The 413,754-nt window shown below is 39.3% G+C and carries 375 protein-coding genes, 8 tRNA genes, 1 other RNA gene and 12 pseudogenes; 197 read left to right on the top strand and 199 right to left on the bottom strand.

All coding sequences use genetic code 11. The features are described from left to right. Together H7N69_RS01955 and H7N69_RS01950 are read left to right on the top strand one after the other, a co-directional pair. The coding region (locus tag H7N69_RS01955; protein ID WP_187884631.1) for an outer membrane beta-barrel protein at positions 1 to 113 on the top strand (113 nt) is incomplete at its 5' end. Between the two features lie 213 nt (positions 114 to 326). Then, a complete protein-coding gene (locus H7N69_RS01950; RefSeq protein WP_187884630.1) occupies positions 327 to 1,160 on the top strand; it encodes a sulfite exporter TauE/SafE family protein in 834 nt (277 codons plus the stop codon). A gap of 389 nt (positions 1,161 to 1,549) precedes the next feature. Here the strand turns inward: H7N69_RS01950 and msrB are convergent, their stop codons facing one another. The 6 genes from msrB to H7N69_RS01920 form a co-directional block, all read right to left on the bottom strand. Continuing rightward, the gene (gene msrB / locus H7N69_RS01945) at positions 1,550 to 2,629 is read right to left on the bottom strand and encodes a peptide-methionine (R)-S-oxide reductase MsrB (RefSeq protein ID WP_187884629.1); all 1,080 of its coding nucleotides are present in this window, start codon (positions 2,627 to 2,629) and stop codon (positions 1,550 to 1,552) included. A 123-nt stretch (positions 2,630 to 2,752) separates the two neighbouring features. Further along, entirely contained in the window at positions 2,753 to 4,099 is a 1,347-nt protein-coding gene (gene radA / locus H7N69_RS01940) for a DNA repair protein RadA (protein ID WP_165561108.1), read from the bottom strand. A gap of 111 nt (positions 4,100 to 4,210) precedes the next feature. Beyond that, a complete protein-coding gene (locus H7N69_RS01935; RefSeq protein WP_187884628.1) occupies positions 4,211 to 4,444 on the bottom strand; it encodes a ribbon-helix-helix domain-containing protein in 234 nt (77 codons plus the stop codon). 155 nt (positions 4,445 to 4,599) lie between these two features. Then, positions 4,600 to 5,580: an iron-sulfur cluster assembly scaffold protein NifU gene (locus H7N69_RS01930; RefSeq protein WP_001051983.1), complete on the bottom strand. Its 981-nt coding sequence runs from the start codon at positions 5,578 to 5,580 to the stop codon at positions 4,600 to 4,602. A 21-nt stretch (positions 5,581 to 5,601) separates the two neighbouring features. Continuing rightward, entirely contained in the window at positions 5,602 to 6,765 is a 1,164-nt protein-coding gene (locus tag H7N69_RS01925; protein WP_000941689.1) for a NifS family cysteine desulfurase, read from the bottom strand. Between the two features lie 170 nt (positions 6,766 to 6,935). Beyond that, positions 6,936 to 7,397: a helix-turn-helix domain-containing protein gene (locus H7N69_RS01920; RefSeq protein WP_187884627.1), complete on the bottom strand. Its 462-nt coding sequence runs from the start codon at positions 7,395 to 7,397 to the stop codon at positions 6,936 to 6,938. 145 nt (positions 7,398 to 7,542) lie between these two features. On the opposite strand from H7N69_RS01920, the gene H7N69_RS01915 reads away from it, so the two are divergent. Continuing rightward, entirely contained in the window at positions 7,543 to 8,094 is a 552-nt protein-coding gene (locus tag H7N69_RS01915) for a YbhB/YbcL family Raf kinase inhibitor-like protein (protein ID WP_187884626.1), read from the top strand. A 69-nt stretch (positions 8,095 to 8,163) separates the two neighbouring features. Here the strand turns inward: H7N69_RS01915 and H7N69_RS01910 are convergent, their stop codons facing one another. Genes H7N69_RS01910 through H7N69_RS01890 form a run of 5 tightly spaced genes read right to left on the bottom strand, consistent with a single transcriptional unit; the run spans position 8,164 to position 12,915 of the window. After that, a complete protein-coding gene (locus tag H7N69_RS01910) occupies positions 8,164 to 9,018 on the bottom strand; it encodes a beta-1,4-N-acetylgalactosamyltransferase (RefSeq protein WP_187884625.1) in 855 nt (284 codons plus the stop codon). Further along, positions 8,993 to 9,298: a beta-1,4-N-acetylgalactosaminyltransferase gene (locus H7N69_RS01905; protein ID WP_164858343.1), complete on the bottom strand. Its 306-nt coding sequence runs from the start codon at positions 9,296 to 9,298 to the stop codon at positions 8,993 to 8,995. Before H7N69_RS01905 ends, H7N69_RS01910 begins: the two co-directional genes overlap by 26 nt. A gap of 50 nt (positions 9,299 to 9,348) precedes the next feature. Beyond that, positions 9,349 to 10,455, bottom strand: a complete 1,107-nt coding sequence (gene dxr, locus H7N69_RS01900) for a 1-deoxy-D-xylulose-5-phosphate reductoisomerase (protein ID WP_187884624.1) — start codon at positions 10,453 to 10,455, stop codon at positions 9,349 to 9,351. Further along, positions 10,456 to 11,256, bottom strand: coding sequence for a phosphatidate cytidylyltransferase (locus tag H7N69_RS01895; RefSeq protein WP_187884623.1), 801 nt, complete (start codon positions 11,254 to 11,256; stop codon positions 10,456 to 10,458). A 12-nt stretch (positions 11,257 to 11,268) separates the two neighbouring features. Further along, positions 11,269 to 12,915 (bottom strand): SLC13 family permease, encoded by a 1,647-nt coding sequence (locus H7N69_RS01890; RefSeq protein ID WP_187884622.1) that lies wholly within the window; start codon positions 12,913 to 12,915, stop codon positions 11,269 to 11,271. Between the two features lie 95 nt (positions 12,916 to 13,010). On the opposite strand from H7N69_RS01890, the gene mnmG reads away from it, so the two are divergent. The 3 genes from mnmG (at position 13,011) to hcpA (ending at position 17,262) form a co-directional block, all read left to right on the top strand. Further along, complete coding sequence (mnmG, locus tag H7N69_RS01885; protein ID WP_078241483.1) at positions 13,011 to 14,876, top strand: tRNA uridine-5-carboxymethylaminomethyl(34) synthesis enzyme MnmG; 1,866 nt, start codon at positions 13,011 to 13,013, stop codon at positions 14,874 to 14,876. 10 nt (positions 14,877 to 14,886) lie between these two features. Beyond that, complete coding sequence (gene dapE, locus H7N69_RS01880; protein ID WP_187884621.1) at positions 14,887 to 16,038, top strand: succinyl-diaminopimelate desuccinylase; 1,152 nt, start codon at positions 14,887 to 14,889, stop codon at positions 16,036 to 16,038. A 471-nt stretch (positions 16,039 to 16,509) separates the two neighbouring features. Further along, positions 16,510 to 17,262 (top strand): Sel1-like repeat protein HcpA, encoded by a 753-nt coding sequence (hcpA, locus tag H7N69_RS01875; protein WP_187884620.1) that lies wholly within the window; start codon positions 16,510 to 16,512, stop codon positions 17,260 to 17,262. Between the two features lie 199 nt (positions 17,263 to 17,461). On the opposite strand, the gene htpG is transcribed toward hcpA, so the two are convergent. Both htpG and hofA read right to left on the bottom strand, forming a co-directional pair. Beyond that, positions 17,462 to 19,327: a molecular chaperone HtpG gene (gene htpG, locus H7N69_RS01870; RefSeq protein WP_187884619.1), complete on the bottom strand. Its 1,866-nt coding sequence runs from the start codon at positions 19,325 to 19,327 to the stop codon at positions 17,462 to 17,464. A gap of 104 nt (positions 19,328 to 19,431) precedes the next feature. Further along, the gene (gene hofA / locus H7N69_RS01865; RefSeq protein ID WP_187884618.1) at positions 19,432 to 20,784 is read right to left on the bottom strand and encodes an outer membrane beta-barrel protein HofA; all 1,353 of its coding nucleotides are present in this window, start codon (positions 20,782 to 20,784) and stop codon (positions 19,432 to 19,434) included. Positions 20,785 to 20,936: 152 nt separating this feature from the next. Here hofA and H7N69_RS07845 point away from each other — a divergent pair, with 152 nt between their 5' ends. Continuing rightward, a complete protein-coding gene (locus H7N69_RS07845) occupies positions 20,937 to 21,092 on the top strand; it encodes a glycosyltransferase family 8 protein (RefSeq protein WP_232260156.1) in 156 nt (51 codons plus the stop codon). Beyond that, complete coding sequence (locus tag H7N69_RS01860; protein ID WP_332246407.1) at positions 21,073 to 22,092, top strand: glycosyltransferase family 8 protein; 1,020 nt, start codon at positions 21,073 to 21,075, stop codon at positions 22,090 to 22,092. The genes H7N69_RS07845 and H7N69_RS01860 overlap by 20 nt, the downstream gene beginning before the upstream one ends. Positions 22,093 to 22,106: 14 nt before the next feature. Here H7N69_RS01860 and H7N69_RS01855 read toward each other — a convergent pair whose 3' ends face one another. Next, on the bottom strand, positions 22,107 to 23,345 hold the full coding sequence (locus tag H7N69_RS01855; protein ID WP_187884617.1) for an Mrp/NBP35 family ATP-binding protein: 1,239 nt from the start codon (positions 23,343 to 23,345) through the stop codon (positions 22,107 to 22,109). On the opposite strand from H7N69_RS01855, the gene H7N69_RS01850 reads away from it, so the two are divergent. Both H7N69_RS01850 and H7N69_RS01845 read left to right on the top strand, forming a co-directional pair. Continuing rightward, entirely contained in the window at positions 23,310 to 26,324 is a 3,015-nt protein-coding gene (locus H7N69_RS01850) for an AAA family ATPase (protein WP_187884616.1), read from the top strand. The genes H7N69_RS01855 and H7N69_RS01850 overlap by 36 nt on opposite strands. Before the next feature lie 60 nt (positions 26,325 to 26,384). After that, on the top strand, positions 26,385 to 26,768 hold the full coding sequence (locus H7N69_RS01845; RefSeq protein ID WP_000473909.1) for a hypothetical protein: 384 nt from the start codon (positions 26,385 to 26,387) through the stop codon (positions 26,766 to 26,768). Between the two features lie 707 nt (positions 26,769 to 27,475). Here H7N69_RS01845 and H7N69_RS01840 read toward each other — a convergent pair. From H7N69_RS01840 to H7N69_RS01795, 10 genes are all read right to left on the bottom strand, one after another. After that, positions 27,476 to 27,778 carry a hypothetical protein gene (locus tag H7N69_RS01840; protein ID WP_001881064.1) on the bottom strand — a complete coding sequence of 101 codons (303 nt, stop codon included), beginning with the start codon at positions 27,776 to 27,778 and terminating at the stop codon, positions 27,476 to 27,478. A gap of 23 nt (positions 27,779 to 27,801) precedes the next feature. After that, on the bottom strand, positions 27,802 to 28,797 hold the full coding sequence (fabH, locus tag H7N69_RS01835; protein ID WP_187884615.1) for a ketoacyl-ACP synthase III: 996 nt from the start codon (positions 28,795 to 28,797) through the stop codon (positions 27,802 to 27,804). Between the two features lie 23 nt (positions 28,798 to 28,820). Further along, positions 28,821 to 29,840 (bottom strand): phosphate acyltransferase PlsX, encoded by a 1,020-nt coding sequence (plsX, locus tag H7N69_RS01830; RefSeq protein ID WP_187884614.1) that lies wholly within the window; start codon positions 29,838 to 29,840, stop codon positions 28,821 to 28,823. A gap of 77 nt (positions 29,841 to 29,917) precedes the next feature. After that, complete coding sequence (rpmF, locus tag H7N69_RS01825) at positions 29,918 to 30,064, bottom strand: 50S ribosomal protein L32 (protein WP_000290431.1); 147 nt, start codon at positions 30,062 to 30,064, stop codon at positions 29,918 to 29,920. Positions 30,065 to 30,079: 15 nt separating this feature from the next. Further along, positions 30,080 to 30,436: a DUF177 domain-containing protein gene (locus tag H7N69_RS01820; protein ID WP_001159210.1), complete on the bottom strand. Its 357-nt coding sequence runs from the start codon at positions 30,434 to 30,436 to the stop codon at positions 30,080 to 30,082. Positions 30,437 to 30,461: 25 nt separating this feature from the next. Next, positions 30,462 to 30,875, bottom strand: coding sequence for a nucleoside-diphosphate kinase (gene ndk / locus H7N69_RS01815; protein ID WP_078247470.1), 414 nt, complete (start codon positions 30,873 to 30,875; stop codon positions 30,462 to 30,464). 65 nt (positions 30,876 to 30,940) lie between these two features. Continuing rightward, entirely contained in the window at positions 30,941 to 32,098 is a 1,158-nt protein-coding gene (gene metK / locus H7N69_RS01810; RefSeq protein ID WP_000655158.1) for a methionine adenosyltransferase, read from the bottom strand. A 64-nt stretch (positions 32,099 to 32,162) separates the two neighbouring features. Next, positions 32,163 to 33,173 carry a UDP-3-O-(3-hydroxymyristoyl)glucosamine N-acyltransferase gene (gene lpxD / locus H7N69_RS01805; RefSeq protein WP_187884613.1) on the bottom strand — a complete coding sequence of 337 codons (1,011 nt, stop codon included), beginning with the start codon at positions 33,171 to 33,173 and terminating at the stop codon, positions 32,163 to 32,165. Beyond that, entirely contained in the window at positions 33,173 to 34,006 is an 834-nt protein-coding gene (gene fabI, locus H7N69_RS01800) for an enoyl-ACP reductase FabI (RefSeq protein ID WP_187884612.1), read from the bottom strand. Before fabI ends, lpxD begins: the two co-directional genes overlap by 1 nt. 9 nt (positions 34,007 to 34,015) lie before the next feature. Then, positions 34,016 to 34,720 carry a triose-phosphate isomerase gene (locus tag H7N69_RS01795; RefSeq protein ID WP_187884611.1) on the bottom strand — a complete coding sequence of 235 codons (705 nt, stop codon included), beginning with the start codon at positions 34,718 to 34,720 and terminating at the stop codon, positions 34,016 to 34,018. Positions 34,721 to 34,933: 213 nt separating this feature from the next. Between H7N69_RS01795 and H7N69_RS01790 the strand changes: the two genes are divergently transcribed. The 4 genes from H7N69_RS01790 to clsC are packed head-to-tail and all read left to right on the top strand — an operon-like array spanning position 34,934 to position 40,115. Next, complete coding sequence (locus H7N69_RS01790; RefSeq protein WP_001183663.1) at positions 34,934 to 35,701, top strand: fumarate reductase cytochrome b subunit; 768 nt, start codon at positions 34,934 to 34,936, stop codon at positions 35,699 to 35,701. A 9-nt stretch (positions 35,702 to 35,710) separates the two neighbouring features. Further along, positions 35,711 to 37,855: a fumarate reductase flavoprotein subunit gene (locus H7N69_RS01785; RefSeq protein WP_078293427.1), complete on the top strand. Its 2,145-nt coding sequence runs from the start codon at positions 35,711 to 35,713 to the stop codon at positions 37,853 to 37,855. Beyond that, positions 37,848 to 38,585 carry a fumarate reductase iron-sulfur subunit gene (locus H7N69_RS01780; RefSeq protein WP_001282433.1) on the top strand — a complete coding sequence of 246 codons (738 nt, stop codon included), beginning with the start codon at positions 37,848 to 37,850 and terminating at the stop codon, positions 38,583 to 38,585. Before H7N69_RS01785 ends, H7N69_RS01780 begins: the two co-directional genes overlap by 8 nt. 21 nt (positions 38,586 to 38,606) lie before the next feature. After that, positions 38,607 to 40,115 carry a cardiolipin synthase ClsC gene (gene clsC, locus H7N69_RS01775; RefSeq protein ID WP_187884610.1) on the top strand — a complete coding sequence of 503 codons (1,509 nt, stop codon included), beginning with the start codon at positions 38,607 to 38,609 and terminating at the stop codon, positions 40,113 to 40,115. A 5-nt stretch (positions 40,116 to 40,120) separates the two neighbouring features. Here clsC and H7N69_RS01770 read toward each other — a convergent pair whose 3' ends face one another. Beyond that, on the bottom strand, positions 40,121 to 40,654 hold the full coding sequence (locus H7N69_RS01770) for a TIGR00645 family protein (protein ID WP_000890445.1): 534 nt from the start codon (positions 40,652 to 40,654) through the stop codon (positions 40,121 to 40,123). Positions 40,655 to 40,817: 163 nt separating this feature from the next. On the opposite strand from H7N69_RS01770, the gene H7N69_RS01765 reads away from it, so the two are divergent. Then, positions 40,818 to 42,530, top strand: coding sequence for a DUF262 domain-containing protein (locus tag H7N69_RS01765; RefSeq protein ID WP_187884609.1), 1,713 nt, complete (start codon positions 40,818 to 40,820; stop codon positions 42,528 to 42,530). A 376-nt stretch (positions 42,531 to 42,906) separates the two neighbouring features. Here H7N69_RS01765 and H7N69_RS01760 read toward each other — a convergent pair whose 3' ends face one another. Genes H7N69_RS01760 through H7N69_RS01740 form a run of 5 tightly spaced genes read right to left on the bottom strand, consistent with a single transcriptional unit; the run spans position 42,907 to position 47,763 of the window. Continuing rightward, on the bottom strand, positions 42,907 to 43,713 hold the full coding sequence (locus H7N69_RS01760) for an SPOR domain-containing protein (protein ID WP_187884608.1): 807 nt from the start codon (positions 43,711 to 43,713) through the stop codon (positions 42,907 to 42,909). Between the two features lie 22 nt (positions 43,714 to 43,735). Beyond that, entirely contained in the window at positions 43,736 to 44,278 is a 543-nt protein-coding gene (locus H7N69_RS01755) for a DUF1882 domain-containing protein (RefSeq protein WP_024368853.1), read from the bottom strand. A gap of 9 nt (positions 44,279 to 44,287) precedes the next feature. Beyond that, positions 44,288 to 45,538 carry a serine hydroxymethyltransferase gene (locus H7N69_RS01750; protein ID WP_187884607.1) on the bottom strand — a complete coding sequence of 417 codons (1,251 nt, stop codon included), beginning with the start codon at positions 45,536 to 45,538 and terminating at the stop codon, positions 44,288 to 44,290. After that, complete coding sequence (gene lysS / locus H7N69_RS01745; RefSeq protein ID WP_187884606.1) at positions 45,538 to 47,043, bottom strand: lysine--tRNA ligase; 1,506 nt, start codon at positions 47,041 to 47,043, stop codon at positions 45,538 to 45,540. The genes H7N69_RS01750 and lysS overlap by 1 nt, the downstream gene beginning before the upstream one ends. A gap of 9 nt (positions 47,044 to 47,052) precedes the next feature. Further along, the gene (locus H7N69_RS01740; RefSeq protein ID WP_187884605.1) at positions 47,053 to 47,763 is read right to left on the bottom strand and encodes a CvpA family protein; all 711 of its coding nucleotides are present in this window, start codon (positions 47,761 to 47,763) and stop codon (positions 47,053 to 47,055) included. A 236-nt stretch (positions 47,764 to 47,999) separates the two neighbouring features. Between H7N69_RS01740 and H7N69_RS01735 the strand changes: the two genes are divergently transcribed. From H7N69_RS01735 to pseI, 3 genes are read left to right on the top strand one after another with little or no spacing between them, the layout of a single operon-like run. Then, positions 48,000 to 49,277: an apolipoprotein N-acyltransferase gene (locus H7N69_RS01735; protein ID WP_187884604.1), complete on the top strand. Its 1,278-nt coding sequence runs from the start codon at positions 48,000 to 48,002 to the stop codon at positions 49,275 to 49,277. Next, entirely contained in the window at positions 49,274 to 49,915 is a 642-nt protein-coding gene (locus H7N69_RS01730) for an ABC transporter ATP-binding protein (RefSeq protein ID WP_108339871.1), read from the top strand. The genes H7N69_RS01735 and H7N69_RS01730 overlap by 4 nt, the downstream gene beginning before the upstream one ends. A 2-nt stretch (positions 49,916 to 49,917) precedes the next feature. Beyond that, positions 49,918 to 50,940, top strand: coding sequence for a pseudaminic acid synthase (gene pseI / locus H7N69_RS01725; RefSeq protein WP_187884603.1), 1,023 nt, complete (start codon positions 49,918 to 49,920; stop codon positions 50,938 to 50,940). A 73-nt stretch (positions 50,941 to 51,013) separates the two neighbouring features. On the opposite strand, the gene H7N69_RS01720 is transcribed toward pseI, so the two are convergent. The 6 genes and pseudogenes from H7N69_RS01720 to cbf2 form a co-directional block, all read right to left on the bottom strand. Beyond that, positions 51,014 to 52,237 carry an LlaJI family restriction endonuclease gene (locus tag H7N69_RS01720; protein ID WP_187884602.1) on the bottom strand — a complete coding sequence of 408 codons (1,224 nt, stop codon included), beginning with the start codon at positions 52,235 to 52,237 and terminating at the stop codon, positions 51,014 to 51,016. Continuing rightward, positions 52,230 to 53,576, bottom strand: a complete 1,347-nt coding sequence (locus tag H7N69_RS01715; protein WP_187884601.1) for an McrB family protein — start codon at positions 53,574 to 53,576, stop codon at positions 52,230 to 52,232. The genes H7N69_RS01720 and H7N69_RS01715 overlap by 8 nt, the downstream gene beginning before the upstream one ends. After that, positions 53,551 to 53,855: pseudogene (locus H7N69_RS01710) on the bottom strand (hypothetical protein); the annotation flags it as partial. The pseudogene H7N69_RS01710 and the gene H7N69_RS01715, both read right to left, overlap by 26 nt. A gap of 261 nt (positions 53,856 to 54,116) precedes the next feature. Further along, the gene (gene efp / locus H7N69_RS01705; RefSeq protein WP_187884600.1) at positions 54,117 to 54,680 is read right to left on the bottom strand and encodes an elongation factor P; all 564 of its coding nucleotides are present in this window, start codon (positions 54,678 to 54,680) and stop codon (positions 54,117 to 54,119) included. A 21-nt stretch (positions 54,681 to 54,701) separates the two neighbouring features. Next, positions 54,702 to 55,625: a class II fructose-bisphosphate aldolase gene (locus H7N69_RS01700; RefSeq protein ID WP_000960457.1), complete on the bottom strand. Its 924-nt coding sequence runs from the start codon at positions 55,623 to 55,625 to the stop codon at positions 54,702 to 54,704. Positions 55,626 to 55,641: 16 nt separating this feature from the next. Continuing rightward, complete coding sequence (cbf2, locus tag H7N69_RS01695) at positions 55,642 to 56,541, bottom strand: peptidylprolyl isomerase CBF2 (RefSeq protein WP_187884599.1); 900 nt, start codon at positions 56,539 to 56,541, stop codon at positions 55,642 to 55,644. A 147-nt stretch (positions 56,542 to 56,688) separates the two neighbouring features. Here cbf2 and H7N69_RS07840 point away from each other — a divergent pair. From H7N69_RS07840 to H7N69_RS01635, 13 genes and pseudogenes are all read left to right on the top strand, one after another. Then, positions 56,689 to 56,910: pseudogene (locus tag H7N69_RS07840) on the top strand (hypothetical protein). A gap of 106 nt (positions 56,911 to 57,016) precedes the next feature. Next, a complete protein-coding gene (locus H7N69_RS01690; protein ID WP_033585059.1) occupies positions 57,017 to 57,745 on the top strand; it encodes an EI24 domain-containing protein in 729 nt (242 codons plus the stop codon). Then, positions 57,739 to 58,506 (top strand): flagellar biosynthetic protein FliR, encoded by a 768-nt coding sequence (fliR, locus tag H7N69_RS01685; RefSeq protein ID WP_000883706.1) that lies wholly within the window; start codon positions 57,739 to 57,741, stop codon positions 58,504 to 58,506. Before H7N69_RS01690 ends, fliR begins: the two co-directional genes overlap by 7 nt. 9 nt (positions 58,507 to 58,515) lie before the next feature. Beyond that, positions 58,516 to 59,691 (top strand): molybdopterin molybdotransferase MoeA, encoded by a 1,176-nt coding sequence (locus H7N69_RS01680; RefSeq protein ID WP_187884598.1) that lies wholly within the window; start codon positions 58,516 to 58,518, stop codon positions 59,689 to 59,691. 60 nt (positions 59,692 to 59,751) lie between these two features. Next, on the top strand, positions 59,752 to 60,843 hold the full coding sequence (prfB, locus tag H7N69_RS01675) for a peptide chain release factor 2 (protein WP_187884597.1): 1,092 nt from the start codon (positions 59,752 to 59,754) through the stop codon (positions 60,841 to 60,843). A gap of 74 nt (positions 60,844 to 60,917) precedes the next feature. Beyond that, on the top strand, positions 60,918 to 61,649 hold the full coding sequence (cheZ, locus tag H7N69_RS01670; RefSeq protein ID WP_000190000.1) for a protein phosphatase CheZ: 732 nt from the start codon (positions 60,918 to 60,920) through the stop codon (positions 61,647 to 61,649). Between the two features lie 2 nt (positions 61,650 to 61,651). Then, positions 61,652 to 62,932, top strand: a complete 1,281-nt coding sequence (locus H7N69_RS01665; RefSeq protein WP_187884596.1) for a peptidase U32 family protein — start codon at positions 61,652 to 61,654, stop codon at positions 62,930 to 62,932. Between the two features lie 33 nt (positions 62,933 to 62,965). Beyond that, on the top strand, positions 62,966 to 63,229 hold the full coding sequence (locus H7N69_RS01660; RefSeq protein WP_039082260.1) for a tetratricopeptide repeat protein: 264 nt from the start codon (positions 62,966 to 62,968) through the stop codon (positions 63,227 to 63,229). Next, positions 63,220 to 63,678: a CiaD-like domain-containing protein gene (locus H7N69_RS01655; protein WP_187884638.1), complete on the top strand. Its 459-nt coding sequence runs from the start codon at positions 63,220 to 63,222 to the stop codon at positions 63,676 to 63,678. Before H7N69_RS01660 ends, H7N69_RS01655 begins: the two co-directional genes overlap by 10 nt. 406 nt (positions 63,679 to 64,084) lie before the next feature. Next, positions 64,085 to 64,762, top strand: coding sequence for an acid response regulator transcription factor ArsR (arsR, locus tag H7N69_RS01650; protein ID WP_000573732.1), 678 nt, complete (start codon positions 64,085 to 64,087; stop codon positions 64,760 to 64,762). A gap of 25 nt (positions 64,763 to 64,787) precedes the next feature. Further along, positions 64,788 to 66,119 (top strand): acid-sensing histidine kinase ArsS, encoded by a 1,332-nt coding sequence (gene arsS, locus H7N69_RS01645; RefSeq protein WP_187884595.1) that lies wholly within the window; start codon positions 64,788 to 64,790, stop codon positions 66,117 to 66,119. 22 nt (positions 66,120 to 66,141) lie between these two features. Continuing rightward, entirely contained in the window at positions 66,142 to 67,113 is a 972-nt protein-coding gene (gene hemB, locus H7N69_RS01640) for a porphobilinogen synthase (RefSeq protein ID WP_187884594.1), read from the top strand. After that, entirely contained in the window at positions 67,114 to 67,836 is a 723-nt protein-coding gene (locus H7N69_RS01635; protein WP_000532092.1) for a YebC/PmpR family DNA-binding transcriptional regulator, read from the top strand. 682 nt (positions 67,837 to 68,518) lie between these two features. Here the strand turns inward: H7N69_RS01635 and H7N69_RS01630 are convergent. Next, positions 68,519 to 69,436: a tetratricopeptide repeat protein gene (locus H7N69_RS01630; RefSeq protein WP_187884593.1), complete on the bottom strand. Its 918-nt coding sequence runs from the start codon at positions 69,434 to 69,436 to the stop codon at positions 68,519 to 68,521. A gap of 152 nt (positions 69,437 to 69,588) precedes the next feature. Here H7N69_RS01630 and rfaJ point away from each other — a divergent pair, with 152 nt between their 5' ends. After that, positions 69,589 to 70,692 carry an HP0159 family lipopolysaccharide 1,6-glucosyltransferase gene (rfaJ, locus tag H7N69_RS01625; protein ID WP_187884592.1) on the top strand — a complete coding sequence of 368 codons (1,104 nt, stop codon included), beginning with the start codon at positions 69,589 to 69,591 and terminating at the stop codon, positions 70,690 to 70,692. Here the strand turns inward: rfaJ and H7N69_RS01620 are convergent. The 6 genes from H7N69_RS01620 to recA are packed head-to-tail and all read right to left on the bottom strand — an operon-like array spanning position 70,689 to position 75,376. After that, positions 70,689 to 71,645: a PDC sensor domain-containing protein gene (locus H7N69_RS01620; RefSeq protein WP_127971725.1), complete on the bottom strand. Its 957-nt coding sequence runs from the start codon at positions 71,643 to 71,645 to the stop codon at positions 70,689 to 70,691. The genes rfaJ and H7N69_RS01620 overlap by 4 nt on opposite strands. A gap of 21 nt (positions 71,646 to 71,666) precedes the next feature. Further along, entirely contained in the window at positions 71,667 to 72,155 is a 489-nt protein-coding gene (locus tag H7N69_RS01615; RefSeq protein ID WP_001164300.1) for a shikimate kinase, read from the bottom strand. Positions 72,156 to 72,159: 4 nt separating this feature from the next. Then, positions 72,160 to 72,756 carry an AMIN domain-containing protein gene (locus H7N69_RS01610; protein ID WP_183001852.1) on the bottom strand — a complete coding sequence of 199 codons (597 nt, stop codon included), beginning with the start codon at positions 72,754 to 72,756 and terminating at the stop codon, positions 72,160 to 72,162. A gap of 16 nt (positions 72,757 to 72,772) precedes the next feature. Further along, positions 72,773 to 73,048, bottom strand: a complete 276-nt coding sequence (locus H7N69_RS01605; RefSeq protein WP_000841057.1) for a hypothetical protein — start codon at positions 73,046 to 73,048, stop codon at positions 72,773 to 72,775. Then, positions 73,041 to 74,321, bottom strand: coding sequence for a phosphopyruvate hydratase (eno, locus tag H7N69_RS01600; RefSeq protein ID WP_187884591.1), 1,281 nt, complete (start codon positions 74,319 to 74,321; stop codon positions 73,041 to 73,043). The genes H7N69_RS01605 and eno overlap by 8 nt, the downstream gene beginning before the upstream one ends. Before the next feature lie 11 nt (positions 74,322 to 74,332). Next, the gene (gene recA / locus H7N69_RS01595; RefSeq protein ID WP_000952105.1) at positions 74,333 to 75,376 is read right to left on the bottom strand and encodes a recombinase RecA; all 1,044 of its coding nucleotides are present in this window, start codon (positions 75,374 to 75,376) and stop codon (positions 74,333 to 74,335) included. 98 nt (positions 75,377 to 75,474) lie between these two features. Between recA and H7N69_RS01590 the strand changes: the two genes are divergently transcribed. Further along, on the top strand, positions 75,475 to 76,338 hold the full coding sequence (locus H7N69_RS01590) for a menaquinone biosynthesis family protein (protein WP_187884590.1): 864 nt from the start codon (positions 75,475 to 75,477) through the stop codon (positions 76,336 to 76,338). Here the strand turns inward: H7N69_RS01590 and H7N69_RS01585 are convergent. The 8 genes from H7N69_RS01585 to ccoN form a co-directional block, all read right to left on the bottom strand. Next, positions 76,335 to 77,102 carry a hypothetical protein gene (locus H7N69_RS01585; protein ID WP_187884589.1) on the bottom strand — a complete coding sequence of 256 codons (768 nt, stop codon included), beginning with the start codon at positions 77,100 to 77,102 and terminating at the stop codon, positions 76,335 to 76,337. The genes H7N69_RS01590 and H7N69_RS01585 overlap by 4 nt on opposite strands. Before the next feature lie 88 nt (positions 77,103 to 77,190). Then, complete coding sequence (locus H7N69_RS01580; protein ID WP_187884588.1) at positions 77,191 to 77,772, bottom strand: hypothetical protein; 582 nt, start codon at positions 77,770 to 77,772, stop codon at positions 77,191 to 77,193. A 12-nt stretch (positions 77,773 to 77,784) separates the two neighbouring features. Next, positions 77,785 to 78,372 (bottom strand): hypothetical protein, encoded by a 588-nt coding sequence (locus H7N69_RS01575; RefSeq protein ID WP_187884587.1) that lies wholly within the window; start codon positions 78,370 to 78,372, stop codon positions 77,785 to 77,787. 100 nt (positions 78,373 to 78,472) lie between these two features. Beyond that, positions 78,473 to 78,679: a DUF4006 family protein gene (locus H7N69_RS01570; RefSeq protein WP_187884586.1), complete on the bottom strand. Its 207-nt coding sequence runs from the start codon at positions 78,677 to 78,679 to the stop codon at positions 78,473 to 78,475. A 10-nt stretch (positions 78,680 to 78,689) separates the two neighbouring features. Next, a complete protein-coding gene (ccoP, locus tag H7N69_RS01565) occupies positions 78,690 to 79,568 on the bottom strand; it encodes a cytochrome-c oxidase, cbb3-type subunit III (RefSeq protein WP_187884585.1) in 879 nt (292 codons plus the stop codon). A 1-nt stretch (position 79,569) separates the two neighbouring features. Next, the gene (locus tag H7N69_RS01560; protein ID WP_001872571.1) at positions 79,570 to 79,788 is read right to left on the bottom strand and encodes a cytochrome c oxidase, cbb3-type, CcoQ subunit; all 219 of its coding nucleotides are present in this window, start codon (positions 79,786 to 79,788) and stop codon (positions 79,570 to 79,572) included. Positions 79,789 to 79,798: 10 nt separating this feature from the next. Continuing rightward, the gene (ccoO, locus tag H7N69_RS01555) at positions 79,799 to 80,497 is read right to left on the bottom strand and encodes a cytochrome-c oxidase, cbb3-type subunit II (protein ID WP_000490772.1); all 699 of its coding nucleotides are present in this window, start codon (positions 80,495 to 80,497) and stop codon (positions 79,799 to 79,801) included. Positions 80,498 to 80,509: 12 nt separating this feature from the next. Then, positions 80,510 to 81,976 (bottom strand): cytochrome-c oxidase, cbb3-type subunit I, encoded by a 1,467-nt coding sequence (gene ccoN, locus H7N69_RS01550; RefSeq protein ID WP_187884584.1) that lies wholly within the window; start codon positions 81,974 to 81,976, stop codon positions 80,510 to 80,512. Positions 81,977 to 82,145: 169 nt separating this feature from the next. Here ccoN and H7N69_RS01545 point away from each other — a divergent pair, with 169 nt between their 5' ends. Both H7N69_RS01545 and H7N69_RS01540 read left to right on the top strand, forming a co-directional pair. After that, positions 82,146 to 83,594: a DASS family sodium-coupled anion symporter gene (locus H7N69_RS01545; protein ID WP_187884583.1), complete on the top strand. Its 1,449-nt coding sequence runs from the start codon at positions 82,146 to 82,148 to the stop codon at positions 83,592 to 83,594. Beyond that, on the top strand, positions 83,595 to 84,581 hold the full coding sequence (locus H7N69_RS01540) for an adenine-specific DNA glycosylase (protein WP_187884582.1): 987 nt from the start codon (positions 83,595 to 83,597) through the stop codon (positions 84,579 to 84,581). 23 nt (positions 84,582 to 84,604) lie between these two features. Here H7N69_RS01540 and H7N69_RS01535 read toward each other — a convergent pair whose 3' ends face one another. Both H7N69_RS01535 and H7N69_RS01530 read right to left on the bottom strand, forming a co-directional pair. Then, complete coding sequence (locus H7N69_RS01535; RefSeq protein WP_187884581.1) at positions 84,605 to 86,260, bottom strand: L-lactate permease; 1,656 nt, start codon at positions 86,258 to 86,260, stop codon at positions 84,605 to 84,607. 55 nt (positions 86,261 to 86,315) lie between these two features. Further along, positions 86,316 to 87,965: an L-lactate permease gene (locus H7N69_RS01530; RefSeq protein ID WP_187884580.1), complete on the bottom strand. Its 1,650-nt coding sequence runs from the start codon at positions 87,963 to 87,965 to the stop codon at positions 86,316 to 86,318. 220 nt (positions 87,966 to 88,185) lie between these two features. On the opposite strand from H7N69_RS01530, the gene H7N69_RS01525 reads away from it, so the two are divergent. The 4 genes from H7N69_RS01525 to H7N69_RS01510 are packed head-to-tail and all read left to right on the top strand — an operon-like array spanning position 88,186 to position 91,484. Further along, positions 88,186 to 88,914, top strand: a complete 729-nt coding sequence (locus H7N69_RS01525; protein WP_187884579.1) for a (Fe-S)-binding protein — start codon at positions 88,186 to 88,188, stop codon at positions 88,912 to 88,914. A gap of 28 nt (positions 88,915 to 88,942) precedes the next feature. Next, a complete protein-coding gene (locus H7N69_RS01520; RefSeq protein ID WP_187884578.1) occupies positions 88,943 to 90,388 on the top strand; it encodes a LutB/LldF family L-lactate oxidation iron-sulfur protein in 1,446 nt (481 codons plus the stop codon). Continuing rightward, on the top strand, positions 90,381 to 91,016 hold the full coding sequence (locus H7N69_RS01515; RefSeq protein ID WP_187884577.1) for a LutC/YkgG family protein: 636 nt from the start codon (positions 90,381 to 90,383) through the stop codon (positions 91,014 to 91,016). The genes H7N69_RS01520 and H7N69_RS01515 overlap by 8 nt, the downstream gene beginning before the upstream one ends. A gap of 9 nt (positions 91,017 to 91,025) precedes the next feature. Continuing rightward, positions 91,026 to 91,484 carry a peroxiredoxin gene (locus tag H7N69_RS01510; protein ID WP_000412964.1) on the top strand — a complete coding sequence of 153 codons (459 nt, stop codon included), beginning with the start codon at positions 91,026 to 91,028 and terminating at the stop codon, positions 91,482 to 91,484. A gap of 224 nt (positions 91,485 to 91,708) precedes the next feature. Here the strand turns inward: H7N69_RS01510 and H7N69_RS07995 are convergent, their stop codons facing one another. Continuing rightward, entirely contained in the window at positions 91,709 to 91,843 is a 135-nt protein-coding gene (locus H7N69_RS07995; RefSeq protein ID WP_001222899.1) for an HP0135 family lipoprotein, read from the bottom strand. Positions 91,844 to 92,130: 287 nt separating this feature from the next. Next, on the bottom strand, positions 92,131 to 93,480 hold the full coding sequence (locus tag H7N69_RS01505; RefSeq protein WP_187884575.1) for a class II 3-deoxy-7-phosphoheptulonate synthase: 1,350 nt from the start codon (positions 93,478 to 93,480) through the stop codon (positions 92,131 to 92,133). 180 nt (positions 93,481 to 93,660) lie between these two features. Between H7N69_RS01505 and H7N69_RS01500 the strand changes: the two genes are divergently transcribed. Both H7N69_RS01500 and H7N69_RS01495 read left to right on the top strand, forming a co-directional pair. After that, the gene (locus H7N69_RS01500) at positions 93,661 to 94,902 is read left to right on the top strand and encodes a serine/threonine transporter (protein WP_187884573.1); all 1,242 of its coding nucleotides are present in this window, start codon (positions 93,661 to 93,663) and stop codon (positions 94,900 to 94,902) included. Next, positions 94,902 to 96,269, top strand: a complete 1,368-nt coding sequence (locus H7N69_RS01495; RefSeq protein ID WP_187884571.1) for an L-serine ammonia-lyase — start codon at positions 94,902 to 94,904, stop codon at positions 96,267 to 96,269. Before H7N69_RS01500 ends, H7N69_RS01495 begins: the two co-directional genes overlap by 1 nt. Positions 96,270 to 96,915: 646 nt before the next feature. Here H7N69_RS01495 and H7N69_RS01490 read toward each other — a convergent pair. Then, positions 96,916 to 97,773 carry a hypothetical protein gene (locus H7N69_RS01490; RefSeq protein WP_187884569.1) on the bottom strand — a complete coding sequence of 286 codons (858 nt, stop codon included), beginning with the start codon at positions 97,771 to 97,773 and terminating at the stop codon, positions 96,916 to 96,918. On the opposite strand from H7N69_RS01490, the gene H7N69_RS08045 reads away from it, so the two are divergent. Beyond that, positions 97,697 to 97,885, top strand: a complete 189-nt coding sequence (locus H7N69_RS08045; protein WP_332246404.1) for a hypothetical protein — start codon at positions 97,697 to 97,699, stop codon at positions 97,883 to 97,885. The two genes, H7N69_RS01490 and H7N69_RS08045, sit on opposite strands and share 77 nt — an antisense overlap. Before the next feature lie 293 nt (positions 97,886 to 98,178). Here H7N69_RS08045 and H7N69_RS01485 read toward each other — a convergent pair whose 3' ends face one another. From H7N69_RS01485 to thrS, 7 genes are all read right to left on the bottom strand, one after another. Continuing rightward, positions 98,179 to 98,610: a DUF1104 domain-containing protein gene (locus tag H7N69_RS01485; RefSeq protein WP_187884567.1), complete on the bottom strand. Its 432-nt coding sequence runs from the start codon at positions 98,608 to 98,610 to the stop codon at positions 98,179 to 98,181. A 170-nt stretch (positions 98,611 to 98,780) separates the two neighbouring features. Then, positions 98,781 to 98,939, bottom strand: a complete 159-nt coding sequence (locus tag H7N69_RS01480; protein ID WP_187884639.1) for a hypothetical protein — start codon at positions 98,937 to 98,939, stop codon at positions 98,781 to 98,783. A 19-nt stretch (positions 98,940 to 98,958) separates the two neighbouring features. Beyond that, entirely contained in the window at positions 98,959 to 99,819 is an 861-nt protein-coding gene (locus tag H7N69_RS01475) for an outer membrane protein (RefSeq protein WP_000750178.1), read from the bottom strand. 199 nt (positions 99,820 to 100,018) lie between these two features. Continuing rightward, a complete protein-coding gene (gene rplT, locus H7N69_RS01470) occupies positions 100,019 to 100,369 on the bottom strand; it encodes a 50S ribosomal protein L20 (RefSeq protein WP_001264175.1) in 351 nt (116 codons plus the stop codon). 94 nt (positions 100,370 to 100,463) lie between these two features. After that, on the bottom strand, positions 100,464 to 100,658 hold the full coding sequence (gene rpmI, locus H7N69_RS01465) for a 50S ribosomal protein L35 (protein ID WP_001125542.1): 195 nt from the start codon (positions 100,656 to 100,658) through the stop codon (positions 100,464 to 100,466). Then, complete coding sequence (gene infC / locus H7N69_RS01460) at positions 100,639 to 101,250, bottom strand: translation initiation factor IF-3 (protein ID WP_120932274.1); 612 nt, start codon at positions 101,248 to 101,250, stop codon at positions 100,639 to 100,641. Before infC ends, rpmI begins: the two co-directional genes overlap by 20 nt. Next, the gene (thrS, locus tag H7N69_RS01455; protein WP_187884565.1) at positions 101,247 to 103,085 is read right to left on the bottom strand and encodes a threonine--tRNA ligase; all 1,839 of its coding nucleotides are present in this window, start codon (positions 103,083 to 103,085) and stop codon (positions 101,247 to 101,249) included. The genes infC and thrS overlap by 4 nt, the downstream gene beginning before the upstream one ends. Before the next feature lie 356 nt (positions 103,086 to 103,441). On the opposite strand from thrS, the gene ppsA reads away from it, so the two are divergent. Then, positions 103,442 to 105,880 carry a pyruvate, water dikinase gene (gene ppsA / locus H7N69_RS01450; RefSeq protein WP_187884563.1) on the top strand — a complete coding sequence of 813 codons (2,439 nt, stop codon included), beginning with the start codon at positions 103,442 to 103,444 and terminating at the stop codon, positions 105,878 to 105,880. Between the two features lie 110 nt (positions 105,881 to 105,990). Next, complete coding sequence (locus H7N69_RS01445) at positions 105,991 to 107,229, top strand: DUF874 family protein (RefSeq protein ID WP_187884561.1); 1,239 nt, start codon at positions 105,991 to 105,993, stop codon at positions 107,227 to 107,229. 131 nt (positions 107,230 to 107,360) lie between these two features. On the opposite strand, the gene H7N69_RS01440 is transcribed toward H7N69_RS01445, so the two are convergent. Both H7N69_RS01440 and topA read right to left on the bottom strand, forming a co-directional pair. Beyond that, positions 107,361 to 108,287: a radical SAM protein gene (locus H7N69_RS01440; RefSeq protein ID WP_187884559.1), complete on the bottom strand. Its 927-nt coding sequence runs from the start codon at positions 108,285 to 108,287 to the stop codon at positions 107,361 to 107,363. Further along, positions 108,280 to 110,490 carry a type I DNA topoisomerase gene (topA, locus tag H7N69_RS01435; protein ID WP_187884557.1) on the bottom strand — a complete coding sequence of 737 codons (2,211 nt, stop codon included), beginning with the start codon at positions 110,488 to 110,490 and terminating at the stop codon, positions 108,280 to 108,282. The genes H7N69_RS01440 and topA overlap by 8 nt, the downstream gene beginning before the upstream one ends. 165 nt (positions 110,491 to 110,655) lie before the next feature. Here topA and H7N69_RS01430 point away from each other — a divergent pair, with 165 nt between their 5' ends. Next, complete coding sequence (locus H7N69_RS01430; protein WP_000010021.1) at positions 110,656 to 112,200, top strand: flagellin B; 1,545 nt, start codon at positions 110,656 to 110,658, stop codon at positions 112,198 to 112,200. 60 nt (positions 112,201 to 112,260) lie between these two features. Next, entirely contained in the window at positions 112,261 to 114,144 is a 1,884-nt protein-coding gene (locus H7N69_RS01425) for a motility associated factor glycosyltransferase family protein (RefSeq protein WP_187884555.1), read from the top strand. A gap of 11 nt (positions 114,145 to 114,155) precedes the next feature. On the opposite strand, the gene H7N69_RS01420 is transcribed toward H7N69_RS01425, so the two are convergent. Continuing rightward, positions 114,156 to 114,452 carry a hypothetical protein gene (locus H7N69_RS01420; RefSeq protein WP_187884553.1) on the bottom strand — a complete coding sequence of 99 codons (297 nt, stop codon included), beginning with the start codon at positions 114,450 to 114,452 and terminating at the stop codon, positions 114,156 to 114,158. A 20-nt stretch (positions 114,453 to 114,472) separates the two neighbouring features. After that, on the bottom strand, positions 114,473 to 115,111 hold the full coding sequence (locus tag H7N69_RS01415; RefSeq protein WP_187884551.1) for a class II aldolase and adducin N-terminal domain-containing protein: 639 nt from the start codon (positions 115,109 to 115,111) through the stop codon (positions 114,473 to 114,475). A gap of 381 nt (positions 115,112 to 115,492) precedes the next feature. On the opposite strand from H7N69_RS01415, the gene H7N69_RS01410 reads away from it, so the two are divergent. From H7N69_RS01410 to dnaK, 3 genes are read left to right on the top strand one after another with little or no spacing between them, the layout of a single operon-like run. Continuing rightward, positions 115,493 to 116,323 carry an HrcA family transcriptional regulator gene (locus H7N69_RS01410; RefSeq protein ID WP_187884549.1) on the top strand — a complete coding sequence of 277 codons (831 nt, stop codon included), beginning with the start codon at positions 115,493 to 115,495 and terminating at the stop codon, positions 116,321 to 116,323. After that, positions 116,323 to 116,898 carry a nucleotide exchange factor GrpE gene (gene grpE / locus H7N69_RS01405; protein ID WP_187884548.1) on the top strand — a complete coding sequence of 192 codons (576 nt, stop codon included), beginning with the start codon at positions 116,323 to 116,325 and terminating at the stop codon, positions 116,896 to 116,898. The genes H7N69_RS01410 and grpE overlap by 1 nt, the downstream gene beginning before the upstream one ends. Positions 116,899 to 116,928: 30 nt before the next feature. After that, positions 116,929 to 118,791: a molecular chaperone DnaK gene (gene dnaK / locus H7N69_RS01400; RefSeq protein WP_187884546.1), complete on the top strand. Its 1,863-nt coding sequence runs from the start codon at positions 116,929 to 116,931 to the stop codon at positions 118,789 to 118,791. A 238-nt stretch (positions 118,792 to 119,029) separates the two neighbouring features. Here the strand turns inward: dnaK and H7N69_RS01395 are convergent, their stop codons facing one another. Continuing rightward, positions 119,030 to 119,605, bottom strand: coding sequence for a hypothetical protein (locus H7N69_RS01395; RefSeq protein WP_187884544.1), 576 nt, complete (start codon positions 119,603 to 119,605; stop codon positions 119,030 to 119,032). A 117-nt stretch (positions 119,606 to 119,722) separates the two neighbouring features. Between H7N69_RS01395 and H7N69_RS01390 the strand changes: the two genes are divergently transcribed. The 8 genes from H7N69_RS01390 to H7N69_RS01355 all read left to right on the top strand — a co-directional run bounded on the left by H7N69_RS01390 (position 119,723) and on the right by H7N69_RS01355 (position 130,324). Then, positions 119,723 to 120,640, top strand: coding sequence for an O-acetylserine-dependent cystathionine beta-synthase (locus H7N69_RS01390; RefSeq protein ID WP_187884542.1), 918 nt, complete (start codon positions 119,723 to 119,725; stop codon positions 120,638 to 120,640). A 20-nt stretch (positions 120,641 to 120,660) separates the two neighbouring features. Continuing rightward, positions 120,661 to 121,803 (top strand): cystathionine gamma-synthase, encoded by a 1,143-nt coding sequence (locus H7N69_RS01385; protein WP_187884637.1) that lies wholly within the window; start codon positions 120,661 to 120,663, stop codon positions 121,801 to 121,803. 37 nt (positions 121,804 to 121,840) lie between these two features. Further along, positions 121,841 to 122,299 carry an S-ribosylhomocysteine lyase gene (locus H7N69_RS01380; RefSeq protein ID WP_165540354.1) on the top strand — a complete coding sequence of 153 codons (459 nt, stop codon included), beginning with the start codon at positions 121,841 to 121,843 and terminating at the stop codon, positions 122,297 to 122,299. Positions 122,300 to 122,475: 176 nt separating this feature from the next. Continuing rightward, positions 122,476 to 124,161, top strand: coding sequence for a bifunctional metallophosphatase/5'-nucleotidase (locus H7N69_RS01375; RefSeq protein WP_332246401.1), 1,686 nt, complete (start codon positions 122,476 to 122,478; stop codon positions 124,159 to 124,161). A 211-nt stretch (positions 124,162 to 124,372) separates the two neighbouring features. After that, positions 124,373 to 126,070, top strand: a complete 1,698-nt coding sequence (tlpB, locus tag H7N69_RS01370; RefSeq protein WP_187884538.1) for a methyl-accepting chemotaxis protein TlpB — start codon at positions 124,373 to 124,375, stop codon at positions 126,068 to 126,070. A 178-nt stretch (positions 126,071 to 126,248) separates the two neighbouring features. After that, the gene (locus tag H7N69_RS01365) at positions 126,249 to 128,273 is read left to right on the top strand and encodes a DNA methyltransferase (protein WP_187884536.1); all 2,025 of its coding nucleotides are present in this window, start codon (positions 126,249 to 126,251) and stop codon (positions 128,271 to 128,273) included. Continuing rightward, positions 128,270 to 129,424, top strand: coding sequence for an HNH endonuclease (locus tag H7N69_RS01360; RefSeq protein ID WP_187884534.1), 1,155 nt, complete (start codon positions 128,270 to 128,272; stop codon positions 129,422 to 129,424). Before H7N69_RS01365 ends, H7N69_RS01360 begins: the two co-directional genes overlap by 4 nt. Positions 129,425 to 129,544: 120 nt before the next feature. Continuing rightward, on the top strand, positions 129,545 to 130,324 hold the full coding sequence (locus tag H7N69_RS01355) for a glycosyltransferase family 2 protein (RefSeq protein WP_187884532.1): 780 nt from the start codon (positions 129,545 to 129,547) through the stop codon (positions 130,322 to 130,324). On the opposite strand, the gene H7N69_RS01350 is transcribed toward H7N69_RS01355, so the two are convergent. From H7N69_RS01350 to tlpA, 3 genes are all read right to left on the bottom strand, one after another. Further along, positions 130,307 to 131,068, bottom strand: a complete 762-nt coding sequence (locus H7N69_RS01350; RefSeq protein WP_187884529.1) for an outer membrane beta-barrel protein — start codon at positions 131,066 to 131,068, stop codon at positions 130,307 to 130,309. The two genes, H7N69_RS01355 and H7N69_RS01350, sit on opposite strands and share 18 nt — an antisense overlap. A gap of 211 nt (positions 131,069 to 131,279) precedes the next feature. Continuing rightward, on the bottom strand, positions 131,280 to 132,386 hold the full coding sequence (locus tag H7N69_RS01345) for an epoxyqueuosine reductase QueH (RefSeq protein ID WP_187884528.1): 1,107 nt from the start codon (positions 132,384 to 132,386) through the stop codon (positions 131,280 to 131,282). Continuing rightward, on the bottom strand, positions 132,386 to 134,413 hold the full coding sequence (tlpA, locus tag H7N69_RS01340) for a methyl-accepting chemotaxis protein TlpA (RefSeq protein WP_187884526.1): 2,028 nt from the start codon (positions 134,411 to 134,413) through the stop codon (positions 132,386 to 132,388). The genes H7N69_RS01345 and tlpA overlap by 1 nt, the downstream gene beginning before the upstream one ends. Before the next feature lie 209 nt (positions 134,414 to 134,622). Here tlpA and thrC point away from each other — a divergent pair, with 209 nt between their 5' ends. Continuing rightward, on the top strand, positions 134,623 to 136,083 hold the full coding sequence (gene thrC / locus H7N69_RS01335) for a threonine synthase (RefSeq protein WP_187884524.1): 1,461 nt from the start codon (positions 134,623 to 134,625) through the stop codon (positions 136,081 to 136,083). Positions 136,084 to 136,189: 106 nt separating this feature from the next. After that, positions 136,190 to 136,903, top strand: a complete 714-nt coding sequence (locus H7N69_RS01330; protein WP_187884522.1) for a hypothetical protein — start codon at positions 136,190 to 136,192, stop codon at positions 136,901 to 136,903. A 183-nt stretch (positions 136,904 to 137,086) separates the two neighbouring features. On the opposite strand, the gene H7N69_RS01325 is transcribed toward H7N69_RS01330, so the two are convergent. Beyond that, positions 137,087 to 138,031, bottom strand: a complete 945-nt coding sequence (locus H7N69_RS01325; RefSeq protein WP_187884520.1) for a D-2-hydroxyacid dehydrogenase — start codon at positions 138,029 to 138,031, stop codon at positions 137,087 to 137,089. A gap of 72 nt (positions 138,032 to 138,103) precedes the next feature. On the opposite strand from H7N69_RS01325, the gene H7N69_RS01320 reads away from it, so the two are divergent. Beyond that, complete coding sequence (locus tag H7N69_RS01320; RefSeq protein WP_001125836.1) at positions 138,104 to 138,634, top strand: hypothetical protein; 531 nt, start codon at positions 138,104 to 138,106, stop codon at positions 138,632 to 138,634. Positions 138,635 to 138,728: 94 nt separating this feature from the next. Continuing rightward, on the top strand, positions 138,729 to 139,625 hold the full coding sequence (locus tag H7N69_RS01315) for an alpha-1,2-fucosyltransferase (protein ID WP_187884518.1): 897 nt from the start codon (positions 138,729 to 138,731) through the stop codon (positions 139,623 to 139,625). Between the two features lie 20 nt (positions 139,626 to 139,645). Here H7N69_RS01315 and H7N69_RS01310 read toward each other — a convergent pair whose 3' ends face one another. The 3 genes and pseudogenes from H7N69_RS01310 to H7N69_RS01300 form a co-directional block, all read right to left on the bottom strand. Next, on the bottom strand, positions 139,646 to 140,470 hold the full coding sequence (locus H7N69_RS01310; protein ID WP_187884516.1) for a DNA-methyltransferase: 825 nt from the start codon (positions 140,468 to 140,470) through the stop codon (positions 139,646 to 139,648). Next, positions 140,436 to 141,475, bottom strand: a pseudogene (locus H7N69_RS01305) (HTH domain-containing protein). Before H7N69_RS01305 ends, H7N69_RS01310 begins: the two are co-directional and overlap by 35 nt. 220 nt (positions 141,476 to 141,695) lie before the next feature. After that, a tRNA-Ser gene (locus tag H7N69_RS01300) sits at positions 141,696 to 141,787 on the bottom strand. Positions 141,788 to 141,919: 132 nt separating this feature from the next. Between H7N69_RS01300 and fabD the strand changes: the two genes are divergently transcribed. The 9 genes from fabD (at position 141,920) to H7N69_RS01255 (ending at position 152,132) form a co-directional block, all read left to right on the top strand. Then, entirely contained in the window at positions 141,920 to 142,849 is a 930-nt protein-coding gene (gene fabD / locus H7N69_RS01295) for an ACP S-malonyltransferase (protein WP_187884514.1), read from the top strand. A gap of 10 nt (positions 142,850 to 142,859) precedes the next feature. Beyond that, the gene (locus H7N69_RS01290; protein ID WP_187884512.1) at positions 142,860 to 143,555 is read left to right on the top strand and encodes a 5'-methylthioadenosine/adenosylhomocysteine nucleosidase; all 696 of its coding nucleotides are present in this window, start codon (positions 142,860 to 142,862) and stop codon (positions 143,553 to 143,555) included. A 196-nt stretch (positions 143,556 to 143,751) separates the two neighbouring features. Further along, positions 143,752 to 145,824, top strand: a complete 2,073-nt coding sequence (rpoD, locus tag H7N69_RS01285) for an RNA polymerase sigma factor RpoD (protein ID WP_187884510.1) — start codon at positions 143,752 to 143,754, stop codon at positions 145,822 to 145,824. Between the two features lie 19 nt (positions 145,825 to 145,843). Next, positions 145,844 to 147,217, top strand: a complete 1,374-nt coding sequence (locus H7N69_RS01280) for an SH3 domain-containing C40 family peptidase (protein WP_187884508.1) — start codon at positions 145,844 to 145,846, stop codon at positions 147,215 to 147,217. 53 nt (positions 147,218 to 147,270) lie between these two features. Further along, positions 147,271 to 148,623 (top strand): FAD-dependent oxidoreductase, encoded by a 1,353-nt coding sequence (locus H7N69_RS01275; RefSeq protein ID WP_187884506.1) that lies wholly within the window; start codon positions 147,271 to 147,273, stop codon positions 148,621 to 148,623. A gap of 6 nt (positions 148,624 to 148,629) precedes the next feature. Beyond that, complete coding sequence (locus tag H7N69_RS01270; protein ID WP_033742495.1) at positions 148,630 to 148,818, top strand: DUF5408 family protein; 189 nt, start codon at positions 148,630 to 148,632, stop codon at positions 148,816 to 148,818. 311 nt (positions 148,819 to 149,129) lie between these two features. Continuing rightward, positions 149,130 to 149,555 carry a 50S ribosomal protein L13 gene (gene rplM, locus H7N69_RS01265; protein ID WP_000167675.1) on the top strand — a complete coding sequence of 142 codons (426 nt, stop codon included), beginning with the start codon at positions 149,130 to 149,132 and terminating at the stop codon, positions 149,553 to 149,555. Next, the gene (rpsI, locus tag H7N69_RS01260) at positions 149,552 to 149,941 is read left to right on the top strand and encodes a 30S ribosomal protein S9 (RefSeq protein WP_001227274.1); all 390 of its coding nucleotides are present in this window, start codon (positions 149,552 to 149,554) and stop codon (positions 149,939 to 149,941) included. Before rplM ends, rpsI begins: the two co-directional genes overlap by 4 nt. 169 nt (positions 149,942 to 150,110) lie before the next feature. Continuing rightward, the gene (locus tag H7N69_RS01255; RefSeq protein ID WP_187884504.1) at positions 150,111 to 152,132 is read left to right on the top strand and encodes a methyl-accepting chemotaxis protein; all 2,022 of its coding nucleotides are present in this window, start codon (positions 150,111 to 150,113) and stop codon (positions 152,130 to 152,132) included. Between the two features lie 377 nt (positions 152,133 to 152,509). Here H7N69_RS01255 and H7N69_RS01250 read toward each other — a convergent pair whose 3' ends face one another. The 5 genes from H7N69_RS01250 to rpsT form a co-directional block, all read right to left on the bottom strand. Further along, complete coding sequence (locus H7N69_RS01250; RefSeq protein WP_187884502.1) at positions 152,510 to 154,324, bottom strand: dentin sialophosphopreproprotein; 1,815 nt, start codon at positions 154,322 to 154,324, stop codon at positions 152,510 to 152,512. A gap of 250 nt (positions 154,325 to 154,574) precedes the next feature. Further along, the gene (locus H7N69_RS01245) at positions 154,575 to 156,410 is read right to left on the bottom strand and encodes an outer membrane protein (RefSeq protein ID WP_187884500.1); all 1,836 of its coding nucleotides are present in this window, start codon (positions 156,408 to 156,410) and stop codon (positions 154,575 to 154,577) included. Positions 156,411 to 156,420: 10 nt separating this feature from the next. Then, positions 156,421 to 156,678, bottom strand: coding sequence for a hypothetical protein (locus H7N69_RS01240; protein ID WP_187884498.1), 258 nt, complete (start codon positions 156,676 to 156,678; stop codon positions 156,421 to 156,423). Positions 156,679 to 157,075: 397 nt separating this feature from the next. Continuing rightward, positions 157,076 to 158,134 (bottom strand): peptide chain release factor 1, encoded by a 1,059-nt coding sequence (prfA, locus tag H7N69_RS01235; protein ID WP_187884496.1) that lies wholly within the window; start codon positions 158,132 to 158,134, stop codon positions 157,076 to 157,078. A gap of 126 nt (positions 158,135 to 158,260) precedes the next feature. Then, the gene (rpsT, locus tag H7N69_RS01230) at positions 158,261 to 158,530 is read right to left on the bottom strand and encodes a 30S ribosomal protein S20 (protein WP_187884494.1); all 270 of its coding nucleotides are present in this window, start codon (positions 158,528 to 158,530) and stop codon (positions 158,261 to 158,263) included. Positions 158,531 to 158,619: 89 nt separating this feature from the next. On the opposite strand from rpsT, the gene glmM reads away from it, so the two are divergent. The 10 genes from glmM to H7N69_RS01180 all read left to right on the top strand — a co-directional run bounded on the left by glmM (position 158,620) and on the right by H7N69_RS01180 (position 166,690). After that, the gene (gene glmM / locus H7N69_RS01225; protein WP_045005185.1) at positions 158,620 to 159,957 is read left to right on the top strand and encodes a phosphoglucosamine mutase; all 1,338 of its coding nucleotides are present in this window, start codon (positions 158,620 to 158,622) and stop codon (positions 159,955 to 159,957) included. Next, on the top strand, positions 159,951 to 160,424 hold the full coding sequence (gene lspA / locus H7N69_RS01220) for a signal peptidase II (protein ID WP_000935482.1): 474 nt from the start codon (positions 159,951 to 159,953) through the stop codon (positions 160,422 to 160,424). The genes glmM and lspA overlap by 7 nt, the downstream gene beginning before the upstream one ends. An 18-nt stretch (positions 160,425 to 160,442) precedes the next feature. After that, positions 160,443 to 160,518: transfer RNA gene (locus H7N69_RS01215), tRNA-Val, on the top strand. Positions 160,519 to 160,758: 240 nt separating this feature from the next. Continuing rightward, positions 160,759 to 161,475 (top strand): urease subunit alpha, encoded by a 717-nt coding sequence (gene ureA, locus H7N69_RS01210; RefSeq protein ID WP_187884492.1) that lies wholly within the window; start codon positions 160,759 to 160,761, stop codon positions 161,473 to 161,475. 3 nt (positions 161,476 to 161,478) lie between these two features. Further along, positions 161,479 to 163,188, top strand: a complete 1,710-nt coding sequence (ureB, locus tag H7N69_RS01205) for an urease subunit beta (protein ID WP_000724295.1) — start codon at positions 161,479 to 161,481, stop codon at positions 163,186 to 163,188. Positions 163,189 to 163,381: 193 nt separating this feature from the next. Further along, positions 163,382 to 163,969: an acid-activated urea channel protein UreI gene (ureI, locus tag H7N69_RS01200; protein ID WP_000901257.1), complete on the top strand. Its 588-nt coding sequence runs from the start codon at positions 163,382 to 163,384 to the stop codon at positions 163,967 to 163,969. A 1-nt stretch (position 163,970) separates the two neighbouring features. After that, complete coding sequence (gene ureE / locus H7N69_RS01195) at positions 163,971 to 164,483, top strand: urease accessory protein UreE (protein WP_000583100.1); 513 nt, start codon at positions 163,971 to 163,973, stop codon at positions 164,481 to 164,483. A gap of 11 nt (positions 164,484 to 164,494) precedes the next feature. Further along, positions 164,495 to 165,265 carry an urease accessory protein UreF gene (locus H7N69_RS01190; protein WP_187884490.1) on the top strand — a complete coding sequence of 257 codons (771 nt, stop codon included), beginning with the start codon at positions 164,495 to 164,497 and terminating at the stop codon, positions 165,263 to 165,265. 28 nt (positions 165,266 to 165,293) lie between these two features. Then, positions 165,294 to 165,893 carry an urease accessory protein UreG gene (ureG, locus tag H7N69_RS01185; RefSeq protein WP_000238762.1) on the top strand — a complete coding sequence of 200 codons (600 nt, stop codon included), beginning with the start codon at positions 165,294 to 165,296 and terminating at the stop codon, positions 165,891 to 165,893. Beyond that, entirely contained in the window at positions 165,893 to 166,690 is a 798-nt protein-coding gene (locus tag H7N69_RS01180; RefSeq protein ID WP_187884488.1) for an urease accessory protein UreD, read from the top strand. The genes ureG and H7N69_RS01180 overlap by 1 nt, the downstream gene beginning before the upstream one ends. 71 nt (positions 166,691 to 166,761) lie before the next feature. Here the strand turns inward: H7N69_RS01180 and H7N69_RS01175 are convergent. From H7N69_RS01175 to H7N69_RS01125, 10 genes and pseudogenes are all read right to left on the bottom strand, one after another. After that, positions 166,762 to 169,190 (bottom strand): annotated as a pseudogene (locus H7N69_RS01175) (FtsK/SpoIIIE domain-containing protein). Beyond that, positions 169,183 to 169,530, bottom strand: a complete 348-nt coding sequence (locus H7N69_RS01170) for a hypothetical protein (RefSeq protein WP_187884486.1) — start codon at positions 169,528 to 169,530, stop codon at positions 169,183 to 169,185. Before H7N69_RS01170 ends, H7N69_RS01175 begins: the two are co-directional and overlap by 8 nt. A gap of 1 nt (position 169,531) precedes the next feature. Next, on the bottom strand, positions 169,532 to 169,951 hold the full coding sequence (locus tag H7N69_RS01165) for an SMI1/KNR4 family protein (RefSeq protein ID WP_187884484.1): 420 nt from the start codon (positions 169,949 to 169,951) through the stop codon (positions 169,532 to 169,534). Next, positions 169,921 to 171,404, bottom strand: a pseudogene (locus tag H7N69_RS01160) (HNH endonuclease). Before H7N69_RS01160 ends, H7N69_RS01165 begins: the two are co-directional and overlap by 31 nt. Before the next feature lie 10 nt (positions 171,405 to 171,414). Then, a complete protein-coding gene (locus H7N69_RS01155) occupies positions 171,415 to 171,675 on the bottom strand; it encodes a type VII secretion protein (protein WP_187884482.1) in 261 nt (86 codons plus the stop codon). Between the two features lie 24 nt (positions 171,676 to 171,699). Beyond that, the gene (locus H7N69_RS01150; RefSeq protein WP_165533499.1) at positions 171,700 to 172,260 is read right to left on the bottom strand and encodes a hypothetical protein; all 561 of its coding nucleotides are present in this window, start codon (positions 172,258 to 172,260) and stop codon (positions 171,700 to 171,702) included. Next, positions 172,257 to 174,680, bottom strand: a complete 2,424-nt coding sequence (locus H7N69_RS01145; RefSeq protein WP_187884480.1) for a hypothetical protein — start codon at positions 174,678 to 174,680, stop codon at positions 172,257 to 172,259. The genes H7N69_RS01150 and H7N69_RS01145 overlap by 4 nt, the downstream gene beginning before the upstream one ends. Positions 174,681 to 174,690: 10 nt before the next feature. Then, positions 174,691 to 175,437, bottom strand: a pseudogene (locus H7N69_RS07835) (hypothetical protein). Position 175,438: 1 nt separating this feature from the next. Beyond that, positions 175,439 to 176,587 carry a coiled-coil domain-containing protein gene (locus tag H7N69_RS01130; RefSeq protein ID WP_232260153.1) on the bottom strand — a complete coding sequence of 383 codons (1,149 nt, stop codon included), beginning with the start codon at positions 176,585 to 176,587 and terminating at the stop codon, positions 175,439 to 175,441. A gap of 323 nt (positions 176,588 to 176,910) precedes the next feature. Beyond that, the gene (locus H7N69_RS01125) at positions 176,911 to 177,120 is read right to left on the bottom strand and encodes a hypothetical protein (protein ID WP_000848998.1); all 210 of its coding nucleotides are present in this window, start codon (positions 177,118 to 177,120) and stop codon (positions 176,911 to 176,913) included. 328 nt (positions 177,121 to 177,448) lie between these two features. Here H7N69_RS01125 and H7N69_RS01120 point away from each other — a divergent pair, with 328 nt between their 5' ends. The 8 genes from H7N69_RS01120 (at position 177,449) to H7N69_RS07830 (ending at position 189,104) form a co-directional block, all read left to right on the top strand. Further along, positions 177,449 to 181,006: a bifunctional proline dehydrogenase/L-glutamate gamma-semialdehyde dehydrogenase gene (locus H7N69_RS01120; RefSeq protein WP_187884474.1), complete on the top strand. Its 3,558-nt coding sequence runs from the start codon at positions 177,449 to 177,451 to the stop codon at positions 181,004 to 181,006. Positions 181,007 to 181,032: 26 nt separating this feature from the next. After that, the gene (gene putP / locus H7N69_RS01115; protein WP_078249656.1) at positions 181,033 to 182,523 is read left to right on the top strand and encodes a sodium/proline symporter PutP; all 1,491 of its coding nucleotides are present in this window, start codon (positions 181,033 to 181,035) and stop codon (positions 182,521 to 182,523) included. A gap of 39 nt (positions 182,524 to 182,562) precedes the next feature. Further along, positions 182,563 to 183,867 (top strand): DNA cytosine methyltransferase, encoded by a 1,305-nt coding sequence (locus tag H7N69_RS01110; protein WP_187884472.1) that lies wholly within the window; start codon positions 182,563 to 182,565, stop codon positions 183,865 to 183,867. Beyond that, positions 183,845 to 184,537, top strand: coding sequence for a DNA-methyltransferase (locus tag H7N69_RS01105; protein ID WP_079362099.1), 693 nt, complete (start codon positions 183,845 to 183,847; stop codon positions 184,535 to 184,537). Before H7N69_RS01110 ends, H7N69_RS01105 begins: the two co-directional genes overlap by 23 nt. A 58-nt stretch (positions 184,538 to 184,595) precedes the next feature. Continuing rightward, positions 184,596 to 185,588 (top strand): agmatine deiminase family protein, encoded by a 993-nt coding sequence (locus H7N69_RS01100; RefSeq protein ID WP_187884470.1) that lies wholly within the window; start codon positions 184,596 to 184,598, stop codon positions 185,586 to 185,588. Next, the gene (hypF, locus tag H7N69_RS01095) at positions 185,585 to 187,837 is read left to right on the top strand and encodes a carbamoyltransferase HypF (protein ID WP_187884635.1); all 2,253 of its coding nucleotides are present in this window, start codon (positions 185,585 to 185,587) and stop codon (positions 187,835 to 187,837) included. The genes H7N69_RS01100 and hypF overlap by 4 nt, the downstream gene beginning before the upstream one ends. 2 nt (positions 187,838 to 187,839) lie before the next feature. After that, positions 187,840 to 188,838, top strand: coding sequence for a hydrogenase expression/formation protein HypE (gene hypE, locus H7N69_RS01090; RefSeq protein ID WP_187884468.1), 999 nt, complete (start codon positions 187,840 to 187,842; stop codon positions 188,836 to 188,838). Positions 188,839 to 188,957: 119 nt separating this feature from the next. Continuing rightward, on the top strand, positions 188,958 to 189,104 hold the full coding sequence (locus H7N69_RS07830; protein ID WP_232260170.1) for a hypothetical protein: 147 nt from the start codon (positions 188,958 to 188,960) through the stop codon (positions 189,102 to 189,104). Between the two features lie 50 nt (positions 189,105 to 189,154). Here H7N69_RS07830 and H7N69_RS01085 read toward each other — a convergent pair whose 3' ends face one another. The 14 genes from H7N69_RS01085 to H7N69_RS01020 all read right to left on the bottom strand — a co-directional run bounded on the left by H7N69_RS01085 (position 189,155) and on the right by H7N69_RS01020 (position 201,320). After that, a complete protein-coding gene (locus tag H7N69_RS01085) occupies positions 189,155 to 190,087 on the bottom strand; it encodes a GDP-L-fucose synthase family protein (RefSeq protein ID WP_187884466.1) in 933 nt (310 codons plus the stop codon). Beyond that, a complete protein-coding gene (gene gmd / locus H7N69_RS01080) occupies positions 190,080 to 191,225 on the bottom strand; it encodes a GDP-mannose 4,6-dehydratase (protein ID WP_165533511.1) in 1,146 nt (381 codons plus the stop codon). The genes H7N69_RS01085 and gmd overlap by 8 nt, the downstream gene beginning before the upstream one ends. Before the next feature lie 27 nt (positions 191,226 to 191,252). After that, the gene (locus H7N69_RS01075) at positions 191,253 to 192,665 is read right to left on the bottom strand and encodes a mannose-1-phosphate guanylyltransferase/mannose-6-phosphate isomerase (RefSeq protein WP_187884464.1); all 1,413 of its coding nucleotides are present in this window, start codon (positions 192,663 to 192,665) and stop codon (positions 191,253 to 191,255) included. Between the two features lie 70 nt (positions 192,666 to 192,735). Beyond that, a complete protein-coding gene (locus H7N69_RS01070) occupies positions 192,736 to 193,866 on the bottom strand; it encodes a DNA type IV secretion system protein ComB10 (RefSeq protein WP_187884462.1) in 1,131 nt (376 codons plus the stop codon). Then, positions 193,859 to 194,836, bottom strand: coding sequence for a TrbG/VirB9 family P-type conjugative transfer protein (locus H7N69_RS01065; protein WP_187884460.1), 978 nt, complete (start codon positions 194,834 to 194,836; stop codon positions 193,859 to 193,861). The genes H7N69_RS01070 and H7N69_RS01065 overlap by 8 nt, the downstream gene beginning before the upstream one ends. Then, on the bottom strand, positions 194,836 to 195,579 hold the full coding sequence (locus H7N69_RS01060; protein ID WP_053575645.1) for a VirB8 family type IV secretion system protein: 744 nt from the start codon (positions 195,577 to 195,579) through the stop codon (positions 194,836 to 194,838). Before H7N69_RS01060 ends, H7N69_RS01065 begins: the two co-directional genes overlap by 1 nt. Continuing rightward, positions 195,576 to 195,689 (bottom strand): hypothetical protein, encoded by a 114-nt coding sequence (locus H7N69_RS01055; protein WP_001217877.1) that lies wholly within the window; start codon positions 195,687 to 195,689, stop codon positions 195,576 to 195,578. Before H7N69_RS01055 ends, H7N69_RS01060 begins: the two co-directional genes overlap by 4 nt. A gap of 15 nt (positions 195,690 to 195,704) precedes the next feature. Next, a complete protein-coding gene (locus tag H7N69_RS01050; protein WP_187884458.1) occupies positions 195,705 to 196,760 on the bottom strand; it encodes a type IV secretion system protein in 1,056 nt (351 codons plus the stop codon). Positions 196,761 to 196,767: 7 nt separating this feature from the next. Then, complete coding sequence (locus H7N69_RS01045; protein WP_187884456.1) at positions 196,768 to 197,763, bottom strand: PDZ domain-containing protein; 996 nt, start codon at positions 197,761 to 197,763, stop codon at positions 196,768 to 196,770. Next, positions 197,763 to 198,056 carry a YbaB/EbfC family nucleoid-associated protein gene (locus H7N69_RS01040; protein WP_000347915.1) on the bottom strand — a complete coding sequence of 98 codons (294 nt, stop codon included), beginning with the start codon at positions 198,054 to 198,056 and terminating at the stop codon, positions 197,763 to 197,765. The genes H7N69_RS01045 and H7N69_RS01040 overlap by 1 nt, the downstream gene beginning before the upstream one ends. Before the next feature lie 2 nt (positions 198,057 to 198,058). Beyond that, positions 198,059 to 198,412, bottom strand: a complete 354-nt coding sequence (gene panD, locus H7N69_RS01035) for an aspartate 1-decarboxylase (RefSeq protein WP_050853638.1) — start codon at positions 198,410 to 198,412, stop codon at positions 198,059 to 198,061. Continuing rightward, positions 198,402 to 200,630 carry an AAA family ATPase gene (locus H7N69_RS01030; protein ID WP_187884454.1) on the bottom strand — a complete coding sequence of 743 codons (2,229 nt, stop codon included), beginning with the start codon at positions 200,628 to 200,630 and terminating at the stop codon, positions 198,402 to 198,404. Before H7N69_RS01030 ends, panD begins: the two co-directional genes overlap by 11 nt. Then, on the bottom strand, positions 200,630 to 200,905 hold the full coding sequence (locus H7N69_RS01025) for an ATP-dependent Clp protease adaptor ClpS (RefSeq protein ID WP_000781795.1): 276 nt from the start codon (positions 200,903 to 200,905) through the stop codon (positions 200,630 to 200,632). The genes H7N69_RS01030 and H7N69_RS01025 overlap by 1 nt, the downstream gene beginning before the upstream one ends. 1 nt (position 200,906) lies before the next feature. Then, the gene (locus H7N69_RS01020) at positions 200,907 to 201,320 is read right to left on the bottom strand and encodes a universal stress protein (protein ID WP_001023005.1); all 414 of its coding nucleotides are present in this window, start codon (positions 201,318 to 201,320) and stop codon (positions 200,907 to 200,909) included. Between the two features lie 111 nt (positions 201,321 to 201,431). Between H7N69_RS01020 and H7N69_RS01015 the strand changes: the two genes are divergently transcribed. Beyond that, a complete protein-coding gene (locus H7N69_RS01015) occupies positions 201,432 to 203,141 on the top strand; it encodes a hypothetical protein (protein ID WP_187884452.1) in 1,710 nt (569 codons plus the stop codon). Between the two features lie 3 nt (positions 203,142 to 203,144). Then, positions 203,145 to 203,801 (top strand): dethiobiotin synthase, encoded by a 657-nt coding sequence (gene bioD, locus H7N69_RS01010; protein WP_187848949.1) that lies wholly within the window; start codon positions 203,145 to 203,147, stop codon positions 203,799 to 203,801. On the opposite strand, the gene H7N69_RS01005 is transcribed toward bioD, so the two are convergent. Next, positions 203,778 to 204,305, bottom strand: coding sequence for a DUF1523 family protein (locus tag H7N69_RS01005; protein WP_001883021.1), 528 nt, complete (start codon positions 204,303 to 204,305; stop codon positions 203,778 to 203,780). The genes bioD and H7N69_RS01005 overlap by 24 nt on opposite strands. 66 nt (positions 204,306 to 204,371) lie before the next feature. Next, complete coding sequence (icd, locus tag H7N69_RS01000; protein WP_000323979.1) at positions 204,372 to 205,649, bottom strand: isocitrate dehydrogenase (NADP(+)); 1,278 nt, start codon at positions 205,647 to 205,649, stop codon at positions 204,372 to 204,374. Between the two features lie 200 nt (positions 205,650 to 205,849). On the opposite strand from icd, the gene H7N69_RS00995 reads away from it, so the two are divergent. From H7N69_RS00995 to lpxE, 5 genes and pseudogenes are all read left to right on the top strand, one after another. Continuing rightward, positions 205,850 to 207,130 carry a citrate synthase gene (locus H7N69_RS00995; RefSeq protein ID WP_077642791.1) on the top strand — a complete coding sequence of 427 codons (1,281 nt, stop codon included), beginning with the start codon at positions 205,850 to 205,852 and terminating at the stop codon, positions 207,128 to 207,130. Positions 207,131 to 207,647: 517 nt separating this feature from the next. Next, positions 207,648 to 209,476 (top strand): annotated as a pseudogene (locus tag H7N69_RS00990) (outer membrane protein). Between the two features lie 478 nt (positions 209,477 to 209,954). Further along, positions 209,955 to 210,107 (top strand): hypothetical protein, encoded by a 153-nt coding sequence (locus H7N69_RS07825; protein WP_232260152.1) that lies wholly within the window; start codon positions 209,955 to 209,957, stop codon positions 210,105 to 210,107. 31 nt (positions 210,108 to 210,138) lie between these two features. After that, the gene (gene eptA / locus H7N69_RS00985; protein WP_187884450.1) at positions 210,139 to 211,710 is read left to right on the top strand and encodes a phosphoethanolamine--lipid A transferase EptA; all 1,572 of its coding nucleotides are present in this window, start codon (positions 210,139 to 210,141) and stop codon (positions 211,708 to 211,710) included. Between the two features lie 49 nt (positions 211,711 to 211,759). After that, positions 211,760 to 212,305, top strand: a complete 546-nt coding sequence (gene lpxE / locus H7N69_RS00980) for a lipid A 1-phosphatase LpxE (protein WP_232260163.1) — start codon at positions 211,760 to 211,762, stop codon at positions 212,303 to 212,305. Here lpxE and nspC read toward each other — a convergent pair. The 3 genes from nspC to H7N69_RS00965 form a co-directional block, all read right to left on the bottom strand. Next, positions 212,302 to 213,519, bottom strand: a complete 1,218-nt coding sequence (nspC, locus tag H7N69_RS00975; RefSeq protein ID WP_187884446.1) for a carboxynorspermidine decarboxylase — start codon at positions 213,517 to 213,519, stop codon at positions 212,302 to 212,304. The two genes, lpxE and nspC, sit on opposite strands and share 4 nt — an antisense overlap. After that, a complete protein-coding gene (cheV1, locus tag H7N69_RS00970; RefSeq protein ID WP_000785454.1) occupies positions 213,516 to 214,481 on the bottom strand; it encodes a chemotaxis protein CheV1 in 966 nt (321 codons plus the stop codon). Before cheV1 ends, nspC begins: the two co-directional genes overlap by 4 nt. A 105-nt stretch (positions 214,482 to 214,586) precedes the next feature. Further along, positions 214,587 to 215,927, bottom strand: coding sequence for a COG3014 family protein (locus tag H7N69_RS00965; RefSeq protein ID WP_187884634.1), 1,341 nt, complete (start codon positions 215,925 to 215,927; stop codon positions 214,587 to 214,589). Between the two features lie 176 nt (positions 215,928 to 216,103). Between H7N69_RS00965 and ffs the strand changes: the two genes are divergently transcribed. Beyond that, an RNA gene (ffs, locus tag H7N69_RS00960) (signal recognition particle sRNA small type) lies at positions 216,104 to 216,201 on the top strand. 30 nt (positions 216,202 to 216,231) lie between these two features. On the opposite strand, the gene H7N69_RS00955 is transcribed toward ffs, so the two are convergent. The 6 genes from H7N69_RS00955 to dnaG all read right to left on the bottom strand — a co-directional run bounded on the left by H7N69_RS00955 (position 216,232) and on the right by dnaG (position 222,934). Next, positions 216,232 to 218,595 carry a VirB4 family type IV secretion/conjugal transfer ATPase gene (locus tag H7N69_RS00955; protein WP_187884444.1) on the bottom strand — a complete coding sequence of 788 codons (2,364 nt, stop codon included), beginning with the start codon at positions 218,593 to 218,595 and terminating at the stop codon, positions 216,232 to 216,234. A gap of 1 nt (position 218,596) precedes the next feature. Next, on the bottom strand, positions 218,597 to 218,860 hold the full coding sequence (locus tag H7N69_RS00950; RefSeq protein WP_000584964.1) for a hypothetical protein: 264 nt from the start codon (positions 218,858 to 218,860) through the stop codon (positions 218,597 to 218,599). After that, on the bottom strand, positions 218,860 to 219,141 hold the full coding sequence (locus H7N69_RS00945; RefSeq protein WP_001272690.1) for a TrbC/VirB2 family protein: 282 nt from the start codon (positions 219,139 to 219,141) through the stop codon (positions 218,860 to 218,862). The genes H7N69_RS00950 and H7N69_RS00945 overlap by 1 nt, the downstream gene beginning before the upstream one ends. A gap of 145 nt (positions 219,142 to 219,286) precedes the next feature. After that, the gene (locus H7N69_RS00940; protein ID WP_187884442.1) at positions 219,287 to 220,114 is read right to left on the bottom strand and encodes a DUF5718 family protein; all 828 of its coding nucleotides are present in this window, start codon (positions 220,112 to 220,114) and stop codon (positions 219,287 to 219,289) included. 91 nt (positions 220,115 to 220,205) lie between these two features. Then, positions 220,206 to 221,258 (bottom strand): MnmA/TRMU family protein, encoded by a 1,053-nt coding sequence (locus H7N69_RS00935; RefSeq protein WP_187884440.1) that lies wholly within the window; start codon positions 221,256 to 221,258, stop codon positions 220,206 to 220,208. Next, complete coding sequence (gene dnaG / locus H7N69_RS00930) at positions 221,255 to 222,934, bottom strand: DNA primase (RefSeq protein ID WP_187884438.1); 1,680 nt, start codon at positions 222,932 to 222,934, stop codon at positions 221,255 to 221,257. The genes H7N69_RS00935 and dnaG overlap by 4 nt, the downstream gene beginning before the upstream one ends. A gap of 281 nt (positions 222,935 to 223,215) precedes the next feature. Between dnaG and groES the strand changes: the two genes are divergently transcribed. The 8 genes from groES to H7N69_RS00890 all read left to right on the top strand — a co-directional run bounded on the left by groES (position 223,216) and on the right by H7N69_RS00890 (position 228,923). Then, positions 223,216 to 223,572: a co-chaperone GroES gene (gene groES, locus H7N69_RS00925; protein ID WP_000671940.1), complete on the top strand. Its 357-nt coding sequence runs from the start codon at positions 223,216 to 223,218 to the stop codon at positions 223,570 to 223,572. A 25-nt stretch (positions 223,573 to 223,597) separates the two neighbouring features. Next, the gene (gene groL / locus H7N69_RS00920; protein WP_001040278.1) at positions 223,598 to 225,238 is read left to right on the top strand and encodes a chaperonin GroEL; all 1,641 of its coding nucleotides are present in this window, start codon (positions 223,598 to 223,600) and stop codon (positions 225,236 to 225,238) included. 334 nt (positions 225,239 to 225,572) lie between these two features. Beyond that, positions 225,573 to 227,576, top strand: a complete 2,004-nt coding sequence (gene hopZ, locus H7N69_RS00915) for a Hop family adhesin HopZ (RefSeq protein WP_187884436.1) — start codon at positions 225,573 to 225,575, stop codon at positions 227,574 to 227,576. 818 nt (positions 227,577 to 228,394) lie between these two features. Beyond that, positions 228,395 to 228,470: transfer RNA gene (locus tag H7N69_RS00910), tRNA-Lys, on the top strand. Between the two features lie 12 nt (positions 228,471 to 228,482). Further along, positions 228,483 to 228,557: transfer RNA gene (locus H7N69_RS00905), tRNA-Glu, on the top strand. Positions 228,558 to 228,596: 39 nt separating this feature from the next. Then, positions 228,597 to 228,672 (top strand) — tRNA-Val (locus H7N69_RS00900). Between the two features lie 39 nt (positions 228,673 to 228,711). Further along, positions 228,712 to 228,788 (top strand) — tRNA-Asp (locus H7N69_RS00895). Positions 228,789 to 228,847: 59 nt separating this feature from the next. Next, positions 228,848 to 228,923: transfer RNA gene (locus tag H7N69_RS00890), tRNA-Glu, on the top strand. A 13-nt stretch (positions 228,924 to 228,936) separates the two neighbouring features. Here H7N69_RS00890 and panC read toward each other — a convergent pair. Together panC and pyrF are read right to left on the bottom strand one after the other, a co-directional pair. Beyond that, positions 228,937 to 229,767, bottom strand: a complete 831-nt coding sequence (gene panC, locus H7N69_RS00885; protein ID WP_187884434.1) for a pantoate--beta-alanine ligase — start codon at positions 229,765 to 229,767, stop codon at positions 228,937 to 228,939. Then, positions 229,768 to 230,451 (bottom strand): orotidine-5'-phosphate decarboxylase, encoded by a 684-nt coding sequence (pyrF, locus tag H7N69_RS00880; RefSeq protein ID WP_187884432.1) that lies wholly within the window; start codon positions 230,449 to 230,451, stop codon positions 229,768 to 229,770. Between the two features lie 123 nt (positions 230,452 to 230,574). Here pyrF and H7N69_RS00875 point away from each other — a divergent pair, with 123 nt between their 5' ends. The 10 genes from H7N69_RS00875 (at position 230,575) to H7N69_RS08035 (ending at position 236,195) form a co-directional block, all read left to right on the top strand. Next, complete coding sequence (locus H7N69_RS00875; protein WP_187884430.1) at positions 230,575 to 231,240, top strand: carbonic anhydrase; 666 nt, start codon at positions 230,575 to 230,577, stop codon at positions 231,238 to 231,240. Then, entirely contained in the window at positions 231,227 to 232,057 is an 831-nt protein-coding gene (gene kdsA / locus H7N69_RS00870) for a 3-deoxy-8-phosphooctulonate synthase (RefSeq protein WP_187884428.1), read from the top strand. The genes H7N69_RS00875 and kdsA overlap by 14 nt, the downstream gene beginning before the upstream one ends. Before the next feature lie 9 nt (positions 232,058 to 232,066). Next, entirely contained in the window at positions 232,067 to 232,537 is a 471-nt protein-coding gene (gene ribH, locus H7N69_RS00865) for a 6,7-dimethyl-8-ribityllumazine synthase (protein WP_001165609.1), read from the top strand. Between the two features lies 1 nt (position 232,538). Then, positions 232,539 to 232,955 (top strand): transcription antitermination factor NusB, encoded by a 417-nt coding sequence (gene nusB, locus H7N69_RS00860; RefSeq protein WP_050841483.1) that lies wholly within the window; start codon positions 232,539 to 232,541, stop codon positions 232,953 to 232,955. A gap of 144 nt (positions 232,956 to 233,099) precedes the next feature. After that, on the top strand, positions 233,100 to 233,483 hold the full coding sequence (locus H7N69_RS07820; protein WP_232260151.1) for a hypothetical protein: 384 nt from the start codon (positions 233,100 to 233,102) through the stop codon (positions 233,481 to 233,483). Between the two features lie 371 nt (positions 233,484 to 233,854). Beyond that, positions 233,855 to 234,616: a YaaW family protein gene (locus H7N69_RS00850; protein ID WP_000323696.1), complete on the top strand. Its 762-nt coding sequence runs from the start codon at positions 233,855 to 233,857 to the stop codon at positions 234,614 to 234,616. Between the two features lie 83 nt (positions 234,617 to 234,699). Next, positions 234,700 to 234,840, top strand: a complete 141-nt coding sequence (locus H7N69_RS00845; protein ID WP_000071328.1) for a hypothetical protein — start codon at positions 234,700 to 234,702, stop codon at positions 234,838 to 234,840. Between the two features lie 384 nt (positions 234,841 to 235,224). Continuing rightward, the gene (locus H7N69_RS00840) at positions 235,225 to 235,521 is read left to right on the top strand and encodes a DUF3944 domain-containing protein (RefSeq protein ID WP_232260150.1); all 297 of its coding nucleotides are present in this window, start codon (positions 235,225 to 235,227) and stop codon (positions 235,519 to 235,521) included. After that, positions 235,482 to 235,742 (top strand): ubiquinol-cytochrome C chaperone family protein, encoded by a 261-nt coding sequence (locus tag H7N69_RS08040; protein WP_001993115.1) that lies wholly within the window; start codon positions 235,482 to 235,484, stop codon positions 235,740 to 235,742. Before H7N69_RS00840 ends, H7N69_RS08040 begins: the two co-directional genes overlap by 40 nt. 27 nt (positions 235,743 to 235,769) lie before the next feature. Next, on the top strand, positions 235,770 to 236,195 hold the full coding sequence (locus tag H7N69_RS08035; RefSeq protein WP_332246395.1) for a flagellar biosynthesis protein FlgG: 426 nt from the start codon (positions 235,770 to 235,772) through the stop codon (positions 236,193 to 236,195). An 88-nt stretch (positions 236,196 to 236,283) separates the two neighbouring features. Here the strand turns inward: H7N69_RS08035 and flgG are convergent, their stop codons facing one another. The 4 genes from flgG to pdxJ all read right to left on the bottom strand — a co-directional run bounded on the left by flgG (position 236,284) and on the right by pdxJ (position 240,749). Then, complete coding sequence (gene flgG / locus H7N69_RS00825) at positions 236,284 to 237,072, bottom strand: flagellar basal-body rod protein FlgG (RefSeq protein WP_000946437.1); 789 nt, start codon at positions 237,070 to 237,072, stop codon at positions 236,284 to 236,286. Positions 237,073 to 237,949: 877 nt separating this feature from the next. Next, the gene (gene tsaD / locus H7N69_RS00820; protein WP_187884426.1) at positions 237,950 to 238,972 is read right to left on the bottom strand and encodes a tRNA (adenosine(37)-N6)-threonylcarbamoyltransferase complex transferase subunit TsaD; all 1,023 of its coding nucleotides are present in this window, start codon (positions 238,970 to 238,972) and stop codon (positions 237,950 to 237,952) included. A gap of 63 nt (positions 238,973 to 239,035) precedes the next feature. Then, positions 239,036 to 239,959, bottom strand: coding sequence for a 4-hydroxythreonine-4-phosphate dehydrogenase (pdxA, locus tag H7N69_RS00815; protein WP_187884424.1), 924 nt, complete (start codon positions 239,957 to 239,959; stop codon positions 239,036 to 239,038). A 1-nt stretch (position 239,960) separates the two neighbouring features. Then, positions 239,961 to 240,749, bottom strand: coding sequence for a pyridoxine 5'-phosphate synthase (gene pdxJ, locus H7N69_RS00810; protein WP_187884422.1), 789 nt, complete (start codon positions 240,747 to 240,749; stop codon positions 239,961 to 239,963). 140 nt (positions 240,750 to 240,889) lie between these two features. Between pdxJ and wecA the strand changes: the two genes are divergently transcribed. From wecA to H7N69_RS00795, 3 genes are read left to right on the top strand one after another with little or no spacing between them, the layout of a single operon-like run. Further along, complete coding sequence (wecA, locus tag H7N69_RS00805) at positions 240,890 to 241,900, top strand: undecaprenylphosphate N-acetylglucosaminyl transferase WecA (RefSeq protein ID WP_187884420.1); 1,011 nt, start codon at positions 240,890 to 240,892, stop codon at positions 241,898 to 241,900. Further along, positions 241,897 to 242,493, top strand: coding sequence for a lipid A 4'-phosphatase (gene lpxF / locus H7N69_RS00800; protein ID WP_001988762.1), 597 nt, complete (start codon positions 241,897 to 241,899; stop codon positions 242,491 to 242,493). The genes wecA and lpxF overlap by 4 nt, the downstream gene beginning before the upstream one ends. Before the next feature lie 9 nt (positions 242,494 to 242,502). Continuing rightward, positions 242,503 to 242,934: a hypothetical protein gene (locus H7N69_RS00795; protein WP_187884418.1), complete on the top strand. Its 432-nt coding sequence runs from the start codon at positions 242,503 to 242,505 to the stop codon at positions 242,932 to 242,934. 188 nt (positions 242,935 to 243,122) lie between these two features. Here the strand turns inward: H7N69_RS00795 and metI are convergent, their stop codons facing one another. From metI to ribE, 4 genes are read right to left on the bottom strand one after another with little or no spacing between them, the layout of a single operon-like run. Further along, complete coding sequence (gene metI, locus H7N69_RS00790; RefSeq protein WP_000625451.1) at positions 243,123 to 243,770, bottom strand: methionine ABC transporter permease; 648 nt, start codon at positions 243,768 to 243,770, stop codon at positions 243,123 to 243,125. 1 nt (position 243,771) lies between these two features. Continuing rightward, entirely contained in the window at positions 243,772 to 244,755 is a 984-nt protein-coding gene (locus H7N69_RS00785; RefSeq protein ID WP_165558976.1) for a methionine ABC transporter ATP-binding protein, read from the bottom strand. Positions 244,756 to 244,776: 21 nt separating this feature from the next. Continuing rightward, positions 244,777 to 245,049, bottom strand: a complete 273-nt coding sequence (locus tag H7N69_RS00780; RefSeq protein WP_001044047.1) for a FlhB-like flagellar biosynthesis protein — start codon at positions 245,047 to 245,049, stop codon at positions 244,777 to 244,779. Beyond that, on the bottom strand, positions 245,050 to 245,670 hold the full coding sequence (ribE, locus tag H7N69_RS00775; RefSeq protein ID WP_000491092.1) for a riboflavin synthase: 621 nt from the start codon (positions 245,668 to 245,670) through the stop codon (positions 245,050 to 245,052). It abuts the gene before it with no gap. Between the two features lie 74 nt (positions 245,671 to 245,744). On the opposite strand from ribE, the gene H7N69_RS00770 reads away from it, so the two are divergent. The 9 genes from H7N69_RS00770 (at position 245,745) to mrdA (ending at position 253,106) form a co-directional block, all read left to right on the top strand. Beyond that, a complete protein-coding gene (locus tag H7N69_RS00770; RefSeq protein WP_000469422.1) occupies positions 245,745 to 246,509 on the top strand; it encodes a TatD family hydrolase in 765 nt (254 codons plus the stop codon). A gap of 83 nt (positions 246,510 to 246,592) precedes the next feature. Then, positions 246,593 to 247,717: a lytic transglycosylase domain-containing protein gene (locus tag H7N69_RS00765; protein ID WP_187884416.1), complete on the top strand. Its 1,125-nt coding sequence runs from the start codon at positions 246,593 to 246,595 to the stop codon at positions 247,715 to 247,717. Beyond that, positions 247,717 to 248,664 (top strand): septal ring lytic transglycosylase RlpA family protein, encoded by a 948-nt coding sequence (locus H7N69_RS00760; protein ID WP_187884414.1) that lies wholly within the window; start codon positions 247,717 to 247,719, stop codon positions 248,662 to 248,664. The genes H7N69_RS00765 and H7N69_RS00760 overlap by 1 nt, the downstream gene beginning before the upstream one ends. Next, positions 248,661 to 249,155, top strand: a complete 495-nt coding sequence (locus tag H7N69_RS00755; RefSeq protein WP_187884412.1) for a KdsC family phosphatase — start codon at positions 248,661 to 248,663, stop codon at positions 249,153 to 249,155. Before H7N69_RS00760 ends, H7N69_RS00755 begins: the two co-directional genes overlap by 4 nt. Next, a complete protein-coding gene (locus H7N69_RS00750) occupies positions 249,130 to 249,723 on the top strand; it encodes a hypothetical protein (RefSeq protein WP_033584575.1) in 594 nt (197 codons plus the stop codon). The genes H7N69_RS00755 and H7N69_RS00750 overlap by 26 nt, the downstream gene beginning before the upstream one ends. Beyond that, positions 249,723 to 250,280: a lipopolysaccharide transport periplasmic protein LptA gene (gene lptA, locus H7N69_RS00745; RefSeq protein ID WP_033584573.1), complete on the top strand. Its 558-nt coding sequence runs from the start codon at positions 249,723 to 249,725 to the stop codon at positions 250,278 to 250,280. Before H7N69_RS00750 ends, lptA begins: the two co-directional genes overlap by 1 nt. Continuing rightward, complete coding sequence (gene yihA, locus H7N69_RS00740; RefSeq protein WP_000635387.1) at positions 250,277 to 250,903, top strand: ribosome biogenesis GTP-binding protein YihA/YsxC; 627 nt, start codon at positions 250,277 to 250,279, stop codon at positions 250,901 to 250,903. Before lptA ends, yihA begins: the two co-directional genes overlap by 4 nt. A 12-nt stretch (positions 250,904 to 250,915) precedes the next feature. Next, positions 250,916 to 251,359, top strand: coding sequence for a hypothetical protein (locus H7N69_RS00735; protein ID WP_187884410.1), 444 nt, complete (start codon positions 250,916 to 250,918; stop codon positions 251,357 to 251,359). After that, positions 251,340 to 253,106 (top strand): penicillin-binding protein 2, encoded by a 1,767-nt coding sequence (gene mrdA / locus H7N69_RS00730; RefSeq protein WP_187884407.1) that lies wholly within the window; start codon positions 251,340 to 251,342, stop codon positions 253,104 to 253,106. Before H7N69_RS00735 ends, mrdA begins: the two co-directional genes overlap by 20 nt. A 475-nt stretch (positions 253,107 to 253,581) precedes the next feature. On the opposite strand, the gene H7N69_RS00725 is transcribed toward mrdA, so the two are convergent. Both H7N69_RS00725 and H7N69_RS00720 read right to left on the bottom strand, forming a co-directional pair. Continuing rightward, positions 253,582 to 254,397, bottom strand: a complete 816-nt coding sequence (locus tag H7N69_RS00725; protein ID WP_187884405.1) for a MetQ/NlpA family ABC transporter substrate-binding protein — start codon at positions 254,395 to 254,397, stop codon at positions 253,582 to 253,584. Positions 254,398 to 254,539: 142 nt separating this feature from the next. Next, on the bottom strand, positions 254,540 to 255,136 hold the full coding sequence (locus H7N69_RS00720) for a peroxiredoxin (RefSeq protein WP_000961643.1): 597 nt from the start codon (positions 255,134 to 255,136) through the stop codon (positions 254,540 to 254,542). A 239-nt stretch (positions 255,137 to 255,375) separates the two neighbouring features. On the opposite strand from H7N69_RS00720, the gene H7N69_RS00715 reads away from it, so the two are divergent. Together H7N69_RS00715 and H7N69_RS00710 are read left to right on the top strand one after the other, a co-directional pair. Beyond that, positions 255,376 to 256,383 (top strand): ABC transporter substrate-binding protein, encoded by a 1,008-nt coding sequence (locus H7N69_RS00715; protein WP_187884403.1) that lies wholly within the window; start codon positions 255,376 to 255,378, stop codon positions 256,381 to 256,383. A 198-nt stretch (positions 256,384 to 256,581) separates the two neighbouring features. Next, complete coding sequence (locus H7N69_RS00710) at positions 256,582 to 257,589, top strand: ABC transporter substrate-binding protein (protein WP_187884401.1); 1,008 nt, start codon at positions 256,582 to 256,584, stop codon at positions 257,587 to 257,589. A 20-nt stretch (positions 257,590 to 257,609) separates the two neighbouring features. On the opposite strand, the gene H7N69_RS00705 is transcribed toward H7N69_RS00710, so the two are convergent. Then, positions 257,610 to 258,776 carry an FtsW/RodA/SpoVE family cell cycle protein gene (locus H7N69_RS00705; protein WP_187884399.1) on the bottom strand — a complete coding sequence of 389 codons (1,167 nt, stop codon included), beginning with the start codon at positions 258,774 to 258,776 and terminating at the stop codon, positions 257,610 to 257,612. A gap of 162 nt (positions 258,777 to 258,938) precedes the next feature. On the opposite strand from H7N69_RS00705, the pseudogene flgB reads away from it, so the two are divergent. From flgB to H7N69_RS00670, 7 genes and pseudogenes are all read left to right on the top strand, one after another. After that, a pseudogene (gene flgB / locus H7N69_RS00700) lies at positions 258,939 to 259,402 on the top strand (flagellar basal body rod protein FlgB). A 12-nt stretch (positions 259,403 to 259,414) separates the two neighbouring features. Continuing rightward, positions 259,415 to 259,900, top strand: coding sequence for a flagellar basal body rod protein FlgC (gene flgC, locus H7N69_RS00695; protein ID WP_047417579.1), 486 nt, complete (start codon positions 259,415 to 259,417; stop codon positions 259,898 to 259,900). 127 nt (positions 259,901 to 260,027) lie between these two features. Further along, positions 260,028 to 260,357 (top strand): flagellar hook-basal body complex protein FliE, encoded by a 330-nt coding sequence (fliE, locus tag H7N69_RS00690; RefSeq protein ID WP_001147916.1) that lies wholly within the window; start codon positions 260,028 to 260,030, stop codon positions 260,355 to 260,357. Positions 260,358 to 260,380: 23 nt separating this feature from the next. After that, positions 260,381 to 260,506, top strand: coding sequence for a hypothetical protein (locus tag H7N69_RS00685; RefSeq protein ID WP_001875485.1), 126 nt, complete (start codon positions 260,381 to 260,383; stop codon positions 260,504 to 260,506). 6 nt (positions 260,507 to 260,512) lie between these two features. After that, complete coding sequence (locus H7N69_RS00680) at positions 260,513 to 262,360, top strand: peptidoglycan D,D-transpeptidase FtsI family protein (RefSeq protein WP_187884397.1); 1,848 nt, start codon at positions 260,513 to 260,515, stop codon at positions 262,358 to 262,360. 325 nt (positions 262,361 to 262,685) lie between these two features. Continuing rightward, positions 262,686 to 263,789 (top strand): AAA family ATPase, encoded by a 1,104-nt coding sequence (locus H7N69_RS00675; protein ID WP_077655035.1) that lies wholly within the window; start codon positions 262,686 to 262,688, stop codon positions 263,787 to 263,789. Next, positions 263,789 to 264,466: a DUF3226 domain-containing protein gene (locus H7N69_RS00670; RefSeq protein WP_187884395.1), complete on the top strand. Its 678-nt coding sequence runs from the start codon at positions 263,789 to 263,791 to the stop codon at positions 264,464 to 264,466. The genes H7N69_RS00675 and H7N69_RS00670 overlap by 1 nt, the downstream gene beginning before the upstream one ends. Positions 264,467 to 264,634: 168 nt before the next feature. Here H7N69_RS00670 and H7N69_RS00665 read toward each other — a convergent pair whose 3' ends face one another. The 16 genes from H7N69_RS00665 to H7N69_RS00590 all read right to left on the bottom strand — a co-directional run bounded on the left by H7N69_RS00665 (position 264,635) and on the right by H7N69_RS00590 (position 284,236). Then, entirely contained in the window at positions 264,635 to 265,492 is an 858-nt protein-coding gene (locus tag H7N69_RS00665) for a cytochrome c1 (RefSeq protein WP_078249122.1), read from the bottom strand. Continuing rightward, a complete protein-coding gene (locus H7N69_RS00660) occupies positions 265,489 to 266,727 on the bottom strand; it encodes a cytochrome b (RefSeq protein ID WP_000807885.1) in 1,239 nt (412 codons plus the stop codon). Before H7N69_RS00660 ends, H7N69_RS00665 begins: the two co-directional genes overlap by 4 nt. 10 nt (positions 266,728 to 266,737) lie before the next feature. Continuing rightward, positions 266,738 to 267,241: a ubiquinol-cytochrome c reductase iron-sulfur subunit gene (locus tag H7N69_RS00655; protein WP_000763659.1), complete on the bottom strand. Its 504-nt coding sequence runs from the start codon at positions 267,239 to 267,241 to the stop codon at positions 266,738 to 266,740. 124 nt (positions 267,242 to 267,365) lie between these two features. Then, positions 267,366 to 270,371: a transcription-repair coupling factor gene (gene mfd / locus H7N69_RS00650; RefSeq protein WP_187884393.1), complete on the bottom strand. Its 3,006-nt coding sequence runs from the start codon at positions 270,369 to 270,371 to the stop codon at positions 267,366 to 267,368. Positions 270,372 to 270,374: 3 nt separating this feature from the next. Next, entirely contained in the window at positions 270,375 to 270,689 is a 315-nt protein-coding gene (locus H7N69_RS00645) for a bactofilin family protein (protein WP_000384500.1), read from the bottom strand. Between the two features lie 14 nt (positions 270,690 to 270,703). Beyond that, complete coding sequence (gene csd1, locus H7N69_RS00640; RefSeq protein WP_079355912.1) at positions 270,704 to 271,642, bottom strand: peptidoglycan DD-metalloendopeptidase Csd1; 939 nt, start codon at positions 271,640 to 271,642, stop codon at positions 270,704 to 270,706. Between the two features lie 8 nt (positions 271,643 to 271,650). Continuing rightward, positions 271,651 to 272,577: a M23B family cell shape-determining DD-metalloendopeptidase Csd2 gene (gene csd2, locus H7N69_RS00635; RefSeq protein ID WP_187884391.1), complete on the bottom strand. Its 927-nt coding sequence runs from the start codon at positions 272,575 to 272,577 to the stop codon at positions 271,651 to 271,653. Further along, positions 272,577 to 273,746, bottom strand: a complete 1,170-nt coding sequence (locus H7N69_RS00630; RefSeq protein ID WP_187884389.1) for a bifunctional folylpolyglutamate synthase/dihydrofolate synthase — start codon at positions 273,744 to 273,746, stop codon at positions 272,577 to 272,579. Before H7N69_RS00630 ends, csd2 begins: the two co-directional genes overlap by 1 nt. Beyond that, entirely contained in the window at positions 273,736 to 274,248 is a 513-nt protein-coding gene (lptE, locus tag H7N69_RS00625) for an LPS assembly lipoprotein LptE (RefSeq protein WP_187884387.1), read from the bottom strand. The genes H7N69_RS00630 and lptE overlap by 11 nt, the downstream gene beginning before the upstream one ends. Continuing rightward, positions 274,245 to 276,665: a leucine--tRNA ligase gene (gene leuS, locus H7N69_RS00620; protein ID WP_187884385.1), complete on the bottom strand. Its 2,421-nt coding sequence runs from the start codon at positions 276,663 to 276,665 to the stop codon at positions 274,245 to 274,247. The genes lptE and leuS overlap by 4 nt, the downstream gene beginning before the upstream one ends. A gap of 9 nt (positions 276,666 to 276,674) precedes the next feature. Beyond that, positions 276,675 to 277,013 carry a DUF6394 family protein gene (locus H7N69_RS00615; protein ID WP_000383778.1) on the bottom strand — a complete coding sequence of 113 codons (339 nt, stop codon included), beginning with the start codon at positions 277,011 to 277,013 and terminating at the stop codon, positions 276,675 to 276,677. Between the two features lie 9 nt (positions 277,014 to 277,022). Beyond that, complete coding sequence (gene secF / locus H7N69_RS00610; RefSeq protein WP_187884383.1) at positions 277,023 to 277,994, bottom strand: protein translocase subunit SecF; 972 nt, start codon at positions 277,992 to 277,994, stop codon at positions 277,023 to 277,025. Between the two features lie 8 nt (positions 277,995 to 278,002). Next, positions 278,003 to 279,580 carry a protein translocase subunit SecD gene (gene secD / locus H7N69_RS00605; RefSeq protein WP_187884381.1) on the bottom strand — a complete coding sequence of 526 codons (1,578 nt, stop codon included), beginning with the start codon at positions 279,578 to 279,580 and terminating at the stop codon, positions 278,003 to 278,005. Continuing rightward, on the bottom strand, positions 279,577 to 279,960 hold the full coding sequence (gene yajC / locus H7N69_RS00600; protein WP_187884379.1) for a preprotein translocase subunit YajC: 384 nt from the start codon (positions 279,958 to 279,960) through the stop codon (positions 279,577 to 279,579). The genes secD and yajC overlap by 4 nt, the downstream gene beginning before the upstream one ends. 47 nt (positions 279,961 to 280,007) lie before the next feature. Beyond that, positions 280,008 to 281,324, bottom strand: a complete 1,317-nt coding sequence (nhaA, locus tag H7N69_RS00595) for a sodium/proton antiporter NhaA (RefSeq protein ID WP_187884377.1) — start codon at positions 281,322 to 281,324, stop codon at positions 280,008 to 280,010. A 23-nt stretch (positions 281,325 to 281,347) separates the two neighbouring features. Further along, the gene (locus H7N69_RS00590; protein WP_187884375.1) at positions 281,348 to 284,236 is read right to left on the bottom strand and encodes a RecB-like helicase; all 2,889 of its coding nucleotides are present in this window, start codon (positions 284,234 to 284,236) and stop codon (positions 281,348 to 281,350) included. A 248-nt stretch (positions 284,237 to 284,484) separates the two neighbouring features. On the opposite strand from H7N69_RS00590, the gene rpsB reads away from it, so the two are divergent. After that, positions 284,485 to 285,279 carry a 30S ribosomal protein S2 gene (gene rpsB / locus H7N69_RS00585; protein ID WP_000258276.1) on the top strand — a complete coding sequence of 265 codons (795 nt, stop codon included), beginning with the start codon at positions 284,485 to 284,487 and terminating at the stop codon, positions 285,277 to 285,279. Then, positions 285,279 to 286,346, top strand: coding sequence for a translation elongation factor Ts (tsf, locus tag H7N69_RS00580; protein ID WP_128055474.1), 1,068 nt, complete (start codon positions 285,279 to 285,281; stop codon positions 286,344 to 286,346). The genes rpsB and tsf overlap by 1 nt, the downstream gene beginning before the upstream one ends. A 147-nt stretch (positions 286,347 to 286,493) precedes the next feature. On the opposite strand, the gene H7N69_RS00575 is transcribed toward tsf, so the two are convergent. From H7N69_RS00575 to H7N69_RS00560, 4 genes are read right to left on the bottom strand one after another with little or no spacing between them, the layout of a single operon-like run. Next, positions 286,494 to 287,225, bottom strand: a complete 732-nt coding sequence (locus tag H7N69_RS00575; protein WP_187884373.1) for a type II restriction endonuclease — start codon at positions 287,223 to 287,225, stop codon at positions 286,494 to 286,496. Further along, positions 287,218 to 288,114 carry a hypothetical protein gene (locus tag H7N69_RS00570; RefSeq protein WP_000157965.1) on the bottom strand — a complete coding sequence of 299 codons (897 nt, stop codon included), beginning with the start codon at positions 288,112 to 288,114 and terminating at the stop codon, positions 287,218 to 287,220. Before H7N69_RS00570 ends, H7N69_RS00575 begins: the two co-directional genes overlap by 8 nt. Positions 288,115 to 288,126: 12 nt before the next feature. Continuing rightward, positions 288,127 to 288,330, bottom strand: a complete 204-nt coding sequence (locus tag H7N69_RS00565; RefSeq protein ID WP_001887733.1) for a hypothetical protein — start codon at positions 288,328 to 288,330, stop codon at positions 288,127 to 288,129. Next, positions 288,330 to 289,202, bottom strand: coding sequence for a class 1 fructose-bisphosphatase (locus H7N69_RS00560; protein WP_156549205.1), 873 nt, complete (start codon positions 289,200 to 289,202; stop codon positions 288,330 to 288,332). The genes H7N69_RS00565 and H7N69_RS00560 overlap by 1 nt, the downstream gene beginning before the upstream one ends. Before the next feature lie 70 nt (positions 289,203 to 289,272). On the opposite strand from H7N69_RS00560, the gene rpe reads away from it, so the two are divergent. Both rpe and H7N69_RS00550 read left to right on the top strand, forming a co-directional pair. Beyond that, positions 289,273 to 289,926, top strand: a complete 654-nt coding sequence (rpe, locus tag H7N69_RS00555) for a ribulose-phosphate 3-epimerase (RefSeq protein ID WP_100949936.1) — start codon at positions 289,273 to 289,275, stop codon at positions 289,924 to 289,926. Further along, on the top strand, positions 289,904 to 290,767 hold the full coding sequence (locus tag H7N69_RS00550; protein ID WP_187884371.1) for a 3'-5' exonuclease: 864 nt from the start codon (positions 289,904 to 289,906) through the stop codon (positions 290,765 to 290,767). Before rpe ends, H7N69_RS00550 begins: the two co-directional genes overlap by 23 nt. A 39-nt stretch (positions 290,768 to 290,806) precedes the next feature. On the opposite strand, the gene hcpG is transcribed toward H7N69_RS00550, so the two are convergent. From hcpG to H7N69_RS00525, 5 genes are all read right to left on the bottom strand, one after another. Continuing rightward, positions 290,807 to 291,784: a Sel1-like repeat protein HcpG gene (gene hcpG / locus H7N69_RS00545; protein WP_000943872.1), complete on the bottom strand. Its 978-nt coding sequence runs from the start codon at positions 291,782 to 291,784 to the stop codon at positions 290,807 to 290,809. A gap of 137 nt (positions 291,785 to 291,921) precedes the next feature. Beyond that, positions 291,922 to 292,218, bottom strand: coding sequence for a hypothetical protein (locus H7N69_RS00540; protein WP_000539097.1), 297 nt, complete (start codon positions 292,216 to 292,218; stop codon positions 291,922 to 291,924). An 18-nt stretch (positions 292,219 to 292,236) separates the two neighbouring features. Then, the gene (locus tag H7N69_RS00535) at positions 292,237 to 293,544 is read right to left on the bottom strand and encodes an NFACT family protein (RefSeq protein WP_033584508.1); all 1,308 of its coding nucleotides are present in this window, start codon (positions 293,542 to 293,544) and stop codon (positions 292,237 to 292,239) included. Continuing rightward, positions 293,541 to 295,115 carry a DNA repair protein RecN gene (locus tag H7N69_RS00530; protein WP_187884369.1) on the bottom strand — a complete coding sequence of 525 codons (1,575 nt, stop codon included), beginning with the start codon at positions 295,113 to 295,115 and terminating at the stop codon, positions 293,541 to 293,543. The genes H7N69_RS00535 and H7N69_RS00530 overlap by 4 nt, the downstream gene beginning before the upstream one ends. Before the next feature lie 12 nt (positions 295,116 to 295,127). Further along, on the bottom strand, positions 295,128 to 295,982 hold the full coding sequence (locus H7N69_RS00525; protein WP_187884367.1) for an NAD(+)/NADH kinase: 855 nt from the start codon (positions 295,980 to 295,982) through the stop codon (positions 295,128 to 295,130). A 185-nt stretch (positions 295,983 to 296,167) separates the two neighbouring features. Between H7N69_RS00525 and H7N69_RS00520 the strand changes: the two genes are divergently transcribed. Then, positions 296,168 to 296,896, top strand: coding sequence for an outer membrane protein (locus tag H7N69_RS00520; protein WP_187884365.1), 729 nt, complete (start codon positions 296,168 to 296,170; stop codon positions 296,894 to 296,896). A gap of 10 nt (positions 296,897 to 296,906) precedes the next feature. On the opposite strand, the pseudogene H7N69_RS00515 reads toward H7N69_RS00520, so the two are convergent. Together H7N69_RS00515 and H7N69_RS00510 are read right to left on the bottom strand one after the other, a co-directional pair. Further along, positions 296,907 to 298,663: pseudogene (locus H7N69_RS00515) on the bottom strand (DUF262 domain-containing protein). Between the two features lie 120 nt (positions 298,664 to 298,783). Beyond that, positions 298,784 to 299,926: an alanine dehydrogenase gene (locus tag H7N69_RS00510; RefSeq protein ID WP_187884363.1), complete on the bottom strand. Its 1,143-nt coding sequence runs from the start codon at positions 299,924 to 299,926 to the stop codon at positions 298,784 to 298,786. A 199-nt stretch (positions 299,927 to 300,125) separates the two neighbouring features. Here H7N69_RS00510 and H7N69_RS00505 point away from each other — a divergent pair, with 199 nt between their 5' ends. The 3 genes and pseudogenes from H7N69_RS00505 (at position 300,126) to H7N69_RS00495 (ending at position 305,610) form a co-directional block, all read left to right on the top strand. Then, the gene (locus H7N69_RS00505; protein ID WP_187884361.1) at positions 300,126 to 301,553 is read left to right on the top strand and encodes an amino acid permease; all 1,428 of its coding nucleotides are present in this window, start codon (positions 300,126 to 300,128) and stop codon (positions 301,551 to 301,553) included. Between the two features lie 12 nt (positions 301,554 to 301,565). Then, positions 301,566 to 302,534 carry an arginase gene (gene rocF / locus H7N69_RS00500; protein ID WP_187884359.1) on the top strand — a complete coding sequence of 323 codons (969 nt, stop codon included), beginning with the start codon at positions 301,566 to 301,568 and terminating at the stop codon, positions 302,532 to 302,534. Between the two features lie 536 nt (positions 302,535 to 303,070). Next, a pseudogene (locus H7N69_RS00495) lies at positions 303,071 to 305,610 on the top strand (TonB-dependent receptor family protein). 89 nt (positions 305,611 to 305,699) lie between these two features. On the opposite strand, the gene H7N69_RS00490 reads toward H7N69_RS00495, so the two are convergent. Beyond that, positions 305,700 to 306,407, bottom strand: coding sequence for a YgjP family zinc-dependent metalloprotease (locus H7N69_RS00490; protein WP_187884357.1), 708 nt, complete (start codon positions 306,405 to 306,407; stop codon positions 305,700 to 305,702). Beyond that, positions 306,407 to 309,385, bottom strand: a complete 2,979-nt coding sequence (locus tag H7N69_RS00485; protein WP_187884355.1) for a type I restriction endonuclease subunit R — start codon at positions 309,383 to 309,385, stop codon at positions 306,407 to 306,409. The genes H7N69_RS00490 and H7N69_RS00485 overlap by 1 nt, the downstream gene beginning before the upstream one ends. 69 nt (positions 309,386 to 309,454) lie before the next feature. Between H7N69_RS00485 and H7N69_RS00480 the strand changes: the two genes are divergently transcribed. Together H7N69_RS00480 and H7N69_RS00475 are read left to right on the top strand one after the other, a co-directional pair. Beyond that, positions 309,455 to 311,908: a type I restriction-modification system subunit M gene (locus H7N69_RS00480; protein WP_187884353.1), complete on the top strand. Its 2,454-nt coding sequence runs from the start codon at positions 309,455 to 309,457 to the stop codon at positions 311,906 to 311,908. Positions 311,909 to 311,915: 7 nt separating this feature from the next. Then, on the top strand, positions 311,916 to 313,097 hold the full coding sequence (locus H7N69_RS00475; RefSeq protein ID WP_187884351.1) for a restriction endonuclease subunit S: 1,182 nt from the start codon (positions 311,916 to 311,918) through the stop codon (positions 313,095 to 313,097). Positions 313,098 to 314,005: 908 nt separating this feature from the next. Here the strand turns inward: H7N69_RS00475 and thyX are convergent. The 4 genes from thyX to H7N69_RS00450 are packed head-to-tail and all read right to left on the bottom strand — an operon-like array spanning position 314,006 to position 317,272. Further along, positions 314,006 to 314,632 carry an FAD-dependent thymidylate synthase gene (gene thyX / locus H7N69_RS00465; RefSeq protein ID WP_002206799.1) on the bottom strand — a complete coding sequence of 209 codons (627 nt, stop codon included), beginning with the start codon at positions 314,630 to 314,632 and terminating at the stop codon, positions 314,006 to 314,008. Between the two features lie 23 nt (positions 314,633 to 314,655). Beyond that, entirely contained in the window at positions 314,656 to 316,449 is a 1,794-nt protein-coding gene (gene glmS / locus H7N69_RS00460) for a glutamine--fructose-6-phosphate transaminase (isomerizing) (RefSeq protein WP_187884349.1), read from the bottom strand. Beyond that, positions 316,450 to 316,689 (bottom strand): DUF2443 family protein, encoded by a 240-nt coding sequence (locus H7N69_RS00455; protein WP_040178999.1) that lies wholly within the window; start codon positions 316,687 to 316,689, stop codon positions 316,450 to 316,452. Between the two features lie 46 nt (positions 316,690 to 316,735). Then, complete coding sequence (locus tag H7N69_RS00450; protein WP_187884347.1) at positions 316,736 to 317,272, bottom strand: purine-nucleoside phosphorylase; 537 nt, start codon at positions 317,270 to 317,272, stop codon at positions 316,736 to 316,738. A 152-nt stretch (positions 317,273 to 317,424) separates the two neighbouring features. Between H7N69_RS00450 and dnaA the strand changes: the two genes are divergently transcribed. Together dnaA and H7N69_RS00440 are read left to right on the top strand one after the other, a co-directional pair. Further along, positions 317,425 to 318,798: a chromosomal replication initiator protein DnaA gene (gene dnaA / locus H7N69_RS00445; RefSeq protein WP_187884345.1), complete on the top strand. Its 1,374-nt coding sequence runs from the start codon at positions 317,425 to 317,427 to the stop codon at positions 318,796 to 318,798. A 228-nt stretch (positions 318,799 to 319,026) separates the two neighbouring features. Next, positions 319,027 to 320,466, top strand: coding sequence for a competence protein (locus H7N69_RS00440; protein WP_187884343.1), 1,440 nt, complete (start codon positions 319,027 to 319,029; stop codon positions 320,464 to 320,466). Between the two features lie 2 nt (positions 320,467 to 320,468). On the opposite strand, the gene H7N69_RS00435 is transcribed toward H7N69_RS00440, so the two are convergent. Next, positions 320,469 to 320,544, bottom strand: a tRNA-Phe gene (locus H7N69_RS00435). Positions 320,545 to 320,645: 101 nt separating this feature from the next. On the opposite strand from H7N69_RS00435, the gene H7N69_RS00430 reads away from it, so the two are divergent. Continuing rightward, complete coding sequence (locus H7N69_RS00430) at positions 320,646 to 321,398, top strand: exodeoxyribonuclease III (protein WP_000767549.1); 753 nt, start codon at positions 320,646 to 320,648, stop codon at positions 321,396 to 321,398. Here the strand turns inward: H7N69_RS00430 and H7N69_RS00425 are convergent. Together H7N69_RS00425 and H7N69_RS00420 are read right to left on the bottom strand one after the other, a co-directional pair. Further along, entirely contained in the window at positions 321,395 to 322,030 is a 636-nt protein-coding gene (locus tag H7N69_RS00425) for an outer membrane protein (RefSeq protein WP_021173906.1), read from the bottom strand. The two genes, H7N69_RS00430 and H7N69_RS00425, sit on opposite strands and share 4 nt — an antisense overlap. Positions 322,031 to 322,033: 3 nt before the next feature. Further along, positions 322,034 to 322,381, bottom strand: a complete 348-nt coding sequence (locus H7N69_RS00420; protein ID WP_150181319.1) for a hypothetical protein — start codon at positions 322,379 to 322,381, stop codon at positions 322,034 to 322,036. A gap of 81 nt (positions 322,382 to 322,462) precedes the next feature. On the opposite strand from H7N69_RS00420, the gene recG reads away from it, so the two are divergent. From recG to H7N69_RS00400, 5 genes are all read left to right on the top strand, one after another. Next, positions 322,463 to 324,334 carry an ATP-dependent DNA helicase RecG gene (recG, locus tag H7N69_RS00415; protein ID WP_187884341.1) on the top strand — a complete coding sequence of 624 codons (1,872 nt, stop codon included), beginning with the start codon at positions 322,463 to 322,465 and terminating at the stop codon, positions 324,332 to 324,334. 57 nt (positions 324,335 to 324,391) lie between these two features. Beyond that, complete coding sequence (locus H7N69_RS00410; RefSeq protein ID WP_232260149.1) at positions 324,392 to 325,840, top strand: site-specific DNA-methyltransferase; 1,449 nt, start codon at positions 324,392 to 324,394, stop codon at positions 325,838 to 325,840. Next, positions 325,837 to 326,418, top strand: a complete 582-nt coding sequence (locus tag H7N69_RS07810; protein WP_232260148.1) for a site-specific DNA-methyltransferase — start codon at positions 325,837 to 325,839, stop codon at positions 326,416 to 326,418. Before H7N69_RS00410 ends, H7N69_RS07810 begins: the two co-directional genes overlap by 4 nt. Positions 326,419 to 326,420: 2 nt before the next feature. Next, entirely contained in the window at positions 326,421 to 329,336 is a 2,916-nt protein-coding gene (locus tag H7N69_RS00405; RefSeq protein ID WP_187884339.1) for a restriction endonuclease, read from the top strand. Positions 329,337 to 329,441: 105 nt separating this feature from the next. Then, a complete protein-coding gene (locus H7N69_RS00400) occupies positions 329,442 to 333,359 on the top strand; it encodes a type IIG restriction enzyme/methyltransferase (protein ID WP_187884337.1) in 3,918 nt (1,305 codons plus the stop codon). Between the two features lie 846 nt (positions 333,360 to 334,205). On the opposite strand, the pseudogene H7N69_RS07805 reads toward H7N69_RS00400, so the two are convergent. The 7 genes and pseudogenes from H7N69_RS07805 to plsY all read right to left on the bottom strand — a co-directional run bounded on the left by H7N69_RS07805 (position 334,206) and on the right by plsY (position 341,691). Then, positions 334,206 to 334,889 (bottom strand): annotated as a pseudogene (locus tag H7N69_RS07805) (CAAX protease). 56 nt (positions 334,890 to 334,945) lie between these two features. After that, entirely contained in the window at positions 334,946 to 336,133 is a 1,188-nt protein-coding gene (gene nusA / locus H7N69_RS00385) for a transcription termination factor NusA (RefSeq protein ID WP_187884335.1), read from the bottom strand. Positions 336,134 to 336,224: 91 nt separating this feature from the next. Then, positions 336,225 to 337,397: an aminotransferase class V-fold PLP-dependent enzyme gene (locus H7N69_RS00380; RefSeq protein ID WP_187884333.1), complete on the bottom strand. Its 1,173-nt coding sequence runs from the start codon at positions 337,395 to 337,397 to the stop codon at positions 336,225 to 336,227. 226 nt (positions 337,398 to 337,623) lie between these two features. Next, positions 337,624 to 340,215 carry a TonB-dependent receptor gene (locus H7N69_RS00375; protein WP_187884331.1) on the bottom strand — a complete coding sequence of 864 codons (2,592 nt, stop codon included), beginning with the start codon at positions 340,213 to 340,215 and terminating at the stop codon, positions 337,624 to 337,626. 153 nt (positions 340,216 to 340,368) lie between these two features. Further along, positions 340,369 to 340,695, bottom strand: a complete 327-nt coding sequence (locus tag H7N69_RS00370; protein ID WP_187884328.1) for a Plug domain-containing protein — start codon at positions 340,693 to 340,695, stop codon at positions 340,369 to 340,371. Further along, positions 340,679 to 341,032: a dihydroneopterin aldolase gene (locus H7N69_RS00365; RefSeq protein ID WP_187884326.1), complete on the bottom strand. Its 354-nt coding sequence runs from the start codon at positions 341,030 to 341,032 to the stop codon at positions 340,679 to 340,681. The genes H7N69_RS00370 and H7N69_RS00365 overlap by 17 nt, the downstream gene beginning before the upstream one ends. Then, positions 341,029 to 341,691, bottom strand: coding sequence for a glycerol-3-phosphate 1-O-acyltransferase PlsY (gene plsY / locus H7N69_RS00360; RefSeq protein ID WP_232260147.1), 663 nt, complete (start codon positions 341,689 to 341,691; stop codon positions 341,029 to 341,031). Before plsY ends, H7N69_RS00365 begins: the two co-directional genes overlap by 4 nt. Positions 341,692 to 341,796: 105 nt before the next feature. On the opposite strand from plsY, the gene ccoG reads away from it, so the two are divergent. Continuing rightward, positions 341,797 to 343,173: a cytochrome c oxidase accessory protein CcoG gene (gene ccoG / locus H7N69_RS00355; protein ID WP_187884322.1), complete on the top strand. Its 1,377-nt coding sequence runs from the start codon at positions 341,797 to 341,799 to the stop codon at positions 343,171 to 343,173. A gap of 9 nt (positions 343,174 to 343,182) precedes the next feature. On the opposite strand, the gene H7N69_RS00350 is transcribed toward ccoG, so the two are convergent. Continuing rightward, on the bottom strand, positions 343,183 to 344,382 hold the full coding sequence (locus tag H7N69_RS00350; protein WP_187863380.1) for a saccharopine dehydrogenase family protein: 1,200 nt from the start codon (positions 344,380 to 344,382) through the stop codon (positions 343,183 to 343,185). An 85-nt stretch (positions 344,383 to 344,467) separates the two neighbouring features. Between H7N69_RS00350 and gltS the strand changes: the two genes are divergently transcribed. Genes gltS through H7N69_RS00330 form a run of 4 tightly spaced genes read left to right on the top strand, consistent with a single transcriptional unit; the run spans position 344,468 to position 349,792 of the window. After that, positions 344,468 to 345,694: a sodium/glutamate symporter gene (gltS, locus tag H7N69_RS00345; RefSeq protein WP_015643627.1), complete on the top strand. Its 1,227-nt coding sequence runs from the start codon at positions 344,468 to 344,470 to the stop codon at positions 345,692 to 345,694. Positions 345,695 to 345,697: 3 nt separating this feature from the next. Then, a complete protein-coding gene (locus H7N69_RS00340; protein ID WP_187884320.1) occupies positions 345,698 to 346,732 on the top strand; it encodes a bifunctional diaminohydroxyphosphoribosylaminopyrimidine deaminase/5-amino-6-(5-phosphoribosylamino)uracil reductase in 1,035 nt (344 codons plus the stop codon). After that, on the top strand, positions 346,714 to 347,430 hold the full coding sequence (locus H7N69_RS00335) for a tRNA1(Val) (adenine(37)-N6)-methyltransferase (RefSeq protein ID WP_187884318.1): 717 nt from the start codon (positions 346,714 to 346,716) through the stop codon (positions 347,428 to 347,430). The genes H7N69_RS00340 and H7N69_RS00335 overlap by 19 nt, the downstream gene beginning before the upstream one ends. Before the next feature lie 10 nt (positions 347,431 to 347,440). After that, on the top strand, positions 347,441 to 349,792 hold the full coding sequence (locus tag H7N69_RS00330) for a heavy metal translocating P-type ATPase (protein ID WP_187884316.1): 2,352 nt from the start codon (positions 347,441 to 347,443) through the stop codon (positions 349,790 to 349,792). On the opposite strand, the gene H7N69_RS00325 is transcribed toward H7N69_RS00330, so the two are convergent. Then, on the bottom strand, positions 349,789 to 350,226 hold the full coding sequence (locus H7N69_RS00325; RefSeq protein WP_039092565.1) for a CopD family copper resistance protein: 438 nt from the start codon (positions 350,224 to 350,226) through the stop codon (positions 349,789 to 349,791). The genes H7N69_RS00330 and H7N69_RS00325 overlap by 4 nt on opposite strands. 178 nt (positions 350,227 to 350,404) lie before the next feature. Between H7N69_RS00325 and H7N69_RS00320 the strand changes: the two genes are divergently transcribed. Next, a complete protein-coding gene (locus H7N69_RS00320; RefSeq protein WP_187884314.1) occupies positions 350,405 to 351,571 on the top strand; it encodes an outer membrane protein in 1,167 nt (388 codons plus the stop codon). 54 nt (positions 351,572 to 351,625) lie between these two features. On the opposite strand, the gene H7N69_RS00315 is transcribed toward H7N69_RS00320, so the two are convergent. The 10 genes from H7N69_RS00315 to H7N69_RS00270 are packed head-to-tail and all read right to left on the bottom strand — an operon-like array spanning position 351,626 to position 360,634. Beyond that, a complete protein-coding gene (locus H7N69_RS00315) occupies positions 351,626 to 353,242 on the bottom strand; it encodes an AlwI family type II restriction endonuclease (protein WP_187884312.1) in 1,617 nt (538 codons plus the stop codon). Between the two features lie 5 nt (positions 353,243 to 353,247). Beyond that, positions 353,248 to 354,093 (bottom strand): Dam family site-specific DNA-(adenine-N6)-methyltransferase, encoded by an 846-nt coding sequence (locus H7N69_RS00310; protein ID WP_231223667.1) that lies wholly within the window; start codon positions 354,091 to 354,093, stop codon positions 353,248 to 353,250. Between the two features lie 50 nt (positions 354,094 to 354,143). Further along, the gene (locus tag H7N69_RS00305) at positions 354,144 to 355,145 is read right to left on the bottom strand and encodes a DNA adenine methylase (RefSeq protein ID WP_187884310.1); all 1,002 of its coding nucleotides are present in this window, start codon (positions 355,143 to 355,145) and stop codon (positions 354,144 to 354,146) included. Positions 355,146 to 355,202: 57 nt separating this feature from the next. Continuing rightward, the gene (locus tag H7N69_RS00300; protein WP_120998207.1) at positions 355,203 to 356,270 is read right to left on the bottom strand and encodes an LptF/LptG family permease; all 1,068 of its coding nucleotides are present in this window, start codon (positions 356,268 to 356,270) and stop codon (positions 355,203 to 355,205) included. A gap of 9 nt (positions 356,271 to 356,279) precedes the next feature. Continuing rightward, entirely contained in the window at positions 356,280 to 356,840 is a 561-nt protein-coding gene (pth, locus tag H7N69_RS00295) for an aminoacyl-tRNA hydrolase (protein WP_187884308.1), read from the bottom strand. Positions 356,841 to 356,849: 9 nt separating this feature from the next. Next, a complete protein-coding gene (locus tag H7N69_RS00290) occupies positions 356,850 to 357,386 on the bottom strand; it encodes a 50S ribosomal protein L25/general stress protein Ctc (protein ID WP_000889333.1) in 537 nt (178 codons plus the stop codon). Positions 357,387 to 357,441: 55 nt separating this feature from the next. Next, positions 357,442 to 358,392, bottom strand: a complete 951-nt coding sequence (gene tal, locus H7N69_RS00285) for a transaldolase (protein ID WP_187884306.1) — start codon at positions 358,390 to 358,392, stop codon at positions 357,442 to 357,444. A 2-nt stretch (positions 358,393 to 358,394) separates the two neighbouring features. Beyond that, the gene (locus H7N69_RS00280; RefSeq protein WP_187884304.1) at positions 358,395 to 359,738 is read right to left on the bottom strand and encodes a UDP-N-acetylmuramoyl-L-alanyl-D-glutamate--2,6-diaminopimelate ligase; all 1,344 of its coding nucleotides are present in this window, start codon (positions 359,736 to 359,738) and stop codon (positions 358,395 to 358,397) included. Between the two features lie 3 nt (positions 359,739 to 359,741). Beyond that, complete coding sequence (locus H7N69_RS00275) at positions 359,742 to 360,353, bottom strand: histidine kinase (protein ID WP_120885224.1); 612 nt, start codon at positions 360,351 to 360,353, stop codon at positions 359,742 to 359,744. Positions 360,354 to 360,364: 11 nt separating this feature from the next. Next, positions 360,365 to 360,634, bottom strand: a complete 270-nt coding sequence (locus H7N69_RS00270; protein WP_000569296.1) for a NifU family protein — start codon at positions 360,632 to 360,634, stop codon at positions 360,365 to 360,367. Between the two features lie 140 nt (positions 360,635 to 360,774). Here H7N69_RS00270 and H7N69_RS00265 point away from each other — a divergent pair, with 140 nt between their 5' ends. From H7N69_RS00265 to ilvE, 25 genes and pseudogenes are all read left to right on the top strand, one after another. Further along, positions 360,775 to 362,385, top strand: a complete 1,611-nt coding sequence (locus H7N69_RS00265; protein ID WP_187884302.1) for an inorganic phosphate transporter — start codon at positions 360,775 to 360,777, stop codon at positions 362,383 to 362,385. Positions 362,386 to 362,478: 93 nt separating this feature from the next. Further along, positions 362,479 to 363,828, top strand: coding sequence for a hemolysin family protein (locus tag H7N69_RS00260; RefSeq protein WP_187884300.1), 1,350 nt, complete (start codon positions 362,479 to 362,481; stop codon positions 363,826 to 363,828). After that, a complete protein-coding gene (locus H7N69_RS00255; RefSeq protein WP_187884298.1) occupies positions 363,825 to 365,357 on the top strand; it encodes a TolC family protein in 1,533 nt (510 codons plus the stop codon). The genes H7N69_RS00260 and H7N69_RS00255 overlap by 4 nt, the downstream gene beginning before the upstream one ends. 11 nt (positions 365,358 to 365,368) lie before the next feature. Next, positions 365,369 to 366,358, top strand: coding sequence for an HlyD family secretion protein (locus H7N69_RS00250; RefSeq protein WP_000071819.1), 990 nt, complete (start codon positions 365,369 to 365,371; stop codon positions 366,356 to 366,358). Positions 366,359 to 366,369: 11 nt separating this feature from the next. Further along, positions 366,370 to 367,467: an ABC transporter permease gene (locus tag H7N69_RS00245; RefSeq protein ID WP_187884296.1), complete on the top strand. Its 1,098-nt coding sequence runs from the start codon at positions 366,370 to 366,372 to the stop codon at positions 367,465 to 367,467. Further along, positions 367,464 to 368,594 carry an ABC transporter permease gene (locus H7N69_RS00240; protein WP_078252598.1) on the top strand — a complete coding sequence of 377 codons (1,131 nt, stop codon included), beginning with the start codon at positions 367,464 to 367,466 and terminating at the stop codon, positions 368,592 to 368,594. Before H7N69_RS00245 ends, H7N69_RS00240 begins: the two co-directional genes overlap by 4 nt. Then, complete coding sequence (locus H7N69_RS00235; RefSeq protein ID WP_187884294.1) at positions 368,581 to 369,153, top strand: YigZ family protein; 573 nt, start codon at positions 368,581 to 368,583, stop codon at positions 369,151 to 369,153. Before H7N69_RS00240 ends, H7N69_RS00235 begins: the two co-directional genes overlap by 14 nt. A 10-nt stretch (positions 369,154 to 369,163) precedes the next feature. Further along, the gene (gene hemJ / locus H7N69_RS00230) at positions 369,164 to 369,610 is read left to right on the top strand and encodes a protoporphyrinogen oxidase HemJ (RefSeq protein WP_000506512.1); all 447 of its coding nucleotides are present in this window, start codon (positions 369,164 to 369,166) and stop codon (positions 369,608 to 369,610) included. Positions 369,611 to 369,636: 26 nt separating this feature from the next. Further along, a complete protein-coding gene (ubiE, locus tag H7N69_RS00225) occupies positions 369,637 to 370,377 on the top strand; it encodes a bifunctional demethylmenaquinone methyltransferase/2-methoxy-6-polyprenyl-1,4-benzoquinol methylase UbiE (RefSeq protein WP_187884292.1) in 741 nt (246 codons plus the stop codon). A gap of 9 nt (positions 370,378 to 370,386) precedes the next feature. Continuing rightward, positions 370,387 to 370,647, top strand: coding sequence for an exodeoxyribonuclease VII small subunit (locus H7N69_RS00220; protein WP_187884290.1), 261 nt, complete (start codon positions 370,387 to 370,389; stop codon positions 370,645 to 370,647). A gap of 3 nt (positions 370,648 to 370,650) precedes the next feature. After that, the gene (locus tag H7N69_RS00215) at positions 370,651 to 371,448 is read left to right on the top strand and encodes a carbon-nitrogen hydrolase family protein (RefSeq protein WP_187884288.1); all 798 of its coding nucleotides are present in this window, start codon (positions 370,651 to 370,653) and stop codon (positions 371,446 to 371,448) included. Beyond that, positions 371,449 to 372,696, top strand: coding sequence for a serine--tRNA ligase (gene serS / locus H7N69_RS00210; RefSeq protein ID WP_187884287.1), 1,248 nt, complete (start codon positions 371,449 to 371,451; stop codon positions 372,694 to 372,696). Between the two features lie 9 nt (positions 372,697 to 372,705). Further along, positions 372,706 to 375,240, top strand: a complete 2,535-nt coding sequence (locus H7N69_RS00205) for a tetratricopeptide repeat protein (RefSeq protein ID WP_187884285.1) — start codon at positions 372,706 to 372,708, stop codon at positions 375,238 to 375,240. Continuing rightward, positions 375,240 to 377,285: a DNA helicase UvrD gene (uvrD, locus tag H7N69_RS00200; RefSeq protein WP_187884283.1), complete on the top strand. Its 2,046-nt coding sequence runs from the start codon at positions 375,240 to 375,242 to the stop codon at positions 377,283 to 377,285. Before H7N69_RS00205 ends, uvrD begins: the two co-directional genes overlap by 1 nt. Further along, positions 377,282 to 377,938 carry a flagellar basal body P-ring formation chaperone FlgA gene (flgA, locus tag H7N69_RS00195; RefSeq protein ID WP_187884281.1) on the top strand — a complete coding sequence of 219 codons (657 nt, stop codon included), beginning with the start codon at positions 377,282 to 377,284 and terminating at the stop codon, positions 377,936 to 377,938. The genes uvrD and flgA overlap by 4 nt, the downstream gene beginning before the upstream one ends. A gap of 9 nt (positions 377,939 to 377,947) precedes the next feature. Then, complete coding sequence (locus H7N69_RS00190; protein WP_000780113.1) at positions 377,948 to 378,511, top strand: UbiX family flavin prenyltransferase; 564 nt, start codon at positions 377,948 to 377,950, stop codon at positions 378,509 to 378,511. Next, on the top strand, positions 378,511 to 378,984 hold the full coding sequence (gene coaD, locus H7N69_RS00185; RefSeq protein ID WP_187884279.1) for a pantetheine-phosphate adenylyltransferase: 474 nt from the start codon (positions 378,511 to 378,513) through the stop codon (positions 378,982 to 378,984). The genes H7N69_RS00190 and coaD overlap by 1 nt, the downstream gene beginning before the upstream one ends. A 1-nt stretch (position 378,985) precedes the next feature. Then, on the top strand, positions 378,986 to 379,561 hold the full coding sequence (gene tmk, locus H7N69_RS00180; protein WP_187884277.1) for a dTMP kinase: 576 nt from the start codon (positions 378,986 to 378,988) through the stop codon (positions 379,559 to 379,561). Beyond that, positions 379,549 to 380,124, top strand: a complete 576-nt coding sequence (locus tag H7N69_RS00175) for a ComF family protein (protein ID WP_187884275.1) — start codon at positions 379,549 to 379,551, stop codon at positions 380,122 to 380,124. Before tmk ends, H7N69_RS00175 begins: the two co-directional genes overlap by 13 nt. A gap of 32 nt (positions 380,125 to 380,156) precedes the next feature. Beyond that, on the top strand, positions 380,157 to 382,196 hold the full coding sequence (locus H7N69_RS00170; RefSeq protein WP_187884273.1) for an HsdM family class I SAM-dependent methyltransferase: 2,040 nt from the start codon (positions 380,157 to 380,159) through the stop codon (positions 382,194 to 382,196). Continuing rightward, positions 382,193 to 382,889: pseudogene (locus H7N69_RS00165) on the top strand (restriction endonuclease subunit S); the annotation flags it as partial. The gene H7N69_RS00170 and the pseudogene H7N69_RS00165, both read left to right, overlap by 4 nt. Continuing rightward, positions 382,881 to 383,444, top strand: coding sequence for an N-6 DNA methylase (locus H7N69_RS00160; protein ID WP_187884269.1), 564 nt, complete (start codon positions 382,881 to 382,883; stop codon positions 383,442 to 383,444). The pseudogene H7N69_RS00165 and the gene H7N69_RS00160, both read left to right, overlap by 9 nt. Before the next feature lie 65 nt (positions 383,445 to 383,509). Then, on the top strand, positions 383,510 to 386,155 hold the full coding sequence (polA, locus tag H7N69_RS00155; RefSeq protein WP_187884267.1) for a DNA polymerase I: 2,646 nt from the start codon (positions 383,510 to 383,512) through the stop codon (positions 386,153 to 386,155). A 114-nt stretch (positions 386,156 to 386,269) separates the two neighbouring features. Next, complete coding sequence (locus H7N69_RS00150; RefSeq protein ID WP_187884265.1) at positions 386,270 to 387,016, top strand: outer membrane protein; 747 nt, start codon at positions 386,270 to 386,272, stop codon at positions 387,014 to 387,016. 50 nt (positions 387,017 to 387,066) lie between these two features. Next, positions 387,067 to 388,089, top strand: a complete 1,023-nt coding sequence (ilvE, locus tag H7N69_RS00145; protein WP_187884263.1) for a branched-chain-amino-acid transaminase — start codon at positions 387,067 to 387,069, stop codon at positions 388,087 to 388,089. A 4-nt stretch (positions 388,090 to 388,093) separates the two neighbouring features. Here ilvE and H7N69_RS00140 read toward each other — a convergent pair whose 3' ends face one another. Then, positions 388,094 to 388,789, bottom strand: a complete 696-nt coding sequence (locus H7N69_RS00140) for an outer membrane protein (RefSeq protein ID WP_187884261.1) — start codon at positions 388,787 to 388,789, stop codon at positions 388,094 to 388,096. A gap of 133 nt (positions 388,790 to 388,922) precedes the next feature. Here H7N69_RS00140 and H7N69_RS00135 point away from each other — a divergent pair, with 133 nt between their 5' ends. The 5 genes from H7N69_RS00135 to H7N69_RS00115 are packed head-to-tail and all read left to right on the top strand — an operon-like array spanning position 388,923 to position 392,927. Further along, a complete protein-coding gene (locus tag H7N69_RS00135; protein ID WP_000845812.1) occupies positions 388,923 to 390,056 on the top strand; it encodes an ABC transporter permease in 1,134 nt (377 codons plus the stop codon). Further along, entirely contained in the window at positions 390,056 to 390,841 is a 786-nt protein-coding gene (locus H7N69_RS00130; protein WP_000994580.1) for an ABC transporter ATP-binding protein, read from the top strand. Before H7N69_RS00135 ends, H7N69_RS00130 begins: the two co-directional genes overlap by 1 nt. Continuing rightward, the gene (locus tag H7N69_RS00125) at positions 390,826 to 391,641 is read left to right on the top strand and encodes an MlaD family protein (protein ID WP_000439510.1); all 816 of its coding nucleotides are present in this window, start codon (positions 390,826 to 390,828) and stop codon (positions 391,639 to 391,641) included. Before H7N69_RS00130 ends, H7N69_RS00125 begins: the two co-directional genes overlap by 16 nt. 2 nt (positions 391,642 to 391,643) lie before the next feature. Further along, positions 391,644 to 392,321 (top strand): hypothetical protein, encoded by a 678-nt coding sequence (locus H7N69_RS00120; protein WP_187884259.1) that lies wholly within the window; start codon positions 391,644 to 391,646, stop codon positions 392,319 to 392,321. Between the two features lie 18 nt (positions 392,322 to 392,339). Continuing rightward, positions 392,340 to 392,927, top strand: coding sequence for an META domain-containing protein (locus tag H7N69_RS00115; RefSeq protein WP_187884257.1), 588 nt, complete (start codon positions 392,340 to 392,342; stop codon positions 392,925 to 392,927). A gap of 298 nt (positions 392,928 to 393,225) precedes the next feature. Here H7N69_RS00115 and H7N69_RS00110 read toward each other — a convergent pair whose 3' ends face one another. Beyond that, the gene (locus H7N69_RS00110) at positions 393,226 to 394,278 is read right to left on the bottom strand and encodes a cytochrome-c peroxidase (RefSeq protein WP_187884254.1); all 1,053 of its coding nucleotides are present in this window, start codon (positions 394,276 to 394,278) and stop codon (positions 393,226 to 393,228) included. A 148-nt stretch (positions 394,279 to 394,426) separates the two neighbouring features. Between H7N69_RS00110 and dnaE the strand changes: the two genes are divergently transcribed. From dnaE to H7N69_RS00075, 7 genes are all read left to right on the top strand, one after another. Next, positions 394,427 to 398,062, top strand: a complete 3,636-nt coding sequence (dnaE, locus tag H7N69_RS00105) for a DNA polymerase III subunit alpha (RefSeq protein ID WP_187884252.1) — start codon at positions 394,427 to 394,429, stop codon at positions 398,060 to 398,062. Beyond that, complete coding sequence (locus H7N69_RS00100) at positions 398,044 to 398,832, top strand: pseudouridine synthase (RefSeq protein WP_021175039.1); 789 nt, start codon at positions 398,044 to 398,046, stop codon at positions 398,830 to 398,832. The genes dnaE and H7N69_RS00100 overlap by 19 nt, the downstream gene beginning before the upstream one ends. Before the next feature lie 55 nt (positions 398,833 to 398,887). Further along, positions 398,888 to 399,202, top strand: coding sequence for a thioredoxin family protein (locus H7N69_RS00095; protein ID WP_021175038.1), 315 nt, complete (start codon positions 398,888 to 398,890; stop codon positions 399,200 to 399,202). A 356-nt stretch (positions 399,203 to 399,558) separates the two neighbouring features. Beyond that, on the top strand, positions 399,559 to 400,191 hold the full coding sequence (gene lpoB / locus H7N69_RS00090) for a penicillin-binding protein activator LpoB (RefSeq protein WP_001964094.1): 633 nt from the start codon (positions 399,559 to 399,561) through the stop codon (positions 400,189 to 400,191). 23 nt (positions 400,192 to 400,214) lie between these two features. Then, positions 400,215 to 400,742 (top strand): LPP20 family lipoprotein, encoded by a 528-nt coding sequence (locus H7N69_RS00085; RefSeq protein ID WP_000795968.1) that lies wholly within the window; start codon positions 400,215 to 400,217, stop codon positions 400,740 to 400,742. 7 nt (positions 400,743 to 400,749) lie between these two features. Then, positions 400,750 to 401,091, top strand: a complete 342-nt coding sequence (locus H7N69_RS00080) for a hypothetical protein (RefSeq protein WP_187884250.1) — start codon at positions 400,750 to 400,752, stop codon at positions 401,089 to 401,091. A 9-nt stretch (positions 401,092 to 401,100) separates the two neighbouring features. Next, positions 401,101 to 402,012: an LPP20 family lipoprotein gene (locus H7N69_RS00075; protein WP_187884249.1), complete on the top strand. Its 912-nt coding sequence runs from the start codon at positions 401,101 to 401,103 to the stop codon at positions 402,010 to 402,012. 333 nt (positions 402,013 to 402,345) lie between these two features. Here the strand turns inward: H7N69_RS00075 and H7N69_RS08030 are convergent, their stop codons facing one another. The 14 genes from H7N69_RS08030 to H7N69_RS00010 form a co-directional block, all read right to left on the bottom strand. Then, positions 402,346 to 402,525 carry a hypothetical protein gene (locus H7N69_RS08030; RefSeq protein WP_332246409.1) on the bottom strand — a complete coding sequence of 60 codons (180 nt, stop codon included), beginning with the start codon at positions 402,523 to 402,525 and terminating at the stop codon, positions 402,346 to 402,348. 80 nt (positions 402,526 to 402,605) lie between these two features. Next, positions 402,606 to 404,852: an outer membrane beta-barrel protein gene (locus H7N69_RS00070; protein WP_187884247.1), complete on the bottom strand. Its 2,247-nt coding sequence runs from the start codon at positions 404,850 to 404,852 to the stop codon at positions 402,606 to 402,608. Between the two features lie 215 nt (positions 404,853 to 405,067). Then, on the bottom strand, positions 405,068 to 406,420 hold the full coding sequence (gene mnmE, locus H7N69_RS00065) for a tRNA uridine-5-carboxymethylaminomethyl(34) synthesis GTPase MnmE (RefSeq protein ID WP_187884245.1): 1,353 nt from the start codon (positions 406,418 to 406,420) through the stop codon (positions 405,068 to 405,070). Then, the gene (locus H7N69_RS00060; RefSeq protein ID WP_187884243.1) at positions 406,413 to 407,219 is read right to left on the bottom strand and encodes a Jag N-terminal domain-containing protein; all 807 of its coding nucleotides are present in this window, start codon (positions 407,217 to 407,219) and stop codon (positions 406,413 to 406,415) included. The genes mnmE and H7N69_RS00060 overlap by 8 nt, the downstream gene beginning before the upstream one ends. Then, the gene (yidC, locus tag H7N69_RS00055) at positions 407,219 to 408,865 is read right to left on the bottom strand and encodes a membrane protein insertase YidC (protein WP_187884241.1); all 1,647 of its coding nucleotides are present in this window, start codon (positions 408,863 to 408,865) and stop codon (positions 407,219 to 407,221) included. Before yidC ends, H7N69_RS00060 begins: the two co-directional genes overlap by 1 nt. A gap of 5 nt (positions 408,866 to 408,870) precedes the next feature. Then, positions 408,871 to 409,224, bottom strand: coding sequence for a membrane protein insertion efficiency factor YidD (yidD, locus tag H7N69_RS00050; protein ID WP_001245524.1), 354 nt, complete (start codon positions 409,222 to 409,224; stop codon positions 408,871 to 408,873). Beyond that, positions 409,211 to 409,696: a ribonuclease P protein component gene (rnpA, locus tag H7N69_RS00045; RefSeq protein WP_187884239.1), complete on the bottom strand. Its 486-nt coding sequence runs from the start codon at positions 409,694 to 409,696 to the stop codon at positions 409,211 to 409,213. The genes yidD and rnpA overlap by 14 nt, the downstream gene beginning before the upstream one ends. Then, complete coding sequence (gene rpmH / locus H7N69_RS00040; RefSeq protein WP_001847286.1) at positions 409,656 to 409,790, bottom strand: 50S ribosomal protein L34; 135 nt, start codon at positions 409,788 to 409,790, stop codon at positions 409,656 to 409,658. The genes rnpA and rpmH overlap by 41 nt, the downstream gene beginning before the upstream one ends. A gap of 71 nt (positions 409,791 to 409,861) precedes the next feature. Next, positions 409,862 to 410,263, bottom strand: coding sequence for an ExbD/TolR family protein (locus H7N69_RS00035; RefSeq protein WP_000755082.1), 402 nt, complete (start codon positions 410,261 to 410,263; stop codon positions 409,862 to 409,864). A gap of 10 nt (positions 410,264 to 410,273) precedes the next feature. Then, entirely contained in the window at positions 410,274 to 410,726 is a 453-nt protein-coding gene (gene exbB, locus H7N69_RS00030; protein WP_000661837.1) for a TonB-system energizer ExbB, read from the bottom strand. A gap of 2 nt (positions 410,727 to 410,728) precedes the next feature. Beyond that, positions 410,729 to 411,187: an SsrA-binding protein gene (smpB, locus tag H7N69_RS00025; protein ID WP_000766473.1), complete on the bottom strand. Its 459-nt coding sequence runs from the start codon at positions 411,185 to 411,187 to the stop codon at positions 410,729 to 410,731. After that, entirely contained in the window at positions 411,184 to 411,990 is an 807-nt protein-coding gene (locus H7N69_RS00020) for a 4-(cytidine 5'-diphospho)-2-C-methyl-D-erythritol kinase (protein WP_187884236.1), read from the bottom strand. The genes smpB and H7N69_RS00020 overlap by 4 nt, the downstream gene beginning before the upstream one ends. Beyond that, a complete protein-coding gene (locus tag H7N69_RS00015) occupies positions 411,987 to 412,217 on the bottom strand; it encodes a carbon storage regulator (protein WP_000906447.1) in 231 nt (76 codons plus the stop codon). The genes H7N69_RS00020 and H7N69_RS00015 overlap by 4 nt, the downstream gene beginning before the upstream one ends. A gap of 18 nt (positions 412,218 to 412,235) precedes the next feature. Next, positions 412,236 to 412,724, bottom strand: a complete 489-nt coding sequence (locus H7N69_RS00010) for a peptidylprolyl isomerase (protein ID WP_187884234.1) — start codon at positions 412,722 to 412,724, stop codon at positions 412,236 to 412,238. A gap of 123 nt (positions 412,725 to 412,847) precedes the next feature. On the opposite strand from H7N69_RS00010, the gene H7N69_RS00005 reads away from it, so the two are divergent. Continuing rightward, positions 412,848 to 413,627, top strand: a complete 780-nt coding sequence (locus tag H7N69_RS00005; protein WP_187884232.1) for a hypothetical protein — start codon at positions 412,848 to 412,850, stop codon at positions 413,625 to 413,627. Positions 413,628 to 413,754: the final 127 nt, after the last annotated feature.

The raw sequence follows: 413,754 nt of genomic DNA, 5'->3' as shown, positions 1-413,754 counted from the left end.
AACTAGGTTTTAAAATCCCCACGATCAACACCAGCTACTATTCTTTCATGGGCGCTAAACTAGAATACAGAAGGCTCTATAGCGTGTATCTCAATTATGTGTTTGCTTACTAAAAACCCTCTTTAAAAAAGGGGGCTTGTTTAAAAACGCTTAAAGGCCTTTTTAAATTAAGCAAATAAAGAGATCTTGGATAATCTCTTATAATCGCTCTCAAGCTGTAAAATTAAAGTGATCAAAACCCTATTTTTGCAATCATTAAAGAAAAATTTTTAAAGATTATCACTCTTTTTTGATAAAGTAATAATTTAGAATTTAGGGAGTTTTTTATGGAAGAATCAACAGCGTTCATTTTGGCTCTTGTGGGGCTATTTACTGGCATTACCGCCGGGTTTTTTGGTATTGGTGGGGGGGAGATTGTCGTCCCTAGCGCGATTTTTGCCCATTTTAGCTATAGCCATGCGGTGGGTATTTCGCTCATGCAAATGCTTTTTTCTTCAGTGGTCGGCTCTATCATCAATTACAAAAAGGGCTTGTTGGATTTGAGAGAAGGCTCATTTGCCGCGCTTGGAGGGCTAATGGGGGCGATTTTAGGGAGCCTTATCTTAAAGATCATTAACGATAAAATTTTAATGAGCGTGTTTGTGGTGGTGGTGTGCTACACCTTTATCAAATACGCTTTTTCTAGCAACAAGAAACCAGAGCATTTTGAAGAAATGCATTTTGATTTGCATGCGAATAACAAAACGCCCGAAAAAAAGCGCGCAATCCCCTTTGTGTCTATGGATAGAACGCATGGGGTTTTGATGCTCGCCGGTTTTGTTACCGGCATCTTTTCTATCCCGCTAGGCATGGGTGGGGGGATTTTAATGGTGCCGTTTTTGGGCTATTTTTTGAAATACGATTCTAAAAAAATCGTGCCTTTGGGGCTATTTTTTGTGGTGTTCGCTTCTTTATCTGGGGTCATCTCTCTTTATAACGGGAAGGTTCTTGATGATATAAGCGTTCAAGCTGGGGTGATTACCGGTATTGGAGCGTTTTTAGGGGTGGGCATTGGCATCAAGCTTATCGCTTTGGCTAATGAAAAGGTGCATAAAATCCTATTGCTCCTCATTTATGCTTTAAGCATTTTAGCGACTTTACACAAGCTCATTATGGGTTAAAAATTTAAAAAACGCTCAAAAGCATTTTTTAAAGATGAAATAGCAAAGAGCTTGATTTTTAACAAGCGATAATCTCTAAAAAGCGCTCTTTTAGGGTTAGGGGGTTTTAGTTTGGGGGTTGTAATGGGATAACCCCCTACCCCCTTAAAAAATAAGTTTGAAACAAAAAATAAAATTAAAAACCCCATTTTTTAAAAAAGTTAAAAAGCTTTAGTTATTGATATTTTAAGAACAAAGCCATAAAGCTTAAAAGAGAGCGTTTTTAAAATAAGGGTATTAAAAATAAATCATTTAAGGCGGTTTCTAGTGGTTTTTAGCGGTCCTTAGGATAACCCAAACGCTTAAATTCCCCATTTTAACCCCCCCTTAGGGGGCTTAGTCATCACCCCTTAATGCGACTTCTTATCATTGATGTATTTTTTCAATTCACCCTTTTTGATATAAGGGATAAACTCGCCATAGCCCTCTTTTTCCATGTCTTTTAAAGGGATAAACCTCAAAGCCGCACTGTTGATGCAATACCTTAAGCCCCCTAATTCTTTAGGCCCATCGTTAAACACATGCCCTAAATGCGCCTTACCAATACGGCTTAATACTTCAATACGTTTCCTGTTAAGGCTCTCATCGTCTTCGTATTTCACCACATCTTTATTGATGGGCTTAGAAAAGCTTGGCCACCCGCAACCAGAGTCGTATTTATCCGCTGAAGAAAATAACGGCTCGCCTGTGGTAATATCCACATAAATGCCCTCTTCTTCTTTGTTGTAATACTCATTTTCAAAAGGTTTCTCAGTGTGTTTGTTTTGAGTCACCTCATACTGGAGTTTGGTGAGTTTTTTCTTTAAAACTTCATCGCTGGGTTTGGTGTATTTATCGTCATCCACAATCACTTCATCCGCCTTTTTCAAATCAATATGGCAATAACCACCCGGATTTTTCTTCAAATAATCCTGATGATACTCTTCAGCCCTCACATAATTTTTTAAAGGCTCTACCTCAATGGCGATTTTGCCTTTCACTTCTTTCTGTAACGCTTTTAAGGCGTGATCTATCACTTCTTTATCCTCGCTATTGACATAATAAATCCCTGTGCGATACTGCCTGCCCACATCATTACCCTGCTTGTTCACGCTCACCGGATCAATCACCTTAAAATAATAGCGTAGCAACTTGTCCAAACTGATCTTTTTAGGATCATAAACCACCTTCACGCTTTCAGCATGATCGCTTTCATGCAACTTTTCATAATTCGTGCTTGAAGTCTTGCCGTTAGCGTAACCAGAGCTTGCGTCTATGACGCCATAAATCCTCTCCATATACGCCTCTAACCCCCAAAAGCACCCCCCAGCCAAGTAAATCACTCTTTCATCGGTTTTAGGGTGTTTAGCCCCCATGTTTTCATTCGCTTGCATGATCGCTCCTATTAGTATAAAAAGATAAAAAATTTTCAAGTAAGATAATACCTTCATTAAATAACCTTTGTTTTAATTTTAATGGTGTCCGCCATTATAACTAAAAAAAATGGTAGTTGTTCTTTAAATTGAGTTTAAATTTCAATAAGGCTCTGTTCTATTAGGTAACAAAAGTTAAAATCACATCCATTCAACAATCTTACCTACCGCATTGGCCTCATAACATTTGATAGAGGTTTTTTGACTGGGTTTTTTAGGCAAAATGGCTTTTAAAAAGCCGTAATTTTCCATTTCTTTCAATCTAGCGTTCAAATTAGGGGCTTCTAAAATCCTACCATTCAAACTCACTTCGCCTAAAAACGCCGTTTTATTGTCAATTTTTCTGTTTTTAAAGCTTGAAAGGATACTGGCAATCACCGCTAAATCGCAAGCCGGCTCGCTAATCTTAATGCCTCCGCTCACATTAATGAACACATCATGGCGGTTTAAGGGGATTTCTAGCTTTTTTTCTAATAAAGCAATAAGCATGTTAAGGCGGTTGGTGTCAAACCCGTTCGCTAATCGTTTGGGTGCCCCGAAACTGCACTCGCTCACCAACGCCTGAATCTCTAAAATCAACGCCCTTGATCCTTCTAAAGTGATGGTAATGGCACTCCCCTCCATAGGCTCTTCTTTAGAAAAAAACAAGCTTGAAGCTTCTTTAGCGCTCACCAAACCCTGCTCTTTCATCTCAAACAAGCCGATTTCACTCGTAGGGCCAAAGCGGTTTTTAAAACTCCTTAAAATCCTTAATTCCCTACTGGGATCGCCTTCAAAATACAGCACACTATCTACCATATGCTCTAGCACTCTAGGGCCTGCAATGCTCCCTTCTTTAGTGATATGACCGATGATAAAAATAGCAATATCTCTTGTTTTGGCTAAACGCATGAGCTCAAAAGTGATCTCTCGCACTTGCGAAATAGAGCCGGGCGCTGAAGAAATCTCTGGCGAATAAAGCGTTTGGATAGAATCAATCACGCACGCAAAATAATTTTCGCTCTCAATATTCGCCTTAATCACAGGCCAATTGATTTCATTGAGCAGATACAATTCTTTTTCTATGCAATCCAACCTAGTGGCACGCATTTTAATCTGGCTCAAGCTCTCTTCCCCGCTCACATACAAAACCTTTTGCTGGTTTTTGGCTAGGCCAGAAGCCACTTTTAAAAGCAGAGTGGATTTCCCCACCCCAGGACTCCCCCCCACTAAATACAGCCCCCCTTTAGCGATCCCTCCACCTAAAACAATATCCAACTCGCTTTGAGTGGAAGAAAACTTGATGACTTCTTCATGCTCAATTGCAGCGATAGAAACGCTTTTTTGCGCTTGTGGGAGCGGTTTTTTAAGCGCGTTTAAAACTTCCTTTTGAGCTTGGTTCAATTCTATAAAACTCTCCCATGCGTTGCATTGAACGCACTTGCCCAACCACTTAGGGCTTGTAAAACCACAATGCTGACACTCAAATAAAGAAGTTTTTTTAGCCAAAATACCACTCTTTTTTAAAATCACACAGCTAAAGACCAGATAAAAACAAGGTTTTGGTTTTGTTCTATAGCAAAACTCATAAAGCTAAACTAAAACCAAGTTAAAAAGTTATCAAGTGCCACCTTGTTCTATTTTTCTTAAAGCCTTCAAAATATAGCGTTTGATATAAGATCCGACGCTTTCTTCTTCTTCGTTAGCCATTTTCTCTAGTTTTTGGTATTGCTCATCAGAAAAATACAAGCTTACAGCGCGAGTTTTTTTATTAGCGTCTGCTTTTGGTTTGCGTCCTAGTTTATTTTTAGTTCCCCTTAAGTGAGTTTCATCTGTGTTTTCTGTCTTTTCCATCAAGTTCCTTCAATCATCATCGCAAATCGCTTCAAAATAGCATATTAGCATAAAAGTAGCGTATAATGAATAATGTTGCAAGCGCTAATCATTCCTCATTTTGAGTTTATTAGCACTTCGCTCAAAAAAGGCCTTCACCCCCTAAAAAGAACAAATCAAATCGGTAACACCCTGATACTGCGATCCAATAATTCCTGCAAGGCGTTTTCAATGGCAAATAAAGTCCCAGTAGTCGCGCTCATGCACCCATCGCATGCCCCCATGTAGCGGATATACACATCAATGTAATCATCGCTTTCTTTAATGTCTAAAATCTCCAAATCCCCCCCATCCATCATAAGCATAGCGCGGATATTTTCATCAATGACTTTATCCACGGCTTTAATCTTTTGAACCATAGTCATTTCCCTGAAAGCCAATTCCCCATTTTGGGATTTGTTAGCGGTGGCTTTAAGTTTTTCAGCTTCCATTTCTTCGCGCACTTCTTTAAGAATATCCACAAGGTAATAATCCCTTTTTTCATGCCCTCCCGGTCTCACGCAGCTTTTACAAAACGCACCGGCTTTGGTGTAATTAGTGATTTCTTCAACGCTTTTTAAATCATTAAGCCTAATCACTTCCTTAATCGTGCCTAAACTCACCCTAGCGCACTCGCACACAATAATTTCTTCTTCAAAATCTTCAGCGTTTTTCCCCAAATACATGCCGGCAGCTTTTTTGATCACATCATACGCCATCACCGAGCAGTGCATTTTTTGCCCAGGGACAGCCGGCGTGTCCGGATCGTCTCTCAAGCCTCTTTCCACATCTAAATTCGTGATTTTTACCGCATCTTGGACTCTTTTATTCAAACACAATTCTACCATCATGTCTGAGCTTGCGATCGCTGTCCCGCAACCAAAGCTTTTAAACTTCGCGTCAACAATTCTATCCGTGCCTTCATCTACAAGCCAATACAACCTCACCGCATCACCGCATGCTTCTGCGCCATAATCCGCCACAATGAGCTTAGCGTTTTTGGCTTTAGCCTGCTCTTCTGTGATGACCCCTAAATGCGTAGGGTTATCCATGCGCCTTTGAACTTCTTTAGAATACGCATCCCAGAGAACCGAACCCACTAAATCATGTTTTGCCATTTTGATTCCTTTATATTCTTTTTAATAAGAGCTTGAAATGTTTCTCAATCTTATAGCCGCTTGAGAGAAAACTTCAATCGTTTTGTCAATTTCAGCTTCCGTGTTAAAACGGCTCAATGAGAGCCTGATAGCGGTATGAGCCAATTCCTTACTCGCTCCAATCGCTACCATGACAGGATTAGCCTCTAAATCCTCACTCGCGCACGCGCTCCCTGTGGAAGCGGCGATATTAGAGCGGTTTAAATCCCACAGCATGGCCTCTCCTTCAATCCCTCTCACGCTGACTAAAGTCGTGTTAGGCACACGATGGATTCGATCCCCTACCACCATCACATCAGGGATTTTCAAAAGCGCTTCTTCTAATTTGTCGCGCAACTTCCCTACCACTTCTTTTTCATAATCTAAATGCTCTACGGCTAATTTCATCGCTTCGCCCATGCCCACAATATAAGGCACGTTCAAAGTCCCGCTGCGCCTGCCATTCATATGCTCCCCGCCATGAAAAAGAGGGGTCAATCCCACCCCACTTCTAATGTATAAACCCCCAATGCCTTTAGGCCCATGGAATTTGTGCGCGCTAAAAGAAAGGAAATCCGCATTCGCTTTTAACACATCTACAGGGATTTTACCAATCGCTTGCACGGCATCGGTATGGAACAACACGCCCTTTTCTTTACAAATAGCCCCAATTTCTTCAATAGGGAAAATGAGACCGGTTTCATTATTCGCCCACATCACGCTCACTAAAGCGGTTTTTTCTGTGATCGCTTCTTTGACTTGCTCTGCGGTGATACTCCCATGCTCATTAATAGGCAAGTAAGTAACCTCCACCCCCAAGCTTTCTAAAAAATTACAAGTGGATCGCACCGCCGGATGCTCTGCAACCGTGGTTACAATATGGTTTTTGCCCTTTTTCAAACATTCATCAAAATACACGCCCTTTAAAACCCAATTATTGCTTTCTGTCGCGCAAGAAGTGATGATCACATCGTCTATATCCCTAGCGTTAATGCCTTTATAAAGCTTATCCAATGCTTCTGCAATGGCTGGGTGGGTTTCTGTGCCAAACTGGTGCAACGAGCTAGGATTCCCGTAATGATCCCTTAAAAAGGGATCCATGATTTCTTTGACTTTAGGGTCAATCCTAGTCGTAGCGTTATTGTCTAAATAAATTCGTTGTAACAAATGAGTGTTCTCCTTAAAAATTTTACATAGATTTCTTATCTAGGTCTAAATTATGATTAAATACAAGATATTTTCTTAATTTTAACTTAAAAATAAGATGAATTTTAAAAAACATTTTGAGAAACACGAATACCTCCATTAAAAACCAACAACAGCCGCTACCAAGTCGCTTAAGGTTTTTTAAGGGGTCTCCCGCGCCTGTCTTTTAAAGCGTCTATCCCCCCTTGTTGGTAACGCTTCTCCCACACATAGAGTTTTTGCAATTGTTTCGCTACTTCTTTTTTAGTGGGTTTAATGCCCCTAAGGTTATAAAGAGCGGTAATGATAATGGGCTTTGGGACATTAAACCTTTGGATAAATTCCAAACAATCTTTTTTGAGCTGGGAGTCTTGCTTGTTTTTAGTAATATCCACATGGCTTAAATATTGCAACACGTAAAGGCGTTTTTCTTCATCTTCTTGCGCGATTTCTGGGGCTAACTCCATCCCTTGACTAACGCTTTTAAAAAACTTATTTGAAGCCTCTTGGGCGGGATAAACGCTCAAATAAGTTTCTAGTAAAGAAATCACTCTTTTTTGCTGTTCCAATAGCGCGTCTATTTTGGCGCTCAAACGATTTATTCTACTTTCCATGCGTTCAATGGTAACTAGTAAAAATAAATAACTATTTAATCATTAAAAATGATTATTCTAATATCATGCTCCAAATTAAGATGTATTTTTATGATCATGCTACAATAAGAAAACACAAAACGATTTCAAAGAAAAAGGTCTTAAAATGAAAACTTTTGAAGTGATGATTCAAACCGATTCGCAAGGGTATTTGGACGCTAAATTTGGTGGCAACGCCCCTAGAGGGTTTCTCAACCCAAACGGCTTACCCACTTATTCGCCTAAAATCTCATGGCAAAAAGTGGAAGGCGCTCAAAGCTATGCGTTAGAACTTATTGATCATGACGCGCAAAAAGTATGCGGCATGCCGTTTGTCCATTGGGTCGTGGGCAATATTGCTTACAATGTTTTAGAAGAAAACGCTTCCATGATGGATAAAAGGATTGTTCAAGGGGTCAATTCGCTCACTCAAGGCTTTATCCGTTCACCGCTCAATGAAAGCGAAAAACAACGCTCCAATCTCAATAACAGCGTCTATATCGGCCCCATGCCCCCTAATGGCGATCACCATTACCTCATTCAAGTGTATGCCCTAGACATTCCTAAACTCGCCTTAAAAGCCCCTTTTTTCTTAGGCGATTTGCATGACAAAATGCGCAACCATATCATCGCCATAGGGAGAAAGGAATTTTTATACAAGCAGTTTGTGAGGAAATGAACTGCTTGTTTGTAGGTTTAATTCAATGAACCTACAAATAGAGCATGGAAGCAAAAAACGATGATTGATTTAAAGCAAGCGGAATTTTTGATACATCTCTAAAATTCTCTTTTCATCTAGCATGCTTTCTTCAATCCTTGTGCCTATCAAATCGGCATGGCGTTTTTTAAATTCTTGTAAAGGGATCAAATCGTCATAAACGATAGCGTTTCGCCTCTTTTTAGCTAAAGGGAAGTGCCATTGCACCATTTCCTTATCTTTAATATGGTGTTTGTCTTTAAGCTTTAGGACTTCATAACTTTCATCATTGTAGCACCAAATTTCAAAAGGCTCGCAATCGTTATACAATAACCAATGATCCCCCCATGCGTCTAAAAACCCAAAATCCCCATCATTACGCACAAACACTTCAAAATCCCGCACCACAAAATTAATGCGCGAATACATCACAACCTCTTTAATGCTCTTAGGGATATAAAAACTTTCATAAAGTTTTTTAGCGTCATAAATATGATCGCAATCAATTTTGATAACCCACTCATTTTTAGGGATAAAAGAAAGCGTATAATTATAGTAATGATATAACTGGTGCCACAAACTCGGGCAATCCTTTAGCATGACTTCATAAGGATAGCTGATAGGGATAAATGAGGGGAACTTTTTACAAAACTCTAAAATCACTTCTTTAGAGCCATCATCACAATCATTAAAACCAATGACCCCCCTTTGAATGGCAGGAAGCATAGAAAACAAACTCTCTTCTAAAGTAACGATTTCATTTTTGACTCTAATAAAAGCCCATGGGTTTAGAGGGCTTTTAGGGTTTTGACTTTCTTTATCATAGTCAAAATAACCCAAATGCGTGGGACTGGGCAGAGTTAAAGTGGGATGGATAACCCTATCTTCTAAATGCCCCCCCCCCATAATTATAATTAAGAGAACTACTTTTATAAATAATCCTATTGCGTTCCATGAAACTTTCATTATTTAAAGAAGCGATAGCTAAAAACACGCTTTCTTGATAATCATGGTTGAATAAAGCTTCTTCTTGAAGAGAACGAAGTTTTTTAGCCTCTAACATTTCCTTAATTTCATGATTGATTTCATCATAAATGTTTTTGGCCCCTTTTAAACTACGAACATATCTCACCACAAAAGGCATTCTCTCTTTAACAAAACCCTTGATTTTATTTTTTAACCCCATAAAAACTCCTAATTGAAATAAAACGCCATTAAAAGCAAAACCTTATTATACTACACTCTCGCTACACTTTTAAAACGCTCCCTAACTTCTTTGTCTAATTCTAGCACTTCATCTAAATTAGAAAGCTTGAAAGATTTTTTAGCATACAATTCTAAGGCTTGAGAAATGGTTTTGATAAGGCCACCAAAGGCGATTTCTTGATTTAAAAACTTCTTCATCGCCACCTCATTGCTCGCATTCAGCACCACGCCAAGCTTTGGATTTTCTAACAACAAGTCTTTATAACGCCACAAGGTGTAGCGCTCCATGCTAATGGGTTCAAATTTAATCGCGCTTAAAGCGTATAGATCTAAGGGCTTGATAGACGCATTCAAAGAAGCTAATTCAGGGTTAATGGCGTAGCTTATGGGTAATTGCATGTCCGCGCTCGCTAAATGCGCGATGACAGAGTTGTCTTCAAATTCCACCAAAGCATGCACGATAGAACTCCTTTCAATCAGCGCATCAATCTTTAAAGACGCACCAAAAAGCCAATAAGTTTCTAGGATTTCAAAAAGCTTATTGACCATGCTCGCTGAATCAATAGTGATTTTAGATCCCATGCTCCAATTAGGGTGTTTGAGCGCGTTTTGCGCGTTTTGAATAGCGATAAGTTCTAAAGGCGTGTCCCTAAAAGCTCCCCCACTCGCGCTAATGATTAAGGATTTAGGTTTTAAAGTCTTGTTTTGTAACAACGCCCACAAGCCAAAATGCTCGCTATCAACGGGCGTGATTTTGGAAATATCTAACAAATGCCCCGCGCTCACCAAGCTCTCTTTATTCGCTAGGGCTAGTTTTTTGTTCCTTTGTAAGCTTTTAAAGCTCGCTTTCAATCCGGCCACGCCCACAATGGCGTTAAGGACTAAATTGGAAACGCACTCCTCTATCATCGCATCAATGCCCTCTAACCCTACAAACACTTTCGCGCCCAAAGGCTCTAAATTATTCAAATCGTTAGGATCTAAGATCGCTACCTTCTTGGGTTTGAAAACTTTGATTTGCTCATTGATTAAAGCGATATTTTTCCCACAGCTTAAGGCTTCTATTTCTACGCCAAATTTTTTTGCGATTTTTAGGGCGTTTTTCCCAATAGAGCCGGTGCTTCCTAAAACAACCATTCAATCCCCTAAAAATACCGCCGTCTCTTTCCAAACTTCTAAAAAATACAACAGCGCATGCAAGCTCAAAGCCCCAAAAAGCATGGAATCCAATCGGTCTAAAACGCCCCCATGCCCGGGTAAAATCTTACCGCTATCTTTGATCCCAGCCTTTCTTTTCAAATAGCTTTCATATAAATCCCCAAACACCGCCACAAGAGCGATTAAAAAACTAAAAAAGAGCGCCATAAGAAAGCCTCCGCTCAATTTCCCCATGCCCACAAACGATCCTAAAACGCTCGCCAAAACCACGCCAATCAACGCGCCCTCTAAGGTTTTATTCGGCGAAGTGGGCGTGAAAGGGGTTTTGCCTAAAAGCTTGCCTCCAAAAAACGCCCCCACATCGCTTGCGACCACCACGACTAAAAGCCAAATGATCGCTACCGCACCAAAATCCTTATAAACCCCAAAAAGTGCAAAAAACCCAACGCCCGGGTATAAAAAGGGTAAAATGGCTTCGCTGTGGTGCGCTTTTTGATAAGCGATGATGCTAGCCATGACCATGGCACTAATAAGAGCACATTCTATAGGACGCCCGTTAAAATACGCCGCTACCCATGACAACACTAAAATAAGATACAAACTGAAGCTCGCTTTAACCTGGAACAACCTTAACGCTTCAAAAAACCCTACCGCATAAATCCCCCCTAAAACAGCCCAAAACAACAACAAATTGTCCGCATACAAAATCAAGCCTGCCACAATGATTAAAACAAACCCTGTAATGTAACGAGATTTTTCTTTAAATAACTCTTCTTTCACTTTTTTCCTTAATCAATTAAATATTAACGAAACCAAAAAATAGCTAAACGCGCTAATCAAAACGACTCCCACCAAATTAAGCCACAAACCGGCTTTAATCATGTCCGTTATTTTAACATACCCAGAGCCATAAGCTATCGCATTGGGTGGGGTGGCTACAGGGAGCATGAACGCGCAAGTCGCGCTCAAAGCTACAGGAATGGTCAATAATAAACTTTGGTGGTTTTCATAACCCATGCCCATCGCAACCCCTCCAATCACCGGTAAAAACGCTGCAGCGGTGGCGGTGTTAGAAGTGATTTCGGTTAAGAAAATGACCATTAAAGTGACCATGACAATAATGAATAAAATCGGTAAATGCGAAAAGCCAGAAACTAAATGCCCGATCCACAAACTCAACCCGGTTTTAGAAAATTGCGCGCTCAAGGCTAACCCGCCGCCAAATAAAAGCAACACATCCCAAGGGAGTTTTTTAGCAACACCCCAATCAATGAGCCTATCGCCATGATGGTTAGCGGGCAAAATGAATAAAAGCGCAGAAACCCCCATAGCGATCACGGAATCAATTTTATCTATTTTAATGCCCCAAGATTTTAAAATCGTATCTAAGAAAATCCACCCTAAAGACGCTAAAATAAAAATAATCCCCACAGAGATTTCCGCCTGACTCAAACGGCCTAGTTTTTTTAACTCTACCCTAATAACTTCCTTACCCCCTGGGATTTCTTTAATCTTTAAAGGGAAAATCGCATAAGTGAGCAAGAGCCACGCTAAAATGAGCATGATAAAGGCTAACGGTGTCCCAAACACCATCCACTGAGCGAAACCAATTTCAATATTGAAAGCGGTTTTCATATAGCCGGCTAATAAAGCGTTAGGCGGCGTGCCAATCAGAGTGCCTAAAGAGCCAATAGAAGCCGAATAAGCGATGCCAAGCATCAAGCAAATACTGAAATTCGTGCGATAGATAGTAGTCTTTTCTTGAATGACTTGGGTAATGTCTTTGCCCTTATGCACGATATTACTCATAATACCCCCATGCGCTTTGGTGATTTCTTCTTTTTGATACCATGAATTAGAGGCGTTTTCTTTACCCACCAGTTTAGCGACTAATTGCAAAACGCTCATGCCAACAGGAAACATCATCACCGCCGTTGCGGTATTGCTCACCCACATAGACAAAAAGCCTGTAGCTATCATGAAACCTAAAATCAATCTCCTAGGGCTTGTGCCTACCAATAAAATAATACTTAAAGCGATGCGCGTGTGCAAGTTCCATTTTTGCATGCTTAAGGCTAAAATAAACCCTCCCATAAAAAGGAAAATAATCGGCGATGCGTAAGAAGAACTAACGCTAGAGAATTGATCCACGCTAAAGACGCTAAAAAGCACCAAAGGTAAAAGCGCGGTTGCAGGCAAGTCAATGGCTTCAGTCATCCACCATACCCCCATTAAAACAGCCACCCCAGCCACAACAGGCATCGCCTTATAATTCAAAGAATTGAGCTTGGGGATTTCTTCTACAATATGAGGCATTTGGATATTGAGCGCATAACAGACAATAAGCGCGATTAACACCCCTCCTATGAGACCCAACAAACGAACGATCTTGGTGCTTTTGTCATCAGCGTTCGTATCGGCATGCGAATGATTTTCCATTTTATTTTACCCTTTAAAATTACTAACCTCCATGCTACAATAAAACTTTTTTAAAACTAGGGTTTTAGAAAAATAAAATCAAAACAGGAAAAAGAGTGGTAAAAGAAAGTGATATTTTAGTGGTTGGTGGGGGGCATGCAGGCATTGAAGCGAGCTTGATTGCAGCCAAAATGGGGGTTAGAGTGCATTTAATCACCATGCTCATAGACACGATCGGTTTGGCGAGCTGTAACCCGGCCATTGGGGGCTTGGGTAAAGGGCATTTGACTAAAGAAGTGGATGTTTTAGGAGGGGCTATGGGGATTATTACGGATCATAGCGGTTTGCAATATCGTGTGTTAAACGCTTCTAAAGGGCCGGCGGTTAGGGGGACTAGGGCGCAAATTGATATGGATACTTACCGCATTTTTGCAAGAAACCTTGTTTTAAGCACCCCTAATTTGAGCGTCTCTCAAGAAATGACCGAAAGTTTAATCCTTGAAAACGATGAGGTAGTGGGCGTAACCACGAACATTAATAATACTTACAGAGCTAAAAAAGTGATCATCACCACAGGCACTTTTTTAAAAGGGGTGGTGCATATTGGCGAGCACCAAAACCAAAACGGGCGCTTTGGGGAAAACGCTTCTAATTCTTTAGCCTTGAATTTAAGGGAGCTTGGCTTTAAGGTGGAAAGGTTAAAAACCGGCACTTGCCCAAGAGTGGCGGGCAATAGCATTGATTTTGAAGGCTTAGAAGAGCATTTTGGGGATGCAAACCCCCCCTATTTCAGCTATAAAACCAAAGATTTTAACCCCACCCAACTCTCATGTTTTATCACTTACACTAACCCTATCACCCACCAAATCATTAGGGATAATTTCCACCGAGCCCCCCTTTTTAGCGGTCAAATTGAAGGCATAGGCCCAAGGTATTGCCCTAGCATTGAAGATAAAATCAACCGCTTTAGCGAAAAAGAACGCCACCAGCTGTTTTTAGAGCCTCAAACCATTCACAAAAGCGAATATTATATCAACGGCTTAAGCACCTCTTTACCCCTAGATGTGCAAGAAAAGGTCATCCATTCTATCAAAGGCTTAGAAAACGCCCTCATCACGCGCTATGGCTATGCGATAGAATATGATTTCATCCAGCCTACAGAATTGACCCACACTTTAGAAACCAAAAAAATCAAAGGGCTTTATTTGGCCGGGCAAATCAATGGGACTACCGGCTATGAAGAAGCGGCGGCTCAAGGGCTTATGGCTGGGATTAATGCGGCATTAGCCCTAAAGAATCAAACCCCCTTTATTTTAAAGCGCAATGAAGCTTATATCGGCGTTTTGATTGATGATTTGGTCACTAAAGGCACGAATGAGCCTTACAGAATGTTTACCAGCCGAGCCGAATACCGCTTGCTTTTAAGAGAAGACAACACGCTTTTTAGGTTGGGCGAACATGCCTATCGTTTAGGGCTTATGGAACAGGATTTCTATAAGGAATTAAAAAAAGACCAACAAGCAATACAAGAAAACTTGAAACGCCTTAAAGAATATGTGCTTACCCCTAGTAAAGAAGTGTTAAAACGCCTAAACGAATTAGACGAAAACCCTATCAATGACAAGGTTGATGGCGTTAGTTTGTTAGCGCGCGATAGTTTTAATTTAGAAAAAATGCGCTCCTTTTTCAGCTTTTTAGCCCCCTTGAACGAGCGGGTTTTAGAGCAGATTAAAATTGAATGCAAGTATAATATTTATATTGAAAAGCAACACGAAAATATCGCTAAAATGGACAGCATGCTCAAAGTGTCTATCCCTAAAGATTTTGTGTTTAAAGGCATTCCAGGCCTTAGCTTAGAAGCGGTAGAAAAATTAGAAAAATTCCGCCCCAAAAGCCTTTTTGAAGCCTCAGAAATCAGCGGGATCACCCCGGCGAATTTAGATGTTTTGCATTTGTATATCCATTTGCGAAAAAACTCTTAAAGGATTTTTAATGAACGCTTTAGAAATCACCCAAAAGCTCATCAGCTACCCCACCATTACGCCCAAAGAATGCGGTATTTTTGAATACATTAAATCGCTTTTTCCCACTTTTAAAACCCTAGAATGTGGGGAAAATGGCGTGAAAAACCTTTTTTTATACCGCATTTTTAACCCCCAAAAAGAACATGCAAAAGAAAAGCATATAAAAGAAAATATTAAGCCCTTGCATTTTTCTTTTGCAGGGCATATTGATGTCGTGCCTCCTGGAAACCATTGGCAAAGCGATCCCTTTAAACCCGTTATTAAAGAGGGGTTTTTATACGGCCGTGGGGTGCAAGACATGAAAGGGGGCGTGGGGGCGTTTTTGAGCGCGAGTTTAAATTTTAACCCTAAAACCCCTTTTTTGCTTTCTATGTTACTTACGAGCGATGAAGAAGGGCCAGGGATTTTTGGCACAAAACTCATGTTAGAAAAACTCAAAGAAAAAGATTTACTCCCTCACATGGCGATTGTGGCTGAACCCACTTGCGAAAAAGTCCTAGGCGATAGCATCAAAATTGGCCGAAGAGGTTCCATTAATGGCAGACTCATTTTAAAAGGCGTTCAAGGGCATGTGGCTTACCCACAAAAATGCCAAAACCCCATTGATACGCTCGCTTCTGTTTTGCCTTTGATTTCAGGAGTTAATTTAGATGATGGCGATGAATATTTTGACCCTTCAAAATTGGTTATCACCAACTTGCATGCAGGGTTAGGGGCGAATAATGTTACCCCAGCAAGCGTAGAAATTACCTTTAATGCGCGCCATTCTTTAAAAACCACCAAAGAGAGTTTGAAAGAATATTTAGAAAAAGTTTTAAAAGATTTGCCTCACACTTTAGAATTGGAGTCAAGCAGTTCACCTTTCATCACGGCTTCTCATTCAAAGCTTACCAGCGTTTTAAAAGAAAATATTTTAAAAACATGCCACACCACCCCCCTTTTAAACACCAAAGGCGGCACGAGCGATGCGCGATTTTTTAGCGCTCATGGCATAGAAGTGGTGGAGTTTGGCGTTATTAATGACAGGATCCATGCCATTGATGAAAGGGTGAGCTTGAAAGAATTAGAGCTTTTAGAAAAAGTGTTTTTAGGGGTTTTAGAGGATTTAAGCGAGAAATGAATGGGGAATGGTTTTGGCGTAAGGGTTTTATTTTTAATACCAACGCTTTTTTCGCTGGCAAAAACCACCAAACCAACTCAAGCTTTACATGCTAGTATCCATTTATTATAGCCTTATAAGAGTGGTCATGCTTGACAAAGTAACCAAAGCTTGCTATAATTTCTTCTCCCCTTTTTTTTGTTTTGTGGTTTTTAATAAAGAAGTGCTCCTTTTGTTTTAGTTAAACTTCTTAAAAGGTTTTTACCAAGCCACTCTTAAAGGGGTGGTTCAATCAACTTTTTAAAACAAACTCTTTTAAGCCCTATCTTTAGAAGTATCCCTTTTAGCATAGCAATTAGGCTCAAACAACACGCAGTTAAAAGAAAAATAATTTTTTTCTTCATCTCATCAATAAAGGTTCAATAAGGCTTTAGTCATCAATATTTGGTTACAATTATAAGGGATCACATTTTTTATAATAGGAGATATATCATGCTAGGAAGTGTTCAAAAAACCCTTTTTAGGGTCTTGTGTTTGGGTGCGTTGTGTTTAAAAGGGTTAATGGCAGAGCCAAACGCTAAAGAACTTGTTAATTTAGGCATAGAGAGCGCGAAGAAGCAAGATTTCGCTCAAGCTAAAACGCATTTTGAAAAAGCTTGTGAGTTAAAAAATGGCTTTGGATGTGTTTTTTTAGGGGCGTTCTATGAAGAAGGGAAAGGAGTGGGAAAAGACTTGAAAAAAGCCATCCAATTTTACACTAAAGGTTGTGAATTAAATGATGGTTATGGGTGCAACCTGCTAGGAAATTTATATTATAACGGACAAGGCGTGTCTAAAGACGCTAAAAAAGCCTCACAATACTACTCTAAAGCTTGCGATTTAAACCATGCTGAAGGGTGTATGGTATTAGGAAGCTTACACCATTATGGCGTAGGCACGCCTAAGGATTTAAGAAAGGCTCTTGATTTGTATGAAAAAGCTTGCGATTTAAAAGACAGCCCAGGGTGTATTAATGCAGGATACATATATAGTGTAACAAAGAATTTTAAGGAGGCTATCGTTCGTTATTCTAAAGCATGCGAATTAAAAGATGGTAGGGGGTGTTATAATTTAGGGGTTATGCAATACAACGCTCAAGGCACAGCAAAGGACGAAAAGCAAGCGGTAGAAAACTTTAAAAAAGGCTGTAAGTCAGGCATCAAAGAAGCATGCGACGCTCTCAAGGAATTAAAAATAGAACTTTAGTTTTAATGAAGTTAAGCTAAAGGCTGCGTTTAGCTGGCTTTTACGCTTTTTAATATTTTAAGGAAAACATAAACCCCACGAACTAATCTTTTTAATGATCATAAAAAGCGTTTATCGCACCCATTCATTGCCGTTTTTAGATTGGTATTTTAAGGGTTTAAAGCGTTTTTATCAAACCCTTAAAAAGGGTTTTACGCCCTTACAACGCCTTTAATAGCACGCTATTTAAACGCTCATTAAAACTTTTAGCGTCTTTTAAAGCCCCTTTTTCTAAAAGCTTCGCCCCATCATAAAGCAACCAGATAAAAGCGCTCAACTGCTCTTTATCTTCGCATTTTAAGAGTTTTTGCAAAATCGCATGGTTAGGGTTTAATTCTAGCGTTTTCTTGCTTTCAGGCACGCTTTGACCCATTTGGCGCATCCAATTAGCCATCATCGCATTTTGTTCATCGCCTATTAAAGCCACCGCTGAAGTGAGATGACCAGAAAGCTCTACGCCTTTAATCTCATCTTTAAGATTTTCTTCAAACGCTTTCATCAAATCTTTAAACTGATCTTTTACCTCATCATGGATTTCTTCCAAACCAAGCTCTTTCAAACTCTCGCTATGGCTAGCGTCTCTAAAGGGCGTTTTATCGTATTCATTCACGCCTGGCATCACAAACGCATCAATTTCATCGCTCAATAACAAAACATCATAGCCTTTTTGAGCGTATTTTTCCAAAATGGGGGACGCTTTTAGTAAGTCTAAATTTTCGCCCAAAAGGTAGTAAATGCTTTTTTGATTTTCTTTTAAACTTTCTTTGTATTCTTTTAAAGAGATCAATTTTTCTTTGTCTTTAGAATAGAATCTTAACAATTCTAAAAGTTTTTCTTTGTTTTCAAAATCCCCATACAAGCCTTCTTTTAACACTTTCCCAAAAGGCTCATAGAATTTATGGTAATTTTTTTCATCCTTGCTCAGCCTTTCAATCTCGCTTAAAATCTTTTTCACTGAAGCCGAACGGATATTGGCTAAAATCTTGTTTTGCTGTAAGATTTCACGGCTCACGTTCAAGGGCAAATCTTCGCTGTCAATCACGCCTTTAACAAACCTCAAATAAGAGGGCAACAATTCTTTGTCATCATCAGTGATAAACACCCGTTTAACATAAAGTTTGACCCCGCTTTTATAATCCACCCTAAACAAATCAAAGGGTGCTTTGCTAGGGATGTAAAAAAGCGTTGTGTATTCTAAAGAGCCTTCCACTTTATTATGGATATAGCTCAAAGGCTCGCTGTTGTCATGCGCAAACGATTGGTAGAAATCTTTGTAATCCTTTTCTTTCAATTCGCTCTTATTCATTTTCCATAAAGCGCTCGCTTGATTGATTTGCTCGCATTTTTCTTCTTTAACTTCTTTTTGATGATCCCCTTCGCCCTCAAATTTTGTATCGGTGTAAGTTAAAAAAATAGGGAAAGGGATATGCTCAGAATACTTTTTAACAATGTTATCAATCTCCCAACGGCTCGCAAAATGAGAATCTTCTTCTTTTAAAAAGAGGGTGATTTCTGTGCCTTGCTCCTCTTTGATGCATTCACTGATTTCAAACTTGCCCTTACCATCGCTCACCCATGCATAAGCTTGCTCGCTGGTTACTTTTTTGGTTTGAACGACAATCTTACTCGCTACCATGAACGCCGAATAAAAGCCCACGCCAAACTGGCCAATTAAAGCACTATCTTTTTTCTTATCCCCGCTCAAAGCGCTTAAAAAACTCTTCGTGCCTGATTTAGCGATCGTGCCTAAATGCTCGATGAGATCGTTTTTATCCATGCCTATACCATTATCTTTAATCGTTAAGGTCTTTTTCTGGCTATCAAAACTCAAATGAATGCTAGGCGTAATATTCAGCCCTTTTAATTTCTCATCGGTCAGCATTAAATAATTCAGCTTGTCCAAAGCGTCGCTCGCGTTAGAAATCAACTCCCTTAAAAAAATCTCTTTATTGGAATACAAAGAGTGGATCATCAAATCCAAAAGCTGGTTGATTTCAGTTTGGAAGGTGTATTCTTGATTAGACATTGAACTTTTTCCTTTAATAAAATTTTTAAGATTATACAATAAAAGCGTGCTTAAAAGGGGTATGCTATGGCTTAAAAAAAGAACATGAAAGAATGTTTAATTTCTTAAAAACGATAACTCATAGAGCTCATCAAATAGCTTCTGTTTTGAATGGTTTGAGCGAAATCAGGGTTATAACCGCTTGTAAAAAACCCTACCTTATAACCCTTATGCATCGTGATTTGATAGCCATTAACCATTAGCATGAAATAGATATGTTTTTTAAGGTTATATTTAAAAGTAACCCCTAAGCTTTGCGCATCAGCCCTTGGGGAATAGGTCAATTTCCCATACAATTGCACCAAAAGATTTTTAATGCTCTTCCCTACAAAAGCGTTAATGGTTATGGAATTAGCGTTGTAAAAATTGGAATAAGCGTCTTCATAAGGGGTGTCGTCTTTAGTGTCATAAAAAGGATCCGCTGGCGAGCCATTCCAGCCTAATTGAACGCTCGCGTTCCCAAAATTCTTATACACGCTCCAGCCAAAACGATAAGAGCGGAAATTCACTCTTTGAAACACAAACAAAGCCGCGCTTTTTTCACCCACTAAAGCGGCCCTGTAATAATCTTTAGACAAATAATCGCTATAGAGAGGAAACCATGCGTAAAAAGTCGTTTGGATGCGCCAAAGAGATTTCCAATAAGACTTTGTGTCATGGGTGATTTCAAATCCAGGAGCGTTAAAATTCTTAGGGTAAAACCAAATAAAAGGCGCGACCCTAATGTATTTATTTTCGTAAATGAGGTTGAAATTGTGCATGCCGTAGTTGGTTTTTTGCTTGTAATTGACAGGGGCGTAAAAATCCCTAATGTATTGCTCATTGGCTAAAGCCCTTCCAAAGGTGCTAAACCACTCTACCCTAAACTTTTTCCACCGGTAAAAAAGCTCAAACCCTTGATTAAACCCGCTCAAAAACAAAGCTTTAGAGGGGTAACGCCCTAGTTTAATCCCAAAAATATCCTTATATTGATAATCTAAATACAAATTGTATAACACATAAGGCCTAGCGTTTTGAGCCTTTTGCTCTCTGGTCCAATTTTGGCTGTGTTGCATCAAATAGCCCTCCCATCGCCCCATGTAATACCAGTTCGCCGGCTGAAACCCTGCCTTAGGGTTGGCTTCATCAATCAAAAACTTCGTGGAATCATACGCTAACGCCCCGATCTCGCCCCCCACCCCAAAACCCAATTTGTGGTTTTCAATCCCTTTAGGGAGCAAACTGACATCAACTTGTAAGGCCCCGGTAGTGGTTACATAACTCCCTGTAGGGTAAATCCCTTTTTTGGAATTGATAACCGATTGATTCAAAGCGATGCGCGAAAACGATCCCACTCTCGCACTCACTTGATACTCAAAAGCACTGAGAAAAACCCCATGCAAAGCTAAAAGCCCTAGCCAAACTTTTTGATTAAGCACCCTTTTTACCAAACACCTTTTTTATTGAAGTTTAATATTATGCCATAAAACAAACTCGCCATTTTGGTTTTGAAAAAAAAAAAAAAAAAAACGATAAGATTACAAATCACCCCCTTTTTTAGCGGGTCAATTTAAAGATTTAAGGACTGTGCATGCAAGAGGTTATCCCTGTTGTGGTGACTTTTGATAATAATTATTGTATCCCTGCTGGTGTGAGTTTGTATTCCATGCTAGCGCACGCCAAACGAGAGAGAGAGAGTAAAACTCTTTTATCAAATCCATTGTTTGGTGGAGGATTTAAGCGCTGAAAATGTAGCCAAATTAGAAGAAACGATCGCTCCTTTTAGCGCTTTTTCTAGCATAGAGTTTTTGGATATTTCTAATGAAGAACTAGAACCACGCCATAATTACCGCAAGCTTGATCCTTTAATAGCGGGTGAAATTAAAAAATTGTATTTAAAACTCAATGCTTTTTCGCAAAAACGCTTTTCTAAAATGATCATGTGCCGTTTCTTTTTTGCTTCCCTTTTCCCCCAATACGATAAGATGATCATGTTTGATGCGGACACTTTGTTTGTGAATGATATTAGCGAGAGCTTTTTTATCCCCCTTGAAACGCATTATTTTGGGGCTGTGAGGGAAAAAGATTTGATCGCTATGAACAGGAATTCGGCTAAGGATTTATACGAATTACGCCAAATGCACGCAAAATCTATCGGCGTTGCTGACGCTTTCCCTAATTTAGAAGAAGCTCAAATCCTTTTTGACAACTACTTTAACGCCGGGTTTTTAGCCTTAAATTTAAAATCATGGCGTGAAGAAAATCTTGAAAACCAATTGATTGGATTTTTCCTTTTGAAAAATGAAAAACTTTTATTTAACGATCAAGATGCTTTGTGTTTTGTGTGCCGTGGTAGGATTTTAGAATTGCCTTACTCCTACAATGCCCACCCTAGTTTCCTTGATACGCCATCATTCCCTAGCATCAAAGAAGCGCGCATGCTGCATTTTTGGGGCGATAAACCCTGGAAACTCTTAAGCGTCATTGGCGCGAAAAAATGGCATGAAGCGTTGATTCAAACGCCTTTTAAAGACGCCTATTTCAACGCTCCCTTTTTAGATCACCTCTTTGAATCCCTTCAAAATAGGGATAAAAAAATCCACGCTTTCAATAAAGCCTTATCTTTTTCAGACAAACGGCATTCTTTTGAATTTCTTCTGCCCAGGCTTTCTTCTAAACTCCTTATAGAATTTTTGCTTTTTAAAGCCAAACAAAAAGCGAAACGATTGATTAAAAGGGTTTTTTAAACCCCCTTTCAAAACTAATGCGAATAAGCATGCGCTTGTGTGGGCTGGATGTCCTTATTATCGGCTAGTTTTTCCCTTTCCACCTTATCTAAAAAAACGCTCAAATCCTTTGCCATTTTTTCAAAAATCTTAGTGCTCACGCTATCAGGGTGAGAAATCACAATCGGTTCGCCCTTATCCCCCCCTAAACGCACTTTAGGCTCTAAAGGGAGCTTGGCTAAAATCTGCGTGTTATAAGCCTCTAATAATCCACTCATGGAATTTGAGCCAAAAATCTCGCTCTCTTTCTTGCAATGCTCGCACACAAAACTCCCCATATTTTCTACAATGCCTGCAATAGGAATGTGTAGTTTCTTAAACATGTCCAAACTCCGTTTAGCGTCATCTAAACTCACTATTTGAGGCGTAGTAACGGTGATTCCTGCACTCAAAGGCACAGCTTGGGCTAGCGTGAGTTGTGCATCGCCTGTTCCTGGGGGCATATCCACCACCAGCACGTCTAAATCCCCCCAAATAATATCGCTTAGCATCTGCTCAATCGCTCGCATGAGCATGGGCCCTCTCCAAATGAGACTCTGCCCCTCATCATACAAAAGCCCCATGCTCATCACAGAAACGCCAAAAGCTTTTAAAGGAATGAGTTTTTTACCGCTAGGATCCATGATCACATCAGCGTTTTGCAAGCCCATCATTCTAGGGATATTAGGGCCATACACATCAGCGTCCAACAACCCCACTTTTTGGTTTAAATTCGCTAAAGCGATGCTTAAATTCACGCTAGTGGTGCTTTTACCCACACCGCCCTTGCCTGAGCTTATCATGACCACATGCTTGATGTTTTTAGCCAGATTTTTAGTGGCGGGCTTTGGGGCTTGCGGTTTAGGTGGGGTTTTAATATCCAAATTCAAAGCTTTCACGCCTTTTTCTTGCATCGCTTTGGAGATATTTTCCCTTAAAATCGTACTCGTTTCTTCAGAGCTTGAGGGGATTTCTATTAAAAGCCCTAATTGGTTGTCATGCAAGGTGATGTTTTTAACAAAACCAAAGCTGACAATATCCTTTTCAAAATTAGGGTAGATGATCGTTTTTAACGCGTTTAAGACATCTTCTTGGGTGAGCATTTTAATCCTTAAAATGATAGTATTTGAATTTTCTTTATAGCATGTTTTGTTTAATTTTGCATTATAAATTAAATTTGCGTTTTTAAAGGATAGGGCATGGAATTTTATAAGCGTGTTTTGAAATTGCACCATTTTAGGAATTTGGGTAGAAAATCGCCCACAGAATTGCTTTTAAATTCAAGTTTTGAAAAACATGGGGGGTTGGTGATCTTAGTGGGGGAAAATAATGTCGGCAAAAGCAATGTTTTAGAAGCTTTGAAAATCTTTAATGATGCGGATGTTAAACTTTGTAGTGAGAACGATTGTTTCAAAGCCCATGAAAAAGATTCCCTTTTAAGTTTAGAAGAAGAAACAAGCCTTGATCACAAAATCACAGGTTTTTCTTGCGTGGATTTGAAGATCCAAACTAAAGAGATTGGCAAGGAATTAAAGGAATTATCAAAAATATTAATCAGCTATCCTTTTTGTGTTTTTGTGGGGAGTTTTATCAATCTCATCATGTCTTATGGCACATTAGATTCGTTTTTAAAATCCTACAAAGAAAAATTAAAATTGAGTACATTTTCAACTAGACAAGCCAACAATCTGCTTTTCAAAAAATTAATTAAACATTTAAGTGGTAATAATAAATTGGTTAAAAATTTTTGTCAGTATATAAGAGAAATTATAGAATACAACGCTCCTAATAAAGAATACAAACCCAATCAATTTTTTATAATGGGGAAAGGCAAACAAAAACAATTATCAGAAATTTATTCTCGTTTTAAAGAACTTAGTGAAGGTAAAATCAAACCACAAAATGAATATATCTTAAAAAAGCTAGAAGCTTTAGATGAAATTTTTAAAACTACTGACTCTAATACAAAATTCACACCAAAAACTGAAGCTCTATTAAATGAACAATCTCAAGAAAAATTATCAGAGTTTGTCAAAGAGATGATTGAAAAAATAGACGAAAAATACCCTATCAGTGAAAATTTTAAACAGCAATTTAGAACATTCCGATCAAGTATAGGCAACCTTAAAAAGAAAATTAAAAATTCTTTAAAATACCTTGAAAAAACAAGAGAGGATTTTGAGCGAAAAAAAGAATCATGGATAAAAGAAATTGGAAATGACTGCAAAAATCAAAAAGTGCTAAAGTTTAATTATGATGTTTTGTTGGATAATATCCAACAAATATGCGAAAAATATATAGCAAGCCATGTTGTTAGCGACGAGTCTAAAGATATGAAATCCATGATGTGTCAGTTCTATTTGGAAAAAATGGAATTGTTATCAAATTCAAAAATTAGGCGATACCAATACGATGATCTTTTGAAATCAGCAAAAAAATCTCTGTGGGAGAGTATAAAAATTTTAGACAATGAGAGTGGCGTTCATTTGTTCCCCAAAAATCTTAAAGAAATCAAAGAAAAATTTGAAACAAACAAGGAAAAATTCAAACAAAGCAAAAATTATTATGAGTTCGCAGAGTATTGCCGAGAGTGTAACCCCTATACAGCGTTTAACTTTCATCTAAATATAAATAATGGTTTATCTCATCAATTTGAAAAATTCGTGCCAATCATGAAAGAATACAAAGAGCCAAAAATCACAGATAATGACCTTGAAGCCATATCAACCAAAGAGACTGGTCTTGCTAGCCAATTATCTGGGCACTGGTTTTTTCAGCTTTCGTTATTTAATAAAACAAACTTTGATCCTAATAAAATTTGGATTCCTTTAGAGTTCAATAAAAGATCAAAAATAAAGTTTGATAAAGATTTAGAAATCTATTTTGATAGTCATGGATCGTTCAATATCTCTAAAAAATACTTGCAAGAAAGAGACCAAGAATTACTAAAAGAGATCAAACAATCAAAAGATTTTTTTCCAATTCAAAAAATAGAGAGTAAGCATGATAATAACGATATACTGCAACTTGAATTTTTTGAGAATGATACAAGTTTTCTTTTTGCTAAAGGAAGTCTTGCAGAAATCATGGAATACAACATGCAATTAAAAATAGATTCTTTAATTACAAAAGAATTTAATAAGTTTTTAGCGATCGCTGAAGATAGTCCTCAAGATAGTTACCAATTAAAAATTCATGTCCGACACAATAATAAGCTTTCTGAAGAGAAGGAATACACGGCATATGAAATAAAACTTGAAATTCATGATTGCAGAAAATCCGACAATCAAAATAAACCAATCATCTTAAGCCAGCAAAGCACCGGCTTCCAATGGGCGTTTAATTTCATGTTTGGTTTTCTTTATAATGTGGGATCACATTTTAGCCTTAACAAGAATATTATCTATGTCATGGACGAGCCAGCCACTCACTTGAGCGTGCCAGCCAGAAGGGAATTCAGGAGATTTTTAAAAGAATACGCTCATAAAAATCATGTTACTTTTGTTTTAGCCACCCATGACCCCTTTTTAGTGGATACGGATCATTTAGATGAAATAAGGATTGTGGAAAAGGAAACAGAAGGCTCTGTAATTAAGAATCACTTTAACTATCCCCTAAATAATGCGGGCAAAGACTCCGACGCCCTAGATAAAATCAAACGCTCTCTAGGGGTGGGCCAGCATGTTTTCCATAACCCCCAAAAACACCGAATCATCTTTGTAGAAGGCATCACGGATTATTGTTATTTGAGCGCTTTTAAATTGTATTTGCGTTACAAAGAATACAAAGACAACCCCATTCCTTTCACTTTCTTACCCATTTCAGGGCTTAAAAACGATTCAAACGCTATGAAAGAAACCATTGAAAAACTTTGCGAGTTAGACAATCACCCCATTGTTTTGACAGACGATGACAGAAAATGCGATTCTGACCAAAACGCAACGAGCGAACGATTTAAAAAAGCTAATGAAGATTTGGGTAATCCCACCACCATCTTACAACTTTCAGACTGCGACAGGCATTTCAAACAAATTGAAGATTGTTTCAGCGCGAACGATAGAAACAAATACGCTAAAAATAAGCGAATGGAATTGGCCATGGCGTTTAAAACAAGGCTTTTGTATGGCGAAAATGCGATAACCGAAGAAACAAAAAACAATTTTCTATGTTTATTTGAATGGATGAAAAAAAGGGTGCAACAACCCAACGATTAAAAAAGGGTATATCAAATTTGATTATAATACCCTACAAATACTATTATTGAAAGGATTTTGATGTTTAAAAAAATGTGTTTGAGCTTGCTAATGATAAGCGGTGTTTGTGTGGGGGCAAAGGATTTGGATTTCAAGTTGGATTATCGTGCGACTGGGGGGAAACTCATGGGGAAAATGACGGACTCTAGTCTTTTAAGCATCACTTCTATGAACGATGAACCGGTGGTGATTAAAAACCTTATTGTCAATAGGGGAAATTCATGCGAAGCGACTAAAAAAGTAGAACCCAAATTTGGCGATAAGTTTAAAAAAGAAAAACTCTTTGATCATGAATTAAAATACTCGCAACAGATATTTTACCGCCTGGATTGCAAGCCTAACCAATTGTTAGAAGTGAAAATCATCACGGACAAGGGCGAGTATTACCATAAATTTTCCAAATAAAATTTGGTTTTTGTTCTAATGGGGTGTTGGTAATGAAGTTTAAAAATGCTAAAAATTTTTTTAATATCAAAAAGTTTGTTTAGCAAGCGGTAACTTCTTGTAATGCGGTCTTAGGGGGTTAGAGGGGATTTAGTTGGGGGGTTAAAGGGGTATTAAAGCGCAAAATATCCCCCTATCCCCTTAAGAGTTTTGCTATCAAACCAAGCAACCAAAACCCCCTTTTTTAAAAAACAGACTAAAGAATATTAATTTCTATATTGGGTTCTCAATGGGTTGTTGGTTGAGTTTTTGGTTGAGACGCTACTAATCATTGGAAGAATTGGGTTCAAAAAAATATAAAAAATAACAAAAGGATGAGTATAACCGACTATTATAATAGTCAGTTATTTATCTTATAAAATTAAAGAAAGTTATATAATCTAGCTCAGATAAGATAAATATTAAAGCGATAACTGGTCCAATTATATAAGGAAAATATTATTATAGTAACTAGAATATAGCCGAAATATTCAACGAATTATTCCATATTCTACTAAAAAACCATCAGTATCGCCTCTAAATGCCATTATAGTAGCTCTAATAGCTGTTAATACTAACCCAATAAGAACAATAGGTATTAAAAAAACTAGAATGCCTTTAAACATTATTCGTCTTTTACTTTAAAAATAATTTCTGCTATAGAAAATAAAATTCCTAAAGAAACCCCTTCATGGAGTTTCTTTTTGAGCTTGCTCTAAAGCCATTTGCGCATGCTTGCAATCCTTTTTAAAAGACTTCGTGATAAAATTAACCTTAAGCGTCGAATCAAAGGCTTTGTGGCATTTTTTAAGCTTGTGATCGCGCTCTTGCGGATCTTGCAAATAATATTTCACTGAATGCACAAAACTGAAATGAAACCCCATAGGAGGGATACGGCTATCTGGCGTGCCTTCACAATGATCACTACAATAATCACTTTGCGCTTCTAAACCCCCTAGCATGACTAACAATAAAAAAACAACCTTTTTCATCAAAATATTCCTTCAATCTTTTCTTAACTTCCTCCAAAATACACCAACGCTGAACCCCAAGTCAATCCCCCACCAAAAGCGTCTAAAAGCATTAAATCGCCCTTTTTCAAACGCCCCTCTTCATAAGCTTCACACATGGCCATAGGGATACTGGCTGCTGAAGTGTTGCCGTATTTATGCACGGTTAAAACCACTTGCTCATCTTTAAAATCCAAATGCTCTCGCACCGCTTGAATGATCCTAAAATTAGCTTGATGCGGGATAAACAGACGCACATCTTCAGGTTTGAGAGCGTTTTTTTCTAAGATCATTTCCACATCTTTTAAAAGCGTTTTCACCGCTAGTTTAAACACTTCATTGCCTTTCATGCGCAAAAAAGGCTCTAAAGCTTCTTCTTTAGCGTTAAAGGGCGTGGGTTTTAGAGTCCTTGGCGTATAGAGATAATTAGAAAAATTCCCGTTCGCTGAAATTTGCACATCTAAAATGCTTTCTTTTAAACGCTTGGTTCTGCCTATCACGCACGCTCCAGCCCCATCGCCAAATAAAATACAAGTCCCCCTATCCTTAAAATCCAACACGCTACTCGTTTTTTCTGCCCCCACAATCAGCACATTTTCATACATCCCGCTCTCAACATAAGCTTTAGCCACCGATAAGAGGTAAATAAAACCCGTGCAAGCGGCTGAAATATCAAAAGCCGGCTTGTTTTCAATGCCTAATTTCGCACTCAGCACGCAAGCGGTTGAAGGCATGGCTAAAAAATCAGGGCTTAAAGTGGCCACAACCACTAAATCAATGTCTTTTGGAGTCAAACGCGCTCTCTCTATGGCCTGTTTAGCCGCCATTACCCCTAAATCGCTACTTTTTTCTTCATTGCTAGCGAAACGGCGCTCTTTGATACCGGTCCTTTTTTCTATCCATTCATCGCTGGTATCCAAAAATTGTTGGAACTCTGCATTTTTCACACGCTCGCTTGGAACATGCATCGCAATGGATTTAAGAGAGGCGTAAAATTCCATTCAATCCCTTTACATAGTTATTTTTAAGCGTCTTGCTGATCGCTTTGGCTCTCAAAAGATTGAGACTTCAAACTCTCAAACGCTTGAGTAATCCTCAAACAAACCTGACTTTCAACAGCGCTAATAGCTTGATAAATCGCGCATTCAATCGCTCTAGCGTTGCTCTTGCCATGGCTAATGATCACGCTTTTATTCACGCCCAAAAGCGGCGCTCCCCCATATTCAGCGTAATCGGTTTTTTGTTTTAAAATACCAAACGCATTCTTAAGCATCAAAGCCCCCATTTTAGATTTAAAAGAGCTTTTAATTTCATCTTTAAAAATAGAGCCTATCGCGCTAGCGACCCCTTCAGTTGTCTTTAAGACCACATTCCCCATAAAGCCATCGCAAACCACTACATCCACAACCCCTTTGAAAATATCGCTCCCCTCCACATTGCCATAAAAAAAGTCATAAGCTTTCAGCATTTTATGCGTTTCTTTAACGAGCGTATTCCCTTTAATATCTTCTTCGCCATTACTCAAAAGACCCACTTTAGGGCTGTCATAATGCAACACGCTCTTAGCGTATTCATACCCCATGAGAGCAAAATCAATCAAATATTCAGGCTTGCAATCCGTGTTCGCTCCTGCGTCTAACAGTGCACTAGGGCGTTTGCCAACGCTAGGCATTAAAGTGCAAATAGCAGGCCTTTCAACCCCCTTAATACGCCCTAAACGCAAGGTCGCTAAACCCATAGTCGCCCCACTATGCCCCGCTGAAATCAAAGCGTCAGCCCCATTTTTTAAAATATCCATACCCAAGTAAATGGAAGATTCCTTACGCTTAATCGCCTCAGTGGCGGCTTCTTCCATTTTAATATAATCTTGCGTGTGGATCATTTCCACTTTGCTGGCTAACTCTTTAGAAATAAAAGGGGTCGCTTTGTCTTTATCCCCCACTAAAACCGCACTAAAACTCTTATTCTCTAAAGCCCTTGAGACTCCCTCAATAATGGGTAAAACCCCATGGTCAGCCCCCATTAAGTCTATTACAATTTTCATCATGCGTCCTTAAAAGGCTTGTTGCAATCCGTTGCAATCCTTTAAAATACTCCCTATCACTAAAGATAGCTTTTATCTTAGTATTCTTTAGTAAATTTGTTAATATGATGGGGGAGCTTCCAAGTGCCATCTTTGGCTTTCACAGGTTTAGCCAACTTAACGCTATAATGCGTGCGTCTTTTTGCCGCTCTTGTTTTACTCACTCTTCTATCAGGTACTGCCATAAATTCTCCTTAATATCAATCTGCATAATGGTAGTCTAATTTAATAGACTCCACTTCAGAGCGTAAAATTTCGCTCAAATCAATAAAACCATTGAAAGATTCAATAACATCTAAATTATCAAAATCCAAACTTTGGCTTTGCGTATCCCACAACCCGTCTGAAATATGCAAAACCAACGACTCATCAAGGCTTTTTTTAAACTCTTTACCGCTTGTATCGCAAATAAGCATCAATTCACCCTTAAGTTGTGCTTTCAAGCGGAACAATTTCGCCCCCACCCGCACGATTTCACCCTCTAAAACCACTCCCTCATGCTCTAAAGAAAAGACTTTAGGTGCATTAAAAGCGATTTTACGCATTTCAAATTGCATGCTTAACTTAAAACGCCCTTAAATCTTAAAGATCTCTAGCGGCAAAAAAGAAAGCGATTTCATTGTGTGCGTTTTCCAAGCTATCGCTCCCATGCACCGCATTAGCGTCAATGCTCTCAGCAAAATCCGCTCTGATAGTGCCTTTTTGAGCGAGTTTGGGATCAGTCGCTCCCATAAGCTCTCTGTTTTTAGCCACCGCGTCTTTACCTTCTAAAACCATAACTACCACCGGACCACTCACCATAAATTCTATTAGATCTTTAAAAAAGGGTCTCTCTCTGTGGATCGCATAAAAGTTTTCAGCGTCTTTAACGCTCAAATGCAAGCGTTTCATGGCCACCACTTCCAAGCCGTTACTCTCAAAGCGATCAATGATCTTGCCTACCACTTTTTTCTTAAGCGCATCCGGTTTAATAATAGACAGCGTTCTTTGTTTCAATTTAAACTCCTTGTGAATTGTTGATTATACAAAAATTTCTTAAAATATTACCCTTAAAATATTTTTTAACGCTTAAAGAACGCTTTAATCTCCTCAGCTTTGTTGGTTTTTTCCCAAGTGAATTCCTCTAATTCGCGCCCAAAATGCCCATAAGCTGAAGTGAGCGAATAAATGGGTCTTAACAAATCCAAGCTTTCAATAATGCCTTTTGGGGTGAGTTTGAAAACCGATTTCACGCATTTTTCCAACTCCGCGCTTGAATACTTGCTCGTGTTATGCGTGTTCACATAAATAGACACAGGCTCTATCACCCCAATCGCGTAAGCAAGCTGCACGGTCGCTTTATCGCAAACCCCGCTCGCTACCAAATTTTTAGCCACATAGCGGGCCGCATAAGCCGCGCTCCTATCCACCTTGCTAGGGTCTTTCCCGCTAAACGCTCCCCCGCCATGCGGGCAACTCCCCCCATAAGTATCCACGATGATTTTTCTGCCCGTCAAACCCGCATCGCCTTGCGGCCCACCGATAACGAATTTTCCTGTAGGATTGACAAAAAACTTGATATTGTCATGCAAATATTCTTTGGGTAAAACCTTATAGACAATCTCTTCAATCACGGCCTCTTTTAAATGTTTTTGTGAAACTTCTGGGGAATGTTGGGTGGAAATAACGATCGTATCAATGCTTACAGGCTTGTTGTTTTCATAACGCACGCTCACTTGAGACTTGCCATCAGGCCTTAAAAAAGGCAGAGTGTTGTCTTTTCTTTTTTGAGCCAGAGCGAAAGTGAGCTGGTGCGCTAAATGAATGGGTAAGGGCATGAGCGTTTCAGTCTCCTTGCACGCATAACCAAACATAAGCCCTTGATCCCCTGCCCCAATCTCGCCATCTTCTCTATCCACGCCTTGATTAATATCAGGGCTTTGCTCGCCAACGCCATTCAAAACCGCCGCGCTCCTGTAATCAAAGCCATAAAGAGCGTCTGTATAGCCAATCTTTTTAACCACTTCTCTTGCAATCTCTTGCATAGGGGCATAAACAGAAGTTTTTAATTCGCCAGTGATCATGCAAAACCCGTTAGAAACTAAAGTCTCGCATGCGACTTTGGCTTTTTGATCCCGCTCAATAATGTAATCTAAAACCGCATCGCTGATTTGATCAGCCATTTTGTCAGGATGCCCCTCGGTTACTGATTCAGAAGTGAAAAGAAAACTATCTTTCATTGATTGTCCTTATTAAAATAATCATTCGTGTTCAAAATGGGCTTATTATAGCTTATTTCATTCTTTAAGACTTAAAAAACCCTTTGGCTTTTTGCAACAAACTCGTTTTTTGCTGTTTCCTGAAATTCGTTCGTAAATGAGCCAGGAAATGGTGCCATTCATGGATTTCCATAGCAGGGATCGCTCCGGCAAAATTAGTGTTAGGGGGCAAGTCTTTACCCACCGCACTTTTACCCCCAATTTGAGTGAATTCACCCACATGCAAATGCCCCCCAATGCCCACTTGACCGCCAAAAACCACATTACGACCGGTGGTTGTAGAACCGCTCAAGCCCACTTGAGAGACGACGATGCTGTGTTCGCCTAAAACGCAATTATGCCCGATTTGAACCAAGTTATCAATCTTAACGCCCTCTTTAATCAAAGTCTCGCCAAACACCGCCCTATCAATCGCCGTGTTAGCGCCAATTTCTACATTTTTTTGAATCCTAACAATCCCCACATGCTCAATTTTGACATGCTCTCCTAAAGCGGTGTGCGCATAACCAAAGCCATCGCCTCCGATCACACTACCCGCATGGATGATAACATTGTCTTCTAAAATCGTGTTTTGATACAAGATCACACGAGGATACAAAATGCAATTTTTACCGATTTTCACCCCATCAGCGATCACCACGCCCGGATAAATCAAAGAATTTTCGCCAATTTCTACGCCCTCTCCAATCACAACATTAGGCATGATCGTTACTTTTTCAAAATGTTTAGGCTCATTCACGCTTTGTGGGTTTTTAAAAAAAGGGATTTTAAAGGCATGCGAAGCTTTAGCGAAAGCTAAATGCGGGTTATCCACGACTAAAGCTTGCATGTGTTTTGGCACTTTAGAAGATTCTTTTTTACGGATAAACACCGCCCCGGCTTTGGAATCTTTTAAAAGTTTAAGGTAACGCGCTTGGTCAATATAGCTAATATCATTAGGCGTGGCCTTATCCAATTGCGCTAAAGCATGCACTTCAAAATCGTTTGAAAATTCCGTTTCAATAGAATAGGCGCTCAACAATTCGCTTAATTTCATCAATACCCCTTATTGTTCTGCAAATCCCACAACAGCGTAGCTTTATTATCTTTTTCTTCCACAGCCCCCATGCCCATGACATGATAGCCGGCATCTACAAAATGCACTTCCCCACTCACGCCACTAGACAAGCTAGAGAGCAAATACATCCCGGCATTGCCCACTTCTTCTAAACTCACATTTTTCCTTAAAGGGGCGTTGATTTCATTCCATTTTAAAATCATCCTAAAATCAGCGATCCCGCTAGAAGCGAGCGTTCTGATAGGCCCAGCCGATAGGGCATTCACTCTAATATTATGTTTGCCTAAATCCACCGCTAAATAACGCACCGCACTCTCTAGGGCCGCTTTAGCCAACCCCATCACGTTGTAATGCGCCATGTATTTGGTGCTGCCCAAATAGCTTAAAGTCAAAACAGACGCTCCGTTATTCAATAAAGGTTTTAGAGTGTTTGTCAGTTCTATTAAAGAATAAACAGAAATTTCCATAGCGGTATTAAACGCGCTTTTAGAAGTTTCTAACAAGCTCCCCTCTAAAGCCTCTTTAGGGGCAAAGGCCACGCTATGAACGATAAAGTCCAATGAGCCTAAATCCTTTTTAACGCTATTGTATAGCGACTTGAAATGCTCTTCTTTGCCCACATCCAATTCATACACATAGGGGCTATTCAATTCCTGAGCGATAGGCCTCACGCGCTTTTCTAAGCTCTCATTCAAATAAGTGAAAGCCAAAGTAGCCCCTTGATTGAAACAAGATTGAGCGATCCCATAAGCGATGGATTTATTGTTTGCCACCCCTACAATAAGCCCTTTTTTACCTTTTAAAAATCCCATGATTTTCCTTTATAAAAATGAAATGACTGTTTTAAAATTTTCTAATTCCAAAGACGCGCTCCCGATCAATAAGCCATCCACGCTATCAATCCCTAAAATTTCTTTAGCGTTTTGCGCATTCACGCTCCCCCCATACAACAAGGGCGTTTTTTGATTTAAAATTTGCTTTAAAAAACCATGCGTGAGGTAAATATCTTCTAAAGAAGCGCTTGTTTTGGTGCCAATCGCCCAAATAGGCTCATAAGCCACAATTAAATTGGAATAATTGAGATCGATAGTTTCTAATTGCTCGCTTAAAAATTCCTTTACAGCCTTAAAGCCCTTTTCTCTGGTCGTTAAATCTTCGCCAATGCAATAGACAATTTTAAAATTTTTACCTTTAAAAAAATCAAACTTTTCTTTCAAAAAGCTAGGGCTTTCCTTTAAAAGCGTTCGCCTCTCGCTATGCCCTATTAAAAGCGTGTGGATTTTCAATTCTTCTAAATGTTTGGAAGTGATTTCACCGGTAAAAGCCCCCAAATCCTTAGGGTAAGCGTTTTGCGCTCCTAAAGTGAAATGCAAAAACGAATTAGGCAATAACCCCAAAAAATCAGGGAATACAAACACCCTGTCAAAATGCTGCGGTTTTAAAGTCTTTTCTAATTCTTTTAAATACGCATGGCTTTTAAAAATAGGCATAGCGGATTTAAAATTAGCCATGGCAATTTTTGTCATTGAACGATCCTTTTTTATAGGTGGTAACTATCCCTTATTATATCTAATAGCGTTTAAAAAATGTAAATTTTAAACAATAGCCCCCTTGAATTGAATTTTTTCTCAATTTAGGTTTTGTTTATAAGAAAAATTATTTCAAATGTAGTAGAATTAAGGCAGTGTTTTTGCGTCAAGCGATTTTAGGTTAAATTTGAGTTTTTAGGAGCAGTTTTTATGCAACAAGAAGAGATTATAGAGGGTTATTATGGCGCTAGCAAAGGGCTTAAAAAGAGCGGTATTTATGCTAAGCTGGATTTTTTACAGAGCACTACGGGCTTGATTTTAGCGCTCTTTATGATAGCACACATGTTTTTGGTCTCAAGTATCTTGATTAGCGATGAGGCCATGTATAAAGTGGCGAAATTTTTTGAAGGGAGCCTGTTTTTAAAAGCGGGCGAGCCGGCTATTGTGAGCGTGGTTGCAGCAGGGGTTATTCTTATTTTGGTCGCACATGCTTTTTTAGCCTTGAGAAAATTCCCTATCAATTACAGGCAATACAAGGTTTTTAAAACCCATAAGCATTTGATGAAGCATGGCGATACGAGTTTGTGGTTTATTCAAGCCTTAACCGGGTTTGCGATGTTTTTCTTAGCGAGTATCCACCTGTTTGTCATGCTCACAGAGCCTGAAAGCATCGGGCCTCATGGCTCAAGCTATCGTTTTGTCACGCAAAACTTTTGGCTTTTGTATATTTTCTTATTGTTTGCCGTAGAATTGCATGGCTCTATCGGGTTGTATCGTTTAGCGATCAAATGGGGGTGGTTTAAAAATGCGAGCATTCAAGGCTTGAGAAAAGTCAAATGGGCGATGAGCGTGTTTTTTATTGTTTTAGGGCTTTGCACCTATGGGGCTTACATTAAAAAAGGTTTAGAAAATAAGGACAATGGCATTAAAACCATGCAAGAAGCCATAGAAGCTGATGGGAAATTCCACAAAGAATAAAGGTAGAAAATGAAAATAACATATTGTGATGCGCTAATTATTGGAGGCGGATTGGCCGGATTAAGGGCTAGTATCGCATGCAAACAAAAGGGTTTAAACACCATCGTTTTAAGCCTAGTGCCTGTCAGGCGTTCGCATTCTGCGGCCGCTCAAGGGGGCATGCAAGCGAGCCTTGCGAACGCTAAAAAAAGCGAGGGCGATAATGAAGATTTGCACTTTTTAGACACGGTGAAGGGGAGCGATTGGGGGTGCGATCAGCAAGTGGCTAGAATGTTTGTAACCACTGCCCCTAAAGCCATTAGGGAATTGGCCAGTTGGGGGGTGCCTTGGACTAGGATCAAAAAGGGCGATAGGCCTGCGGTCGTCAATGGTGAGCATGTAACTATCACTGAAAGAGATGACAGGCATGGTTATATTCTAAGCCGTGATTTTGGCGGCACTAAAAAATGGCGCACATGCTTTACGGCTGATGCCACAGGGCATACCATGCTTTATGCGGTCGCTAACGAATCCTTACACCACAAGGTGGATATTCAAGACAGAAAGGACATGCTCGCTTTCATTCATCATGATAATCAATGCTATGGGGCGGTGGTAAGGGATTTGATCACCGGCGAAATTTCAGCGTATGTTTCTAAAGGCACGCTTTTAGCTACCGGAGGTTATGGGCGCGTGTATAAACACACCACTAACGCCGTGATTTGCGACGGAGCTGGGGCGGCGAGCGCGTTAGAAACCGGCGTGGCTAAATTAGGCAACATGGAAGCGGTGCAATTCCACCCTACCGCTTTAGTGCCTAGCGGGATTTTAATGACTGAAGGTTGTAGGGGCGATGGAGGGGTTTTAAGAGACAAGTTTGGCAGACGCTTCATGCCCGCTTATGAGCCGGAGAAAAAAGAGCTTGCGAGTAGGGATGTGGTCTCAAGGCGGATTTTAGAGCATATCCAAAAAGGCTATGGAGCCAAATCGCCTTATGGGGATCATGTGTGGCTGGATATTGCTATTTTAGGGCGTAACCATGTGGAAAAAAACTTGAGAGATGTGCGCGACATTGCCATGACTTTTGCGGGCATTGATCCGGCGGATAGCGAGGAGCAAACCAAAGACAACATGCAAGGAGTGCCTACTAATGAGCCTGAATACGGCCAAGCGATGGCTAAACAAAAAGGCTGGATCCCTATAAAACCCATGCAACACTATTCTATGGGTGGGGTTAGGACAAACCCTAAAGGCGAAACCCATTTAAAAGGCTTGTTTTGCGCCGGTGAAGCGGCATGCTGGGATTTGCATGGGTTTAACCGCTTGGGGGGAAATTCCGTGAGTGAAGCGGTGGTCGCTGGCATGATCATTGGGGATTATTTCGCCTCGCATTGTTTAGAAGCGCAAATTGAAATCAACACGCAAAAAGTTGAAGCTTTCATTAAAGAAAGCCAGGATTACATGCATTTCTTGTTGCATAATGAAGGCAAGGAAGATGTGTATGAAATCAGAGAACGCATGAAAGAAGTCATGGATGAAAAGGTGGGCGTTTTTAGAGAAGGCAAAAAATTAGAAGAAGCCCTTAAAGAATTGCAAGAGCTTTATGCGCGCTCCAAAAACATTTGCGTGAAAAACAAGGTTTTACACAATAACCCTGAATTAGAAGACGCTTACCGCACCAAAAAAATGCTCAAACTCGCGCTTTGCATCACTCAAGGGGCGTTACTGCGCACCGAAAGCAGAGGGGCTCACACAAGGATTGATTACCCTAAAAGAGACGATGAAAAATGGCTTAACAGAACTTTGGCGAGCTGGCCTAGCGCTGAGCAAGACATGCCCACGATTGAATACGAAGAATTGGATGTGATGAAAATGGAAATCAGCCCTGATTTTAGGGGCTATGGCAAAAAGGGTAATTTCATCCCCCACCCCAAAAAAGAAGAGCGCGACGCTGAGATTTTAAAAACGATTTTAGAATTAGAAAAGCTTGGAAAAGACAGGATAGAAGTCCAACATGCGCTCATGCCTTTTGAATTGCAAGAAAAATACAAAGCTAGGAATATGCGTTTAGAAGATGAGGAAGTCAGGGCTAGGGGGGAACATTTGTATTCTTTCAATGTCCATGATTTATTAGACCAACACAACGCTAACCTAAAAGGAGAACACCATGAGTGATAATGAACGAACGATTGTAGTTAGAGTGTTAAAATTTGACCCTCAAAGTGCGGTGAGTAAGCCGCATTTTAAAGAGTATCAACTGAAAGAAACGCCATCCATGACGCTCTTTATCGCTTTAAACCTCATTAGAGAGCATCAGGATCCGGATTTGAGCTTTGATTTTGTGTGCCGCGCTGGGATTTGCGGCTCTTGCGCGATGATGGTTAATGGGAGACCGAGGCTAGCTTGTAAAACCCTAACTTCTAGCTTTGAAAGCGGGGTGATTACGCTCATGCCCATGCCCAGTTTTACACTCATTAAAGATTTGAGCGTGAATACGGGCGATTGGTTTTTGGATATGACTAAAAGGGTGGAAAGCTGGGCGCATTCTAAAGAAGAAGTGGATATTACTAAGCCGGAAAAAAGGGTTGAGCCTGATGAAGCTCAAGAAGTCTTTGAACTAGACAGGTGTATTGAATGCGGGTGCTGTATCGCTTCTTGTGGGACTAAACTCATGCGCCCTAATTTCATTGGAGCTGCTGGCATGAACAGAGCCATGCGCTTTATGATTGACAGCCACGATGAAAGAAGCGATGACGATTTTTATGAGTTAGTGGGCGATGATGATGGTGTTTTTGGGTGCATGAGCTTGATTGCTTGCCATGACACTTGCCCTAAAGAATTACCCTTGCAAAGCAGTATCGCTACTTTGCGTAACCGAATGTTGAAAGTGGGTAAAAGCCGCTAATTTCTTTTTAGTGGGTCGTTTTTGAAAATCTTTTTAGTTTTTTTAAGCGTCTTTTTTTTTAATGGGTGCTTTGGGTTAGTCTATAAGACTCCCATTTCAAGCCCCCCTATCTCTTATGATCCCTACACTACCACCGTTGGGAGCTTGTATGCTAAAAATTTGAAAGAAAACCCTAACCATAGTGCAGCCATTCTTTTAGAAGACGGCTTTGACGCTTTGTTGCACAGAGTGGGTCTTATTAGAATGAGCCAAAAAAGCATTGACATGCAAACTTATATTTATAAGAACGATCTTTCCTCTCAAGTGATCGCTAAAGAACTTTTAAATGCGGCCAATCGTGGGGTGAAAGTGCGCATCCTTTTAGATGACAACGGGTTAGATTCAGATTTTTCAGATATTATGCTTTTAAATTTCCATAAAAACATTGAAGTGAAAATTTTTAACCCCTACTATATCCGCAATAAAGGCTTGCGTTATTTTGAAATGCTTGCGGATTATGAGCGCATCAAAAAACGCATGCACAACAAGCTTTTCATCGTGGATAATTTCGCTGTCATTATAGGGGGGCGCAATATTGGGGACAATTATTTTGATAACGATTTAGACACGAATTTTTTAGATTTAGACGCTTTGTTTTTTGGGGGGGTTGCTTCAAAGGCCAAAGAAAGCTTTGAACGCTATTGGAGATTCCACCGCTCTATCCCTGTTTCATTACTAAGAACCCATAAAAGACTCAAAAACAACGCTAAAGAAATCGCTAAACTCCATGAAAAAATCCCTATCAGCGCTGAAGACAAAAACCAGTTTGAAAAAAAAGTCAATGATTTTATAGAACGCTTCCAAAAATACCAATACCCCATTTATTATGGGAATGCCATTTTTTTAGCCGATTCACCCAAAAAAATTGACACGCCCTTGTATTCGCCCATCAAAATCGCTTTTGAGAAAGCCCTTAAAAACGCCAAAGACTCCGTTTTTATCGCTTCATCGTATTTTATTCCAGGCAAAAAGATGATGAAAATCTTTAAAAATCAAATTTCTAAGGGGATTGAATTGAATATTCTTACCAATTCCCTTTCATCTACTGATGCGATAGTGGTCTATGGGGCGTGGGAAAGGTATCGCAACCAATTAGTGCGAATGGGCGCGAATGTCTATGAAATACGAAACGATTTTTTCAACCGCCAGATTAAAGGGCGCTTTAGCACCAAACATTCCTTGCATGGCAAGACGATTGTTTTTGATGACAATTTAACGCTTCTAGGGAGTTTCAATATTGATCCGCGCTCTGCATACATCAACACTGAAAGCGCGGTTTTGTTTGACAACCCGTCTTTTGCTAAAAGGGTGCGTTTGTCGCTTAAAGATCATGCCCAACAATCATGGCATCTGGTGGTGTATCGGCATAGAGTGATTTGGGAAGCTACAGAAGAAGGCATCTTAATCCATGAAAAAAACTCGCCTGATACCTCTTTCTTTTTGCGTTTGATTAAAGAATGGTCTAAAGTCCTTCCTGAAAGAGAGCTTTAAAACTTTTAATGCCCTTTATTTTGCGAAAAAGCGATGTTATTGGTAACAGCGGCTAAAAGCGCTGAACACACAAACACTAAATGGATCACCACTTGCCAAAAAATGGGGTTATGCGATAGGGGCGTGTCCTTAGGAATACTAGATAAAACATCTTCTAAACTCATGTAGCGTTTGAGCAAAAAGATTGCCGAAATGGCTACAATGGAGAGTGAAACCTTTAATTTTAAAGCGTTAAAATCCGTGTGCTTTAGCCAAGTGATTTCACTGGCATCCACCTTATCTAATTTAGAAACAAAGCTTTCATAACTGGCGAGCAACACCATTAAAACAAGCCCGGCCATAAACAACAAATCCACTAATCCTAAGGCTGATAAAACCAAATCCGTTTCGCTGATCGTGTCTAGGTGGCTTAGCATGTGCCACAACTCTTTCATGAACACATAGCCTAAAACCACCAGCACTAACGACATGGCAATGCATAAAGGGGCTAGCAACCAACGAGTGGCAAACAACACTCTTTCAATCAATTTTTCTAACATGTTCAAACTCTTTTTTAAGGATTATATCTTTTTAAACCCTTGATTATAGCTAATAAAACGCCCCGAGTGGCTAACAGAACGCCTTGATGGAGTGGAATCTCAAGCCATTCTTATGGTATTTATGGTATAAATTTGACTACTGCATGCAACAAAGGAGAACTGAGTGAAAACCACTATAAAAGAGATCTTTCAAGAGGAAGGATACAGCATCCCCAACTATCAGAGGGATTACGCTTGGAAGGATAAGAATTTTAGGGATCTGTGGGAAGACCTAGAAGAAGCGATAGATTACAACAAAAAGGGTCAGGGGCATTTTATAGGCACCATGGTTGTCGCCAAGAATGAAGACAACGAAAAATTGTATGACATCATTGACGGCCAGCAACGAACGACCACCATCTTCATGCTCTTGCATGTCTTGGCGAACAAGCAAAATGAGGAAGACAGGCGAGAGACAAAAATAAAATATTTATACCAAAAGGAGGAATTAAAATTAGAAGTCGCTCCCGAAAACCAAAGCTTCTTCAAAGCGCTCTTGGAAGCGGCAGAAAAGGGGAATATCAGCCATTGTGAAAAAGATGCAGACACCGAGGGTAAGCAAAATCTCTTTGAGGTTTTGAAGGCCATCTTGGATCAAGTCAGCAAATTGAATAAAGAAGAAGTGAATAAGCGTTTGGAGGCGCTGTTGGAAATGGTTTTGATGCGGCTTGAAGAGCCCGATCCTGGAAGAGCTATCAGAACCTTTCAGAGCGTGAATGATAGAGGCGTGCCTCTCCTCTTGCTAGACAAACTAAAATCCCTCCTCATCTATTACTCCAACACTTTTTGCGATGGGAAAAAGGGGTTAGACCAATTCATCAACGATCATTTTGGAGAAATTTTTAAGATCTTTGCCAAGATCAAAAAAAGCAACCACATCTCCAGCGTTGGAGGCTCAGACTTTAATGAAGGCGACATCTTCCGCTACCACGCAGGGAGCCAAAGATTTGATGGGATCGAGTTTTTTGGGAACTACGATACAGGCACAGAATACACCTACGAACAACTCAAGGATAAGTTAAAAAAAGTTGAAAAAAACAAGTTGGAAAATTTCATCCAATCCTATGTCAGCGATTTGAAAAATTTCTATCAGGCTTTCCTTGATCTATTGAGCGAGATTGACACCAACCCAACCACCTTTAAAGTCATGCTCATCAACACGATCAACCCGCTTTTTTTCAATTCGCTCATCCGCCTGAAAATCAACAACGAGCTAGACGATGAAACGCTGAGACTCTTTGCCAAAACCAATATTTTGCTTTTCAAAGTTGGAAGAGAGATGAGATCAGTGGCCTACAACTTGATTAATGCGTATCTTCAAAAGGGCAAAGAGGGATTGAAAAGCAAGATGATCGCTCAATGCAAAAAAGATATTGATATAGAGCAGGCTTCTTGGAATCTTGTAAATAACGCATCCAACTCATCATGCTTCCACTATGTCTTCTTTGAAAAGAACTGCCAGGAGATGGGTTTTGCCGATCTCAAAAAATTGATCCGAGGGAAGCAACTCTCCCAAGAAAAAGAGCACATCATCCCCATCAATTTATTAAAATCGGATAATGAAATTGAGATCCAAAAACTTGGTTTTGAAGACAAGGAAGATCTTAGAGCTTATATTAACAAATACGGCAATCTCATCTCCCTGGAAAAATCGCTCAATCTTAAGGCAAGCGATAGGGATCTGTATGAAAAAGATGAAATCTACAAAAGTAGTGAGATCCCTTTCAATAGGCGCTTTGACACGAAGAACTTCAATAAAGAAGCCTTGAAAAAAAGGAATGATGAAATGCGAGATTGGCTGATCAACACCTTTTTTAAGGATTTCATCGCCCACTAGGGATTAAAGAAGCGTGAGCGCGCTTGCTCTCTGGCTTCTAGCCCCACCACCCATAAGGCTAGTTTCAAACCGCTCTCTTCTTGGAGAGTTAGGGGGTTATCAAACAACAAACAATAATTTCATAAGTTTTAAACGCCCCCATAGTTTTCAAACAACAAACAAATGTCTTTAGCGAATGAATGCTCTTTAAGACTGAATTCAAACGCAAGAATTATCTGAATTCCTCAAAGACCAAATAGGTATATTGATTAAAAAATCCGCTTATCTTGACTCTTTTGTTAAAATTATGCGAGGAGTAAGTTGCCCGTTTTAATGCTTGGGCAATCCGCTAAAAACTGCCCAAGAAAAAGAATAAGAATTTCTAGCTAAAAAACCCCTAGCGCGCTTCTATGACAACCGGTTTAGTCATCTTTTTGCTGACTTCATCAGCATGCATTAAGGCTTCTTGTTTGCTCTTATAAGGGCCTATGAGATAGCGCTTCGTCGCTCCCCTATCTTCAATCTTATGGGGGAATTGGTTAAACGCTTGCAAAAACGCTTTATTGGGCGTGTGCGCAAAAACCCCCACTTGCAAATAATGCCCTTTAGTGGTTTTAGAATTGGCTTTTTTAGGAACTTCTTTATGGGCTTCTTTTTTGGCTTTTGGCTCTTTTTTAGCCGCATGCTTAGCTTTATCTTTATGAGCTTCCTTATCTTTAGGGGTTGCTTTAGGCTTTTTATGGGGGGTTTCTTTTTTAGCCACAGCTTGAGATTCTTTTTGAGCACTCACAGGAGTGTGCTCAACAGCTTTTAATTCTTTTTTAGCTTCTTGCGTTTCTTCTGTTGTTTTCATCTCCGTTTGAGTTTGATTGGTTTGGGTGGGCATTTTAAACGCATCGCTTTCTTGCTTTTTAACATTATCCGCCACTTTGTCCAGATCGCTTTCTTGTTTGGAAGGGTCCAAATTCAAGTTTTCAAACGCATCGTCTTTTTTCTCGTCTTTAGTGTTGCCTATTTTTTGCATGCCGCTATCGGTTTGTAAAAAAGTCTCTTTAGGAGCGACTCTCGTGCTTTTCCAAAACACCATTAAAAGCACCGCTAAAACAATAACGGCTATAGCCACGATCAAAAACACCTTTTTAGTGCCGCCCCCATTATTTTCTTCTTCTAAGATCACTTCATTCAGTCTTTCTTTTTCTGACATCAAAAATCCTTTCAAAAAATGGTTATAAATGCTTCGCCCAAGAGCTCCCGCGCTCTTTTGCAAACACTTCATAAGGTAAAGCTAAAATATTAAATTCCTTAGGCCATTCATTGCTAGGGAAAACCCTCCATTCTTTAGGCAACCCTTGTGCTAATTTCATAGACAAAGTTTTAACCAACCTTTCGCCCTCGCCCAATTCCGTATGCCCCTTATGCACATACAAATGCAAATGCCCTGGCGTTTTCGTGTTATAAGCGGTAAAATTCATAAAACCCTCTTCACGAAGCAATAACTGCGCCTTATGATAAAAACGCTCTGGGTTCCTCCCGTTATAATCAAACACGATGTTTTCCACCTTATCGTTACGCAAAATAAGGTTGTGCGCGATTTCTATTTCCCTTTTCAAATGCTTTTGAATGAGCGAGCTTGTGAGCATGGCATTCACTCTTTGGAATTTATTATAATAACAACGACCCGCATAATCCATTCTCTCCCCCAAGCCTGGTTTTTTTTCAAAATAATGGCTTGTGTCTATTTTAATGAGCTTTAATTCCATTTCCGTCATCATGCTTCCTTAAAAAATAGGTTGGTGGTACACAGGGAATTGATTGGCCATGGCCTTCAATTCTTCTTTCACATGCAATTGCAAACTAACATTATTAATATCATTCAAAATATCTGATATTTTATTCCCTATGATTTCAAATTCCTTAGCTCCCATGCCTCTTGCGCTCAATGCCGCTGAGCCAATCCTTATCCCACTCGTTACAAAAGGGCTGCGCGTTTCGCCAGGAATGGTGTTTTTATTCACGGTGATCCCGGCATTCCCTAAGGCAATATCAGCGTCTTTTCCGCTATAAGGCTTATCTAAGAAATCCATTAAAAGCAAATGGTTAGAAGTGCCACCGCTCACTAACTTATGGTTTTTTTCTTTTAACGCTTTAGCCAAAACTTGCATGTTAGATTTCACTAATTTCGCGTAAGCTTTAAACTCTGGTTTTAAATTCTCTTTAAACCCCACCGCCTTAGCAGCGATCGCATGCATCAAAGGCCCGCCTTGAGTCCCTGGAAAAATCGCTTTGTCAATCTTATCCGCTATCTCTTCGTCATTGGTTAAAATAAGCCCCCCTCTAGGCCCTCTTAAGGTCTTATGAGTGGTGCTTGAAACCACATGGCAATGCGGGAAAGGATGGGCATGCTCATCAGCGACTACAAGCCCTGCCACATGAGCTATATCGCCTAGTAATAACGCCCCCACTTCATCAGCGATTTCCCTAAATTTCTTAAAATCAATCTCCCTTGGATAGGCTGAAAACCCGCACACAATGATTTGTGGCTTAACGCTTTGAGCGATTCTTAGCGCCTCTTCATAATCAATATAGCCATCCAAACCCACGCCATAAGAAAAGCTCTGGTAATGCTTGCCGGTTAAACTCACTTTAGCGCCATGCGTTAAATGCCCTCCACAGCTTAAATCCATACCTAAAATCTTATCATAAGGCTTTAAAAGGGCGTGATAGACAGCGTTATTGGCTTGCGAGCCTGAATGCGCTTGCACGTTAGCAAACTGGCAATTAAAAAGCTTTTTAGCCCTTTCTATGGCCAGGCTTTCTACTTTATCCACCACTTCACAGCCTCCATAATAGCGTTTGTTAGGATAGCCTTCAGCGTATTTATTCGTTAAAATACTCCCCATAGCCTCCATGACGCTAGCAAAAGTGTAATTCTCGCTCGCTATCATTTCTAAATGCTCGTTTTGGCGCTTAAACTCTTCAAAGATCAACTCAAAAATTTCACTATCGCTTTGTTCTAAAAAATACGCCATTATTCTTCACTCTCCACATTAAAATCGTTTTTAACAGGGCGCATCGCTGGGAATAAAATCACATCTTTAATGCTTTTAGCCCCAGTGAGTAACATCACCAATCTGTCAATACCTATGCCTTGCCCTGCAGTGGGGGGCATCCCATGGGCTAGGGCCCACACATAATCTTCATCCATGTATTGGGCTTCTTCATCGCCTTTTTCTTTCTCAGCCACTTGGTTTTTAAAGCGCTCTAGTTGATCTAATGGGTCATTCAATTCGCTAAAGCCGTTAGCGATTTCTTTACCTGCAATAAACAATTCAAACCTGTCAGCAATATTAGGGTTATTATCGTTGCGTCTGGCTAGGGGGCTAATTTCAATAGGGTATTCGGTTACAAAAGTGGGGTTAATGAGCTTATGCTCTACAAAATGATCAAACGCTTCAGCGAGCAATTTGCCATGAGTGAGGTTTGGCTCTACTTTAATGCCCTGCTCTAACAAATAAGCCAAAAGCCTGTCTTCTTTTTCTAAAATGCCCTTACTAATGCCCCCTATTGTTTCCAAAGCGTCCAAATAAGAAATCACGCTCGTTTGGTTGAAATCCACTTCCATATCATTGTAAATGATTTTTGAATCTAAATTTAAAGTCTTTAGCAAGTAGTCAAATAGTCTCTTACTGAGTTCAATCAAATCCTCATAAGTGTGATACGCCCAGTAAAACTCAATCATCGTAAATTCAGGGTTATGGCTGTGATCCATGCCCTCATTCCTGAAATTACGATTGATTTCAAACACCGCCTCAAACCCCCCTACAATCAGGCGTTTAAGGTATAATTCTGGGGCGATTCTCAAATACCTTTCAACTTCTAAAGCGTTATGATAAGTGATGAAAGGCCTTGCGTTCGCCCCACCAGGAATGGGGTGCATCATAGGGGTTTCCACTTCTAAAAACCCTTCCATTTCAAAGAATTTCCGCACGCTAGAGACGATCAAACTGCGCTTTTTAAACACATCTTTAACGCCAGGATTGACGATCAAATCCAAGTAGCGTTGGCGGTAACGCAATTCTATATCGCTCAGTCCATGAAATTTCTCAGGCAAAGGCACGATGGTTTTGCTTAAAATGTGAAATTCTAGGGCATGAATGCTTAATTCACCGGTTTTGGTAGCAAAAGGGAAACCTTTCACCAACACAATATCGCCCACTTCTAAATGCTTTTTCAAGCTTTTAAACTCATCGTTCAATTCATTTTGCGAAACATAAGCTTGTAAAATCGCGCTTTCATCTTCAATTTTAATAAAACATGCCTTACCCATTAAACGCAAAAGCTTGACCCTCCCTACAACGCTCTCGCATTTTTCTTTGTCTTTAGGCTCTTCTAAACCCTTAACATAAGCGTATTTTTCTAAAAAAGCGGCGTTGGTCAGGCTTCGTTTCAAGCCATTTTTATAAGGGTTTTTGCCTTCTTCTCTCAAGCTATTGGCTTTATGGATGCGTTGTTGGATGTATTGGTTAGAAAACATGTGATGCCTTTATAGGGGTTCTTTATTAGATGGGGTTGGGATTGGTGGGGTTTGGTTGGGTTTATTGTGTTTTGGCTCTAGCATGTTTTTAGGCAAATCTTTAGCCTTTTCTTTTAAAGCTTCTACGCCCTTATCCGTAGCCTTATTAAAAGATTCTTTGGCGTTATCAATAGATTCTTTATTTTTAACTTCATCGCTCATTTCTTCAAGGTTGTCTTTAAGGTTTTTCTCCACATGTTTGACGCCATCAAGGCGCATGATCTTACTGGCGATGCTTTTCATGGTGGGGAAAATAGCGCTCTTTTCTTGCAAATAGGCGTTAGCGTCTTTCATTAAATCCATTTTAGAGAGCGCATAAAGGATGAAAGAAAGCACTAAAAAAGTCTTCAAACATGAAAAAATAAACCCCAACGCCTTGTCTATAATGCCTAGACCGCTAAAGACTAACATCTTGCCTAGCAACACTCCAAGAGCTAAAAAAAACACCCAAATGGACGCCAACACCAGTAAAAAACCAATGAGATTGGTCATGGTTTCATTTCTTAAATCATACAAATGCTCTGAAAATAAATTCCCAACAGCCACAGAATAGCGAGACGCCAAATAAACGCCAAGCACAATCCCCAAAGTCCCTGCTATTTCACTCACGAAGCCATGATAAAACCCCCTAATCCCAAAGGCTACCACTACCACAAGTAACGCCAAATCAATATAGTTCAAACCCTAAACCCAAACCTTTCTCTCATTATCTCTATCTCATATAAAGGATAGTCGTAGCGTTTTAAAACAAACACCCATTATTCTTAAATCATGCCAATTCACGCTCTTTAGGCTTGAAATTTGAAAATAATAACACAACTTAAAAAAAACTACCCTTAAAAAAATCAATCTAAAATTCTTAAATTAAAATATAGCTATAATACACTAAAACAATCTCAAGGTTTCAAAATCTAGCCATGCGTCTTATTCTGTTCAATCAAAACGCTTTTTTATTGGCATGCATGTTTGTTTCAAGCGTGTATGCGAACGCTGTTTTGGACGCTTATGCGGTTGAAAACCCCTATATCACTATCATGCTCACAAGTTTGCTAGCCCCTTTAAGCATGCTGGCGTTTTTAAAAACCCCCAGAAACAGCGCTTTTGCTTTGGGGTTTTTCGTGGGGGTGTTATTGTTTTACTGGTGCGCTTTAAGCTTTCGCTACTCGGATTTCACTTATTTATTACCCTTAATCATTGTTTTAGTAGCGTTAGTTTATGGGGTTTTATTTTATTTGTTGCTCTATTTTGAAAACCCCTACTTCAGGCTTTTGAGTTTTTTAGGCTCTAGTTTTATCCACCCTTTTGGATTTGATTGGTTAGTCCCGGATAGCTTTTTTTCTTATAGCGTATTTAGAGTGGATAAGTTATCGCTAGGGCTTGTTTTTTTGGCTTGCGTTTTTTTGAGTGCTAAACCCTTTAAAAAATATAGGATCATAGGGGTTTTATTGTTGCTTGGCGCATTGGATTTTAATGGTTTCAAAACAAGCGATTTAAAAAAGGTTGGAAATATTGAATTAGTTTCTACAAAAACGCCCCAAGATTTGAAATTTGACTCAAACTACCTTAATAATATTGAAAACAACATCCTTAAAGAAATCAAACTCGCTCAAAGCAAGCAAAAAACCTTGATTGTTTTTCCAGAGACCGCCTACCCCATCGCTTTAGAAAACTCCCCCTTTAAAGCCAAACTAGAAGATTTAAGCGATGATATTGCTATTTTAATAGGGACATTGCGGACTCAAGGTTATAACCTTTATAACAGCTCGTTTTTATTTTCTAAAGAGGGCGTTCAGATCGCTGATAAAGTGATCTTAGCCCCCTTTGGCGAGACCATGCCTTTACCTAAGTTTCTTCAAAAACCCCTTGAAAAACTCTTTTTTGGCGAGAGCGCTTATTTATACCGCAACGCTTCTGATTTCAGCGATTTCACATTAAATGATTTTACTTTTCGCCCCCTGATTTGTTATGAAGGCACTTCCAAAGCCGCTTATTCAAACAGCCCTTCAAAAATTTTTATCGTGATGAGCAATAACGCATGGTTTAGCCCAAGCATTGAACCCACCCTACAAAGAACGCTTTTAAAATACTACGCAAGGCGTTATGATAAGATCATCTTGCACAGCGCGAACTTTTCAACTTCTTACATCTTAAGCCCTAGTTTATTAGGCGATATTCTTTTTAGGAAACGATCATGATTAAAGCGATTAATATTTCTCATGCTTTTGAAAAGCCTCTTTATAATGGCGTGGATTTGCACATCAAGCCCAAAGAAAGCCTAGCGATTTTAGGCGTGAGCGGAAGCGGTAAAAGCACGCTTCTAAGCCATTTAGCCACCATGCTAAAACCCAATAGTGGGACGATTAGTTTGTTAGAACACCAGGATATTTATGCCTTAAATTCCAAAAAGCTTTTGGAATTACGGCGCTTAAAAGTGGGCATAATCTTCCAATCGCATTATCTTTTTAAGGGTTTTAGCGCTTTAGAAAACTTGCAAGTCGCTTCCATCCTAGCCAAGCAAGAAATAAATCATTCCCTTTTAGAACAATTAGGCATAGCCCACACCCTAAAACAAGGCGTGGGCGAATTGAGCGGCGGCCAGCAACAACGCTTAAGCATCGCCAGAGTGCTTTCTAAAAAACCCCAAATCATTATCGCTGATGAACCCACCGGGAATTTAGACACCACTAGCGCTAATCAGGTCATCAGCATGCTGCAAAATTACATTACAGAAAACGAAGGGGCGTTAGTCTTAGCCACGCATGATGAGCATTTAGCCTTCACTTGCTCTCAAGTCTATCGCCTAGAAAAAGAATCTTTGATTAAGGAAAAATAAAAATGTTACAACGCCCTAAAATTGTCGCTGAATTGAGCGCTAACCATAACCAGGATTTAAATCTCGCTAAAGAAAGCCTTCATGCCATTAAGGAAAGCGGTGCGGATTTTGTCAAACTCCAAACCTACACGCCAAGCTGCATGACTTTAAACTCTAAAGAAGATCCTTTCATCATTCAAGGCACTTTATGGGATAAAGAAAATCTGTATGGATTGTATCAAAAGGCTTCTACCCCCCTAGAGTGGCATGCTGAATTGTTTGAGTTGGCTAAAAAGCTTGATTTAGGCATTTTTAGCTCGCCCTTTAGCTCAAAAGCTTTAGAGCTTTTAGAGAGCCTAGATTGCCCCATGTATAAAATCGCTAGTTTTGAAATCATTGATTTGGACTTGATTGAAAAGGCCGCTCGCACACAAAAGCCCATTATCCTTTCTAGCGGTATCGCCACACACGCCGAATTACAAGACGCCATCTCATTGTGCAGAGGAGTGAATAATTTTGACATCACCCTTTTAAAATGCGTGAGCGCTTATCCTAGCAAACTAGAAGACGCTAATTTATTAAGCATGGTTAAATTAGGCGAAACCTTTGGCGTTAAATTTGGCTTGAGCGATCACACGATTGGCTCTCTTTGCCCCATTTTAGCCACCACTTTAGGAGCGAGCATGATAGAAAAGCATTTCATTTTAAACAAATCCTTACAAACCCCAGACAGCGCTTTTAGCATGGATTTTAACGAATTTAAAAGCATGGTTGAAGCCATCAAGCAAAGCGTTTTAGCCTTAGGCGAAGAAGAGCCAAAAATCAATCCAAAGACTTTAGAGGAGCGAAGATTTTTTGCGCGCTCTTTATTCGTCATTAAGGACATTCAAAAAGGCGAAGCATTGACTAGCGATAATATCAAAGCCTTACGCCCCAACCTTGGCTTACACCCTAAATTTTATAAAGAAATTTTAGGCCAAAAGGCGTCAAAATTCTTAAAAGCCAACACCCCTTTAAGCACTGATGATATAGAACGCGCATTGTAGGTTTGTTTTGATTAAAAAATGGGATTTTCAAATTTTGTTTTATGGTTTTAGATTTGATTTTTGATTAAAATTTTTAAAAATTATTTTTAGTTTCTTCAACATTTTTTGCTAGTAACTTTAAAAGATCATTAGATTTCTTATTATAATTTTGCATTAAAAATTTAGTGTCTATTAAAATTCCTTGTATATTTTCATATCGCTTTAGATTGTCTCTCCACTCTCCATTTGCAAAGCCTATATTTTCAAAAATATTACCCAATTTTAGCGGATTGTTAAATCTGTTAAAGGGCATTAAAAAGATATTGTAAACCTCTTTTTTTGTTTCTAGTTTTGCCGCATATTCGCCATAAACAATCTGTTTTATTATTATGGATGCACTATTGGGCAAATCGCTTGCAACTCCACTTATGCCATATTTATAATATTTTGCATCTAATATGTAAATTTTATCGTCAAACAGCATGATGCTATCTGGTTGTAATAAATAATCAGGGTTTTGATTAGAACACCGCAAATTCCATTTTGTTTTAGGAAAATAAACTTCTTTATTTTTTATACCAAATGCTCTGTCTATCATTCTTTCCCAAATAACATAAAAATGATATGTTCCAAATTTAAAATCAGTCTTATCCAAAATATTATCATCTTGTAAAAGAATATTTTTCATGGATTGAAAAAGGATTTTCTTGTCATCATTAAAGGTGTTGTTTAGCTTGTTTTCAAGCAGATAAATGCAATAATTTTTATCAGTGGGTAGGTTAAATTTTGATGGCATAAACGAGCTAAAAACAAAGCCAAGTTTAGAAAACGCTTCATGCACACAATATTTGTTTATAGCTGTTATCAATTCATTTTCGTTTATCATCTTCCTTTTAACTTGAAAACGAGTATAAACAAAAGAGTTTTTATTGTTAAAAGTTTGAATAATAGGTCTATTTTTCTTAATCGTTTTGGAAAAATTTATCCTGCCTTTTGCGTTATTTTCATAATAGCTTTTATTTTCTGCATAATAACCATGCGATAAAAAATATTCTATGACATTTTTATACGCTATGAGTGGAAAATTTGAGTCTATAATCTCATTTTTATTATTTAACAAATTTTCACATGCAATTGTTTTATTGTATTCTAAAATAATAGAAACAAGCTTTTTTACATCTGCTCTAATGTTTTTGTTATCGCTTATATCAAATCCTAGTGGGAAACAAATTTGCAAATCATTATTGATGCTTCTAATACCTACAAAATTGTCGTTCAATTCATTGTCTGTAAAACAGCGTTCTTTTAAATTAAACATTGAATAAAAGTTCTTTTATATCATCACTAAAAACATCAAATTGGGTTCTACCTTTTTCTTTGGTAAAATTCTTTACAACAGCTTCAAGTGTATTAAATTTTATAGTATTAAATATTATATTTCTATCAAATTTAAAGACATCATCCCAAAGGTATTTTATAACTTTATGCGCAAAATTTTCTTTGCTCTTTAGATCATCAATATTTACAAAATAAACGCCAAATCGCTTATCTTCCATAGAACTCAGCCCCTCGTTATTTTGAGCTATTTTTTCATTGATGGTAGTGCAAAATTTTTGCCAAGTTATATCAGTATCTAAAATTTTCATATTTTTAAAATCATCATCAACATTTTCAAAGGAATTTTCAATGAGTTGCATAGAAAATCTACGCTGAAAAGCAGTATCTAGCGTGAATACATTTTGATCGCTCGTATTCATTGTAGCGACTATCCATAAATTTGACGGGATTCTTATACTTGCATTTTTATCGTTATGGACAATATTTGCAATATCCGTATTATTGATAGCATACTCACTAGAGCCTTTTTTAAAGCCATCTTTGTCATGTTTTAGTCTGTCAAGAAGTTGAAAAATTTCTCCAAATATGGCAGGTGCATTACCACGATTTATTTCATCAATCACCAGAACATGTTTAGTTTGTGGGTTATGATACGCTTTTTTAAGGATATTTGTAAAAGGTCCAGGATTAAATTTATAACTAACGATACCGCTATCATCTACACTTGGCATAATCTGTCCCACAAAATCACTATAAGAATAATCAGGGTGGAACACTATCTTTTCTACCACGCTATTATTGCAATAATCTCTTTGCAAAGTATAACTTTTGCCGCTACCAGGAACACCATAAAGGATGATATTTTTTCCCCCATCTATTCTAACGCTTTCATCTATTTTACTATCATCTAAAGGACTCGTTTCATTCTCACTAAAAACCAATAAATGCTTGCTATTATTGATTAAGCCATTTAAAACATTGTATCTTGTGTCAGTGGGTAAAATGATTTCTAATGTGTATTTTTTATAAGACATGTGAGTAAAAAGCAGAATATCATCAACATTTAATTCATAGTTTGATCGGTTTTCTTTTATTTTATCAACTTCTGCCCTGATGATTCTCATAATGCCTCCACCAAATCTGGGATCTGTTGTTAAGAGGATGCTAACTTTATCGTTATAATCAGACAAGATACCACTCATATCTACTTCATCTTGGTTGTTGGCGTTATCAAAAAAATGCTCTAAAATACCTCTTTTAATACTGATTCGTTTATTATGTAATATTTGATTATCAATTTTCCTTAAATAAACTTTCATTTTTCACCTTTTTAAACATCTCATTTTTTACAAACTCTCCCCACTGCTCTGCCATCGCCTTTGCAAACCCTGGAAATGTTTTACTCCTCCAAATTTGACGCTCTTTGGCTGATTTTGTTTTAGTCAGTCCATCGCTATATACCATTTTGCTATTTTTTTACCGCTTTTAAATTCTATAAACTCGCCAGGATCAACGATGTTCGTATATTTTAAGGGTGGTAAGTTTTTAAGCCACAAACAAGTCTTTTTTGATGCACTATCGCCAAAGTGGTAAGGGGGTAAAGTTCTCTCTCTTTTATCTCCCCTAACCCCCAAAAGACTGCTTTTTGAGAGGTTATCCGTTTGATTAAATCAATCTCTTATTTAATCTTAAAAAATGCTTTTGAATATTTTTATTGACGATCAATAAAAAAGTCAATCCATTTTAAATAATTTTTAACCACAGATTTCGCATGCATTTTAAAAAAAGCTCAAATAAGGGGGCTGATAATACCCCCTTATGACAAAAAGGCTGTGTCTAAAAACGCTAAAGAGATAACCTCATTTCACCTTTTCAAGATACTCTTCTGTTTCCGTATTGACTTTAATCACCTCACCCTCTAAAACATGGAAAGGCACTTGCACGACCGCGCCAGTTTCTAAAGTCGCTGGTTTTTTGCTCGCGCTTGAAGTATCGCCCTTAAAATTAGGGGCCGTTTCTACAATCTTTAAAGCCACAACTTGCGGCACATCCACTGAAATCGCCTTGTCATTATGCAATAAAACCTGCACTTGCATGCCGTCTAGCATCCATTTAGAAGCCTCGCCCACTTGAGAGTCGTTCAAAGCGATTTGCTCATAGCTCTCTATATCCATGAATTGGTATGTATCGCCATCATGATAAAGGTATTGCATCGTTTTTTCAACCAGGTCAGGCTCTTCGCACTTATCCCCCGCATGGAAAGTCTTTTCAATCACCTTGCCATCCAAAAACGATTTGATTTTCGCGCGCACAAAAGCCGCACCCTTACCGGGCTTGACATGCTGGTATTCCACGATCCTATAAGGCACACCACCCAATTCAATTTTCAAGCCCTTTTTGAGCTCGCTCATCCCAATTGCCATGTTATATTCTTTCCTTGTTGATTAAATTTTATTAGCGCTGCCCAAAAGTTTCATGCGCTCTTTGACCACATTTTTAAGCGCTAATTGGGCCGGAGAAAAAAACTTCCTCAAATCAAATTGACTCTTATCTTCATTAGCCACCTTGCGCACTTCCGCGATGAAAGCGATCCTTAAATCCGTATCGGTATTGACCTTATTGATCCCCCCTTTTATAGATTCTTGTAGAAATTCAAAAGGCACGCCCTTAGAGCCTTTCAAATCGCCTCCAGCGTCCAAATAAGATTTCCTCACATTATCTGGTATCGCGCTCGCTCCATGCAAAACTAAAGGGATATTAGTGAGTCTTTTGACTTCTTGCAAGCGTTCAAAATCCAATTTTGGCTCACCCTTAAACTTAAACGCTCCATGGCTTGTCCCAATGGCTGGGGCTAAGTAATCCACTTGAGATTCTTTGACAAACCGCTCCGCTTCTTTAGGATTCACTAACACCGCGTCCTTTTCATCCACTGAAATATTGTCTTCAATCCCCATTAAACGCCCCAGCTCCGCTTCCACGCTCACCCCAGCGTTATGCGCCATTTTGACCACTTTAGAAGTCAATTCCAAATTCTCTTCAAACGCATGATGAGACGCATCAATCATCACAGAAGTGAAACCCGCTTTCACGGCTTTTTCACAGCTTTCAAAAGTCGTTCCATGATCTAGGTGTAAGGCTACAGGAATGTGCGGGTAGCGTTCGCACATGATTTTCACCATGCCCACCGCCATATCAATCCCCATGTATTTGATCGCTCCTTCACTCGCTTGAATGAAAAGCGGGGAATTTTCCTCGTTTCCTGCTTCAAAAATAGCGTTTAGCATTTCAAAATTCACGAAATTAAACGCCCCTACCCCATAACCTTCTTTATGGGCTTTCAATAAGATTTCATTGCCTTTAACTAACATGATAACACCTCATCAATTACTTGTTGATAACAATTTTAGCGTGCTTCCTTAGTTCCTCGATTCGTTGATTCATGCGTTCTTGGAAAAGCTTTTCTTGTAACATCCCCTTAATGGTAGGTTTAGCTTGTTCATAAGTATAAGTTACAGGGCTATCTTTAGAAATCAAATAGATAATATGATAACCAAACTCTGTTTTAACAGGGGTTTTAGTGTAATCCCCAGGAGTTAAAGCGAAAGCGGCTTTAGAAAAATCCGGAGCCATTTGGTTCTTTTGGAATTTCCCCAAATCACCGCCATTTTGCGCGTTCTTACTGTTAGGATCAATCGTATCCCGATTGGCTAACTCAATGAATTTGGCTTCTTTTTTAGCCTTTGGCTGTTTGTCAATCTCAGAAATAATCCGTTTAGCCTCATCTTCGGTTTTCACTAAAATATGCCTAGCATGAGCTTCTTGCTTGACAAAAAGCTGATCTTTATTAGCGTTGTAAAAATCCTGCATTTCTTTTTCGGGGATTTGGACTTTTTTCACTTCTTCAGCCTGTTTTTTAGCCCAAAATTCCACTAAAGCCTGTTTTTTAACCGCTTCCATCATCGCTTTAAATTCTGGAGTCTGATTAAGCTTTTCTGCCTTAGCCTCATTTTCTACAAGCGCGGTGCGAATAGCTTGATCAATCAAAGCTTCTTTTTCTTTCTCTTTAAGCTTGTCAAAATCAAAATTAGGATTTCGTTGCTTAATCATGTCAAAATCGCTTTTAGTGATGGGTCTGCCATCCACTGTCGCTAACACGCCTGCTGAAGCATCAGTCGTTTTTTTCGTGTTATGCGTAGCATTATTCGCATTATGAGCCGGCTTAGCCATCAAAAACGACGTGCTCAATGCGCCCACTAACGCTAAATTTAAGATATTTTTTTTCATTGTGTGTTCTCCACTCTAAACTAATTTTCATCATTAAATTCACATTATAGCAAATTTAAAACAAAATCAGCTATCATGATTATAGAAAACTCACATTGAGGGGTAAGAAATGCTTAAAGTTATTCATTCCATTCAAAGTGGGTAAAAATGTTCGCCTCAGATGTTGTAATAATATTGATTATCTTTTTTGGTGTTAGTTTTATTCTTTTTGGAAAGGAAAAGAATGTTAAATTAAGGATTCAAAAATCCTCGATGCAATTATGAATATTATATTCGTAATTATTGTTGTATGCATTCTCTTTCCTTGGTTACCAGGGTTATTATTTTAATATATTTGGTTTTTTAGCATTACATGTTATTCCATATTAAAAACTTCTACACTCCTTTAGTCAATCTCATGTTGATAAGCTTACTATATAAGATTAAGGGACTTTGCGCTTTAATACCCCTTAAAAAGTGAGTTTAAAAAAGGCTTATGGTTTTGTTTCTATCCATTTTTAAAAAAAGTTTTAATGATTTTTTAAGCGCCAGAATGCTTTTAATCAATCTTGGCCCTATCCTTTTGAGCTTGGCGTTTTTTGGAGCTGTTTTTCATTACAATGGCGGAAACGTTGTGAATTATTGCCAAGCTTTATTGCCGCAATCTTTGAATGATTATTCCCATTCTCAAGGCTTTTTCGCTGGTGTGTTCGCATGGGTTTTTAAAGCGTTGGTGTATTTTCTTATTTTTTGGATTGCGATTCTTTTGAGTTTAGTCATCAATGTTTTTGCGTCTATTTTTTACACCCCTTTAGTGGTCTCTTATTTGCACCAAAAATATTATCCCCATGTCGTTTTAGAAGAATTTGGCTCTATCCTTTTTTCTATTAAATATTTTTTAAAAGCGCTCCTTTTTATGCTTTTATTCTTAGCGGTTTTAACGCCCTTTTATTTCATTCCCTTTATAGGAGTCTTTGGGGTCTTTTTTTCCATAATCCCGCATTTTCTTTTTTTCAAAAACACCATGAGCTTGGATATAGCCAGCGCGATTTTTAATCATCAAAGTTATCAAAACCTACTCAAACAACACCGATTAAAGCACTATCGTTTCTCGTTTTTTTGCTATCTTTTTTCCTTAATCCCTTTTTTTAATTTTTTTGCTACTTTATTACAAACCCTAATGCTAACGCACTACTTTTTTATCCTTAAAGAAAAAGAATGCTAGATTTTATTCAAGAACTTAGTACCCCCCATGTTAGGGATTTTTTCTTGTTGTTTTTAAGGGTTAGCGGGGTGTTATCTTTTTTCCCTTTTTTTGAAAACCATTTAGTGCCATTATCGGTACGTGGGGCTTTGAGCTTGTATGTGAGCGCGATTTTTTACCCCACTTTAGAGTTTTCAAACGCCGCTTACACGCCAGAGGGTTTTATCATTGCATGTTTATGCGAGCTGTTTTTAGGGGTGTGCGCATCTATTTTTTTACAAATCGTTTTTGCAAGCTTAGTGTTTGCAACCGATAGTATCAGCTTTTCTATGGGGCTTACGATGGCGAGCGCGTATGATCCCATTTCAGGATCGCAAAAACCCATTGTGGGGCAAGCCCTTTTATTGTTAGCGATTTTAATTTTATTGGATTTATCGTTCCACCATCAAATCATTTTGTTTGTGGATCACAGCTTAAAAGCCGTCCCTTTAGGGCAATTTGTCTTTGAGCCAGCGTTAGCTAAAAACATTGTCAAAGCCTTTTCGCACTTGTTTGTCATAGGGTTTTCTATGGCGTTCCCTATTTTATGCTTGGTGTTATTGAGCGATATTATTTTTGGCATGATCATGAAAACCCACCCTCAGTTCAACCTGCTCGCTATTGGGTTTCCGGTTAAAATTGCGATCGGGTTTGTGGGCATTATTTTAATCGCTTCGGCTATCATGGGGCGTTTTAAAGAAGAAATCAGCCTGGCCTTTAGTGCCATTAGCAAAATCTTTTAAAGGATCAACATGATTAGTTTTAAAGAAGCTCTAAAAATCCATTCTAGCATTCCCCTAAAACCCTTAGAAATAGAGGTTATCTCTTTGTTTGAAAGCGCAGGGCGCATTTTAGCAGAAGATATTATTTGCGTTCACGCTTTGCCTAAATTCAATCAAAGTGCAATGGATGGCTATGGGTTTAAAATGCAGGATTTAGGTAAAAAAACTCAAGTCATTCAGCGCATTTTTGCCGGAGATGATGTGAGCGCTTTAGAAGTTAAAGAAAATGAATGCGTTAAAATCATGACTGGAGCGATGGTGCCAAAGGGAATAGAAACGATTATCCCTATAGAATGCATGCTAGAAAGCCATGAAAATTCCGCTCTAGCCCCCAAAGATTTTAAAATAAACGCCAATATCCGTCAAAAGGGCGAAAACGCTTCTTTAAACAGCGTTTTAGTCCCTAAAAATACCCGTTTGAATTATGGGCATATCGCGCTCATTGCCTCTCAAGGGTTCAAAGAAATCAAAGCGTTTAGGAAATTAAAAATCGCTCTCTTTAGCAGCGGCGATGAATTAGTGCCTTTAGGGCAAAACGCCCTAGAATGCCAAGTTTATGATGTGAATTCAGTGGGTGTTTTTAACATGCTTAAAAACTACAACACGCATTTTCTAGGGGTTTTAAAAGACGATAAAAATTTACAGCTTAAAATACTTGAATTGCAAGACTATGATGTCATCCTTTCAAGCGCGGGGGTGAGCGTGGGGGATAAAGACTTTTTTAAAGACGCCTTGAAAGAAAAAAACGCCCTTTTTTATTACGAAAAAGTCAATCTCAAACCTGGAAAACCGGTAACTTTAGCCCGACTCAATCAAAGCATTATTATAGGCTTACCGGGTAATCCTTTGAGTTGCTTAGTCGTTTTACGAGTTTTGATTCTACCCTTATTGGAGCGGTTATCCTTGAATAAAGATTTTAAACTAAACCCCTTTAAGGCTCAAATCAATACCCCTTTAAAGCTTAGTAACAAACGGACGCATTTGATTTTAGGCAACTATTCAAACAACCAATTCATTCCTTACAACAACAACCGCTATGAATCAGGAGCGATTCAAGCCCTTGCGCAAGTGGATTCTATCGCTCTAATTGATGAAGGAGTGGGATTGGTTCAGGGCGAAATTGAAATTTTAAGGTTTGAAAATTAAAATGGCCTCTAACAATGCTATAATGACAAGTTCAAAACCCCACTCATAAAGGTTCTGTTTGTGGATAACTACACCTATAGCGAATTGTTAAAAAGCCTGCAAAACAAATGCGATAATATCGCTTTAATCATCAAGCCTGAAAAAATCAAACAGGAATTAGAGCGCATTGAAAAAGAGCAAGAAGACCCTAATTTTTGGCAAGATGTCTTAAAGGCTAGAGACACCAATAAAGAGAAAGTGCGCTTGAACCGCTTGCTAGAAACCTATCAAAAAACCAAAAATTCTTTAGATGAAAGCGTGGAATTGTTTGAACTCGCTCAAAACGATAACGATGAGACTACTTTATCCTTACTCTATGAAGAGGCTCCCATTTTAGAACACAGCGTCCAAAAAGTGGAAATTGAAATCATGTTAAGCGGTGAAAATGACGCCTCAAACGCTATTATCACCATTCAGCCTGGAGCGGGGGGGACTGAAAGCCAGGATTGGGCGAGTATTTTGTATCGCATGTATTTGAGGTGGGCAGAAAGAAGGGGCTTTAAAAGCGAGATTTTAGATTATCAAGATGGCGAAGAAGCGGGCATTAAAGGAGTCGCCTTTATCATTAAGGGCGAAAACGCTTATGGCTATTTGAAAAATGAAAACGGGGTGCATAGGCTTGTAAGGATTTCGCCCTTTGATGCGAACGCCAAACGGCACACGAGTTTTGCGAGCGTGCAAATTAGCCCTGAATTGGACGATGATATTGATATAGAAATTGATGAAAAAGATGTCCGCTACGATTATTACAGAGCCAGTGGGGCAGGCGGTCAGCATGTCAATAAAACAGAAAGCGCGGTTAGGATCACGCATTTCCCTACCGGTATTGTGGTGCAATGCCAAAACGACAGGAGCCAGCATAAAAACAAGGCGAGCGCGTTAAAAATGCTTAAATCCAAGCTTTATGAATTGGAATTAGAAAAGCAGCAAAGCAACACCAAAAATGAAGAAAAAAGCGAGATCGGCTGGGGGCATCAAATAAGAAGCTATGTTTTAGCCCCCTACCAGCAAGTCAAAGACGCGCGCTCCAACACCGCTTATAGCAATGTGGAAGCGATATTAGATGGCGATATTGATGCGATTTTAGAGGGCGTTTTGATTGCTAAAGCTTAAGTGCGCTAAAATGACAGCCAATCAATTATGGTTACTATAAAACGCTTTTTAAAACCAATTGGCAAGGAACAACAATGACACAAGAAGAATTAGACGCTTTGATGAATGGTGGCGATTTAGAAAACTTGGAAGCCCTAGAGGCTAAAGAAAAGGCCAAAGAGGAAACTAAAGAAGAGCCTAAAGAGAGTAAAGAGAATTCCGGTTCTAGTGAAAAAATGACCGTCAAAAAAGAAGATGCTGAAAAATACGGCAAGATTAGCCCCAATGAATGGCCTCCCCCTCCCCCCACTGAAGAACATAAGGTCGTGCATCAATTAGACGATGTTACAAGAGATTCTGAAGTGAAAGCCACGCAGATTTTTGATCAATTGGATCTGATCGGGGCTAGTGCTGAAAAGATCGCTAAAATGGTTAAAAAAATCCAAGAACCTTTGCAAAAACACCAAGAAATTTTTGAAAATTTGCATGGTCATTTCCCCCATGTTGAATCTTTTAAAACCGCGCTCAATGAGCAACAAGAAATCCTAAACGCCCTTAAGAGCATTGAAGAAGAGGCCACCAATTGCTCTGATAGCTCCATGCAAGCGATGGATATTATGCAGTTTCAAGACATCCACCGCCAAAAAATTGAGCGAGTGGTTAATGTCATGCGAGCGCTCAGCCAATACATGAATTCGCTTTTTGAGGGCAAAATTGATGATTCTAAGCGCGTGAGTTCAGCGACTTTTATCACCGGCGATGACGACAAAGATTTAGCCAGTGCTGATGATATTGAAGCTTTGATCGCTTCTTTTGGAGCCAAGTAGTTTTGAATCAAGTTGAATTACTCTCTCCAGCCGGTAATTTAAAGAAACTTAAAATCGCTCTCAACTATGGGGCTGATGCGGTTTATGGGGGGGTGAGCCATTTTTCTTTACGCAATCGCGCTAGCAAGGAATTTACTTTAGAGACCTTTAAAGAAGGGATTGACTACGCCCATGCGTTGGATAAAAAAGTCTATGCGACCATCAATGGTTTCCCTTTCAATTCACAGCTCAAACTTTTAGAAGAACATCTTTATAAAATGGCAGAGCTAAAACCAGACGCTTTCATTATCGCTGCACCTGGTGTCATCAAGCTCGCTTCAAAAATCGCCCCGCATATTCCTATCCATTTATCCACGCAAGCGAATGTCTTAAATTTGCTCGATGCGCAAGTGTTTTATGATTTAGGGGTTAAACGCATCGTGTGCGCTAGGGAATTGAGCCTGAATGATGCGATTGAGATTAAAAAAGCCTTACCTAATTTGGAATTAGAAATCTTTGTGCATGGGAGCATGTGCTTTGCCTTTTCAGGGCGTTGCTTGATTTCGGCTTTACAAAAGGGACGCGTGCCTAATAGAGGGAGTTGCGCGAACGATTGCCGGTTTGATTATGAATATTATGTGAAAAACCCTGATAACGGCGTGATGATGAGGTTGGTTGAAGAAGAGGGCGTAGGCACGCATATTTTTAACGCTAAAGACTTGAATCTCTCTAGTCATATCGCTGAAATTTTAAGTTCCAACGCCATTAGCGCGCTTAAGATTGAAGGGCGTACCAAGTCCAGTTACTACGCCGCGCAAACCACGCGCATCTATCGTTTAGCGGTTGATGATTTTTACCATAACACCTTAAAGCCGAGTTTTTATGCTAGCGAATTGAACACGCTTAAAAACAGGGGTTTTACGGACGGTTATTTGATGCGAAGGCCTTTTGAAAGGTTGGACACTCAAAACCACCAAACAGCCATTAGCGAAGGGGATTTTCAAGTCAATGGCGAAATCACAGAAGACGGGCGTTTTTTTGCATGCAAATTCACCACCACCACTAACATAGCTTATGAAATCATCGCCCCCAAAAATGCGGCTATCACGCCCATAGTCAATGAAATTGGCAAGATCTATACCTTTGACAAACGCTCTTATTTAGTGCTGTATAAAATCCTTTTAGAAAATAACACCGAGTTAGAAACCATCCATAGCGGGAATGTGAATTTGGTGCGATTGCCCGCACCCTTACCGGCTTTTAGTTTTTTACGCACCCAAGTAGAGTCTAAAAATGGCGTTTAGAGATTAGGTGTTATAAACGATTAAGAGAAACGCATGCCATTAGAAACTATCACGCTCGCTCGTATTTATGAAGAACAAGGGTTTTTTGAAGAAGCGTTGCAAATTTATACTAATATTTTAAAAAAAACCCCTGACCATGCAGAGGCGTTAAAACAAATAAAGCGTTTGGAAAAAATCCAAAAAAATGGCGCTCCTTTCAAGCAAGACGCGCTATTAGAGCGGCACTATTTGAATTTTATCAAAGGGGATTTTTTGAGCGTTGAAAATTTAGAACAATGGCTGGTAGAATGGAATTGAAAAACATTATTTCAGAAACTCTCAATGAAATTGAAAAAATGGCTAAAACCATTGATAATAACTTTGATGCGGCGCAAAAAACGCCCTCTTTTTTTAAAACGCCTCCCTATTTGCAAAACACCCCAAACCCTCAAAACACCCCTTTAGAGCCAAAAAACGCTGCTAAAATAGAAACGCAAGAAAAAATCACAGAAGAAAAAGAAGAAGAAACAAAAGGAATCATTATAGAAGAAATCACGCCCAAAAACCCCACGCAAGTGTTAATTTCAAGCGAGCGGGTTTTTTTAAAAAACTTACTAGAGAGGACCTTAGTGTTGTTTAAAGGCATGCAAGCCTTAAACGAAAAAGAAGCGCTGAAGCGTTTGGATTTAGTGGCGCGTTTCTTGCAATACCAATTGAGCGTGCTTGAAAAACGATTGGAATCTTTGGAGCGAGAAAACACGAAGTAGCATGCAAAAATAAAGTTTTGTTTTAATTAAATACTGACGCTGAAATCTTATTTTAATTTTAAAAAATGGGGTTTTAGTTACTTTATTTTAAACTCATTTCCTTAAGGGGATAGGGGTATTTTGAAATCATTCTCCCCCTTTTAGCCCCCCTAAAATAAGAAATTATCGCTTGCTTATGCAGGCTCTTTTGAGGGTAAAAAACACTCAAAGTGCTTTTTAATTTTCAATATTCCATGAAAACAAAGCCTTAATTTCCATTAATAACTATGATAATGTTTTGAATTTTTATTTTTAAGACATCTTTAAGGTATCTTTAGTAATAAAATGCTAAAATAAAGCCCTTAAAACATTAACAGAGTTAATCGTTTTTAAAGTTGTAAAAATCATTGAAGGAGTTAATTGAAGTATGATAGAAGTTTTAATGATAGAAGATGATATAGAATTAGCCGAGTTTTTGAGCGAGTTTTTGCTCCAACATGGCATTCATGTAACCAATTACGATGAGCCATATACCGGTCTTAGTGCGGCTAACACACAAAATTATGATTTGTTGTTGTTGGATTTGACTTTGCCTAATTTAGACGGGCTTGAAGTGTGTAGGCGCATCTCCAAACAAAAACATATCCCTATTATTATTTCTTCAGCAAGAAGCGATGTGGAAGATAAGATTAAAGCGCTAGATTACGGGGCTGATGATTATCTCCCTAAACCCTATGATCCTAAGGAATTGTTAGCTCGCATCCAATCCTTACTCAGGCGTTCTCATAAAAAAGAAGAAGTGAGTGAGCCAGGCGATGCGAATATCTTTAGGGTAGATAAGGATAGCCGAGAAGTGTATATGCATGAAAAAAAGCTAGACTTAACTAGGGCTGAATATGAAATCCTTTCGCTTCTCATTAGCAAAAAAGGTTATGTGTTTAGCCGTGAAAGCATTGCGATTGAGAGCGAGAGCATCAACCCTGAAAGCTCTAATAAAAGCATTGATGTGATCATTGGCCGTTTGCGATCTAAGATTGAAAAAAATCCTAAACAACCGCAATACATCATCTCTGTTAGAGGGATTGGTTATAAATTAGAATACTGATATTCTAATAAGGAGTTAAGGGGTTTTGCGTTTCTCTATCTTTTTTAAAGTTGTCGCTTTGTTTATGATAACGCTCTTTAGTTTTGGAGCGTTCGCTTACTATGTCGTGTCTTCTCAAATCAGTCACGAAAAATATCAAAACGAAATGCGCCATTACCAGTTTGTTACCACTATCAATGAAATTTTAAATAACTACTCTGATTATAGAGCCATAGAAGATTACCTCTATAAAATTGGTTTTAGAGAAACCACGATAGAAAATTTAGAAAAGGTTTTAGCCAAAAGACGCCACCAGTTGCACCACAGGAATATTGGGTATGCTGAAGTGTTTAAATTCAGCGATATGGTTTTTATCCTTTTAAAAAAGGATGAACATTTTGTGCTTTATAAAGATTTGCATTCGGTTTCTTATAGGAATTATTTCTTAGCGATTACAGTGGGTTTATTATTGATTTTATTCCTCTTTTTATTTGTTTTGCAGAGTTTGTTGCCCTTAAGAGAGTTAAGATCCCGAGTGAAACGCTTCGCTCAAGGGGATAAAAGCGTGAGTTGTAAAAGCAAGCAAAAAGATGAAATAGGGGATCTGGCTAACGAATTTGACAATTGCATCCAAAAAATCAATGCGATGAATGAGTCTCGGGTTTTATTTTTGCGCTCTATCATGCATGAACTACGCACCCCTATCACTAAGGGCAAGATACTAAGCTCTATGCTCAAAGAAGAGCTGTCTTGCAAACGCTTTTCATCTATATTTGATCACTTGAACATGCTGATTGAGCAATTTGCCCGCATTGAGCAGCTCGCTTCCAAAAATTATGGGAACAATAAAGAAAAATTTTTAATGAGCGATTTGATCGATAAAATTGAAAAAATGCTTTTAATTGATATGGATAAAGAAAGCCCTATCCATGTATCCTCTTCCAATTACATCATTGAAGCGGATTTTGAATTGTTTGCTATAGCGTTAAAAAACATGGTAGATAATGCGATTAAATACAGCGATGACAAACAGGTGTTTTTGGATTTCATAGGAAATAATCTAGTGGTGTCTAATAAAAGCAAGCCTTTAAAAGAAGATTTTGAAAAGTATTTGCAACCTTATTTTAAATCTTCTAACCCCAGCCAAGCCCATGGTTTTGGGTTGGGCATGTATATCATTAAAAACGCTTTAGAGGCTATGGGATTGAATTTGAGCTATCATTACAGCAATGGGAGAATTTGTTTCACTATCCATGATTGCGTTTTTAATAGTTTTTACGATTTAGAAGAGGATAATGAAGAGCTACCCCCCCCCCCCCGAAAATTTGAGAGAGATGAGCGGAATGAAGGGAACAGAAAAAGCCAATTGTGGGGTTAAAGAAAAACAATAAAGAGAGAACATGTTCAAACGATTGAGAAGATTACGAAGCAGCGAAAATTTAAGAGCGATGTTAAGAGAAACGCATTTAAATATTAATGATTTCATCGCTCCCTTATTTGTCATAGAAAGCGATAGTTATATTAAAAATGAAATCAGCTCCATGCCTGGCGTGTATCAAATGAGTATCGAGTCTCTTTTAAAAGAATGCGAAGAATTAGTGGGTTTAGGCATCAAAGCCGTTTTATTGTTTGGCATTCCTAAACATAAGGACGCTACAGGAAGCCATGCGTTAAACAAGGATCACATTGTCGCAAAAGCCACGAGAGAAATTAAAAAACGATTTAAGGATTTAATCGTTATAGCGGATTTGTGTTTTTGCGAGTACACCGACCATGGGCATTGCGGGATTTTAGAAAACGCTTCTGTGTCTAACGACAAAACGCTAGAGATTTTAAATCTTCAAGGGCTTATTTTAGCCGAAAGCGGTGTGGATATTCTAGCCCCAAGCAACATGATGGATGGCAATGTTTTAAGCTTGAGGAAAACGCTAGATAACGCCGGCTATACCCACACGCCCATCATGAGCTATTCCACTAAATTTGCGAGCAGCTATTATGGGCCTTTTAGAGATGTAGCCAATTCTGCACCGAGTTTTGGCGATCGCAAAAGCTATCAAATGGATTACGCTAACCAAAAAGAAGCGCTTTTAGAAAGTTTAGAAGATGAAAAACAGGGCGCGGATATTTTAATGGTGAAGCCGGCTTTGGCGTATTTGGATATTGTTAAAGAGATTAGAGATCACACTTTGCTCCCTTTAGCGCTCTATAACGTGAGCGGGGAATACGCCATGCTCAAACTCGCGCAAAAACACAACCTGATCAACTATGAAAGCGTTTTATTAGAAACGATGACTTGTTTTAAAAGAGCGGGAGCGGATATGATTATCAGCTATCATGCTAAAGAAGTGGCTAACTTATTACAAAGGAATTGAATGGGACGAGCGTTTGAATACAGAAGAGCGGCCAAAGAAAAACGATGGGATAAGATGAGTAAGGTTTTCCCCAAGCTCGCCAAAGCGATCACTCTAGCGGCAAAAGATGGCGGGAGCGAGCCGGACACGAATGCCAAACTACGAACAGCGATTTTAAACGCTAAAGCGCAAAACATGCCTAAAGACAATATTGACGCAGCGATTAAAAGAGCGAGCAGTAAAGAAGGGAATTTGAGTGAAATCACTTATGAAGGTAAGGCGAATTTTGGCGTGCTAATCATCATGGAATGCATGACTGATAACCCCACCAGAACCATTGCCAACCTTAAAAGCTATTTCAATAAAACGCAAGGGGCAAGCATCGTGCCTAATGGCTCTTTAGAGTTTATGTTTAATAGAAAAAGCGTGTTTGAATGCTTGAAAAATGAAGTGGAAAATTTAAAACTCAGCCTAGAAGATTTAGAATTCGCTCTCATTGATTATGGTTTGGAAGAATTAGAAGAAGTGGGAGACAAGATCATTATTAGGGGGGATTATAACAGCTTCAAGCTTTTAAATGAGGGGTTTGAAAGCTTGAGATTGCCCATTTTAAAAGCGGGTTTGCAACGCATCGCCACAACGCCCATTGAATTGAATGACGAGCAAATGGAGCTTACCGAAAAATTACTGGACAGGATTGAAGACGATGATGATGTGGTTGCGCTTTATACGAATATTGAGTGAAATGCAAAAAGGCTCAAAGTATTTTTTAAACCACCCAAGCATTCATCCCAATAGGGAATGCGTTGGAGATCAAACTCTGTAAAATCCCTATGATTAGGGACACAGAGTGAGAATCAAACTTTCCCCCAACATCAGCCTAGGAAGCCCAATCGCTTTAGCGTTTGGGCGCTTCAACAATGAAAACCAACAAAAAATTTTGTTGCTATAGGCTTGTAAAATTCCTATAAAAAGTTATAAAACTCCTTTTTGATTGGATTTTTAATTTTATTTTGATTAAATAAAGGTTTTTTGTTTTATTCAAACATGAAAGCTTTATTCAATATTCTTTTTTAAAAAACTTGTTTTTAAGCTTTCTTATAGTTAATTTTTGTTTTGTGGTGAAGTTATTTTTCAAAGCGGATAGGGGGATTTAAAATAACACCCCCTTTAACCCCATTAAATCCCCTAAAGAAGCACTTTAAAAATTATCGCTTGTGTCTGGTGTGAGCTCTTTTATATTTGTTTTAAAACGCCTTTGAGTGTTTTATTATCAATATGAGAATAAATCCAAACCCTAGATTTGCAGATTTTTGTCTCAATACCCATCAATAGAGACGCTTCAATCCCTATTTGAATAGCAAGAGAGGTGAAAGATTCCTATAAGATGAGTTTTGAGAATTGTTTCTAGCCTTTAGCTTTGGGCTTATTGCACGCTATCTTGCGTGTCGTTTTGCACGTCATCTTGCAAATTATCAGACTCCTTGCCAATCACTTCTAACACCTTACAACTACCACTAAAGCCTAAAGTGCACCCTTTTTTGTAATATGAAATGGCTTTATCTAAATCCTTTGGAGCGCCCTTGCCCGTGTAATACATCACCGCCACATTATGACAACCGCTCCCTTCTTTTAAAGAGCAACCTTTTTTATAAAGATTCAAAGCCTGCTCTTCATTTTGTTTGACATTCATACCGGCTTCATACAAATATCCCAAGCTCACACAGCTCGCCCCGTCTTTTAAATGACACCCTCTTTTAAAATTCGCAAGGGCTTTTTTCAAATCCTGTTCCACGCCTTTGGCGCTCCTATACATATACCCTACAAAGTTACAACTAACGCCATAATTCAAACTGCAAGCGTATTTAGAAAGAGAAAGGGCTTTGGCGTAATTTTGTTTAACGCCCACGCCATTAAAATACATAAAACCCAAACTCCCACAACTCACCCCACCCTTTAAGTGGCACCCTCTCCTATAATAATAGAGAGCCTTTGGAAGGTTTTTTTGAACGCCATCGCCATCTTCATACATAGAGCCTAAACTCGCGCAAGCGAGATGATTCCTTAAATTGCACCCTCTTCTGTAATAGAAAACGGCTTTTGAAATATTCTGATCCACGCCGTCGCCATATTCATACATAGAGCCTAAACTCGTGCAACCAACCCCCACCCTCAAATTACAGCTCCTCTTATAAAAAGCCACCGCTTTATGGTAATCCCCTCTCTTAAGGGCTTGATTGGCCATCTTAAAATATTTCTCACCGGTTGTAGCCACCAAATAACTGAAACAACTTGCCATTAAAAATAAAATCAAAAACCACTTTTTAGTCCAACTCTTTATCATCTCATTCCTTACAAAACTAAGCCAAAGCTCACACAAAGAAAAATCAGTAAAACCCCAATCTAATTGGTTATTATAGTATAATATTGTCAAAAAATAAATTCAACTTTTGGATTAAATTTAATTAAAAACCTATTTTAGGAAAACCACTTAAAATGAGTATTACTATTCCTATTGTCATCGCTTTTGACAATCATTATGCCATTCCGGCTGGCGTGAGCCTGTATTCCATGCTGGCTTGCGCTAAAACAAAACACCATGATAAAAAACTTTTTTATAAAATCCACTGCCTGGTGGATAATTTAAGCATAGAAAACCAACAAAAATTAAAAGAAACTCTAGCCCCCTTTAGCGCTTTTGCGAGCGTAGATTTTTTAGACATTTCAACCCCTAATCTTTACACCCCTTCAGTAGAACCTTTTGTGATTGATAAAATCCATGAAGCTTTTTTGCAACTCAATATTTACGCTAAAACGCGCTTTTCTAAAATGGTCATGTGCCGCTTGTTTTTGGCTTCTTTATTCCCGCAATACGACAAAATCATCATGTTTGATGCGGACACTTTGTTTTTAAACGATGTGAGCGGAAGTTTTTTTATCCCGCTAGATGGCTATTATTTTGGAGCGGCTAAAGATTTTGCTTCCGATAAAAGCCCTAAACATTTTCAAATAGCGCGAGAAAAAGACCCTCGTCAAGCCTTTTCCCTTTATGAGCATTACCTTAATGAAAGCGATATGCAAATCATCTATGAAAGCAATTATAACGCCGGATTTTTAGTCGTGAATTTAAAGCTATGGCGGGCTGATAAATTAGAGGAGCGCTTACTCAATTTAGCCCATCAAAAAGGCCAGCGCGTGTTTTGCCCTGAACAGGATCTTTTAACGCTCGCATGCTATCAAAAAGTTTTACAATTACCTTATATTTATAACGCCCACCCTTTCATGGCCAATCAAAAACGCTTCATTCCTGACAAAAAAGAAATCGTCATGCTGCATTTTTATTTTGTAGGAAAACCTTGGATTTCACCCACTGCTTTATATTCTAAAGAATGGCATGAGATTCTTTTAAAAACCCCTTTTTACGCTGAATATTCCGTGAAATTCCTTAAGCAAATGACAGAATGTTTAAGCCTTCAAGACAAACAAAAAACCTTTGAACTTCTTGCCCCCCTACTCAATCCAAAAACCCTTTTAGAATATGTCTTTTTTAGATTGAGTAAGATTTTCAAACGCTTAAAAAAAAGGTTTTTAAACTCTTAGCGTTCTCGTTTGGGCAACACGCTATAAGCGAATTTAACATAAATCGCTAAACTGATCAAAAGCACCGCCACACCGATAGCCAAATACACCGCATAAGTGATTTTATCCGGCTCGCTCACGCTGAATTTAAACACTAACATTAACGCTTCAATGGCTAATGCGATAATGATAGATCCTAAAAACCTGATCATCGTGCGGTGGATCGCATGGTGGTTGTCCCCGCTATTTTTACCCAAAACTTCCTCTTCAAAAATCGCCTTGACCAGATCAAAGGTGGCTAAGGCTAGGGTTAAAAGCACAATGGGGTGGAACACTTCTTTAATGTCAAAACTGCTAAAATTAACAATCGCTGTCCAAAAGCTAGAAATGCATTTCACAAATAAAAGCAACGACACTAAAGTGAGCATGATAGAAATCATAAAATACATGACCATGCTCCCTTCGCTAAAGGTCCTGAAATACTTTGAAGGCGAGCTGATTTCAATCGCCACTCTCAAAGGGATTTGCAAGCACACCACAAACGCTAGATCGTTATTTTGATCATACACCGGGTAAGATGCGCTCACTACTAAATGGTTTCCTTTTTTAGAAGGGTAAGGATCGGTTAAAATGCAACGCTTTTCACTCACGGCTTGATAAAAATAGTATTTATCGCTAAAGCTGGCATGCGATTCTAATTCAATCCCTTCTGTTAAATCATGCTCTAATATCCCCTCCTTATGCCCATGCTCTTTAAGTTGGCTTGGCTTAAGAATTAGCATGCCCTTAGCGTCTAACACAAAAAAACTTTTTGCCATTTTGATTTCAGCGTGCATTTTTCTGATCTGTTTGTTTAAATAATCCAAAGTGATTTCAGGGAGGTGGTTGCGGATATTGTGCGAAAACAAATAGGTAAGATAAGCGTATAACTCGGTGCGGATCTTGGAATATTGGACAATGTCTCTACTTAACATCAAAAGGCCTTTAAAAAAAATTTATGCGATGAATTGTAGCACTTGTTTTAAAGAATTATTTAAACCACCCCTTGCATCAATGATAAAGGAAGCGTTTTTTTCATAGAGGGCCTGTCGTTTTTCAAAAAGCTCTTTAGCTTGAGTGAGGTTATTCAAAAGGGGGCGTTTTTCCCTTTCTTTTTGATTCAAACGCTTAATCAAGGTCTCAAAATCCATTTTGAGGTAAAAAGTTGTGCCTAAACCCTTAAGATTTTCATGCATCACAATGCCCCCACCGGTAGAAATGATATGGGGGGTTTTGAGCGTTTTTAATTCATCAATCAAATTTTTTTCAAACATCCTGAAATTGTCTTCGCCAAGCTCTTCAAAAATCCCTCTCACGCTCAAGCCCACCCTCTCGCTAATGATCATATCCGTATCCAGCACTTCTAATTTCAAAGCCAGCCCCAATTCTTGCGCTAAAGAGCTTTTACCGCTCCCCATAAAACCGATTAAAACTAAATGCTGCATGCTTTTATTTCAATTTTAATTCATACGCCCCGTTTTTTTCTTCCAAAAGATAGCGGTATTTCCCGTCTAAAATGAGCGTGATGCGGTAATAATCTTTGTGCGTACCGACTTTAATGTGAGAAAAAAACTTCTGGTTTAAATCCATGTTTTGATAAATATCCAAAGGGCCTTTTTGCGTGTCTAACACGATTCTATAAGGATTGACTAGCACAAAGGAGCGTAAAATTTTATAAGGGGAACGCAAGATCATCGTGTTGTTTGCCATTAAAAAATCAAAATCTTGGATCTGGTAGCGTTTTTCAAAGGGGGTTTGATTAAGGGTGTGTTGGGAAAGTTTTAAGGGGTAGTGCCAATCAATGCTTTTATCAATACCAACGACTTTAGAATGGATAGAGCCATCAATATCCTGGTAAGTGAGCGTGATTTTTTTTAAGATCCTAGCGCTCGTGGGCAAATCCACATGGATTTCTTTGAGGTAGTCATCATAGATCCCATTAAAGCCCCCTTGCAAATTCTTGGAATTGATTTCAGGCTCAAAAGGGTTATCTCTGGCTAATAAGACGCTTAAAACCACCACCAAACCTATCATCTTTTTTAACACTACCATTTCCTTAAATCTAATCTCTAGGCCGTAATTCTCTCAATTCAAACAAACGCTTTTGCAAACGCACATTCTTGCTTTGCAATTCGGTGATTTCTTGTTGCAATCGTTCATGCTTGTCTCTTAAATCCAAATAGACTTCTAAAGAAGAACCTCCAAAAAGCAACTTCCCTAAATAATACCCAAACCCAAGCAGTAAGAGGAAAAAGACAATAAGGGAGCTATGGCTATAAAAAAAATCTCGCGCTTTATTGTTTTTGATTTCATCGTTTTCAAAAAGGCTTTCAGCCATGCTTAAACAACTCTTTACCGATATAAATCCCCCCTTTTAATTCATGCTCAATCTCCAAAAGGCGGTTGTATTTAGCGATCCTTTCACTCCTTGCGGTGGATCCGGTTTTGATTTCCCCAGTATTGAGCGCAACGGCAAAATCAGCGATAAAGCTGTCTTCACTCTCCCCGCTTCTATGGCTCATCACGCATTGATAGGCATGGTGTTTGGCTAATCTTATGGTCTCCAAAGTCTCACTAATGGTGCCGATTTGATTGGGTTTGATCAAAATGGCGTTCGCAATGTTTTTTTCAATGCCTTTTTGCAAGATGTTTGCGTTCGTTACAAACAAATCATCGCCCACTAATTGGATTTGACGCCCTAATTCCTTGCTTAAAAACGCCCAACCCTCCCAATCGTCTTCGCTCAAACCATCTTCAATGGATACAATCGGGTATTTTGCCACCAATTCTTTGTAATAAGCCACTAATTCATGCGAATCTAAAACCTTATTTTCACCCTTTAAATGGTAATTGAAATGTTCATCCACTAACTCACTGCTCGCCACATCTAAAGCGAGCGCGATTTCTTCGCCTAATTTATAGCCGGCTTTTTCAATGGCTTGAGAAATGGCTTCAAGGGGTTCTACATTGTTGTTAAAATTAGGCGCAAAGCCTCCCTCATCGCCCACGCTTGTGAGTTGATTCTTTCCATTTAAAAGTTTTTTAAGCGTGTGATAGACTTCCGCGCTCGCTCTTAAGGCTTCTTTAAAACTCTCAAACCCTAAAGGCATGATCATGTATTCTTGAAAGTCTATGGAATTGTTCGCATGCGTTCCGCCGTTGATGATATTGAGCATCGGCACCGGCAAAGTCAAAGCGTTAGCCCCCCCTAAATAGCGGTATAATGGCAGATTTAAAGCCTTCGCACTCGCCCTTGCTAACGCCATAGAAACGCCCAAAACAGCGTTCGCCCCTAAATTAGCGTAATTAGGCGTGCCGTCTAAAGCCCTTAACCTCTCATCCACAAAGGCTTGATTAGTCGCTTCAAGCCCTATTAAATGGTGTTTGATCACGCTATTGACATTTTCGCATGCCCTTAAAACCCCTTTACCCAAAAAACGGGTTTTGTCATTATCCCTTAATTCTAACGCCTCTCTTTTACCGGTGCTCGCTCCGCTAGGCACAATCGCGCTCGCCTTAGTGTTATCGCTTAAAATCACGCTGGCTTGAATGGTAGGATTGCCCCTACTATCCATCACTTCTAAAGCATGAATGTCTTTAATGGTTAGCATCAAAATCCTTTTTATTCCATTTCTTCTAAAGGCTCATCGGGTAAGGGCATGATCTCTTCATTAGAGCCAATACTCTCTTTAATCTTAAGAGTGATTTCGTTCGCTAGGGCTTTATCTTCTTTCAATAAGGCTTTAGCGTTTTCTCTGCCTTGCCCTAGTTTTTTGTCTTGGTAACTAAGCCATGCCCCACTCTTATCCACAATGTCTAATTTCACGCCATAATCAATGATTTCGCCCTCTTTAGAAATCCCCTCCCCAAACATGATGTCAAATTCCGCTTCTCTAAAGGGCGGAGCGACTTTATTTTTAACCACTTTAGCTTTAGCCCTATTACCGATATGCTGTTCGTTTTGTTTTAAAGCGGCGATTCTTCTAATATCAATCCTAACGCTCGCATAGAATTTTAAGGCATTACCTCCGGTTGTGGTCTCTGGACTCCCATAACCCATCATGCCAATCTTCATTCTGATTTGATTGATAAAAATGAGAGTAGTGTTCATCTTGTGCAAGACACCGGTGATTTTTCTTAACGCATGGCTCATAAGCCTTGCTTGCAAGCCCACATGCTGATCGCCCATATCCCCATCAATCTCCGCTTTAGGCGTAAGAGCCGCCACCGAATCCACCACCACCAAATCAATCCCTCCGCTTCTAGTGATCGTTTCTAAAATCTCTAAAGCTTGCTCGCCTGTATCAGGTTGGGAAACGAGTAGATTTTGCGTATCCACGCCCAATCTCTTAGCATAATGCACATCTAGGGCATGCTCAGCGTCAATGAACGCGCACACGCCCCCATTTTTTTGGCATTCTGCAATAATATGCAAGCTTAGAGTGGTCTTTCCGCTTGACTCTGGCCCATAAATTTCAATGATCCTACCTTTTGGAACGCCCCCAATCCCTAAAGCTAAATCCAATCCTAACGAGCCTGTAGAAATAGCGTCAATCTTTTCTACTTGCTTATCCCCAAGGCGCACCAACGCCCCCTTACCAAAAACCTTATCAATTTGTTTGATCGCTAAAGAAATCGCTTTTTGTTTGTCTTCATCTATTGCCATTAAATCACCTTATTGAATTTGATTTGTTTATTCTATCAAATCCTAGCCTAAAATCTATTATAATAAAAGGACTTACCCTATCACAAAAGGATTTTACTTTGATTAGTGTCGCTCATAGCCCTGATGCTGATGATATTTTCATGTATTATGCGATTAAGTTTGGCTGGATAGATTGCCCCATTAAAAATAAAACATTCCATAATATTGCCCTTGATATTGAAACCCTAAACCAAGAAGCTCTAAAAAACACTTATGATGTGAGTGCGATCAGCTTTGGGCTATACCCTAAAATTGCGAACGATTACGCCTTACTCCCCACAGCGACAAGCTTTGGGAATGGCTATGGGCCTAAATTAGTGAAAAAAAAGGGCGTGAAATTGAAAAAAGACTTTAAAGTCGCGCTCAGCGGGGAACACACCACAAACGCTCTCTTGTTTAAGATCTATTACAAACACGCGCGCATCGCTTACATGAATTTTTTAGACATTGAAAAAGCGGTTTTGGAAGAAAAGGTGCATGCGGGCGTGCTAATCCATGAAAGCATCTTGGATTTCCATGATGAATTAGAAGTGGAAAAAGAATTGTGGGATGTTTGGAAAGAACTCATTGAAGTGGATTTACCTTTGCCTTTAGGGGGCATGGCGATCAGGCGCTCTATCCCCTTGTATCGCGCGATTTTGATTAAAAAGGCTTTGATTAGAGCGGTTGAAGTCGCTTTAAAACACCAAAATTTGCTCTCTAGCATGCTGTTAGAGCGCTCGCTCATTCGTGTCAATAAAGAGCGCTTACAAACTTATTTAAGCCTGTATGCGAATGAAACTTCAACGCGCTTAAACGAGATTCAAATTCTCGCCATAGACAAGCTTTTTGAATTAGGCTATCAGCATGGGTTTTACGCTAGTTTGTTAAAGACTAAAGATTGCTTGCTCACTGATGAATATTTAAAATACCGTTTTTCTTAATCCAATTCTAGTTTATGCATAAGCAAGTAACGGATCACCCCATACAATAAAAGGATTTTTAAAAAATCCACTCCCCATAAAAGATAGTATTGTTTTTCTTGTAATTCTTGTTGTTGCAAGAAATAATAAAACCCCTCATTGATGCTTAAACTAGAGCTCATTAAGGGCAGTAACGAATTGAACGCTAATTCCAAAACAACCCCCACCAGAATGAACAACAGCCCCCCTAGTAAAAAACGCGCTTTTTTGATCCTAGCAGCGTTTAAAACGCTCAAAACAAATAAAAATTTCATTAAAACAAGCCCTAAAAACAGCGCGATACCTAGGGTTTTAGTGGGTTTTAACGCAAAGGTTTTTAAAGCGGTGTGCAAGATAAACAGCACACTGGATTGCGCGTTAAAAAGAGAATAGCCCAAACGCACGCTCGCTACAAACCAGAACAAACTGAAGATAAAAAACACCATGGGGAGCAAGATTTTAGGGAGCAATAAAGACTCTAAACTAACGGGTAAAGAAAAGCTTAAAACCCCCCTTTTAGAAAAAAGCGTGTTGAGGTTTTTGATCGCTCCCACACTGATTGCGACCAGTAAAAACGCCCCCAAGACAAAAAAGAGCGTGTAGCTTAGGGTGAGCATGGTCGTTTCTTCAGCGCTTTGAGAGGAAAAACAAACCGCTAAAATAGTGAGCGTTATTAAAAAATTCCCTACAACAACATTCCCTAATTGCCCCAAAGCATCATGCTTAAAAACTTTTAAAAAACCCATAGCCTTATTATACCCGTTTGGATAGAAAATTCAGGCTTTTTAATGATTGAGTGTTAATAAAAAACGCTAAAGGCATTTTTTAAACGTGCTACTTTAAAAAAGCCAGTTGCTCCAAAATCAATTCTTCTTTATTTTTAAAAACAAATTTAAAAAGGATCTTATAGCGCCCCATTTTATCGCTCTCTAACAAATCAAATTTTAAAGGTTCGCATGCGCTTCTACAATCAAGCGTCCCTAATAATCTGGGCTGTGATTGGCTGGGATAGAAAGCTAAATACACTTGAATATTTGGCGAATCTAAAGCGGGTTTGAGCGGTTGCAATCGCGCATAAAGCGTGTTGGACTTTTCTAAAATCAAAGCGTTGTTTAAAAGGTTTTCTTGGATTTTTTTATCCCCATGCGTGCCTTTAGAAAAATAGGGCAAAATGGGGGTTTTAGGGCTTTCTGTAAGGGGCTTTAAACCCACTAAAAAACGATAATTAGCTTTAAAATCTTCATAGGTTTTAAGCATGGCGTTAAAGTTTAAATCCACTTCGTTATGACCCTTGAAATACACTAAATCGTTTTTAGGCGAATTTTTTAAGGCAAACACCACCAAAAACACCACGATCCCAAGCCCAAAAATAAGCACGCTCATGATCCCTAAAGGCCAAAAGTTTTTTTCTTTCATTGATTTTCCCTCTTAAGATTTTTTAAAAAAATAAAGCCCCAAAAACGCCCCTAAAAGCGTCAATAATAAAATATAGATGATGACTTTTACAAAAGTCGCTCCCTTAGGGGCGTTAAAATTTTGCACGATATTCACACGATATTTTTCCGCTAAAGCGTCTACTGCGACCGAATAGCCGTTAATGAGCATGGCTGAAATCCTTTGAGGCGTGTATTCTTTGGCGTTGGTAGGGAGTAAGGGAGCGATTTTTTCAAAAAAGATTTTATCAGTATCCAACAAATCTTTAGGGTTAGCCACCAATTCTATTTTTTGAGCGTCATGGTAAAAAAAGAATACCACAAAAGGGGGTTTGAGCTGCTTTAAAAAGCCCTCTTGATAGCTTTGGCGTTCTTTTTTAGTCGCTAGAGCGATAGGATTTTTTTCAAAATCCGTCATATCAATCGCAAAACGCACGCCTGTTTTAAGATAAAGCTCTTTAGAAACGCCCTCTACAAACAGAACGCTTTTTTCTACCAAACGCCCTTTAGCGTTATTAAAAACATAAAACTCATTAGCCCCCAAACAACAAACAAAGGCTATTACAAGCCATAAGATCCTCATGTGCTAAACAAAAACAAATTAGGCACAAAAGAAATAACAATTGTCATTAAAATGGTCGCTACTACCATTAAGGCTAAGATTTTTTCTAAAGTCGTGAATTTCATTTTTTACTCCCTTGATTGACTAATTCATAATTAGCCCGGTTTTGGGTATTTTTTGCCTCTAAAGCGTTAATATCCTTATAGCGGTAATAATTGGTGGCTTGCTCTTTTTGGATATGGATCGCTTTGAATGCAAAAAAAACGACCACACACAATAAAATAACCACAATCAGTAAATTCCCTGCTAATCCGTTTAAAAATTTCATCTCTTTTCCTTTAATCTTCTAAGGGTTTTAGCGATTGGATAAATTCGGCTAACGCTTTAACTTGCAAATCGCTAAAGTTTTTATATTTGAATGATGGCATATGCCCTATATTGCCCTTTTTACCATGCATTAAGATATTTCTCAAAAAATTCTCTGTGCCGTAAGCGGTCAAATCGGCTGCAAACACTTGATTTTCTTGCAAGCCCTTACCATCATTGCCATGACAACCTGTGCAGCCCATGCTTTCAAACAATTCCTTGCCTTTATCAATGAGTTGAGGGTTTTTGGTTTTTTTAACACTAGAAAGTTCTGCCATCACATAGCTTGCGATCGCTTTAGCGTCTTTTTCGTCCAATTCCATAGCGGGCATTTCCCCAGCGAGATAATCCATGCCTTTAGAGCCATGCTTAATGGTATCCATAATGCCCTCTTCTTTACCCCAGCGCACCAGATTTTGAGCGCTCCCATGCAAGCCCTCAGCGGTGATGCCATGGCATTGCGAACAATGAACTAAAAAGATGCCTTGACCCATATCCACCAATTCCTTTTGACCCAAATTCTTCCACTTGGCTTCAAATTTTTGGTTGTGCGCTTTAACCTCTTCATTGTATTGCCCGATTTGAGAAAAACTGCTCAGCGGATACCCAAAGAAAAAATACCAAAAAGCCCACACAATCGTGCACATAAAGCTTGCGATCCAGCCTACTGGCACATTATTGGCGAACTCCCCTATCCCATCAAACAAATGCCCATTTTCTACAAGCTCACCTTGAGATTTGCTGTCGTGCATTTCTTTAATGAGCGAACTGGATTCATAGATGGTTAAAACTAAAATCACAAGCGCTGCAATCAAGCCAAAAACATTTATATGGTCGTTTAAAAAATCCATTTCAACTTTCCTTTATGCCCTTATCATGAACTTCTTTATGTCGTGGTTCAATCAACTCGTCTTCTAAAGCGTCATTTAGTGCTAAATACCCATAGCGCTCATAATCCATAATGCCTTTTTTTTGCTTTCTATACATGCTAAAAATATAAGCGTACAAAAAGAGTGTAAAAAGAATGGTGAAAAACGCATACGCAAAACCTCTCAAACTTTCTAAATCCATCATTCACCCCTTATTTAGCGTTTTGATTAGCGTTGATCCTGGAATTACCCAAGCTATTCAAATAAGCGATCAAAGCCACAATTTCTAACACTTCACCTCTTTGAATGGCGTCTAGCACTCGTTTGTCTTTCATGTCGGCTGTGATTTTTTTCGCTTCTTCTAAATAGGCTTTTTTCGCTTCTTCTACGCTCCCTAATTTCACGCCGTTTTCGGTGTCATAAGGCACGCCAAAAACCTTTTTTTGCGTCAAAGCTTCCGCATAAGCGGTGTCAAAATCGCTCTTTTTTGCAAATAAATGCTTATAGGCGGGCATGATGCTGTGCGGCACAACGCTTTTAGGATCAAACATGTGCTTTTCATGCCAATCGGTTGTGCGATAATCCCCCACCCTGTGCAAATCAGGGCCAATCCTTTTAGATCCCCATAAAAATGGCCTGTCATACGCATATTCCCCACTCAAACTATACGCGCCGTATCGATCCACCTCAGCTTGGAAAGGGCGAATAAGCTGGGAATGGCAATGATAACAACCTTCTTGGATATAAATTTGCCTCCCTGCTGTCTCTAAAACCGTATAAGGCCGTAAGCCTTCAATCGGGCGAGCGGATTTGAAGAAGTTAGGCAAAATCTCCACCAAGCCTGCGATCGCAAACACAAAAATAAACGCAAGAGTGAAAAAAAACGGATTCTTCTCTAAAAAACTAAACATTTCCAACCTCCCCTATCGAGACATAGGCGTGGCGTAATTGGGCTCACGCTCTAATTTTTTGCCTGCTGTGATGGTCATAAAAATATTGTAAGCAAAAATAATAAATCCAATAAAATACATAAGACCCCCAACGCCTCTAATATTGTAATAAGGGATTAGCACCTTAACCGTGTCAATGAACTGGTAAGTGAGATTCCCATACTGATCCACATCCCTCCACATCATCCCTTGCGTGATCCCTGCAATCCACATGGACGAAAAGTAAAGCACAATCCCTAAAGTCATGATCCAGAATTGGAAATCCACAAGCCTGCCTGAATAAATCTCTCTTTTGAAAAGCCTAGGCGTCATGTGATACATGCTCGCAATCAAAGTGAAGCCTACCCACCCAAGCACGCCGTCATGCACATGCCCTATAATCCAATCGGTAAAATGCGCTAAGGCGTTCACGCTCTTAATGGCTTGAATGGATCCTTCTAGCGTGGAAAGCATGTAGAAAGTTGAAGCTAAAACTAAGAACTTGATTAAAGGGCTTTCCTTGAGCTGGTGCCATTGGCCTCTCATCGTTAAAAGCATGTTAATCGCTGTCCCCCACGAAGGCAAGATCAACACCACTGAAAACACGCTAGAAAGGGTTTGTACCCAATCAGGCACGGTGGAATAAATCAAATGGTGCCCGCCCGCCCAAATATAAACAAACATCAAACTCCAAAAAGAAAACAAAGTGAGTTTGTAAGAAAAAATAGGCTGGCCGCTCTCTTTAGGCAAGAAATAATAAATCGTGCCAATCACCCCACTCGTAAAGACAAAAGCGACCGCATTATGCCCCCACCACCATTGAATGAGCGCATCATTACTGCCTGAATACATAGAAATAGAATGCCAAACGCTCCCCATATCAGCGACAAAATAGGTGGGGATAGAAAGGTTATTGAAGATATACATCACCGCTATACCCACATAAGTAGCGATGTAATACCACAAAGACACATAAATAGTATTCTCTCTTCTAACGCTCATGCTCCCAAACATATTAACCCCCCATAGCACCCATGCCACAACCACAATAATATCTAAAGGCCACATCAATTCGGCGTATTCTTTAGATTGAGTAAGACCAGCAAACAAGCTAATAACCCCTAGGACTAAAAGAAGAATCCAGAGCCAAAAATGCAATAACCCTACAAATTTCAAAAAGGGGTGTTGGTAATAAGTGATTTTAAGCACCCTTTGACCGATATAATACCAACTCGCCCAAATCCCCCCAAGAGTGAAACCATAGATCACCGCATTGGTGTGTAAGGGGCGTAAGCGGCCAAAAACGCCATACTCCCCTGCAATGTAGTTCAAACTAGGGAAAGATAACTCAAAGGCTAACACGATCCCTATTAACATGCCTATTATCCCAAAAGCGATCATCGCATAAAGAAACAATTTGCTAATGGAATAATCATAACTCAAAGGCACATTTTCTTGCATGCAATACTCCTATTTGTAGTAAATTCAACAAAGATAAACATAATTATAAAATTTTATCTTTTTCAAAAAGCTTAATTTTTAATCTTTTTCTGTAACATTGTAATAACTCAATCCCATTTGAATGATATTTTTAAGCCAAATTATTACTATCTTTGGCTAAAGGCTACATATGATTAAACAAACCCTCTCAATCTTTGCCCCTTTTCTCATCGCAACGCTATTGTATTTTTTAGGTGCACCGGACGGGCTAAACCCTAATGCATGGCTTTATTTTTGTATTTTCATGGGCATGATTATAGGGCTAATTTTAGAGCCGGTGCCATCAGGTTTGATAGCACTAAGCGCGTTAGTGTTGTGTATAGCGTTAAAAATTGGAGCGAGCAATGAAGTAGCGAGTGCTAATAAGGCCATTTCGTGGGGTTTGAGCGGGTATGCGAATAAAACGGTGTGGCTTGTGTTTGTCGCTTTTATTTTGGGTTTAGGGTATGAAAAAAGCTTATTAGGGAAACGGATCGCTCTTTTACTCATTAGGTTTTTAGGGCAAACCCCTTTAGGTTTGGGTTATGCGATCAGTTTGAGCGAATTGTGTCTAGCCCCCTTTATCCCTAGCAATTCCGCTAGAAGTGGGGGCATACTCTATCCCATCGTTTCTTCTATCCCGCCCTTAATGGGTTCTACTCCTAGTAATAACCCTAACAAAATCGGCACATATTTGATGTGGGTCGCTTTGGCTTCAACTTGCATCACTTCGTCCATGTTTTTAACCGCACTCGCCCCTAACCCCCTAGCAATGGAAATCGCTACCAAAATGGGCGTGAATGAAATTTCATGGTTTTCGTGGTTTTTGGCGTTCTTGCCTTGTGGGGTGGTTTTGATCTTGCTTGTGCCTTTATTGGCGTATAAAACCTGCGAACCCACCTTAAAAGGCTCAAAAGAAGTGAGTTCGTGGGCTAAAAAAGAGTTAGAGAGCATGGGGAGGTTTTCTTTAAAAGAAATTTTAATGCTCAGCCTTACTTTATTGGCTTTATTGGGTTGGATTTTTGGCAAATCTTTAGGCTTGCATGCGAGCGCAACGGCTTTGATTGTCATGGTTTTAATGGCGTTTTGTAAGATTGTAAGCTATGAAGACATCATTAAAAACAAGAGTGCGTTCAATATTTTTTTATTGCTTGGATCGCTACTCACGATGGCTGGCGGGCTTAAAAATGTAGGGTTTTTAAATTTTATCGGCAATGCGGCTCAAAATTTTTTAGAGCATGCTCACTTGGATCCGTTAATAGCGGTATTGTTTATTGTAGCTTTATTCTATCTGTCGCACTATTTTTTCGCTAGCATCACCGCTCATGTGAGCGCGTTATTCGCGCTTTTTGTAGGGATTGGTTCACACATTCAAGGGGTCAATTTGCAAGAATTGAGCTTGTTTTTAATGCTTTCTTTAGGGATTATGGGGATTTTAACGCCCTATGGCACAGGCCCATCCACCATTTATTACGGGAGCGGGTATATTCCAAGCAAGGATTTTTGGAAATGGGGGTTTATTTTTGGTATGGTGTATTTGATCGTGTTTTTAAGCGTGTGCACACCTTGGGTCAAATTCATCGCTTTTAGGTGGTTGTAGTTGGAAACTTTACACAACGCCCTTTTAAAATGGTATGAAGAATGTGGGCGAAAGGATTTACCCTTTAGGAATTTAAAGGGCATTAACGCCCCTTATGAAGTCTATATCAGTGAAGTGATGAGCCAACAAACCCAAATCAGCACGGTGGTTGAGCGTTTTTATTCCCCTTTTTTAGAAGCTTTCCCCACTTTAAAAGACTTGGCGAACGCTCAATTAGAGGAGGTTTTATTGCTCTGGCGAGGGCTTGGCTATTATTCAAGGGCTAAAAATTTAAAAAAAAGTGCTGAAATTTGCGTTAAAGAACATAACTCGCAACTACCCAATGACTATCAAAATTTATTGAAACTCCCCGGTATTGGCGCATACACGGCTAACGCGATTTTATGTTTTGGCTTTAGGGAAAAAACCGCATGCGTGGACGCCAATGTCAAGCGCGTGCTTTTAAGGCTTTTTGGATTGGATCCTAATATCCACGCTAAAGACTTACAAATTAAAGCGAATGATTTTCTCAATCTTAATGAAAGCTTTAATCATAACCAAGCCCTAATTGATCTAGGGGCTTTAATCTGCTCCCCTAAACCCAAATGCGCGATTTGCCCTTTCAATCCTTATTGTTTAGGTAAAAACCACCTAGAAAAACACACGCTTAAGAAAAAACAAGAGATCATTCAAGAAGAGCGTTACTTGGGCGTTGTGATCCAAAATAACCAAATCGCTTTAGAAAAAATAGAGCAAAAACTCTATTTGGGGATGCACCATTTCCCTGACTTAAAAGAAAATTTAGAATGCAAACTCCCCTTTTTAGGCGCGATCAAACACAGCCACACTAAATTCAAGCTCCATTTAAACCTCTATTCAGCTGCAATAAAGGATCTAAAAAACCCCGTTCGTTTTTATAGCCTTAAAGACTTAGAAACTTTACCCATAAGCTCTATGACGCTTAAAATCTTGAATTTTTTAAAACAAAAAAATTTATTTGGGGGTTAAACCCTGCCAGATCCAAAATGGCTCTACTTTATCGCAGGCACCACTTCAGGGATCAAATACGCAATCGTGCTAATCACGACTCCCATAATCGCTACAAAAATAAGGGAGTATTTAACCGTGAATTTGAACAAATCGCTCTCTTTCCCGGCTAACCCCACCGCCGCACAAGCGATAGCGATGCTTTGAGGGCTTATCATTTTGCCCAAAGTGCCTCCCACGGTATTAGCCGTTAGGGTTAAAACCTCAGGGAGGTGCAATCGTTGGGCGGTGAGTTGCTGTAAAGAGCCAAATAAAAGATTAGAACTCGTATCGCTTCCCGTTAAAAACACGCCTACCCACCCGATCAAGGGCGAGAAAAAAGTAAAAGCCAAACCCGTATGCGTGAGTGCTAAGGCTAGAGTGGAAGAAATCCCGCTGTAATTAGACACATAGGCAAAGCTTAAGACTAATCCAATGGTGAGAATGGGGTAACGCATTTCTTTTAAAGTTTCGCCAAAAACGCTCACTGCATCGCTCACTCGCACCCTTAAAACGAGCATGCTAACAAGAGCGGCTAAAAAAATGGAAGTGCCAACTGTGTTGATTAAGAGAAATTTAAACACCACAGGAAAACTCACGCTTTGATTGGCTTCTACAAAGGGCGGGCTTTTAAAGATATGGTTACTGATGTTATTGAATTCAAAATAAAAATTAGAAAAAGCTAACAAGCCGTCTTTTTCAAATAAAGCTTTAAAAAAAGGCTGTATCCATAGCACAATCACTAAAACCAAAATCACAAAAGGAGACCAAGCGACATAAACCTTACAGATATGATGGTTACTCTTAGTGAATGAGGCCGCTTTGCCGTCGCTTCTAAAAATGACTTTAGGCTGCCAAAATTTCAAAAAGAGCGCTGTTGCAACGAGTGAAACAAGGGCTGAAATAATACCAGGCAATTCTGGCCCTAAATAATTAGAGCTTAAAAATTGTGCACCAGCGAAAGAAAAAGCCGCGATAAAAACGGCCGGAAAAGTTTCTTTAATCCCCTTAAGGCCATCCATTAAAAACACAATGAAAAACGGCACTAACAAGCTCACAAAAAAGAGGATTTTACCCGTCATGGCTGAAATTAAAATCGCTGGCACCCCTACCGCGCTCGCCATAGCGCTTATAGGGATACCCACTGCGCCAAAAGCCACAGGAGCGGTGTTAGCGATTAGGCACAATCCGGCAGAATATAAGGGGCTTAACCCTAAGCCCACTAAAATCGCCGCTGTAATGGCAATAGGCCCTCCAAAGCCGATCGCTCCTTCTAAAAACGAGCCAAAACAAAAACCAATCAATATCACTAAAATCCTGTGATCTAAAGTGATGGACTGGACGCTTTCTTTTAAAATTTCAAAATAGCCGGATTTAACGCTGAGTTTGTATAAAAAAATCGCCGCAATAATAATCCAAGCGATCGGCCATAAGCCATAGAGAAAGCCATAAAGAAAGCTTGATCCCACCATGCTAACAGGCATTTTATACACTAAAACCGCAATAACGGCTGATAAGGCCACGCTCAAAAAGGCCGCTGTATAACCTTTGAGTTTAAAAACCATTAAAGATAAGAAAAATAACAAAATCGGCAATAAAGCTACAAGAGCACTCAGCCAAATATTACCCAAAGGGTCATAAATTTGATGAAATTCTAGCACTAAAAAATCCCTTTTAAAAATATTCTCTTAGCGCTAGTTCTCTTTAAAAACCCCCTTATTTAGGAATGATGGGGATAATAAAGGGGAAGACATAAGCAATAAGAGTGAAGACAATCCCCATAATGATCGCCAAAGCGATAGAGTATTTTACTGTAAATCTGAACAATTCGCTCTCTTTCCCCACTAACCCCACCGCCGCGCAAGCGATAGCGATACTTTGAGGGCTTATCATTTTACCCACAACGCCCCCGGAAGTGTTGGCCGCTAAGAAAAGCACTTCAGGCAAGCCAAGCTGTGTAGCGATGAGCATTTGCAAAGAGCCAAATAAAAGATTGGAACTCGTATCGCTTCCGGTTAAAAACACCCCAAGCCAGCCTACCACAGGCGAAAAGAAAGTGAAAACATGCCCGGTATCTGCTAACGCTAAAGCGAGCGTAGCGCTCATGCCGCTATAATTAGCCACATACGCAAACGCTAAAACCACGCCAATGGTTAAAATCGGCAAACGCATTTCTTTTAAAGTGGCTCCAAACACCCCTATCGCATCGCTGATTTTCACGCGCAACAAAAACACGCTTAAAAGGGCGGCTAAAAAAATGGAAGTGCCTGTCGTTAAAATCAAAGGAAGTTTGAACACCACAGGAAAATTGGTCGCTTCAGTAACAATGGGAACGGTTTTAAAAATCTTTTGACTGATAGAATTGAATTCAAACGCAAAGCTAGAAAACGCCAAAGCCCCGCCTTCTTTAAAGAGCGCTTTAAACCAGGGTTGCGTCCATATGATGATCGTAATCGTGAGCAACACAAAAGGCATCCACGCCACAACCACCTTGCAAATATGGTGTTTTTCTGTGCTAATCGTGGGCTCTTTGCCATTGCTGGTGAAAATGTGTTTGGGCTGCCAGAATTTTAAAAATAAAGTGGTAGCGACTAAAGACACTAAAGCTGAAATAATATCCGGAAGCTGCGGCCCTAAATAATTAGAGCTTAAAAATTGCGCGATAGCGAAGCTAAAGCCCGTAACGGCCACTGCAGGAAAGGTTTCTCTAATCCCTCTAAAACCATCCATTAAAAACACGATGAAAAAAGGAATACCAATGGAAAAAATGGGTAACACCCTGCCCACCATTTGAGAAATCTCTAACTCAGGGATACCCACCACGCTAGCCATCGCCGTGATAGGGATACCCACCGCGCCAAAAGCTACAGGAGCGGTGTTAGCGATCAAACACAACCCGGCAGCGTATAAGGGGTTTAACCCAAGGCCGACTAAAATCGCCGCTGTGATCGCTACCGGGCCTCCAAAACCAATCGCGCCTTCTAAAAACGAGCCAAAACAAAATCCGATCAAAATCACTAAAATGCGATGATCCGGAGTTAGGGTTAAAATGCTTTCTTTTAAAATCTCAAAATACCCGGACTTCACTGAAAGGTTGTAAAGAAAAATCGCAGCGATCACAATCCATGCGATCGGCCACAAGCCATAAAGAAAACCATAGAAAAAACTCGCGCTCACCATTTGAACGGGCATCTTATACACAAATAACGCAATAAGGATTGAAAGCGCTAAGCTTAAAAACCCAGCGCTATACCCTTTAAGTTTAAAAACAATAAGAGAGATAAAAAAGAGCGCAATAGGCGATAGCGCCACTAAAGCGCTCAGCCAAATATGGCCTAATGGGTCATAGACTTGATAAAATTCCATAAATTTTCCTTGAATAATTAAAAGTATTTCTTTATCTTACTTAAAAGAAAAAACTAATTTTAAGTAGCATTTAATATTAAGTCAAATTTAATGGGTTTGTGGTTTATTTTAGTAACAATGTTTAAGAGAGTGGGTTTATCAACTTGTGATTACAATCTTACTAATTTTGAGTATTATATTGTGTTTGAAACTCTTAATTTGGAATTTTAAGGAGCATTCTTTGAAAGTCAATTTCTTTGCTACTTGTCTAGGAGCAGCTATTTATAGCAACGCATCGCTTAACGCTATCAAATTGCTCCGCAAGGAAAATTTAGAAGTGGTTTTTAAAAAAGACCAGACATGTTGCGGCCAGCCAAGCTATAACTCAGGATACTACGAAGAGACAAAAAAAGTCATTTTATACAATATCAAACTTTATTCCAATAACGACTACCCTATTATTTTGCCTAGCGGTTCATGCACAGGGATGATGCGGCATGATTATTTGGAATTGTTTGAAGGGCATGCGGAATTTAACATGGTTAAAGATTTTTGCTCTAGGGTGTATGAGTTGAGCGAATTTTTGGATAAAAAATTGCAAGTCAAATACGAAGATAAGGGCGAACCCCTTAAAATCACATGGCATTCTAATTGCCATGCCTTAAGGGTGGCTAAAGTGATTGACTCGGCGAAAAATCTCATCAGACAGCTTAAAAATGTGGAACTCATTGAATTGGAAAAAGAAGAAGAATGCTGCGGGTTTGGGGGGACTTTTTCAGTCAAAGAGCCTGAAATTTCAGCGGTTATGGTTAAAGAAAAGATTAAAGATATAGAAAGCCGTCATGTGGATGTGATCGTTTCAGCGGATGCGGGGTGTTTGATGAATATCAGCACCGCCATGCAAAAAATGGGCTCTTTAACAAAACCCATGCATTTTTATGACTTTTTAGCCTCAAGGCTTGGGCTTTAACATTAAAGAATTGTTTTAAGGAATAATCATGGAAAAATATCATAGCGACCAAGAATACGAAGAAATCATCACCGACCAATTAGGCGATACGCAATTAAGGGAAAATTTGCGTTCTGCAATGGACACCTTAAGGGCTAATCGTAAGAATTTGATTAAAAATCGTTACAGCGAGTGGGAAAATTTAAGGGAATTAGGCAAAGAAGTCAAGCTTAAAATTTTATCCAGGCTTGATGAATATTTGGAATTGTTTGAAAAAAACGCCACTCAAAACGGCTTTAAAATCCACTACGCTAAAGACGGCGATGAAGCCAATGAAATCATTTACAACCTCGCTAAAGAAAAGAATATCAAGCGCATTTTAAAGCAAAAATCCATGGCGAGCGAAGAAATTGGCTTGAACCATTACCTCAAAGAAAAGGGCATTCAAGCGCAAGAAACGGATCTAGGCGAATTGATTATCCAGCTCATCAATGAGCACCCTGTGCATATTGTCGTGCCAGCCATCCATAAAAACCGCAAGCAAATCGGTAAGATTTTTGAAGAAAAACTCAACGCCGCTTATGAAGAAGAGCCTGAGAAGCTCAATGCGATCGCCAGAAAGCACATGCGCAAAGAATTTGAAAGCTTTAAAATGGGGATCAGTGGGGTTAATTTCGCTATCGCTAATGAGGGGGCGATCTGGCTAGTGGAAAATGAAGGCAATGGCAGAATGAGCACCACCGCATGCGATGTGCATGTCGCTATTTGCGGGATTGAAAAATTAGTAGAAAGCTTTGATGATGCGGCGATTTTAAACAATCTGCTCGCCCCGAGTGCTGTGGGTGTGCCTATCACTTGCTATCAAAACATTATCACAGGCCCCAGAAAAGAGGGCGATTTAGATGGCCCTAAAGAAGCCCACATCATTTTATTAGACAACAACCGCTCCAATATTTTGGCTGATGAAAAGTATTACCGTGCCCTTTCATGCATCCGTTGCGGGACTTGTTTGAACCACTGCCCTGTGTATGATAAAATCGGTGGGCATGCTTATCTTTCCACTTATCCTGGCCCTATAGGCGTGGTGGTATCCCCCCAACTCTTTGGCTTGAATAATTACGGGCATATCCCTAATTTGTGCAGTCTTTGCGGGCGTTGCACTGAAGTATGCCCCGTAGAAATCCCTTTAGCCGAACTCATTAGAGATTTACGAGCCGATAAAGTGGGCGAGGGCAGGGGTGTGGTCAAGGGGGCTAAAAGCGCCCAACACAGCGGGATGGAAAAATTCTCTATGAAAATGTTTGCCAAAATGGCAAGCGATGGGGCTAAGTGGCGTTTCCAATTGAAAATGGCTCAATTTTTCTCGCCTTTAGGCAAGCTTTTAGCCCCCATACTGCCTTTAGTCAAAGAGTGGGCGAGCGTTAGGACCTTACCCAACATGGACACAAGCTTGCATGCCAAAGTCCAGCACTTAGAAGGGGTGATTTATGAGTAAAGAGCTTATTTTAAAGCGCATTAAAGAAGCCAGAGCCAAACATGCCATTCAGGGAGCAAACCCTATTTATAGAAATATCATTAAAGTGGAGTTTGAAGACTTAGTGGAAGAATACAAGCATTTCCAGGTGTTGAATAAAGCTGAAGTCATTGAAAGCGCTAAAGAAGATTTAGAGCAAGCAATCTTAAAGGCTTTAGAAAATTTTCAAAGCAAAAAAGTCTTACACTCTACAGATTTGAATTTGAATTTTGAAGCGTTTAAGGATTTTACTTTACAGCCTTATGATAAAGAAATTGAAGCGATGCGTGAAGAGTTGTTTGAGATTGATACGGCTTTATTGCATGGGGTTTGTGGGATTTCAAGCTTGGGCATGATTGGGGCGGTTTCTTCGCATGCAAGCCCACGGTTGCTTTCACTCATCACCCTTAATTGCATCATTTTATTGAAAAAAGAATCCATTGTGCGCAATTTAAGCGAAGGCGTGCAAGCTTTAAAAAATCAAGGCCAAAACGGTGCATTACCCACAAACATGCTCCTTATTGGCGGGCCTAGCCGGACAGCTGACATTGAATTAAAAACCGTTTTTGGGGTGCATGGGCCTCAAAAAGTCGCTATCATTCTCTATTGAAGGATAAGAATGGAAAAGTTAGAAGTAGGGCAATTAGCCCCTGATTTTAGGTTGAAAAACAGCGATGGCGTGGAAATTTCTTTAAAAGATTTGCTCCATAAAAAAGTAGTGTTGTATTTCTACCCTAAAGACAACACCCCCGGATGCACTCTAGAAGCCAAAGATTTTAGCGCTCTGTTTAGTGAATTTGAAAAGAAAAACGCTGTTGTCGTGGGCGTAAGCCCTGATAATTCTCAATCGCATCAAAAATTTATCAGCCAATGCTCTTTGAATGTGATCTTGCTCTGCGATGAAGATAAAAAAGTAGCCAACCTTTACAAAGCTTATGGCAAACGCATGCTTTATGGGAAAGAGCATTTGGGGATTATCCGCTCCACTTTCATTATCAACACGCAAGGCGTTTTAGAAAAATGCTTCTACAATGTCAAAGCGAAAGGGCATGCTCAAAAGGTTTTAGAGAGTTTGTAGTTTCGCTCTCAAGCCTTTTAATCCTCAAACTCTAAGGCTCTGCTCTTTTCAAACATTGGTTGAGTCTTATTTAACAAAAATTTTTATTTTTTACGCTAAAACTCATAAAAATAGGGTTATTTTGCGACAATAACCCCACAAAAACGCTTTTTAAACACTATTTAACTAAAAATCAAACCCTTTTAATTTGATGGTAAAAAACGCTTTTTAGCTTTTTTAAATTTTTATTTTTGTTCAGGCTGCCAAATGGTTTTTTCTGAAGGGGTGCTATCGGCTTCGTTTTGTAAGATTTGTTTTTTAGTTTCGTGGCAAGCCACAAACAATAACGCTAAAATTACAGCTAAAAGAGAAATTCTCATTTCAAGCTCCTTTGAATATTAAAATGCTTACGATAATTATAAAGAAAAAGAGTTAAAGATAAATTAATATTTGGCTCTGTTTTCATCAAATGTCGGCACTCAAAACCTTATTTAACCTTATTATCCTTTAATTTTTAAAACTTTATTTTATGTAAAACCCATTCTCTTAAGGGGATAATTGGGGTATTTTGAAAAACTCCCCCCTACAACCCCCAACTAAATCCCCCTATAGAACGCGCTACAAGAAACGATCGCTTGACTAAAGCCTCTTATTATCTTGATTTCAATCAAGATCGTTGTTTTTTGAGCATGTCAGCAATTAAAAAAGCGAGTTCTAGGGCTTGAGTGGCGTTTAGTCTTGGATCGCATTGCGTATAGTAATGGCAACTCAAACCCTCTTCGGTGATCGCTTGCGAGCCACCGATACATTCTGTAACATTTTCACCCGTCATTTCCAAATGAACCCCTGAAGCTAAACTCCCTTCAGCCCTATGGATTTCAAAAAAGCTTTTCACTTCATCTAATACGCTATCAAAAGCCCTTGTTTTAACCCCCAAACTGGTTTTAACCGTGTTGCCATGCATGGGATCAATGCTCCATAAAATATGGCGTTTTTCTTTCAACACCCCTTGTAAAAGCTTAGGCAAACGCTCTTTAATCATCTTAGAACCCATGCGCACGATCAAATTCAAACGCCCCTTAATGTTGTGAGGGTTTAAAACATCGCACAATTCTAACACTTCGCTCACGCTCGCATTAGGCCCGATTTTCACGCCAATAGGGTTACAAACCCCCCTTAAAAACTCCACATGCGCGCCCTTAGGGTCTCTTGTCCTTTCGCCAATCCATAGCATGTGTGCGGAGCAATCATAAAACTGGTTAGTCAAACTATCCTTACGCACCAACGGCTCTTCATAATGGAGCAGTAACGCTTCGTGGCTGGTGTAAAATTCCACTTCCCTAAGAATAGGCGTTTTTTCTATCTCCACCCCGCATGCTCGCATGAACCCTAAAGCTTGCGTGATCCGGTCAGCGATTTGCTGGTATTTTTGCCCAAAATCGTTGTTTTTGACAAAATCCAAATTGAAACGATGCACTTGCTCCAAATCCGCTAACCCGCCTTGGGCAAAAGCTCTGATAAGGTTTAAAGTCGCTACGCTTTGATGGTAGGCTTTAAGCATTCTTTCAGGCTTTGGCTCTCTTTCTTTTTTGGAAATCCCATTGATAATATCCCCCCTGTAACTCAACACTTCTTCATCATCCAGCATTTCAATCGCATTGGAGCGAGGCTTGGCAAATTGCCCGGCAATGCGCCCCACTTTCACGATCGGTATAGAGCCAGCAAAAGTTAAGACAATCGCCATTTGCATCATCACTTTAAACATGTCTCTAATCCGATTAGCGCTAAATTGAGAAAACGACTCCGCGCAATCGCCCCCTTGCAACAAAAACGCCTTATTGTCAATGACTTGGGCTAATCGCTCTTGCAAGTTCCTCGCTTCGCCAGCAAACACTAAGGGAGGGTAGGAGTGCAATTCTTTTTTGACCCTTTCTAATTCCTGATTATCTTTATAAGTGGGGTGTTGCTCTATCTTAAAAGAATGCCATGAAGTTGGCGACCAGGTTGTGTTTGACATTTCTATAATCCTTTATTAATCTTTTTTTAAGCGTTATTATAGCTTGTGCGGGTTAAATCGTGGATTTTAGAAAATAAATGCACGCCCAAAACCACCCCTTAATCTCAAAAAACCCCAATCATAAAAAGCTTTATGCTACAATGAAAGCTCTTTAACACGATAAAAGGGCGGTTTAATAGCATGGTACAAGAAAAAGCGGTCATAAGAGATCCTAAAAAACTCAACGCGTTTGATTTGCGTTGGATGGCGTCCTTATTTGGCACGGCGGTGGGGGCTGGGATTTTATTTTTGCCTATTAGAGCCGGTGGACATGGGGTATGGGCTATTGTGGTAATGAGTGCGATCATCTTCCCTTTAACTTATCTGGGGCATAGAGCTTTAGCTTATTTCATAGGATCTAAAGATAAAGAAGACATTACCATGGTCGTTCGCTCTCATTTTGGCGCTCAATGGGGTTTTCTTATCACTTTGCTTTATTTCTTGGCGATTTATCCTATTTGTTTGGCTTATGGGGTGGGTATCACTAACGTGTTTGATCATTTTTTCACTAACCAGTTGCATTTAGCGCCTTTTCATCGGGGCTTACTGGCTGTGGTGTTAGTTTCTTTAATGATGTTGGTGATGGTTTTTAACGCTACGATTGTAACACGCATTTGTAACGCTTTAGTGTATCCTTTATGCTTGATTTTACTGCTTTTTTCTTTGTATCTTATCCCTTATTGGCAAGGCGCTAATCTTTTTGTGGTGCCGAGTTTTAAAGAATTTGTGCTAGCCATTTGGCTAACCTTACCGGTGCTTGTGTTTTCATTCAACCATAGCCCCATTATTTCAACCTTCACCCAAAATGTGGGAAAAGAATACGGCGCTTTCAAAGAATACAAACTCAATCAAATTGAATTAGGGACATCGCTGATGCTTTTAGGGTTTGTGATGTTTTTTGTGTTTTCGTGTGTCATGTGCTTGAGTGCTGATGATTTTGTGAAAGCAAGGGAACAAAACATCCCCATTTTGAGCTATTTTGCTAACACTTTAAACAACCCTTTAATCAATTATGCGGGGCCTGTGGTGGCTTTTTTAGCGATTTTTTCATCTTTTTTTGGGCATTATTATGGGGCTAAAGAGGGTTTAGAAGGCATTATCATTCAAAGTTTAAAGTTGAAAAAAGCTTCTAAAACCCTGAGTGTGAGCGTAACGATTTTTTTATGGCTGACTATCACGCTGGTGGCTTATATTAACCCTAATATTTTAGATTTTATTGAAAATTTAGGCGGACCCATTATCGCGCTCATTCTTTTTGTGATGCCCATGGTCGCTTTTTATAGCGTTTCTAGTTTGAAGCGTTTTAGAAACTTCAAAGTGGATATTTTTGTGTTTGTCTTTGGGAGCTTGACGGCTTTGAGCGTGTTTTTAGGACTATTTTAATGGCTAGTTTTTCCATTTTATCCATTTTTAAGATCGGCGTGGGGCCTAGCTCTTCACACACCATAGGACCTATGGAAGCGGGAGCGAGATTTTGCGGGTTGTTAAAAGGCATTTTAGAGCAGGTTGAACGCGTTCAAATCACCTTGCATGGCTCATTAGCCTTAACGGGTAAAGGGCATTTGAGCGATGAAGCGGTTTTGATTGGCTTGCATGGTATTTATGCTAACGAATTGGAAGTAACAACCAAAAAAGCCTTATTGCATGAAGCACTTGAAAACAAAGTTTTAAAACTCGCTAACCAACGCAACATTCAATTTGATTATACTAAAGATTTGATTTTTGACAACAAACCTTTAGCCAGACACCAAAACGCTCTCATTCTAAAAGCTTTTAACGCTAATAATGAGGTTTTAAAAGAAGAGACTTATTATTCTGTTGGTGGAGGGTTTGTTTATACTGAAAAAGAATTAGACAACTTATCTAAAGAGGGTGGAAATGAAAGCATTGCCTATGATTTTTCAAGCGCTAAAGAGTTGCTAGAATTGTGCCAAAAACACCAAAAAAGCATCGCTGAAATCGTGCGTTTGAGAGAAAACGCTCTCAAAAACCACCCTGATGCAACGATGACCAAAATCTATCATGCGATGCTTGAGTGTTATCATAATGGGGCTAATTCTAAGGAAAGGTATCTGCCTGGTTCTTTGAAAGTAACACGATTGGCCCCAAGCATTAAAACGCGCCTAGAAAAGCACCCCACAAGCGGGAAAGACCCCTTAGCGTTGATTGATTACATTTCGCTTTACGCTCGCGCCATTGCTGAAGAAAACGCTAGCGGAGGCAAGGTGGTAACCGCCCCTACTAACGGAGCGTGCGCGGTAGTGCCAAGCGTGCTTTTATACGCCAAAAACCATTTGTTTGAAAATTTATCGCAAAAGGCTATTAATGATTTTTTGCTCACCAGTGCGGCGATTGGCTATCTTTACAAAAAAAACGCTTCCTTGAGCGGCGCAGAAGCGGGGTGTCAGGCTGAAATTGGCGTGGCAAGCTCTATGGCTGCGGGGGGGTTAGCTCATTTGTGCCAAGCGACCACGCAACAGGTTTTAATCGCTAGTGAAATCGCTATGGAACACCATTTAGGATTGACATGCGATCCGGTGGGGGGCTTGGTGCAAATCCCTTGCATTGAACGCAATGTTTTAGGGGCGATTAAAGCGATCAGCGCTTCTAAACTAGCCTTAGAAGATGAATACAAGCCTAAAGTGAGCTTAGATGAAGTGATCGCTACGATGTATGCAACCGGAAAAGACATGAATGAAAAATACAAAGAGACTTCGTTAGGGGGGTTAGCTAAGACTTTAGAATGCTAAGGGATAGCTCTAATCTTTAGGGGTTTTATTTCCTAAAAAAGGCTTTGTTTTTATCAAATATCAATAAGCCTTATCTGCTTTGATATTCTTAAAAAATTTTAAAAAATAGGGTTTTAAAGCGTTATTCCATCGTTTTGGATTCCATTTTATAGTAAAAAGTTTATTTAAACTCATAAGGGGATAGGAGGCCTTTTGAAATCATTCCCCTAACCCCCCAAAACTCCCCATAACCCTATAAAAGCGCGTCATGAGAAACTATCACTCGCTTTTCGCAAGCTTTTTTTAAATGTGAAAAATACTCAAAAGCATCAATTTGATTACCAATACCCCACTAAAATAAAACCAAAAATTTTCACATGCTTTTATATGAAATGCGTTGGAATGTCTTAAGGTTATTTTATCATGGCTCTATCCGTCATTATGTTTCAAAGATTTTTGCGTAACAAAAGAGCTAATCATTAAGCGTAAAAAGAGCTGAAAAGTTTAAAAACTTCAAAAAAGCGGTGGTTTTTAAAAGAGATAGTCCTAACCAATAAGACACAGAGCTTAGCAATAGAGAGCTATAAAGCCTAGAAAAGAAGCACTTGAGAGACTTATTTAAAGAAAGCCCCCCTACTCAAAAAGGTAAGCTAGCTATTTTTCCTTACTATTTTTCAGACTCACTAGAGCCACTAACTTGCTTTTCAAACTCTTGTTGTAAGGCCTGTTGTTGCTTTTCCTTCTTTGAAAGGCGTCGTTTTTTCTTGGGCTTTTTTTCCTTTTTTGGAGAAGTCTCTGGCTCTTTTGAAGCTGTTTCTTTGAGCGTGTTAGCGTTAGTCATAGGGTCTAGATCCGGGTTAGAAGAATTCTGTGTCTTAGAAGAGCTTATAAATTCAGGGCTATCAGTATGGCTTTCAAGCTCCCCACTGCTCCTCTTTTGGAATGCTGCCTTAGTGTCTTTCTCAGCTTGTTCTTCCATTTTTTTAAGAACGATTGCATCCACTTTTCTAGCCTTTTCTTTTTGGCTCACCCTAACCATGCTGATCAAGTATTTGATATACCCATCATACATGTCTCCAAACTGCTCATGCAAAGCCCCAAAATCTGAGCCTTTGTAAAGCCAATTAAATAAGGGGAGTGAAAGCTCTGTCCCTAAGTCTTTAAGCACATGCTTATAAAACTTTTCTCTGTCATTCACCACAAAAGAAACCTTGCCATTCCTATGCTCGTAGTAACAAATCTTTTGCTCCACGCAATCTTCCAAACTCCCCTTAAAGAAAGCTCCAAAAGCGGACAAATCGCCCTTACTCATCTTGGTTTCAGAATACTGGTTAAAATTCTTCACGCGCTCTTTTTCTAAATCAACCATGCTTTTTAAAACCCTCTTGCGGTCTTTTTTCACATTCCCTGTGGAGCTTTCAGAAAACATAACATTGGGATCAACTGTAGTGTTAATAGTAGCAGAAGCCGTTTCTGCTCTCAACAAAAAAGTCGTAGCCGCTAAAAAAAATAAAATTCGCTTCACACCAAACTCCTATATCCATAACCACAACAAAAACAGACACTATTCTTCATTAAGCCCTCTTTTAAAATCTTCTTCTATTTATAAAAACCACTTAGAATTCAAGCTATTTTGATCACCTTAAAATACAGACTTTCAAAGGGTATTTATCATTTGGGTATGATACTATAAATATCCAAAAAATACAAACACTCCAAAAACTTTAACCCTAAAAAATTTGAGACGCTCTTTACAGCTAAGGGATTTTAAGAGTAGCAAGACCCACCCACCAGATAGCCTCTATTTTAAGAGTCAACGCCCAAACGCTATGACAATTATAACACGAAAACGCCCTAATTCCCACAGCCAAAAGCTAGGGGCTTACAGCGTGGTTTTACAAAAATCAAAAAAGTTAGCACACCCTAAGTGCTAATGCTTATGATGGTTTGGTTTTTTCCCTTTTTTTCCCTTTTTTTCATGGTCATGAAAAGGGCCTTCGCATGCGCAATCATGCAAATCCAACCCTTCTTCACGATACTCTTTCATGGTCATTGTTTTCTTTTTGTTAGCAATGACTTCAAGGATTTCTTTTTTACGCTTGTTGCGATCTTCTTGACTTAAAGAAGCCAAATTCTTATCCATAGCTTTCTTAAAATCCGCTTTATAACTTTTACGCTCTTCTTCTTTCATCGCTTGTAATCGCTTATTGACTTCCGCACGAAACTCCGGGACTTCGCTAGGAGCGACTTTCCCTGCTTGCTCTAATAGTTGCTTATTATCCATGCTCTTAAAATCACTCGCATTCAAAAAAAGCCCCAAAAAAGTCCCAGTAAATAATAAAGAAAACGCCAATTTTTTCATCAAATGCTCCCAATTCAAAAATAAAAGATAAATTTTATCATCTAGTTGATTAAAGATAACTTATAGCACTTTAATAGCCAATTGATTTTTAGATTTTATGATCAGCGCTCCATTAAAACAGCTAACCTATATCCCTTATTTTTAAAAATAATGAACTCATTTTTGATTTTTCAAAGACTTGTTTGTGTGCGGTTGTTGGTAAGTTCAATTGCTTGTAAGGATTGCACTTTAATTTTTAGCAAGTAGCCGTATTGATTTTTTAAAGCCTTTGATACAAGAAAATCATAAAAGGCCATAAAGAGCAAAAGCCCTTTTCTATGCCCCCCCATAAATTAACCCTAAAACACCTTAAAAGCTTACAATGTAACGCCAATAAAAGGCATAGGGGCGGTGGAAGGTGAATCTGTAAGTGGTCCCTTCAGGAACATTATCCGCACTAGCAGTATAATAATTGTTGCGAATGGTTTGGATTTTCAAGCCAATTTCAAAACCTTGGTGTTTAGTGCCTAAGCGGATCCCACCATTAACTAAGACCTGAAAATTTGATGGGTGGAAACTCCCTCTATATTCTTCAGCTAAGTCCTTAAAATAATAGTTTGTTGGACCCCAAGAGGTGCCACCAATCGCAACGCCCAAGAAAAACCCAAAATGCAAATTCTCACGATTGAAAATAGCCGGGTTAAACAACACATCTGTGCCAGCCCCATAGCCAAACATGAAACTTTGAGAACCCTTGCGAGCGTCTCTCATGCCATAATCATTATAAGTGTAATACTTATAATAAGAGCTTGCAAAATCAAAGAATCCGTAATAACGCATTCCAAATTGTGGGGCTTTCTTAAAAAAATGCTTATACCCTACAACAAACCCAAAACCATTGATAGCGTATTGTTGGTTGCTTAAGCCTTTATACCCACGAGTCCCTAGAGCGCCATGAGTAAGCCCTCCTGTTGGGTTTGACGCTGTAGGCATGTTAGGCGTATTAGAGCCGTAAGCCCCACTTTGATTACCATTACAATTCCCATGGGAACAATTTTGAGCGGTAGTGCTGAGCATACCTAACTGGTAATCAATCCCTATAAAAGCAGCATTCCTTTCACCTTTTTTGGTAGGGCTAGTCTTAATAGCTTTTTCTTGCTTAGGGGTCTCTGCTGACAATAAGCTTGTCATCGCTAGAGAGATAGCACCTACTATAACAGATTTCTTCATGTATTCCTTCCTTCTACATTTTCTCTACTTGAGTTCTAAATGCCACATTCTACTATAAAATTGCTTTCTTTTTGATTAAATATAGCGATTGAATGAGAATAAATTGAAACAAAAATCAATTTTAGGAACTTTTTAGTAAAAATTCCTAAATCCTCTCACCTTTTTTAGGTTAAAACTAAAACCTAACAGCCAATAGAGATTAAAGATGCTCTTTCACGCTCTCTAACACGCTCTTAAAGGCTTGCATGTCATTCATCGCCATGTCTGCTAAAACCTTGCGGTCTAATTCAATATTAGCCACTTTTAGGGCATGCATGAAGCGCGAATAACTTGTATTGTGCATTCTGCAAGCCGCATTAATCCTTACCACCCACAAACTCCTGAACTCTCTTTTTTTTTGTTTGCGATCCCTAAAGGCGTAATACATGCTCCTTTCAAGCTGTTCTTTAGCCTTTCTAAAATGCTTTCTTCTGCCACTATAAAACCCTCTAGCGAGTTTTAAGACTTTTTTATGGCGTCTTCTGCGCACAACGCCTGTTTTAACTCTCATTTCTTTACCTTTCTTTTTAAAATATTTTTAGGTGCGTTTTTCAAACGACTTTCCCTTAAATAAGGGGATTAACTCCACTTTCTAATGAGCATTCCTAAGCCCTGCAAAGCAACGACATGACAGAATGCGCGTTAGTGTGATGCACATGTTTTGGCGCGTTTAAATTGGCTTTACGCTTAGGGCTTTTTTTAGTCAAAATATGGCTTTTAAAAGCGCTGCCACGCTTAATCAAGTTTTTTTTAACTTTAAAACGCTTAGACGCGCCGCGATTAGTCTTCATTTTTGGCATGATTTTCTCCTTTCATAAGGTTAATACGATTAAAAGGCGGGTTATTTTCTTTGGTTTTCTTTTCGTTTTTGGGGGTTTCTTTAGCCTTAGGCACAAACATCCACGAAACAAAACGCCCCTCAGTTTTTGGCTCTTTTTCAGGGTTGGCTAAATCTTGCATCATCGTTTGCACTCTAAAAAGCACATCAAGCCCGGCTTTTGAGTTTTGGCTTTCCCTACCCTTTAAAACCACTTTGAATTTGACATGCTTGTTGGCTTCAATAAATTCCCTCGCATGCTTGACTTTATAGTTAATATCGTTTTGCGCGATTTGAGTGGAAAGCTTGATCTCTTTGATTTCAATTTGCTTTTGCTTTTTCTTGGCTTCCTTGATTTTCTTTTCATTTTGATAGCGGAATTTATTATAATCCATCACCTTACACACAGGGGGTTTCGCGCTCGCTGAAATCAAAACCAAATCCAAGCCTAAATTTTGAGCGATTTTTAGCGCTTCTTTAGAAGAAATAATCCCATACACTTCGCCATCATCGCCCACACAACGCACTTCTTTAAAATTAATGTCTCCGTTTAACAACACTTCGTTTCTACTCAAAAACTAACCTCTTGCATCTTGGATTCAACCATGTTTAAAAACTCCTTTAAGGGCATTTTATATTGAGCTTGCTTTTCTCTGTCTCTAATGGATAAAATTTCGGTCTCCACCTCTTCATTCCCTAACACTAAAATCATAGGGATTTTTTGTTTTTCGGCTAAGCGCACCTTTTTATTCAAGCTGTCGTTTTTATCCAGCACTTCTACAAAAATATCGCGCTTTTTTAGCGCCTCTTTTAATTTCAAAGCAAAAACATGATGCTTCTCATTAATAGGAATGAGAGCGATTTGAGTGGGCGCGACAAAGAAAGGGAAATTCCCCCCAAAATGTTCGCTCAAAATCGCAATAAACCTTTCAAACGAGCCTAAAATCGCTCTGTGGATCATCACCGGCTGTTCAGCGTGATTGCGCTCATTAGTGAAAGCGAGCTTGAAGCGTTCAGGCAAATTCATATCCACTTGAATCGTGCCGCACTGCCATTTGCGCTTTAAAGCGTCAGTGATTTTAATGTCAATCTTAGGCCCATAGAAAGCCCCTCCCCCTTCATCAATCTTATAATCAATGCGGTGCTCTTTTAGGGCTTCTTTTAAAGCGTTAGTGGCCTTTTCCCAAACTTCATCATCGCCTATGGATTTAGCCGGTCTAGTGGATAATTCCATTTCATAGCTAAAACCAAACGCTTTCATGATTTTGTGCGTGAAATCTAAAATCGCGCTCACTTCGCTTTGGATCTGTTCAAAAGAGCAAAAAATATGTGCATCGTCTTGGGTGAATTCCCTAACCCTTAAAAGCCCATGCAACACGCCGCTTTTTTCGTGCCGATGCACCACGCCGTATTCATAAAACCTTAAGGGCAAATCCCTGTAGCTGTGTAAAGCGCTTTGATAGACTTTAATATGTCCCACGCAATTCATAGGCTTTATGCCGTATTCTTGCTCATCAATCGTGGTGAAATACATGTTTTCTTTATAGTTGTCATAATGCCCACTGATTTTCCACACATCGCTCTTTAAAATCTCAGGGCCTTTAACCGGCTCATAGCCTCTTAAAAGTAACGCTTTACTCAATAAATCTTCAATGCGCTTCCTAAGCCTTGCCCCTTTAGGCAGCCATAAAGGTAAGCCCGCCCCTATCTCATCATCAAAACTAAAAAGCCCTAGCTCCACGCCTAGCTTTCTGTGATCTCGTTTTTTCGCTTCTTCTATTTGGAAAAGATAGTCTTTTAAGCCCTCTTTGGTGGCAAAAGCGATGCCATAGATTCTAATGAGCATTTCATTGTTTTCATCGCCACCCAAATAAGCCCCAGCCAGTTTAGTGAGCTTGAAATGGTTTAAAAAACGAGTGTTTGGGAGATGAGGCCCCTTACACAAATCTTCAAACTCGCCTTGTTTATACACGCCAAACGCATCGCCACTGATTTTACTCATCACCGCATGCTTTAATTCATCGCCCTTAAAACGCTCCAAAGCTTGCTCTCTGGTTAAAGTCTCTTTAGTGATAGCAAGCTTTAACTTCGCAAATTCTTTCATTTTCGCTTCAATTTTAGGCAAATCCTCTTCGCTGATTTTTGAAGCGGTCTTGAAATCGTAATAAAACCCCTCTTCTACCACAGGGCCTACAAAAAATTTCGCGTCCGGATAAAGGGCTTTCAAGCTTTGCGCGAGCAAATGCGCGCATGAATGCCTGATCACCTCTAAAGCCAAAGGCGAATCATCAAAATATATCGGCTCGCTCCCTTTTAACGCTTTGATCCCATCGCTCAGCCCTAAGACTTTCGCGCTCTCTAAATCTATTATTTGCTCGTCTTTATAAACAGCAATCAATTCCGCACTCATTCTTTAAAACTTATGTTTCCTTTCTTCAAACCTTAAAATTTAGCAATCTTTTGAGCCAAACCCGCATTGCACTTGCGAATCCACTTTCTCAGCTTTAGGGTCGCTCATAGGCTTTAAACACGCTTGTAAAAATACCATACAAAGCAAATTTAACAATAACCGCCTATACAAAACCACCCTTTCTATTCAAAAATACCTAACTAATCGCTCATTATACAATAAAATCATAAACCAAAAAAATACACCCTCTTATTAACAAAGCTTAGAATACAAACTGGCTAAAACTAAAGCTCTATCATGCTATCATTATTATATTTTTGTTTTAAGAGACTTAATGATCATTTTAAGGGAGTTTTGTGCGATATATCAAGTTTTTCAAAGAGTTGAACAATAAGAATGTGAATCTGGTTGGGGGCAAGAACGCTAGCATTGGTGAAATGTTTCAAGAATTAGTACCAATTGGTATTAAAGTGCCTGATGGCTTTGCGATCACCAGCGAAGCGTATTGGTATCTTTTAGAGCAAGGGGGGGCTAAACAAAAAATCATAGAGCTTTTAGAAAATGTTGATGCCACCGAAATTGATGTGTTAAAAATCCGCTCCAAACAAATCAGAGAGCTTATTTTTGGCACGCCTTTTCCTAGCGATTTGAGAGATGAGATTTTTCAAGCTTATGAAATTTTAAGCCGACAATACGACATGAAAGAAGCCGATGTGGCGGTAAGGAGTTCCGCTACTGCAGAAGACTTACCGGACGCTTCTTTTGCCGGGCAACAAGACACTTATTTAAACATTAAGGGCAAAACCGAATTGATCCACTATATCAAATCCTGTTTAGCATCGCTTTTTACCGATAGAGCGATTAGTTATAGAGCGAGTCGTGGGTTTGATCATCTAAAAGTCGCGCTCAGCGTGGGGGTGCAAAAAATGGTGCGAGCGGATAAAGGCAGCGCGGGCGTGATGTTTTCTATTGACACCGAAACCGGTTTTAAAGACGCGGTGTTTATCACTTCAGCGTGGGGGTTAGGCGAAAATGTGGTGGGCGGCACGATAAACCCTGATGAATTTTATGTGTTTAAGCCCACTTTAGAGCAAAACAAACGCCCCATTATCAAACGCCAACTCGGCAATAAAACGCAAAAAATGGTCTATGCCCCAAGAGGTAGCGAACACCCTACCAGAAACATTAAAACCACCAAAAAAGAATGGCAGTCCTTTTCATTGAGCGATGAAGATGTGCTGATTTTAGCCAAATACGCCGTTGAAATTGAAAAACACTACTCTAAAGAAGCCAAACAATACCGCCCTATGGATATAGAATGGGCTAAAGATGGCGAGAGCGGGGAAATCTTTATCGTTCAAGCGCGCCCAGAAACCGTTCAAAGCCAAAAAAGTAAAGAAGAAAATCAAGTCTTTGAAAAATTCAAATTCAAAAACCCTAACGAAAAAAAAGAAATTATCTTACAAGGCAGAGCGATTGGGAGTAAAATCGGATCAGGGAAAGTGCGTATCATCAATGACTTGGAGCACATGAATTCTTTTAAAGAGGGCGAAATTTTAGTTACAGACAATACCGATCCGGATTGGGAGCCTTGCATGAAAAAAGCGAGCGCAGTTATCACCAATCGTGGGGGGCGCACTTGCCATGCCGCTATTGTAGCGAGAGAAATTGGCGTGCCAGCTATTGTTGGGGTGAGCGGAGCGACTGATAGCCTTTATACCGGCATGGAAATCACGGTTTCTTGCGCTGAGGGCGAAGAGGGCTATGTGTATGCAGGCATTTATGAGCATGAAATTGAAAGGGTGGAGCTTTCTAACATGCAAGAAACTCAAACAAAAATTTACATTAACATTGGAAACCCTGAAAAAGCCTTTGGCTTTTCTCAGCTCCCTAATCACGGCGTAGGGCTGGCCAGAATGGAAATGATTATTTTAAATCAAATCAAAGCCCACCCTTTAGCTTTAGTGGATTTGCACCACAAAAAAAGCGTGAAAGAAAAAAATGAAATTGAAAACCTTATGGCAGGCTATGCTAACCCTAAAGATTTTTTTGTGAAAAAAATCGCTGAAGGCATTGGCATGATCAGCGCAGCGTTTTACCCTAAACCTGTCATTGTGAGAACGAGCGATTTCAAATCCAATGAATACATGCGCATGCTTGGCGGCTCTAGCTATGAGCCTAATGAAGAAAACCCCATGCTTGGTTATAGGGGAGCTAGTCGGTATTATTCAGAGAGCTATAATGAAGCGTTTTCGTGGGAGTGTGAAGCCTTAGCGCTAGTAAGGGAAGAAATGGGCTTAACAAACATGAAAGTGATGATCCCTTTTTTGCGCACCATTGAAGAGGGTAAAAAAGTCCTAGAAATCTTAAGAAAAAACAATTTAGAATCCGGTAAAAACGGGCTTGAAATTTATATCATGTGTGAATTGCCGGTGAATGTCATTTTGGCTGATGATTTCTTAAGCTTGTTTGATGGCTTTTCTATTGGATCAAACGATTTAACCCAACTCACTTTAGGCGTGGATAGAGACAGCGAGTTAGTCAGCCATGTCTTTGATGAAAGGAATGAAGCGATGCTAAAAATGTTTAAAAAAGCGATTGAAGCTTGTAAAAGGCACAACAAATATTGCGGGATTTGCGGGCAAGCCCCAAGCGATTACCCTGAAGTGACAGAGTTTTTAGTCAAAGAGGGCATCACTTCCATTTCTTTAAACCCTGATAGCGTGATCCCCACTTGGAACGCTGTAGCCAAGTTAGAAAAAGAATTGAAAGAGCATGGCTTAACTGAACATTGATAATAAACATTGATAATAAATAAATCAATCTAACTTGAGTGGGTTTTTCGTATTAGTTTCCATGATATAATTTTGAAAAGTGGGATTGTTTTTTGAAAAAAAGGTTGGTGATGGAATCAGTAAAAACAGGAAAAACAAATAAAGTTGGCAAAAACACAGAGATAACTAACACAAAGGCAAATAAAGAGACTCATTTTAAACAAGCGAGCGCCATTACAAATACGCTCAGATCAATTGGTGGGTTTTTTACAAAAATTGCAAAGAAAGTTAGAGAACTTGTAAAAAAACACCCCAAGAAAAGCAATGCGGCATTAGTAGTATTGACCCATGTTGCATGCAAGAAAGCAAAAGAATTAGACGATAAAGTCCAGGATAAATCCAAACAAGCTGAAAAAGAAAATCAAATCAATTGGTGGAAATATTCAGGATTAACAATAGTAACAAGTTTATTATTAGCCGCTTGTAGCGCTGGTGATACTGATAAACAGATAGAATTAGAACAAGAAAAACAGGAGGCAAATAAGAGTGGGATAGAGTTAGAACAAGAAAGACAGAAAACAGAACAAGAAAGACAGAAAACAAATAGGAGTGAAATAGAGTTAGAACAAGAAAGACAGAAAACAAATAAGAGTGGGATAGAACTCGCTAATAGTCAAATAAAAGCAGAACAAGAAAGACAAAAGACAGAACAAGAAAAACAAAAAGCAAATAAGAGTGAGATAGAGTTAGAACAGCAAAAACAAAAGACAATTAATACACAAAGAGATTTGATTAAAGAACAGAAAGATTTCATTAAAGAAACAGAACAAAATTGCCAAGAAAATCATAATCAATTCTTTATTAAAAAAGTAGGAATTAAGGGTGGTATTGCTGTAGAAGTAGAAGCTGAATGCAAAACCCCTAAACCCACAAAAACCAATCAAACCCCTATCCAGCCAAAACACCTCCCCAACTCTAAACAACCCCGCTCTCAAAGAGGATCAAAAGCGCAAGAGCTTATAACTTATTTGCAAAAAGAGCTGGAATCTTTGCCCTATTCACAAAAAGCTATCGCTAAACAAGTGGATTTTTACAGGCCAAGTTCTATCGCTTATTTAGAATTAGATCCTAGAGATTTTAACGCTACAGAAGAATGGCAAAAAGAAAATCTAAAAATACGCTCTAAAGCTCAAGCTAAAATGCTTGAAATGAGGAATTTAAAACCAGACCCACAAGCCCACCTTTCAACCTCTCAGAGCCTTTTGCTCGTTCAAAAAATATTTGCTGATGTCAGTAAAGAAATAGAAGCAGCTGCTAATACTGAAAAAAAAGTAGAAAAAGCGGGTTATGGTTATAGTAAAAGGATGTAGGCATAAGAAAACACCATAAAATCGTTTTTAGCTTATTTATGGTATTCTAAAAACTCTACGTTACCCAATTAGAACAGAACCTTTTTAAAAGCTTAAGCTCCCTAAAGTAAGGTAAAACTTACAAATGGAGGTTAAAACGCACAATAAAACTCCAAAGAGCCGACTTTTTTAATCGTAATTTGCTTATGGTTTAATAAAGTTTCTAAATGTTTAAAGGCGTTAGGATCTAGTATTAGGGGGGCTTCTTCTGCGCTTAAAGGGCGCCTGGAAATTAAAGCGAGCAATTCGTCTATACCGCAAGAAATCAATTTTTTAGCTTGAGTAATGGATCGTTTAGGCAAACTCACGCAAAGCCCTTCAAAAAACAAAGAGCATTTTAATAATTCATCTTCGCTCAATTTTGGGGCTTTAAAGCTTGAGGGCCTGTCTATGGTGCTTAAATCCACTCTAGCGGTATTGATTTTTTTTAAAAATGCAGCGATGAGCTTTAAATTGTTCGCGCTATCATTCACGCCCTTAATTAACAGCACTTCAGCCACCAGTTGCCCCTGATAGATTTGAGAAAAGCGCAAAATCCCCTCTAAAATCTTGTTAATGTCTTTGGAATAAGGCTTATCCACTCTTTCAAAGGCTTTCAAATCAATAGCGTCTAAAGAAAATTTAACGATGTCAAATTCCTTCAAGGCTTGTTGGACTTTTGGCTCATAAAAGAGCGAGCCGTTGCTTAAAATCAAAGTTTTAACGCCCTTTAAAAAAGGCTTGATGCTTTGGATAAGCTCTAATAAATGAGGGTATAGCGTGGGTTCGCCATTAGCGGTAATGGTTAAAACATCAATGGGGGTAGCAAGGTTGTTTAGGGCGTTTTGAATGGCGTTAATCAAGGTTTCCACTTTGATCACTTCTTCCATGCACTCAATGGGCTTGGCTTTACCCAACTCGCAATAAATGCAATTGTAATTGCATTGTTTTTTAGAGGGCGATAAATCCACGCCCAAAGACTTCCCAAAACGCCTGGATAAAACAGGCCCAAAAACGACAGGCGGATTTTCTTTAGCCATTCTCTTCCTCTAAAAACACACGCTCTTTGCATTTAATGCATTCATGCACCTTTTTTTTGCGATAGATTCTTTCACTCATTAAATAATGGCACTTCTCGCAACGCTTGTTGATGGGCTTATGGTTGGATAAAAAATTGCATTTAGGGTAATTGTTACAGCCATAAAACGAGCCTTTCTTACTCCTTTTTAAGGCAATATCCCCTCCGCATTCTGGGCATTTCACGCCTTCTATTGTTTCTTTGGCGTTAGGGGTGTTTTTTAACGATTTGGTGTTTTTGCATTCAGGGTAGTTGTTGCAAGCTAAAAACGCCCCGTTTCTGCTGAATTTTTGCACCATTTCCCCTCCGCATTTTTCGCACAATTCTTGCGTGGCTTCATTATTAGCGGTTTCAGTTTGTTTGATGTATTTGCATTTAGGGTAATTGTTGCAAGCGATAAACTCCCCATAACGGCTATTCTTTTTTACTAATTCCCCTCCGCATTTAGGGCATGATTGGCCGGTTTTTTCATGCACTTTTTGAGAGATGATATTCTTTTTCCCGGCTTCAATTTTATCCATAAAAGGGTAGTAAAAGTCCTTTAAGACTTGCTGGTAGTCGGCTTTATTTTGAGCGATATTGTCTAATTCCTCTTCTAAAGAAGCGCTGAATTTAGAATCCACAATCTCTTCAAAATGCTTTTCTAAAATTTCTATCACTTTAAACGCGCTCTCTAAAGCGCTGATTTGCTTTTTTTCTACCTTGATGTAGTCTCTGTTTTGTAAAAGGGAAATCGTTGGAGCGTAGGTGCTGGGCCTGCCTATGCCTAAACTTTCTAAAACTTTAATCAAGCTCGCTTCTGAATAGCGTGCTGGAGGTTCTGTAACATGGGCATTGCTCTCTAGTTTTTCTAATTTAATGGGGTCATTTTCTTTCAAATTGGGGAGCAATTTGTCCTTATCGTCATTGCCTAAAATTTTATAATAGCCATCAAAAAGGAGTTTTCTGCCGCTAGCTTTAAACTCGCCTTTTTCGCAAGCCACAACCACGCTCTGGCTTTCAAAAAGAGCGTCTTGCATTTGAGAAGCTAAGAAGCGTTTGTAAATTAAAGTATAGAGCTTTAATTCTTCAGGCTTAAGGTAGTCTTTTAAAGCGTTTGGCTCTAAAATAATAGAAGTGGGTCTGATCGCTTCATGGGCTTCTTGGGCGTTTTTATTCTTGCTGGAATAGACTTTGGCTTTAGGGGGTAGGTAGTCTTTGCCATAGTCTTTTAAAATCTTATTCCTCGCTTCTTCTAAAGCCTCTTTAGCGATATTCAAGCTATCAGTCCTCATGTAAGTGATCACTCCCATAACCCCTTGCGGGGTGGCTACGCCTTCATACAATTTTTGAGCGATACTCATGGTTTTTGTGGGCGAAAAACCTAAAAGACTGGAAGCGCTTTGCTGTAAAGTAGAAGTCATGAAAGGGGGCGGTGTGGGGGATTTTTTAGATTTTTTAACGATACTGGAAATAGCGTAGCTTTCTTTTTCTAATTCGTTTTTAATCTCTTGAGCTTTTTTTTCATCAATGAGTTCTTGGGCTTTGAGTTTGTTACCCTTATAGCTGATGAGTTGCGCTTCTAAATGCGACTCAAAATAAGCGTCTAGCGTGAAGTAGGTTAAAGGCTTAAAGGCTTTAATCTCCCTTTCTTTATCAATCACAAGCTTTAAAGCCGCGCTTTGCACCCGCCCAGCGCTCAAACCTTTAGTGATTTTTGATGAAATCAACGAGCTGAGCTTGAAACCCACGATCCGATCTAAAAAGCGTCTGGCTTGTTGGGCATTGACCTTAGACATGTCAATTTGTCGTGGGGTTTTTAAAGCGTTTAAAATCGCATTTTGCGTGATCTCATGAAAAACAATCCTAGGATAGCTCTCTAATTTCCCCCCAATCAAACATGCCACATGATAGCCTATCGCTTCCCCTTCTCGGTCTTCATCGGTAGCGATGTAGGTGGTAGATGCCTTTTTAGAAAGCTCTATGATCTGTTTGACAAGCTCTTTATGGTCTTTATCCACGACATAATTAGGAGTGAAGCCGGTTTCATCAATCTTAATGCCTAAAGCGAATTTGGATAAATCCCTAACATGCCCTTTAGAGGCAATGACTTCATAATTTTTATCCAAAAAATTTTTAATGGTTTTGGCTTTTGCTGGGGATTCTACAATAATAAGGTGCTTCATTGAACGCCTTTAATGGAATGTTTATACCTATTAATGAATGATTGTAGCATAGAATTTTGACTAAACGCCCTATTAAACCATAAAAACTATAGTGGTGCTAAAAATCCAAAAGTTGGAACACCCTTTGCTTGATTAACAGCAAATATCTATGCAAAGGATGCAAACATGAGTTTTAGGATAAATACCAATATCGCCGCTTTAACTTCTCATGCGGTGGGGGTTCAAAACAACAGAGACCTTTCAAGCTCGCTTGAAAAGTTAAGCTCAGGGCTTAGGATCAATAAAGCCGCTGACGATTCTAGTGGGATGGCGATCGCTGATAGCTTAAGGAGTCAAAGCGCGAATTTGGGTCAAGCGATCCGCAATGCTAATGACGCTATTGGTATGGTTCAAACCGCTGATAAAGCGATGGATGAGCAAATCAAAATCTTAGACACCATTAAAACCAAAGCCGTTCAAGCCGCTCAAGATGGGCAAACTTTAGAAAGCCGAAGAGCGCTCCAAAGCGATATTCAAAGGTTGTTAGAAGAACTAGACAATATCGCTAACACCACAAGCTTTAACGGCCAACAAATGCTTTCAGGAAGTTTTTCTAACAAAGAATTTCAAATTGGCGCGTATTCTAACACCACGGTTAAGGCGTCTATTGGCTCAACGAGTTCGGATAAGATTGGGCATGTGCGCATGGAAACCTCTTCTTTTAGTGGCGAAGGCATGCTCGCTAGCGCGGCGGCACAAAACTTGACTGAAGTGGGTTTGAATTTCAAACAAGTCAATGGCGTGAATGATTATAAGATTGAAACCGTGCGCATTTCTACAAGCGCTGGCACAGGGATTGGAGCGTTAAGCGAAATCATCAATCGCTTTTCTAACACTCTAGGCGTTAGGGCTTCTTATAACGTCATGGCCACCGGTGGCACTCCCGTGCAATCAGGAACCGTGAGAGAACTCACCATTAATGGCGTAGAAATTGGAACCGTGAATGATGTGCATAAAAACGACGCTGACGGCAGATTGACTAACGCGATCAACTCCGTCAAAGACAGGACCGGCGTAGAAGCGAGCTTGGATATTCAAGGGCGCATTAATTTACACTCCATTGATGGACGCGCGATTTCAGTGCATGCAGCGAGCGCGAGCGGTCAGGTTTTTGGGGGAGGGAATTTTGCAGGGATTTCTGGGACACAGCATGCGGTGATTGGGCGCTTAACCTTGACCAGGACCGACGCTAGAGACATCATTGTAAGCGGTGTGAATTTTAGCCATGTGGGCTTTCATTCCGCTCAAGGGGTGGCGGAATACACCGTGAATTTGAGAGCGGTTAGGGGTATTTTTGATGCGAATGTGGCTTCAGCAGCCGGAGCGAACGCTAATGGCGCGCAAGCGGAGACCAATTCTCAAGGCATAGGAGCCGGGGTAACAAGCCTTAAAGGGGCGATGATTGTGATGGATATGGCAGATTCTGCGCGCACGCAATTAGACAAGATCCGCTCGGATATGGGTTCGGTGCAAATGGAATTGGTTACCACCATTAATAATATTTCTGTAACCCAAGTGAATGTTAAAGCGGCTGAGTCTCAAATCAGAGACGTGGATTTTGCTGAAGAGAGCGCGAACTTTTCTAAATACAATATTTTGGCGCAAAGTGGGAGTTTTGCTATGGCGCAAGCGAATGCGGTGCAACAAAATGTCTTAAGGCTTTTACAATAACAGCCCTTGATTTAAGGGGGCGTTAGCCCTTTTTATAAGTTATTTTTATAAGTTAGAATGATGGATATTTATCAAAAAAACTTACAAGCTCTTTTCAAAAAAGACCCTCTTTTGTTCGCAAAGCTCAAAGCCATTAAAGAAAACAAAAAATACGAAGTGTTTTTAGGGAATGATAGCGCGAATTTCAACCTCTTAGATAAAGAAACAAACACGCCCTTATTTGAAAAAAGCCCGCTAGATTCAAGCTTAGAGCTATACAAAAATAGCGAAATTCACATGCTTTATCCTTATTTGTATTATTTTGGCTTGGGTAATGGGGTGTTTTATCGCTTGCTTTTAGGCAATGGCAATTTAAAACGTTTGGTGGTCATTGAGCCTGAAATAGAGGTTATTTTCATTGTGTTGAATCTTTTGGATTTTTCCACTGAGATTTTAGAAAATCGTTTGATTTTATTGCATGCAAGTTTTTGCAATTACAACATGATCGCTTCATTATTTGATATGGATAAAAAATCTCGTTTATACGCAAGAATGTATGATTTAAAACTTTTTAACGCTTATTATGAACGATATTCTCATCAAATGATAGGAATCAACCAGCATTTCACGCGCGCTTTAGAGCATGGCGCTATTAGCGTAGGCAATGACGCTAAAGACGCGCTCATAGGCATCAAACAGCATGCCGCTAATCTGCCTGAAGTCATCAAAAGCCCTAGTTTAGTGGATTTTGTGAGCGCTTTAAAAAACAGAGACACCGCTATCATTGTTTCAACCGGGCCCAGTTTGAACAAACAGCTCCCCCTTTTAAAAGAAATCGCGCCCTACGCCACGCTTTTTTGTATAGACGCTTCTTTCCCTATTTTGGCTAAAGCCGGTATCAAGCCTGATATTGTGCTGTCTTTAGAAAGAGTGGATTTGACGGCGAAATTCTATGAAGAAACCCCCTTAGATTTTCAAGAAGGCGTTATTTTTGCTTTGACTTCCATTGTGCATAAACGATTGATTCAAGCGATTAAAAAAGGGGTTAAGCAATTCAGTTTCCGCCCCTTTGGTTACACCAACCTTTTTGATTTGCACCAGTATGGCTATGTGGGCATAGGCATGAGCGCAGCGAACATGGCGTATGAATTAGTGGTGCATTCTCGTTTCAAAAGATGCGTGTTTATCGGGCAAGATTTGAGCTTTTCACAAAGCGGCAACAGCCACGCTAGTGGGGCGATTTATGGCGATAAAGAGATTAAGCCTAAAAAGGATAAAGACAAGATTTTTATAGAAAAATACGGAGGTAATGGGGAAGTAGAAACCACTTTAGTGTGGAAACTTTTCTTAGAATTTTTTGAAAAAGATATTTTCAACACGCCCTATAAATTAGAAGTCATTAACGCTACTGAAGGGGGGGCTAGGATTAAAGGGACTAAAGAAATGCCCTTTAAAGAAGTGTGCGAAAAAATAGATAAATCCAAGCCAAAGCCTCCTATCAATCTTATTTATCCTACCCAATCAGAGCAGGCTAAAAATTTAAAGATCGCCAAACAAAAATGCGAAGAGATCATCAAATACGCCAATGAGAAAAAAACTCAAGTTGAAAGAGTGTTTTTAAAAGTGGCAGAGTTTTTAGAAAAAGTGGAAAAGCTTCATGAAAAAAACAAATTAGAAGAGCTGGATTTTAAAGAATTAGATCATTTGAGTGCTGAAATTGATAACGTTAAAGAGCTTTTTGATGACAAGCGATTCAATTCGTATTTCATGGATGCGATACAATCTTATATCTTCCACCAGGAATTGCATATCGCTGAAATCGTGTGTAAAAAAACGAATAATGAAGACGAATTAAGGGCTAAGCAATTAGAATACATTTACGCGCACAAATACTGGCTTTTCAGTTTAGCGGGTGGGATGGATTGCGTGATAGAAGCGATCAAAATGGCTTTGAAGGAATGGTAAAACACTCCTTTTTAAGCGTATGTATCTAGGCTAGAATAAATTTCAGGGGTATTTTCGCCATCAATAAGGCTTTTTTCAACTTGGGATTTATCCTTGATCCCACCGTCGTTGTTGATAGCGTTTAAAGCTTGTAACCGGTCAAAATCAGGGGCGTTTTGCGTATTATTTTGACTGAAACCATCTTGAACGCTGCTTTGGCGCAAGTCCTGCTCTACTTGATTCCTGTCCTTTATGGTTGCATCATTATTGATATTATTTAAGGTTTGGAGCTGTGTGAAATTGGGGGTGTAATGGGTGTTGATGGTCATGTTTTATCCTTTTTAGCTTTTTACACGCTCAATCGTGGATCATCATTATAGCAATAATCCATTAAATCGCCCAATCGTAAAACCTTGCATGAGTTTTCAATCAAATCAAAAACTTCCATGAGTTTAGAAAGCTCTCTGTGGTAGGCAAAAATCCCACACCCCTTAATGAAAACAAAATATTTTTTGCTCTCTTGTAATTGGCGTAAAATTTCTGTATCCGCTCTTTCTTGCCAGCTGTCATAGTCTTTGGGGTTAAAAATGGAAATTTCTTCGCCCAAAGAACGATACCCTAAATAATCTCTAGGGAGCAACCGGTTATGGCGCAAGGAATACGCCAAACTATAAGGAGGGCGCGCGTAAGCGATGAATTTAGCGTCCAAAAACTCTCTATACACGCTCGCATGAATGGGCGAATCCAGGCTCGCTTCTTTCCAGCAGTAATCTATCTTGTCATGCAAGACTAATAAGGTGTTTTCATTCAGTTGATCAAAAACAGCGTTTCTTTTGTTGATCACAAACTGGTTAGTGCCAATGCGCGCCGAAATGGAGCCTTGATAAAGCCCAAAAAAACCCTTTCTAAACATGGATAATGAAATGCTTTGGAGCGAATGGATCAGCCCGCTGTCAATGCCTCTTGTGTGTGTGTTCATGTTTAACATGATAACAAGTTTTTTTAATAAAAGATAGATAATAAAATAGTAAAGAGCTTGCGTCAAGCAAGCGATAACTTTACTAAAAAAGCGGTCTTGGGGGGTTAGGGGGATTTTAAGGGGGGTTGTAGGGGGAGAGTTATTTCAAAATACCCCCCTATCCCCTTAAGAGAATGAGTTTCATTATAAAACAAAAAGGATTATCCATATTAAATGAGATCAGATCTAAATTAAATCAAATCTATAAAAAATCCTAATTTAATGCTAGTAAATAAATTTAGTGATACAGACTAAACTTTAAAGAAAAATCGGATAATTTTTATCACTTGTCTAAAAAAAGTGATAGATTATTAACTTTTTGCGCTATAATGCGATCGTTCTTTCATCAAAATGGTGATTGACGAGATTTTTCAAATAATGATGTTAAGAAGAATTAAAGTAGGTTCTGATTTGAATAAAAAAGAGAGTTTGTTAGATGCGTTTGTTAAAACCTATCTGCAGATTTTAGAACCCATTAGCTCTAAACGCTTGAAAGAGTTGGCAAACTTGAAAATATCTTGTGCGACGATCAGGAATTATTTTCAAATCCTTTCTAAAGAAGGCATGCTCTATCAAGCCCATTCTAGCGGCGCTAGATTGCCTACTTTTAAGGCGTTTGAAAACTATTGGCACAAATCGTTGCGCTTTGAAGTTTTAAAGGTGAATGAAAAACGCTTAAAAAGCGCGAGTGAAAATTTTGGGCTTTTCACGCTGTTAAAAAAACCCAGTTTGGAGCGTTTAGAAAGAGTCATTGAGTGCGAAAAACGCTTTTTGATTTTGGATTTTTTGGCGTTTTCTTGCGCGCTGAGTTACAGCGTTAAAATGGAGAAGTTTTTATTAGAGCTTGTGGGCAGGAGCGTTAAAGAAGTGCGCTTAATCGCTGCTTCTGTCAATGCGTTGAGTTTAGCCAAGCAATTAGAGCGTTTGGAGTATTCCAACACACAAATCACACGCTTTAATCTGATGGGGTTAAAAACGCTTTTAAACAGCCCTTTATTTTTTGACATTTTAGAGGGTAAGGTTTTGGAGCGTTTCAAAAAAGGGTTGCATTTTATAGAGCCTGATTGCATGCTGGTAATACGCCCCATAGAATTTCAAAACAAACGAATGCAACTACTTTGCGTGGGGAAATTGGAATGCGATTATGAAGGGTTTTTTCAAACGATTTCTGAGGAGGAATAATGAAAGATGAACACAACCAAGAACACGATCATTTAAGCCCAAAAGAGCCGGAGTCTTATCAAAAGGCTTGCGCTTGTAAAGAACAACAAGGTGAAGAAAAGCAAGAAGCGAGCGAAAAAGAAGGCGAGATCAAGGAAGATTTTGAGCTTAAATACCAGGAAATGCATGAACAATATTTAAGAGTGCATGCGGATTTTGAAAACGTGAAAAAGCGTTTAGAAAGAGACAAGAGCATGGCGTTAGAGTATGCGTATGAAAAAATCGCATTGGATCTATTGCCGGTGATTGATGCGCTTCTTGGGGCTCATAAGAGCGCTGTAGAAGTGGATAAAGAGAGCGCTTTAACCAAAGGCTTGGAGCTTACGATGGAAAAGCTGCATGAAGTTTTGGCAAAGCATGGCATTGAGGGGATTGAATGCTTAGAAGAATTTGATCCCAACTTCCACAATGCGATCATGCAAGTCAAAAGCGAAGAAAAAGAAAACGGGAAAATCGTGCAGGTTTTGCAACAGGGTTACAAGTATAAGGGTAGGGTTTTGAGGCCGGCAATGGTGAGCATTGCTAAAAACGATTAAAACATTTATTTTAATAAGAAAGGATAACGCATGGGAAAAGTTATTGGAATTGATTTAGGGACAACCAACTCCGCAATGGCGGTTTATGAAGGCAATGAAGCGAAGATTATTGCGAATAAAGAGGGTAAAAACACCACTCCGTCTATTGTGGCTTTTACGGATAAGGGCGAGATTTTAGTGGGCGAGAGCGCCAAAAGACAAGCGGTTACTAACCCAGAAAAAACCATTTATTCTATTAAAAGAATCATGGGTTTGATGTTTAATGAAGATAAGGCTAAAGAAGCTGAAAAACGCTTGCCTTATAAGATTGTGGATAGGAATGGGGCTTGTGCGATTGAAATTTCAGGTAAAATTTATACCCCTCAAGAAATTTCAGCCAAAATTTTAATGAAGCTCAAAGAAGACGCTGAAAGTTATTTAGGCGAGAGCGTTACAGAAGCGGTTATCACCGTTCCTGCTTATTTTAACGACAGCCAAAGGAAGGCGACTAAAGAAGCCGGCACGATTGCAGGGCTTAACGTTTTAAGGATTATCAATGAGCCTACCAGCGCGGCGTTAGCTTACGGCTTGGATAAAAAAGAGAGCGAAAAAATCATGGTTTATGATTTGGGTGGGGGGACTTTTGACGTTACCGTGTTAGAAACAGGCGATAATGTCGTGGAAGTTTTAGCCACAGGGGGCGATGCGTTTTTAGGGGGCGATGATTTTGACAATCGTGTGATTGATTTCTTAGCGGCTGAGTTTAAAAGCGAAACGGGCATTGAGATTAAAAACGATGTGATGGCGTTGCAACGCCTGAAAGAAGCGGCTGAAAACGCTAAAAAAGAACTGAGCTCTGCGATGGAGACTGAAATCAATTTGCCCTTTATCACAGCGGACGCTACCGGGCCTAAACACTTGGTTAAAAAACTCACTAGGGCTAAATTTGAAAGCCTGACAGAAGATCTCATGGAAGAAACGATTTCTAAAATTGAAAGCGTGATCAAGGATGCAGGGCTAACCAAAAATGAGATTTCAGAAGTGGTGATGGTGGGAGGCTCTACTCGTATCCCTAAAGTCCAAGAAAGGGTGAAAGCGTTTATTAATAAAGATTTGAATAAAAGCGTCAATCCTGATGAGGTCGTAGCGGTGGGAGCGAGCATTCAAGGGGGCGTGTTAAAAGGCGATGTGAAAGATGTGCTTTTATTAGACGTTACGCCTTTAAGCCTTGGGATTGAAACCTTAGGGGGCGTGATGACTAAAGTGATTGATAGAGGCACGACTATTCCGGCAAAAAAATCTCAAGTGTTCTCAACCGCTGAAGACAACCAGCCCGCTGTGTCCATTATGGTTTTACAAGGCGAAAGGGAATTGGCAAGGGATAATAAATCTTTGGGTAAATTTGATTTGCAAGGCATCGCTCCAGCTCCAAGAGGCATGCCGCAAATTGAAGTAACCTTTGATATTGACGCTAATGGGATTTTAACCGTGTCAGCGCAAGATAAAAATACCGGTAAAAGCCAAGAGATTAAAATTTCTGGTTCTAGCGGGTTGTCTGATAGCGAAATTGAAAAAATGGTGAAAGACGCTGAATTGCACAAAGAAGAAGACGCTAGGAAAAAAGAAGTGATTGAAGCGAGAAACCATGCCGATAGTTTGGCGCACCAAACCCAAAAGAGCCTTGATGAGCATAAGGCGAATTTGAATGAGAACGACGCTAATGAGATCCAAAACGCCATTAACGCTCTTAAAGATTGCATCAAAAACGATAACGCCACTAAAGCGGAGCTTGAAGACAAAACCAAAGCGTTAGCGCAAGCGGCTCAAAAATTAGGCGAAGCCATGGCGAATAAAAATAACGCCGAGCAACCCAAGAAAAAAGACGATGATGTGATTGATGCGGAAGTGGAGTGAAACGCTTTTAAAACTTCTTTCAAGCGAGCGGTTTCAATGAAAACCCGCTTGCTTTTCTCATTTTCATCAATGGGATACCAATTATAAAATATAAAAGACACTCAAAGCGTTTTTTTAATCCAAATATCAAAGCTTGGTTTTAACCAAACGATAGCTTTTCAAGACTTATTTTAAAAAGCGTTGATGGGATTTTAGGAAAATCCCTTAGGGGAGTTCCTTTTTGGTATGGGGTTGTTTCTTAATGGCTTGCGCTAGATGGCTCTAACTCAAAATACGCAGTGGGGATTTGATTAAATTCATTAATAGGGTGTAAAAAATAGTCGGTAATGCTTTCAAGATCGGCTTCTAAATCGTCATAGAGCTTTTGATAGCATGCGTTTTCAATAACGATCTTGTCATACGCTGGGCATTTTTGACACTCTTTTTCCCCATTCTCCTCTATGGATCGACCTATACAAAGATCGATCTTTTCTGCATCATTGCGCCAATAGTAAGCAAGCCAAATAAAAAAACCTTTTTTTGGGGTTGGTTTTTCACGATTGACAAATCCTTCCCCTAAAATATCCTGACGGCAAAAGGCGATTGATGGCTCATGGGATAAACGCCCATGGCTGCCAGGACTGATTTTGCACGCATAACCCCATGGCGTTAAAAACTTGTTCAGCCCTCTTTGGTATGAAGCGTATTTTGGGTTCGTTGGGGTTTTGCCTGTTTGCTTTCCCTCTTGCACTTTAGCATCTATTAGCACTACAAATTCTCTTAACAAGTCTTGGAACGCTTTTCTTTGCTCTTCATTCCATTCTATCGTTTTCATTGAAAGCTCCTTGATCGATCTTAATAAGCTCAAATTTTATCCTTAATTTTACTCCATTTAACGAGTTTAGGCATAATCGCAAAAATTGAATTATTGTTTATTATTATAGGAGAAATAATGATCCTTACCACAATGCAAGACGCCATAGGCCGCACCCCCGTTTTTAAATTCACTAACAAGGATTACCCCATTCCATTAAATTCCGCCATTTACGCCAAACTAGAGCATCTAAACCCGGGAGGGAGCGTTAAAGATCGCTTAGGCCAATATCTCATAAAAGAAGCGTTTAGAACGCACAAAATCACTTCCACAACGACCATCATTGAGCCTACTGCAGGCAATACCGGCATCGCTCTAGCTTTAGTGGCGCTCAAGCACCACTTAAAAACCATCTTTGTTGTCCCGGAAAAATTCAGCACAGAAAAACAGCAAATCATGAGGGCTTTGGGGGCTTTAGTAATCAACACGCCTACTAGCGAGGGGATTTCTGGCGCCATTAAAAAAAGTAAAGAGCTAGCCGAAAGCATCCCTAATAGCTATTTGCCCTTGCAATTTGAAAACCCTGATAATCCTAACGCTTACTACCACACCCTAGCCCCTGAGATTGTCCAAGAATTAGGCACAAATTTTACGAGCTTTGTAGCCGGGATAGGGAGTGGTGGCACTTTTGCGGGCACGGCTAGGTATTTGAAAGAACGCATTCCTAATATCCGCTTGATTGGGGTGGAGCCGGAGGGTTCTATTTTGAATGGGGGCGAGCCTGGGTCTCATGAGATTGAGGGCATTGGCGTGGAGTTCATCCCCCCCTTTTTTGAAAACTTGGATATTGATGGCTTTGAAACGATCTCAGATGAAGAGGGTTTTAGCTACACTAGGAAGTTAGCCAAGAAAAACGGCTTATTAGTGGGGAGCTCTAGCGGAGCAGCTTTTGCGGCAGCCTTGAAAGAAGTGCAACGCCTCCCCGAAGGCAGCCAGGTTTTAACCATTTTCCCGGATGTTGCCGATCGTTATCTTTCTAAAGGTATTTATTCATGAATTCATCAAAAGGAAAAACCATGCGCATGCAAACCAAATTAATCCATGGAGGCATTAGTGAGGACGCGACAACGGGGGCGGTGAGCGTGCCTATTTATCAGACTTCCACCTACCGCCAAGACGCCATAGGCCACCATAAAGGCTATGAGTACTCTCGCTCAGGAAACCCCACGCGCTTTGCTTTAGAAGAACTCATCGCCGATTTAGAAGGGGGGGTTAAGGGGTTTGCTTTTGCCTCTGGTTTAGCTGGGATTCACGCCGTTTTTTCCCTCTTGCAACCAGGCGATCATGTGTTATTGGGCGATGATGTTTATGGGGGGACTTTCCGCTTGTTTAACAAAGTGCTTGTCAAAAACGGGCTTTCATGCACCATTATAGACACTAGCGACATATCCCAAATCAAAAAGACTATCAAACCCAACACCAAAGCCCTTTATTTAGAAACCCCTAGTAACCCCTTGCTTAAAATCACGGATTTAGTGCAATGCGCTGGTGTCGCTAAAGATCATGGTTTGCTCACTATCGTGGATAACACCTTTGCCACCCCCTATTGTCAAAACCCGCTTCTTTTGGGGGCGGACATTGTGGTGCATAGCGGCACCAAATACTTAGGCGGGCATAGCGATGTGGTTGCTGGGCTTGTAACCACCAATAATGAAGTGCTAGCCCAAGAGATCGCTTTTTTCCAAAACGCTATCGGTGGGGTGCTAGGCCCTCAAGACAGCTGGCTGTTGCAAAGAGGGATTAAAACGCTGGGATTGCGCATGGAGGCCCATCAAAAAAGCGCTCTTTGCGTGGCTGAATTTTTAGAAAAACACCCTAAAGTGGAAAGGGTTTATTACCCGGGTCTTCCCACCCACCCTAATTACGAGCTAGCCAAAGCCCAAATGCGTGGCTTTAGCGGGATGCTCTCTTTCACCCTTAAAAATGACAGCGAGGCGGCTCTTTTTGTAGAAAGCCTTAAATTATTCATTTTAGGCGAGAGTTTGGGCGGGGTGGAAAGCTTGGTGGGGATTCCAGCGTTAATGACCCATGCGTGCATCCCTAAAGAACAACGAGAAGCTGCAGGGATTAGGGATGGCTTGGTGCGCTTGTCTGTGGGGATTGAGCATGAACAGGATTTGTTAGAAGATTTAGAGCAAGCGTTCGCTAAAATAAGCTAAAGTTTCATTACAATTTATGAATGAAGGAGTTAAAAACATGAAAATGAATGTAGAGAGTTTCAATTTGGATCACACCAAAGTCAAAGCCCCTTATGTGCGTGTCGCTGATCGCAAAAAGGGCGCTAATGGGGATGTGATTGTCAAATACGATGTGCGCTTCAAGCAGCCCAACCAAGATCACATGGACATGCCAAGCCTACACTCTTTAGAGCATTTAGTCGCTGAAATTATCCGTAACCATGCCAGTTATGTCGTGGATTGGTCGCCTATGGGTTGCCAAACGGGATTTTATCTCACGGTGTTAAACCATGACAATTACACAGAGGTTTTAGAGGTTTTAGAAAAGACGATGCAAGATGTGTTAAAGGCTACAGAAGTGCCTGCCAGCAATGAAAAGCAATGCGGTTGGGCGGCTAACCACACTTTAGAGGGTGCCAAGAATTTAGTGCGTGCTTTTTTAGACAAACGCGCTGAATGGTCTGAAGTGGGGGTTTGAGTGGTGGGGGAATGATTTTTACCCCCTACCCCCTTATTGCGTTACATTCCAATCAAAAACTATCAGTGTTAATATTAAAATTAATGTTATGAATCTCTTGTATTAGAAGGATTTCAATGAAAAAATTGGTTTTAATCGTCTTTTTAACGCTAACGCTTTCAATATCTGCAAAAGAAGTGAAAATAGTGTTTTTAGAAACTTCAGACATTCATGGGCGGCTTTTTTCGTATGATTATGCCGTGGGGGAGCAAAAACCCAATAACGGCTTGACAAGGATTGCGACTTTAATCAAAAAGCAGAGGGCTGAGAATAAAAATGTGGTTTTGATTGACAGCGGGGATTTGTTGCAGGGTAATAGCGCGGAGTTGTTTAATGATGAGCCTGTTCACCCGCTAGTTAGAGCCGAAAACGATTTGAAATTTGACATTCGTGTGCTTGGGAATCACGAGTTTAATTTCAGTAAGGATTTTTTGGAGAAAAACATTAAGGGGTTTAATGGCAGTGTCGTGAATGCGAATATTATCAAAACTGCGGACAATCAGCCGTTTGTGAAGCCTTATATTATTAAAAAAATTGATGGCGTGAGGGTGGCGGTTGTGGGGTATGTGGTGCCGCACATCCCAACTTGGGAAGCCTCTACGCCTGAACATTTTGCAGGATTGAAGTTTTTGGACGCTGAAGAAGCGTTAAAAAAGACCTTGAGTGAGTTAAAAGGGAAGTATGATATTTTGATTGGCGCTTTTCACTTGGGGCGAGAAGATGAGAAAGGTGGCGACGGGATACCGGATTTAGCGAAAAAATTCCCGCAATTTGACATCATTTTTGCTGGGCATGAGCATGCGGTTTATAACACCAAAGTGGGGAAAGTGCATACCATTGAGCCTGGAGCGTATGGGGCTTATCTGGCAAAGGGTGTGGTGGTATTTGACACTCAAACGAAGAAAAAAATCGTAACGACTGAAAATTTACCCACAAAAGGCGTGCCAGAAGACGAAGAATTGGCGAAAAAATATGAATATGTGGATAAAAAATCAAAAGAATACGCTAATGAAGTGGTTGGCGAAGTGACAAAAACCTTTATTGACAGGCCTGATTTTATCACAGGAGAAGAAAAAATCACCACGATGCCAACCGCCGCCTTGCAAGAAACACCGGTGATAGAATTGATTAATAAAGTGCAAAAATATTACGCAAAAGCCGATGTTTCAGCGGCAGCCTTATTCAATTTTGGCGCCAATTTGAAAAAAGGGCCTTTCAAAAGAAAAGATGTCGCTTATATTTACAAGTTCGCTAATACGCTCATTGGAGTGCGTATAACGGGTGAAAATCTGTTGAAATACATGGAATGGTCATACCGATTTTACAACCAGTTGCAGCCAGGAGATTTGACGATCAGTTTTAATGAAAACATTCGCGGCTATAACTTTGATATGTTTTCTGGCGTGAAATACCAGGTTGATGTTACCAAACCCGCCGGGCAAAGGATTATTAATCCCACAATCAACAACAAACCCATTAACCCTAAAGCAACGTATAAATTAGCGATCAACAATTACCGATTCGGGACATTATCCACGACTTTAAAGCTGGTTACGGACGCTGATAGGTATTATGATTCTTACGATGAACTGCAAGATAACGGGCAAATACGAGATTTAATCATCCAATACATCACAGAAGAAAAAGGTGGGAAGGTAACCCCTGAACTGGAGCATAACTGGGAAATCATCAACTACGATTTCAAAAACCCGTTGTTGGAAAGATTGGCAGAAAAATTAAAAGAGGGGAGCATCAAAATCCCCACTTCAAAAGACGGGAGGACTTTGAATGTCAAATCCATTAAGGAAAGTGAAGTTGAATAAGATTTTTTATTTTTATTATTTTATTTTTAAGCCTAACTTAAAAAAGGGTGTTCTATAATTCTAGATTGTTGGTTTTTCACTTTATTAGCGGTTTTCAAACCACCGGGTTTTAATTTTATTTAGCGCCACTCATTTTTCGGGGGGGGGGGGTGCATTTAGAAGCTGAACTCTCAAATTAGGGTTTGACTTAAAAATGATTGATAGGAGATAAATGATGTTTGCTTCAGTATTTGCTTCGCTAGGGACTCGTATTATGTTTGTCGTGCTAGCCGCTCTTTTAGGTTTAGGGGGGCTTTTTATTGGTTTTGTAAAGGTTATACAAAAAGATGTGTTAGTGCAACTCATGGAGCATTTAGAAACCGGGCAATACAAAAAGCGTGAAAAAACGCTCGCTTACATGACAAAAATTATTGAACAGGGCATTCATGAGTATTACAAAAGTTTTGACAATGCTACTGCAAGAAAAATGGCGTTGGATTATTTCAAGCGCATCAACGACGATAAGGGCATGATTTATATGGTGGTGGTGGATAAAAACGGGGTGGTGCTGTTTGATCCGGTCAATCCTAAAACCGTAGGCCAATCAGGGCTTGACGCTCAGAGCGTTGATGGGGTGTATTATGTTAGGGGGTATTTGGAGGCGGCTAAAAAAGGGGGAGGCTACACTTATTATAAAATGCCTAAATACGATGGAGGCGTGCCGGAGAAAAAATTCGCCTACTCGCATTATGATGAGGTGTCTCAAATGGTGATCGCAACGACTTCTTATTACACTGACATTAACACCGAAAATAAAGCGATCAAAGAAGGCGTGAATAAGGTTTTTAATGAAAACACCGCAAAATTATTCCTTTGGATACTGACAGCGACGATAGCGTTAGTGGTTTTGACGCTCATATACGCTAAATTAAGGATCGTGAAACGCATTGATGAACTGGTCCTTAAAATCAACGCTTTTAGCCATGGGGATAAGGATTTGAGGGCCAAAATTGATGTGGGTGATCGCAACGATGAAATCTCGCAAGTGGGCCGTGGGATCAATTTGTTTGTGGAAAATGCCCGCTTGATTATGGAAGAGATTAAAGGGATTTCCACTTCCAATAAAACTTCAATGGATAAATTAGTCCAAATCGCGCAAGAAACCCAAAAGAGCATGAAAGATTCCTCAACCACCCTAAATTCCGTAAAAAATAAAGCCACGGATGTAGCGAGCATGATGAATACTTCTATAGAACAATCTCAAGGGTTAAGGAAGCGTTTGATTGAAACGCAAGGGCTTGTCAAAGAGAGCAAGGATGCGATCGGGGATTTATTTTCTCAAATCATAGAGAGCGCGCACACTGAAGAGGAACTCTCTAGCAAAGTGGAGCAGCTAAGCCGTAACGCTGATGATGTCAAATCCATTTTGGATATTATCAATGATATTGCCGATCAAACGAATTTATTAGCCCTAAATGCCGCTATTGAAGCCGCAAGGGCCGGCGAGCATGGCAGAGGCTTTGCGGTGGTGGCTGATGAAGTCAGGAATTTAGCCGGGCGCACTCAAAAGTCTTTAGCTGAAATCAATTCCACTATCATGGTGATTGTCCAAGAAATCAACGCCGTGAGCTCGCAAATGAATCTCAATTCGCAAAAAATGGAACGCTTGAGCGATATGAGTAAAAGCGTGCAAGAAACTTACGAAAAAATGAGTTCTAATCTAAGCTCAGTTGTGTCAGACAGCAATCAAAGCATGGACGATTACGCTAAATCCGGACGCCAAATTGAAGCTATGGTAAGCGATTTTGTAGGAGTGGAAAAAGTGGCTTCTAAAACTTTAGCGGATTCTTCAGATATTTTAAATATCGCTACGCATGTGAGTGGAACGACCATGAATTTAGACAAACAAGTGAATTTGTTTAAAACTTAAGGGTCAAGATAACTCAAGGCTCCTTGATGGGAGTTTAAGTTATCTTGACCCAAAATAAAATTTAAATAAGGTTTTTATCATTTTATTTTTTAAGTGAGACTAAAGAAGGGTCATAAGCGACAACCAAACTATGATAAAAACCTATGTGAAGTTATAATTGTTATGCTATACTACTCAAATGAATAGAGGTTTGCAAGAGATTCTAAATGGAGATAGTTTATATATTCTAAAAAATCATATAGAAGATAATTTTGTAGACATTATTATTACTTCGCCACCGTATAATGTGGCACATCAATATGAAAATTATAATGATGATTTAAATTTTGAATCTTATCTCAATTTGATGTACGATATTTTTAAAGAATGCTACCGTGTACTTAAAAAGGATGGGCGGATTTGTGTCAATGTGCCTTTTGCAGTGAAAAATAGAGATAGCAAAGAGGTGAGATTTTTAAGCGTTTATATAACACAAATTTTAAATGAAATTGGCTTTAAGGAGTTTGAGCTTATAACTTGGCATAAGGGAAAAGATATTAAGCATTTTCAGGGAAACAATACAGCTTGGGGGAGTTGGAAAAGCCCTTCTTGCCCATCTTTTAGGCCTTTGGGAGAAGCAATATTAGTGTTTTATAAGGAAAATAAAATTCATAAAACTGAGGGAGAATTAGCAGATATTACTAGCCAAGAATTTAAAGAATGGACAAAAAATATTTGGTATTTTGATCAAGACAACAATCAAGGCTTTGAAAGTATTTTATGTGTTAGTAACAATGCTAAAAAAGATTTACATCCCGCACCCTACCCAGAAGAGTTAATTGAGAGATTATTAAAAATTTATTCCTATCAAAATGATATTGTATTAGATCCCTTTAATGGCATAGGCACAACAACCTATGTGGCAAGCAGATTGAATAGACAATTTATCGGCATTGAGTTATCAAGTAAATATTGTAAGATTGCCCTTGAAAGATTTGTAAAAAACACAGTTTCTCATACTATTCCTATTATAAAAAGCTACCCTACAACGCTGACAAGTTTAGTAAATAATGATGACATATTAGACTCTTTAAATGAAGTTTTTCCCTATAAAGAAGCTTTTAGTCCTTATCTTATAGAGCATTTACAAAATCGTTTTGATTGTTCTATTACGAGTGTTTATGATCCGTTTTGTGGTGTTGGCTCTAGTTTCTTGAATACACAAATACAAGTTTGCTATGGCTTTGATACTTCACCATTTGCCATAAATGTCGCTAAAGCAAAATTAGAAAGTTTGGACTCTGACAATTTAAAAAAAGCAGAAAAAAATGTAAATAATTTTATAGCTAGCAATAAAGAATATCCCTTTCCACAATGGGAATCTTTTAGCAAATATGCTGATAAAAAGCGATTTAATCTCATAATGGATTTTATAGAATCCTTTAAAGACTTGGATTCTAAGATTTATCATTTTGTGCGTTTTCTAGTATTTTGCAATTTGGAAAAAATGCTGAATTTTAAAAAAGATGGTAATGGCATTAAGTATAGAGAAAGCAAGATTAAAGATATAGAAGTTTATCTTAAGGCACTCACATTAAGGGCATTTGTGTTGAAAAGAGAATTTGATATAAAAAATTCTAAGGTTATAAGTTTAAAGAACTGCTCATCTATAGACAATAAACCAAAAGATAAAGTTGATTGTGTTTTAACATCTCCGCCATATGCAAATTTATTTGATTATTTTGAAATTTACAAAATGGAGTTATGGAGTAGCAAAATTGTAAAAAGTTATGAAGAGTGGAAAAAGCTTAAAAAATCTGCTCTAAGAAACAACAAAAATGCAGCTTTAAAACAACAAGATAAAATAGAGAACATATCACTCAATCACACATTAGAAATTCTTAAAAATAAAGGTATAGAATCAAGCACTTTGACAATGTTGAATAATTATTTTTTTGATATGCAAAAAGTTTTAAAAAATTGTTTTGAAGTTCTTAAGGATGGAGGATTTTGCTTTATTGTAGTTGGAAATTCTTGCTATAAAGGAGTACCGATACAAACTGATGAAATCTTGGCACAAGAGACACAAAAATTAGGCTTTAAATGCAAAGAAATTATTGTTGCTAGGAAGCTTAAAACATCTAGTCAGCAGATGAAAATCATTGATTCTAAAACTAAATTTTATTTACGAGAGAGCATAATTGTTTTGCAAAAGGAGAGATGATGAGACAGGTTAATATGCGATATAAAAGAAATAGCACGGGTTTATTTTTTGACTCTTTCAAACACTTTAAGCACAACCTTTCTAATCTTATAGCAGTGGAACTGCCCACACTTTCTCACCTTGGTGCCGAAAAATATTTAAACCTTATTCCTGCCAACTATAAGTCAAAATATCCCGATATGAGAAAAATAGGACTTATAGATTATGATAAACCAAGTGATTATCATTTTACTCTAACCAGAGAAGCAAAACAAATAATGAAAGCTTTTGGTTATTCTTGGGACATTCATGCGTATGATGAAAATATAGTAAAAAGTAACAGAAAAAATATTGATTCTTTATCGCCTCAAGAATTGTTTTCATCTATTTACAATCTTAATCAATATAAGAATTCAATTTTACAACTTATTTTATCCTACTATGATACTGCAGATTCCATTCGCCCATATTTGGTGCTTTTAAATTATATGAGAAATTACAATATAAAAAATTTAAACAAAGAGATTTTGCAAAATATCTTAGCTCATACAAAAGAAGATGTTTTGCTTATGCGATACAATCAAGATGCTTTTAGAGATCTTAATTTGGAAACGCAAGAAGAATTAAATAAACCCATTTCATATATCTATAATTTCCTTATAACAGCTTTAGTGCTAGATAGTCATCATAAAGTGATCGTTGATTTCAATTTTGTGGATATATTAAATGCTAGCATGAATAATATTTTATATTATTATCCTGCTAAAAATAGTTTTAGACCAGCAGGGAAGCAACAACTATTTAGAGAAAGTGTCTTAAGAGCTTATGATAATAAATGTGCCATAACCGGCAAATCATTATTTATTAATGGTAGATGTTTGTTAGAAGCAGCACATATTATCCCATATAGAGATGGTGGATCTTTTGCCGTGAATAATGGCATAGCTTTAAGTTATGAGATGCACAAAATGTTTGATAATGGGTTATTTAGTTTTGAATATAAAAATGATAATGAGGTAGTTGTTATTACTTCATCATCAAATCTTATAATTGATAGACAATGCATTCTATCTAGTTTTAATCATAAATCTATATTCTTGCCAGAACAATTAGATTTGCGTCCAGACCCTCTAGCTTTGCAGTATAATAAGGATAAATTCTTGTTGCGGTGATGTTTTGGTGAATCACAATCCCACCTTATTTTAATGTCAAAGATTATGTAAAATAACTATCAAGATTCTGTATATTCTTACTCTAAAAATCAGGGGGGAGTTTATCAAAAAGGGGTTGGATTGTTAAAAGTTTCTGTGATCACGGCGTGTTTTAATAGCGAAAAAACCATTGAAGACACCATTCTTTCCGTGCTTCATCAAACTTATAAAAACATTGAATACATCATTATAGACGGATCTAGCACGGATAGCACTTTAGAAATCATTCAAAAATATAGAGATAGAATCGCTTGCGTGGTGAGTGAAAAAGATAAGGGCATTTATGACGCTATGAATAAGGGCATAAGGTGCTCTAGTGGGGATATTATCGCTTTATTGAACAGCGATGATTTTTACAAAGATGAGTTTGTAATAGAAAAAGTGGTGCATGAGTTTGAAAACAAAAATTGCGATAGCGTGTATGCGGATCTGGTGTTTGTCAAACCGGATTGTTTAGAAAAAGTGGTCCGTTATTATGAAAGCGGGGAGTTTAACCCTAAAACCTTGCTTTATGGCGTGGTGCCAGCCCACCCCACGCTCTTTGTCAAAAAAGCCATTCATGAACGCTATGGGCTATACAAAACCGATTATAAGATTTCAGCGGATTTTGAGATGATCATCCGCTTGTTTGTGGTGCAAAAAATAAGCTTTTCTTATTTGAAAGAAGTGTTAGTGGTGATGCGCACCGGTGGGGCTAGCACGAAAGGGTTTAAAAGCCTTTTATTAAGGAATAAAGAAAACATAAGAGCATGTAAAGAAAACGGCATTCAAGCGAATGTTTTTTCCATGCTTTTGAAATACCCCAGGAAAATCATGGGCTTATTTAAAAGGGGAAAAGGGGGACTAAAACGAAACGATTAAAGAAAGATTAGCGTTAAATCGTGGTTTGAATCTTTCTTGATGGTTGTTGTAAATGTAGGAAACATTCCTCACTAAAGGCATTTCAATCCCTAATTGCAAGGACAAATAGCCAATAAAATCCACGATAAAACCAAAACGCAAAGGGGCTTGGAAAAAGGTTTTTTTGGTTCTGGGAATGATGGTTGTGATGGCACCGGTTTTAATCGTATCCACTAACAACACCCCTTGCTCTAAAGCGATTCCTAAATAACTCCTAAAACGATAGGTTTTTTTATCCACAAAAATCCAAGAAAAATCTAACGCGCCCCCGTAATTTTGCACCATTAGGATTTGAGGCTGGGAGAGCGAAACGGAATGGGAATAGTTATAGACGCTAAAGATTCTAAAACCGACTTTAGGGTGGTTTCTTAAAAAATGCTCCAAGCCTGTAGCGGTATTAAACCCTATGCTATTAGCCATAAGAGTCAGGTTTTGATTAGTGGCTGAATAAGCGGCTTGCGAATAGTTGTATCCAAAAATAAAGAAAAATTTAAGGCTTTTTTCTAAAGCCCTTTTTAAGATTTGCTGGTTTTTGTCTAGGATTTTCTGTTTTTCATTGTTTTTATCAACAATTAGGGGTTTAGGTTTGTCGTCTTCATTCTTGTTTTTAAAATTTTCTAAGAATTGAGACCAAGTGATTTCTTTAGCTTCTAAAAAGAGTGGATTTAACGATAAAAAGAGATAAACACTAAATAGAGTTTTCAAATACAGCCTTAAACTTTTTGCGGCTATTGTGCCTAATTATCTTAAATTGACTTTAAATTACTTGCATGTTTTGACTATAACCCCCACTTACACGCAACGCTATATTTTAAAATGATATATTGTTTTAGGTTTTGTTCCCATCAAGTATGGATAACTAAAACCAACTTTAATCATTTTTCATTACAAGAATTTATCGCTCCATTAAATTAGCTTAGAGCAAATAAAACACCTTTTCTTCTTGAAAAACGCTTTTAATTTCTACAAAAAGGGTTTTTTCTGTACGCTCTTCTAGCACGATAATAGGGTTAATACTCTCGCTCCCGCTCACTAACGCCCTTAAGGATAACTCTTCTTCATAACTTAAGGGGTTAAGGTTTAACTCTTTTAAATTATCGTAGTTTTTTGCCATAAGGGTATTAAGGCCTTCTAAAGTTAAAAACAGGGTTTCATCTCTTTGGCTATAACCCACTAGAGCGCTTAAACGCTGAGAAAAAACCCACCTTAAATCGCTGATCCTAACCTTAGCCTTACTTTTAGAGCGCGCTAGAATGCAGCAATCCAAGGGGTTTGAATTTTTAGAAAGCCACACGCCCCCATTTAATAAGCGGTAAGTTGCGATCGTTTTTTGGGCTAAAAAAGGCTTATTAGCGTCCTTTTTAGCTGCGTCTAGTCCTCTAAAAACTTGCGTCCTTTCTTCAATACTTGCGGGTAAAATCTGGCGTTTTAAAGGCGAATAAAGCTCAAAGGGGCTTCTGTTTTGGGACTCTTTTTGGATTTTTAAAGCGAATTGGCAACCGCAATAATTTTGCCTGTAAAGCTCGTTTTCTCTCGCCAAAGCTTGCAAATTTAAATCCAACTCGCTCTTAAAATGTTCAAAATTATCATTTCTAAACACAACAAATTCCAAATTGTGCCTTTGCGCGATGCTCTGCCCCTTAGCGATGAGCTGGTTAGGGTCTTTTTTAGGGCTTGTGAGTAAGGTGGTGGTGAATCTTTCTTCCCCTAATTCAAAGGCTTTCAAAGCGCTCGCTTCTAAGCGTAAGTCAAAGCACTCAAAACAGCGTTCGCTTTTTTCCCCTAACAATTCCTTACCCTTAGCTTTATTTAGAAATTTTTCTAATTCATAATCGCCTTCAAGCAATTCAATTTCTAGCATCTCGCAAGTGCGTTTCACGTCTTCTAAACGCAACAAGTATTCGCTATAAGGGTGGATATTGGGGTTATAGAAAAACCCTACAATTTTTTCACCCGCAAAAGCCTCTTTAGCCTTTTTTAAAAAATAGAGGTTATCCACCGAACAGCAAATATGAATGAGCATTAAAACTGCTTTTTATTCACATCTTCTAAAATATCGTTAGAAACTTTGTCAATTTCTTGACTGATTTCTAAAGAATCGCTAGCGATTTTTAGATTGCCCTCAGTAACTGATCTTAAGGCTTCAATAGAAGCGTTGATTTCTTCCACTTCTTTAACCTGGTTTTTAATGCTCTCGCTCGTGTCTGAAATGCTTTGAACCAAAATATTGATATTGGCTTCAATCTCGCTGAGCGATTTTTGCGTCCTTTCAGCGAGCTTTCTCACCTCATCAGCCACCACCGCAAAGCCTCTGCCATGCTCGCCGGCTCTTGCGGCTTCAATAGCAGCATTTAGGGCTAAAAGATTAGTTTGATCGGCAATATCTCTAATGATTTCTACAATGCTTTTAATGTCTTGCCCTTGTTCAATCATGGCTTCACTTTGAGAGCTCACGCCTTGAATGGAAGTGGTGATATTTTCTATCGTTTTAGAAGTTTCCATCAAGCTTTTGTGTTGGGAGTTTGAAGCCTTTTCTAAATTTTGCACGCATTCTCTTAAATTCGCGCTATCGTTCGCTAAATCTTTGGCAAAATTAGATGAAGTTTCTAGCATTTTTTGGATTTCTTGCCCTAAAGCGTTAGTAACCAATTCCACCCTACCCGAAGCGTTTTGGATCCGGCCTCTAAAATCCAAACCAGAATAGCTTTCAAAGATTTTAAAAATGCTTGGCATGTGAGTCCCTACGCTTTCTTGCAAATAATCCATGATCCCATTTAGCGCGTCTCTCAACTCTTTCAAATCAGGGCTTGCAGGCTCAACCGTGATGCGCACCGCAAAATTCCCTGCTTTCACGTCTGAAACCACTTTAATGGTGTCTTGAACGGCTTGCTTGTCTTCTTGCATGATTTTTTGGGTTTGCAAGATATTTTTATTGATCGCTGTTTGCATGCGGCCTAACTCGTCATTAGATCGCGCTTCAATCAGTTTAATGTCGTTAGAATGGGCTTGATTGTTCAATAATTTAAAGAAATGAGACAAGGTGCTAGAAACGACTTCCAAACGATTGCTCACGATCGCTCGCATTAAAAGGGTGATCGCTATGATTAAAGCTAACACCATGATAACGCTCGCTACAACCACCACAAAACGCACCGATCCCACTTGCTCATAAACCTTGTCTTTTTCAATGATCAAAGCGATCATCCAATTAAGATTGTCTTTACTTTCTGTTTTGCCTAGCATTTTAAAGGTTTCAACGGCTAAAAAATTTTCCTTATGGCTAAAGGGATCTAAGTATTCTAAAGTCGCTTTAGAGCCGTTTTCTAAAATAGCCAGCACTTCATTAGTGGCTTTAGGCACGCTCTTATAAATTTCGGCGATAGATTTGTCTTGCAAACTCTTATTCGCGCTCAAAAGCACTTTACCTTTAACGCCAATTAAAAACAAATCGCTCCTGTTTTTATTGATTTCATTACTGAAGCTGTCAATGGAAATAAAAACCATCAAAGCCCCTACAACCTCTTGAGCGTTCTCATTCAATAAAGGTAAAAGAATATCCACCCCATAAACTTCCGCCCCATTAGGCATTTTCCTATAATAAGGCAAGCTTTTAGAAATTTCTTTATTTTTCATCGCTTTTTGCGCTAAAGGGCTATTCCCTAATGATGAATTTTCTATTAATTTAATCGTATCGTTATCCCTTAAAAGCGTTAATCTTAAATCTTCTCTGTTTTTAAAAAACATGCTCACCCCAGCGACATGCGAATTGGCTAAAATGAAGTTTTTTAACAGGCTGATTTTGGTTTCTCTTTTGGTGTCTTTAGGGAGCATTTCTTTGACAATGCCCATGCTCGTATAGGTGTTTTCCAAAACCCCTTGCACTTCCTTAACCTTAAAATGCAAACTATCTTGCATAGAACGCAAGGTGTTTTCTTTTAAAATCTCTTTCACCCTGCTGTTTAAGGACACCCCTAAAATGCTCACGCACACGATCACAATCAACGCCACCCACAATATGATTTTATTACCGATACTCAAACCTTTAGACAAAACACAACCTTACTATACTATGATGAAATTTTTTGCCCATTTGCGGCAAAATTTTAAACCGCATTATAGTCTTATAAGTATAAATCCAAAATTAAACTAAATTAAAAAGACGATCAATCATTCTCATTAAAAACCATTTTAAGGTTACATTCGTTCTTTTAGGGTATGCTATGGCTTAAAATTATCCAAAGTATTAAGAAGGAAAAATCATGCCTTTTGTCCCCACGCGCTCTTTGAAAGAAAAAAAGATTGATTTTATTGAAGCAATATTAAACCCCAACGCCCCAAAAGGCGGGCTTTACACTTTAGAGCATTTTGAAACGCTAGAATGGCAAGATTGTTTGAATCTGAGCTATAACGAGCTAGTGGAATGCGTGTTTGAGCGGTTGGGATTAGAGATTCCTAAAGGTTTATTGACAGACGCTTTAGAACGCTATGAAAATTTTGATAACCCTAAAAATCCAGCCCCTATTTTTGCGCTCAATGAAAGGCTTTTTGTCCAAGAGCTCTACCATGGGCCTAGTTTGGCGTTTAAAGACATGGCATTACAGCCTTTAGCGAGCTTGTTTTCTAATCTAGCGGTAGGAAAAAATGAAAAGTATTTAATGCTCGTTTCTACCAGCGGCGATACCGGCCCTGCGACTTTAGAAAGTCTGGCGGGCATGCCTAATGTTTTTGTGGTGTGTTTATACCCCAAAGACGGCACAAGTTTAGTGCAAAAACTCCAAATGGTAACCCAAAGCGCTAGCAATTTAAAAGTCTTTGGGATCAGTGGGGATTTTGATGATGCGCAAAACGCGCTCAAAAATCTTTTAAAAGACGATGATTTTAACGAAGCCCTAAAAACGCACCAATTGAAATTAAGCGTGGCTAATTCCGTGAATTTTGGGCGCATCGCTTTTCAAATCGTCTATCATATTTGGGGCTTTTTAGAATTGTATAAAAAAGGCGCGATCAATTCTAAAGAAAAAATCACCCTAGCCATACCCAGCGGTAATTTTGGGAACGCTTTGGGGGCGTTTTATGCCAAAAAAATGGGCTTGAATATCGCTAAAATCAAGGTTGTAACCAACAGCAATGATGTTTTAAGGGAGTTTATAGAGACAGGGCGTTACGATTTAACCCACCGCTCTTTAAAGCAAACTTTCTCGCCAGCTATGGATATTTTAAAAAGCTCTAATGTGGAGAGGGTGCTTTTTAGCCTTTTTGGGTTTGAACGCACGCTAGAATTGATGCAAGCTTTAGAAGAAGAGAAATTTTATGCCTTAAAGCCTAAAGAATTAGCCCTTTTACAGGAGCATTTTTCTTGCGCGAGCTGCTCAGATGAAGCTTGTTTGAAAACGATCCAAGAAGTTTATGCAGAGCACCAATACCTGATTGACCCCCACACCGCCACCGCTTTAAACGCCAGCTTGAAAACCAACGAAAAAACCCTTGTTTCTGCCACCGCTTCTTATGAAAAATTCCCTAGAACCACCCTTTTAGCCCTGAATGAGCAAAAGAAAAACGATAACGATAAAGCCGCCCTAGAAACGCTTAAAAACAGCTACAATACCCCGGATAGCCAACGCCTTGATGATTTGTTTGAAAGAGGCATCAAGCATCAAGAAGTTTTAAAACTCAATGAGATCAAATCTTCTATCCTTTTGTGGTTAGAAAGCCTACATTAAATCTTTTTTAAGCCCTTATTCCTAATAAAATCTTAATTTTAAGTCAAACTACACTATAATAAGGAAATTCTAAACGAAGATTAAACTTTGAATGAAAGGGATTTTGATGAAAAAAATCATTTTAGTAGCGATAGCCTTACTGATAAGTGGTTGCGCAAGCTATAAGATCACGCCTGAACATGTTACTTCCTATAATAATGGGATTCAAGTGATGACCTCCACGCAAGCCAAGTCTAAAGTCCAGCTAGAAATCGCTCAAAGCAAATTGAAAGGTTTGAATGAATCCCCCTTAGTGCTGTATGTAGCGGCGCAAGTTATAGAGGGAAATCCTGTGGTGTTTAGCCGTAAAGCCATTTCGGTGTCTATCAACCAAACGAGTTTACCGGTCTTAAGCCTGAGACAAGTGATGAAGTCTAGTTTTGATTTTGAAGGCATTTTACAAAGCTTTAATATCAGCGTGCCGACCGCCCCTATTGATAATGTCAATATGATCACCCCGCCCATGTTTTATTACGGGCAAGGGAGTTTTTTAGCTTATAACGGCATGATGTATGGGGGAATGGGCATGTATGGGCCAGGCTTTGGCATGATGATGATGGATGATGTGGAAGAGCAAGAAGTCATGCAAGAAAGCCGCCAAGCTTTAAAAATCCTAGCGATCAACTACCTTAAGAAAAACACCCTTAACGTTGAAAACAAGGCTAAGGGAGGGTTCGTGGTGGTGGATACCAAAAACCTTAAAACCCCGGGCGTGGTGGTGGTTAAAGTCTTTTTAGAAGATGAAATCCACACCTTTAAAATTGATATTTCTAAGATGTGATCGTCCCATTTAATAGAAGCCTTTGGGGGTCAATCCACCTAAAGGCTTTTTTCTTAATGGGTTAAATTTAATGGATTGTCTGATAACCATTAAAAACGATAAACCCTACTCCATTTTTTAGATTTTATGGCAAAAGAGAAAAAACTCAAACAATTAAACCCACCTCTCCATAAAATCCTACTTTTATTTTTGAGAAGCTAAAAAATCCTGGATGTTTTCTTTAGTTTTTTCTATCAAGGTTTTCAAGCTGTCGCTATACGCCCATGCGATATGGGGGGTTAAAAGCAATTTATTTTGGATCTTTGGGTTCAAAAACGCATGGTCTTTTTCAAAAGGCTCTTTCACAAACACATCGCTCGCGTAATACAAATCTTTGGTTTCTAAAATTTCAGCTAAATCCTTTTCATTCACAATGCCCCCACGCCCCACATTGATTAAAATCGCCCCTTCTTTTAAGCTTTGCAATTCTTTGAGAGCGATTAAATCGCGCGTGCTTTCATTTAATGGGGCATGAATGCTGATAATACCGCTTGTTTTAAGCAATTCCTCTAAACTCAAGCGCTCATATTCTTCTTTTTTATCTTTAGGGGAAAAATACACCACCTTTGCCCCGAAAGCTTGAGCGAGCTTGGCGACTCTTTTACCGATTGTGCCTAAACCAATAACCCCCCATTGACCCCCTTTAATAAGCCCCATTTTCATACCGCTAATGTGCGTAAAAATATCGCTTTGACTATATTCCCCGCTTTTACAATAACGATCGTAATCATTGATCCTCCCTAACAAAGACAACGCGCACGCTAAAGTGTGCTGGGCTACGGATTCGGTAGAATAAGCGCTCACGTTTTTGACTTCTATGCCTAAAGCTTTCGCGCTTTTTATATCCACATTATCCGTGCCTGTAGCGGTGATGCAAATGAGTTTGAGTTTGGGCAATTGGCTTAAAACCTCTTGAGTAATCACGACTTTATTCAATACCATGATTTCAGCCTCAATTGATCGTTCAACGATTTGATTGGGCGAAGTAACCTCATAAAAATCAAAATCCGCCACTTCTTTTAAAACTTCTAACGCTTTCAACCCCACGCTTTTAGCGTCTAAGATTACGCCTTTTTTGAATGTTTCCATCTCTTTACTCCCAGATTTAATTTTAAAGTTATATAATTAAACCACAAAATCCTTTTTTAAAAGAAAATAAGCATGCCAAAACCCAAGAAAAACACCCTCCCCTGTAGCCTTTCTGTCAAAATGTCTTATTTCATGCGCCTTCTCATTAAATGGCGCACCCGCTCTTTAAGCCATAAAATGATGACTCTAGTTCAAATTTTAAGCATTCTAGCCTTAGCGAGCAAGGCCAGTGAAGATTTAGAAGAGCAGCTCAAAAAAATCAAAGATTACATTTATAGAACCCTAAACGCTAAAATCGCGTCTGATGTGTATGACCGAGTGCTTATTTTAGTGAATGAATATTGCGCTAATGAAGAATTGTTTGATAAAGAGAGCGTTAAAATTTCAGATTTACTCATTCAAGACATTCAGCTTTACGCTTTAGTCGATGAAATGCTTAAAGAAGACAAATACCAGGTCCAACACACCATTTTAAAAGGCATCATCAAGCGCAAATACGATGAAGCCTACTCGCTCAATAGCGAAGACAGGATTCTTTTAGAATACCAAGAACGCTTGCTAGAGCCCTCATACGCGTCTTTTTCCAATAAAAAATTCAAATGATTTGAAAGCGTTACCCCACTTTTTAGGTTTTTATTGAAAAAGGGCTTTAAAGTTGGCTAAAATAGGCGTTTTATTTGAAAAACAAAGGGATTGAATGGCTTTTAAGGTGGTGCAAATTTGTGGGGGGCTTGGGAATCAAATGTTTCAATACGCTTTCGCTAAAAGTTTGCAAAAACACCTTAATACGCCCGTGCTATTGGATATTACTTCTTTTGATTGGAGCAATAGGAAAATGCAATTAGAACTTTTCCCTATTGATTTGCCCTATGCGAGCGCTAAAGAAATCGCTATAGCTAAAATGCAACACCTCCCCAAGCTAGTAAGAGAGGCGCTCAAATGCATGGGTTTTGATAGGGTGAGCCAAGAAATCGTTTTTGAATACGAGCCTAAATTATTAAAGCCAAGCCGCTTGACTTATTTTTATGGCTATTTTCAAGATCCACGATATTTTGATGCTATATCCCCTTTAATCAAGCAAACCTTCACCATACCCCCCCCCGAAAATGGAAATAATAAAAAAAAAGAGGAAGAATACCACCGCAAGCTTTCTTTGATTTTAGCCGCTAAAAACAGCGTGTTTGTGCATATAAGAAGAGGGGATTATGTGGGGATTGGCTGTCAGCTTGGTATTGATTATCAAAAAAAGGCTGTTGAGTATATGGCAAAGCGCGTGCCAAACATGGAGCTTTTTGTGTTTTGCGAAGACTTAAAATTCACGCAAAACCTTGATCTTGGCTACCCTTTTATGGACATGACCACTAGGGATAAAGACGAAGAAGCGTATTGGGATATGCTGCTCATGCAATCTTGCAAGCATGGCATTATCGCTAACAGCACTTATAGTTGGTGGGCGGCTTATTTGATAAACAATCCAGAAAAAATCATTATTGGCCCTAAACACTGGCTTTTTGGGCATGAAAATATCCTTTGTAAGGAATGGGTGAAAATAGAATCCCATTTTGAGGTGAAATCCGAAAAGTATAACGCTTAAAGCGGCTTAAAAAAGGGGCTTTACTGGTGGTTTAAATCTTTGATTTTAGATCGGATTTCTTTATAGCGAGCATCTAATTCTAATTTTCTGTTCATGGATATTTTGATAAACTCGCTTTCCTTTTCTATGCCGATAAATTCCCTCTTCAAAAGATTAGCCGCAATGCCTGTGGTGGAGCTCCCGCTAAAAGGATCGCCAATGAGGGAATTGTCATCGCTCGCCATTAAAAGCAAACGCACCAATAAAGCGAGAGGTTTTTGAGTGGGGTGCTTGCCGTTTGCTTTTTCCCAAGGAGCGATCGCTGGGAAGCTCCACACATCGCGCATTTGTTTATCATTGTTGATCTTTTTTAAAACCTCATAGTTAAAAACATGCTTGTGTTTACGGCTTTTTCTCGCCCAAATGATTTGCTCAGCGGAATGCGTCAAATAACGGCAGCTGAAATTGGGAGGAGGGTTGGTTTTTTGCCAGGTGATGAGGTTTAAAATCTTAAAATCCAATTTTTGTAAAACACACCCCAAAGAAAAGATGTTGTGGTAAGTCCCGCTGATTAAAAGGCTTCCTGTGTTTTTTAAAGCCTTTTTGGCGTTGTTGATCCACTGGTAATTAAACTCATCAATATCGTTAATCCCATTTTCTTTATCCCAATCGCCTTTATTGACGCTCACGATTTTACCGCTCTGTATGCTTAAGCCGTCATTAGAAAGGAAATAAGGCGGATCGGCAAAAATCAAATCAAAAGCATTTTCAAATTGGGGCAAAACCTCATTACAATCCCCTTGATAAAGGGTGAAGAGCTCGTCTGCGCTTTTAAAAATGGGGTAAGAAAGATAAAGCACTCCCATTTTTTCCTGCTTTAATGCCCTTGTCTTTAATGTATTTTTGCATTGCTTCATCATCAAGCGCTTCATCAAAAAACTCCCCCATATCCACTGTCGTATCAAGTCCTTTTTCAATTTGCTTGTTAATCTTTTTCATAAAAGGCTCAAAATCTTTCGGACTTTGTTCTATAAGCATGTTAAGTGTGGGTATATCAATCTCCCTTTCTTTAGCTGGCAACAAGATTTTGGAGTTTGAAATCTCAGATTCTAGCTTGATAACCCCTATACCAAAGCTTTGGTTGAGCCGCCTTAATTCATTTAAAACCTCATCATCAATACAAAAAACCACCAAATACCCCTCATTAGCCCAACTAGAATTGCTCACCGCTTGGAAATAGCTCGCTTTTAGATTGGAAAAACCAAGCCCTTTTTTAAGCTCAAAGGAAAAAAGCTTGTAGCTATTTTGACCGGTATGTTGTAAAAACTCCAAAGTTTCTATCTTGTAATTCTTATGGCGATCATTTTGAGGAAAATACACGCCCACGATGTCAGGATAATTCCACTCACCCTTGCCTTTTTTGTCTTTTTTGCATTTTTCATGGTAGATGGTTTTGCATTGGAGATTGAAATCTGGATTTTCATAGAGAAATTTCACAAGCAGTGGGTGCAAATCCCTTTCCTTTTCCTTTTCCTTAAGAGAGATTTTTTGTTTTTCGGCTGTGTCTGAACACTCGCTCTGTTCATCATCTTCTTCTTTGGAATCTGGGGTTTCTTGTGGTGGAAATTCTCTTTCACGAGATTTGAGCCAATAGAAAAAGGCTCCTCCCTCTTTGCGTGCAACATAAAATGCTTCTTCTCTTTAGAAATATCGTGCTCACCAAGCTGACTTCCAAGACTATGAGGAAGTATTTTTCCACCGTTGCATTCTTTATCCAATCCCATTTCACAAGCTCTCTCCCAAATTTCTTTAACACTCAAAGGTCTCTCTGCTTGTTCTAAAACTTTTTTACCTAATTTTATGTAAGTCATGTTCTTCCTTTTCATATTGATTATGAGCAGAAACGATTATACTCAAAATGTTTGAAAATACCATAGCAGATTGATAGGGTTTAGGCTGGGTGTCTCTCTTCACCCAACCTAAAATTTGTATTTGTAAAATCTGTAAAAGGAGTGTCGTAAAAGGAATGCTTAGAAACTATGGTGTCTCGTTAATACATTCTAAACAAAAAGTTTTTAAAGGCAAAAAGGCTGGCGGACAGGGAGGGATTCGAACCCTCGGTAACCTTGACGGCTACGCATCCTTAGCAGGGATGTGGTTTCAGCCAACTCACCCACCTGTCCTCATTCACAAAGTAGAATTATAGTAAAAATAAGTTAAAATAAACCTTAAACTTTAATGGTTTCTAAACAAAACTAAGGGCTTTTATATTACAATCTCAAATTATGGATTAATAAAACTTAAAGGATAACACCATGCAATACGCGCTATTATTTCCAGGGCAAGGCTCGCAATGTATAGGAATGGGAAAGTCATTCTATGAGAGCCACACCCTAGCTAAAGAATTGTTTGAAAGGGCTTCTAACGCGCTTAAAGTGGATATGAAAAAAACGCTTTTTGAAGAAAACGAGCTTTTAAAAGAGAGCGCTTACACCCAGCCTGCCATTTATTTAGTGAGCTATATCGCTTACCAATTACTCAACAAGCAAGCAAATGGGGGGTTAAAACCCGTTTTTGCTTTGGGGCATTCGCTCGGTGAAGTGAGCGCGGTGTCTTTGAGCGGGGCGCTAGATTTTGAAAAAGCCCTTAAACTCACGCACCAAAGAGGCAAAATGATGCAAGAAGCGTGCCTGAATAAAGATGCATCCATGATGGTCGTTTTGGGCGTTTCTGAAGAAAGCCTTTTAAGTCTGTGTCAAAGAACCAAAAACGTGTGGTGCGCGAATTTCAATGGCGGCATGCAAGTGGTTTTAGCCGGGATTAAAGACGATTTGAAAGCCCTAGAGCCGACTTTAAAGGAAATGGGGGCTAAAAGAGTGGTTTTTTTAGAAATGAGCGTGGCGAGCCATTGCCCTTTTTTAGAGCCTATAATTTTTAAATTCCAGGAATTGCTAGAAAAAAGCCTGAAAGATAAATTCCATTTTGAAATCATCTCCAACGCGACTAACGAAGCGTATCACAACAAAGCCAAAGCCGTTGAATTATTGAGCTTGCAACTCACTCAGCCGGTGCGTTATCAAGACTGCGTGAAATCTAACAACGACCGAGTGGATGTCTTTTTTGAATTAGGCTGTGGGAGCGTGTTAAAGGGGCTTAACAAGCGCTTAAGCAACAAGCCTACCATAAGCGTGGGGGATAATAAAGGGCTTGATGAAGCCATTGAGTTTTTAGAAGAATACGTGTGATTGGGAGAAAATGGTGCAAAAAATTGGCATTTTAGGGGCGATGAGGGAAGAAATAACCCCTATTTTAGAATTGTTTGGCGCGGGTTTTGAAGAGATCCCTTTAGGGGGGAATGTTTTCCATAAAGGCGTTTATAATGATAAAGAAATCATTGTCGCTTATAGCAAGATTGGCAAGGTGCATTCCACTTTAACCACAACGAGCATGATTTTAGCGTTTGGCGTTCAAAAGGTGCTTTTTAGCGGGGTGGCTGGAAGCTTGGTTAAAGATTTAAAAATCAATGATTTGTTAGTGGCTCAAAAATTAGTCCAGCATGATGTGGATTTGAGCGCGTTTGATCACCCTTTAGGGTTTATCCCCGAAAGCGCGATTTTTATTGAAACGAGCGAAAGTTTAAACGCTTTAGCTAAAAAAGTCGCTAATGAGCAACATATCGTGCTCAAAGAAGGCGTCATCGCATCAGGCGATCAGTTTGTGCATAGCAAAGAGAGGAAAGAATTTTTAGTTAGCGAGTTTAAAGCGAGCGCGGTGGAAATGGAGGGGGCGAGCGTGGCGTTTGTGTGCCAAAAATTTGGCGTGCCATGCTGCGTGTTAAGGAGCATTAGCGATAACGCTGATGAGGAAGCTAACATGAGCTTTGATGCGTTTTTAGAAAAAAGCGCTCAAACTTCAGCGAAATTTCTAAAAAGCATGGTGGATAAGCTTTAAGGTTTGTTTTTATAGAGTTATGGAATGGAGTGGTGGAATGTAAAAAAGCTTTTTAGTATTTTTTACATTTTGTGATGAATATTTAATAAAGTGGGGAAAAATTCCAATAATATAATTAGAATTTAAGCTATTTTTTAGTAAAATAACAAAGGATTAGGTGTATCTTATCTTATGGATCTAGCTTTTGATTGAAAGCATGGGTTCTTATTTTATGGAGTGTCCAATGAAAAAGAAAGCTAACGAAGAAAAAGCCCCCAAAAGAGCTAAACAGGAAGCTAAAACAGAAGCCACACAGGAAAATAAAGCTAAAGAAAATAATAAGGAAAACAAAAACAATAAAGCCAAAGAGAGCAAAATTAAAGAAAATAAAACCAAAGAAAGCAAAGTCAAAGAAACAGCGAAAGAACCTGTTCCTGTTAAAAAGCTTAGTTTTAATGAAGCGTTAGAAGAATTGTTCGCTAATTCCTTAAGCGATTGCGTTTCTTATGAGTCCATCATTCAAATCAGCGCGAAAGTCCCCACTCTAGCTCAAATCAAAAAAATCAAAGAATTGTGCCAAAAATACCAAAAGAAATTGGTCAGCTCTTCAGAATACGCTAAAAAACTCAATGCGATTGACAAGATTAAAAACACCGAAGAAAAGCAAAAAGTTTTAGATGAAGAATTAGAAGACGGCTATGACTTTTTGAAAGAAAAGGATTTTTTAGAGTGGAGCAGAAGCGATAGCCCGGTGCGCATGTATTTGCGTGAGATGGGGGATATAAAACTTTTAAGCAAAGATGAAGAGATTGAATTGAGCAAGCAAATCCGCTTGGGCGAAGACATTATTTTAGACGCGATTTGCTCGGTGCCGTATTTGATTGATTTTATCTATGCGTATAAAGACGCTTTAATCAATCGTGAAAGAAGGGTTAAAGAGCTTTTCAGGAGCTTTGATGATGACGATGAAAATAGCGTGAGCGATTCTAAAAAAGATGACGATAGCGAAGAAGATGAAGAAAACGAAGAAAGGAAAAAAGTCGTTTCTGAAAAAGACAAGAAGCGTGTAGAAAAGGTTCAAGAAAGCTTTAAAGCCCTAGACAAGGCTAAAAAAGAATGGCTTAAAGCCCTTGAAGCCCCCATAGATGAAAAAGAAGATGAATTGGTGCGTTTATTGACCCTAGCTTACAAACGCCAAACGCTCAAAGACAGACTCTATGACTTAGAGCCTACCAGCAAACTGATTAATGAATTAGTCAAAACGATGGAAACCACTTTAAAAAGTGGCGATGGGTTTGAAAAAGAGTTGAAACGCTTGGAATACAAACTGCCCTTATTCAATGATGTTTTGATCGCTAACCATAAAAAAATCCTCGCTAATATCACTAACATGACTAAAGAAGATATTATCGCTCAAGTGCCAGAAGCGACCATGGTGAGCGTGTATATAGATCTCAAAAAACTCTTTTTGACTAAAGAAGCGAGCGAAGAAGGCTTTGATTTAGCCCCCAACAAGCTAAAAGAAATTTTAGAGCAAATCAAAAGAGGGAAATTGATTTCCGATCGCGCTAAAAACAAAATGGCTAAATCCAATTTAAGGTTGGTGGTGAGCATCGCTAAACGATTCACAAGTAGAGGCTTACCTTTCTTGGATTTGATTCAGGAGGGTAATATTGGCTTGATGAAAGCGGTGGATAAGTTTGAGCATGAAAAGGGCTTCAAGTTTTCCACCTATGCGACCTGGTGGATCAAGCAGGCCATCAGCAGAGCCATAGCCGATCAAGCCCGCACTATCCGCATCCCCATTCACATGATTGACACGATTAATCGCATCAATAAAGTCATGCGTAAACACATTCAAGAAACCGGCAAAGAGCCTGATTTGGAAGTGGTGGCTGAAGAAGTGGGGCTTTCGTTAGATAAAGTGAAGAATGTGATTAAGGTGACTAAAGAGCCTATCAGTTTGGAAACCCCAGTCGGCAATGATGATGACGGCAAATTTGGGGATTTCGTGGAAGATAAGAATATCGTTAGCTCCATTGATCACATCATGCGCGAAGATTTAAAAGCCCAAATTGAAAGCGTTTTGGATCAGTTGAATGAGCGAGAAAAAGCGGTGATCCGCATGCGTTTTGGGCTTTTGGACGATGAAAGCGATCGAACTTTAGAAGAAATTGGCAAGGAATTGAATGTTACGAGAGAAAGGGTGCGCCAGATTGAAAGCTCTGCGATCAAAAAATTGAGAAGCCCGCAATACGGGCGCATTTTGAGAAACTATTTGCGCATTTGACATTAAGGTTCTCTAAAGCATGCGTTATTTTCTTGTAGTTTTCTTGTTTTTGTTTGTGGGTTGCACAAAAAAGGATTTCACGCTCAAAGATTTATCCTTGCCCCAAGAGGCTTCAAGCTATCTTGCAAGCTCTCAAAATGGCAGTCATAATAACCAAAGCATTAACCCCCAAGCGTTAAGAGAAAATCTAAAAGAGAGCTATCTCAAAGCATGGTATTCCCCATGGCTAGATGCAAAAGTCAAAAGCAATAAAAAAGAAGTGTTTTGGATCCTTAAGGAGATGAATAAATCCACCGGTTATGGCGAAGATCTAAAACCCAACGCAAAAGCTTTCAATGATGAGCTTATTAAAAGCATGGATATTGAGCATTACCCGAGCACTAAGATTAAGGCTGTTGTGGTGCGAGATAGCGATGTTAGGGCTGTGCCTACTAACAAACCTTATTACCTTTCTCAAAAAGGCTATCCTTTTGATAGGTATCAAAATTCGCTGATTTTTCAAGGCACGCCGGTTTTAGTCACGCATTTCAACACGGATAAAACTTACGCCCACATTCAGAGCAGTTTTGTTTATGGCTGGATCAAAGTTAGCGATTTAGCCTATATGCGCGATAAAGACATAGAGCTTTTAACCAAGATTAAAAATTATGTCATGCCCATAAAAGACAAGATCCCCCTTTATACGGACTATGGGGATTTTTACACCGATGCTAGGGTGGGCGAATTGTTCGCTCTCATCCCCCAAAGTCAAAAAACACCTCAAAACCCCCCAAAAAAGGAATTGAAAGCCTATGGTTTTTTGAGGGATTCTAAAGGCTATGCGACCTTACAAAGCGTGATCTTGAATGAAAAAGATTTTTTTGTTTTCCCTAAGGCTTTTACTAGCGAGAACATGGCGTATTTTATAGACACCATGCTAGGGCAAAAATACGGCTGGGGTGGGCTATTAGGCAATAGGGATTGCTCGGCTTTCACTAGGGATAGTTTCGCTAATTTTGGTATTTTGCTCCCCAGAAATTCCTATGCGCAAAGCCGCTATGCGAACAATTATGTGGATTTAAGCTCCATGAAAGCCAAAGAAAAAGAAGACTACATCCTTAAAAACGCCACGCCTTTTGGAACGCTCATCTATTTAAAAGGGCATATCATGCTCTATTTGGGCGCATACAACCATCAAGCGATAGTCGCTCACAGCATTTGGTCGGTGCAAACCCAAAAGCATTTTAAAACCTTGAGTCATAAAATAGGAGGCGTGGTGATCACTTCATTATGGTTAGCAGAAGAACATAATGGGGCGTTTTCTAAAAAGAAATTATTGATTGATAGAGTGCTTGGAATGAGCGATTTGAAAGATTTTGTCCATAAAACTTCAAGCCCCTTGAATGCGAATTGATTTTCTTATACTATGATTACGATTCATTAATTTAAAACATTTGGAGAAAGACAATGAGTATGGAATTTGATGCTGTCATTATTGGAGGTGGGGTTTCAGGGTGCGCGACCTTTTATACTTTGAGCGAATACAGCTCTTTAAAGCGCGTGGCTATCGTGGAAAAATGCTCTAAATTAGCTCAAATCAGCTCCAGCGCTAAGGCTAATTCGCAAACCATTCATGATGGCTCTATTGAAACGAATTACACTCCTGAAAAAGCTAAAAAAGTGCGTTTGAGCGCTTATAAAACCAGACAATACGCGCTCAATAAAGGCTTGCAAAATGAAGTGATTTTTGAAACCCAGAAAATGGCTATAGGCGTGGGCGATGAAGAATGCGAGTTCATGAAAAAACGCTACGAATCCTTTAAAGAAATCTTTGTGGGGCTAGAAGAATTTGACAAGCAAAAGATTAAAGAATTAGAGCCTAATGTGATTTTAGGGGCTAATGGCATAGACAGGCATGAAAACATTGTTGGGCATGGTTATCAAAAAGACTGGAGCACCATGAATTTTGCGAAGTTGAGTGAAAACTTCGTTGAAGAAGCCCTAAGATTAAAGCCTAACAACCAGGTGTTTTTGAATTTCAAAGTGAAAAAGATTGAAAAACGCAACGACACTTACGCCGTAATTTCAGAAGACGCTGAAGAAGTGTATGCTAAATTCGTGCTAGTCAATGCCGGCTCTTACGCTTTACCTTTGGCTCAGAGCATGGGCTATGGCTTGGATTTAGGGTGCTTGCCTGTGGCGGGTAGCTTTTATTTTGTGCCGGATTTATTAAGGGGTAAGGTTTATACCGTTCAAAACCCCAAACTCCCTTTTGCAGCCGTGCATGGCGACCCTGATGCTGTCATTAAAGGAAAAACACGAATCGGGCCTACCGCTTTAACGATGCCTAAATTAGAGCGCAACAAATGCTGGCTCAAGGGCATTAGCTTGGAATTACTAAAAATGGATTTGAATAAAGATGTGTTTAAGATCGCGTTTGATTTGATGAGCGATAAAGAAATCCGTAATTATGTGTTTAAAAACATGGTTTTTGAATTGCCCGTTATCGGTAAAAGGAAATTTTTAAAAGACGCTCAAAAAATCATCCCCTCTCTTAGTCTAGAAGATTTAGAATACGCTCATGGTTTTGGCGAAGTGCGCCCGCAAGTTTTAGACAGAACCAAGAAAAAACTGGAATTAGGCGAAAAAAAGATTTGCACCCATAAAGGCATCACTTTCAACATGACCCCATCTCCAGGCGCGACGAGCTGCTTGCAAAACGCCCTTGTGGATTCCCAAGAAATCGCTGCGTATTTGGGCGAAAGCTTTGAATTAGAACGCTTTTATAAAGATTTATCCCCAGAAGAATTGGAAAATTAAAAACGCATGCAAAACGAACAAGAAGCCCGAGAAATCGCTAAAAAAGCCGTTCAAATCGTGTTTTTTTTAGGGCTTGTGGTGGTGCTTTTGATGATGATAAACCTTTACATGCTCATCAATCAAATCAATGCGAGCGCTAAAATGAGCCAACAAATCAAAAAGATAGAAGAAAGGCTTAACCAAGGGCAAAAATAAAAAAGGCTTTTTGGTATTTTTACGATCAAATAGTAAAGAGCTTATCTTTAATCAAGCGGTGATTTTTTAAGCGGTCTTCTTGGGTTAGGGGGTTTTTGGTTGGGGGCTGTGGGGGAGGGTTATTGTAAAATACCTCCCTATCCCCTTAAAGAAATGCGTTTTACTTAAGAAATGGGTTTTACCATAAAATCAAAAGCAATCAAACAAATTTTTTAAAAACCCTATTTTCAAACTTTAAACTTTCCTTAAATTCAGCAATATTTAAGCTTATTTCCTTATAATGGGTGCTTTAATTTTATCAAAGGATTCTCATGACAAAGACTGCTAAAGTCAATGACATCGTTCGTGATTGGGTCGTTTTAGACGCCAAAGACAAAGTTTTTGGCCGCTTGATCACTGAAATCGCTGTGCTTTTAAGAGGCAAACACCGCCCTTTTTACACCCCTAATGTGGATTGTGGGGATTTTGTGGTGGTTATCAACGCCAATAAGGTTAAATTTTCAGGCATGAAATTAGAGGATAAAGAGTATTTTACCCATTCAGGTTATTTTGGTAGCACCAAGAGCAAGACTCTCCAAGAAATGCTAGAAAAAACCCCCGAAAAGCTCTACCACTTAGCCGTTAGGGGCATGCTCCCTAAAACGAAATTAGGGAAAGCGATGATCAAAAAACTCAAAGTTTATCGTGATGATAAGCACCCTCACACCGCACAAACTAGCAAAAAGGACGCTAAATGAGAAAAATCTATGCTACCGGTAAAAGAAAAACCGCTATCGCTAAAGTGTGGCTCACTCCGGGTAAAGGCGGATTGAGTATTAATGAGCAGAGCTTGAATCAATGGTTGGGCGGGCATGAAGCCATTAAAATGAAAGTCATGCAACCCTTACTTTTAACCAAACAAGAGCAATCTGTGGATATTAAAGCGGTGGTTTTTGGTGGGGGCTACTCAGCGCAAGCGGAAGCCTTAAGGCATGGCATTTCTAAAGCCTTGAACGCTTATGATATTGCTTTTAGAGCCATTTTAAAACCTAAAGGCTTGCTCACCAGAGATTCAAGGGTGGTTGAACGCAAAAAATATGGTAAAAGAAAGGCCAGAAGAAGCCCGCAATTCTCTAAAAGGTAATTTTTATTCCTTTTTGCCTCTCCTTTGGGGGGTTTTGGAGGGCTTTGGAGGGCTTTGGCTCTCCTTTATTTTCTGCTTTTTTATTCTCTCTCTTTTTTTATTAAAATTTCAAAACAATGTGATGTATAATAATCATTCTCTATCAATTCGTTTTAAAAGGGCAAAAGGAATGAAATCTACAAAAATTGGTTTTAAGATTGTGGTGATGGTGTGCGCGGTCGTTATAGCGATTAGCGCTATTATGGGCTTTATTATCAATCACAAGGTTGAAAGCGTGTTGCAAAGCCAAGCCACAGAATTGTTGCAAAAAAAGGCTCAGTTAGTCAGTTTTAAGATTCAAGGCATTATGAAGCGTATTTTTATGGGCGCTAACACCCTTGAAAAATTCTTAAGCGATGAAAATGGCTCTATCAATGACACCCTAAAAAAGCGCATGCTCTCTGAGTTTTTATTAGCAAACCCCCATGTGCTATTGATTAGCGCTCTTTATGCTAACGACGACAAGCGAGCGATCAGCGCTATTAAAATCCATTCAAAAATCGCTTACCCCAACATCGCGCTCAATGAAAACATGATAAGTCAAATCCATTCGCTCAAAAATATAACCCGTTCAGATCCCTATTATAAGGAGGTTGATGGCAATAAAATCTATGGCATGGATATTACCCTCCCTTTAAAGGATAAAAATCAAAATATTATAGGCGCTTTAAACTTCTTTTTAAACATTGACGCTTTTTATACCGATGTGGTGGGCAAGAAAAAGAGCAACACCTTTTTAATGGGGAAAAATGGCAGGCTTTTAATCAACCCTAATCGTGAGATCCAAGATAAAATCTTAAGCGCCATCAATCCGGACAAACGAGTCGCTAAAGCTGTGGAGTATTACGATCAAAACGAAGCGGGCACTTTGAGCTACCATTCATTGAGCGGGGATACAGAAACCTTTTTAGCCATACAGCCCTTTGATTTTTTTGAAGGAAAAGAAAATAACGGCAATCATTGGCGTTGGGCAATTGGGAAATATGTCAATAAATCATTGGTCTTTCAAGAGGCGACAAACACCAGATACATTATCATCACCACTTTGATTTTAGGCGTGCTGGTGTTAGCCCTTTTAGTCTTTATCATCATTTCCAGTCTCATAACCAAACGCATCAGTAGGGTCAATAACACCCTAAATGATTTTTTCAACTTGCTTAATAACCCCAAAAATAACCATGCCATAAGCCTAACGCCCCCAAGCGCTTATGATGAAATCGGGCAAATGCAAGCTTCTATCAATGAAAACATTCTTAAAACCCAAGAAAGCATTCAAGCCGATAACAAAGCCATTCAAAACAGCATTGAAGTAACAAATTATGTGGAAAATGGGGATTTCACGCAAGAAATCGCATGCGTGCCTAAAAATAAAGATTTGCAAGCTTTAAGAAATACGATTAATAGCATTATCCAGTATTTTCGTAACCAAATTGGCGCCAATATTGAATCCTTAAATAACGCCCTAGAGCATTATAAAAACCTGGATTTCACCCACCACATCCAAAACCCCAAAGCCAACATGGAAAAAGCGCTCAACACTTTAGGGCAAGAAATTTCTAGCATGCTTAAAGCTTCTTTAGGGTTTGCGAACGCGCTCAATCATGAATCCAAAGATTTAAAAACTTGCGTGGATAACTTGACTAAAACCGCCCACAAACAAGAAAGAAGCTTAAAAAACACCACCCAATCCTTAGAAGAAATCACTAATATTATCACAACGATTGATTCTAAAAGCCAAGAGATGATCTCTCAAGGCGAAGACATTAAAAGCGTGGTGGATATGATTAGAGACATCGCTGATCAAACGAATCTGTTAGCCCTGAATGCTGCTATTGAAGCCGCACGGGCTGGTGAGCATGGCAGAGGCTTTGCGGTGGTGGCTGATGAAGTTAGGAAGCTCGCTGAAAGGACGCAAAAATCGCTCAGCGAGATTGAAGCCAATATCAATATTTTAGTTCAAAGCATTGCCGATAACGCTGAGTCTATCAAAATGCAAAACAAGGGCGTAGAAAACATCCACAACTCCATTAACGCCTTGCAACAAGATGTGCAGGATAATTTGACTATCGCTAACCATTCTTTACAAGTCAGCACTAAAATTGATGGGATCTCCCAAGATATTTTAGAAGATGTGGGTAAGAAGAAATTTTAATTTCTGCTTTTAATTTTGAGCGTCTAAAATATGGAACCGCCCCCTTTTTCTAAAGCAAGGGGCTTTCGCCCTAACGAACGCTAATGCGAAAGGCTCTTTAAGGTCTGCATGGGCATTTCTTACCTTAAAAAGACTAGAGGTATTTTGTTAGCTTGAATATAGCCTAAGCGCTTACATCTTGCACCCTAAAGAACGGAGTTTTTTGCACTAGTTTGATGATAAAAAGCTTTGGTTGGATTTTAAAAAGCGTTCTTAAAGGGAGTTAGTTGGGGGTTAAAGGGGTATTCATCGCCAAAGTATCCCCCTATCCCCCTTAAAAGAATTATAAATAAAAATATTAAGTTTTGGCTATCACTCTTTGATGTTGGGGTTTAATCTCAATTCCCCATATCGCCACCCATATCCCCCATGTCTCCCATATCGCCACCCATGTCGTCGTTCATGTCCCCCATATCGCCCATGTCGTCGTTGCTATTACCCATGTCGTCGTTCATGTCGTTCGCATTGTTCAAATCATCGCCCATGTCGTTGCCGTTGTTCATGTCGTCATTAGCGTTACCCGCATCATCGTTGCCATTGTTCATGTTGCTCATATCATCAGCGTTACCGGTATCGGTGTTACCAGTGTCCGTATTGCCGGTATCGGTGTTGCCGGTATCGGTGTTGTTCATATCGCCGGTATTGTTGCCGCTGGCATCTTTATCATCAGTGGGGGTGTCGTTTGCGTTGCCGGTGTCAGTGGTGTTAGTGTCCATGTGATCATCGTTGTGATCATCGTTGGTGGTGTTGTTAGGGTTTATGAGTGCATTACTCCCTTGATCTTTGCTGTCATTTGCATGGGTGTTGTCCATGTTGTTAATAGGCGTTTGTTGCACAGGTTGTTGCATAGGGTTACTCATCGCATCATTCAAATCGTCTCTATCATCGCCATCAATTTTCAAACTCCCGTCTAAATAATTCCCCACCACATCGCTGCTATGGCTTAATTGTTGCACGCTGTCTAGGGCTTTATCCACTTGAGCTTGTTGCTCGCTTGAAAGCCCTTTTTGATCTTTTAAGTCGTTGTCTAGTTGGTTCAAGTTATTGTCTAGCTTGTCTCTTACTTCCATAGCTTTATTGACAACTGAATCAATCTTATTAGGGCTCGCCCCATCTTGCTTCATTTCTTTGATTTGCCCCACTAAATGGTTAAGCTCTTTGGCTTGAGAAGTTATCGCATCCACGCTTTTAGTGGGCATGGCTTTAGTGTGGAAAAGCGAATTGTCTTTGAGCATGCGGCTGTTGTCTAAATTGACTAAAGCGCTATTCAAGCGGTTGGTTTGAATGCCTTTGCTGAATTTGGGATCACGATAAAAGCTCATGAGATTAGCTTGCTGTAAGGATTTATCGTCCTTATCATCTCTGTCATCATCAGTAGGCGTATCAAGTTGATTAACAGAAGCGTCATGGTCTAAAATCTCTTCTTGATCGATCGCATACATATAATTTTCCAACATCAAGTAATCTTGAACTTGCATCATGAAAAACATGTTAGGGTAGAATCCATACATGCCATCATAAAAGTCATAAAAATCATACATGCCCATTCCATACATTCCATACATTCCATACATTCCATACATTCCATACATTCCATACATTCCCATTCCATACATGCCATAATAAGGGCTATAGTAAGAGTTGTAATAGTTGTTGCTCCTGTAATAAGGGCTTTGAGCCTTTTCATTCTCTTGTTGTTTTTTAAGATACGCCCCTACCACGCTCAAATCAGCGAGCATTTTTTGAGCCGTTTTTTGATCTTTTAAAGAAATGCCTAAGGGGATATAAATACCGGTGCGGTAACTATAAAAAGAATCCCTAGCGATGATTTTAAGGCAATATTTCAAATTCTTTTGCAATTTTAGGGCTTGCCTTAAATGCGCATGCGCTCTTAAATTCCCCAAGATGCCAGAGCCAAAACGCATTTTTTCCACTAGCATGCTGAATTTTTTCGCATCGCCATTAGCCGCATTGATATAGTTTAAAGCCGTAGCTCCCCACTCTGTGGTGTTGCTTTTATAACCCCCAAAATTCACTATTTTTGGCGTTAATTCCCCTTTTAATTGCGAATCTTTTAAGTCAACCAACGCCCTATTCACGCTAATAGCGTTTAAACTGAGTGTCATCATAAAAAGTATTTTTATAGCTTTCATTTATAACCTTAAAAAATATCTCTTGAAAGCATTATAGACTATTTTTAGAAATCAAAATGACTTTTAAAAAACAAGCCAAAGTAAAAAATAAAACCTAAAAAACAAAAGGTTCTGTTTTAAGCGCTTTTTTAGTTTTTAAAAAACCCTCTCTCTAAACAAAAACCTATCCCCCCAACACAACAAACACCGCAAAAAAAAGAAAAAAGAAACCAACAGAGAGAAAACCCTCTGCTAGAAAGAAGAGAAAGGCTTAGAAGTTGATCATGTAGTTGAAATAGATAGAGAAGTTCCTTTTATAGAACACATCTACCGATCCATCTACACCCCTTTCTTTATAGAATTGGTTGGTAAATAAAGGCAATTTAAAGCCCACTTCAATCCCGCTGTGTTTAGAGAAATTGCTCCTAAAGCCAAATTCCACAGGCATTTGGAAATAGCTTGTGTTCATGCTCGCTGAACAGCCGGCGGTGTTGTTGCAAATTTGCATTTGAGATTTCAAGTAGCTCTCTCCTTGCACGATGAACGAATCCCCTCCTAATCCAAAGCCTAAGAACAACCCTGCTGTGTTATAGCCCTCTTTGCTTTCATAGAAGTTATAGAGCGCATCAAAGCCCACGCCATAAGCGAAGTTATTCACTTGAGACGCGCCATCCATGATTCCAAGCTTACTGCCTACAAAGCTTAAATTCGCATGGTTATAGCTGTAGTATCCATAAGTCCTAAAGCCAAAGCGTTTGGTTTTACCAAAGAACCACTTATACCCTGCCATCGCATCTACCCCATACATTTGCCCGTAATTATTGGTGTTAATCACGCTTGGCGTGTAGGTTGCTTGGGCTTGAGCGACAGCGGTTTGAATGTTTTTATGCACGCTCATAAAGGCATCTTTTTGAGCCATTAGATTGGTTTTTAGCGCGTTTAAGAAATTGATAGCATCTGTCGTTGTGCTGTTAGTTGTGCTACTACCGGTAGTCGCAAGCGTAACGGCTTGCGTTTTTTGCGTATCAGCTGCACTAAGATCGGCCAAAGCCATATCCACTTGATTGATAGCTTTATCTAACGCGCCCACGACCGCATTAGAGCCGTTTGTCAATTGCCCAATCGTCGCGCTAGAAGAATCCAAATAGCCTTTTAGAGTGTTTTGAGCGCTTTCTAATGCACTAAACGCACTGTTTAGCCCTTGAGCGTTAGGAATCACACTGCCTAAATTAGGATTACCGCTCAAAAGAGCGCTGATCGTTGCGGTTTGTTTAGACATGGTTTCTACCCCACTTAAAGTGGTGTTCATGCCACTCACGCTCACGCTCTTAAGATTATTAACCATAGTGGTATCTTTGGTTAGCTGGCTTGCCACGGAACTCCCACTAGCACTTGGTGTGCCACTTGTTTCATCTTTTTTAGCTGGTGGGCTTTCTGGAGCTGGTGTGCCACCTGAACTTGGTGTGCCACCACTTGAAGCGGTGTGTTTATCGCCACTGCCACTTGTTTCATCTTTTTTAGCTGGTGGGGTTGGTGTTTTCGTCTGATCTTGTAAATCTGTGTTTAAAGCGTTTTGATCGTTAGTGAGCTGATTTTCAGCCTTTTGTAAATTTGTTTCAGCGGTTTGCTCTGCTTGTTGATCGGCTTTAAAAGTGGTTTCATCAAAATCTTTAGCGCTAGCATCAGCTTGAACTCTAGCTACATCTGTTTTTAAAGTTTGTTCATCGTTTTGAACGGCTGTGTTATCGGTTTCTACTTGTTTAGCCGCATCAGCTACAGTAGTGTCAGTGCTTGTTGTATAAGCTTCATCAGTTGTGGCGGTTATGTTGTCAGTAGAAGCGGTGGTTTGGGCTTGAGTTTGGGCTTGTTGTTGTGGGGTTGGTGTGCTACCACTATTACTTTTGCCACTGCCATTTGTAAAACCGGTGGGGACTTCTTTTTTACTGCCCTCTTCTTTTTCCTTATCCTTTTCAGCATAATTACCAAAAACATGCGATGGTTTTTGCAATGCTGCGTAGGTTTCTAAATCGGTAGCGTTCATGCTCCCTAAAAGCACGCTACTGGTTGCTAAAGAGAAAAAGCCTAATTTTTTGAATGACTTTTTCATAACTTCTTTCTTATTTTTTCATCCAGCTTGCGCTTGGATTGACTTTAGTGTCCGGTTTGGAAGCGCTTTGCGTTTCTTGGGCTGGAGCTGTTTGATTGCTGCCAAACATTGAAGTGTCTATCGGGGTGTTATTGTTAGCGCCTGAAGTGCGGGTGGTGTTTTGGTTTTCTAAATTAGAATATTGAAACCCCCCTCCTAAAAACGCACCGCTTTTTTCTGCCACAGACACACTAAAGGCTAATGCCATACCTAAAAAAACTTTTTTCATTTAAAACTCCTTAATGTGAGAAATCCTAAGGATTTCTTTTTTTATTGCATTCATGCTATGGCGCAAAAATATAGGGGATCATCAAAATTTGAGAGTTGTCCTTGAATACATTCGCTTCTACAGAATACAATTCGCTCTTACAAATATTAAGCTTTTGAGTTATATCACAAAAAAGTGAATTTTTCGTTAAGAATGGGTTAAATAAATCGTTTTATTTTTTAAAAATGTATTTATATATATAAAGAATTTAAAATTATATTTAACTATATTTTATGGAAGCTTTTACGCTATTTTTGTGTGGGGCGAAAATTTAGAGCTTTTAGGGTTTTTGGTCTAATGGGTGGCTATCTTAAAAAAGGCTGTTTTATCGCTTTGTTTTATCGTTTTAGTAATGGTCTTATTCAAACTGGCTTTGAGCGTGAGCGATTAAAGGGTTGATCACTTCATCTAAATTCCCTGAAAGCATGATTTCTTCTAAACTATACAGAGTTAAATTGATTCTATGCTCGCTCAAGCGGTTTTGCGGGTAATTATAGGTGCGGATCCTTTCGCTCCTGTCCCCACTACCCACTTGCTCTTTTCGGTCTTTGGCGTTAGCGAGCTGTTGCTCTTCAATTTGTTTTTCATAAAGGCGCACTTTTAAGATTTTTAGGGCTTTATCCTTGTTTTTATGCTGGGATTTTTCATCTTGCATGCTCACGCTGATATTGGTGGGAAGGTGCGTGATGCGCACCGCAGAGTCTGTGGTGTTGACGCATTGCCCCCCATGCCCGCCAGCGCGAAACACTTCAATCTTTAAATCGCTAGGGTTGATAGAAACTTCCACATCATCCACTTCAGGCATGATCGCTACTGTGATAGCGGAAGTGTGGATTCGCCCTTGAGATTCTGTCTCGGGGACTCTTTGGACTCGATGCGTGCCTGCTTCAAATTTGAGCCTTGAATACACGCCCTTGCCCTTAATCAAAACGATGATTTCTTTATAGCCCCCTACGCTGTTCTCGCTAGAGCTTACTATTTCTACTTTCCATTTTTTCAAATCCGCATAACGGCAATACGCCTTAAACAAATCCCCTACAAAAATGCCCGCTTCATCGCCCCCTGTGCCGGCCCTTAACTCTAAATAAATGTTTTTATCGTCGTTAGGGTCTTTGGGGATGAGGAGTTGCTTAATGGCAGTTTCTAGCTCGCTTTTTTGGATTTCTAAAATTTTTAACTCTTCTTTAGCCAGTTCGCTCAATTCCTTGTCTTCTAAAAGCTCCTTATTTTCTTTGATATTCTCTAAAACGCTCAAATACTCCTTACTCGCTATAGAGATTTCTTCAATGGAGCTTTGCTCTTTGCTCAATTCGGTGAGCTTTTTAATATCGCTAATCACTTCAGCGCTAGAGAGTAAGGCTGTGAGTTCATCGTATCGTTTGAGAATGGAAGAAAGCTTTTCGGCTAGAATGGACATGCGAGACTACCTATCAATAAAAAGATATATAAAAAGATGCGACAATTCAAAAAACGCAAAACTTAAAAAGAAGCCCAATAACAAAAACCCATTACTGAGCTTGAAGAAGTTAAAAACGCCCCAAAACTAAACGAGAGCGATTTTTTTCACTGAAGCGTTAAGCCTTGAGACTTTCCTAGAAGCGGCGTTTTTCTTTAAAATCCCTTTGCTGACAAATTTATGCAATTCTTTGTTAGCGATTTTCAAACGCTCTTGAGCTTTTGCCACATCATTGACAGCAACCGCTTCACGCACGGCCTTAATGATATTTTTAACTTTAGTTTTATAGAACCTGTTGCGTTCGGTTCTTTTAATGGTCTGTCTGATTCGCTTTTCTGCGGACTTATGATTTGCCATAGCCTTGTTTTAATCCCTTTGTAATGTAAAATTTGGCATAATTCTATCTAAAAATTGATTAAAAATAGTTTAAAAGGTATTTTATAACGATGAAAATTTTTGGGACTGATGGCGTGAGGGGTAAAGCAGGGGTGAAACTCACCCCCATGTTTGTGATGCGTTTAGGCATTGCTGCCGGGTTGTATTTTAAAAAACATTCTCAAACGAATAAAATTCTAATCGGTAAAGACACCAGAAAAAGCGGCTATATGGTAGAAAACGCTTTAGTGAGCGCTCTCACTTCCATAGGCTATAATGTGATTCAAATAGGGCCTATGCCTACCCCTGCGATCGCTTTTTTAACCGAAGACATGCGCTGTGATGCAGGCATTATGATAAGCGCGAGCCACAACCCTTTTGAAGATAATGGTATTAAGTTTTTCAATTCTTATGGTTATAAGCTTAAAGAAGAAGAAGAAAAAGCGATTGAAGAAATCTTTCATGATGAAGGATTACTGCATTCTAGCTATAAAGTGGGCGAGAGCGTCGGTAGCGCTAAAAGGATAGATGATGTGATAGGGCGTTATATCGTGCATTTGAAGCACTCTTTCCCCAAACATTTGAATTTACAAAATTTAAGGATCGTGCTAGATACCGCTAATGGCGCGGCTTATAAGGTGGCTCCGGTCGTTTTTAGCGAGCTTGGGGCTGATGTTTTAGTGATTAATGATGAGCCTAATGGGTGTAATATTAATGAGCAATGCGGGGCTTTACACCCTAACCAGTTGAGCCAGGAAGTGAAAAAATACCGTGCGGATTTGGGCTTTGCTTTTGATGGCGATGCGGATAGGCTAGTGGTGGTGGATAATTTAGGGAATATCGTGCATGGGGATAAGCTTTTAGGGGTGTTAGGGGTTTATCAAAAATCTAAAAACGCCCTTTCTTCTCAAGCAATTGTCGCTACAAACATGAGCAATTTAGCCCTTAAAGAATACCTAAAATCCCAAGATTTAGAATTGAAGCATTGTGCGATTGGGGATAAGTTTGTGAGCGAATGCATGCGATTGAACAAAGCCAATTTTGGAGGCGAGCAAAGCGGGCATATCATTTTTAGCGATTACGCTAAAACAGGCGATGGCTTGGTGTGCGCTTTGCAAGTGAGCGCGTTAGTGTTAGAAAGTAAGCAGGTAAGCTCTGTTGCGTTAAACCCCTTTGAATTATACCCCCAAAACCTAGTGAATTTGAATGTCCAAAAAAAGCCTCCTTTAGAAAGCCTGAAAGGTTATAGCGCTCTTTTAAAAGAATTAGACCAACTAGAGATCCGCCATTTGATCCGTTATAGCGGCACTGAAAACAAATTACGAATCCTTTTAGAAGCTAAAGACGAAAAACTTTTAGAATCCAAAATGCAAGAATTAAAAGAATTTTTTGAAGGGCATTTGTGCTAAACACCACCCAACAAAGCCTGTTGGTTTTTATAGGGGTTTTTTTCCTTATTTTTGGCGTGGATCAAGCGATTAAACACGCTATTTTAGAGGGGTTTCGCTATGAAAGTTTGATGATAGATATTGTTTTGGTGTTCAATAAAGGCGTGGCGTTTTCCTTGCTCAGTTTTTTAGAGGGGGGTTTGAAATACTTGCAAATCCTTTTGATTTTAGGGCTTTTTATCTTTTTAATGCGCCAAAAGGAGCTTTTTAAAAACCATGCGATAGAGTTTGGCATGGTGTTTGGCGCTGGGGTTTCTAATGTTTTAGACCGGTTTGTGCATGGGGGCGTGGTGGATTATGTGTATTATCATTATGGCTTTGATTTTGCCATTTTTAACTTCGCTGATGTCATGATAGATGTGGGCGTGGGCGTTTTATTGTTAAGACAATTCTTTTTTAAGCAAAAACAAAACAAAATTAAGGCATAATTACCCCTTATAATGAAAGGTCGCGTAGCTCAGTTGGTAGAGCACTACCTTGACATGGTAGTGGCCGCTGGTTCAAGTCCAGTCGTGGCCACCATTATTACCCACTCCAATCTTAATTCTCATTTTGCAAATTTTAAGCCGTTTGGCAAATATCCTTTAAAAATCGTTAAACACGCCTAAACAATGCCCTTAAAAGATAACACTAATTTGTTACAAATAACATTCAATGATACTCGTTTTCGTTAATCTTAGTTAATTAAAAATGGCTACAATCACTCCAACCTTGATGCTGTTATGTCTTCAAGGAAAAACACTTTAAGAATAGGAGAATGAGATGAAACTCACCCCAAAAGAGTTAGACAAGTTGATGCTCCACTACGCTGGAGAATTAGCTAAAAAACGCAAAGAAAAAGGCATTAAGCTTAACTATGTAGAAGCAGTAGCTTTGATTAGTGCCCATATTATGGAAGAGGCGAGAGCTGGTAAAAAGACTGCGGCTGAATTGATGCAAGAAGGGCGCACTCTTTTAAAACCGGATGATGTGATGGATGGCGTGGCAAGCATGATCCATGAAGTGGGTATTGAAGCGATGTTTCCTGATGGGACCAAACTCGTAACCGTGCATACCCCTATTGAGGCTAGTGGTAAATTAGTTCCTGGTGAGTTGTTCTTAAAAAATGAAGACATCACTATCAACGAAGGCAAAAAAGCCGTTAGCGTGAAAGTTAAAAATGTTGGCGACAGACCGGTTCAAATCGGCTCACACTTCCATTTCTTTGAAGTGAATAGATGCTTAGACTTTGACAGAGAAAAAACTTTCGGTAAACGCTTAGACATTGCGAGCGGGACAGCGGTAAGATTTGAACCTGGCGAAGAAAAATCCGTAGAATTGATTGACATTGGCGGTAACAGAAGAATCTTTGGATTTAACGCGTTGGTTGATAGGCAAGCAGACAACGAAAGCAAAAAAATTGCTTTACACAGAGCTAAAGAGCGTGGTTTTCATGGTGCTAAAAGCGATGACAACTATGTAAAAACAATTAAGGAGTAAGAAATGAAAAAGATTAGCAGAAAAGAATATGTTTCTATGTATGGCCCTACTACAGGCGATAAAGTGAGATTGGGCGATACAGACTTGATCGCTGAAGTAGAACATGACTACACCATTTATGGCGAAGAGCTTAAATTCGGTGGTGGTAAAACCCTAAGAGAAGGCATGAGCCAATCTAACAACCCCAGCAAAGAAGAACTGGATCTAATCATCACTAACGCTTTAATCGTGGATTACACCGGTATTTATAAAGCGGATATTGGTATTAAAGATGGCAAAATCGCTGGCATTGGTAAAGGCGGTAACAAAGACATGCAAGATGGCGTTAAAAACAATCTTAGCGTAGGTCCTGCTACTGAAGCCTTAGCCGGTGAAGGTTTGATCGTAACGGCTGGTGGTATTGACACACACATCCACTTCATTTCACCCCAACAAATCCCTACAGCTTTTGCAAGCGGTGTAACAACCATGATTGGTGGCGGAACCGGTCCTGCTGATGGCACTAATGCGACTACTATCACTCCAGGTAGAAGAAACTTAAAATGGATGCTCAGAGCGGCTGAAGAGTATTCTATGAACTTAGGTTTCTTGGCTAAAGGTAACGCTTCTAACGATGCGAGCTTAGCCGATCAAATTGAAGCCGGTGCGATTGGCTTTAAAATCCACGAAGACTGGGGCACCACTCCATCTGCAATCAATCATGCGCTAGACGTTGCGGACAAATACGATGTGCAAGTCGCTATCCACACAGACACTTTGAATGAAGCCGGTTGCGTAGAAGACACTATGGCTGCTATTGCCGGACGCACTATGCACACTTTCCACACTGAAGGCGCTGGCGGCGGACACGCTCCTGATATTATTAAAGTGGCCGGTGAACACAACATCCTACCCGCTTCCACTAACCCCACTATCCCTTTCACCGTGAATACAGAAGCCGAACACATGGACATGCTCATGGTGTGCCACCACTTGGATAAAAGCATTAAAGAAGATGTTCAGTTCGCTGATTCAAGGATCCGCCCTCAAACCATTGCGGCTGAAGACACTTTGCATGACATGGGGATTTTCTCAATCACCAGTTCTGACTCTCAAGCGATGGGCCGTGTGGGTGAAGTTATCACTAGGACTTGGCAAACAGCTGATAAAAACAAAAAAGAATTTGGCCGCTTGAAAGAAGAAAAAGGCGATAACGACAACTTCAGGATCAAACGCTACTTGTCTAAATACACCATTAACCCAGCGATCGCTCATGGGATTAGCGAGTATGTAGGTTCTGTAGAAGTGGGCAAAGTGGCTGACTTGGTATTGTGGAGTCCAGCATTCTTTGGCGTAAAACCCAACATGATCATCAAAGGCGGGTTCATTGCATTAAGTCAAATGGGCGATGCGAACGCTTCTATCCCTACCCCACAACCAGTTTATTACAGAGAAATGTTCGCCCATCATGGTAAAGCCAAATACGATGCAAACATCACTTTTGTGTCTCAAGCGGCTTATGACAAAGGCATTAAAGAAGAATTAGGGCTTGAAAGACAAGTGTTGCCGGTTAAAAATTGCAGAAACATCACTAAAAAAGACATGCAATTCAACGACACTACCGCGCACATTGAAGTCAATCCTGAAACTTACCATGTGTTCGTGGATGGCAAAGAAGTAACTTCTAAACCAGCCAATAAAGTGAGCTTGGCGCAACTCTTTAGCATTTTCTAGGATTTTTACAGGAGCGACGCTCCTTAAATCCTTATTTTTTAGCTCTCTGATTTTTTGTTTATCAAAAAATTGGGGGCTTTTTTTGTTTTTATTTTTTGTCAATTTACTATTTTTCTTTATGATTAACTCAAGCAACAAAAGTTATTCGTAAGGTGCGTTTGTTGTAAAAATTTTTGTTTGGAAGGAAAAGGCAATGCTAGGACTTGTATTGTTATATGTTGGGATTGTTTTAATCAGCAATGGGATTTGCGGGTTAACCAAAGTCGATCCTAAAAGCACTGCGGTGATGAACTTTTTTGTGGGCGGGCTCTCCATTATTTGTAATGTGGTGGTCATCACTTATTCCGCTCTCAACCCTACAGCCCCTGTAGAAGGCGCCGAAGATATTGCTCAAGTATCGCACCATTTGACTAATTTCTATGGGCCAGCGACTGGGTTATTGTTTGGTTTTACCTACTTGTATGCGGCTATCAACCACACTTTTGGTTTGGATTGGAGGCCGTATTCTTGGTATAGCTTATTCGTAGCGATCAACACTGTTCCTGCTGCGATTTTATCCCACTATAGCGATATGCTTGATGACCACAAAGTGTTAGGCATCACTGAGGGCGATTGGTGGGCGATCATATGGTTGGCTTGGGGTGTTTTGTGGCTTACCGCTTTCATTGAAAACATCTTGAAAATCCCTTTAGGGAAATTCACTCCATGGCTTGCTATCATTGAGGGTATTTTAACCGCTTGGATCCCTGCTTGGTTACTCTTTATCCAACACTGGGTGTGAGATGATCATAGAGCGTTTAGTTGGCAATCTAAGGGATTTAAACCCCTTGGATTTCAGCGTGGATTATGTGGATTTAGAATGGTTTGAAACGAGGAAAAAAATCGCTCGCTTTAAAACCAGGCAAGGCAAAGACATAGCCATACGCCTTAAAGACGCTCCCAAGTTGGGTCTCTCTCAAGGGGATATTTTATTTAAAGAAGAGAAGGAAATTATCGCCGTTAATATCTTGGATTCTGAAGTTATTCACATTCAAGCTAAGAGCGTGGCAGAAGTAGCGAAAATATGCTACGAAATAGGAAACCGCCATGCGGCTTTATACTATGGCGAGTCTCAATTTGAATTTAAAACACCATTTGAAAAGCCCACACTAGCGTTATTAGAAAAGCTAGGGGTTCAAAATCGTGTTTTAAGTTCAAAATTGGATTCCAAAGAACGCTTAACCGTGAGCATGCCCCATAGTGAGCCTAATTTTAAGGTCTCACTAGCGAGCGATTTTAAAGTGGTCATGAAATAGAAAAATAACAAATGGATAAAGGAAAAAGCGTGAAAAGCACTGAAAAAAGCGTGGGTATGCCCCCAAAAACTCCAAAGACAGACAACAACGCCAATAGTCATGTGGATAATGAATTTCTGATCTTGCAAGTCAATGATGCGGTGTTCCCTATTGGCTCTTACACGCATTCTTTTGGGCTAGAAACTTACATCCAGCAAAAAAAGGTTACCAATAAAGAAAGCGCTTTAGAGTATCTAAAAGCCAATCTCTTTAGCCAATTCCTTTACACGGAAATGCTGAGCTTGAAATTAACCTATGAAAGCACCCTCCAACAGGATTTAAAAAAAATCTTAGAAATTGAAGAAATCATCATGCTATCCACAAGCCCCATGGAATTACGATTAGCCAATCAAAAGCTAGGCAATCGCTTCATTAAAACCTTACAAGCCATGAATGAATTAGACATGGGTGCATTTTTTAACGCTTACGCTCAAACAACCAAAGATCCCACCCATGCCACTAGCTATGGCGTTTTTGCGGCGAGTTTGGATATGGAATTGAAAAAGGCTTTGAGGCATTATCTTTATGCGCAAACTTCTAACATGGTGATCAACTGCGTTAAAAGCGTCCCACTATCTCAAAACGATGGGCAAAAAATCTTATTGAGCTTGCAAAGCCCTTTTAACCAGCTCATAGAAAAAACCCTAGAATTAGACGAAAGCCACCTGTGCGCGGCAAGCGTTCAAAACGACATTAAGGCGATGCAGCATGAGAGTTTATACTCGCGCCTTTATATGTCTTGAATTTTAATCTCAAATTGAAAGGAATTTTATGGTAAAAATTGGAGTTTGTGGTCCTGTAGGAAGCGGTAAAACCGCCTTGATTGAAGCTTTAACGCGCCACATGTCAAAGGATTACGACATGGCGGTCATCACTAACGATATTTACACTAAAGAAGACGCAGAGTTTATGTGTAAAAATTCGGTGATGCCACGAGAGAGGATCATTGGCGTAGAAACAGGGGGCTGTCCGCACACCGCCATTAGAGAAGACGCTTCTATGAATTTAGAAGCGGTAGAAGAAATGCATGGCCGTTTCCCTAATTTGGAACTGCTTTTGATTGAAAGCGGAGGCGACAACCTTTCAGCGACTTTCAACCCAGAGCTAGCAGATTTTACGATTTTTGTGATTGATGTGGCTGAGGGCGATAAAATCCCTAGGAAAGGCGGCCCAGGAATCACGCGCTCAGACTTGCTTGTCATCAATAAGATTGATTTAGCCCCCTATGTGGGAGCGGACTTGAAAGTCATGGAAAGGGATTCTAAAAAAATGCGCGGCGAAAAGCCCTTTATTTTTACGAATATCCGCGCTAAAGAAGGTTTAGACGATGTGATCGCTTGGATCAAGCGCAACGCTTTATTGGAAGATTGATGAACACTTACGCTCAAGAATCCAAGCTCAGGTTAAAAACCAAAATAGGGGCTGACGGGCGGTGCGTGATTGAAGACAATTTTTTCACGCCCCCCTTTAAGCTCATGGCGCCCTTTTACCCTAAAGACGATTTAGCTGAAATCATGCTTTTAGCGGTAAGCCCTGGCATGATGAGAGGCGATGCGCAAGATATGCAATTAAACATCGGTCCAAACTGCAAGCTAAGGATCACTTCGCAATCCTTTGAAAAAATCCATAACACTGAAGATGGGTTTGCCAGTAGAGATATGCATATTGTTGTGGGGGAAAACGCTTTTTTAGATTTTGCGCCTTTCCCGTTAATCCCCTTTGAAAACGCGCATTTTAAGGGCAACACCACGATTTCTTTGCGCTCTGGCTCTCAATTGCTCTATAGTGAAATCATTGTCGCCGGGCGAGTGGCGCGAAACGAATTGTTCCAATTCAACCGCTTGCACACTAAAATCTCTATTTTAAAAGATAACCAACCGATCTATTATGATAACACGATTTTAGACCCCAAAACCACCGACATGACAAACATGTGCATGTTTGATGGCTACACGCATTATTTGAATCTGGTGCTTATTGATTGCCCCATAGAGCTGTCTGGTGCACGAGAATTGATTGAAGAAAGCGAAGGAGTGGATGGAGCCGTGAGTGAAATCGCTAGTTCTCATTTATGCCTAAAAGCTTTAGCGAAAGGCTCAGAACCCTTGTTGCATTTAAGAGAAAAAATCGCTCGCTTGGTTACGCAAACCACCACACAAAAGGTTTGAAAACGCTTTAAAAAGATTAAAAAACCCTTTAGTCTTTTTAACCCCCCTTTTTTAGCTCCCCCTTTTTGATCCTATAAGCTGAAAGGCCTGAATTCAGTGCGGCTGTCTTTGGAAAGCTCTATCAATAGCGCGTTGAGAACGCTTAGTGGAGGCAAATCGCTTTTGATAGCGTTCAAGTTTTCCCCATTGCACTTAAAGGCCAGGCATTGCTTGAAGTGGTGGTTTAACAATTCTTTTAACTTGCTAAGATTGTAATTAGCTTGAATTTGTTTGAAATCATGCGCAAAGATGATGCAATACTGCTCGTTGTCTGTGGCTTTTTCTAAAAACGATCTTAATTTTTCCACCCCTATTTTATCGTGCAACTCTTTGGCTTCGTTTAAATTGTCTACCACAAGCACGCTATTAGGATTCATAGCGGTGTCTAAAACGCTCCCTAGAGGGCCTTGCATGGGTGTGATGTAGTGTTTTTTCAATTCATCAAGTTCTCTCACAAGGCGTTTTTCGGCGTTGTAGAAGAGCAACTCTTTGTTGGCAGTCTTGAAATTTTGAGCGAAAAGCTTCATTAAGGCGATGCGAGCGCTTAGATCTTGGCTCACCACCAACAAATGCGATTCGTTGCTTTCAAACCCAACCATCAAGTCCTTTTGCTCATAATCCGCTTCTTTGCCCAGATGCAAACGCATTTCATTAGCCTTAAGGGTGTTGGGCATTTCTAAAGGCTTCTCGCCATTATAGATTTTATGCTCTATAGGCGTGAGATTTCTTTGGTTAAAATCTCTATGGATTTTTTTGATAAAAGGTTTGAAATCATCAGGGGCTTTAGGGATACTCATCTTGGTGTGGTATTTTTGATGCCCTCCGTTGTTGTTGAAAATGCCTTCTGGCCTGACAAGCTCGCAAGTCGCATCGTCATTATTCAAAATGCTATTGCTGTCTTCTGCATCCATAGGCAAAGCGATGCGGTTGGCGATTTGAGCCATAATGCTTCTATTGATGTCAGTGTCGTGCATGGTTTGAGTGGCTAAAATTAAATGCACCCCATAGCTACGGCCCTTTTTAAGCAAAGTGTTTAAAGACTGCTCCACGCTCTCTTTCCCTTTAGCGGAGTTATCGCTAAAAAGCACCTGAAATTCATCAATCACCACGATCAGTCTTGGTATTTCGCCATGCTTTCGGTAATCGCTCAAATCTTTCACATTGAATTGCTTGAACAGCTCGGCTCTTTTTTGCATTTCATCACAAAGCCATTTCAAGAAAGTGATGCCATAAGAGACTGAACTCGCCACGCTCACCAACCTCGCATGCTCTAAAATCGGATCTGTGTATGCGTTAAATTCCACCCCCTCTTTATAGTCTAACAAAAAGAGTTGGACTTCATCGGGTGCATAGTAGAAAGCCAGGTTTTGGATCAACACATGCAAGAAATTGGATTTCCCGCTCCCGCTGTGCCCGCAAATGAGCGTGTGGTTTTGCGCTTCACCGATTTCAAAACACACTTCCTTATGGTTAATATCCCACCCTACCGGCACAACCACCTCATGCTGAGAGCTTTTAGTCCAAAATTTTTCGTCTTTTTGTAATTCTTTCAATTCCCTTTTAACTTCTTTTTTTGCTTGTAATACGCTTTGATTTTATCAGCGAAGTCTTTCATGTGCTGGGATTGGATACCATGATCGTTGATCACTTCCACATTAAGGTATTTTAAGCGTTCAAAGCTTGTCCTGTCTTTAAAAAACTCCGCATAGCGTTTCAAATCTTCTGCGGATTTATTGTTTTTTTCGCTCTCCAAATTGACAAAGCTCAAAACCCCATTTTTAGAGCCAAAACGCATGATCTTTTCCAAATAATAAAGCGCGTTTTGACTTAAAGCATCTACCCCACTTAAAAAAAGCGCTTTTAAAAGCAAGGGGTCTTTCTCGTTTTCATTATAATGCGCAAAATCTCTAAAGCCGGCTAATTTTTCTTGCAAATTAACCTTTAAATATTCATACAAATGCTTTAGGGCTTCTTCTATTTCCTTGCTTTCGGTTAGAATCCTTTGCTGGTAAATAAAGTCATTGTTTTTATCTAAAAGCCTTCTTGCCAGATTGAAAATACCCCCTAGGCTCAACGCATCAACCAAGATCACTTCCAGTTGCACTAAAGGCGTGCTGGATAGCAAGCGCATGAGCATTTCTCTTAAAAACTGCCCGTCTTTTTCATGCTCTATATACAAGCTTTTAGGGGGGAAAGGATAAACTTTAGGCAATAAAAATTCCATATTAGCGCCATTTTTGCCCCTAACATGCAACAAACCACAGCTTAAAAATTTAGGGTAAGTGGTCGTTTCATTGAATTGTGGCGCGTCTGTGAATTGCGCTTGAATTTGCCTGACACTCTTTTGATAGTCCTCTATTTGTGAGGCGATCGGCTTGAGAAAACTCTCTGGCTCTTTTTTAGCAACAACTTTATCTAAGGCATCGTCCAATTCTTTTAATAAATTACCCGCATCAATCATCTTTATCCTTAAGATATTCATCATAGCGTCTCTTAGCTTCTCTTTCATACTCTTTGGCTTCACGCATAAGTCTATCGATCTCGCTTGGTGAATGGAAATTCATATCAATTTGCCCCTCCAAAGACTTGGCTTCTTCAATTTGCTCGTCGATTTTTCTCATTTCGTATTGAGTGTCTTGCTCTAAATTTTCTAAGTCATGCACAATTTTTAGCATCTCCTCTAGCGCCTCACTTTTAAGTTTCTGCCCTAAATCATCTTGCATGGCGTTTTCTACGAAATAGTCGCAAATCCTTCTTAACTCATTGGTGCAACCCTCCAAAAAAACTTTATGAGAAAACATTTTAACCCCTTGATTCCAGTTTTTTTAAAAACATATTAAGATTTAATAGCGCATGTTTTGAACCATCATCAGTGTCTAAAAACAGCACCACATCAGTAGTCGTATTCCAAAGATAATACCCCCCATACCCGTCATTAGCGAAGACGATTTCTTCAGGCTCTAACCATTCTTTCAAGCTTTGCATGAAATCAATGAACAAGCTCTCTAAATTGAAGTTCAAAACATGCTTGAACGTGTAGGATTCATTGCCCACCATGAAATAACGCCATTGGCTAAAACCATAGTTTGATCGGTTGATAAAGTCCTTAAATTCATCGCTAAAGCCTATTTTCAACCGCTCTTCTAGATCGCTCAACGCATTTTCATTGAGCGGCTCTACAAATTCCCAATTCAATTCTGTGTTTGCAAGAATTGTTTCCATAGTAAGTATCCTTTCGTGTGTTTCACGCCTAATGATAACTCTTCTCCCACCAACGCCACATTCCCTAAAACATTCGCGTCAAAATGCCACAAATACCCCCTAGGGATGAATCCTTTTGCGATCTGTTCCAACTCTGCCGCATCAAAGTCCAAATCGTTGTCTTTAAGCGCGGCTTGTAAAGCCTTTAGGGCATGATGAGCGCATGCGGTTTTATTTAAATCTTCTAAAGGCACAATGGCGCTAAAAACGCTATCAAATTCCGCCAAACGCCACTCATTAAAGCTGACTTCTTCCGGATAGGGGTTTTTTTCATCTACAATAAAGCCCTCTTTACGGCCTTCTAAAAACTCTCTATACTCCAACGCTTTTTGCGCATAATATTCATTGCGTTCTAAAACGGGATCGATTTTTTGACTCAAATTTTCTGTAGCACGTTCTAACTCTGTTTCCAAGCTATCAAAGGCTTCATTGATAGCGTTTGAATCGTTGGGGGATTCTTTGATTTTTTCTGCAAAATCCTGTAAAGCTTTCTTACAATTTTTAACGCGATTCTTTTTGGCCAGAGTCAAGCTTTCGTTATAAGAAGGCACGCTTAAAACGCTTGGCATCAAATCCTCTAAACTCTTTTCAAATTCCCGCTCTTTAGAGCTTGCCATGCAATCCAGTTCATCGTTAGGGTTTTCATCATAAGAAGATGCGCCCATCCAATTCTCTAAATTTTCCAACTCTCGCTCTTTAGAGGCTTTAGTGCGATCTGTTTTAGAAGAAGCGTTAAATCTGTTTTTCAAATCAGCGTATAAAGAAGCGCTAAAATCTTCCCTCAAATCTTTCAATCGTTCATTAAAAACGCTTTTTTTAGGGGTATAAGAGATAGTAGGCCGTTCAAAATCGTATTCCATTAAAACGCCTGGGGTTGGAAAGTTGTATTCGTTATCTATCGCATCGCTCGCTTGTTTCAAACGCCTGATAAATTCCTGGTGCTTATCGGTATAAAAGTGCAACCTCTTTTTAACGCCCTCCCAAGCCCCCTCCACAAGATCCACGCTCGCTTTGGCTTGAGTGGAGTAGATTTCAAGCATTCGTTCTAATAACCTTACATTGTGTTCCCATTTTTCTATATTGTCTTCCATAAGGTTTAAGCCCTTTTCACAAAGTTCAGCGCCTAATTTAACAGGAGGGAAAATAGTCGAGACTGCATCACAAACACCTCCACAAAAATCTAAAACAGATCCCCAAAAGCCCTTTCGCTCCTTTTTGGCTTTGTTTAATTCTTCTATGGCTTTTTTTGCAATCGCATTTCAATTTTGTTGCGTTCTACTAGGATTTTTAGTGCGTAACTATCAAGGTCTTTGATAAATGGACTGCATTTTTCTTCTTGCAAGGATCTTTTAAATTCCCTGCATTTATCAACAACCTTTTTGACTTCTTCTGTGTCCGTTTTCCATTCAGCCATAAACCACCCCTTAATAATCTTGCTCTAAAACCCTAATCCTCTCTTTAAGCCATGCGATTTGCTCTTGCGCGGCGTCATCAAACTCGTTGAAAGTGCTTCTCAAGTTGTCTAGCACCTCGCTAAATTTGTCTCTTCTAGGGTCTTGCCATGATTCTAAATTATGGAAATGGTTGCTCAAGCTGTTCACTTTCTCTCTTAGTAGCTCTTTAAAGCGTTCTAAATGCCCTACAAATTCTCTGACCTCTTCGGTATCCATTTGCACTTTGCTCATCGGTTGTCCTTTCTTTTAAAAATTTTATTCATTAGAATCAGGCTTTTTATCGCCGCTGATTCTAATGCTCCCACCCCCATAGCTAGGGGGTGTTGTGGGGCGAATCTCTAGCGTTTCGCCTCTTTCTCTTTTGTATTTTTCTTGCTGGCTTTGGTGGTATGTTTTCATGCTGTCTATCACGATTGCTTTGTGATTGCTCCCTAAATCAGCGTTGGTGAGCAATTTTTGAACGCCATTACCCAAGCTGTTAGAACGCTTGTCTTCTATTTTAAGAGACAAATTCAAGCCCTTAAAACCCTCCAAAGCTTCCACTAACGCTACCACAAGCTTCCTGTCCCAAATGGAATTTTTCAAATCCTTACACAAGGAAAAAACCTCGCTTGAAAACTGGTAATCATACAAAAACAAAAGGTCTAAATTTTCTAAAAATTCCACATTGCAACGCTCTTTAAAACTTTTCAAAAAGCCCTCTTTTAACGGCGCAAAGCCTTCCGTGATAGGGATTAGCCCCTTGTCTTTGGCGCATTTAAACACCATAATGCTTTTTTCAATCACGACAAACGCGTAAGCGTTCTTAGTCATCATAATTTTTCTGCCTCGCTTTCATAGATTAATTGGTCGTCTTTAAACAGCCCCACTTTAATGCTTTGGGAATCCACGCAACACACCTTCACGTCCACTTCTTCAACCTCTTCTAGCGCTATGAAAATCATTTGCGTGTCTTGAATGTTTAGAGTGTTGGTATTGGCTAGGGATTTGTCGCTGTAGCGTATCTCTAACTCATCAAAGCCTCCCCATTCCTCTTTAGTTTGGAAAATCTGGTATTCATTAGGCTTTAAAGAATCCCTATGGATTTTAGCGTGGAATTTCCCCTCTATCTCAATGCCTAAATCGTATTTAAACACAGGGTTGGAATCTATAGAGGGCATTTCAATCCCTTTAGCCTTGTCCCTGCTTTCTAAAAGCCCAAAAGCCACCCCGGTTTTGCAAGTGGGCTTCAAATAAGCGGGCGTGTTAGAAATGTCTTCTCCTGTAAGCTCTAAAATCTGTTTGTCTGATTTTTCTGTGCCTAGCGGCTCATAAAGAATGAATGTGAAATCATCTTTAGAAGTCTTTTGCTTGTAATCTTTGAGCTGCTTTTCTTTGGCGTTTTCAAACGCTTGTTTGACCAGCACCGATTTGCTCGCATTCCCGCCTAAGAAAATATGAAACGCCCGACACTGATCATCAATGTTTTCAGCCATCACTTTAGAAAATCCGGCAAAGAAGTTGGCAACGCCTTCATTGATCTTGTCTTTTAAGAGGTTTAAAAGCTCTTTGCAATCAACTTTAAGATCGCATTCTGCTTCTACCCCATTCCTATCCAACAGCATGGCTTTAAAATCCTTTTCAAAACCCTCTATGTTAAACTCTTCATTTTCTTCTATCGCTTCTATAATATCAGCGTCTAAATTTTCTAAAAAAGGGCGTAATTTAGAAGCGATCGTTTGCAAATTCAAGTGCGCTTCCCTGGAGTTTTGCATAAACGATCCAAAGCGTTGCGTATCAATCCTGTCATAGCTGGGTTTGGCGATGACAACGTCTTTTGCTTTCAGCTCTTGGAAATTTTTGGCATACGCTTCAAAAGCCAACAATTCCAATAAATTTTCACCGCCTAAATATTTATCCCCTCCACTGCTAAAATGCGTCATTTTGTAGGCGAATTTGAGGCTAGCACTTTTTTCCCATTTGCCAAAGTCAAAATCCGTCGTCCCGCCCCCAAAATCAAACACCCCGTAATAAACCGGCTTGTCTAACTTCTCTGATTTAAAAAACCCGTAGCTTTTTAAAGCGCTAATAGCATACGCGCAAGGCTCGCTCGCTCTCAATTCCACTTTGAACATTTTAGCCGTTTTTTCATCGTCAAAAACATGCCGGGGTAAGGATTTTTTCAAGCCTCTTTCAAAACTCTCTCTGATTTTTTCAGCCTGATGCTTTTCATACTTGATGGGGTAGGATAAAAAGTATTTCAAAAACACGCCATTTTCCATGTTATTGATGCAGCGGCCAATATAGTAAGCATAGATTTCTATGGGGTTAAAATCCGTGCAGTTAGTGAAGCTTTCTAAAGAAAAATCCTTTTCTAAATCCCTAAAATTCTGTTTTTCATCCGCTCCAGCCCATTGCTTCAATTGAGAAAAAAACCGATACAAATCATTCCCTTTAACGCCTTTAGCGTTCTTTTGGGCTTCATGTGCCACTTCTATATCATCCTTTTCTGTGAAAGGGCGGTGATCCAGCGCGTCGTATTCTGTAATAAATTTTTTTCTGTGTCTAAACTCCATGATCGTAGGGTTTTCAAACTTGGTTGGGCTTGCGTCATCTACTAGCCCGCCAATAGAGAGCAAGCGGTATGTTCCCGTCTTATCCATATAGCTTGCGGTCGTGCTTTTAGTCCCAAAATCAATAGCGACAACGCCCTTGTTTAAATCCTTCAAACTTGAGCGTGCATAGAAGTTCATTTCTTTATTGTCTTTGTCTTTAGGTAAATTATCAAACCTAAAGGTTACCCTTTCTTTAGGCACGCTAGGCGTCTCTAAATCCCAATGCCCTCCGTCCAAATCAAGCAATTGGCTTTGGCTATAGCTCTTAAGGCCTACCGCTGTGTTATCCACATTGAGCATCAAATCTTTAAATGCTTCAAAATCCACATCCACATCGCTAATAGAAACGATCTCTAAGGTTTTTTCTATTTGCTCATTAGTGATCTTTTCAGCTTGCGCTAAACTCTCTAAGAATTTTTGATTGTCATCAGAAAGATACCTTAAAGAAGCGCTATTATTGACGATCGCATGAAGCACCCGCAGCGCTTGCTTGAATTTGATTTTGTCTTCTTCTAGCACTTCTTTTTTGAAATTCAGCTCAATTTTTTCATTGAATTTGACTCCATCCTTTAAAGACCGATCGCACAATTTCTCTACTAAGGGGTGGCCAAGAGGCAGTTCTAAACTTTTTTCTTTTACCATGATATTTCCTTTATTGTGGTTTTTGTGGTTTTGAGAGTTGCTCGTTCAAGCCATCAACCCTCTCTTTGAGAACCATGTTCTCTTCTTCTAATTTTCGGTTTTGGCGTTTTAAATCCTGGTTTGCACTCACTAAACGCCTGTTGTGTAAGTCCAACTCGCTTTTGGCTTCCATACCCTCTAAACTCTTCAAGCGCGCGATTTCTCGCTCCAGCTCGCTTTTTTCTGTGGCTATTTTTTCTTCAGCTTGCGCTAATTGATTGTTAGAGTTCTCTAAAGACTACCGTAATTGGTTGTTAGTGTTTTCTAAATTTTTTTGAGCGCTTTCTAATTGTTTGAGCTTGTCGGTTAGGCGTTGGTTTTCTTTTTCTAAATTGGTGCATGATTTTTCTAAAAACCCATGCTCATCTTGCAATTTCGCTCGCTCTTGTTTGAGGCTGCCCTGCTCTTTAGCGAGCGCGATAACTTGGTGGTTGAGCTTGTCGTTTTCGGTTTTCAAATCGGCGGTTTTTTCAGTCAATGCGGCGTTTTTATGAGCTAGCTCGGTGTTTTCTCTTTTTAGCCTTTCTTTTTCTGTTGTCAATCCTCTTTTTTCTTCAGTCAGCCGATCTCTTGCTGCTAATAAGCGCGTGTTTTCTTTAGCCAGAATGTCTTTTTCTCTTAACAATTCAGCTTTTTCATTTTCTAACTCACTGATGCGAGCTTCTAATTCTTCTCTTATTTGAGAGAAGCCAAACCATTTTTCAATGAGCGTTCCCATTTTATGATCCCATATCCACGATAGTGTGATACACTTTATCATTGTGTTTATAGCCTCTTAAGACCACTCTTTGCATCTTTCCAGAAGAGTTTTGCTCTGGGTATAGCGTTTTGCATGTATGGTCATAAGCGCTTGGCTCTTTCAAGCGTTCAAATTTACTATCCTTAATGTATTCAAAAAGCAAATCAAACAATTCAGCTAATTTCTCGCCTTTATCGCTCCTCTTATCGCTTAATTCTTGGTGCGCTTTGTTATAAAGGCTTTCTAAATAGTATTTGCTATCGCTAAGAACAGATGCGATCAAATCCATTGCGCTGTGAGTTGTTGCTACAAAATTAAAATTCAAGCGATCTTTGACTTCCAAAAAGACTTCATAGAGTTTTTCTAATTTTTGGTATGGAGCGTGTCTTTGCTCTAGTTCGTTTAGTTTTTGGCTCGTTTGTTCGGCTTGGGTTTTTGCTGTTGATAGCGTTGCGGTTAGGTTTTCTTTGTCTTTAGTTAGATCATCTCTTTCTTTAGTTAGCCTTTCTTTGTCTGCGACTAACCTTTCTTTTTCTGTGACTAACCCAGTAATCTTGTTATTTAATTCTGTTTTTTCTGTGGTTAGTGCTTTATTTTTTTCAGTCAGTTCTGTTTTATCTTTAGTTAGATTGTCTTTTTCTGTTTTCAGTTCGGCGTTTGCTTTAGTTAGATTATCTTTATCTTTTGATAACTCGGCTTTTTCATTTTTTAAAGCTTGCTGAGATTGTTCTAACTCTTTCACTTGCTTTTGTAATTCGGCGTTTTTGTTAGTCAGATCTGTTTTTTCTTTAGTTAGATTATCTTTTTCTGTGGTTAGCCTCTGATTTTTTTCAGTCAGCTCGGCGTTTTTGCTAGTCAGCTCTGTTTTTTCATTTTTTAACTTGGTGTTTTCGTTAGTCAGATCGGCTTTTACATTTTCTAAAACTTGCTGAGAGTCTTGTAACGCTTTCACTTGCTTTTGTGATGCATTAAGCTGATTGTTTAGATTGTCTTTTTCTGCGGTTAGCTTTTGATTTTTATCAACTAGCTCGGTGGTTTCAGTCGGCTTGGTGTGTTTCTCTTGGAAATTGGTGGATTTTTGAGCGTCTTTTGGGTTTTCTTGGGAATCGTTAGAGGATTTTCCAAACAAATTGCCTATAAAATGAGAGGGTTTTCTAAGGGGTTCAAAGTCTTCTAATTTAAGATCTTCTAATTTTTTAAGGCGATCTGCAAGATCTCCAACAAGTTTTAAAAGCTCTTCATTATTGGGGGGGGGGGGGTGGAAGCAGTGGGATTTGAAATATTTGGTTTTTCTATTTTCTCATTATTCGTATTTTCTACAATATGAGTGCCACTCATAAGAATATCTCCTTTTTTATATTATATCAGTGTTAAAAAGGTTGTTATTGTAATTTGAGAAAACTTAAAATGAGCTTTATTTTCCCCCCCTTTTTTCGCCCCCTCTAAAAACCCCTAGAATGTAGAATCCCAATGGTTTAAGTTAGAAGAATAAGGGTCAAAAAAGCCCTTAGGCATGTATTGTGCTTCTTTTTTGGTGGAAGCGTCTTTTGAAGAATGGTCTTTAGGGAGACAAGCGAAACGCTGAGCATCAAAGCTAGAGCAACCGCTCAATAACAATGCACCGAGTGTGCCGATCATAATACCATTTTTAATTGTTTTCATTTTATATCCTTTGTTTTGTAAAATTTTTGTCAATCCGTTTAATTCAAAATCGTTTCATTGGTTTGAAGCTTTTAAATTACACGGCGAGAATGATAAAATTAATTTTTAAACGAAAAGTAAATGAACTTTTTAAACGATAAAAAATTCCCCTGATTTTTGTCTTAAGCGGTAAATAATTACCACTTTTAAAAAAAATCAATTTTAATAATTAAATTCATTTAGTATGAAAATAATCACAAATTAAAAAGCATTATTAAAAATGACCGCTTAAAAAACCCGCTTAAAACATGCTACAATCAAGCCAAATTCTTAAATAAAAGGTAAGCTCATGCAAAAAATCATTGACGATTCACTAGAATTAGCTAAAAAACTGCAAGATAGTATCAGTAACCATTTGAGCGAGCAGGAAAAAGCGTTCCACTCTAAAATGCAAAAGCTTTTAAACAACCCTGAAAACAAAGTCATGCTCATAGAGCTTATGGATCGGAGTTTTAGATGCTTGGATAATAAAGCCCGCTTTGAAATGATTGAGCATGTTTTAGACAAATACAAAAGCCGTGAGATTTTTTCTCCGTTTGAAAAATTGCTTTTAATGGGGTTTTTAAGCTTTGGGAAAATGCTCCCTGATATGAGCGTGCCTTTCTTTGTCAATAAAATCAGAAGCGACACGAAAGCGATGGTCTTGGATCAAGAAGAAAGCCAATTGAAAGAGCGGATTTTAAAAAGAAAAAACGAAAAAATCATTTTGAACGTGAATTTTATTGGCGAAGAGGTTTTAGGCGAAGAAGAAGCTAATGCGCGTTTTGAAAAATACTCCAAAGCCCTAAAATCCAACTACATCCAATACATTTCCATTAAAATCACGACGATTTTTTCTCAAATCAATATCCTTGATTTTGAATACTCTAAAAAAGAGATTGTCAAACGCTTAGACGCTCTTTACGCTTTAGCTTTAGAAGAAGAAAAAAAGCAAGGCATGCCTAAATTCATCAACTTGGATATGGAGGAATTTAGGGATTTAGAGCTCACGGTGGAGTCTTTTATGGAATCCATCGCTAAATTTGATTTGAACGCCGGTATTGTGTTGCAAGCTTATATCCCTGATTCTTATGAATATTTGAAAAAACTGCACGCTTTTTCTAAAGAAAGGGTTTTAAAAGGGTTAAAGCCCATTAAAATCCGCTTTGTTAAGGGGGCGAACATGGAGAGCGAAGAGACTATCGCTTCCGTGAAAGACTGGGCGTTACCCACATTTTCCAACAAACAAGACACCGATTCTAATTACAATAAAATGCTGGATTTTGTTTTAGAGGGCGATAATTATAAATACATTCATATTGGTGCAGCGAGCCACAATATTTTTGAAATCGCTTACGTTTATACGCGCATCCATGCCCTTAATGACCCTGTTGTGTTGGAGCATTTCAGCTTTGAAATGCTAGAGGGCATGAGCTTGCAAGCGAGCCAGGAACTAAAAGAGATGCACAAACTCATTCTTTATGCGCCGGTGTGCGATGAAGCGCATTTCAATAATGCGATCGCTTACTTGGTGAGGAGGCTAGATGAAAACACCTCAAGCGATAATTTCATGAAAGCTTTCTTCAACCTCAAAGTAGGCACGAGCGAATGGAAAGACCAAGAACAACGCTTTTTAAACAGCCTTAAAGGAATCGCCACTTTAGACAACGCCACCCACAGGATCCAAAATAGAAACGCCAAACAAAGCGGGCATACCACCTACCCAAACCACTCCTTTAAAAACGAAAGCGATACCGATTTTATCTTAAAAGCCAACCGAGAATGGGCTAAAAAAGTGCGCGAGAAAATGCATAACACCCCTATTTTAGAGCTTTACCCAGAAATGGATGGGAGATTTGAAGATCCTAATCTAACCCCTTTAGAAGTCTTTGATAAAATCCATCATAAAAAAATCGCCAGCGTGCATTTAGCGGATAAAGAAGCGATTTTAAAAGCCCTAGAAGTGGCTAAAAGCGATAAGAGTCATTTCAGTCAGAAAAGCTTCACAGAAATCCATGCCCTAATGAGTCAAACCGCCCAGATTTTTAGAGAAAGGAGAGGCGATTTAGTAGGGATTTCGGCTTTAGAAGTGGGTAAGACTTTCGCTGAAACGGACGCTGAAGTGAGCGAAGCCATTGATTTTTTAGAGTTTTACCCTTACAGCTTAAGGGTGTTACAAGAGCAAAACACAAAAACGCAATTCGCCCCCAAAGGCGTGGGCGTGGTCATCGCCCCATGGAATTTCCCTGTGGGCATTTCTGTAGGCACTATCGCTGCCCCTCTAGCCGCTGGCAATCGGGTGATTTACAAGCCCTCAAGTTTGTCTAGCGTAACGGGTTATAAGCTTTGTGAGTGTTTTTGGGATGCGGGCGTGCCTAGAGATGCGCTCATTTACTTGCCCTCTAAAGGGAGCGATATTAGCGAACACCTTTTAAAAGATGAAAGCATCCAATTTGCCGTTTTAACAGGGGGCGAAGACACCGCTTATAAAATGTTAAAAGCTAACCCCACTTTAGCCTTGAGCGCTGAAACAGGCGGTAAAAACGCCACCATTGTGAGCAAAATGGCAGACAGGGATCAGGCGATTAAGAATGTTATCCATTCAGCTTTTAGCAATTCGGGGCAAAAATGTTCTGCCACTTCGCTTTTAGTGTTGGAAAAAGAAGTCTATGAAGATGAGAATTTCAAAAAAACTTTGATAGACGCGACTCTAAGCCTTAGCGTGGGCGATCCTTTTGATTTCAAAAACAAAATCGGCGCTCTAGCGGACAAGCCTAATGAAAAGGTCATCAAAGCCATAGATGAATTGAAAAGCTATGAAAATTACGAAATCCCGGCAAGCTTTGTTGATGATAACCCCTATTTGATGAAACCAAGCATCAAATACGGCACTAAAAAAGGCGATTTCACGCACCAAACTGAGCTTTTTACGCCCATTTTATCCGTGATGGAAGCGCAAGATTTAGACGAAGCGATAGAGATAGTCAATTCTACCGGTTACGGGCTGACTAGCGCGTTAGAGTCTTTAGATGAAAGGGAGTGGGAATATTATTTGAATCGCATTGAAGCCGGTAATATCTATATCAACAAACCCACCACAGGAGCGATCGTTTTGCGCCAACCTTTTGGGGGGATTAAAAAATCCGCTGTGGGGTTTGGGAGGAAAGTAGGCATTTTTAACTATATCACGCAATTTGTGAATATCCATCAAGAAGAAGAAGATGAAAACGCCTTAAAAAACCCCTTAAGCGAAGCCTTAGAGGGCTTGACTCAAAAAGGCTATGACGAACACACGCATGAGCTGAAGCGCGCGATTTTTATGGCAAAGAGCTACGCTTATCATTACAAGCATGAATTCAGCCAGACTAAAGACTATGTCAAAATCAGAGGCGAAGACAACCTCTTTTCCTACACTAAAGTTAAAAGCGTGGGCTATCGCATCACCGAAAAGGACACCTTAAGCGACATGTTGGGCGTGGCTTTAGCGTGTTTAGTTTCTCAAATCCCTTTAACGCTCAGCATAGAAAACGAACGAACGAACAAGGATTTAACCTTTTTTTTAGAATGCTTAAAAACGCTCCGAGCAAACGCCCCTATCGTTTATGAAAGCTTGCAAAAATTTAGCGAAAAATTGAACGCTTTCAATCGTGTCCGTTATTTAAAAAGCGATTTGGATTTATTGCACAAGCAAGCGAGCGCTTTAGGGATGGTTTTAGCCACGACTAAACCCTGCTTGAATGGGCGTTTTGAATTGCTGTATTACCACTTGGAGCGATCGGTTAGTATTTCTTATCATCGTTACGGGAATTTAGGCTCAAGGGTTTTAAGACAACCCACTTGCCACAAATCATGCTGTGCTAAAAAATAAATATTGTATTAAATAAGGAGATCAAAATGGGACATGTTGTTTTAAGCACCCCTATTGTTACGATGTTTATCGTTTATTCGCTGTTAATGCTCTATATTGGTTTTTATTTTTACAAGCAAAATGAAACGACTGAAGATTATTTCTTAGGCGATCGTTCTATGGGCCCTGTGATTAGCGCTTTGAGTGCTGGGGCGAGTGATATGAGCGGGTGGCTTTTAATGGGATTACCGGGAGCTTTATATGTGGGAGGCTTAATCAACTCGCACATCGCCATAGGCTTAAGTTTGGGTGCATTGATTAACTGGGTTTTTGTGGCCAAACGCTTGCGCATTTATACGAGCGTGATCGCTAATTCCATCACCATTTCAGATTATTTTGAAACGCGCTTTAGCGATGACAAACACATCTTGCGCTTGATTTCAGCTTTTGTGATTTTAATCTTTTTTATTTTTTACATTTCTTCAGGGCTAGTGAGTGGGGCTAAACTCTTTGAAGCGACCTTTGGCATCCAATACAACTACGCTTTAAGCATTGGCACGCTGATCATTGTTTCTTACACCTTTTTAGGAGGGTATAAGGCGGTGTGCTGGACGGATTTGATTCAAGGGCTTTTGATGATGAGCGCTTTAATCGTGGTGCCGATCGTTATGATAATCCATCTTGGAGGGATTGGAGAGGGGATTAAAATCATTAGAGAAATCAAGCCTGAAAACCTTTCTTTCTTGCAAGGCTCTAGCGTAGTCGCCATTATTTCAAGTCTCGCTTGGGGGTTAGGCTATTTTGGGCAACCCCATATTTTAGTGCGCTTCATGTCTATCCGCTCCATTAGAGATGTGCCTAAAGCGACCACTATTGGGATTTCTTGGATGGTTATTTCTTTGATTGGGGCGTGCGTTATGGGGCTTTTAGGCGTTGCGTATGTGCATAAATTTGATTTGAGCTTAGAAGACCCTGAAAAGATTTTCATTGTGATGAGTCAATTGCTCTTTAACCCTTGGATCACAGGCATTTTATTGAGCGCGATTTTAGCGGCGGTGATGAGCACGGCCAGTTCGCAACTGCTTGTAAGCTCTTCTACCATTGCTGAAGATTTCTATGCGACGATTTTCAACAAAAACGCCCCCCAAAAACTAGTGATGGTTATTTCTAGACTTTCGGTTTTAGGGGTGGCTTGCATCGCTTTTTTCATTTCAACGGATAGAAACGCTAGCATCCTTAGCATCGTGAGTTACGCATGGGCTGGCTTTGGCGCGAGTTTTGGCTCGGTGATTTTGTTCTCGCTTTTTTGGTCAAGAATGACGCGCATCGGCGCGATTGCTGGCATGCTCTCTGGGGCTAGCACGGTGATTTTATACGATAAATTTGGCAAAAGCTTTTTGGATATTTATGAAATCGTTCCGGGCTTTATTGTGGCGAGCATAGCCATTGTTGTGTTTAGTTTGTTTTCTAGCGTGCGAGCAGGCACTAAAGAGGCTTTTGAAACCATGCTTAAAGAAATTGAGAGCTTGAGGCATTAAGACGCTTCAAATGAGCTTGGTTTAATCCTTAATCCCCCTATGCTCTTTAATCAAACCTTAACCTATATTTCTTTATTTTCTGGGGCAGGAGTGGGGTGCTATGGGCTTTTAGAAGAGGGGTTTGAATGCGTTGCTACCAATGAAATTTTAGAAAAACGCTTGAATATCCAAAGAATCAACAATAAATGCAAATTTGATGAAGGGTATATTTGTGGGGACATTAAAGAGCTAGAGATAAAAGAAAAAATTTTAAAACGAATTGAATTTTATTCTAAAAATTTTGGTAATGATAGGGTTGATTTAGTGGTAGCAACCCCACCTTGTCAAGGCATGAGCGTAGCCAATCATAAAAAGAAAAACGATGAAATCAAACGGAATTCTTTGGTGGTTGAGAGCGTTGATTTGATCAAACAAATCAAGCCCCGATTTTCTATTTTAGAAAATGTCCCTAGTTTTTATAAAACAGGTTGTATAGACAAAAATGATAATTTATTAGAAATAGGATCTATGATAGAGCAAAATTTGAGTGGTGATTATAGGCTCTATGATGAGGTAATCAATTTTAAAAATTTTGGAGCTAATTCAAGCCGAACAAGAACTTTAGTGATAGGGGTTTGTAAAGAGTTTAAAGATTTTACAAGCGCGTTAGAATTTTTTCCTGATTTCAAACAAGAAAAAACCTTAAAAGAAGTGATAGGCTCGTTAAAACCACTTGCTTGGGGCGAGTATGATAGCGCAGATTTTTATCATAGTTTTAGAACTTATCCAAAGCATATGCAAGAATGGATTAAGGATTTAAAAGAAGGACAAAGCACGTTTGAGAATGTCCAAGATGCCATAAGCGATTTAGCCTATCTTTGTTCTAATGAGGGGGCGTTTGAGAGCGATTATTTAAACCCTATCCAATCAAGCTATCAAGCTTTAATGCGAAAAAACAGCCCTAAATTATACAACCACCAAGCCACCAACCACTCCCAAGCCGCTTTAGAGAAATTAAAACTCATCAATAAAGAGCAAGGCAAAGAATGCTTGCCTAAAAACTTGCATGGCAAACAGCAATTCAAAAGCACATGGGGGCGCCTGAATTGGAATAAAATCAGCCCCACCATAGACACACGCTTTGACACTCCCAGTAATGGCACCAACTCCCACCCCGAATTGCACCGCTCTATCACGCCCAGAGAAGCCGCCAGGATACAGAGTTTTAGCGATGATTATATCTTTTATGGCAATAAAACGAGCGTTTGCAAGCAAATCGGTAACGCCGTGCCTCCTCTTCTAGCCCTAGCCTTAGGCAAAGCGATCTTAAAAAGCGCAAGAAATGATACAAATCCATCACGCTGACGCTTTTGAAATCATCAAGGATTTTCACCAGCAAAATTTAAAAGTGGATGCGATCATCACTGATCCTCCTTATAACATTTCGGTTAAAAACAATTTTTCCACCCTAAAGAGCGCTAAAAGGCAAGGCATAGATTTTGGGGAATGGGATAAAAATTTCAAGCTTTTAGAATGGATCGCACGCTACGCCCCCCTAGTCAATCCAAACGGCTGCATGGTGATTTTTTGCTCTTACAGGTTTATAAGCTATATCGCTGATTTTTTAGAAGAAAACGGCTTTATAGTCAAAGACTTTATCCAATGGGTTAAAACTAATCCCATGCCAAGAAACATCCACCGGCGCTATGTCCAAGACACGGAATTTGCCCTGTGGGCGGTTAAAAAGAAAGCCAAGTGGGTGTTTAACAAACCCAAAAATGAAAAATACTTACGGCCTTTGATTTTAAAAAGCCCTGTGGTGAGCGGGATTGAAAAAGTGAAACACCCCACGCAAAAAAGCCTAGCCTTAATGGAAAAAATCATTTCCATCCACACAAACCCTAATGACATCGTGCTGGATCCTTTCATGGGAAGCGGCACCACCGGCTTAGCGTGCAAAAATTTAAAACGAAATTTTATCGGTATAGAATCAGAAAAAGAATATTTTCAAATCGCTAAAAAGCGTTTGAGCTAGCTTTTAAAAACGCTATTTGAATGAGATTGTGTTATAGTTGCTTAAAAGGATATTTTTAATGAAAAGAATGTTAGCGGAGTTTGAAAAAATCCAAGCGATTTTAATGGCGTTCCCCCATGAGTTTGGCGATTGGGCGTATTGTATTGAAGAAGCTAGGGAGAGCTTTTTACACATCATTCAAACCATAGCCCAACACGCTAAAGTGCTAGTGTGCGTCCATACTAACGACACTATCGGTTATGAAACGCTTAAAGACTTACCCGGCGTAGAGATCGCAAGGATTGACACCAACGACACATGGGCTAGGGATTTTGGAGCGATCAGCGTTGAAAATCATGGCGTTTTAGAGTGCTTGGACTTTGGTTTTAATGGCTGGGGGTTAAAATACCCGTCCAATTTAGACAATTTAGTGAATTTCAAGCTCAAACATTTAGGGTTTTTAAAACACCCTTTAAAAACGATGCCCTATATTTTAGAGGGCGGGAGCATAGAAAGCGATGGGGCCGGGAGCGTTTTAACCAACACCCAATGCCTGCTAGAAAAAAATCGTAACCCCCATTTGAATCAAAATGGAATAGAAACCATGCTTAAAAAGGAATTAGGGGCTAAACAAGTGCTGTGGTATTCTTATGGCTATTTAAAAGGCGATGATACGGATAGCCATACCGACACGCTCGCTCGTTTTTTAAATAAAGACACCATTGTTTATAGCGCATGCGAAGATGAAAACGATGAGCATTACACAGCCTTAAAAAAAATGCAAGAAGAATTAAAAACCTTTAAAAAACTAGACGGCACGCCTTATAAACTCATCCCCCTAGAAATCCCTAAAGCCATTTATGATGAAAACCAACAACGCTTGCCGGCAACTTATGTGAATTTTTTATTGTGCAATAACGCTCTGATTGTCCCCACTTACAACGACCCTAATGACGCGCTCATTTTAAAAACCTTAAGACAACACACGCCCTTAGAAGTGATAGGGGTTGATTGTAATACTCTAATCAAACAGCATGGGAGCTTGCATTGTGTAACGATGCAACTTTATTGAATCAAATCACGCTTTTTGGCGTGGTTCAAGGCGTGGGCATGCGCCCTTTTGTTTATATCCTGGCTCAAAAGTTAGGGCTTGTAGGCTTTGCGCGTAACGCCCAAGCGGCTTTAGAAATCGTCTTACCCGCTCACAAAACAGAGTCTTTTTTAAACGCCCTAAAAAAAGGATTGCCCCCTTTAGCGTTGGTGGAAAAAATCGTTATTAGCCCCTATGATAAGGCGCTTCATTTCAATGATTTTAGGATTTTAGAAAGCAAGAACCACCCCTTAAATTTGCTCAGTCAAATCCCTAAAGATTTAGGCGTGTGCAAGGATTGCTTGCGCGAGATTAGAGATAAAAACTCCCCCTATTTTCATTACGCTTTCAATTCTTGCGCGAAGTGCGGGGCAAGATACAGCCTTTTAAACGCCCTACCCTATGACAGAGAAAACTCCGCCTTAAAACCTTTCAAGCTCTGCAAATTTTGCGCATCCGTTTATAAAGACGCTCATAACAAACGATTCCACATTCAAGGCATCAGCTGCAAAAAGTGCGGTATCGCGCTCAATTATAAGCGATTCAAAAATGATGACGCTCTTTTAGAATGCGCTAAAGACATTCAAAAGGGTAAAATCATCGCTCTTAAAGGTTTGGGAGGCTTTGCTCTCTTGTGCGATGCGAGGAATTTTCAAACCATAGAAAGATTACGGCTTTTAAAAAAACGCCCCCTAAAGCCTTTCGCGCTCATGTTTAAAGACTTAAAATCAGCCAAGCAGCATGCGTTTTTGAACGCATTAGAATGCGAAAGCTTGAGTTCAATAAGTGCCCCCATTCTTTTAGCGCGTAAAAAACCTAATGTAAAATTAGCCCCCAATATCGCTAAAAACTCCCCCTTTTATGGCGTCATTTTGCCCTATACCCCTTTGCATGCTTTATTGCTGGATTTATTGGATTCCCCTATCATATTCACGAGCGCGAATTTCAGCTCCCTCCCTTTAGCGAGCGATGAAGCTGAGATTGACGCCTTGAGTTTCATTTTTGATTTTAAACTCACGCACAATCGCGCCATCATTCACAGGATTGATGATAGCATCGTGCAGCGCGTGGATAATGCGATTCGCCCCATGCGTTTGGCTAGGGGGTTTGCCCCCCTTTACCTCACTTTACCCAAACGCTCTAACCATCCGCAAAAAAAGATTTTAGCGCTTGGAGCGGAGCAAAAAGGGCATTTTAGCTTACTGGATAGCGAGACTTCCGTTCTTTTGCTCTCGCCTTTTTGTGGGGATTTGAGCGTTTTAGAAAATGAAAAACACTTTAAAGAAACTTTGAATTTTTTCTTAAAAACCTATGATTTCAAGCCCACGCCCTTAGCTTGCGACAAGCATCAAAACTACACCACCACTAAAATGGCTTTTGAGTTTAATACGCCCTTGTTGCAAGTCCAGCACCACCATGCCCACTTTTTAGCGAGCGTTTTAGACGCATTGTTACAAGACCCGCATTTAAATCACCCCTTTATAGGTATTGTTTGGGACGGGAGTGGGGCTTATGAAAATAAGATTTATGGGGCGGAGTGTTTTGTGGGGGATTTGGAACGCATTGAAGAGGTGGCCAGGTTTGAAGAATTTTGGCTTTTAGGAGGGCAAAAAGCGATCAAAGAGCCTAAACGCTTGGTTTTAGAAATCGCCTTAAAACACCAACTCAACAAGCTTTTAAAGTGCATTCAAAAGCATTTTAAAGAAGACGAATTAGAAATTTTCCAACAAATGCATGACAAAAAAATTCAAAGCGTCGCTACCAATTCCATAGGGCGTTTGTTTGATATAGTAGCGTTTAGTTTGGATCTAGTGGGAACGATTAGCTTTGAAGCCGAGAGCGGACAGGTTTTAGAAAATCTGGCCTTACAAAGCGATGAGATCGCTTTTTACCCTTTTGAAATCAAAAACAGCGTGGTGCGTTTGAAAGCATTTTATCAAGCGTTTGAAAAGGATTTGGGCGTTTTAGAACCCAAACGCATCGCCAAGAAATTTTTTAACAGCCTAGTAGAAATCATTACCGCTTTAATCGCGCCTTTTAAAGAGCATGTGGTGGTGTGCAGTGGGGGCGTGTTTTGCAACCAATTGTTGTGCGAACAATTAGCCAAACGATTGAGGGGGCTAAAGAGGGAGTATTTTTTCCACAAGCATTTCCCCCCTAATGACAGCAGTATCCCTGTCGGTCAGGCCTTAATGGCGTATTTCAACCCTACAATCATCAAAAAAGGATAAAAATGGATAGCGTAACTCTAGCATGCGGGAATGGGGGGAAAGAAACAAACGCTTTAATTGAGCGAGTCTTTATGCCCTATTTGAAAGAATTTATCGTTGCGTTTGATGAAGACGCCCCTAAATTTAAGGCTAGTGGGGAATATTGCGTAAGCACGGATAGTTTTGTCATCACGCCCTTAATTTTTAATGGGGGCGATATAGGCAAGCTTTGCGTTTGCGGGAGCGCGAATGACGTGAGCGTGCAAGGGGGCGAACCTTTGTATTTGAATATGGGTTTTATTTTAGAAGAAGGCTTAGAAATCCCTCTTTTAAAACAAATTTTACAATCCATACAAAAAGAATTGTTTAAAGCCAACTTAAAACTCCTCTCCCTAGACACTAAAGTCGTGCCAAAGGGGAGCGTGGATAAGCTTTTTATCAATACAACCTGTATTGGTAAAATCATCAAGCCAGGGATTTCTTCGCGCCATTTAAAACAAGGCCAAGCCATTATCATAAGCGACACTATCGCCAATCATGGGGCAAGCCTGTTTGCGATGCGTAATGAAATCAAACTTAAAACCAATTTGCAAAGCGATTGCCAACTGCTCTATCCCTTATTAAAACCCCTATTTTTAAGCGATCTCAAAATTCATGCTTTAAGAGATGCGACTAGGGGCGGGTTAGCGAGTGTGCTGAACGAATGGGCAAATAGTTCAAAAGTGAAAATCGTTATAGAAGAAGAAAAAATCCCTTTAAAAGAAGAAACTAAAGGGATTTGCGAGATTTTAGGGCTAGAACCCTACACGCTAGCCAATGAGGGGGTGTTTGTTTTAGCGCTCAATCAAAAAGACGCCCCTAAAGCCTTAGAAATTTTAAAAAGTAATGAGAAAGCCAAAAACGCTTGCTTGATTGGCAAAGTGTTTGAAAACCCTTATCCTAGCGTGGTTTTAAAGAACGCATGGGGTTTTGAAAGGATTTTAGAGGTGCCAGAGGGCGAATTGTTGCCTAGGATTTGTTAAAGCTAAAGCACTTTTTAAAACCTCTCTACCCTCTAAAAATTTTTACTTAAGCCAAGTCTAAGTCTACTATACTCTATTTGAGAAAACTTACAACAAAAGGGTTTTATGGGGGTTTTATGGTGGGTGTTACAAAAAAAGCGGGCTTGATATTGATGATAAAAAAGCACTTGAAATTGAGAGCGAAGCCGCACACCAAACCCCTTTTAATGGCTCAAAGTTTGTTTGAAGCTAAAACGATCACAATATTGCAACTACTACTAACCTGACGCTTAATAGCGGAGCGTTTTTATAGCTCTATAAGAGCCTTGATTTTAGATCAAACCTCTAAAAGCTTCAAATAATACTCATAAGCTTCTTTGATGCCCTGCTCTAAAGGGATTTCTAATTCCCATTTTAAAGCCTTTTGTTTGGAAATATCCATAAGCTTTTGCTGCATGCCCACTGGTTTGGATAAGTCTTTCACAAACACGCCCTTATAATCTAAAACCTGAGCAACTTTTTCGTAATACTCTTCAATGCTGTAATCCACGCCAGAGCCGACATTCATCACGCTAGGGATTGAAGCGATATTCTCATAAGCGAGAGCGATGAATCTCGCTAAATCTTTAGCGTTTAGATACTCTCTTCTGGCCGTGCCATCGCCCCACATCGCAAAATTTTTTTCATTTTTTAATTTAGCGGTGTGCATCCTAGCAATAAGCCCTGGTATCATGTGCGCTATCTTTTCTTCAAACTTGTCAAACTCGCCATAAAGGTTGCAAGGCACTAGAGTTTTATAAAAAACGCCCTTTTCAGCGCTCACGTATTCGCAATACTTCATCACAGAAAGTTTGGCTAAAGCGTAGCCCTCATTCGTTGGCTCTAAAGAGCCGTTCAATAAATCGCTCTCTTTTAAAGGGTTAGGGGCGTATTTAGGATAAGCGCAAGAGCTCGCCAGATTAATGGCTTTTTTCACGCCCAAATCTAGAGCGCTAGAAAAGAGGTACAAGCCCATTAATAAATTCTCAACCATGTAAGTTGAAAGATCGTTCATGTTAGCGACAATGCCCCCCACTCTCCCGGCGCAATGGATGATGCCTGTAGGCTTGTATTCTTTCAAATAAGCTTGAATATTGTCTTTATCCAGTAAATACAATTCGCTCTTTTTAGGGGTGAGTAGAGTAACATCAGGCTTATTTTTTTTAAAATACAACGCCGTGTTCTGCCCCACCATGCCATAGGCACCGGTGATTAAAATAATCTCATTCATAAAAATTCCTTAAAATATAACCCCCATCTTGCAAGTAAAGGTTTTTCTGGCATTCTTTTAAATCGTATTCTAACATGTCCTTAACCAACTCTTTTAAATCGTATTCCCTAACCCAGCCTAGCTCTTTTTCTGCCTTAGTGGGATCGCCTAAGAGTAAATCCACTTCAGTAGGCCTGAAATAACGCTCGTCTATGCGCACCACGATTTGGCCTGTTTTTAAATGGCTTAAGTTTAAGTTTAAAGCGTTCGCTCTTTTTTCATCAACGCTTTTAATCAAACCGATTTCTTTAATCCCTGTATTTTGAAATTCTAGATCAATACCGATAAATTCAAAGCTCATTTTCACAAAATCGCGCACGCTTGTGGTCTTTCCTGTGGCGATCACATAATCTTGTGGAGTGGGCGCTTGGAGCATTAAATGCATCATTTTCACATAGTCTTTGGCATGCCCCCAATCTCTTTTAGCGTCTAAATTCCCTAAATACAAGCAATCCGTTAAGTTATACGCTATCGCGCTAGCGGCTCGTGTGATTTTGCGGGTTACAAAAGTTTCGCCCCTTACCCTACTCTCATGGTTAAAAAGAATGCCATTAACCGCAAACAAATTATAGGCCTCTCTGTAATTTTTGGTGATGTAAAAGGCATACATTTTAGCGACCGCATAGGGGCTTCGTGGGTTAAAGGGGGTGTTTTCATTTTGTGGGGTTTCTAAGACTTCGCCATACAATTCGCTCGTGCTGGCTTGATAAAATCGTGTTTTCTTTTCTAATCCTAAAATCCGCATGGCTTCTAAAATCCTTAGCGTGCCAATACCATCAGCGTTAGCGGTGTATTCGGGGGTTTCAAAAGAGACTTTCACATGGCTTTGAGCGGCTAGATTATAAATCTCTGTAGGCTTAGTGGTAGCGATTAAATGGATGAGGTTAGAGCTATCGGTCATATCCCCATAATGTAAGAAAAAACGCCTTTTATGATCGCTGTGCAAATCTTCATACAGATGATCGATCCTAGAAGTGTTGATGCTAGAAGAGCGCCTTTTTAACCCATGCACTTCATAACCTAAATTGAGCAAGTATTCAGCCAGATAGCTCCCGTCTTGCCCGGTAACCCCAGTGATCAAAGCGATTTTTTCTTTCATTATTTTTCCTTTATTAAATTTTCTTTATTAGGCGTTTTGATTCTGCCTGTTAAAATCGTCATCAATTCTTACAATATCGTCTTCGCCGACATACTCGCCCACTTGAACTTCTATGATGATTAAAGGGATTTTGCCGTAATTAGCCAGGCGGTGTAAGGTGTTTTTAGGGATATAAGTGGACTCATTAGCTTGCAATTCAAACATTTTATGATCCAACTCCACGCTTGCCATCCCGCTAATCACCACCCAGTGTTCGCTCCTGTGGAAATGTTTTTGCAAAGAAAGCCTTGCGTTAGGTTTGACTTCTAAAATCTTAACCTTGTAACAACCGCTCTCATGCAAGACTTCATAACTCCCCCAAGGGCGATACACTTTAGTGTGCGTTTGCAACAATTCCTGGTTGTGTGTTTCTATCTCGCTCACTAGGGCTTTTAAATCCTTAGCCTTGTCTTTATGAGCGACTAAAAGAGCGTCTTTAGTGTCAATGACCGCTAAATCCTCAACGCCTAAAAGAGCGCTCACTTTATGAGAAAACACTAAATTATTCTCGCTCTCTTTGGCAAAAACAGGCGTTTGATTCAAGCTGACATTTTCTTTAGGCTCGTTAGCCGCTTCTTCAAAAAGAGCGTTAAAATTCCCTAAATCGCTCCACTTGGCGTTTAATCCTACCATTTTGATTTTGTGGCTTTGCTGCATTAAGGCTATATCAATACTCACGTCTTCTAAATCTTGCATGCTTTTTTCGCTCAAGCGTGTGATCTTTTGTTCAAAAAAATGCGTGTTTTCTAACATTTCAAACGCTCTTTCGCACCCCTTTAAAATAGTAGGGGCATGCTTTTTTAGTTCGTCTAAAAAAACGCCCGCTTGGAAAACAAACATGCCGCTATTGAAATAAAACCCCCCGCTTTTTTGAAACTCTATCGCTTTTTCTAGGCTTGGCTTTTCAATGAATCGCTTCACATCTAAACCATTAGGGCTTTCAATATACCCAAACTCCGTGTTGGGCTTGTCAATACTCACCCCAAAAGTGATTAAAAAGCCTTTTTGGGCTAAATTAATCGCTTTTTTTATCGCATTTTCATACGCTTGAAAATCTTTAATCAAATGATCGCTTGGCGTAACGATGAGTAAATCTTCCCTCTCGCTCATTAAAGCGCTCAAAGCAATGGCGTTAGCGGTGTTTTTACTCAAGCTCTCTAATAAAAAACCCACGCTTTTGTTTTTAATTTCATTCTCTATTTCTTCTAGGGCTAAAAAATAATGCTTTTCATTGCACACAATGAGCGTTTCATCTACTAAGGAAGCGTTTCTTTTAAAACTCAATTCAAACAAGCTTTTATGGTCAAAAAGCTTTAAAAATTGCTTAGGGTATAGGCTACGGCTTAAAGGCCATAAGCGCTTGCCGCTCCCCCCACTCAGTAAGATATTTTTAATTTTCATGGGTTTTCTTGTTAGGCTCTCTTTTGTTTTTTAGGGTTATTATAGCGTTTTTAATTGGGCATTTTTTAAGTCACTTCAAAAACTCAGCGATGACTTCATTCTCTCTGGGTATAGGGAAGAAGATGTCAGTATTGGGCGAAATGAATACCCTACTCCCCTCTCTAATCACCACAATGGGAGCGATCTTGCTCTTGTCTCTTAAAATTTGATTGACCACTTGATTGATCCCCATGCCGCTTTGCCTCATCAATTGCAATAAAAGGTAATCCCCAAAGAAATTGGTGGCTCCTTCTTTATTGCCTCTGTTGTTTAAAGCCGAAGTGATCCCAATCAACAAGCCGTTAGTGAGCGTAGAAAGCAGTAACGGCACGCCATAGCGTTGGAAATTCCTTTCAATCAATTCCCCCACTAAGCCGTTATAGCCTTTAATATCCGCCCCTTTAGCGTTAGTGAGCATGATATTAATGCCATGGGGAGTGATGATTCGACTCCATACAATATCCAAGCGGTATTCGCCCATTTTGTTATTGTTGCTGTAATAGCCTATGACTTTAGAGCCTTTAGGGATTAAAACAGCTTTGCCCATGTGAGCGAAAATATCGCTCTCCACTTGCGCAATCACTTTACCAGCGATCTGGCTAGAAATGGGCGTGATCAAAAAGGCGGGTATCATTTTGTCAGCCGTAATGGTGCGTAAAAGCTTGTTTTCATTGGTAGCAATGTCTTTTTCTTTAAGGTTAGTGAAACCATCAATGCCATTAGGGTTATCCACAGGGAAAATCAAGTTCTCTTCGTAATTTTTAGGGCTTTGTTTGAAAGGGGTGATGCGAGCGGCTAATAAATCTAATTGCTTTAGAGAAAAGTCTTTTTTAGGGGGGGTTGTTTTTGGATCTATGGGAGGGCTAGTAAAAGTCTCTTCTTTAGAATAATTCATTTCTTTGGAGTTTAGGGCTTTTAAAGCGGCTTTGAGCTGTTCTTGTAAGGCTTTGATGGTAGCGTCTTTGGAGCTTTCTGTGTTAGTTGGCTGTGGGTTTTGAGTGAAGGTGTAGTCCTGTAAGGGGTATTTCACCTCATCGTCATTCAAAAGGCTAGGTTGGTTATTTAAGGGGGCTTTTGGCTTTTGATGATAGATTAAAGAAATGGTTGTAATCGTTGCAAAACCCCCTGCAACAATCAACGCCCCCTTAAGCCACTTATTCATCTTTAGCCCTTTTGACAAAACGGATACACAAATAGTCCTTACCCAGCCTTAAAGTCCATTTAGCCGAAACGTCTTCAGCGATAATGTAATCGCCCACAATCCTAGTATTCACCGGGTTATCATAGCCATCAACGACTTTATAAATCACCGGGAATTTAGAGAGCGCTAATTTTTTGTCAAATTTGAAATAAGTGAATTGCTTGTCGTTAAAAATTTCTTTAGGCATCAAAGAGAGTTTGGATTTTTTAGAACAAGCCCATAAACAATACCATTTCCTTTGAGAGCTTTTTAAAGCCCTATAACCTTTTTGAATGTCTTTTTTAACGATTTTCATCGCATTGGTGTTATCGCCAATAGTTATAGTCTCTTCTTCTTTTTCTTTGGTTTCTTCTTTTTCTTCTTTTAAGGGTTTGTTGTTTGTGGGGGCATCTTTAGGGGCATTTTCAGCCATATTTTCTTTTTGGGGCTTGATAAAAGCGTTAGAATAATAATTTTTATCCTCTATGAAAACCTGTAAATTAGGGTGTTTGGAGCTGGTGAAAGTGGTAGAAAACACATAGAAAGAAAAAATCTTACCCTCATTATCAATCACGCTGATATTAGAATCCACGCCAATTTGTAGGGGTTTGATGAGCAAAATGCGATCGTTACTTTCTAAGATTTTCGCATCAAATCCCACCTTATCCCCTAAAACAAAATCGCTAATGGGTTTTGAAAAAAACAATAAGGTCGCCATCGCATAACGCAAGCGGATTTTATAGGTTTGCCCCTGAAAGTAATCAATGTTCAAAGTGTTGGACATTTTGGAGCGGTTTTTATCAAAAAAGCTCCCTTGAATGGCGTTTAAATCCTGCATGGGGTGATTTAAATGCGCCGGGGCTGTTTCGTTCGCTTCTTCTAAAAAATCATCGGCTTTTAAAACGCTAAAAGCCAACAAAAAGCCCATGAGAGCGTATAAAAATTTCCGCATCAATCATTCCTATTAGTCGGCGCGATTTCAGTGATGCTGTAGCGAGTGATTTTAAAGCCGGTAGGGTTTTTAGGCATGGAAGCGTAATCAAAATCCGGAGTGTCAAACAAATAGCTCAATACGATTTTATAACGCTTTTCATACACCAGCTTGTTTTCGTTCGTTAGTTTAGCCGCAATGGAAACGCTCGCAATGGGGTTATTGTCTTGCTGATAGATCGCAATATTGACGATATGAACTTCTCTTTCCAAATGGCTTTGCGCATAGATGCTGTTTTGGGTTTTAATCAAATCTTCAAAGCGTTGCCACACCTTAGAACTGCTTTGCAAGCGCACCAATTCATAGCGCGATTTATCGTCAATGCGATTAATACTCTCTCGGTTTAACACATACGCCCCAATGAGCGAACGAGCCAACGCTTCATTACTGGAAATGCTTTTATCCGCTCTTTGGATAATGGCGTAATGCTTGTCCTGGTTTAAAAAATCCACGAAATGGTGTTCGGTTTTTTGTAAGGGTAGAAGACTGATTAACACGATCGCTAAAACAAGAGCGATAAAACTCATCAAGCCTAAGAGTTTATAAGCGATTTTCAAGCGGTTTCTCTCCAATCTAAACACGCTTTGCATGTCCAAATCATTCACCGAAAAACCAGAAAGCTTGTTTTCTAAATGCTTTTCTTGGTGGCTTAAAAGCTCTTCTAAATAGATCAACTGCTCGCTGTTGAAAGGCTTTTCTCTCATGCGAGATTTAACCTGTTTTCATACAAGGTGCAAGGGCTTTTCTTCATCTCATGCACCTTACTGGTGCAACCAAACAACACAAGTCCCATAATAACAAAAAAAATCCTCATTAAATTCCTATTTATTTAAATTTCATTTTTTGTATCTATTGTATCCTTTTTAACCTTTTTTTGCTTGAAATTTGGAATTTTTACATCTAATTGAGTGGTTTCTACCTTGAATGTGGGGGAATGCGTTTCCTTTTCTTTAGAAACGCTACCGCTTGTAGAAGGAGAAACGCTAGAAAGAGTGGGCGAGGTCGTGGTATATTGTAAAGATTGCAAAGCGCTTTGAGTGAGATTAGCGCTCAAATTGGTGGCGAGTTTGTAAGTTTCTTTAAGGCTGTTTTGCACCCTAAACAAAGCGTTGATGAAAAAAGGCACGCCTATGATAAAAACGCAACACAAAAATAACGCTACCACCAATAAAAGGCTTAAGTCTTGTTTTTCTTGCATGCTAGCGTCTATTAACGCCTTAGTAACCGACACGTTCAAAAACCCCACCAACAACAAAAAAGGCTTGTAAAACCCAAGAGCGAAGCATTTTTTTAGGCATATAATTACAACGCTCCTCCAGGTTTTAAAAAACCCAAACGCTAAAAACAGCGCCCCTAAAGAGCACCACACATGCACTTCCAAATACACTAAAATGATAATTGCAAACAGCACGCTCAAAAAAAGCGCTTGCAAGATGCTTAAAAAAAGCCACACGGACATTTCATTATGGCTCAAATCGCTGATGAAGCTAAGGGCATAAAAACCATGATTAAAGATAAAATCTAAAGAAAGCGCGTGGTTAGAAAAGTTACTCAAGCTTTGAGAGAGGCTTTGCACGATCATGTTAGGCGCAATAAAAATAGCGTTTTGAAACAATTCATAAAAGCGCGAAGGGTTTTTCAAAGCATAGTTAAACAGCGCGAAAAACCCCACAAATAATAACGCTTCTAAAAGCGCGCTAGCGCTGAAGAAATTCTGTTCTTTCAAACTCCTATAAGCAAAGAGCATGAACGCCAAAGCGACCACGCTATTAAACACCAATTGCGCATGCAAGGTGTAGAGGAAAAATTCAGCGAAACGCCCTAAAATCGCCGTGAGAGGCGTGATAAACCAAGAAAGAATGATTTCATAAGCGTCATGTTTCATCAATGTTTCAACGGACTTTAATGTAAAATTCAAAGCCTTTACGCCAGACTAATAATTCAATTTTAGGCGCGCTCAACGCTTCCCTTAAAGCCTTCGGGCTGAACGAAACGCTTTTATGATTCACCCATAAAATCCTATCCCCAAGCTTTAAAAAATCCAAGCCTTTGGGCAAATGAGCGCCTATTTTAGTGATGATAAAACGCTCGTCTAAAGCGATGCCATAGCGCTCTAAAAAAGTGTCTTTGAGTAAAAACCCCCCATAACGCTTATTGACTTTAAGCGTTACTTCTTTGATTTTGTGGTTTCGTTTGATTTTCACTTTTACAAGGCTTTGGTATTTAAGGTTACTCACCACCCATTCAAACTCCGCTAACGAGCGGATCTTGTAATCATTGATCGCTAGGATTTCATCGTTTTTTAAAAAAGGGTTTTTAGGGAAAAAGGGATCGAATTGCGCTACCACTAAACGCTTATGATGTTCTTCTAAACGCACCCCAATATCCCCATAATAAGGCTCTTGCTGGTTTAAAAAGCGCTTGATGAATTTCGTTTCTATAAAGCCGTTCCCCCCTACCCCTAGCCCTAGCATTTGATAGCAAATATTGCTGATAACGCCATTTTTTTGAATCTTTTGTGAAATTTGAGCGTAGCGGTCATAGCCTTTTTGCCCCACTAATAATCGCGCTTCTAGGGCTTCTTTATCCCCTATGCTAGCCATTGGTCTTATAAGGGCGTCTTTGTCTAAATCCCTTAAGGTATAAACATACTCGCTTGGCGCGCTTTGTAACAAATACAACCCTACAAAAGGATCGGATTTGATGACTTTGGCGTGTTTAGGGTAGGTTTTGGAATAATACAAATACACGCCTTTAGGCAATTCTTTTAAAGCCACGCCTCCTTTTTGAAGGCTCGCTTTTTTAAAAAACGCCTGACAATGCTTGAAATCATAAGCCCCTAAGCCATTCAAAAAAAACCATAGAACAATAAAGGCTTTGTGAAACATCACAATTTAGCAAAATTCCCCAACATGTTAAAGGCTAAATTCTTTCGGTTTTCTTCTACGGCTTTATACCCGTCATTCAAAGCGCTCATCAAATAGATTTGCATCGCTTCTTTATCTTCTAACAGGCTGTCATCAATTTGCAAATCCACTAATTCCCCCAACCCATTAAAACTCACGCTCACCATTCCCCCACCGCTTTTGGAAGTGTGGATCGTGTCTTTATTCTTTTCTTCTAGTTGGGAAAACTCTTTTTTCATGCCGTCTAATAACCCGCCCAATTGACTAAAATCCATCTCTAACCCTTTTGTAAAATTTCATTCTTTTCATCCACTAGCACGATGCATGGCTTGTGCGCGTTGATTTCATCTTCATTCATGCTCGCATAAGCCAAAATGATCACCACATCGCCTATGGCCACCTTTCTGGCTGCTGCGCCATTGACGCAAATTTCGCCCCTTTTTTTCCCTAAAATCACATAGGTGCTGAAGCGTTCGCCGTTATTGACATCCACGATTTCTACCTTCATGCCCTCTCTAAGCTTGGCGAACTTGGCCAAATCCTCATCTATGGTGATCGATCCTACATAATTGAGGTTAGCGTCTGTGATGGTGGCCCTATGGATTTTACTATAAAGCATTTCAAAAGTCATTTTCTTTCACCTTTTGCGCGCGCTTGATTTCTTTCAAAACCAATTGGTTTTTTTCTAGCAAGCAAACAATCTTACAAGGTTTTTTAAACGATTGCAAGAGCAGTAGATCGCTTAATGGGGTCTTGATCTCATTGTGAATGATTTTTTTAATTTCCCTCGCTCCTAAAGTCGTTTGGTAGCTTTTTTGCGCGATGAATTTCAAAACTTCTTTATGGAATTTTAAGGCTATGTCTTGCTCTAGCACTAGGGCTTTTAATTTGTCTAATTCCACAGAAACAATGCGTTCAAAATCCTCCAAACCAAGCGCGTTAAACGGCACAATCGCATCAATTCTAGATCGTAATTCAGGGGTCAAAAGCTCTTTAACGGCTTTATCATACTTGGTGTTTTTAGCGCTAAAAAACCCTAGCGCATCTTTATCCTTACTCCCCACATTTGAAGTCATGATCAAAATCACATGCTTAAAACTCGCCTGATTGCCTAAATTATCGCTCAAAGTAGCGTTATCCATCACTTGCAACAACAAATCATACACATTAGAATGGGCTTTTTCTATTTCATCTAAAAGCAGCAAGCAATGCGGGTGTTTTTTAATCGCATTCACCAATAACCCCCCTTGCTCAAACCCCACATAACCGCTAGGACTCCCAATAAGCTTGGCCACGCTATGGGCTTCTTTGTATTCGCTCATGTCAAAGCGTTCAAAATGCAAATTCAAATTCAAGGCCAATTCTTTAGCCAACTCTGTTTTCCCCACCCCACTAGGCCCCACGAATAAAAAGCTCCCCACAGGCTTATTTTTCGCAGAAAGCCCGCAATGCTGGATTTTAATCGCATTGCTGACAAGACTAACCGCTTCTGCTTGGGCGAAAATCTTATTTTTAAGCGATTTTTCTAAATTCCTTAAAAGGGCTTTTTTATCGCTGCTCAAACGCATTTTAGGGATTTTAAGTTTTATAGCGAGCGTTTCTTTCACATCATCAACGCTGATTTTTTTGCCCTTTTTAGGGCTGATTTTTTTCCTCGATCCCACCTCATCTAATAATTCAATCGCTTTATCCGGCAAGAATCTATCATGCATGTAATAACTCGTTAAATCCACGCATGCCTTAAACACGCCCTCATCATAACGCACCTGGTGGTGTTCTTCATAAAGAGGAGCGATCTTTTTTAAGATCAAATAACACGCCTCTTTAGAAGGCTCTTCAACCTTTATGACTGAAAAACGCCTGTTGAAAGCCTTGTCTTTTTCAAACACGCTGCGGTATTCTTCAAAAGTGGTCGCTCCTAAACATTTCAAGCTCCCATCCGTTAGGACCGGTTTTAATATATTCGCCGCATCTAAGCTCCCAGCGTTACTGCTCCCTGCACCTAAAAGGGTGTGGATTTCATCAATGAATAAAATGATGCGGCCGTTTTCTTGGATTTCTTTGAGCGTTCTTTTCAAGCGTTTTTCAAAATCCCCTCTGTATTTTGCCCCAGCCACCATTAAAGCTAAATCCAAAGAATAGACTTCATATTCTTGCAAAAACTCCGGCACCTCTTTTTGAGCGATTTTTAAAGCCAAAGCTTCAGCGATGGAGGTTTTCCCTACGCCCGCTTCGCCAATTAAAAGCGGGTTATTCTTTTTTCTGCGCCCTAAAATTTCTATCACTCTTAAAATCTCTTCTTCTCTGCCAATGACTGGATCTAAAGCGTTATCTTGGGCTAAAGCGCTCAAATTCTTAGTGTATTTTTTTAAAGGAGTGTTTTTGGGTGCTTCTTCATTATTAATGTCATTATCATTAATATCATTAGGGTTATCAAAATCCAATAAAGCGGACTTGAAATACGAACGAGTGATGCCAAAACTATCCAGGAGTTTTGAAGCGTAACAATCATCGTATTCTAAAATGAAAATAAGCAATTCTTCCACGCCCACGCTATCCAAGTAACTCGCATACATTTTTTTAAACACTCTTGCTAATACGGGACTCCTGTCTGGTACTTTGGTTGGATCGTTTTTTAAAGGAATATATTGTTGCAAGTAGTCTTTAAGGATTTGCTCCATTTTATGGTAGTTATCTTCTTCTAAAGCATTAAAAATCCTTATTCCAATCCCATGCTCTAAAACGGCTAACAGCACATGCTCTGTGGTGCAAAGGACATGGTTAAAATCTAGGGCTAAATCTAAAGCATGAGATAAAACTTCATTCAAATCTTTATTGAATTTGTCCATTATTTTACCTCTTGCACCATTAATCTTAAAGGGAATCTTAACGCTCTGGCTTTGTCCCTCACGCATACCGCCTTATATATGGCGATTTCATAAGGATAAACGCCACAAACCCCATCGCCATCACGATGGATGCTTAGCATGAGTTTTTGAGCTTCTTCTAAAGGCTTGTCAAAAAAATCCCTTAAAGCAGAAACCATAAATTCCGCTGTCGTAATGGAGTCATTAAGCATGATCACTTGCGACATGGTGGGGGTGGGTATTTGATGCATTTTCATGCTACTTAGCGATCACAACAGGGATACTGGATTGTTCAACAAGGCTATTTTGGTGCGAAATGAACAAACGATACAACAAATTAGACTCGCTCGCCCCGATCAATAACAAATCATAATCCTTAGCCATATCCAAGACCACATCAATCAAATCACCGCTCTTTAAAACGCTCTCGCACTCTATATTTTCTTTTTTGAAAGCGTCTTCAAATTGCTTTAACAAGGCCTTAGCCTTTTCTTCTTCTAAGGCTTCTGTTTGGCCGTAATCCATCATCCCGCTTTCGCTATAAATAAACACTTCCATGCTCACATGCAACAAGGTGAAGCGGACCTCTTTAAGCGAATGGGCTAATTTGACAGCGAATTTAATAGCGTTATAACATTCTTGCGTGTCGCTAATCCCAAATAAAATATTCATAAGAACCAACCTTAAATGAAGTTTTGATATTATACCAAATAAACCCTAATGACCCGCTGAAAGCTCAAAGATAAAGCACTACAATCTCGCTTAAAGCGAAAGGACACGATAATGTTATTGAATTACAACTTTTTAGAATTGGTTGATGAACCACAAAGAAACAATTCTTTATCTTTGACAGCATCTATTGATAAAGCGTTAGCGGACAAGAAATTAGCTAGACAAAATAAACCTAAAGCAAGGATAAAAGACAACTTATCTTTAAGAGCGACACTAGATGCGTTTGGCGAGGAACTCTCACGACTTAAAAGAGAACAAAACACAGAGACTATTAAAGGCTCTACAATTGAGAGCGCTAATCTTAACAGCATTGTCAATAAAATCAAAAGCGGACTACCCTTTGGGACTATCTCGGCGTTTAGACCTTTTAAACCTGAATTTATTACTGATTTTACTGAAGGGGAACGAGAAAAACTGATAGAAGCGTATAAAAGCGGTTATAAGACATCACAATTAGACAAAGTAGCTAAAAATTGGAATGACGACCCTAACCCCATAGACGCTTCCTATCTTGCTGACGCCTTTTTGAGAGAGTATAGGACTATCGCTCTTAAACTATCCACAGCACTAGGTAAGTCTTTTGTTAGTAAATTCTTAAACCCTAAAAGTGAAGCCACAATGAAAGACCTTATGTCTAGTAAAGAATTTGTCAAAATATACCGCTACACTCAAAAAGACAATATGGAAAGGACACAACAGCTAAAATCACTATTGGACAGTAAGAGAGACTTCATTGGTTATATTCAAGTAATCGGCTATTGGAAAGACAATCTCAAGGACGCCCTAATACCTGATAAAGAGACTAGTTTTTTTGTATTTGTCAATGAACCTAGTAGCACATTTTATTTAAGAAATCATTTGTTATTATGGGCGAGACAATTCAATCAAGCGGCGATTTGTTATTGTCAAAATAGTGTCTATAATAACAAAGACAGATACTATGTGGAATTGGTAAGTGCTGAACCGAAATCCTTTGGTAAGGTATGGACTAAATTCACTAACATCACATTCTCTGTCTCTAATGAATTGCCACAATCTCTCACACGCTTACACAATAAAGTCTATACATTCTTTGAGAGAAACCCTGAAAAAGACAATTATGGTATAGCTTTTAAAGACATTGTTAAGACACAAATAAAAGCGACTTATATGCCCTATACTATTGGCAACCTTACAGACACATTTGAAAATGAAATTAAAGGATTTATTAAAAGGACACAAAGTAGGCTTCGTGCGTATGGGTATCCAAAGTCGTTCAATGTTGATGAGATAGAAAGTTGGGAGCAACAAGCAATTAAAACAAGAGAACAACGAGAATGTGCTATGAGTAAAAGCTTTAGACAAAGCTATAACCACAACATTAAAGTCAATAACCTTGTCAAAGCTATGCGACAAGGAAAAAAAGTGAGTAGGACATTGATTGCTAACACCACTGACACCGATGCAGGTTATTGCTTTATCTCAGATTTAGCGACACAGCTTAACAACATCAGCCCTAGACTATCTAAAAGTATTGTTCTCGCCATAGAGCAAGCACAAGGGATTAGACTAAATTATGCGTTAATTGACAAGGTTTCGTTCAACTCACTCCACAATATCTTAAGTTTCGTTTTTGATATTGATAACCCTTTAAACGACCAAGCGTTTGAGGAGTTGGTCATAGAAGTCCCAAGAGAAGCGCTAAAGAATGTGAAGTTACCACAAATCAAAAATGTATTGACCGCTCAAATCTTTGATGGGGCTTACCATTTTAAAAGTTAAACCATGCTCTTTATCAGCGCGACTAACACGAATGCCGGAAAAACTACATGCGCCAGGCTCTTAGCAAAATATTGCAACGCTTGTGGCGTTAAAACGATTTTATTAAAGCCCATTGAAACGGGCGTTAATGACGCCATTAACCACTCTAGCGATGCGCATTTATTCTTGCAAGATAACCGCCTTTTGGATCGCTCTTTAACCTTAAAAGACGTTTCATTCTATCGTTATCATAAAGCTTCAGCCCCCCTCATCGCCCAACAAGAAGAAAACCAAAACGCCCCCATTGACACGGACAATTTAACCCAACGCCTTCACAATTTCACCAAAACTTACGATTTAGTCATCGTTGAAGGGGCTGGGGGGCTATGCGTGCCTATCACTTTAGAAGAAAACATGTTGGATTTTGCCCTGAAATTAAAAGCCAAAATGCTTTTGATTAGCCATGATAATTTGGGCTTGATTAATGATTGTTTGCTGAATGACTTTTTATTGAAATCCCACCAATTAGATTATCAAATCGCTATCAATTTGAGGGAAAACAACACCGCTTTTCACAGCATCAGTTTGCCCTATATTGAGCTTTTTAATAAACGCTCCAATAACCCCATTGTGATTTTCCAACAAAGCCTAAAAGATTTAATGAGCTTTGCTCTTAAATAAAGTGCAAACAGAGCGCACGCTGATAAAAAAGCCCCCTAACAGCAAAGCGTATAAAATCCAGCTAAAAATGGGCTTTGAAATGTCAGTGCTCTCTTTTAAGGGCTTTAAAAAAATCACATTGGGGAACATGTTAAACAAATTGATCCGCCAGCCATAGTATTGCACTTCCACTTGCTGATTGACTAAACTTTGAGCGAGAGCTGAAATATCAGCCGAATTAAACTTAAAATAAAAAGGGAAGCCAAAGCGCGTGTCTTCGTTACGATAAACGGTCACGCTTTTTTGATCCTTAGGGTCGTAAGTTTGCACAAAATAGACATCTCTAGCAAGGGTTTTTACTTCCTTATTGTTGGGCGTGTTTTCATTTTCATTCATTCTTTTGACTTCCACCCCACTAATGACAGCCGCGCTATAATGGGGCATGCAATAGCTCACTAAAAGCATGAGCGCTAAAAAGATCGCCGTTAAAATGAACAAAACCACATTACGCACAAATTTTATCAACTTCATTCCTTATGATAGTATTAGCCTTTTTTCGCATTCAAACACCAGAGCTTAAAAAACGCTCTTTCACATGTTTTCAATCATCACGCTAGCGAATTCAGAGCATTTGACTTCTTTAGCCCCATCCATTAAACGAGCGAAATCGTAAGTTACTTTCTTGCTCTTAATCGCTTTTTCCATAGCAGAGACGATCAAATCAGCCGCTTCCACCCAACCCATATGCCTTAACATCATTTCCGCACTCAAAATAATAGACCCCGGATTGACTTTATCTAGCCCGGCGTATTTAGGAGCGGTGCCATGGGTGGCTTCAAACATGCCCACTGTGTCGTTAAGATTAGCCCCAGGAGCGATACCAATACCCCCCACCATCGCCGCTAACGCATCAGAGATATAATCCCCGTTCAAATTCATGGTCGCAATGACGCTGTATTCGCTAGGGCGTAAGAGGATTTGTTGCAAGAATGCGTCAGCGATCATGTCTTTAATGATGATTTCTTTACCGGTTTTAGGGTTTTTCAAAGAACACCATGGGCCTTTATCAATGACTTGAGCGTTAAATTCTTTTTGAGCGAGCGCATAGCCCCACTTCATGAACGCCCCCTCAGTGTATTTCATGATGTTACCTTTATGCACAAAAGTCACGCTTGGCTTGTCGTTATCAATAGCGTATTCAATCGCTTTCCTAACCAACCTCTCTGTGCCTTCCTTACTAATGGGTTTTACCCCTATGCCGCTGCTTTCAGGGAAGCGGATTTTTTTAACCTTCAGTTCATTTTGTAAAAAATGGATGAGTTTTTTCGCTTCCGTGCTGCCTTCTTGCCATTCAATGCCCGCATAAATGTCTTCAGAATTTTCTCTAAAAATCACCATATCCACTTTTTGTGGTTCTTTCACCGGACTAGGACTCCCATACCACCGAACCGGTCTCAAGCACACATACAAGTCCATTTTTTGGCGTAACGCTACATTCAAAGATCTAAACCCCTCACCAATAGGCGTGGTCAAAGGCCCTTTAATAGAGACTTTATAATGGTTGATCGCTTCAATAGTGTCCGGTAAGAGCCATTGCTCTTCAGGGCTTAATTCCTTATGATCTTTAAATTTTTGATAGCATTTTTCGCCCACAAACACCTCATACCATGCGATTTTTTTCTCGCCCTTATAAGCCTTTTGAACCGCGCTATCCACGACTTTAATCATCGCAGGGGTAATATCTGATCCAATGCCATCGCCCTCAATGAAAGGGATAATGGGGTGGTTTGGCACATGCAATTTGTTGTCTTTAATCGTAATTTCTTCGCCCTCTTTAGGCTTTTGTAAAATTTTAGGGTTGTAAGCCATTGTTTATCCTTTTTCTAAAGTTTGAGTAACTATACTAGCGCAAAAATACTATATAACCCCTAAAAATCTTTTTTTTGAATGCGTGTTTAAAAGTAGCGGTTGGAAATAACTTGAAAAAACGGAATGTTTTTAAAAGAAATCATTTAATTTTTTGGCTTATAATTAGGAGTTGAATATTATCAAAACTTAAGGGAATCACAATGTCTGTTACTTTAATCAATAATGAAAATAATGAACGCTATGAATTTGAAACGATTGAAAGCACTCGTGGGCCTAAAGCGGTGGATTTTTCCAAGCTTTTTGAAACGACCGGGTTTTTTTCTTACGATCCAGGGTATTCTTCCACCGCTGGGTGCCAATCTAAGATCAGCTATGTCAATGGCAAAAAAGGCGAATTGTATTACAGAGGGCATAGAATAGAAGATTTAGTCGTCAAATACAAATATGTAGATGTGTGCAAATTGCTCCTCACAGGGGAATTACCCAAAAATCAAGAAGAAAGCTTGGAGTTTGAATTGGAATTACGCCACAGAAGCTTTGTGCATGAGAGCTTGTTAAACATGTTTTCAGCCTTCCCTAGTAACGCCCACCCTATGGCGAAACTCTCTAGCGGTGTGTCTATTTTATCCACCCTTTATTCCACGCACCAAAACATGCACACTGAAGAAGATTACCAGACTATGGCCAGAAGGATTGTCGCTAAAATCCCCACGCTTGCGGCCATTTGCTATCGTAATGAAGTGGGAGCACCCATTATTTATCCGGACATCGCGCGCTCTTATGTGGAAAATATCCTTTTCATGCTGAGAGGGTATCCTTATAGCCGCTTAAAACACACCACTCAAGGCGAAGTAGAAATCACGCCCCTAGAAGTGGAAGCCTTTGATAAAATCCTAACCTTGCACGCTGACCACAGCCAAAACGCCTCTTCTACCACGGTAAGGAATGTCGCTAGCACCGGCGTGCATCCTTATGCAGCCATAAGCGCGGGCATTAGCGCTTTATGGGGGCATTTGCATGGCGGAGCGAATGAAAAAGTGCTTTTACAATTAGAAGAAATCGGCGATGTGAAAAATGTGGATAAATACATCGCACGCGTGAAAGACAAAAACGATAATTTCAAACTCATGGGCTTTGGGCATAGGGTGTATAAGAGCTACGATCCGCGCGCAAAAATCTTAAAAGGCTTAAAAGACGAACTGCATAAAAAAGGCGTTAAAATGGACGAGAGATTGAGCGAAATCGCTGCGAAAGTGGAAGAAATCGCACTAAAAGACGAGTATTTCATTGAAAGGAATCTCTACCCCAATGTGGATTTTTACTCCGGCACGATTTTAAGGGCTTTAAAAATCCCAGTGCGTTTTTTCACGCCGGTGTTTGTCATTGGCAGAACCGTGGGCTGGTGCGCTCAGCTTTTAGAGCATGTCAAAAGCCCGCAAGCTAGGATCACGCGCCCAAGACAAGTCTATGTAGGGGATTAGGCTTTGTTTGAATAGAGCGTTGGTTAGGCTTTAAGAAACGCTTAAAGCCTTGTTTAAAAGAGTAAGGATCTCGCATCAAGCGAGCGATAATTTTTAATAACCGCATGCAAACGCCCCAAAACTCAAGGATAACCCCACTTTTTAAAAAACCCTTGAGTTTTTGGGGGGAATGATTGCAAAACCTTTCTATCTCCTTAAAAAAATCCTTTTTATAACAAAATTTACAACAAATCTAAAGCAACCACACCAAACAACCAAAGTTAAAAACCCTTTTTTGATAGCTACCCCTATTCAACAACCTCATTTCTTTTAAAATGACCTTTAGTTGGTTTAATATTTGTTTAGAAACGCTACAAAAACCTTTTTTTTTGAAAGGGCAAAAACGCCTCATTAATATCAAAATCCCATGAATTTATACTATATTAACGAAAGCTTGCGGTATGGTCTTACTTAAAGACACACTTCCGCAAGATTTACTAACAATTTCAATCTTATTTTAAAAAGTAAAGGAGAAAACATGAAGAAAAAATTTCTTTCATTAACCTTAGGTTCGCTTTTAGTTTCCGCTTTAAGCGCTGAAGACAACGGCTTTTTTGTGAGCGCGGGCTATCAAATCGGTGAATCCTCTCAAATGGTGAAAAACACTAAAGGCATTCAAGAACTCTCAGACAAGAGGAAAATGGAGAGCAAATAAAAGGCAGTGAAACCTTTAACAACCAACCGGGACACAGTTCAGATCACATTACTTGTGGTGGTAGTGGTCTAGATCCGTATAAAGCCGGAATCAGTGGTCCTCTATCCATTGAAAACTTTAAAAAACTCAATGAAGCTTATCAAATCATTCAAACGGCTTTTAAGGGCAATCCTAAAGAAGGGCTTCCCGTTTTAAGTAACACAAATACAACAATGGAAGTCAAAATAATCACAAAAAATAATAGTCAAAATCAAAATGATGAGACTAAGAGTGTTACTAATGATGCCCACAATCTTTTAACTCAAGCTCAAACGATAATGAATGTTCTCACGCAAAATTGCCCATGGGTCAATAACAGAGAGGGTGAATTAGGCGGTGCGTCGTGGAATATTAAAAAAGGTGGGAATGCGTGTGAAATCTTTGACACTGAAATCAGCGCGATTCAAGACATGATCAAAAACGCTACAATAGTCGTAGAGCAATCCAAAATCGTTGCTGCCAATGCGCAAAACCAGCACAACTTGGATACCGGGAAGACATTCAACCCCTATAAAGACGCCAACTTCGCCCAAAGCATGTTCGCTAACGCTAAAGCGCAAGCGGAGATTTTAAACCGCGCTCAAGCAGTGGTGAAGGACTTTGAAAGGATCCCTGAAGCCTTTGTAAAAGACTCTTTAGGGGTGTGTCATGAAAAGGGTAGCGACGGCAATCTCCGTGGCACGCCATCCGGCACAGTGACCGGTAACACTTGGGGAGCCGGTTGCGCGTATGTAGGAGAGACCGTAACGAATTTAAAAGACAGCATCGCTCATTTTGGCGACCAAGCCGAGCAAATCCATAACGCGCAAAACCTCGCCTACACTTTAGCGAATTTCAGCGGCCAATACAAAAAGCTAGGCGAACACTATGACAGCATCACAGCAGCGCTCTCTAACTTGCCTGACGCTCAGTCTTTACAAAATGTGGTGAGCAAAAAGACTAACCCTAATAGCCCGCAAGGCATACAGGACAACTACTATATTGACTCCAACATCCATTCTCAAGTGCAATCCAGGAGTCAAGAACTCGGCAGTAACCCTTTCAGACGCGCCGGTTTAATCGCCGCTTCTACCACCAATAACGGCGCGATGAATGGGATCGGCTTTCAAGTGGGCTATAAGCAATTCTTTGGGAAAAACAAACGATGGGGCGCGAGATACTACGGCTTTGTGGATTACAACCACACCTATAACAAATCCCAATTTTTCAACGCCTCTTCTGATGTTTGGACTTATGGCGTGGGGGGCGATTTGTTAGTGAATTTCATCAACGATAAAGCCACTAAACACAATAAAATTTCTTTTGGCGCGTTTGGCGGTATCCAACTAGCTGGGACTTCATGGCTTAATTCTCAGTATGTGAATTTAGCGAATGTGAACAATTACTATAAGGCTAAAATCAACACCTCTAACTTCCAATTCTTATTCAATCTGGGCTTAAGGACCAATCTCGCTAGAAATAAGAGAAGAGGCGCCGATCATAGCGCGCAACATGGCATGGAATTAGGCGTGAAGATCCCCACGATCAACACGAATTATTATTCTTTGCTAGGCACTACCTTGCAATACAGAAGGCTTTATAGCGTCTATCTCAACTATATGTTCGCTTACTAAAAGCTTAAAACTCCCTTTTTAAGGGATTTCTTTTTTGAACTCTCTCTTTTTTGGGGGGTTTAATCTTTTTTCGCTGACTTCTCACTCGCTTTTTAACTTTTCATAAAGCTTTTATTTTTCTAAACTTTTTTAATTTTTTCCACCAAACAAAGTTTTTTGACTTCAAGCGTTAATCACAAAAAATACTCAAAGGCGTTTTTTACAATCTAAATAAAAATTAGCGTTATTCAAGCGATCATTTTAAACCACCCAAGCAAGAAACCCCAAACATCTTTAGCGTTCGCGCGTTCCACTAACCAAAAAACGCCCCAAAAGTCAAGGACAAACCCGCTTATAAAGGAAACCCCTAAGCTTTTTAGGCTTAGGGGAACGCTCTTAGAAATTAGCGTTTCATCAAAAACACTACCTTAAACCAAGAAAAAGAAATTTCAAGGTATAATAGTTTCCAAGAGCGTTTGCCACTTTTACGCTTCATGGCATGCTCCTTATTTGGATTTGCCCCATATTGCGACTATGGGGCGTGATGAAATCCTACAACAAACGCACTTTAAAGCCCTTAAATGCAACCACCCTAAAAAATGTGCTTTCCACCCTTAAAATAAACCATAAAATCCCCATACCTACGATATAATCTTAAGATTGATTGATTTTAAGGGGCGTGTTTGACATCATTATTCCATCTGAAGTTTTTAAAGCCCCTAAGTTGTCTGCAAGCCGGTCTGCTCTATAGCCTTATTTTTGGCGTTTTATACCATTTCCCTTTGTTCGCTTATGTTTATAAAGAAAGCAACCAGGTCAGTTTTATCGCCATGATGGTTGTGGTGCTTTTTTGCGTTAATGGCGCTCTTTTTTTGGGATTAGGTTTGATCTCTATTCATTTGATGCGCTTAAGCGCGATAGTTTTTAGCCTGCTCAATTCCGTCGCTTTCTATTTCATTAGCACCTATAAGGTGTTTTTAAATAAGAGCATGATGGGTAATGTCTTAAACACCAACACGCATGAAGTTTTAGGCTTTTTGAGCGTTAAATTATTCGTTTTTATCGTTGTTTTTGGGGTGTTGCCTGGCTATGTCATCTATAAAATCCCCCTTAAAAATTCTTCTAAAAAAGCGCCATTCTTAGCGATCTTGGCGTTAGTGTTTATCTTTATCGCTAGCGCTTTTATGAACGCTAAAAATTGGCTGTGGTTTGACAAGCATGCGAAATTCATAGGGGGCTTAATTTTGCCCTTCGCTTATAGCGTGAACGCTTTTAGAGTGAGCGCTCTTAAATTTTTCGCCCCCACTATCAAGCCGCTCCCTCTTTTTTCGCCCAATCATTCTCATTCGTTTGTGGTGCTAGTCATTGGCGAAAGCGCCAGGAAGCGCAATTACGCCCTTTATGGCTATGAAAAACCCACCACCCCAAGACTAAGCAAACGCTTAAAAAATCACGAACTCACTCTTTTTAACGCCACTTCTTGCGCCACTTACACGACAGCGAGTTTGGAATGCATTTTAGATTCTTCTTTTAAAAACAGCTTGAACACCTATGAAAACTTGCCCACTTACTTGACTAAAGCGGGTGTCAAAGTCTTTTGGTATAGTGCGAATGACGGCGAAAAGAACGTTAAGGTTACCAGCTATCTCAAAAACTATGAATTGATTCAAAAATGCCCCAATTGTGAAGCGATCGCTCCTTATGATGAATCCTTACTCTATAATTTGCCTGACCTTTTAAAAGAACACTCTAATGAAAATGTCTTGCTCATCTTACACCTTGCAGGCTCGCATGGTCCCAACTACGACAACAAAGTGCCTTTAAATTTTAGGGTGTTTAAGCCTTATTGCTCAAGCGCTGATCTGTCTTCTTGCTCCAAAGAAAGCCTGATTAACGCCTATGACAACACCATTTTTTATAACGACTATCTGTTAGACAAAATCATTAGCATGCTTGAAAAAGCCAAGCAGCCCGCCTTAATGATTTATTTAAGCGATCATGGCGAAAGCTTGGGCGAAGAGGCGTTCTATTTGCATGGCATTCCTAAAAGCATCGCTCCCAAAGAACAATACGAGATCCCCTTTATCGTTTATGCCAATGATTATTTTAAAAAAGAGCATTCCATCATTCAAACCCAAACCCCCATTAATCAAAATGTGATTTTCCATAGCGTTTTAGGGGTGTTTTTGGATTTTAAAAACCCAAGCGTTGTTTATCGCCCTTCTTTAGACCTGCTCAAACACAAAAAAGAGTGAAATAACACGCATGAAAAAATTCTTATTTAAACAAAAATTTTGTGAAAGCCTGCCCAAAAGCTTTTCTAAAACTTTGTTAGCTCTCAGTTTGGGCTTGATTTTATTGGGCATTTTTGTGCCCTTCCCTAAAGTCCCTAAACAGCCTAGCGTGCCTTTGGTGTTTCATCTCACCGAGCATTATGCACGCTTTATCCCTACGATTTTATCTGTGGCGATTCCCTTAATCCAAAGAGATGCGATAGGGCTTTTTCAAGTCGCTAACGCTTCTATCGCTACAACCCTTCTCACACACACCACTAAAAGAGCCTTAAACCATGTAACGATCAATGATCAGCGTTTGGGCGAGCGCCCTTATGGAGGTAATTTCAACATGCCAAGTGGGCATTCGTCTATGGTGGGTTTGGCGGTAGCGTTTTTAATGCGCCGCTATTCTTTTAAAAAATACTTGTGGCTCTTGCCCCTAATCCCCTTAACCATGCTCGCTCGTATTTATTTAGACATGCACACCATTGGCGCGGTTTTGGCCGGGCTTGGCGTTGGAATGTTGTGCGTGGGTCTTTTTACAAGCCCCAAAAACCTTAATCAAAAGCCTTAATTTCTGTTTTTATAATCTTCATAAGAAAAGTTTTTAAGGATTTTAAAACCTTGCGAGTCTATTTTAGCCAGGCTTGGGAGCGGCACGCCATTAAACGAGTTGTTTTTGACAATCGTATAATGGAGCATGTCTTGAAACACGATTTTATCGCCCCTTTTTAAAGGCGTTTCAAAGCTAAAACTCCCCATAAAATCCCCCGCTAAACAAGTAGGGCCGCCTAAAAAATAAGAAAACGCCCCTTGATTTTCGCCCTTTTCAACTTCAATAAGCTCTTCATCATTTTCTACAGAGACTTTAAGGATGTTAGGGCGATAAGGCATTTCTAAGCAATCGGGCATGTGAGCGCTGAAAGAAGCGTCTAAGATCGCAATTTCTTGATCGTTTTGAACGATGTCTATCACGCTTGCGATTAAAAACCCGCATTGCCACCCTATGGCTTCCCCCGGCTCTAAAATCACTTCTATATCATGATAACGCTCTTTAAAATCCTTAATCGTTTGAATGAGCAAATTCACATCATAATCGCTCTTAGTGATATGATGCCCCCCACCAAAATTCACCCACGCCATGTTTTCTAAATAGGGCTTGAAATACCTTTCTACACGCTCTAAAGTCCGGCACAAAGCGTCGGCGTTTTGCTCGCAATGCGTATGGAAATGCAACCCGCTCACCCCCTCTAAGCCATGCTCTTTCACCCCCTTTTCAAATCCGCTAGGCGTAATCCCTAACCGGCTCATTTTAGAGCATGGGTTATAAATCGCTGGGGTTACTTCGCTATAGAGAGGGTTGATCCTCAAACCCATTTTAATGGGGCTTAAGCCCAAGTTTTCTAATTGCTTGTTTTTATCTAAAATCCTGTCTTTATAGGTGGCGTATTGGTAAAAAGAGTTGAAAATGATGCTTGTCGCTAGGGGTAAAATCGCGCTCATTTCAGCCTCTTTAAAAGCTGGGCTATAAACGCAAATCTCCTTATGGCTCTCTCGCCCTCCAAATTCTTCAAAAGCAAGCTTAGCCTCATAAAGACCGCTCGCGCAACACCCGTTCAATTTTTGTCTCAAAATCCCAAACTCGCGCCAAAACGCATACCCCTTTAAAGCGAGCAAAACCTTTGCCCCGCTTTGTTGGCGCACGATTTCTAAAATCTTGGCGTTTTTTTCTAAGCGTTCGCTCTCTAGCACATAGCAAGGGGTGGGGATAGCGCTGTATTTTTTCATGCTAATTCCAAAAATTGCTTAACCACCCGCTGGATGTCTTTAGGGTTAGACTTAGAGATGAAATCATCGGCCTTTAAACTCCTGGCCATGTCTTCATTAGAGCTGCCGCTCATAGAAGAATTGACCACGATAGGGATTTTTGAAGTCAAAGGATTGTTTTTAACCTGTTTGATCACTTCAAAACCGCTCGCCTCTGGCATTTCTAAATCGGTAATAATCAGGCCAATATTACTCACATCGGTTGTTGGGTTGAACAAATGCTCTAATAAGGTTTTACCATTGATAAAATCAATGTGCTTGACGCCCAGCTTGTCTAAAATCATTTGCATGGTTTTTAAAACGCTTGGGGAGTCATCAGCGAGCAAAACGCATTGGTTAGAATGGATTTTAGAAAGCGTCTCTAAATCGTTGTGTTTTTCATCTTCAATCCAAGGGAACACGTCTATAAGCATTTTTTCAATATCCACCACTTGCACCAAACGCCCGTCAAAATAGCGCGTGCGGCTCACGAGCTTGTTATTGCCTGCAGATCCCCCTAACCCCGCGCTTTGCTCCATTTCAGTCCATTTCTTGCTCAAAATCCTATCCGCTTCATAGATCCTAACCCCTATGGTCCAGCGAGAAAACTCACAAATCATGACAATATCGTCTTCGCCTTTTTCTTTTTCTATCCTGTAAGGGCGTAAATCCTTGTTTTTGTTCTGGCTGTCATAATAAAACCATTTTTTCATGTCAATCAAAGGAATGGTGAGTTCTCTTATAATGATTAGCCCCTCAACGAGCGAATTGTTTTCGTGGCTGATGATGGTGAGATTGCCATGGTATTTCACCACTTCACGGATCTTAAAGACATTGACCGCATACAAATCCTTGTTTTTACCCAGCCTAAAGCACAACAACTGCAACTCATTATTTTTATGCAAACTCGTAACTTGATCAATGCCCGCTAAACTATCAGCCATGACTTCCCCTTAATTTAGGTTTTCGTATTGTTTTATAATTATATCGTGTTTGTGTTTAATGCCAACGACACTTAAAAACTAAAAATTCCTTTGGGGGTTTTGGAATCATTTTAAACGACTCAAAACAAACCCGTTTTTAAAGCTGCGCACATATAAAATGTTATGGCGGTTAGAGCAAAAGACTTGTGGGGCTGTTACAAACCCAGAAAGCAATTCCCTAGCGTCAATGATTTTAGGGCTTTCAAGCGATCTTTTACAAGGCTTTAATGAAAACGAAAAGGCGTCAATGGAATCGGCTCGAACTTCATAACTTTCAAAGGCTTTGTTTTTGATGCGCATGAGGTAGATTTTATGGGCAAAAATGCTCGTGTTTCTGGTGTCTGCAAAGGTACTCACACCTGAATACAACGAAGTTACTAACCCTCCAACAAACCCCAAATAATAGTTCGCCACCGCTTGCATGCCCACCTTAAAAGTAGCCGATAAAATAGCCCTAGTGATAATGTAGGGCAATTGCTTCCTGAATTCGCTAGCGACCACCGCATCTATTGAGGCTAAAGTGTCAAAGGGCGTTACTTTTTCTCCGTCTTTTAAGGTGAAATTTTGATAAAACGCTTCCCCTTTTTCTAGCTTGGGCAAGGCTATACTCACGTTATAAACCGAATCAATCATAAAAATAGGCACATCAATTTTAAATTCGCTTTTTTGCGGCTCTTTACCATCTTCAATAATGATCCAAGTGAAATGGCTCCTGTTAGGGTTTTTGAAAAAAACCAAGTCTTTGGCCACGAAAGGGCTTTGACTGATCCCATAGGCTTCATTAAGATAGCCTAATCCCTTATTCTTATCCCCATTTAAAGCGTAAAACAACCCTGAAAGATACGAAACCGCCGGGTTAAGCAAGCCTTGATAAGCTTCGTATTTGTCTAAATTAGAATAGGTGTTGTTTAAAATCTCGCTCACTTCTGCCCTAGAGCGTTCCATATTAATATTGTGCTTTTTGCTAGAATCGATTTCTTTAATGGCTTTTTGCACTTCCTCATAATAAAATTCTTTAGCCCTGCGTTGGCGTTCGTTCGCGCGGTTGAATTGCACCCTAGCTTTCGCGCTATCGTTCAAAAGCATGTAGTCTATCGCTTTGTAATAATTGATTAAAACGCCCTCATAAATATTCCCCCCATAAGCGCGCACGTTATCATTAATCATGGTGGCGCCCACATAACTAGCCCCTCTTGTGAAAGCGCTTTGGGTTTTATCAAAGCGTTGCTCGGCTTGATCCAATACCCCTAAAGAAGTCTTGTAATCCCTGGCGTATAAAGCACTCAAGCCGTTTTGCAAGTCCCATAAAAGAGCGTTCTTTTTTTTCTTAGTGAATTGTTTGGAATATTCATAAGCTTTTTTAGGGCTTTCTTCATAATAGAGCGTGTTAAAATGTTCTAAGTCCATACGATAGCCTATGCAACCTGTTAATGATATTCCTAAAATTACCGACATCAACAGAACGAATACTTTCAATCTAACCCTTTTAATTTTTTTGCTTGTTTGCTTGACTAATTTGAGCGTATCATAACATTTTTAATGAAAACATAAGCTTTTTATGGTTAAAATGATCCCTAAGCTCTTATTTGGACCTATGCAATAGGATTTTAGGGTAACGCTTCAGGGTAGGAATACAGCAGAGTCCCCTAATTTCTTGTGTGCCTTAGCCATCTGAATAGGAGTGCTTCAAAATGATATTGACTTTTTTAAACTAACTCTTCAAAAGTTTCTCACGCCACTCTGTAGGGTAGTCTTTTTGTAACGCTTTCACTTTATTGACATGACTAGAATCCGAATTAAAGATTTTCAAATAACGCCCCAAGCCCTCCAAACTCACATCAATCATGTTAGAGCTCCCATTACCCAGATTTTTGACTAAAACCTGCCTGGCATACAAAGGGGTGTTTTCTAAAAAAGAAATTTCAGTTTCGCTCAAAGGCACATTGAAGTTGTGTTTCAACTCCCTAGCGTTTTTTTGCGGATACAAAATAAGAGTCCCCATGTTGCTTAAAAAACTATGGGCGTTTTTGACTCCGCTGAGTTGGTAAATGTCTTGCAAAGCCAACACCACCACGCCATTAGCTTTCCTGGCTTGCGTGATTAAAGCGTTGATTTTAGTGTTTAACAAATCGTTTTCCACATAGGATTTAAACTCGTCTAAAAAAACCAAAAAACCGCTGTCGTTTTTCCTGGACTCTTCTAAGATCTTATAAAACAAATAATAGGCTAAAAGCCCTAAGTCTTTAGGGTTTTGGGTGATAGCGTCTAAGTTGATTACATTTAAAAAAGCGTTGGAGTTGAACGCGTCATTCAAAGCGTTAAAAAGGGGGTTATTCAAATACGGCTCCAAGCTCAAGCCCAGTTGGTTAGATGAGGTTCTTTTAAGCGTTTCTTTAAAATCCAGCAAACTAAAATCTTTGGGGTATAGGGTCTCATAAAGGCTCTTAATCGCACTAGAAATCGCATTCATGTCTTCTAAGGCTTCTTTATCCCTTGAAGGGGCGAGATCAAACATGCTCAAAAAAAAGGATTGCAAAAATTCTAGATTCTGTAAATTAGGCTCTAAACAAAAGGGGTTAATACTAAAAGATTGGCCGTCATGGTAATGCCCTTTAAAAAATTCGGTGAAAGAATACAGCCCTTGCATCCTATCAAAGGCTAAAAGGCGCATGTTTTGGTATTTCAAAGCGCTCATCATTAAATAGCTAATCAGCGTGCTTTTACCGCTTCCGGTTGCCCCTATAACTAAAGTATGCCCATTCACTCTGGCGATTTCTTTAGCGTTATTGTGGCTCACTTCTTGGTTGTGGAAATTGAATAAAAAAGGGGAATAATCCAAATTTTTAAACACGCTCAAAGGGCTATTCCCCCATGAATTAGCTTTAAAGCCTAAATTTTGCCTTTCAAACACCACCAAACACGCTAGGGCTTTAGAGGTCAAAAAACGCAAGCGATGGTTTAAATGGATGCGTTCAGGGAAAAAGGAAAAATACCCCCCTTTCAAGCCAAAAGTTTCTATAACGCCCACTAAGTTTTCTTTAAATAAAAGCCCTAAAACTAAGCTAGTTTGAGCGTCTAAATCCTCTAAACTAGGGGCTTTGATAAGAATGTTTAGGGCGAATTTTTGCATGGATAGGCGTTTGGTTTTGACTAGTTCTTGGTATTCTAGCAGCTCGTTTTTAACGAGATTGGACATGCTAAACTTGGCTCTCTCTTTTAAAAAACTCAACGTTTTATGCGCGCTCATAGGCTCTATGGAAAAGATAATATCTAGTGGCGTTTCTTGGTATAAAAGCGCTCCGATCGCTATAGAAGTGATGTGCTCGCTCTCATAAGCTTTAATACCAATCAAGCGGTTATAGGTTTTTTGGTTAAAACTTTCTTGAATGAAATAATCTTTTTCAAAAGTGATGGAACTAGCGATATAGCTATCGCTCAAATACCCTCCTACTAGAGGCTTTAAAGGGAGATCAAACCCATTAATATATTCTGCATAAAAATTCAAAACCTCTTTAGAGTTTAAGAGTTTGGGGGCATAATTTTTGAGTTGGATTTCTAGGCTTTTTAAAGTTTCTTGCAAAAAATGCGCTTTATAAGAGAGAATATCCTTAAAATTTTCTCTATTAGTGTGCATGAAAGATTTTTTCTTATGCTCTAAAACGCCATGTAAAGAGTGAGTGCTTTCTAAAACTAAAAAATACTGATTCTCATACACTTCTTTATTTTCAAATTGATTCAAAATCGCTTGCAAGTATTTAGAATCAGATTGAATGCTTTGTTTATAATCAATTTTACGCCTTTTAACCACCAGGCGCGCCACGACCTTTTCCAAAGAATCCAACGCCATTTGGCGCTCTGTGAAAAGATCTTGCAATTGCTCTGTGCTTAAATGGGTGTAACTCACCCCCTCTAAACGGAGGATGCCCACTAAGTTTTCGTTTTTAGTGAGTAAAAAATGTTCATCATACAAGCCTAAAATGTTGTTTTCTTCACTCATTGAATAGCTTTTAGGCAAAACCCCTAAAAAATAGTTTGAAACTTTTTGTTTGACGGCGCTCAAAAGCTTTTCTAACATCCTACGCTCTATAACATTTGGTTTTAGTCTTTATTTTGCTTTTAGCCACGATAATATCTGCAATGTCTTCATCAAAAAATTCCAGCACGCTAAAGAGCACTAAAAACCCTAAATACAATAAAAAAGCGCTCAATAAATCAATCCAAGGGAGCAAAATAAAAGGCGCAAAAACAGAGATCAAATAAGACTTAGCGTTCAGCCATAAAAATTTTTCTTTAACCGAAATTTCACGCAAATTCTTCACGCTCGCTGAGAGGATAATCATTAAAAAATTCCCATAAACCAATTCGCCAAACTCGGGGCTTTAAAGAATAAAAAAATCCCAAACACCACGCCAAGGATCGTGAATAAAATCTCTTTCCACCGGTCTAAATTCCTCCACACATAAATAGCGATCCCTATGAAAATCACCATTAAAATCCCCTTAGCGATGGGGCTTTTGAGCTGGGCTTCTAGGGCGTTAAAAAACCCTTCTAAACCTTCAGCGAACAAACTTGAAACGCACATGCCTACTAAAAAAACGATTTTTAAAAAATGAGCGGACATCAAAACCCTTTTGTTTAATTTTAATTAACTTTATAACGCTTTATTATCTCAAAAAAACCATAAAAATCCTCTAAAAGGGGGTCAAAAGGGGTGCATTTAATCTTTAAAAGGGTAAAAAAGCAAAGCTAAAGAGGTAAAAGCCTTACTATTCTACGATTTGATAGACATAAGAAAGATTAGTGTGTTCTTTGGTTTGTAGGGTGTCTTCTTCTAAGAGGCTTTGAATCTTTTCAAAACTGTATTGTAAATGGTTGTAAGCAACAATCACCACCTCATCGCCTTTTTGTAAAAAATGCTCTTGCGCAAAAGGCATATAAGGGGTAGCTCCAATCGCAAAAATCATTTTGGTAGGGAAATTATGGCGCTCTAAAAAAGGTCTTAGAGCCTCTAAAGAATCGCCATCTTGTTGGTGGTTTAGTTGGTCTTTGATCCAATCTAAAAGCTTTTGATAAAAAAACTCGTATTTGAGCAATTTGCTGTTTTCCCCGTAAATGTGCCAAACATGATTGTATTTCAAAAAAGACGCGATAGAGAAATTGTTACACACGCCCCCATAAGCAAACCTGTCAATGGGTAATTTCTGCCCCATGCCTTTAGAAGCTGGTGAAAAATTCTTTTTTTGGGAAAGTTTTGTGGCTTCTAAGTTGCGTACAGAAGCGTCGTTAAACGCCATGAAAAAATTAGGCACAAGCTTGGTTACCAAATGTTTTTCATCGTATTTAATATCGCATTCTAAAGCGATTTCTGGCTCTGCTTGCACCTTTAAATTCAAATCATTAGGCAAAATAATCTTATGGTTATCAATGCAACAACGCCCCAAATAACAATTCTCATACGGGATATAAAAAGGGAATAACCCTTTGGGAGCGTCCTTTTCTTCGCTTTTCATGTTAATGAAACTATGACTCTCTCCCGCTTGTTCCAAATGCCCTGCAAAATTCCCCACCACACCAAAACCTAAAAACTCTTGCATGCAAACCTCCTAAAAAACAGCCTAACGCTGGTTAGAGCTTTTTCCATTATAGCATAAAAGAAAACCCCTAAAACCCTCAAAAAACTCCCTTTCAAGCGAACAAATACTCCCTAGCGCTCTCTTTATCCAAAGGGTAAAGCTCGCGTTTTTCATTCCCTATTTGAATGAGGTAAGCTTGATTTTTTAAAGTCTTAGCATAGCCTAAAGCGATACGGCCGGCCAATTCTTTATCTTCTTTGCTGGCGTTTTTATCCACCAAACTCAAAGGGCCTTTACAGCTTAATAATTCAATCTTATCCATTAAGGGGTGCTCAATGTCTAATTTATGGTTTTCTTCTTCATTCCTTGCCACCACCAAACGAGCGTTATTAGGTAAGATAAAATAACGCCCGTTTTTGACAATCACGCCATCTTCAAACACCATTTCTCTGTATTCTTTCAAATTCTTAATCTTATTACTCACTTGAATGTCTGTAAGCAAGCACCCTCCACCTGGCTTTTCATAATATTTCAAGCCGTAATCTTTGATCATTTGCAATTGCCTAGTGCGCCCCCTACCACTCACATCTAAAAGCTTGTCTCTATCAACAAAACCCTTTTTTTCCATAAAAGTAGGCTCTAAGAGTTTAGCGCTCATGGGCCTTAAGAGCAATTCGTCTAAAAATTGCGGTTTTTCACCGCTTGCTTGCGTTCGGTCTAAAATAGGATCAAAACGCGCCTCTTCGCCCACCTCTCTGACTAATTTCCTCACCTGATTGAGCGCTTCTTTCCTTTGGGATTTAGGGCGTTGCCCTAGCACTTCCCCGCTCAAAACAAAATCCGCGTCCAATTCAAGCATTTTATAAAAAGCGTTCCTAAACATGTTGGCATGACAGTCAATGCAAGGGTTGAAATATTTCCCATAGCCGTATTTGGGCTTGAACAACACGTCGTTAAAAAACTGCTCTCTAATATCGCACACTAGGAGCTTAGCTCCAATTTGTGCGGTGGCGTTTTCAAAATACTCTCTTTTATCTTTATTCCCCCCAAACCCTATATTAAAGTGCAAAGCGGTTACCTCAATGCCTTGATCGATGAGTAATTTCATGGACAACAAACTATCCAACCCCCCACTAAATAGGGCTAAAGCTTTTATTTGTTTCATATGGCGACTAATTCTCCTTGTTTTAATTTCATAATGGCTTGGCGGGCCTTTTTTAAACAGATCATTTTTTCGCTAAAAGAAAGCGAACTTTTAGGGATTTCTTTGAGTTGCCGCTCAAAATAGCGCAAAATCAACAAACGCAATTCCTTTTCAAAACCCCCCTTTTTTAGGGGTAAATTCGCATCTAATAATAACGCAACTAATTTAGGGTCGTCTAATTTTTCTTGACACAAAGCGTCAAATTCTTGTTTTTTATGCAAGAATACCCCACTATGGATATAACCCACCGCCAAATCCAACAAGCTTCTGTCTTCTAAAAGATAGCGGATCACTAATTTTTCTAAAAATTCCAAACTCATCGTGTTAGGAACATGGGCGAACTTTTGAGGGCGATTGGGTTTTTCTGTTTTGGGGTAAAAAGGCTGAAAGGAGGCTGGCTCTCTAACCCCTAAAACATGCAAAGGCGCTTGTAAAAGCGTAGCGATTAAGGGCTTGTATTCGCTTTGTAAAAGCAGGGAAAAGTTTTTCAAAAACCCTAACATTTCTTTAAGGGCCTTGTCTTTTTCTAAAGGATCGTCTAAAACATAAGAACCCGCCATGCGCCTTAAAACAAATTCAATGAAAGCTATGGGGCGCGATAGCCAATTTTTTAAGGTTTCAATCTGGCCATTAGCGATCATATCCGCAGGATCGAGGTTGTTTTCAAATAAAACCACCCCCCCCCTCCTTTGCTCTTTAGCCAACATCAAGCTCGCTTTATAAGCCGCATTCCGCCCTGCCTTATCCCCATCATAGCTCAAAAGGATTTCTGGATCGCCTTTTTTAAGCAAGGGCAAATGCGATGGCGTTAAAGCTGTCCCAAGCGTGGCTGTGGCGTTTTTAAAACCCGCCTGATGCAATAAAATCACATCCAAATACCCCTCGGTTACAATGACTTGCTTTTGTTTATAGATGTGTTCTTTAGCCAAATGGTAGCCATAGAGCAAACTGGATTTATCAAAAAGCTTACTTTGGGGCGAATTGATATACTTGGCCGCTTTTTCTTTTAAGGTGCGCCCTCCAAAACCCACCACTTGAGCGCTAGGGCTATAAATAGGGAACATGATGCGATCCAAAAAGCGCAAATAGGTTTTATCCTCTTTATCGCTCTTGCCTAGCACGCCTAATTCAATGAGCTTGTCCTTATTCAAACCTTTATTTTCAATGCCGTAATCAATTTTATTCGTGCATAAGCCTAATTTAAACGCTTTGATACTCTCTAGGCTAAGCCCTCTTTTTTGCAAGTAATTCAAAAAAAACGGGGCGTTAAAAAGCTCTTCTTGATACAACGAACTCACCATTTCTAAAAGGTGGTAATCTTCTTTATGATCGTAATAAACGCCTTTGTCATACTCTAAAGTTATATTGAATCGGTGGGCTAATTTCTCAAGTGCTTCCACAAACGAAAGTTTTTCAAACTCCATCACAAATTTAATGCTATCCCCGCTCGCCCCACACCCAAAGCAATGGTAAAACCCTTTAACTTGATTGACGCTAAAACTCGCGCTCCTTTCTTCATGAAAAGGGCAACAAGCCATGTAGCTAGAACCTGATTTCCTCAAATCCACATAAGAGCTAATGACTTCTACAATATCTATCGTTTGTAAAAGGCGATCAATGGAACTTTTAAGAATCATTTTTCATGCTTTCTGGGCTTTTTTGGTTTGACTTTCTCAAAAGGGATTATACTCAATAAATAAAATCTTCAAAAAGGTTTGTTGATAACGCCCCTTTTTCTAATCCTTATATTTTTAAACTAATGAAACTTGATATAAATAGACTTAATAATCCTTATAATTATAATCTTAGATTTGTTTTTATGGCTTGACTTATCTTTAAAAATGCGCTATAGTTGTGTCGCTTAATAACAATAAGCGCTAAATTTCTATTTTATTTATCAAAACTTAGGAGAACTGAAATGAAGTTTCAACCATTAGGAGAAAGGGTCTTAGTAGAAAGACTTGAAGAAGAGAACAAAACCAGTTCAGGCATCATCATCCCTGATAACGCTAAAGAAAAGCCTTTAATGGGTGTGGTTAAAGCGGTTAGCCATAAAATCAGTGAGGGTTGCAAATGCGTTAAAGAAGGCGATGTGATCGCTTTTGGCAAATACAAAGGTGCAGAAATCGTTTTAGACGGCACTGAATACATGGTGCTAGAATTAGAAGATATTCTAGGTATTGTGAGCTCAGGCTCTTGCTGTCATACAGGTAATCATGACCATAAGCATGCTAAAGAGCATGAAGCTTGCTGTCATGATCACAAAAAACACTAAAAAACATTATTATTAAGGATACAAAATGGCAAAAGAAATTAAATTTTCAGATAGCGCAAGAAACCTTTTATTTGAAGGCGTGAGGCAACTCCATGATGCTGTCAAAGTAACCATGGGGCCAAGAGGCAGGAACGTGTTGATTCAAAAAAGCTATGGCGCTCCAAGCATCACCAAAGACGGCGTGAGCGTGGCTAAAGAGATTGAATTAAGTTGCCCGGTGGCTAACATGGGCGCTCAACTCGTTAAAGAAGTAGCGAGCAAAACCGCTGATGCTGCCGGCGATGGCACGACCACCGCAACCGTGCTGGCTTATAGCATTTTTAAAGAAGGTTTGAGGAACATCACGGCTGGGGCTAACCCTATTGAAGTGAAAAGAGGCATGGATAAAGCCGCTGAAGCGATCATTAATGAGCTTAAAAAAGCGAGCAAAAAAGTGGGCGGTAAAGAAGAAATCACCCAAGTGGCGACCATTTCTGCCAACTCCGATCACAATATTGGGAAACTCATCGCTGACGCTATGGAAAAAGTGGGTAAAGATGGCGTGATCACCGTTGAAGAAGCTAAGGGCATTGAAGATGAACTAGATGTCGTAGAGGGCATGCAATTTGATAGAGGCTATCTCTCCCCTTATTTTGTAACGAACGCTGAGAAAATGACCGCCCAATTGGATAACGCTTACATCCTTTTAACGGACAAAAAAATCTCTAGCATGAAAGACATCCTCCCATTATTGGAAAAAACCATGAAAGAGGGCAAACCGCTTTTAATCATCGCTGAAGACATTGAGGGCGAAGCTTTAACGACTCTAGTGGTGAATAAATTAAGAGGCGTGTTGAATATCGCAGCGGTTAAAGCTCCAGGCTTTGGGGATAGGAGAAAAGAAATGCTCAAAGACATCGCCATTTTAACCGGCGGTCAAGTCATTAGCGAAGAATTGGGCTTGAGTCTAGAAAACGCTGAAGTGGAGTTTTTAGGCAAAGCCGGAAGGATTGTGATTGACAAAGACAACACCACGATCGTAGATGGCAAAGGCCATAGCGATGACGTTAAAGACAGAGTCGCGCAAATCAAAACCCAAATTGCAAGCACGACAAGCGATTATGACAAAGAAAAATTGCAAGAAAGGTTGGCCAAACTCTCTGGCGGTGTGGCTGTGATTAAAGTGGGCGCTGCGAGTGAAGTGGAAATGAAAGAGAAAAAAGACCGGGTGGATGACGCGTTAAGCGCGACTAAAGCGGCGGTTGAAGAAGGCATTGTGATTGGCGGCGGTGCGGCTCTCATTCGCGCGGCTCAAAAAGTGCATTTGAATTTACACGATGATGAAAAAGTGGGCTATGAAATCATCATGCGCGCCATTAAAGCCCCATTAGCTCAAATCGCTATCAATGCCGGTTATGATGGCGGTGTGGTCGTGAATGAAGTAGAAAAACATGAAGGGCATTTTGGTTTTAACGCTAGCAATGGCAAGTATGTGGATATGTTTAAAGAAGGCATTATTGACCCCTTAAAAGTAGAAAGGATCGCTTTACAAAATGCGGTTTCGGTTTCAAGCCTGCTTTTAACCACAGAAGCCACCGTGCATGAAATCAAAGAAGAAAAAGCGGCCCCAGCAATGCCTGATATGGGTGGCATGGGCGGTATGGGAGGCATGGGCGGCATGATGTAAGCCCTCTTGCTTTTTAGCATCATCTGCTTTTAAAATCCCTCTTCTAAAATCCCCCCTTTTGGGGGGTGCTTTGACAAAACCGCTCGCTTTTAAAAACGCGCAACAAAAAATCTCTGTTAAAATCAAGCTTTTATCATTAGCATTCCATTAAAACAAAATCTAAAAACTCTTTCCAATACCACCCAAACAAACGCGCAAAAAATGCAAAAATTCTGAAATTTTCTCCAAATGACAAAAAAAAAAAAAACGATTTTATGCTACAATGCCCTAAATACATTAATATTTTCTTAATGTATAAAATCTCAATCACTCAATTTAATTTCAAAGGATATTCATGAAAAAAACCCTTTTACTCTCTCTCTCTCTCGCTTCATCGCTTTTAAACGCTGAAGACAACGGCTTTTTTATCAGCGCGGGCTATCAAATCGGTGAAGCCGCTCAAATGGTGAAAAACACCGGCGAATTGAAAAAGCTCTCAGACACTTATGAGAATTTGAGCAACCTTTTAACCAATTTCAACAACCTCAATCAGGCGGTAACGAACGCGAGCAGCCCTTCAGAAATCAATGCTGCGATCGATAATTTAAAAGCAAACACGCAAGGGTTGACTGGCGAAAAAACCAATTCCCCGGCGTATCAAGCGGTGTATTTGGCGCTCAATGCGGCGGTGGGGCTGTGGAATGTCATCGCCTATAATGTCCAATGCGGTCCTGGTAACAGTAGGCAACAAAGCGTAACTTTTGAGGACCAACCAGGACATAATTCAAGCTCCATTAATTGCAATTTAACCGGTTATGACAACGGGGTTAGCGGCCCTTTATCCATTGAGAATTTTAAAAATCTTAATCAAGCTTATCAAACTATCCAACAAGCTTTAAAACAAGGGGTACCCACTTTGAACGACACGAATCAAAAGATAGAAGTCAAAGTAACAACGCAAACTAACGGGCAAAATGGTAAGGAAACTACTACTACTACTACTACTACTAACGACGCTCAAAACCTTTTGCAAGAAGCCAGTAAAATGATAAGCGTTCTCACTACAAACTGCCCATGGGTCAATCACAATCCAGGACAAAATGGAGGCGCGCCGTGGGGTTTAGATACGGCAGGGAATGTGTGTCAGGTTTTTGCCACGGAGTTTAGCGCCGTTACTAGCATGATCAAAAACGCGCAAGAAATCGTAACGCAAGCTCAAAGCCTTAACAACCAGCAAAACAATCAAAACGCGCCGCAAGATTTCAACCCTTACACCTCTGCTGATAGGGCTTTCGCTAAAAACATGCTCAATCACGCGCAAGCGCAAGCCAAGATGCTTGAACTGGCCGCTCAAATGAAAAAAGACCTTAACACTATCCCAAGCCAATTTGTATCAAATTACTTGGCAGCTTGCAGAAGTGATGGCACAACACCTAGTCAAGGGGTTACTAACAACACTTGGGGGGCGGGCTGCGCGTATGTGGAAGAGACGATAACCGCCCTAAATAACAGCCTTGCGCATTTTGGCACTCAAGCCGAGCAAATCAAGCAATCTGAGTTGCTGGCGCGCACGATACTTGATTTTAGGGGCAGTCTCAGTAATTTAAACAGCACTTATAACAGCATCACCACGACCGCTTCAAACACGCCTAATTCCCCATTCCTTAAAAATTTGATAAGCCAATCCACTAACCCTAATAACCCCGGGGGCTTACAGGCTGTTTATCAAGTCAACCAGAGCGCTTATTCGCAATTATTAAACGCCACGCAAGAATTAGGGCATAACCCTTTCAGACGCGTTGGATTAATCAGCTCTCAAACCAACAACGGCGCGATGAATGGGATCGGCGTGCAAGTGGGCTACAAGCAATTCTTTGGCGAAAAGAGAAGATGGGGATTAAGGTATTACGGCTTTTTTGATTACAACCATGCTTATATCAAATCCAGCTTTTTCAACTCCGCCTCTGATGTGTTCACTTATGGGGTAGGGACAGATGTCCTTTATAACTTTATCAATGATAAAGCCACTAAAAACAGCAAGATTTCTTTTGGGGTGTTTGGGGGTATCGCCTTAGCGGGCACTTCGTGGCTTAATTCCCAGTACGTGAATTTAGCGACCTTCAATAATTTCTATAGCGCTAAAATGAACGTGGCGAATTTCCAATTCTTATTCAATTTGGGCTTGAGAATGAACCTGGCTAAAAACAAAAAGAAAGCGAGCGATCATGCGGCTCAGCATGGCGTGGAACTAGGCGTGAAGATCCCCACCATTAACACGAATTACTATTCTTTGCTAGGCGCTCAACTCCAATACCGAAGATTGTATAGCGTGTATTTGAATTACGTGTTTGCGTATTAAACGCTCTTTGTGAAACTCCCTTTTTAAGGGGGTTTCTTTTGAAGCCTTTCTTTTTTTGAACCCTTTTTTTTGGGGGGTTTGTTTTTTGATTTTTTAAACCCTTTGTTTTTAAACTTTCTTTTTTTGAACTCCCTTTTTAGGGGAGAACCCTTTTTTTTGAACCCTTTGTTTTAGGAGAGCTTCTTTTTTAAAGTCTTTCTTTTTTAAAGTCTTTCTTTTTTGGGGGGGTTTTTGTTTTTGGATTCTTTGTTTTTAAATTCTTTGTTTTAAGCTCTCTTTTTTTGGAGGGGGTTTGATGAAAAATCCTTTTTAGCGTTTTTATATTAGTTAGTGGGAAACTTGGCGTTAATTCAAGCGGTAACCTCTTAAAAAAGCGCTTCTTTAGGGGGGGTTTAGTGGAGCTAAAAGGGGGAGAATGGTTTCAAAATACCCCCTACTTCCTTAAGGAAATGCGTTTTTAAACACTTTAAACAAACTCAATGAAATGATTTTTACAACAAAATGAGATCTAAAACGATAAAACAAAAACCCATTTTTTAAAAATGAAATTTTTTAAACAAAAAAAGCATTAAATCCTAATAAGATTTATTAGCGCTTGGGAAAAACAAAGCCTTTTTAAACCCCCAAAACTAACGCTAACCAACATTAAAACGCATGGCGTCTATTGTGATCCTTGTAGCATTAAACGCAACCAAATTTTAAGCGTAATAGTTGTTACCCATGCCGTTTTGAGAGCGTGTCGTTTCTATAAAAACCGCAATATTTTTCAGTTATTCTTGACAAGCGTTAAAAAAAATTGTATCATTATCTTTTTGTGAGACCCGTTAGCTCAGCTGGTAGAGCAATTCCCTTTTAAGGAATGGGCCGTTGGTTCAAATCCAACACGGGTCACCATTTGAGCGTAGTGGCTCCTTCATCTAGTGGTTAGGATACCACCCTTTCACGGTGGTTACAGGGGTTCAAATCCCCTAGGAGTCACCACTCTTTTTACGGGTTTAGTTGGATTTATCTCAATATTTTGGTCGCTTAGCTCAGTTGGTAGAGCGCTACCCTTACAAGGTAGATGTCATAAGTTCGAGTCTTATAGCGACCACCATGACTAAAGCATGCTTTTTAGGCTATGGGGTTTGGATAGGGAGCGGTAGTTCAGCTGGTTAGAATATCTGCCTGTCACGCAGGGGGTCGCGGGTTCGAGTCCCGTCCGCTCCGCCACCAAGAACTTTTTAAATCATTTCCTACGCTTTTTCATATAATAGTTAATCGTTAAAAATGACCCTTTCATCTAGTGGCCAAGGATACCACCCTTTCACGGTGGAAACGGAAGTTCAAATCTTTCAAGGGTCGCCACAAAAATTCCAAACTACACCCACAAATTATCTAAAAGCCTGGTTTTACCCACACGAGCCGCCACTAAAACTAGCGTGTTAGCCGGCTCTATGGTTTTTAAAGGCTCTAGCTTGTGGTTACAACATTCCAAATAATCCACTTCTAAATTCTTTAAAATTTCAAGCCCTAGTTTTTTCAGTTTTTCGCACGCTTTTTCGCCCTTGTCTATGGCTTGCTGGATATTTTCTAAAGCTTTTGGAATGGCTAGGGCTTGTTTTCTTTCTGTGGCATTCAAATACACATTCCTAGAGCTTAAAGCTAAATTATCGCTATCGCGCACGATCTCGCATGGCGCTATTTCAATGTCTAAAAGCAAATCTTGGACTAAATGCTGGATGATTAAAAGCTGTTGGGCATCCTTTTTGCCAAAATACGCTCTAGTGGGATTAGTAAGATGGAACAATCTTAACACGACCTGAACCACCCCATCAAAATGCCCCTCACGCATGGCTCCCTCTAAAGAGTGGGATAAAAATGTAGGAGCATAGAGTTTTAGGCGTTGCTCTATTTCATAGGGATACATTTCGCCAATTTTAGGCAAAAACACCGCATTAACGCCTAATGTTTCACACAAAGCCAAATCTTTTTCTAAAGGGCGCGGGTAAGCACTAAAATCTTCGTTAGCCCCAAATTGCGTGGGGTTGACAAAAACGCTTACAATCGTGTGGGAATTTTCTTTCAAACTCCTTTCTATCAAGCTTTGATGCCCTTTGTGTAAAGCCCCCATAGTCGGCACAAACCCCACGCTTTCTTCCAAACTTTTACGATACTCTCTTAAAGCAGCAACCGTTTCTAACACGCGCATTTAACAATCCTTTAAAAGCTCTAAAACCACTTCTCTAGGCTCTTTAGCCTGATAAATGGGGCGGCCCACCACGATAAAATCGCTTAAATTTTGTTTGGCTTCTTTAGCGTTCGCCACCCTTTTTTGATCTTCTTTATCGTTTTTATCCAGCCTTATGCCAGGGGTTAAAGTCAAAAAGCCTTGACCCAAAGCCTCTTTGATCGCTAAACTTTCAAACACCGAACACACCACCCCATCAATCCCGCTCTCTTTACCCATAGCACTTAATGCGATCGCTTGCGTTTTTAAGGGGGCGTTATACACGCTCAAAAATTCCTCTTCGCTAAAGCTGGTTAAAGCGCTCACGCCCATGATTAAGGGGCGTTTTTTAAGAGCGTTTAAGCGTTGCATTAAAATGGTTAGCGCGATTTTGCCGCTGCTCAAATGCACGGTGAGCATGTCAATTTCTAATTTCGCGCATTCTAGCGCGGCATTTGCCATAGTATAAGGAATATCATAGAGCTTCAAATCCAAAAAAATCTTAAAATTCCCATCAATCTTTCTGATTTCATCTAAAAAACTAGCCCCATCTCTTATAAAAGATCTAAGCCCCACCTTAGCCCATAAATCTAAGCCCTTTAATTCTTGCAATAAAGAAAGATTGTCCTCTTTTTTTTCTAAATCCAATGCGACACATAATTGCATGAAAGCCCTTTAAAGTGTAAAATAACGCCATTATAACAAAAAGAAATGCAAGATTTTTAGCTATGATTAGCGTTTTAAAATTAAAACCAAGTTTAATTAAAATAAGATTTTAAGGGTTAAAGAGTGAAAGCGTTTTTAGGAGCGTTAGAATTTCAAGAGAATGAATACGAAGAGCTTAAAGAGCTTTATGAGAGCTTAAAAACCAAACAAAAGCCCCACACTTTGTTTATTTCTTGCGTGGATTCACGAGTCGTGCCTAATTTAATCACTGGCACCAAACCAGGCGAATTGTATGTGATCCGCAACATGGGCAATGTGATCCCCCCTAAAACAAGCCATAAAGAGTCCCTTTCTACTATTGCGAGCATTGAATACGCTATTGTGCATGTAGGGATTCAAAACTTAATCATTTGCGGGCATAGCGATTGTGGGGCTTGCGGGAGCATTCATTTAATCCATGATGAAACCACCAAAGCTAAAACCCCTTACATTGCAGACTGGATACAATTCTTAGAGCCTGTTAAAGAAGAGTTAAAAAACCACCCGCAATTCAGCAACCACTTCGCCAAGCGTTCATGGCTTACGGAGCGTTTGAATGTGCGCTTGCAACTCAACAACCTCTTAAGCTATGATTTCATTCAAGAAAGAGTGATGGATAACGAATTAAAAATTTTTGGTTGGCACTATATCATAGAAACAGGCAGGATTTATAATTATAATTTTGAAAGCCATTTTTTTGAGCCGATTGAAGAAACCATTAAACAAAGGAAAAGTCATGAAAACTTCTAAAACAAAAACCCCCAAATCCGTTTTAATCGCTGGGCCATGTGTCATTGAGAGCTTAGAAAATTTAAGAAGTATCGCTATTAAATTGCAACCCCTAGCCAGCAACGAGCGATTGGATTTTTATTTTAAAGCGAGTTTTGATAAGGCGAACCGCACGAGTTTGGAGAGTTATAGAGGGCCTGGTTTGGAAAAAGGCTTAGAAATGTTACAAACCATCAAAGAGGAATTTGGCTATAAAATTTTAACCGATGTGCATGAGAGCTATCAGGCAAGCGTGGCAGCCAAAGTAGCGGATATTTTACAAATCCCGGCGTTTTTGTGCCGCCAAACGGATCTGATTGTAGCAGTGAGCCAAACTAACGCCATTATCAACATCAAAAAAGGGCAATTCATGAACCCAAAAGACATGCAATATTCTGTCTTAAAAGCCCTTAAAACAAGGGATAAAAGCATTCAAAGCCCCACTTATGAAACAGCGTTAAAAAATGGCGTGTGGCTGTGTGAAAGGGGGAGCAGCTTTGGGTATGGGAATTTAGTGGTGGATATGCGCTCTTTAAAAATCATGCGAGAGTTTGCCCCTGTGATTTTTGACGCTACCCATAGCGTGCAAATGCCAGGGGGAGCGAACGGGAAAAGTTCAGGAGACAGCTCTTTTGCCCCTATTTTAGCGAGAGCGGCGGCTGCGGTGGGGATTGATGGGTTATTCGCTGAAACGCACATTGATCCTAAAAACGCCCTAAGCGACGGAGCAAACATGCTAAAACCTGATGAGTTAGAATATTTAGTAACCGACATGTTAAAAATCCAAAATTTATTTTAAAGGAATTTCATGCAAATCATAGAAGGGAAATTGCAATTACAAGGGAATGAAAAAGTCGCTATTTTAACATCGCGCTTCAATCATATCATCACAGACAGATTGCAAGAAGGGGCGATTGACTGCTTTAAAAGGCATGGGGGCGATGAGGATCTTTTAGACATCGTGCTGGTGCCTGGGGCTTATGAATTGCCTTTCATTTTAGAGAGGTTGTTAGGGAGCGAAAAATACGATGGCGTGTGCGTTTTAGGAGCGATTATTAGAGGGGGGACTCCGCATTTTGACTATGTGAGCGCGGAAGCGACTAAGGGCATTGCCAACGCAATGCTAAAATACAGCATGCCTGTAAGCTTTGGCGTGCTGACCACGGACAATATTGAACAAGCGATTGAAAGAGCGGGCAGTAAAGCCGGTAATAAGGGCTTTGAAGCGATGAGCACCCTCATTGAATTATTGAGCTTGTGCCAAACTCTCAAGGGTTAAAATGGCGACACGAACTCAAGCCAGGGGGGCGGTGGTTGAATTGTTGTATGCGTTTGAAAGCGGTAATGAAGAAATTAAAAAAATCGCTTCCAGCATGTTAGAAGAAAAAAAGATTAAAAACAACCAGCTTGCTTTTGCTTTAAGCCTTTTTAATGGCGTGTTGGAAAAAATCAATGAAATTGACGCCCTCATTGAACCGCATTTAAAAGACTGGGATTTCAAACGATTAGGGAGTATGGAAAAGGCGATTTTACGCTTAGGAGCGTATGAAATTGGTTTCACGCCCACGCAAAACCCCATCATCATCAATGAATGCATAGAACTTGGCAAACTCTACGCTGAGCCTAACACCCCTAAATTTTTAAACGCTATCTTGGATTCTTTGAGCAGAAAGCTCACTCAAAAACCCTTGAATTGAGGGCGTTTTATGCCTAAATTTAAAAAATGATGCTGTAATCACTAATCACTAATCACTAAAAGATGGGGTTGGTGGGATTTGAACGAGCGGTAGAAGTAAAATTAAAGGAGTCAATTGTGATTTATACGCTAGCTGTATTTTTCCATGGGTAGCCTTTGGGTAGCCTTTTCCTTGAGAGGTGGGATTTTTTCAACTATATTCAGCTTTATTCTTTGGGTCATTCTTGGTTATAATATTTTTGATATTGTTTTTTTAGGAAATAGAGTTTTCAGTATTTATTTGCTTTTAGAGTCATTTTTGTGGGTAATATTGACCACTTGGTGTTGTTTGGTCATGCATGAAGATCAGAGACAAAAAGACATGGAACAACTTATCAATGGGATTGATAGGATTATTAAAGCAAATTCCGGTAAATCTTTACACCAAGAAACACAACAAGCAAATAAAACCAATAAAGCATGGTATTTGGCTAGTGTTTTTCTCATTGGTCTGGCTGTTTTGGCTGTTTTTCACATGATCAAGCGATAACTCAAACAATAACCCAAAAAGCGGTGTTGAAAAACTCAAAAATCCTAGCCATAAGAATTACAAAAAAAAAAAAATGATAACAACCGCTCCAAACCGCTTAACCCCTAATAACCTTAAGTATAAAATGGCAAAAGTAAAGGTTAGAAAAAATGGGGATAAAAATCCCCCCCCTTTAGCGTTTAAAAGAATTGACGCTTTAAATCAATCTATAGAGTTAAGAGCGTTGGGCTTTTGAGTTTAAGCCTTTTTAGAATATTAAGTGTAGTTTTAGACAAATGATATTAAAATCAGTAACCACTTTAGAAAAACAGCGATGGGGTGCGAAAAGTCGTTTGTTTTTAATAAGTGATAAAACAATATAAAGGAATAATATGGCATACAAATATGATAGAGACTTGGAATTTTTAAAGCAACTGGAATCTAGTGATTTATTGGATTTGTTTGAGGTGCTTGTTTTTGGTAAAGACGGCGAAAAAAGACACAATGAAAAACTCACAAGCTCCATAGAATACAAAAGGCATGGCGATGATTACGCTAAATACGCAGAAAGAATCGCTGAAGAGTTGCAATACTATGGGAGCAATAGTTTTGCGAGTTTCATTAAAGGTGAAGGAGTCTTATACAAAGAGATTTTATGCGATGTGTGCGATAAATTGAAGGTCAATTACAACAAGAAAACCGAAACGACTTTAATTGAACAAAACATGCTTTCTAAAATCTTAGAAAGAAGCCTAGAAGAAATGGATGATGAAGAAGTGAAAGAAATGTGCGATGAATTGTCCATAAAAAACACGGACAATTTAAACAGACAAGCCTTAAGCGCGGCGACTTTAACGCTGTTTAAAATGGGAGGCTTTAAATCTTATCAATTAGCTGTCATTGTTGCGAATGCGGTCGCAAAAACCATTCTAGGGCGTGGTTTATCGCTTGCGGGCAATCAAGTGCTTACAAGAACCCTGAGCTTTTTAACAGGCCCTGTTGGCTGGATCATTACAGGCGTATGGACAGCGATTGATATTGCAGGGCCGGCTTATAGGGTAACCATACCGGCATGCATTGTGGTTGCCACTTTACGCCTAAAAACACAGCAAGCCAGTGAAGATAAGAAGTCGTTGCAAATAGAATCCATTTAAGCTTTTTTTAGGGAAAAAGGTATAGAATGGAAACCTAGATGCGAAAACGCATCTAGTTTTTATTTTAATTTAAGGGAGACACAATGAGTAACAGTTGCAGTAATCAAAACCACAATCAAAAAGGTGATGCTAAAAATCAAAACAACGAAAGTTGTCAAAAAAATAGCCAAAACCAAGCTAATCAATGCAACGCTAACCACGAGCATAAAAACGATAAAAAGTAAGGGTTAGAGGGTTAAAGGAGGGGGTTTCTTGTGCTAGAAATCAAGGTAGCGTTTCATTAAAAATTAGCCCTACCTAAAGAAAAAATCAATAATTTCCTACTTTCAAATCAGATTTATCGTATCCAAAATGATAAGCGTATCAAAATATTTTAATTATTATCATTCTTTGGTTGTAAAATCAATAAAGCCCATTAGCATTTGTAACGCAATATTCATGTGCAGTTAGCGGGTGTGTTTAAGCCTTTTAGGGCGTTAGACATGATTTTAAAAAATGATGCTGTAATCACTAATCACTAATCACCAATCACTAAAAAAGGGGTTTGGTGGGATTTGAGTGAGCGGTAGAAATAAATTAAAGGGATTGCATGGCATATAAATAGCGACTTGGAATTTTTAAAGCGATTAAGCTCTAATGATTTGAAAGATTTGTTTGATGTGATTGTTTATGATGAAGATGGCACACTAAGAATGAATGAAGAATTGACAGATTCAACAGAATATAAAAGGTATGGTAGCGATTACGCCAAATACCCCACAAGAATCGCTGAAGAACTGCAGTGTTATGGGGGCAATACTTTTATTAATTTTTTAGAAACGAAGGGGTCTTATACAAAGAGATTTTGTGCGATGCGTGCGATCATTTGGATATTAATTACCATGAAGAATCTCCAACCTCTTTGATTGAGAAAAACATGCTTTCTAAACTTTTGAAAGATAGTTTAGAAAAAATGAGTGGGAGAGAGATTAAAGAACTCGGCCATGAATTGGGCATGACAAATATTGATAAAGTGATTGGTGAGAACAAACAAATCCTAATCGCATCTGTTTTAACGCTGTTTAAAGCCGGTGGCTCTCATTCTTATGCGTTGGCTGTATCTGTTGCAGATGCAATGGTAAGATAAACTCTGGGGCATGGTTTATCGTCTGTGGTGGGTAAAGTCGTGCTTAAAAAAACTCTAGGCATTTTAGCTGGGCCTATTGGTTGGGTCATTACGGGCGCGTTAGTGAGCATCAATCTTGCTGGGCCGGCTTATAGGGTGACCGTGCCTGCATGCGTTTTGATCGCCGCCTTACGCCTAAAACTGAAAGCGGAACAAGAAGCAAGATTAAAAGCGGAACAAGAAAGATTAGAACAAGCAAAACGATTAGCAAAACAGAAAGCAGAACGAGAAGCAAATAAAACTAAGAAAATGTGGTATCTGGCTATTGCTTTTTGTATTCTTATTGGTCTAGCTGTTTTAGCTGTTTTTTACATGAAAAGGAAACACCATTCAAGCAATAACCCAAGCAATAGCCAAAAAAAAGCAGTGTTGAAAAACTCAAAAATCCTAGCCACAAGAATTAAAGAATGGTAGCAACCGCTCCAAAACACAAAACCACCCCAAGCACAAAAACAACAAGGGAGCAGAGGTTAAAGAGCGTTAAGGAGAGTAAAATCCCCTTTTAGCGTTTGAGGGAATTGACTGTTTGGAGCATGGCATCAGCGGTTTGAATGCTTTTAGAATTGGCTTCATAAGCCCTTTGAGCGGTGATTAGATCCGTCATTTCTTCTACCAATCTCACATTACTAAGCTCCAAAAAGCCTTGCCTTAACTTGCCTAAGCCTTGAGAATCCGGGTTGCCCACAATCGCATCGCCGCTGGCGTTGGTGATGGAAAACAAATTATCCCCCATAGAATGAAGCCCCGCCGGGTTGACAAAATTAGCCAAAGTGATTTGCCCGATCACATTAGAAGTCGTTTGCAAGCCTTGAGTCACGCTCACCGTGCCATCCACACCGATGTTTACTTGCGTGGTGTCTTCAGGCAAAGTGATTTGAGGGATGAGAAGATAGCCCTCGCTTGTTACAAGATTGCCCTGCTCGTCTAGTTTAAAATTCCCGCTTCTTGTATAAGCGGTGGTGCCATCAGGCAATTGGACTTGAAAAAAGCCTTTGCCCGTAATGGCGACATCTAAATTATTTTCCGTTTCTTTAGGGCTGCCTTGCGAAAACATTTTAGTGATCGCGCTAGGGCGCACGCCTAAGCCCACTTCCATGCCATCTGGCGATAAAGTCGTGTTGCTTGTGTTGGTGCCGGCGTATTGCATCGCTTGGTAAAACAAGTCGTTAAAATCCGCACGAGATTTTTTAAACCCGGTGGTATTGACATTAGCGATATTGTTTGAAGTGGTGTCAATATGCGTCTGTTGGGCGAGCATCCCTGAAGTGGCGCTATAGAGAGAGCGGAGCATTTTTTCCCTTTAAACTAAAACTTAACAACCTAGAATTATAACAAAAATAAGATTAAATTTGACTAAACTTGAAACGCTTTTTTAATAAAAAGGTTTAAAAAAGATTTAAACCTAGTCTCATGCAGAAATCTTATAAACGCCTTTAGCGTTTGAAATGAATGCGTTAGCATTTTTAAATGCTGTAAAAACCTTGTTAGTGGCATTATTTTGATTTTCTAAGCGTTTTTACAACAACATGTTTTTCATTGAAGAGATACGCCAAAATCCAGCTTGAAATTAGGAATTTATAGAAATTTCATTTTACGCTTAATATCTTATTTAATGGGATTTAGACTAATAGGACTCTATGATACAATAAAACATATGGCAGTGTTTTTACATGCCATTTGAAACCATCAGCCACCAACCTAATGGTTTGAAGAATAATAAAGTAATAGAACTTTAAACCTAAAATCAATCAAAAATAGCATTTATAGTATCATTTTTACTATAAAAGTTACTAGTAGCGCAACAACTATTAAGAAAACTATTAAACCCATAAAATACTACTCCCTTAAATTATAATACGATTTATAAATTATAATACAATTAAGCAAACAAATAAGACCCCCATGCCCATTAAAGCCCCTTAAATTCCCCAAATTCGTGCGGTATTTTCAGCTTTTCAAGAGTATTAAATCATAAAAAGAATTAAAACTAAAATAAGAAAGATATTGAACTAAACTGAAACTGGGATTATAATTAAAGACAACAAGCGTTACACTGTGGCTTCTCATTCCCTGTTAAGTTTAATGCGTTTTTATTCAATAATCATCTCAAATACAGATAAAAGGTTGATAAATTTTAGGGCGTTTTAGCGCTTTCTTTTTGTATCCATTCACTCAAAACTTTTTAACAGCGTTCTTGGCGAAATGTTAGCCTTTTCTAAAGGGACAAAGCGCTTTTTTTGATAGGCTTCTAGGCTGGATCGCCCTATCATGGCGGCATTGTCGCTGCAAAATTCTAAAGGGGCTAAAACAAGCTTGCAATCAAACTCAGCGCACAAATTTTCAAACGCTTTTCTTAAAGCCAGATTTTGGCTCGCTCCTCCCACAATGCCAAAAATTTTAGGGCGTTTGATTTTAAAATAGCGTTTAGTCTGCTGGATTAAATGCTCAATAGCCGCGCTTTGAAAATGATAGCCAATCTTTTGTTTTACCTCATCGTTCAAATTATGGGCGTTTTTTTCAACCTCCAAACGCACCGCATTTTTTAAACCTGAAAAACTAAAAGCCAGATTCGGGCTGTTTTTTAAAGGGATAGGGAACATTAAAGGCTCGTTTTGATGCGCATAATCAAGGGCTAATTTTTCCACTATGGGGCCTCCTGGATAGCCTAAATCAAGCATTTTGGAAACCTTATCAAAACTCTCCCCAAAGCTATCGTCCAAACTCGTGGCAACGATTTTAATATTCTCATAATCTCTAGCCTCTAAAATCAAAGAATGCCCCCCAGAGACTAAGAGCGCGCTTAAAGGCATGCGGGTTTGTTTTTCATTGATAAAGAGCGAATACACATGCCCTCTCAAATGATCTTCCAAAATCAAGGGCAAATTCAAAGACAAACTCAAGGCTTTCGCCATCATCAAACCTTCTATTAAAGTAACGCTCAAACCTGGCTGATTAGTGATAGCGATGGCTTTAATTTTGGAAAAATCCTTATTCAAGCTGATTTTAATGCGTTCTAATAAGAGCGGCAAATTCTCAGCATGCAAACGTGATGCAAGCTCAGGCACAACGCCCCCATAAGAACTATGGTGCTTTTCTTGAGAGATTTTAAAATGAGCGATGAGTTTGGCGTTCTCTATTCTTGTAAGGGCTAAAGAGCTGTCATCGCAAGAACTTTCAATGCTTAAAATCATGTCTTTATCTTTGGGTGGTGTTTTTGCTTGAATTATACTTTGTTGGCTTGTATTTTAAAATCTTTAAGCCAAATATTTGATCGCATTCAAATAGCTTTTGTTGTTCGCTTTGTTTTGATAAGCGATATCAAACGCTGTGCCATGGTCAGTGGAAGCGCGTAAAATGGGAGCGTTCAAACTCACATTGATGCTTTCATCAAAATAGAGCGCTTTTAAAGGGGCCAGCCCCACATCATGGCTCATGCTCACATAAAAAGGGGTTATTTTGCGCTTATTGGGGGCAAAAGCGCTATCAGCGGGCAGCGGCCCCAAAAAGCATTCAAAGCCCAGCGTTTGGTTGCTCTTTTGAATGGCTTTTAAAATCTTTTCATCTTCTTCCCCAAACAATCCCTCTTCGCCCGCATGGGGGTTAAAGCCACACACTTGAACGATTTGAGCTTGAGTGCTTTTTTGAAACGCTAATAAAAACTTAACTAACGCTTCTACTTGAATGAGCTGAGAAACCGCCCCTAAAGGCACATGGTCGCTAAATAGCCCCACAAAGAGTTTTGAACACCCAAGCATCATGATGATTTGATGATCTTTATAGCGTTGTTTTAAAAAATCGGTATGCCCCACAAAAGGGATTTGAGCTTGTTGCCATGCGAGTTTGTTGATAGGCAAAGTGCAAATGCCATCCACTTCTTTACTATCCGCTAACTCGCAAGCCTTTTTAAAACTCTCAAAGCTATATGCCCCGCTTTGAGCGCTGACTTTGCCTATCGTGCTAGAGTTTAATAAGGGTAAGGGGGAATGGATAGCGAGCGTGTTAAGCGTTTTAGTTTCATAAGCGTTATGAAGCAATTGATTGGCTCGCTCTAAAAGTTCGCCATCAATGAGATACAACGGCTCACAAAACGCGCTCACTTCCTTATGGCTTTTTAAAATCAATTCTAAGCCTACGCCTTGAATATCCCCGCAACTGATCGCAATTTTCTTTTTAGCCATTTTATCGCTTAATAAGTTGCGCCATTTCTAAAATCGCTTTTTCTAATCCCACTAAAACCGCTTTTGAAACCACGCTATGACCGATATTAAGCTCTCTTAAAGAGGGGATTTTTAACAATTCTTTCACATTAGAATAATTCAACCCATGCCCAGCGCACACCACAATTCCCATAAAAAACGCTTCTTTGCTCATTCTCCTTAATTGCAAAAAGGCGTTATGCAATTCTTCTTTCAATTCTTTGGGGCTTTTGTCTTTGAGCGCGCTAATGGCATGGATTTGATTGTTAGCGTTAGAATATAAAGCGTTGTGCAAATTCGCATACACCCCAGTGTGGAACTCCACTTGCTTGACTTGATGCTCCCTTGCAAAATGCAGAGCGTCTTTTAAAGGATCAATAAACAAAGACACTTCAATGCCCTTATTATGATACGCTCTAATCACCTCTTCTAAACCCTTTAATGAGCAATCCAATCCCCCCTCTGTCGTAACCTCATTTCTGTTTTCAGGCACGATCGTAACTTTACTGGGCTTATTTTTCAAAGAGCATAAAAAATCAGTGATTCCAGCATTAATAGAGCATTCAATGTTAATAGGCAAAGGGCTTATTTCAAGCAACCTCAAAACATCTTCATTTTGAATGTGTCGTTTGTCTTCTCGCAAATGGATGGTGATTAAATCCACTTTATGGGTGTTTTTAGCGATAAACAGAGCCTCTAAAATCTCAGGCTCATAAGTCTTCCTCACTTCCCTTAAAGTAACAATGTGATCAATATTCAATCCAAAACGCATGACTATCCTTTATTTTATAATAATGATTTTTGGAATTGTAACATAAAAACCACCCCTTATGCCTATAAGATTTTATTATCAAGCTATCTTTTAAAAATGCTATAATACCCAAAACAAAATGTCAATTAAATCCAATAAAAGTGTTGTGGGTGCTATATTTTTTAACCAGTTTATTTATTTGCTCTTTGATTATTTTGTGGTCTAAAAAATCCATGCTCTTTGTGGATAACGCTAATAAAATACAAGGCTTTCATCATGCAAGAACCCCACGAGCCGGGGGGCTTGGGATCTTTCTTTCTTTTGCGTTGGCTTGTTATTTTGAACCTTTTGAGATGCCTTTTAAGGGGTTTTTTGTTTTTTTGGGTTTGTTATTGGTGTTTTTAAGCGGTTTTTTAGAAGACATTAACCTTTCATTAAGCCCCAAAATACGCCTTATTTTGCAAGCCGTAGGGGTCGTTTGCATCATTTCATCAACGCCTTTAGTGGTGAGCGATTTTTCGCCCCTTTTTAGCTTGCCTTATTTTATCGCTTTTTTATTCGCTATTTTTATGCTGGTGGGTATCAGTAACGCTATTAATATCATTGACGGGTTTAACGGGCTTGCATCAGGGATTTGCGCGATTACGCTTTTAGTCATTCATTATATAGACCCTAGCAGTTTGTCTTGTCTACTCGCTTACATGGTGCTTGGGTTTATGGTGTTAAATTTCCCTTTAGGAAAGATTTTTTTAGGCGATGGAGGGGCGTATTTTTTGGGCTTGGTGTGCGGGATCTCCCTTTTACATTTGAGTTTAGAGCAAAAAATCAGCGTGTTTTTTGGGCTCAATTTAATGCTTTATCCGGTCATAGAGGTGCTTTTTAGTATTCTTAGGCGCAAAATAAAACGCCAGAAAGCCACCATGCCGGATAATTTGCATTTGCACACCCTTTTATTTAAATTCTTGCAACAACGCTCTTTAAATTACCCTAACCCTTTGTGCGCGTTTATCCTTATTCTGTGCAACCTGCCTTTTATTTTAATCAGCGTCTTATTCCGCTTAAATCCTTACGCGCTCATTGTCATTGGCCTAGTCTTTATCGCATGCTATTTAATGGGCTATGCTTATTTGAACAGGCAAGTTTGCGCCTTAGAAAAGCGAGCGTTTCAATGAAAAAGCTCAAAGGTCTTTTTTTGATCCTGCTCTTATGGGTCTATCCTTTAAGGAGTGAGCCGATCAATGAGGGGGCATACATTTTAGAAGAGATTGGCGATGTACTTAGGTTTTTACCTATTTTTGTCGGCACGGTTAGTTTGGCGATGCGCGATTATAGAGGTTTAGGGGAATTAGCGGTCGGCACATTAGTCACTCAAGGAGTGATTTATGGCCTTAAAGGAGCTTTTAGCACCGCCCATAAAGATGGGGCTAGAGTGGAATTTGCCAAACGCCCGTGCTGTAATTCTTGGAGAGGCATGCCAAGCGGGCATGCTGGGGGGGTGTTTAGCGCGGCTGGGTTTGTGTATTACCGCTATGGGTGGAAGCCGGCTCTTCCTGTGATCGCTCTTGCAATCCTCACTGATGCTAGCAGAGTGGTGGCAGGACAACACACGATCTTGCAAGTTACGATCGGCAGTCTTATCGCATGGGGGTTTGCTTATTTATTCACTTCACGCTACAAACCTAAACAATGGATGCTCTATCCTGAAATCTCTAGCGATTTTAAGGGCAGTAGCCGCTATGGGGTGAGCTTTTCTTATCAATGGTAAAGGGATAAAGTGCTAAAAAAGTTATTATTCATTTCGCTCTTTTTAGGGTTTTTAAAAGCAGAGGGCGAACATTATGAAATCATCGTTGAGCTTTCAAAGGCTTTTTTGAAAGCCCAAGAAGTTTTGACTGCGATCCATCAAGCTTATAAAACCTGCATAGAAACTGGGCATGATCGCACCCAAATGCGTCTTCAAAACGATTTTTTAGAGAACTTGTCTCAAACAGAGCAACAATTTGATGATTATTTTGAAAAGGATTTTAAAAGCGTAGGGGTTTTAAAAACCTTGCTTAAAGACATCCAATCCTTAGAAAAAACTTCCAACAAGCTTGCATGCATTGCCCCAAAAAACGCTAAAAATTTTGAAATTTTAGAGGGAGCGATAACGCAAATCATAGGATTAGAAGAGCAGATGAATCAATTTATCAATGGCGCAAAATAAAGCCCATTTTGGCATGATGACTTAATTGAATATTGATTGTAAAAAGCTTTAATCCAGTGTTGAGCGATAACCTTTAAAAGCGTTTTTAAAGAGTTGAATTCCGCCATAAACAAAGCTTAGAAATCCCATTTAAAAAACAAAGAATTAAAGTTAGCTTTGAATATTCATGTTTGATGAGAACCAAATCCCTAATACTTATTCTTTCTCAAGCGTTTCACCACATAATCCCCCGCGCTTTGAATGATTTGCACTAAAACGATGATCACGACCACCGCGTAAAAAAGCACGTCGCCCCTATAACTTTGATAGCCAATCCTAATGGCTAAATCCCCCAATCCCCCAGCCCCTAACGCTCCAGCCATAGCCGAATAGCCTATTAGAGAAATTAAAGTGATGGTGATATTATTCACTAAAGAGGGCAGGCTCTCTAAAAGCATCATTTTAATGACTTCCAAATGAGACGCTCCCAAACTTAAAGTGGTTTCAATCTTGCCATGCTCTACTTCCATTAAAGAATTTTCAAAAAGCTTTGCGACAAAAGGAATGGCTGAAATGGCTAACGGGATAATGCTCGCGCTAGAGCCAATGCTTGTGCCAATCAAAAAGCGCGATAAAGGCAAGAGCAAAATAATCAAAATGATAAAAGGGAAAGAGCGAGTCATGTTGATGGAAGTGTCTAAAATCTTATGCAAAAGGGGTTTGTTTAACAAATGCCCTTTTTTACTCACTAACAATAAAACCCCCAAAGGCAAGCCAAAAACAACCGCCAAAAAGCTCGCCACAAACACCATATAAAGCGTTTCTAGCGTGGCTTGAATGAGCATTTGAGAAATCATTTTAATCCTTTAATTTTTCCACTTGCAAGCCTAAAGCGTTTAAATACTCTAAAGCCCTTTGAGTCTCTGTGGTGCTGCCTAAAAACCGCACCACTAAATACCCTATATCTTTGGTCGTAAGCTCTTCAATGTTGCCTGAAATGATGCTCACATCTATTTTAAAACGCCTGATCAAATTAGAAATGATCGGCTCGTCTAAATGCTCCCCTAAAAACACGATGCGATAAATGTCTTGCGATTTTTGATCCCCATGCTCGTTTCTGATGCCAAGTAATTCTTTAGTAACGGCATGTTTAGGGTTAGCAAAAATTTCTTCTACCGAGCCTCTTTCCACGATTTCGCCGCTGCTGATCACGCACATTTGATTGCACAATTCTTTAACCACTTCAATCTGGTGCGTGATGAAAACGATGCTCAAATCAAACTTTTTTTGAATGCCGCTTAAAAGCGTTAAAATAGAATGCGTGGTTTTAGAATCCAAGGCAGATGTGGCTTCATCGCAAAGTAACAAATTAGGGCAATTCGCTAAACTCCTAGCGATCGCCACTCGTTGTTTTTGCCCGCCGCTCAGCTGTTTAGGATAAAAATGCATTTTATCTTCTAATCCCACCAATTCCAACAATTCATGCACCCTGGATTTAATCTTAGTTTTTTCCCATTGGGCGATTTCTAGAGCGAAAGCGACATTTTCAAACACGTTTTTAGCGCTCAATAAATTGAAATGCTGGAAAATCATGCCTATTTTTTGGCGCGCTTTTTGCAATTCTTTAGGCTTTAAGTTTAACAGATTGACCCCATTGACTAAAACTTCGCCAGAACTAGGGCGCTCCAAGCAATTGATTAAGCGAATGAGCGTGGATTTCCCCGCCCCTGAATAGCCTATCACGCCCAAAATATCGCCTTTTTTCAATTCCAAATTCACGCCTTTTAGAGCATGGAATCCGTTTTCATAAATCTTTTCAATGTTTTTTAATTCTACTACCATCGTTTTAACTTTATATCCCGATCACTTGGACATTTGCGCGTTATTTTCCACGCTATTGAGCCATAAAAACACTTGCACCACGCTTTCATACAATTCTTCAGGTATCGCGCAGTCTAATTCCACCTTTAAAAGCGAATCCACCAGCATGGGGTTAGAAAAGAGTGCTATATCGTATTCCTTAGCTTTTTGAATGATCCTTTTAGCCACTTCACCCACCCCGCTTGCGATCACTTTTGGGGCATGATCTTGTCCCATGTTATAGGCTAGAGCGGCGGCTTTTATGGTTTTATTCATCTAATACCCTAAAGTCAAAGAATCCGCGTCATTCCAAGAGAAATTTTTTTCAAACCCTTTTGTTTTTTTCAAAATAGACGCAACGCTACGAACCAACATGTCTGTTTCAATATTCACACGCCGTTTGAGTTTATAAGTCTTAAAAAGGGTGTTTTCTAAAGTATAAGGGATAATCGTTAGCCAAAACCCCTTTTCTTCTACCTTGCTTAAAGTCAAACTCACCCCATCAATGGCGATAGAACCTTGCTCAACGCACAACAAAAGCGTTTCTTCAGAAGCGCTGATGAAAAAATCCACTTGATTAGCGTTGTGAATGATTTTTTCAATGACCCCGATAGCGTCAATATGCCCTTGCACAAAATGCCCGTCTAAACTCGCATCGGCTTTTAGAGCTGGCTCAATATGGACTAAATCCTTGTAATTTTCTAACGCTACGCTGTTTTGGGTTTTTTGGCTCAATTCCACGCTAAAATGCGTTTTTGAACTTTCTATGGCGGTCAAACACGCCCCATTAATCGCAATGCTGTCGCCAAGCTTGGGATTAAGATCGCTCTCTATGCTTAAAATATTGTTGTGGAAACTTTTCACTTTAGCTATTTGATTGATTAGACCGCTGAACATAGTTAATGATTATTTTCCTTATGTTAAAATGCTTAAGTATTGTAACATATTAAATAAAACCATAGGATAGAAGCATGTTTATTGATACGCATTGCCATTTGGATCACAGGGATTATGAAAACGATTTAGAAGAAGTGTTAAAAGAAAGCCTAGAAAAAGGCGTTACCCAATGCGTGATTCCTGGTGCGGACATGAAGGATCTGAATAGAGCGGTAGGAATTAGCGAAAAATTTGAAGGCGTGTTTTTTGCCATAGGCGCTCACCCTTATGATGTGGAAAGCTTTGATGAAAATTTGTTTGAAACATTCATCAAGCATGAAAAATGCGTAGCGATAGGCGAATGCGGGCTGGATTACTACCGCTTGCCTGAATTGAATGAGAGAGAAAATTATAAAAGCAAACAAAAAGAAATTTTCACCAAACAGATTGAATTTTCTATCCAACACAACAAACCCTTGATTATCCACATCAGAGAGGCGAGTTTTGATAGTTTGAATCTTTTAAAAAGCTATCCTAAGGCTTTTGGGGTGTTGCATTGCTTTAACGCTGATAGCATGCTTTTGGAATTGAGCGATCGTTTTTACTATGGGATAGGGGGGGTTAGCACTTTTAAAAACGCTAAAAGACTGGTAGAGATCCTCCCTAAAATCCCTAAAAACAGGCTTCTTTTAGAAACGGATTCGCCTTATCTAACCCCACACCCTTTTAGAGGCACTAGGAATAGCCCCACTTATATCCCTTTAATCGCTCAAAAAATTGCCGAAATCATCCACATAGAAACTGAAGAGCTCGCTTCTTTAAGCACGCATAACGCTCAAACGCTTTTTAACTTCCCCTAAAATTAGGGATGTGTTAGAAAGCGTTATTCAAGTTTAGTTATAATCAAGGCTATTTTAAAAGCTAGATTAATTATTAGGATATGATGCCAAAAAGAATGAAGTGTTTTAGTCAAAAATGGTTGGTTTTTTTTGTTGCCCATTGGCTTTTGTTGGCTTCTTTAAGTCATGCGAAGATGGCTTTTGAATCTAATATTGACACCAAAGCGTTAGAGGCTTTTGGGGTCAATGCGAGCTTTTTATCCCAAATGCCAGGCGCTTTAAAAAAAGTGAATAAAGAAGAGGAATGGAAAAAGTTAGTCAAAAGATTTGATGTGAATTACCAATTCATCCCTATCATTAAAAACATGCTCATAGGAGCGAGCGTGCCGCAAGAATTTTTGTTTTTAGCCATGGCCGAGTCTAAGTTTTCATCAAGGGCTTATAGCAGGAAAAAAGCGGTAGGGATTTGGCAGTTCATGCCAAGCACGGCCAAAGAGTTAGGGCTTAAGGTCAATCATTACATTGATGAAAGAAGAGATCCCATTAAAAGCACTCAAGCGGCGATCGCTTATTTGAAACGGCTCTACAAGCAAACCGGTGAGTGGTATTTGGTCGCTATGGCGTATAATTATGGCTTACGAAAGGTTCAAAACGCTATTAAAGCCGCCGGCACTTCAGACATTAAAGTCTTGCTGGATGAAGATAAAAAATACCTCCCTAAAGAGACACGAGAGTATATCCGCTCCATTCTGAGCCTAGCGTTAAAGTTCAACAGCCTAGACAACCTCAAAGATAAAGAGTATTTGCTCAATCGTGGGGCGAGAGTGAGTTTAGTGGGCGTCCCGTTTAAAAGGCACACTTCTTTAGTCCAAGTGGCCAAAAATTTGAATTTGAGTTTAGAAACCTTAAAATCTTACAACCACCAATTCCGCTATAACATTCTGCCCTCTAAAGACCCCACCTACACCATTTATATCCCTTATGAAAAACTCGCTCTTTTCAAACAACGCCAACTTAAACAAAATAAAAACACTCAAGCCAGTCCTAAAAGCCCTTTCATCACCCATGTGGTCTTGCCTAAAGAAACCTTATCTTCTATCGCTAAACGCTATCAAGTCAGTATTTCCAGTATCCAATTAGCCAATAATCTCAAAGATTCTAATATTTTTATCCACCAACGCTTAATCATCCCTACCAATAAGAAATTGATCGCTACAAGGGAATTTTAATGGGTTTGGCGTTAAAAAAAGTTTGTTTTTTAGGCGTTATTTTTTTGATTAGCGCTTGTGCGGTTAAAAAAGAGGGAATAAAGAATTTGTCTTATAAGCATGAAAGCTTGCGCGCTTATGAAAACGCTAAAGACTATGACCCGACAACCAAAAAAGCCGCCTATAAACGCAATTTTTTTGAACGCCATTTCAAACACCACTCCAATTCGCAAAATGACAGCACCAAAACGCAAGCTATGGATAACGGCATGCGCGATTCTAGCGCGATCCAAAGAGCCACCATGCGCCCTTATCAAGTGGGGGGCAAGTGGTATTACCCCACTAAAGTGGATTTAGGCGAAAAATTTGATGGCATTGCGAGCTGGTATGGCCCCAATTTCCATGCCAAAAAAACCAGTAATGGGGAAATTTATAACATGTATGCCCACACCGCCGCACACAAGACTTTACCCATGAACACCGTGGTGAAAGTCATCAATGTTGATAATAATTTAAGCACCATTGTGCGCATTAATGATAGAGGGCCTTTTGTGAGCGATCGCATCATTGATTTGTCTAATGCGGCCGCTAGGGATATTGACATGGTTAAAAAAGGCACGGCCAGCGTGCGTCTTATTGTTTTGGGTTTTGGTGGGATTATCTCCACGCAATACGAACAATCCTTTAACGCCAGCTCTTCAAAGATCTTGCACAAGGAATTTAAAGTCGGCGAGAGCGAAAAAAGCGTGAGCGGAGGGAAATTTTCTTTGCAAATGGGGGCTTTTAGAAACCAAATAGGCGCTCAAACTTTAGCGGATAAATTGCAAGCAGAGAATCCAAATTACAGCGTCAAGGTTGCTTTTAAAGACGATTTGTATAAAGTTTTAGTTCAAGGGTTTCAAAGCGAAGAAGAGGCTAGGGATTTTATGAAAAAAAATAACCAGAATGCGGTTTTAACGAGAGAATGATTAAGTTATTGCTTTTAGATGTGGATGGCACGCTCACAGACGGGTCGTTGTATTTTGATGAAAATTTTCACGAGTTCAAGGCTTTCAATGTCAAAGACGGGCTTGGCATGATGCTATGGCAAAAATTAGGCAAAAAAATCGCTATCATTACAGGAAGAACTTCAACAATGGTGAAAAAACGCATGGAGAGTTTGGGCGTTCAGTTTGTTTTTATGGGCGTTGAAAATAAAAGCGTGGTTGTGGAGCGGCTCAAAAAAGACTTGCAATTGAGTGCGCAAGAAATCGCATGCGTAGGCGATGATTATAACGATTTAGGCATGTTTAAGGCATGCACTTGGAGTTTCGCTCCTTTTGATGCGCACCCCTTGCTTAAAAGCAAAGCTTATAAAGTGTTGCAAAATTCAGGGGGCAAGGGGGCCGTTAGGGAAGCGATTGATTATCTTTTAACATTAGAAGGCTTGCAAAATGAAGCGCTCAAGCTTTACCTCTAATAGCGTTTTAAACTTCTTTGTGGTTTTGTCTTTCATCACGATAGGGCTAGTGTTTTTCTTTTTGCGTTCCCAACCCACTAGCGTGGTTTCTAAAGAAAATATCCCTAAAATTGAATTAGAAAATTTTAAAGCGTTTCAAATCAACGATAAAATCCTTGATCTGTCCATAGAGGGCAAAAAAGCTTTACAATACGATGATTACGAAATCTTTTTTGATTCCAAAATCAAGCGCTATGATGAAGACACCATTGAAAGCGTTGAATCCCCTAAAGCCAGGCGGCAGCAGGATTTGTATTTCTTCCCTAATGGGGTTACTTATAAAAGAAGCGATGATTCTAGTTTTTGGAGTGAAACAGGGATTTACAACCATAAAGAGCAAAATTTTAAAGGCAAGGGCCGTTTCATTCTCACTTCAAAGGACAGCAAGGTTGAAGGGCTTGACATTTCCTATTCGCATGCATTAGCTATTATTGAAGCTCAAAGCATTCAAGCTAATTTATTTTTAGATGAAATCAAACAAAGCCAGAAAGAAAAGAAAAAACTCCCCACTTTCAAAGGAGGATTTTAATGCGTTGGTGGTGTTTTTTGGTGTGTTGTTTTGGTATTTTAAGCGTGATGAGCGCTCAAAAAACAGATAATAAAGGTTTGAAAAAAGAAAGAGAGCTTTTAGAAATTACCGGCAACCAATTTGTAGCGAACGACAAAACCAAAACCGCCGTTATTCAAGGCAATGTGCAGATCAAAAAAGGTAAAGACCGGTTGTTTGCGGATAAAGTGAGCGTGTTTTTAAACGATAAACGAAAGCCAGAACGTTATGAAGCCACAGGGAACACGCATTTTAACATCTTTACAGAGGATAATCGTGAAATCAGCGGGAGCGCTGATAAGCTCATTTATAACGCACTCAATGGGGAATACAAATTGCTGCAAAATGCGGTGGTTAGAGAAGTGGGGAAATCTAACGTCATCACCGGCGATGAAATCATTTTAAACAAAACTAAAGGCTATGCTGATGTGTTGGGGAGCGCGAAGCGGCCCGCTAAGTTTGTGTTTGATATGGAAGACATTAATGAAGAAAATCGTAAGGCGAAACAAAAAAAGAAGGACGCTAAGGCAAAACCATGATTGTCATTAAAGACGCTCATTTTCTCACTTCTTCTAGCCAACTTTTTCAATGCCCTGCGAGCTTGACTTCTGAGATGGTCATTTTAGGACGCAGCAATGTAGGTAAAAGCTCGTTTATTAATACCTTGTTAGGGAAAAATCTCGCCAAAAGCTCAGCGACGCCGGGAAAAACCCGTTTAGCGAATTTTTTTTCCACCACTTGGGAAGATAAAGAAAACGCCCTAATGACAACCTTTAATGCGATTGATTTGCCCGGGTTTGGCTACGCTAAAGTTTCTAAAAGCTTGAAAAAAGAATGGGAGGGGTTTTTATGGGAATTGTTGAGCGTTAGGACTTCAATCAAACTTTTTATCCATTTGATAGATGCGCGCCATTTGGATTTAGAAATTGACAAAAACGCTAAAGAAAGCATTCAAGCCCTTTTAAGACCCGATCAAGCTTATCTCTCTCTTTTTACGAAATTTGACAAGTTGAATAAAAACGAGCAACACCGCCTTTTTTTAAACGCTCCTAAACCTTTTTTAATCAATACCACCCATTTTAACGCTCTTTCTTCAAAATACCCAACCCTTGAAATAGTGCGCCAAACCCTTTTGAAATACTTGCTCACTAACCCTTTATAGGCCGCAAAAACCATGCTCTCTTTAAAACAAGATTCCTTTTTTTTCTTATGTTTAGGGATCTTTGGTTTTTATTTTTATAGCCTTTTGAGAGATTTGATGCCTTTTTTGCCCCCGATGATTGGGTTTTTATTCTTGTTTTATGCCAAAAAATACGACCATTTTTTACCCAGTTTGAGCGTGTTTGGTTGTTTGTTTTGGTTTGAGAGCATGCATTTAAAGACTTTAGGCGTTTTGGCTTTATTGTTTTTAATCTACCATCAAATCGTCTATAAAAACTCTTTAAAGTTTTTTAATGACGGCTTTTTATTCAAAACTTTGCATGTTTTTTTGGTTTATTACCTTTATTTATCGCGCTTTTTTTCGGTGTCCTTGAGTTTGAAAATACTCGGTTTTCTCGCTTTTTTTGCTTTAATAGAGAGCGCTTTGTGGGGTTTGTATGAAAAATCTTCGCTATAAGCTTTTGCTCTTTGTTTTTATAGGGTTTTGGGGGTTATTGGTTTTAAATTTATTTATTTTAAGCGTTAAAAATCAAGAATACTATGAAAAACTGGCCGAACGCAACATGACCAAAAAGGAATTTCTAGTCCCTACAAGGGGTGATATTACAGACAGAAATGATGAGTTTTTAGCCACTAACGAATTGGTGTTTGGCGTGTTTTTGCCCAGCAGACTGAAACAAAAAGAGCTTTTGGAAAAAATTGAAATCATCCAAAAGTTTTTCCCTAACTTTTCCAAAGAAACGCTTTTAAACAATTACCAAAAAGAAAATTCGCTTTATAACCATAACCTCATTAAAGTGGTGGGATTCATTCCTTATATCGCCATGCAATCTCTTTATACCAAACTCATCCAAACTCAAGGCATTTTTGTGCTGCCTTTAGACAAACGCTACTACCCTAATAACGCTTTAGCTTCGCATGTTTTAGGCTATGTGGGGGTGGCAAGCTTGCAAGACTTGAAAGACAATGAAGAGAACCAATACAGCCAGATTGTAGGCAAAACCGGCATTGAAAAAGAATACAATAAGCTTTTACAAGGCAAGGTGGGCTATAAAATCATGCGTGTCAATGCGCTCAATCAAGAATTAGCCACTTTAGAATTAGTGCCGCCAAGCACCAACAACCACTTGCAATTGAGTTTAGACAAACGCTTGCAAAAAGAAGCGGACAAGCTCTTTGAAAATAAAAGGGGGGCTATTTTAGTGATGAACGCAGAAAATGGGGAATTGCTCGTTGCAGGAAGTTACCCTGAATACAATTTGAACGATTTTGTAGGCGGGATCAGTCAAGACAAATGGCAAAAACTTCAAGATGATATTTATAACCCCTTATTAAACCGCTTCGCTAACGCTTTGTACCCGCCGGGATCTGTGGTTAAAATGGGCGTGGGCTTGAGCTTTTTAGAAAACCTTCATATCACAGAAAACACCACTATCCCCACACCGCCTTTTATTGAAGTGGGCAAGCGCAAATTCAGAGACTGGAAAAAAACAGGGCATGGCAATTCTAATTTGTATAAAGCCATTAGGGAGTCTGTGGATGTGTATTTTTATAAGTTTGGGCTTGAAATTTCTATAGAAAAACTCTCTAAAACCTTAAGGGAAGTGGGCTTTGGGGAAAAAACGGGCGTTGATTTGCCGAATGAATTTGTGGGGATTGTGCCGGATAATTTGTGGAAACTCAAACGCTTCAATCAAGATTGGCGCGTTGGGGACACGCTCATTACCGCTATTGGGCAAGGCTCTTTTTTAGCCACGCCCTTGCAGGTTCTAGCCTACACGGGACTCATTGCTACGGGCAAACTGGCGACGCCTCATTTTGCTATCCATAACCAACAGCCGCTCAAAGACCCCCTGAATAGCTTTCAAAAAAAGAAGCTCCAAGCCTTGCGCGTGGGCATGTATGAAGTGTGTAACCATAAAGACGGCACGGCTTATCATTCCACAAGGGGTTCTAAGGTTACTTTAGCGTGTAAAACCGGCACCGCGCAAGTCGTGGAAATCGCTCAAAACATCGTCAATCGCATGAAAGAAAAGGATATGGAATACTTCCATCGATCCCATGCGTGGATTACCGCATTTTTGCCTTATAAAAAACCCAAATACGCTATCACTATTTTAGTAGAACATGGGGAAGGGGGGTCAAAACTAGGGGGCTTGTTAGTGAAGATGAGTAATAAACTCTATGAACTTGGTTATCTTTAATCAAATTTTAAACCTTTTCAAAAACGCAACCATCTAAACGCTAAAGACCAGCCAACTTGTTTCAATGCTCTATAACTCACTCAGTCTAATAATTGTTTAAAACTAGCCTCTATTTAGAGTAAAATCTAAAGCGTAACTTCAGTTAGATTTAGGCTTGTTGTATTTTTGGCTTTATTCTAATCGCATACTGACAGCTAAAGCCTTGTTTAATCTTTTTAAAAATGGGGTATTAGTTATTTGGCTTCATCGTTTTAGATTTTATCATGATTTTCTTAAAGGGATAGGGGGTTATTTTGCGCCATTCCCCCCCTTTAAGAAATAACGCTTTTAAAAAATTGCCACTTGATTAGCGCAAGCTCTTTTCATTTTATTTTAAAAAGACTTTTAGCGTTTTGAATGCTCAATGAGAAAAGAGCTTTTGATTAACGCCTAAAACACCCCCCATTCATCTAAAGATGAATTTTATCCAAATGGCTTAAAAAGCCGGGATAATCGCCCCTTTATAGGTATCCAAAATAAATTTCCTGGTCTTTTCACTTTGTAAGGCTTCAATCAGCGCTTTTATGGCTTCATCTTGCGCGTTATCCTCACGAGCGGCTATTAGATTGGCATAAGGCGAGTCCTTGTCTTCTGAAAATAAGGCTCCGGTGAGTTTTGCTTGCAAGGCATAATTCCCTGTTACAATAGCCCCATCCACATCCCCTAAAACTTTAGGCAATAAGGCGGCTTCTAAAGGCTTGATTTTGATGTTGTAAGGATTTTTGACAATATCAAACTCCGTAGCGTATAGATTGCTTGGGTCTTTGAGAGCGATAAGGCCTTGCTTATGCAATAAAATCAACGCCCTGCCCTGATTGGCCGGATCATTTGGCACGGCAATCACTGAGCCTTTTTTAAGGTTTTTAATGTCTGTGATTTTTTGAGAATAAAATCTTAAAGGCTCCACATGGATATTGGCCAAACCAACAAGGTGCATTTTTCTGTCCAAATTAAACCGATCCAAATAAGGGCGGTGCTGGAAGTAATTCGCGTCTAAAGAGCCGTCATTGAGCGCTAAATTAGGCAACACATAATCCGTAAAAGACATGATCACTAATTTGATCCCTTTCTCTTTCAAATCATCCACGACTGATTGCAAGATTTGCGCATGCGGCACAGGGTTAGCGCCCACTTTAAGCTCACGAGTGATTTCATGCTTTTCTTTTTTTTCTTTGTGGTGTTTGGCGTCTAAAAGATTAAACAAACCTAAAGCAATTACCCCTACACTAATAATACGCTTGAATATATTCATAAAAACCCCTTTATTAACAAAATTAATTCAAAATGATAAAAAGATAAAACGATACAAAAACTTTAAAACTAAGCGAAGAACAAAATTAAAGAAAGGACTTAACCAAGAAAGAAATCTCTCTTGGTTGAAAGAATTAAGCCGATTAAAGCTTAATGGAATTTTCTTTAAGATACTCTGCAACGCCTTGGTGAGTTGCTTTCATGCCTTTATCGCCTTTTCTCCAACCTGCTGGGCAAACTTCACCATGTTCTTCAAAGTGTAAGAGAGCGTCCACCATGCGAAGCATTTCATCTGCATTCCTACCTAATGGCAAGTCATTGATCACTGCATGTCTTACTTTCATGTTTTTGTCAATCAAAAAAGCTCCTCTCAAAGCGATCGCTTCTTCAAACAGCACATCATAGTCCCTAGAAATGCTCTTAGTAATATCAGCCACCATAGGGAAAGTTACTTGACCAATACCGCCTTTTTCTACAGGGGTGTTTTTCCATGCAAAATGCACTTGCTCGCTGTCAATAGACACGCCAATCACATTGAAGCCTTTTTCTTGGAAGTCTTTCACTCTTTTGTCAAACGCAATGATTTCTGTAGGGCATACAAAAGTAAAATCTTTTGGCCAAAAGAAAAGGATCGCACCATTTTTGCCTAAATTTTTAGAAAGCTCAAAGTGTTCATCAACCTCATTGTTTCCTAAAACGGCAGGCGCTTTAAAATCGGGGGCAAGTTTTGTAACTAACATATACAACTCCTTAAGTGTTTTAAAATTTTGTTGGATCAAAATTAAACCTGAACAGATTTAATTTTATTATGCTTTCCACTCAATCAGCGGAAACATAGTGGAGTATAATCTTAAAAAGTTAATGAAAAAATATTTTCTTTAATATTTTAGGATTTTGTGAAAAAAAGTTTCATTTTTACTGCTTGTATTTCCTTGAATGGTGTTATAATCGCTTCATAAATCATACGAAAGGAATTGTTATGCTAATCGCTCGCTTTAAAAAAGCCTTAATCTCTTGTTCTTTAGGTGCGCTCATTGTTTCATCTTTATTGGGCGTGGCTAACGCTTCTAATCAAGAAGTCAAAGTCAAGGATTATTTCGGGGAGCAAACGATAAAGCTTCCTGTTTCTAAAATCGTCTATTTGGGTAGTTATGCAGAAGTGCCTGCAATGCTTAACATTTGGAATAGGGTCGTGGGCATTTCGGATTACGCTTTCAAATCTGATGTGGTTAAAGCCACTCTTAAAGATGGAGATCGCAAGCGCATTAAAGTGATGAGCAGCGATCATGTGGCGGCATTGAATGTGGAATTATTGAAAAAGCTTAGCCCCAATCTTGTTGTAACCTTTGTGGGTAACCCCAAAGCCGTAGAGCATGCGAAACAATTTGGGCTTTCAATCCTTTCTTTCCAGGAAAGAAGCATTAAAGAAGCCATGGAATCTATTGAAACGCAAGCTAAAGTTTTAGAAATTGACGCTTCTAAAAAATTCGCCAAAATGCAAGAAACTTTGGATTTTATCAAAGAGCGTTTGAAGAATGTTAAAAACAAAAAAGGCGTGGAACTTTTTGATAAGCCCAATAAAGTTAGCGGTCATAAAGCCCTAGACACCGATCTTTTAGAAAAAGGGGGCGTGGATAATTTTGGCTCTAAATATGTCAAGCATGGGCGCGCTGAAATCAATACAGAAAAGATCGTTAAAGAAAACCCTGAGATTATCTTTATCTGGTGGATAAGCACACTCACGCCTGAAGATGTGTTAAACAACCCCAAATTTGCTACCATCAAAGCCGTTAAAAACAAGCAAGTTTATAAACTCCCCACAATGGATATTGGCGGGCCAAGAGCCCCACTCATTAGCCTTTTTATCGCTTTAAAAGCCCACCCTGAAGCGTTTAAGGGCGTGGATATTAATGCGATGGTGAAAGATTATTATAAGGTGGTTTTTGATTTGAATGACGCAGAAGTTGAACCCTTTTTATGGCATTGATTTTTAAAAAGGGGCTAGTATTTTTAGCCCTTTGTGTATTGTGCTAGGCTTAAAACAAGCCTTGTAGCTAAAATTTTCTTCCATATTTTTATCTTATCTTTAACTTTTAAGATTTTATGAAAAATAGTTTCATTTTTACTATTGTTATTTTCTTAGTAATGTTATAATCGCTTTATAAATCATACAAAAAGGATCGTTATGTTAGTTACTCGCTTTAAAAAAGCTTTCATTTCTTATTCTTTAGGCACGCTTGTCGCTTCATTATTATTGAATGTGTGCAACGCTTCAGCACAAGAAGTTAAAGTCAAGGATTATTTCGGGGAGCAAACGATAAAGCTTCCTGTTTCTAAAATAGCCTATATAGGGAGTTATGTAGAAGTGCCTGCCATGCTTAATGTTTGGAATAGGGTTGTAGGCGTTTCGGATTACGCTTTTAAAGACGATATTGTTAAAGCCACTCTCAAAGGCGAGGATCTTAAACGAGTCAAACACATGAGCACTGATCATACAGCCGCGCTAAATGTAGAGCTTTTAAAAAAACTTAGCCCTGATCTTGTGGTAACCTTTGTGGGTAACCCTAAAGCGGTAGAGCATGCGAAAAAATTTGGTATATCATTTCTTTCTTTCCAAGAGACAACGATCGCAGAGGCCATGCAAGCCATGCAAGCTCAAGCTAAAGCCTTAGAAATTGACGCTTCTAAAAAATTCGCCAAAATGCAAGAAACTTTGGATTTTATTGCTGAGCGTTTGAAGGGCGTTAAAAAGAAAAAGGGGGTGGAACTTTTCCATAAAGCCAATAAGATTAGCGGCCATCAAGCCATTAGCTCAGACATTTTAGAAAAAGGGGGTATAGACAATTTTGGCTTGAAATACGTTAAGTTTGGGCGCGCTGACATTAGCGTGGAAAAAATCGTTAAAGAAAACCCTGAAATCATTTTCATTTGGTGGGTAAGCCCACTCACGCCTGAAGATGTGTTAAACAACCCCAAATTTTCCACTATCAAGGCCATCAAAAACAAGCAAGTTTATAAACTCCCCACGATGGATATTGGCGGTCCTAGAGCCCCACTCATTAGCTTGTATATTGCCTTAAAAGCCCACCCTGAAGCCTTTAAGGGCGTGGATATTAATGCGATAGTCAAAGATTATTATAAGGTGGTTTTTGATTTGAATGATGCAGAAGTTGAACCATTCTTATGGCACTGATTTTTAAAAAAAGGGCTAATTTAGCCCTTAATATATCTCGCTAGACTTAGAACAAGCCCTATAGCGATACAATTCGCTAGAAGCGAACTCCCTCCATAGCTCAAAAACGGCACCGCTAGGCCCTTAACCGGAAAAATCCCACCCACCCCAAAGGCGTTGATCACCAAAGAAAACCCTATTAGTAACACCACGCCCACGCAAAATAGCGAATATTTTGGCTCTTTCAAGCGGTTAGCGATCCTAAAAATCAAAACAATCAAAACAGAAAACAAAATAAAACAAACGCATAACCCCAAAAAACCCCATTCTTCGGCGATCCCAGCTAAGACCATGTCCGTATGCACTTCGCTCAAAAACCCAAGCTTGATTTGCCCAAGCCCAAGCCCTTGCCCCAACAGCCCCCCATTATGCATGGCATTGCCTGCATGAAAGACTTGATAGGATTCGGGCAAATCGCTTATTCTAAGAGCGTTCGCTAATTTGTCCGGCAAGAGCGTGAAAAGCGAATTTTGCAAATTAGACCACCACAATTTTAGGCGCAAAATCCTATGCTCGCTTGTAACAATCGCTAAAACGCTGATCGCAAACGCCCCTGAAACAATCAAGCCAAACAAATGCGTGCTCCCCCCAGAAAAAACCAACAACACCGCTAAAACCGCCCCCAAAAGAACAATCTGCCCCAAATCGTTTTGCAAAACCCCCACCCCAAACGCTAAGGCTACAAACACCACCGAATAAGGCACAAAAGTGATGAGTTCTTCTTTAACATTAGCCTTTTCTTTTGCCACAAAGGTGCGAGACAAACTCCACGCAAGAAAAAAGGTGAAACCAATCTTTAAAAACTCCAAAGGCGCTAGAGAGAAAAACCCCAAACGAATCCATCGCTTCGCCCCCCCTGCGCTACTGGAAAGGCTTTCTGGCAAAAAAAACATGCCAATAATGAGTAATGGTGGGATAAAAAGAAGAAAAAACCCCAAACGGCTAAACCACTTGCTAGGATCAACCCGAGACAACCCCCACATGATGACAATCCCTATGATCGCGCTTGAAAGCTGGCGTATGAAAAAATGGAATTCCCCATAATGATACAGCACCACTGTGGTGTAAGTTGAGAGCGAATAGCTCATCAATACCCCCAAAAAAATCAATAGCGAAGCGCAAAAAAACAGGTTTCTGTCTGTAGTCATTAGGATTTCCTTATTTTGGTTTTTGAATAGGCGTTCTCTTAAGGTATTTTAGGGGTATTTTACACTATAATGGCTCTGAATTGGCTTATCGCTCAAGCTTAAGCATGCTTTGAATTGATCGCATTCTTTAATGAGAAAGCGAGCCGATTATTGGAATGTTTTTTGCATTCTATAAATTTGCAAGGGTTTAAAAAGGGGTTTTGATGGATTTTTCTAAAGCGTTTGGGTTGGTTTATAAAGCGTTGGATTATAGGGCTTTAAGGCAGGATATGATCGCTTCTAACATCGCTAATGTGGACACCCCTTTTTACAGGCCAAAGGATTTGGATTTTGAAAGCGTTTTAGCGGAGAAAAAAGCGGAAATTTTTGAAAACCAAACCAGTAAAGTTTTGCCTTTAGCCCACACTAACCCTAGGCATTTAGACTTTGAAAATAGCGCTAAAAATGGGGCGAGCCTTTTTTTTAGAGATGGGCATTTGGCTAAAAATGATGGCAACAGCGTGGATTTAGACATAGAAACGAGTGAAATGGGCAAGAACTCTACCATGTATTTAGCCTTGAGTTCGGCCTTAAAAAAGTATCGAGGCGTGATCAATTACGCCATTGATTCCAGTAAGAATTTATAGTTAAGGGAAAGCATGTTTTTATCTTCTTTTGATATTAGCGGTTATGGTTTGTCCGCCCAACGCTTAAGGGCTAATTTGATTTCTTCTAATATCGCTAACGCTAACACCACACGCACGAGCGAAGGAGGCCCTTATAGGAGGCAAGAAGCGGTGTTTAGGGCTTTTGATTTCAATGAGATTTTAAACCAAAAAATCGCCCAAAACAATCAAATTACCCCCTATGAAGACCCTTTAGATGAAGGCGATGACAATCCCTTAATCCCTATCACAAGCGTGGTGGTGGATAAGATTGTGCGCGATGATAGCGAGCCTTTAATGAAATACGATCCCAGCCACCCTGACGCTAACGCTCAAGGCTATGTGGCTTACCCCAATGTGAATGCGGTGGTTGAAATGGCGGATTTAGTGGAAGCGACTAGAGCCTATCAGGCCAATGTTGCAGCCTTTCAAAGCACTAAAAACATGGCGCAAAACGCGATTGGCATGTTACAAACATGAACGATTTTCAACAATTTATGGTAGTATAAGGAAATTTAGGTAGTATTAGCCAAAGATCAGTAGAATACAGAAATGAATAAAATATTTAATAGAGTTAAATTTTTAAAAAAGAGCTTAAGGAGGTTCTATGCAAGCCATACACAATGATAAAAGCTTATTGAGTCCTTTCTCTGAGCTTAACACGGACAATAGGACTAAAAGAGAAGAATCAGGTAACGCCTTTAAAGAACAAAAAGGTGGGGAGTTTTCTAAACTCTTGAAACAATCTATCAACGAGCTTAACAACACTCAAGAGCAGTCTGATAAAGCCTTAGCCGACATGGCGACAGGGCAGATCAAGGACTTGCACCAAGCGGCTATCGCCATAGGGAAGGCCGAAACGAGCATGAAACTCATGCTTGAAGTGCGTAACAAAGCTATCAGCGCTTATAAAGAGCTTTTGAGAACGCAGATCTAATCTCTTAAGTGGTGTCTCTTTAAATGATCGCTTGGTCCTTTTTAAAGAGAGGGTTTGTTTTTGTTACGCCCCATTTTAATAGATTTTACCATCAAAAATCCGTGCTCCCATGCGTTGTGAAAGTCCAACGCCACGCCATTTTCAAGTAAGTGCTTATGGATAATAAGAATATTGATCCTTACTTCAACCCAGAGCAATTCCTAAAAATCCAAAGAGACAAGGGTGTGGTTACGGCGTTAATCTTTTTGTTGCTTTTTTTCATTTTTTTGATGGTGGCTTTTAAAAAAGCTTTTTTTGCGCAAGCCAACATGCCCACTTTGGTGATGATTAAACAAGACACCGCTACTAGGGGGACTATTTATAGTCAAGACAACTACAGCCTAGCCACTTCACAAACCCTTTTCAAACTGGGCTTTGACACAAGGTTTTTAAACCCAAATAAAGAAGATTTTTTCATTGATTTCCTTTCTATTTATAGCAATATCCCTAAAGAGTCCCTAAAAGACGCGCTCAATACGAAAGGCTACACGATTTTAGCTTACAATCTCACGCCCAATATGGCCACTAATATTAGAGACTTGAATAAGAAATTTTTAGCCTTTGGGGTTTTTCAAAATTTCAAAGACGCGCACGATAAAGTGTGGCAAAAACAAGGGCTAAACATTGAAGTGAGCGGCGTTTCCAGGCATTACCCTTATCAAAATAGCCTAGAGCCTATCATTGGCTATGTGCAAAAACAAGAAGAAGACAAGCTCACTTTAACTACCGGTAAGAAAGGCGTTGAAAAATCTCAAGATCACTTGCTTAAAGCCCAGCAAAATGGCATAAGAACAGGCAAAAGAGATGTGAGTTTTAACTTTATCCAAAACCACTCTTACACAGAGATTGAACGCCTTGATGGCTATGAGGTGTATTTGAATATTCCTTTAAAACTCCAAAGAGAAATTGAAACCCTATTGGATAAAACCAAAGACAAACTCAAGGCTAAAGAAATCCTAGTGGGTATTATCAACCCTAAAAGCGGAGAAATTTTATCGCTGGCTTCAAGCAAGCGCTTCAATCCTAATGCGATTAAAACCAGCGATTATGAAAGCTTGAATTTGAGCGTTGCCGAAAAGGTTTTTGAGCCAGGCAGCACGATCAAACCCATTGTTTATTCCTTGCTGTTAGACAAGAATTTAATCAACCCCAAAGAACGCATTGATTTAAACCATGGCTATTACCAATTAGGAAAATACACCATTAAAGACGACTTTATCCCTAGTAAAAAAGCCGTTGTTGAAGACATTTTGATCCAATCTAGCAATGTGGGCATGATAAAAATCAGCAAAAATCTCAACCCAGAGGATTTCTATAACGGGCTTTTAGGCTATGGATTTTCTCAAAAAACGGGCATTGATTTATCCTTAGAAGCCACAGGAAAGATCCCTCCTTTGTCCGCTTTCAAGCGTGAAGTGTTAAAGGGGAGCGTTTCTTATGGCTATGGGCTGAACGCGACTTTTTTGCAGCTTTTAAGGGCTTATGCGGTGTTTTCTAATGAAGGCAAATTGACTACCCCCTATTTAGTGCAACGAGAAACCGCCCCTAATGGCGATATTTACATCCCTAGCCCCAAACCCACTTTTCAAGTCATTAGCCCCAAAAGCGCTAGGAAAATGAAAGAAACCTTAATCAAAGTGGTGCGTTATGGCACAGGCAAAAACGCTCAATTTGAAGGGCTATACATAGGGGGCAAAACAGGCACGGCTAGGGTTGCCAAAAACGGGAGTTATAGCGCGCAGTCCTACAACAGCTCTTTTTTTGGGTTCGCTGAAGATGAAAGGCAGGTTTTTACTATCGGCGTGGTTATCTTAGGTTCGCACGGCAAGGAAGAATATTACGCTAGCAAGATTGCAGCCCCTATTTTTAAAGAAATCACCGAAATTTTAGTGCGTTACAATTACCTATCGCCCTCCATTGCGATTCAAAACATGCTGGAGAAAAACCGCTTTAAGATAAAATAAAAGGCTCTTTTCAACCCAAACCCCAAAAAGGAGTCTTAAGTTGCCGGCTCTGTGGCATTAAGGCCAAATTTAGAGGACAGATTAGAAAAAATCTGTTTAAGTTAGGTTGAACCCAATTAAATAAAATGAGATTTGCATGATCCCTAGAAAGACAATCAAAACTAACCCTTAAATCAAAAAGAATGCGGATTAGCTTGCTATTATAATTTAAACGCAAGGTTTACAACAGGTGAGCGTTCAAAATTTAATCAAAATAATGTAAAATTAGAGCAATTATACCGATGTCTAGTGGCATCAATTCAAGCTAACTAAAAGGCGAATTTAAATGATTAAAAGCATAGAGATTGAAAATTACAAAAATTTCAAACACCTTAAAATGGAAAATTTTAAACTCATCAACTTTTTTACCGGTCAAAACGATACGGGCAAAACCAATCTCTTAGAAGCTCTTTATACCAACACAGGTCTTTGTGATCCTACTGCCAATCAAGTCAGTCTTCCTCCTGAACATGCCGTGAATATTAGTGAATTCAGAAAAATCAAACTCAATGCCGACAACCTAAAAACCTTTTTTTATCAAGGAAACACCGCTAATCCCATTAGTATCCGCACTGAATTTGAACACGCTACTATCCCTCTTACTATCCAATACCCCACACAAACCAGTTACAGCAAAGACATCAATTTGAATAGCGATGATGCTCATATGACAAACCTTATAAACACAACAATAACGAAGCCACAGCTCCAATTTTCCTACAATCCATCCCTTTCCCCCATGACAATGACTTATGAATTTGAAAGGCAAAACCTAGGTTTAATCCATTCTAATTTAGATAAAATCGCTCAAACCTATAAAGAAAATGCGATGTTTATTCCTATAGAATTATCTATTGTTAATTCTCTTAAAGCATTGGAAAATTTACAATTAGCAAGCAAAGAAAAAGAATTGATTGAAATCCTACAATGTTTCAACCCTAATATTTTAAATGCTAATACAATAAGAAAGTCTGTCTATATCCAAATCAAAGATGAAAACACACCGCTAGAAGAAAGTCCCAAAAGGCTTTTAAATTTGTTTGGTTGGGGTTTTATCAAATTCTTTATCATGGTGAGCATTCTTATAGACAATCGTGTCAAGTATCTTTTTATTGATGAAATAGAAAGCGGTTTGCACCATACAAAAATGCAAGAGTTTTTAAAAGCTCTGTTTAAGTTAGCTCAAAAATTACAGATTCAAATTTTTGCCACCACGCACAATAAGGAATTTTTATTGAACGCTATCAACACCATGCCCAATAATGAAACGGGAGTTTTTAAAGATATAGCCTTGTTTGAGCTTGAAAAAGAAAGCGCTTCTGGCTTTATCAGACACAGCTATTCTATGCTAGAAGAAGCGCTCCATAGGGGCATGGAGGTTAGAGGCTAATGAGAAAAAAAATCGTTTATGTGGAGGGTGAATCAGATGCAATCTTTTTAACGCTTTTAAACAAAGTCAAAAATTTATGCATTGATGGTATCTTTAGTTGTAAGAGCAATACCAAGCTTTTTGAAAAATCAGAGAGTATTAAAGAATACCTAAAAGTTAAGGATATTTACATCGTTTTTGATTCAGACAACCAAACAAAAGAGACTAAAATTCAAGAAATAAAGAAACAACTCCAAAAAAACCCAACAAAAGAATACCACTTAAATGATGAAGAGTTTAACCAGATTAAGATTTTTTTATTGCCAGAAAATGATGAGACTAAACACCACCCCAATTATTGCGAATTAGAGTCTTTACTAGAAAAAATGGCGAAAGAAAGTGAAAATAAAGCGTTTTACACAAGCTTCCGCCAACATTACAATGCGCTTTTTGATGAAGTCAAACAAATCAAACCTATCCAATCAGAACAAAAAAAACGCACTAAATGTTGGCTACAACCCTATATCACGCTTTCTGTTTGTTTAGAGAGAGGTTTTATTCCTTGTGGGTTAAACGATCTAGATCCTGTTACTGCAACCGCTAAAATGATAGATAAGCCAAAAAATACAGAAATTCTTGAAAAATTTTTTGATTTTGATTTAAAGGAACTTCAAGCATTGATTGATTTTTTAAAATAAACCCAATAAAAACCCTTGATTTTTACAAGTATTAACTTTCTCAAATTGAGTTTAAACCACTCAAAAAGCTTTGTAGCCATAAAATCCTAAATAAAGGTTGTTTTGAAAAAGCCATTCAAACAACCCACCATAAATTAAAAATCATAAAACCTCCCCCCTTTTTTAAATTCAATGCACTTCGCTCCAAACTTTTCTTTTCCATGCGTAAGCCAAGAACGATAGCACCGCAAAGAAAATCATGATTTTAATCCCTAAAGTATTCCTTTCATGCTTTTTCCTATCGCCCGCTTTTTCCAAATAAGAAATGACTTGTTTTTGAGCTTTTTCATTCAACCCCACTCTAGGCATGGCTGTGCCAGGCAAAAGCTTTTGCGGATCGTTGATGAAAACATTCAAGCCATGTTCGCCCTTAGCCCTAATCATCATGGACAAATCAGGCGCATGAGAGCCTAAATAATTGGCCAAATCTTTAGGATCGCTAAAGGCCTTGTCTTTAGCGTAATCTAGGCTATGGCACCTTTGACAGCTTTGCGCAAACACTTCCTTATCGCTCAAATTTTTAGGCAAAATAGAAGTGAGATACGCCACAATATCGCTCAAATCTTGATCGCTAAATTGAGAAAACGCCGGCATAGGATAGGGCCTTTCATCGTTGAATTTATGGCTCAATTTCGCCGTTTTCACGGGGTCTTTGATGAAGTGGGCTAAGAAATTCGCGTTCAAAACCCCCGCCACATGGCTTAAATCCGGTGGCACGACCCCAAAAGAGTTGCTCGCGCTAAGGCTGTCCATAGGGGCTGGAATGTTTTGGGATTTAATGCCATGGCAAGCGGTGCAATTTTCGGCTACAAGCTGTTTTCCTTTATTAGCGTCGCCATTTTTTAAATCCATCGGCTCTAAATCCTTGAAAGCAAAATCTGCCGGAGCGACTTTAGGGTGCATCACCGAATGCGCATAAGGCTCAACCCCATAATAAATCACGCCTACCACCACAATAAGGATGATTAGAATCTTAAATTCTTTCATCTAACACCCCCTTGTTTCTTGCTCTCAGCGATAGTGATAATGGGCAACACCACAAAGAAAAGGGCTAGGAAAGTGATTGATCCCGCTAGGCCAATGTATTTACCAATCCCAAGCGGAGGCAATTTACCATAGATCGTTAAAACAATCATGTCAATGATTAAAAGCCAAAACCACACCATAAACGCTGGCCGTTTGTGTGCGGGAGCGACCACGGGGCTTCTGTCCAAAAAGGGCAGTAAGAAGAAAATCACTTGCGCCACGCCAAAGGCCATTAACCCTAAATCAGCGCTAAAGAAAAAGCCCCTTAAAACTTCATAGCTCCACAAGAAATACCATTCAGGGTAAATGTGAGGCGGCGTTTTAAGGCTGTTGGCCCTTTCAAAGTTGATGGGATCCATCGCAAAATCGTAGTGGTAACACACCAAGTAAAAGAAAAAGACCATGAACGCACAAACCACAAAAATATCTTTAGACAAGAACACCGGCCAAAAAGGAATGACCTTAGACTCCTTTTTCTTGCCTTCAATGAATTTTTTTTCTTCCAATTCAAAGTCAATTTCTTCGCCTTCTTGGTTATTGACATGCGGGATGCGTAAAGAATAAAAATGCACCCCAACAAGTAGAATGATCGCAATGGGCAGTAAAAACACATGGAGCATGAAAAAGCGCGTTAAAGTGGAATCCGCCACGACATAATTGCCCCTAATCCACTCCACCACATCAGCCCCAATGAAAGGAATGCCTCCAAATAAATTCGTGATAACCGCTGCGGCCCAATAGCTCATCTGCCCCCAAGGCAGCATATACCCGCTAAAGGCTTCCGCGCTAAAGACCACAAACAAAATCATCCCGCTAATCCAAATCATCTCACGGCCCTTTTTGTAAGAGCCATAATAGATACCGACAAACATGTGGATATAAATGATGACAAAAATCATGCTCGCTGCCGTGGCATGCATGTGGCGCCAAAGCCAGCCATAAGCCACCTCTTGCATGATCGTGAAATTCACGCTATCAAACGCCATTTTCGCATCAGGCTTGTAATACATGAGCAAGAAAATCCCTGAGACTACAAGCACGCCAAAAAGGGTCAATAAAATCACCCCCATCGCCCATAAGAAATTGATGTTTTTAGGGATCCAATATTCTGTCATTAGCACTTTAACAAGCTTGTTAGTGCCAAGACGCATGTCTAGCCATTCGCCTAAATTCTTCGCTTTTTTTATCTCTGCCATGGAACTCTCCTTACGCTTTAGCCATCATTTTCTTGTATTCAGCCCCGGCTTCACCAAAAGTGATCTTAGTGCCTTCAATTTTAAAGGGCGGGATATCAAAAGGGCGTGGAGGGGGGGTGCCGGCAATATTCACGCCATCAGAAGTGAAACGCCCCCCATGGCATGGGCATAAAAAGCCTTTTTCTTCATCTTGATAAGTGGGGATACACCCTAAATGCGTGCAAATTTGAATGGCTGTGGTAAAAACGCTCTCGCCAATTTTAAAATCGCGCCTTTCATTAAAGCCCTCTTTTTTAGAACGCTTGAGGATATAGACCGGCTTCCCACGCCATTCCACCGTGGAAAACTGCCCTTCTTGCATGTTCGCCACATCTATGGTCGTAAAACCGGCTGAAACAACGCTTGGAAGCGGATCCCAAGTCTTTTTCATCGCTACCAGACTCGCTATCGCCCCTATAGCTGTAACGCTAGCAAGGCTCATTCCTAAAAAATCACGCCTTTGAATATCTGCCATGATTAAAAAACTCCTTAATGATAATTACCTTTTAACGACTAAAGGCCTAGCAAATCCCTATTTTACAACAAACTCTCTTAATAATTTTTTTAAAATAACAAATTGAGACTAAAATCAAACGCTTTTAACGCCGTTTTAAAGAAATTTGAGCGCGCAAATGTTTCAAAAGGGTTTCTAAAATATCGTTATCGTCTTTGCTTGGGGCTTTCAGGCTTTCTTTTTTTTCATCGTTATAAGTAAGGGTGATGTTTTGATTGAAATTAGAAAGTTTAATGATGCCAAGCTGGTTGGCTAAGATTTTAAGCGTAATGATTTGCAAAAATTGAGCGCTCAAATCGTCTATTTTGCCAAACCTGTCTTCTATTTCTTCATGGATTTGCCCCACCTCATCTACATTTTCACACAAACTCAAACGGCGATACAAATCCAATCTCAAACTATCGCTTGCGATGAGTTCAGGGTTTAAAAAAGCGCTCACGCCAAGTTGGATTTCTACGCTTTTTTCAAGCCTTTTCTTCCCCCCACTCAATTCATAAATCGCGTCTTCAAGCATGCGCGTATAGAGTGCATAACCGATATTTTTAATATGCCCGCTCTGATCTTGCCCGAGCAAATTCCCGCCCCCCCTGATTTCTAAATCATGATAAGCGATACTCTCCCCACTGCCTAAATACGAATTTTTTTCCAAAGCGAGCAAGCGTTTTAAAGCCTGTTCATTCAAACTTTTTTGATCTTCTATAAGGAAATAACAAAAGCCTTCTTTTTTGCCCCTCCCCACACGCCCTCTTAATTGGTGCAAATCAGCCAGCCCAAAATTCTGCGCGTTATCAATAATGATCGTGTTAGCGTTAGGCAAATGAATCCCTGATTCCACAATAGAAGTGCATAATAAAACCTGATAGTTCCCCTTAGCAAACTCTAGCATGATTTCTTCGCTCTTATTAGCGTTAATCTGGGAATGCAAAATGGCGATTTTGAGTTTAGGGATTAAATTTTCTAGCTTGGTTTTGACTTTTGAAATGCTAGCGATGTGGTTATGGATGTAAAAAATTTGCCCGTTACGGCGTAATTCCCTATAAATAATCTCTTTTAAGAGCTCGTCATTTTTTTCTTTCAAAAAAGTGCGGCTGGGTTTTCTGTCTGTGGGCGGGGTTTTTAAAGAGCTAATGCCTTTAATTTGAGAAAGTGCCATATTTAGAGTGCGCGGGATAGGCGTAGCAGACATGCTTAAAAAATGCACGCTTTTGCTCAATTCTTTTAAAGCTTCTTTTTGTTTCACGCCAAATTTATGCTCTTCATCTACGACCATTAAGCCCAAGTTTTTGAATTTTGCGCCTAAAATCGCATGCGTGCCTATTAGCGCATCAACTAGCCCTAATTCCACCGCCTTTAAAAGCTTGCTTTTTTCGCTGGTTTTAATATACCTGTCCAAACGAGCCACTTTAACGCCAAAATTTTCAAAACGCGCCTTTAAAGTCTCAAAATGCTGGTGGGCTAATAAAGTAGTAGGCACGACTAGCGCGCTTTGAAAGCCGTTCAAAAACGCGCAAAAAATCGCATGCATCGCCACTTCCGTTTTCCCAAAACCCACATCCCCACTCAAAAGTCTGTCCATCACCCTGTGAGAGCTTAAATCCCTTGAAATTTCAGCGATGGCTTTTTCTTGATCGCTGGTGTATTCAAACCCCGCATGCGATTTAAAGACTTCCAACTCCGCTAAATGCACATCCATCTTTTTACCCAAGATCAAATTGCGTTCAGCCGCTAATTCAATGATCTTGCCCGCAATTTCTAAAAGCTTAGCCCTGACTTTAGCTTTTAATTTGAGAAAGCTCCCTTTCCCTAGCCGGTCTTTAACCGGCACGCTATCGCTTTGCGCCACATAGCGAGCGATGAGATGCAAGTTTTCTACCGGTAATAGCAGTTTGTCTTCGCCCAAATAAGCGATTTCTAAAAAATCCCTCTTGCTCCCTAAAACGCTGTGCTGGATTAATTGAGAAAACACGCCCACCCCATAATCATCATGCACCACCCATTCGCCCGCATTCAATTCATTCAAAGCGAGCTTGGATTTTTGGCGTTTTTTCTTCCTTTCAAAGGAATTGAGCGAGATAAAAATCCTATCAGGGGTTTTAAAATTTAACACAAAGGGGGCGATGACGCATTCCATGTTGCCTGCATCAAGCGCGCTTACCGCATTATCTAAAATCGTTTTATTGGGGGCTAGGAGCGTGATTTTATGGTGCGAATGCAAAGCGATAAAGCCTTCTAGGGCATGTGCATGGATTTCTAAATCTTCATAGCCTTGCGCATTTTCTAAAACCTTTAAAGATTTGAAACGCTCACAATCCAATTCGTTTAAGCTCGCTAATTCTTGAATTTCTTCTAAAGCTCTAGGGCTTATAACGCTTTTATAGGCACACAACAAATCGTTTGCTTTTTCTCCTAAAAACCACAAACCAAAACTGGTTAAATCTTTAGAAAAGCTATTTAAGGGGCTTTGTTCCACTTTTGTTTTTAGATCCTTATAAGATGGTTCGTCCAAACTAAAAAGCGTGGGGGGGATTTCAATTTCTAACAACTCTTCTTTAAGGCCCATTTGAGTGGTAGGGTCAAATTCCTTAATGCTCTCACACTCCGTGTCAAAAAAACTCAAGCGATATGCTTTAGAATTGGGTACATAAATATCCACAATATCCCCCCTAAAGCTCGCTTCGCCTTCCACTTCCACTAAGTCTAAAATTTCATAGCCATAATAAAAGAGCTTGTCTTTCAAATCCTTAAGGTTATATTTTTCTAAAAGAGTGATTTTAAAGCTCTCTAAAAGTTCTTTTTTGGGTAAAGGGTGCAATAACGCGCTAATAGGGGCAATGATGATAGTTTCTTGCTTGTTTTCTAAGGCTTGATAAAACTCCCTCAAAGCCCCTAAAAGCTGTAAAAATTCTTCAAAAAACGAACGCAAATCGTCGTTTTTTTTAGCCCTAAACTCCGGGAAAAGAACGGCTTTAATATTTGGCTTAAAATAGTTTATGACTTCTTTAGCGAGCTTGGATTCTTTAAAATCCTTACAAGCGAGTATTTGATAATCAAAGCCTTTGTTTAAGGCTTTATAAAGGCTAGATTGGATCATTCCCTATTTATTTTCAATTTTCTTTTCTTGTTCATTGATCAACAACGCTCCCCCTTGAAGGTTTTTAGGGCGAGTCTCCCCAATCAAAATCCCTTTCCTTTCCACCACAAGCTCTTGGCTAGAGATCTTACCATCAAGGCGCCCTAAAGGCATGATTTCTACCACTTCCGCTTCCACCGTGCCAGTAAACTTGCCATTCACTACTAATTTATTAGCGAAAATCTCACCCACTACCGAGCCGGTTTGCCCGATCACCACCGTGCTTTTAGAATGCACCACTCCTTCTAATTCGCCATCCACATGCAAATGGTAATCCAGGTGAAGCTCACCCTTTATTTTTGTGCCTTGAGCGATGATAGTCGCTGGTCCTGTTTTTGCATTAGCCGATTTATTATTGTTATCAAAGATTGCCATCTGATGCTCCTTTCTTTATTAAAAACTTCTTCAAAATCTTTCATGTTCCATTTGGTGAAACTCATGGGGTTTATGGGTTGATCTAAGAAGCGCACTTCATAATGCAAATGCGGTCCTGTACTCATTCCTGTATTACCACTATACCCAATCAACTGCCCTTTTTTGACAAATTCGCCCGTTTTTGCGACGATTTTATTCAAATGGGCGTAGTAGGTTTTAAAACCAAAAGGGTGGAAAACCTTAATTAAATTCCCATACCCCCCATTCCACCCCTTACTCGCTAACCCCACTACCCCGCTCGCGCTCGCATACACAGGCGTGTTAATGGCGGTGCTTAAATCAAGCCCGGTATGGTTGTGCAACACATGCAAAATAGGGTGCATTCTTTTATTAAAAGCGGCTGAAACGCGCCGATAGGATTCTAGTGGGTAGTCATTAGGGATAAGGCGCATGATAAAGCTTTTTTGAAGCCCGGTAATCCCAGCCACATCCAAACGGCTGGAAAAATTACCCTCTTCTTTTTCTTCTTCAGGCCTATTCACTCCCACCACTTCTTCTAAATCGTTGATGCGCTCCCCTGAAAGTTGCAAATCGTCTAAAAACTCATCCATTTGCAAAGAAAGCTTTTCATTAGTCTCTCTTTTTTTCTCAAATTCCTTAGTGATTAAAGCATGCTGTTTTTCAATATTTTTAATTTCTTTATTTAAAACCAGTAACGAAACGCCTAAAAACAATAAAGATCCCACAACGCTCAACAGCGCATACAAACTGATTTGGCGGAATAAGATATGCACATTAATGTAACGGCTCCCTTTAGAGTCCGTAACCATCACAATCAAACGCCTGTCTAAAAACACTAAAATCCTTACTGGTTTATGAGCGCGTCTTTATCCACATGCTCTTGGAGCTGGACAATGTCTTCTAAAACCCAAAACAAATTCTTCCATTCAATAAATTTATTTTCTTCTAAAGCGCTTTGGAAATGATCCAAATCCCATGCCAGAAATTTTTCTGCGTCTAAAATTTTACCCAAAAACCGCACTTCATAATGCAATTTTTCACCGCCGCTATTACCGCTCTTCCCGCTATAGCCAATCAACTGCCCTTTTTGGATAAAACTTTTGGGCTGCACATTGACATGATCTAAATGCGTGTAAATGGAGCTAAAACCAAACGCATGTTCAATGCGCACCAAGTTCCCATACCCCGCATTAGAATTGGTCTTCACAAAATCCACAATCCCATCAGCGCTCGCATACACAGGCGTGTTTAATGGCGCGATAAAATCAATCCCGGATTCAACGCCCTTAATTTTTTTAATGGGGTGGTTCCTTTCTTTGGTGGGTTTGATAGCGCTATAAGTTTTTAGGGGCATGTCATTAGGAATGAGCATGAGCACTAAATGTTTTTGGGCCAGATTCAAATTTTCTAAATCCACTTCATCATAAAGATGCACGCCCCCATTAGCCCCTCTTTTGACTTCAATCAAGGATTCCAACCCACGGATCTTTTGCCCTACAATAAAAAGCTCTTCTCGCTTGTTTTTAATCTCTTTTGCTAGGGCGTAATTTTTTTGATACAAATCCCTAAAATCCCTTAAAACCGCATTCCTCTCGCTTGTCATCGTATCCATTTTAGCGATTAAAAATTTTAAAAACCCTACGCCAAGCCCCACGATCAATAAAAGAATGACAACAGCAATGATGAGGTTGCGTTTTAAATTTTTAGAAAATTTGAGCTGTTTAGAGCCTGATTCATCAATGATGGTGATCACAAGCTGGTTTTGCGGCATTAATCCCTCTTCTTTTGATAGCGTCCATAAAAAGCGTTGGCCACTAGAAATGAGCCATACACCAAATAATTTTCATTTTCTTTCACATCTTCAAACAAAGCGTATTCTAACCCTAAAGTTTCTAAAATCCCTTTAAGCTTTTCTAATTGGATAACCCTTTCTTGGTGCAATTCTAAAATAAAAACCTTTTTAATGACAGGCTTTAAAATTTCTAGCACCAAAAAAGCGTCCTTATCTTGATAGCAGTTATAAATCAAAACGATTGGAGTGTTAAAAACGCGTTTGATTTCTTCTTTTAAGGCTTTGGCGCTATGGGGGTTATGCCCCACATCTATTAAGACATTAGGGCTTAAAAGCTCGCAACGGCCGATTAAATCTAGGGGCTTTAGGTTTTTTAAAACTTCTTGTTTATTGCATGGCATAAGCGTTTCAAACGCCTTTAGGGCCACTTCTAAATTCATCGCTAAAAAATGGGCTAAATGGTGGCGTTCAATATAATCCCTCACTCCCTTTGATATTTCATTTTGAACCACAATCAATTTTGCGTGTTTTTCTTTGGCGATTTTTTGAGCCGCATTTAAAACCAATTCTTGTTGGGGAGCGATGACATTAAGAGGGCCCATCGCTTTTAATTTAGTAGTCGCAATGCTTTCTAAACTATCCCCTAAAAATTCCTTATGATCGTAATCAATGGGGGTGAAAACGCTTATGGTTTTTTCCAAAGCGTTCGTGCTGTCAAACTCCCCCCCAAGCCCTGCTTCTAAAACCAAATAATCGCAATCTTTAGCGAGCATGACGGCTAGTAAGGTAGCGTATTCAAAATACGAGCAAGCGTTACTGAAAGCATGCGATTGCAATTGCTGGTGGGCGTTTTCTAAAACGCTTTCTTTAACAACAGAGCCATTCAAATAAAAGCGCTCCCTGAATTCAAAAACATGAGGGGAGGTGAAATGCAACACTTTAAACCCTTGATCGGCTAATAAAAGGGTTAAAAACCGCCCTGTGCTGCCCTTACCATTAGTCCCTACCACATGAATGACTTTGGCTTGAATCTCAAAAAAAGCGTTTTTAAAATCCTTGTAAATTTGAATGAAGCGGCTAGGATCAAACTTATGGTATTCCTTAGGCTTTGTTTCTAAAAACGCCTTCAACCCATGACTATTTTTCATTATTGAATTTCCCCTCATAAGCGATTTGAGCCACAAATTTAGTCAAAGTTTGCTCCACAGCCTGATTGATAGCGTAATAGCGGTTCTGGTAGGTGTTAAGGGGGTCTTGCAAATTCACGGCGTAATTATAATACCCGCTATTTTGAAAAGTCTTTCTAACGCCTCTTTTATTATCATAGGTGTAATTCACAGACACGGTTGCGCGATAGAAAGTCGTAAAGCCTTCTTTATTTTGCGTGATACTCGTATCGGTTACATTCGTGATTTCTATAATAATGATAGAATCCGCATCTTTTTCACTCGCTAGGCGGTTTTGGAAGCGTTGCACGACTAAACGATTCATCAAGTCCTTAAATTCTACAGAGTTTTCAGGGTTAGGCAAATTCACGATGAGTTTCACGTATATGCTATCGCCTAAAGCGTTTTGAGCGTAAGCCGCAATGGGCTTATACCCACAACCCTTGAACCAAAACAACACAATAAAAAAAAGTAAAACCCTCATGCGATGACAAAATTAACAAGTTTATTAGGCACATAAATTTCTTTTTTAACGCTCGCCTTTTCTAAATATTTCTCTAATTCTTTTTTAGCCAAAACAATAATCTCTTCTTTGCTGGCGTTAATATTGACTTTCAATTCCGCACGCCTTTTGCCATTAATGGTAAGCCCTAAAGTCATAAAGTCTTCCATCAAAGCGCTTTCATCTACTTCTATAGGCTTAAAATTCTCCCTTTTAAAAAGCCTCTCGCTCAACTCCCATGCGGTGTGTGGGATAATAGGCTCTAAAATTTGCAACAACACAAAATAACCCTCGCATAAAATTTGCTCATTAGTTTGCGCGTTCAAAGCGTTTAAGGCCTCCATGCAACTTGCGATCAAAGTGTTAAACGCGTAAGCGCTTTCAGCCTTATTGAAAATTTCATGCGATTTTTTTAACGCTTCATAGACTTTTTTACGCCCTAGTTTTTGCGCTTCATTCAGGCTCACTTCTTTAAATTCAGGCTTAGAAGTAGTAGGGCTAATGGCGTTCGCTTTATCGTATAAGCGCTTGATAAACCGGTGCGCGCCTTCTAAAGCGCTGTCATTCCATTCTAACTCTTTAGCCGGTGGGGCAGCAAAAAGGATAAAGAGCCTTGCCGCATCAGCCCCATATTTTTTAAGTATCTCTTTAGGGCTAACGACATTGCCTTTAGATTTGCTCATCTTAGCGCCATTTTTTAAAACCATGCCTTGAGTGATAAGCTGTTTAAAAGGCTCATCTAAATGAAGATAGCCCAAATCCCTTAAAGCCTTAGTGAAAAAGCGCGCGTATAACAAGTGCAAAATCGCATGTTCAATGCCGCCAATATAAGTGTCCACTGGCATGAAATACTTCAAGTAATTTTGATCAAACGCTTGATTTTCACGCTGATTTTTGGGGGTGGTATAACGCAAGAAATACCAGCTGGATTGGATGAAAGTGTCCATGGTGTCTGTTTCTCTTAAAGCGTTTTTGTGGCATTTGGGGCATTGAGCGAATTTCCAACTCGCATGCTTTTCTAACGGATTGCCCTCCCCATCAATCACAATGTCTTCAGGTAAAGTTACCGGCAGTTGGGTTTCAGGCACAATCCCGCAATGTTTGCAATGAATCATGGGAATGGGCGCTCCCCAATACCTTTGACGGCTCACTCCCCAGTCTTGCAAGCGGTAGTTGATCACCCTTTTACCGAGGTTTTCTTTTTCAAAATAAGCGATGATTTTTTCTCTGGCCACTGAGCTAGAAAGATCGCTCCACTCCCCGCTATTTTTTAAAACCTCTTCTTTGGTGTGGGGCAAATTTTGAGGGCTTTGAGTGATCACTTTAATAGGGATATGATAAAGATTGGCGAATTCAAAATCCCTTTCATCGCAGGCTGGCACGCCCATTAACGCCCCAGAGCCATAATTGGCTAGGGCGAAATTAGCCACCCAAACAGGGATTTTTTGCTTCGTTAAAGGGTGGATAGCATAAATTCCTAAAAACGCCCCTTTTTTCTCTAAGGCCCTTCCTCTTTGAGTCGTGTTTAAAATCGCTTTAATAACCTTTGAATCTTCTTGGCTCACCTGCTTAATGGCATGCTCTACTAAAGGGTGTTCTGGGGCGATTGCAATGTAAGTTACGCCATAAATGGTGTCCGCTCTTGTGGTAAAGACTTCAATTTCTTGAATGCCGTTGCAAGCTTTCAAGCACTCATCAGCGATCTTAAAACCAAATTGCAACCCGCTAGATTTCCCTATCCAGTTTTTTTGCATGGTTAGGACTTGAGAAGGCCAATGATTCTCTAAAGTTTCTAAGTCTTTTAACAATTCTTCAGCGTAGTTTGTGATCTTCAAATAATATTGATAGAGTTCTTTTTGAACAACTTCCGTATCGCAACGCCAACACCTCCCATCAATGACTTGCTCATTAGCCAAAACGGTTTTGTCGTTAGGGCACCAATTGAGCATGGCTTTCTTGCGATAAATTAGCCCCTTTTCCCACAAATCAATGAAAAATTGCTGTTCAAATTTCGTGTAATCCGGATCTGAAGTGGCAAATTCCCTGTTTTTAGAAAAAGAAAACCCTAAAGCTTCAAACTCTTTTTGCATGGCTTCAATGTTTTCATAAGTCCAAGTTTTAGGGTGGATACCATGCTTAATGGCGGCATTTTCTGCAGGCATCCCAAAAGAATCAAACCCCATAGGGTGTAACACATTATAATGGTGCAAACGATAATAGCGCGCCAACGCATCGCCAATGGTGTAATTGCGCACATGCCCCATGTGGATTTCCCCACTAGGATAAGGCAGCATGCTTAGAATGTATTTTTTAGGGAGGTTAAAATCGTCTTTAGGCTCAAAACTCTTATTTTTCCACCAAAATTCTTGCCATTTTTTTTCTATATTGATAAAATCCATCGTTACCCCTTAATCCGTTTCGCTCGTTACAACGCTTTCAATCAACAAAAAAATAAGACTGAAAGCGTTGCTAATCAACGCCCCAATCATGAGCATGTAAGCTGTAACCAAATTATTTAAAATCTGTAAAAACACAAATGCCGGTATGAGATGCAACACGGTGGCTAAAGAGCTAGCCAACAGCTCTGAAGCGAAACGCTTGATCACCCCAATTTTAAGCGTAACAGAAATAAGGTTTAAAGCTAACGCTACAAACAACACCACCGTATTAGGCTCATACAAAAACCCTGCAATGGTGGTTAAAGAAATAAGACTGAACAGCACATGAACGACCCGACCCCAATCCATAGAAACTCCTTAAACCCGACCGCTTTCATACAGACGGCGCATTTTTTCTTTCTCTTGAGCTTTTTTGATTTTTCTAGCCTCATTCTCATAGTATTTACCCATATCAAAGCCTAACAATAACGCTACTTTAGGGGCGATGAAAATAGAGCTATAAGTCCCTACAATCGTGCCTATTAACATGGGCAATGAAAAACCAATGATGATCTTACTCCCAAACACGCACAAAATCAACACCACAAAAAACACGGTTAAAGAAGTTAAAAGCGTGCGCGTGAGCGTGCTGGAAATGGCTTCATCAATGGCTTGAGTGGCGTTTTTGGTTTTTTGAGAGAGCATTTCTTCTCTGATCCGATCAAAAATAATGATCGTATCATTAATGGAATACCCGATCAAAGTGAGTAAAGCCGCAATCACTTCCAAATTCATATCAATCTTAAAAACAATCACTGAGCTTGCCACTAAAATCACATCATGCACAAGCGCAACGACGCTCGCTAAAGCAAAACGCCATTCATAGCGGAAACTCACATAAACCATGATCGCCATTAACGCTAAAATCAGCGACAAAATGCCCTTTTCTTTCAATTCGCTCCCCACTCTAGGGCCTACGGTGTCAAATTTACGGATTTCAAAATCGCCGCTGGGTTTTAGAATGTTGGCCACGATAGCGTTCAGATCTTCATTTTCAGCCGTTTCTACAAAAGGGAATTTGATTAACATTTCTTCTTTAGAGCCAAATTCGCTCACTTGCACGCCTTTGAAGCGAGCTTGTTTTTCAAAAAGATCGCGCACTTCTTTAATGGGAGCGTTTTGAGTGTAGCGCACTTGCACCAAACTCCCCCCCGCAAAATCAATCCCTAAAGAAAACCCTTTAAAAAACAAAAGCCCCAACGCCAAAAGCACCAAGATCGCTGAAACGATCACCCCATAATTGGAATAACGCATGAAGCTTAAGATTCTAGTTCGTTTGAATAATTCCATAAAACCTCCTAAGCTCTTTTATTCACGCCAAACCAAAAATAAAGGCTTTTTGTTTGAGTGAGTTTAGGTAAAAGGGCTTGATAAATCCCTTGCGTGCCTATAATAGCGGTGATAATAGAGGCTAAAATCCCAATGCCTGTGGTGAGAGCAAAGCCTTTAATCGCTCCTGTGCCATAAGCGTATAGCAACACCGAAGCGATCAAGGAAGTGATATTGGAATCAAAAATCGCCCGACTCGCATTGATATAGCCTAAATGGATCGCCTTAACAACACCCTCTCCTTCTCTTAACACTTCTCTAATACGCTCATTGATAATGATATTAGCATCCACGGCAATCCCCACGGTTAAAACAATCCCTGCCATTCCAGGTAAAGTCAGCGTCGCTCCAAAAATCGCCATGACCGCCACGATCAAAAAAAGATTGACCACTAACGCCATGCAAGCGATCACCCCCGCCATGGAGTAATAAAGCGCCATAAAGCCCATCACCAAAATAAAACCCCCAATGAGGGCGATAATGGAAGTTTTAATGCTGTCTTTCCCTAAACTCGGGCCTACAATCCTTTTTTCTAAAACCTGAATGGGTGCACTCATCGCCCCACTCCTTAAAGCGATCGCTAAATCGCTCGCTTGAGCCACGCTAAAATTCCCGCTAATCTGCCCGCTCCCTCCGCCAATGCGTTCTCTGATCACTGGGGCTGAATAAACCTTATTGTCTAAAACGATCGCCATGCGTTTGCCCACATTCGCGCCTGAAAAATCCCCAAAAATCTTAGCCCCTTGCGCATCTAGCGTGAAGCTCACCACCGGCTGGTTGTTTTGATCATACACCACCTTCGCATCTGTAAGCATTTCGCCATCTAAAATGGGGATCGCTTTGAGCAAGATTTTACCCCCCATTTCCACATCAGACAACAACACGCTGCCTAATTTTTGAGCCTCTAAATCCGTCATTTTCATCGCATCTTTATTGTGTTCTTCATCCACCGCCATCATTTGTAAATGAGCGGATCTTGAAATCAAGTCTTTAGCGCGCCGTTCTTCTTCTAAAGTCTTAATGCCGGGCAATTGCACCGAAATTTCTTCTTTACCTTGCTGAATGACTACAGGCTCTGCCAAACCAAATTGATCCAAGCGGTTACGAATGATCCCTATCACTTGCAAGATCGTGTTTTTACGCAATTCCTCTTGCTCTAAAGGGGTGAGCTTCACGCTATAAAACTCCGCTTCTTTTTTGATTTCAAACTGGCTATGGCCTTGCAATTCCAATAAAAGCGCGTCTAATTTTTTCGCTTCATCTTCATCTAAAAGCTCAAAACTGATCCCTTCTAAACTGGATTTAATGTCTTTAAGCAAGATATTTTGCTTTTTAGCGTTGTATTCTAAAGCGGACGCCAAGCTTAAATACTTGTTTTTTAAAGCTTCATCGGTTTGCACCCCTAAAAGCATGTTCAACCCCCCCCTTAAATCCAAACCTAAAGTGATTTTAGGGCCTTTAGTTTCTAGTAAAGAAGGCACAGAAAACCCTACCCCTAAAAGAAGCGCAAAGATAAAAACGATTAAACGAGGGTTAAAAAGTTTCATTCAGTTGTTATTTGGCGTTGTTTCAAAGTCTTAGCACCAGATAATTTTGCCGAAATTTCTTCTCTGCCTTGTTGGATAACTATAGGCTCTGCCAAACCAAATTGATCCAATTCGTCTAATTTGAACGCTATATAGTTTTTAGAGAGTTTAGCAGTGGTGTCATCATTGAGTTTCACGCTAAAAAAATTCGCTTCCGCTTTAAGCACCTCAACGATCAACCCGCCTTGAGTAACAATTTTATCGCCCTTAGTCAAGCCCTCTATCATTTCTTTGTGCTTTTTTTGTTGCTGGCGTTGCGGGCGAACAATCAAAAAATAAAAAATAAGAAACAGCACCACAAGGGGTAAAAGCGTCGTTAGAATGTCTTTAGTTTGTCCCATTTAATTCCCTTAAAAGATGTTTTAATCTCAAATTATAGCATTTTTAGCTATTTCTTTAAAGCCGCTCTTTGGTTTAATAAAAATAAATACAAAGCCCCTATGATCCCAGAAATCAAAGATCCTAGTAAAATCGCAATTTTTGCCACTTCCATAGCGTCCTTATGCTCGCTCGTGAAAGCCAGATTAGAAATAAACATAGACATGGTAAAGCCAATCCCTGCTAAAAGCCCAGCCCCCAAAATGTGCCACCAGCTGATGCCTTTAGGGCGTGCGGTGATTTTAAGCTTTTCGCTTATAAAAGTGATGAGGAAAATCCCTAAAGGCTTGCCCAAACAAAGCCCTAAAATAACCCCTAAAAGCACCTTATCCACTTCTAAATTGATGCTAGAATCAACGCTCACCCCAGCGTTTGCAAACGCAAATAAGGGCATGATAAAATACCCGCTAATGGGGGCTAAAAAATGCTCCAATCTTTCTAAAGGGCTTTGTAAAGCGCTCGCTTTTTCTTCAATAGAATGCAAGATTTCTTGCTGTTCTTTGGTCAAAAGCGCTCCTGAATTCGTTTCTGCGTATCGCTTGCCCAGTTCTAAAAGCTCTACATTTTTAGAATCTTTAGGGATCTTCACCGGTATCATAAAAGCTAAAATCACTGCAGCAATCGTCGCATGGATACCACTCTCATGCACGCAAAACCAAAGCAACACCCCTAAAAGCAAGTAAGGGATAAGCGAGCGCATATTCAAGCGGTTTAATACAGCTAAAACAAGAACCACCCCTAAAGCCCCTAAAAGCCATGCAAATTTTAAATTCGTGGTATAAAAGAGCGCGATCACCACAATAGCCCCTAAGTCATCAGCCACCGCTAGAGTGATTAAAAAAACCTTTAAGGCGGTTGGCACCCTCTTGCCTAAAAGCATGATCACACCTAAAGCGAACGCAATATCTGTCGCCATAGGGATCCCAAAACCATGTTGGGAAGGCGTGTCAGCGTTAAGAAAAAAATAAATCAATCCTGGGGCTATCATGCCCCCTATGGCCGCAATCACAGGAAAAGAAGCTTTTTTGAAACTGGATAGCTCCCCAAACAACAATTCTCGCTTGATCTCTAAACCTATCATCAAAAAGAATAACGCCATTAAAACATCATCAATCCAGTTGTGCAAACTAAAGCCGATGAAAAAATCTCCTATTTGAAACCCAAAAGGGGTGTGCCATAGCGCAAAATAACTTTCTTTTAAAAACGAATTAGCCACCACCATCGCTAAAACAGCGTTTAAAAAGAGAAAAATCCCTCCAAAAGACTCGCTTTTAATAAAGTTTTTAAGCGTCACACTGAGCGCGTTTTCTGTTTTTTTGATATTCATAGACAACCTTAAAATTTTTAATTTCAAACCCATAATTTTTCAAGCAGTCTTTTATGAGCGTAAATAATGCCCGCTTGTATCTTAAAATGGGGGGCTTGAGTTTGCAAAAACGCAGCGTAATGAGAAACTTGCGCCTTATGGCTTTGCTGGTAATTTTGAGAGCTTTTATAATCTAAAACATACAAATTTTGCCCCCTATCCCACAACAAAACATCAATCCTAGACACAACCCCTTCAAATAAAAAAGCCGTTTCACCCCTTAAGGCATAATTTTTAAAAAGAGCTTGTATCTCTGCATCGTTTTCAAAAAGCTCTAAACTCTCTTCTAACGCTTGGTAATCCAAACCATAAAAACCATGATGGTAGTTTAAATATTCTAAAACGCTTTTTTTAGGAATGTTGTAAGCGTATTGGTATTCTAACCCCTTGTGCAAAGCGATACCAAAATTGATCGCTTCCTGGTCGTTATTCTTTTCATAATCGCTCTCTGGCTCTTCTTCTATCTCTTGGACTTGCTCGCCATAGGCATGGGGCTTGATGAGAGCGCTTGTAATTAAAGGCTCTTTTTGATGAGAAATAACCGGCATAATTTCTCCCTCTTCTAAAGGCACAAGATCCAATTTTTCGCGCATTGTTTTGTTTTTGCTTTCTTTTTTGCTTTCTTTTTTGCTTTCTTTTTTGCTTTCTTTTTTGCTTTCTTTTTTGCTTTCTTTTTTGTCTTTGGCCACGACAATCAGCCCTAACTCAGCCCTAGTGAATGCGACATAATACACATTGGTTTCTTCGTGATCTTTAGCCGCTTCTTCTTTGTCTAAAGCCCTAGCGTAATCTTTATCTACGACCTCACGATTTTTCATTCTGTAATAAAGGCGAAGAAGCTCTGTGCCATTATATTCTTCAAGGAGTTGATTGGAATGGCTTGAATTAGGCTTGCCCAAGCGTTCGCACACGATCACATAAGGGAATTGCATGCCTTTAGATTTGTGAATGGTCATGATCTGCGCGCCTTTTGAATGGGAAGAAGCGATCGATTTAGCCTCTAATTTTTCTAAAAATCCATCGGCGTCTTCGCACCCAATGGCCAATTCCAAACAGCTTTGCGCAGGCTCTCCATAAAGCTCAAATTGCTCCATCACCTTCCACACAAAGCCTGCCACGCTCTCTTTTTTAGGGTTAAAACCAGCTAAAGCGATCGCATCATCATGCAAGTATCCAGCGAGTTTTAAAACGCTGTGCTTATAAAAGGGCTTGTAAGGTTCTTCCGCTAGAGCGTATTTTAAAGCGTTCTTAATGATTTTAGATTCTACAAATTGAGACAAATTAGCGCTAGATTCCGTGCTTGGGCGAATGGTGCTCAAATTCTCTTGCAAATAATTTTTGATTTCTAAAGCGTCAGCATTAGTGGCGCATAAAATGGTAATGTCTTTAGGATCAATATGATGATCTAAAAGGTTTTGAGCTTCTTGTAAGATCTGGTCTAATAGTAACTCTCTATCATCAGCCACTAAAGAGACTTTAACATAGCCGTCTGTAGCATGTTTATTTTGAGAAGCTTTAGGGTATTTTTGCTCCAAATAAGCGGTGGGGGAATTTTGATAAGCCTTTTTAAAAATGGTGTTCACGTAATTAATGATTAAAGGCGCACTGCGGTGGTTGAATTGTAAATTATCGTGGTAAAAATCCTTAGAAACGCTTTCAAATAAGGAGCTAAAACTCCCCCTAAAGGCATAAATGCTCTGCTTGACATCGCCCACAAAAAACACGCTCCTGTGCCATTTAGCTTGCCCTATCCCGGCTTTAATCTCATCAATAAAAGGGGCTAAAATCTTATAATCGTTCAAGCTCGTGTCTTGAAATTCATCAATCAAAATGTGCGCGATCTTGCTGTCCAACCTGAAATAAAAAAACTCCGCTGGCATTTCTTCATAACCATTCAATAAAACATGAACCTTATTTTTAATCGCATCAAAATCTAGGGCTTGGATCTTAGAAGTGGCGTTATCATAAAGCTGGATGAATTTAGGGAATTTTTTAAATATTGCGGTTTCTTTGGCTTCATAATAGCGTTTTAAATCGTTTTCAATCTCTTCGCATTCGCTCTCTAAAGTGGGGATTTCACTTTTGAGTTTTTTGAAAGATTGATATTCGCTCTTTTTTTCAAGCCAGGTTAAAGAGCTGTTTAAAAATCCCCTAAAACTATCGCATTTAATGGCTGTTTTAGCCCTATCTGACGCTGTTTCTATGCTTTGAATTTGATTGTTTAAGCTTCTTAGTTTTTCTAAAAAACCCTCTTCATCAAATGCAGGCTCTTTTTTATTGGGATCAAATAAATAGAGCTTGTTTTTTAAAAAACGCAACCGTTCTAAAATAGAATCGCTTGTGTAATTATCATAACTTAAGCATTGGACGATAAAAGTGCTCAATTCTTCAAGCTGTTCGTTATTTAAAGCGCTCAAAAAACCCTCATTAAGCTGTCGCTGGTGCGCTTTGGTGTCTTCATTGACTTCAAAATTCGCGCTCAACCCCACAAACCAGCAAAATTTCCTTAAAATGCTTTGGAAAAACGCATCAATGGTGCTGATTCTGATTTCGGCGTTTAAAAAGCGTTGGTAGATTTTTTGAGCACTATTTTGCACTAAATCAGGGTTTAAATGGTATTTTTCTTCTAATTCTTTTAGGATATTTTGGGATTTTTCTTTTTCATTTTCAAGGTTTTCTTTTTGCAAAATTTTTAAATAGTCTAAAATGCGCTCTTTCATTTCGGCGGTGGCTTTTTTAGTGAAAGTGAGCGTTAAAATCTCGCTAGGATTAGCCCCCTTAAACAATAGGGCCAAAAACCGCACGCTCAAAGCGAAAGTCTTCCCGCTCCCTGCTGAAGCCTTTAAAGCCATGCATTGTCTTTTTGTATCCATTATAGCTACCCTAAATTTCTATTTTGTACTTATTATAACCTAAAAGCCTTTTTTACTTAAGCTAAAAAACCTTAATCTTTTGCTATAATCATAGGGTTTTGTCGTTTTTCTATCATTTTAATAGGAACAAGGCAAAGACAGCGTCAAATTCACACATGCTAATCCTTGTATTTAGGTGTTCTTAAGAATTTAAGAATCAAATGAGCATGGAGGAAGAGAACCAAAATAACTTTAAGGAGAATATTCTCATGGTAACCATGAAAGATTTATTAGAATGCGGTGTGCATTTTGGACACCAAACAAGGCGTTGGAACCCTAAAACCAAAAAATTCATTTTTGGCGTTAGGAAAAATATCCATATTATTGATTTGCAAAAAACCTTGCGCTATTTTAGATACACTTATAATATCGTGCGCGATGCGAGCGCTCAAGGCAAGAGCATCATGTTTGTAGGCACTAAAAAACAAGCCAATGAGACTTTGAAAGAATTTGCTGAAAGCATTCAAGTCCCTTATGTCAATTACCGCTGGCTTGGTGGCATGCTGACTAATTTTAGCACCATTAGAAAATCGGTGAGAAAATTAGAAATCATTGAAGAAATGGAAAATAGCGGTCAAATTGATTTATTGACTAAAAAAGAAAAACTCATGATTTTAAGGAAAAAAGAAAAGCTGGATAAGTATCTTGGCGGGGTGCGCCACATGAAAAAAATCCCTGATATGATTTTTGTGATTGATGTGGCTAAAGAAAAAATCGCTGTCGCTGAAGCAAGGAAACTCCATATCCCTATCGTGGCTCCCTTAGACACTAACTGCGACCCTGATTTGGTGGATTACCCCATTCCTGGAAATGACGATGCGATCCGCTCTATTAGGCTATTTTGTAAAGAAATGAGCGAAGCGATTTTAGAGGGGCGAGAACTCATGCAAGAAGAAATCGTCCATGCGGATGAAAATAGCGAAGAGATAGAGTTCGTGAGCAATGAAGAAAAAGAAGAAATGCTCGCTGAAATCCAAAAAGAAATCACTCAAGGAGCCGAATAATGTCAGGAATTAGCGCTCAATTAGTCAAAAAATTAAGGGACTTAACCGATGCGGGCATGATGGATTGCAAAAAAGCCCTTGTGGAAGTGGCTGGGGATTTGCAAAAGGCTATTGATTTCTTGCGCGAAAAAGGCTTGAGTAAAGCCGCTAAAAAGGCCGATAGGATCGCTGCTGAGGGCGTGGTCGCTTTAGAAGTAGCGCCTGATTTTAAAAGTGCAATGATGGTAGAAATCAATAGCGAAACGGATTTTGTGGCTAAAAATGAGGGCTTTAAGGAATTGGTGAAAAAAACTTTAGAAACGATCAAAGCCCACAATATCCATACCACAGAAGAACTGCTTAAAAGCCCGTTAGACAACAAGCCTTTTGAAGAATATTTGCACTCTCAAATCGCTGTCATTGGTGAAAACATTTTAGTGAGAAAAATCGCTCATTTAAAAGCCCCTAGCTCTCATATCATTAATGGCTATGCGCATTCTAACGCTAGAGTGGGCGTGCTAATCGGCATAAAATACGATAATGAGAAAAACGCTCCAAAAGTGGTGGAACTGGCCCGAAACATCGCTATGCATGCCGCAGCGATGAAACCTCAAGTGCTAGATTGCAAAGACTTTAGCCTTGATTTTGTCAAAAAAGAAACTTTAGCCTTGATCGCTGAAATTGAAAAAGACAATGAGGAAGCTAAACGCTTGGGCAAACCTTTGAAAAATATCCCCACTTTTGGGAGTCGCATTGAATTGAGCGATGAAGTTTTAGCACACCAAAAAAAAGCTTTTGAAGACGAATTAAAAGCGCAAGGCAAGCCTGAAAAAATCTGGGATAAAATCGTTCCTGGAAAAATGGAAAGATTCATCGCTGATAACACCCTTATTGATCAACGCCTGACCCTTTTAGGGCAATTCTATGTCATGGACGATAAAAAAACTATCGCTCAAGTCATCGCTGATTGTTCCAAAGAGTGGGATGATGATTTAAAAATCACTGAGTATGTGCGTTTTGAATTGGGCGAAGGCATTGAGAAAAAGGCAGAGAATTTCGCTGAAGAAGTGGCTTTGCAAATGAAGTGAGATTTTAGCAAACAACCTTTAAAGGTTGTTTCTTCTAACCTTTCAACTTTCTTTATTTAATCTCGTTTTTAAGACTGATCATCAATTTCTTTATATTAAAAATAAACTTGTATTTTACAAGAAATAGATAAATGGGAAATAAATATGCTAGTGAGTGAGCGTTTTCAAAAATTCTAAGACATTCTGCTCTCTTAAAATGTGATTATGCGAAAAGAAGCTTTCAATCTGGTGGTGGTTAGAAAATTCCTTTTTATGCTCATAAGCTTTTCTGATGTAGGGGGCAAACCCAAAAGGGTTTTCTAAATCCTTTAAGGCGTTTTTCAAACTTTCTTCATCTTTATCTAAAGTATCAAAATACTTGAGTAAGACCTCTCTGGTTTCATAACTCAAAATATCTGAGCCTTTAAAAAAAGTGATGTTTGCATTAGCGACTCCATACACATAAATCGCATTGGGTTTAGGTAGGTTTGAATTCCACATGGGGCGAGAAGTTTGAAGATTTTTTTCACCCTTATCGTTTTTAGAAAACTTGATTTCAATCCCCACCACATGATCAAAAATAAAAACCAAAAAATCAGGGTAATTTTGTGAGCCAAAAGGCTGGTATAAAAAATGGCTTGTAAGGTTTGAAAAAGGGTTTTTAAGGGTGTCTGGGTGGTTTTTTTCTAAAACTTGCTTTTTGAGTTGGTTAAAAGTGGTTTTGATTTCCTTATTAGGCTTTTCTTCAATATGGCCTAATTCTTCTGTTAAATCGCCGTTGATTTCGCTAAAGTGTTTTTTTAATTCATTCCTAAATTGGTTTTCAAACTGCTCCCCTGTGCTAGAACTTGCAAAAAACTTTCTCTTATTGGTAATTTCTTGGAACACTTTTTCAAGCATGCATTTCCTTTAATTTGCAATATTCTTCCACAAAATCATAAGTAGAAAACCCTAAAACTTGCGTGTTTTTATGGGCGAGTTTGTTGAAATCAATTTTATGGATAATCCTTAAAGCTTCTTTAGAATGGGCTTTGATGAAAAAATATTGTCGGTTTTTAACCAGTAAATTTGCATTGGTGATCTTTTCGTTGTAGTCATAAAAGCCTTGTCTCACCACCGCAAAATCCCATTGGTATTTTTCTTTGTTGAAATACTTAAGGGTGTGTGGCGTGTTATTATGAATATAAGTGATGAAGTCATTATGGCGGATTTTTGGGGGTGTAATGATGCGTTCGTCTTTAAGATTTAGGGCGATATTTTTATGCATATAGATTTGAAAAACGCATTTCACATCATAGGGTCGTTCATTAAAAATAAAAGCGTTTTTCTCTAAAACAGCGTTTAAAACCAATTTTGCACGCTTATCAATGTGTTTTTGAATGGAATAGCGTTTGAATAAATTGGGCAAAATAAACGCTACAATAGGCGCTTCGTTTAAAGATTTGTTTAAAAAATCTAAGGCTAATTTCCCTCTATGCCCAAAAGGAGGGTTGCCAATAATAACACGCTTTTGGTTAAACTCAATCAATTCCAACAGATAATCTTTTTTTTGAATGCCTTGAGCTTTAGGGGCAATATCAAGGGCGTCCCAATCAGCAATCCCTAATTCTTTTAATGCATCAACAAAGCTCCCACTCCCTGCACTTGGCTCTAAAAAATGGAATGCGTTTAAGTCTAGCCCTAGATTTTGAACGATGAGATCTCTTAATAAATCCAAGCAAAATCGCGCGATTTTGGGGTGGGTGTAAAAAGCGTCTAAATTCTTTTGCAAGATAGTATTACTAGCCATTTTAATCCCATTTTAGTTGAAATCAAACCCGCCCGCTTCGCCTAAACTCATGCTCTCATAAGCCGCATCCACATAGCTGTTGCGGATCTCGCATTTTAAAACCTTCTCGCATTTCAAGCAGCTTGTTACTTGCTTTTCTTCTTGGCATGCTTGTAATTTCAAAAGAGCGTCATTAAAACGCTCTTCATATTCTAATTTTTTAGCGCTATTTTGCATCATTCTCCCTTTAAATATTTTTCTAAGATTTGAGCTTCATGCGAACTAGCTAAATAGCATTCGCTTTTTTCATGGTAGTTTTCCACGCTTTGTTCTAGCAAACGCTTTTTAACCCCCTTATCAAAATAAAACGCTTCCCCTTTAGCTTTTTCAATGATCAAGGCTAAAGGGAAGACTTCAAAAAGCTTTCGTAATTTCTTTTGCGGATAGGAAAACATTCCGCCTTTTTTAACCAAAACATGATGGACATCAGCCACCATAGATCCTGAATATCGTAAGCGGTAATTTTCTGCAAAAAACCCTTCTAAAGCCTTTTTCAAGCCCAAAGAAAAATCCTTTTGATTGCCTCCGCTAGCGATGATTTTACCCTTATTTTCTAAAACGATGGTTTCTATAAAATGGAACTTGTTCTGGTAAAAAGCGTAACGATAAACTTCTTCTAAAGCCACCATTAATTCTATTTTATGCCCAAAAACCACATAAAGGCTTGCAACTAAATTTTGAGCCTTATAATCCTTTTCATAAACCCCTATAATCGTGCCTACTAAGAAATTCGCCTCCATGACTGAACTCCCGTCTAAGGGGTCATAAGCGATCAAATAAGAGCCGTTTTCTTTAGTAACAGGCGTTTCTTTTTCTTCGCTAAAAACGCTTTTGATATTTTCTAAACTCAAAAAATTTTCTTCTAAAAACTTATCTAGGGCCAAATCCGCTTTAATGGGCGTATCCCCGCTGCTGTTTTCTAACTTAGTGTAACTCCCAGCGTCTGGTTTTTCTAAAATTTCCTGGGCTTTTTTAACCCCTTTTTCTAAAAGACTGATGATTTCTATAACGATGTTTGCATGCTTGCCTTTAAAATGTTTGTAATCCATAAAAACCCTTTTATGATTTGATTAAAGATGCTAATATTTTACTTGAAAACATTGGAAATAGGGAAGTATTTTGAAAGTAGCTCCGAGCCTTTTGAGTGCTGATTTTATGCATTTAGCCAAAGAGATAGAGAGCGTGAGTAACGCTGATTTTTTGCATGTGGATGTGATGGATGGGCATTATGTGCCTAATTTAACGATGGGGCCTGTGGTTTTAGAGAATGTTACTCAAATGAGCCAAGTGCCTTTAGATGTGCATTTAATGGTAGAAAATGCGAGCTTTTTTGTGGGGTTATTCGCTCCTTTAAACCCGCAAATCATCAGCATTCATGCAGAAAATGAAAAGCACCCCCACAGGGTGTTGCAACTCATTAAAAATTCAGGCATCACGCCAGGCGTTGTTCTAAACCCCCACACGCATGAAGAAAGCATTAAATACTTGCTAGAAAGCGTTGGGTTAGTGCTTTTAATGAGTGTGAATCCAGGCTTTGGCGGGCAGAAGTTTTTAGATCTGGTGCTAGAAAAGTGTTTGAAAGTTAAAGAATTGATCAAACGCTACAACCCTAGCTGTCTTTTAGAAGTGGATGGGGGTGTGAATGATAAAAATATCTTTGAACTCCAACAAGCTGGCGTGGATGTGGTGGTTTCAGGGAGTTATATTTTTAAATCCAAAGATCGTAAGCTGGCTATTGAAGGCTTACAGAATGCCAATAAATCTCTTGCATAAAGACATTCAAGCCCTAATCGCTCGCTTAAAGCGCCAGGATTTAAGCTTGGGCATGCTAGAAAAATCGCTCTCTCGCCTTATTTATGATGAAATCAATTTGGAATATTTAAAAGCGTGCGGGCTTAATTTCATAGAAACGAGTGAAAATTTAATCACGCTCAAAAACCTTAAAACCCCCCTTAAAGATGAGGTTTTTTCCTTTATTGATTTAGAGACCACCGGCTCTTGCCCCATAAAACATGAGATTTTAGAAATCGGGGCCGTGCAAGTGAAGGGGGGGGAAATTATCAATCGTTTTGAAACCCTTGTGAAAGTCAAAAGCGTTCCTGATTATATTGCTGAGCTTACAGGCATCGCTTATGAAGACACCCTAAACGCCCCAAGCGTGCATGAAGCTTTGCAAGAATTGCGGCTTTTTTTAGGCAATAGCGTGTTTGTAGCCCACAACGCTAATTTTGATTACAACTTTTTAGGGCGTTATTTTGTAGAAAAATTGCATTGCCCCTTATTGAATTTAAAGCTTTGCACTTTGGATTTATCCAAACGAGCCATTTTGTCCATGCGTTATTCTTTGAGTTTTTTAAAAGAGCTTTTAGGGTTTGGTATAGAAGTCAGCCATAGAGCCTACGCAGACGCTTTAGCGAGCTATAAGCTCTTTGAAATATGCCTATTAAACTTGCCTAGTTATATCAAAACGACGATGGATTTGATTGATTTTTCCAAATGCGCTAACACTTTGATCAAAAGACCCCCAAGAGCCAGATACCAAGAGATTTCATCGCCATTTTCTCTTTTTGAAAGGACAAAGGGTTTGTTCAATATCATAAAAGCAACCAATTAAACGAAAGCTGTTTAATTAGGCTTGGTTAGGGCTAGGATTTTATTGTTTTTGTTCTTTGAGAATATCGCATGCTTCTTTTAATCCTAGCTTGCAACTCTTTTCAAGGTTTTCTGTCGTTTGCTTTTCATCCTTTGCTACGCCCTTACCCTCATTATAAAACGCTGCTAGAGCGTAACACCCTTTAGCATCGTTCAATTCACAAGCTTTGGCAGAATATTCAAAAGCTTTTTTAAGATCCTTTGTTACGCCTTCACCATCACGATAAAACTCTCCTACAAGCGTGCATGTTAGAGCCTCGTTTAATTCGCAAGCTTTAGAGTAATATCCAAAAGCTTTTTTAAGATCTTGCGTTACGCTTTCACCAAGAAAATAATCCCCTCCTAATTTAGAACACCCTTCACCATTATTCAACTCGCAAGCTTTAGAGTAATATTTGAAAGCTTTTTTAAAATTTTGTGTTACGCCTTCACCATTATGATAAATATCCCCTAAAATCGCACAGCCATCGCCATAGTTTAACTCGCAAGCTTTAGAATAATATTCTAGATCTTTTTTATCTTTTTTCAAACCCTTTATCATATCGTTATAAAAAGTTGCTGACAGCATACACCCTTCAACATTATTTAACTTACAAGATTTAGAGTAATATTCTAAAGCATTTTTAAGATCGTTTGCATTAAAATAAAACTCTGCTAAATCCTTGCATTTTTCAGCATCGTTTGATTTGCAAGCTTTAGCAGTAGCCGTGTGTTCAAGAGCTTTTTCAATGCTTTCTCTTGCACTTCCTTTTAGGATGACTTTAGAATAAGCCTCTCTTAAGATCGCGCAACCATCAGAATCGTTTAATTTACAAGCTTTTTCAAAGTATTCCTTAGCCCTAGTGAAATCTTTATCCGTGTAAATAGTGATACCTGAAAATATAAGCTCTTTAGGGTTTGACTCTGCCATTAACCCCCCTAAACACAACGCCCCCAAACACAAAACCCTAAAAACCGCTTTTTTGACACCCCTTAACATGGTGCATTCCCTTTTGTTAAAAATATAAGATTCTATTGTGATTGATATTGATAGCTAAAATCTTTTAATGTTTAAAAAACGGAGACTTGATTATTTTATTTTAAACTCATGAAAGGATAGGGGTTATTCGCAATACCCTACCCCACAATATCCAGCAAATGCTCTTCATGCCACAATTCAATTTCTTCTTCTTCCAAGCCAAACGCCTTAGCCCTTTGGCTGTTTGGATAGCGGTTTTTAGAGCCTTCTTTAGGGTCTTTATCGCTAATGGCTTGCATGTTTTCTAACGCCCTTGTTTCTTGGGCTAATTCAAGCTTACTTTGAAAGCTTTGTGCTAAATCCAACATATCACTTCTTGCACCCTGTTGGATAGCAGAATTTAAAGGAGCGTTTTGGTTGATATAAGTTACATTGCCTAAAGCTGAAACACCCATGCTAACCTCCTTAAGTGTTTAAGTGTCCTTTAGACTAATAGTTCGGTATTTTGAGTAAATGACATTAGCTCCTTTGATGATTTTGACAAATTTTCGTTGCGTGTAGTCAATTTCGTAACTATTAAACGCATCTTTTTGCATTTTAATCAACATTTTGGCTAATTCCATAATGACCTCATCTTTGGGCACGTTCTTTTGGCAGAAAACGATCAAATGCGATCCGGGAATATTTCTTACATGCATCCACAAATCATTCGCTCTTGCGTCTTGTAAAAGCTTGATATTCTCTTTTTGGTTTTTCCCTAAACCGATTTTAAAATCCTTATAATACAGCACTTCATACCCGCTCATCGGGCGTTTGATTTTAGAATTTTTAACCGGCATAAACATTTCTAAAACGCTTTCTTCTTGCGCTCCTTTAACATAATTAATTTGATTTTCTTTGAAGGCGATTTTTTCTTTTAGATTCTCTTCTTCTAAATACAAAAATTGCGATTTTTGTTTCTTTTTTTTACTGAGAGTGAATTTTTTATTGATAAAAGCGTTTAAGGGCATGCTCTTATCAATTTCAATCGCACACTCCTTATCTTCAAAATCCTTTAAAACCACGCGACTTTCATGCTTATGGATTAAATGCTGGTAAGTGAGCAAGAGCTGGGCTTGAGTTTGCAATTCTTTGGCTTCCAATTGTAAATTTTTAGGATCTTCTAAATTCTCTAATTTTTCTTTCAAGCGTTCTTTTTGGGCGTTTAATCGCTTGATGATTTGATTTTTTTTGTGTTCCAATTCTTTGTGTTGGTAAAATAAAAAATCTTTTTCTAATATTTCTAATAAATCCTTAAAATCCAAATCCTCCTCTTGATGCTCGTAAATATTAGGAGGCAATACCCCTAAAATATCGTTTTTAGCGACCCTGTCATTAAAACGAAAGGCTTCTATCACGCATTTTTCTTTATCTAAAATCATGAGGTTGGCTTTTTTAGGGATCATTTCTAAACGCAAAATAAAAGTTTCACTCTTATAAGCTAAATCTTTAGCACCCTTGATTTCTAAAATCCGATCGTTATCAATGATGTTTGCTTGTAAAATTTTGGCGTTTTTAGTGAATTTATTCAAACAAAAATCTAACGCTAGGGTGTTTTTTAAAACGCTCTCTGGGGGTTTTTTAGACAAACCGATATAAGGCACATTCAAATCCACAACAAAAGCGTGTTTTTCTTTAGAAAAAGCCTCTAATAAAAAGCTAAACGCGTTCAAGCGTTTGAGGCTAAAATGCGTTTGAGCGTTTAAAAATTCGCTGAATTTCTTTAAAAGAAAAAATTTCATTCTTGCGCCTTTAATTTTTCTTTAGCGAAAGAAATCGCGCTCTCTATATTCTCGCTCCCCCCTATCATGCGCGCGATTTCTAAAACCCTTTCTTCGTTATTAAGGGTTTTTGCAAGGCTTTTGTGGTTTTCTTTGAAGACTAAAATATGGTTTTTAGCGAGCGCTGGGATATGGACTTGGTGCGAAATGGCAAAGATTTGCGAATGGCTGCTCAAGGTTTCAAGGGCTTTAGAGACTGCTAAACTCTCTTCGCCGCTCAAGTTGGAATCCATTTCATCTAACACCAACACGCCTTTAAAATCCTTTAAAAACTCCATTTCTAAAAGCATGAACGCCAGCCTCAAACGGCTGTATTCTCCAGAGCTTAAGGTTTCTAATTGGGAATTTTGCAAATTCAAAACGAGTTTTTGAGCGCCTTTTTCGCTCATGGGGGCTTCTTCTAAAACCAAACTGGGGCTTTTTAAGAGCAAATCTTTCGCTTTAGCGCTTAAAAGAGCGTTAAAACCGGCTAAATATTCTTTTCTAAAGCTGCTTATTTCTTCGCACAATTTCAAGCATTCGGTTTTTAATTGTTCTATTTCTTTGTGGTAAGTTTCGCAATAATGGTCAATTTCTTTTAGGTTATGCAATTCGTTTTTAACATGCCCTAATCGTTCTTTAGCATGCGTAATGCTCCCGTAATCCTTAATGATCCCGCTTAACATGCCAAGCCTTTCTAACACCTTTTCAATATCCAAACGCTCGCACTCTTCTAATTTAGCCTGCTCTTTTTCCAACAGAGCGCTCGCTTCTAATAAAGCGCTTTTTAAAAACTCCGCGCTATGGCCCACGCTCTCTAAAGCATGCGTGATTTTGTGGGTATTTTCTAGCACCTCTAACGCTAGAGCGATTTTATCGTTCAATTTTTCCTTACTAGAGAGCAATTTTTTCTGCTCTAAAAGGCGTTCGTATTCATCTTCTTTTAAATCCAGCCTCTCTAATTTCATTTTTTCAAAATTCAATCGTTCTTCTAAATCCTTTTGGAAACGCTTTTTATCCTCTAATAATCGCCTTTCTTTTTCTAGATTCTCTAAGCGGGTGAATTTTTCTTCAAGCGCGCCTAAAAGGGGGCTAAACGCCTTATTTTGGTTTTGGATATAGCCATCTAGTAAGGAGAGCATTAAAATATCATTGAGTTCATTCTGGCTGAATCTGTCGTTAGATAAGCGTTTGATCACACCTTTTAATAACGCTTTGAGCGTGTTTTTGGACAGGCTTGTTTGGTTTAAAAAATAGCGCGTTTTTTCTTTTTTAATCACGCTGATGACTAAGGGTTCATGCTCATCTTCTCTAAAAATGCCGTATTCTTCAGTGTCTAAAAAAGGTGCAATCAATTCCACTTCAATGTTTGAAGCGTTGCTCTCTTTAAGCCCAAACGCCCCTAAAAGGCTCGCAATAAGAACGCTTTTCCCCACCCCGCTAGCCCCACTAATCGCACTCAAGCCGTCTTTAAACTCCAGATCCAATTTTTCAAAAACAGCGTTTTGACGCACTTTTAAGCGTGTGATTTGAGCGTTATTAAAATCTCGCATTTTTTACCCTTTTTATCTTTTTTTGTTAGGGCTTTCCCCCCATAAGAGCTTTTCTTTAAGCACCTTAAAATAATCCCTTGAATTTTTTTGTAAGAGCTTGGTGGTCGTGGGGCTTTTTTGAATGTATAGGGGTTGGTTGGCTTTTAAATCATAGGTGGCTTGCCCATCAATGACCACAAGAGCGTCTTCATGAGTGCAAAAATTCAAACAAAATTCCGCCCCTAACACTAAAGGGCGTTGCGTTAAAGAAAAATCGCACAAGGGCGTTAAAATATAGCTCTGGCTTAAAGCATGCACAATCGGCCCATGAGCGCTCAAATTATAAGCGGTTGAACCTAGGGGCGTGGCAATGATAAGCCCATCGCCTTTATAGGTGTTAAAGGGCGTATGGCCCACATAAGCTTGGATGTCTAAAACCCCTAAAGCTTTTTTTTTGGCGATCACAATTTCATTGATCGCATAAAAAGAGGTTTTTCCAATACGGCCCTCTAAAGCCAAATGCTCTTCTAATTTGATCCTATCTTGCTTGAGATCTTGTAAGAAATCTTTCAACCCGTTCAATTCAACCGCACTCAAAAACCCTAAATTCCCAATTCTCACCCCAAAACATGGCTTGTTGTAAGAATGCGTCATTCTTAAAGCCCCTAAAATCGTACCATCGCCCCCTAAACACAAAAACGCATCAGCTTTTTCTATCAATCGTGCATCTTTTGCCCCATCAAGGCTATCAATCATAAAGCTTTCAAACCCCTCATCTTCTAAAAGCTTTAAAACCCATTCTTTAGCCTGCTCTAGCTCTTCAAAAAGGGGGTTTTGATAATGAGTAGGCCGCACAAACACGCCGATAGTTTGATGTGAATCTTTCATGCGTATATTGTAGCTTAAAGCTTGAAACAAAATTTTAAAAAAAGGGTTTTAGCCGCTTTTTATTAATCTTATGTGAAATTCATAAGGAGTTTTTATTTTTATTAAATGTTTCATTCTTTAATCGTTTTTAATTGTTTTTTGGGTATTCTTTTTAAGAATGTAAGCATTATGTTAAGGAATCACACATGAAAAAATTTTTTTCTCGATCTTTATTAGCTTTGATTGCTTCTATCAATGTGCTATTAGCCATGGATGGCAATGGCGTTTTTTTAGGAGCGGGTTATTTGCAAGGGCAGGCTCAAATGCATGCGGATATTAATTCTCAAAAACAAGCCACTAACGCTACTATCAAAGGCTTTGATGCGCTTTTAGGGTATCAGTTTTTCTTTGGGAAATACTTTGGCTTGCGCGCTTATGGGTTTTTTGACTACGCCCACGCTAATTCTATTAGGCTTAAAAATCCTAATTATAACAGCGAAGTGGCGCAATTGGCGGGTCAAATTCTTGGGAAACAAGAAATCAATCGTTTAACGAGCCTCGCCGATCCCAAAACCTTTGACCCAAACATGCTCACTTATGGAGGAGCTATAGATGTGATGGTCAATGTCATTAATAATGGCATCATGAGTTTGGGGGCTTTTGGTGGGGTGCAATTAGCCGGCAATTCATGGCTTATGGCGACACCGAGCTTTGAGGGCATTTTAGTGGAGCAAGCTTTGGTGAGCAAAAGAGCCACTTCTTTCCAATTTTTATTCAATGTGGGGGCTCGCTTAAGGATCTTAAAGCATTCTAGCATTGAAGCGGGCGTGAAGTTCCCCATGTTAAAGAAAAACCCCTATATCACTGCAAAAAACTTGGATATAGGGTTTAGGCGCGTGTATTCATGGTATGTGAATTACGTGTTCACTTTCTAGGGGCACATCCCTAGAGCGTTAGAATGCTCTCAATGATTTTAATCAGCTCTTCTTTTCTTTTTTCTAAGCTTTTGGGCGTCCATTCTGAGTAGCGGCACACATCGTTTTTAGTCATGTCATAGCAGGTCATCACCTTAAAAGTTTTCTTATTGTCTAGCGCGACAGGTTTCCCCATATAGATTTCTTTTTTCTCTTTGAAATCTTGGTTTAGAGATTGGCTTAAAGCTTTGGTGTTTTTCTTGCCCCCTAAAAGCGTGAGGTTGGCTAAAGAATGCGTGTATAACCCTCTTTCTTCTTCGCTAAAGTCTTTCACCCATTGGCTTGAAGGATCGGGGTTTTGGGGTAAGATGTGTTCAACATGAAAATCGCCCTTTTCAATGCGTTTAGGTCTAGGATCATCACTTATGGAATATTCCACTAAAATGAGAATGGGCTTGAGCCATGAATTTTTTTGCCAGATTTGCCATTGATGGAGTAGAATTTTGTGTATAAGTTGCTGTCTTGCAGGTTTTCTTTAAAGCGTTGCGTGGTATTTTCATCCTTAAAATATTTTTTCACAATAGAAGCGATGTTCTCTACGCTTTGCTTTTCTTTTAGGGCTTTAATAATGTTGCAATTAGTTTGTTTTTTAGGTTCTTTTTGCTCTGCAACCCAATTTTGGTAATAAAACTTAACTAGCAACTCCTTTAAAGCCTCTATATCTTGAGGGCTATAATGGTGCAATATGCTGGTGCACAAAATAATGCACCAAAAATCAGAGGCTAGATAAGAAAGCAAATGAGCATGCCAATTTTGCATTTCCAATACCTTACAATAGGCGTTGTAAAAATCCTCTACGCCCTTAAAGTATTCTAAAGGGGGTTTATTAAGCCTTTCAAACTGATCGGCAAGTCTTTCTTCCATGCTTTTCACACTAGTTACCGGATTGAGATAGGTTAAATACCAGCTGAATAAGGTTTCTGTGGCATTCTTCTCTCGCTTGTTCTCTTTTCTCTTTGGAAATTTTGACTCATTCCCTGAGCATTTTTGATGCAAGGCGTTCCAACGAGACACAAGCTTTTTTTGATCCTCTTCTTTAGCCAATTCTTTTAACAACTCTCCCTTAAAAATATCTGTCGCATTCAAAGCCAAACCCCTAGCGTTTAAAACATTAAAAATCCTTAACGCCTTGTCTATGTTTGGGCAAATGATGGTGATAAATTTAACATTAAAATACAGCCATTTAATAAACTTGTTAATGTCTTCAATCTCTTTCTCTCTAAGATAGTCTTTTAAACAAACCGCATTTTTTAGGTAATTGTTCTTATTATTTTTATTCTTGCTTGCTTGAGAGTCGTTGAAATGTTCTAATGCATCTTGAAAATCATATTCAGCGTTAGACCCTATAGTGTTAAAACTCAGTCGTTTTCTTTCTGTATACCTATCTTTCCAACTCTCTTGTAAATATTCTAAATACTCAGGGTCTAAACCATTATAAAGATCGGCTAAAACTTTTGCCAACAGAATGAAAGTGCTTAAGCGTTGCTGTCCATCTACAATATCATAGGTTCCGGTTTTGGAATTGGGATCGGATTTGACTAAGACTAATGAGCCGCAAAAATAATCACTTTCTCTGTCATCTTCATAATTAAAAAACAAATCGTCTAAAAGCTTTTCGCAGTTTTCTTTTGTCCATTGGTAAGGGCGTTGGTAGATAGGGATTTGATAATAGAGTTCTTTTTTCAAAGTATTTTTTAAATACCACTCATAGCTATCAATTTTGGCCATAAAAACCCCTTGTATGATTTAGGGTAGATTATAACATTAAAAAGTGTTTTTTTTTTTTTGAAATATTTCTATACATTAAGACGCATGGTTTATCGCCATGCCCTTTTTTACAACTTATTTTTAAAGCTCCTTTAAAACCTCTAAAGGCGATTTAAACGCCAAATTGAACGCTTTAGCGATGCCTTCTTGGGTGATATAGCCGTTATAAGCGCTCAAGCCTCCAAGGGTGTTTGCCACGATTTTAGTGTTGGCTGTTAAAAAACCCTTCAAGCCATGCTCTAAATAATACAACAAATACGGCACGCTCGCATGGCTATAAGCCGTAGAGCTCGTTTTAGCGACAATCCCTGGCATGTTCGGCACGCCATAATGCAACAAATCCTCTTCCACATACACCGGGTTAGAATGGCTTGTCTGGCGTATGGTCTCTATGCACCCCCCTAAATCGCAAGCCACATCAATGACTACCCCTTGTTTTTGCATGTATTTTAAATGCTTTCTTAAGATCACTTTAGGGGTTTGGCTCGCTGTAACTAGCACCGCTCCCACTAGCCCCACCGCTCCATTTAAAGCCTGAATGATATTGGCTTCATTCACGCTTAAAACTTCTAAATCATACAAATGATAATAAGGGTGGTTTTGCAATTTAGCGTAGTCTAATTCTAAAATCGTTACTTTAGCCCCCATTTGGCTTAAGACTTTCGCACTCTCCATGCCAACCACACCGCCTCCAACTACGACAATTTTAGCCCTTTGCGCTCCCGATAAACCCCCTAGCATGACCCCCTTACCCATAAAGCCCTTAACATGCTCTAAAGCCAGCAAATAATGCTGGACTAAATGCGCGGCCAACCTCCCAGCCACCACGCTCATAGGCACTAAAATAGGGTAGTCGTTTTTAGGCCCGGCAATGGTTTCAGTGCAAATAGAAGTGATTTTTTTATCTATAAACATTTCGCACAAGCTTTTTTGATACGCTAGATCCAAGTAACTAAACAGCGTCGCTTTTTCTTTGAGCAAATGATACTCATGTTCTAAAGGCTCTTTGCATTTGACCACCAAATCCTGCCCCCACGCCGTTTTAGAATCCACGATTTTAGCCCCCACGCTTTCATACGCTTCGTTACTATAACCGCTATTAGCGCCGGCGCTATTTTGAACTAAAACCTCCACGCCCTTTTGAATGATTAGCGCCACATCATCAGGCACCAAAGCCACTCGTGATTCTAAATCCATGCTTTCTTTGACTAGCCCAATAGTCATGTTAATCCTTTAAATAGTAGTGTCAATTATGATTATACTCACTCCATTAAACGATTGGGTATCTTTCTTTTAAAAAGCTAAATAGTCTTACTTTTTTACACAATAAAGTTAATTTTGTTTGTTATTCATTTTCTTATTATTTTGTAATCGTTGGTTGGGATTTAAAATAGAATTCACTTAACGATTAAAGGATGCGTTTATGAAAGACAACACAACCTTAAGTAGGGACATTGGCTTCAACCAATTGATGATGATCGCTTTAGGGGGGACGATTGGCACCGGGCTTTTTGTAGGCACAGGGGGGAATATCGCTAGCGCGGGCCCTTTAGCCACGCTTTTAGCGTATTTGATTGGAGGGATTATTGTCTATTCTATTGTTTTATCTTTAGGAGAATTAGCGAGCGTGTATCCCACCACAGGGAGTTTTGGGGATTATGCGAGCCGTTTCATTAACCCAAGCACCGGGTATATGGTCTTTTGGATGTATTGGCTGAGCTGGGTTTTAACCGTGGCCGTGGAATACATCGCCATAGGCCTGCTTATGCAACGATGGTTCCCGACTGTTCCTGTGTATGTGTGGGTCATCGCATGCATTGCGCTTTTATTTCTATTGAATTTCTTTTCGGTTAAAATTTTTGCCACAGGCGAATTTTTGCTCAGCACCATTAAGGTTTTAGCGGTCTTTGTGTTTATTGTGCTTGGGGGCATTGGCATTGTTTATTTGTTTTATTTGCATGGATTTGAAGGCGTGTTTGCTAATTTCTATTTTAATGGGGAGACTCAAGGGCTAGAAAAAGGCTTTTTTCCTAAAGGAGTGGGGGCATTCTTTGGGGCGATTTTAGCGGTGATTTTTGCTTACACGGGCACAGAGATTATCGGCGTTGCAGCAGGAGAAACTAAAGACGCGAAAAAAGTCATGCCTAAAGCGATTAAGGCGACTTTATGGCGGATCGTGTTTTTCTTTTTAGGGGCGGTGTTTGTGGTATCGGTGTTTTTACCCATGACGGATAGCGGTTTGACGCAAAGCCCTTTTGTGAGTGCGTTAGAAAAAATCCCCTTACCCTTTTTGGGCGTGGGTATCCCTTATGCAGCAGATATTATGAATTTTGTCATCGTCACTGCGATTTTATCCACCGCTAATTCTGGACTATACGCTTCAGGGAGGATGATTTATGGCTTAAGCCAAAAAAAGATGTTTTTCCCTCTTTTTGCTAAACTTAACGCCTCTGGCACGCCCACTTATGCTTTATATTTATCTTTAGGGGTTACACTTATTGGCATGCTCACCGAAGCGTTTGCACCAGAAAAAATCATGGCAAGCTTGATCAATGTGGTGAGTTTTATGGTGATTATTGTATGGATCAGCATCAGCGTAGCACAATACCGCTTCAGGAAAGAGTATCTGGCTTTGGGGAAATCCTTAAAAGATCTGCCTTATAAAGCCCCCCTTAATCCCTTAATCCAAATCATTGGCATCAGCGGGTGCTTAGTGGGGCTTATAGGGGCGTATATGGATGCAAATGAACGCATTGGAGGGTATCTCACGCTAGTGTTTATGGGGCTTTGCTATGGAGCGTATTATTTGAGTAAGGACAAATGGGGCTATCAGCAAGAAAAAGGAATTTGAAGGAGTTATAAAATGATTTTAATAGGATTAGAAGCGGAATTAGGAGCGTCAAAAAGAGGCACCGATGTTGGGGTTAGGCGTTTGAGAGAAGCTTTGAGTAAAACGCATGGCGATGTGATTAAAGGCATGCAAACGATCACTCAAGAGCGGTGCGTGCTTTATAAGGAGTTTAGATACGCTAAGAATTTTGAAGATTACTACCTTTTTTGTAAAGAAAATCTGATCCCTTGCATGAAAGAAGTGTTTGAGAAAAAGGAATTCCCTTTGATTTTAAGCTCAGAGCATGCGAACATGTTTGGGATTTTCCAAGCCTTTAGGAGCGTTCATAAAGACAAAAAAATAGGGATTTTGTATTTGGACGCGCATGCGGATATCCACACGGCTTATGACAGCGATACAAAGCACATTCACGGCATGCCTTTGGGCATGGTTTTAAATCGTGTCCGTAGTGGGTTTAATCCTATGAATGAGAGCGAAGAAAAGGCATGGCAAAAGCTCTGCTCTTTGGGGTTGGAAAAGGGAGGGTTAGAAATTGATCCTAGATGTTTGGTGTATTTTGGGGTAAGAAGCACCGAACAGAGCGAAAGAGATGTGATTAAGGAATTACAAATCCCTTTATTTAGCGTGGGCGCGATAAGAGAAAACATGCAAGAAGTGGTTCAAAAAACCAAAGAATCATTGAAAGCGGTGGATATTATTTATCTCAGTTTGGATTTAGACATTATGGATGGCAAGCTTTTCACTTCTACCGGCGTGCGTGAAAATAACGGGCTGAGTTTTGATGAATTAAGGCAATTACTAAGCTTGCTTTTAGAAAGTTTTAAAGACCGATTAGGGGCCATTGAGGTAACCGAATACAACCCCACGGTGAGTATAAAACACAATAACGAAGAAGAAAAGCAGGTTTTAGAGATCTTAGATCTCATCATCAATAGCTGTAAAATTAAAGATAAGAAGCACTCTTTTGCAAGGAGTTACTGATCGCTTTTCAAACCAAACGATAAAAAGTTGAAAAAGTTAAAAAATGAGATCTAAAAACAGGAGGCATCAAGAAAAAATCAGCACAAAAATCCTTTTGACAAAGGATTTTAAGGCTAAAATGGTATATACACAAACACAAAAGAGTAATCATTTAGGGCGTTAGCGCTTTTGAGATCACTTAAAGCTTAGGCCTAGATTATCAGTTTATGGATTTTATTCTATAAGGGGCAGTGTTTAGATGAAAAGTTAAACCGCTTTTAGCGTCAAAGAATGTCTTGTGTGTTTTGAGAATGCATGCAGGCTCGTTGTGTGTCAAAATGGGGATTTTTCACTAGAGATTGAGTAAAATCAGCAAAATCAAAAAAAAAAAAAAGATTTTCATGGGATCAATAAAATTTTAAGAATTTTATCATAAAATTCTGTGAATTATTAAGTTTTTTTAGTTTTTATTACTTAATAATTGGCGTTCGTTATCGGTTTGATTTTACTTAAAAAATTTAAACCATTTTTTAATCTCTTAATATAAGGAGTTTGTGTTGCATAAAAAAGTTCTGTTGGCTTTAACTGCCAGCTTGATTTGCCAAGAGTCTTTGTTCGCTAAGGAAAAAGATTACACTTTGGGCAAGGTTTCTACTGCCGGTAAAAAGGATAGATCTGATTATTCTGGGCAGGTCAATTTGGGTTATAGCGGGATTACTGCGCCTAAAAGTTGGCAAGATGAAGAAGTGAAAAAATACACAGGAAGCCGCACGGTGATCTCTAACAAAGCGCTCACCCAACAAGCTAACCAAAGCATTGAAGAAGCTTTACAGAATGTCCCAGGTCTGCAAATTAGGAATGCGACAGGTGTAGGGGCTATGCCTACTATCCAAATCCGTGGCTTTGGAGCTGGGGGTTCAGGGCATAGCGATGCGACGCTTATGTTAGTTAATGGTATTCCTGTTTATATGGCCCCCTACGCTCACATTGAGCTAGACATTTTCCCCGTTACCTTTCAAGCCATTGATCGCATTGATGTGATCAAAGGTGGAGGCAGCGTGCAATATGGGCCTAACACTTATGGGGGTATTGTCAATATCATCACTAAGCCTATCCCTAATCAATGGGAAAACCAAGCGGCTGAAAGGATCACTTATTGGGCTAAGGCTAGAAACGCTGGGTTTGCCGCTCCCCCTGATAAAACCGGCGATCCTTCTTTCATCAAGTCTTTAGGCAATAATCTCCTCTATAACACTTATGTGAGAACGGGAGGGATGATCAATAAGCATGTGGGTATCCAAGCACAAGCTAACTGGGTTAGAGGGCAAGGCTTTAGGGACAATAGCCCTTCTAATATTTCAAACTATTGGCTAGATGGGGTCTATGACATCAATGAAAACAACGGGATTAAAGCCTATTACCAATACTACGATTTTGCTATCGCTCAACCGGGATCACTCAGCGAGCAAGATTACAAAATAAACCGCTTCGCTAATCTACGCCCTCTCAACCAAAAAGGCGGGCGCTCACAACGCTTTGGGGCTGTGTATGAAAACCGCTTTGGGGATTTAGACAGAGTGGGCGGGACTTTCAGCTTCACTTACTATGGGCAGTTGATGACTAGGGACTTTCAGGTGAGCTCTAGCTACAATAGCGCTAACATGGTTACTTGTTTTAGCGAAGCGGCATGTAGGGCGGCAGGACTTCCGGCAGGGTATAACTTGGCTGTGCCTTATTATGCCACTAACTACAATGGTTGGGCAGAAGTAGAAAACCCTGTGCGCTCCATTAACAACGCTTTTGAGCCTAAAGTGAATTTGATCGTCAATACCGGGAAAGTCAAGCAAACCTTTATCATGGGCTTGCGTTTCATGACCACCACCTTTTTACAACGCCAATACTTAAACACCAATGAATGCGCCACCAAAACGAGCGGTGAGGGGGCAGGATTCTTGTGTGAGGGCGCTAATGTGATGAGCGGTTGGAAACCTCACATCAAGCATGGCGTTTATAGAAACTGGAATAACTGGCGTAACAATTACACGGCAGTTTATTTGAGCGATCGCATTGAAGCTTGGGATGGGCGCTTTTTTATTGTGCCTGGTTTGCGCTACGCTTTTGTGCAATACAACAACGAAAATGCGGCTAACTGGATGCAAATCCCTGAGAAGGATTTAAGAAAAATCAAGCACATGAACAATTGGATGCCCTCAACCAACATTGGATTTATCCCTGTGCAAGGCGATCACAATGTGCTTACCTACTTTAACTACCAACGCTCTTTTGTCCCGCCTCAATTAGACGTTTTGAGCTATGGAGGAGCGGAGTATTTCACCCAACACTTTGACACGGTGGAAGCAGGAGCACGCTACACCTATAAAGATAAATTCAGCTTTAATGCGGACTACTTTAGGATTTGGGCGCGCGATTTTGCCACCGGGCAGTATTCAGTCTATACGAGTGGCCCTATGAAAGGCAATGTGCGCCCCATTAATGGCTATCCATTAATGGCTATTCTCAAGGCGTGGAGCTAGAATTGTATTACAGGCCTATTAGAGGGTTGCAATTCCATGCCGCTTTCAACTACATTGACACTCGTGTAACCAGCCATGGCCCTTTAACAGACTTGAACGGGGATGTGCTAAAAGGGACTAGCTATAACAAGCATTTCCCTTTTGTAAGCCCTTTCCAGTTCATTCTTGACGCTCGTTACAACTGGCGTAAAACCACCATTGGTATTTCTAGCTATTTTTATAGCCGCGCTTATAGCGGGATTAGCAACAGCGCAGCAGGAGGCTATTATGGGATGCAATATTATAGTGGGGGGAACAACTATGAAAGCGTTCTTAATAGCGGTTATCAATGCGAAGCTTGGTGTATGACCCAGCATGAAGGGCTCTTGCCTTGGTATTGGGTGTGGAATATCCAAGTGAGCCAAATTTTCTGGGAAAACGGACGACACAGAGTTACAGGAAGCTTGCAAATCAATAATATTTTCAACATGAAGTATTATTTTACAGGGATTGGCTCTAGCCCTGCAGGCTTGCAACCCGCGCCTGGAAGATCGGTTACAGCGTATTTGAACTACACTTTCTAAAGGCTTTAAAAAGGAGGGGCGTTATTGCACTATGATGAGCCGCTCAAATTAGCCGCTTAGCGGTTTTATTGAAATGATGAAACATTCATTTAAGAATATTCCAAATAAGTTTCTTTGAGGCTGGCCTTAGCCCTTTGCCAATTAGGTAAATACAAACTCAGCAAATCCCTAAAATATTCGTTATGGTGGCGCGCTTTGAAATGCAATAATTCATGCACAACCACATATTCAATGCCCTTTCTAGGCGCTTTAGCCAATTCCAAATTAAAAAGTAAGGTGCGTTTAGCAATATTACAACTCCCCCATATCCGTTTCATTTTTTGGATCTTAAAGCTTTGTATGCTTTCGTTTAAAATCTTTTCGTATTGGTTGATATAGGTTTGTATTTTTTCTCTTAAAACTTGTCTGTAATAGTTTTCTAACACTTTTAAGCGGTTTTCTAAGCTTGTCTTTTTCTGGACATGCAAGATTAAATATTTAGGGCTTTGGAGGACGAAGTGTTTTTTTATAGTGTGTTCAATCTTTAACAAATAGCGTTTCCCAAAAAGATAATGGCTTTCTCTTTCTAGCATGCCTCTTTGGCTCTGTCTGTTTTGGTTTAAAAAATTTTGTTGCTGTTCTTTTATCCAAGGGAGTCTTTTGATCAAAGAAAGCCTAAGGCTCTCATCATTTAGAGCTAGGGGGCAAGACACACGCACAGAGCCATCAGGCGGGCAAACGCTAATGTGTAAATGCTTAATATCCTTTTTTTCTATAGCGATGTTGGTATTATTTAAAGTCAAACAATAAGCGTTCATTAGTGATACTCCTCTATGTGTTTGGCTAAATTAAAAACATTTTCTAACAAAACCTCATCATCGTTTATGATTTTTCTTAAAGCGATTTTAAGGTTTTTTTCTTTTTGATTGTGCCCCACCCAACCATCTTTTTTATTATCCCTTATGCATGCGTCTATTTCTAGGGCTAAGGCTTCATTTTCATCTAAATTATCATAGAGGGTTTTTAAAGCGTTAGTGTTGATCTTTTTAGGGTAATTTCTATCTTCTTTATCAATAACTTTTTTGGCTAAGTCGTGGATTTGTTGCAAGTATTCTAAATAGGTTAATTTCTTTTCTCTAAACTGGAGAATCAAATCGTTTAAAAGCGAAGATAATTTTTCGTAATACTTAGGATCGCTCGCTTCTTTTTCTATAATGCGTTTTCTGGTGTTGTTAGCGATGCTTTCTGCCATAGAGCTTTCATTTTTAAATACTTGAGATAACGCCTTATTAAAATCATCAATATCCATTTGGGCTAAAACTTCGCACAGCCCTTGATCTTCTATTTGGAATAACACCTCGCTATCCGTGGCTTTAATGTAAGCGTCTAAGATCCTACGCATCTCTTCGCTATAGCTTTTTAAATCCACGCTATCCCCACTACTCAAGCCAATCACCTTTTGTAAATGCCTGTAAAATTCCGCTTCTTGTTTGATTTGTCGCGTTTCTTCTTTAGAATAAATGGGCTTTTCTAAATTATTCAATTCCACAAACATTCTTAAAAACGCGCCAACAAGCTGGTAAAACAACCGCCTTTTTTGAGCGTTTTTTTCTAAATCGTTCCCACAAAAATAAGCGATATAATCCATTTCATCTTTTGGCTCTTTCACGCTTTCACAAAGCGATTTTAACTGATCTCTAGTTTCTTCTAATTTTTTCTTAATCTTTTGGGCTTTGTCAGAAATAAACCCTTGAATGTCTTCTCTTTCATAGTTTTCAAACGCTTTATTGGTGTAATCGCTGTGCGCTTCTTGTAGGCTATCAAACAAATCCTTATAGTCTATGATACAGCCAAAATCCTTATCCTCGCTATCTAGTCTATTCACCCTGCACACCGCTTGAAAAAGCCCATGATCTTGCATTTTCTTATCAATATATAAATAAGTGAGACTTGGCGCATCAAAACCGGTCAATAGCTTATCCACCACGATCAATAGCTTCATTCTAGCAGGCTCATTAATAAAACGCTTTTTAACTTTTTCTTCAAACTCTTTAATTTTGTTAAGGGCTTTTTTCTCATCTTTTTCATTAAAAAAGTTTTGCAGCATTTTGCAATAAGTGCGGTATTTGTAACTCTCTTCGCTCTCATCGCTCCCACAATCTTTCAGATCAGCGATATTGGGTTCATAGCTTGTGATCACAGCCACCTTATCCTTTAATTCTGTTTCTAAAAAGAGTTCAAAATACTGGCATGCGTTATACACGCTTTCAGCCACCAGCATGGCATTCCCCTTTTCACTCCTTAATCGTGGGAGTTTTGCCATATCCAATACAATATCTTGCACAATGCGAGCTAATCTGTCTTCAGTGGAAAAAACTTTTTGCAAATTAACCCATTTCTTTTTAAGCTCTGTTTTAGCCGTCTCATTCAAGCCTTGGGTTTTTAATTCAAAATATTCGTCTAGCTTTTCAGGGCTACTGACATATTGATCCACGCTTCTGGCTTCATAGTTTAAATCTAGCACCACCCTATCGCTAACGGCTTCATTAAATTTATAGCAATGGATATAATTCCCAAACACTTCCTGGCTTGTCCTTCTATCTTGTTTCAATAAAGGCGTGCCGCTAAAGGCGATAAAAATCGCATTAGGGAGCAGGCTTTTCATGGCTTTATGCAATTTACCGCCTTGGGTTCTGTGGCATTCATCCACTAAAACAATCCATTCCTTTAAAACAGGTTGTTTTTTTAAATCTTCTAAGTCGTTGTCATCAAACTTATGCACAAGCGAGCCAACCAAAAATTCCTTATTTTCAAACAGCACGCTCAATAAATCCTTCTTGCTGTCTGCGCGATAAAGATCCTCGCCTATCCCACTAAACACGCCTTGAATTTGAGCGTCTAATTCCCTCCTGTCTGTAACGATTAAAATCCTTGGCTGTTGGATATTCATTTTTAGCCATTGAGCAAGCCACACCATAGTAAGGCTCTTACCGCTGCCTTGCGTGTGCCAGATAATCCCCCCTTCTTTTCTTTTAATAAATTCTTGCGTTTTCTTAATTGCAAAATACTGATGGAATCTGGCGCATTTCTTTTGCCCTTTATCAAAAATCAAAAAATCATGGATAAATTCTAAAAACCTTTCTTTTTTTAAAAAGCATTCAATCGTCTCAAACAAATTTTTTTGAACGCCTTCTTCTTTCCAAGAAAGGTAGTATTTTTCTTCAGTCTCTATGACGCCATATTTTAGCCCTTGACTTTCATTGCCCGCCATAACCAATTGGATCGTTTTGAAAAAATCTCTAATAAATTCTTTCTTCTGGTTGTCTAAATTTTGCCGGATACCGCTTTCTACGCTCACGCTGGATTTTTTCAATTCTAGCACCCCTAAAGCGATCCCATTAACATAAAGCACCACATCCGGCCGCTTCATGTTTGGCCCTTTAACGCTCACTTCTTCAGCCACGCTAAATTCATTCTTAGAAACATCTTTCCAATCAATGAGATAAGTCGTTTGAGTGTTTTCATTCTGGCTTATTTTAGTGTTCACGCCATAAATCAAAAGCTCGTAAAATGTTTGATTCGCTTCGTATAAATCGTTTTTTAAAGCGTTGTGGATTTTCTGCTCAATTTTATGCCACCTTTCAGGCTCAATTTTTTGATTTTTAACTAGCCATGCTTTCAAGCTTTCTTTATTGATGTTTTCATTATCGCTCTTTGTTAAATCCCCTAAATACGCATAGCCCATGCTTTTAAAAGTTTCTATGACTTGTTTTTGAACTTCTCTTTCTGTTTTCATCATAAACCCCTTAAGAACGCTTTTTACCGCTTTATATTATAATCCTAAAAACAAAATAGGGCGGTTAAAATGGCGATCAAAAAAAGCGAATTGTATAGCTCTTTATGGGCTGGAGCGGATAGCTTAAGGGGCGGAATGGATGCGAGCGAGTATAAAAACTACGTTTTGAACTTGCTTTTTTTAAAATACATCAGCGATAAAGCCAGAAACAATAGCTTTAGCGAAATAGAAGTGCCGCAAGGGTGTTTTTATGAAGACATTCTCGCTTTAGAGGGCGATAAGGAAATAGGCGACAAACTCAATAAAATCATCGCAGAAATCGCAGAGCGAAACGACTTAAAAGGCGTGATTGACAGCGTGGATTTTAACGATAACACTAAGCTTGGAGAGGGTAAAGCGATGATAGACACCCTTTCTAATTTGGTTAAAATCTTTGCTGATTTGAGTTTGGGCGCGCATGGGGCTTTAGACGATGATTTATTGGGCGACGCTTACGAATATTTAATGCGCCATTTTGCCAGCGAATCCGGTAAATCCAAAGGGCAGTTTTACACCCCTAGCGAAGTTTCGCTTTTATTGTCCCTTTTGCTTGGCATTGATGAAAACACCAGACAGGATAAAAGCATCTATGACCCCACTTGCGGGAGCGGTTCGTTATTATTAAAAGCTTCTAGTTTGGCCGGCAAAAAAGGCTTAACTATCTATGGTCAAGAAAAAGACATTTCCACCACAGCCCTTTGTAAAATGAATACGATCTTACACAATAGCACTGATGCTGATATTGCTAAAGGAGGTTCTAGCACCCTTTCTAACCCCCTTTTTACTACTGAAAATGGCATGCTAAAAACCTTTGACTATGTTGTGGCTAACCCTCCCTTTAGCTTGAAAAATTGGACTGATGGGCTAAGCATAGACCCCAAAAGCAAGCAAGTCATTAATGATCGTTTCAATCGTTTTGAAGACGGCACGCCCCCTGAAAAAAATGGCGATTTTGCTTTTTTGCTCCACATCATCAAATCCTTAAACCCCACAGGCAAAGGGGCAGTGATTTTACCTCATGGGGTGCTATTTAGGGGGAACGCTGAGGGCGTGATTAGAAAAAATCTTTTATTAAAAGGCTATATTAAAGGCGTGATAGGCCTAGCCCCTAATCTTTTTTATGGCACTTCCATTCCTGCATGCGTGATCGTTTTAGACAAAGAAAACGCGCATGCCAGAAAGGGCGTTTTTTTGATAGATGCGAGCAAGGATTTTAAAAAAGACGGCAATAAAAACCGCTTGAGAGAGCAAGATGTCCAAAAAATGATAGACACTTTTAACGCTTACAAAGAAATCCCTTATTATTCCAAAATGGTGAGCCTAGAAGAAATCAGTCTAAACGACTATAACTTGAATATCCCGCGCTACATTGCCGCCAAGCAAGAATCAGAAAAAGACTTGTTCGCTTTAATCAACAGCCACAAGGCCAGTTATTTGCCCAAAAACGAGATTGAAGCCTACGCCCCTTATTTTCAAGCGTTTAAAGAGCTTAAAAACACGCTGTTTAAAAAGAGCGATAAAGAGGGTTATTACGCTTTAAAAACAGAATGCGAAAACATTAAAGAATTAATCATTCAAAGCTCAGAATTCCAAACCTTCCACGCTTCTGCTTTAAACGCTTTTGACCGATTGGATTTATTTGAAACTTTTAATGATTTAGAGCCAGGTTTTAACCCAAAAAGCCTCATAGAAAGCGTTTGCTCAAAGGTTTTATACGAATTTGAAAAAATAGAAATTTTAGACAAATACGGCGTGTATCAGCTCTTTAAAGATTACTACAATGAAGTTTTGCAAGACGATTGGTTCCTTCTTTCATGCAACGGCTTTGAGAGCGCTAAAAATTTAAGGAAATTAACCCCCCTAAAAGACAAAAACAAAAAAGCCAACTATTTAGAAGAGCCGGATTTTGTCATTCAAAAAACCTACTATAAAAGCGATCTGATCCCTAAACATTTAATCAAACAACGCTTTTTTGAAAAAGAAACAAAAGAATTAGAAGAATTAGAAAACGCCCTTAATGAAAAAGAGGCCCATTTTGAAGAATTTATAGAAGAGCATTCCAACGAAGAAGGGCTTTTTTATGAGTTGAAGATCAATGAAAGCGTTTTGAAAAAAGAGCTAAAAAACGCCACCGATTCAGAAGATGAAAAAATCCTAAAAACCGCTTTAGAATGGCTAGAAGCTAAAAACAAGGCGCTAAAAATGAAAAATAAAGCTTATGAGGAGCTGGAATTAAAAGCGTTCCACCAGTATAAAAACCTTGAAATCAATGAAATTAAGGATCTCATCATCCAAGACAAATGGCTTAAGAGCCTAAAAAACGCCCTAGAAAACAAAATTTTAAAACGCATCAACGCTTTTACTAGCGCCCTTAATGGAATCATTCAAACTTACTCTAACAGCTTATTAGAATTAGACAAAGAAGTCAAAGAGAGCGAATCAAAAGTTTTAGAGCATTTGAAAGATTTGGGGTTAATGGGGTGATAAACGCATGGACGCATTAACAACGCCCTCAAATTGGCAAAAAGTAAGGCTTGGGGATGTTGGCAAACCATGCATGTGTAAAAGAGTTATGAAACATCAAACAACACGATATGGTGAAATTCCATTTTATAAAATAGGCACATTTGGCAACACCGCTGATGCCTTTATTTCAAAAAAGCTATTTTTAGAATACAAAACGAAATATTCTTTTCCAAAAAAAGGCGATATTTTGATTTCTGCTTCCGGAACTATTGGTAGGGCAGTCATTTATGACGGAAAACCCGCTTATTTTCAAGACTCAAATATTGTTTGGATTGACAATAATGAAACATTAGTAAAAAATGATTTTTTATTTTATGCTTATTCTAATATTAAATGGAATACAGAGCATACAACTATCTTAAGACTTTATAACGATAATTTTAAAAATACTTTAATCCCCCTACCCCCTCTAGACGAACAAATCGCTATCGCTAACGTTTTAAGCGATTTGGATCGTTATCTTTATTCTTTAGACGCCCTCATTCTTAAAAAAGAGAGCGTTAAAAAAGCTTTAAGCTTTGAACTATTGAGCCAAAGAAAACGCTTGAAAGGCTTCAATCAAAATTGGCAAAGAGTGAGGCTTGGGGATATATGCGAAATTGTTAAAGGGCAACAAATAAATAAAATTAGCCTAAATAACACAGATAAATACCCTGTTATAAATGGTGGCATTGATTTTTTGGGCTACACAAATAAATTTAATGTTTCAAAGAATACAATAGCAATTAGTGAAGGTGGCACATGCGGATATGTTAGGTTTATGACAAGCAATTTTTGGTCAGGAGGGCATAACTATTCCTTACAAAAAATTAGCAATAAGGTAAATAATTTATGTTTATACCACATTTTAAAAAGTTATGAAAAGGATATTATGAAATTAGGAGTTGGGTCTGGATTAAAGAATATTCAATTAAAAGCCTTAAAAGATTTTGAAATCCCCCTACCCCCTCTAAACGAACAAATCGCTATCGCTAACATTTTAAGCGCTTTGGATCATGAAATCATTAGCCTTAAAAACAAAAAACGCCAATTTGACAACATCAAAAAAGCTTTAAACCACGATTTAATGAGCGCTAAAATCAGGGTTTTAAAAAAAATTAACGCCCCAAAAGTCAAGGACAAACCCGCTTATAAAGGAAACCCCTAAGCTTTTAAACTTAGGGGAACTTTGGCTAATATATTACTTTTCTATAGAAAAGACCACTTTAAACCCCTTAAAAGAGATTTTAATGTATAATACTAGCCAAGAGTTTTTATCATGTTTTCTTCGCATGATAAACCCTTTTAACCGTGATTTGCCCCATATCGCAACTATGGGGCGTGATGAAATCCTACAACAAACCCCCTTAAAACTTTTAATTTTACAAACGCTAAAAACAAGATTAAAAAATTGAATGAAAAGATAAAAAATAAAACGCCCCAAAAAGTCAAGGACAAACCCGCTTATAAAGGAAACCCCTAAGCTTTTAAACTTAAGGGAACGCTCTTAGAAAATCAGCGTTTCACAGAAACGATTACTTTAAGCCCCAAAAAAGCAAACTCAAAGTATAATGTTTTCCAAGAGCGTTTGTTATGTGTCTTTGGCATAACATGCTCCTTTATGTGGTTTGCCCCATATCGCAACTATGGGGCGTGATAAAATCCTACAACAAACCCCCTTAAAACTCCTCATTTTACAAACGCTAAAACAAGATTAAAAAATTGAATGAAAAGATAAAGAGATAATAAACGCCCCAAAAGTTAAAGGCAAACCCGCTTTTTAAAGGAAACCCCTAAGCTTTTAAACTTAAGGGAACGCTCTTAGAAAAATCAGCGTTTCACAGAAACGATCACTTTAAGCCCCAAAAAAGCAAACTCAAAGTATAATGATCTCCAAGAGCGTTTGCCATTTTTGTGTTTCATGGCATGCTCCTTTTGACATAGGATTTGCCCCATATCGTAACTATGGGGCGTGATAAAATCCTACAACAAACCCCCTTAAAACTCCATCTAGTCAAAAATAAGGCGTTTTAAAAACATCAAAGAATGAGCATTATTAAGCGGCATTGTTTAAAACTAATGTTTCAAACAATCTTCAAATAAGTATTGATGCTCGCCAGGTAAAGCGTCAAATAAGGCTTTGGCTAAATCTTGCATTTCTTTTAAGGCTTTATTACTGCTCCTTAAAGTCAATAAATTTTGCAAGCTCCTAGCGTTAATGCTATAGGCTAAATGCGTTTTATAGCTTTCAGGCATGGCGTATTTGGCTAAATCGTTTTTAATGTTATGCTCGCTCAACAAAACCCTTAGGTTTTCCAAAGCTAAAACGCTCATTGCATTCACTTTTTCATCATCCACAAAAACTAAAAACTCTTTCGCTCTTTCTAAATTCGTTTCATTAAGGGGTAAAAAGCTCTCCACTTCTTTCAATTCCCTTAAAGTGTAACGGCTTGATTTCACGCTCAAGCTCGCTATTCGATGCCGGCTCAATTCTTGCAACGCTCCCCTACTCAAACCCTTGATTTCAAAATTGTAATAAAGATGCTCTAAAGTGGAAGAATGCCTAAAAATATTCCCCACCCTGTGGATCAAATCCTTATCCTTACAGCCTCCGTCATCGCTGTATTCAAAACTCTGCCAACAAGTGCGGATCGCTTGGCTCGCAATGTCTAAAGGGGTGTAGTGCTTACAAATCACTTCCATTATTTGACTCCTAATATCGCTTTTTATTCCACGGTAACGCTTTTAGCCAAGTTTCTTGGGTGATCCACATCGTGGTTCAAACGCATAGCGATTTCTAAAGCTAAAAGCTGCATCGCTAAATTCATGCGGAAAAATTCTTCCATGTAGCTTTCGCTCTCTTCTAATTGGATAAAATCATCAGCGATCTCTAAAATTTCAGAGCTTAACACGCAAATCGTAGAATCCCTAGCGCTCAATTCTTCAATATTGCTTTTGGTTTTATCAAATAACAGATGCTTAGACAATAGAGCAATGGTAAAAAGGTTAGAATCCACCAACGCAATAGGCCCATGCTTCATCTCCGCGCTCGCATACCCCTCAGCGTGCAAGTAGCTGATTTCTTTAAGTTTTAGCGCTCCTTCTAAAGCGAGCGGGTAAAACACATCGCGCCCGATATAAAAAAAGCCATGCCCATGCAAGTAGCGTTTGGATAAACGCTTGATCTTTTCATGCAATTTAGGCTCTACTTTCATCGCCTTCACGCTATTGAGCATGTTTTTAGCTTGGATTCTTTCTTCTTCTTTAGAGATGGTCCCTAGCTGTTTGCCTATATACACGCTCAAAAGCCATAAAAGCATCACTTGCGAAGAAAACGCCTTAGTGGATGCCACGCTCCTTTCTACCCCCGCTCTAATCAAAAGCGTGTGATCGCTAATGCGGCTCATCATGCTAAAAGGGGCGTTACACAAGCTAATGGTTTTAAGCCCTTGGGCTTTGGCTAATTTTAAAGCCTCCAAAGTGTCAGCGGTTTCGCCGCTTTGAGAAATCGCTATAAAAAGCTCGTTAGGGTTGCTTTTAAAATGGGCGTAGCGGTATTCGCTCGCTAAAATGGCTCTCGTTCTTATTTTGGCTAACCTTTCAAACAAATACACGCTCGCCAAACTCGCATGATAACTGCTCCCACAAGAACACAGCGTGATTTCATTCACATTTTCTAAAAATTCAGGATCGATCTCGCAATACACATTCAAGGCTTCCAAGCGCCCCTCTAAGCACTCTAACAAACTGCTGTGCTGCTCATAAATCTCTTTTTCTAAATAATTCCTAAAATCCCCTTTAGAATAATCCTTGTTTTCAAAAGCGTAATCTTTCATGTTTTCAATGTGTTTTAAATCTTTAAAATTTTCTAAAGAAATCCGCCCCACGCTGTTTTCTTCTAAAATGACAAATTGATCCACTTTAGGGGCTAACACGCTCAAACTGGACGCAAAAAACACCCCCTCTTTGCCCTTACCCACGACTAAAGGCGAAGAAGATTTAGCGTAAAACAAGCTCTCTTTAGCCCTTTTATGGAGCATTAAAATCGCATAACTCCCTTTTAAAAGGCTGATGCTTTTTTCAAAGGCTTTCAATAAATCGCTCTCGCTTTTAAGCGTTTCTTCTAATAAATGCGCAATGACTTCCGTGTCCGTTTGGCTCAAAAACGCATGCCCTTTGTTTTCCAATTCTTTTTTCAAGCTCGCGTAATTTTCAATGATGCCATTATGCACTAAGGCTAAATTTTCTGTAAAATGCGGGTGGGCGTTCGCGCTGCTTGGCTTGCCATGCGTCGCCCATCTGGTGTGAGCGATACTCACGCCAAAATCCAAAAACTCTTTATTTTTAAGCTCTAGTTTAAGGTTTTCTAATTTCCCTTGAGTTTTAAACACTTCCAAACGATCATTGCTCAATACGGCTAAGCCAGCGCTGTCATAACCTCTGTATTCCAATTCCTTTAAGCCCTCTAAAAGAATGGATTTTTTCTCGCTATCCCCTATATAACCTACAATCCCGCACATTTAAAACACCAATAACCCTTTTTTGATCTTATTTAAAGCGTTAATAAGCTCCTTCAATCGCTCCACTTCTTCGCTTAATTGCGTAAAAAACGCTTCATTCACGCCCTTTGGCATGTCCATGCTCCCTCTTTTAATTTCAATGAAATCCCCCAAACTCAAATCCGCTAATTTTAAAAGCATTTCAATTTCATTTTGCGAATCTTCAATCTCCGCTAAAATCTTGCGCATTTTTTCAAACATCCAACCGCCTTTAATTTTAGAATGCTCCATGATAGCTAAAGTATTCTTATAAGCTTTTGAGCGTGTCTTCTAAAATCTGTTTGACTTTGGCATGGTTTTCTTTAAATTCCTTATGCGCGTTAAGTCCTACATAGTTACTCACGCAAAAAATCCCTTTAGCTTTCAAAGAAAACGCCTTAGCCACGCTTAAAACGCTAAAAAACTCCATGTTTTCTAATAAAACGCCCTTTTGAACCATTTTTTTAGCGAACATTTCGCTCATGTGGATATAGTTACTGCTATTCACACACGCCCTTTCAAAAAGAGCTTCCTCTTCAGTTTCTATTTGAATGAAATTATCCAAAGGCGTGTAGCTGTTTAAATGGCTAAAACTCTCTTCAATTTGATAGCCGCAAACGCTTTCAAACACGCTTAAAAGCTCCATTTCTGGGCTATAACTCCCCGCGCTCCCTATAAAAATAAGGCTTTCTGTATCAGGGTTTTTTAAACATATCCTCGTTAAATTAATCGCGCTTCCTATCAAGCCCACACCAATAGGCACCGCCCCTTTTAAAGTTTCATTCCTTCCAGCGCAAAGCAGCATGAAAATCCTTTTTTCGCATCCATTAGCTTATTATAAAGCAAGCATTATAGACAAACCCTTAAAAGAAACACCTTAATTTTAAGGCTTCATTCACATTTCATTCACATGTTATTCCTTTTTCATTCACAACTTATTCACGCTATAATAACGCCATGGATACCAACAACAATATTGAAAAAGAAATCTTGGCGCTAGTCAAACAAAATCCTAAAGTTAGTCTCATAGAATATGAAAATTACTTGAGCCAACTCAAATACAACCCTAACGCGAGCAAGAGCGATATTGCCTTTTTTTATGCCCCCAACCAAGTCTTATGCACCACGATTACGGCTAAATACGGTGCGTTGCTTAAAGAAATTTTAAGCCAGAATAAAGTCGGCATGCATTTAGCCCATAGCGTGGATGTGCGTATTGAAGTAGCGCCTAAAATCCAAATTAACGCCCAAGCTAATATCAATTACAAAGCCATAAAAACGAGCGTCAAAGACTCTTACACTTTTGAAAATTTTGTCGTAGGCTCATGCAACAACACCGTTTATGAAATCGCTAAAAAAGTCGCCCAAAGCGATACGCCCCCTTATAACCCGGTGCTTTTTTATGGCGGAACAGGGTTAGGCAAAACGCACATTTTAAACGCTATCGGTAACCACGCCCTAGAAAAGCATAAAAAAGTCGTGTTAGTCACTTCAGAAGATTTTTTGACAGACTTTTTAAAGCATTTAGACAACAAAACCATGGATTCTTTTAAAGCAAAATACCGCCATTGCGACTTTTTCTTGTTAGATGACGCTCAATTTTTGCAAGGAAAACCCAAGCTAGAAGAAGAATTTTTCCACACCTTTAACGAATTGCACGCCAACAGCAAACAAATCGTATTGATTTCAGACCGATCGCCTAAAAACATCGCCGGCTTAGAAGATCGCTTAAAATCGCGCTTTGAATGGGGGATAACCGCTAAAGTCATGCCCCCTGATTTAGAAACCAAACTTTCCATTGTCAAACAAAAATGCCAGCTCAATCAAATCACTTTGCCTGAAGAGGTGATGGAATACATCGCCCAACACATCAGCGACAATATCCGCCAAATGGAAGGCGCAATCATTAAAATCAGCGTGAACGCGAACTTGATGAACGCTCCCATTGATTTGAACCTCGCTAAAACCGTTTTAGAAGATTTGCAAAAAGATCATGCTGAAGGCTCAAGCTTAGAAAATATCTTGCTCGCTGTCGCGCAAAGCTTGAATCTCAAATCCAGTGAAATCAAAGTCTCTTCGCGCCAAAAAAATGTCGCTTTGGCGAGAAAATTAGTCGTGTATTTTGCCAGGCTTTATACCCCTAACCCCACGCTCTCGCTCGCTCAATTTTTGGATTTAAAGGATCATTCAAGCATTTCTAAAATGTATTCTAGCGTTAAAAAAATGCTTGAAGAAGAAAAAAGCCCTTTTGTCTTAAGCCTTAGAGAAGAAATCAAAAACCGCTTGAACGAACTGAACGATAAAAAAACCGCTTTCAATTCAAGTGAATGAAAAAAGGCTCATCAAAAAGCGTTTCATTCACTTTTTTTCAAATCCCACAACCCCCCTAAAAACGCGCACCTCTAAAGCTTTTTATTGTTTCATTCCATCCATTCACGCCCCTACTACTGTTACTAATTATTATTAATTAAAGTGTTACCTATCTATAACTTATTGATAACTTTTACTAAACCTTTTTTTAAGCTATAATCCAAAAATCCAAAATAAAAAGGAACAAGCATGAAAAAATCCCTTTGTCTGTCTTTCTTTCTGACTTTCTCTAACCCTCTTCAAGCCCTTATGATCGAGCTTTTAGAAGAGATCAAAACTTCGCCGCATAAAGGCACTTTTAAGGCTAAAGTCCTTGATTCTAAAGAACCCAGACAGGTTTTAGGCGTTTATAATATCTCCCCAAACAAAAAACTCACGCTCACAATCACTCACATATCCACTGCAATCGTCTATCAACCCCTTGATGAAAAACTCTCTTTAGAAACGACCTTAAGCCCTAACCGCCCTACTATTCCCAGAAACACCCAAATCGTTTTTTCTTCAAAGGAATTGAAAGAATCGCACTCAAACCCAATACCTTCTTTAAACGCGCCCATGCAAAAACCACAAAACAAACCCCATTCATCGCAACAATCCCCTCAAAACTTTTCTTACCCAGAGTCCAAACTAGGCTCTAAAAACTCTAAAAACAGCCTTTTACAGCCTTTAGTAACTCCTAGCAAAGTAAGCCCCACTAACGAAGTTAAAACGCCAACAAACGACGCTAATCCCCCTTTAAAGCATTCTTCACAAGATCAAGAAAACAACCTCTTTATAACGCCACCCACTGAAAAAACGCTCCCTAACAACACCCCTAACGCTGATGCGAGTGAAAACAATGAAAGCAACGAAAATAGGGATAATGTGGAAAAACAAGCCATTAGAGATCCTAATGTTAAGGAATTCGCATGCGGGAAGTGGGTTTATGATGATGAAAACTTGCAAGCCTATCGCCCAAGCATTTTAAAACGCGTTGATAAAGATAAAGAGGTTACAACAGACATTACCCCTTGCGATTACAGCACCGCTGAAAATAAAAGCGGTAAGATCATTACCCCCTATACTAAAATCTCTGTTCATAAAACAGAGCCTTTAGAAGAGCCTCAAACTTTTGAAGCTAAAAACAATTTTACGATTCTTCAAGCCAGAAGCTCTACAGAAAAATGCAAAAGGGCTAGAGCGAGAAAAGATGGCACGACTAGGCAATGCTATCTGATAGAAGAGCCTTTAAAACAAGCATGGGAAAGCGAGTATGAAATCACCACGCAATTAGTGAAAGCCATTTATGAACGCCCCAAACAAGACGATCAAGTAGAGCCGACTTTTTATGAAACCAGCGAATTGGCTTATTCTTCCACACGAAAAAGCGAAATAACGCGCAATGAATTGAATTTGAATGAAAAATTCATGGAATTTGTGGAAGTGTATGAAGGGCATTATTTAAACGATATAATCAAAGAGAGCAGCGAATACAAAGAATGGGTTAAAAACCATGTGCGCTTTAAAGAAGGGGTGTGCATGGCCTTAGAAATAGAAGAGCAACCACGAGCCAAAAGCACGCCTTTGAGTATTGAAAACTCTCGTGTTGTGTGTGTCAAAAAAGGGAATTATTTATTCAATGAAGTTTAAGATGGTGGCTTGAGGCGGAATCGAACCACCGACACGAAGATTTTCAGTCTTCTGCTCTACCGACTGAGCTATCAAGCCAAGCAAAAAACAATTATTACATAAAAAAGGTAAAATAAAGCTTAATTTTTTAAAAAATGACTAAAAAGATATAATTCACTCAAAATTAAACAAGGATTAAAATGAAATTGATTTCATGGAATGTGAACGGGTTAAGAGCTTGCATGACTAAGGGCTTTATGGATTTTTTTAATAGCGTTGATGCGGATGTTTTTTGCATTCAAGAATCTAAAATGCAGCAAGAACAAAACACCTTTGAATTTAAAGGGTATTTTGATTTTTGGAATTGCGCGATTAAAAAGGGCTATTCTGGGGTGGTAACTTTCACCAAAAAAGAGCCTTTAAGCGTGAGCTATGGCATTAATATTGAAGAGCATGACAAAGAGGGGCGCGTGGTAACTTGCGAATTTGAGTCGTTTTATTTAGTGAATGTTTATACCCCTAATTCCCAACAAGCCCTATCCAGGCTCAGTTATCGCATGAGTTGGGAAGTGGAATTTAAGAAATTTTTAAAAGCTTTAGAGTTGAAAAAACCAGTCATTGTGTGCGGGGATTTGAATGTGGCTCACAATGAAATTGATTTAGAAAACCCTAAAACAAACCGAAAAAATGCGGGTTTTAGCGATGAAGAGAGAGGGAAATTCAGCGAGCTTTTGAACGCCGGTTTCATTGACACTTTCCGTTATTTTTACCCTAACAAAGAAAAGGCTTATACTTGGTGGAGTTACATGCAACAAGCAAGGGATAAAAACATTGGTTGGCGCATTGATTATTTTTTATGCTCTAATCCTTTAAAAACGCGCTTAAAAGACGCTTTAATCTATAAAGATATTTTAGGGAGCGATCATTGCCCGGTGGGGTTGGAATTAGTTTAAAGGTAGAAAGTGTGCGAAATAAAGACGGAAAAAAGCCTTACAAAGGGTGAGTCGTATTCAAAAGCAAAAGGCCATTTGATCCCCACTTCAATACTAGCGTCATGGTGGAATAGCACGGTTTGGAATTTAAACCCCACTAAACCTAGCATCCTAAAATTGGAAGTTTTGAGCGAAAACCCTTGAATGCTGCGCCAATCGTCAATGATGAAATTCGCGCTGTGTTTGGAAAGAGTCCATGTGTTTTCAGCAACTTGCATGCCATAAAAAAGAGAAAATACATACAAGGGGTTTTTATTGTATTCCACGATCAAATCCCCTCCAAAGCCATAAGTGAACATGTTCGCTTGAGCGCCCGTTCTTTTATTGAGAATGACATTCCCATAATCCATAAAAAAGTAATAGCGCGAATAAAACCAGTAATTAGTGGGGTTAATCTCCCAGCCTAAAGAAAAGCTCGCCCCTTCAATCGTGCGTTTGAGATCGTTGTATTTTTTCATGATCATTTTCCCTACCTGGTATTGAGAAGCCACATAAAAACGGCTTTTGGCTTGCGTAAGGGTAGGGCTTAAAAAACAAACGCTTAAAAATAAAGGGGTTACTTTTTTAAATAAATCCTTTGAAAAAAATTTCACACTTTAATACTTCCTGTTGAGTGGGGAGCTGAGATTGTCTTGGTGGTTAGTGGCTCGTTGCAAAACGTTATTCGTTCTTTTTTGCGAAGGATCAGCGTTTTCTTCATTATTGATTTCATCAATTTTATTTTCGTTATTGATCAGATCATTCACTTCTTTGGTGACTTTTTCATCTTCTTCTTCATGCTCAATTTTTTTTATATCCTTATTAGGTTGATTGATTGGATTGTTTTGAGTGGTTTTAGTGTTGTTTTGGTGCGATTGAGACGATTTTTTAGGCTCGTCTTTGCATGCACTAAATAGGCTTAAAACAAAAGAGATAGCGATAAAATGAGTGATTTTAGATTTCATCAATTAAATTTCCTTAAGTCAATGTATAATTTGACTATCTTATCATAAAAATGATTAAGGATTGGCTAGGGTAAGAACAAATTGCAAGAAACAAATGACTTATTAAAAACATTGAATGTGAAATCGCTCTTAGAAGCCATGCTTATTTATACGCCCAAAGGCTATAAAGATTTAAATCTGTTAAAACATTTTGAACTGGGCTTGAGCGGCGTTTTAGAAGTGGATATTTTAGATAAAAGAAACTACGCCAAAGTTTTAAAGATTTTTGCCTATTCCAAACGATTTTACAAAAATTTAGAACTTGTTTTTTTCAATTACAGCGCGTTCCATCACAACCAGTTTAAAACCGGCGAGAGTTTGTTCATTTATGGTAAATTAGAGCAAAGCTCTTTTAATCAAGCTTATATCATTAACACGCCTAAAATCCTTACCGAATTTGGCAAAATTTCTTTAATTTTTAAAAAAGTTAAAAATCATAAAAAAATACAAGAAAATTTACAAAAACTCATTTCATTAGAAAATTTAAAAAAGGAAGGCGTTAAAGAGAATATCGCGCATTTATTGTTAGAAATCTTTTTCCCCACGCCGCATTTTGTCAAGGATTTTGAAACGAATAAAAATTTCCCTTCACAACATTTAAATGCATTAAAATACATTGAAATGCTTTTTTATATGAAAAATTTAGAGCGCAAAAAATTGCAATTCAACGCTAAAATCGCATGCCCTAATAACAGCGACCGCTTGAAAGCGTTTATCGCTTCTTTACCCTTTAAACTCACGCGCGACCAACAAAACGCCATTAAAGAAATCCAAAACGATCTCACTAGCCCCATAGCGTGCAAGCGTTTGATTATAGGCGATGTGGGGTGCGGGAAAACGATGGTGATTTTAGCGAGCATGGTATTAGCCTACCCTAATAAAACCCTTTTAATGGCGCCCACTTCCATTCTCGCTAAACAGCTTTATAACGAAGCCTTAAAATTTTTACCCCCTTATTTTGAAGTGGAATTACTGCTCGGCGGGAGCCATAAAAAGCGATCCAATCATTTGTTTGAAACAATCACGCATGTGGTTATAGGCACGCAAGCGTTGTTGTTTGACAAGCGCGATTTAGATGAATTCGCACTAGTAATCACTGATGAGCAGCACCGATTTGGCACAAAACAGCGCTACCAATTAGAAAAAATGGCAAGCAGTAAGGGTAATAAACCCCATTCCTTGCAATTTTCCGCTACCCCCATTCCTCGCACTCTGGCTTTAGCCAAAAGCGCGTTTGTGAAAACGACCATGATTAGAGAAATCCCTTATCCTAAAGAAATTGAAACCTTGGTTTTGCATAAAAGAGATTTTAAAATAGTGATGGAAAAAATCAGCGAAGAAATCGCTAAAAACCATCAAGTCATTGTCGTTTATCCGCTGGTGAATGAGAGCGAAAAAATCCCGTATTTATCGCTCAGTGAGGGGGCAAGTTTTTGGCAAAAACGCTTTAAAAAGGTTTATACCACTTCAGGGCAGGATAAAAATAAAGAAGAAGTGATTGAAGAATTTAGAGAGTCCGGGAGCATTCTTTTAGCGACCACGCTCATTGAGGTGGGCATTTCTTTACCACGATTGAGCGTGATGGTGATTTTAGCGCCCGAAAGGTTAGGCTTAGCGACTTTGCACCAGTTAAGGGGGCGTGTGTCTCGTAACGGCTTGAAAGGCTATTGTTTTTTATGCACGATTCAAGAAGAAAACGAACGATTAGAAAAGTTTGCTGACGAATTGGACGGCTTTAAAATCGCTGAATTGGATTTAGAATACAGAAAAAGCGGGGATTTACTCCAAGGTGGGGAGCAGAGCGGGAATAGTTTTGAATACATTGACTTAGCCAAAGATGAAAACATTATCGCTGAAGTGAAACAAGATTTTTTAAAAAACGCTAGCGTTTCACATGGAACATTTGAAAATTGAAAATTGAAAATTAAGGCGGAATTGGGTAATTTAAATCATTTAAAATAAAGGATAGCAATGCAAAATAAAGAAATTAGTGAAGAAAAAAGCGTTAATGAAAAAAATTTAGAGGTTTTCAATCGTTATTTTCCCGGTTGCTTGAGTATAGAAAATGACAACCAACTCACGCTGGATATAAAAAGATTAAAAGCGTTACTCGGGGATTTTAGCGAGATAAAAGAAGAGGGCTATGGGTTGGATTTTGTGGGTAAGAAAATCGCCTTGAATCAAGCTTTTAAGAAAAATCATAAGATTTTAAAGCCCTTAAATGAATCCACGAGCAAGCACATTCTCATCAAGGGCGATAATTTAGACGCTCTCAAAATCTTAAGACAAGGTTATAGTGAAAAAATCAAAATGATTTACATTGATCCGCCTTACAACACTAAAAATGAGAATTTTATCTATGGCGATGATTTCTCGCAATCCAATGAAGAGATTTTAAAAACATTGGATTATTCTAAAGAAAAGCTGGATTATATCAAGAATCTTTTTGGGTCAAAATGCCATAGCGGGTGGCTTAGTTTCATGTATCCTAGATTGTTACTCGCTAAAGATTTGCTCAAACAAGACGGCGTGATTTTCATTAGTATTGACGATAACGAAGCCGCCCAACTCAAACTTTTATGCGATGAGATTTTTGGAGAGGGGAATTTTATAGGGCAAATTGTTCGTGCTACTGGGACTTCAACAGGTCAAGACTCAAATCGGTTTGGTTGCTCATATGATATGTGTTTGTGTTATGCAAAAAATAAAGAAAAGTTTAATTTACAAGGTATTTCATTAAATGATAAAGATATAAAACGCTTTAAATACGATGATAATGATGGAAAAGGGAAATATGCACTCTTACAATTGCGAAAAACGGGTAATAATGATAAAAAAGAAGATAGAGAAAAAATGTTCTATCCTATCACTGCACCAAATGGTAGTAGGGTATTTCCATTAGGACCAAAGAATACTTATCTAAGCTGTTGGAGAGTAGGGTATTCAACTTACAAAAAATGGGAAAAAGAAAATCTGATAGTATGGAAAACAGATGAAAGCGTAGTTGATGTATTGGAAAGTGATGATTTTATAGAAAATGATGAGATAAAGAACGATTTAGATTATTCTACACATGAATATAAAGAGATAGATTTAGAAAAATATAGTTCAAAGTATAAGCCTTATGTAAAGTATTATTTAAAAGGGCGAACTAAGGCTGTTTCTGATTTATGGGTAGATATTGAAGGCAATAAAAAAGGTAGTATTGAGATTAAAAATCTTTTTGAAAAAAATGCTATTTTTTCTAATCCCAAACCCTTAGATTTTCTTAATAGAATTATTGAAATCGCTACCAACGAGGGCGATCTCATCTTAGATTTTTTCGCCGGGAGCGGGACGACCGCGCATGCGGTGTTAGAGAGTAATAAGAGCGATTATCAAAAATTAAGTGAGGGGGGGGGGGTTTATTTAATGGCTTGAACGCCGCATTTAAAGAAAGGCGTTTCATTCTCGTCCAATTAGATGAAAAAATTGATCCCAAGAAAAACAAAAGCGCTTATGATTTTTGTTTGAACACCTTAAATTCCACCTCTCCGAGCATTTTTGACATCACCCAAGAAAGGATTAAAAGAGCGGGGGCTAAAATCAAAGAAGCTTGCCCCAATTTAGATGTGGGGTTTCAAGCGTTTGAAATCATTGATGATGAAACGAACGATAAAAATCTCAATGAAGCCAATCAAAAGGATTTACTCGCTTATTCCAACCCAAAAAAAAAGGAAACTCAAACGATTTTAATCAAGCTTTTAGGTTGCGAGGGTTTGGAGCTTACTACCCCTATAATTTGCTTGATTGAAAACGCCTTGTATCTGGCTTTAAATACGGCTTTCATTGTGGGGGATATAGAAATGAGTGAGATTTTAGAAAACTTGAAAGATAAAGGGGTGGAAAAAATCAGCATGTATATGCCCGCTATCAGTAATGATAGGCTGTGCTTGGAATTGGGCAGTAATTTGTTTGATTTGAAATTAGAGAGCGGCGATTTAAAGATTAGGGGGTAGAGGTGAAAATCAAATTCAAACGATTGGATTATCAAGAAAAATGCTTGAATCAAATTTTAGGGGTGTTTAAGGGGATTGATTTGAGGGAGCCAGAAAATGACGCTCAAAGGATTGCTAACCCTATTTTTGAAACAGAGGCGCTCAAAGGTGTTTTATTAGAAAATATTGAGAATTTACGATCCGAGCAAAAAATAACCCAGGGAAGCGTGGGGATTGAGAAGTCGTTAAACTGCGATATTTTAATGGAAACAGGCACCGGGAAGACCTTTTGCTTTTTGGAATGCGTTTATGCCTTGCACAAAAACTACCATTTGTCAAAATTTATCGTTTTAGTGCCAAGCAACGCCATTAAATTAGGGGTTTTAAAGAGTGTTGAAATCACCAGAGAATTTTTTAAAAGCGAGTATGCTAACACGCATTTAGAAAGCTATGAAGATGCAGAAAGATTCATTTTAGCGAGTAATCATAAATGCTGTGTGTTGGTGATGACTTTTTCCGCTTTTAATAAAGAGAAAAACACTATCAACAAATCATGCCTAGAAAATACGAATCTATTCAATGGCGCAAAAAGCTACATGCAAGCTTTAGCGAGTATGCGCCCCATCGTAATCATGGACGAACCGCACCGATTTTTAGGCGATAAAACAAAAAAATATTTGGAACAATTAAACGCTTTAATCACGCTCAGGTTTGGGGCGACTTTTAAAGATGATTACAATAATCTGATTTACGCGCTAGACAGCAAAAAAGCGTTTGATTGCGCCCTAGTGAAAAGCATTAGCGTGGCGTCTGTGGGGGAGAGTTATGAGTGTTTTTTAGAGCTTAAAGGGATTGAAAAAATACAAAACGAATATGAATCGGCAATCAACTACACGGATTTAGACAATAAAACTCAAAGCGTCAAAGTCAAAGAGCATGATAATTTAGGGGTGGTAACTCAAATCAGCGCTTTAGAAGATTACATTGTAGAAAAAATCACTAAAACTGAGATTCGTTTTCTCAATGGCTTTAATTTGTTGCTGGATCAAAAAGAGCCTTTTTCTCATCTTTTAGAGGGCGAGCAAGAAGTGATGCTGAAAGAAGCGATAAAAAGCCATTTTGAAAGAGAAGAAGGGCTTTTTAAAAAGGGGATTAAAGCCTTGTGCATGGTGTTTATTAGCGGGGTGAATAGCTATTTAAGCGAGAATGAAAAGCCGGCTAAATTAGCCCTTTTATTTGAAAAACTTTACCAACAAGAGCTTGAAGAAGTCTTAAAAAAGCCTTTAGATGAAAATTATAGAGCGTATTTAGAGCGTACCAAAGACGCTATTTACAAAGTGCATGGAGGGTATTTTGCTAAAAGCAAGAAAGAGAGCGACGAAGCCCAAGTGATCGCACTCATTTTAAAAGAAAAAGAAAAATTGCTGAGTTTTGATTCCGATCTCAGGTTTATTTTTTCGCAATGGGCGTTGCAAGAGGGGTGGGATAACCCTAATGTGATGACGATTTGCAAATTAGCCCCTAGCCATTCCAATATCACTAAATTGCAACAAATCGGTAGGGGGCTAAGGCTTGCTGTGAATGATAAGGGTGAGCGCATCACTAAAGAGCATGCTGATTTTGATTTTGTCAATGAATTGGTGGTGATCGTGCCGCAAGTTGAGGGGGATTTTGTGGGAGCGATCCAGCAAGAGATAAGCGAACATAGCTTGATTAAACAAACATTTAGCGCAGAAGAGTTAGAAAAAAGCGGCGTTGTTAAAAAAGGGTATTACGGGGTTTTGTTTGAAACATTAGAGAGTTTGGGTTTTGGAGAAAAAACAGATGATGAAAACTTTAAACTCACTCTCAACCAAAGCGAATTTTTAGAAAAAGAGCCGGAACTAGAAAGATTAAAAGATGAAAAATACCTAGATTTTGAAAAATTAAAAGATTTTTTAAAAGATCGCTTGATTGGTAATTATAGAGTGAGGAACAAAAACGAGCGAAAAACTGAAAAAATCAAAATCAATAAAGAAAATTTTAAAAAATTTGAAACCTTATGGGAAAGTTTGAATCATCAAGCCCGGATCGCTTATGCCATTGATAGCGAGAGCTTGATTGATGAGATTGTTAAAAAGATCGATTCTTCTTTTAAGGTCAGTTCAAAAAGCGTTTCGGTTACGACGCATAAAAAAGTAGAAACGATGGGAAATAACGCCACAACAGAGATTTTTGAGCGAGAAAGCGCATGCGTGTGGAGCTTGCATGAATTTATCAGTGCCTTGTCTAATAAGGTGAAATTGAGTTTTAAAAGCGTGGCTAAAGTGTTGGAAAACATTGATGAAAACAAATTTGATCTAATTAAGAAAAACGAACAAGAGGGCTTAAGGCGGTTAGAAGAGCTGTTTTTGGAAATCATTTATCAAAATATTAAAGATAAAATCTCCTATCAAATGCGCGAAACGACGATTAAAAACAGAAAAAACGATGCGTTTTATGATGAAAAAGGAGAAATTAGAGAGTTTTTAGACGGGAGTTTGGGGGCGGATAAATATGAAATTAAAAATTCAAGCACGCGAGAAAAATGCCTGTATGAAAATTTCATGCAAGTGGATAGCGGGATTGAAAAAGACACGATTGAAGAATCTAACGACACTAAAATCATTGTTTTTGGCAAGCTCCCTAGGGTTAAAATCCCGGTAGGGTTAAATCAAACTTATAGCCCTGATTTTGGGTATGTGGTTGAAAACAACGATAAAAAAGTGTTGTTAGTGGTAGAAACTAAGGGGGTTGAACATGAAAACGAATTGCGCGATGAAGAAAAGCGCAAAATTTCAACCGCTAAGAAATTTTTTGAAGCTTTAAAAAAGCAAGGCGTGAATATTGAATACAAAACCAAGCTGAATGATGATCAATTAAGCGCGTTGATCAATGAAGTCTTAAATCGTAAAGATTAGAGTTACTTTAATGTTTCACATGGAACAATTTTAAAGAAAAGCGTTTTATTTAAAATTCATGGTGCTTTTGTTATAATCGTTTTTATCCCATTTCAAAGGCGTTTTATGATTGAGTTCGCTCGCATCCCGCTCAAAGATTTTATTAAAAAATACAATCCCCAAGAACCCAAAAAAGAAATTATAGAAAATTTTGAAAAAGAAATAAACAGCTTATTAGACAACGCAAAAAGAGAAGGTGATGAAGAATTTCAAAAAAATGAAATCAATAAGTTTTTAAAAAATACCTATGACTATGACTGCAATACTAATAAAAAAGTGGATAGCGCGATCTATGTGGATAAAGAAGCTTGGGTGCTTATTGAAGCCAAAGCCCTAAACAATAGGAACGAATTCCCCAAAGACAGAGAAAACCCGCTCAGTAAAGCCTTTTGTCAAATGGTTTTTTATTTTTTAAAAGAGATAGAAAACAACAACTCCCTAAAACACGCCATTATTTGCAACGCGCATGAATTTTTCCTCTTTGATTGTAAGGATTTGCTCTTTTTAAAAGACGATAAACGCATCAAAAAACTCCATAAAGATTGCACTAAAAAAGAAGGCACAGACTCTAGCACCAAAAAATTCTACAGCGATTTAGAGGAATATTTAAAAAAGGATTTTGAAGGCGAACTCCGCTACACTCACTTTAATTTGAGCGATGATTTTAAAGAATTTCCTTTGATTTATCAAGTTTTAAGCCAAGAAGTCCTTTTAAAACAAAAGAAAACCCTTGACGCTAACACGCTTAACAAAGATTTTTATGAAGAATTGCTCTATATTTTAGGGTTAGAAGAGCAAAATGACAAAGGGAAAATTTTAATCAAGCCCAGCCGCACCCAAAACTCCCTAAGTTATGCCCTAAAAGAGCAATACAAAAATTTAGATGATGAAGAAGTCATGGCGTTACTCATCGCTTGGAATAACCGCATTTTGTTTTTACGGCTTTTAGAAAGCCTTTTGATTTCTTTCAAGCATTTTGAAAAATCTTTCTTAACCACAGAAAACTTTAAAGATTTCAACGCCCTAAACACCCTCTTTTTTGAAGTCCTAGCCAAGAAAAACAGCGAGCGCCTCCCAGCCATTAAAGAAAACAAGATTTTAGAAAAAATCCCTTATTTGAATTCCAGTTTGTTTGATCAAACGCCTTTGGAATTAAAGGGGCATGAAATCAAATGGCTTGATAACTATTCTTTAGAGATTTATCCTAAATCCGTTCTCAAAAAACATGAAAATTACCAAAAAGAAAAAAAAGATTTACCCTTGCTAAAATACCTTTTTGAATTTTTGCGCCTTTATGATTTCACCACCACCCCTAAAGACATTAAAGATAACACCAATACCAGCGAAAGCCGTTTGATTAACCCTAGCGTTTTAGGGCTTGTTTTTGAAAAACTCAACGGCTATAAAGAGGGGAGCTTTTATACCCCAAGCTTTATTACAAGCTACATGTGTAAAGAGAGTATCACGCCCATCGTGTTGGATAAATTCAACGCCACTTATCAGTGGGACTGCGAAAATCTAGAAGCGTTGCGAGGAAAAATAGACAGAAATTTTTCAAATCAAAAAGCTAAAGAATACCTAAACACGCTTTTAACCTTACGCATTTGCGATCCGGCGGTGGGGAGCGGGCATTTTCTAGTCTCTGCACTCAATGAAATGGTGTTGATCGCTTACAAGCTAGGGCTTATTGCTTCCTTGTATCGCCATTCTCTCACATTAGAAAACGATGAAATCATCATTCACACGCCAGAGGATAAAGTCTTTAACTACACCATACCGCATAGCGAAAACGACCCCCACCACCAAATCCAAAAAGAACTTTTTGAGCTTAAAAAAGACATCATTGAAAACTGCCTTTTTGGCGTGGATATTAACCCCAATTCATGCGAAATCACCAAGCTCAGGCTATGGATAGAGCTTTTAAAATACAGCTATTATATTTTTGAAGAGGGTAAGAACACCAACAATCTTGAAACCCTCCCCAACATTGACATTAACATCAAGTGCACTAATTCGCTCATTTCTAGGTTTGCCCTCAAAGATAAAGCCTTATTAAAAACCGAAAAAAATAAAAACCTAGAATACTACATCGCTGAATATAAAGAACTCGTTAAAATCTACAAAGACCCTAAAATCTTAGAAAGTATAACGCGCCCCATAAAAGACTCTAACGCTGTTAGAAAATACGCTAAAGAACGCCTTTATCAAGAATTAGCACAAAACCCTAACAAAGATTTTAAAAAGGCTCTCAATGATAGGATAGAGAAAATTAAAGAAGCTTTTAAACTCACTTTAGAACCCCCTCAAAAAGAATTAAAATTTAAAAAATTTTTAAAAGAACATTTAGAACTCTATGGCAAGAGTATCTTAGAGGAGGCAAACGATAACGGCTTAGAATTGGAAGCCCTAGCATTAGAAAAGAAAATGGCGCATGAAGGTCTTTTTCATGATTATACACCCTACCCCAAACTGGACAAAACGGATAAAGTAGTGGGGCTAGAACATTTTAACCGTTATGTCCTAACATCTTATAAGGATTTACAAGATGAAAACGAACGCTACGCTAACGCTCTTGAATGGCGCTTTGAATTCCCTGAAGTTTTAGACGATGAGGGGGATTTTTTAGGTTTTGATTGCATCATAGGCAACCCGCCTTACATCCGCCAAGAACAAATCAAAGATATAAAGCCTTTATTAGAAAAGCAATACCAAGATTTCTACAACAGCACCGCTGACATTTACACCTACTTTTTTGCCCTATCTTACCACCTTTTAAAAGAAAAGGGGTTTAACGCTTTCATCACTTCCAACAAATACGCGCGAGCCAAATACGGCGCTAAATTAAGAGAATTGCTGCTCAAAAAAACCACCATTGTTAGCTACATGGAATTAAACGCCTTAAAAGTCTTTGAGAGCGCCACCGTGGATACCAGTATTATGAGTTTCATCAAACAAGAGCCCCCTAAAGAAAGCCTCTTTAATTATTACGAACCCACCCCAAACGATAAAAACGATTTGAAAAGCGCTCGCCCTTTGCCCATGAGGCAAAACGTGCTTTCAACAGAAAGCTTTATTTTTGCTAACGCCACGCTTTTAGATTTAAGGGATAAAATAGAGAGCGTTGGCACCCCGCTTAAAGATTGGGATATTCAAATCAATTACGGGATAAAAACCGGCGCTAACGAAGCCTTTATCATTACCACTGAAAAAAGAGAAGAGATATTGAACGCTTGCAAGACGCAAGAAGAAAGAAAGCGCACAGAAACGCTCATCAAGCCTATTTTAAGAGGGAAAGACATTAAAAGGTATTCTTATGAGTGGGCGGGGGAGTGGGTTATTTTTATACCTTGGCATTTTCCAAACACCGGTAGTCCAAAAGACATGGAACAAAATGAAAAAGATTTTTCTATCCATTATCCTATTATCTATGCTCATTTGCTTTCACATAAAGATGAACTTTTAAAACGCAATAAAGATGAAACCGGAAAGAGATATGAATGGTATTGCTTGCAAAGATGGGCGGCAAGCTATTATCAAGATTTTGAAAAAGAGAAAATTGTGTATGGCGAGATCGTGCAAGAGCCACGATTTTATTTGGATAATGGAGAGTGTGAATTAGGGGTTTTTTATGCAGAAGCCACGAGCTTCATTCTCACAGGAGAGCATTTGCGCTATCTTTTAGGAATGTTACATTCTAAATTGATCACTTTTGCTTTCAAAACTTTCTATGCTGGCGGAGGACTAGGCGAGAGCGGCTATCGCTATAAAAAGGCTTTTATAGAACGGCTACCCATTCCACAAATCACCAAATCAAACAAGCCTACAGCCGATAAAATCATCGCTTTAGTGGATAAAATCCTACAATCAAAAGCAAAAGACCCCAAAGCCAACACTCAAAAGTTAGAAAAAGAAATTGACGCCTTAGTCTATCAGCTCTACAACCTCACCGATGAAGAAATCAAAACCATTGAAAACGGGCAGTGAATAAAAAACGCTTGTTCTTTGTCTAAGAAACACCCCCCTTTAAAAAAGGGGGACTCTTGAAAAACTATCGTTTGATTTTTAATTCCAAACAAAACCCTAAAAAACTGATTTTTAGGTATAATGTCTCCCAAGAGTATTTACTATGATTTTTTCTCATAGAAGTCTCCTAGACAAACTTTACCCCCTAATCTCTAGCGAAAAACTAGGGGGTGAGCGTTATTTTATCCTAATCTCACAAAAACGATTTTTATAAAAGCTACAAATCACTAATTTAAAATCATATTAAAAAACTTCACAAGAAATAAAAACGATTCACCTTAAAGGAAACCCCTTAAATAGGGGAAACCTTTAGTTTTAATGGGTTTTTTTAACAACGATTTTAACCCTATACTTAAAAAAAAAGGTATTTTTAAGTATAATACAACCAAAGGCTTTTTACCATGTTTTTTGGACATAGTAATCCTTTGAAGGTGATTTACCCCCTAATCTCTAGCAAAAAACTAGGGGGTTAGCGTTATTTTATCCTAACCCTTAAAACAAGCAAAAACAATCAAGTGTGATTTAAAGATTAAAAAGCTTTTTCTAACGCATGGCTTTGGACTAAAACCATAAATAGTAGGGATCGTGATGTTTAAAGCAAACGCCTTAAAAACTAAAAAATACCATAAAATTGCTTTTAAATCTATATAGTGGAAAAAAGACTTATTTTGGTTATAAAAAATGGCTCTTGTGCTAAAAGGATTGTTAAAAGATGAAAAAAGCGATTAGGTTTTTAAGAAATTTGATTTATTTTGATTTTTGGGTTATAATGCTTCTACATTATAAGGGCTTCAGTAGCCCACTTTTTTACAAACTACTTAAGTCTTCAAAATCTTTATTCTCAATGCTTTTAATCAAATCATCTAAAAATAGAGTGATTTTGTTAGGTTCAATACCAATCACTAAAATTCTGTCCATTGGAATGTTTTCTGTTTTTCCATTGAATGGTGTGGCTATTCGTGGGCGGTTGTTCGGTTGGATTTTGAGTAAATTTTCCCAATGATACGCGCGATTTCTAATCGTCCATAGCAAGTTTAACGCTATATGGGCTTTAATATAATTGTAAAGAAGGCGTTTTTTGCTTTTAATAAGCAAGGTATCTTTATTTTCGTGATAATAAGCTCTCAAACGATACGCTCTCAAATCTAGCACAACCCCCTCTAACTTATAACAAAAAATAAGCCTAATCACTGCCCCTAAAGACATTTTAGATAAGATTAAAGAATGCGTGATTTCTTTTTTCTTTTCTTTTTGATCGTTAATTAAATCTGTTAAAGAATTTTCATTAAACACCTATTCGCTCCCTTTCATTTGAGTCAAGCAATAGTCTAAAGCGTTGCGTAAATAAATTTCTAAGTTAGAGATTTTAGGCGTGATAAAAGCAATGAGTTTTAAATTTTCTTTATATTGCTCTAGGCTGTCATAAGCATCTAATCTTTCTTTAGATAGAATGAGCGTAATATCATTTTTAAAATGTTTTAAATCTTGCATAGTATTTTCTTAAAGCCCTTTTGATTAAGGACTCAATAAGTTTCACAGAAATCATTTCAATTCTTAAACAAAGACTCTAAAGCTTCTACCCCCACTTTTGGCGTTTCTTTTTCGCTTTCATTTTCTGCGTTTTCTTTCACGCTAGGAATGGTTTCAAACTCTATGTGATAGCCTGTAAGCATGGACGCTAAGCACACATTCACCCCGCCTTTACCGATAGCCTTAGATTTTTCAATGTCCAATAAACGCACTTTAGCCTTTTGCAAATGGTTATTGACAATGAAACGCTCTTGAACGGATTCTTTTTCTTCAGCATTCAATTCTTCTATGGGGATTTTTTTAATTTCAACGCTTAAAATTTTGGCTGGAGCGAGCGCGAGAGTGATATAAATTTCAGGCACATTAGAATACTCTATGCAATCAATGTTTTCTTTATTCAATTCGTTACTGATCGCATTAATGCGCACGCCCTTAACCCCCACCGCCGCGCCTATGGGATCAATCCTAGCGTTATGGGAAAAAAAGCTCACTTTCGCTCTGTTACCTGGGATTCGCACGCAATGGATGATTTCAATTTCTTTATCTTTAATTTCAGGGACTTCTAATTCCAACAAGGCTTCAAGCATTTTAGGGGTGGTGCGGCTCAGCTCTAACAATAAGCCTTTTTTCGTGCGTTTGACTTGCGTTAAAACCGCCTTGATGCTATCGCCTATTTTAAAACTCTCGCCCTTGATGCGATGGCGCATGGAAAGAACGCCCTGAAATTGCTGCTCAATCTCAATAAAGGTGTTTTGATTGTGATCCACTAAAATCACTTGCCCCATTAAAACGCTGTTAAGACGCTTTTGAAACGCTTCAAAGTGGCTGTCTTCTAACGCTTTTTCTAACTGGTATTGCAAATCTTTAAAAAGGCGGTTGATCGCTCCTTGCTTCATACTCTCCAAACTCAAGCTGTAAGACAATTCGTCTTTAATTTTAACGCTTGGATCCATTTCTTTGGCTTTAGACAGGCTGATGTATTTAGAAGGATCGTTAATCAACCTTTCATCATCATCTTCTAAAACTTCCACCAACTGGATAAGCTGGAGCTGCTTGTTTTCTTCAACCACCAAGTAGCACGCTAGGGGGTCTAACTCGTTTTGCGCCATTTTTAACAAACAGCCTTGAATCACTTTTGAAATCATCTCTTTAGGCAAATTTTTTTCATACGCAATGCATTCTATAAGATCGCTGATTTTTTCCATTCTTGAGTTCCTTTAAATTGATGTTCTATCATTCTCTGTCATTTTATGGGGGAGATGGCGTTTTTGAAAGAGATTTTATTATAGCGAATTTTTAAGCCTTGTTGAGGATTTCTTTTAAAACCAGAGCGATTTTTTCCAAATCTTTTTCATTCAAGCTAAAGACTTCAAAGCACACAAATGCGCATGAAATTCTTGTAATAACGCCTTTTTGAAAAAGCCTTAAATAAAGTTTCTCGCAATCTAAATTCTGGGTGTTTTTGGGCTGGACTTTCACGCAAAAGGATTCCAATTCTCTATTGGGCAAATCCCCTATTTTAGAAAAGCTAGAGGCTATGCTCACATTCAATTCTAAAGGCTTTAAAAGGGCGTAGAGTTTCAAGGCTTTTTGCAATAAGGCGTCTTTAGTTTGGTTCAGTAGCGCATGGATTGTGATTTCTTCTTGATGATTGACCCATGCTTTTAGGCTGCAAAAAAGCAAGGTGAGCGTGATTTTATCCACCCTCAAAGTTCTATAAAGGGGGTGGTTTTTTAATATTCCAACCCATTCTTTTTGCCCCATAATAATGCCGGCTTGCGTGCTGTTAAAGCACTTATCCGCACTAAAGCTTAAAAGCGATGGTTTTAGAGCTAAAACCTCTTCTAAAGCCGTTTTATCCAACAAATCCACATCCCCTAAATTGTAATAATCAATCAAATCATGCTCTTTAGCCAGGGCTTGCAAATCTTTAAAGGGCGTGTCTTTTTTGAAAGTGGGGTTGTGGGTTTTAAAGAGCATTTTGCTGTTTTCATTCAAGGCTAAGCGGTAATCCCTTAAATAAGCGCGATTAATATTCCCCACTAAATGCAGCCTAGCCCCACTACTCAATAAAATATCTTTAAGGTTAAAATCCCCCCCCACTAATTCGCCATAAGAAACAATGATTTCTTTTTCTTGCACTAAAGCGTTAGCGATGAGGAATACCGCGCTGGTGTTGTTATTCACGATCAAAATTTCTTCAGCGTTAAAGCACGCCTTAAAAAGCTGTTTTAAAGGGGTTAAGCGGTTCTTTTTTTTAGCGGTGTTGAGATCGCATTCTAAATCAATAGGTTGGGTTAAAACTTCTTTTAAATAAGGTTCAATTTTTTCATAAAATTGCGGGCTAAAAAACGATCGCCCATGGTTTTCATCAAAAACGCTTACGCTCGCGTTGATGATTTTTTGATAAGGGCTTTTCAAAAGATCCGGGGTTATTTCGGGCGTTTCTTTAGTCGTGATGTTAGCCATGATGAAAGCGTTTGATTCCTTTTTTGAGAGCTAAAATAAAGCGTTATTTTAAACTAAACCCGCTAAATTTTTGATAAAACTACTTTTTTAAAATCCTTAAGAGCGTCTTAATGAGTTTGTTGAGCGAGCGGAACTTTTTCCATAGAGTTTGGCGGTTTCTATAGGGCTTTTTCATGTTTGTTCCCATGTTTAAAATTCAAAAAGAAATCCTAAGATTTCTTTCATTTTAGAACTGATAGGATACCTCAAAACGCGCATTAAATCCAGGGGCTGGGAGCGCCATGCGTTTATTTTTAGGGATCATATCGCTCGCTGGAGCGTCCGCGCTCGCTTGCCACACGGAAGCCTGGCTGACATATTGCTTGTTTAAGATGTTATTAAACACGGCTGAAATCCTTAAACCCTGCCATTTTTTAGAAGTAGGAGTCCAGTTGATAAAGACATTATGCACGCCATACCCAGGCTTATGGATTTTCATCAAGCCGTATTGAGGGTAGTAGATAGAATAGCCTTCATAGAACATGTTGGTTACAAAGCGTGAGAGCCAAGTTAAAGTAAGCCCCCATTTGTGGATATTGTAATCGGCTTTTAGGATAAACACATTCCCAGTCGTGGCAGCTAAAGCGTAAGTATCGGCTAATAAATGCCCCCTAGCTGTCGGCCAAGAGCGAGCCACTGAGAAAGTCCCTACGAAATTTTTATATTGCACATTCCCTGAAACTTCATAACCATAAATATTAATGGTTTCGGGTAAATTCCCTGACATGTTTTTTGCGGTCGCGTTACCCCCACCATTTTTAGAAGTGTCTTGCCCGTAGCTGTTGATGAAGTTATTGATGACTTGATAGAACGCTGCCCCGCGCACATTGAAATACTTGCTGTTGTAATCCACATTGAATTCCACATTTTGACCGATCGCAGGGCGCAAATTCCTTTGATAAATCACCGTGGGATCACGCATCAAAACGCCATCGCCAGGCAAAGCCCCCTTAGTCACATACGCATAACTCACTTTCAAGCCAATGCTTTCAATGGGGTTATAAAGCACGGTTGCAGAAGGCGAAAAACCAGAAGTTACATGCGTGCGGCCGTTTTTGTCTAGCAAGGTGTAAATATCATAACGAGTTCCCGCACCCACGATCACATTGCTTAAAATATTGTAGTTCGCTTGCATAAACCCACCGATGATATTCCCGATCGCATGCGAATTTTGGGGCATGTTACGATAGAGCGGGTTAGGGGCGTTGAGATTTTGGGGGTATTGAGAGCTTTGATCGGTGTAGTAATGGCGGTAAGGCAAGCCCGGCCCATTAGGGTCGTTAGGATCAATGTTGTTTTTATAATAGCCGTTTTTGCCTTTATCCAATCCAGAAAAAACGCTCAGGTTTTGATAGATCATGCCGTATTCAAACACATTCCCGTAATCTTCGCTAATGGGGTGGGTGACTTTAACATTAACGCCCGAGTTGATTAAGAAAATCCTTCTGGCTAAAGTCCCCTCAGCGTCCGCATTCCCTAAAGTCCAATCGTTTGCGCTAGGGTTTTGAGCGTTAGGGGGGGTCATGTCATAATCAGGATTTTTAGGGACAAGCCCATGATAAATATTAGATCCTGTGGAAATTGCAGAAGCGCCTTGCCAGTTGATAGCGCCCGGCTGCCCATAGCCTATTTGATAGCCTCCATCAGAGGGTCTGATAGCTCCTTGCGTGCACTGGCTGATATTGTCCGGGTTGTTACACCAATCTTTAACTTCAGGGATGTAATCCGGGTTAGCCGGCTCGTTAGAATTGTAAGCGAAAGGATTCACCACGGGGTTATAATCGCCCCCCCTTACCCCTAAAAAGGCAGTAGATTCAACGCGCGGCTGACTAAAACTAGTGCCTCCATCATGCTTGTATTTCAGACTCAAATTGTGGTTGAAGTTGATCGTATGGGCTAATTCTTTCCCAAAGTCAATCACAAAAGGCGCTGGCTGGCTTCCTGGGTCGTTGGCTTTGGAGAGGGCTGAAGTGGTGTTAGGGCGTAAAAGCCTGGTGGAATTCTCCCTTGTCATGTTGTAGCTTAAGCTGATGGTATCCGTGTCGTTGATATAGCCATTGACTTTACCTAAAACGCTATTGACTTCGCTTGGAGTCCCTATGCCAATGTCGCTATTGCTCGGGTCTTGTAAATCGTAGTTAGGGTGGAAGAGATTCCTAAAAGCGTTGTTCCCGTCTCTGTAATAAAAAATATTTTGATGGTTGTAATAGGCTAGGATGTCCCAATTTTTACCGCGATAGGCTGCAGTGGCGTTCATGCGGTATCCAAAGTTAGTGTAAAAGCCCGCTTCCGCTTTAGCACCATAAGTTTGGTTCTTTCTTAAAAAGTCGTTAGCGTCAATCGTGGTGAAAGACAATTTACCCGCCACCGCGCCTGGACCTGCTGAAGCGTTTGCCGCCCCTTTAATCACTTCCACTTCTTTAATCATGTTAGGATCGATCACGGTGTTAGCGTCATGGTGGAAAATGTTACCATTTTGGGCGACGCCATCTATTGTTACCCTTAAAAGACGGCTCTCAATCCCCCTGACATAGATTTTTTGCGCCATTAAGCCCCCACTAGCCACATTCACATCCGCTCTAGTCCTAAAAATATCACGGATTTGGTTGCTTTGGCGTTGCTGGAGTTCTTTCCTGTTAATATACATTTTATTGTTGTATTCAAAAGTCCTTTCACCCTTAGTGGTTACCTTACCCAAAGTGTGGGTTGTTTCTTGAGCTTGCAAATTGCTAGCGACAATACAAGAGACAAACACGATACGAAATTGATTTCTAAGCATTTCTTTTAGCCTTTTTATTTACTTTTTTCTAAAAATTTAGTCAAGTTTTGAACCTAAGGTTATTATTACATTATTCTATTTAATAATACCTTAAATTTGTTTTAGGATTAAGAAAATACCAAGAAAAATATGATTAAAAAAAGTTTTAGCATTTTACTGAGCAACTGAATCGATCACTATTCGTGAATAAGCACTGCTCATTCCTCTTAAAAAAGTTTGAGAAGACACATTGATTTCAGCGTTTTGGCGGAAAATATCGCTTGGCTGGTTGCTCTGGCGTTCTTCTAAATCATGGCGTTTGATGATAATGGTATTCCCCCATTGAAAGGGTCTATAAGCGCGCTTTTTTTTAATGACAAAATGAGGTTCTAAATTTAAAAATTGCGCGTAACTGGGGAAATATAACGGCTCTAATAAAGGGTTTATGGGGTGTGCTTTTAAAACCATAAGGAGGAAAAAGAGGCTAAAGATCGGTTTCATAGCAAATTTTCACGCTCGCTCCCACTTGAGAATTGGGAGAAATTTCTAACTTGCTGATTTTCAAATAAAGCTCAGAGATTCCACTATAGCGCGTTTTTAAAATTTGGCTTAGATCTTTTAGGGCGTCTTCAATGAGTAAGTATTGTTTTTCTTGCATCATCTTTTGGATAAGCTCTTGGATTTCCATGTAGTCTAAATAAGCCTTATTGGGTAATTCCGTGTAGAAAAGATCCAAATCCACGCTTATTTTTTGGGGTTTTAAGCGTTCAAACTCTAAAATCCCCAAAATCGTTTCAAACACCAAGTTATGGACATGAACGCCTTGTTTAGTTTTCATAAGACTTTCTTTTCCTTACCGGCTAATAAATTGAAAATATTACCCGCATGCTTGATAAGGGTAAAAATAAAAATCAATACCATCGGCGTTTGCGTGCCGACTTCTTTAAGGATATTGACGCTATCTGGGATATGCATATAAGGCACAAAAAAGATAAGAACAGTCGCTGTGCCTACCCCTAGAATGCTAGCGAGTGAAGAGATTTTAAGCACCTTACCCACAAAAAACCACACCGTCAAGCCGATAAGACTTTCAATAGGAATGAGCAACACCACAGAACCCATGATCGTAGAAACGCCCTTGCCTCCATTGAAACTCAAAAAAGGCGAATAACAATGCCCTAAAATACTAGCGATAGCAACCATCCATTGCAAACTATAATCCAACCCAAACAATTTGCTCAAAAACACCGCAAACATGCCTTTGAATAGATCCAAGATTAAGACTAATAGCGCCATTTGTTTAGCGTTGCTCACGCCCTTACTTTGTAAAGCGCGCAAGACATTTGTTGCGCCAATGCCCCCCGATCCAATCTTAGTAATATCCATGCCGTAAAAGATTTTCATTAACGCATAGCCAAAAGGAATCCCCCCAATCAAATAGCCCAAAAGGGTGAAAATCACATTGATATTGGTCAGGAAATTTAAAACGCTTTCCATAAATACCCTTTCAAATAAAATAGTGTTCATTATAACATGTTGCTTTTTAAGTGAAAGCGTTAAGTTGTTAGGGTATAGTGGCTTAAAAATTTTAGGATATTGAGAATGCTTGAAACTTCTAGCCATTTTTTAAAATCGTTTCGCTTGAAGCGTTACATAGGGTTTTTATTGATTTCTTTAGCGTTATTAATCACGCCCTTTGTTCGCATTGATGGGGCGCATTTGTTTTTGATCTCCTTTGAACATAAGCAACTGCATTTTTTAGGCAAGATCTTTAGCGCTGAAGAATTGCAAGTCATGCCTTTTATGGTTATTTTGCTTTTTATAGGGATTTTTTTCATCACCACTAGCCTTGGGCGTGTGTGGTGCGGGTGGGCTTGCCCGCAAACCTTTTTAAGGGTGCTTTATAGAGACGTGATTGAAACCAAGATTTTCAAACTCCATAAAAAGATCAGCAACAAACAAGAAAGCCCTAAAAACACCCCAAGCTATAAGGTGCGTAAAGTATTGAGCGTTTTGTTGTTCGCTCCTGTTGTGGCGGGGCTAATGATGTTGTTTTTCTTTTATTTCATCGCCCCAGAAGATTTTTTTATGTATCTTAAAAACCCTAGCGATCACCCTGTTGCTATGGGTTTTTGGCTTTTTAGCACGGCTGTGGTGCTATTTGATATTGTGGTGGTTGCGGAGCGTTTTTGCATTTATTTATGCCCTTACGCTAGGGTGCAATCGGTGTTGTATGACAATGACACCTTAAACCCTATTTATGATGAAAAGCGCGGCGGAGTGCTTTATGACAAGCAAGGCCATCTCTTCCCCTTACCCCCCAAAAAACGCAGCCCAGAAAACGAATGCGTGAATTGCTTGCATTGCGTGCAGGTTTGCCCCACGCATATTGACATTAGAAAGGGCTTGCAATTAGAATGCATCAATTGCTTAGAATGCGTGGATGCATGCACCATCACTATGGCTAAATTCAACCGCCCTTCACTCATCCAATGGTCTTCAACCAACGCCATTAATACGCGCCAAAAAGTGCGCCTGGTGCGTTTAAAAACGATCGCTTACATGGGGGTTATCGCTGTTGTAATAGCTCTTTTAGCCATCACTTCGTTTAAAAAAGAACGCATGCTCTTAGACATTAACCGCAACAGCGATCTGTATGAATTGCGATCGAGTGGGTATGTGGATAACGATTACGTGTTTTTATTCCACAACACGGACAATAAAGACCATGAGTTTTATTTCAAAATTTTAGGGCAAAAAGACATCCAAATCAAAAAGCCTTTAAACCCTATCGCCATTAAAGCCGGACAAAAGATCAAAGCGGTAGTGATCTTAAGAAAACCCCTAAAAAGTAACGCCACAGAATACAAACGCGCTAAAGACGCTTTAATCCCTATTACGATACAAGCTTACAGCACAGACGATAAGAATATTACGATAGAAAGGGAATCGGTGTTTATTGCGCCAAGTGAAGATTGAAGCCTAAAATTAGCGCTCAATCACTTCATAAGGCAAGCCTTGTTTGATCAATTCTTCCATGAAGGGATCGGTGTTTAATTCTTCTACGTTAAACACCCCGGCTTTAAAATGCTCCACGCTCCAAGTGTCGTTGCAAATCATTTTAGCCGCACACATCGCTGGCACGCCGGTGGTGTAGCTTATGGCTTGCGAACCCACTTCTTCATAGCATTTTTTGTGATCGCACACGTTGTAAATGTAGAGCGTTTTGTCTTGGTTGTTTTTGATGCCGGTCATATAGCACCCGATGTTGGTTTTACCGGTGGTGTCTTTGGCTAGAGTGGCCGGATCCGGAAGCAAGGTTTTTAAAAATTGTATCGGCACGATTTTTACGCCTTGATGCTCTATTTCCTTAATGCCTAGCATGCCGACATTTTCTAAGCATTTCATGTGGGTTAAATAATTTTGAGAGAAAGTCATAAAAAACCTCGCCCTCCTCAAACCTTTAATGTTTTTGACTAACGATTCCAATTCTTCATGGTATAAAAGATACGAATCCATTTCGCCAATCTGCGGGTAAGCCCACACTTGCTTGATTTCTAAAGGCTTTGTTTCAATCCATTTGCCGTTTTCATAATAACGCCCTTTAGAGCTGACTTCTCTCAAATTGATTTCAGGGTTAAAATTCGTGGCAAAAGGGCGTTTGTGATCCCCAGCGTTGCAATCTAAAATATCTAAAGTGTGGATAGTGTCAAAATGGTGTTTTTGAGCGTGAGCGACATAAGCGTTAGTTACGCCCGGGTCAAACCCAGCCCCTAAAACCCCTAAAATCCCCACTTCTTTATAAGCTTTATCAAACGCCCATTGCTCTTTGTATTCAAACTTCGCTAAATCCGGGTGTTCGTAATTGGCGGTATCAATGTAATGCGTTTTAGTCTCTAAACATGCTTGCATGATCGTTAAATCTTGATAGGGTAAAGCCACATTAACAACGACTTTAGGCTTGTGTTTTTGGATTAAAGCGACTAAGGCTTGCGTATCATCGGCATCCACTTGCTCAACGCCAATTTCCCCCAAACCCTTTTTGAGCATGCTTTCTTTAATCGCATAGCATTTGTCTAAGCTCCTGCTCGCTAAAATGATATTTTTAAACACATCTCTGTTCATGCCCATTTTGTGCGCCACGACACTGCCTACGCCACCAGCTCCAATTTGTAATACTGTATGCAAGGAACACCTACTTTCTAACTGATCTCGTTCTTTTAGGGGGCTATTATATTATAATAAGATAAATTTGATTAATAAGGATGCAAGCTTGCAAGAAATTAAATTAGACATTTATGCCACTTTGGTGTGCATGGTTTTAGTGTTACTCTTGGGGCGTTATGTGATTTCTAAAGTCAAGTTTTTACGCGATTATGATATTCCAGAGCCTGTTGTGGGCGGGGTTTTAGTCGCTTTTTTTATCATGTTGGCGCGTCAGTTTTACAATTTTGGCTTGCAATTTGATTCTTCTTTAAAAGATCCTTTAATGCTGACTTTTTTTATCACCATTGGTTTGAGCGCGGATTTCAAATCTTTACAAAAAGGCGGGAAAATGCTTGCGGTCTTTTTGCTGGCTGTGGCGGGGTTTGTGGTGTGTCAAAATGCAGTGGGGATTTCTATCGCTAGCCTTTTAGGGGTCAATCCTTTAATGGGGCTTTTAGGGGGATCTATTGCTTTAGTGGGAGGGCATGGCACTAGTGCGGCATGGGCTAATTTTTTCACCCAACCACCTTATAATTTTAGCTCTAGCTTGGAAGTGGGCATGGCGTGCGCGACTTTTGGCTTGGTGAGCGGAGGGATTATTGGAGGGCCTGTCGCTAAGTATTTGATTTCTAAATACAAACTAGAGCCTAAAGACACTAAAGAAAAAGACACTTTAGAGGGCGTGGTGTCTAAAGGTTTTGAAACCCCTAAAGAGCAACGCCTAATCACTGCATCCAGTTTTGTGGAAACTTTAGCTCTCATTGCAATAGCTTTATTGGTGGGGACTTTTTTATCGCATCTGATGCCTAAAAGTTTCACTTTACCGACTTTCGTGTGGTGTTTGTTTGTGGGGGTTATCTTAAGGAACGCTTTGTCGTTTTTTAAAATCCATAGCGTGTTTGACAGAGAGGTTTCAGTCATAGGGAATGTGAGTTTGAGTCTGTTTTTAGCCTACGCTTTAATGAGCGTGAATTTATTGGAATTGTTAAAACTCGCTGTGCCATTAGCGGTTATTTTGAGCGTTCAAGTGGCGGTTATGATCCTTTACGTGGTGCTTGTAACCTTTAGGGTATGCGGGAAGGATTATGATGCGGCGGTGTTGTGCGCGGGGCATTGCGGTTTTGGGCTTGGAGCGACCCCAACGGCTATGGTGAATATGCAAACCATCACCAACCACTATGGGCCATCGCATGTAGCGTTTATCGTCGTGCCTTTAGTGGGGGCGTTTTTTGTTGATATTATTAACGCTTTAGCGATTAAAGGCTTTTTGCTTTTGCCTTTTTTCCCTAGTTAAACCATGAGACTTTATGAAAGTTTATTAGAAATTTGCTTGAATAAGGCGTGGGAGCATCAAACCTTAGCCTTAGAAAACCCAAGCGTAGCCTGCATGGTGTTAAATAAAAACCATGAGATCTTGAGTTTAGAAACCCACAAAAAAGCCAAAACCCCGCATGCAGAAGTCTTGGCCGCTAAATCGGCGTTAAAGATTTTACGCCCCCATTTAAAAAGCGATTTAGAAAAATTAGAAGACCCTAAAACTTTAAGCGATTTTTTAAAAACGCGCCACGATAACGCTTTTACAGACTGCGTTTTTTTAATCACCCTAGAGCCATGCAATTCTTATGGCAAAACCCCAGCGTGTAGCGAATTGTTAGAAATTTTAAAGCCTAAAAGAGTGGTCATTGCCGCAGAAGAAAACGAAACGAAAAAAGGGGGTTTAGCAAAGCTACAAAAGGCTCGTATTGAAACAATAATTTGCCGCAATTTAGAAAACAAGGCTAAGGACTTGCTCTTGCCTTTTAGGGTAATGGAACAAAAGGGGCGTTTTAATTTGTTCAAACTCGCTTTAAGGATGAATGGGGATTATTACCATGGCAAGATCACCGGGCAAAAAAGCGTTATTTTTACGCACAACCAGCGAGCAATATGCGACACGCTCATCATTTCTGGGAAAACCATAAGAACGGACAACCCCTTATTAGACACTCGCTTTTGCGATAGCTTTTATCACAATAAAAACCCCAATATCGCTATTTTATCCAAACACTCAATTAATCCTAATTCAAAAGTTTTTTCTGTGCCCAATCGTTTGGTTAATATTTTCAACAACCCTAAAGATTTACCCCTAGAGAAAGGGTTTAATTTCATTGAAGGGGGGTGGGGATTGTTTGAGAGCTTGAGGGACAAAATTGATGCGTTGCTTTTGCATTCGCATGCGTCTATGATTAGCGAAGTGTTTAGTGCATTCGCTCTAAAAACCCCTTTTAAAGGGCGGTTGTTGCATGCGCAAATCTTAGAAAATGAAGCCCTTTTATGGATAGAAAACTCTTAAGATTATACCAGCCATTAAACGCTTATTCTTACAATAGCGATTCGCTTTTTTTATACGATTTTTCACGCCCTTTTATCAAAAATAGTGGTGCGATTTTAGACATAGGCTCAGGGTGTGGGGTTCTAGGCTTGCTCTGTGCTAGAGACAACCCGCTAGCGAGCGTTCATTTAGTGGAAAAGGATAGCAAAATGGCGTTTTGCTCCCAAAAAAACGCCCTCAAATTCCCTAACGCTCAAGTGTTTGAAAGCGATTTTTTAGATTTCAACCCCCCGATTTTGTATGATGTAATTATGTGCAATCCTCCTTTTTATGCCTTAGGCTCTATTAAATCTAAAATTAAAGGGCATGCGAGGCACCAGAGCGAATTAGACTTCGCTTCTTTGGTGGTTAAAGTGAAAAAATGCCTAAAACCTAAAGGGTATTTTATTTTTTGTTATGAAGCCTTGTCGCTTTGCTTGGTCATAGAGGGTTTAAAAAGCGTTAAACTCACGCTAGAGGCTTTAAGGTTTGTCCAAAGTTTTAAAGACAAAAACGCCCATTTGATGCTTGGAGCGGCTAGGAATAATTCCAAAAGCGCTCTAAAAGTTTTGCCCCCTTTAATCACGCACCATTCCAAAAACCAAAGCGACAACACCAAAGAAGTTCTAAGCATCTATCAAATCTGTAACACTTATTCTATCAAAGCGCTTCTAAATTAAGGATTCAAAAATGAAATGTTCGCATTGCCAGTTGGAGTTTAAAGAAAGTGAGCTTTTTAAAGAGGTGATCCATCATAGAGAATTGCATTTTTGCTGCACGGGGTGCGCTAGGGTGTATGCGTTATTGTTGGATTTGAATTTAGAGAGTTTTTATGACAAATTAAACGATTCCACTTTAGCCCCCGTAACGCCCCAAGATTCAATGAATGCTTTGGAATTAGAACAAGCCCTTGAAGAAAACAATAAGGGCGAATTAATCCTTAATCTTTTGCTAGAAAAAACGCATTGTAACGCTTGCTTGTGGCTCAATCAAAAGGTTTTAGAGCGCTTAAAGGGGGTTAAAAAAGTGAGCGTGAATTTCACCACCCACCATTTACAAATCGTGTTTGACAAGTCTTTAAACCCTAAAGAGATTATTCAAAAAATTGAGAGTTTGGGTTATGGGGCTAAAATTTATAACGCAAAAAATTACGCCCTAAAAGCCCAAAAAGAGCAGCGCTCCTATTTGCTCACTTTGAGCGTGGGGTTTTTTGCCACCATGAATTTGATGTTTATTGCAATTGCCAAATACGCAAGTTATGGTAGCGCGAGTTATGGTAGCGGCATGGATAAACTCATGCAAAGGAATTTGGATCTCGTATCGCTCTTTTTAAGTTTGTTGGTGTTAGTGGTGGTGGGGCGTTTTTTCATTAATGGGGCGTTTTATGGGCTAAAAAATGGCGTTTTGGGCATGGATTTGAGCGTGTCTTTTGGGGCGTTATCGGCGTTTGTTTATTCCATTTATGCGATGTTGGTGTCTCAAGAGACTTATTTTGAAGCGAGCAGCACGATTTTAACGCTTGTTTTTGGCTCTAAGTTTTTGGAATTAAAAGCCAGGCTGTTTGCGAATGAAAAATGTCTGGCCCTAGAATCGCATGAAATCCATAGCGTGATCGTTGTAGAAAATGGCAAGCAAACAGAAAAACACCCTAAAGATGTGGCGATAGGCTCTGTTGTTTGGGTGCCAAGCGGGGCTAAAATCGCACTAGATGGCGTGCTTTTAAATAACGCAAGCGTGGATGCGTCTTTGATCAGCGGGGAGTTTAAGCCTTTGGAATTGGGGGTTAATGATCCAATTTTAGGGGGTTATGTGAATGTGGGCGTGCCTTTTAGCTATCAAGTGAGCGCTACTTTTCAAAACTCACGCCTTTCTGGTTTGTTAGAAACTTTAAAAAAGAGTTTTTTAGAAAAGCCCTTAATTGAGAGTAGTGCGAATCAAATTGCGGATATTTTTTCTAAAACGGTGTTGTTTTTAGCCTTTGTGAGCTTTTTATTATGGCAATTTGGTTTGGGGGGTAATTTTGAAAAAGCTTTAATGGTGTGTGTTAGCGTGTTAGTCATAAGCTGCCCTTGTGCGTTCGCTCTGGCTACGCCCATTGCGTTAGTGATAGGGGTGTTTAAAAACCCTTTGATCGTGTTTAAAGAAGCGTTATTTTTAGAAACTCTGGCTAAAGTGAAAAAAATCTTTATAGACAAAACCGGCACGCTCACGCAAAAAGAAGTCCTTTTAAAAGAAAAAATCATTTATAAAGAATTTGATGGAAGGCTTTTGAAGAGCCTTTTAAAAACCAGGGAGCATTTAGCCCATAATGCGATTCTTAAAACTCTAAATGGCGATGAGGTTAATCTAGAAAAGATAGAGTTTTTCGCTCATGGCCTGAAAGCGAATTATCAAAACGAAACTTTGCTAGTGGGGAGTTTGAAATTTTTAAACGCTATGGGGGTTGGTATAAAGACTAAAGAGAGCGCTAATATCATGGTAGGTTTTGCGAAAAACAAGACTTTGTGCGCGTTATTCATTTTAGAAGAGCGTTTGAAAGCTAACGCTAAAGAAGTCATTCAGGCTTTACAAAATCAAGGATTAGAATTAGAAATTTTAAGCGGGGATAATGAAAGCTCGGTTAAGGAGTGCGCGAAAAAATTAGGGATTTCTAAGTATCATGCTAATTTGACCCCTGAAGATAAGGCTCAAATCGTCAGCTCTTATAAGGGCGTGTGCGCAATGATAGGCGATGGCAATAATGACGCGCTAGCCTTAAAACAAGCGAGCGTTTCTTTGGGGTTTGAAAAAAGCGCTTTGAGTAAAAGCGCATGCGATATTTTGCTTTTAGAAGAGGATTTGAGTTTGTTAGAAAAAGCGTTTCATAACGCTCAAAAAGTCTATCAAGTGGTGTTGCAAAACATTGTTTTGAGCTTGATTTATAACGCTGTTTTAATCCCGGTCGCTATGCTAGGATACATCAACCCTTTAATAGCGAGTTTGAGCATGAGCGCTAGCTCGCTCTTAGTGGTTTTAAATTCTTTGAGGTTGAAACGCTCTTAAACAAACCACATCGTTTTGGCTAAAATAGCGATTAAAAAGCCAAAAGTTAGAGCGATAGGGTGGATATATTTACCAATAGGGTTTTTCTTGCCCAAAAACTTACACGATAAAGAAAAAAGCACTAAAAGAAAAATGCTTAACGCTAAGATCACTTTAAGCATGAGTATCTTTTGAAAAGGGGTTTCACACCAGCCTTTATCGCCCCCCATGTATTGGCTAAGCATCATGCCCCCTGTTAAAACAAGCCCTAAAACGCATAAGGGCATGATTTTGATCGCTCTTTGAGTGATTCCTGCATTCGCTTTATTGGCAAACTCTTCGCCAAACATTTTCTTCACATTAGGGAAAATCACCCCATCAAAAAACAAGTAGCCAATAAAAATAATGGCACACAATAAATGAACAACCAACACATAAGGATAAATCGCATCCATTTAAAATCCTTTATTCATGGGAAAATTAAAGAGTTTTTAATCTACTATAAAAGGGTTTTATTGTCAAGTATCCCACTATTATGGGAATTTTAGGGGTGGTTTTTGTTTGACTTTTAAGATTGCAATTAGCTATAATAAAATAATTAAAAAAGTAATACTTAAGCGGAGACCCTAGAGAGTGGTGCTCAATTTTATGACAAAGAAGAAAAATAGAATGCAAGATTGCAAAATGGTTGGTAAAAATTTTAATCGTAAGGAATCTGTTTTGATAGCTCAATCTTTAGATATTTCTAAAAAAGGCTCGGTAATTTTAGGCGCTCTTTTGAGTTCGTTATGGCTGACAAACCCCTTAAATGCCCATGAAAAGAATGGCGCGTTTGTGGGGATTAGCTTGGAAGTGGGTAGGGCTGATCAAAAGACCAACGCTTATAAAAACGGCGAGTTGTTTCAAGTGCCTTTTGGCGATGTTTCGGCCAATGATAATGGTAAAGTCCCTGACGGGCAGACCGGTGGCTGTCAGCCAGCTTCAGGGACGCCAGGAACGCCAGGCTATACTAAAGCTAATTGCGTGGTCAATTGGACTTCTCGCACCATGCTAAGCACCAATAAAAACATTCCTGGCCGTAACCAGCCGATGTATGGGCTAGGCGTGATGACAGGCTATAAGCATTTTATCGGTAAAAAAAGGTGGTTTGGGTTGCGCTATTATGGCTTTTTTGATTACGGGCATACCAATTTCTCTAACTCCAGGGCCGCTAACGCTATATCGCCTTTTTATTTGAGCGATCAAAAAGCCGACATGTATACTTATGGTTTTGGCACAGACATGCTTTTTAATATTATAGACAAGCCTAAAGCCACAGCTGGGTTTTTTTTAGGCGTGAATTTTGCGGGTAACACTTGGACTAATAATCGTGTGGGGTATTTTAAGAACGGGTATGTTTATGGCGTCAATACGGACGCTGACGCTTACATGACTAACGCTGATGGCACAATCACTTGCGGGGACACGACGCCGGCGAGTTGCAATGTGGGGATTAACCCTAATAGCGTCTATACCACAGGAAAATTAAACGCTAAGGTGAATCACACGATTTTCCAATTTTTAGTGAATGTGGGCATTAGGACTAATATTTTTGAACACCATGGCATTGAGTTTGGTATCAAAATCCCCACGCTCCCTAATCACTTTTTTAAAGGCTCTACTACTATAAGAGCGAAAAAACAAGGCCCGCTAGAGAATGGCCAACCAACCACTATCACCGGAGCAGAAACCAATTTCAGCTTGACCCAAACCTTACGCCGTCAGTATTCTATGTATTTGCGTTATGTTTATACTTTTTAAGTTTGGTAGGGTTTTTAGGCAAGGATTATAGTTTAGATTTGAAAGCTTGATTTGTCAAGCTTTAGGGTTGTCATTGAGTTGCAATAACTCTGTGCTGTTTTCTACTTTTTTGATAAAATCATTAATGGCATAACAGCGTATGTTAATATTGTCTTTGAATTGGGCAAATCCCGCATATTCTTTGGCATCATCATGGATATTTGGAGCCACAAAAACACTAAATTTTTCTCTAATATCAGCGCTATTTTTAATCAATTCTTTTAAATGTCTGGCAATAGGTATCATTTCCAAGGTACTTTGACTTCTATCTCTAATCAAGCTCACTTCTATATAACTTTGGGCTTTTGTGTCCATAGCTACAATATCAGGTTTGTTACCGCTTGCTGTGTATACGGGCAAGCCTTCATCATCGCTTTTATAATTGGGTATCACGCTTAAATTTTCAAAATGTTGTTTCAAGAAAATAGCGCTTAAAAATTCTAAGCGTAAAGGTTTATCAATAAGTCTTAAAAAACTATCTTTTGATTCTTGCTTGTTACAAGTAATGAGTAATTCTTGCTTGATAAAATCTTTAGTATAAGTGGTTGCTAGTTCATTCAATTTGCTTGATTTAACGCTCTCATCAGCACTGATTGGAGCAATATTAACAAGAAAGCTATCCACGATCGCCATGTAGTTAAAAAAGGCGAGTTTGTTAGCTTGAGTGTCGTTTAAATAATCCCCTTTAAAAGCCTTATGAGTTTGTAAAATGTAATCTATTTTATTACTTTCATTAGTATTAATATCAATAAACCTACCATTACCACGCAATGAAATAAGTCCTGTAATACGCATTTTTCTAATGTATTCATCAACGGCTTCGCTAGTGATTTGGCTTATTTTAAATCGTATTTTATTAACACTTTCTAAAAGTTTTAGGCATTTTTCATAGATAAATTCATATGAGTAGCTGAATTCTGTTTTATTGATAGTAACGATTTCTTGTCTTAAATGAATAATGTAGTCATAAAGCCCATTGGCGTTATCATCTTTCCAACAAAGTAAAATAGGGATTTCTTTGACAGATAGGGGGGTTAGATGGGCATTTTTGAGTCGTTTTAAAAGCGAGAGCAATAGTTTGAAGGGGTTGTTATGGTTTAAGTTCTTTTTATAAGGGTTTCCTACTTCATATTTAGACAGAGCGTTTAAAAATATAGCCCCAACTACGCTTTCATCAACGCTTTCTTTAAAAGCATCGTTTTCTTTATCGTAATAAGCAAGAATAAGCATCTTAGCGCTATCGCTGATGAGTATTTTCTCATATTTTGCATAGTAGCAAAAACCAAACTCACACATAAGCTTATACCAAGTGTCAAACCGACTTTCCCATCCATGCTCAAAGCCCATTTCTTTATGTTGCTGTGGGGATATTTCTATAATGCGTTCTAATTCTTCATCGCTAAAGACATATTCATTGGAGTCAAATTTTTCTTTCAATTCTTTATTTTGATTGAGAGAAGTAGGTCTATAAAGCCTATGAGCCAAAACGGATTTGATAATTTGCATGATTGTTGAATATTTAAGGATTTGATTTTCAAACTTTCCTAAAACAGCTAAAAATTGTCCTATTCTTTTAGGGTTTCGCATAGTGGTTGAAAAGCTTAAAATTTTTCGTGCCGGTTTTTTAGTCATAATAATTACCTATAATTAGTTACAAAGATTTCTTGACTATCTTCTTTAATAGTATTGTCATTATAACTGATATAATTACTTTTGATATTAAAAATATAATATTTTTTAGCCCATTCTTTTAAAATAAAATTAGTCTCTCCCTTGTGATAAACAAGATTGGTTATACCAAATAAAACTCCCTTTTTATCTAGGCTATCTAAAACACCATATAAGGCTATCTCATTATCGCTATCCCATAACTTGTTGTATTCACTATTTGAGATTAAATAAGGGGGGTCAAAATAAACATAATCATCTTTTAAATAAGTGGTGTGGTTAAGGAAATCAATATAATCATCATTGTGAAAAATAATGGTGTTTTGCTGTATAAAATCTATGTAGTTTTTTAGGGCATTATAAACATTTTCATTAAAATCCACATTACCTACAGGTAAATTAAAAAGCCCTTTAGAATTAAATCTAATCATGTGATTAAACCCATAAATTAAAAGTAAATACAAATAGAGCATGTTGTTTTGATTGGAGTTAAAATCAGCCCTTAGTTTTTCATAAGCTATTTTATTGTATTTGGCGTAGTAAGTTTTTATATATTGTTTTTTTAATTCATCAGGGGCCGTAATCCCCTTAAAAGAGAAAGACAAGCCATAATGAATGATGATTTTAGACAATTCATCAAAAAGCTCACAAGTATTGAACTTGCTTAAAGTTTTATGTAAATTGATAATATTGGTATCTATGTCGTTAGCTAAGTATCTTTTAGCCTTAGTGTTTAAAAACACGCTACCCCCACCCACAAAAGGCTCAATAAATTGATTAATGTTATTCGGGAATAGCTTATTGAGTTGTGGCATGAGTTTATATTTGTCCCCTACATAAAAAAAGGGAGAACGAATACCTTTTTTCAAGGTTTCACTTCCACTATAAATAAAAATTCTTTGTGCTCTTTAAAATCAGTTTTTCCTGAATTAAAAAAACTATGAGCCTTTTCTTTAACGCTTAATTTTCCTTTTTGGCTTAAAATTTCCACTAAATCTTTAAAGCCTATTTTATTTTGCGAAGAGCTAGACTTAGAATTATAGGTATTATTATAAGTTAAAGCAATCCTTTTACAATCTAGTTTTTCAATCAAATCGCTCAATTCTTTCTTGGCATTAGAGCGACAATATTCGCTCATGTTCTCGCATGATGGCTTTAAAGCTGTTCCATAGAGTTTGGGTTTTTTCCACTGCACTAGGTTTTCATAGAGATGATAAAACCGGCTGTATTGCCTTGAATTGTATGGAGGGTCAATAAAGACTAAGTCTATTTTTAAGGTTTTAGCCAATTCGTTAGCGTTTTTTCTCTCTATCATGATGTTTTTATCATGTTTTATAGGGCTAATAAGCTCAAAAATAAATCTATCTTGCAAAATCTCTTTTTTCCTATAAGCTTCATAATGCCCCACCGTGTTAGCTATCTTATCCATTGAATAAATCAGGCTTGTTAATAAAATATCTTTATTTAATTTATCTAAGTTCAAGCTTTCTATATGCTCTCTAATGCTACCGATTTTGACACAATCTTTATAGCTGAAAAATTTGCCGCCAAAATGTTGGCTAAAATAATTTTCTTCTAGCTTTAAAGCTTGAGTATAATATTCTTTCAGTTCTTCAAGTGCTTTAAAATCAGCGTCTTGCCCCCTAAAAAAAGCATGATAAATGATTTCATTAGAAAATAAAATATCATTTATAATAATGTTTTTAATGTTAGGAATAGTGGCAAATTGACCAGCCACTACCCCACTTCCGGCAAAAATATCGCACACGCTTTTGATATTATTTAATTTTAAATTCCCAAATACCCACTCTATAAGCTTGGTTTTTGAGCCGATATACCGGCGGTTTTTTAGATTAAATCTTTCCACTAGCCACCTTTAAACTAAGGGAATAAAACCACTTAGTAACATATAAGATTTTAAAAATCACAATCTCTTATTAAGCTTTTTAAAATACCAAAGACTGAGGGCTAGAAATACGAAAAAGGGCGATAGCACGCCTATTTCAGGAATGAGTATCCCTGAAATGCTGAACTTCCCTAAAGCAAAGAATAGCCCCCAAACAACGAGCGTGATAATGATAAACTTTAGCCCTAAAAGAGCCAGGTTTTCATAGCGGGCGAGACTGGGCGAAAAATAAGCGATTAAAACGCTTAAAAACGGCACAAAAAAGGGCAAAATCGCAAACACATACAAAAACGAGCGCACTTTTTTCGTGTCCGCGTTTTGGCGCACTAAAGCATGCAAGGACAAAAGAGCGTCTGTGATAGAAACCGCAGGCTTGTTTTGATAAATGGTGTCTAAAACTTTAGGGCGGAAATTTTTGAGCGTTTTAAAGGTTTCTAAACGCGTGGTGCTTAAAGCGTTTGCGCCCAGTTCAAAACTTAAGGGCATCTCATAGATAGTAGTGTCATGCAAAATCCAATATTTGTCTTCAAAAAAAGCTTCTTTAGCTTCAGCGTAAGATTCCAAAGTCTTATCTTTTAGGCGAAAAACCTTGATATTTTGGGCTTTTTGCAATAAGGGATTAATCTTATCAAAATACACGTAATCATCGTTATATTTCACTAACAAATGCTCTGAGACGCTCAAAGAATTGTCTTTATAGATTAAATTTTGCGTTTTTTCTTCCATATACACAAAAGGAGTCGCATTCAACCCCACATAAACAGCCGTGAAAAACAAGCTAATCAAAAAAATAGGGCTTAAAATCTGGCATTTGGAAAAGCCAATGGAGAGCAGGGCGGTGTATTGGTTGGATTTAATGAAGGCGATATAAAATAAAACCATCGCCAAAAGCAAGGAAATGGGCAAGGTGTAATTGAGGGCGAATAAAATATCATAGGTGAAAAATAAAATGATCATGTTCGCAGAATCGGGCATTTTATCGGCGTATTTCAGGCTGTCAATGCCTACAAAAAACAATTCTAAAGCTAAAAGCACGATTAAAAAGTATTTGAAATAATACCACCCCACAAATCTAAACAAACGCACTTTAAACCCTTAACTTTCTATGATTAAAGGTTTTTTAAGCGTGAAACGATTTTGCATGGCGTTAAAATCATGGCTTTCTATAAAAAATTTTAGGGCGTTTTTGGCATGTTCAAACACAGCGTTTTTTAAAGGCTCTTCGTTTTTGTGGAATTTTGAAAGCACATGCTCAATCACGCCAATCCCTTTAGAAATCCCTACCCTCAAGCGGTAATAAGAATTCGAACACAATAAATCAATGGACTTTAAGCCATTATGCCCCCCATTCCCCCCACCCTTTTTAAACCTCACAACGCCTAAAGGTAAATCCAAGTCGTCATGGACAATTAAAAGCTCTTCAGTTTTGTAAAAATTTTTAGCGCTTAAAACGCTCTCGCCGCTCAAATTCATGTAAGTTTGGGGCTTGAGTAAGATAAAATCCTTATAAACGCACAAATAAGCGTTGTGTTTGGGAGAAAAAGTGAAAGAAAGATCCAATTCGCTAACGAGCGAATCTAAAATATCAAAACCAGTGTTGTGTCTGGTATGGGCGTAACGCAAAGTAGGGTTGCCTAAACCCACTAAAAGCGTCATCACCTGAAATCACTTCGCTTTAATCACACCGATCACAGCGATAGAATCATGATCTAAAATCTTAACATTCTCATGTTTTTCTAAATCGCGCACCAAAATAGACTCATTCACATCTAAAGGGGCCACATCCACTAAATAGTGATCGGGTAAATGCTCTGGAGCGCATTCCACGCTGATACGCTTTTTAGAGAGCATTAAAATCCCTTTATTTTTCAAGCCCACTGGAGTGCCTTGGTGTTTAACGGGGACTTTAAACTTAGACTTCACGCCTTTAGTAACAGCGAGTAAATCCACATGGATAAGTTCGTTAGTAACAGGGTTTTTTTGGTATTCTTGAACCACGACTTCAAAAGTCTTATCCCCTAATTTCACCGGAAAAATCAAATGCTTTTTTTCCTTAAGGTATTTAATGAAAGGGTTTAATTTGAACGCGCCATTCACATTTTCAATGCCCTTTCCATAAACATTTGCGATTAGATAGCCATCTTTTTTTAAAGCTTTAGCGTTAGCTTTAGTAATACTCTCTCTAATAACGCCTTCTAACATGTCAATCCTTTTAAAATAAAATAAGGGCTTATTCTATCCAAAAAACCCTTAAAAATCAAAAACTGCTTAAAAGCTTTTCAAAGGATTGTTTGAACGCTATCAAGCCTTCTTTAAGGAGTTTTTGAGCGGTGTTTTCTAAATCAATGTTGTGCGCTTTTAATTCTTTTTTAAACGCTTCAATTTCTGCACTTTTTAAAGGGGTTTGATACTCGGTGTTTGGGGCAAGCAAATAAGCGTTTAAAGCCTCTAGGGGGGCTGTATTGATAGAGTTTTTAAAACACAACGCTTTAATGTAATAATCTTTAGCTAAAGAATTGGATTTAACGCCGGTGGATGCAAAAAGGGTGCTTATTAGCGTATTAGCATGCTGGTTGATTTGGTAATAGCACTCGGTAGCGTTGATAATCCCGCTTTGAGCTTGCAAGTTTTTTGGCACCAAAGGGTCTATTTCTTTGTCAAATCGTGAGACAAACACGCTAATGACCGCTCTCTTTCGCGCTTCTTTGGCTAAGATTTGAGCGATTTTACCGGCAATTTTAGGCGAAAAGACTAAAGTTACATTAATGGGGATAGAGGCTTTAGTTAAAACGCTAATGACTTCAAGACCGCTCTCACTCGCCGGGACTTTAATCATCACATTAGGGCGGTTTAATGCTTTGAATAACCGCTTGGCTTCATCAATGCTTTTAATGGCATCGTCTTCTAAAAAGGGGTCAATTTCTAGGCTAATGTAACCGTTGTTAGGGTCTTTTTCATACAAAGGCATTAACGCGCTAGAAGCCTGTAAAATATCCTTTAGCGCCAGAGTTTCATAAATTTCTTTAGCTTTTTGGCCTTTGAGTTTAGCGATTTCATCTTGATAAAACGCGCTTTTTGTGATCGCTTCACAAAACAAACTAGGGTTACTCGTCGCCCCGCAAATAGCCCCCTTATTGATGAGCTTTAAAAAGTCGTTTTCTAAAAAATCCCTTTCTATAAAATCGCACCACAAACTGAATTCTTGCATGTTTATCCTTGTTTTAAATTGAGATAATAATCTTTAACGACTTCCTGGTCGCTAAAAAAAATCGTTTTGTCTTTAAAGACTTGAGTGTTTTCATCGCCCTTGCCTAAAATCAACAACACCTCATCGTCTTTTAAATTTTCTAAAGCGTTTAAAATGGCTTTTTTTCGGTCTTTTTCTACAATGACTTTAGAAGAATCATTGATGCCTTTTAAAATATCCTTAATGATGTCTTCTTCGTTTTCGCTTCTAGGGTTGTCTGAAGTTAAGATGATTTGATGCGCATAACAACTCGCTATCGCTCCCATTTTAGGGCGCTTGGTTTTATCCCTATCGCCCCCTGCCCCAAAAAGAGCGGTGATTTTTTGGTTTTTAAAGCTTTCAAAAACTTGTTGCATGCCGTCTGTTGTGTGGGCAAAATCCACAACCACTAAAGGTTTAGAATGCACAATTTCCAAACGCCCCTTAACCCCATAAAAGTTTTCCAATAACGGCGCGATCGCTTCTAAAGGCAATTGAGTGAGCAATTTGACCCCTAAAACGCCCGCTAAAATATTATAAAGGTTGTAACGCCCTAAAAGGGGGGAATGTATCAGGGCGGTTTCTTTAAGATTAGGATCTCTTAAGTCTTGTTGGTAGCATAAAGACGCGCTAATGGATGGGTTGAGCGAAAAGGCTTGAACGTTCAAATGCGCTTTTTTATCCAGCGCGTAAGTGCACGCGTTAATGGGGTTAAAAAGGGCGTTTGTTTCATCTCTGTTAATCACTTTCAAGCCCTCATCTTTAAAAAAGCTGTTTTTAGCGTCCCTGTAATTTTCTATATTTTGGTGGAAATCTAAATGATCGCTTGTGATATTGGTGAGAACTTTAAGGGCAAAATCAAGCCCAGCGATGCGCTTTTGGACGATCGCATGGGAGCTCACCTCCATGATAAAGTATTCGCATTTTAAACGAATCGCTTCTTCTAAATCGCTATAAAGCTCTAAAAGAGTGGGCGTGGTCAAGCCCTTTTCTTTGATGCGTTCATCGTTGATAAAAAACCCTCTTGTGCCTAAAAGAGCGGTCTTTTTATTCAAATCTAAGAGCAAGGAATACATCAAGCTCGCTGTGGTCGTTTTACCATTAGTGCCAGTAATCCCTACAATCTTAATCTTAAAATCAAAGTAGTTTTTAAGCTCGTTAAAATCCAAAATAGCCAGGTTTTTTTCTGCAATTAAAGGAGAGTATTTTTCGTTTAAAGGCGTTTTGACAAAAAGGATTTCTTCAGGGTTTTCTAAAACTTCATTCGTGTTATCGCTTAAAAAAGAATAGGCGCGGTTTTGATAAGTCAGGGTTTTTTTAAGCTTCATTCTTTAAGCCTTATTGGATTTGAGAGCGTCTTCTAAAAGAGAGCGCAAAAATTCATCGTAAATAAAAGAATCTTCATGCATGTTTTCAATGTAATTTACCGCTAATTCGTAATAGCCATAGTGGTTCAATTCTTTCAAAAATTCATAAAAATCCTCTTTATTGTCAAAAATCACCCTAGAGCTGAACATCAAATCTTCAAACGCCTCCTTAAAGCCGCGCTCCAAGCTCAAGCGTTTGAAATCCGCATACAAAATGCCGTTCAACTCCTCGCCTTTTTGAGAAATTTGTGCATCAATCTTTTCAGTCATTTGGTTCAATCCCTCATCAAAAGAAGCGATCAAATTGATGATTTGCTCTTCAGCCTGGTTTTTTAAGCTTCGTTTTTGCATAGCGATCAAGCTTTGATACAATTCATAAAAGCTATGGGCTTCTTTAGGGAAATCCTTAGCGATGTCGCTTAATAACGCCCCCACTTTGGCTTTTTGGTTGTCTTTATCCAAAAACAAAACTTCAGAAAAAAGGCGTAACGCTTCAGCGTAATGGGCTTGCTTGAACGCTAAAAAGCCATCTTTAATCAACGCGCGCTTTTTAAATTCATAATCAAACTTTTGCATGCCTATAACCCTTAAAGCTTATCAAACTCCTTAGCGTTTTCTAAGCACACCACTTCTAAATTGGGGTGAATGTCCATTTTAAGCTGCCTTTCAATGACATTTTTTAAAGTGATTTTACTGCTAGAGCAAGTCTTACACGCTCCCTCTAAAGCTACATAAATTTTCATGCTTTTCACCCCTAGCACTTCAATATTACCGCCATCTTTGAGCAAGTAAGGGCGGATCTTTTCTATTACAATACGCACCGGTTTTTGTAAATCTTCATCGCTAAATTCTATCATTTTTAAAAACCTTATTTTTAAAATTTTACTTTAAGATACCATATAATGAGCCATTTTTATCAAACAACGCTTTTTAAGAGTGGCTCAAGGGCTAATTGGATAGAATAGAGCCACTATTAGAATAAGGTTTTGATGACGGTATGGAAATTAAAAACATCAAAGAGTTTGAAAAAGCTTCTAAAAAACTCCAAAAAGACACTTTAAAGATCGCTCTCGCTCTTTTGTTCCTCACCGGTGCTGCTTTGCTCGCTCTCATTTTTGGGCAGGCTAATTCTAATGGATTGTTGCTCATCTTTGCGGCCGTGATTGGGGGGTATATGGCGATGAATATTGGCGCGAACGATGTGTCTAATAATGTCGGCCCTGCCGTAGGCTCTAAAGCCATTAGCATGGGTGGGGCGATTTTGATTGCTGCGGTTTGTGAAATGCTAGGAGCGATCATTGCTGGGGGGGAAGTGGTTTCTACGATTAAGGGCCGTATCGTTTCGCCTGAATTTATTAATGATGCGCATGTTTTCATCAATGTCATGTTGGCTAGCCTTTTGAGTGGGGCGTTGTGGTTGCATGTAGCGACTTTAATTGGTGCTCCCGTTTCCACTTCACACTCTGTAGTGGGGGGGATTATGGGGGCTGGAATGGCAGCAGCTGGAATGTCTGCTATTAATTGGCATTTCTTATCAGGCATTGTGGCTAGTTGGGTAATCTCGCCTTTAATGGGGGCTTTGATAGCCATGTTTTTTTTAATGCTCATTAAAAAGACTATCGCTTATAAAGAAGATAAAAAGAGCGCGGCTTTAAAGGTCGTGCCTTATTTGGTAGCGTTGATGAGCTTAACATTCAGTTGGTATTTGATGGTTAAGGTTTTAAAACGCCTTTATGCGGTGGGTTTTGAAATCCAGCTCGCTTGCGGTTGTATCCTTGCACTTTTAATCTTTATTCTTTTTAAAAGATTTGTGTTAAAGAAAGCCCCGCAATTAGAAAATAGCCATGAAAGCATTAATGAGCTTTTTAATATCCCTTTGATTTTTGCCGCCGCGCTTTTAAGCTTTGCGCATGGGGCTAATGATGTGGCTAACGCTATTGGCCCACTAGCCGCAATCAGTCAAACTTTAGAAGATGCAAATAGCCCTATAGGGAGTACTTTAAACTCTGTGCCGTTGTGGATCATGGTAGTAGGGGCAGCTGGGATCGCTTTAGGCTTGAGTTTGTATGGGCCAAAGCTCATTAAAACGGTGGGGTCTGAAATCACAGAATTAGACAAAATGCAAGCTTTTTGCATCGCGCTTTCTGCAGTCATCACCGTGCTTTTAGCCTCTCAATTAGGCTTACCGGTAAGCTCTACGCATATTGTGGTGGGCGCGGTGTTTGGGGTGGGCTTTTTAAGAGAGCGCTTAAGAGAGCAATCCAGAAGGCGTTTTGCTAGGATCAGAGACAACATTGTAGCGGCGCACTTTGGGGAAGATTTAGAAGAAATTGAAGGTTTTTTAGAGCGCTTTGATAAAGCCAATTTGAAAGAAAAATCGCTCATGCTAGAGAGCTTGAAAAAAAGCAAGAATACCGCTATTGCTTTGGAATTGAAAAAGAAAGAAAAAAAGTCGCTTAAAAAAGTGTATAAAGAAGAGGTGATCAAACGCTCCATTTTAAAAAAGATTGTTACCGCTTGGTTGGTAACCGTGCCGGTTTCTGCGCTTTTAGGCGCGCTTCTGTTTGTGGCTCTTGGTTTTATAGAAAAGTATTTCTATGGTTTTTGAAGGCTTGATTTTTAAAGTTAGGCTTAATCTTTTATGTTAAAATTCTAAGATTTTATATATTTTATATTTATCGTTAGGTTTTAGGTTTAAATCATGGGGAGGAATCAAGGAGCTTATTTGGATCCGTCTGAATCGATTTTGATGTTGATGGTTGCTTTTTTATTGGTGCTGTTGAACGCTTTTTTTGTGCTTTCAGAGTTTGCCCTTGTGAAAGTGCGTAAAACCCGCTTAGAAGAGTTGGTTAAAATCGGTAATTCCAACGCTAAACTCGCTTTAAAGATGAGTCAAAGACTAGACACTTATTTGAGCGCCACGCAGTTAGGCATCACCCTTTCTTCATTAGCTTTAGGCTGGGTGGGTGAGCCCGCTATCGCAAAATTGTTAGCCGCGCTGTTTGAGTCTATGGATTTGAGAGAAAATCCTATTTTTATCCATTCAATGAGCGTGGTCATAGCGTTTTTAAGCATCACTTTTTTGCATGTCGTGTTGGGCGAGATTGTGCCTAAATCTTTAGCGATCGCTAAATCTGAAAAAGCCGCTCTTTTTGCCGCGCGCCCTTTGCATGTGTTTTGGGTGGTGTTTTATCCGGTGGTGCGCTTGTTTGATGTGATCGCTCATTTCTTTTTAAAAAAAGTGGGCATCAATCCTAAAGAGCATGACGGCACGCATTCTGAAGAAGAGTTAAAAATCATTGTGGGCGAGAGTTTGAGAGAGGGCATTATTGATTCGGTGGAGGGGGAAATCATTAAAAACGCGGTGGATTTTTCTGACACGAGCGCTAAAGAAATCATGACCCCACGAAAAGACATGGTGTGTTTGGACGAAGAAAACAGCTATGAAGAAAATATAGACATTGTTTTAAAAAGCCGCTTCACGCGCTATCCTTATTGTAAGGGTTCTAAGGATAACATTATCGGCATGGTGCATATTAGGGACTTGCTTTCTCGCTCTATTTTTACCCCTAAAATGCATGATTTCAAGCAAATCGTTAGGAAAATGATCATCGTCCCTGAGAGCGCTTCCATTTCTCAAATCCTTATTAAAATGAAAAAAGAGCAAATCCATACCGCTTTGGTGATTGATGAATACGGCGGCACGGCCGGGTTGCTCACTATGGAAGATATTATTGAAGAAATCATGGGAGAGATTAGCGACGAATACGATTTGAAACAAGAGGGCGTGAACAAGCTTGAAGAAGGCGTGTTTGAATTAGAGGGCATGCTGGATTTAGAAAGCGTAGAAGAAGTGCTTCATATCCAATTTGACAAAGAATGCGAGCAGGTAACGCTTGGGGGGTATGTTTTCAGCTTGTTAGAGCGCATGCCTATAGAGGGGGATACAATCGTTTCGCATGGGTATGCTTTTGAAGTCTTAAGCGTGGATGGGGCTAGGATAAAACGCTTGAAAGCGGTTAAACAAGATCAGGGAGAAAATGAAGCATGAAAAAAACAACCCTCTTTGTATTGGGCTTATTGTTCAATAGCTCTTTGAACGCTGTTGATGGGATTTCTCAAACCGAGCCTTCTTCTTTGAATTTGGCTGAAGACAGCCTGCCTTTGAATAATCCTAACGCTCAAAAACTTTCTTTAAAAAACGCATGGAATAGGGTGTTATCCAACCATGAAGGCTTGCATGCACAAGAATACGCCATTAAGCGAGCGAGTAAAATGAAATTAGCAGCTAAGCTTTCTTTTTTGCCTCAAATTGATTTGAGCGCTTTTTATGTGTATCTCTCTAACCCCATTAAAATGGATTTTGCCAGCCAAAAACAACCGGGCGTGCAAAAAGCCACCAACCAGATCCATCAAGGCTTGCAAAACATCCAGCAAAATATCCCCCCTCAAGTATTAACCCCTCAAATCCAGGCGGGCATGCAAGGAGTGATGCAAGGTTTTGGGGCTTTGAGCAGCACTTTAGAAGCCCCCTTATTGTTTTCTAAGCAAAATGTGGTGATTGGGGCTTTGAGCATTATTTATCCCCTTTATATGGGTGGGGCAAGATTCACGATGGTGCGCATTGCGGATTTGATGCAAAAAGACGCTAATGAAGTGTATCGCTTGAAAAAGCTTTCCACTTTTCAAGAGCTTGTGAGCGTGTATTACGGCATGGTGTTAAACGCAGAAGTGGCTGAAACTTTAGAAGAGGTGGAAAAAGGCCATTATAAGCATTTCCAAAACGCTTTGAAAATGCAAAAAGTAGGGCAAATCGCTAGGGTAGAAACCTTAGGCGCTCAAGTGGCTTATGATAAGGCCCATATCGCTAGCGTTAAGGCTAAAGACGTGTTGGAAGTTTCGCAGCTCTCGTTCAATTCTATTTTGTCTAGCAAAGACGATTTAGCGCCTTCAAGCAAATTAGAGATCCACACGGAGAAAAATCTGCCCGATTTGAGCTTTTTTGTTGCTTCCACGCTCAATTCCTACCCGGTTTTAAAGACTTTAGAAAATCAGATTCAAATTTCTAAAGAAAACACGAAACTACAGATCGCTAAATTCTTGCCCCAAGTGAGTTTTTTTGGCTCTTATATCATGAAACAAAACAATTCGGTGTTTGAAGACATGATCCCTAGTTGGTTTGTGGGCGTGGCTGGGCGTATGCCTATCCTTTCCCCCACAGGGCGCATTCAAAAATACCAAGCGAGCAAATTAGCGGAATTACAGGTCAATAGCGAACAAATCCAGGCTAAAAAAAACATGGAATTATTAGTGAATAAGACTTATAAAGAGACGCTTTCTTATTTGAAAGAATACAAAAGCTTGCTTTCTAGCGTGGAATTAGCCAAGGAAAATTTAAAACTCCAAGAGCAGGCTTTTTTACAAGGCTTAAGCACGAACGCTCAAGTCATTGATGCGAGGAACACGCTTTCTTCTATCGTCGTGGAGCAAAAAAGCGTGGCTTATAAATACATTGTTTCATTGGCGAATCTAATGGCGTTAAGCGATCATATTGATTTATTTTATGAATTTGTTTATTAAAGGAAAAAATCATGTCAAACAGCATGTTGGATAAAAATAAAGCGATTCTTACAGGGGGTGGGGCTTTATTATTGGGGCTAATCGTGCTTTTTTATTTAGCTTATCGCCCTAAGGCTGAAGTGTTGCAAGGGTTTTTGGAAGCCAGAGAATACAGCGTGAGCTCCAAAGTCCCCGGCCGCATTGAAAAGGTGTTTGTTAAAAAAGGCGATCACATTAAAAAGGGCGATTTGGTTTTTAGCATTTCTAGCCCTGAATTAGAAGCCAAGCTCGCTCAAGCTGAAGCCGGGCATAAAGCCGCTAAAGCGCTTAGCGATGAAGTCAAAAGAGGCTCAAGAGACGAAACGATCAATTCTGCAAGAGACGTTTGGCAAGCGGCAAAATCTCAAGCGACTCTAGCCAAAGAGACTTATAAGCGCGTTCAAGATTTGTATGATAACGGCGTGGCGAGCTTGCAAAAGCGCGATGAAGCCTATGCGGCTTATGAAAGCACCAAATACAACGAGAGCGCGGCTTACCAAAAGTATAAAATGGCTTTAGGGGGGGCGAGCTCTGAAAGCAAGATTGCCGCTAAGGCTAAAGAGAGCGCGGCTTTAGGGCAAGTGAATGAAGTGGAGTCTTATTTAAAAGATGTCAAAGCGACAGCCCCAATTGATGGGGAAGTGAGTAACGTGCTTTTAAGCGGTGGCGAGCTTAGCCCTAAGGGCTTTCCTGTGGTTTTAATGATAGATTTAAAGGATAGTTGGTTAAAAATCAGCGTGCCTGAAAAGTATTTGAACGAGTTTAAGGTGGGCAAGGAATTTGAAGGTTATATCCCGGCGTTGAAAAAAAGCGCGAAATTCAGGGTCAAATATTTGAGCGTGATGGGGGATTTTGCGACTTGGAAAGCGACGAATAATTCCAACACTTACGACATGAAAAGCTATGAAGTGGAAGCCATACCCTTAGAAGAGTTGGAAAATTTTAGGGTAGGGATGAGCGTGTTAGTTACCATTAAGCCTTAGAAAGGATTGTTTTGTTCAGATTGATAAGCGCATGGGTTTTACAAGACAAGTTCTTGTTTATCGTGTGTTTTATATTGCCTTTTTGTTTAGGGGTTTTAGGCATGCAAATCTTTAAGCAAGAAATCCCAAAACAGCTCCCTATCGTGGTGGTGGATTGGGATAAGACCACTACAAGCCATCAGGTAGCGTTTGAATTAGGCGCAACGAGCGCGCTTGAAATCAAATACCAAGTGGCTAGCCTTTTAGAAGCCAAACGCTTTTTAAACTCCGCTGAAGTGTATGGGGCGTTGGTTTTGCCTAAAGGTTTAGAGAAAAAAATCAAAATGGGGCGAAAGGTGGATTTGCCCTTTTATTATAATGCGGAATATGTTTTAGTGGGGAAAACGCTCAAAAACGCTTTTTTACAAACCGCTTTGACTTTAGACGCTAAAACCTTAGCCACCAAAGCTTTAGTGCGAGATTCCAATTTGATTTCTGCTAAAGCCCAAGCGGTGCCTATTGTTTTGCAATTGCATGCCCTATACAATGAAGAAAACAATTACACGCAATACCTTTTAAGCGTGATGCTGCCTTGCATGTGGCTCATTTTTATTGCGATTGGCATGCTCAATTTCATTCAAAAAACCTCTAACATGCGAGAGCTTTTGATCAGTATTGTAGCGAATGTGTGCGTGTTTAGTTTTTGGGGGATGGGCATGGCGTTTTATTTTAATTTCATTGGCATGGAGGGGCATTATGCGCATTTGTCATTGGTCTTTTTAGCGGTAGTCTTGATGACGCTCATTATGAGCGGGTTTGTGGTGTTGGTTTATGGCGTTTCAAAAAGCGCTATTGAAACCGCTGGCGCGATTGGGGTCTATACCGCTCCAAGCTTTGCGTTTGCTGGGGTGACTTACCCGCAAAACAACATGGAAATTTTTGGGAGTTTCTGGAGCCATTGCTTGCCCATTAGCCATTTTATGAAGTTCTTTTTACAAGAGGCCTATTATAAGACGGATTTTACCGAGTCTTTACATTCTCTAATGCCGCTTGTGTTCTTTTTGATTTTTTTAGCTTTAGGGCTTTTGGTTTTTTATTTTTCTTTTAAAAAAGACAAGGCTAGCGCATGAATTTTTTTAAAATCCTTTTAATGGAATTAAGGGCTATTGTTTCTCATAAGGGCGTTTTATTGATCCTTATAGGCGCTCCTTTAATCTATGGCTTGCTTTATCCTTTGCCTTATTTGAAAGACATTGTAACGCAGCAAAAAATCGCCCTTGTAGATGAAGACAATTCCTTCCTTTCTAGGCAATTAGCCTTCATGGCGCAAAGCTCCAACGAGTTAGAAATCGCTTTCTTTAGCCCCTCTATGCTGGAAGCTAAAAAGCTTTTAAAAGAAGAAAAAATTTATGGGATCTTGCATATCCCTTCGCATTTTGAAGCCAATATCCATAAACAAGTGCCTGTAACGATAGATTTTTATGCGAACGCCAATTACTTTTTGATCTATGGCGCGTTAGCGAATGCGGTGGTGGAGAGCATCAATGCGTTAAATGATGAAATAAGGTTTAAACGCAACGCTCAAATAGAAGAAGCTGAATTAGGGACAGATGGGATTAAAATCAGGCCTATCGCTTTGTATAACCCTAGTGAGGGGTATTTGAATTACGCGCTCTCTAGCGTGTTTATTTTCATTTTGCACCAGGTGATGCTCATTGCAAGCAGCATGTTTACTAGCTCCAGGCGTTTGGAATTAGTCCTTTTAGACAAGAAACAAATCGCTTTAAGGCTGTGCGCAAGACTCTTGGTGTTCATGGGGGCGTTTAGCGTTTTTGTTTTATGGTATTTTGGGGCGCTGTTTTCTTTTTATGGGATCGAACGGCATGGAAGCGCTTTAATAGTGTTTTTGAACAGCTTGATTTTCATGCTTGCGGCCTTGAGTTTGGGGTCGTTTTTAGGGGCATGGATTAAAAATGAAGCCCACACCACTCAAATCGTTTTGATTTCTTCTTTGCCCTTGATTTTTATGATGGGTTTTGTGTGGCCTTTTGAATCCTTGCCCTCTTATTTACAGGTTTTCGTTCAAATAGTGCCTGCTTATCATGGGATCAGTTTGCTCGGGCGGTTGAATCAAATGCATGCGGAATTTATAGATGTTTCTATCCATTTTTACGCGCTTATTGCGATTTTTATCGTGAGTTTTATAGGGTGCGTGTTCAAACTCAGCTCTTTAAAGAAAGCTTGTGAAAACGCTTAAAAACCTCATCACCTCCAAGCACCAGACTAAAGCGTCTCGTTTTTTAGGGTATCTTATGCCTTTTGATGATTTTGAAAAAACCCTTTTGCAATTGAAAAAAGAGCATTTTAAAGCCGCGCATTTTGTAACGGCGTTCCGCTATTCTTTAGGGGGCAAAATCACGGAGGGTTTTAGCGATGATGGCGAGCCTAAAGGGAGTTCAGGGATGCCTGTGCTTAGCGTTTTAAGGCGAAAGGATTTGATCAATATAGGATTAGTGAGCGTGCGTTATTTTGGAGGCACGCTTTTAGGGGTTGGGGGCTTGATGAAAGCTTATGCCACTAGCGCGTTATTGTGCGTAGAAAACGCTCAAAGAGAAAACGCTTTGAAGGATTTTGTGGAGTTGGAAACTTTAAGCGCTCATTATTCTTACAAAGAATTAGACGCTCTTCAGCGTGAAATTAAGAAATTTAGCTTACAATTAAGCAAAAAGAATTTTTCAAACCAAAGCGTGGAAGTGGAAATCAGCGGCGAAAGAGAAAATTTGCAAGCGTTTTTACAGCAAAATAAGATAAATTAGGGAGAGTGGTATGGGATTTTTGAGTGGGTATTTTTTATGGGTTAAGGCTTTCCATGTGATAGCGGTCATTTCGTGGATGGCGGCGTTATTTTATTTGCCGCGCCTTTTTGTCTATCATGCAGAAAACGCACATAAAAAAGAGTTTGTAGGAGTGGTTAAAATCCAAGAAAAAAAGCTTTATTCCTTTATCGCTTCACCGGCTATGGGTTTCACGCTTATCACAGGGATTTTAATGTTGTTGATAGAGCCTACACTCTTTAAAAGTGGGGGGTGGTTGCATGCTAAGTTGGCTTTAGTGATCTTACTTTTAGCCTATCATTTTTATTGCAAAAAATGCATGCGCGAGCTAGAAAAAGACCCCACAAGAAGAAACGCAAGGTTTTATCGTGTGTTTAATGAAATACCCACGATTTTAATGATTCTCATTGTGATCTTAGTGGTTGTCAAGCCTTTTTAAAGACAAGCCATGAAAAAAGAAAAGTCATGAAGAAAGAAAAGCACCTCAAGCAAGAAAAAATCATCAACATGTTTGATGATATAGCCAGCTCTTACGATCAAGCCAACCGCTTGATAAGTTTTGGCTTAGACATTAAATGGCGCCAAAGGGCTTGTGAGCATGCGTTTTTGTTTTTGGAGAATAAAAAAGCGTTAAGGCTTGTGGATGTGGCATGCGGGACGGGGGATATGCTTGTGGCTTGGCAAAAAAGCGCTCTCCATTGCGGCATAGAGTTTAAGGAATGTTTGGGGATTGACCCCTCTAATAACATGCTTGAATTAGCCATTAAAAAATGTGAAGAGCTTGAAAATAAAGCTTCTTTCATCCAAGCTCAAGCCAAAGACTTAAAAGGTGTTGAAAATAACAGCGTGGATATCCTCTCCATTGCGTATGGCTTGCGTAATATCGTGGAAAGACAAGAAGCTTTAAAAGAGTTTTTTAGGGTGTTAAAGCCTAGGGGCGTTTTAGTGATTTTAGAATTTTTAAAAAAAGACAACCCCACATGGCTGGATAAAATCTCAGGGTTTTACACGAATAAGGTTTTGCCTTTAGTGGGAGGGACTATCAGTAAGAATTATGGCGCTTATTCTTATTTACCGCAATCCATTGAGGGGTTTTTGAGTTTAGAAGGTTTGAAACATGAATTAAAAAACGCAGGGTTTGAGATTTTAAGGACTGAAGATTCTATCGCTCAAATTTCAACGACCATGCTTGTTAGAAAAAGCTAAAGGAATGCCATGCAAGATGAATTATTTGAAACCGAAAAAATCCCCCCAAAAAACGCTAAAAACGCTAAAAACGCCCCTAAAAAAAGCTTTGAAGAGCATGTTCATTCCCTAGAGCAAGCCATAGATCGCTTGAATGATCCCAATTTATCCTTAAAAGACGGGATGGATTTGTATAAAGTGGCCATGCAAGAGTTGTTTTTGGCTCAAAAGCTTTTAGAAAACGCTTATTTGGAGTATGAAAAACTCCAAACGCCAGACAAAAAGGCTTAAAGGATGCGAGTGTTTGCTTTGCAGTTAGAGTCTTTTAAAGAAACTCTCATGCAATCCTTATTCAACTCCATACCCAAGCAAAGCGTGGTGGTGTTGCCTGAATACGTGATCAACCCCTTTTTCCACCATAACATGGGATTGGATGTGAATGAAATCAGCGCGCAGTCTGTGCAGGCGGTTGAGTTTTTATCGCAAAAATGCGAAGAGCTAGACTTAATCATCTCAGCCCCGGTGCTTTTAGAAGAACATTCTAAAATCTATAAAAAAATCGCCCTCATTTCTAAAGAAAATATCCAATATTACACGCAACAACGCTTAATCCCCTATCCTCACTGGGATGAAGAGAGCTTTTTTGACAATGAAAAAAGCACCTTTAAAGAATTATTAGTCTTTGAAAGAGATGGCTTGAAATTCGCCCCTTTGTTTGGCTTTGAAGCGCATTTTGATGAAATATGGGTTCAGGCTAAAAATCAGGGCGTGGATGTGGTGCTTTTAAGCAGCGTGGCCACTTTTGAATCCAATGAAAGGTGGCGGCTTTTGTGCCAGATGCGCGCTTTTTGCGCTTCTTGCGTGGTGGTTAGGGCTAATAGGATCGGAGCGTATCGCCAGATCATTGTAGAAGAAGATCAAAAAAACGAATTTTTGTGGAAATTTTATGGGGATAGTTTTGTGGCCTTGCCTAATGGCACCATTGAAGATTCTTTAGAGGGTAAAATGGGGGCTTTGAGCGCTCAAATGGATAAAAATGAAATTGATGAATGGGCTAAATTGTGGCATTTTAGAACGATTAAAGAGGGTTGAATGATTGATAGAAAACTTTTATTGCAAGATTTTGACAAGGTGGCTCTTTCTTTAAAAAAGCGTAATAATGCGATGGATGATGGATTGGAGCGTTTGCGCGAAGTCATCACGCATTATAAAAAGCAACTCATTGAATTAGAAAGCTTGCAAGCCTTTCAAAACAAGGTTTCTAAAGAATTTGGTATCAAAATGGCTCAAAAAGCGGATACAAGCGATCTCAAAAAAGAGCTAGAAAACAATAAAATCAAACTGAATGAGCTTTCCAAAAGCGTGGGCGAATTGGAGCAACAAATAGATTTAAAGCTTTCCATAATCCCCAATCTAGTGGATGAAAAAACCCCTTTAGGTGCGAATGAAGAAGACAATATAGAGATTAAAAAAATCTTAACCCCAAGGGTTTTCACTTTCAAACCCAAAGAGCATTTTGAACTCGCTCAAAAAAACGGCTGGATTGATTTTGAAAGCGGCGTGAAACTCGCTAAAAGCCGTTTTTCTGTCATCAGGGGTTTTGGGGCTAAAATTTATCGCGCGCTCATTCATTTAATGTTAGATTTTAATGAAAAAAATGGCTTTGAAATCATCTACACGCCGGCGTTAGTGAATGAAAAAATGCTTTTTGGGACCGGGCAATTACCCAAATTCAAAGAAGATGTTTTTAAAATAGAAAATGAAAATTTGTATTTGATCCCCACCGCTGAAGTAACGCTCACCAATTTATACAACGACACCATTATTAGCGTTGAAAACCTCCCCATTAAAATGACCGCGCACACGCCTTGTTTTAGGAGCGAAGCAGGGAGCGCGGGCAAGGATACAAGGGGGATGATAAGACAACACCAATTTGATAAAGTAGAATTAGTGGCTATCACGCACCCTAAAGAAAGCGATGTCATGCAAGAGCATATGCTAGAGAGCGCGAGCGAGATTTTAAAGGCTTTGGAATTACCGCACCGGTTTGTGCAATTGTGCAGTGGGGATTTAGGCTTTAGCGCGAGCAACACGATAGATATTGAAGTGTGGCTGCCCGGGCAAAATTGCTACCGAGAAATCAGCTCGGTGTCTAACACGAGGGATTTTCAAGCCAGGCGAGCCAAAATCCGCTTCAAAGAAAATCAAAAAAACCAATTAGCACACATCTTAAACGGCTCTTCTTTAGCGGTAGGCAGGACGATGGTCGCTTTAATGGAAAACCACCAGCAAGAGGATGGGAGCATCCACATTCCTAAGGCGTTAGAAAAATACCTTTAAGGCTAGTTTGTGCTGAATGAAGAGCAAAATTCATTAGAAGAAAAAGGGGGCGAAAATAAAAACGAAAAAGAAACCCCCTTAAAGGGCATTCATTCTAAAATCCCCTCTTTGAAGCAGGCTTTGGAGCAGACGATTAGTAAAATCAAAAGCTCTAAAGAGTTTTTCAAACAGCTTTTACACAATAAAAAAAAGCTTTATATCGCGCTTGGAATATTGCTTTCACTCATCGCGCTCATTGTAATTTTGAGCTTGTTACTAGGGCATAAAAAAGAAAGCCAACCAGCTTCTTTACAAACTAATACCGCCACCACTAATAACGAAACGCCTAATAACACCAACAACGCTAACAACGCGCAAGCCGAGGGGCAAATAGAGAATTTAGACTTACCCGATTTAATCGGCAAGGACTCCCTCAAACGAAGCGATGAGAATCAAGTGGATGCGATGATGCAAAAAGCGAGCCTTTTGTATGAGCAAGGGCAAAAAGATGAAGCTTTGCATTTGTTTGACAAGGCCGCTTCTTTTTCGCAAGGGATTGCGAGCCATAATTTAGGGGTGATTAAGTTTAAGGAAAAGGATTTTAATGGGGCGTTGGATTTGTTTGATTCTAGCATCGCTTCTAAAGAAAACGCGAGCGTGAGCGCGATTGATGCGTTAGTGAGCGCTTATCATTTGCAAGATGAGGATTTGTATTATCATTATCTAAAAATTGTAAGAGACACTTTGTATAAAGACTATAAAAAATCTTTTTACTCCTACGCTTACGCGCTCAAATCCTATTATGCTGGAGAGTATTTTGAAGCCCTTTCGCCTTTAATGCACCCTAATTCCAACGCCTTTTTAAAGCCTAACGCGCGCTTAGCGTCTAAATTGTTTTTGATGTTTAAAGATGAAACGAACGCTTACAAGCAATTACAAAAAAGCGCAAACGCCCAAGATGAGCTTGCTTTAGGGCTTTTGCAGGCGCGTTTGGGCCATTACAAACAGGCTTTGGAGCATTTGCAGCATTATTTGCACAACTACCCTAAAGATTTAAACGCTTTAATGGCTTTGGAATTGGTGAGTTTGAAAATGGGCGATACCCTTAAAGCGAGCGAAGCCTTAAAATTAGCCAGCCACACAAAAGAAGATAGCGTGCTAGCCAACTCTTTTTACCCCATCAAGCCCACGATAAACCCTGTTTTTTTGGATAAAGAAAGGGCCAAAGAGCGTTTTTGGAACACGCAATATTTTGAAGGCAAAAGGGATTTTATCTACCGCTTGCTGTTTTATTACGCTCCTTTTAAGGTTTTAGACTCTAAAGAAACCTTAGGCGTGATTGAAGAGGGGCTGTTTCTTTTGGATTCTGAAGCGCAAAAGGATTTAGAGGGGGCAAGCCTTGCTTTTAAAAGGGGGCGTTTGATGGCGATAGCGGATAAAAACGCGCTCAAAGGGCTGAAAGCGTTAGAAAACAAGCAGTTAAAAAAAGCCCTTTCTTTTTTTGATTTGTCTTTAAAAAATAGCCCCAATAACGCGCTCCTCCATTATAATACGGGCTTGATTTATGCGCAATTAGAAAATTACCACAAAGCTTATTTCCATTTTTTAAGGGCTTTCCATTTGAATTCTGCGGATTATTTGAGCGCGGTTTTTGCGATTTTAGCCTCGCATTTCACCCACGAAGACACCACGGAGTTTTTAAGAGAAATCACAGAGAATTTTTATAGTCAGGATTTTTCTAGTCCCACGCAAAAAGCTTTACTCTCTTCGCTCATCGCTTATTTGAATTACCGCACGAATTGGGATATGGACTGGCTCAAAAACGCCCCTAAAAAGCTCCCTTTTTATTACGCGCTAGAAGCGGTGTTCGCTAAAGAGAGCAAGGATAAAAAATTGATGGTGCAATCCTTTGGGAATTTAAAAAAAATGCTCCCTAAAGATCTCATCTCTAATATTTTTTATGAAATCGTCTCGTATTATGATGCGAGTATCCGCCACACTTTAAGCATTTACACCCTTTTAGATTCGCATAAAATCAGTTGGGATCAAACCATGCAAGGGCCCATTTTAGGGCGTCATTTCTACACTTACATGGGATTTATGGTCAATGATTTGGATCATCAAGAAAAATTATTAGAGCAAAAAATCGCCAGTTTAGAAGAGGGCCAAGCCCCTAACGATTGGTTAGAAAATTTAGCGTTAGTGAGTTTGTTTCAAGGCCAGTATGAAAAAGCGGGTGCGTTGTATCAAAACTTAATTGATGGGCTTAAGGATAATGAGGTGCGTTTAAAAATCCTAGCGGGTTTGACTTATATCGCACAGAATAATTACAATAACGCCGCTTTATGGCTAGAGCTTGGGAAATTAGACGATCCGAATAATGAAAATATCCGTTACGCTTTGGGGTTGTTGTATCAAAGAAAGGGGGACTTGAAATCAGCGCTAAACCATTTTTTAGCCATTAAAACCTCTGATTTTTCGTCGCCTTATTTTGATTTTGAAATTGATACTAACCTTTTAAAAGAGCGTTTAAACCAAGAAGAAAAGGGCGAGTTTTTAGAATAATGGGTTTTGAAAAAAGCATTTTGGACAATTTGAACGGAGTGCAAAAAATCGCCGCAAGCCACATTCAAGGGCCATTGCTCATTTTAGCGGGAGCTGGGAGCGGTAAGACTAAGACTTTAACGAGCCGTTTAGCGTATTTGATTGGAGCTTGTGGCGTGCCTAGCGAGAACACTTTAACGCTCACTTTCACCAATAAAGCGAGTAAAGAAATGCAAGAAAGGGCTTTGAAATTATTAAAAAACCAAGCGTTTATCCCCCCCTTGCTTTGCACTTTCCATCGTTTTGGTTTGCTGTTTTTAAGGCAACACATGAGCCTTTTAAAAAGGGCGTGCGATTTTTCGGTGCTAGATAGCGATGAAGTCAAAACGCTGTGCAAACAGCTCAAAATTTCAAACTTTAGAGCCAATATTTCTCAAATCAAAAACGGCATGATGGATTTGAGCATGCAAGATAGCGAATGTCATAAAGCCTATGAGCTTTATCAAAATGCGCTCAAAAAAGACAATTTAGTGGATTTTGACGATTTGCTTTGTTTAAGCCTTAAGATTTTACAAGATAATGAAAAACTCGCCAAAGAGGTTAGCGAACGCTATTATTATATTATGGTAGATGAGTATCAAGACACGAACGCCTTGCAATTGGAGTTTTTAAAGCAATTGAGTTGCGCGCACCATAATTTGTGCGTGGTGGGCGATGACGATCAGAGCATTTATGGTTTTAGGGGGGCGGATATTTCTAATATTTTAAATTTTTCCAAGCATTTTAAAGGGGCTAAAATAGTGAAATTAGAGACCAATTATCGCTCTAGCGCTGAAATCTTAGCATGTGCTAATTCCCTTATTAGCCATAACCAACACCGCCACATTAAAACGCTTCAAAGTTTCAAAGGCTCGCATAAAAGCGTGGTTTGTAAGGAATATTTGACGCAAAAAGAAGAGAGCCTGGATGTGGCTTATCAAATCAAAGCCCTTTTAAAGAAAGGCGAAAATTTAGAAAATATCGCTATTTTGTACCGCTTAAACGGGCTTAGCCGCAGCATTGAAGAGAGCTTGAACGCTTTGAATATCCCTTATAGGCTCATTGGTGCGGTGAGTTTTTATGAAAGAGCTGAGGTTAAAGACGCTTTGGCGTTCATGCATGTGGTGGCGAAAAAAGACGATCGCTTTTTTATTAAGCGCGTTTTAAACAAGCCCCCAAGAGGCCTTGGCAAGATCACTCAAGAATGGATTTTTTCTCTTTTAGATGAAGAGGGTTTGGATTTAGAAGAGGCGTTAAAACTTGGGGCGTTTAAAGACAAACTCAACCCTAAAAACGAATACGCTTTAAAGAAATTCATGGCCATGATAGGGCGTTTGAGGGAGGCTTTTGAAATTTCAGTAGAGGAGTTTTGCGAGCGGTTTTTAGAAGAGACTAACCTTTTAAAAAGCTATGAAAAAGAAGACAATTACGAAGAAAGGGAGGGCTTTGTTAAAGAGCTTTTAAGTTTAGTGAAAGAGCATTTTAAAACTAACCCCACGCATTCTTTATTGGATTTTTTGAATGAAAGCGTGTTAGATGTCCATAACACAGAAAACGCGCAAAAAGTGAGCTGCATGAGCGTGCATATGAGTAAGGGCTTAGAGTTTAAGCATGTGTTTGTGATCGGGTTAGAAGAAGGGTTTTTCCCGCATAGGGGGTTCAATCAAGAAAGCGATTTGGAAGAAGAAAGGCGCTTGGCTTACGTAGCGATCACTAGGGCTAAAGAAGGATTGCAGCTCTCTTATGTCAAAGAGCGTTCGTATTTTGGGAGGAAAATTTCTTGCTCGCCCTCTGTGTTTTTAGAAGAAGCCCAGTTGCTCCAACAAGACAGACCCCCTAAACACGATTACCAAAAAGATACGCCCATTAAAGTGGGGGATTTGATCAAACATAAGATTTTTGGCACCGGGAGGGTTTTAGGCGTAGAAAAAGGTTTGAGCGGTGTGTGCTTGAAAATCAATTGCGGAGGGAATGTCTATGATAAAATTTCAGAAAAATTTGTAGAAAAAGTGGATAACGAGTTTTGAAAATTTTAACCCTTTTTTTGATAGGTTTAAACGCATTGTTCGCCCTAGATTTGAACGCGCTTAAAACAGAGATTAAAGAAGCTTACCTTAAAGAATACCAAGACTTAAAATTGGAAATTGAAACCATTAACTTAGAAATCCCGGAGCGTTTTTCTCATGCTTCCATTTTAAGCTATGAATTAAACGCTTCTAACAAGCTTAAAAAAGATGGGGTCGTGTTTTTAAGGTTAGAAAATGAGCCTAATTTACGCCTACCGGTGCGTTATAGCGTGATAGGCAGCATGCAGGCTTTTAAAAGCATAGGAGCGATTAAGAAAGATGAAAACATCACCGCTAATAACACTCAAAAAGAGCGCGTTTTGTTTGGCGCGCTTTCTAACCCCTTATTAGAGGGTGCGATCGATAAAGTGAGCGCGAAACATTTTATCCCCCCTAACACGCTTTTAAGCATGGATAAAACCCAAGCCTTAATCATCGTGCGTAAAAACGACATCATCACCGGGGTGTATGAAGAGAGGCAAATCAGCATAGAAATAAGCCTAAAAGCCCTAGAAAATGGCGCGCTTAATCAAATCATTCAAGCCAAGAATTTAGAAAGCAATAAAATCTTAAAAGCAAAAGTGTTGAGCAGCTCTAAAGCGCAAATCTTATAAAGGATATTCATGAAATTAGTTTTAGGCATCAGCGGGGCGAGCGGGATACCCCTAGCCTTGCGGTTTTTAGAAAAATTACCCAAAGAAATTGAAGTTTTTGTCGTAGCGTCTAAAAACGCGCATGTCGTGGCGTTAGAAGAATCTAATATCAACCTTAAAAACGCCATGAAAGATTTACGGCCTAGCGCGACTTTTTTTAACGAGCAAGACATCCATGCGAGCATCGCTTCAGGGAGTTATGGTATCCATAAAATGGCGATCATTCCAGCGAGCATGGACATGGTGGCTAAAATCGCGCATGGCTTTGGGGGGGATTTGATTTCTAGGAGCGCGTCTGTGATGCTTAAAGAAAAGCGCCCCTTACTCATTGCCCCTAGAGAAATGCCTTTAAGCGCTATCATGTTGGAAAATTTGCTCAAACTCGCTCATTCTAATGCGATCATTGCGCCGCCGGTGATGACTTATTACACCCAAAGCAAGACTTTAGAAGCGATGCAAGATTTTTTAGTGGGGAAGTGGTTTGACAGCCTGGGAATAGAAAATGACTTATACCCGCGATGGGGAATGAACTGATGCAAAAAATCGGCATTTACCCGGGCACTTTTGATCCGGTCACTAACGGGCATATAGACATTATCCACCGCTCTAGCGAATTGTTTGAAAAGCTCATTGTCGCTGTGGCGCACTCAAGCGCTAAAAACCCCATGTTTAGTTTAGATGAGCGCTTAAAAATGATGCAACTCGCCACTAAAAGTTTTAAAAATGTAGAATGCGTGGCGTTTGAAGGGCTGTTAGCCAATCTGGCTAAAGAATACGATTGTAAGGTGTTAGTTAGGGGTTTAAGGGTGGTGAGCGATTTTGAATACGAATTGCAAATGGGCTATGCGAACAAATCTTTAAACCACGAATTAGAAACCTTGTATTTCATGCCCACTTTACAAAACGCTTTCATCAGCTCTTCTATCGTGCGATCCATTATCGCGCATAAGGGCGATGCGAGCCATTTAGTGCCTAAAGAAATTTATCCTTTGATTTCAAAGGCTTAAAATGTATGTGGTGTTAGAAGGCGTTGATGGCGCGGGCAAAAGCACTCAAGTAGGATTGTTAAAAGACCGGTTTAAAAACGCCCTTTTTACCAAAGAGCCAGGGGGGACGAGAATGGGCGAGAGTTTAAGGCATATTGCTTTGAATGAAAACATCAGCGAATTGGCTAGAGCGTTTTTGTTTTTAAGCGATAGGGCTGAGCATGTAGAAAGCGTGATAAAACCGGCATTGAAAGAAAAAAAGCTCATCATTAGCGACAGGAGTTTGATCTCTGGCATGGCTTATAGCCAATTTTCAAGCTTAGAATTAAACCTGCTCGCCACTCAAAGCATCTTGCCTGAAAAAATCATTCTTTTAGTGATAGACAAAGAGGGCTTAAAACAGCGCTTAAGCCTTAAAAGTTTAGACAAAATAGAAAACCAAGGCACAGAAAAATTGCTCACAATCCAGCAAAAACTCAAAACCCACGCTTACGCGCTAAAAGAAAAATTCGGGTGCGAAGTTTTGGAATTAGACGCTCAAAAAAGCGCTAAAAACTTGCACGAGAAAATCGCCGCCTTTATTGAATGCGTTGTTTAACTTGTTTGAAGCTTTCTTTTAAGCCTCTTTGCCCAAATTGCTTGAACGATTTGCCCTTAAATTTAAAAGTAAGGGTTTTAGAGGGCGTGAGCGTGTATAGTTTTTACGCTTATAGCGAAATAGAAGAACTCATTAAAAGCAAATACACGCTGATTGGCTCTCGCATTTTGCCCTTGCTTTCTCAAAAAGCCGGCGCGGAATTTGTAAAAATCTTACAAGAACAAGGCTTGAATATTCCCTTTTATGGCATCGCCATTGATGATAAAATCAAATCCTTTTACTCGCATTCAGCCGCGCTTTTAAAAGGCTTTTGTCAAGGCAATTTAAAAGCCACTTACGGGCGTTTAAGGGCTAATAATGCTGTTTCGTATGCCGGGAAAAGCCTGGAATTTCGCGCCAATAACCCACGGAATTTCACCTTCAAAGGCGATGAAAGTTTAGATTATTTTTTATTAGATGATATTATCACCACCGGCACCACCCTAAAAGAAGCCCTAAAATACCTTAAAACCCTAAACATCAAAGCCCACTTTGCGATTGCGCTTTGCAGCGCGGATGAATGAGTTATAATTTTGTTTTTTAAAAGGATAAAACCATGCAAGCTTTTCGGTTAGAAGATGATGTTGATGACTATGTCAAAAAAGAATTGACCAATTTAGGGCTTGTGAAAAATACGGATTTTAATGTTAAAAGCCAAATGAGTCCTAGCCTTAAAAACGCTCTTTTGAATGCGAGTAAAACCAAAGATAAAACTTCTTATGGCGAGCCAGATTTCAGCTTAGAAAAATACACGCACCCTAAAAATAAAGGAAGCGTTATCCCTGTAATCATAGAAAACAAACTCTACGCTAAAAATTTGAAAAAGCTCAAAAACAGCGCGTTGCAAAACGATGATCATTCCATTTCAAAATTCGCCGTGAATGGGGCTTTACACTACGCTCAAAATATCCTAAGAGACAAAGAAAAATATAAAGAATGTATCGCCATAGGCATAGCCGGCGATGATGAAGAAAACCTTTTGATAGAAGTGTATTATGTTTTTGCAAGCGGGATCAATTCGCACAAACTCACTAACGCTAAAAACCTGCATTTTTTAGAAAATCAAGAATCGTTTAACGCTTTTTATAAAGAATGCACGCTCACGGAAGAAGAAAAGCATTCCATTTTAATCAAAACCAAAGCCGATCTAAACGAAACCGCTAAAAAACTCAACCGCCTTATGCATAACCACAACATCACCGCGCCTCAGCGCGTGCTATATGTGAGCGGCATGCTTTTATCCATGCAAGAAATTAAGGGCAAAAAAGGGGGCTTAAAACCAAGCGATTTAAAAGGCGAAATAACCGACACTAGCCGTGATGGCGTTTTAGTGTTTAACCAAATCAGCGAATTTTTGAAAACCAAAAACTTGAGCGAAGAAAAACGAGATCTGATGCTCGCCAGTTTTAAAGAAATCAGTAAAGACCCGCAGCGCGATAAAATAACGAGCCTGGATAAAGCCATAAGCATGCTTTTAGAAAAAGATTCAAGCATCACTAAGCAAATTTTTACCTTTCTTTATGAATTTGTCCATAAGCCCATTAATGAAAGCGACAATACCGGTCATTTAGACATCATGGGCGAACTTTATAGCGAATTTTTAAAATACGCTTTAGGGGATGGTAAGGAATTGGGCATTGTTTTAACCCCACCTTATGCAACTAAAATGATGAGCGAACTTTTAGGGGTTAACGCGAAATCCTTTGTGATGGATTTAGCCGCAGGGAGCGCCGGTTTTTTAATTTCTTCTATGGTGCTAATGATTGAAGACATTGAAAAAACCTATGGTAAAAACACCACTATAGCGAATGAAAAAATCAAAAACATGAAAACCACGCAGCTTTTAGGAGTGGAGCTTAACGCTGAAATGTTTTCTCTAGCCACCACTAACATGATTTTAAGAGGCGATGGCTCAAGTTTAATCATCAAAGGCAACACTTTTGAAACCAATAAAAAGATTTATGAGGATTTCAAACCCAATATCCTTTTATTAAACCCTCCTTTTAGCTACGGAGAAAACGGCATGCCTTTTATCAAGTTTGGGTTAGAGCATATGCAAAAAGGCGGTTTAGGAGCGATCATTATCCAAGATAGCGCAGGGAGCGGGCAAGCGTTAAAATCCAATGTTGAAATTTTAAAAAAACATTCGCTTTTAGCGAGCGTTAAAATGCCCACCGATTTATTCATGCCTCAAGCCGGGGTGCAAACCAGCGTTTATATTTTTAAAGCCCATGAGCCGCACGACTATGAAAAGCCCGTTAAATTCATAGACTTTAGAAACGACGGCTTCAAACGCACCAAAAGAGGCTTAAATGAAACCTCTAACCCCACCAAACGCTACGAAGAAATCATTAAAATTTACAAAGCCGGCTTAAACGCTAAGGTTTCTAAAGAGTTGTGGGGCGATTTAGAAACAATCTATATTGAAGATTTTATCGCTAAGCCGTGCGAAAACAAGCATGCTAAAGACTTTAATTTTGAAGCCCACCAAAAGAATGAGACTAAACCCGAATTAGAGGATTTTAAAAGAACGATAGCCGATTACCTTTCTTATGAAGTGGGCTTGATTTTAAAAAACCAAACACCCCCAAAGTGATTGGCCCCCTTAGTAGCCAACTCAACGCTATTAAGTGGGGCGAGTTCAAATTAGGGGATTTGTTTGAAGTGTTGTCAAGCAAGAAAATTTATCATGCCAACACGATAAAAATCCATGACACACAAATAGAAAACAGCTACCCTTATGTCGTGCGTGCTACAACTAACAATGGTATAAAAGGCTTTATTATAGATGACCCTACATTTACTAATGAAAAAAATACCCTTTCGTTCGCGCAAGACACTTTCACCGTGTTTTATCAAAAACAACCTTATTTTACAGGCAATAAGGTTAAAATTTTAAAACCAAAATTTGCTTTCAAAAGCCCTAAAATTTTACATTTTATAAGCACGATTTTACAATTTATTTTAAAGCCCTTGACTTGGGGGCTAGGCTCTACAACAGAAAGCATTGCAGAGTTTAAATTTTCTCTACCCCTAAAACCCACTGCTAAAAATCAAACCCTTGAGGATATTGATTTTCATTTCATGGAAACATTCATAGCCGAACTTGAGCAGTGTCGGCTCGCCGAACTTCAGGCTTATTTAAAAGCTACAGGGCTAGAAAACACCACCCTTTCTAACGATGAAGAAAACGCCCTCAATCTTTTCAACGGCAACAATTCTGGGGGGGGGGGGTAATACCCCATGCGGCTTAACATGGCAACACTTCAGATTAGGGGATTTGTTTGAAAAAGTGAGCGCAAGATTTTTAGGCAAGGGGGATAAATTTAAGGCAACTTCAAAAAGCATTACAGACACACACAATATCCCCCTAGTTTATTGCAAAAAGGGGAATAATGGCATTATGTATTGGGGTAAAAAAGGTGATTTTGAAACCTATAATAATATCATTTCTATTATCTATAATGGCGTAATTGCTACAGGATTAACTTATGCCCATAGAGATGAGGTAGGGATTTTAGCTGAAAGCTATTTTATAAAATTTAAAAATGGTAATCCTAATTTTTTATGTAACTTATTTATAAAAACAGCGATTGAAAAAGTTTTATACCCAAAATATTCACGAGACAATTTAGCGACATGGGCTAATAAAGTAGAGAACGAGTTAATCCTACTCCCCACCAAACAACATGGTAAAATAGATTTTGATTTCATGCGCACCCTCATCAACGCCCTAATGAAACAAACCATTCAAGGCGTGGCTCAATACTGCGGCGCTAAAATACAGGCCGCAAAAGAAATCATCAGCCAAGAAACACCCATTCAAAAAAACTCGTTATTTTGAAAGAGATGAGGTCCAGCTTGTGTTACAATAAATTTAAAATTCGCTTGATTGAAGAGGGTTGAACCATGGAGCAGCCAGTCATTAAAGAGGGGACTTTAGCTTTAATTGATACCTTTGCGTATTTGTTTAGAAGCTATTACATGAGCGCTAAAAATAAGCCTTTAACCAACGATAAGGGCTTTCCTACAGGGCTTTTAACGGGGCTTGTGGGCATGGTTAAAAAATTTTATAAAGACAGAAAAAACATGCCTTTTATCGTGTTCGCCCTAGAAAGCCAGACTAAAACTAAAAGAGCTGAAAAATTAGGCGAATACAAACAAAACCGCAAAGACGCCCCTAAAGAGATGCTTTTACAAATCCCTATCGCCTTAGAATGGTTGCAAAAAATGGGTTTTACTTGCGTGGAAGTGAATGGGTTTGAAGCCGATGACGTGATCGCCACTCTAGCCACGCTAAGCCCTTATAAAACCCGCATTTATTCTAAAGATAAGGATTTTAACCAGCTTTTGAGCGATAAGATCGCGCTTTTTGATGGCAAAACGGAGTTTTTGGCGAAGGATTGCGTGGAAAAATACGGGATTTTGCCGAGTCAATTCACGGATTATCAGGGCATTGTGGGGGATAGCAGCGATAATTACAAGGGGGTTAAAGGCATTGGGAGCAAGAACGCTAAGGAATTGTTACAGCAATTAGGGAGTTTGGAGAAAATCTATGAAAATTTAGACTTGGCGAAAAATTTACTCAGCCCTAAAATGTATCAAGCCCTTATACAAGACAAAGCAAGCGCGTTTTTAAGCAAAGAATTAGCCACTTTAGAAAGAGGATGCATTAAAGAATTTGATTTTTTAAGTTGCGCTTTTCCTAGCGAAAACCCCTTATTGAAAATTAAAGATGAATTGAAAGAATATGGTTTTATTTCTACCTTAAGGGATTTAGAAAATTCCCCTAAGCCTTTAATTTTAGACAACGCCCCTAAAAAATCGCACATGATTGTTTTGGAAAGCACCGCGCCTTTGAGCGCGTTTTTAGAAAAATTAAAAAACCCTAACGCTAGGGTTTTTGTGCGTTTGGTTTTGGATAAAGAAAAAAAAGTTCTGGCCCTAGCGTTTTTATTACAAGATCAAGGCTATTTTTTACCCTTAGAAGAGGCGTTATTTTCGCCCTTTTCTTTGGAGTTTTTGCAAAACGCTTTTTCTCAAATCTTACAGCATGCGTGTATCATTGGGCATGATTTAAAGCCCTTGTTGAGCTTTTTAAAAGCCAAATACCAGGTGTCTTTGGAAAATATTCATATCCAGGACACTCAAATTTTAGCGTTTTTAAAGAATCCGGAAAAAGTGGGGTTTGATGAAGTTTTAAGGGAATATTTAAAAGAAGAATTAGTTCCGCATGAAAAAATCAAAGATTTTAAGACAAAAAGTAAGGCGGAAAAATCAGAGCAATTGAATATGGAATTAAACGCTTTAAAGCGTTTGTGCGAATACTTTGAAAAAGGGGGGCTAGAAGAGGATTTGCTTATTTTGGCTAGAGACATTGAAACGCCGTTTGTGAAAGTTTTAATGGGCATGGAATTTCAAGGCTTTAAGATTGATGTGCCTTATTTCAAGCGCTTAGAACAGGAGTTTAAAGATGAATTAAACATTTTAGAGCACCAAATTTTGGATTTGATCGGTGTGGATTTTAACCTCAATTCGCCCAAGCAACTTAGCGAAGTCTTGTATGATAAATTAGGGCTTCCTAAAAATAAAAGCCATTCTACCGATGAAAAAAACTTGTTAAAAATCCTAGACAAGCACCCAAGCATCCCTTTGATTTTAGAATACAGAGAATTGAACAAGCTTTTTAACACTTACACCACCCCCTTATTGCACTTAAAAGACAAAGACGATAAAATCCATACCACTTTCATCCAAACCGGCACAGCTACCGGGCGTTTAAGCTCGCATTCGCCTAATTTGCAAAATATCCCGGTGCGATCGCCTAAAGGCTTACTCATTCGTAAGGGCTTTATTGCCAGCTCTAAAGAATATTGTTTATTGGGGGTGGATTATTCGCAAATTGAATTGCGCCTGTTAGCCCATTTCAGCCAGGATAAGGATTTAATGGAGGCGTTTTTAAAGGGGCGAGACATCCATTTAGAAACTTCTAAGGCGTTGTTTGGTGGAGATTTAGCCAAAGAAAAACGATCCATCGCTAAAAGCATTAATTTTGGGCTGGTGTATGGCATGGGGAGTAAGAAATTGAGCGAAACTTTAAACATCCCTTTAAGTGAGGCTAAAAGCTACATAGAGGCGTATTTCAAACGATTCCCTAGCATCAAAGATTATTTAAACCGCATGAAAGAAGAGATTTTAAAAACTTCTAAAGCCTTTACTTTGCTTGGGCGTTATCGGGTGTTTGATTTTAATGGCGTGAATGACTATGTTAAGGGCAATTATTTGCGAGAGGGCGTGAATGCGATTTTTCAAGGGAGTGCCAGCGATTTATTGAAATTGGGCATGCTCAAAGTGAGCGAGCGTTTCAAAAATAACCCTTCAGTGAGGCTGCTTTTGCAAGTGCATGACGAATTGATTTTTGAGGTTGAAGAAAAAAACGCCCCAGAGTTGCAGCAAGAAATCCAACGCATTCTTAATGATGAGGTTTATCCTTTGAGGGTGCCGCTAGAAACGAGCGCGTTTGTGGCGAATCGTTGGAATGAACTAAAAGGTTAGTTTTTTAATTGAGTTTAAGAAAAAATATATTATTATTTCTTTATAAGTAATACTTAGCCATTTTAAGCTAATATAATATAGAGCGATTATCAAAAAATAAAGGGAAAAGACTGAATGTTGAAAAGAATTATATTGTTAGGGGCTTTGGGTGTTGTAGCGAACGCTGAAGAGAGCGCGGCTTTTGTGGGAGTCAATTACCAGGTGAGCATGATACAAAATCAGACTAAAATGGTGAATGAAAACGGCTTGCAAAAACCTTTGATAAAGTTCCCGCCTTATGCAGGAGCGGGTTTTGAAGCGGGCTATAAGCAATTTTTTGGTAAGAAAAAATGGTTTGGCATGCGTTATTATGGGTTTTTTGACTACGCGCACAACCGCTTTGGCGTGATGAAAAAGGGTATCCCGGTGGGCGAGAGCGGGTTTATTTACAATAGCTTTAGTTTTGGAGGGACGACTTTAACAGAAAGGGATTCCTATCAGGGGCAATACTATGTCAATTTATTCACTTATGGTGCAGGGCTGGATACGCTGTGGAATTTTGTAAATAAAGAAAACATGGTTTTTGGTTTTGTGGTGGGAATCCAATTAGCCGGGGATAGTTGGGCAACGAGCATCAGTAAAGAGATCGCTAATTATGCAAAACACCACAGCAATTCCAGTTATAGCCCAGCTAATTTCCAGTTTTTATGGAAGTTTGGGATCCGCACCCATATCGCTAAATACAATAGTTTGGAATTAGGGATTAAAGTGCCTACGATCACGCACCGGCTTTTCTCCATTACCAACGAAAAGGGATACACCTTACAGGCTGATGTGCGTAGAGTCTATGCGTTTCAAATCAGTTACTTGAGGGATTTTTAACCCCTTTTTAGATACAATCATACCTAAAACTATCCATTTAAAGGTGTGAAATGCCAAATTTAGAAAATTTAGACTGGAAAAATTTAGGCTTTAACTACATTAAAACGGATTTTCGCTTCATCGCTACTTATAAAAACGGCTCTTGGTCGCAAGGCGGATTGGTTAGCGAAAATGCGTTACAACTCAGCGAAGGCTCGCCGGTCTTGCACTACGGGCAGGCTTGTTTTGAAGGCCTGAAGGCTTATCGCTCTCAAAAGGGGAAAGCTCTTCTTTTTCGCCCTTTAGAAAACGCCAAACGCTTGCAAACTTCATGCGAAAGACTGCTCATGCCCAAAGTGAGCGAAGAGCTGTTTTTAAAGGCATGCGCTGAAGTGATTAAAGCGAATCAAAAATGGCTCGCTCCTTACAAAAGCGGGGCGAGTTTGTATTTGCGCCCTTTTGTCATAGGCGTAGGGGATAATTTGGGGGTAAAGCCGGCCAGTGAATACCTTTTTATCGTGTTTTGCGCACCGGTGGGGGCGTATTTTAAGGGAGGTATAGAAAAAGGGGGGGCTAGGTTTATCACTACGATTTTTGATAGGGCTGCGCCTAAAGGCACCGGTGGGGTGAAAGTAGGGGGGAATTATGCCGCAAGCCTGTTAGCCCACAAAATGGCCACAGAGCAAGGCTATGATGATTGCATTTATTTAGACCCCACCACGCACACTAAAATTGAAGAAGTGGGGGCGGCGAATTTTTTTGGCATCACGCATGATGATGCCTTTATCACTCCGCATTCGCCAAGCATTCTGCCAAGCATCACCAAAAAAAGCTTGATGGTTTTGGCTAAAGAATATTTGAACCTCAAAGTAGAAGAGAGGGAAATCCTAATGGATGAGTTGGATGCGTTTAAAGAGGCTGGAGCGTGCGGGACAGCTGCAATCATTACACCCATTAAAGAAATCACGCACAATAACAAATCTTATTTTTTTGAAGCACCGGGCCATATTACTAAACAACTCTATGACTTGCTTTTATCCATCCAGCAAGGCGAACAAGAAGCCCCCAAAGATTGGATTTTTGAAGTTGGCTAAAAGGTTAAAATTTATAGCTGTATGCCGCATAAAATAAGGGCGAAGTCTCAAAGCGTTTGGAGCTAGAAAGCAATCTGGCGGTGGGTAAGATTTTAAACCCTAATTCAATGCGGTGCCTTAAAAAAAGCGTGAGCATAACCCCCCCATTAATCGCTAAACCCCCTGAAACCACCGAATGTTTAAAAAACTTGAAATTTTGCTTGTCTGTATAAACGACTAAAGCCCCCCTAGCTCCCCCAAACGCCCCCAAATAATGCTTATAACTCCCTAAAGGAAATTCCATAATCACATCCAAACCCACCGCAAGTATGGTAAAAAAAGAATTGGTAGGATCTTTATGGCTTTGGTAATTCACTTTTCCTGACCCAAGATCCCATGCAAAAACCCCCCTAATCCCGATGTATTTTTTAAAAAAACTTTGCACGCCGGTTTTTAAATTGAGCGTGGCGATCCAATCTTTCATTTCCTTGCCTTGATAGTCCTTAATGGCTTCTACAGCGCCAACCCCCCCTAAAAAATACCACCCGCTTTTTTTACGAGTGAGTTTTTGGCGGTTAATGATGCTTCTATAGAGCTTTTCATGGGCTTCTTGGTAATTTTTTTTAGGGGTTTTATTGCGCAAAATAGGCATGGCATCAAGGGGTGGAATAACAAATCCCCCTATCAAAAAAACGCACAAAAAAATGATTTTTTTAAACATTTTAAAAATAATTAATCCTTTATTAAACGGAATGTTGTTTAACTTTTTGGTTTATCATTGTGTTAAAATAGTCGCTTTAACAAACAAAATTTTGTTAATAGATTTTACCTAATCTAAGAGAGAATGTATTTTAATGAAGACAGAGAAACAAAAATTTTTAGAGATGCGTAAAGATGGGGCTAACTCTGTGCTGATTTTAAGAGGGGATTGGGATTTTAGAACGAGCGTCTTTCGTTTAGATGAGTTGAAAAAAAATTTATTGGATCATCAAGGGTCTTTAAAAATGGATTTTTCAGGGTGCCAAAAAATAGATTTTGTTTTTGGCATGTTTTTATTTGATCTCATCAAGGAGCGTTCTTTAAACATTGAATTGTGTAACGTGAGCGAGAATAACGCTTGCGCTTTGAAAGTGGTTAAAGACTGGCTTGAAAAAGAAGACGATTTGGAATCTAAAAAAGCGGGCAAAAAATACGAACTCATGATCACTAAATTGGGTAAGAGTCTTGTGGAGACTTATAACACCTTTTTAAACGCATTCAATTTTTGCGGCATGATTTTATTTTACTTCATTAAAAGCGTTTTCAACCCCAAACGCTTTTGCATCACTCCTTTGCTCTATCATATTAATGAATCCGGGTTTAAGGTTTTGCCGGTGAGTATTTTAACGGTGTTTATCGTGGGGTTTGCCGTTGCTTTGCAAGGGGCTTTACAACTACAAGACTTGGGTGCGCCTTTGATGTCGGTGGAAATGACGGCCAAACTCGCTTTAAGAGAGATCGGCCCTTTCATTTTAACCCTTGTGGTGGCCGGGAGGAGTGCGAGCAGTTTTACCGCCCAAATTGGGGTGATGAAGATCACTGAGGAATTGGATGCGATGAAAACCATGGGCTTTAACCCTTTTGAATTTTTAGTGTTGCCTAGGGTGTTAGCCTTAGTGATTGTTTTGCCTTTATTGGTGTTTATCGCTGATGCGTTCGCTATTCTTGGGGGCATGTTTGCGATTAAATACCAATTGGATTTAGGCTTTCCAAGCTATATAGACAGACTGCATGACACAGTGGGTTGGAATCATTTTTTGGTAGGGATTGTCAAAGCCCCTTTTTGGGGGTTTGCGATTGCGATGGTAGGGTGCATGCGCGGGTTTGAAGTCAAGGGGGATACCGAGAGCATTGGGCGCTTGACCACTATTAGCGTTGTGAATGCGTTATTTTGGATCATTTTCTTAGACGCTATTTTTTCTATTATCTTTTCTAAGTTGAACATATAATGAACGCTACTAACAATCAAGTCTTAATTGAAGTGAAGGATCTCCATAGCGCTTTTGGAAGCACCATTATCCATAGGGGCGTGAGTTTTAGCGTGCATAAGGGCGAAGTGATGGCGATTTTAGGAGGGTCAGGGAGCGGTAAAAGCACGCTTTTAAGGTGCATGATCTTGCTCAATCGCCCTACAAAGGGGGAAGTGTTGCTTTTTGGGGAAGATATATGGAAACTCAAAGAAGCAGAGCAGCAAAAGATTTTTAACCGCTGTGGGATTTGCTTCCAGTTTGGGGCGCTTTATAGCTCTCTAACCGTTTTAGAAAATGTGGGCGTGATGCTAGAGCAATATGGCGCTTATTCTAAAAAAATTGTTGAAGAAATTTCTAAAATGTGGATTGAAAGAGTGGGTTTGCCCCCTAGGGCTTACCATCTTTACCCCTATGAATTGAGCGGGGGGATGAAAAAGCGCGTGGGTATAGCAAGGGCTATGGCGACTAATCCGGAGATCTTATTTTTAGATGAGCCAACAAGCGGGCTGGATCCTTATAGCGCGGGCAAATTTGACGAACTCATCATGACACTCAAAGAGAGCTTACAGCTTACGGTGGTGATGATCACGCATGATTTAGACTCCGTGCATGATTGCGTGGATCGATTCATCATGCTCAAAGACGGGCTATTAGAATTTAACGGGGATTTAAAGGATTTTATTAAAAAAGCTCAAACTCAAGGGCTAGATGAAGGCAATTTATTCAATTCAACACGAGGAGAGAAATTTTGGAAAGGCATGTGAATTACACTTTAATCGGCGGGCTCTTCTTTTTATGCTTGGTTTGCATGGTGGGTTTTATTTTATGGCTAGGCCATTTGGGCTTAGATGACGGGAAGTATTATGAATATGTGGTCTATACGGACAAAGACTTGGGAGGCATTGCGACCAACTCGCCCATAAATTACAAGGGGATTCAAGTGGGGAATGTCATTAAGGTGGGTTTTGCAAAGGATAAAGTGGGGGTGGTCCGTTTGGATTTGATGATCAAATCCAGCGTTAAGATCCGTAAAGATTCCAAAGTGGCGGTTTCTTCTAGAGGGTTTATGGGTTTAAAATTTTTAGCCTTAGAGCAAAGCCACAATGAAGAATTTTATGGTAGTGGCGATAAAGGGGAGCGGATTTTAATCTTTAAAGAAGGGCTTATGGATCGCTTGAGCGGTGATGCTAATCAAGTGGTGCAAGAAGTGATGAAAGCGATTAGGAATGTGAATAGGATTTTAGACGATGAAAACGTGGAGAAATTCAAGCACATTCTCACTTCAGTGGATGATCTCATCGCTAATTTGGATTCAAGAAAGACTCAATTTGATTCTTTGATTAATAACGCTAACAACCTTGTTTCTAATGTCAATAATGTGGCTTTAGATGTGGATAAACGCGTCAAACAGGGGCAATATGACTTTAAGGCGATGTTCACTCCTTTAATCATGCAAGCGCAGTTGAGCTTAAGAAACATTGATAATTTTGTGGAAAAAGGCTCTGCTTTGATAGATAAATTTGACGCTAACCCCTATAAAACGATTTTTGGAGAAAGGAAATAACCATGAGAGCTACGGCGATAAAAATCTTTTCATTCTCATCAGCGCTCGCCCTATTGCTTCAGGGTTGTTTGAGCATTAATTTAAAACAAATGCTGCCAGAAATCAGAACTTATGATTTGAATGCGAGTTCTTTTGAAATAACGCAATGCGCTAAACCTTTGACTGAAATAAGGCTCATTAGCATTTTGAGCGCGGATTTATTCAACACTAAAGAGATCGTGTTTAAAGCCAAAGACGGGCAGATCACGCATGGGAAACACCAAAAATGGATAGACTTGCCTCGCAACATGTTAAAAACCATGTTCATGCAAGAAGCGCAAAAAGCATGCTTAGGCGTGGCTTTGCCCCCTTATGGTGCGGGCGCACCCACTTATGCGGTTCGTTTTACGATTTTGTCGTTTTCTCTTTTAGAAAAAGAAAATTCTACCTATAGGGCGGAATTCGCGCTAGGCTATGATATTAGCGTGAAAGGCGATTCGCATTCTGGAGTGATCATTAAGCATGAAAATATTTCTAGCTTGGAAAATAAAACGACCAAAACGAGTAAAAATGGCAGTCAAGATTTTCAAGAAAGCGCGATACAATCCCTCCAACATGTCAGCACGCAAGCGATGCAAGAAGCGATTTCTTTGATTAAAAAAGCCATTGAAGCGCAAAGCGTAAGCCCGTTAAAAAAATAAAAAATAAGGAGGAATTGTTTGAATTTACGATTGGCTGGAGCAAGCGTTTTAACGGCTTGTGTCTTTTCGGGGTGTTTTTTCTTAAAAATGTTTGATAAAAAACTTTCTAGTAACGATTGGCATATCCAAAAAGTAGAAATAAACCATCAAGTGTATGACATTGAAACCATGCTCGCTGATAGCGCTTTTAGAGAGCATGAAGAAGAGCAGGATTCCTCTTTAAATACCGCTTTACCTGAAGATAAAGCAGCAATTGAAGCTAAAGAGCAAGAGCAAAAAGAAAAAAGGAAACACTGGTATGAGCTTTTTAAAAAGAAGCCAAAGCCTAAAAGCTCTATGGGAGAGTTTGTGTTTGATCAAAAAGAAAATCGTATTTATGGGAAAGGCTATTGCAACCGGTATTTCGCCAGCTACACATGGCAGAGCGATAGGCACATCGCAATTGAAGATAGCGGGATTTCAAGAAAAGTGTGTAGAGACGAGCATTTAATGGCGTTTGAATTGGAATTTATGGAGAATTTTAAGGGTAATTTTGCGGTAACTAAGGGCAAAGACACGCTCATTTTAGACAACCAAAAAATGAAAATTTATTTGAAAACGCCATGAGTTTATGTTTTGTGTTGTAATACGATCTAAAATCAAAAAACATTCTAAATGATAAAGGGATTAAAAAATTTTTAAGAATAGGGGTAAAACTCGTTCTTTTAAGGGGATAGGGGCATTTTGAAACAATCCTCCCCCTACAACCCTCCAACTAAACCTCTTTAAACCCCATAAAGATCGCTTTTTAAGAAATTATCGCTTGACTAAAGTCAAGCTCTCTATTATTTATTGGTTGCAAAAGTGCTAAAAGTATTTTTTAAGTTTTCATAATCAAAACCCCCTTAAAGGGACTTTGTTAAAATCAAAAAGAGGGTTTAGGGGTTTTGTCTGTCATTACAGGGAGTTCTGGATAGAGTATTTTAGGTTTTTTACCCTTTAAGGCTTCAAAGAAGGTTTCAATTTTTTTCGCTTCTTCATCGCTGATTTCAATGCCTAACTGGATAGAGCCCATTTCTTTAATCGCATCCTTGACATCCCAAAATTGCCCGTTATGGAAATAAGGCATCGTTTCGGTGATATTCCTTAAAGTAGGCACTTTCACAAGCCCGTTTTTATCGCCTTTGAAATCGCCCACATTAGCGAATTTATAAGGTTTGACCACCCCAAAAGGCTGCATCGTTCCCCCAAGATTAATGCCGTTATGACAAGCCACACAGCCTTTAGAAATGAATAAATCCAGCCCCTCTTTTTCGGCTTTGCTGAGCGCTTTAGGATTGCCCCTTAAAAAATCATCATAACGGCTTGGGGTAATGAGCGTGGCTTCAAACATAGCGATACTATCAGCGATCAATTTAAAATCAATTTTGACTTTAGAGCCATAAGCTTTTCTAAAGAGCTTGACATAGTCTGGTATGGAATTGATTTTTTCTACCACGACTTTAGGATCAGCCCCCATTTCAAAAGAAGATTGGATTGGCCCTTGCGCTTGTTCGTTTAAATGCGTAACCCTACCATCCCAAAACTGCACATCGTTAAACACAGAGTTATACACTGTTGGGGAACTTAAAAGGTGGGGGTTTTTCTTCCATTGAGAGCCTATGGCGCTTGGGATTAGATCCACCCCACCTAATCCCAGATTATGGCATGTGTTGCAAGACACAAGATAGGAAGTGGAAATCCTAGGGTCAAAATAGAGCATTTTGCCCAATTCCACTTGAGCGGAGGTCATGATTTCGCTGTTTTTAGCGCCAATGCCCACATCTCTGGTTTTTTTGATCTGGTATTCTTTGAGCGCTTTGCCCATAGGCATGGGTTCTAATTGGCTTTCCTTCGCTTTTTTAATCAAATCCATATCGCTTAAAGCATAAACGCAAGAAAAAGCCAAGCAAACGCCCAATAAAATGGATTTTTTCATGATGAACTCCTAAAATAGTATTAAAAATAAGACAAAACTTTCTTATTATAACCACCATTTTAAAATAATTCACCATTAAATGATCTAATAAAGAGTTTTTTAAAGAGCGGTAGGTATAATGGCGTTAAATCCAAATAGGGGTTAGACAATGAAAGAGAATAAAGCCTTTACGCATTTGCACTTGCACACAGAATATTCGCTTTTGGACGGGGCGAACAAGATTAAAATTCTAGCCAAACGCATTAAAGAATTGGGCATGAAAAGCGTGAGCGTAACTGACCATGGGAACATGTTTGGAGCGATTGATTTTTACACGAGCATGAAAAAAGAAGGCATCAAGCCTATTATCGGCATGGAAGCGTATATCCATAACGATGACAACCTTTCTAGCAAAGAAACCAAGCAACGCTTCCATTTGTGCCTGTTCGCTAAAAACCAAGAGGGCTATGAAAATTTGATGTTCTTAAGCTCTATGGCGTATTTAGAAGGGTTTTATTATTTCCCGCGCATCAATAAAAAGCTTCTAAGGGAGCATTCTAAAGGCATTATCGCTTCTAGTGCGTGCTTGCAAGGGGAAGTCAATTACCATTTAAATACTAATAATGAGAGAAACCGCAAGTATGGGGCTAAAGGCTATGATGAAGCTAAAAGAATCGCTTGCGAATACCAAGAGATTTTTGAAGACGATTTTTATTTAGAGATCATGCGCCATGGCATTTTAGATCAGCGATTCATTGATGAGCAAGTCATTAAAATGTCTTTAGAAACAGGGTTAAAAATCATTGCCACCAACGACACCCACTACACCATGCCTAATGACGCTAAGGCTCAAGAAGTGGCGATGTGCGTAGCGATGGGTAAAACCCTAAACGATAAGGGGCGCTTGAAACACTCCGTGCATGAGTTTTACATTAAATCCCCTGAAGAAATGGCGAAGCTGTTTGCAGACATTCCAGAAGCCTTAGAAAACACCCAAGAAATCGCTGATAAATGCGTTTTAGAGATTGATTTAAAAGACGATAAAAAGAACCCCCCAACCCCCCCAAGCTTCAAATTCACTAAAGCTTACGCTCAAAATGAGGGGCTGGATTTTGAAGATGACGCTTCTTATTTCGCCTATAAGGCTAGAGAGGGCTTGAAAGAACGCTTGGTTTTAGTGCCTAAAGAAAAGCATGATCAATACAAAGAACGCTTAGAAAAAGAAATTGAAGTCATTACGAGCATGAAATTCCCGGGGTATATGCTGATTGTGTGGGATTTTATCCGTTACGCTAAAGAAATGGGCATTCCTGTAGGGCCTGGTAGGGGGAGCGCGGCCGGGAGTTTGGTGGCTTTTGCTTTAAAAATCACGGATATTGACCCCTTGAAATACGATTTGCTCTTTGAAAGGTTTTTAAACCCTGAAAGAGTCAGCATGCCTGATATTGATACGGATTTTTGCCAACGCCGGCGTAAGGAAATCATAGAATACATGATTGAAAAATACGGCAAATACAATGTGGCTCAAGTCATCACCTTTAATAAGATGTTGGCTAAAGGCGTGATCAGAGATGTTGCAAGGGTTTTGGACATGCCTTATAAAGAAGCCGATGATTTTGCCAAACTCATACCTAACCGCTTAGGAATCACGCTTAAGGGCTATGAAAAAAATGGCGAGTTCATAGAGGGGGCGTGGGAATTAGAGCCTAAAATCAAAGAATTAGTAGAGAGTAATGAATTAGCCAAACAAGTGTGGGAGTATTCGCTCAATTTAGAGAATTTGAATCGTAACGCAGGCGTGCATGCGGCAGCCTTAGTGGTGGATAGCCAAAAAGAGTTGTGGCACAAAACCCCTTTATTTGCCTCTGAAAAAACCGGCGGTATCGTTACGCAATATTCCATGAAATATTTAGAGCCGGTGGATTTGATTAAATTTGACTTTTTGGGGCTTAAAACCTTGACCGTGATTGATGATGCGCTTAAAATCATTAAAGCGCAACATAAAATTAGCGTGGATTTTTTATCGTTGGATATGGACGATCCGAAAGTGTATAAAACGATCCAAAGCGGGGATACGGTGGGGATATTCCAGATTGAATCCGGGATGTTTCAAGGGCTTAACAAACGCTTAAGGCCTTCAAGCTTTGAAGACATTATCGCCATTATCGCGCTAGGCAGACCGGGGCCTATGGAATCAGGCATGGTAGATGATTTTGTAAACAGAAAGCATGGCATTGAGCCTATCACTTATGCGTTTAAAGAATTAGAGCCGATTTTAAAGCCCACTTACGGCACGATCGTCTATCAAGAGCAAGTGATGCAAATCGTGCAAACTATCGGTGGTTTTAGTTTGGGTGAAGCGGATTTGATCCGCCGCGCTATGGGGAAAAAAGACGCTCAAATCATGGCAGATAATAAGGCCAAGTTTGTAGAAGGCGCTAAAAATTTGGGGCATGATGGCCAAAAGGCGGCTAATTTGTGGGATTTGATCGTTAAATTTGCCGGCTATGGTTTCAACAAATCGCATTCAGCCGCTTATGCGATGATCACTTTCCAAACGGCGTATTTAAAGACTTATTACAAGCATGAGTTCATGGCAGCGATGCTCACTAGCGAATCTAGTAAGATTGAATCCGTGGCGCGTTATATTGATGAGGTCAGGGCTTTAGAAATTGAAGTGATGCCTCCGCACATCAATTCTTCTATGCAAGATTTCAGCGTGGCGGAGTTTAAAAATCAAAAGGGCGAGTTGGAAAAGAAAATCGTGTTTGGTTTGGGAGCGATCAAAGGGGTTGGGGGTGAGCCGATTAAAAACATCATTGAAGAAAGGGCTAAAGGGGATTATAAGAGTTTGGAAGATTTTATTTCACGGGTGGATTTTTCTAAACTCACTAAAAAATCTTTAGAGCCATTAGTGAAATCAGGGAGCTTGGACAATTTAGGCTACACTAGAAAAACCATGCTCGCTAACTTGGATTTGATCTGCGATGCCGGGCGCGCTAAAGACAAAGCTAATGAAATGATGCAAGGGGGCAACTCCCTTTTTGGAGCCATGGAAGGCGGAATTAAAGAGCAGGTTGTTTTGGACATGGTTGATTTGGGCGAACATGACGCTAAAACGCTTTTAGAATGCGAATACGAGACTTTAGGAATCCATGTTTCAGGCAACCCTTTAGATGAGTTTAAAGAAGAAATTAAGGGCTTTAAAAATTTAGTCAAAAGCATTGATATTGAAGAGTTAGAAATCGGCTCGCAGGCTTATTTGCTGGGTAAAATCATGGAAGTTAAAAAGAAAATTGGCAAACGAAGCGGTAAGCCTTATGGCACAGCGGACATTTTGGATCGATACGGCAAGTTTGAACTCATGCTTTTTGAAAAGCAACTAAACGCTTTGGAAGAGTTGGATATTAATAAGCCTCTAGTGTTTAAATGCAAGATTGAAGAGCAAGAAGAAGTGGCGCGATTAAGGCTTTTTGAAATCTTGGATTTAGAGAGCGCCAAAGAGGTTAAAATCCCTAAAGCCCGTTATAAAGACCCTGAAAAGCAAAAAGAAGACGTGCGCGAAATCCCTCCCATTGAGATGCTCGCTTCTAGCTCTTGCTCTTTAGCGATCGTGTTAGAAAACGATGTGAAAAAAGAGTTTTTAAGACAAATCAAAGAGAGCGCTCTAAAACACCAGGGCAAACGCCCCTTGTATTTGATCATCAAAGATAAGGATAAGCAATTCAAAATCCAAAGCGATCTAATGGTGAATGAAAAGATCAAGGACGATTTTAAAGGGTTAGAGTGGAGGGATTTAGCTTGAGGATCAACCAATTTTTAGCCCATTACACCAAGCATTCCAGAAGAGAAGCTGAAAAACTGGTTTTAGAAGGGCGGGTGAAAATCAATCATGAGCATGCCAAACTCGCTAGCGTGGTTAAAGAAAACGACAAGGTGTTTTTGGACAAACGACTCATCAAGCCCTTAAAAAACAAAAAATTCAGCGTGCTAATCTATCACAAGCCAAAGGGCGAATTAGTGAGTAAAGCCGATCCCTTAAAACGGCGCGTGATTTATGAAAGCTTGGAGAAAAAATACGCCCATTTCGCGCCGGTGGGGCGTTTGGATTTTGCGAGCGAGGGGGTGCTACTCTTAAGCGATAGTAAGGCGGTGGTGAGCGCTTTAATGCATGCGAATTTAGAAAAAGAATATCTTGTTAAAATTCAAGGCTTTGTTACAAGAGAGATGGAAAATGCCATGCAAGAGGGCTTGAAATTAGAAAACGCCACTAAGGGAGCACACCAAAAAACCCCCATTAAAAGCATGGAATTTGCCCCCTTTATTGGTTATGAAATCATCAAAAACCATGCCAAATACTCTAAACTGAGAGTCATTATCAATGAGGGGAAAAACAGAGAATTAAGGCGTTTTTTTGCGTTTTTTAACGCTGGAGTGTTGGATTTAAGGCGCGTTCGTTATGGTTTTGTGAATTTGAATGCTTTGCCGGTAGGGAAAGCGCGTTTTCTAAACCGCCAAGAATACAATGAGTTGCATGCGTTTATGGCTAATAGGGCTAATACTAAAGGGGATTAGCGCTTGAGTTGTGCTATACTTCGGCGGTTGGGGGAAATAAAAAATAAGGATTATCATGTTAGAAGTGATTAACGGGAAGAATTACGCAGAAAAGATCGCTCATCAAGCGGTAGTGGTCAATGTGGGGGCGAGTTGGTGCCCAGATTGCAGGAAGATTGAGCCGATCATGGAAAATTTAGCCAAAACCTACAAAGGCAAGGTGGAATTTTTTAAGGTTTCTTTTGATGAGAGCCAGGATCTCAAAGAGAGCTTAGGCATTCGCAAAATCCCTACTTTGATTTTTTACAAAAACGCCAAAGAAGTGGGTGAAAGGCTTGTAGAACCTAGCTCTCAAAAACCGATTGAAGACGCGATTAAAACGCTCTTATAAAGGGCGTTAAAAAGCCTTGTTAGAATAAGAGCCTGTAAAAATCTTTTTTAGCCCCTTTTTTGATAGGGGGCTAACTTCAAATAGCTTTTATATTGTTTCTTTATCTCAAAAAATCGTTTTTATCGTTTTTAATAAGCATGTTTGTTAAAAAAGTTTCTTTAATTAAGCTAAAAATGAGCGGATTTGTGGTATTAATGCTTGCAGTGTGAAATTTGTAGGGCTAAAACTTGTAAAATGTGAAAAAAAAGACGCATGAAATGCTAAAATCCGCAAAAACACTGTGTGTTTAGATTAGAAGTTTAAAATTAGGAACGGAAGTATCTGTTTTAAATTTTGAATAGGGAGTTTCTATCATTATGGTATTGAAAACAAAATTAAAAATTATAAGCTCGGTGATTTTGAGTACTTTATTGTGGGTGGGTTGCTCAAGCGAAATGGCAACTTATCAAAATGTGAACGATGCCACTAAAAATACGACTGCAAGTATTAATAGCACGGATTTATTGATAACCGCTAACGCGATGTTAGATTCCATGTTTAGCGACCCTAATTTTGAGCAGCTCAAGGGCAAGCATTTGATTGAAGTTTCAGATGTCATTAACGACACCACTCAGCCCAATTTGGACATGAATCTTTTGACGACCGAAATCGCGCGGCAGTTGCGATTGCGATCTAATGGGAGGTTCAATATCACAAGGGCGAGTGGAGGGAGTGGTATTGAAGCAGACAGCAGAATGGTGAAACAGCGCGAAAAAGAACGAGAGAGCGAAGAGTATAATCAAGACACCACTGTAGAAAAAGGCACTTTAAAAGCCGCCGATTTATCTTTAAGTGGTAAAGTATCCAGTATCGCAGCCTCTATTAGTAGTTCTAGGCAGCGCTTAGACTATGACTTCACCCTAAGCCTTACCAATAGGAAAACGGGCGAAGAGGTATGGAGCGATGTTAAGCCTATTGTGAAAAATGCTAGCAATAAGCGTATGTTTTAAATTTATATTTGAAAGGATGAGCGATGAAAAATCAAGTTAAAAAAATTTTAGGAATGAGTGTGATAGCAGCGATGGTGATCGTAGGTTGTAGCCATGCCCCAAAATCAGGTATCAGTAAAAGCAATAAGGCTTACAAAGAAGCGACTAAAGGCGCTCCTGATTGGGTTGTAGGGGATTTGGAAAAAGTGGCGAAGTATGAAAAATATTCAGGGGTCTTTTTAGGAAGGGCTGAAGATTTGATCACTAATAATGATGTGGATTACTCTACGAATCAGGCTACAGCCAAAGCTAGGGCTAATTTAGCGGCGAATCTAAAATCCACTTTACAAAAAGATTTGGAAAATGAAAAGACTAGAACGGTAGATGCTTCTGGTAAAAGGTCCATAAGCGGCACTGATACTGAAAAAATTTCTCAATTAGTGGATAAGGAATTGATCGCTTCTAAAATGCTTGCCCGCTATGTCGGTAAAGATAGGGTTTTTGTTTTAGTCGGTTTGGATAAGCAAATTGTGGATAAGGTGCGTGAAGAATTAGGCATGGTTAAAAAGTAGGGTTTTAATGAAACGCCTTGCTATCGCGCTTGTTTTGGTGTTGGGAGTGGCGTGGGGGAAATCCTTGCCTAAGTGGGCAAAAGATTGCTCAAAAGAGATGCGGATTGAAAAGACCCAAACCAAAGATGAAAAAATTTTAGTGTGTGGGATGAGCGATATATTGCTTTCAGATATAGATTATAGCTTGTCCTCAGCCAGACAAAACGCCTTAGAGAAAGTGATGGAAGCTTTCAAGGGGGATAAAATAGAGATTAAGGCTAGTGAGCTAAAGGCCACTTTTATTGATACGGATAAAGTTTATGTGCTTTTAAGGATTACTAAGAAGCATGTCGCTTTAATGAATGAGTGAGGATTGATAATGAAAAAGATTATTCTTGCATGCCTTGTGGCTTTTGTGGGTGCCAATTTAAGCGCAGAGCCTAAGTGGTATAGCAAGGCCTATAACAAAACAAACACCCAAAAAGGCTATCTTTATGGGAGTGGTTCAGCCACTTCTAAAGAGGCTTCTAAACAAAAAGCGTTAGCGGATTTAGTGGCGTCTATTAGCGTGGTGGTTAATTCCCAAATCCATATCCAAAAAAGTCGTGTGGATAATAAGTTGAAATCCAGCGATTCGCAAACGATTAACTTAAAAACCGATGACTTGGAATTGAATAATGTAGAAATTGTCAATCAAGAAGCGCAAAAAGGGATCTACTACACTAGAGTGAGGATTAATCAAAACTTGTTTTTGCAGGGTTTAAGGGATAAGTATAACGCTCTTTATGGGCAGTTTTCCACCTTAATGCCTAAGGTTTGTAAAGGGGTTTTTTTACAGCAATCCAAGAGCATGGGGGATTTATTGGCTAAAGCGATGCCTATAGAAAGGATTTTAAAAGCGTATTCTGTCCCGGTGAGTTCGTTAGAAAATTATGAAAAAATCTATTATCAAAACGCTTTCAAACCTAAAGTGCAAATCACTTTTGATAACAACAGCGATGCAGAGATTAAAAACGCTCTCATAAGTGCTTATGCTAGAGTGCTAACCCCTAGCGATGAAGAAAAACTCTATCAAATCAAAAATGAAGTTTTCACAGACAGCGCTAATGGCATCACACGCATTAGAGTGGTTGTTAGCGCGAGCGATTGTCAAGGCACGCCTGTATTGAATAGGAGCCTTGAAGTGGATGAAAAGAATAAGAATTTTGCTATCACGCGCTTACAATCTTTGCTTTATAAAGAACTGAAAGATTATGCCAATAAAGAAGGGCAGGGCAATACGGGGCTATAAGTAAGGTATTAATCTTGCTTTATGCTTATTCATTCAGTTTGGTAGCGTTATCATTTTGTTTAGCGTGGCGTTTTCGCACCCCTTAAAATAACTCTCTAAAGGTTTGTGGCTTTTGTTCTCGCCAAATAAACTAAATATCATTCAGCACTCTTTATTCCACAAACTCATTTAAAACCACACCTGCTAAAAACTAAAATTAACAAAAACTAAAATCTTTTTTAAGAGCCAACACAAGCGAGTTCATTTGAAAAAACCGAATGATTTTGGGCGTTCAAAATCCTCAAACCCCCTAGCTCACTTATTTGTCCCAAATCTAACGAATTTTTTTAAAAGCTAACGCATTTTTAAACTAACTAAACGCCTAAAAAAGGGCGTTTCAATACGAAAGGAAAAAGAAAACAGGGAACAAACAAACGAGACGGAAAAAAGCTTCAACGAGCTTAAAGAAATCACGCAAGCGATACAAGAACAAAAAGAGCGAACACTAACGCCCACGCTTAAAACAGCGTACAAAACAGAACTAAAACCGCCTAGCAATATAACAGACGCTAAAAAGAGCGTTTTAGAGCCAGAGTTAAAGAATATTTTAACCCCTAGAAAATCCACCCGTAATTAAAAAACACTTTAAAATGGCTGCCCCCTTCATTCAGGGTGATAGAATTGGTAGTTGCACCATCGCTAGAAACGACCCTAGATTTCAACTGAACTAAAGGAACGCTAATGCCTACAGAATATTTAGAATGCTTGTAGCGGTAATTCAACCCGCCGGTCACATTTAAATTACCGCTCCCTTTGTATTGGTTCAACAAATAATAGCTGTTGTATAAGCCCCTTAACCCCCCAAACACCCCAAGAGAGGAAGTGAAAACTTTCTTGGTTAGATTGTTTTTAGGGTTCTTTTCGTTGGTGTAATTGGTGATAAAATCAAACAACACATCCATTCCCACACCATAGCTTAATTGCTGGATTTTTTCGTTATTGGCTTGAGCGTAGTTGTATTTGATAATGCCATAAGAAGACAACCCTAAGTAATCATTAAAGTATTTTTGATAGCCCATTTTAAGATTAACGCCTAATAGGGGGGCTCCAAAGGGCCGTGAGGTTTTTGAAGTGCGATAGGTTGTGGCGCTAGATTTAGAATATGAAAGGCTTTGACTGATCGCACTAAGCATAGTGGTCGCAAAATCTTGCGTGTTCAAACTAGCGTTTAAATAGTTGGTTTGGCTGCTCAAATTAGTGTAATCCACCGGTAGAGCGTTTTGATCAATGAGTTGCTGCCAAACCGCACTAGTAACGCCTATAAGCCCGGCGGGGACTTGAGAGCAATCAGTATAAATGGAATTGGGGTAATTGCTAGGGAAAGCGGGCTGACCTTGGCCGCCAAAACGAGAACACACATCATAGGTAGAGCCATCGGTGTCTCGCACTTCGTGCCCGTTGTCAAACACTTGCACTTCTTGTCCATTCACTTGCTCTATTTTCCCGCCCTTACAGCGCTCTTCTGGCCCATTGTTTTCTTCACACATGCGCACCCTTTGATAAGTCATGTTCCCGTTATGCGTATAGCCTAAAGTATGCCCATATTCATGGATAATGTCTCTTAATTGCATGATGGCGACTTTATTCAATTCTTTGCCAAAGAGTATTTCAGGGTCTAAGAAAGGAGACAATATCCCTAAAGCGCCAAAATTGGTGCCATCATCGCCTGGGCCATTGGGGCCGCCATATTGAGACCCTAGCCCCAAATCCCCTCCTCTTGGGGGCAAGAGATTCACATAAAGATTATTCGTAACTCTATAGCTATAGATAACGTCTTGCGGCGTCAATATCACTGAGCCTGTTTGCCCGTTTTCTATATTGTATTCATCTCCAGCGTTTTTAGCGATCAACTTAGGATCAACAAGCCCGTTGTTGTAAGGATTCACGCATGTAGAATAATCAGAATAACATGGCTTTGACAGGTTGTTGTCGCTAAATTGGAAAGGAGCGTTTTTAACAGCGTCTTCCCAAGATTTAGAATCAAACACCGCCATCATGTTCAGCATTAAATTGGTCAAATTTTTAGCGTCTTGAGAGGTGAAATGCGGCACTTTAGCCGTGCAGTTTTCTTGATTTTCGTATGGAGGGCATGGGGGTTTAGACCCAGTGCCGTTACCGCTAGAAAATTGGTTGTAATTGATATAAGTCATTTGAAGATTGGTTGTAACCTTGCTGAGCTTATCAAACAGATTCTGCGTGCTGGAATCAGAAAATTTTGTGGTGGTGGTTTGGAGTTGTTGGAAGCCATCAGCGTTAAGCTGTGGGTCGTTAAACAAGCTTGCGGGCAGAATGATTTGAGATTGTTTAGGGATAGTCTCTATCACGCCCAAACTGACCACATTGCCTTGATTGTCTGTATAACTCAGCTCAATATTGTTTAAATTATAAGGCAAGAAGTTTTGTATCATAATCAAGCTACTATCGCCATAGCCTGCTTCTTCAGCGCTTTCTTGGTTATAAGCGGTTACATACACAGGGTTTAAAGAATAAAAGGTTAAGTTGGTGATATTGTCCTCTGCAAATAACTCAGTCGCATTCTTTAAAATGGTGCTTTGGGAGATGTAGTATTTCCCATAAGTGCTTTGAGGGGTAATGGGTTTTGGCTTGGGTTTAGGTTTGGGTTTGGGTTTTTCTTGAGTGGTGGCTATGGTTTGTTCTTGGGTTTGTGTGCCTTGTAATAGCCCGGTTTCAAAGCCGGCTTCTATGAAAAAGCCGTCTTTTTGGTGTTTTTGAAAGGCTTCTACAGCGGTGAATGATCCGATTAGGGACAAACAAATCGTTTTACTAGCGAGTTTTAACATGAAATCTCCTTATTGTCTTTTTTAACATTTTTACTCAAAAATAGCTTATAGGTATGCATACATTTTAAACTAGCTCATTTTACCTTTTTTTTTTTTTTTTTTTGAAAAATGGCAGTATGGTTTTTTGCAAATACGAGTATTAAACGGCGCTAATGGGTAAAAAAGTCTTAAAAAGCAGCGCTAAAAAGGGGTTTTAATCCATGCTTTAAGCGGTTTCATTTGCCTAAGCAAAATTCGCTGAACATGCTATCAAGCATCTGGCTAGTTTCATAAGGGCGGGTGAGCAAGTTCAAGTTTTCTATCGCGCTTAAAATGTGATAAGAAAAAAGCTCTAAAGTGTCTAAATGGTTTTTAGCGTTTTGTAATTCAATAATGGCGTTTTCTAGGGCAATTTTTTGGGCTAGGGAAGTGAGTAAGAGTTTGTTTTGAATGTCTAGTTTGGGGAAAAAGGTACTGATTTTTTGGCTCAAATCTTTCAAACAGGCCTTGGAATTTAGGGTGTTAGTTTCTAGGATAGAATAAGGGATTTTAAGATAAGATTTTAAAACTTCAAGCTCCAGTTTGGGGGCTAAATCGTTTTTATTCAAAACAACAATGCAAGGCTTTTTAGCGCGATTAAGGGCGTCAATGATAGTAAAATCTTCTTTTTCTAGGGGTTTAGAAAGATCAAACACGCCTAAAATGATGTCGCAATTTTCTAAACTTTTAAGGCTTTTTTCAATCCCTAAGCACTCTATTTCATCCGCGCTCTCTCTAATGCCAGCCGTATCAATCAAGCGCACCTTATGCCCTTTTAGTTCAATGACTTCTTCTATAGTGTCTCTTGTCGTGCCTTTAATATCGCTCACCAAAGCTCTTTCTTCTAAAAGCATGGCGTTTAATAGGGAGCTTTTGCCGGCATTGGGTTTGCCAACAATGCTTAAGGCATGCCCCTTATTCCTTTGTTTTTGCGCGTTAGAAAAATCCAATAAGTCTTTAAAAGAGGCGATTTGTTTTTCTAAATTAAAAGACACTCCATCTAAAAAATCGCTAGGAATGTCTTCTTCGCTATAATCAATCAAAACTTCTGAGCTCGCCAAAAGCTTTAAAAGATTATTCCTAGCCTCTTCAATAAAGATTTTTAACTCGCCCTTAAGCTGCCTGGCTAGAGCGTTTAAAACGCTTTCATCTTCACAAAGGATGAGCTGAACGCTCGCTTCAATTTCGCTCAAATCCATTTTATGGTTTAAAAAAGCTTTTTTGCTAAATTCCCCCGCTTTAGCAAGCCTAGCCCCCAAATTCAAGCAAGCTTGTAAGATATTTTGCGCTAAAAGGGGGTTTCCATGGCATTGGATTTCGCACACGTCTTCACCAGTGAAACTATAGGGGGCTTTGAAATAAATCACTAACGCTTTGTCTAATAAAACACCATTAGAAAAAATATCGCGCACATAAGCGTATCTGGGGGTGAAGTCTTGTTTTTGGGTGAGTTGTTTGAGGATGTTTAGGGCGTTATTGCCGCTGATTTTAATAACGCTAATCGCTCCCTTGCCTGAAGGGGTAGCGATAGCGGCGATGGTGTCATTCATTGTTGAAGTCGTTGATGACGATGTATTTTTCATCGTTTAAGTTGGTTTTGATGGAAACATATTTGTTAGGGAACGCTTTTCGTAATTTCTTTAAAGCGATATAGGTTAAAACGCCATCAGGGGCTTTCATCTGCCCTTTGCCCACTTCATGCACGGTCATGATCACGCTTTGGAGTTGCGCTTCCATAACCTTTTCTTGGTTTTGTAAAAAAGTGGAAATTTCTAAGCGGATGCTATAGCCATAAGCAGGGTGGATCCAGTTAAAGAGCAAGTAAGAAAGGGCTTTGTAACGATAACCTTTCTCGCCAATCAAAAGAGCGGAATCTTCGCCATCAATATCAATCAATAAAACCCCCGGTTCATAAAGACTCACCTCCACTTTGTTGATTTTATAGGGCAAGTGGGAGAATAAGTCTTTCAATTCTTGCTTAATTTCATGGAGTTTGTCCCCACTATGAGATTCTTCTTTTGGGTTTTTTTTAGGGGGTTTAGGGGTGATTCTTTCTTCTTGCGGTGTTTCTGTTTCTAGTTTTTGTTTTTTTTCTTCTATATTGTTTTGATGGTTTTGATGATTTTCTTTCGTGTTGGTTTCTTTAACGCTCTCTTCTTTAACCTCCTTAACGCTTTCTTTAACGCCCGCTAAGATAATGGCTTCTTTTTTACCTATATTTAAAAAACCTTTAGAGGGCGTTTGAATGACTTCATATTGCAAATTAATAATGGGGCAATTCAAGGCGATAGAAGCTTGAATGAGGGCTTCTTCTAAGGTTTTGGCTTTGATTTCAATAAAATTTTGCATCAATGTTCCTTTTTGTTTTGTGCGTGCATGCGTTTTTTATTCTCTAAGACTTTATTGATGATGAGTTGTTGCAACACCGAAAGGATGTTGTTCGTGGTCCAATACAAGACTAATCCTGCAGGGAAAGTGATTAGAAAGATCGTGAATAATAGGGGCAAGAGTTTAAAGATCTTTGCTTGCATGGGATCGGTCATGGTGTTTGGCGTAACGCTTTGGTGCCAATACATAGACGCTCCCATAAGAAGCGGTAAAATGAAATACGGATCCATTATGGATAAATCATGGATCCATAAGATCCACTCTGAGCTTTTCAATTCCACAGCGTTATAAAGCACTCTATAAATGGCAAAAAACACCGGGATCTGTAAGATCAAGGGCAGACAACCTCCTAGTGGGTTAGCCCCATGTTTTTTGTAAAGCTGCATCATGTGGGCTTGCAACTTTTGGGGTTCGCCCTTGTATTTTTCTTGGAGTTCTTTCATTTTGGGGGCTAATTCCTTAAGCTTTTGCATGCTCACCATGCCTTTATAGCTTAAGGGGTAAAGGATGATGCGCACGATAATCGTTAAAAAAATGATAGCCCAACCCCAATTACCCACAAATTGATACAAATAATCCAGTAAAACAAACACGCCTTTAGCAAAGAAAGTGATTAAGCCATACTCTATCACATCAGTGAGCATGGGTGAAATCGCTTTCAAAGAGCGGTAATCTTTAGGGCCAATATAGCCATGCAAATTCGCTTCATTTTTAAGGGAAATGAAGCCTAAGGGGTTTTTAGTGCCGATTTCTGAATCAATTAAGGCTTCAAAACCTTGAGAATCTTTAGTGAAAAGCAAAGTGGTGAAATACCTATCCACGCTGGATAAAAAGAGGGTGTTAGAAAAGCGTTTGATTTCTTTAGCGTCTTTATCTTCAATTTTTTCAATTTTTTTGTCGTTATTTTCTAAAAGCACGCCTGAAAAGGTGTAGCTGTCCAAATCAGCCACCGGCCTGTAACCATTGGTGATCACATAGCTAGGGATAAGGTTATTGGGCGATTTGAATGCGATTTTTAAATCATAATGCAAATCATCATAGAAAGTCAGGGTTTTAATGATAGTAAGAGCGCCTAAATCTTGGGTTAAAACGAGCTGTTCGTTAGGCCCAAGGGTGGTTTTTGAAGCGCTATAAGGGGTGTTGAACGCTTTATTATTGAGCGTGGGGTCTAAAAAACGCACTTCTAAAGGCTTGAGTTTATCGGCTGCTAAAAGGGGGAGCTCTTTTAGGGGGGGTTGCGCGTTTTCTTTGGAGCTAAAAAGATGGCCCACATGCTCTAAAAAGCCCTTTTCTTTAGGGGTTAGATACTTTTTATCCTTGAGATAAACCTGTTTGATGCGCCCTAAAGAATCAATTTCAATTCTGGCATGCTCAAAAGAAATCGTGCTTAACAAACTCTCTTGGGGGATGGTTTGAGTAACGCTAAAATGTTGGGCGTTGGGCGCGTTAGGACTTGTTGCTGTATGGTTGTTGGTTGTTTCTTGCTTTGTGGTTTGGGTTGTTGTTTTGTTTGGTTTTTGGAAAAAATAGCTATAAAGAGCGATAAACAAGAAAGACAGAGCGATCGCTAAAATCAAGCGGAGATTATTATTGTTGTTTTTATCCATTGTGATTAAACCTTAATGATGTAGTAAGTTGCGTGGCTTTTTGTGGGAACGAGCCAAAAAGTAATGGTTTTAAAATTACGATTGAAATCTTTATGAGATTGGAGCAAGCTAGGGCGTTTCAAGCGAGTGGTAGGATAAGCAATGCCCCCAGAGCAAAAAGGGTTGCATGAGAGTATCCTTATAGCGATTTTACCCATAGCGATTAGGGGGTTTTCAAAACAGAGCAACCATAGAGCGTAGTTGGAGCAAGTGGGGTAAAACCGACAGCTTGAAAAAGTGAAAGCCGAAAAAAAGCGTTGGTAACCCCTAATTGATGTCGTAAAAATCGCGCTCAAAAAAGGCGTTTTATTGTTTCGCATGGGTATGAGTTATTCCTTTTTTCAAGTCTTTTAAGGCTTTGTTCATATAGTTTTTAATGGAAGTTAGCATTTCTAAAAAATGTTTTTCTAAAGCCCAAAAATCCAAATGGTAACAATCCCTTCTAGGCACAAACACCAAAGCAAGCCCTTGACAAAGCGCAACATGCTTTAATGTAAGCGAACGCAAACGGCGTTTGATAAGGTTTCGTTTCACGGCGTTGCCGACTTTTTTGGACACGCTCAAGCCTAATAAATAAAGCGTTTTTTTGTCTTTAAGCCTACAAGAGAGCGGATCTTTAAAACTCTCTTTTCCTTTTGGCGGCTCTTTTGACAAATCCAAAACAAAGAGCGAAAAAAAAGGGTTGTGTTTTTTGAAACCCTTTTGATAAACCCTATCAAACTCACTCTTGTTTTTTAAAGAGTCATAGGGTTTAGACGGAAAGCTTTTTTCTGCCCTTAGCTCGTCTGGCATTAATCACCTTGCGCCCGTTTTTGGTTTTCATTCTCACAAGAAAGCCATGGGTTCGCTTTCTTGGTGTGTTGTGTGGTTGGTAAGTGCGTTTCATTTAAAACTCCCTTGATAAAAATTAAACATAAACACAGATTTTAGCTAAAGAATGCTAAAAATTGACTAAAACTAATTTTTTTGATTCTTTTTATCTTCAACAAGAATGTAAAGTTGCTTCAGATTGTTAGTTTGCAACAAATCCACCACTTTGATAAAGTTATCCAAATTGCTTTTCTTATCGCCTTGCAAGACAATAGGGGTGTCTTTAGCCAAAGTGGAAACCTTGTGTTTTAAATTTTCAAAGCTGATTTCTTTATCGTCAAAATAAAAAGAACCCTTATTAGAAATGGCGATCGTAACTTGTTTTTTGTCCAACACGTCTTTAGAATCAGTGCTGTCCTTATCCACTTGAGGAATGCTAATAGGGAGCTTTGAAGTTTGCACAAAAGACGCGGTTGTAAGCACGATCACTAACAACACAAGCATGATGTCAATGAAAGGCACCACATTCATGGATTCTACTTTTTTCACCGCTTAATCCTTAGGCTTTGTTATAAATCTCATGGGATTGCGTGTCGACCGGATGGTGGAAAATATCCCATTTGGTCACTAAAATCTCGCTTTTTCTCACGAGCAAATTATAAATCACAATCGCAGGGATCGCTACCAATAACCCCATGCCAGTCGCTTTTAAAGCAAGGGCTAAATTAGTCATGATCGCTTTAGTGTCAATGCCAGAAGCGGATCCTAAATCCATAAAAGTGAGCATGATCCCCATAACCGTTCCTAAAAGACCGATATAAGGGGCGTTAGAGCCAATCGTGGCCACTAAAGTCAGTCGTTTGTGTAAGGCTAATTCCAGTTTACGCCTGTCTGTGTAGTCATCTACACGAAGAGTGGCAAAAAACCACAACCTTTCTATTGCGATCGCTATAACGATGACTGATAAAAAGATCAAAAACCCTATAATCCCATAATCTACCATTTCTTTCATTATTATCCTTTAAAGTGGTGTTTTAAATCAGCAAGAATTTCTTTATTGAGCGCTTTTTCTTTAAGACTTTGTCTTTTGTCGTGCAATCTTTTTCCTTTCACTAAAGCAATTTGGATTTTAGCTCTATTTTTTTGGTTAAAATACAATTTCAATCCTACGATACTCAAGCGTTCTTTAGACGCTTCAATTTGCCATTTCAATAATTGCTTTTTGTGTAAAAGCAACTTACGCTCTCGCCTTTCATTGGGCTTGTAATACGCATGGATTGTATCTAAATATGATATATGAACACCAAATAAAAAAGCTTCTCCTTTGATTATTTTAACAAAATTATCTTTTAAATTCACCCTAGTTTGCCTCAAAGCCTTCACTTCAGAGCCTAAAAGCGCTAATCCTGCTTCTAAAGTTTCCAAAATTTCATAATCAAAATAGGCTTTTTTATTGCTGGCAATGAGTTTCATTCGCCCCCTTTTTGCGCAGGCTTTAGCCTAAAAAACGCGCTCCCGCTCCCACTAAAAAACCACTCCTTGCCTAGTTCGCTTTCTATATCTCTTAAGACTTGGTTAGTGAGTAAAGCCGGCTTTAAAAGATCGTTTAATCCGTTTCTGTCGCAAGTCTTTAGGCATTCCAAACTCGGTTTTTTAAGCCATTCTTTAGCTTGAGAAAAACAAGTTTCAGGTTTATAGGCTTGATAGATGGCTTTAGTACTACAAAAAACATGAGTTGGAGCATAGATTTCTAGGCGATTTTCTAAAGGCTCTTCTTCAAAATTTTCAATGACTTCGCCATAAGAAGTAGCGTTAGCGCTTTTGTATTGCGAGATGAAAAAATTGGTGTCCGTGCCCACTAAAGATCCCATGCTATAAAGCTCTTTTAAACTCAAACGACAATCAAATATTTGATTTAAATGATACAATAGCCCCCCAGCATCAGCGCTCCCACCGCCTAGCCCGGCTTGAGTGGGGATGTTTTTTTCCACTTCAATCGCTAGGGTATCTAGGGATTTGATGGCAGAATGAGAGAAATTTTTTGATTTTAAAAAATTTTTTAAAATTTGGAGAGCTTTAAAGAGCGAGTTTTCTTCTAAAGGGCAGTCAAAATCCCCTTTTAGTGAAAAGGAAAGCGCACTTTTGACGCTGATAATGTCTTTGAGCTTATCTTTGACCAAACACATGCGAGAAATGAGCTTGTGGTAAGCTCCTTCTTTGTGAAGGATTTTTAAAAAAATATTGACTTTAGGATAAACTTCAAAAACATGCGTCAAGGCTTAATGACCTTTTTGATGTTTTCTAACAAGCTTTCATCTACGCACACAGAAGCTTTTTGGTTTTCGCTCACAATGGCCTCTTTGAGTTCAGCGCGCAAAATAAGGGTGCTTTCAGGCGCTTCAAACCCTAAACGCACACTCCCTCTATCTATGGAAATGACTTTAATGTGGATGTTGTCATCAATGACAATCCCTTCATTAACTTTGCGGCTGAGTATGAGCATGTCTAATCTTTTGTTCCTTTATAGAGAAGGGCTAAACACAACGCTCTCTATCATATCGCCTTGCTTGATTTTATCCAAAACGCTAAGGCCTTCTGCACTAGTGATTTTGCCAAATACGGTGTGTTCGCCATCTAAATGGGGCAAATCCACAAAACACAAGAAAAATTGACTCCCTCCTGTGTCTCTCCCAGCATGCGCCATAGAGATAGAGCCTCTTTTGTGCTTGTTGGGGTTGTGGACCACTTCGCATTTAATGCGATGCCCTGGCCCGCCTGTGCCTGTGCCATAAGGGCAACCTCCTTGAGCCACAAAGCCGGCGATCACACGATGGAAGTTAAGCCCATTATAAAAACCCTCTTTAGCCAAAGTTACAAAGTTACTCACCGCTTGGGGCGCGTCTTTGTAAAAAAGCTCTAGAGCGATATGGCCTTTATTGGTTTTGATCGTAGCGTAAGCGGTTTTTGCAAGCTCTTCTTCTTTAATTTCATAAGTTTTAATTGGATCCATCATAAACCTTTGCGATAAGCTTTTGTCATTCAAATGATCTATTATAGCAACAAATTAAAACAAATGGTATTTTAGCCGATAGTGTTGTAGGATACTTTTGAAATTTAAGCGGTAAGTTTGATAATGGCGTTTTGGCATAAAAGATTAGCGGTTGGTTGTTGTATCGTTTTATTGTCATGCGTAATGAACGCTAATAGCATTCAAATCGTTAGAGACGATCCGCCCCTTGATCCAACGCTCCCTGCATGGGTTTATTCTGTTGCGTTATTGAAAGTGTATTTTAGCGATGGGACTTATAAAGAAGGCTATGCGACTTTGCTCAAAAATGGGCGTTATATCGCTTCTTCTGAAACGCTTTATTCTAATGGCTTATACCCTAAAACGATTTTAGCCAAAATGCAAGACAGCAGCGCTAAAGAGCTGATTTGTATAGCTAGCCTACGCCTTGAAGCGATGGATAGGAATCAAGGGCTTTCGCTTTTAAAAACCGCCGATTTTAGAGACGATTATTGCCATAAAAGAGAAGAGAGCTATTATCATGCAAGGATTTACACCAAATACGCTCAAACTTTCCATTCAAATCCTTATACCAATCAAAAAACACCCAATTCCGATCTCTACTACCCGGCGTTGAATGAGGGGAATTCTTTTTCCATACAGACAACGGACATTTCTGTGGCTGAACTTTTGAAATCTAAAAAGTTTCTTTCGCTTGATAGTTCTTTTAAAAAGGGGAGCGTGTTGTGGGGAGGGAGGCCTTATTTTAGCGAAGTGGGGGAGTTTATGGGAATGGCTAGCAGCACTTTAGAAAACCACGAAAGTTTAGTGATTATCCCTAAAGAAAAGATCGTGCAATTTTTAAACGCTCTAAAAAATCAAAATATTTTCCCAAACATTCCCTAGATTTAAGCAAACCTTAAGCTTTATATGACTATACTTTCATTTCCTTGTTTCAGCAAGGGCTTTTAAAAAGCCGCTTGATACCTTACAAGGATAGCTGATTACAAAGCAAACGATCTTTGAAAACTAA

The organism is Helicobacter pylori (assembly GCF_014497725.1).
Taxonomy (GTDB): domain Bacteria; phylum Campylobacterota; class Campylobacteria; order Campylobacterales; family Helicobacteraceae; genus Helicobacter; species Helicobacter pylori_DE.
This window is presented reverse-complemented; position numbering and strand designations above follow the sequence as displayed.

Excerpts from the sequence above, each read along its gene's own strand:
- dxr (WP_187884624.1), bottom strand. The coding sequence starts at position 10,455 with ATGGTTGTTTTAGGAAGCACCGGCTCTATTGGGAAAAACGCCCTAAAA.
- H7N69_RS00085 (WP_000795968.1), top strand. The coding sequence starts at position 400,215 with ATGAAAAATCAAGTTAAAAAAATTTTAGGAATGAGTGTGATAGCAGCG.
- H7N69_RS01325 (WP_187884520.1), bottom strand. The coding sequence starts at position 138,031 with ATGGAAACATTCAAAAAAGGCGTAATCTTAGACGCTAAAAGCGTGGGG.
- H7N69_RS00710 (WP_187884401.1), top strand. The coding sequence starts at position 256,582 with ATGTTAGTTACTCGCTTTAAAAAAGCTTTCATTTCTTATTCTTTAGGC.
- H7N69_RS01780 (WP_001282433.1), top strand. The coding sequence starts at position 37,848 with ATGAGTGATAATGAACGAACGATTGTAGTTAGAGTGTTAAAATTTGAC.
- H7N69_RS00530 (WP_187884369.1), bottom strand. The coding sequence starts at position 295,115 with ATGCGAGATTTTAATAACGCTCAAATCACACGCTTAAAAGTGCGTCAA.
- H7N69_RS00260 (WP_187884300.1), top strand. The coding sequence starts at position 362,479 with ATGGGGAGGAATCAAGGAGCTTATTTGGATCCGTCTGAATCGATTTTG.
- H7N69_RS01795 (WP_187884611.1), bottom strand. The coding sequence starts at position 34,720 with ATGACAAAAATTGCCATGGCTAATTTTAAATCCGCTATGCCTATTTTT.
- H7N69_RS01110 (WP_187884472.1), top strand. The coding sequence starts at position 182,563 with ATGCTCTTTAATCAAACCTTAACCTATATTTCTTTATTTTCTGGGGCA.
- H7N69_RS01390 (WP_187884542.1), top strand. The coding sequence starts at position 119,723 with ATGATCCTTACCACAATGCAAGACGCCATAGGCCGCACCCCCGTTTTT.
- H7N69_RS01360 (WP_187884534.1), top strand. The coding sequence starts at position 128,270 with ATGATGAGACAGGTTAATATGCGATATAAAAGAAATAGCACGGGTTTA.
- H7N69_RS01150 (WP_165533499.1), bottom strand. The coding sequence starts at position 172,260 with ATGATGACTAAGAACGCTTACGCGTTTGTCGTGATTGAAAAAAGCATT.
- H7N69_RS00330 (WP_187884316.1), top strand. The coding sequence starts at position 347,441 with ATGAAATGTTCGCATTGCCAGTTGGAGTTTAAAGAAAGTGAGCTTTTT.
- H7N69_RS00510 (WP_187884363.1), bottom strand. The coding sequence starts at position 299,926 with ATGACTATTGGGCTAGTCAAAGAAAGCATGGATTTAGAATCACGAGTG.
- ccoN (WP_187884584.1), bottom strand. The coding sequence starts at position 81,976 with ATGCAAGAAAATGTGCCTTTGAGTTATGATTATTCCATTAGCAAATTG.
- tsaD (WP_187884426.1), bottom strand. The coding sequence starts at position 238,972 with ATGATTTTAAGCATTGAAAGTTCTTGCGATGACAGCTCTTTAGCCCTT.
- leuS (WP_187884385.1), bottom strand. The coding sequence starts at position 276,665 with ATGGATTTTATCAATATAGAAAAAAAATGGCAAGAATTTTGGTGGAAA.
- H7N69_RS00410 (WP_232260149.1), top strand. The coding sequence starts at position 324,392 with ATGCAAAATAAAGAAATTAGTGAAGAAAAAAGCGTTAATGAAAAAAAT.
- H7N69_RS00665 (WP_078249122.1), bottom strand. The coding sequence starts at position 265,492 with ATGAAAGAATTTAAGATTCTAATCATCCTTATTGTGGTGGTAGGCGTG.
- H7N69_RS01440 (WP_187884559.1), bottom strand. The coding sequence starts at position 108,287 with ATGGCTAAAGAAAATCCGCCTGTCGTTTTTGGGCCTGTTTTATCCAGG.
- H7N69_RS01425 (WP_187884555.1), top strand. The coding sequence starts at position 112,261 with ATGGATATTTATCAAAAAAACTTACAAGCTCTTTTCAAAAAAGACCCT.
- H7N69_RS00675 (WP_077655035.1), top strand. The coding sequence starts at position 262,686 with ATGATTAAAAGCATAGAGATTGAAAATTACAAAAATTTCAAACACCTT.
- H7N69_RS01065 (WP_187884460.1), bottom strand. The coding sequence starts at position 194,836 with ATGCGGAAATTTTTATACGCTCTCATGGGCTTTTTGTTGGCTTTTAGC.
- H7N69_RS01620 (WP_127971725.1), bottom strand. The coding sequence starts at position 71,645 with ATGTTAAGTAGAGACATTGTCCAATATTCCAAGATCCGCACCGAGTTA.
- glmM (WP_045005185.1), top strand. The coding sequence starts at position 158,620 with ATGAAAATTTTTGGGACTGATGGCGTGAGGGGTAAAGCAGGGGTGAAA.
- H7N69_RS01060 (WP_053575645.1), bottom strand. The coding sequence starts at position 195,579 with ATGAGAGAAAAGCCTTTCAACAGCGAGCAGTTGATCTATTTAGAAGAG.
- csd2 (WP_187884391.1), bottom strand. The coding sequence starts at position 272,577 with ATGCCGCAAAACCAGCTTGTGATCACCATCATTGATGAATCAGGCTCT.
- H7N69_RS01070 (WP_187884462.1), bottom strand. The coding sequence starts at position 193,866 with ATGAATAAGTGGCTTAAGGGGGCGTTGATTGTTGCAGGGGGTTTTGCA.
- H7N69_RS00570 (WP_000157965.1), bottom strand. The coding sequence starts at position 288,114 with ATGGCTAGTAATACTATCTTGCAAAAGAATTTAGACGCTTTTTACACC.
- H7N69_RS00010 (WP_187884234.1), bottom strand. The coding sequence starts at position 412,724 with ATGGATCCAATTAAAACTTATGAAATTAAAGAAGAAGAGCTTGCAAAA.
- yihA (WP_000635387.1), top strand. The coding sequence starts at position 250,277 with ATGATTGTCATTAAAGACGCTCATTTTCTCACTTCTTCTAGCCAACTT.
- flgG (WP_000946437.1), bottom strand. The coding sequence starts at position 237,072 with ATGCTCCGCTCTCTCTATAGCGCCACTTCAGGGATGCTCGCCCAACAG.
- H7N69_RS00720 (WP_000961643.1), bottom strand. The coding sequence starts at position 255,136 with ATGTTAGTTACAAAACTTGCCCCCGATTTTAAAGCGCCTGCCGTTTTA.
- H7N69_RS01950 (WP_187884630.1), top strand. The coding sequence starts at position 327 with ATGGAAGAATCAACAGCGTTCATTTTGGCTCTTGTGGGGCTATTTACT.
- H7N69_RS01030 (WP_187884454.1), bottom strand. The coding sequence starts at position 200,630 with ATGGACAAATTCAATAAAGATTTGAATGAAGTTTTATCTCATGCTTTA.
- H7N69_RS01410 (WP_187884549.1), top strand. The coding sequence starts at position 115,493 with ATGGTGATTGACGAGATTTTTCAAATAATGATGTTAAGAAGAATTAAA.
- lptA (WP_033584573.1), top strand. The coding sequence starts at position 249,723 with ATGCGTTGGTGGTGTTTTTTGGTGTGTTGTTTTGGTATTTTAAGCGTG.
- H7N69_RS00250 (WP_000071819.1), top strand. The coding sequence starts at position 365,369 with ATGTCAAACAGCATGTTGGATAAAAATAAAGCGATTCTTACAGGGGGT.
- H7N69_RS00015 (WP_000906447.1), bottom strand. The coding sequence starts at position 412,217 with ATGCTCATACTCAGCCGCAAAGTTAATGAAGGGATTGTCATTGATGAC.
- tlpB (WP_187884538.1), top strand. The coding sequence starts at position 124,373 with ATGATGTTTGCTTCAGTATTTGCTTCGCTAGGGACTCGTATTATGTTT.
- H7N69_RS01270 (WP_033742495.1), top strand. The coding sequence starts at position 148,630 with ATGCAAAACGAACAAGAAGCCCGAGAAATCGCTAAAAAAGCCGTTCAA.
- nusB (WP_050841483.1), top strand. The coding sequence starts at position 232,539 with ATGGCGACACGAACTCAAGCCAGGGGGGCGGTGGTTGAATTGTTGTAT.
- H7N69_RS00780 (WP_001044047.1), bottom strand. The coding sequence starts at position 245,049 with ATGAATAAAACCATAAAAGCCGCCGCTCTAGCCTATAACATGGGACAA.
- dnaA (WP_187884345.1), top strand. The coding sequence starts at position 317,425 with ATGGATACCAACAACAATATTGAAAAAGAAATCTTGGCGCTAGTCAAA.
- H7N69_RS00785 (WP_165558976.1), bottom strand. The coding sequence starts at position 244,755 with ATGGTAGTAGAATTAAAAAACATTGAAAAGATTTATGAAAACGGATTC.
- H7N69_RS01690 (WP_033585059.1), top strand. The coding sequence starts at position 57,017 with ATGGTTTTGTTTCTATCCATTTTTAAAAAAAGTTTTAATGATTTTTTA.
- H7N69_RS07845 (WP_232260156.1), top strand. The coding sequence starts at position 20,937 with ATGCAAGAGGTTATCCCTGTTGTGGTGACTTTTGATAATAATTATTGT.
- flgC (WP_047417579.1), top strand. The coding sequence starts at position 259,415 with ATGTTTTTATCTTCTTTTGATATTAGCGGTTATGGTTTGTCCGCCCAA.
- fabI (WP_187884612.1), bottom strand. The coding sequence starts at position 34,006 with ATGGGATTTTTAAAAGGTAAAAAAGGGCTTATTGTAGGGGTGGCAAAC.
- H7N69_RS00565 (WP_001887733.1), bottom strand. The coding sequence starts at position 288,330 with ATGCAAAATAGCGCTAAAAAATTAGAATATGAAGAGCGTTTTAATGAC.
- H7N69_RS01240 (WP_187884498.1), bottom strand. The coding sequence starts at position 156,678 with ATGAAAAAAGTTTTTTTAGGTATGGCATTAGCCTTTAGTGTGTCTGTG.
- coaD (WP_187884279.1), top strand. The coding sequence starts at position 378,511 with ATGCAAAAAATCGGCATTTACCCGGGCACTTTTGATCCGGTCACTAAC.
- H7N69_RS00685 (WP_001875485.1), top strand. The coding sequence starts at position 260,381 with ATGATCGCTTGGTCCTTTTTAAAGAGAGGGTTTGTTTTTGTTACGCCC.
- rpmH (WP_001847286.1), bottom strand. The coding sequence starts at position 409,790 with ATGAAACGCACTTACCAACCACACAACACACCAAGAAAGCGAACCCAT.
- lptE (WP_187884387.1), bottom strand. The coding sequence starts at position 274,248 with ATGAGGGTTTTACTTTTTTTTATTGTGTTGTTTTGGTTCAAGGGTTGT.
- rpoD (WP_187884510.1), top strand. The coding sequence starts at position 143,752 with ATGGGTTCTTATTTTATGGAGTGTCCAATGAAAAAGAAAGCTAACGAA.
- H7N69_RS01105 (WP_079362099.1), top strand. The coding sequence starts at position 183,845 with ATGATACAAATCCATCACGCTGACGCTTTTGAAATCATCAAGGATTTT.
- smpB (WP_000766473.1), bottom strand. The coding sequence starts at position 411,187 with ATGAAACTCATTGCCAGCAATAAAAAAGCCTATTTTGATTATGAAATT.
- glmS (WP_187884349.1), bottom strand. The coding sequence starts at position 316,449 with ATGTGCGGGATTGTAGGTTATATAGGGGATAGCGAGAAAAAATCCATT.
- H7N69_RS01500 (WP_187884573.1), top strand. The coding sequence starts at position 93,661 with ATGGTACAAGAAAAAGCGGTCATAAGAGATCCTAAAAAACTCAACGCG.
- H7N69_RS00265 (WP_187884302.1), top strand. The coding sequence starts at position 360,775 with ATGGAAATTAAAAACATCAAAGAGTTTGAAAAAGCTTCTAAAAAACTC.
- H7N69_RS01510 (WP_000412964.1), top strand. The coding sequence starts at position 91,026 with ATGGAAAAGTTAGAAGTAGGGCAATTAGCCCCTGATTTTAGGTTGAAA.
- pyrF (WP_187884432.1), bottom strand. The coding sequence starts at position 230,451 with ATGCAATTATGTGTCGCATTGGATTTAGAAAAAAAAGAGGACAATCTT.
- ccoP (WP_187884585.1), bottom strand. The coding sequence starts at position 79,568 with ATGGATTTTTTAAACGACCATATAAATGTTTTTGGCTTGATTGCAGCG.
- ureG (WP_000238762.1), top strand. The coding sequence starts at position 165,294 with ATGGTAAAAATTGGAGTTTGTGGTCCTGTAGGAAGCGGTAAAACCGCC.
- rocF (WP_187884359.1), top strand. The coding sequence starts at position 301,566 with ATGATTTTAATAGGATTAGAAGCGGAATTAGGAGCGTCAAAAAGAGGC.
- H7N69_RS01820 (WP_001159210.1), bottom strand. The coding sequence starts at position 30,436 with ATGCAATTTGAAATGCGTAAAATCGCTTTTAATGCACCTAAAGTCTTT.
- H7N69_RS01050 (WP_187884458.1), bottom strand. The coding sequence starts at position 196,760 with ATGAAACATGACGCTTATGAAATCATTCTTTCTTGGTTTATCACGCCT.
- H7N69_RS01310 (WP_187884516.1), bottom strand. The coding sequence starts at position 140,470 with ATGGGAGTGCTTTATCTTTCTTACCCCATTTTTAAAAGCGCAGACGAG.
- H7N69_RS01575 (WP_187884587.1), bottom strand. The coding sequence starts at position 78,372 with ATGAGGATCTTATGGCTTGTAATAGCCTTTGTTTGTTGTTTGGGGGCT.
- H7N69_RS00400 (WP_187884337.1), top strand. The coding sequence starts at position 329,442 with ATGATTGAGTTCGCTCGCATCCCGCTCAAAGATTTTATTAAAAAATAC.
- rpsI (WP_001227274.1), top strand. The coding sequence starts at position 149,552 with ATGAGAAAAATCTATGCTACCGGTAAAAGAAAAACCGCTATCGCTAAA.
- plsY (WP_232260147.1), bottom strand. The coding sequence starts at position 341,691 with ATGGAAAGCGTTTTAAATTTCCTGACCAATATCAATGTGATTTTCACC.
- ureA (WP_187884492.1), top strand. The coding sequence starts at position 160,759 with ATGAAACTCACCCCAAAAGAGTTAGACAAGTTGATGCTCCACTACGCT.
- dapE (WP_187884621.1), top strand. The coding sequence starts at position 14,887 with ATGAACGCTTTAGAAATCACCCAAAAGCTCATCAGCTACCCCACCATT.
- groES (WP_000671940.1), top strand. The coding sequence starts at position 223,216 with ATGAAGTTTCAACCATTAGGAGAAAGGGTCTTAGTAGAAAGACTTGAA.
- H7N69_RS00380 (WP_187884333.1), bottom strand. The coding sequence starts at position 337,397 with ATGGCTAACATCACGACTAAAGAAACGCCCGAAATAACCCCGGATCTT.
- ribE (WP_000491092.1), bottom strand. The coding sequence starts at position 245,670 with ATGTTCAGCGGTCTAATCAATCAAATAGCTAAAGTGAAAAGTTTCCAC.
- H7N69_RS01840 (WP_001881064.1), bottom strand. The coding sequence starts at position 27,778 with ATGAAAAAGGTTGTTTTTTTATTGTTAGTCATGCTAGGGGGTTTAGAA.
- H7N69_RS00140 (WP_187884261.1), bottom strand. The coding sequence starts at position 388,789 with ATGTTTAAAAAAATCATTTTTTTGTGCGTTTTTTTGATAGGGGGATTT.
- H7N69_RS00365 (WP_187884326.1), bottom strand. The coding sequence starts at position 341,032 with ATGAAAACTAAACAAGGCGTTCATGTCCATAACTTGGTGTTTGAAACG.
- H7N69_RS01850 (WP_187884616.1), top strand. The coding sequence starts at position 23,310 with ATGGAATTTTATAAGCGTGTTTTGAAATTGCACCATTTTAGGAATTTG.
- H7N69_RS01755 (WP_024368853.1), bottom strand. The coding sequence starts at position 44,278 with ATGACGGAAATGGAATTAAAGCTCATTAAAATAGACACAAGCCATTAT.
- H7N69_RS00070 (WP_187884247.1), bottom strand. The coding sequence starts at position 404,852 with ATGTTAAAACTCGCTAGTAAAACGATTTGTTTGTCCCTAATCGGATCA.
- H7N69_RS01580 (WP_187884588.1), bottom strand. The coding sequence starts at position 77,772 with ATGAAAGAAAAAAACTTTTGGCCTTTAGGGATCATGAGCGTGCTTATT.
- lpxF (WP_001988762.1), top strand. The coding sequence starts at position 241,897 with ATGAAAAAGCTCAAAGGTCTTTTTTTGATCCTGCTCTTATGGGTCTAT.
- H7N69_RS01145 (WP_187884480.1), bottom strand. The coding sequence starts at position 174,680 with ATGGTAAAAGAAAAAAGTTTAGAACTGCCTCTTGGCCACCCCTTAGTA.
- H7N69_RS00630 (WP_187884389.1), bottom strand. The coding sequence starts at position 273,746 with ATGAAAAATAGTCATGGGTTGAAGGCGTTTTTAGAAACAAAGCCTAAG.
- secD (WP_187884381.1), bottom strand. The coding sequence starts at position 279,580 with ATGAAACTTTTTAACCCTCGTTTAATCGTTTTTATCTTTGCGCTTCTT.
- H7N69_RS01280 (WP_187884508.1), top strand. The coding sequence starts at position 145,844 with ATGCGTTATTTTCTTGTAGTTTTCTTGTTTTTGTTTGTGGGTTGCACA.
- H7N69_RS01320 (WP_001125836.1), top strand. The coding sequence starts at position 138,104 with ATGCCAAAACCCAAGAAAAACACCCTCCCCTGTAGCCTTTCTGTCAAA.
- hopZ (WP_187884436.1), top strand. The coding sequence starts at position 225,573 with ATGAAAAAAACCCTTTTACTCTCTCTCTCTCTCGCTTCATCGCTTTTA.
- H7N69_RS01480 (WP_187884639.1), bottom strand. The coding sequence starts at position 98,939 with ATGGGGGGGCATAGAAAAGGGCTTTTGCTCTTTATGGCCTTTTATGAT.
- nhaA (WP_187884377.1), bottom strand. The coding sequence starts at position 281,324 with ATGAATATCAAAAAAACAGAAAACGCGCTCAGTGTGACGCTTAAAAAC.
- H7N69_RS01505 (WP_187884575.1), bottom strand. The coding sequence starts at position 93,480 with ATGTCAAACACAACCTGGTCGCCAACTTCATGGCATTCTTTTAAGATA.
- H7N69_RS00520 (WP_187884365.1), top strand. The coding sequence starts at position 296,168 with ATGAAAAAATTTTTTTCTCGATCTTTATTAGCTTTGATTGCTTCTATC.
- cbf2 (WP_187884599.1), bottom strand. The coding sequence starts at position 56,541 with ATGAAAAAAAATATCTTAAATTTAGCGTTAGTGGGCGCATTGAGCACG.
- cheV1 (WP_000785454.1), bottom strand. The coding sequence starts at position 214,481 with ATGGCTGATAGTTTAGCGGGCATTGATCAAGTTACGAGTTTGCATAAA.
- htpG (WP_187884619.1), bottom strand. The coding sequence starts at position 19,327 with ATGTCTAATCAAGAATACACCTTCCAAACTGAAATCAACCAGCTTTTG.
- H7N69_RS01680 (WP_187884598.1), top strand. The coding sequence starts at position 58,516 with ATGATTAGTTTTAAAGAAGCTCTAAAAATCCATTCTAGCATTCCCCTA.
- pdxA (WP_187884424.1), bottom strand. The coding sequence starts at position 239,959 with ATGGCTAAAAAGAAAATTGCGATCAGTTGCGGGGATATTCAAGGCGTA.
- H7N69_RS00615 (WP_000383778.1), bottom strand. The coding sequence starts at position 277,013 with ATGGATTGGGGTCGGGTCGTTCATGTGCTGTTCAGTCTTATTTCTTTA.
- H7N69_RS01420 (WP_187884553.1), bottom strand. The coding sequence starts at position 114,452 with ATGACCATCAACACCCATTACACCCCCAATTTCACACAGCTCCAAACC.
- H7N69_RS01075 (WP_187884464.1), bottom strand. The coding sequence starts at position 192,665 with ATGAAAATTAAAAATATCTTACTGAGTGGGGGGAGCGGCAAGCGCTTA.
- H7N69_RS00170 (WP_187884273.1), top strand. The coding sequence starts at position 380,157 with ATGCAAGCTTTTCGGTTAGAAGATGATGTTGATGACTATGTCAAAAAA.
- H7N69_RS00315 (WP_187884312.1), bottom strand. The coding sequence starts at position 353,242 with ATGACTAAAAAACCGGCACGAAAAATTTTAAGCTTTTCAACCACTATG.
- H7N69_RS01045 (WP_187884456.1), bottom strand. The coding sequence starts at position 197,763 with ATGTTTCACAAAGCCTTTATTGTTCTATGGTTTTTTTTGAATGGCTTA.
- putP (WP_078249656.1), top strand. The coding sequence starts at position 181,033 with ATGGGACATGTTGTTTTAAGCACCCCTATTGTTACGATGTTTATCGTT.
- H7N69_RS01715 (WP_187884601.1), bottom strand. The coding sequence starts at position 53,576 with ATGAAAGTTTATTTAAGGAAAATTGATAATCAAATATTACATAATAAA.
- H7N69_RS01120 (WP_187884474.1), top strand. The coding sequence starts at position 177,449 with ATGCAAAAAATCATTGACGATTCACTAGAATTAGCTAAAAAACTGCAA.
- H7N69_RS01730 (WP_108339871.1), top strand. The coding sequence starts at position 49,274 with ATGATTAAAGCGATTAATATTTCTCATGCTTTTGAAAAGCCTCTTTAT.
- H7N69_RS00655 (WP_000763659.1), bottom strand. The coding sequence starts at position 267,241 with ATGGCAGATATTCAAAGGCGTGATTTTTTAGGAATGAGCCTTGCTAGC.
- H7N69_RS00765 (WP_187884416.1), top strand. The coding sequence starts at position 246,593 with ATGCCAAAAAGAATGAAGTGTTTTAGTCAAAAATGGTTGGTTTTTTTT.
- H7N69_RS01345 (WP_187884528.1), bottom strand. The coding sequence starts at position 132,386 with ATGCTCATTCATATTTGCTGTTCGGTGGATAACCTCTATTTTTTAAAA.
- H7N69_RS01770 (WP_000890445.1), bottom strand. The coding sequence starts at position 40,654 with ATGTTAGAAAAATTGATTGAAAGAGTGTTGTTTGCCACTCGTTGGTTG.
- H7N69_RS00150 (WP_187884265.1), top strand. The coding sequence starts at position 386,270 with ATGTTGAAAAGAATTATATTGTTAGGGGCTTTGGGTGTTGTAGCGAAC.
- H7N69_RS07820 (WP_232260151.1), top strand. The coding sequence starts at position 233,100 with ATGGGTAGCCTTTGGGTAGCCTTTTCCTTGAGAGGTGGGATTTTTTCA.
- kdsA (WP_187884428.1), top strand. The coding sequence starts at position 231,227 with ATGAAAACTTCTAAAACAAAAACCCCCAAATCCGTTTTAATCGCTGGG.
- hcpA (WP_187884620.1), top strand. The coding sequence starts at position 16,510 with ATGCTAGGAAGTGTTCAAAAAACCCTTTTTAGGGTCTTGTGTTTGGGT.
- thyX (WP_002206799.1), bottom strand. The coding sequence starts at position 314,632 with ATGGAAGTGATTTGTAAGCACTACACCCCTTTAGACATTGCGAGCCAA.
- pdxJ (WP_187884422.1), bottom strand. The coding sequence starts at position 240,749 with ATGCGTTTTGGATTGAATATTGATCACATTGTTACTTTAAGGGAAGTG.
- H7N69_RS00535 (WP_033584508.1), bottom strand. The coding sequence starts at position 293,544 with ATGAAATTTTTTCTTTTAAAGAAATTCAGCGAATTTTTAAACGCTCAA.
- H7N69_RS01015 (WP_187884452.1), top strand. The coding sequence starts at position 201,432 with ATGTTATTGAATTACAACTTTTTAGAATTGGTTGATGAACCACAAAGA.
- H7N69_RS01700 (WP_000960457.1), bottom strand. The coding sequence starts at position 55,625 with ATGTTAGTTAAAGGCAATGAAATCTTATTGAAAGCCCATAAAGAAGGT.
- msrB (WP_187884629.1), bottom strand. The coding sequence starts at position 2,629 with ATGAAGGTATTATCTTACTTGAAAATTTTTTATCTTTTTATACTAATA.
- H7N69_RS00935 (WP_187884440.1), bottom strand. The coding sequence starts at position 221,258 with ATGAAACAAATAAAAGCTTTAGCCCTATTTAGTGGGGGGTTGGATAGT.
- yidD (WP_001245524.1), bottom strand. The coding sequence starts at position 409,224 with ATGCGAAACAATAAAACGCCTTTTTTGAGCGCGATTTTTACGACATCA.
- H7N69_RS00845 (WP_000071328.1), top strand. The coding sequence starts at position 234,700 with ATGAGTAACAGTTGCAGTAATCAAAACCACAATCAAAAAGGTGATGCT.
- H7N69_RS01890 (WP_187884622.1), bottom strand. The coding sequence starts at position 12,915 with ATGGAAAATCATTCGCATGCCGATACGAACGCTGATGACAAAAGCACC.
- H7N69_RS01720 (WP_187884602.1), bottom strand. The coding sequence starts at position 52,237 with ATGTTTAATTTAAAAGAACGCTGTTTTACAGACAATGAATTGAACGAC.
- H7N69_RS01785 (WP_078293427.1), top strand. The coding sequence starts at position 35,711 with ATGAAAATAACATATTGTGATGCGCTAATTATTGGAGGCGGATTGGCC.
- dnaG (WP_187884438.1), bottom strand. The coding sequence starts at position 222,934 with ATGATTCTTAAAAGTTCCATTGATCGCCTTTTACAAACGATAGATATT.
- recA (WP_000952105.1), bottom strand. The coding sequence starts at position 75,376 with ATGGCAATAGATGAAGACAAACAAAAAGCGATTTCTTTAGCGATCAAA.
- H7N69_RS01245 (WP_187884500.1), bottom strand. The coding sequence starts at position 156,410 with ATGAAAAAGTCATTCAAAAAATTAGGCTTTTTCTCTTTAGCAACCAGT.
- H7N69_RS00525 (WP_187884367.1), bottom strand. The coding sequence starts at position 295,982 with ATGAAAGATTCACATCAAACTATCGGCGTGTTTGTGCGGCCTACTCAT.
- H7N69_RS01570 (WP_187884586.1), bottom strand. The coding sequence starts at position 78,679 with ATGAAATTTTTAAACGGATTAGCAGGGAATTTACTGATTGTGGTTATT.
- H7N69_RS01760 (WP_187884608.1), bottom strand. The coding sequence starts at position 43,713 with ATGTCAGAAAAAGAAAGACTGAATGAAGTGATCTTAGAAGAAGAAAAT.
- H7N69_RS00660 (WP_000807885.1), bottom strand. The coding sequence starts at position 266,727 with ATGGCAGAGATAAAAAAAGCGAAGAATTTAGGCGAATGGCTAGACATG.
- H7N69_RS01910 (WP_187884625.1), bottom strand. The coding sequence starts at position 9,018 with ATGGGGGGGGGGCATTTAGAAGATAGGGTTATCCATCCCACTTTAACT.
- fabH (WP_187884615.1), bottom strand. The coding sequence starts at position 28,797 with ATGGAATTTTACGCCTCTCTTAAATCCATTGCGATGCATGTTCCAAGC.
- H7N69_RS01250 (WP_187884502.1), bottom strand. The coding sequence starts at position 154,324 with ATGAAAGCTATAAAAATACTTTTTATGATGACACTCAGTTTAAACGCT.
- prfA (WP_187884496.1), bottom strand. The coding sequence starts at position 158,134 with ATGTCCATTCTAGCCGAAAAGCTTTCTTCCATTCTCAAACGATACGAT.
- H7N69_RS00490 (WP_187884357.1), bottom strand. The coding sequence starts at position 306,407 with ATGAACGCTTATTGTTTGACTTTAAATAATACCAACATCGCTATAGAA.
- exbB (WP_000661837.1), bottom strand. The coding sequence starts at position 410,726 with ATGAAAGAAATGGTAGATTATGGGATTATAGGGTTTTTGATCTTTTTA.
- H7N69_RS01190 (WP_187884490.1), top strand. The coding sequence starts at position 164,495 with ATGGATAAAGGAAAAAGCGTGAAAAGCACTGAAAAAAGCGTGGGTATG.
- grpE (WP_187884548.1), top strand. The coding sequence starts at position 116,323 with ATGAAAGATGAACACAACCAAGAACACGATCATTTAAGCCCAAAAGAG.
- H7N69_RS01380 (WP_165540354.1), top strand. The coding sequence starts at position 121,841 with ATGAAAATGAATGTAGAGAGTTTCAATTTGGATCACACCAAAGTCAAA.
- H7N69_RS00215 (WP_187884288.1), top strand. The coding sequence starts at position 370,651 with ATGCGAGTGTTTGCTTTGCAGTTAGAGTCTTTTAAAGAAACTCTCATG.
- H7N69_RS01790 (WP_001183663.1), top strand. The coding sequence starts at position 34,934 with ATGCAACAAGAAGAGATTATAGAGGGTTATTATGGCGCTAGCAAAGGG.
- H7N69_RS00735 (WP_187884410.1), top strand. The coding sequence starts at position 250,916 with ATGCTCTCTTTAAAACAAGATTCCTTTTTTTTCTTATGTTTAGGGATC.
- pseI (WP_187884603.1), top strand. The coding sequence starts at position 49,918 with ATGTTACAACGCCCTAAAATTGTCGCTGAATTGAGCGCTAACCATAAC.
- ureB (WP_000724295.1), top strand. The coding sequence starts at position 161,479 with ATGAAAAAGATTAGCAGAAAAGAATATGTTTCTATGTATGGCCCTACT.
- H7N69_RS00680 (WP_187884397.1), top strand. The coding sequence starts at position 260,513 with ATGGATAATAAGAATATTGATCCTTACTTCAACCCAGAGCAATTCCTA.
- H7N69_RS01495 (WP_187884571.1), top strand. The coding sequence starts at position 94,902 with ATGGCTAGTTTTTCCATTTTATCCATTTTTAAGATCGGCGTGGGGCCT.
- H7N69_RS00475 (WP_187884351.1), top strand. The coding sequence starts at position 311,916 with ATGGACGCATTAACAACGCCCTCAAATTGGCAAAAAGTAAGGCTTGGG.
- H7N69_RS01315 (WP_187884518.1), top strand. The coding sequence starts at position 138,729 with ATGGCTTTTAAGGTGGTGCAAATTTGTGGGGGGCTTGGGAATCAAATG.
- H7N69_RS00255 (WP_187884298.1), top strand. The coding sequence starts at position 363,825 with ATGAAAAAAACAACCCTCTTTGTATTGGGCTTATTGTTCAATAGCTCT.
- yajC (WP_187884379.1), bottom strand. The coding sequence starts at position 279,960 with ATGGGACAAACTAAAGACATTCTAACGACGCTTTTACCCCTTGTGGTG.
- H7N69_RS01365 (WP_187884536.1), top strand. The coding sequence starts at position 126,249 with ATGAATAGAGGTTTGCAAGAGATTCTAAATGGAGATAGTTTATATATT.
- mfd (WP_187884393.1), bottom strand. The coding sequence starts at position 270,371 with ATGATCCAATCTAGCCTTTATAAAGCCTTAAACAAAGGCTTTGATTAT.
- H7N69_RS01635 (WP_000532092.1), top strand. The coding sequence starts at position 67,114 with ATGGGACGAGCGTTTGAATACAGAAGAGCGGCCAAAGAAAAACGATGG.
- nusA (WP_187884335.1), bottom strand. The coding sequence starts at position 336,133 with ATGGAAAAAATCAGCGATCTTATAGAATGCATTGCGTATGAAAAAAAT.
- H7N69_RS01385 (WP_187884637.1), top strand. The coding sequence starts at position 120,661 with ATGCGCATGCAAACCAAATTAATCCATGGAGGCATTAGTGAGGACGCG.
- fabD (WP_187884514.1), top strand. The coding sequence starts at position 141,920 with ATGCAATACGCGCTATTATTTCCAGGGCAAGGCTCGCAATGTATAGGA.
- tsf (WP_128055474.1), top strand. The coding sequence starts at position 285,279 with ATGTCAGGAATTAGCGCTCAATTAGTCAAAAAATTAAGGGACTTAACC.
- metK (WP_000655158.1), bottom strand. The coding sequence starts at position 32,098 with ATGAAAGATAGTTTTCTTTTCACTTCTGAATCAGTAACCGAGGGGCAT.
- uvrD (WP_187884283.1), top strand. The coding sequence starts at position 375,240 with ATGGGTTTTGAAAAAAGCATTTTGGACAATTTGAACGGAGTGCAAAAA.
- rplT (WP_001264175.1), bottom strand. The coding sequence starts at position 100,369 with ATGAGAGTTAAAACAGGCGTTGTGCGCAGAAGACGCCATAAAAAAGTC.
- H7N69_RS00715 (WP_187884403.1), top strand. The coding sequence starts at position 255,376 with ATGCTAATCGCTCGCTTTAAAAAAGCCTTAATCTCTTGTTCTTTAGGT.
- H7N69_RS01905 (WP_164858343.1), bottom strand. The coding sequence starts at position 9,298 with ATGGGGTTAAAAAATAAAATCAAGGGTTTTGTTAAAGAGAGAATGCCT.
- H7N69_RS00130 (WP_000994580.1), top strand. The coding sequence starts at position 390,056 with ATGAACGCTACTAACAATCAAGTCTTAATTGAAGTGAAGGATCTCCAT.
- ureE (WP_000583100.1), top strand. The coding sequence starts at position 163,971 with ATGATCATAGAGCGTTTAGTTGGCAATCTAAGGGATTTAAACCCCTTG.
- ccoO (WP_000490772.1), bottom strand. The coding sequence starts at position 80,497 with ATGTTTAGTTTTTTAGAGAAGAATCCGTTTTTTTTCACTCTTGCGTTT.
- icd (WP_000323979.1), bottom strand. The coding sequence starts at position 205,649 with ATGGCTTACAACCCTAAAATTTTACAAAAGCCTAAAGAGGGCGAAGAA.
- H7N69_RS01605 (WP_000841057.1), bottom strand. The coding sequence starts at position 73,048 with ATGGCTGAAAGCCTTTTTGAAAACGATGAAATCAAAAACAATAAAGCG.
- H7N69_RS00095 (WP_021175038.1), top strand. The coding sequence starts at position 398,888 with ATGTTAGAAGTGATTAACGGGAAGAATTACGCAGAAAAGATCGCTCAT.
- eno (WP_187884591.1), bottom strand. The coding sequence starts at position 74,321 with ATGCTAACCATTAAAGACATTCATGCTTTAGAAGTGATGGATAGTAGG.
- H7N69_RS01630 (WP_187884593.1), bottom strand. The coding sequence starts at position 69,436 with ATGATAAAGAGTTGGACTAAAAAGTGGTTTTTGATTTTATTTTTAATG.
- H7N69_RS00005 (WP_187884232.1), top strand. The coding sequence starts at position 412,848 with ATGGCGTTTTGGCATAAAAGATTAGCGGTTGGTTGTTGTATCGTTTTA.
- H7N69_RS01560 (WP_001872571.1), bottom strand. The coding sequence starts at position 79,788 with ATGGATTTAGAAAGTTTGAGAGGTTTTGCGTATGCGTTTTTCACCATT.
- H7N69_RS01660 (WP_039082260.1), top strand. The coding sequence starts at position 62,966 with ATGCCATTAGAAACTATCACGCTCGCTCGTATTTATGAAGAACAAGGG.
- dnaE (WP_187884252.1), top strand. The coding sequence starts at position 394,427 with ATGAAAGAGAATAAAGCCTTTACGCATTTGCACTTGCACACAGAATAT.
- fliE (WP_001147916.1), top strand. The coding sequence starts at position 260,028 with ATGCAAGCCATACACAATGATAAAAGCTTATTGAGTCCTTTCTCTGAG.
- H7N69_RS01475 (WP_000750178.1), bottom strand. The coding sequence starts at position 99,819 with ATGAAGAAATCTGTTATAGTAGGTGCTATCTCTCTAGCGATGACAAGC.
- hemJ (WP_000506512.1), top strand. The coding sequence starts at position 369,164 with ATGGGATTTTTGAGTGGGTATTTTTTATGGGTTAAGGCTTTCCATGTG.
- H7N69_RS00940 (WP_187884442.1), bottom strand. The coding sequence starts at position 220,114 with ATGCAAGAGTTTTTAGGTTTTGGTGTGGTGGGGAATTTTGCAGGGCAT.
- H7N69_RS00375 (WP_187884331.1), bottom strand. The coding sequence starts at position 340,215 with ATGCTTAGAAATCAATTTCGTATCGTGTTTGTCTCTTGTATTGTCGCT.
- H7N69_RS01930 (WP_001051983.1), bottom strand. The coding sequence starts at position 5,580 with ATGGCAAAACATGATTTAGTGGGTTCGGTTCTCTGGGATGCGTATTCT.
- H7N69_RS00325 (WP_039092565.1), bottom strand. The coding sequence starts at position 350,226 with ATGGATGCGATTTATCCTTATGTGTTGGTTGTTCATTTATTGTGTGCC.
- H7N69_RS00505 (WP_187884361.1), top strand. The coding sequence starts at position 300,126 with ATGAAAGACAACACAACCTTAAGTAGGGACATTGGCTTCAACCAATTG.
- H7N69_RS00135 (WP_000845812.1), top strand. The coding sequence starts at position 388,923 with ATGAAGACAGAGAAACAAAAATTTTTAGAGATGCGTAAAGATGGGGCT.
- H7N69_RS01255 (WP_187884504.1), top strand. The coding sequence starts at position 150,111 with ATGAAATCTACAAAAATTGGTTTTAAGATTGTGGTGATGGTGTGCGCG.
- efp (WP_187884600.1), bottom strand. The coding sequence starts at position 54,680 with ATGGCAATTGGGATGAGCGAGCTCAAAAAGGGCTTGAAAATTGAATTG.
- H7N69_RS00290 (WP_000889333.1), bottom strand. The coding sequence starts at position 357,386 with ATGTTAGAAGGCGTTATTAGAGAGAGTATTACTAAAGCTAACGCTAAA.
- H7N69_RS00240 (WP_078252598.1), top strand. The coding sequence starts at position 367,464 with ATGAATTTTTTTAAAATCCTTTTAATGGAATTAAGGGCTATTGTTTCT.
- H7N69_RS07995 (WP_001222899.1), bottom strand. The coding sequence starts at position 91,843 with ATGAGAATTTCTCTTTTAGCTGTAATTTTAGCGTTATTGTTTGTGGCT.
- H7N69_RS00955 (WP_187884444.1), bottom strand. The coding sequence starts at position 218,595 with ATGTTAGAAAAGCTTTTGAGCGCCGTCAAACAAAAAGTTTCAAACTAT.
- panD (WP_050853638.1), bottom strand. The coding sequence starts at position 198,412 with ATGACTTTTGAAATGCTTTATAGTAAAATCCATAGGGCCACCATCACA.
- rpsT (WP_187884494.1), bottom strand. The coding sequence starts at position 158,530 with ATGGCAAATCATAAGTCCGCAGAAAAGCGAATCAGACAGACCATTAAA.
- H7N69_RS00275 (WP_120885224.1), bottom strand. The coding sequence starts at position 360,353 with ATGCAAAAGTTTGATTATGAATTTAAAAAGCGCGCGTTGATTAAAGAT.
- rpmF (WP_000290431.1), bottom strand. The coding sequence starts at position 30,064 with ATGGCAGTACCTGATAGAAGAGTGAGTAAAACAAGAGCGGCAAAAAGA.
- H7N69_RS00455 (WP_040178999.1), bottom strand. The coding sequence starts at position 316,689 with ATGTTTGAAAAAATGCGCAAGATTTTAGCGGAGATTGAAGATTCGCAA.
- H7N69_RS00995 (WP_077642791.1), top strand. The coding sequence starts at position 205,850 with ATGTCTGTTACTTTAATCAATAATGAAAATAATGAACGCTATGAATTT.
- metI (WP_000625451.1), bottom strand. The coding sequence starts at position 243,770 with ATGATTTCTCAAATGCTCATTCAAGCCACGCTAGAAACGCTTTATATG.
- H7N69_RS00550 (WP_187884371.1), top strand. The coding sequence starts at position 289,904 with ATGCCAATAAATCTCTTGCATAAAGACATTCAAGCCCTAATCGCTCGC.
- H7N69_RS00945 (WP_001272690.1), bottom strand. The coding sequence starts at position 219,141 with ATGTCCGCTCATTTTTTAAAAATCGTTTTTTTAGTAGGCATGTGCGTT.
- H7N69_RS00725 (WP_187884405.1), bottom strand. The coding sequence starts at position 254,397 with ATGAATATATTCAAGCGTATTATTAGTGTAGGGGTAATTGCTTTAGGT.
- H7N69_RS00575 (WP_187884373.1), bottom strand. The coding sequence starts at position 287,225 with ATGCTTGAAAAAGTGTTCCAAGAAATTACCAATAAGAGAAAGTTTTTT.
- H7N69_RS01845 (WP_000473909.1), top strand. The coding sequence starts at position 26,385 with ATGTTTAAAAAAATGTGTTTGAGCTTGCTAATGATAAGCGGTGTTTGT.
- groL (WP_001040278.1), top strand. The coding sequence starts at position 223,598 with ATGGCAAAAGAAATTAAATTTTCAGATAGCGCAAGAAACCTTTTATTT.
- H7N69_RS01615 (WP_001164300.1), bottom strand. The coding sequence starts at position 72,155 with ATGCAGCATTTAGTTTTAATCGGTTTTATGGGGAGCGGTAAAAGCTCT.
- ureI (WP_000901257.1), top strand. The coding sequence starts at position 163,382 with ATGCTAGGACTTGTATTGTTATATGTTGGGATTGTTTTAATCAGCAAT.
- panC (WP_187884434.1), bottom strand. The coding sequence starts at position 229,767 with ATGCGCGTGTTAGAAACGGTTGCTGCTTTAAGAGAGTATCGTAAAAGT.
- H7N69_RS01445 (WP_187884561.1), top strand. The coding sequence starts at position 105,991 with ATGGAATCAGTAAAAACAGGAAAAACAAATAAAGTTGGCAAAAACACA.
- H7N69_RS00590 (WP_187884375.1), bottom strand. The coding sequence starts at position 284,236 with ATGGATACAAAAAGACAATGCATGGCTTTAAAGGCTTCAGCAGGGAGC.
- tmk (WP_187884277.1), top strand. The coding sequence starts at position 378,986 with ATGTATGTGGTGTTAGAAGGCGTTGATGGCGCGGGCAAAAGCACTCAA.
- H7N69_RS00540 (WP_000539097.1), bottom strand. The coding sequence starts at position 292,218 with ATGGGTGTTTCAGCTTTAGGCAATGTAACTTATATCAACCAAAACGCT.
- fliR (WP_000883706.1), top strand. The coding sequence starts at position 57,739 with ATGCTAGATTTTATTCAAGAACTTAGTACCCCCCATGTTAGGGATTTT.
- H7N69_RS01165 (WP_187884484.1), bottom strand. The coding sequence starts at position 169,951 with ATGGAAACAATTCTTGCAAACACAGAATTGAATTGGGAATTTGTAGAG.
- H7N69_RS00770 (WP_000469422.1), top strand. The coding sequence starts at position 245,745 with ATGTTTATTGATACGCATTGCCATTTGGATCACAGGGATTATGAAAAC.
- serS (WP_187884287.1), top strand. The coding sequence starts at position 371,449 with ATGATTGATAGAAAACTTTTATTGCAAGATTTTGACAAGGTGGCTCTT.
- H7N69_RS00755 (WP_187884412.1), top strand. The coding sequence starts at position 248,661 with ATGATTAAGTTATTGCTTTTAGATGTGGATGGCACGCTCACAGACGGG.
- H7N69_RS00110 (WP_187884254.1), bottom strand. The coding sequence starts at position 394,278 with ATGAAAAAATCCATTTTATTGGGCGTTTGCTTGGCTTTTTCTTGCGTT.
- hypE (WP_187884468.1), top strand. The coding sequence starts at position 187,840 with ATGGATAGCGTAACTCTAGCATGCGGGAATGGGGGGAAAGAAACAAAC.
- thrS (WP_187884565.1), bottom strand. The coding sequence starts at position 103,085 with ATGAGTGCGGAATTGATTGCTGTTTATAAAGACGAGCAAATAATAGAT.
- bioD (WP_187848949.1), top strand. The coding sequence starts at position 203,145 with ATGCTCTTTATCAGCGCGACTAACACGAATGCCGGAAAAACTACATGC.
- secF (WP_187884383.1), bottom strand. The coding sequence starts at position 277,994 with ATGGAATTATTCAAACGAACTAGAATCTTAAGCTTCATGCGTTATTCC.
- lpoB (WP_001964094.1), top strand. The coding sequence starts at position 399,559 with ATGGTATTGAAAACAAAATTAAAAATTATAAGCTCGGTGATTTTGAGT.
- H7N69_RS01920 (WP_187884627.1), bottom strand. The coding sequence starts at position 7,397 with ATGGAAAGTAGAATAAATCGTTTGAGCGCCAAAATAGACGCGCTATTG.
- H7N69_RS01125 (WP_000848998.1), bottom strand. The coding sequence starts at position 177,120 with ATGAAAACAATTAAAAATGGTATTATGATCGGCACACTCGGTGCATTG.
- lysS (WP_187884606.1), bottom strand. The coding sequence starts at position 47,043 with ATGTTTTCTAACCAATACATCCAACAACGCATCCATAAAGCCAATAGC.
- H7N69_RS01515 (WP_187884577.1), top strand. The coding sequence starts at position 90,381 with ATGAGTAAAGAGCTTATTTTAAAGCGCATTAAAGAAGCCAGAGCCAAA.
- H7N69_RS00430 (WP_000767549.1), top strand. The coding sequence starts at position 320,646 with ATGAAATTGATTTCATGGAATGTGAACGGGTTAAGAGCTTGCATGACT.
- H7N69_RS00335 (WP_187884318.1), top strand. The coding sequence starts at position 346,714 with ATGGATAGAAAACTCTTAAGATTATACCAGCCATTAAACGCTTATTCT.
- nspC (WP_187884446.1), bottom strand. The coding sequence starts at position 213,519 with ATGAAAAAATACAGCGCTATCCCCACCCCTTGCTATGTGCTAGAGAGC.
- yidC (WP_187884241.1), bottom strand. The coding sequence starts at position 408,865 with ATGGATAAAAACAACAATAATAATCTCCGCTTGATTTTAGCGATCGCT.
- H7N69_RS01855 (WP_187884617.1), bottom strand. The coding sequence starts at position 23,345 with ATGGTGCAATTTCAAAACACGCTTATAAAATTCCATGCCCTATCCTTT.
- dnaK (WP_187884546.1), top strand. The coding sequence starts at position 116,929 with ATGGGAAAAGTTATTGGAATTGATTTAGGGACAACCAACTCCGCAATG.
- H7N69_RS00750 (WP_033584575.1), top strand. The coding sequence starts at position 249,130 with ATGAAGCGCTCAAGCTTTACCTCTAATAGCGTTTTAAACTTCTTTGTG.
- ccoG (WP_187884322.1), top strand. The coding sequence starts at position 341,797 with ATGCTTGAAACTTCTAGCCATTTTTTAAAATCGTTTCGCTTGAAGCGT.
- ribH (WP_001165609.1), top strand. The coding sequence starts at position 232,067 with ATGCAAATCATAGAAGGGAAATTGCAATTACAAGGGAATGAAAAAGTC.
- mrdA (WP_187884407.1), top strand. The coding sequence starts at position 251,340 with ATGAAAAATCTTCGCTATAAGCTTTTGCTCTTTGTTTTTATAGGGTTT.
- H7N69_RS00120 (WP_187884259.1), top strand. The coding sequence starts at position 391,644 with ATGAGAGCTACGGCGATAAAAATCTTTTCATTCTCATCAGCGCTCGCC.
- H7N69_RS00705 (WP_187884399.1), bottom strand. The coding sequence starts at position 258,776 with ATGACTACAGACAGAAACCTGTTTTTTTGCGCTTCGCTATTGATTTTT.
- lpxD (WP_187884613.1), bottom strand. The coding sequence starts at position 33,173 with ATGAAATTAAGCGAATTGTTGAGCGCCTATTCTATTGAAACGGAATTT.
- H7N69_RS01055 (WP_001217877.1), bottom strand. The coding sequence starts at position 195,689 with ATGAGGATTTTTTTTGTTATTATGGGACTTGTGTTGTTTGGTTGCACC.
- H7N69_RS00220 (WP_187884290.1), top strand. The coding sequence starts at position 370,387 with ATGCAAGATGAATTATTTGAAACCGAAAAAATCCCCCCAAAAAACGCT.
- mnmE (WP_187884245.1), bottom strand. The coding sequence starts at position 406,420 with ATGAATGACACCATCGCCGCTATCGCTACCCCTTCAGGCAAGGGAGCG.
- rpsB (WP_000258276.1), top strand. The coding sequence starts at position 284,485 with ATGGTAACCATGAAAGATTTATTAGAATGCGGTGTGCATTTTGGACAC.
- tal (WP_187884306.1), bottom strand. The coding sequence starts at position 358,392 with ATGCAAGAATTCAGTTTGTGGTGCGATTTTATAGAAAGGGATTTTTTA.
- H7N69_RS01935 (WP_187884628.1), bottom strand. The coding sequence starts at position 4,444 with ATGGAAAAGACAGAAAACACAGATGAAACTCACTTAAGGGGAACTAAA.
- H7N69_RS00670 (WP_187884395.1), top strand. The coding sequence starts at position 263,789 with ATGAGAAAAAAAATCGTTTATGTGGAGGGTGAATCAGATGCAATCTTT.
- H7N69_RS01155 (WP_187884482.1), bottom strand. The coding sequence starts at position 171,675 with ATGAGCAAAGTGCAAATGGATACCGAAGAGGTCAGAGAATTTGTAGGG.
- H7N69_RS01485 (WP_187884567.1), bottom strand. The coding sequence starts at position 98,610 with ATGAAAAAATTGGCGTTTTCTTTATTATTTACTGGGACTTTTTTGGGG.
- H7N69_RS01025 (WP_000781795.1), bottom strand. The coding sequence starts at position 200,905 with ATGAAAATGCATCAAATACCCACCCCCACCATGTCGCAAGTGATCATG.
- H7N69_RS00190 (WP_000780113.1), top strand. The coding sequence starts at position 377,948 with ATGAAATTAGTTTTAGGCATCAGCGGGGCGAGCGGGATACCCCTAGCC.
- H7N69_RS00450 (WP_187884347.1), bottom strand. The coding sequence starts at position 317,272 with ATGCTGCTTTGCGCTGGAAGGAATGAAACTTTAAAAGGGGCGGTGCCT.
- H7N69_RS01290 (WP_187884512.1), top strand. The coding sequence starts at position 142,860 with ATGGTGCAAAAAATTGGCATTTTAGGGGCGATGAGGGAAGAAATAACC.
- H7N69_RS00440 (WP_187884343.1), top strand. The coding sequence starts at position 319,027 with ATGAAAAAATCCCTTTGTCTGTCTTTCTTTCTGACTTTCTCTAACCCT.
- H7N69_RS00340 (WP_187884320.1), top strand. The coding sequence starts at position 345,698 with ATGAGACTTTATGAAAGTTTATTAGAAATTTGCTTGAATAAGGCGTGG.
- H7N69_RS00760 (WP_187884414.1), top strand. The coding sequence starts at position 247,717 with ATGGGTTTGGCGTTAAAAAAAGTTTGTTTTTTAGGCGTTATTTTTTTG.
- H7N69_RS01735 (WP_187884604.1), top strand. The coding sequence starts at position 48,000 with ATGCGTCTTATTCTGTTCAATCAAAACGCTTTTTTATTGGCATGCATG.
- H7N69_RS01100 (WP_187884470.1), top strand. The coding sequence starts at position 184,596 with ATGAAAAGAATGTTAGCGGAGTTTGAAAAAATCCAAGCGATTTTAATG.
- H7N69_RS01530 (WP_187884580.1), bottom strand. The coding sequence starts at position 87,965 with ATGGAATTTTATCAAGTCTATGACCCATTAGGCCATATTTGGCTGAGC.
- H7N69_RS01520 (WP_187884578.1), top strand. The coding sequence starts at position 88,943 with ATGGAAAAATATCATAGCGACCAAGAATACGAAGAAATCATCACCGAC.
- H7N69_RS00075 (WP_187884249.1), top strand. The coding sequence starts at position 401,101 with ATGAAAAAGATTATTCTTGCATGCCTTGTGGCTTTTGTGGGTGCCAAT.
- polA (WP_187884267.1), top strand. The coding sequence starts at position 383,510 with ATGGAGCAGCCAGTCATTAAAGAGGGGACTTTAGCTTTAATTGATACC.
- H7N69_RS01020 (WP_001023005.1), bottom strand. The coding sequence starts at position 201,320 with ATGAATATTTTATTTGGGATTAGCGACACGCAAGAATGTTATAACGCT.
- H7N69_RS01040 (WP_000347915.1), bottom strand. The coding sequence starts at position 198,056 with ATGGATTTTAGTCAATTGGGCGGGTTATTAGACGGCATGAAAAAAGAG.
- H7N69_RS00280 (WP_187884304.1), bottom strand. The coding sequence starts at position 359,738 with ATGAAGCTTAAAAAAACCCTGACTTATCAAAACCGCGCCTATTCTTTT.
- hemB (WP_187884594.1), top strand. The coding sequence starts at position 66,142 with ATGTTCAAACGATTGAGAAGATTACGAAGCAGCGAAAATTTAAGAGCG.
- H7N69_RS07825 (WP_232260152.1), top strand. The coding sequence starts at position 209,955 with ATGCTCCTTATTTGGATTTGCCCCATATTGCGACTATGGGGCGTGATG.
- H7N69_RS01585 (WP_187884589.1), bottom strand. The coding sequence starts at position 77,102 with ATGGGTTTTTTAAAAGTTTTTAAGCATGATGCTTTGGGGCAATTAGGG.
- H7N69_RS00965 (WP_187884634.1), bottom strand. The coding sequence starts at position 215,927 with ATGGACTTAGAACATTTTAACACGCTCTATTATGAAGAAAGCCCTAAA.
- pth (WP_187884308.1), bottom strand. The coding sequence starts at position 356,840 with ATGACGCTTTTAGTGGGTTTAGGCAACCCTACTTTGCGTTACGCCCAT.
- H7N69_RS00060 (WP_187884243.1), bottom strand. The coding sequence starts at position 407,219 with ATGCAAAATTTTATTGAAATCAAAGCCAAAACCTTAGAAGAAGCCCTC.
- rpmI (WP_001125542.1), bottom strand. The coding sequence starts at position 100,658 with ATGCCAAAAATGAAGACTAATCGCGGCGCGTCTAAGCGTTTTAAAGTT.
- H7N69_RS00175 (WP_187884275.1), top strand. The coding sequence starts at position 379,549 with ATGCGTTGTTTAACTTGTTTGAAGCTTTCTTTTAAGCCTCTTTGCCCA.
- ubiE (WP_187884292.1), top strand. The coding sequence starts at position 369,637 with ATGAAGAAAGAAAAGCACCTCAAGCAAGAAAAAATCATCAACATGTTT.
- H7N69_RS00420 (WP_150181319.1), bottom strand. The coding sequence starts at position 322,381 with ATGAAATCTAAAATCACTCATTTTATCGCTATCTCTTTTGTTTTAAGC.
- H7N69_RS00950 (WP_000584964.1), bottom strand. The coding sequence starts at position 218,860 with ATGATTATCCTCTCAGCGAGCGTGAAGAATTTGCGTGAAATTTCGGTT.
- H7N69_RS01180 (WP_187884488.1), top strand. The coding sequence starts at position 165,893 with ATGAACACTTACGCTCAAGAATCCAAGCTCAGGTTAAAAACCAAAATA.
- gmd (WP_165533511.1), bottom strand. The coding sequence starts at position 191,225 with ATGAAAGAAAAAATCGCTTTGATCACTGGGGTTACCGGGCAAGACGGG.
- H7N69_RS01085 (WP_187884466.1), bottom strand. The coding sequence starts at position 190,087 with ATGAATGAGATTATTTTAATCACCGGTGCCTATGGCATGGTGGGGCAG.
- thrC (WP_187884524.1), top strand. The coding sequence starts at position 134,623 with ATGCCTTTTGTCCCCACGCGCTCTTTGAAAGAAAAAAAGATTGATTTT.
- H7N69_RS01395 (WP_187884544.1), bottom strand. The coding sequence starts at position 119,605 with ATGAAAACGATAGAATGGAATGAAGAGCAAAGAAAAGCGTTCCAAGAC.
- H7N69_RS01275 (WP_187884506.1), top strand. The coding sequence starts at position 147,271 with ATGAGTATGGAATTTGATGCTGTCATTATTGGAGGTGGGGTTTCAGGG.
- H7N69_RS00270 (WP_000569296.1), bottom strand. The coding sequence starts at position 360,634 with ATGATAGAATTTAGCGATGAAGATTTACAAAAACCGGTGCGTATTGTA.
- H7N69_RS00850 (WP_000323696.1), top strand. The coding sequence starts at position 233,855 with ATGGCATACAAATATGATAGAGACTTGGAATTTTTAAAGCAACTGGAA.
- cheZ (WP_000190000.1), top strand. The coding sequence starts at position 60,918 with ATGACACAAGAAGAATTAGACGCTTTGATGAATGGTGGCGATTTAGAA.
- H7N69_RS01545 (WP_187884583.1), top strand. The coding sequence starts at position 82,146 with ATGATTAAACAAACCCTCTCAATCTTTGCCCCTTTTCTCATCGCAACG.
- hcpG (WP_000943872.1), bottom strand. The coding sequence starts at position 291,784 with ATGTTAAGGGGTGTCAAAAAAGCGGTTTTTAGGGTTTTGTGTTTGGGG.
- ilvE (WP_187884263.1), top strand. The coding sequence starts at position 387,067 with ATGCCAAATTTAGAAAATTTAGACTGGAAAAATTTAGGCTTTAACTAC.
- H7N69_RS00560 (WP_156549205.1), bottom strand. The coding sequence starts at position 289,202 with ATGGATTACAAACATTTTAAAGGCAAGCATGCAAACATCGTTATAGAA.
- H7N69_RS01750 (WP_187884607.1), bottom strand. The coding sequence starts at position 45,538 with ATGGCGTATTTTTTAGAACAAAGCGATAGTGAAATTTTTGAGTTGATC.
- H7N69_RS01915 (WP_187884626.1), top strand. The coding sequence starts at position 7,543 with ATGAAAACTTTTGAAGTGATGATTCAAACCGATTCGCAAGGGTATTTG.
- rnpA (WP_187884239.1), bottom strand. The coding sequence starts at position 409,696 with ATGCCAGACGAGCTAAGGGCAGAAAAAAGCTTTCCGTCTAAACCCTAT.
- plsX (WP_187884614.1), bottom strand. The coding sequence starts at position 29,840 with ATGAAAATTGTAATAGACTTAATGGGGGCTGACCATGGGGTTTTACCC.
- H7N69_RS01170 (WP_187884486.1), bottom strand. The coding sequence starts at position 169,530 with ATGTTTTCTCATAAAGTTTTTTTGGAGGGTTGCACCAATGAGTTAAGA.
- H7N69_RS00310 (WP_231223667.1), bottom strand. The coding sequence starts at position 354,093 with ATGCCACAACTCAATAAGCTATTCCCGAATAACATTAATCAATTTATT.
- H7N69_RS00480 (WP_187884353.1), top strand. The coding sequence starts at position 309,455 with ATGGCGATCAAAAAAAGCGAATTGTATAGCTCTTTATGGGCTGGAGCG.
- H7N69_RS01330 (WP_187884522.1), top strand. The coding sequence starts at position 136,190 with ATGAAAAAAATCATTTTAGTAGCGATAGCCTTACTGATAAGTGGTTGC.
- rfaJ (WP_187884592.1), top strand. The coding sequence starts at position 69,589 with ATGAGTATTACTATTCCTATTGTCATCGCTTTTGACAATCATTATGCC.
- H7N69_RS01415 (WP_187884551.1), bottom strand. The coding sequence starts at position 115,111 with ATGTTAAACATGAACACACACACAAGAGGCATTGACAGCGGGCTGATC.
- rplM (WP_000167675.1), top strand. The coding sequence starts at position 149,130 with ATGACAAAGACTGCTAAAGTCAATGACATCGTTCGTGATTGGGTCGTT.
- H7N69_RS00370 (WP_187884328.1), bottom strand. The coding sequence starts at position 340,695 with ATGAAACCGATCTTTAGCCTCTTTTTCCTCCTTATGGTTTTAAAAGCA.
- H7N69_RS00080 (WP_187884250.1), top strand. The coding sequence starts at position 400,750 with ATGAAACGCCTTGCTATCGCGCTTGTTTTGGTGTTGGGAGTGGCGTGG.
- arsR (WP_000573732.1), top strand. The coding sequence starts at position 64,085 with ATGATAGAAGTTTTAATGATAGAAGATGATATAGAATTAGCCGAGTTT.
- H7N69_RS01655 (WP_187884638.1), top strand. The coding sequence starts at position 63,220 with ATGGAATTGAAAAACATTATTTCAGAAACTCTCAATGAAATTGAAAAA.
- H7N69_RS01430 (WP_000010021.1), top strand. The coding sequence starts at position 110,656 with ATGAGTTTTAGGATAAATACCAATATCGCCGCTTTAACTTCTCATGCG.
- H7N69_RS00485 (WP_187884355.1), bottom strand. The coding sequence starts at position 309,385 with ATGAAAACAGAAAGAGAAGTTCAAAAACAAGTCATAGAAACTTTTAAA.
- topA (WP_187884557.1), bottom strand. The coding sequence starts at position 110,490 with ATGAAGCACCTTATTATTGTAGAATCCCCAGCAAAAGCCAAAACCATT.